General features: G+C 63.2%; 389 protein-coding genes, 3 tRNA genes, 3 rRNA genes, 1 other RNA gene, 16 pseudogenes and 1 riboswitch (2 of these 413 only partly in view). Of the genes and pseudogenes, 196 read left to right on the top strand and 216 right to left on the bottom strand.

Translation table 11 applies throughout. From position 1 onward, the window contains the following. From CCX87_RS09585 to CCX87_RS09565, 5 genes are all read right to left on the bottom strand, one after another. On the bottom strand, window positions 1-689 hold the 5' portion of the coding sequence (locus CCX87_RS09585; protein ID WP_087745833.1) for an SDR family NAD(P)-dependent oxidoreductase. Its footprint begins 118 nt before the window's first position; the window shows 689 of its 807 coding nt (coding positions 1-689); the start codon lies at window positions 687-689; its stop codon lies off the left edge, out of view. Window positions 690-869: 180 nt separating this feature from the next. Further along, complete coding sequence (locus CCX87_RS09580) at window positions 870-2,579, bottom strand: SulP family inorganic anion transporter (RefSeq protein WP_087745831.1); 1,710 nt, start codon at window positions 2,577-2,579, stop codon at window positions 870-872. A gap of 24 nt (window positions 2,580-2,603) precedes the next feature. After that, complete coding sequence (locus CCX87_RS09575) at window positions 2,604-3,053, bottom strand: YeeE/YedE family protein (RefSeq protein ID WP_087745829.1); 450 nt, start codon at window positions 3,051-3,053, stop codon at window positions 2,604-2,606. A 33-nt stretch (window positions 3,054-3,086) separates the two neighbouring features. Beyond that, a complete protein-coding gene (locus CCX87_RS09570) occupies window positions 3,087-3,518 on the bottom strand; it encodes a YeeE/YedE family protein (RefSeq protein ID WP_087745828.1) in 432 nt (143 codons plus the stop codon). Beyond that, window positions 3,512-3,853, bottom strand: coding sequence for an ArsR/SmtB family transcription factor (locus tag CCX87_RS09565; protein WP_087745826.1), 342 nt, complete (start codon window positions 3,851-3,853; stop codon window positions 3,512-3,514). The genes CCX87_RS09570 and CCX87_RS09565 overlap by 7 nt, the downstream gene beginning before the upstream one ends. A gap of 100 nt (window positions 3,854-3,953) precedes the next feature. Between CCX87_RS09565 and CCX87_RS09560 the strand changes: the two genes are divergently transcribed. Together CCX87_RS09560 and CCX87_RS09555 are read left to right on the top strand one after the other, a co-directional pair. Continuing rightward, window positions 3,954-4,814, top strand: a complete 861-nt coding sequence (locus CCX87_RS09560; protein ID WP_087745825.1) for an MBL fold metallo-hydrolase — start codon at window positions 3,954-3,956, stop codon at window positions 4,812-4,814. A gap of 184 nt (window positions 4,815-4,998) precedes the next feature. Beyond that, the gene (locus CCX87_RS09555; RefSeq protein ID WP_087745823.1) at window positions 4,999-5,190 is read left to right on the top strand and encodes a YgaP family membrane protein; all 192 of its coding nucleotides are present in this window, start codon (window positions 4,999-5,001) and stop codon (window positions 5,188-5,190) included. 128 nt (window positions 5,191-5,318) lie between these two features. Here CCX87_RS09555 and bioB read toward each other — a convergent pair whose 3' ends face one another. From bioB to scpA, 9 genes are all read right to left on the bottom strand, one after another. After that, entirely contained in the window at window positions 5,319-6,386 is a 1,068-nt protein-coding gene (bioB, locus tag CCX87_RS09550) for a biotin synthase BioB (RefSeq protein WP_087745822.1), read from the bottom strand. Window positions 6,387-6,473: 87 nt separating this feature from the next. After that, window positions 6,474-6,665, bottom strand: a complete 192-nt coding sequence (locus CCX87_RS09545) for a hypothetical protein (protein WP_087745821.1) — start codon at window positions 6,663-6,665, stop codon at window positions 6,474-6,476. 97 nt (window positions 6,666-6,762) lie between these two features. Further along, a complete protein-coding gene (locus CCX87_RS09540; RefSeq protein ID WP_087745819.1) occupies window positions 6,763-7,224 on the bottom strand; it encodes a VOC family protein in 462 nt (153 codons plus the stop codon). 60 nt (window positions 7,225-7,284) lie between these two features. Then, on the bottom strand, window positions 7,285-9,339 hold the full coding sequence (locus CCX87_RS09535; protein WP_087745817.1) for an acetyl-CoA carboxylase biotin carboxylase subunit: 2,055 nt from the start codon (window positions 9,337-9,339) through the stop codon (window positions 7,285-7,287). Window positions 9,340-9,360: 21 nt separating this feature from the next. After that, entirely contained in the window at window positions 9,361-10,893 is a 1,533-nt protein-coding gene (locus CCX87_RS09530) for an acyl-CoA carboxylase subunit beta (protein WP_087745815.1), read from the bottom strand. 36 nt (window positions 10,894-10,929) lie between these two features. Further along, the gene (meaB, locus tag CCX87_RS09525) at window positions 10,930-11,964 is read right to left on the bottom strand and encodes a methylmalonyl Co-A mutase-associated GTPase MeaB (protein ID WP_087745813.1); all 1,035 of its coding nucleotides are present in this window, start codon (window positions 11,962-11,964) and stop codon (window positions 10,930-10,932) included. 10 nt (window positions 11,965-11,974) lie between these two features. Beyond that, complete coding sequence (locus CCX87_RS09520; protein ID WP_087745812.1) at window positions 11,975-12,391, bottom strand: type II toxin-antitoxin system VapC family toxin; 417 nt, start codon at window positions 12,389-12,391, stop codon at window positions 11,975-11,977. Next, window positions 12,388-12,705 carry a CopG family transcriptional regulator gene (locus CCX87_RS09515; RefSeq protein ID WP_143218388.1) on the bottom strand — a complete coding sequence of 106 codons (318 nt, stop codon included), beginning with the start codon at window positions 12,703-12,705 and terminating at the stop codon, window positions 12,388-12,390. Before CCX87_RS09515 ends, CCX87_RS09520 begins: the two co-directional genes overlap by 4 nt. A 33-nt stretch (window positions 12,706-12,738) precedes the next feature. Continuing rightward, window positions 12,739-14,925: a methylmalonyl-CoA mutase gene (gene scpA, locus CCX87_RS09510; protein WP_087745808.1), complete on the bottom strand. Its 2,187-nt coding sequence runs from the start codon at window positions 14,923-14,925 to the stop codon at window positions 12,739-12,741. A 128-nt stretch (window positions 14,926-15,053) separates the two neighbouring features. On the opposite strand from scpA, the gene CCX87_RS09505 reads away from it, so the two are divergent. Then, window positions 15,054-15,689, top strand: coding sequence for a GntR family transcriptional regulator (locus CCX87_RS09505; RefSeq protein ID WP_087745807.1), 636 nt, complete (start codon window positions 15,054-15,056; stop codon window positions 15,687-15,689). A gap of 317 nt (window positions 15,690-16,006) precedes the next feature. Here CCX87_RS09505 and CCX87_RS09500 read toward each other — a convergent pair whose 3' ends face one another. From CCX87_RS09500 to CCX87_RS09485, 4 genes are all read right to left on the bottom strand, one after another. Then, window positions 16,007-16,603: a hypothetical protein gene (locus tag CCX87_RS09500; protein ID WP_087745805.1), complete on the bottom strand. Its 597-nt coding sequence runs from the start codon at window positions 16,601-16,603 to the stop codon at window positions 16,007-16,009. A 106-nt stretch (window positions 16,604-16,709) separates the two neighbouring features. Continuing rightward, on the bottom strand, window positions 16,710-18,830 hold the full coding sequence (locus tag CCX87_RS09495) for a YjbH domain-containing protein (protein WP_158211996.1): 2,121 nt from the start codon (window positions 18,828-18,830) through the stop codon (window positions 16,710-16,712). Window positions 18,831-19,081: 251 nt separating this feature from the next. Beyond that, window positions 19,082-19,609, bottom strand: a complete 528-nt coding sequence (locus tag CCX87_RS09490; RefSeq protein ID WP_198314781.1) for an NUDIX domain-containing protein — start codon at window positions 19,607-19,609, stop codon at window positions 19,082-19,084. A gap of 480 nt (window positions 19,610-20,089) precedes the next feature. Next, the gene (locus CCX87_RS09485; RefSeq protein ID WP_087745799.1) at window positions 20,090-20,374 is read right to left on the bottom strand and encodes a GIY-YIG nuclease family protein; all 285 of its coding nucleotides are present in this window, start codon (window positions 20,372-20,374) and stop codon (window positions 20,090-20,092) included. 270 nt (window positions 20,375-20,644) lie between these two features. Here CCX87_RS09485 and CCX87_RS21315 point away from each other — a divergent pair, with 270 nt between their 5' ends. Next, window positions 20,645-20,794, top strand: coding sequence for a hypothetical protein (locus CCX87_RS21315; protein WP_158211997.1), 150 nt, complete (start codon window positions 20,645-20,647; stop codon window positions 20,792-20,794). A 46-nt stretch (window positions 20,795-20,840) separates the two neighbouring features. Here CCX87_RS21315 and CCX87_RS09480 read toward each other — a convergent pair whose 3' ends face one another. From CCX87_RS09480 to CCX87_RS09370, 25 genes and pseudogenes are all read right to left on the bottom strand, one after another. Further along, window positions 20,841-22,208 (bottom strand): undecaprenyl-phosphate glucose phosphotransferase, encoded by a 1,368-nt coding sequence (locus CCX87_RS09480; RefSeq protein ID WP_087745797.1) that lies wholly within the window; start codon window positions 22,206-22,208, stop codon window positions 20,841-20,843. After that, on the bottom strand, window positions 22,190-22,555 hold the full coding sequence (locus CCX87_RS09475) for a VanZ family protein (RefSeq protein WP_157667118.1): 366 nt from the start codon (window positions 22,553-22,555) through the stop codon (window positions 22,190-22,192). Before CCX87_RS09475 ends, CCX87_RS09480 begins: the two co-directional genes overlap by 19 nt. Window positions 22,556-23,668: 1,113 nt before the next feature. Then, complete coding sequence (locus tag CCX87_RS09470) at window positions 23,669-24,958, bottom strand: glycosyltransferase WbuB (RefSeq protein WP_087745794.1); 1,290 nt, start codon at window positions 24,956-24,958, stop codon at window positions 23,669-23,671. 45 nt (window positions 24,959-25,003) lie between these two features. After that, entirely contained in the window at window positions 25,004-25,387 is a 384-nt protein-coding gene (locus CCX87_RS09465; RefSeq protein ID WP_087745792.1) for a HepT-like ribonuclease domain-containing protein, read from the bottom strand. Then, window positions 25,380-25,670, bottom strand: a complete 291-nt coding sequence (locus CCX87_RS09460; protein ID WP_087748267.1) for a nucleotidyltransferase family protein — start codon at window positions 25,668-25,670, stop codon at window positions 25,380-25,382. Before CCX87_RS09460 ends, CCX87_RS09465 begins: the two co-directional genes overlap by 8 nt. A 187-nt stretch (window positions 25,671-25,857) precedes the next feature. After that, window positions 25,858-25,989: pseudogene (locus CCX87_RS09455) on the bottom strand (colanic acid biosynthesis glycosyltransferase WcaI); the annotation flags it as partial. A 713-nt stretch (window positions 25,990-26,702) separates the two neighbouring features. Continuing rightward, window positions 26,703-27,287 (bottom strand): putative colanic acid biosynthesis acetyltransferase, encoded by a 585-nt coding sequence (locus CCX87_RS09450; protein ID WP_087745789.1) that lies wholly within the window; start codon window positions 27,285-27,287, stop codon window positions 26,703-26,705. A gap of 6 nt (window positions 27,288-27,293) precedes the next feature. Then, window positions 27,294-28,511: a glycosyltransferase family 4 protein gene (locus CCX87_RS09445; protein WP_087745787.1), complete on the bottom strand. Its 1,218-nt coding sequence runs from the start codon at window positions 28,509-28,511 to the stop codon at window positions 27,294-27,296. Window positions 28,512-28,554: 43 nt separating this feature from the next. Further along, window positions 28,555-29,307 (bottom strand): glycosyltransferase, encoded by a 753-nt coding sequence (locus CCX87_RS09440; protein ID WP_087745785.1) that lies wholly within the window; start codon window positions 29,305-29,307, stop codon window positions 28,555-28,557. Next, window positions 29,304-30,572: an oligosaccharide repeat unit polymerase gene (locus tag CCX87_RS20790; protein WP_143218434.1), complete on the bottom strand. Its 1,269-nt coding sequence runs from the start codon at window positions 30,570-30,572 to the stop codon at window positions 29,304-29,306. The genes CCX87_RS09440 and CCX87_RS20790 overlap by 4 nt, the downstream gene beginning before the upstream one ends. A 201-nt stretch (window positions 30,573-30,773) precedes the next feature. After that, the gene (locus CCX87_RS09435) at window positions 30,774-32,018 is read right to left on the bottom strand and encodes a glycosyltransferase family 4 protein (RefSeq protein WP_198314780.1); all 1,245 of its coding nucleotides are present in this window, start codon (window positions 32,016-32,018) and stop codon (window positions 30,774-30,776) included. Then, complete coding sequence (locus CCX87_RS09430; RefSeq protein ID WP_198314779.1) at window positions 32,015-32,947, bottom strand: glycosyltransferase family 2 protein; 933 nt, start codon at window positions 32,945-32,947, stop codon at window positions 32,015-32,017. The genes CCX87_RS09435 and CCX87_RS09430 overlap by 4 nt, the downstream gene beginning before the upstream one ends. A gap of 155 nt (window positions 32,948-33,102) precedes the next feature. Further along, entirely contained in the window at window positions 33,103-34,425 is a 1,323-nt protein-coding gene (locus CCX87_RS09425) for a flippase (protein WP_232476523.1), read from the bottom strand. A gap of 9 nt (window positions 34,426-34,434) precedes the next feature. Further along, window positions 34,435-35,352, bottom strand: a pseudogene (locus CCX87_RS09420) (UDP-glucose dehydrogenase family protein); the annotation flags it as partial. A 673-nt stretch (window positions 35,353-36,025) separates the two neighbouring features. After that, window positions 36,026-36,448, bottom strand: a pseudogene (locus CCX87_RS09415) (UDP-glucose 6-dehydrogenase); the annotation flags it as partial. An 8-nt stretch (window positions 36,449-36,456) separates the two neighbouring features. Beyond that, the gene (locus CCX87_RS09410) at window positions 36,457-36,900 is read right to left on the bottom strand and encodes a type II toxin-antitoxin system VapC family toxin (protein WP_087745781.1); all 444 of its coding nucleotides are present in this window, start codon (window positions 36,898-36,900) and stop codon (window positions 36,457-36,459) included. Continuing rightward, window positions 36,897-37,148 (bottom strand): FitA-like ribbon-helix-helix domain-containing protein, encoded by a 252-nt coding sequence (locus tag CCX87_RS09405; protein WP_087745779.1) that lies wholly within the window; start codon window positions 37,146-37,148, stop codon window positions 36,897-36,899. The genes CCX87_RS09410 and CCX87_RS09405 overlap by 4 nt, the downstream gene beginning before the upstream one ends. Window positions 37,149-37,422: 274 nt before the next feature. Next, window positions 37,423-38,559: a GDP-mannose 4,6-dehydratase gene (gene gmd, locus CCX87_RS09400; RefSeq protein ID WP_087748264.1), complete on the bottom strand. Its 1,137-nt coding sequence runs from the start codon at window positions 38,557-38,559 to the stop codon at window positions 37,423-37,425. A 519-nt stretch (window positions 38,560-39,078) separates the two neighbouring features. Next, on the bottom strand, window positions 39,079-40,086 hold the full coding sequence (gene fcl / locus CCX87_RS09395) for a GDP-L-fucose synthase (protein WP_087745778.1): 1,008 nt from the start codon (window positions 40,084-40,086) through the stop codon (window positions 39,079-39,081). A gap of 3 nt (window positions 40,087-40,089) precedes the next feature. Continuing rightward, a complete protein-coding gene (locus CCX87_RS09390) occupies window positions 40,090-41,616 on the bottom strand; it encodes a mannose-1-phosphate guanylyltransferase/mannose-6-phosphate isomerase (protein ID WP_087745776.1) in 1,527 nt (508 codons plus the stop codon). Between the two features lie 57 nt (window positions 41,617-41,673). Beyond that, the gene (locus CCX87_RS21480) at window positions 41,674-41,799 is read right to left on the bottom strand and encodes a hypothetical protein (protein ID WP_255378704.1); all 126 of its coding nucleotides are present in this window, start codon (window positions 41,797-41,799) and stop codon (window positions 41,674-41,676) included. 552 nt (window positions 41,800-42,351) lie between these two features. Next, the gene (gene uppS, locus CCX87_RS09385; protein ID WP_232476521.1) at window positions 42,352-43,104 is read right to left on the bottom strand and encodes a polyprenyl diphosphate synthase; all 753 of its coding nucleotides are present in this window, start codon (window positions 43,102-43,104) and stop codon (window positions 42,352-42,354) included. Window positions 43,105-43,117: 13 nt separating this feature from the next. Further along, a complete protein-coding gene (locus CCX87_RS09380; RefSeq protein WP_087745772.1) occupies window positions 43,118-45,352 on the bottom strand; it encodes a polysaccharide biosynthesis tyrosine autokinase in 2,235 nt (744 codons plus the stop codon). Window positions 45,353-45,449: 97 nt separating this feature from the next. After that, complete coding sequence (locus CCX87_RS09375) at window positions 45,450-45,884, bottom strand: low molecular weight protein-tyrosine-phosphatase (RefSeq protein WP_087745770.1); 435 nt, start codon at window positions 45,882-45,884, stop codon at window positions 45,450-45,452. A gap of 15 nt (window positions 45,885-45,899) precedes the next feature. Beyond that, window positions 45,900-47,036, bottom strand: a complete 1,137-nt coding sequence (locus CCX87_RS09370; RefSeq protein ID WP_232476519.1) for a polysaccharide biosynthesis/export family protein — start codon at window positions 47,034-47,036, stop codon at window positions 45,900-45,902. Between the two features lie 482 nt (window positions 47,037-47,518). Between CCX87_RS09370 and dusA the strand changes: the two genes are divergently transcribed. Next, window positions 47,519-48,517, top strand: a complete 999-nt coding sequence (gene dusA / locus CCX87_RS09365) for a tRNA dihydrouridine(20/20a) synthase DusA (protein ID WP_087745767.1) — start codon at window positions 47,519-47,521, stop codon at window positions 48,515-48,517. Window positions 48,518-48,566: 49 nt separating this feature from the next. Here dusA and CCX87_RS09360 read toward each other — a convergent pair whose 3' ends face one another. From CCX87_RS09360 to CCX87_RS09345, 4 genes are all read right to left on the bottom strand, one after another. Next, entirely contained in the window at window positions 48,567-51,092 is a 2,526-nt protein-coding gene (locus CCX87_RS09360; protein ID WP_232476516.1) for a bifunctional diguanylate cyclase/phosphodiesterase, read from the bottom strand. Window positions 51,093-51,260: 168 nt separating this feature from the next. Continuing rightward, the gene (gene istB, locus CCX87_RS09355; protein WP_087745763.1) at window positions 51,261-52,082 is read right to left on the bottom strand and encodes an IS21-like element helper ATPase IstB; all 822 of its coding nucleotides are present in this window, start codon (window positions 52,080-52,082) and stop codon (window positions 51,261-51,263) included. Beyond that, on the bottom strand, window positions 52,072-53,616 hold the full coding sequence (istA, locus tag CCX87_RS09350) for an IS21 family transposase (RefSeq protein WP_087748263.1): 1,545 nt from the start codon (window positions 53,614-53,616) through the stop codon (window positions 52,072-52,074). Before istA (CCX87_RS09350) ends, istB (CCX87_RS09355) begins: the two co-directional genes overlap by 11 nt. A gap of 94 nt (window positions 53,617-53,710) precedes the next feature. Beyond that, window positions 53,711-54,013: a hypothetical protein gene (locus CCX87_RS09345; RefSeq protein WP_087745760.1), complete on the bottom strand. Its 303-nt coding sequence runs from the start codon at window positions 54,011-54,013 to the stop codon at window positions 53,711-53,713. A 237-nt stretch (window positions 54,014-54,250) separates the two neighbouring features. On the opposite strand from CCX87_RS09345, the gene CCX87_RS09340 reads away from it, so the two are divergent. From CCX87_RS09340 to CCX87_RS09300, 9 genes are all read left to right on the top strand, one after another. After that, the gene (locus CCX87_RS09340; protein ID WP_087745758.1) at window positions 54,251-55,321 is read left to right on the top strand and encodes a GTP pyrophosphokinase; all 1,071 of its coding nucleotides are present in this window, start codon (window positions 54,251-54,253) and stop codon (window positions 55,319-55,321) included. Between the two features lie 227 nt (window positions 55,322-55,548). Continuing rightward, window positions 55,549-57,315, top strand: coding sequence for a polyhydroxyalkanoate depolymerase (gene phaZ / locus CCX87_RS09335; RefSeq protein WP_087745756.1), 1,767 nt, complete (start codon window positions 55,549-55,551; stop codon window positions 57,313-57,315). Between the two features lie 164 nt (window positions 57,316-57,479). Next, on the top strand, window positions 57,480-58,172 hold the full coding sequence (gene rsxB, locus CCX87_RS09330) for an electron transport complex subunit RsxB (RefSeq protein WP_087745753.1): 693 nt from the start codon (window positions 57,480-57,482) through the stop codon (window positions 58,170-58,172). A 57-nt stretch (window positions 58,173-58,229) separates the two neighbouring features. Continuing rightward, on the top strand, window positions 58,230-59,435 hold the full coding sequence (gene dapC / locus CCX87_RS09325; protein WP_087745751.1) for a succinyldiaminopimelate transaminase: 1,206 nt from the start codon (window positions 58,230-58,232) through the stop codon (window positions 59,433-59,435). Window positions 59,436-59,439: 4 nt separating this feature from the next. Next, window positions 59,440-60,273, top strand: a complete 834-nt coding sequence (gene dapD / locus CCX87_RS09320; protein ID WP_087745749.1) for a 2,3,4,5-tetrahydropyridine-2,6-dicarboxylate N-succinyltransferase — start codon at window positions 59,440-59,442, stop codon at window positions 60,271-60,273. A gap of 68 nt (window positions 60,274-60,341) precedes the next feature. Then, on the top strand, window positions 60,342-61,502 hold the full coding sequence (locus CCX87_RS09315) for a PilT/PilU family type 4a pilus ATPase (RefSeq protein ID WP_087745747.1): 1,161 nt from the start codon (window positions 60,342-60,344) through the stop codon (window positions 61,500-61,502). Between the two features lie 23 nt (window positions 61,503-61,525). Then, on the top strand, window positions 61,526-62,755 hold the full coding sequence (dapE, locus tag CCX87_RS09310) for a succinyl-diaminopimelate desuccinylase (RefSeq protein ID WP_087745745.1): 1,230 nt from the start codon (window positions 61,526-61,528) through the stop codon (window positions 62,753-62,755). Beyond that, complete coding sequence (prmB, locus tag CCX87_RS09305; RefSeq protein ID WP_087745742.1) at window positions 62,752-63,681, top strand: 50S ribosomal protein L3 N(5)-glutamine methyltransferase; 930 nt, start codon at window positions 62,752-62,754, stop codon at window positions 63,679-63,681. Before dapE ends, prmB begins: the two co-directional genes overlap by 4 nt. After that, window positions 63,681-65,750, top strand: coding sequence for an ABC-F family ATP-binding cassette domain-containing protein (locus tag CCX87_RS09300; RefSeq protein ID WP_087745740.1), 2,070 nt, complete (start codon window positions 63,681-63,683; stop codon window positions 65,748-65,750). Before prmB ends, CCX87_RS09300 begins: the two co-directional genes overlap by 1 nt. Before the next feature lie 376 nt (window positions 65,751-66,126). Here the strand turns inward: CCX87_RS09300 and phbB are convergent, their stop codons facing one another. From phbB to CCX87_RS09275, 5 genes are all read right to left on the bottom strand, one after another. Continuing rightward, on the bottom strand, window positions 66,127-66,864 hold the full coding sequence (gene phbB, locus CCX87_RS09295; RefSeq protein WP_086912362.1) for an acetoacetyl-CoA reductase: 738 nt from the start codon (window positions 66,862-66,864) through the stop codon (window positions 66,127-66,129). 217 nt (window positions 66,865-67,081) lie between these two features. Continuing rightward, window positions 67,082-67,864, bottom strand: a complete 783-nt coding sequence (locus CCX87_RS09290; RefSeq protein ID WP_087745738.1) for an EAL domain-containing protein — start codon at window positions 67,862-67,864, stop codon at window positions 67,082-67,084. Between the two features lie 40 nt (window positions 67,865-67,904). Further along, a complete protein-coding gene (locus CCX87_RS21540; RefSeq protein WP_269466816.1) occupies window positions 67,905-69,353 on the bottom strand; it encodes a methyl-accepting chemotaxis protein in 1,449 nt (482 codons plus the stop codon). A gap of 162 nt (window positions 69,354-69,515) precedes the next feature. Further along, on the bottom strand, window positions 69,516-70,694 hold the full coding sequence (locus CCX87_RS09280; protein WP_087745733.1) for an acetyl-CoA C-acetyltransferase: 1,179 nt from the start codon (window positions 70,692-70,694) through the stop codon (window positions 69,516-69,518). A gap of 90 nt (window positions 70,695-70,784) precedes the next feature. Further along, window positions 70,785-72,485 carry a PHA/PHB synthase family protein gene (locus CCX87_RS09275; protein ID WP_087745730.1) on the bottom strand — a complete coding sequence of 567 codons (1,701 nt, stop codon included), beginning with the start codon at window positions 72,483-72,485 and terminating at the stop codon, window positions 70,785-70,787. 107 nt (window positions 72,486-72,592) lie between these two features. Here CCX87_RS09275 and CCX87_RS09270 point away from each other — a divergent pair, with 107 nt between their 5' ends. Next, window positions 72,593-72,964: a hypothetical protein gene (locus tag CCX87_RS09270; protein WP_087745728.1), complete on the top strand. Its 372-nt coding sequence runs from the start codon at window positions 72,593-72,595 to the stop codon at window positions 72,962-72,964. Here CCX87_RS09270 and pgeF read toward each other — a convergent pair. From pgeF to CCX87_RS09255, 3 genes are read right to left on the bottom strand one after another with little or no spacing between them, the layout of a single operon-like run. Continuing rightward, window positions 72,872-73,741: a peptidoglycan editing factor PgeF gene (gene pgeF, locus CCX87_RS09265; protein ID WP_087745726.1), complete on the bottom strand. Its 870-nt coding sequence runs from the start codon at window positions 73,739-73,741 to the stop codon at window positions 72,872-72,874. The two genes, CCX87_RS09270 and pgeF, sit on opposite strands and share 93 nt — an antisense overlap. Before the next feature lie 7 nt (window positions 73,742-73,748). Beyond that, entirely contained in the window at window positions 73,749-74,417 is a 669-nt protein-coding gene (gene maiA / locus CCX87_RS09260) for a maleylacetoacetate isomerase (protein ID WP_087745724.1), read from the bottom strand. Further along, window positions 74,414-74,908, bottom strand: coding sequence for a MarR family winged helix-turn-helix transcriptional regulator (locus CCX87_RS09255; protein WP_087745722.1), 495 nt, complete (start codon window positions 74,906-74,908; stop codon window positions 74,414-74,416). The genes maiA and CCX87_RS09255 overlap by 4 nt, the downstream gene beginning before the upstream one ends. Before the next feature lie 146 nt (window positions 74,909-75,054). Here CCX87_RS09255 and CCX87_RS09250 point away from each other — a divergent pair, with 146 nt between their 5' ends. From CCX87_RS09250 to CCX87_RS09240, 3 genes are all read left to right on the top strand, one after another. After that, window positions 75,055-75,750 carry a fumarylacetoacetate hydrolase family protein gene (locus CCX87_RS09250; protein ID WP_087745720.1) on the top strand — a complete coding sequence of 232 codons (696 nt, stop codon included), beginning with the start codon at window positions 75,055-75,057 and terminating at the stop codon, window positions 75,748-75,750. A gap of 93 nt (window positions 75,751-75,843) precedes the next feature. Continuing rightward, a complete protein-coding gene (locus CCX87_RS09245) occupies window positions 75,844-76,395 on the top strand; it encodes an NUDIX hydrolase (protein ID WP_087745718.1) in 552 nt (183 codons plus the stop codon). Between the two features lie 198 nt (window positions 76,396-76,593). After that, on the top strand, window positions 76,594-79,158 hold the full coding sequence (locus CCX87_RS09240; RefSeq protein ID WP_087745716.1) for a chemotaxis protein CheW: 2,565 nt from the start codon (window positions 76,594-76,596) through the stop codon (window positions 79,156-79,158). 96 nt (window positions 79,159-79,254) lie between these two features. Here the strand turns inward: CCX87_RS09240 and CCX87_RS09235 are convergent, their stop codons facing one another. From CCX87_RS09235 to CCX87_RS09210, 6 genes are all read right to left on the bottom strand, one after another. Then, window positions 79,255-81,681 (bottom strand): penicillin-binding protein 1A, encoded by a 2,427-nt coding sequence (locus CCX87_RS09235; protein WP_087745714.1) that lies wholly within the window; start codon window positions 81,679-81,681, stop codon window positions 79,255-79,257. 68 nt (window positions 81,682-81,749) lie between these two features. Continuing rightward, entirely contained in the window at window positions 81,750-82,694 is a 945-nt protein-coding gene (locus CCX87_RS09230; protein ID WP_087745711.1) for a patatin-like phospholipase family protein, read from the bottom strand. Beyond that, on the bottom strand, window positions 82,694-84,805 hold the full coding sequence (ligA, locus tag CCX87_RS09225; RefSeq protein ID WP_087745709.1) for an NAD-dependent DNA ligase LigA: 2,112 nt from the start codon (window positions 84,803-84,805) through the stop codon (window positions 82,694-82,696). Before ligA ends, CCX87_RS09230 begins: the two co-directional genes overlap by 1 nt. Before the next feature lie 14 nt (window positions 84,806-84,819). Beyond that, the gene (locus CCX87_RS09220; RefSeq protein ID WP_087745707.1) at window positions 84,820-85,935 is read right to left on the bottom strand and encodes a cell division protein FtsZ; all 1,116 of its coding nucleotides are present in this window, start codon (window positions 85,933-85,935) and stop codon (window positions 84,820-84,822) included. A gap of 149 nt (window positions 85,936-86,084) precedes the next feature. Further along, complete coding sequence (smc, locus tag CCX87_RS09215; protein WP_087745704.1) at window positions 86,085-89,609, bottom strand: chromosome segregation protein SMC; 3,525 nt, start codon at window positions 89,607-89,609, stop codon at window positions 86,085-86,087. 260 nt (window positions 89,610-89,869) lie between these two features. Continuing rightward, complete coding sequence (locus tag CCX87_RS09210) at window positions 89,870-93,046, bottom strand: bifunctional diguanylate cyclase/phosphodiesterase (RefSeq protein ID WP_087745702.1); 3,177 nt, start codon at window positions 93,044-93,046, stop codon at window positions 89,870-89,872. A 205-nt stretch (window positions 93,047-93,251) separates the two neighbouring features. Here CCX87_RS09210 and CCX87_RS09205 point away from each other — a divergent pair, with 205 nt between their 5' ends. From CCX87_RS09205 to CCX87_RS09195, 3 genes are all read left to right on the top strand, one after another. Continuing rightward, window positions 93,252-94,619: a sensor domain-containing protein gene (locus tag CCX87_RS09205; RefSeq protein WP_087745700.1), complete on the top strand. Its 1,368-nt coding sequence runs from the start codon at window positions 93,252-93,254 to the stop codon at window positions 94,617-94,619. A gap of 90 nt (window positions 94,620-94,709) precedes the next feature. Next, window positions 94,710-95,177 carry a CopD family protein gene (locus CCX87_RS09200; protein ID WP_087745699.1) on the top strand — a complete coding sequence of 156 codons (468 nt, stop codon included), beginning with the start codon at window positions 94,710-94,712 and terminating at the stop codon, window positions 95,175-95,177. Between the two features lie 490 nt (window positions 95,178-95,667). Beyond that, complete coding sequence (locus CCX87_RS09195) at window positions 95,668-95,826, top strand: DUF3309 family protein (protein ID WP_087745698.1); 159 nt, start codon at window positions 95,668-95,670, stop codon at window positions 95,824-95,826. A 128-nt stretch (window positions 95,827-95,954) separates the two neighbouring features. Here the strand turns inward: CCX87_RS09195 and CCX87_RS09190 are convergent, their stop codons facing one another. Together CCX87_RS09190 and CCX87_RS09185 are read right to left on the bottom strand one after the other, a co-directional pair. Continuing rightward, window positions 95,955-96,200, bottom strand: coding sequence for a hypothetical protein (locus CCX87_RS09190; protein WP_087745696.1), 246 nt, complete (start codon window positions 96,198-96,200; stop codon window positions 95,955-95,957). Window positions 96,201-96,412: 212 nt separating this feature from the next. Further along, a complete protein-coding gene (locus tag CCX87_RS09185) occupies window positions 96,413-97,315 on the bottom strand; it encodes a LysR family transcriptional regulator (RefSeq protein ID WP_087748262.1) in 903 nt (300 codons plus the stop codon). Between the two features lie 155 nt (window positions 97,316-97,470). Between CCX87_RS09185 and CCX87_RS09180 the strand changes: the two genes are divergently transcribed. The 9 genes from CCX87_RS09180 (at window position 97,471) to CCX87_RS20785 (ending at window position 104,587) form a co-directional block, all read left to right on the top strand. Next, window positions 97,471-98,994 (top strand): CoA-acylating methylmalonate-semialdehyde dehydrogenase, encoded by a 1,524-nt coding sequence (locus CCX87_RS09180; protein WP_087745694.1) that lies wholly within the window; start codon window positions 97,471-97,473, stop codon window positions 98,992-98,994. A gap of 121 nt (window positions 98,995-99,115) precedes the next feature. Further along, complete coding sequence (locus CCX87_RS09175; RefSeq protein WP_087745692.1) at window positions 99,116-100,282, top strand: acyl-CoA dehydrogenase family protein; 1,167 nt, start codon at window positions 99,116-99,118, stop codon at window positions 100,280-100,282. A gap of 59 nt (window positions 100,283-100,341) precedes the next feature. Further along, window positions 100,342-100,782, top strand: coding sequence for a TfoX/Sxy family protein (locus CCX87_RS09170; protein ID WP_087745689.1), 441 nt, complete (start codon window positions 100,342-100,344; stop codon window positions 100,780-100,782). Between the two features lie 54 nt (window positions 100,783-100,836). Next, the gene (gene mmsB / locus CCX87_RS09165; RefSeq protein WP_442857485.1) at window positions 100,837-101,787 is read left to right on the top strand and encodes a 3-hydroxyisobutyrate dehydrogenase; all 951 of its coding nucleotides are present in this window, start codon (window positions 100,837-100,839) and stop codon (window positions 101,785-101,787) included. Window positions 101,788-101,998: 211 nt separating this feature from the next. After that, window positions 101,999-102,298: a DUF1010 domain-containing protein gene (locus CCX87_RS09160; RefSeq protein WP_087745684.1), complete on the top strand. Its 300-nt coding sequence runs from the start codon at window positions 101,999-102,001 to the stop codon at window positions 102,296-102,298. Window positions 102,299-102,306: 8 nt separating this feature from the next. Beyond that, window positions 102,307-102,900 carry an NAD(P)H-dependent oxidoreductase gene (locus tag CCX87_RS09155; protein WP_087745683.1) on the top strand — a complete coding sequence of 198 codons (594 nt, stop codon included), beginning with the start codon at window positions 102,307-102,309 and terminating at the stop codon, window positions 102,898-102,900. Window positions 102,901-103,007: 107 nt separating this feature from the next. Beyond that, complete coding sequence (locus CCX87_RS21630; RefSeq protein ID WP_158211989.1) at window positions 103,008-103,346, top strand: YqaE/Pmp3 family membrane protein; 339 nt, start codon at window positions 103,008-103,010, stop codon at window positions 103,344-103,346. A 101-nt stretch (window positions 103,347-103,447) separates the two neighbouring features. After that, complete coding sequence (locus tag CCX87_RS09150) at window positions 103,448-103,840, top strand: hypothetical protein (protein ID WP_087745681.1); 393 nt, start codon at window positions 103,448-103,450, stop codon at window positions 103,838-103,840. Continuing rightward, window positions 103,841-104,587, top strand: a complete 747-nt coding sequence (locus tag CCX87_RS20785; protein WP_143218364.1) for a hypothetical protein — start codon at window positions 103,841-103,843, stop codon at window positions 104,585-104,587. It begins immediately after the preceding gene. A 159-nt stretch (window positions 104,588-104,746) separates the two neighbouring features. On the opposite strand, the gene CCX87_RS09145 is transcribed toward CCX87_RS20785, so the two are convergent. From CCX87_RS09145 to CCX87_RS09130, 3 genes are all read right to left on the bottom strand, one after another. Then, window positions 104,747-105,688: a GSU2403 family nucleotidyltransferase fold protein gene (locus tag CCX87_RS09145; RefSeq protein WP_087745679.1), complete on the bottom strand. Its 942-nt coding sequence runs from the start codon at window positions 105,686-105,688 to the stop codon at window positions 104,747-104,749. A 282-nt stretch (window positions 105,689-105,970) separates the two neighbouring features. Next, on the bottom strand, window positions 105,971-107,230 hold the full coding sequence (icd, locus tag CCX87_RS09135) for an NADP-dependent isocitrate dehydrogenase (RefSeq protein ID WP_087745677.1): 1,260 nt from the start codon (window positions 107,228-107,230) through the stop codon (window positions 105,971-105,973). 260 nt (window positions 107,231-107,490) lie between these two features. Further along, on the bottom strand, window positions 107,491-109,728 hold the full coding sequence (locus CCX87_RS09130; RefSeq protein ID WP_087745675.1) for an NADP-dependent isocitrate dehydrogenase: 2,238 nt from the start codon (window positions 109,726-109,728) through the stop codon (window positions 107,491-107,493). Window positions 109,729-109,743: 15 nt separating this feature from the next. On the opposite strand from CCX87_RS09130, the gene CCX87_RS21475 reads away from it, so the two are divergent. Next, window positions 109,744-109,875: a hypothetical protein gene (locus CCX87_RS21475; protein WP_257789739.1), complete on the top strand. Its 132-nt coding sequence runs from the start codon at window positions 109,744-109,746 to the stop codon at window positions 109,873-109,875. Between the two features lie 114 nt (window positions 109,876-109,989). Beyond that, a complete protein-coding gene (locus tag CCX87_RS09125; RefSeq protein ID WP_232476566.1) occupies window positions 109,990-110,490 on the top strand; it encodes a DUF192 domain-containing protein in 501 nt (166 codons plus the stop codon). Between the two features lie 142 nt (window positions 110,491-110,632). Here CCX87_RS09125 and CCX87_RS09120 read toward each other — a convergent pair whose 3' ends face one another. Continuing rightward, window positions 110,633-111,214: a superoxide dismutase gene (locus CCX87_RS09120; protein WP_087745673.1), complete on the bottom strand. Its 582-nt coding sequence runs from the start codon at window positions 111,212-111,214 to the stop codon at window positions 110,633-110,635. Between the two features lie 153 nt (window positions 111,215-111,367). Then, the gene (xseA, locus tag CCX87_RS09115; protein WP_087745671.1) at window positions 111,368-112,693 is read right to left on the bottom strand and encodes an exodeoxyribonuclease VII large subunit; all 1,326 of its coding nucleotides are present in this window, start codon (window positions 112,691-112,693) and stop codon (window positions 111,368-111,370) included. A 351-nt stretch (window positions 112,694-113,044) separates the two neighbouring features. On the opposite strand from xseA, the gene CCX87_RS09110 reads away from it, so the two are divergent. The 6 genes and pseudogenes from CCX87_RS09110 (at window position 113,045) to adk (ending at window position 117,256) form a co-directional block, all read left to right on the top strand. Then, complete coding sequence (locus CCX87_RS09110) at window positions 113,045-113,692, top strand: MotA/TolQ/ExbB proton channel family protein (protein ID WP_087745669.1); 648 nt, start codon at window positions 113,045-113,047, stop codon at window positions 113,690-113,692. Between the two features lie 230 nt (window positions 113,693-113,922). Further along, on the top strand, window positions 113,923-114,363 hold the full coding sequence (locus CCX87_RS09105) for an ExbD/TolR family protein (RefSeq protein WP_087745667.1): 441 nt from the start codon (window positions 113,923-113,925) through the stop codon (window positions 114,361-114,363). A 64-nt stretch (window positions 114,364-114,427) separates the two neighbouring features. Then, window positions 114,428-115,475: pseudogene (gene lpxK, locus CCX87_RS09100) on the top strand (tetraacyldisaccharide 4'-kinase); the annotation flags it as partial. Further along, complete coding sequence (locus tag CCX87_RS09095) at window positions 115,456-115,638, top strand: Trm112 family protein (RefSeq protein WP_087745663.1); 183 nt, start codon at window positions 115,456-115,458, stop codon at window positions 115,636-115,638. The pseudogene lpxK and the gene CCX87_RS09095, both read left to right, overlap by 20 nt. Continuing rightward, window positions 115,635-116,441: a 3-deoxy-manno-octulosonate cytidylyltransferase gene (gene kdsB / locus CCX87_RS09090; RefSeq protein ID WP_087745661.1), complete on the top strand. Its 807-nt coding sequence runs from the start codon at window positions 115,635-115,637 to the stop codon at window positions 116,439-116,441. The genes CCX87_RS09095 and kdsB overlap by 4 nt, the downstream gene beginning before the upstream one ends. 158 nt (window positions 116,442-116,599) lie before the next feature. Further along, on the top strand, window positions 116,600-117,256 hold the full coding sequence (gene adk, locus CCX87_RS09085; protein ID WP_087745659.1) for an adenylate kinase: 657 nt from the start codon (window positions 116,600-116,602) through the stop codon (window positions 117,254-117,256). 64 nt (window positions 117,257-117,320) lie between these two features. On the opposite strand, the gene CCX87_RS09080 is transcribed toward adk, so the two are convergent. Then, window positions 117,321-118,274 carry an asparaginase gene (locus CCX87_RS09080; RefSeq protein ID WP_087745657.1) on the bottom strand — a complete coding sequence of 318 codons (954 nt, stop codon included), beginning with the start codon at window positions 118,272-118,274 and terminating at the stop codon, window positions 117,321-117,323. Window positions 118,275-118,367: 93 nt separating this feature from the next. Between CCX87_RS09080 and lexA the strand changes: the two genes are divergently transcribed. From lexA to CCX87_RS09035, 8 genes and pseudogenes are all read left to right on the top strand, one after another. After that, window positions 118,368-119,042 carry a transcriptional repressor LexA gene (gene lexA / locus CCX87_RS09075; protein ID WP_087745655.1) on the top strand — a complete coding sequence of 225 codons (675 nt, stop codon included), beginning with the start codon at window positions 118,368-118,370 and terminating at the stop codon, window positions 119,040-119,042. 664 nt (window positions 119,043-119,706) lie between these two features. Then, window positions 119,707-120,486 (top strand): annotated as a pseudogene (locus CCX87_RS09065) (D-2-hydroxyacid dehydrogenase family protein); the annotation flags it as partial. 97 nt (window positions 120,487-120,583) lie between these two features. After that, window positions 120,584-123,544: a Tn3 family transposase gene (locus tag CCX87_RS09060; protein WP_087745648.1), complete on the top strand. Its 2,961-nt coding sequence runs from the start codon at window positions 120,584-120,586 to the stop codon at window positions 123,542-123,544. Between the two features lie 677 nt (window positions 123,545-124,221). Further along, window positions 124,222-125,184 carry a chromate resistance protein ChrB domain-containing protein gene (locus tag CCX87_RS09055; protein WP_087745646.1) on the top strand — a complete coding sequence of 321 codons (963 nt, stop codon included), beginning with the start codon at window positions 124,222-124,224 and terminating at the stop codon, window positions 125,182-125,184. Between the two features lie 24 nt (window positions 125,185-125,208). Beyond that, on the top strand, window positions 125,209-126,411 hold the full coding sequence (locus CCX87_RS09050) for a chromate transporter (RefSeq protein WP_087745643.1): 1,203 nt from the start codon (window positions 125,209-125,211) through the stop codon (window positions 126,409-126,411). A gap of 25 nt (window positions 126,412-126,436) precedes the next feature. After that, window positions 126,437-127,357: a Fe-Mn family superoxide dismutase gene (locus CCX87_RS09045; protein WP_087745642.1), complete on the top strand. Its 921-nt coding sequence runs from the start codon at window positions 126,437-126,439 to the stop codon at window positions 127,355-127,357. Continuing rightward, window positions 127,354-127,812 carry a chromate resistance protein ChrB domain-containing protein gene (locus CCX87_RS09040; RefSeq protein WP_087745640.1) on the top strand — a complete coding sequence of 153 codons (459 nt, stop codon included), beginning with the start codon at window positions 127,354-127,356 and terminating at the stop codon, window positions 127,810-127,812. Before CCX87_RS09045 ends, CCX87_RS09040 begins: the two co-directional genes overlap by 4 nt. Window positions 127,813-127,874: 62 nt before the next feature. Further along, the gene (locus CCX87_RS09035; RefSeq protein WP_087745638.1) at window positions 127,875-128,207 is read left to right on the top strand and encodes a hypothetical protein; all 333 of its coding nucleotides are present in this window, start codon (window positions 127,875-127,877) and stop codon (window positions 128,205-128,207) included. 16 nt (window positions 128,208-128,223) lie between these two features. Here CCX87_RS09035 and CCX87_RS09030 read toward each other — a convergent pair whose 3' ends face one another. From CCX87_RS09030 to CCX87_RS09000, 7 genes are all read right to left on the bottom strand, one after another. Beyond that, on the bottom strand, window positions 128,224-128,595 hold the full coding sequence (locus tag CCX87_RS09030) for a hypothetical protein (RefSeq protein ID WP_087745637.1): 372 nt from the start codon (window positions 128,593-128,595) through the stop codon (window positions 128,224-128,226). 40 nt (window positions 128,596-128,635) lie between these two features. Then, the gene (locus CCX87_RS09025) at window positions 128,636-129,691 is read right to left on the bottom strand and encodes a DMT family transporter (protein ID WP_087745634.1); all 1,056 of its coding nucleotides are present in this window, start codon (window positions 129,689-129,691) and stop codon (window positions 128,636-128,638) included. A gap of 7 nt (window positions 129,692-129,698) precedes the next feature. Continuing rightward, window positions 129,699-130,094 carry a hypothetical protein gene (locus CCX87_RS09020; RefSeq protein WP_054257472.1) on the bottom strand — a complete coding sequence of 132 codons (396 nt, stop codon included), beginning with the start codon at window positions 130,092-130,094 and terminating at the stop codon, window positions 129,699-129,701. 102 nt (window positions 130,095-130,196) lie between these two features. Then, window positions 130,197-133,343: an efflux RND transporter permease subunit gene (locus CCX87_RS09015; RefSeq protein WP_087745632.1), complete on the bottom strand. Its 3,147-nt coding sequence runs from the start codon at window positions 133,341-133,343 to the stop codon at window positions 130,197-130,199. Between the two features lie 14 nt (window positions 133,344-133,357). Continuing rightward, the gene (locus CCX87_RS09010; RefSeq protein WP_055401685.1) at window positions 133,358-134,488 is read right to left on the bottom strand and encodes an efflux RND transporter periplasmic adaptor subunit; all 1,131 of its coding nucleotides are present in this window, start codon (window positions 134,486-134,488) and stop codon (window positions 133,358-133,360) included. A gap of 32 nt (window positions 134,489-134,520) precedes the next feature. Further along, a complete protein-coding gene (locus tag CCX87_RS09005; RefSeq protein ID WP_232476514.1) occupies window positions 134,521-135,153 on the bottom strand; it encodes a hypothetical protein in 633 nt (210 codons plus the stop codon). Beyond that, window positions 135,150-136,316, bottom strand: a complete 1,167-nt coding sequence (locus tag CCX87_RS09000) for a TolC family protein (protein WP_232476513.1) — start codon at window positions 136,314-136,316, stop codon at window positions 135,150-135,152. Before CCX87_RS09000 ends, CCX87_RS09005 begins: the two co-directional genes overlap by 4 nt. 449 nt (window positions 136,317-136,765) lie before the next feature. On the opposite strand from CCX87_RS09000, the gene CCX87_RS08990 reads away from it, so the two are divergent. The 4 genes from CCX87_RS08990 to CCX87_RS08975 all read left to right on the top strand — a co-directional run bounded on the left by CCX87_RS08990 (window position 136,766) and on the right by CCX87_RS08975 (window position 141,137). Then, window positions 136,766-137,830: a hypothetical protein gene (locus tag CCX87_RS08990; RefSeq protein ID WP_157667117.1), complete on the top strand. Its 1,065-nt coding sequence runs from the start codon at window positions 136,766-136,768 to the stop codon at window positions 137,828-137,830. A gap of 138 nt (window positions 137,831-137,968) precedes the next feature. Beyond that, entirely contained in the window at window positions 137,969-139,609 is a 1,641-nt protein-coding gene (gene istA, locus CCX87_RS08985) for an IS21 family transposase (RefSeq protein ID WP_087743140.1), read from the top strand. Beyond that, window positions 139,606-140,370, top strand: a complete 765-nt coding sequence (gene istB / locus CCX87_RS08980) for an IS21-like element helper ATPase IstB (protein ID WP_060983853.1) — start codon at window positions 139,606-139,608, stop codon at window positions 140,368-140,370. Before istA (CCX87_RS08985) ends, istB (CCX87_RS08980) begins: the two co-directional genes overlap by 4 nt. 113 nt (window positions 140,371-140,483) lie before the next feature. Next, entirely contained in the window at window positions 140,484-141,137 is a 654-nt protein-coding gene (locus CCX87_RS08975; protein ID WP_087745625.1) for a Shedu immune nuclease family protein, read from the top strand. Window positions 141,138-141,224: 87 nt separating this feature from the next. On the opposite strand, the gene iteS is transcribed toward CCX87_RS08975, so the two are convergent. The 3 genes from iteS to CCX87_RS08960 form a co-directional block, all read right to left on the bottom strand. Beyond that, window positions 141,225-143,480 (bottom strand): S8 family anti-phage peptidase IteS, encoded by a 2,256-nt coding sequence (gene iteS / locus CCX87_RS08970; RefSeq protein WP_054257489.1) that lies wholly within the window; start codon window positions 143,478-143,480, stop codon window positions 141,225-141,227. Then, window positions 143,449-144,612 (bottom strand): anti-phage ATPase IteA, encoded by a 1,164-nt coding sequence (gene iteA, locus CCX87_RS08965; protein ID WP_054257478.1) that lies wholly within the window; start codon window positions 144,610-144,612, stop codon window positions 143,449-143,451. The genes iteS and iteA overlap by 32 nt, the downstream gene beginning before the upstream one ends. Window positions 144,613-144,740: 128 nt before the next feature. After that, complete coding sequence (locus tag CCX87_RS08960) at window positions 144,741-145,940, bottom strand: tyrosine-type recombinase/integrase (RefSeq protein ID WP_054257479.1); 1,200 nt, start codon at window positions 145,938-145,940, stop codon at window positions 144,741-144,743. A 90-nt stretch (window positions 145,941-146,030) separates the two neighbouring features. Here CCX87_RS08960 and CCX87_RS08955 point away from each other — a divergent pair, with 90 nt between their 5' ends. The 4 genes and pseudogenes from CCX87_RS08955 to CCX87_RS08940 all read left to right on the top strand — a co-directional run. After that, window positions 146,031-147,029 carry a DNA-binding protein gene (locus CCX87_RS08955; protein ID WP_054257480.1) on the top strand — a complete coding sequence of 333 codons (999 nt, stop codon included), beginning with the start codon at window positions 146,031-146,033 and terminating at the stop codon, window positions 147,027-147,029. A gap of 72 nt (window positions 147,030-147,101) precedes the next feature. Beyond that, window positions 147,102-148,649, top strand: a complete 1,548-nt coding sequence (locus tag CCX87_RS08950; RefSeq protein WP_139235484.1) for a hypothetical protein — start codon at window positions 147,102-147,104, stop codon at window positions 148,647-148,649. A 159-nt stretch (window positions 148,650-148,808) separates the two neighbouring features. Next, the gene (locus CCX87_RS08945) at window positions 148,809-149,108 is read left to right on the top strand and encodes an H-NS histone family protein (RefSeq protein WP_157667116.1); all 300 of its coding nucleotides are present in this window, start codon (window positions 148,809-148,811) and stop codon (window positions 149,106-149,108) included. A gap of 60 nt (window positions 149,109-149,168) precedes the next feature. Further along, window positions 149,169-149,414: pseudogene (locus CCX87_RS08940) on the top strand (NAD(P)-dependent oxidoreductase); the annotation flags it as partial. A gap of 127 nt (window positions 149,415-149,541) precedes the next feature. Here CCX87_RS08940 and CCX87_RS08935 read toward each other — a convergent pair. The 4 genes from CCX87_RS08935 to CCX87_RS08920 all read right to left on the bottom strand — a co-directional run bounded on the left by CCX87_RS08935 (window position 149,542) and on the right by CCX87_RS08920 (window position 153,233). Beyond that, entirely contained in the window at window positions 149,542-150,672 is a 1,131-nt protein-coding gene (locus CCX87_RS08935) for a branched-chain amino acid ABC transporter substrate-binding protein (protein WP_087745620.1), read from the bottom strand. A 131-nt stretch (window positions 150,673-150,803) separates the two neighbouring features. After that, window positions 150,804-151,028 (bottom strand): hypothetical protein, encoded by a 225-nt coding sequence (locus tag CCX87_RS21550; RefSeq protein ID WP_335622390.1) that lies wholly within the window; start codon window positions 151,026-151,028, stop codon window positions 150,804-150,806. Between the two features lie 245 nt (window positions 151,029-151,273). Then, window positions 151,274-151,708 (bottom strand): DNA polymerase III subunit chi, encoded by a 435-nt coding sequence (locus tag CCX87_RS08925; RefSeq protein ID WP_087745616.1) that lies wholly within the window; start codon window positions 151,706-151,708, stop codon window positions 151,274-151,276. Window positions 151,709-151,715: 7 nt separating this feature from the next. Beyond that, entirely contained in the window at window positions 151,716-153,233 is a 1,518-nt protein-coding gene (locus CCX87_RS08920) for a leucyl aminopeptidase (RefSeq protein ID WP_087745614.1), read from the bottom strand. Window positions 153,234-153,256: 23 nt separating this feature from the next. On the opposite strand from CCX87_RS08920, the pseudogene lptF reads away from it, so the two are divergent. Continuing rightward, a pseudogene (gene lptF, locus CCX87_RS08915) lies at window positions 153,257-154,282 on the top strand (LPS export ABC transporter permease LptF); the annotation flags it as partial. On the opposite strand, the gene CCX87_RS21625 reads toward lptF, so the two are convergent. After that, a complete protein-coding gene (locus tag CCX87_RS21625; RefSeq protein WP_442857484.1) occupies window positions 154,245-154,352 on the bottom strand; it encodes a hypothetical protein in 108 nt (35 codons plus the stop codon). The pseudogene lptF and the gene CCX87_RS21625 overlap by 38 nt on opposite strands. On the opposite strand from CCX87_RS21625, the gene lptG reads away from it, so the two are divergent. From lptG to CCX87_RS08895, 4 genes are read left to right on the top strand one after another with little or no spacing between them, the layout of a single operon-like run. Next, a complete protein-coding gene (gene lptG, locus CCX87_RS08910) occupies window positions 154,351-155,457 on the top strand; it encodes an LPS export ABC transporter permease LptG (RefSeq protein ID WP_087745610.1) in 1,107 nt (368 codons plus the stop codon). The genes CCX87_RS21625 and lptG overlap by 2 nt on opposite strands. A 17-nt stretch (window positions 155,458-155,474) precedes the next feature. After that, window positions 155,475-155,867, top strand: coding sequence for a sirohydrochlorin chelatase (locus CCX87_RS08905; protein ID WP_087745608.1), 393 nt, complete (start codon window positions 155,475-155,477; stop codon window positions 155,865-155,867). Window positions 155,868-155,910: 43 nt separating this feature from the next. After that, the gene (locus CCX87_RS08900; RefSeq protein WP_087745606.1) at window positions 155,911-156,852 is read left to right on the top strand and encodes a CysB family HTH-type transcriptional regulator; all 942 of its coding nucleotides are present in this window, start codon (window positions 155,911-155,913) and stop codon (window positions 156,850-156,852) included. Between the two features lie 48 nt (window positions 156,853-156,900). Continuing rightward, a complete protein-coding gene (locus tag CCX87_RS08895; RefSeq protein ID WP_087745604.1) occupies window positions 156,901-158,091 on the top strand; it encodes a pyridoxal phosphate-dependent aminotransferase in 1,191 nt (396 codons plus the stop codon). Window positions 158,092-158,268: 177 nt separating this feature from the next. Here the strand turns inward: CCX87_RS08895 and CCX87_RS21620 are convergent. The 4 genes and pseudogenes from CCX87_RS21620 to CCX87_RS20775 all read right to left on the bottom strand — a co-directional run. Next, window positions 158,269-158,934: pseudogene (locus tag CCX87_RS21620) on the bottom strand (IS66 family transposase); the annotation flags it as partial. Between the two features lie 58 nt (window positions 158,935-158,992). After that, a complete protein-coding gene (gene istB, locus CCX87_RS08885) occupies window positions 158,993-159,757 on the bottom strand; it encodes an IS21-like element helper ATPase IstB (protein WP_056269326.1) in 765 nt (254 codons plus the stop codon). Continuing rightward, entirely contained in the window at window positions 159,754-161,418 is a 1,665-nt protein-coding gene (gene istA, locus CCX87_RS08880) for an IS21 family transposase (protein WP_442857480.1), read from the bottom strand. Before istA (CCX87_RS08880) ends, istB (CCX87_RS08885) begins: the two co-directional genes overlap by 4 nt. 109 nt (window positions 161,419-161,527) lie before the next feature. Then, window positions 161,528-161,872, bottom strand: a pseudogene (locus CCX87_RS20775) (IS66 family transposase); the annotation flags it as partial. A 145-nt stretch (window positions 161,873-162,017) separates the two neighbouring features. On the opposite strand from CCX87_RS20775, the gene istA (CCX87_RS08870) reads away from it, so the two are divergent. Together istA (CCX87_RS08870) and istB (CCX87_RS08865) are read left to right on the top strand one after the other, a co-directional pair. Further along, the gene (gene istA / locus CCX87_RS08870) at window positions 162,018-163,571 is read left to right on the top strand and encodes an IS21 family transposase (protein ID WP_087745598.1); all 1,554 of its coding nucleotides are present in this window, start codon (window positions 162,018-162,020) and stop codon (window positions 163,569-163,571) included. Window positions 163,572-163,610: 39 nt separating this feature from the next. Further along, on the top strand, window positions 163,611-164,348 hold the full coding sequence (istB, locus tag CCX87_RS08865) for an IS21-like element helper ATPase IstB (RefSeq protein ID WP_087745596.1): 738 nt from the start codon (window positions 163,611-163,613) through the stop codon (window positions 164,346-164,348). A gap of 147 nt (window positions 164,349-164,495) precedes the next feature. Here istB (CCX87_RS08865) and tnpC read toward each other — a convergent pair. The 15 genes and pseudogenes from tnpC to CCX87_RS08795 form a co-directional block, all read right to left on the bottom strand. After that, window positions 164,496-165,344 (bottom strand): annotated as a pseudogene (gene tnpC / locus CCX87_RS21300) (IS66 family transposase); the annotation flags it as partial. Window positions 165,345-165,473: 129 nt separating this feature from the next. Next, window positions 165,474-165,764, bottom strand: a pseudogene (tnpB, locus tag CCX87_RS21295) (IS66 family insertion sequence element accessory protein TnpB); the annotation flags it as partial. Continuing rightward, window positions 165,761-166,300, bottom strand: coding sequence for a transposase (locus CCX87_RS08855; protein ID WP_087743482.1), 540 nt, complete (start codon window positions 166,298-166,300; stop codon window positions 165,761-165,763). The gene CCX87_RS08855 and the pseudogene tnpB, both read right to left, overlap by 4 nt. Window positions 166,301-166,466: 166 nt before the next feature. After that, window positions 166,467-166,579: ribosomal RNA gene (gene rrf, locus CCX87_RS08850) — 5S ribosomal RNA — on the bottom strand. Window positions 166,580-166,720: 141 nt separating this feature from the next. Further along, window positions 166,721-169,599 (bottom strand): 23S ribosomal RNA (locus CCX87_RS08845). A gap of 378 nt (window positions 169,600-169,977) precedes the next feature. Further along, window positions 169,978-170,053, bottom strand: a tRNA-Ala gene (locus CCX87_RS08840). A gap of 31 nt (window positions 170,054-170,084) precedes the next feature. Continuing rightward, window positions 170,085-170,161 (bottom strand) — tRNA-Ile (locus CCX87_RS08835). A 91-nt stretch (window positions 170,162-170,252) separates the two neighbouring features. After that, a 16S ribosomal RNA gene (locus tag CCX87_RS08830) occupies window positions 170,253-171,785 on the bottom strand. Together the 16S, 23S and 5S rRNA genes with 2 tRNA genes alongside form the textbook arrangement of a ribosomal RNA operon. 550 nt (window positions 171,786-172,335) lie before the next feature. Continuing rightward, entirely contained in the window at window positions 172,336-173,823 is a 1,488-nt protein-coding gene (rng, locus tag CCX87_RS08825) for a ribonuclease G (RefSeq protein ID WP_087745592.1), read from the bottom strand. Window positions 173,824-173,856: 33 nt separating this feature from the next. Further along, window positions 173,857-174,471, bottom strand: coding sequence for a Maf family protein (locus tag CCX87_RS08820; protein ID WP_087745589.1), 615 nt, complete (start codon window positions 174,469-174,471; stop codon window positions 173,857-173,859). 89 nt (window positions 174,472-174,560) lie between these two features. Next, a complete protein-coding gene (rlmH, locus tag CCX87_RS08815; protein ID WP_010458753.1) occupies window positions 174,561-175,028 on the bottom strand; it encodes a 23S rRNA (pseudouridine(1915)-N(3))-methyltransferase RlmH in 468 nt (155 codons plus the stop codon). 53 nt (window positions 175,029-175,081) lie between these two features. After that, window positions 175,082-175,948, bottom strand: a complete 867-nt coding sequence (gene rsfS, locus CCX87_RS08810) for a ribosome silencing factor (protein ID WP_087745588.1) — start codon at window positions 175,946-175,948, stop codon at window positions 175,082-175,084. Window positions 175,949-176,130: 182 nt separating this feature from the next. Continuing rightward, window positions 176,131-177,099 (bottom strand): oxygen-dependent coproporphyrinogen oxidase, encoded by a 969-nt coding sequence (gene hemF, locus CCX87_RS08805; protein ID WP_087745586.1) that lies wholly within the window; start codon window positions 177,097-177,099, stop codon window positions 176,131-176,133. Window positions 177,100-177,243: 144 nt separating this feature from the next. Next, window positions 177,244-178,536 carry a phosphoribosylamine--glycine ligase gene (gene purD, locus CCX87_RS08800; RefSeq protein WP_087745584.1) on the bottom strand — a complete coding sequence of 431 codons (1,293 nt, stop codon included), beginning with the start codon at window positions 178,534-178,536 and terminating at the stop codon, window positions 177,244-177,246. A 114-nt stretch (window positions 178,537-178,650) separates the two neighbouring features. Beyond that, window positions 178,651-179,370 carry a YebC/PmpR family DNA-binding transcriptional regulator gene (locus CCX87_RS08795; protein ID WP_087745583.1) on the bottom strand — a complete coding sequence of 240 codons (720 nt, stop codon included), beginning with the start codon at window positions 179,368-179,370 and terminating at the stop codon, window positions 178,651-178,653. A 77-nt stretch (window positions 179,371-179,447) separates the two neighbouring features. On the opposite strand from CCX87_RS08795, the gene CCX87_RS08790 reads away from it, so the two are divergent. The 4 genes from CCX87_RS08790 (at window position 179,448) to upp (ending at window position 183,850) form a co-directional block, all read left to right on the top strand. Continuing rightward, window positions 179,448-180,977: a helicase HerA-like C-terminal domain-containing protein gene (locus CCX87_RS08790; protein WP_087745579.1), complete on the top strand. Its 1,530-nt coding sequence runs from the start codon at window positions 179,448-179,450 to the stop codon at window positions 180,975-180,977. Window positions 180,978-181,139: 162 nt separating this feature from the next. Continuing rightward, window positions 181,140-181,982 (top strand): enoyl-CoA hydratase-related protein, encoded by an 843-nt coding sequence (locus CCX87_RS08785; protein WP_087745577.1) that lies wholly within the window; start codon window positions 181,140-181,142, stop codon window positions 181,980-181,982. 206 nt (window positions 181,983-182,188) lie between these two features. After that, the gene (locus CCX87_RS08780; RefSeq protein ID WP_087748257.1) at window positions 182,189-183,175 is read left to right on the top strand and encodes a threo-3-hydroxy-L-aspartate ammonia-lyase; all 987 of its coding nucleotides are present in this window, start codon (window positions 182,189-182,191) and stop codon (window positions 183,173-183,175) included. A 45-nt stretch (window positions 183,176-183,220) separates the two neighbouring features. Further along, the gene (gene upp / locus CCX87_RS08775; RefSeq protein WP_086912296.1) at window positions 183,221-183,850 is read left to right on the top strand and encodes a uracil phosphoribosyltransferase; all 630 of its coding nucleotides are present in this window, start codon (window positions 183,221-183,223) and stop codon (window positions 183,848-183,850) included. Window positions 183,851-183,919: 69 nt separating this feature from the next. On the opposite strand, the gene CCX87_RS08770 is transcribed toward upp, so the two are convergent. The 6 genes from CCX87_RS08770 to CCX87_RS08745 all read right to left on the bottom strand — a co-directional run bounded on the left by CCX87_RS08770 (window position 183,920) and on the right by CCX87_RS08745 (window position 189,166). Beyond that, window positions 183,920-185,092, bottom strand: a complete 1,173-nt coding sequence (locus CCX87_RS08770) for a GGDEF domain-containing protein (RefSeq protein ID WP_087745575.1) — start codon at window positions 185,090-185,092, stop codon at window positions 183,920-183,922. Window positions 185,093-185,295: 203 nt separating this feature from the next. After that, window positions 185,296-186,591, bottom strand: a complete 1,296-nt coding sequence (locus CCX87_RS08765; RefSeq protein WP_087748256.1) for a hypothetical protein — start codon at window positions 186,589-186,591, stop codon at window positions 185,296-185,298. Window positions 186,592-186,760: 169 nt separating this feature from the next. Next, window positions 186,761-187,510 (bottom strand): hypothetical protein, encoded by a 750-nt coding sequence (locus tag CCX87_RS08760; RefSeq protein ID WP_087745573.1) that lies wholly within the window; start codon window positions 187,508-187,510, stop codon window positions 186,761-186,763. A gap of 30 nt (window positions 187,511-187,540) precedes the next feature. Beyond that, the gene (locus CCX87_RS08755; RefSeq protein ID WP_087745571.1) at window positions 187,541-188,110 is read right to left on the bottom strand and encodes a hypothetical protein; all 570 of its coding nucleotides are present in this window, start codon (window positions 188,108-188,110) and stop codon (window positions 187,541-187,543) included. Further along, window positions 188,107-188,391, bottom strand: a complete 285-nt coding sequence (locus CCX87_RS08750) for a J domain-containing protein (RefSeq protein ID WP_087745569.1) — start codon at window positions 188,389-188,391, stop codon at window positions 188,107-188,109. Before CCX87_RS08750 ends, CCX87_RS08755 begins: the two co-directional genes overlap by 4 nt. 61 nt (window positions 188,392-188,452) lie before the next feature. Continuing rightward, window positions 188,453-189,166: a YebC/PmpR family DNA-binding transcriptional regulator gene (locus CCX87_RS08745; protein WP_087745568.1), complete on the bottom strand. Its 714-nt coding sequence runs from the start codon at window positions 189,164-189,166 to the stop codon at window positions 188,453-188,455. A gap of 292 nt (window positions 189,167-189,458) precedes the next feature. On the opposite strand from CCX87_RS08745, the gene CCX87_RS08740 reads away from it, so the two are divergent. Beyond that, window positions 189,459-190,688 (top strand): nucleoside recognition domain-containing protein, encoded by a 1,230-nt coding sequence (locus CCX87_RS08740; RefSeq protein ID WP_087748255.1) that lies wholly within the window; start codon window positions 189,459-189,461, stop codon window positions 190,686-190,688. Between the two features lie 86 nt (window positions 190,689-190,774). On the opposite strand, the gene CCX87_RS08735 is transcribed toward CCX87_RS08740, so the two are convergent. Then, a complete protein-coding gene (locus CCX87_RS08735; RefSeq protein ID WP_087745566.1) occupies window positions 190,775-192,034 on the bottom strand; it encodes a cystathionine gamma-synthase family protein in 1,260 nt (419 codons plus the stop codon). A 225-nt stretch (window positions 192,035-192,259) separates the two neighbouring features. After that, on the bottom strand, window positions 192,260-193,705 hold the full coding sequence (gene sbcB / locus CCX87_RS08730; RefSeq protein WP_087745564.1) for an exodeoxyribonuclease I: 1,446 nt from the start codon (window positions 193,703-193,705) through the stop codon (window positions 192,260-192,262). A 212-nt stretch (window positions 193,706-193,917) separates the two neighbouring features. On the opposite strand from sbcB, the gene CCX87_RS08725 reads away from it, so the two are divergent. Then, complete coding sequence (locus CCX87_RS08725; protein ID WP_369825277.1) at window positions 193,918-195,240, top strand: lytic murein transglycosylase; 1,323 nt, start codon at window positions 193,918-193,920, stop codon at window positions 195,238-195,240. Window positions 195,241-195,381: 141 nt separating this feature from the next. Here CCX87_RS08725 and clpA read toward each other — a convergent pair whose 3' ends face one another. Further along, window positions 195,382-197,730 (bottom strand): ATP-dependent Clp protease ATP-binding subunit ClpA, encoded by a 2,349-nt coding sequence (gene clpA, locus CCX87_RS08720; RefSeq protein WP_087745560.1) that lies wholly within the window; start codon window positions 197,728-197,730, stop codon window positions 195,382-195,384. Window positions 197,731-197,787: 57 nt separating this feature from the next. Beyond that, window positions 197,788-198,156 (bottom strand): ATP-dependent Clp protease adapter ClpS, encoded by a 369-nt coding sequence (gene clpS, locus CCX87_RS08715; protein WP_087745558.1) that lies wholly within the window; start codon window positions 198,154-198,156, stop codon window positions 197,788-197,790. A 175-nt stretch (window positions 198,157-198,331) separates the two neighbouring features. Between clpS and CCX87_RS20770 the strand changes: the two are divergent. Continuing rightward, window positions 198,332-198,795, top strand: a pseudogene (locus tag CCX87_RS20770) (IS3 family transposase); the annotation flags it as partial. A gap of 62 nt (window positions 198,796-198,857) precedes the next feature. Next, window positions 198,858-199,160: an antibiotic biosynthesis monooxygenase family protein gene (locus CCX87_RS08705; protein ID WP_087745555.1), complete on the top strand. Its 303-nt coding sequence runs from the start codon at window positions 198,858-198,860 to the stop codon at window positions 199,158-199,160. Window positions 199,161-199,471: 311 nt separating this feature from the next. Here the strand turns inward: CCX87_RS08705 and dnaE are convergent, their stop codons facing one another. Next, entirely contained in the window at window positions 199,472-203,020 is a 3,549-nt protein-coding gene (dnaE, locus tag CCX87_RS08700; protein ID WP_087745553.1) for a DNA polymerase III subunit alpha, read from the bottom strand. Between the two features lie 197 nt (window positions 203,021-203,217). Between dnaE and CCX87_RS08695 the strand changes: the two genes are divergently transcribed. Beyond that, window positions 203,218-204,015 carry an outer membrane protein assembly factor BamD gene (locus tag CCX87_RS08695; protein ID WP_087745551.1) on the top strand — a complete coding sequence of 266 codons (798 nt, stop codon included), beginning with the start codon at window positions 203,218-203,220 and terminating at the stop codon, window positions 204,013-204,015. Here the strand turns inward: CCX87_RS08695 and CCX87_RS08690 are convergent. Both CCX87_RS08690 and CCX87_RS08685 read right to left on the bottom strand, forming a co-directional pair. Beyond that, entirely contained in the window at window positions 203,978-206,035 is a 2,058-nt protein-coding gene (locus tag CCX87_RS08690) for an ATP-dependent DNA helicase (protein ID WP_087745549.1), read from the bottom strand. The two genes, CCX87_RS08695 and CCX87_RS08690, sit on opposite strands and share 38 nt — an antisense overlap. After that, entirely contained in the window at window positions 206,035-206,238 is a 204-nt protein-coding gene (locus tag CCX87_RS08685; protein ID WP_087748254.1) for a DUF465 domain-containing protein, read from the bottom strand. Before CCX87_RS08685 ends, CCX87_RS08690 begins: the two co-directional genes overlap by 1 nt. A 120-nt stretch (window positions 206,239-206,358) precedes the next feature. Between CCX87_RS08685 and CCX87_RS08680 the strand changes: the two genes are divergently transcribed. Then, entirely contained in the window at window positions 206,359-207,165 is an 807-nt protein-coding gene (locus tag CCX87_RS08680; RefSeq protein ID WP_087745547.1) for a PP2C family protein-serine/threonine phosphatase, read from the top strand. Between the two features lie 67 nt (window positions 207,166-207,232). On the opposite strand, the gene CCX87_RS08675 is transcribed toward CCX87_RS08680, so the two are convergent. The 5 genes from CCX87_RS08675 to CCX87_RS08655 all read right to left on the bottom strand — a co-directional run bounded on the left by CCX87_RS08675 (window position 207,233) and on the right by CCX87_RS08655 (window position 214,820). Further along, window positions 207,233-207,922: a hypothetical protein gene (locus tag CCX87_RS08675; protein WP_087745545.1), complete on the bottom strand. Its 690-nt coding sequence runs from the start codon at window positions 207,920-207,922 to the stop codon at window positions 207,233-207,235. Next, window positions 207,923-209,020, bottom strand: coding sequence for a cell division protein ZapE (zapE, locus tag CCX87_RS08670; RefSeq protein WP_087745543.1), 1,098 nt, complete (start codon window positions 209,018-209,020; stop codon window positions 207,923-207,925). 90 nt (window positions 209,021-209,110) lie between these two features. Next, window positions 209,111-210,538 carry a dihydrolipoyl dehydrogenase gene (gene lpdA / locus CCX87_RS08665; protein ID WP_087745541.1) on the bottom strand — a complete coding sequence of 476 codons (1,428 nt, stop codon included), beginning with the start codon at window positions 210,536-210,538 and terminating at the stop codon, window positions 209,111-209,113. A 97-nt stretch (window positions 210,539-210,635) separates the two neighbouring features. Beyond that, the gene (gene odhB, locus CCX87_RS08660; RefSeq protein WP_087745539.1) at window positions 210,636-211,895 is read right to left on the bottom strand and encodes a 2-oxoglutarate dehydrogenase complex dihydrolipoyllysine-residue succinyltransferase; all 1,260 of its coding nucleotides are present in this window, start codon (window positions 211,893-211,895) and stop codon (window positions 210,636-210,638) included. Between the two features lie 48 nt (window positions 211,896-211,943). Further along, window positions 211,944-214,820, bottom strand: a complete 2,877-nt coding sequence (locus CCX87_RS08655; protein ID WP_087745537.1) for a 2-oxoglutarate dehydrogenase E1 component — start codon at window positions 214,818-214,820, stop codon at window positions 211,944-211,946. Window positions 214,821-215,072: 252 nt separating this feature from the next. Between CCX87_RS08655 and CCX87_RS08650 the strand changes: the two genes are divergently transcribed. The 6 genes from CCX87_RS08650 (at window position 215,073) to CCX87_RS08625 (ending at window position 221,288) form a co-directional block, all read left to right on the top strand. After that, on the top strand, window positions 215,073-216,146 hold the full coding sequence (locus CCX87_RS08650) for an AI-2E family transporter (RefSeq protein WP_087745535.1): 1,074 nt from the start codon (window positions 215,073-215,075) through the stop codon (window positions 216,144-216,146). 237 nt (window positions 216,147-216,383) lie between these two features. Further along, complete coding sequence (locus tag CCX87_RS08645; protein WP_087745534.1) at window positions 216,384-217,412, top strand: ABC transporter substrate-binding protein; 1,029 nt, start codon at window positions 216,384-216,386, stop codon at window positions 217,410-217,412. Between the two features lie 4 nt (window positions 217,413-217,416). Continuing rightward, a complete protein-coding gene (locus CCX87_RS08640; RefSeq protein ID WP_087745532.1) occupies window positions 217,417-218,286 on the top strand; it encodes an ABC transporter ATP-binding protein in 870 nt (289 codons plus the stop codon). Further along, a complete protein-coding gene (locus tag CCX87_RS08635) occupies window positions 218,283-219,146 on the top strand; it encodes an ABC transporter permease (RefSeq protein ID WP_198314778.1) in 864 nt (287 codons plus the stop codon). Before CCX87_RS08640 ends, CCX87_RS08635 begins: the two co-directional genes overlap by 4 nt. Further along, window positions 219,139-220,086, top strand: a complete 948-nt coding sequence (locus CCX87_RS08630) for a transporter substrate-binding domain-containing protein (RefSeq protein ID WP_087745531.1) — start codon at window positions 219,139-219,141, stop codon at window positions 220,084-220,086. The genes CCX87_RS08635 and CCX87_RS08630 overlap by 8 nt, the downstream gene beginning before the upstream one ends. Window positions 220,087-220,136: 50 nt before the next feature. Continuing rightward, window positions 220,137-221,288: an acyl-CoA dehydrogenase family protein gene (locus CCX87_RS08625; protein ID WP_087745529.1), complete on the top strand. Its 1,152-nt coding sequence runs from the start codon at window positions 220,137-220,139 to the stop codon at window positions 221,286-221,288. A 232-nt stretch (window positions 221,289-221,520) separates the two neighbouring features. On the opposite strand, the gene CCX87_RS08620 is transcribed toward CCX87_RS08625, so the two are convergent. The 11 genes from CCX87_RS08620 to CCX87_RS08575 form a co-directional block, all read right to left on the bottom strand. Next, window positions 221,521-222,870, bottom strand: a complete 1,350-nt coding sequence (locus tag CCX87_RS08620; RefSeq protein ID WP_087745527.1) for an LLM class flavin-dependent oxidoreductase — start codon at window positions 222,868-222,870, stop codon at window positions 221,521-221,523. A 185-nt stretch (window positions 222,871-223,055) separates the two neighbouring features. Then, a complete protein-coding gene (locus CCX87_RS08615) occupies window positions 223,056-224,003 on the bottom strand; it encodes a CysB family HTH-type transcriptional regulator (protein WP_087745525.1) in 948 nt (315 codons plus the stop codon). A 103-nt stretch (window positions 224,004-224,106) separates the two neighbouring features. Beyond that, window positions 224,107-224,322 (bottom strand): TOBE domain-containing protein, encoded by a 216-nt coding sequence (locus CCX87_RS08610; RefSeq protein WP_056168199.1) that lies wholly within the window; start codon window positions 224,320-224,322, stop codon window positions 224,107-224,109. Between the two features lie 53 nt (window positions 224,323-224,375). Continuing rightward, window positions 224,376-225,185 carry an ATP-binding cassette domain-containing protein gene (locus CCX87_RS08605; protein WP_087745523.1) on the bottom strand — a complete coding sequence of 270 codons (810 nt, stop codon included), beginning with the start codon at window positions 225,183-225,185 and terminating at the stop codon, window positions 224,376-224,378. Window positions 225,186-225,324: 139 nt separating this feature from the next. Next, window positions 225,325-226,191, bottom strand: coding sequence for an aliphatic sulfonate ABC transporter permease SsuC (gene ssuC / locus CCX87_RS08600; RefSeq protein WP_087745521.1), 867 nt, complete (start codon window positions 226,189-226,191; stop codon window positions 225,325-225,327). Next, window positions 226,188-226,565, bottom strand: a complete 378-nt coding sequence (locus tag CCX87_RS08595) for a VOC family protein (RefSeq protein ID WP_087745519.1) — start codon at window positions 226,563-226,565, stop codon at window positions 226,188-226,190. Before CCX87_RS08595 ends, ssuC begins: the two co-directional genes overlap by 4 nt. Before the next feature lie 23 nt (window positions 226,566-226,588). Next, window positions 226,589-227,752 carry an FMNH2-dependent alkanesulfonate monooxygenase gene (gene ssuD, locus CCX87_RS08590; protein WP_087745517.1) on the bottom strand — a complete coding sequence of 388 codons (1,164 nt, stop codon included), beginning with the start codon at window positions 227,750-227,752 and terminating at the stop codon, window positions 226,589-226,591. Window positions 227,753-227,764: 12 nt separating this feature from the next. Continuing rightward, window positions 227,765-227,905: a hypothetical protein gene (locus CCX87_RS21085; RefSeq protein ID WP_198314777.1), complete on the bottom strand. Its 141-nt coding sequence runs from the start codon at window positions 227,903-227,905 to the stop codon at window positions 227,765-227,767. A 47-nt stretch (window positions 227,906-227,952) separates the two neighbouring features. Beyond that, window positions 227,953-228,924 carry a sulfonate ABC transporter substrate-binding protein gene (locus CCX87_RS08585; RefSeq protein WP_087745515.1) on the bottom strand — a complete coding sequence of 324 codons (972 nt, stop codon included), beginning with the start codon at window positions 228,922-228,924 and terminating at the stop codon, window positions 227,953-227,955. A 146-nt stretch (window positions 228,925-229,070) separates the two neighbouring features. Further along, a complete protein-coding gene (gene ssuE, locus CCX87_RS08580) occupies window positions 229,071-229,661 on the bottom strand; it encodes an NADPH-dependent FMN reductase (RefSeq protein ID WP_087745513.1) in 591 nt (196 codons plus the stop codon). A 70-nt stretch (window positions 229,662-229,731) separates the two neighbouring features. After that, on the bottom strand, window positions 229,732-230,754 hold the full coding sequence (locus tag CCX87_RS08575; RefSeq protein WP_087745512.1) for a sulfate ABC transporter substrate-binding protein: 1,023 nt from the start codon (window positions 230,752-230,754) through the stop codon (window positions 229,732-229,734). Between the two features lie 156 nt (window positions 230,755-230,910). Here CCX87_RS08575 and CCX87_RS08570 point away from each other — a divergent pair, with 156 nt between their 5' ends. The 10 genes from CCX87_RS08570 to CCX87_RS08525 all read left to right on the top strand — a co-directional run bounded on the left by CCX87_RS08570 (window position 230,911) and on the right by CCX87_RS08525 (window position 240,973). Next, window positions 230,911-231,183 (top strand): oxidative damage protection protein, encoded by a 273-nt coding sequence (locus CCX87_RS08570; protein WP_087745509.1) that lies wholly within the window; start codon window positions 230,911-230,913, stop codon window positions 231,181-231,183. A 19-nt stretch (window positions 231,184-231,202) separates the two neighbouring features. Further along, the gene (gene mnmD, locus CCX87_RS08565; protein ID WP_087745507.1) at window positions 231,203-233,203 is read left to right on the top strand and encodes a tRNA (5-methylaminomethyl-2-thiouridine)(34)-methyltransferase MnmD; all 2,001 of its coding nucleotides are present in this window, start codon (window positions 231,203-231,205) and stop codon (window positions 233,201-233,203) included. 145 nt (window positions 233,204-233,348) lie between these two features. After that, on the top strand, window positions 233,349-234,152 hold the full coding sequence (locus tag CCX87_RS08560; protein ID WP_087745505.1) for a sulfite exporter TauE/SafE family protein: 804 nt from the start codon (window positions 233,349-233,351) through the stop codon (window positions 234,150-234,152). A gap of 9 nt (window positions 234,153-234,161) precedes the next feature. Continuing rightward, window positions 234,162-235,943: a nitrite/sulfite reductase gene (locus CCX87_RS08555; RefSeq protein ID WP_087745503.1), complete on the top strand. Its 1,782-nt coding sequence runs from the start codon at window positions 234,162-234,164 to the stop codon at window positions 235,941-235,943. Between the two features lie 33 nt (window positions 235,944-235,976). Continuing rightward, window positions 235,977-236,369, top strand: a complete 393-nt coding sequence (locus CCX87_RS08550; protein WP_087748252.1) for a DUF934 domain-containing protein — start codon at window positions 235,977-235,979, stop codon at window positions 236,367-236,369. Further along, window positions 236,366-236,989: a phosphoadenosine phosphosulfate reductase domain-containing protein gene (locus tag CCX87_RS08545; protein ID WP_087745501.1), complete on the top strand. Its 624-nt coding sequence runs from the start codon at window positions 236,366-236,368 to the stop codon at window positions 236,987-236,989. Before CCX87_RS08550 ends, CCX87_RS08545 begins: the two co-directional genes overlap by 4 nt. Window positions 236,990-237,008: 19 nt before the next feature. Continuing rightward, on the top strand, window positions 237,009-237,971 hold the full coding sequence (gene cysD, locus CCX87_RS08540; protein ID WP_087745499.1) for a sulfate adenylyltransferase subunit CysD: 963 nt from the start codon (window positions 237,009-237,011) through the stop codon (window positions 237,969-237,971). Then, entirely contained in the window at window positions 237,971-239,350 is a 1,380-nt protein-coding gene (locus tag CCX87_RS08535) for a sulfate adenylyltransferase subunit 1 (RefSeq protein WP_087745496.1), read from the top strand. The genes cysD and CCX87_RS08535 overlap by 1 nt, the downstream gene beginning before the upstream one ends. A gap of 113 nt (window positions 239,351-239,463) precedes the next feature. Continuing rightward, a complete protein-coding gene (gene fdxA, locus CCX87_RS08530) occupies window positions 239,464-239,793 on the top strand; it encodes a ferredoxin FdxA (RefSeq protein ID WP_087745494.1) in 330 nt (109 codons plus the stop codon). Between the two features lie 133 nt (window positions 239,794-239,926). Then, window positions 239,927-240,973 (top strand): NAD(P)/FAD-dependent oxidoreductase, encoded by a 1,047-nt coding sequence (locus CCX87_RS08525; RefSeq protein ID WP_087748251.1) that lies wholly within the window; start codon window positions 239,927-239,929, stop codon window positions 240,971-240,973. A 65-nt stretch (window positions 240,974-241,038) separates the two neighbouring features. Here CCX87_RS08525 and CCX87_RS21290 read toward each other — a convergent pair whose 3' ends face one another. Further along, entirely contained in the window at window positions 241,039-241,188 is a 150-nt protein-coding gene (locus tag CCX87_RS21290) for a hypothetical protein (RefSeq protein ID WP_232476564.1), read from the bottom strand. A 145-nt stretch (window positions 241,189-241,333) separates the two neighbouring features. Between CCX87_RS21290 and CCX87_RS08515 the strand changes: the two genes are divergently transcribed. Next, entirely contained in the window at window positions 241,334-242,212 is an 879-nt protein-coding gene (locus tag CCX87_RS08515; protein WP_232476512.1) for a hypothetical protein, read from the top strand. 310 nt (window positions 242,213-242,522) lie between these two features. Further along, a complete protein-coding gene (locus tag CCX87_RS08510) occupies window positions 242,523-243,797 on the top strand; it encodes a purine-cytosine permease family protein (RefSeq protein WP_087745490.1) in 1,275 nt (424 codons plus the stop codon). Window positions 243,798-243,976: 179 nt separating this feature from the next. Here the strand turns inward: CCX87_RS08510 and istB (CCX87_RS08505) are convergent, their stop codons facing one another. The 3 genes from istB (CCX87_RS08505) to thiD all read right to left on the bottom strand — a co-directional run bounded on the left by istB (CCX87_RS08505) (window position 243,977) and on the right by thiD (window position 247,374). Then, window positions 243,977-244,741, bottom strand: coding sequence for an IS21-like element helper ATPase IstB (gene istB, locus CCX87_RS08505; protein WP_056269326.1), 765 nt, complete (start codon window positions 244,739-244,741; stop codon window positions 243,977-243,979). Further along, window positions 244,738-246,372: an IS21 family transposase gene (istA, locus tag CCX87_RS08500; protein WP_087745488.1), complete on the bottom strand. Its 1,635-nt coding sequence runs from the start codon at window positions 246,370-246,372 to the stop codon at window positions 244,738-244,740. Before istA (CCX87_RS08500) ends, istB (CCX87_RS08505) begins: the two co-directional genes overlap by 4 nt. Window positions 246,373-246,519: 147 nt before the next feature. Then, window positions 246,520-247,374, bottom strand: a complete 855-nt coding sequence (gene thiD / locus CCX87_RS08495; protein WP_087745487.1) for a bifunctional hydroxymethylpyrimidine kinase/phosphomethylpyrimidine kinase — start codon at window positions 247,372-247,374, stop codon at window positions 246,520-246,522. A 271-nt stretch (window positions 247,375-247,645) separates the two neighbouring features. Here thiD and CCX87_RS08490 point away from each other — a divergent pair, with 271 nt between their 5' ends. The 4 genes from CCX87_RS08490 to CCX87_RS08475 all read left to right on the top strand — a co-directional run bounded on the left by CCX87_RS08490 (window position 247,646) and on the right by CCX87_RS08475 (window position 250,790). After that, entirely contained in the window at window positions 247,646-248,779 is a 1,134-nt protein-coding gene (locus CCX87_RS08490; protein ID WP_087745485.1) for an FAD-dependent oxidoreductase, read from the top strand. Continuing rightward, a complete protein-coding gene (thiS, locus tag CCX87_RS08485; RefSeq protein ID WP_087745484.1) occupies window positions 248,776-248,973 on the top strand; it encodes a sulfur carrier protein ThiS in 198 nt (65 codons plus the stop codon). Before CCX87_RS08490 ends, thiS begins: the two co-directional genes overlap by 4 nt. 84 nt (window positions 248,974-249,057) lie before the next feature. Further along, window positions 249,058-249,867 (top strand): thiazole synthase, encoded by an 810-nt coding sequence (locus CCX87_RS08480; RefSeq protein ID WP_087745482.1) that lies wholly within the window; start codon window positions 249,058-249,060, stop codon window positions 249,865-249,867. Window positions 249,868-249,872: 5 nt separating this feature from the next. Continuing rightward, a complete protein-coding gene (locus CCX87_RS08475) occupies window positions 249,873-250,790 on the top strand; it encodes a thiamine phosphate synthase (RefSeq protein WP_087748250.1) in 918 nt (305 codons plus the stop codon). A gap of 128 nt (window positions 250,791-250,918) precedes the next feature. Here the strand turns inward: CCX87_RS08475 and CCX87_RS21285 are convergent, their stop codons facing one another. Both CCX87_RS21285 and CCX87_RS08470 read right to left on the bottom strand, forming a co-directional pair. Continuing rightward, a complete protein-coding gene (locus CCX87_RS21285) occupies window positions 250,919-251,092 on the bottom strand; it encodes a hypothetical protein (protein ID WP_232476511.1) in 174 nt (57 codons plus the stop codon). Continuing rightward, on the bottom strand, window positions 251,053-253,155 hold the full coding sequence (locus tag CCX87_RS08470) for a type IV pilus assembly protein FimV (RefSeq protein ID WP_232476510.1): 2,103 nt from the start codon (window positions 253,153-253,155) through the stop codon (window positions 251,053-251,055). Before CCX87_RS08470 ends, CCX87_RS21285 begins: the two co-directional genes overlap by 40 nt. Before the next feature lie 44 nt (window positions 253,156-253,199). Here CCX87_RS08470 and CCX87_RS08465 point away from each other — a divergent pair, with 44 nt between their 5' ends. The 6 genes from CCX87_RS08465 to CCX87_RS08440 all read left to right on the top strand — a co-directional run bounded on the left by CCX87_RS08465 (window position 253,200) and on the right by CCX87_RS08440 (window position 259,605). Then, a complete protein-coding gene (locus CCX87_RS08465) occupies window positions 253,200-254,723 on the top strand; it encodes a 3-hydroxyacyl-CoA dehydrogenase (RefSeq protein ID WP_087745480.1) in 1,524 nt (507 codons plus the stop codon). 59 nt (window positions 254,724-254,782) lie between these two features. Beyond that, complete coding sequence (locus CCX87_RS08460; protein ID WP_087745478.1) at window positions 254,783-255,562, top strand: oxepin-CoA hydrolase, alternative type; 780 nt, start codon at window positions 254,783-254,785, stop codon at window positions 255,560-255,562. Window positions 255,563-255,722: 160 nt separating this feature from the next. Then, window positions 255,723-256,442 (top strand): Crp/Fnr family transcriptional regulator, encoded by a 720-nt coding sequence (locus CCX87_RS08455; RefSeq protein ID WP_087745476.1) that lies wholly within the window; start codon window positions 255,723-255,725, stop codon window positions 256,440-256,442. A 23-nt stretch (window positions 256,443-256,465) separates the two neighbouring features. Then, a complete protein-coding gene (locus tag CCX87_RS08450; RefSeq protein ID WP_087745474.1) occupies window positions 256,466-257,551 on the top strand; it encodes a phosphotransferase in 1,086 nt (361 codons plus the stop codon). A 43-nt stretch (window positions 257,552-257,594) separates the two neighbouring features. Then, window positions 257,595-258,869: an acyl-CoA dehydrogenase family protein gene (locus CCX87_RS08445; protein WP_087745472.1), complete on the top strand. Its 1,275-nt coding sequence runs from the start codon at window positions 257,595-257,597 to the stop codon at window positions 258,867-258,869. 46 nt (window positions 258,870-258,915) lie between these two features. Beyond that, a complete protein-coding gene (locus CCX87_RS08440; RefSeq protein ID WP_232476509.1) occupies window positions 258,916-259,605 on the top strand; it encodes a hypothetical protein in 690 nt (229 codons plus the stop codon). A 267-nt stretch (window positions 259,606-259,872) separates the two neighbouring features. Here the strand turns inward: CCX87_RS08440 and CCX87_RS08435 are convergent, their stop codons facing one another. Continuing rightward, on the bottom strand, window positions 259,873-260,802 hold the full coding sequence (locus CCX87_RS08435; protein ID WP_087745470.1) for an adenylate/guanylate cyclase domain-containing protein: 930 nt from the start codon (window positions 260,800-260,802) through the stop codon (window positions 259,873-259,875). Window positions 260,803-261,067: 265 nt separating this feature from the next. Between CCX87_RS08435 and CCX87_RS08430 the strand changes: the two genes are divergently transcribed. Then, window positions 261,068-261,415, top strand: a complete 348-nt coding sequence (locus CCX87_RS08430) for a hypothetical protein (protein WP_087745468.1) — start codon at window positions 261,068-261,070, stop codon at window positions 261,413-261,415. Window positions 261,416-261,422: 7 nt separating this feature from the next. Here CCX87_RS08430 and CCX87_RS08425 read toward each other — a convergent pair whose 3' ends face one another. The 5 genes from CCX87_RS08425 to CCX87_RS08405 all read right to left on the bottom strand — a co-directional run bounded on the left by CCX87_RS08425 (window position 261,423) and on the right by CCX87_RS08405 (window position 265,754). Beyond that, complete coding sequence (locus CCX87_RS08425) at window positions 261,423-262,409, bottom strand: LD-carboxypeptidase (RefSeq protein ID WP_232476508.1); 987 nt, start codon at window positions 262,407-262,409, stop codon at window positions 261,423-261,425. 20 nt (window positions 262,410-262,429) lie between these two features. Next, complete coding sequence (gene tadA, locus CCX87_RS08420; protein WP_087745466.1) at window positions 262,430-263,524, bottom strand: tRNA adenosine(34) deaminase TadA; 1,095 nt, start codon at window positions 263,522-263,524, stop codon at window positions 262,430-262,432. A gap of 65 nt (window positions 263,525-263,589) precedes the next feature. After that, window positions 263,590-263,841, bottom strand: a complete 252-nt coding sequence (locus tag CCX87_RS08415; protein WP_087745463.1) for a hypothetical protein — start codon at window positions 263,839-263,841, stop codon at window positions 263,590-263,592. 1 nt (window position 263,842) lies between these two features. Then, window positions 263,843-264,484: an FMN-binding negative transcriptional regulator gene (locus CCX87_RS08410; RefSeq protein WP_087745462.1), complete on the bottom strand. Its 642-nt coding sequence runs from the start codon at window positions 264,482-264,484 to the stop codon at window positions 263,843-263,845. Between the two features lie 121 nt (window positions 264,485-264,605). Beyond that, on the bottom strand, window positions 264,606-265,754 hold the full coding sequence (locus CCX87_RS08405) for a branched-chain amino acid ABC transporter substrate-binding protein (RefSeq protein WP_087748247.1): 1,149 nt from the start codon (window positions 265,752-265,754) through the stop codon (window positions 264,606-264,608). A gap of 225 nt (window positions 265,755-265,979) precedes the next feature. On the opposite strand from CCX87_RS08405, the gene CCX87_RS08400 reads away from it, so the two are divergent. Together CCX87_RS08400 and CCX87_RS08395 are read left to right on the top strand one after the other, a co-directional pair. Further along, on the top strand, window positions 265,980-267,983 hold the full coding sequence (locus CCX87_RS08400) for a peptidase U32 family protein (protein WP_087745459.1): 2,004 nt from the start codon (window positions 265,980-265,982) through the stop codon (window positions 267,981-267,983). 262 nt (window positions 267,984-268,245) lie between these two features. After that, complete coding sequence (locus CCX87_RS08395; protein ID WP_087745457.1) at window positions 268,246-270,963, top strand: cation-translocating P-type ATPase; 2,718 nt, start codon at window positions 268,246-268,248, stop codon at window positions 270,961-270,963. A 220-nt stretch (window positions 270,964-271,183) separates the two neighbouring features. Here the strand turns inward: CCX87_RS08395 and CCX87_RS08390 are convergent, their stop codons facing one another. Beyond that, entirely contained in the window at window positions 271,184-271,717 is a 534-nt protein-coding gene (locus CCX87_RS08390; protein ID WP_087745455.1) for an anti-sigma factor domain-containing protein, read from the bottom strand. A gap of 164 nt (window positions 271,718-271,881) precedes the next feature. Here CCX87_RS08390 and CCX87_RS08385 point away from each other — a divergent pair, with 164 nt between their 5' ends. Continuing rightward, entirely contained in the window at window positions 271,882-273,357 is a 1,476-nt protein-coding gene (locus CCX87_RS08385) for an NYN domain-containing protein (RefSeq protein WP_087748246.1), read from the top strand. A 214-nt stretch (window positions 273,358-273,571) separates the two neighbouring features. Here the strand turns inward: CCX87_RS08385 and egtB are convergent, their stop codons facing one another. The 4 genes from egtB to CCX87_RS08365 form a co-directional block, all read right to left on the bottom strand. Beyond that, window positions 273,572-274,828, bottom strand: coding sequence for an ergothioneine biosynthesis protein EgtB (egtB, locus tag CCX87_RS08380; protein WP_087748245.1), 1,257 nt, complete (start codon window positions 274,826-274,828; stop codon window positions 273,572-273,574). 26 nt (window positions 274,829-274,854) lie between these two features. Beyond that, window positions 274,855-275,772, bottom strand: coding sequence for an L-histidine N(alpha)-methyltransferase (gene egtD / locus CCX87_RS08375; protein ID WP_087745452.1), 918 nt, complete (start codon window positions 275,770-275,772; stop codon window positions 274,855-274,857). 359 nt (window positions 275,773-276,131) lie between these two features. Continuing rightward, entirely contained in the window at window positions 276,132-276,722 is a 591-nt protein-coding gene (locus CCX87_RS08370; protein ID WP_087745450.1) for an OmpW/AlkL family protein, read from the bottom strand. Window positions 276,723-276,852: 130 nt separating this feature from the next. Beyond that, window positions 276,853-277,842, bottom strand: coding sequence for a DUF808 domain-containing protein (locus CCX87_RS08365; protein ID WP_087745449.1), 990 nt, complete (start codon window positions 277,840-277,842; stop codon window positions 276,853-276,855). Between the two features lie 222 nt (window positions 277,843-278,064). On the opposite strand from CCX87_RS08365, the gene CCX87_RS08360 reads away from it, so the two are divergent. Further along, window positions 278,065-278,763 carry a class I SAM-dependent methyltransferase gene (locus tag CCX87_RS08360; protein WP_087745447.1) on the top strand — a complete coding sequence of 233 codons (699 nt, stop codon included), beginning with the start codon at window positions 278,065-278,067 and terminating at the stop codon, window positions 278,761-278,763. 250 nt (window positions 278,764-279,013) lie between these two features. On the opposite strand, the gene purL is transcribed toward CCX87_RS08360, so the two are convergent. Next, window positions 279,014-283,054, bottom strand: a complete 4,041-nt coding sequence (purL, locus tag CCX87_RS08355) for a phosphoribosylformylglycinamidine synthase (protein WP_087745445.1) — start codon at window positions 283,052-283,054, stop codon at window positions 279,014-279,016. A 204-nt stretch (window positions 283,055-283,258) separates the two neighbouring features. Here purL and map point away from each other — a divergent pair, with 204 nt between their 5' ends. Together map and CCX87_RS08345 are read left to right on the top strand one after the other, a co-directional pair. Then, window positions 283,259-284,074 (top strand): type I methionyl aminopeptidase, encoded by an 816-nt coding sequence (map, locus tag CCX87_RS08350; protein WP_087745443.1) that lies wholly within the window; start codon window positions 283,259-283,261, stop codon window positions 284,072-284,074. A gap of 67 nt (window positions 284,075-284,141) precedes the next feature. Next, window positions 284,142-286,733: a [protein-PII] uridylyltransferase gene (locus CCX87_RS08345; protein ID WP_087745441.1), complete on the top strand. Its 2,592-nt coding sequence runs from the start codon at window positions 284,142-284,144 to the stop codon at window positions 286,731-286,733. 75 nt (window positions 286,734-286,808) lie between these two features. Here the strand turns inward: CCX87_RS08345 and CCX87_RS08340 are convergent, their stop codons facing one another. After that, a complete protein-coding gene (locus tag CCX87_RS08340) occupies window positions 286,809-287,126 on the bottom strand; it encodes a single-stranded DNA-binding protein (RefSeq protein ID WP_024814890.1) in 318 nt (105 codons plus the stop codon). Between the two features lie 632 nt (window positions 287,127-287,758). On the opposite strand from CCX87_RS08340, the gene dsrO reads away from it, so the two are divergent. The 6 genes from dsrO to CCX87_RS08310 all read left to right on the top strand — a co-directional run bounded on the left by dsrO (window position 287,759) and on the right by CCX87_RS08310 (window position 295,995). Further along, a complete protein-coding gene (gene dsrO / locus CCX87_RS08335) occupies window positions 287,759-288,547 on the top strand; it encodes a sulfate reduction electron transfer complex DsrMKJOP subunit DsrO (protein ID WP_024814889.1) in 789 nt (262 codons plus the stop codon). 14 nt (window positions 288,548-288,561) lie between these two features. Further along, window positions 288,562-289,602 carry an NrfD/PsrC family molybdoenzyme membrane anchor subunit gene (gene nrfD / locus CCX87_RS08330; RefSeq protein WP_087745439.1) on the top strand — a complete coding sequence of 347 codons (1,041 nt, stop codon included), beginning with the start codon at window positions 288,562-288,564 and terminating at the stop codon, window positions 289,600-289,602. Window positions 289,603-289,722: 120 nt separating this feature from the next. After that, a complete protein-coding gene (locus CCX87_RS08325; protein WP_369825249.1) occupies window positions 289,723-292,917 on the top strand; it encodes a tetrathionate reductase subunit A in 3,195 nt (1,064 codons plus the stop codon). A gap of 61 nt (window positions 292,918-292,978) precedes the next feature. Then, window positions 292,979-293,656, top strand: a complete 678-nt coding sequence (locus tag CCX87_RS08320; RefSeq protein ID WP_087745437.1) for a response regulator — start codon at window positions 292,979-292,981, stop codon at window positions 293,654-293,656. Then, the gene (locus tag CCX87_RS08315; RefSeq protein WP_087745435.1) at window positions 293,653-295,122 is read left to right on the top strand and encodes an ATP-binding protein; all 1,470 of its coding nucleotides are present in this window, start codon (window positions 293,653-293,655) and stop codon (window positions 295,120-295,122) included. Before CCX87_RS08320 ends, CCX87_RS08315 begins: the two co-directional genes overlap by 4 nt. Window positions 295,123-295,137: 15 nt before the next feature. After that, window positions 295,138-295,995 (top strand): TlpA disulfide reductase family protein, encoded by an 858-nt coding sequence (locus CCX87_RS08310; RefSeq protein WP_087745433.1) that lies wholly within the window; start codon window positions 295,138-295,140, stop codon window positions 295,993-295,995. Window positions 295,996-296,467: 472 nt separating this feature from the next. Here CCX87_RS08310 and CCX87_RS08305 read toward each other — a convergent pair. From CCX87_RS08305 to CCX87_RS20765, 11 genes are all read right to left on the bottom strand, one after another. Then, a tRNA-Pro gene (locus CCX87_RS08305) sits at window positions 296,468-296,544 on the bottom strand. Window positions 296,545-296,574: 30 nt separating this feature from the next. Beyond that, window positions 296,575-297,006 carry a MerR family transcriptional regulator gene (locus tag CCX87_RS08300; RefSeq protein WP_087745431.1) on the bottom strand — a complete coding sequence of 144 codons (432 nt, stop codon included), beginning with the start codon at window positions 297,004-297,006 and terminating at the stop codon, window positions 296,575-296,577. Window positions 297,007-297,101: 95 nt separating this feature from the next. Next, window positions 297,102-297,446, bottom strand: coding sequence for an integration host factor subunit alpha (locus CCX87_RS08295; protein ID WP_087745429.1), 345 nt, complete (start codon window positions 297,444-297,446; stop codon window positions 297,102-297,104). A gap of 21 nt (window positions 297,447-297,467) precedes the next feature. Continuing rightward, window positions 297,468-299,915, bottom strand: a complete 2,448-nt coding sequence (gene pheT / locus CCX87_RS08290) for a phenylalanine--tRNA ligase subunit beta (protein ID WP_087745427.1) — start codon at window positions 299,913-299,915, stop codon at window positions 297,468-297,470. Between the two features lie 125 nt (window positions 299,916-300,040). Then, the gene (gene pheS, locus CCX87_RS08285; protein WP_087745425.1) at window positions 300,041-301,093 is read right to left on the bottom strand and encodes a phenylalanine--tRNA ligase subunit alpha; all 1,053 of its coding nucleotides are present in this window, start codon (window positions 301,091-301,093) and stop codon (window positions 300,041-300,043) included. A gap of 101 nt (window positions 301,094-301,194) precedes the next feature. Next, the gene (rplT, locus tag CCX87_RS08280) at window positions 301,195-301,554 is read right to left on the bottom strand and encodes a 50S ribosomal protein L20 (protein WP_005795139.1); all 360 of its coding nucleotides are present in this window, start codon (window positions 301,552-301,554) and stop codon (window positions 301,195-301,197) included. Between the two features lie 25 nt (window positions 301,555-301,579). After that, on the bottom strand, window positions 301,580-301,783 hold the full coding sequence (rpmI, locus tag CCX87_RS08275; RefSeq protein ID WP_005795135.1) for a 50S ribosomal protein L35: 204 nt from the start codon (window positions 301,781-301,783) through the stop codon (window positions 301,580-301,582). A 173-nt stretch (window positions 301,784-301,956) separates the two neighbouring features. Next, window positions 301,957-302,562: a translation initiation factor IF-3 gene (gene infC, locus CCX87_RS08270; protein WP_087745424.1), complete on the bottom strand. Its 606-nt coding sequence runs from the start codon at window positions 302,560-302,562 to the stop codon at window positions 301,957-301,959. 80 nt (window positions 302,563-302,642) lie between these two features. Continuing rightward, window positions 302,643-304,562, bottom strand: a complete 1,920-nt coding sequence (gene thrS, locus CCX87_RS08265) for a threonine--tRNA ligase (protein WP_087745422.1) — start codon at window positions 304,560-304,562, stop codon at window positions 302,643-302,645. A gap of 318 nt (window positions 304,563-304,880) precedes the next feature. Further along, entirely contained in the window at window positions 304,881-306,212 is a 1,332-nt protein-coding gene (gene aceA / locus CCX87_RS08260; protein ID WP_087745421.1) for an isocitrate lyase, read from the bottom strand. Between the two features lie 93 nt (window positions 306,213-306,305). Beyond that, window positions 306,306-306,650 carry a hypothetical protein gene (locus tag CCX87_RS20765; RefSeq protein ID WP_143218343.1) on the bottom strand — a complete coding sequence of 115 codons (345 nt, stop codon included), beginning with the start codon at window positions 306,648-306,650 and terminating at the stop codon, window positions 306,306-306,308. A 36-nt stretch (window positions 306,651-306,686) separates the two neighbouring features. Between CCX87_RS20765 and CCX87_RS08255 the strand changes: the two genes are divergently transcribed. Further along, on the top strand, window positions 306,687-307,649 hold the full coding sequence (locus tag CCX87_RS08255; protein WP_087745419.1) for a DMT family transporter: 963 nt from the start codon (window positions 306,687-306,689) through the stop codon (window positions 307,647-307,649). Here CCX87_RS08255 and rraA read toward each other — a convergent pair. Continuing rightward, complete coding sequence (rraA, locus tag CCX87_RS08250; protein WP_087745416.1) at window positions 307,635-308,147, bottom strand: ribonuclease E activity regulator RraA; 513 nt, start codon at window positions 308,145-308,147, stop codon at window positions 307,635-307,637. The two genes, CCX87_RS08255 and rraA, sit on opposite strands and share 15 nt — an antisense overlap. 277 nt (window positions 308,148-308,424) lie before the next feature. On the opposite strand from rraA, the gene CCX87_RS08245 reads away from it, so the two are divergent. The 9 genes from CCX87_RS08245 to hemP all read left to right on the top strand — a co-directional run bounded on the left by CCX87_RS08245 (window position 308,425) and on the right by hemP (window position 315,887). After that, window positions 308,425-308,757 (top strand): SWIB/MDM2 domain-containing protein, encoded by a 333-nt coding sequence (locus CCX87_RS08245; protein ID WP_087745414.1) that lies wholly within the window; start codon window positions 308,425-308,427, stop codon window positions 308,755-308,757. Between the two features lie 315 nt (window positions 308,758-309,072). Then, entirely contained in the window at window positions 309,073-311,241 is a 2,169-nt protein-coding gene (locus CCX87_RS08240; RefSeq protein ID WP_232476558.1) for a TonB-dependent receptor, read from the top strand. A 27-nt stretch (window positions 311,242-311,268) separates the two neighbouring features. Then, window positions 311,269-311,958, top strand: a complete 690-nt coding sequence (locus CCX87_RS08235; RefSeq protein ID WP_087745410.1) for a Fe2+-dependent dioxygenase — start codon at window positions 311,269-311,271, stop codon at window positions 311,956-311,958. A 125-nt stretch (window positions 311,959-312,083) separates the two neighbouring features. Continuing rightward, the gene (locus CCX87_RS08230; RefSeq protein ID WP_087745407.1) at window positions 312,084-313,223 is read left to right on the top strand and encodes an alpha-hydroxy acid oxidase; all 1,140 of its coding nucleotides are present in this window, start codon (window positions 312,084-312,086) and stop codon (window positions 313,221-313,223) included. 101 nt (window positions 313,224-313,324) lie between these two features. Further along, window positions 313,325-313,597: a (2Fe-2S)-binding protein gene (locus tag CCX87_RS08225; protein ID WP_087745405.1), complete on the top strand. Its 273-nt coding sequence runs from the start codon at window positions 313,325-313,327 to the stop codon at window positions 313,595-313,597. A 100-nt stretch (window positions 313,598-313,697) separates the two neighbouring features. Further along, complete coding sequence (locus CCX87_RS08220) at window positions 313,698-314,396, top strand: energy transducer TonB (RefSeq protein WP_087745403.1); 699 nt, start codon at window positions 313,698-313,700, stop codon at window positions 314,394-314,396. 25 nt (window positions 314,397-314,421) lie between these two features. Then, window positions 314,422-315,138 carry a MotA/TolQ/ExbB proton channel family protein gene (locus CCX87_RS08215; RefSeq protein ID WP_087745401.1) on the top strand — a complete coding sequence of 239 codons (717 nt, stop codon included), beginning with the start codon at window positions 314,422-314,424 and terminating at the stop codon, window positions 315,136-315,138. Window positions 315,139-315,141: 3 nt separating this feature from the next. Further along, window positions 315,142-315,552, top strand: a complete 411-nt coding sequence (locus tag CCX87_RS08210; protein ID WP_087745399.1) for an ExbD/TolR family protein — start codon at window positions 315,142-315,144, stop codon at window positions 315,550-315,552. A 182-nt stretch (window positions 315,553-315,734) separates the two neighbouring features. After that, on the top strand, window positions 315,735-315,887 hold the full coding sequence (gene hemP / locus CCX87_RS08205) for a hemin uptake protein HemP (RefSeq protein WP_232476556.1): 153 nt from the start codon (window positions 315,735-315,737) through the stop codon (window positions 315,885-315,887). A gap of 313 nt (window positions 315,888-316,200) precedes the next feature. On the opposite strand, the gene CCX87_RS08200 is transcribed toward hemP, so the two are convergent. Both CCX87_RS08200 and CCX87_RS08195 read right to left on the bottom strand, forming a co-directional pair. Then, complete coding sequence (locus tag CCX87_RS08200; RefSeq protein WP_087745395.1) at window positions 316,201-317,157, bottom strand: IS110 family transposase; 957 nt, start codon at window positions 317,155-317,157, stop codon at window positions 316,201-316,203. 398 nt (window positions 317,158-317,555) lie between these two features. After that, complete coding sequence (locus tag CCX87_RS08195) at window positions 317,556-317,963, bottom strand: GlcG/HbpS family heme-binding protein (RefSeq protein ID WP_087745393.1); 408 nt, start codon at window positions 317,961-317,963, stop codon at window positions 317,556-317,558. Between the two features lie 213 nt (window positions 317,964-318,176). On the opposite strand from CCX87_RS08195, the gene CCX87_RS08190 reads away from it, so the two are divergent. Continuing rightward, window positions 318,177-318,872 carry a Bax inhibitor-1/YccA family protein gene (locus CCX87_RS08190; RefSeq protein ID WP_087745392.1) on the top strand — a complete coding sequence of 232 codons (696 nt, stop codon included), beginning with the start codon at window positions 318,177-318,179 and terminating at the stop codon, window positions 318,870-318,872. 427 nt (window positions 318,873-319,299) lie between these two features. On the opposite strand, the gene CCX87_RS08180 is transcribed toward CCX87_RS08190, so the two are convergent. Then, window positions 319,300-320,079, bottom strand: coding sequence for a DUF1624 domain-containing protein (locus CCX87_RS08180; protein WP_087745388.1), 780 nt, complete (start codon window positions 320,077-320,079; stop codon window positions 319,300-319,302). A gap of 265 nt (window positions 320,080-320,344) precedes the next feature. On the opposite strand from CCX87_RS08180, the pseudogene CCX87_RS08175 reads away from it, so the two are divergent. Further along, window positions 320,345-320,914: pseudogene (locus CCX87_RS08175) on the top strand (IS3 family transposase); the annotation flags it as partial. A 57-nt stretch (window positions 320,915-320,971) separates the two neighbouring features. On the opposite strand, the pseudogene CCX87_RS08170 reads toward CCX87_RS08175, so the two are convergent. The 5 genes and pseudogenes from CCX87_RS08170 to ompA form a co-directional block, all read right to left on the bottom strand. Next, window positions 320,972-321,145: pseudogene (locus tag CCX87_RS08170) on the bottom strand (Arm DNA-binding domain-containing protein); the annotation flags it as partial. Between the two features lie 204 nt (window positions 321,146-321,349). Next, window positions 321,350-321,735, bottom strand: a transfer-messenger RNA (tmRNA) gene (ssrA, locus tag CCX87_RS08165). Between the two features lie 13 nt (window positions 321,736-321,748). After that, on the bottom strand, window positions 321,749-322,414 hold the full coding sequence (locus CCX87_RS08160) for an HAD family hydrolase (RefSeq protein WP_087745385.1): 666 nt from the start codon (window positions 322,412-322,414) through the stop codon (window positions 321,749-321,751). 8 nt (window positions 322,415-322,422) lie between these two features. After that, window positions 322,423-323,133 carry a bifunctional 2-polyprenyl-6-hydroxyphenol methylase/3-demethylubiquinol 3-O-methyltransferase UbiG gene (ubiG, locus tag CCX87_RS08155; protein WP_087748243.1) on the bottom strand — a complete coding sequence of 237 codons (711 nt, stop codon included), beginning with the start codon at window positions 323,131-323,133 and terminating at the stop codon, window positions 322,423-322,425. A gap of 90 nt (window positions 323,134-323,223) precedes the next feature. Next, on the bottom strand, window positions 323,224-323,859 hold the full coding sequence (gene ompA, locus CCX87_RS08150) for an outer membrane protein OmpA (RefSeq protein ID WP_087745383.1): 636 nt from the start codon (window positions 323,857-323,859) through the stop codon (window positions 323,224-323,226). A gap of 224 nt (window positions 323,860-324,083) precedes the next feature. Here ompA and gyrA point away from each other — a divergent pair, with 224 nt between their 5' ends. From gyrA to CCX87_RS08070, 16 genes are all read left to right on the top strand, one after another. Continuing rightward, window positions 324,084-326,756 carry a DNA gyrase subunit A gene (gyrA, locus tag CCX87_RS08145; RefSeq protein ID WP_087745381.1) on the top strand — a complete coding sequence of 891 codons (2,673 nt, stop codon included), beginning with the start codon at window positions 324,084-324,086 and terminating at the stop codon, window positions 326,754-326,756. A 110-nt stretch (window positions 326,757-326,866) separates the two neighbouring features. Next, window positions 326,867-327,976 carry a 3-phosphoserine/phosphohydroxythreonine transaminase gene (gene serC, locus CCX87_RS08140; RefSeq protein WP_087745379.1) on the top strand — a complete coding sequence of 370 codons (1,110 nt, stop codon included), beginning with the start codon at window positions 326,867-326,869 and terminating at the stop codon, window positions 327,974-327,976. 42 nt (window positions 327,977-328,018) lie between these two features. After that, window positions 328,019-329,116 carry a prephenate dehydratase gene (pheA, locus tag CCX87_RS08135; RefSeq protein WP_087745377.1) on the top strand — a complete coding sequence of 366 codons (1,098 nt, stop codon included), beginning with the start codon at window positions 328,019-328,021 and terminating at the stop codon, window positions 329,114-329,116. Window positions 329,117-329,125: 9 nt separating this feature from the next. Continuing rightward, the gene (locus CCX87_RS08130; protein WP_087745375.1) at window positions 329,126-329,998 is read left to right on the top strand and encodes a prephenate dehydrogenase; all 873 of its coding nucleotides are present in this window, start codon (window positions 329,126-329,128) and stop codon (window positions 329,996-329,998) included. 131 nt (window positions 329,999-330,129) lie between these two features. Beyond that, the gene (locus tag CCX87_RS08125) at window positions 330,130-332,160 is read left to right on the top strand and encodes a bifunctional 3-phosphoshikimate 1-carboxyvinyltransferase/cytidylate kinase (protein ID WP_087745372.1); all 2,031 of its coding nucleotides are present in this window, start codon (window positions 330,130-330,132) and stop codon (window positions 332,158-332,160) included. Between the two features lie 65 nt (window positions 332,161-332,225). After that, window positions 332,226-334,052, top strand: a complete 1,827-nt coding sequence (rpsA, locus tag CCX87_RS08120) for a 30S ribosomal protein S1 (protein ID WP_255378693.1) — start codon at window positions 332,226-332,228, stop codon at window positions 334,050-334,052. Between the two features lie 38 nt (window positions 334,053-334,090). Continuing rightward, window positions 334,091-334,438 (top strand): integration host factor subunit beta, encoded by a 348-nt coding sequence (locus CCX87_RS08115; protein WP_255378694.1) that lies wholly within the window; start codon window positions 334,091-334,093, stop codon window positions 334,436-334,438. Window positions 334,439-334,592: 154 nt separating this feature from the next. After that, window positions 334,593-334,907, top strand: coding sequence for a LapA family protein (locus CCX87_RS08110; protein WP_087745366.1), 315 nt, complete (start codon window positions 334,593-334,595; stop codon window positions 334,905-334,907). Further along, a complete protein-coding gene (gene lapB / locus CCX87_RS08105) occupies window positions 334,897-336,054 on the top strand; it encodes a lipopolysaccharide assembly protein LapB (protein ID WP_087745364.1) in 1,158 nt (385 codons plus the stop codon). Before CCX87_RS08110 ends, lapB begins: the two co-directional genes overlap by 11 nt. A gap of 80 nt (window positions 336,055-336,134) precedes the next feature. Beyond that, the gene (locus tag CCX87_RS08100; RefSeq protein ID WP_087745363.1) at window positions 336,135-336,449 is read left to right on the top strand and encodes a ComEA family DNA-binding protein; all 315 of its coding nucleotides are present in this window, start codon (window positions 336,135-336,137) and stop codon (window positions 336,447-336,449) included. A 129-nt stretch (window positions 336,450-336,578) separates the two neighbouring features. Further along, the gene (locus CCX87_RS08095) at window positions 336,579-339,530 is read left to right on the top strand and encodes a monovalent cation/H+ antiporter subunit A (RefSeq protein ID WP_087745361.1); all 2,952 of its coding nucleotides are present in this window, start codon (window positions 336,579-336,581) and stop codon (window positions 339,528-339,530) included. Beyond that, window positions 339,530-339,895, top strand: a complete 366-nt coding sequence (locus CCX87_RS08090; protein ID WP_087745359.1) for a Na+/H+ antiporter subunit C — start codon at window positions 339,530-339,532, stop codon at window positions 339,893-339,895. Before CCX87_RS08095 ends, CCX87_RS08090 begins: the two co-directional genes overlap by 1 nt. A 70-nt stretch (window positions 339,896-339,965) precedes the next feature. Continuing rightward, window positions 339,966-341,699 (top strand): monovalent cation/H+ antiporter subunit D, encoded by a 1,734-nt coding sequence (locus tag CCX87_RS08085; protein ID WP_087745357.1) that lies wholly within the window; start codon window positions 339,966-339,968, stop codon window positions 341,697-341,699. Next, on the top strand, window positions 341,696-342,184 hold the full coding sequence (locus tag CCX87_RS08080; protein WP_087745355.1) for a Na+/H+ antiporter subunit E: 489 nt from the start codon (window positions 341,696-341,698) through the stop codon (window positions 342,182-342,184). Before CCX87_RS08085 ends, CCX87_RS08080 begins: the two co-directional genes overlap by 4 nt. Further along, window positions 342,181-342,462, top strand: coding sequence for a K+/H+ antiporter subunit F (locus tag CCX87_RS08075; protein ID WP_087745353.1), 282 nt, complete (start codon window positions 342,181-342,183; stop codon window positions 342,460-342,462). Before CCX87_RS08080 ends, CCX87_RS08075 begins: the two co-directional genes overlap by 4 nt. Continuing rightward, entirely contained in the window at window positions 342,459-342,830 is a 372-nt protein-coding gene (locus CCX87_RS08070) for a monovalent cation/H(+) antiporter subunit G (protein ID WP_087745351.1), read from the top strand. Before CCX87_RS08075 ends, CCX87_RS08070 begins: the two co-directional genes overlap by 4 nt. A gap of 99 nt (window positions 342,831-342,929) precedes the next feature. On the opposite strand, the gene CCX87_RS08065 is transcribed toward CCX87_RS08070, so the two are convergent. Next, on the bottom strand, window positions 342,930-346,571 hold the full coding sequence (locus CCX87_RS08065; protein WP_087745349.1) for a hydantoinase B/oxoprolinase family protein: 3,642 nt from the start codon (window positions 346,569-346,571) through the stop codon (window positions 342,930-342,932). Between the two features lie 57 nt (window positions 346,572-346,628). Beyond that, window positions 346,629-347,063: a hypothetical protein gene (locus tag CCX87_RS08060; protein WP_143218344.1), complete on the bottom strand. Its 435-nt coding sequence runs from the start codon at window positions 347,061-347,063 to the stop codon at window positions 346,629-346,631. A 59-nt stretch (window positions 347,064-347,122) separates the two neighbouring features. Between CCX87_RS08060 and CCX87_RS08055 the strand changes: the two genes are divergently transcribed. The 5 genes from CCX87_RS08055 to CCX87_RS08035 all read left to right on the top strand — a co-directional run bounded on the left by CCX87_RS08055 (window position 347,123) and on the right by CCX87_RS08035 (window position 351,444). Then, complete coding sequence (locus tag CCX87_RS08055; protein WP_087745345.1) at window positions 347,123-348,106, top strand: TRAP transporter substrate-binding protein; 984 nt, start codon at window positions 347,123-347,125, stop codon at window positions 348,104-348,106. Window positions 348,107-348,124: 18 nt separating this feature from the next. Beyond that, entirely contained in the window at window positions 348,125-348,634 is a 510-nt protein-coding gene (locus CCX87_RS08050; protein ID WP_087745344.1) for a TRAP transporter small permease, read from the top strand. A 20-nt stretch (window positions 348,635-348,654) separates the two neighbouring features. After that, complete coding sequence (locus tag CCX87_RS08045; protein WP_087745342.1) at window positions 348,655-349,959, top strand: TRAP transporter large permease; 1,305 nt, start codon at window positions 348,655-348,657, stop codon at window positions 349,957-349,959. 38 nt (window positions 349,960-349,997) lie between these two features. After that, window positions 349,998-350,384 (top strand): fluoride efflux transporter CrcB, encoded by a 387-nt coding sequence (gene crcB, locus CCX87_RS08040; protein WP_087748242.1) that lies wholly within the window; start codon window positions 349,998-350,000, stop codon window positions 350,382-350,384. Window positions 350,385-350,580: 196 nt separating this feature from the next. After that, a complete protein-coding gene (locus CCX87_RS08035) occupies window positions 350,581-351,444 on the top strand; it encodes a TIGR00730 family Rossman fold protein (protein ID WP_087748241.1) in 864 nt (287 codons plus the stop codon). Between the two features lie 42 nt (window positions 351,445-351,486). Here the strand turns inward: CCX87_RS08035 and rmuC are convergent, their stop codons facing one another. The 6 genes from rmuC to CCX87_RS08005 form a co-directional block, all read right to left on the bottom strand. Beyond that, window positions 351,487-353,034 carry a DNA recombination protein RmuC gene (rmuC, locus tag CCX87_RS08030; RefSeq protein WP_087745340.1) on the bottom strand — a complete coding sequence of 516 codons (1,548 nt, stop codon included), beginning with the start codon at window positions 353,032-353,034 and terminating at the stop codon, window positions 351,487-351,489. Between the two features lie 71 nt (window positions 353,035-353,105). Further along, complete coding sequence (locus CCX87_RS08025; RefSeq protein WP_087745338.1) at window positions 353,106-354,095, bottom strand: 2-hydroxyacid dehydrogenase; 990 nt, start codon at window positions 354,093-354,095, stop codon at window positions 353,106-353,108. A 16-nt stretch (window positions 354,096-354,111) separates the two neighbouring features. After that, window positions 354,112-355,530 (bottom strand): sodium:proton antiporter, encoded by a 1,419-nt coding sequence (locus tag CCX87_RS08020; RefSeq protein ID WP_087745336.1) that lies wholly within the window; start codon window positions 355,528-355,530, stop codon window positions 354,112-354,114. 80 nt (window positions 355,531-355,610) lie between these two features. Beyond that, window positions 355,611-356,819 (bottom strand): nicotinate phosphoribosyltransferase, encoded by a 1,209-nt coding sequence (gene pncB / locus CCX87_RS08015; RefSeq protein ID WP_087748240.1) that lies wholly within the window; start codon window positions 356,817-356,819, stop codon window positions 355,611-355,613. 202 nt (window positions 356,820-357,021) lie between these two features. Continuing rightward, a complete protein-coding gene (locus CCX87_RS08010) occupies window positions 357,022-357,525 on the bottom strand; it encodes an acyl-CoA thioesterase (protein ID WP_087745334.1) in 504 nt (167 codons plus the stop codon). Continuing rightward, on the bottom strand, window positions 357,522-358,463 hold the full coding sequence (locus CCX87_RS08005) for a histone deacetylase family protein (RefSeq protein WP_087745332.1): 942 nt from the start codon (window positions 358,461-358,463) through the stop codon (window positions 357,522-357,524). The genes CCX87_RS08010 and CCX87_RS08005 overlap by 4 nt, the downstream gene beginning before the upstream one ends. A 203-nt stretch (window positions 358,464-358,666) precedes the next feature. On the opposite strand from CCX87_RS08005, the gene CCX87_RS08000 reads away from it, so the two are divergent. Then, complete coding sequence (locus CCX87_RS08000) at window positions 358,667-359,215, top strand: phasin family protein (RefSeq protein ID WP_087745329.1); 549 nt, start codon at window positions 358,667-358,669, stop codon at window positions 359,213-359,215. Window positions 359,216-359,476: 261 nt separating this feature from the next. Here the strand turns inward: CCX87_RS08000 and asd are convergent, their stop codons facing one another. Together asd and CCX87_RS07990 are read right to left on the bottom strand one after the other, a co-directional pair. Next, entirely contained in the window at window positions 359,477-360,328 is an 852-nt protein-coding gene (gene asd, locus CCX87_RS07995) for an archaetidylserine decarboxylase (protein WP_087745327.1), read from the bottom strand. A 322-nt stretch (window positions 360,329-360,650) separates the two neighbouring features. Next, window positions 360,651-361,559, bottom strand: a complete 909-nt coding sequence (locus tag CCX87_RS07990) for a LysR substrate-binding domain-containing protein (RefSeq protein WP_087745325.1) — start codon at window positions 361,557-361,559, stop codon at window positions 360,651-360,653. 180 nt (window positions 361,560-361,739) lie between these two features. Here CCX87_RS07990 and CCX87_RS07985 point away from each other — a divergent pair, with 180 nt between their 5' ends. The 8 genes and pseudogenes from CCX87_RS07985 (at window position 361,740) to CCX87_RS07950 (ending at window position 368,826) form a co-directional block, all read left to right on the top strand. Continuing rightward, on the top strand, window positions 361,740-362,783 hold the full coding sequence (locus CCX87_RS07985) for an ABC transporter substrate-binding protein (protein ID WP_087745323.1): 1,044 nt from the start codon (window positions 361,740-361,742) through the stop codon (window positions 362,781-362,783). Between the two features lie 27 nt (window positions 362,784-362,810). After that, complete coding sequence (locus CCX87_RS07980) at window positions 362,811-363,875, top strand: ABC transporter ATP-binding protein (RefSeq protein ID WP_087745321.1); 1,065 nt, start codon at window positions 362,811-362,813, stop codon at window positions 363,873-363,875. Next, a complete protein-coding gene (locus CCX87_RS07975; RefSeq protein WP_087745318.1) occupies window positions 363,868-364,779 on the top strand; it encodes an ABC transporter permease in 912 nt (303 codons plus the stop codon). The genes CCX87_RS07980 and CCX87_RS07975 overlap by 8 nt, the downstream gene beginning before the upstream one ends. Window positions 364,780-364,793: 14 nt before the next feature. Then, window positions 364,794-365,588 carry an ABC transporter permease gene (locus tag CCX87_RS07970; protein WP_087745315.1) on the top strand — a complete coding sequence of 265 codons (795 nt, stop codon included), beginning with the start codon at window positions 364,794-364,796 and terminating at the stop codon, window positions 365,586-365,588. A 16-nt stretch (window positions 365,589-365,604) separates the two neighbouring features. Continuing rightward, on the top strand, window positions 365,605-366,735 hold the full coding sequence (locus tag CCX87_RS07965) for an NAD(P)/FAD-dependent oxidoreductase (protein ID WP_087745313.1): 1,131 nt from the start codon (window positions 365,605-365,607) through the stop codon (window positions 366,733-366,735). Continuing rightward, complete coding sequence (locus CCX87_RS07960) at window positions 366,725-367,066, top strand: (2Fe-2S)-binding protein (protein ID WP_087745310.1); 342 nt, start codon at window positions 366,725-366,727, stop codon at window positions 367,064-367,066. The genes CCX87_RS07965 and CCX87_RS07960 overlap by 11 nt, the downstream gene beginning before the upstream one ends. Then, window positions 367,056-368,434: pseudogene (locus tag CCX87_RS07955) on the top strand (FAD-dependent oxidoreductase). The gene CCX87_RS07960 and the pseudogene CCX87_RS07955 overlap by 11 nt, the downstream one beginning before the upstream one ends. Window positions 368,435-368,472: 38 nt before the next feature. Next, a complete protein-coding gene (locus tag CCX87_RS07950) occupies window positions 368,473-368,826 on the top strand; it encodes a RidA family protein (protein ID WP_087745308.1) in 354 nt (117 codons plus the stop codon). Between the two features lie 94 nt (window positions 368,827-368,920). Here the strand turns inward: CCX87_RS07950 and CCX87_RS07945 are convergent, their stop codons facing one another. The 6 genes and pseudogenes from CCX87_RS07945 to CCX87_RS07920 all read right to left on the bottom strand — a co-directional run. After that, the gene (locus tag CCX87_RS07945) at window positions 368,921-369,274 is read right to left on the bottom strand and encodes a RidA family protein (protein ID WP_087745306.1); all 354 of its coding nucleotides are present in this window, start codon (window positions 369,272-369,274) and stop codon (window positions 368,921-368,923) included. Between the two features lie 25 nt (window positions 369,275-369,299). Beyond that, window positions 369,300-370,400 (bottom strand): alanine racemase, encoded by a 1,101-nt coding sequence (gene alr, locus CCX87_RS07940; protein ID WP_087745304.1) that lies wholly within the window; start codon window positions 370,398-370,400, stop codon window positions 369,300-369,302. Further along, a complete protein-coding gene (locus tag CCX87_RS07935; RefSeq protein ID WP_257789738.1) occupies window positions 370,397-371,488 on the bottom strand; it encodes a D-amino acid dehydrogenase in 1,092 nt (363 codons plus the stop codon). Before CCX87_RS07935 ends, alr begins: the two co-directional genes overlap by 4 nt. Before the next feature lie 39 nt (window positions 371,489-371,527). Beyond that, window positions 371,528-372,292: an IS21-like element helper ATPase IstB gene (istB, locus tag CCX87_RS07930; protein WP_056269326.1), complete on the bottom strand. Its 765-nt coding sequence runs from the start codon at window positions 372,290-372,292 to the stop codon at window positions 371,528-371,530. Then, a complete protein-coding gene (gene istA, locus CCX87_RS07925) occupies window positions 372,289-373,917 on the bottom strand; it encodes an IS21 family transposase (RefSeq protein WP_087744503.1) in 1,629 nt (542 codons plus the stop codon). Before istA (CCX87_RS07925) ends, istB (CCX87_RS07930) begins: the two co-directional genes overlap by 4 nt. A 152-nt stretch (window positions 373,918-374,069) precedes the next feature. Further along, window positions 374,070-374,303, bottom strand: a pseudogene (locus CCX87_RS07920) (FAD-dependent oxidoreductase); the annotation flags it as partial. A 129-nt stretch (window positions 374,304-374,432) separates the two neighbouring features. On the opposite strand from CCX87_RS07920, the gene CCX87_RS07915 reads away from it, so the two are divergent. Further along, window positions 374,433-374,900 (top strand): winged helix-turn-helix transcriptional regulator, encoded by a 468-nt coding sequence (locus CCX87_RS07915; RefSeq protein WP_087745299.1) that lies wholly within the window; start codon window positions 374,433-374,435, stop codon window positions 374,898-374,900. A 437-nt stretch (window positions 374,901-375,337) separates the two neighbouring features. Here the strand turns inward: CCX87_RS07915 and CCX87_RS07910 are convergent, their stop codons facing one another. The 6 genes from CCX87_RS07910 to CCX87_RS07885 form a co-directional block, all read right to left on the bottom strand. Continuing rightward, window positions 375,338-377,608, bottom strand: a complete 2,271-nt coding sequence (locus CCX87_RS07910; protein ID WP_087745297.1) for a hypothetical protein — start codon at window positions 377,606-377,608, stop codon at window positions 375,338-375,340. A 42-nt stretch (window positions 377,609-377,650) separates the two neighbouring features. Further along, on the bottom strand, window positions 377,651-380,293 hold the full coding sequence (locus tag CCX87_RS07905) for a DEAD/DEAH box helicase (protein WP_198314776.1): 2,643 nt from the start codon (window positions 380,291-380,293) through the stop codon (window positions 377,651-377,653). Further along, window positions 380,290-387,846: a sacsin N-terminal ATP-binding-like domain-containing protein gene (locus CCX87_RS07900; RefSeq protein ID WP_087745294.1), complete on the bottom strand. Its 7,557-nt coding sequence runs from the start codon at window positions 387,844-387,846 to the stop codon at window positions 380,290-380,292. Before CCX87_RS07900 ends, CCX87_RS07905 begins: the two co-directional genes overlap by 4 nt. Before the next feature lie 124 nt (window positions 387,847-387,970). Continuing rightward, complete coding sequence (locus tag CCX87_RS07895; RefSeq protein ID WP_157667115.1) at window positions 387,971-388,564, bottom strand: hypothetical protein; 594 nt, start codon at window positions 388,562-388,564, stop codon at window positions 387,971-387,973. Between the two features lie 248 nt (window positions 388,565-388,812). After that, window positions 388,813-389,709: a hypothetical protein gene (locus CCX87_RS07890; protein WP_087745291.1), complete on the bottom strand. Its 897-nt coding sequence runs from the start codon at window positions 389,707-389,709 to the stop codon at window positions 388,813-388,815. Continuing rightward, entirely contained in the window at window positions 389,709-390,806 is a 1,098-nt protein-coding gene (locus tag CCX87_RS07885) for a hypothetical protein (protein WP_087745289.1), read from the bottom strand. Before CCX87_RS07885 ends, CCX87_RS07890 begins: the two co-directional genes overlap by 1 nt. A gap of 150 nt (window positions 390,807-390,956) precedes the next feature. On the opposite strand from CCX87_RS07885, the gene CCX87_RS07880 reads away from it, so the two are divergent. After that, on the top strand, window positions 390,957-391,574 hold the full coding sequence (locus tag CCX87_RS07880) for a hypothetical protein (RefSeq protein ID WP_087745286.1): 618 nt from the start codon (window positions 390,957-390,959) through the stop codon (window positions 391,572-391,574). A 43-nt stretch (window positions 391,575-391,617) separates the two neighbouring features. After that, window positions 391,618-391,947: a hypothetical protein gene (locus CCX87_RS07875; RefSeq protein ID WP_087745284.1), complete on the top strand. Its 330-nt coding sequence runs from the start codon at window positions 391,618-391,620 to the stop codon at window positions 391,945-391,947. 17 nt (window positions 391,948-391,964) lie between these two features. Here the strand turns inward: CCX87_RS07875 and CCX87_RS07870 are convergent, their stop codons facing one another. Genes CCX87_RS07870 through CCX87_RS07860 form a run of 3 tightly spaced genes read right to left on the bottom strand, consistent with a single transcriptional unit; the run spans window position 391,965 to window position 395,987 of the window. Further along, complete coding sequence (locus tag CCX87_RS07870; protein WP_143218338.1) at window positions 391,965-392,678, bottom strand: DUF4400 domain-containing protein; 714 nt, start codon at window positions 392,676-392,678, stop codon at window positions 391,965-391,967. Further along, window positions 392,668-394,680 carry a type IV conjugative transfer system coupling protein TraD gene (traD, locus tag CCX87_RS07865; protein WP_087745278.1) on the bottom strand — a complete coding sequence of 671 codons (2,013 nt, stop codon included), beginning with the start codon at window positions 394,678-394,680 and terminating at the stop codon, window positions 392,668-392,670. Before traD ends, CCX87_RS07870 begins: the two co-directional genes overlap by 11 nt. Then, window positions 394,680-395,987 (bottom strand): conjugal transfer nickase/helicase domain-containing protein, encoded by a 1,308-nt coding sequence (locus CCX87_RS07860; RefSeq protein WP_087745276.1) that lies wholly within the window; start codon window positions 395,985-395,987, stop codon window positions 394,680-394,682. Before CCX87_RS07860 ends, traD begins: the two co-directional genes overlap by 1 nt. 302 nt (window positions 395,988-396,289) lie before the next feature. Between CCX87_RS07860 and CCX87_RS07855 the strand changes: the two genes are divergently transcribed. Genes CCX87_RS07855 through CCX87_RS07765 form a run of 20 tightly spaced genes read left to right on the top strand, consistent with a single transcriptional unit; the run spans window position 396,290 to window position 415,392 of the window. Continuing rightward, window positions 396,290-396,793 carry a lytic transglycosylase domain-containing protein gene (locus tag CCX87_RS07855; protein WP_269466815.1) on the top strand — a complete coding sequence of 168 codons (504 nt, stop codon included), beginning with the start codon at window positions 396,290-396,292 and terminating at the stop codon, window positions 396,791-396,793. A 60-nt stretch (window positions 396,794-396,853) separates the two neighbouring features. Beyond that, a complete protein-coding gene (traA, locus tag CCX87_RS07850; protein WP_087745272.1) occupies window positions 396,854-397,150 on the top strand; it encodes a TraA family conjugative transfer protein in 297 nt (98 codons plus the stop codon). Window positions 397,151-397,162: 12 nt separating this feature from the next. Further along, entirely contained in the window at window positions 397,163-397,453 is a 291-nt protein-coding gene (gene traL, locus CCX87_RS07845; RefSeq protein WP_087745270.1) for a type IV conjugative transfer system protein TraL, read from the top strand. Next, window positions 397,450-398,058 carry a type IV conjugative transfer system protein TraE gene (gene traE, locus CCX87_RS07840; RefSeq protein ID WP_087745268.1) on the top strand — a complete coding sequence of 203 codons (609 nt, stop codon included), beginning with the start codon at window positions 397,450-397,452 and terminating at the stop codon, window positions 398,056-398,058. The genes traL and traE overlap by 4 nt, the downstream gene beginning before the upstream one ends. After that, window positions 398,006-398,716 carry a type-F conjugative transfer system secretin TraK gene (locus tag CCX87_RS07835; protein ID WP_087745266.1) on the top strand — a complete coding sequence of 237 codons (711 nt, stop codon included), beginning with the start codon at window positions 398,006-398,008 and terminating at the stop codon, window positions 398,714-398,716. Before traE ends, CCX87_RS07835 begins: the two co-directional genes overlap by 53 nt. Further along, complete coding sequence (locus CCX87_RS20760) at window positions 398,709-400,082, top strand: TrbI/VirB10 family protein (protein WP_143218337.1); 1,374 nt, start codon at window positions 398,709-398,711, stop codon at window positions 400,080-400,082. The genes CCX87_RS07835 and CCX87_RS20760 overlap by 8 nt, the downstream gene beginning before the upstream one ends. Further along, complete coding sequence (locus CCX87_RS07825; protein WP_232476506.1) at window positions 400,069-400,923, top strand: DsbC family protein; 855 nt, start codon at window positions 400,069-400,071, stop codon at window positions 400,921-400,923. The genes CCX87_RS20760 and CCX87_RS07825 overlap by 14 nt, the downstream gene beginning before the upstream one ends. Further along, a complete protein-coding gene (traV, locus tag CCX87_RS07820) occupies window positions 400,920-401,513 on the top strand; it encodes a type IV conjugative transfer system lipoprotein TraV (RefSeq protein WP_087745262.1) in 594 nt (197 codons plus the stop codon). The genes CCX87_RS07825 and traV overlap by 4 nt, the downstream gene beginning before the upstream one ends. Before the next feature lie 2 nt (window positions 401,514-401,515). After that, window positions 401,516-404,101 (top strand): type IV secretion system protein TraC, encoded by a 2,586-nt coding sequence (traC, locus tag CCX87_RS07815; RefSeq protein ID WP_087745260.1) that lies wholly within the window; start codon window positions 401,516-401,518, stop codon window positions 404,099-404,101. Then, window positions 404,098-404,463: a hypothetical protein gene (locus CCX87_RS20755; protein WP_157667114.1), complete on the top strand. Its 366-nt coding sequence runs from the start codon at window positions 404,098-404,100 to the stop codon at window positions 404,461-404,463. Before traC ends, CCX87_RS20755 begins: the two co-directional genes overlap by 4 nt. Window positions 404,464-404,471: 8 nt before the next feature. Further along, window positions 404,472-405,074, top strand: coding sequence for a S26 family signal peptidase (locus CCX87_RS20750; RefSeq protein ID WP_157667113.1), 603 nt, complete (start codon window positions 404,472-404,474; stop codon window positions 405,072-405,074). Then, window positions 405,061-405,711 (top strand): type-F conjugative transfer system protein TraW, encoded by a 651-nt coding sequence (gene traW / locus CCX87_RS07805; protein ID WP_232476505.1) that lies wholly within the window; start codon window positions 405,061-405,063, stop codon window positions 405,709-405,711. The genes CCX87_RS20750 and traW overlap by 14 nt, the downstream gene beginning before the upstream one ends. Then, window positions 405,698-406,735: a conjugal transfer pilus assembly protein TraU gene (traU, locus tag CCX87_RS07800; RefSeq protein WP_087745254.1), complete on the top strand. Its 1,038-nt coding sequence runs from the start codon at window positions 405,698-405,700 to the stop codon at window positions 406,733-406,735. The genes traW and traU overlap by 14 nt, the downstream gene beginning before the upstream one ends. Next, window positions 406,719-407,501, top strand: coding sequence for a type-F conjugative transfer system pilin assembly protein TrbC (gene trbC / locus CCX87_RS07795; RefSeq protein WP_143218336.1), 783 nt, complete (start codon window positions 406,719-406,721; stop codon window positions 407,499-407,501). Before traU ends, trbC begins: the two co-directional genes overlap by 17 nt. Continuing rightward, on the top strand, window positions 407,498-408,469 hold the full coding sequence (locus tag CCX87_RS07790; RefSeq protein WP_087745249.1) for a hypothetical protein: 972 nt from the start codon (window positions 407,498-407,500) through the stop codon (window positions 408,467-408,469). The genes trbC and CCX87_RS07790 overlap by 4 nt, the downstream gene beginning before the upstream one ends. Next, window positions 408,466-409,701 (top strand): conjugal transfer protein TraN, encoded by a 1,236-nt coding sequence (locus CCX87_RS07785; protein WP_087745247.1) that lies wholly within the window; start codon window positions 408,466-408,468, stop codon window positions 409,699-409,701. Before CCX87_RS07790 ends, CCX87_RS07785 begins: the two co-directional genes overlap by 4 nt. A gap of 14 nt (window positions 409,702-409,715) precedes the next feature. Further along, on the top strand, window positions 409,716-410,114 hold the full coding sequence (locus CCX87_RS07780; RefSeq protein ID WP_087745245.1) for a hypothetical protein: 399 nt from the start codon (window positions 409,716-409,718) through the stop codon (window positions 410,112-410,114). Beyond that, window positions 410,115-411,008 carry a conjugal transfer protein TraF gene (locus CCX87_RS07775; RefSeq protein ID WP_087745243.1) on the top strand — a complete coding sequence of 298 codons (894 nt, stop codon included), beginning with the start codon at window positions 410,115-410,117 and terminating at the stop codon, window positions 411,006-411,008. Next, window positions 411,005-412,462 carry a conjugal transfer protein TraH gene (locus tag CCX87_RS07770; RefSeq protein ID WP_087745241.1) on the top strand — a complete coding sequence of 486 codons (1,458 nt, stop codon included), beginning with the start codon at window positions 411,005-411,007 and terminating at the stop codon, window positions 412,460-412,462. Before CCX87_RS07775 ends, CCX87_RS07770 begins: the two co-directional genes overlap by 4 nt. 23 nt (window positions 412,463-412,485) lie before the next feature. Further along, window positions 412,486-415,392: a conjugal transfer protein TraG N-terminal domain-containing protein gene (locus CCX87_RS07765; RefSeq protein WP_087745239.1), complete on the top strand. Its 2,907-nt coding sequence runs from the start codon at window positions 412,486-412,488 to the stop codon at window positions 415,390-415,392. A 1-nt stretch (window position 415,393) separates the two neighbouring features. Here the strand turns inward: CCX87_RS07765 and CCX87_RS07760 are convergent, their stop codons facing one another. Then, on the bottom strand, window positions 415,394-415,651 hold the full coding sequence (locus CCX87_RS07760) for a hypothetical protein (protein ID WP_087745237.1): 258 nt from the start codon (window positions 415,649-415,651) through the stop codon (window positions 415,394-415,396). Window positions 415,652-415,796: 145 nt separating this feature from the next. Between CCX87_RS07760 and CCX87_RS07755 the strand changes: the two genes are divergently transcribed. The 17 genes from CCX87_RS07755 to CCX87_RS07670 all read left to right on the top strand — a co-directional run bounded on the left by CCX87_RS07755 (window position 415,797) and on the right by CCX87_RS07670 (window position 442,544). Further along, window positions 415,797-416,018, top strand: coding sequence for a helix-turn-helix domain-containing protein (locus CCX87_RS07755; RefSeq protein WP_087745234.1), 222 nt, complete (start codon window positions 415,797-415,799; stop codon window positions 416,016-416,018). After that, window positions 416,015-420,292, top strand: coding sequence for a BREX system serine/threonine kinase PglW (gene pglW, locus CCX87_RS07750; protein WP_087745232.1), 4,278 nt, complete (start codon window positions 416,015-416,017; stop codon window positions 420,290-420,292). Before CCX87_RS07755 ends, pglW begins: the two co-directional genes overlap by 4 nt. After that, window positions 420,289-423,876 carry a BREX-2 system adenine-specific DNA-methyltransferase PglX gene (gene pglX, locus CCX87_RS07745; RefSeq protein ID WP_087745229.1) on the top strand — a complete coding sequence of 1,196 codons (3,588 nt, stop codon included), beginning with the start codon at window positions 420,289-420,291 and terminating at the stop codon, window positions 423,874-423,876. Before pglW ends, pglX begins: the two co-directional genes overlap by 4 nt. 21 nt (window positions 423,877-423,897) lie before the next feature. Then, window positions 423,898-425,136 carry a DUF6161 domain-containing protein gene (locus tag CCX87_RS07740; protein ID WP_143218335.1) on the top strand — a complete coding sequence of 413 codons (1,239 nt, stop codon included), beginning with the start codon at window positions 423,898-423,900 and terminating at the stop codon, window positions 425,134-425,136. Window positions 425,137-425,167: 31 nt separating this feature from the next. Then, window positions 425,168-428,884 carry a phage resistance protein gene (locus CCX87_RS07735; RefSeq protein WP_087745225.1) on the top strand — a complete coding sequence of 1,239 codons (3,717 nt, stop codon included), beginning with the start codon at window positions 425,168-425,170 and terminating at the stop codon, window positions 428,882-428,884. Further along, window positions 428,881-431,586, top strand: a complete 2,706-nt coding sequence (gene pglZ, locus CCX87_RS07730) for a BREX-2 system phosphatase PglZ (RefSeq protein WP_087745223.1) — start codon at window positions 428,881-428,883, stop codon at window positions 431,584-431,586. The genes CCX87_RS07735 and pglZ overlap by 4 nt, the downstream gene beginning before the upstream one ends. Then, on the top strand, window positions 431,583-432,893 hold the full coding sequence (gene brxD, locus CCX87_RS07725; protein ID WP_087745221.1) for a BREX system ATP-binding protein BrxD: 1,311 nt from the start codon (window positions 431,583-431,585) through the stop codon (window positions 432,891-432,893). The genes pglZ and brxD overlap by 4 nt, the downstream gene beginning before the upstream one ends. Further along, window positions 432,890-434,923, top strand: coding sequence for a DEAD/DEAH box helicase (locus CCX87_RS07720; protein ID WP_087745219.1), 2,034 nt, complete (start codon window positions 432,890-432,892; stop codon window positions 434,921-434,923). The genes brxD and CCX87_RS07720 overlap by 4 nt, the downstream gene beginning before the upstream one ends. Window positions 434,924-434,932: 9 nt before the next feature. Further along, window positions 434,933-435,039, top strand: a riboswitch (SAM-I-IV-variant riboswitch). Window positions 435,040-435,068: 29 nt separating this feature from the next. Next, complete coding sequence (locus CCX87_RS07715; RefSeq protein ID WP_087745217.1) at window positions 435,069-435,497, top strand: DUF3293 domain-containing protein; 429 nt, start codon at window positions 435,069-435,071, stop codon at window positions 435,495-435,497. A 102-nt stretch (window positions 435,498-435,599) separates the two neighbouring features. Further along, window positions 435,600-435,821, top strand: a complete 222-nt coding sequence (locus CCX87_RS07710; protein WP_143218334.1) for a hypothetical protein — start codon at window positions 435,600-435,602, stop codon at window positions 435,819-435,821. Window positions 435,822-435,950: 129 nt separating this feature from the next. Next, a complete protein-coding gene (locus CCX87_RS07705) occupies window positions 435,951-436,901 on the top strand; it encodes a hypothetical protein (protein ID WP_087745214.1) in 951 nt (316 codons plus the stop codon). Then, window positions 436,898-437,398, top strand: a complete 501-nt coding sequence (locus tag CCX87_RS07700; RefSeq protein ID WP_198314775.1) for a hypothetical protein — start codon at window positions 436,898-436,900, stop codon at window positions 437,396-437,398. Before CCX87_RS07705 ends, CCX87_RS07700 begins: the two co-directional genes overlap by 4 nt. Continuing rightward, the gene (locus CCX87_RS07695) at window positions 437,395-438,027 is read left to right on the top strand and encodes a hypothetical protein (RefSeq protein ID WP_087745212.1); all 633 of its coding nucleotides are present in this window, start codon (window positions 437,395-437,397) and stop codon (window positions 438,025-438,027) included. Before CCX87_RS07700 ends, CCX87_RS07695 begins: the two co-directional genes overlap by 4 nt. A 16-nt stretch (window positions 438,028-438,043) precedes the next feature. Next, window positions 438,044-438,802: a hypothetical protein gene (locus CCX87_RS21080; protein ID WP_198314774.1), complete on the top strand. Its 759-nt coding sequence runs from the start codon at window positions 438,044-438,046 to the stop codon at window positions 438,800-438,802. A gap of 141 nt (window positions 438,803-438,943) precedes the next feature. Continuing rightward, window positions 438,944-439,252 carry a hypothetical protein gene (locus tag CCX87_RS07685; RefSeq protein WP_087745210.1) on the top strand — a complete coding sequence of 103 codons (309 nt, stop codon included), beginning with the start codon at window positions 438,944-438,946 and terminating at the stop codon, window positions 439,250-439,252. Between the two features lie 23 nt (window positions 439,253-439,275). After that, a complete protein-coding gene (locus tag CCX87_RS07680) occupies window positions 439,276-440,703 on the top strand; it encodes a DUF6880 family protein (protein ID WP_087745208.1) in 1,428 nt (475 codons plus the stop codon). A 974-nt stretch (window positions 440,704-441,677) separates the two neighbouring features. Continuing rightward, entirely contained in the window at window positions 441,678-442,544 is an 867-nt protein-coding gene (locus tag CCX87_RS07670; protein ID WP_087745204.1) for a phage integrase N-terminal domain-containing protein, read from the top strand. Window positions 442,545-442,569: 25 nt separating this feature from the next. Here the strand turns inward: CCX87_RS07670 and CCX87_RS07665 are convergent, their stop codons facing one another. The 14 genes from CCX87_RS07665 to CCX87_RS07600 form a co-directional block, all read right to left on the bottom strand. After that, entirely contained in the window at window positions 442,570-443,355 is a 786-nt protein-coding gene (locus tag CCX87_RS07665; protein WP_087745202.1) for a hypothetical protein, read from the bottom strand. 19 nt (window positions 443,356-443,374) lie between these two features. Beyond that, a complete protein-coding gene (locus CCX87_RS07660) occupies window positions 443,375-443,698 on the bottom strand; it encodes a helix-turn-helix domain-containing protein (RefSeq protein WP_087745199.1) in 324 nt (107 codons plus the stop codon). Further along, window positions 443,688-444,074: a type II toxin-antitoxin system RelE/ParE family toxin gene (locus CCX87_RS07655; protein WP_369825241.1), complete on the bottom strand. Its 387-nt coding sequence runs from the start codon at window positions 444,072-444,074 to the stop codon at window positions 443,688-443,690. The genes CCX87_RS07660 and CCX87_RS07655 overlap by 11 nt, the downstream gene beginning before the upstream one ends. Window positions 444,075-444,257: 183 nt before the next feature. After that, window positions 444,258-445,346, bottom strand: a complete 1,089-nt coding sequence (locus tag CCX87_RS07650) for a DUF932 domain-containing protein (protein WP_087745195.1) — start codon at window positions 445,344-445,346, stop codon at window positions 444,258-444,260. A 179-nt stretch (window positions 445,347-445,525) separates the two neighbouring features. Beyond that, on the bottom strand, window positions 445,526-446,119 hold the full coding sequence (radC, locus tag CCX87_RS07645) for a RadC family protein (RefSeq protein WP_087745193.1): 594 nt from the start codon (window positions 446,117-446,119) through the stop codon (window positions 445,526-445,528). An 87-nt stretch (window positions 446,120-446,206) separates the two neighbouring features. Further along, window positions 446,207-446,647, bottom strand: a complete 441-nt coding sequence (locus CCX87_RS07640) for a DUF3577 domain-containing protein (RefSeq protein WP_087745191.1) — start codon at window positions 446,645-446,647, stop codon at window positions 446,207-446,209. 121 nt (window positions 446,648-446,768) lie between these two features. Next, window positions 446,769-447,158, bottom strand: a complete 390-nt coding sequence (locus CCX87_RS07635; protein WP_143218332.1) for a hypothetical protein — start codon at window positions 447,156-447,158, stop codon at window positions 446,769-446,771. Beyond that, a complete protein-coding gene (locus tag CCX87_RS07630) occupies window positions 447,155-448,018 on the bottom strand; it encodes a PFL_4669 family integrating conjugative element protein (RefSeq protein WP_157667112.1) in 864 nt (287 codons plus the stop codon). Before CCX87_RS07630 ends, CCX87_RS07635 begins: the two co-directional genes overlap by 4 nt. A 57-nt stretch (window positions 448,019-448,075) precedes the next feature. Beyond that, window positions 448,076-449,500, bottom strand: coding sequence for a hypothetical protein (locus CCX87_RS07625; protein ID WP_087745185.1), 1,425 nt, complete (start codon window positions 449,498-449,500; stop codon window positions 448,076-448,078). Between the two features lie 18 nt (window positions 449,501-449,518). Next, a complete protein-coding gene (locus CCX87_RS07620; protein ID WP_087745183.1) occupies window positions 449,519-449,893 on the bottom strand; it encodes a hypothetical protein in 375 nt (124 codons plus the stop codon). After that, window positions 449,890-450,432, bottom strand: a complete 543-nt coding sequence (locus CCX87_RS07615; protein ID WP_157667111.1) for an STY4526/YPO1902 family pathogenicity island replication protein — start codon at window positions 450,430-450,432, stop codon at window positions 449,890-449,892. Before CCX87_RS07615 ends, CCX87_RS07620 begins: the two co-directional genes overlap by 4 nt. Further along, window positions 450,432-451,802 carry a ParB family protein gene (locus CCX87_RS07610; protein ID WP_087745179.1) on the bottom strand — a complete coding sequence of 457 codons (1,371 nt, stop codon included), beginning with the start codon at window positions 451,800-451,802 and terminating at the stop codon, window positions 450,432-450,434. Before CCX87_RS07610 ends, CCX87_RS07615 begins: the two co-directional genes overlap by 1 nt. After that, on the bottom strand, window positions 451,799-452,644 hold the full coding sequence (locus CCX87_RS07605) for a ParA family protein (protein ID WP_087745177.1): 846 nt from the start codon (window positions 452,642-452,644) through the stop codon (window positions 451,799-451,801). The genes CCX87_RS07610 and CCX87_RS07605 overlap by 4 nt, the downstream gene beginning before the upstream one ends. Before the next feature lie 61 nt (window positions 452,645-452,705). Further along, window positions 452,706-453,296: an RNA polymerase sigma factor gene (locus tag CCX87_RS07600; RefSeq protein ID WP_157667110.1), complete on the bottom strand. Its 591-nt coding sequence runs from the start codon at window positions 453,294-453,296 to the stop codon at window positions 452,706-452,708. Between the two features lie 355 nt (window positions 453,297-453,651). Here CCX87_RS07600 and CCX87_RS07595 point away from each other — a divergent pair, with 355 nt between their 5' ends. Next, a complete protein-coding gene (locus CCX87_RS07595; protein ID WP_232476504.1) occupies window positions 453,652-454,122 on the top strand; it encodes a helix-turn-helix transcriptional regulator in 471 nt (156 codons plus the stop codon). A 108-nt stretch (window positions 454,123-454,230) separates the two neighbouring features. On the opposite strand, the gene CCX87_RS07590 is transcribed toward CCX87_RS07595, so the two are convergent. From CCX87_RS07590 to guaB, 5 genes are all read right to left on the bottom strand, one after another. Beyond that, window positions 454,231-455,163: a reverse transcriptase family protein gene (locus CCX87_RS07590; RefSeq protein WP_087745173.1), complete on the bottom strand. Its 933-nt coding sequence runs from the start codon at window positions 455,161-455,163 to the stop codon at window positions 454,231-454,233. 9 nt (window positions 455,164-455,172) lie between these two features. Further along, window positions 455,173-455,463 (bottom strand): helix-turn-helix domain-containing protein, encoded by a 291-nt coding sequence (locus CCX87_RS07585; RefSeq protein ID WP_087745170.1) that lies wholly within the window; start codon window positions 455,461-455,463, stop codon window positions 455,173-455,175. A 664-nt stretch (window positions 455,464-456,127) separates the two neighbouring features. Further along, on the bottom strand, window positions 456,128-457,387 hold the full coding sequence (locus CCX87_RS07580) for a tyrosine-type recombinase/integrase (RefSeq protein WP_087745168.1): 1,260 nt from the start codon (window positions 457,385-457,387) through the stop codon (window positions 456,128-456,130). 296 nt (window positions 457,388-457,683) lie between these two features. Beyond that, on the bottom strand, window positions 457,684-459,297 hold the full coding sequence (guaA, locus tag CCX87_RS07575) for a glutamine-hydrolyzing GMP synthase (protein WP_087745166.1): 1,614 nt from the start codon (window positions 459,295-459,297) through the stop codon (window positions 457,684-457,686). A 77-nt stretch (window positions 459,298-459,374) separates the two neighbouring features. Then, the gene (guaB, locus tag CCX87_RS07570; protein ID WP_087745163.1) at window positions 459,375-460,844 is read right to left on the bottom strand and encodes an IMP dehydrogenase; all 1,470 of its coding nucleotides are present in this window, start codon (window positions 460,842-460,844) and stop codon (window positions 459,375-459,377) included. A gap of 108 nt (window positions 460,845-460,952) precedes the next feature. Between guaB and CCX87_RS07565 the strand changes: the two genes are divergently transcribed. Further along, a protein-coding gene (locus CCX87_RS07565) for a DUF4124 domain-containing protein (protein ID WP_087745161.1) crosses the window boundary here: on the top strand, window positions 460,953-461,373 show its 5' portion. Its footprint extends 98 nt past the window's final position; only the first 421 of its 519 coding nucleotides appear in the window; it begins with the start codon at window positions 460,953-460,955; its stop codon lies off the right edge, out of view.

Below are 461,373 nucleotides of genomic sequence, written 5' to 3'. Positions count from 1 at the left end.
GGCTCGCCCAGCCGCTTCATGGGGGTGCGGCTCATGATCTTGTGCTTGGCCTCGTCGCTGGTCAGCACGGCCTTGGCGGCCAGCTCGGTGGCGATGGTGCCGGGGGCCACAGCGTTGACACGGATGTTCTTGTCGGCCAGCGCCAGCGCCATCACCCGCGTGAGCTGGTTCACGCCGCCTTTGCTCACGTTGTAGCTCGCGATGCTGGGAATGGTCAGCACGCCGTTAACCGAACTCATGTTGACGATGGCGCCGCCACCACGACCGCCATGGTGCGCCGCCATGGCCCGCGCCACCGCCTGGCCGACCAGGAACGAGCCTTTGAGGTTGACCCGCAGTACGGCGTCAAAGTCTGCCTCGGTCACGTCCAGAAAGTCTGCAGCGCGGAAGATGCCCGCGTTGTTCACCAGCACATCGATGCGCCCGTAGGCCGCCAGGGTCTGGGCCACCAGTGCATCCACCTGCGATTTATCGCCCACATCGCAGCGCACATACAGCGCGCCCAGTTCCTGCGCCAGGGCCTGGCCGCGTACATCGTCCACATCGACGATCACCAGTTTGGCACCTTCAGCCGCAAAGCGGCGGACACAGGCCTCGCCAATGCCTTGGGCACCGCCGGTGATGATGCAAACCTTGTCTTTGTGCCCGAAGTGGATCGAAGATGAGGTCGTCGGTTTAAGGAGTTTCATACGGATCGGTGGTGCGGGCGCAGGCGGTTGCGCTACCGTGGTTGGCAAATTCAGCGGGATTGGATGACCAGATGCCAGAATTTTATTGTCCCGAAACGGGTCGTGGCGGGCCAGGTTTAGCCCTCGTGTGACTAGATACGATGTATATTATGTAAAATTACAAACCTGCATCCAAAGCCTCTAAACGGTGCTGGCAGCCTGTCGAGCATGTTCAAAGGCAGCATGGGTGCTCAAGAAGATTCGCCCCTCCAGCCGCTGGCCCAATGCCGTGCCCTGCAACCGGTCCAGTACAGGACCCTTGACTTCAGCGAGAAGCAACGCAGTCCCTCGCTGAGCCAGACTGCGCTCCAGATCGGTCAATACGCCCAATGCGGTCGTGTCGATCTGGTTGATGGCTGAGCACACAAGAAGCACATGGCGCGTATCCGGTTGGGCCGCCACCAATTGCTCCACACGGTCCAGCAAAGCATCCGAGTTGGCGAAATACAGGCTTTCATCCACCCGAACGGCGATCAGGCCGGGCTCGGTGGTGACTGCATGGCGGGCCACGTTGCGAAAGTGTTCGGTGCCCGGCACGCGCCCGACCACCGCAATGTGCGGATGGCTGCTGCGCCAGACCAAAGTGCCCAGCGACAACGCTACCCCCATCAAGATGCCGACTTCCACCCCCAACGCGATCACGCCCCCTGCGGTGGCCAGCAGCGACATGGCGTCGGCCTTGTCGTAGCGCCAGGCCTCACGCAGGGTCTGTATGTCAATCAGCGATACCACCGCCACGATGATGGTGGCCGCGAGCACGGCTTGGGGCAAATAGTGAAACAGGCCGGTCAACGAGGCAATCACCACGCCCATCAGCACAGCAGAAATCACGCCAGCCAGGGGAGTATTGGCACCCGCCGCAAAGTTGACCACCGACCGCGCAAACCCCCCGGTGACAGGAAACCCACCAGACAACGCGCTGGCGACATTGGCCGCGCCCAAGCCCAGAAGCTCGCGGTTGGGGTTGATGCGCTGCTGGCGTTGAAGGGCCAGAGACTGCGCCACCGAAACACTCTCGACAAAGCCCACCAGAGAGATGAGCAACGCCGGCAGCCACAGTTGCTCGATGGCAGGCAACGACAACTTGGGCAGCGCCAGCGTGGGAAGGCCTTGCGGCACGGCGCCAACAATGCTGACACCAGCGGTTTGATCCCAGCGCAATGCCGCCACCAGCGCCGTGGACACCACCACCGCCAGCATGGGGGCAAGCCTGGAGGCGATATCTGCCAGCTTGGGACTGACACCTGCGCGGACCAGCCATGGCGCAAGGTATTTGCGCGCCAACCACAGAAAAAGCACACTCCCTGCCCCGATGCCCAGGGTCACGCCGTGGGTGTGCGGCACGGCCTGTGCCAGCTGGATCAGGGTGTCCAGCACATTGGTGCCGCCTGCTTTCACGCCCAGCAGGTGTTTGACCTGCCCCACCGCAATCAGGATGGCCGAGCCCGAGATAAAGCCGCTGATGACCGGATGGCTCAGAAAGTGGGCCATAAAACCCAGCCTCAGTGCGCCAAACAGCAGCAACATGCCACCCGATAGCAGCGACAACAGCATGGCCAGCGCCACGTAGTCTGCAGAGCCCGCCACCGCCAGCGGTTGCAATGCGCTGGCCGTCATGAGCGACGCCACCGCCACCGGGCCCACCGCCAGCGTCATGCTGGAACCCAGCAATGCATAAGCAAGGATGGGAAGAATGCTGGCGTACAACCCCACCTGCGGCGGCAGCCCCGCAAGCAATGCATACGCCAGGCTCTGCGGAATGAGCATGACCGTGACGATCACCCCAGCGATCGCATCGCCCGATAGCCAGGGTTTCTGGTAGCTGCGTATCCAGCCGGGCACGATGTTCATGGCGGGTTCTTTTTTGCGATCATGTCAATGCGCTCCAGCCTTGGTGCGCGGGGCACGGCGTGTGCGACCCTCGGCCAGCTCGAACAGCCACATGCCCACCAGCATGGCCAACACAAACACGATGGCCTTGGGCTGGCCAGCACCGGCAGAGACGATGGCCGGCCCCGGGCAAAAGCCCGCAATGCCCCAACCGGCGCCAAAGATCAGGCTCCCGACCACCAGTCGGCGATCAATGTCGCGCGAGGTGGGCAAGTGCATGGCGCCGCCCAAAAAGCTGGTCGCTCGCTTCTTGGCCAAGGCAAACGCAAAAACGCCCACCGCAATGGCGCCACCCATCACAAACGCCAGCGATGGGTCCCACAGGCCGGCCAGATCCAGAAAACCCAGCACCTTGCCGGGGTCGGTCATACCCGAAACGATGAGGCCCAGCCCGAAGATCAGGCCCACCACAAACTCCGAAATACGATTTTTCATAGCAATCAATGCTCCGATGCGTTGGGTGTGCGATCAGGCCAGCGCATGCCGGATGAGAAAGACGGTGACAAATCCAGCGCCCATGAAGGCCAGGGTGGCGACCAGGGACCGGGGCGACATGCGCGAAAGCCCGCACACCCCATGGCCACTGGTGCAGCCCGATCCATAACGCGTACCCACGCCGACCAGCAGGCCGGCCAGCACCACCATGCCCCAGCCAGCATCCATGCGCGGCTGCGTGGGGCCAGCCAACAACCCATACAGCCAGGGTGCCGCCAGCATGCCCAGCAAAAAAGTTACGCGCCAGGCGATGTCGCCCCTGCGCGGGCGCAGCAGCCCGCCCACGATGCCGCTGATGCCCAGAATGCGGCCGTTGAACAGCACAAAAATCGCCGCGGCCAAGCCCAGCACAACGCCGCCTGCCAGAGCCGTCCAGGGGGTGAAATGATTCCAGTCGATCAGCATGGGGCTTGCTCCTTGTCCTTGACGGGCCCGCAAAACTGCTCATACAGCACGTTCATCACGGCCAGGGCTTGCGGGCTGGCGATTTCGTAATAGATGTTTTTGCCCTCGCGACGGGTGTTGACAAGGCCTTCCTCGCGCAACACCCCCAGTTGCTGCGACAGCGTGGGCTGCGATATGCCAACCAGTTCTTCCAGCTCGCCCACCCTCTTCTCGCCCTGGCTGAGCTGGCACAGCAGCAACAGGCGGTCGGGGTTGGAAAGCACCTTCATCAGGCGGCAGGCGCTGTCGGCCGAACGGCGCAGGCTTTCAAGGTCAATCGGTGTCTCGGTGAGCATGGGGCACTCCTTTTCAAATTCAGTGTCGATATTCTATTGACTAACAATATGTCTGTCAATAAACTATCTGTGTAGAAATTGAAATCCATGGAGCGGACCGATGAAACCCCAGATACAAGCCTTCTTTGATGACGCCACCTGGACCGTGAGCTACGTGGTCTTTGACCAGCCCGGTGGCCATTGCGCGTTGGTGGATTCGGTGCTGGACTACGACCCCAAGTCGGGCCGCACCCGCACACAGTCGGCAGACCGGATGGTTGAATTTGTCCAAAACCAGCGCCTCGCCGTGCAGTGGATTCTGGAGACCCATGCGCATGCCGACCACCTTTCGGCCGCGCAGTACCTGCGAAACAAGCTGGGCGGAAAAATCGCCATCGGCGCCGCCATCACCCAGGTGCAGGATGTGTTCAAGGGCGTGTTTCACCTGGAACCCGCGTTTCACCCGGACGGCAGCCAGTTCGACCAGTTGCTGCACGACGGCGAGGTGTTCCACATTGGCCAGCTTGAAGCCAGGGCGCTGGCGGTTCCGGGCCATACGCCCGCCTGCATGGCCTACCAGGTAGACGATGCGGTGTTCGTGGGCGACACTCTGTTCATGCCCGACGTGGGCACGGCACGCTGTGACTTTCCTGGCGGTAATGCCCACACGCTGTACCAGTCGGTGCGCAAGCTGTTAAGCCTGCCTGCAGCTACCCGCCTTTTCATGTGCCATGACTACCCGCCTGCGGGGCGTGCCGCCGCATGGCAAACCACCGTGGCCGACCAGCGCGCCCACAACATCCATGTGCACGATGGCGTAAGCGAAGAAGCCTTCGTGCAACTGCGTACCCGGCGCGATGCGACGCTGGAGATGCCTGTGCTCATCCTGCCCTCTGTGCAGGTCAACATCCGGGCGGGCGAAATGCCACCGCCTGAAGCCAATGGCGTGACCTACCTCAAGATTCCGGTCAACGCACTGTGACACCCTCTGTCATTCACACGGCCCATCTGTGCAACCCAGGACATTTGCCTGCTGTCGCCAAAGCCGGGGGCAAGCCCTTGGCGCCCTCGTTCGAGTAAGCGGGTGAAGCGGCCCCAGGGCCGCTCTGCCTTTTCGCAAGGTGGCCCGCTCAAGGGCTGCAAGCATTCAAAGCAAAGGAAAAATCATGAAAGTCAACGTCGGAACCATGGACCGCATCTTGCGCATCGTCGCAGGCCTGGTGTTGATTGCCCTGGCTGCCACTGGCACCGTGGGCTGGTGGGGCTGGCTGGGCGTGGTGCCGCTGGCCACGGGTCTGTTTCGCTTTTGCCCAGCCTACACGCTGCTGGGCATCAACACCTGCCCCATGAAGAGGTAACGCCAACACTGGCTGCGCCGTAAAATTGGCATCAAAATAGCCGTAAGCGCTTATGGATATTGCGCTAGCAGCTATTGATTACGTAGCATTTCCTTTGCCACCACGGCAACACCGCAGGTGCGCAGGGATCAGGCGCACACCCCTTGCGATTGCGCATGCGCACGCAGGTCATCCGTCTCGGTCGTGGTGGTGCGGTGGCCGTTCAGGCCCAGTTTGGCCAGCAGCTGCACATCGGCTTCCACGTCGGGGTTGCCGGTCACCAGCAGCTTGTCACCATAAAAAATCGAATTGGCCCCGGCCATGAAGCACAGCGCCTGCACGGCCTCGCCCATCTGCTGGCGCCCGGCCGACAAGCGCACGCGCGCCTTGGGCATGGTGATGCGGGCCACGGCAATCACGCGCACAAAGTCAAACGGATCAACAGGTTCGCTATCGGCCAGCGGGGTGCCGGGCACGCGCACCAGGCTGTTGATGGGCACCGATTCGGGGTAAGGCTGCAGGTTGGCCAGCTGCGCAATCAGGCCCGCGCGGTGCACGGGCGCCTCGCCCATGCCCACAATGCCGCCGCAGCACACGCTGATGCCGGCGCTGCGCACATGCTGCAGGGTATCGAGCCGGTCCTGGTAGGCGCGGGTGCTGACCACGTCGGTGTAGTACTCGGGCGCGGTATCGAGGTTGTGGTTGTAGTAATCGAGCCCCGCGTCCTTGAGCGCCTGCGCCTGGTGCGATTCGAGCATGCCCAGCGTGGCGCAGGTCTGCAGGCCCAGGCCCTTCACGGCACCAATCAGGGCGCTGACTTTTTCAATGTCGCGGTCCTTGGGCGCGCGCCAGGCGGCGCCCATGCAAAATCGGGTGGCGCCGGCGTCCTTGGCGGCCTGGGCGGCGCGCACCACTTCATCCACTTCCATCAGTTTTTCGGCCTTCACGCCGGTGTCGAACTCGGCCGACTGCGGGCAATAACCGCAGTTTTCTGGACAGCCGCCGGTTTTGACCGATAGCAGCGTGGCCAGCTCGATATCGCCTGCGGGCCAGTGCTGGCGGTGCACGGTCTGCGCCTCAAACAGCAGGTCCATCAATGGCTTGTCGAGCAGGGCCTGGATGGCATCAACCGTCCACGGGCCTTGCACTGCAGCAGGTGCAACGCGGCGGTGCAACTGCAGGGGTTGGCTGGCGGACGGGGTGGCGGTAAGGGACATGGGGGGCTTTCAGGGTGTTGGGCAGCGAATGCGCGAGAAGACAAAAAGGCAATAAGGCAATAAGGCAAAAGCCGGTGCGGCCAGGCACTACTTGGGCGGGTCGGGCTGATCGGGGAAAAAGCCCAGGTCTTTGAGCTCTTCCTCGCTCAGCTCCAGCTCGGTCAATTCGGGCTGGCGTGGCTCGACGCTGCGGCGCCGCTCATAGCTGGTGGGCGGGCCTTGCTCTTCTTGCCGCCGGTCTTGTCCGCTGCGGCGCTCATCTTTCTGTCGTCGATTCATATTTCCAATTCATCCCAAAGTGCTTCTCCAGCCTGGCCCCCCGCTTGCGGCAGCGCAACCGGGCCATGCCAAAGAGGCTGAGATTGTGAACACTTTCTTAGCCGAGCGCGGCAATCACCTCGGGCGGGGCCTGCACCAGTTCGATCAGCACGCCCTCGCCCGCGATGGGAAACTCATCATTGCTCTTGGGGTGCAGAAAGCAGATATCGTAGCCCGCCGCGCCCTTGCGGATACCGCCCGGCGCAAAGCGCACGCCCTTGGCGGTGAGCCACTCGACGGCGGCGGCCAGGTCGTCGATCCACAGGCCGATGTGGTTGAGCGGCGTGGTGTGCACGGCGGGTTTTTTGTCGATGTCGAGCGGCTGCATGATGTCCACCTCGACCTTGAACGCGCCCTGCCCCATGGCCAGGATGTCTTCGTCCACGTTTTCGCGCTCGCTCTGGAAGGTGCCCGTCTGCGTGAGGCCCAGCATGTCCACCCACAGGGTTTTCATGCGCTGTTTGTCGGTGCCGCCAATGGCGACCTGCTGGATGCCCAGCACTTTGAAGGGGCGGGTCATGCGAGTTACTCCTTTATTGATAGCTATCAGCGCTTGCCAGACAAGCGCTGAAGGCATTTTTTATTGAAACTCCAGAATCACCTGGTCCACCGCCAGCGACTCGCCCTTGCCCGCCGTGATCTTGCCCACCACGCCGTCCTGCGCGGCGAAAAGGATGTTTTCCATCTTCATGGCTTCGATCACTGCCAGCTTTTCGCCGGCCTGCACCTTCTGGCCGGACTGCACCGCCACATCGACCAACAGGCCGGGCATGGGCGAGAGCAGGAACTTGGACAGATCCGGCGGCGCCTTGAAGGGCATCAGTTGGTGCAGGCGCGCGCCCAGCGGCGACAGCACCAGCGCGTCAATCTGCGTGCCGTTGTGGCTGATGCGCAGCGCCAGCGGGTTCTTGGCCGTGCCGCGCTCTACCTGGGCCGTGAAGCCCATGCCATTGCACTGGCCCTGCACGCGAATCTGCCCCAGCGTGGCTGTGCTACTGATCTGATAGCTATTGCCGCCCACGGATACTGCGCTGGAGCGCAGTTTTCCTTCGATTTCGAAATCGGTCACCGCAACGTCGTGGTGCTGGTTCTGGCCTTCGGCGCCCAGCGTGACCACCACGAACGCTTCGCCCACCTTCACCTCGTGCCCGGCCAGCTGGCCGCTGATGCCCGAGGCGCGGGCGCGGTAGCGGCGGTTCATGTAGGCGGCCAGCGCCACCAGGAACAGCGGGTCGCTGTGCGGCACGTCTTCGGCGTGGAAGCCCTTGGCGTAGTTTTCGGCTATGAAGCCGGTGTTGAAGTCGCCGGTCACAAACTTCGGATGCGCCAGCAACGCCGCCTGGAACGGGATGTTGCTGCTGATGCCACGAATCACAAAGCCGTTGAGCGCCGCCCGCATCTTGGCAATGGCGTCGTTGCGGTCGGTGCCGTGCACGATGAGCTTGGCGATCATCGAGTCGTAATACATCGGGATCTCGCCGCCCTCGTACACGCCCGTGTCCACGCGCACGCCCAGCTTCTTGCTGGTGTCAGACTGGAACATCGACTCCTCCGGCGGCTGAAAGCGCACCAGGCGGCCCGTGGATGGCAAAAAGTTGCGGAACGGGTCTTCGGCGTTGATGCGGCACTCGATGGCCCAGCCGTCGCGCTTCACGTCGGCTTGCGTCAACGGCAGCTTCTCGCCCGCCGCCACGCGGATCATCAGCTCCACCAAATCCAGCCCGGTGATGCATTCCGTCACCGGGTGCTCCACCTGCAGGCGGGTGTTCATTTCCAGAAAGTAAAAATCCTGGTCCTTGCCGACCACGAACTCCACCGTGCCCGCGCTCTGGTACTTCACGGCCTTGGCCAGCTGCACCGCCTGCTCGCCCATGGCTTTTCGGGTGGCGTCGCTGATGAAGGGCGATGGCGCCTCTTCAATCACCTTCTGGTGGCGGCGCTGGATGGAGCACTCCCGCTCGTTCAGGTAGATCACGTTGCCGTGCGAATCGCCCAGCACCTGGATCTCGATGTGGCGCGGCTCCTGCACAAACTTCTCGATGAAGATGCGGTCGTCGCCAAAGCTGTTGCGGGCTTCGTTCTGGCAGCTGGCAAAGCCTTCAAACGCTTCCTTGTCGTTATAGGCCACGCGCAGGCCTTTGCCACCACCGCCGGCACTGGCCTTGATCATCACGGGGTAGCCGATGCCCTTGGCGATCTCTACCGCCTGCTCTGGTCCTGCAATTGCGTCGTTGTAGCCAGGGATGGTGTTGACCTTGGCTTCCAGCGCCAGCTTCTTGGACGCAATCTTGTCGCCCATGGCCGCGATCGAATGCGCCTTGGGGCCGATGAAGGCAATGCCCTCGTCTTCGCAGCGCTTGGCGAAGGCTTCGTTTTCAGAGAGGAAGCCGTAGCCGGGGTGCACGGCCTGCGCGCCGGTCTGCTTGCAGGCGGCAATGATCTTGTCGGCCAGCAGGTAGGACTCGCGCGAGGGCGCCGCGCCAATGTGCACGGCCTCGTCGGCCAGCTTGACGTGGCGGGCTTCCTTGTCGGCGTCGGAGTACACCGCCACGGTTTGGATGCCCATCTTGCGGGCAGTGGCGATGACGCGGCAGGCGATTTCGCCACGGTTGGCGATCAGGATTTTCGTAAACATGTTTTTATGCTCCTAGTCCGCTCAGAGTGGGATGTTGCCGTGCTTGCGCCACGGATTTTCGAGTTTCTTGTCGCGCAGCATCACCAGCGAGCGGCAGATGCGCTTGCGCGTCTCGTGCGGCAGGATCACGTCATCGATAAAGCCACGCGCACCGGCCACAAACGGGTTGGCAAAGCGCTGCTTGTATTCCGCTTCGCGGGCGGCCAGCTTCACGGGGTCGTTCTTGTCTTCGCGGAAGATGATTTCCACCGCGCCCTTGGCGCCCATCACGGCGATTTCTGCGTTGGGCCAGGCCAGGTTCACGTCGCCGCGCAGGTGCTTGCTGCTCATCACGTCGTAGGCGCCGCCGTAGGCCTTGCGCGTGATGACGGTGATCTTGGGCACGGTGCACTCGGCGTATGCGTACAGCAGCTTGGCGCCGTGCTTGATGATGCCGCCGTATTCTTGCGAAGTGCCGGGCATGAAGCCTGGCACGTCCACAAACGTGACCACGGGGATGTTGAACGCATCGCAAAAGCGCACAAAACGCGCGGCCTTGATGGAACTCTTGATGTCCAGGCAACCGGCCAGCACCAGCGGCTGGTTGGCCACGATGCCCACGCTCTGCCCCTCCATACGCGCAAAGCCGATGACGATGTTCTTGGCGTACTCGGGCTGCAGCTCGAAGAAGTCGCCGTCGTCCACGGTCTTGACAATCAGCTCCTTCATGTCGTAGGGCTGGTTGGCATTGACCGGCACCAGGGTGTCCAGGCTCAGGTCCATGCGGTCGGCCGGGTCGTTGCTCGGGCGCACCGGGGCCTTTTCGCGGTTGTTGAGCGGCAGGTAGTTGTACAGGCGGCGCAGCATCATCAGCGCCTCCACGTCGTTCTCGAACGCCATGTCGGCCACGCCGCTCTTGGTGGTGTGGGTGATGGCGCCGCCCAGTTCCTCGGCCGTGACTTCTTCGTGTGTCACGGTCTTGACCACGTCGGGGCCGGTGACGAACATGTACGAGCTGTCTTTCACCATGAAGATGAAGTCGGTCATGGCGGGCGAATACACGGCGCCACCGGCGCTGGGGCCCATGATCATGCTGATCTGCGGAATCACGCCGCTGGCCAGCACGTTCTTCTGGAACACGTCGGCATAACCGCCCAAAGACGCCACGCCTTCCTGGATGCGGGCCCCGCCCGAGTCGTTCAGGCCAATGACAGGCGCGCCGACCTTCATGGCCTGGTCCATCACCTTGCATATCTTCTCGGCATGGGTTTCGGAGAGCGCGCCGCCGAACACGGTGAAGTCCTGGCTGAAGACGAACACCAGGCGGCCGTTGATCATGCCGTAGCCGGTCACCACACCGTCGCCGGGAATCTTGTTGTCTTCCATGCCAAAGTCGGTGCAGCGGTGCTCGACAAACATGTCCCATTCCTCGAACGTGCCGTCGTCCAGCAGCAGCTCGATGCGCTCGCGCGCCGTGAGCTTGCCCTTGGCGTGCTGCGCATCAATGCGCTTTTGCCCGCCGCCCAGGCGTGCCAGCGCACGCTTTTTCTCCAGTTGATCCAGGATGTCTTGCATGGTCGTCCTTTGGTGAAATGGGTTTGTGTTTACTATTTATTTGATAGCTGCTTGCGCTTGACTGGATTGCGCTAGCAGCAGATTTCGTGCTGCAGTGGATGCCGCGATGCGACCTGCTGCCACATCGGCCTGCAGCTGGGGCAGCAGTTCCTTGACCTGCGGATGCTGGCGAAACGCCAGCTTGAGGCCTGCGTCAATGCGCTCCCACATCCAGGCCAGCGCCTGCTTTTCGCGGCGCGCGGCCAGGCGGCCGTTGGTGGTTTGCATCTCGCGAAACAGCGTGACGGCGGCCCAGAAGGCATCCACGCCCTGCCCCAGCAGCGCGCTGATCTGCAGCACGCGCGGCTGCCACAGCGCGCCATGCGTGGCATGGTCGGGGTTGCCGTGCATGCCCAGCAGGCGCAGGCTTGATGTGATCTGCGCCTCGGCCCGCGTGGCGGCGTTCTTGTCGATGTCGGCCTTGTTGATGACCACCAGGTCGGCAATCTCCATCACGCCCTTCTTGATGGCCTGCAGGTCGTCGCCCGCGTTGGGCAGCTGCAGCAGCACGAACATGTCCGTCATGCCCGCCACGGCAATTTCGCTCTGGCCCACGCCCACGGTTTCGACGATCACCACGTCGTAGCCCGCGGCCTCGCAGACCAGCATGGCCTCGCGCGTCTTCTCGGCCACGCCGCCCAAAGTGCCGCTGCTCGGGCTGGGGCGGATGTAGGCTTTTTCGTGCGCCGACAGGTGTTCCATGCGCGTCTTGTCGCCCAGAATGGAGCCGCCCGAGACGGTGCTGGATGGGTCAATGGTGAGCACGGCCACGCGGTGGCCCAGGCCAATCAGGTACAGCCCCAGCGCCTCGATAAACGTGGACTTGCCCACGCCGGGCACGCCGCTGATGCCCAGGCGAAAGGCCTTGCCCGTGTGGGGCAGCAGCTGGGTGAGCAACGCGTCGCCCTGGGCGCGGTGGTCGGCGCGGGTGGATTCGAGCAGCGTGATGGCTTTGGACATGGCGCGGCGCTGGATGGCCGGCGCTCCATGCAGGATGCCGTCGAGCCAGGAAGGGGAAAGCAGAGTGCTCATGGACGGCGGATCACAGGATGTCGAAACCGCGCCCGTCGGGCAGCCGGTAGCGGGAGAAGTCGCGCACATCGACGGTAAAAATCTGCGCCACGCCCGACTCGCAGGCCAGCCAGTACAGGGAGGCATCGGCCAGGTCCATCTCCGTGCGCGGCTGCTGGGTGTATTGCTCGATCCAGCCGCACATGTCGGGCAGGTCGGCGGCGTCGAAGGGAAAGATCTGCACCGCGCCGGCGCCGATCCACTGCAGCATGGCCACCCGGTAGCGCGGCCCCAGCAGATGGCTGGCTTCGGTGATGCAGGGCCAGGTGGTGTGCAGTTGCACGGGTGCCTCGCTCTCCACGATGAGCTGCCGAAAGCGCGCATGGAAGCGGTCGCCCGGATGGAACAGGGCCACCAGGGGTCCGGCGTCGATCAGGCAGACTTTCAATCCGGCTTCTCCTGGGCCAAAGCGCGCTGCGCCAGGTAGGCCGCGTAGTCGTCCTGCTGCCGTGCGTAGTTTTCGCGCAGGCTTTGGCGCAGGGCCGACTGGTGGGGCGGCAGGTCTTCGTCAGGCGTGCCGGTGCCAATGTCGTAGCGCGCGGCTTGGTCCATCACCTTGTGGTACAGCGCCGCCGGGTCCTTGCGGCCCAGCGCGCGCTCCACCGCTTCGACGATGAATTGCGATTTGGTGATGCCCTGCCGCTTGGCGGCAAGCTCCAGCTCCTTTTCGAGCAAGGGGTCCATGCGGACGGATACAGCCATGGCGTTTCTCCAGAGAAATACCGTATTACTGTATCACTTCGCAGTATCGGCAGTACCCACCGCCTTGCGAATCTGCTCCAGCACATCCTTGGCGCTGGCCGGAATCGGCGTGCCGGGGCCATAAATGCCCTTCACGCCCGCTTCGTACAGGTGCTCATAGTCTTGCACCGGGATCACGCCGCCCACAAACACGATGATGTCGTCCGCGCCCTGGTCCTTGAGCGACTGGATGATGGCGGGCACCAGCGTTTTGTGGCCTGCCGCCAGCGTGCTCACGCCCACGGCGTGCACGTCGTTTTCAATCGCCTGGCGCGCGCATTCTTCGGGCGTCTGGAACAGCGGGCCCATGTCCACGTCAAACCCCAGGTCGGCAAAAGCAGTGGCCACCACCTTGGCGCCCCGGTCGTGGCCGTCCTGACCCAGCTTGGCGATCATGACCCGGGGGCGGCGGCCCTGTTCTTCTGCAAAGGCGTTGATCTCGGTCTTGAGTTGGTCCCAGCCTTCGGCCGAGTCATAGGCAGCTGCGTACACACCGGTCACCTTTTGCGTATCGGCGCGGTGGCGCCCAAAAACCTTCTCCAGCGCGTCAGACACCTCGCCCACCGTGGCGCGCAGGCGCACTGCCTTGATGGCCAGGTCCAGCAGGTTGCCGCTGCCGTCTTCTGCTGCAGAAGTAAGAGCATCCAGTGCTTGCTGCACCTGGGCTGCATCGCGATTTGCCTTGATTTTTTTCAACCGCTCGATCTGGCCATCGCGCACCTTCACGTTGTCGATCTGCAGAATATCGACCGGGTCTTCCTTGGCCAGCTTGTATTTGTTGACGCCCACGATCACGTCGCGGCCAGAGTCGATGCGTGCCTGCTTTTCAGCAGCGGCGGCCTCGATCTTGAGCTTGGCCCAGCCGCTGTCCACGGCTGCGGTCATGCCGCCCATGGCTTCGACCTCTTCGATGATCTTCCAGGCGGCGTCCATCATGTCCTGCGTCAGCTTTTCCATCATGTAGCTGCCAGCCCAGGGGTCCACCACGTTGGTGATGTGCGTTTCTTCCTGAATGATGAGCTGCGTGTTGCGTGCGATGCGCGAGCTGAACTCGGTGGGCAGCGCGATGGCTTCGTCGAGCGCATTGGTGTGCAGGCTTTGCGTGCCGCCAAACACGGCCGCCATGGCCTCGATGGTGGTGCGCACGATGTTGTTGTAAGGGTCTTGTTCTGTGAGCGACCATCCCGAGGTCTGGCAGTGGGTGCGCAGCATCAGGCTCTTGGGGTTCTTGGCGCCGGTCTCCTTCATGATGCGGCACCACAGCAGGCGCGCCGCGCGCATCTTGGCGACTTCGAGGTAGAAGTTCATGCCGATGGCCCAGAAGAAGCTCAGGCGCCCGGCGAATTCGTCCACGTCCAGGCCCGAGGCGATGGCGGTCTTCACATACTCCTTGCCGTCGGCCAGGGTGAAGGCCAGCTCCAGCGCCTGGTTGGCCCCAGCCTCTTGCATGTGGTAACCCGAGATCGAGATCGAGTTGAACTTGGGCATGTTGCGTGCCGTGTAGCCAATGATGTCGCCAATGATGCGCATCGAGGGCTTGGGCGGGTAGATGTAGGTGTTGCGCACCATGAACTCTTTCAGAATGTCGTTCTGAATGGTTCCTGAGAGTTGGTCTTGCGAGACGCCCTGCTCTTCTGCCGCCACCACGTAGCCCGCCAGCACCGGCAGCACGGCGCCGTTCATGGTCATCGATACCGACACCTTGTCGAGCGGAATCTGGTCGAACAGGATCTTCATGTCCTCGACCGAATCAATCGCCACACCGGCCTTGCCCACGTCGCCCGTCACGCGCGGATGGTCGCTGTCATAGCCACGGTGGGTGGCCAGGTCGAACGCCACGCTCACGCCCTGCCCGCCTGCTGCCAGGGCCTTGCGGTAGAAGGCGTTCGATTCTTCAGCCGTCGAAAAACCCGCGTATTGGCGAATCGTCCAGGGTCGCACCGCATACATGGTGGCCTGCGGGCCGCGCAGGTAGGGCTCAAAACCGGGCAGCGTGTTGGCGTAAGGCAGGCTGGCCGTGTCTTCAGCGGTGTACAGCGGCTTGACGGTGATGCCGTCGGGCGTGACCCAGTTCAGGGCATTCACATCGCCGCCGGGGGCCGATTTGGCTGCGGCCTTGGTCCAGGCTTCCAGCGAAGCGGCAGCGAACTCGGGGGCATTGTTGTGGGGCTTGTCACTCATGGCGAAGGCTTCTCCGAAGATGGCGGTGGGGGCGTAAACGGCGCAAGGGCTGATCCCGATGTGGCGGCGAGTTTACATCATTCATAATTATTCATTCAAAATATTCTTGCCAGCTTACAATCCACCCCATGTCTGCCCACACCCTCACGCCCCGCGCCCTGTATGTTGAAGTGGCTGAGCAACTGCGCCAGCGCATTTTTCGTCGCGAGCTAGAGCCCGGCAGCTGGATCGACGAACTCAAGATCGCCGAAGAATTCGGCATCAGCCGCACCCCCCTGCGCGAGGCGCTGAAGGTGCTGGCCGCCGAAGGCCTGGTCACGATGAAGGTGCGCCGTGGCGCCTATGTGACGGAGATGAGCGAAAAAGACCTGCGCGACGTGTACCACCTGCTCAGCCTGCTAGAGAGCGACGCCGCGGGCGTGGTGGCCGAACACGCCACCGAAGCGCAGTTGAAAGCGCTGCAAGACCTGCACGCCGAGCTAGAAACCGCTGTGGCGGACCGTGAAAAATTCTTCGCCATCAACGAGCGCTTTCACATGCACCTGCTGGAGATGGCCGACAACCGCTGGCGCAGCCAGATGGTGGCCGACCTGCGCAAGGTGATGAAGCTCAACCGCCACAACTCGCTGCTCAAGCAAGGGCGCATCGAAGATTCGCTGAACGAGCACCGTGCCATTTTGGCGGCCATGCTGGCGCGCGATGCCAAGGCCACGGCCAAAGCCATGCAGGCGCATTTTGCGCAAGGGCTGGAGGCGGCGGCCTGACCCACTGGCTGCAACGGTTCGGGTATCGCGACAGCCGCCAAGGGTGAACCAACCCGGCTCTAGCGCGCGGTGCACCTGACGCCCACGCTCAATATCAAGCGCAATAACCTGACGGCGCACCTTGTGCAGGCCATCGAGGGCATGTACCAGAAACCGGGGGGAGCGGGACGCTGAAGCGGAGCTTCAAAATTGATAGCTGCCAGCGCTTTGTACAAAAGCGCTGGCAGCTGTTTTTGCTTAATTTCTAACCCGGTGTGATGGGGCTTGAACCGTTCGCCTGAGCGATACGGCAAACACCAACAACCGGGCCCCTGTTTTTAGCTGCCGCCGCCCGTTGCACCCGTGGCAGTCACCAGGGTAGCGTTGCCCACGCTCGAGTTATTCAGCGTGATCCCGCCCGACGAGCTGATAGACACGGGCAGGGAAACTGGGCGAGATGTGGCATTACCCAGCATCCATTGCAGATTAACGGGGCGGGGAGCGGCGCCCGCTACAAAGCCACCGATAGGAAGGAAAAAGTTGCAGCTGCTTATGGTGATTGTCGGCAACGTGGCCATGAAATGGGGTGGAAGAAAGGTCGTGCTGGTCACCTTGAATATGCAGGAGCCAAACGACATGTCACCCTTTGCGGTACCGCCGTCCGAGCTGAGTTCAAACTTGGGTTCAGCGCCGGTGCCCGTCAGCTTCAGCTTGGTTGCAGCAGTCGTTTCAAATGCTGGTACGGCGTCAAACGCAAACTCCTTGTCCAGGATCGCCGTCACTGCGGCCGGGCCGCTGGCCTTGTCGATGGCCACCGTGGTGTTCGCCGATACAACCTGATCAGGCGCTGGGTCATCGCCGCCACCGCCACATGCAGCCAGCAACGCGCTACCGCCCAACACCACAGCCGCCAAAGAAATGTTGTTCAAACGCATAAATTTCCCCTTCAGTAGTTAACACAAACGCATCAAAAAAACCGCTAGAAACATATTAATCGAATTGCCGGAAGATCAAGCAAGTTTCAAGCCCCGCTTGCTCCATTTAGTCCAACTGGTTGCGCGCGTGGAGAAAAAACGACTCCCGCATCCGCTGCACCTGGTCTTTGATGAAATCTGGCGTAATGCGGCCCGAGTTCAGCTGCTCCACCTCGGGCTGGTAATTCAGGGCCACCGGGCGCACGGAACGGCTGTCAACCCAGTTGTATGCGTTGCCGCCATTGGTCATCAAGGTGCGGATGGACTGCGCATAGCGTGGCGTGCCAGCCAGCTGCACCGTGCCCGCCCCCATGCCCTGGCGCGGCGTGAGCGGCAGGCTCAGCTCCAGGCCCACATAGGTGTTGGAGCCACCCTTGCGCGCAAAAACCTGCACCGCCACATCGCCAAACCAGCGGGTAAGCGCCAGAGCCGGCCCGGTGGAGCGGTCGGTGTACTGGTGGTAGCCGCCTTCAACCCAGGTTTTTGAATCGAACTTCCAGCGGTACGACGCGGCATAGGCCTCTTGCGTGCGAGGCAGCGCACTTCCCTGCTGGCGCAGGTAGCTGCCCTTGAGGTGCACCGTGTCCTCGTTCCAGGGCATGAACAGGATCGACTCGCCCTCCACGCCACGGTAGTTGTGGTTGTAGCGGCCCACACCAGCGCTGGCAAACACCCGTGGCCCCAGCCAGAGCGACTGTTGCAAGGCCAGCGTTCTCAGGCCATTGCGGTGCTGCGAGCTGGCAAAGATCCGGCCCGGCTGCATGTTGTCGGATTCGTCCAGGCGCTGCACCACATCGGCATAGACCTCGGCGCCGCGCCACAAACCGGCCGTGGCACGCACGTTGGCCGCCAGCGAATAATCAAACGCACCAAACTCGGTGCCCAGGGTGTAGTTGAGCAGCGGCTTGAGCTCAACCCGCACCCGCGTGCGCTGCACGGCCTCGCCAGCCCACTGCACCGCGCTGGTGCCAAAGCCGCCCCCCTGGCCCACGCGCATGCCAACGCGCACCGGCGAGGCGTCGCCATCGCGCAGAAAGCCGCGAAACGCCGCCACATCAACCGACGTCTCCAGCACCTGCTGGCCCGCCTTGAGCGTGACGGCGTTCACGCGCTCCACGCCAGCGGGCGCGTATTCAGCGGCCAGGCCCAGCACCACGCCCAAGGCATCGGCCTCGTTGTGCAGGTAGCGGTAGTTTTCGTATTCGACCCGCATCTCCTGGCCCAGCATGCCAACGCGCACACGATCGAGGCCGCTGTCGCGCAGGGCGCGGGTCAGGTCTTCCATGCGGTCGTGCGCGGTGGCCGCCATGCCGTCAGCAGGCGCCGTGCCTGGCAAAGGCAGCGGCGCCAGCGGCCGAACGGCATCGGCCCAGGCCTTGCGGGTGGTGTCGGATGCGCCCAGCGCCATTACCAGCGACACATTGAAGCTAGTGTCATCGGCGGAGCGCCCCGCCAGCGTTTTTGCACCAAAAGAGCGCTGCAGCGTGCCCACCACATAGCCATCGGCCAACCAAGGCAGCGCTTCAGACTGGTAACGCAGACCGGCATGGCGCTGCGTGCCATCGGTTTCGGCCAGCAACGAAAGGCCCCTGTTGCCCAGAAACAGCTCGGCCCCGCCAAACACGCCGTCCAGCACCCGCGCGCTTTGGGCCCGCTCCAGCGCCGGCTTGCTGCGCGCATAGCCCAGCGACCAGCGCACCGGGCCATATTGATCGCTGGCCACCACATACTTGGAGCTGAAATACACCGCGCCACCGCTCAGGTCGGTGGCGCCCACGGCCAACTTGGGAATGCCGGGCACATCCAAAGGCAACTGCCATTTCACATTGCCAGAAATGTCGCGCGGCCCACTCACATCGAGGGCGCCAGGCGGCACGGAACGCGGGTTCTGGTATTCGGCAAACCGTCCAAAAAGCTCCACCCCCGGCAGCAGTCCAAAGCCCAGCGTGTAGTTCTGCTTGCGGCTGAAGTTGCCCAGCTTGGGGTCTACATAATTGCCCGCGCTCAGCGCCATATCGCCCGAGCCCAGCACATAGGCCGAAGGAATGGTCAGGCCGCCCGTGGCGCCCAGGGTGGCCACACCCAAATCTTGCGGTTGCGCCAACACCGGCAAAGCCAACAGCCCCAGCGCCGGAAGCCATTCTTTGAAGGTGGTGCGCGCAACACGCGTTGTAAACTTTTGATACATGCTGAGGTCTGATGAAAATGTCAGGACAAAGGGGACGCTGAGAGCCATGTCAATGCCGTGGCAAGCCAGGGCTGGGGAAACCACATCAGAAATGTAGCCAATGGCACTTTTGTGTTTCTTTCGGCAACATTTTTTACCATACATCGTATTGATTCGGCGGGAATTATTTGTGAAACCCGCCCTGACTGGGCTTGTCGAAGGGCTTCGACAAGCCCAGCCCGAACGGTTGTTTCAAGTTCAAAGATGCCGGATCAATCACAACGTGCGGCGCGAGGCAACGCCCAGGCCGCGTACGGCCTCACATACTCATGCACCAGCGGATTGCAAGCCACATCGGCAAGCGGGCACCATTGCCAGGCGCTGTGCTGCTCGCCCACGGGCAACGCAAGCTGCGCCACCTCGGCCCACGTCAGCGCCAGCCAGTGCGGCAGGTTCACGTAATGCGTACTTGCGTCAGGGCTGAAAGCGCTGTCGGGGTAGAAATGGTCCCAGGCACCCATCAGCTGCGCACGGCTTGCCCACATGCCGGCAAGCTGCGGCGCCAACCCCAGCTCATCGCAGGCCACACGCTGCAGCGCATGGGCCAGGGCTTCGTTCTTGCGGATACGCCCACCCGGCGTAAACCACCAGCCGCGCGCGGGCGCATTGAGGCGCTGGCCCAACAGCAGCTGGCCGTCAGGATTGGTCAGCACCCAATCGAGCGAGACCAGCGGCAACGCGGCCACGGCCGCGGCGAACGCGGGTGCCGGCAGCAAGGCTGCATTGTCAATATGTGCCACTACCCTGCCCCTTTACGCCGGCGTTGTGCTTCATCGTGGTGGAGCACCCTTCGATACGGCCTGGCGGCCTACTCAGGGCGAACGGAGTATGTTTGCTTGTTCGTGGTGAGCACCCTTCGATATGGCCTGGCGGCCTACTCAGGGCGAACGGGGTGGGGCCTTTGGTATGGCCTGGCGGCCTGCTCAGGGTGGGCGGGATAGAACCACCGTTCGGGGTGAGTAGCGCGTAGCGCGTATCGAACCCTGTCGTGGGCCCGTGTTGTGGTTTGACGTACCCTTCGATACGGCCTTGAGGCCTACTCAGGGCGAACGGAGTATGTTTGCTTGTTCGTGGTGAGCACCCTTCGATACGGCGTGGCGGCCTGCTCAGGGTGAACGGGGTGGGGCCTTTGGTATGGCCTGGCGGCCTGCTCAGGGTGGGCGGGATAGGACTACCGTTCGGGGTGAGTAGCGCGTAGCGCGTATCGAACCATGAAGCCTTCACTTCGAAAAATCTTTCTTCGCGAATTTTGAAACTGCTGCCCAGTCGCCTGTGAGCAAGGCTTCTTTTTTGCGGCGGCTCCAGCCCTTTACCTGCAGTTCAGCCGCCAGGGCTTCTTCGCGGGTGGAGCATTCCTGTGTCCACACCAGTTCAACCGGTAGGCGCGTAGAGGTGTAGCCGCCAGTTATTCCCGACTGGTGCTCGCCTATGCGTTTTTCGAGGTTGTCTGTGTGCCCGGTGTAATAGCTCGCATCGGCGCAACGCAGGATGTAAACCCAGAACATATTTTTCCCCTCAAATTAGGCACCCTTCGATACGGCCTGTGGCCTACTCAGGGCGAACGGTGTATATCTGCACTTTGGTGGTGAGTACCCTTCGATACGGCCTGCGGCCTACTCAGGGCGAACGGGGATCAGTGCCTGCTTCACCTACCTTGCCCCCCCGCCCGTTCGTGCTGAGTAGCGCGCAGCGCGTATCGAAGCATGTCCTGCGCCCGTGCTAGCCCTTCGATACGGCCTGCGGCCTACTCAGGGCGAACGGTGTATATCTTGGTGGTGAGTACCCTTCGATACCGCCTGTCGGCCTACTCAGGGCGAACGGGGATCAGCGCCCGCTTCACCCACCTTGCCCACCTCGCCCGCTTCACCCACCTTGCCCACCTCGCCCGCTTCACCCACCGCACCCACCCCGCCCGTTCGTGCTGAGTAGCGCGCAGCGCGTATCGAAGCATGCCCCAAACCAGTCGAAGCGCTAATACGCGTTCTTGTGCACAAAACCCTTGAACAGCGTCGCAGCGATGATCTTCAAGTCCAGCGCCAGCGACAGGTTTTCGATGTAGTGCAAGTCGTATTCGACGCGCTTTTGCATCTTGTCCAGCGTGTCGGTCTCGCCGCGAAAGCCGTTGATTTGTGCCCAGCCGGTGATGCCGGGCTTGACCTTGTGGCGCAGCATGTAGTGGGGCACCAGCTCTTTGTAGTGCTCGTTGTGCACCACGGCGTGCGGCCTGGGGCCGACGATGGACATGCGGCCTTGGAGCACGTTGATGAACTGGGGCAGCTCGTCCAGGCTGGTGCGGCGCAAGAACGCGCCCAGCGGCGTGATGCGGGCATCGCTCTTTTGCGCCTGCGTGACCTGGCCGTTTTGCTCAGCGTGCACCACCATGCTGCGGAACTTGTAAACCCAGATCTCTTCGCCGTTCCAGCCATGGCGGAGCTGGCGGTAAAGCACCGGCCCAGGGGACGTGAGCTTGATGGCCAACGCAATGGCCAGCATGACCGGGCTGATCAGCAGCAAGATCAGCGCGCCCAGCACCCTGTCTTGCACCGCCTTGACCAGCCGAACATCGCCCGTGATGGGCGAGGCCGAGAGGTCGAGCATAGCAATGCCCACCACCTCGCTGATGCCGTGATTGATCAGCCTGAGCGCAGACATATCGGGCACCAGGCGAATGTTGGCCGTGCTGTGGCGCAGCACATCCAGCGTGGCAAAAATGCCCGCCTTGTCGCCCACGGGCAGGCACAGCCACACCTCGTCCACCGGCTGCTGGCCCCGCTGCGCCGCCATGAAAGGCGCCAGCGCCTCGGGCGGCAGCGTGGCCAGCACGCGCAAGCCACTCCAGGCCGACTGGGCCAGTGCCTGTTGCACATGCTCGCTGGTGGGGCCCACACCCACCAGCACCACTGTTTTGAAGTTATAGCCCTTGCGGCGCAGCCAGTGCAGCCCGCCGTAAACCGCCAGCCGCTGCAGGCACAACACCACCAGCGTGCCCGCGACCCAACCCACAAACCACATGCGCGACAGGTCTGACGACGACTTGGTTACAAACAACCAGAGCAGCACGCCCCCCACAGAGCACAACCAACCCGACGCGACCGAGCGCAGCATGACCCACAGATCATTGACGCGCCAAGAGCGGTAAACGCTGCGCGAAAACGTCAGCAACATAAGCGAGGCCGCCAGCACCGCCAGCTCGTATTGCGACGGAATGCGGGCATGCTCGGCCGTGCCGAAGTACCACCAGTAAGCCCCCCAGCCACAGCCCCAAATAATGCAAGCATCCAGCGCCATCGCCACATAGCGAACAGCGGGCGAAGACAGCCTTAACGGCGAACGAAGCATAAAAACCTCAGTTTGACCAACCCCACACCCACCAGCGCACCGGCCACATCAATGCCCACATCCACCCAGCGCGGATGCCGGTCGATGGCGAACACCTGCAACCCTTCGGTCAGCAACGCCAGCGCCAGCAACACCAGCACGGTGCGCAGCACGGACCATGCCAGCGGGCGGGCGGCCAGCACCATGGCCATGCCGGCAAACAACACGAAATGCCCGGTGGAAGACACCCATGACGGCGCATGCAAGGCCTGCACTGCGCCATTGCGCCAGGCGTTAGGCATTTGCGTGCCCACCAGCAGGGCCAGCAGCTGCAGGCCGATCAGCGCGCGCGAAATTTGGTGTGACATGGCGACATTTTGCATTAACAACTAGATGCACTATTTTGAGGAGAGGGGGCATTGAAGATGCGCGGGGTTGCAGGTCAGGGCAGGCTCTTCGACCCTTCGACAAGCTCAGGGCAGGCTGAGCTCAGGACAGGGTTCGATACGCGCTGCGCGCTACTCACCCCGAACGGCGGTTCTATTGGGTTCGCCCTGGTCACCTCCCCCCGCCCGTTCGCCCTGAGTAGGCTGCAAGGCCGTATCGAAGGGTGACAGCCCCCCGCCTCATTCCAACACCAGGCGCCTCATGGTTCGATACGCGCTGCGCGCTACTCACCACGAACGGCGGTTTTATTCCCCCCCCCGTTCGCCCTGAGTAGGCCGCAAGGCCGTATCGAAGGGTGACAGCCCACCGCCTCGTTCCAACACCGGGGGTTTCATGGTTCGATACGCGCTGCGCGCTACTCACCACGAACGGCGGTTTTATTCCCCCCGCCCGTTCGCCCTGAGTAGGCCGCAAGGCCGTATCGAAGGGTGACAGCCCAGCGCCTCATTCCAACACCCGGGGCTTCATGGTTCGATACGCGCTGCGCGCTACTCACCACGAACGGCGGTTTTATTCCCCCCCGTTCGCCCTGAATAGGCCGCAAGGCCGTATCGAAGGGTGACAGCCCACCGCCTCGTTCCAACACCAGGGGCTTCATGGTTCGATACGCGCTTCGCGCTACTCACCACGAACGGCGGTTTTATTCCCCCCGCCCGTTCGCCCTGAGTAGGCCGCAAGGCCGTATCGAAGGGTGACAGCCCCCCCCGCCTCGTTCCAACACCGGGGGCTTCATGGTTCGATACGCGCTGCGCGCTACTCACCACGAACGGCGGTTCTATTGGGTTCGCCCTGGTCACCTCCCCCCGCCCGTTCGCCCTGAGTAGGCCGCAAGGCCGTATCGAAGGGTGCCAGCCCCCCCGCCTCATTCCAACACCGGGCTTCATGGTTCGATACGCGCTTCGCGCTACTCACCACGAACGGTGGTGCTATTCCCCCCCCGTTCGCCCTGAGTAGGCCGCAGGCCGTATCGAAGGGTGACAGTCCCCCGCCTCATTCCAACACCGGGGGCTTCATGGTTCGATACGCGCTGTGCGCTACTCACCACGAACGGGTGCCCCCCGCTCGCCCTTGCCAATCACTGCCAAAGCGGCTGCTTCAAACTGGCGCAGCACCGCATCGCGGTCCAGGTGCGCCAGTGCATAGGCGCGACCTGCAGCGCCCAGCTGCTGGCGCAGCGCAGCGTTGCCAGCCAGGCGCAACAGCGACTGCGCCATGGCCTGCGGGTCTTCGGGGGGCACCACAACGCCGCAGCCCTGCACCACCGTGGCCAGCTCGGTGCCTGGGTGGGCTGTGGCCAGCACGGGGCGGCCGCTGGCCAGCATGCCGGTGAGCTTGCTGGGCATGACCAGGTCTGCCGCGTCGGCCCGCTGCGGCAGCAAGTGCACATCGGCCATGGCCAGCAGATCGTTCAGCCGCGCCAGGGGCTGCAGATCCAGAAAGCGCACATTCGGCAAGCCAGTGCAGCGCTGCACCAGGTCTGCACGGCCTGCACCGTTGCCGCAGAACACAAAAACAATAGCAGGCTGCGCAGGCCCAGCAAGGGCTAGGCACAGTTTTGCCACATCAGCCAACAGATCCAGCCCCTGCTTGCCGCCCATGTTGCCCGAATACAGCGCCACCACCGCATCGGCGGCAATGCCCAGCTCGGCCCTGAAGCCGCCCGTGCCAGCGCTGCGCGGCAAATCACTGCCCTGCGGGGTAATGGCCGACACATCCACCCAATTGGCCGCCAGCACCGCACGCGCGGGGGGCACGCCCTTGTCCAGCAGCCGCTGGTGCATGCGCTGCGAAATCGTGCTGACCACATCAAAGCGGCGCATCAGCCAGCGCTCGGCCCCGGCCACCAGCCCGCGCAAGAACTTGCCACGCAGCAGGCCCAAGTCAAACGCCGCATCCACCTCAAAGTCTTGCACATGCAGCCAGGCCCGCGCCCCGCCCAGGCGCGCCACACCCAGCGCGGCAGGCGCGCAAAACAGCGCGGGCTCTACCACCCACACCACATCGGGCCGCCACAGCACTTGGCGCAGCATCACCGGCAAGCTGCCCAGCGCAAAGCTGGCCAGATGCAACAGCCGCTTGGCCCCGCCCGGCTGCGCCGGCACCCACAGCGGGCAGCGCCACACATCCACCCCCTGCCAGCGCTCGCGCCGCCAGGTGCGTGCCGAATAGCCCGCGCCCACGGCCCAGTCGGGGTAATAAGGCGGCGCCGTAACCACGCGCACCTGGTGCCCGCGCGCCGCCAGCCACGCGGCCATCTCGCCCGTGTATTTGCCAATGCCCGTGAGCTCAGGCGCGAAATTGATGCCGTGGAGAAGAATTTTCAAAAGGCTAACCGAGGTGAAGAAACAAAAACAAAAACAAAAACAAAATTAGAAAATTTTATTCGCCTCAGCCGCATTTTTCAGCAAGCAAAGTTCAACCAGCAGCGACGGCGTGTTGTCGCGAATAATGCTCCACACAGTATCGTTGTCGATGCCAAGATAACCATGAATCAACCGATTACGCGTGGCAACTATCAATCGCCAGGGGATTTTTGGCGCAAATTCGCGAACATGCTGTGGAATATGGGTTGCAGCTTCGCCAATCAATTCCAAATTGCGTAGCGTTGCGTCGTAATGCAGCTTGCTCTGCTCAAAAGCAGACTGGTCATAGCCCTCGGTATAAGTCAGTACGTTGTTGGCAAAGCCGATCATGTCGTCAACATAAAAGCGCCAGGCGCGCAGCCCAGGGCTGTTTGCGGCTTGATCAGACATACAAGGCTTCTTTTTCAATATAGGGCCGCAACTCCGGACGCAGCGCCCTGTCGGTCACCAGATCGACCGGGCAGCCCAGCAGGTCTTCCAGATAAAACTGCACACCAAAATAGCGCGCCGACGTGGCGGGGCCATCGAAGGCAATTAGCACATCCACGTCGCTATCCGGGCGCGCCGTATTGCGCACCGTGGAGCCAAACAAAGCCAGGTTTGTGACGCCGAAGCGCTGGACCAAGGCTGCTTTGTGCTGAGTCAGTAATTTCAGAACTTGTGTGCGGTCCAAGGGATTCTCCTGGGCAAACGAATGGGGAGCGAACTGATGGTCATGCAACCGGGCTGCAGGGTCAATAGCTATTGTTAGCTCGGACTGGGTTTGGGGCATGGATTGCTCAAAGCCCCATTCATAACGAGTAGCGCGCCCCCACCGCGTTCGTGGCGAGTAGCCCGCGCCCACGGCCCAGTCGGGGTAGGTAATAAGGCAGCGCCGTGACCACCCGCACCTGGTGCCCGCGCGCCGCCAGCCACGCGGCCATCTCGCCCGTGTATATGCCAATGCCCGTGAGCTCAGGCGCGAAATTGATGCCGTGGAGAAGAATTTTCAAGAAAACAACCGCATTCAAAAACTATAAAAACAATAGCTACCCGCGCTTGCTGGATAAGCGCTAAAGGCATATTTCACGGATTAGTGACATACCTCAGACCACCCCGTTCGCCCTGAGTAGGCCGCAAGGCCGTATCGAAGGGTGATGCCCCCAGCCCCATGGTTCGATACGCGCTTCGCGCTACTCACCACGAACGGCGGTTTATTCCCCATTCACCCCCAGCAGGCCGCAAGGCCTATCAAAGCCCCCACCCCATTCACCCCAACCAGGCCGCAAAGCCCTATCAAAGCCCCCACCCCGTTCACCCCAAGCAGGCCGCAAGCCCTATCAAAGCCCCACCCCCGTTCGCCCTGAGTAGGCCGCAGGCCGTATCGAAGGGTGATGCCCCCAGCCCCATGGTTCGATACGCGCTTCGCGCTACTCACCACGAACGGCGGTTTATTCCCCATTCACCCCAAGCAAGCCGCAGGCCCTATCAAAGCCCCACCCCATTCACCCCAAGCAGGCCGCAAGCCCTATCAAAGCCCCCACCCCGTTCACCCCAAGCAGGCCGCAAGGCCCTCTCAAAGCCCCCACCCCGTTCACCCTGAGTAGGCCGCAGGCCGTATCGAAGGGCCCCCACCATCCCATCCACCCCCTGCAACTCACCCCCAAACACTCCAAAAACAATAGTTACCAGCGCTCACCCCACAAGCGCTAACAGCACATTTCATCTAAATTTCAGCACCACCTGCCGTCTTGGCAGCCGACACCCGCGCCTTCACCGGCTTGCACGGATACCCAAGGCAAACCATGCCCCCAGGCATATCCGCAAACACCGAACTGCGCGCACCAATCACAGCCCCAGGCCCAATGCACACGCCCGGCGCCACAAACACATCTGCCGCCACCCAGGCCTCGGCCCCAATGGTGATCTTGCGGGCGCGGATGGGAAAGTCTGGCTGCGTGTAGTCATGGTCGCCCGTGCACAAATAGCTGCTTTGCGACACTACCGCGTGGGCGCCAATCTCAATCTCGCCCAGGCTGTACAGCACCACATCGTCGCCTACCCAGGCGTGGTCGCCAATGCTCACCTTCCACGGGTAGGTGATGGTGACGCTGGGGCGAATGACTGCGCCCTGGCCCACGCGCGCACCAAAACACCGCAGCAGCCAGCGCCTGAAGCCGTAGGCAAACTGAGGCGAGCCATGAAACAGCGTGGACTGCACCAGCCACCACATTTGCACGGCGACGGCCGATCGGCCGCGGAAATGGGGGGGAAGTCTAAACTCGATCAAGTTCTGAAAATATTCACGCATTTGTATTTATATTTTTGCATTCAAAGCATCGCGATAAAGATTATCCCATTGACTTAAAATAACAGAAAGCGAAAATCTTGAAATTGCAAACCGCTCCGCATTAGTAGCGATTTTAACGGCCAAAGAAGGACGTGTCAGTAGTGACCGGATACCAAAAACAAATTCTTCAGGAGTTTTAGCAATGACTCCTTGCCGCCAATTTTTAATCCCAACACCCTCAAACGCCGCCGGAGATCCCACAACTGGAACACCTAGTGAAAGAGCCTGAACGGTTCTGTTCTTTTGACCTGTTCCATTAGCATCAGGCAAAACAACAATGTCTGCACTTTTTATCGCTGCAGCATAGTCTGGCACCCACTCGAAAACTGAAATTGCACTATCACCTTTTATCAGATGATGTAGCGCTCCTACGGGTGATGCCCTGCACAAAAGCAAGAGCTTCAAGCCAGGAAAATCGCAAAGTAGCTTCGGAAAAACATTCACCAAAAAAGACACCAGACCATCTCTTATATAACCAACTCTTATATCCCCAGAAAAAACAAGGGTCGGCTTCTTTAAAACAACACTGTTGGCCTGCTCATCCGACGTTTTAGCAATTTCTGTATTCTGCACCATAGGCAAAGCAACAGAAATATCTCGGACCTTGATCCTTGGATTCAATTTAGTCAAATATCCCGCATCGGCTGAAGAAACCACATGTACAACTTCCGCGCGCGGGAGCAAAAAAATTTCAGCCACTAAGCCAACCAAAGCAGCAACAAATCTTGCAACTGCTTTTACATGCACTCCATAAGATTTTCCCAGACGAAACTGCCGAAGCGACCAGGCATCAACTACGCTCAGCACAAAAGGAATATTTATGCTCGAAAAGACAAGTGGCGCCAAAGGAATGCCTTCTGCGTGAACCAAGTCAAAATCACTTTGGCACTTCAAAAACTTATCCCGTACTTCATCGCGCCACACACCGCCACCAACAGTCCGCATCATTCGAAAAAGCAAAGCAGATGAGTAGGAACTACTGTCCTCAAAAACCTTCAAGAGAGTCAGATTCGGATAATTTTCACAAAAACTTTTTTGATCAAAAGAAAGAGATTTTTTGCAAATAACTAAAAGCGAACATCGATAACCACGTTTACTAAGCCCGTCAATTACCCGCAAAGTCTGCTCATGAGCCCCCTCAACAGGAGGAAAACTTATATTCGAAAGAATGAACAATATTTTCATATTTATTTCAATACATTCCACATCAATAATATTGTAGATATATTTATAATTTATGAAAATTATTAATGACCCGATAAAGCAATAGGAAAAACTGAATAAATCGAAATTTTTCGGTTAGCAACTGTACTCTGAAGGACTCAGTCAGCAATCCAGCAATATCAACAGACGAAACGCCCAATCCCGAAAACTCTCCAGCAGTGAAATTGCCAGAAATAATATTTACATCTTTATTAGAACAAACAGTCTTAATAAATAATTGATCGGCAGCAATTGGAAATTTTTTGCTATAGAAGCCAAACCGCTCATGCAATGAGCGACGAATTGCAACACCAACTGAGTGATTAGATATGTATGCATTCTGTCCTCTAAGCCATGGCAACCCACGCTGTGGCAAAAGCATTACACCATTACTGGACACAGTAGCAGTAACAATATCGGCTTCAGTAGAATAAATTAATTTTATATATTGATCAATGGCATCAAAAGAAAAACTATCGTCCGCGCCTGCGACAACATAAAAATCGCCGCGAGCCAATTTAACCGCTTTATTTAAAGCATCATATATTCCAAAGTCTGGACCATTGATTACTGAAACCGGAAAGTTTGCACGCTCTTTAATTAATTCAATCGTCCCATCCACAGAACCACCATCTGCAACTATCCACTCAAAATCCGAGCTAGTCTGAGCATTTAGCGAATCAATCAGCACCTCAATGGAATCAGCAACATTATATGTCGCGGAAAGAACAGATATTTTTGGCATCTCACTGGATAATCTGTCACCAGATGCAGTCATTTGTAAATCCCCAGTCTAAAATTCTTCCTCATAAATTTCTGAAAGACGTAAGTCATCAGAAATGGAATCCAAAATCTATGACCCTCAAGCGGACTGTTAAATATCGAGAAAAAACCCAAATACAATAGCAACAGAAGCCGAAACAATGAAAATAAATTCATATTTTTTGACCAAGATCGAGCACAAACAAAAACGGAAAACCCAAAAATAGCACCGCCAAGAGCAACACCAAAAAAACCAGCATCTAGATAAAGAGTATAAATAGCAGTGTAATAAGCATTATAAATTAAAGGCAAACCATCGGAAGTCGCACCAACAAGCGTGAATTTATTCAAATATGTTCCAATTACATGCTTGACGGGCTCCAAGCCAGGAAAAAAAGCCTGCCGGGTTAATAATACCAAGTATTCGTCAATCCCACCAAACGACGCCCTACCATAAGTTATCAATGAATTTAATTGTGAAGAATTATTTTGCAATTCTTTATCAAATAAAACAAATCCCACTGTATGGTAATTAACAAAGTGATGAACAACAGCCAACAATGATTGGCCATCCCCCAATCGTAGCAAAGTAATTAAAAGCCCAAAACCAAGAACTCCTAGCATCAACCACTTCCCAGATTTATTCGCTAAATCTGCACTGTTCTTCAAATTAGGCAAGCTCAATCTTTTATTCGGCAATTTACATAACCACTTTGACAATATAAAAATTACCAATATCTGATAAAATGCAAATCGCCCAAAAGTTATAACCCCATCAAAAAACATCAACACAGATGATGAAAGAAGCACAATCCAGCGCCGATAAATAATAAAATCCAAAACACCATAAATGGCACAAAAGTACAATAATGGTGTAAATATCGATCCATAAAAAACATAAGACAAAACACTACCAAAAATCAAACTCTTTTCTGAAGCTGAACCAAGAGAATCATTCCGATAGCTTGCCAAATCGTCGCCGTAACCATTAAGCAACCCAATCGATTTATACAAGAATGGAATAATTAAAATTCCCAAAATTACAGTTATCTTGTAAATTCTTTTTGTTAATAACGCATTAAATTTAACAAATTTTTCTGACTTATCCTGCTTGGCGCTCACCAATTTTGCAAAAAATGTACCAACTGAGGCCGAAACAAATAATATAGATGGAAAATAATAAAAATTGGCACTCGGCAAATCCATTCCGCCAAAGCCAAAAGACGAAACAACCAACCAGAACAACCACCATCCATAAACAACCGAAAATGGATTAACCATGCATCTATACGAAAACAAAGATGCAAATATAACCAACATAGTTACAGGCAATAATATAGCCATTATTAACTCACCAAGCCTGACATCCCAAGCAAATTATAATTAACTCTTGCTGATTTTTAAAAAATCACCCAAAAATAAACACTTATTCTTTTAAGGTGAATTTTTAAATCAATAATATGGCCGCTTTTCGAATAATAACTATCGCCCAAAAGCAATACTTCCATACAAATTCATATATTGTTTCGCAACAATACTTGAGGACCATAAATCAACAGCTCTTTTCCGAGCATTAATGGAAATTGTTGCATGGTGGGTATCTCTTTTAGATAGAACCCATTCAATTCCACGAGCCAAATCGTCAGTGCTATAAGGCTTAGCCAAATAGCCAGTTTGCTGGTGGACCACAATGTCCGGCAATCCACAGGCGTCGAACGCAACTACGGGTGTGCCGCAGGCGTGGGCCTCAACGCCGGTGTTCGGGAGATTGTCAATGCGCGAGGGGATGACCATGACATCAGCCGCACTGTAGAGCAGGCGCATGCTCACGTCATCGTGCAGGTGACCGGTGTAGTGGACGGGAAAGCCCATGTCTACCGACTCTTGGGGGGCTAATTGACCAAAAATAACCAATTCCAGGCCAGGCAATTGACCACGCAAGTGGTTAAGAGCAGATTGCAGCAAGTCAAAACCTTTGTGTGCATCACCAGTGCCACCCCATGCGCCAAACAGCAGTAGTGGGACATCGGGGGGCAACTGTAACAGTGACCGGGCCAGAGCTTTATCCACAGGCTGCCATGTATCAGTATCTATGGCATTGGGTATAACCGTTATCGGCCAATCACGCATCAGTACGCTTTCCTTTGCACAGTCAGCCAACCAGCGACTGGGCGTGACGATGTGCATGGGACGTTTCCAATGCTTAAGCTTGCGCGTTGCCGTCCAGCGGTTCAGATCAAACCCGGCCTCATGGCTTGGGCGGTTCCTAGCCGTGTAGCCATCACGCCATCGATAATCCGTTGTGACGTGTTCAGCGCCACAAAAAGCCCACATATCGTGCAGAGTCCAAACTACGGGCTTCTTAATATTTCCAATGTCTGAAATGGACATCATTTCACTATTAATCCAGTGCAAGTGAATAACATCTGCATTGGATGAATTGAGATTATTACTCCAGCGTGAAGGCACTATGGCTGGAGAATGAATGATGGAATTTTCGGTTTTCAGTGTTTTGGTTAGTAGGCTAGCCAACGGACTACGGATTAACGCCACAGCCTTAGCAATTTTGCTCTTTGGACCATCTACTGTCCAGTCGCCCGCCTTAGTGCTGTTGACAAGCATTCGGGAGTTAACATTATGATTACGCAGTGCATGATGAATGCGATAGGCAGCACGGGCAGCCCCCCCATTGATATCAGAATGGTTGAGATGAAAAACCTTCATCATAAAACATTTCTACCCAAGGTTGATCTTGCAATCTTATTGATTACGCGTACAAAGAGCGTTTTCTTTTGATCTTTATAATATTTCTGAATTCGCTGAACAGCAATATCACTTTCTACAATATCACACCCAAACACATTACACTCGACATTGTTAATTGGCAATAGGATTCCAGTATTGCTGCCGCCACAATTCTCGCCACTGCCATCCAATCCAATATTATTCACATAAGATAATGATGGATTAACACAAAAACCATTATTCTCAAAAATAGTTGCATACCAAAAAATGGCCCACGTATTCAATGCCCCATCATTATTTCTCGTCACCTGTTCCCAAAAATTTTGCCCCCCATCCAGATTAAAACGATGGATATCTTCAGATGACCATTCACGCACTAACCTGGCGGGCTCTTTCTTATATTGCACCCATCGATCGGCCCAGGTTGCCCAACCCCAACAATTCATTAGACGCCATAAAAACACATCGCCCAACCCTTCGGTATTAATTGGGTAGTTCCATCCACTAATATGCCAAACGCGTGAATCATCCGCATATCTATCAAGCGCTGCATTCATGAAGGTTAAGAATTGTGGGCTGGTCACAATATCATCTTCAAGAACGATTGCACGTCCGTAGCGACTACAAACATCAGAGACGCCTTCAATAATATTTCGTGCAAGGCCATAGTTTATTTCGCGCTCAACAACAGTAACCGACTTGAATCCACTCAAAGAATTGACTATGGCACGAACTAAATTGACTCGATCTTGCTCTCCGACATTGCGCGCCCCATCAGCATAAATTATTAAATCACTTTCACCAGCAAGCTTGTTAGCTACCAATGCATCTAAAGTGCGACGCGTGTGATCTGGTCTCGCAAAAACAAAAAGAACTATGGGTGCAAATTCTGCATCAATTTTAATTAACAACTTCGAACTCCAATCGTATTAACTTTATTAATAATAATTTTTCTCCTTCGCTTTTTGGCAATACTTGCCATCCCTCTTCTTAGAGCGACAACATCCTCCAAAAAACCAAAGCGTCGCATCTAACGTAATCGACAAATAACTAGCACCAGTCTCATTTATCGACGAAGAAGATTAAATACAAAAACAGATCGAATTTGCATTAAAAATATTTTCCTTGATTTTTTATGAATTATATTCAAGAAAACACTTGCAAACGCTTGAGAAACGATTGTTGCATAAGCTGCGCCATTAATTCCGTATTTAGGTATTAGTAAAAAATTTAACGAAACATTTAGAACACCACCACCCAATATTCTATAAAAATTTAGCCGTTGAAGATTTTCTATTAAAAACCATTTACCAGCACCCACCCCTAAAAACACAAATACACCTGCCCATATATGTATAGAAAAAACATCAGCCGCTTCTATGTAATTTTTACCATATAGAATATTTATAATAAATTGCGAAAAGAATGTAAGCACAAATGCCACAAAAAATGCCATAAAAAACATGAATTCAAAAAGCTTTTGCAACCTTTTGTAATATAACTCCTCACTCACTTGCTTGGCATTAACGATGGATGGAAATAAAGAGTTAGTCAGAAGCATTGGAATAAAGTACCAAACCTCAGATATTCGAGTGGCAGCCGAATAAAGTCCTACTTCTCTCTCTCCTAACATTTCTTTAATCATGATCTGATCGATCCGCATATAGACCATCACAACAAGACCACTAATAATAAGGGGCCAACTATCACGAAGCAGCTGCTTTGCTGTCGTCAGATCAAAATGACGGTAAAAACTACCAACTTTTTGATAGCGATAAGCCAAGAAAAGTGATAAGGCAAGTGTTATTTGATCAACCAAACTCACCAATACAAACCATATTAAATCTGCATCTGCAAAGATCAAACAAAGCTTTAGCAAAGAAGATATGAAGAGTTGAGTTAGTTTGCAGATAGATACAAACCTGGACAAAACTTTTGATTGAAAATAAAAATCAACTACTTCAAATGATTGAAATAGGGTGCCACTGCCAATTATAAAAATATATAGGTTGGTGATGGCATCATTTGAAGTTAATCGAACGGCAAACGCCATCACAACCAGCATTGCGACCGAACCAATTAGCTTTAGCCAGAACGCCGTACCCATATAAATGTCACGCCGTTCAGGATCACGCACGAGTTCACGAACAACAATCCCGTCTAGCCCTAGCTTGGCAATACTGCCAAATAAAGCGGTAAATGCGATGGCATAACTAAATACGCCAAACTGCGTTGGTCCCAAATAACGCGCCACCCATATACCAACGAGCAAACCAGCCATCATGCGAAAAATCTGTTCTACAAACATCCATGATGTATTTGCGAAATAGCGGCGGAATCCCTGATGGCTTTTGGCCTTAATAAAAAGATGGCGAAGGCGGGTTAGCACTTTATGCACCTAGCGCCCAATGCCGTAATATTTAAAACCCAACGTCTTTATTTCAACTGGATCATATAGATTCCGCCCATCAAAAATCACCGGGGCATTCATAGCGGCTTTCAACGCGGCCCAATTGGGACTGCGGTAAGCCTTCCACTCGGTCACGATGATCAGGGCGTCTGCGCCCTGCACGACGTCCATGGCCTTGTCGGCAAACTGCAGCTTCGCCAGCAAAGCGGACGCATCGGCCAGATCCAGCGCCAGCACGCGCCTGGCTTCTTCTTCGGCCACGGGGTCATGCGCCACGATGTGGGCACCGGCGCGCAGCAGTGCGCTGATGATGACGCGGCTGGGGGCGTCGCGCATGTCGTCGGTGTTGGGCTTGAAGGCCAGGCCCCACAGGGCAAAGGTTTTGCCGCCCAGGTTGCTGCCATATTTGGCTAGGATTTTGTTGACCAGCACTTGTTTTTGGTCGTGGTTGACGGCCTCGACGGCTTCGAGCACGCGCAGGGTTTGGCCGTGTTCGCGGGCGGTGCGGGCCAGGGCTTGCACGTCTTTAGGAAAGCAGCTGCCGCCGTAGCCGGTGCCGGCGTACAAAAAGCTGTAGCCGATGCGGGGGTCTGAGCCGATGCCTTGGCGCACCAGTTCGATGTCGGCGCCCACTTGGTCGGCCAGGTTGGCCAGTTCGTTCATGAAGCTGATGCGGGTGGCCAGCATGGCGTTGGCGGCGTATTTGGTGAACTCGGCGCTTTTGACGTCCATGACGCGGGTGCGTTCGTGGTTGCGGTTGAAGGGCGCGTAGATTTGGCGCATGGTGGCCAGGGCTTGCTGGCCTGCGGCGTCGCTGGCTACGCCGAGGACGATGCGGTCTGGGCGGGTGAAGTCTTCTACGGCGGCGCCTTCTTTGAGGAATTCGGGGTTGGAGACTACGGAGAAGGTGGGGGGGAGGTGGGGCTCATGCTTCGATACGCGCTGCGCGCTACTCAGCACGAACGGGGTGGGGGGTGCGCTGCTTGGCACGAATGGGGTGGGGGTATCGTAGGCGGCCGGGGCTTCCATGCTTCGATACGCGCTGCGCGCTACTCAGCACGAACGGGGTGGGGGGTGCGCTGCTTGGCATGAACGGGGTGGGGGGTGCGCTGCTTGGCATGAACGGGGTGGGGGGTGCGCTGCTTGGCGCGAACGGGGTGGGGGTTTGGGGGCTGCTTGGGGCGAATGGGGTGGGGGTATCGTAGGCGGCCGGGGCTTCATGCTTCGATACGCGCTGCGCGCTACTCAGCACGAACGGAGCTGGGGGTGCGCTACTCAGCATGAACGGGGCTGGGGGCGCGCTGCTTGGCACGAATGGGGTGGGGGTTTGGGGGCTGCTTGGGGCGAATGGGGTGGGGGTATCGTAGGCGGCCGGGGCTTCGTGCTTCGATACGCGCTGCGCGCTACTCAGCATGAACGGGGTGGGGGGCGCGCTGCTTGGCACGAACGGGGCTGGGGGCGCGCTGCTCTGCACGAATGGGGTGGCTGGTTGCTCGCTGCTTGGGGTGTCCCCGTTCGCCCTGAGTAGGCCGTCAGGCCGTATCGAAGGGTGTGATGTGGGTTCCAGGGGTTCGCCGTAGCGCAAGGCCAGTTCGGCGTTGATGGCTGCGGTGACTTTGTCGGCGGTGCCTACGGGCACGGTGGATTTGTCCACCACTACCTTGAAGTCGGTCATGTGGCGGCCGATGTTGCGGGCGGCGGCTAGCACGTATTGCAGGTCGGCGCTGCCGTCTTCGTCGGGGGGGGTGCCTACGGCGATGAACTGGATGCTGCCGTGGGCCACGCTGGCGGCCACGTCGGTCGAGAAGGTGAGGCGGCCGGCTTCGATGTTGCGCTCTATCACTTCTTTCAGGCCGGGTTCGTAGATGGGCACGCCGCCGTTGTTGAGCAGGTCGATCTTGGTTTGGTCTACGTCAAGGCAAAACACGTTGTTGCCCAGGTCTGCAAGGCAGGCGCCGGTGACTAGGCCGACGTAGCCGGTGCCGATGATGGTGATGTTCATGGTTTTAGTTAATGGGGCGTGATGGCTTGCCAGGGGTTTGCCACCGTCAGGCCTTCAATGTTTTCAAAGTCTTTGGTGTTTCGGGTCGCCACGGTCAGCCCCGCGGCCAGGGCGATGGCTGCAATTTGTGCGTCTTCTGTTGAGATGGGCTGCCCTTGCCGGGTGCGGGCCGCCACCAGGACGGCATAGTTTTGTGCAGCCGCAGCATCAAAAACAAGGCAATTTCCGGCAAAGTCTTGCGCAAACATCAGCTCGGCAGCATCGGCCAGTGCTGTGCGGCGCTTGCCTGTGGGCAGCAAGGCAATGCCGGTAAGGATTTCGGCCTGGGTGATGGTGCTGGTGTACATGGCGGCAGGTGTATTCAGCGCAAACCAGTCAACCACGGCGGCAGCCGGGTGATCGCGCATCAGTTCCGAAAGCACATTGGTGTCCAGCAGAAAGCGGCTGCTCATGGTTTGTCGAACTCGGGCGGGGTGCGGGCTGTCTGCCGGGGCGCAATGGGAAGGGTCTCTGCTTTCAAGCCAGTAAATCGGCGGTTCACGCGCTCGGCAAAGCTGATTTGTTCGGTTGACTCGGGGGCGACGGTTTCTTGAAGAATCTGTCTGATTTCTTGTTCCATGGACCAGCCATGGCTGGCAGCGCGCATACGCAGGCTGTTCTTGACAGATTCATCGAGGTTTCGGACGGTGATGCTGGCCATGGGTTTGCTTTAGTTGATTTCAATGCAATCATTGTAATCATCAATGGTTGGCGCGGCAGATGTTGGCATTTTCAACTCCCATCCGTTCGTCCTGAGTAGGCCGCAGGCCGTATTGAAGGATGCGGGCTTATATGTGTCCTTCGATACGCTGCGCTACTCAGGACGAACGGGGGGGGGGTCAGGACGAACGGGGGGCTTCAGGACGAACGGGGGGGCTTCAGGACGAACGGGGGGGCTTCAGGACGAACGGGGGGCTTCAGGACGAACGGGGGGCTTAATCCACGCTCACGGCGACTTCGTAGCCGTGGTGTTTGAGCAGGGCATGGCGGCGGGCCTGGTCGAGGTCGTGGGCTACCATTTCCTCGATCATCTGGTCGAGGGTGATTTCGGGCTCCCAGCCGAGTTTTTCTTTGGCTTTGGTGGGGTCGCCGAGCAGGGTTTCGACTTCGGCTGGGCGGAAGTAGCGTGGGTCGATCTTGACGATCACGTCGCCCACGGCCAGTGCGGGGGCTTTGTCGCCGGTGATGGCGGCCACCACGCCGACTTCGTCCACGCCCTGCCCTTCAAAGCGCAGTGTCACGCCCAGTTGGGCGGCGCTGCGGGTGATGAATTCGCGCACGCTGACCTGTTTGCCGGTGGCAATCACGAAGTCGTCCGCCTGGTCTTGCTGCAGCATGAGCCACTGCATGCGCACGTAGTCTTTGGCGTGGCCCCAGTCGCGCAGGGAGTCGATGTTGCCCATGTAGAGGCAGTTTTCCAGGCCCTGGGCTATGTTGGCCATGCCGCGCGTGACTTTGCGGGTGACGAAGGTTTCGCCACGGCGTGGGCTTTCGTGGTTGAACAGGATGCCGTTGCAGGCATACATGCCGTAGGCCTCGCGGTAGTTGACGGTGATCCAGTAGGCGTAGAGCTTGGCCACGGCGTAGGGGCTGCGGGGGTAAAAGGGCGTGGTTTCTTTTTGCGGGGTTTCTTGCACCAGGCCGTACAGCTCGCTGGTGGATGCCTGGTAAAAGCGGGTTTTTTTCTCCAGCCCCAGGATGCGGATGGCCTCCAAGATGCGCAGCGTGCCCATGCCGTCCACGTCGGCGGTGTACTCGGGGCTTTCAAAGCTGACGGCCACATGGCTTTGCGCGCCCAGGTTGTAGATTTCGTCGGGCTGGGTTTGCTGGATGATGCGCGTGAGGTTGCTGCTGTCGCTCAGGTCGCCATAGTGCAGCTTGAAGCGGGCGTTGTCGGTGTGCGGGTCTTGGTAGATGTGGTCAACCCGGGCGGTGTTGAAGCTTGATGCCCGGCGCTTGATGCCGTGCACGACGTAGCCTTTTTCCAGCAGAAATTCGGCAAGGTAGCTGCCGTCCTGGCCGGTGACGCCGGTGATGAGGGCGACTTTGGGGGCGGTGGTTTGAATGCTCATTTTGATACTCTTGAATTTCACGCTGATGGGCGTGCGTTGGTAGTTATTAATTTAGAAAAAACTCAATGTAAGGGTGTTGGCGGAGCCCTTTGATACTTCGTGCGATACGGCCTGCTTCCTTTGGTCTACATCCTTCGATACGGCCTGCGGCCTACTCAGGACGAACGGGGTGCTTCCTTCGATACGGCCTGCGGCCTACTCAGGACGAACGGGGTGTTTCCTTCGATACGGCCTACGGCCTACTCAGGACGAACGGGGTGCTTCCTTCGATATGGCCTGCGGCCTACTCAGGACGAACGGGGTGGGCGGGGGCGTTCACCATTCACTTCCCGGCCGTTCGTGCTATTCCCCCTACCAGTTCCTGCTATTCCTCCTACCCGTTCGTGCTATTCCCCCTCAGCCCGTTCGTGCTATTCCCCCTCAGCCCGTTCGTGCTATTCCCCCTCAGCCCGTTCGTGCTATTCCCCCTACCCGTTCGTGCTGAGTAGCGCGCAGCGCGTATCGAAGCAGCGCACTTGTTCAATGCGCCGCCCTCTTATCCTGATGGCCGTAACTTTCCACAAAATCCCGATAAGCCAGCGCCAAGCCGTCTTGCAGGCTCATCTTGGCCTTCCAGCCCAGTGACTGCAGGCGGCTGCTGTCCATCAGTTTGCGGGGGGCGCCGTCGGGTTTGCTGGTGTCAAAGTCGATCTCGCCGGTGTAGCCCACCACCTGGCTCACGGTGTGGGCCAGTTCGGCAATGGTGATGTCGCTGCCATAACCCACGTTGATGTGGCTTTGCATGGGGCTGGTGTGCTGGTCGTAGGTGGGCTTGGGCAGGTTCATGACGTGCACGCTGGCCGAGGCCATGTCGTCCACAAACAAAAACTCGCGGCAGGGCGTGCCGGTGCCCCAGATGGTGACCTTGGGCGCGTGGCTGGCTTTGGCCTCGTGAAAGCGGCGGATCAGCGCGGGGATGACGTGGCTGTTTTCGGGGTGGTAGTTGTCGCCGGGGCCATACAGGTTGGTGGGCATGACGCTGCGGTAGTCCACGCCGTGGCTGGCGCCATATTGGCGGTTGTAGCTTTCGCACAGTTTGATGCCGGCAATCTTGGCAATGGCGTAGGGCTCGTTGGTGGGCTCCAGCGGGCCGGTGAGCAAGGCGTTTTCAGCCATGGGCTGGGGCGCCTGGCGGGGGTAGATGCAGCTCGAACCCAAAAACAGCAGTTTTTGCACGCCGTTTTGAAATGCTGCGTCAATCACATTGGCCTGCAGCATCAGGTTTTGGTAGATGAACTCGGCCGGGTAGGTGTTGTTGGCGTGAATGCCGCCCACCTTGGCTGCGGCCAGATAGACCTGGCCTGGCTTTTCAGCGGCAAAGAAGGCGCGCACGGCGGCCTGGTCGGTCAGGTCAAGCTGGGCATGGGTGCGGGTGATGATGCTGGCGGGCGCATGGCCGGCGGCCAGCAGCTGGCGCACGATGGCCGAGCCGACCATGCCGCGATGGCCGGCGACGTAGATTTTTGCAGTGGCAGGGGTCGTGTTCATGGTTCAGTTTTCAATGACTTCAACGGGCACGCGCCCATAGGTGTCTTCAAATCGCACGATGTCGTCTTCGCCCAGGTAGGCGCCAGACTGCACTTCGATGATTTCCAGCTCTACCTTGCCGGGGTTGCGCAGGCGGTGCACCTCGCCCAGGGGGATGAAGGTGCTCTGGTTCTCGGTCAGGATGATGACTTTGCTGCCCACGGTGACTTCGGCGGTGCCGCTGACGACGATCCAGTGCTCGGCGCGGTGGTGGTGCATTTGCAGGCTGAGCGAGGCGCCAGGCTTGACGACGATGCGCTTGACCTGAAAACGCGGGCCGGCGTCGATGCTGTCGTATGAGCCCCAGGGGCGGTGCACCTTGCGGTGCAGGTGGTGTTCGCTGCGGTCCGAGTCGTTGAGCTGGCCGACGATGCTTTTCACGTCCTGGCTGCAAGCGCGGTGGCTCACCATCACGGCGTCGGGTGTTTCGACCACCACTACGTCGTCCAGGCCCACCACGCTGACCAGCCGGCTGCTGGCATGCACCAGGGTGTTGCGGCTGTTGTGCAGCAGCACGTCGCCCACGGCGGCGTTGCCGTGGGCGTCTTTGTCGGCCACCTGCCAGACGGCTTCCCAGGCGCCCAGGTCGTTCCAGCCGGCATCCAGCGGCACCATGCGGATGTCGAAGGCGCTGCCGGGGCAGTGTTCCATCACGGCGTAGTCGATGGACTCAGACGGAATCTGCGCAAACTCGGTTTTGCCGGGGCGCACAAACTGGCCGTCGGTGCTGCGGGCAGCCCAGGCGTTGCGGCAGGCGGCTGCGATGTCGGGGCGAAACTGCTCCAGCGCGGCCAGCCACACCGAGGCCTTGAGCACGAACATGCCCGAGTTCCAGTGGTAGCCGCCCTGGGCCAGGTAGCTGCGGGCGGTGGCAAGATCGGGTTTTTCCACAAACTCGGCCACTTGCGCGGCGCCGTCGGCCGGCTCGCTGCGGATGTAGCCATAGCCGGTTTCGGGCCGGTCGGGGGTGATGCCCAGGATGACGATGGCGCCAGTGCTGGCAACGTGGGCGGCGTGCTGCAACGCGGCGGTAAAGGCGGTGCTGTCTGTCACGGTCTGGTCGGCGGGGGTGACCACCAGCACGGGGTCGGTGCCGCCTTCTAATGCCTGCAGCGCGGCCAGCGTCAATGCCGGGGCGGTGTTGCGGCCCAGCGGCTCCAGCAGCACGGCGCTGGGCTCGGCCTTGATCGTGCGCAACTGGTCGAGCATGGTGTAGCGGTGCTCTTCGTTGCCAACCACCAGCGGCCCGGCCACTGACCAATCTGCCCCACCCAGTGCGCCAAGCCGCAACGCGGCCTGCTGAAACAGGGTTTGCGGGCCGTGCAGGGCCAGAAACTGCTTGGGGTAACCCGCACGCGACAACGGCCAAAGGCGCGTGCCGCTGCCGCCGCAAAGAATGACGGGCTGGAGGGCAGCGGCGCTATCAGTCGCGGCACGCTGGCTGGCACGGGGCGCCTGGGCTACGTTGTTACTGCTGCTGAAGACAGACATTTTTACTCCATTTTTTATAGCTGTTAGCGCTTTCTGGGCGGCGGCTAGACGGTGATTTCATGTCTTTTTAATGTAATAACCGCCAGTTTTGGGGGCACCACGAAACTCAATTTTCTGCATGTCTTTGAGCTGCTTGAGCCAGCGTTCAATGTTTTTGGGTGAGGTCTGGAGCGCTTCAGCCATGGCTGGGGATGCGTTCAAGAAGGTCGGCGGGCACCATGGTTGGATGTTTTTAACAAAATTTGGCTATGGCCCAATAAAAACGGGCGCTAGCAGCTATGAATCAAGTAGCACGAAAACTACTTCCTTCGATACGGCCTGCGGCCTACTCAGGACGAACGGGGGGTGGATCATTTCGAGAGTTCAATTCAGGATGAACGGGGGTGGTGGGGACCCACGGGGGTTGACTGCGGTAAACGATGAGCGGAGGTTTCGCATGCTTCGATACGCGCTGCGCGCTACTCAGCACGAACGGAGGAGGCGGAGTGAATATGGGGGAGCAGCTGTTTGCACTGAATGGGGCGCAGTGCGTATCACGGGAGGTGCTCCCCTCCCCCGTTCGTCCTGAGCAGGCCGAAGGCCGTATCGAAGGACATAGCCCCACAACGCACCGAAACAGATACTCGCCCTCCCCCGTTCGTCCTGAGTAGCGCGCAGCGCGTATCGAAGGAAGGATTCCAAAGGCCGTATCGAAGGACGTGGCGCGCATCGAACGTGGCTCCGTCGCAAATCGGTTTAACCGGCGATGCGTTGTTGTTCGGCCAGCCTCGGGACTTCGGCGCCGCCAAAACGGCGCTCGCGCCCGGCATACCAGGCCAGCGCCTGGTCGAGTGCTTCGGTGCTGAAGTCGGGCCACAGCGCGGGGGTGAAATACAGCTCGGTGTAGGCGCTTTGCCACAGCATGAAGTTGCTGATGCGCGACTCGCCACCGGTGCGGATGAGCAGGTCGGGGTCAGGGGCGCCGGCCAGGCACAGGTGCGGGCGCAGGGCGTCTTCGGTCAGGGCGCTGGCGGGTGCGCCGGGGTTGGCGGTGTGCCAGGCCTGCATGGCTTGCAACATGTCCCAGCGACCGCCGTAGTTGGCGGCAATGGTCAGCGTGATCTGGGTGTTGTGGGCCGTCATGGCTTCGACGTTGGCCATCAATGCTTGCAACCGGGCATCAAAGGCGCTGCGGTCGCCGATGACCTTGAGGCGCACGCCATTTTTGTGCATGTCGCTGGCTTCTTTTTGCAGGTAAAGCACGAACAGCCCCATCAGGCTGCTGACCTCATCCGCCGGGCGTTTCCAGTTTTCTGTGCTGAAGGCAAACAAGGTCAGGTGGCGCATGCCACGCGCCATGCACGCTTCGACCAGGCCCCGCACACGCTTGGCGCCACGGGCATGCCCGATGGCCTTGGGCACGCCGTGCTCTCTGGCCCAGCGGCGGTTGCCGTCCATGATGACGGCGACGTGTTGCGGCGCACTGGGCGTTGGCAGGGGCTTGCTCATGGGTATCCCGACTTCAATATTGGTAGTTGGTGTAGCGGTATTTGCCGTACTTGTAGCCCACGCCATAGCCATAGCGGCGCCTGGTGGTGTTGAGGTCGTTGAAGATCACGCCCCGGGTCTGCACGCCGCTGTGTGACAGGCGCTTGGCAGACTCTTGCAGTTCGCCCAGGCTGGTGACCTCGGCCCGCGCCACCATGAACACGGCACCGGCCAGCGGCGCCAGGATGGCGGTGTCCGAGGCGGCCAGCACCGGCGGGGTGTCGATGAGGACCAGGTCGTACTGGCTGGCAAGTTGGGTCAGCAGGGCTTGCATGGCGGGTGTCATCAGCAGCTCGGCCGGGTTGGGCGGCAAGGTGCCGGTGGCCAGAAAGTCCACGTTGGGGACGACGTTGCGGCGCAGTGCGTCGGCCAGCGGCACGGTGCCGCTCACCACTTCGCTCAGGCCGCGTTCGCGGCCCTGGCCAAAGTATTGGTTCAGGTAGCCTTTGCGCAGGTCGGCATCCACCAGCAGTATCTTTTTGTTGGCCGCGCCCAGCACGGTGACAAAGTTGACGCTGACAAACGATTTGCCAATGCCCCGCGTGGGGCCGGTAATGAGCACGATGTTGTTGGTGGCGTCCAGCATGGCGAACTGCAAAGCGGTGCGCAGGCTGCGCAGGCTTTCGACCACAGGGTCTTGCGGCGCCACCACGGCCAACACATGGTTGCCGGGGCTCTTGGCCGCAACGGCCTTGGCCTGCAGTGTCTGCGCATCAGAGTGCGGCACGCTGGCAAATACATGCAGGCCGGCGTGTTGCTCGATGTCGGCCGGGTCCTTGATGCCGGGGCGCAGGCTGTTGCGCACAAAAGCCTGCGCCAGGCCTGCCAGCAGGCCCAGCACGGCGGCCAGCGCCACCACCATCGAGCGCTTGGGCTTGACGGGGCGCTCGGGCACGGCGGCCACGTCCACAATGCGCACATTGCCGACCTTGCCCTCCTTCACCAGGCGCAGCTGCTGGAAGCTGTTGAGCAGGCCGGTGTAGAGCTCGTTGTTGACCTTGACGTCGCGCGTCAGGCGCAGCAGGTCTTGCTCGACGTTGGGGAAGGTTTTGACCTTGCCGGACAAGGCGGCGAGGTCGCCATTGATGCTCTTGATCTGGGCATCGATGGTTTGGATGGTGGGGTGCTGGGCGGTAAAACGGGCTTCGAGTTCTTTGCGCTTTTGCTGCAGCTCTACCAGGGTGGTCTGGTATTTGACGGCCTGATCCAGAATGACCTTGGCCTCGGTGCCCAGGTCAAAGGTGCCGTTGCGGTTGCGGAACTGGTTGAATTTCTCTTCGGAGGCTTCCAGCTCCTTGCGCAGCTGGGGCAGTTGGGAGTCGAGGAAGCGGATGGATTTTTCTGCCTCGGCGGCCTTGCGATCAACGTTCTGGCGCACATAAAGCGCGCCGATTTCGTTGAGGGTGCGGGCAATGAGCTCGGGGTCTTTGCCTTCCAGGCTGGCGCTGATGACGCCGGACTGCTTGCCCTGCTCGGCAATATTCATGTCCCTTTGCAGCCTTTCGGTCACGTCCAGACGCGAGGAGCGGGTGACATAAAACTCGGCACCCGGATTGCCCACCGCGGCGGCCACCAGCAATTCGCCCGACACGCCCTCGTGCTTGAAGGCCAGGGGCTGGCCCAGGCTGCCCTGCCCCAGGCTGTCGCCTTCGGGTGAGCGCAGCTCGTAGCCCTGGGTCGTCAAGGCCACGGTGTAGCGGTTGCCTTCCAGCGCCTGGGGCACTTGCAGGTAGGCCACTTTCAGGTCTTCGGTGCCGCTGACATAGCCGTCCATGCCCATAAAACCGGGGGTGGATGGCTCGGTGGCGCGCCGGGCCAGCCAGCGGCCCACCAGGGGCAGGTATTTGGGTTGGACCGCCAGGTCGAGCTGGAGGTTGGCCACGGCCTGGCCAACCACCAGACGCGATCGCAGCAGCTCGATTTCGGCGGTGGCGGGCGACTTGATGTCAAACATGCTGCCCATGTCGCCCAGCAGGCTGCCCATGCCGCCGGCCTTGCTGTCTTCGACCTGGATGAGTGTGTTGGCTTCGTAGATGGGCGTGCTGAGCAGCGCATAGGCCACGCCCACGGAAAGCGCCACGGCGGTCACGCTGGCAATCAGCCAACGGCTGTCGAGCACCACATCGAGCAGCTCGAGCAGATTGATTTCGTCGCCATCGTCTTCTGGCATGGACTGCATGACGGGCAGGTTGGTTGGTGGAAGGCTCATACGTTGAAATTCTTGCTGTCTCGATGCCTATTCCCGAGGGTACAGGTGTTCTTGCGTGGGTATTGGAGGGAAGTGGAAGCAGGAAGTATTTTGCAGTTCACCCCAGCAGCCGGATGCGCGGCGCCCAGTCGGCCACACCACGGGCGATGTGGTCATAGGCCGTTTCAAAGGCATCACGGGGTTGGCGATAGGGGTCGGCAATGTCGAATTTGCCGATCTCGCCCAGGCGGAACACCTTGCCACGCACCAATGGATACTGTTGTTCGAGCTGGGTCTTGTGCCCCTGCTCCATGACCAGAATCAACTCGGCGCGCTGGCACATCCAGCCAACCAACTGCTGGGCACGGTGGGCCGACAGGTCCACGCCATGCGCGGCGGCGACTTCGATGGACAGGGGGTCGGCCGGGTTGCCAGCCAGGGCATCGAGCCCGGCCGACCAGATGGTCTTGTCGGGGAATTGCTGGGCCAGCAGGACTTCGGCGATGGGGCTGCGACAGATGTTGCCGACGCACAGAGTGAGGATGTGTTGCATCTGGCTACGCTGAAATCACCTGAAAGTATTGCTGGTGCTGTTGACAACCGAGGCGCTCGGCAGGATCAGGCTGATGACGCGGTTCCAGCGCACCAGCGATGTCGGATCGACATAGACCACGTCGCGCGCTTTGAGTTCGAAGCCCTCGGCCAGCGCATAGGCCACGGGCGAACGGGCATCGAGGTGGAAGATCTGGGTCTGGCCGTCGGGCGCGCCACGCACCACATAGATCTGACGCGGGTCGCCGGAGACAGGGCTGACGCCACCGGCCTCGCCCAGCGCCTCGTTGAGCGTGAGGCGGCCATTGCGCAGGGGCTGCGCCAGCGGGCGGGTGACTTCGCCCATAACGTAGACCTTGGAGTCGTCGCGGTTGAGCACGCGCACCAGGTCGCCGCTGCGCAGCAGGATGCGGGACGGATTGATGCCGAGCTCGGTGAGCTGCGGAAGGTTGATGGCGGTGGTGCTGCCGTTGCGTGAGATCGCTATGGTGGAACGGTCGGCCGTGGCGGTGAAGCCGCCAGCACGATTGATGGCCTCAGGCAGGGTCATTGGTATGTCGGTGACGGGCTGCAGGCCGGGATTGCGCACCTCGCCATCGACATAGACGCGGCCACTGCGGTAGGCCTGAATGCGAACGGTGACTTGCGGGTCCTTGAGGTATTTGGACAGCCGCGTCGTGAGCAGGTCGCGTGCCTCGTATTCGGTCAGGCCACCCAGCTTCAGATTGCCAACGTAGGGGAACTGGACCAGGCCGGCGGGGCTGACGTTGTAGCCGTTGCCGACCGACGTGAGGCTGGATGCGTCTGCGGTAGATGAGGAACCAGCCGGCACGATGGCCAGTTCTGGGTGGTCCCAGACCACGATGTTGAGCACATCGCCAGGGCCGATCAGGTAGGGCTTGGCTTCGTCAAACAGGCGCTTGACGTCTTGCCCGACATCGGTGACCCGTGCAGAGCGCTCTTGGCGAATGAGCTCTGGCGTGATGCTGAGCAATGCGCCGGGCGGTGGTGCATCGACTTCCGCGCCTGCCGCCCGTGACGCGGAAGCATTGGCTTGCGCTGTGGAGGTGGGCAAAGCCCCCCCGATGGTCAGGCCTGGGGCATAGGAACAACCGGCTGCTCCGATGCGGCTTGCACAGCGATTGTCCCCCATGGTCAGGCCTGGGGCATAGGAACAACCGGTAAGCCACGCAGCTGCCAACAGGACGGGCCAGCGGGATGACTTCCAACAGAAAGTAAATGTTGATTTCTGATACTTCAGCATTAAATGGTTCTGACAATGCCCCGAAAAACAGGCAAGGGATGGATCAAATGTTTGTAAATTGACCGAAGAAGGGCGTTACATAAGCCATCGGAATAATTTTGAAACACTTTTTGAGTGGAACGGCTTGATTCTAACGACCTTGCCGATCTGACCAAGTTCTGCTTTTTCGTCTCTCTCAGCATGGAGGCGCACTCTGTGGAAGATTCACCTTCCCGCCCCTGGTGCGCCCCTTGCCTGCCAAGACCTGAAACGATAATGCAATATTTGCGCCATCGATTTGCATGGCCAGGCTGCCCGAATTTCGCACGGCTCACCCCGCCCAACGCGTGTGCAGCCGCCCTATTCCACTGAACAACGCACAGGCTTGATGTTTGAAAACTACCCAATCCAATCAACCACTTAGCCCCTGGCGCATGTCCGTCGCCCCGATGATGGACTGGACTGACCGCCACTGCCGCTACCTGCACCGGCTGCTGAGCCGGCACACCCTGCTGTACACCGAGATGGTGACCACGGGCGCGCTGGTGCATGGCGATGTGCAGCGCCATCTGCGCTTCAACGCCGAAGAGCACCCTGTGGCTTTGCAGCTGGGCGGCAGCGAGCCGGCCGACCTGGCGCACTGTGCGCGGCTGGGCGAGCAATGGGGCTATGACGAGATCAACCTCAACTGCGGCTGCCCGAGCGAGCGCGTGCAGCGCGGTGCCTTTGGTGCCTGCCTGATGAACGAGCCCCAGCTGGTGGCCGATTGCGTGAAGGCCATGGTGGACGTGGTGCAGGTGCCCGTGACTGTGAAGCACCGCATCGGCATCGACAAGGACGAAAGCTACGCCTTTGTGCGCGACTTTGTGGGCACCGTGGCCGCTGCGGGCTGCGCGGTGTTCATCGTGCATGCGCGCAATGCCTGGCTCAAGGGACTGTCACCCAAGGAAAACCGCGAAGTGCCCCCGCTGCGCTATGACGTGGTGCGCCAGCTCAAGGCCGATTTCCCGCACCTGATCTTTGCCATCAACGGTGGCCTGAACACCGATGTCGCTGTGCAGGAGCAGCTGGCCGGGCTCGATGGCGTGATGGTGGGCCGTGAGGCTTATCACAACCCCTGGTGGCTGGCGAGCTGGGATGCGCTGTACTACGGGGCCCCACAAAGCACGCTCACCCGCGAGGACGTGGAAGCCGCCATGGTGGACTACATGGCGCGCGAGGCCTCTGCGCATGGCACGCCCTGGGCCAGCATCGCGCGGCACATGCTGGGCCTGCGCCATGGACTGGCAGGCTCACGCCGCTGGCGCCAAGTGTGGAGCGATCATCGCTTGAAGGGGCTGCCGCCGCACGAAGTGATGGCCCTGGCGCACGCCAGCCCGGTCGCGGCCTGAACTGGATTCGCCGCCCCGGCGAATGAGGGGTTGTGGGCCCGTTGCACCATCACCCCGCGCCCAGCTGGCGCTCCACCCACCCTTGCAAGGGCTCGGGTCGGGAAAACAGATAGCCCTGCAGGCAGTCGCAATGGCTGGCCACCAAAAAGTCGGCCTGGGCGCGTGTTTCCACGCCCTCGGCCACCACGCGCAGCTTGAGGTGCCTGGCCACCGAAATGATGGACTGCACGATGGCCGTGTCGCTGGGGTCGTCGGGCGTGTCCTGCACAAAGCTCTTGTCGATCTTCAGCTCGTACAGGGGCAGGCGCTTGAGGTAGGCCAGGCTGGAGTAGCCGGTGCCGAAATCATCGATAGAGAAGCGCACACCGAGCCGCCCCAATTCGGTCATGCGGGCGATGGTGTCGTCGAGGTTTTCGATCAGCAGGCTTTCGGTGACCTCGAGGATGAGCTGGGCCGCCGGAGCGCCGGTCTGCGCGAGCATGTCGCGCACGCGTTCGACAAAATCGTCCTGGCGAAACTGGCGCTCGCTCACGTTGACCGAGATCGACAGATCCTGCCCCACCGCGTGCAGGCGGGCCAGCGTCTCACAGGCCTGCCGGATCATCCAGTCGCCCATGCGCAGGATCAGGCCTGACGATTCCGCCACCGGGATGAAGCGGCTGGGCGGCACGCTGCCGCGCACCGGATGGTTCCAGCGCATGAGCAACTCACCGCCGATCACCGTGCCGGCCGCATCCACCTGCGACTGCACGAACGCCGTCAGCTGGCCATCGGCACTGGCCTTCTTGAGGTCCTGCTCCAACGCCAGGCGCTCCTGCACGTCGGCCTGCATGTCGGCTTCATAGAAACGGATGCGGTTGCGCCCCAGATCCTTGGCACGGTACATGGCGGTATCGGCCTCGCGCAGCAGGTCCTCGACCTCTTCGCTGCGCTTGGGGAAAAGGGTGATGCCGATGCTGCCGGTGCTGCTGTAGAGGTGCGTTTCGATGGTGTAGGGCGCCTCCAGGGCCGCGCGTACGGCTTCGGCCGCCAGCAATGCGCCACGCCCGGCCGATTCCATGTCAGTGGCAATGTCGTTGACGAGCAACACGAATTCGTCGCCCCCTATTCGCGCGACGGTGTCGCCGGGGCGCTGCAATTGCGTGAGGCGCTGCGCTACCTGTTTGAGCAACACATCGCCCAGCGGATGGCCGCGGGCGTCGTTGATCTGCTTAAAATTGTCCAGGTCAATGAACAGCAACGCCCCCACCTGCCCCGACTTGCGCGCCGACATCAGGGCGTGATCCAGCCGGTCCAGCAGCATGCGGCGGTTGGGCAGACCGGTCAGCGCGTCGAAGTAGGCCAGCTGGTGCGTGCGGGCCTCGGCCAGCTTGCGTTCAGTGATGTCCCGGGACAAGGCAATGAAACGGGGAATCTGCCCGGGCGTTGCACTTTCCTTGCGGGCGATGGACAGCTCGAACCAGTGCGTCTTTTGCCCCAGTTCAAGGCGGTACTGGTGGCCGATCGAATGGCCTGTGTCGTGGGCCGCCTGCAACGCGGCCCGCCACCCGGCGATAGCCTCTGGCGGCACGAATTCGTCCATCAGCCGGCCCAGGAACATCTCGGGCGGCGCGGCGGCCAGCAGCACCGAACGCGCGGCGCGGCAATGGTGGATGCGCCCATCCAGCCCCACTTCGAACAACAGGTCCGGAATGGCATTGAGCGTGCTTTCCAGATCGTCCCGCGTGCTGCGCAGCGCCTGCGTCATGCGGTGGGCCAGGCCAACTGCGCGCTCGCGGCCCGTGGCCATCACCCAGATCAGCCCGCCCACCAGCAGGCTCAGGGCCGCACCCATGGCGGCAAACAGGCCGTTGTCGGTGTCGTCAAAGCGCCGCGTGAAAGCCGGCAGCGGTTGCATCACGAGGGTCCAGGTGCGCCCGCCCAGGTGCATTTGCTGCGTGGCGCGCAAGCCATTAGACACGCCTTCCGGGGCGGTGGGCAGGTTGGTGTTGCCATGCAGCAGAGTGCCGCCCGCCTCTGGGTTGCCGTCATAAATGGCCAGGTCGATGTCGGCGTCGAGTTGCTGCGCGAGGCCCTGCAACAACTCAGGGACACGAAAAGGCGCCGACACCCAGCCCACTACGCCACGCCGGCGGCCTTCTACCGAGTCAAGGTCGGCATCTTTTTGGTAGATTGGCAGGTACATCACCAGCCCGCTGACGGAATTGCGGCCGATGTCCTGCTGCAGCCTGAGCCGCGCGGTCAACGCCAGCTGTCCGGTGTCACGCGCGCGGTCGAGCGCTTCACGGGCGGCCGGCACGGTGGAGATATCAAACCCCAGCGCCTTGAGGTTGTCGATGGACTGGGGTTCGATATGGGTAAGGGGCGTGTAACGCGCGCGGACCCCCGCCGGGTGCACGGTGTAGAAAGAAAAGCCCCGCGCGCGCATTTGTGCCATGTGGGCGTCCAGCCGGTCGGCCGGCAGGTCCAGCGCGTACGACACGCCCTGCAGCCCGGGCCGGGTTTCCGACAGGCGCAGCGCTTGTACGTAAGCATGAAACTCATTGCTGTCGGCGCCGATCCAAATCTGAGCCACCGTGCCGACTGAATATTGAGCCAGGGGTGGAAGCCGACGTTTCAAGGGTCGGCTGTGGATAAGTGTAGGTGCTATCCTGGTTTGCTGATCTCCTTGCTGATGTGTTGAAGGCGCTGGGCAAGCCGCGAAGGGCGTAGCCCGTAGCGGCTTGCCCTGCGCGGTGCCTGCTCAGAATGGGTCGGGCTCAGCCTGCGTTGAGGCACTCTTTCGGTCCTGTTCCCGGGCCTTGATCCGCTTCTTCGCAGCGGCCGTGCTGCGGCTGAACCGGATCGACTCGTTGCCCGTCTCCACGATGTGGCAGTGGTGCGTGAGACGGTCCAGCAGCGCGGTGGTCATCTTCGCGTCGCCGAACACGCTGGACCATTCGGCGAAGTCCAGGTTGGTCGTGATCATCACGCTGGTGTGTTCGTACAGCTTGCTCAGCAGGTGGAACAGCAGCGCCCCGCCGGCCTGGCTGAACGGCAGATAACCCAGCTCGTCCAGGATGATCAGGTCCATGCGCAGCAAGCTGGTGGCGATGCGACCGGCCTTGCCCTGCGCCTTCTCCTGCTCCAGTGCGTTAACCAGATCGACCGTGGAGTAGAACCGCACCCGCTTGCCATGGCGGGTGATGCCCGAGACGCCGATGGCAGTGGCCAGATGGGTCTTGCCCGTGCCCGGGCCGCCCACCAGCACCACGTTGTGCGCCTCGTCGGTAAAGGCAGTGCCGGCCAGCGTGGTGACGAGCTTTCGGTCCACCGGCGAGACCGAGAAGTCAAAGCCCGCCATGTCCCGGTGCACCGGGAACTTCGCCGCGTGCATCTGGTGGCTGATCGAGCGCATCGCCCGGTCCGTGCCCTCGGCCTGCAGCAGGTGCTCGATCAGCCAGCGCGAGGTCTCGATGCCCAGGCCGCCGCCATCGCCACCGCCTTGCTCGACCAGATCAGCCCAGGCACCGGCCATGCCGTGCAGGCGCAGCGCCTTGAGTTCGACCAGCACATCAGTCTTCATGGCGGGCTCCTTCGGTGGTGGCGCCCACGGCACTGTCCGCGGTGTCGGCCCGAAGGCTGTCGTAGCGGGCCGTGTTTGCCAGCGGTGGCGTTGTCACCTTCAGCCGTGTGGCCGCCGTGGGAGGTGCCGGCTGCGCGTTGAGCCGGCTCAGCACGTTGACCACATGCTCCACGCTCACCTTGCCTGGCGCACCGCTCTCCAGCGCCAGCTCGATGGCCACCAGCACCGCGTCCAGACCGGCGCCAAGCACAATCGCCAGCACTTGCGCCATCACCCGGTCGCCTCCCGGGTTACGCAATAGCCCGCGGCGCAGCCGCTGCAGTGGCTCGGGCATGTCCGCAAAGGGCGCTCCGTTTCTCAGCGCCCCGGGCTTTCTCTGCAGCAGCGGGATGTAGTGCTGCCAGTCGTACCGGGTCTCGCCCGCGTTGCTCAGACGTTCGTGGCGGGCGATGACCTCATCATCGGCCACGATGACCACGCGGCCCGGGTACAGCCGCGTGCTCACCATCTGGCCCACGCGTTCGCACGGCACCGAATACCGGTTGCGCGCCACAGACACCAGGCAGGTGCTGGAAACCCGCGCGGGTTTCTCGACGTAGCCGTCGAAGGGCAGCGGCATGGGCATGAGGTGCGCCCGCTCGTGTTCGAGCATCTCCGACACGCTGAACTGCTTGTGCTCGGGGTGGCGTACCTCGTCCCACAACGCGCGGCAGCGCTGGCCCAGCCAGGCGTTGAGTTCGGTGAAGCTGCCGAACTTGATCTGCGCCGCGTCGATCCAGATGCGTCGGCGGCTGTCCTGCACGTTCTTCTCCACCACCCCTTTCTCCCAGCCGCTGGCCACGTTGCAGAAGTCCGGGTCATAGAGGTAGTGCGCGCACATGGTGGCAAAGCGCTCGTTGACGATGCGTCCCTTGCCCTTCTTGACCTTGTCTACAGCGGTCTTCATGTTGTCGTAGATGCCCCGGCGTGCCACGCCGCCCAGCGCGGCGAACGATCGGGTGTGGGCATCGAACAGCATCTCGTGACCCTGGCTGGGGTACGCCACCAGCCAGAAGGCCCGCGAAGCACACAGCTTCATATGCGAGACCTGCACCCGGTAGTAGATGCCGCCGATCACCATGCCTTCCTCGCTCCAGTCGAACTGGAAAGCCTCTCCCAGCTCGAAGGCCAGCGGCACGAAGGCATTGACGGCCGCCCCCTGACCCTCGCTCTGGCGCCACGCCCGGATGAAGTCGGTCACCCGCGTGTAACCCCCTTCGTAGCCCGCTTGCCTGATCTCGGCGTACAGCGCCTTGGCCGTGCGCCGCTCGTGTTTGGGCCGCCGTGCATCGGCCTTCAAGGCCAGCATGAGCGCGTCATGAAACGCCGTCAGTTTGTTGGGCTGTTCGCTGCGGCGGTACCTCGGTGGGCCGTCCACCTCGCCGTGCAGCCACTTCGCCACCGTGTTGCGCGATAGCCCTGTCATGCGCGATATCTCGCGCTCCGATTTGTTCTTGCGGGCATACAAATGCCGGATCCTGCCAATCATGTCCATGGTGATCACTCCTTGTCCTCTGCTGCACAAAAAAGCAGCAGATTAAGTTGTTCACCTGGCTCAGTTTTGGGTCGGCACTACCCTCAAAAGTGGCTCAGTTTTCGGTCGGCGCCAACAACTCATTGCGATCAATGCTGTCGGAGCCGTCGTAATACCCCTTCACGCCCCGCAGCACCAGCTCGAAGGTGGCCATCCGGTCCTTGAGGCTGTCAACGATGCGGTCCGCCGAGGCGGTGAACGCCTGGCGCTTTTTGGCCTCGACCTCCCGATCTGCAGCCTGCCAGAACAGAAAGGTCAGCCCCATCAGGAACAATGCCACCACCGGGCCCAGCAGTGCGAGTGGACGCCAGTGGCTTTCCGGGGCGGGAAGCTCCTCATACTGGCGGGCTTGGCTCATGGGTTCACAAAGGTGGGTGGTTGCGGGTCGCGGCAGGCAGCCTGCAAAAACCGGCGGCGCGCGAGCGCCAAGACGGCCTGCCAGCATTATGGACAAGGTCATGGCCGCCGGCCCTAAGTATTTATGCCCCCCGCGGCATGGATTCGCAAAATTGCGCACGGCACCCGCCGTCCGGTTGCGACACATGCTGGCGCAGGCCTTACGATTCAGGCCACAGGTGCATTCAAGAACGACCCTATGCCTTCGCTTGACTTCGAACGGGAGGAAGCCCGTTTCCATGCCTTCCACGACCAGAACCTGCCGCGCCTGCAGGAGGCTTGCGCATCGTTCGTCACCCTGCTCACGGCGTTGCTGACCCCTTCGGGGCAGGTGGATGTGTCCAAGGTGGAGGGGCGCGTGAAGGACAAGGAAGAGTCCATTCGCAAGTTCACCCGCAAGTACCGGCCAGCGCTGGAGGAAGCCAACGAGCCCTACGAGATTGCCCCCTACATCACCGACCTGATCGGGGTGCGCGTGGTTTGCCTGTATGAAGACGAGCTCGAAAAGGTCGCCCACCTGGTGCGTTCGCACTTCGATGTGATGGACGTCACCGACAAGGTGGCCGCCGTAGAGAACACCGAGGCCTCGTTCGGCTACAAGGGCCTGCACTTGGACCTGCGGCTGAACGCCGCCCAGCGGGCGTTGCCCGAGCACGCCGCGTATGCGGCCCATGCGTTCGAGCTGCAGGTGCGCACCATCATCCAGGATTCATGGAGCGTGCTGGACCACAAGATCAAGTACAAAAAATCCATTCCCGGCCAGCTCAAGCGCCGCATCAATGTGCTGTCAGCCTTGTTCGAGCTGGCCGACCGCGAATTCCGCCAGATCCGGGACGCCACCGCAGCCGAGCTGCTGCAGGCCCCCGACGAAACCGCCGAAGCGCTGCCCGAAACCGGTGTGCAGGTAGCGGAGAAGTCGCCCACCGCAGGCAGCGAACTCAATGCCTTCACCTTCCTCAAGATTGCCAACCACTTTTTCAAGGATTTTGAGTTCGAACCCTCCAAGGTGGACAGCTTTGTGGACGACATCCAGAGCTGGTCATCCGGCATGACCCGCGCCCGCTTCAATGCGCTGCTGCGCGAAACCATTGCCGTGGTCAAGCGCTACAAGCTTTATTTTGAAGAGCAGAACCCGCAGGGAAGCTTCAACCCCTACACCGTGATTCGCCATTGCCTGTACCTCAGTAACAATATTGCGTTCCGCCCGGCCCTGCGCAACGTGGCGCGGGAAGCTTTTGAGGCCTGGCTGCAGGAACACGGCAGAACGTAAGCCAGGGCAAGGACGGCACATGACAGACTTTTAGGCATCAAATTAGCATGTAGCCCATGACAGGATTGCGCCAAAAGCTATCATTTGTATAGCAAATACAACACAATAACGGACCGGCACGAAAGTCACCAGGCTGTCACCCAGGTGACTTCGGATTGGTGTTTTCACTCCAGACGCTCGTAACCAGATGCTGTTATATTGCACTGCAACATAACGGAGTTTCTCCCATGCTCTACCAGATCTACGAAACCCAGCGCTCCCTGATGGAGCCCTTTGCCGAATTTACCCAGGCGGCCTCCAAGCTGTACAGCCACCCCTCTTCGTTCCTGAGCCAAGTGCCGCTGGCGCAGCGCGTTTCTGCCGGCTACGACCTGCTGTACCGTCTGGGCAAGGGCTACGAAAAACCCGCCTTCGACATCCCGACGGTGGATGTGGACGGCGTGGGCGTGGCCATCCATGAGCGCGTCGAGCTCAACAAGCCCTTTTGCGAACTGCGCCGCTTCAAGCGCTTTTCGGACGATCCGGCCACGCTGACCAAGCTCAAGGGCCAACCCGTGGTGCTGATCGTAGCCCCGCTGTCAGGGCACTACGCCACCTTGCTGCGCGACACAGTGCGCACCATGCTCAAGGACCACAAGGTCTACATCACCGACTGGCGCAGTGCCCGCCTGGTGCCGCTGTCCGAGGGGGAGTTCCACCTCGATGACTATGTCAACTATGTGCAGGAGTTCATTCGCCACCTGCAAGGCACCTATGGCAACTGCCATGTCATCAGCGTCTGCCAGCCCACCGTGCCAGTGCTGGCCGCCGTGTCGCTGATGGCCAGCCGGGGTGAGACCACGCCCATCACCATGACCATGATGGGTGGCCCCATTGATGCGCGCAGGTCCCCTACCACGGTGAACAACCTGGCCACGAACCGCAGCTACGAGTGGTTTGAAAACAACGTCATTTTCCGAGTGCCCGACAATTTCCCAGGTGCAGGGCGTCGCGTGTATCCCGGTTTCCTGCAGTACACGGGCTTTGTGGCCATGAACCCCGACCGGCATGCCACCAGCCACTACGACTACTTCAAGGACCTGATCAAGGGCGATGACGCCAGCGTCGAGGCCCATCGCAAGTTCTACGACGAATACAACGCCGTGCTGGACATGGATGCGGACTACTACCTGGAAACCATCAAGACCGTATTCCAGGACTACTCGCTGGTTCATGGCACCTGGGATGTGCGCTCGCCCGAGGGCAAAATCGAGCGCGTGCGCCCACAAGACATCACCACCACGGCATTGTTCACGGTGGAAGGCGAGCTCGACGACATCTCGGGTTCGGGCCAGACCGAGGCTGCGCACGACCTGTGCACGGGCATTGTGCGCAAGGAGCAGCACCACCTCGAAGCCAAGGGTGCGGGCCACTACGGCATTTTCAGTGGCCGGCGCTGGCGCGACATCGTGTATCCCGAAGTGCGCGCCTTCATCCTGCAACACGAAAAGCCCTCAGACAAACCATCCACGCCTGTGGCCACACCCGCCAGTGAACCGTTGGCCGCTGTCAGCGCGACACCCGTGCCCAGTGCGCCCGTGATTGCAACCCCGGCACCGGAGAATTCCAGCGCAGCAAACGCCGCACAGACAGTGAGCCCAAGCCCGGTAGAGCCCTCCGTTGAGGGCCCATCTGCGGCCAAAGCGCCCCGGGCTGCGGCAAAAGCAGCCGCCAAAGTTGTTCCTGAGATCGCCAGCGCCCGCCCGGCAAAGCGCACGGCCAAGGCAGCCGTGCCCGCCGTGACCGCTCCCGCCGCTGTGGCAAAGCCCAAAGCTGCGCAGGCTGCCCGCCCGAACCCGGCGCCCGCCAGCGTGGCAACGCGGTGGGTGACAACTGCGGGCACTGACGCCGCCAGCACAGCCCCGAGCACGGCGGCTGCAGCCAAAACTGCCGGAACTGCGCGGGCCTCAGCGCCGGTGGCACCGAGCCCAAAACGACCAACGCGCAAGGCCTGAGAGGCTGAGAATCTTTTGCCTATGCCCGCCTTGCACACCAAAACATCCCTGCTCGTCGTTGCCAATGCGCGCCATAGCCCGAGCTATGGCTGTGCTTGTGCCGCCCCCGATCAGCGGCGTTTTGACCCGCCTTTCGGGCACGGGCAAAAAACTCTCAGCCGCTGATGCCAGGCTTGCTGCCCGCGACCGGGTTGGCGGAGCGCATCAACGCGGCCCTGCCCCAGACACAGTGCACCCGCTGCGGCTACCCCGACTGCGCAAGCTATGCCCAGGCCATTGCCGAGGGGCTTGCGTCCATCAACCAGTGCCCGCCCGGCGGGCAGGAGGGTGTGGCCCGGTTGGCCGCCATCACAGGCCAGGCCGTGCAGCCACTCAATCCCGAAAATGGTTTGGAAGCCCCGCGCACAGTGGCAGTGATTGATGAAAACTGGTGCATTGGCTGCACCCTGTGCATCAAGGCCTGCCCGACCGACGCCATTGTGGGCGCCAACAAGTTCATGCACACCGTGATGTCCGCCCATTGCACCGGTTGCGAGCTGTGCATTCCGGTGTGCCCGGTCGACTGCATTCAGCTCGAAAACGCCAGTGGCAACGCCACCGGCTGGGCCGCCTGGACCCAGACGCAGGCCGACAGTGCGCGCCAGCGCTACGCCCATCGCCAGCAACGGTTGGTGCAGCACGGCGCCGCAACGCCCGAAGCCGGGCCGGACACGGACACGCCACCGGATGCGCGCCCCGCTCCTGCGGCGGACAGCGCACGGGCCGCCCCGGCTTCCACGGCGCCCGAGGCGCGCCAGGCAGCCATTGCCACGGCCATGGCCCGCGCCCGAGAGCGGCGAAATCCGCCCTCCCCTTGAGGCGCACAGGGCCGGCGTGGCCGTGTCCCTGTATGGCATCGCCCATAATGCAGCCCCATGAATCCCCTGCTTTCCCACCTGCAGCCCTACCCATTCGAGCGGCTGCGACAGCTTTTTGCGGGGGTCACACCCCCAGCGGCCTACAGCCCCATCAGCCTGGGCATGGGCGAACCGCGCCATCCCACGCCGCAATTCATCAAGGATGCCATCAGCGCCAATCTGGGCGGGTTGGCCAGCTATCCGGCCACGGCGGGCGAATTGCGCCTGCGCGAGGCATTTTCGGCCTGGCTGTCCCGGCGCTACGACCTGGCCGTGGATGCCGGCACGCAGGTGTTGCCTGTCAACGGCTCGCGTGAAGCACTGTTTGCCTTTGCGCAGACCGTGATCGACCCGTCCAAAGGCCAGCCCGTGGTGGTGTGCCCGAACCCGTTCTATCAGATCTACGAAGGCGCGGCTGTGCTGGCCGGTGCCACACCCTATTACGCGCCCAGCGACCCGGCCCGCAACTTCGCGGTGGACTGGGACGCCGTGCCCGATGCGGTGTGGCAGCGCACCCAGCTGCTGTTTGTCTGCTCGCCCGGCAATCCCACGGGTGCCGTGATGCCGCTGTCCGAATGGCAAAAGCTGTTGGAGCTGAGTGACCGCCACGGCTTCGTGATTGCCTCCGACGAGTGCTACAGCGAGATCTACTTCCGCGACGAGCCCCCACTGGGTGGCCTGCAGGCGGCCGCCCGCCTGGGGCGTGGCGACTTCAAGAACCTGGTGTCCTTCACCAGCCTGTCCAAGCGCAGCAACGTGCCGGGGCTGCGCAGCGGCTTTGTGGCCGGCGATGCCGCGCTGATGAAAGCCTTTTTGCTGTACCGCACCTACCACGGCAGCGCCATGGGCCCGGTGGTGCAGGCGGCCAGCATTGCGGCCTGGGGCGACGAGCAGCATGTGGTGGAAAACCGCACGCTGTACCGCAAGAAGTTTGCGCAGGTCACGCCCTTGCTCGCCGGCGTGATGGAAGTCTCGTTGCCCGACGCCGGCTTTTATCTCTGGGCCAAGGTGCCCGAGGCCCTGGGCATGACCGACACCGAGTTCGCCCGGGCCTTGCTGGCTCAATACAATGTCACCGTGCTGCCCGGCAGCTACCTGGCCCGCGAGGTCCAGGGCAGCAACCCCGGCGCCCAGCGCGTGCGCATGGCCCTGGTGGCCGACACCGAAGAATGCGTGGAAGCCGCGCTGCGCATCGTCCAATTCATCCAATCCCGTACTGCCTGACACCATGACCCAACAACTCCAAACCCTCATCGACAACGCCTGGGACAACCGCACCAGCCTTTCGCCCGCAGCGGCCCCCAAGGAAATCGTCGATGCCGTCGAGCATGTGATTGCCGAACTGAACAATGGCAAGCTGCGCGTAGCCACCCGCGAAGGCGTGGGCCAGTGGACCGTGCACCAGTGGATCAAGAAGGCCGTGCTGCTGTCCTTCCGCCTGAAAGACAACGAAATCATGCAGTCGGGCGACCTGGCCTTCTACGACAAGGTGCCCACCAAGTTTGCCCACCTCTCACCCCAGGAAATGGCCGCCACCGGCGTGCGCGTGGTGCCCCCGGCCGTGGCGCGGCGCGGCAGCTTTATTGCCAAGGGCGCGATTCTGATGCCCAGCTACGTGAATATCGGCGCCTATGTCGATGAAGGCACCATGGTCGACACCTGGGCCACCGTGGGCAGCTGCGCGCAAGTGGGCAAGAACGTGCATCTGTCGGGCGGCGTGGGCCTGGGCGGCGTGCTCGAACCCCTGCAGGCCAACCCCACCATCATCGAGGACAACTGCTTCATCGGCGCCCGCTCCGAAGTGGTTGAAGGCGTGATCGTCGAAGAAAACTCGGTGCTGGGCATGGGCGTGTATCTGGGCCAGAGCACCCCCATCTTCAACCGCGCCACGGGCGAGATCAGCTACGGCCGCGTGCCGTCGGGCTCGGTGGTGGTGAGCGGCAACCTGCCCAAGACGGCGGCCAATGGCGCGCCCTACAGCATGTACGCCGCCATCATCGTCAAGCAGGTGGATGCGCAGACCCGCTCCAAGACCAGCATCAACGACCTGCTGCGCGACTGAGCGCGGTCGCGCATGCACGCCAGCGCGATCAGCGCCGCAACCGATACGAACAGCACGGGGGAAACACCATGAGCACGATGGAACGCATTCTTCGCCTGATGGCGGAGAAAAAGGCCTCCGATGTGTTTCTGTCGGCCAATGCCCCGGCGCTGATCAAGATCAACGGCGAATGTCTGCCGATCAACAACCAGATCCTGCCACCTGACGCGCCGCGCAACCTGCTGTCAGAAATTGTTCCCCCGGACCGCATCGAAGAGCTGGAAGAAACTGGCGAGCTCAACATGGGCGTGCCGCTGAGCGGTGTGGGCCGGTTCCGTATCAGCGCCATGCGCCAGCGCGGCAGCTACGCGGTGGTGATCCGCTTCATCACGCAACAGATTCCGGTGTTTGACACGCTGGGCCTGCCGCCCGTGCTGCGCGAGCTGATCATGGAAAAGCGCGGCCTCATCCTGGTGGTGGGCGCCACGGGCTCGGGCAAGAGCACCACGCTGGCGTCCATCATCGACAGCCGCAACGAACAGCTGACCGGGCACATCCTCACGATCGAAGACCCGGTCGAATACCAGTTCAAGAACAAGAAATCGATCGTCAACCAGCGCGAGATCGGCAACGACACCCAGTCGCTGCAGACCGCGCTGAAAAATGCCTTGCGCCAGGCCCCAGACGTCATTCTGATCGGCGAAATCCGCGACCGCGAAACCATGTCGGCCGCCATTGCCTACGCGCAGTCGGGCCACCTGTGCCTGGCCACGCTGCACGGCAACAACAGTTACCACGCGCTCAACCGCATCCTGAGCTTCTACCCCGTCGAGGTGCGCCCGACCATGCTGGGCGACCTGGCATCGGCGCTCAAAGCGGTGGTGTCCCAGCGCCTGGTGCGCACGGTGGACGGTGGCCGCGTGCCCGCAGTGGAAGTCATGCTCAACACCAAGCTGGTTTCCGATCTGGTCGAAAAAGGCAACTTCTCGGGCGTGAAGGAGGCCATGGAAAAATCCATGGCCGAAGGCTCGCAGACCTTTGAGGAAGCCCTGGCCCGCCTCATCATGGAAGGCAAGGTTGACCGCAAGGAAGGCCTGGCCCACGCCGACTCGCCCACCAACCTGATGTGGCGCCTGCAAAACGACTTCGCCCTGGCGGCCAACGCGGCCAAGGCGCAAAAAGAGGCGCGGGAAACCCCCGACGACCAACCTTCCTTTACCGAAATCGTGCTGGACGTCAAAGCCGCCTGACCCGGTTTCTCCTGAAATTTCCGATGTCCCGCACCCTGCATCTGGCCGAACAGCTCATCTCCCTGCCCTCCATCACGCCGGAAGACGCCGGCTGCCTTGACCTGCTCGCGGCACGCCTGGCCCCGCTGGGCTTTGTCTGCGAGCGGCTGGACAGCGGGCCCGACGGCTTGCGTGTCAGCAATTTATGGGCAAAACGGCCTGTAGCGCTTGTACCATCTGCGCAGCAAGCTATAAAAACCATAGTATTTGCCGGGCACACCGACGTGGTTCCCACCGGCCCGCTGGCGCAGTGGAGCAGCCACCCCTTCACGCCCACGCACAAGGACGGCAAGCTCTTTGGCCGTGGCGCCAGCGACATGAAAACCTCCATCGCCGCCTTCGTCGTGGCGGTGGAAGAGTTTCTGGCCGCCCACCCCGATCCACAGGTTTCCATCGCCTTCCTGCTGACCAGCGACGAGGAAGGCCCTTCGATTGACGGCACCAAGGTGGTGGTGGAGCAGCTCAAGGCGCGCGGCGAGCCGCTCGACTACTGCATCGTGGGCGAGCCCACTTCCGTCGAAAAGACGGGCGACATGATCAAGAACGGCCGGCGCGGCACGCTCAGCGGCAAGCTCACCGTGCGCGGCATCCAGGGCCACATCGCCTACCCGCAACTGGCCCGCAACCCCATTCACCAGGCCCTGCCCGCGCTGGCCGAAATGGCCGCCACCGAATGGGACCAGGGCAACGCCTTCTTTCCGCCCACCAGCTGGCAGATCAGCAACATGCACGGCGGCACCGGCGCCACCAACGTGATCCCGGGCGAGGTGGTGGTGGATTTCAATTTCCGCTTTTCCACCGAATCCACCGCCGAAAAGCTCAAGCAGCGCGTCTACAGCCTGCTCGACCGCCACAGCCTCGAATACGACCTGCAGTGGACGCTGGGCGGCCAGCCCTTTCTGACCACGCCGGGCGAGCTCGTCACGGCCGTGCAGCAGGCCATCCTGGCCGAAACCGGCATCACCACCGAGCTGTCCACCACCGGCGGCACCAGCGACGGCCGCTTCATCGCGCAGATCTGCCCGCAGGTGATTGAACTGGGCCCACCCAACGCCACCATCCACAAGATCGACGAATATGTGGTGGTGGCCGACATCGAGCCCCTCAAGAACATCTACCGCCGCACCCTCGAAAACCTGAACCGCCAGGCCGGCACGGCGCCAGCTGCCACACTGTCGGCCCCACTGCACGCCACACAGGCGACCGCGGCATGACCGGCACCGTCACCACCCTGCCCGCCCTGCAAGGCGGCACCGTGGCCGCGCTGGTGCAGTCCGGCTCCGACCTGCTCACCGCCGCGGGCGTTGCCTTCGGGCACGGCACCACCAATGCCCACGACGAAGCCGCCTGGCTGGTCCTGTGGCGCCTGGGCCTGCCGCTGGACAGCGATCTCGGCGACGGCCCCGATTCCATGGCAAATAGGCCTGTAACGCCCGCTGAACTTGCGCAGGCAGCTACACTTTTTGATGAACGCATTCGCAGCCGCAAGCCGGCCGCCTACCTCACCCGCGAGGCCTGGCTGCAAGGCGTGCCGTTTTACGTGGACGAGCGCGCCATCGTGCCGCGCAGCTTCATCGCCGAGTTGCTGGCCGATGGCAGCATTGACGATTTTCTGGGCGCGCACACGCGCCGCGTGCTCGACCTGTGCACCGGCAACGGCAGCCTGGCCGTGCTGGCCGCCATGGCCTGGCCCGACATCGAAGTCACGGGCGCCGACATTTCGCCCGACGCGCTGGCCGTGGCCCGCATCAATGTGGACCGGCACGGCCTGCAAGACCGCATCACGCTGCAGTTGTCGGACGGCCTGGCGCAACTGCCCGGTCCCTGGGACCTGATTCTGTGCAATCCGCCCTATGTGAACGCGGCCAGCATGGCGCAATTGCCCGCCGAATACCGGGCCGAGCCCACCCTGGCGCTGGCGGGCGGCGCCGATGGCATGGACTTCATTCGCCAGCTGCTACACGATGCGCCCGCCCGCATGAGCGAAAATGCGGTGCTCGTGCTCGAAATCGGCAACGAGCGTTCCCACTTTGAAGCCGCCTTCGGGCAGCTGCCCGTGTACTGGATAGACACCAGCGCGGGCGAAGACCAAGTGCTGCTGGCCACACGCCAGGCCCTGGTTGCTTTTTTCTCTTCCTGATGATCACTCTTAAAAACGTCACCTTGCGCCGCGGCGCCAAGGTGCTGCTCAATGGCGTCAACGCCACCATCAACCCCGGCGAAAAGGTCGGCCTGGTGGGGCGCAACGGCGCTGGCAAATCCAGCCTGTTTGCCCTGCTCAACGGCTCTTTGCACGAAGACGGTGGCGATTGCTACATCCCCACGCAGTGGCGCATGGCGCAAGTCGCGCAGAACATGCCCGAAACCGACGAGCCCGCCACCGCATTCGTGGTGGCCGGCGACACGCGGCTGACCGACCTGCAGGCCCAGCTGGCCAAGGCAGAGGCCGACGACGACGGCATGGCCATCGCCCACGCCTACACCGACCTGGCCGATGCCGGCGCGCACGACGCCGAGCCCCGGGCGCAGGCCCTCATCCTGGGCCTGGGCTTCAAGGTGTCCGAGCTCGACAAACCCGTCAACAGCTTCTCGGGCGGCTGGCGCATGCGCCTGCAGCTGGCCCGCGCGCTGATGTGCCCCTCCGATCTGCTGCTGCTCGACGAGCCCACCAACCACCTGGACCTCGATGCCCTGGTCTGGCTCGAAGCCTGGCTCAAGCGCTACGAAGGCACGATGATCGTCATCAGCCACGACCGCGAGTTCCTCGATGCCGTGACCAACGTCACCATGCACATCGACAACGCGCAGATCACACGTTACGGTGGCAACTACAGCAAGTTTGAAGATCTGCGCGCCCAGCAGCTCGAATTGCAGCAGGCCAGCTTTTCCAAGCAGCAGGAAAAAATCGCCCACCTCAAGAAGTTCATCGACCGCTTCAAGGCCAAGGCCAGCAAGGCCAAGCAGGCACAAAGCCGCGTCAAGGCGCTCGACCGCATGGAAAAGATCGCGCCCGTGCTGGCCGACGCCGAATTCACTTTCGAATTCAAGGAGCCGGTCAACCTGCCCAACCCGATGCTCGCCATCAGCGATGCGGCGTTTGGCTACCGCTCGGAAGACGGGGCGCAAACCACCATCCTGCAAAACGTCAGCCGCAGCGTGCTGGCGGGCCAGCGCATCGGTATCCTGGGCGCCAACGGCCAGGGCAAGTCCACGCTGGTCAAGACCATTGCCCGCACCATGGCACCACTGGCTGGCACCGTGACCGAAGGCAAGGGCCTGTCGATCGGGTACTTCGCCCAGCAGGAACTGGACGTGCTGCGCCCGCACGAGAACCCGCTGGAGCACATGATCCGCCTGGCGCGCGAGCTGGGCCCCAACAGCCGCGAAGCCAGCCGCGAGCAAGACCTGCGCAGCTACCTGGGCACGTTCAACTTCACCGGCGACATGGTCAAGCAAAGCGTGGGCAGCATGAGCGGCGGCGAAAAAGCCCGCCTGGTGCTGGCCATGATCGTCTGGCAGCGCCCCAATCTGCTGCTGCTGGACGAGCCCACCAACCACCTGGACCTGGCCACGCGCGAGGCGCTGTCGATGGCGCTCAACGAGTTTGAAGGCACGGTCATGCTGGTCAGCCACGACCGCGCCCTGCTGCGCGCCGTGTGCGACGAGTTCTGGATGGTCGGGCGCGGCGCCGTGGGGCCGTTTGACGGCGACCTCGACGACTACCAGCGCTACCTGCTGGACGAAGCCAAGCGCCAGCGCGAACTGGCCAAGCTGGAGGCCGCAGCCGACAGCGCGGCGCTCAAGGCGGGTGCAGCACAGGCGCCTGTTGCGGCCGTGGCAGCCACAGCCATTGCTCCTGTTTCAATAGCTGCTCGCGCAGACCAGGCAAGCGCAAAAGGCCAAAATGATGCAAAACCTGCTATCGACGCCAAGGAGCAGCGCAAGCAGGATGCCCAGGCACGCCAGCAACTGGCAGAACGAACCCGGCCCCTGAAACGCGAAATTGAAAAGATCGACCAGCGCTTATCTGCCCTGGTGGCCGAGCGGGCCGACTTGGAGCAGCGCCTCACCCAGCCGCTGCCACCGGCTGAAATCGCCGACCTTGGCCGGCGCCTGAAAGCCGGCCACGATGAAACTGCACGGCTGGAAGAGCGTTGGCTGGAAATTTCCGCCGAACTGGAAGAAATGGGCGCCAGCGCCAGCGCCTGACACGTAAATTCTTGTGATTTTCTGCGATTGTTTTGGCTTTCTGACCAATAGCGGCCGACGCTGGTAGCTATTAACTTTGAAGCAAAAATTCTTGCAGGAATAACGGGTGATCTGGTTGCATTTTTTTGCGTTTGAACGTCAACCAAGCCTCCAGCGAACGCGTTGTTGGTACATCACAGGAGTTTTCCAGTATGAATACCACCGCAATCTTGACAGCCTGGCCCGAAGACGAACGCGACCGCAAGCGCGCACCGGCCCGCCTTTGAGGGCGTGGCAGCCGCCCACACAAAATGGCGGCGGCAGCCCCTTCATCCATGTTCCTCTCAACAAAAAACCCCGCATTGCGGGGTTTTTTGTTATTTGCTTCGGGTCGGAATCAGCCCATGTGCAAGCCGCCATTGACGGAAAAATCGGCGCCGGTGGCGTAGCCACCCTCGTCCGATGCCAGCCAGGCGATGATGGAAGCAATCTCGCTGGGCTCGCCCAGGCGCTTGACCGGCACAGTGGCCACGATCTTTTCCAGCACATCGGGGCGAATGGCCTTGACCATGTCGGTGCCGATGTAGCCCGGGCTCACGGTGTTCACCGTCACGCCCTTGGTGGCCAACTCTTGTGCCAGCGCCATGCTGAAGCCGTGCATGCCCGCTTTGGCGGCGGAATAGTTGGTCTGGCCTGCCTGGCCCTTTTCGCCGTTCACGCTGCTGATGTTGATGATGCGGCCCCAGCCCTTTTCCACCATGTCGGCCACCACCTGCTTGGTAACGTTGAACATGCTGTTGAGGTTGGTTTCGATCACCTGATCCCAGTCCTCCCGGGTCATCTTGAGGAACATGCGGTCGCGCGTGATGCCGGCGTTGTTGACCAGCACATCGATGGAGCCGTGTTCTGCCTTGGTCTTGGTAAAGGCTTCCACGGTGGAATCCCAGTCGCCCACATTGCCCACCGACGCATGAAAGGTGTAGCCCAGGGCCTTCTGCTCATCGAGCCACTTGGTGAAGTCGCGCGTGGGGCCGCAGCCGGCGATCACGGTGAACCCGTCCTTGTGCAAACGCTGGCAGATGGCCGTGCCGATGCCGCCCATGCCGCCGGTGACATACGCTACTTTTTTGCTCATGTGATTTCTCCTGGTTGTAATGTGTTCTGCACCACTCTACCCAAGAATTGCGGCAACGCGGTGAAGGAAAACACTGAAGCGGCCATTTTTCTGCAAGACCGCCCCCGTCCACCCATACCCGCGTGTAGCGCGCGGTATTGAGCGAGCGCAGAGTGCGGACATCCGCCGCAACTCCGCGCCAGGAAAATGAGAATGAGGCGCGCCCTGCCTGCCCGCTTCAAGCGCTGCCGCCGGACAGCGGCAAGGTCTCCCAGCCCGGTTTGGCAAACAGATAGCCTTGCTGATAGTGAATCCCGGCCGAACGCAGGTGCTCGGACTCTTGCGCCGTCTCGATGCCTTCGGCCACGATGTCGATCCCCAGGCGATCACACACCAGGGCAATGCCGGCCACGATGGCCTGGCGTACGGGATCCTGGTCAATGTTGCGGATCAGCTCCATGTCGATCTTCAGCACATGGGGCTGGAACTGGACCAGCATGTTCAGCCCGGCGTAGCCCGCGCCAAAATCATCGATCGCCGTGATCAGGCCCTGGCGGCGGTATTCGTTGAAGATGGACTTGAGGTGGGCACCGTTGGTCACCTGCTCGCCTTCGGTCACTTCGAACATGATGCGGTCGTGCGGAAACTCAAATTCCTTGGCCGCTTCCATGGTGGCCCGGATGCAGGTTTCGGCCCGGTACACGGCGTTGGGCAGAAAATTGATGCTCAGGCGGCAACCCGGCAAGGCGGCCAGCCCCAGGCGCGAAGCCAGTTCGATGGCTTTCACCCGGCAAGCCTGGTCAAACCGGTAGCGGTGGGCTTCATCCACCCACGACAACACGGTGGCTGCCGACTGCCCATCTACGCCCCGCACCAGCGCTTCGTAGGCAAACGGGCGCCCGGTCTGCAGGTCCATGATGGGCTGGAATGCCATCGTGAAATCGAACGGAAGCTGCGTCTTGTCGCGACAGGCAGCGCAGCCCACGGGCTCAAAGGGTTGGGCGAAAACAGTTGGTTTCATTGGTCGATGATACCAGGCCAACGCCCGTGGACGTGCCCGCTCATGCGCTGCGCGCCAGCGCAAAAACTGCCACCACCTGCGCCAGGCGCTGCGCCTGATCCGTCACCGTGCCTGCGGCAGCCGCGGATTGCTCCACCAGCGCCGCGTTCTGCTGCGTCATCTGGTCCAGCTGGCCGACCGCCTGGTTGATCTGCGCGATGCCGGTCGACTGATCACGCGCCGCCGCGTGGATCTCGCCCATCATTGCACTGACCTGCTGCACCGAGCCCACGATCTCCGACATGGTGCGGCCCGCGTCGTCGGCCAGCTGGCCACCGGCCGAGGCCTTTTGCACCGAGGTTTCGATGAGTGACTTGATCTCGCGCGCCGCCTGTGCAGAGCGTTGGGCCAGGCTGCGCACTTCGGTGGCCACCACTGCAAAACCGCGCCCCTGTTCGCCCGCACGGGCCGCTTCCACCGCGGCATTGAGCGCCAGAATGTTGGTCTGAAAAGCGATGGAGTCGATAACGCCCGTGATGTCGGCAATGCGGGCTGAACCTTCGTTGATCTCGCGCATGGTGTGGATCACGCGCCCCACCACGTCGCCGCCATGCCGGGCCACACCTGCAGCCGACACCGCCAGGGCATTGGCCTGTTCGGATGCGTTGGCAGACTGGCGCACCGTGCCGGTGAGTTGCTCCATGTTGGCGGAAGTTGCCTGCAGGCTGCCTGCGGTGTCTTCGGTGCGCACCGATAGGTCTTGCGCACCCATGGCAATCTCCTGGCAGGCCAGCGCCATGCTGGTGGCCGCCTCCTGAACGGTGGCCACGGTCTCGTGCATGCGCTCCAGCGCCTGCTTGAGCGCCATCCCACCGGGCGTTTCCACGGCAATGTGAGAGACATCCAGCGCAATCTGGTCGCCACGCACCATGGCCGCCGAAAGGCGCTGCAACTCCAGCGACTCGCGGGCCGTGCGTCCCATGTTCACCGCGAGAATCACCTCCAGCACCGTCTGGATCACCACGTACACCGCGTGCAGCACCACCCGGGCAAAGTCGGGGCTGGTCATGCAATACACACCAAAGCCCGCCGCCTGCAGGCGATCGAACAGCACATGGTGCACGGCAAACAGCAGTGCCGCCCACACAATGGGGCGCCAGTCCAGGTACACCAGCAACAAGGCCAGTGTGACGAACACGCCGAAGTGGAACTCCAGCATGCCCTGCGCGAGCTGGATATGCAGGGCCACCAGGCCCACCTGGACAAAGGCCAGCACCAGACGGGACGCCAGCGTGCCCTGCGCCAGGGCATAGGCAGCGCCAGCGATCAGCACCAGCGCCCCCGAGGCCACTAGTGCCAGCGTCGAATCCACAAACCGCAGTCCCAGCACCACCGCGGCAATGGCACTGAGCGCAATGGCCACCAGCATGACGCGGTCGCCCAGCATGGCGCTGTCCAGACCCTGCGATACGGACTTTTCGGACTGTGGGGAGTGGGATAGATTCGACATAGATTCCTGACTTGCACCAATATGTGTGCATTGTAACTGTTTAGTATTTATGCAACCATTGAGTTCAATCAAGACAGAAATGAAAAAAGCCGCGTACCACGCGGCTTTTTGAGGGGGCGCGTGTTCAGCACACAGCTGACTGCACAGGCATCCAGACTTCTTTCAGCGCTCCAGCGCCAGCGAAACGCCCATGCCCCCGCCAATGCACAGCGCAGCCAAGCCCTTTTTGGCATCACGGCGTTGCATTTCGTGCAGCAGCGTCACCAGGATGCGGCAACCAGAGGCGCCGATGGGATGGCCAATGGCAATCGCGCCGCCGTTCACATTGACCTTGGCGGGGTCGATGGACAGTTCCTTGTTCACGGCGCAGGCTTGCGCGGCGAAGGCCTCGTTCAGTTCGAACAGGTCCACATCGGCGGCGTTCCAGCCAGCGCGCTGCAGCGCCTTGCGCGAAGCAGGCACCGGGCCCATGCCCATGGTGGCCGGGTCCAGGCCGCTGGTGCCAAAGGCGGCAATACGGGCCAGGGGTTTGAGGCCCAGGGCCGCAGCCTTCTTGGCGCTCATCACCACCACGGCAGCGGCGCCATCGTTGATGCCCGAGGCATTGCCCGCCGTCACGGTGCCCGCCTTGTCGAAGGCCGGGCGCAAACCGGCCAGCACTTCGGCACTGGTCTTGCGGTTCAGGTATTCGTCGGCATTGAACAGGATGGGGTCGCCCTTTTTCTGGGCCAGGCTCACACCCACGATCTCATCGGCAAACTTGCCCGCGTCTTGCGCGGCAGCGGCCTTTTGCTGGCTTGCCAGGGCCAGTGCGTCCTGCATGTCGCGGGTGATGCCGTAGGCCTTGGCCACGTTTTCAGCGGTGATGCCCATGTGGTACTGGTTGTACACATCCCACAAGCCATCGACGATCATCGAGTCGATCAGCTTCCAGTCGCCCATGCGCTGGCCGTCGCGCGAGCCGTTCAGCACATGCGGCGCCAGGCTCATGTTCTCCTGGCCACCAGCCACAACGATCTCGCTGTCGCCCCAGGCCACGGCCTGGGCCGCCAGCATCACTGCCTTCAGGCCTGAGCCGCACACGGCGTTGATGGTGAGGGCCGGTGTTTCCTTGGCCACGCCGGCCTTCATGGACGCCTGGCGCGCCGGGTTCTGGCCCACGCCGGCTGCCAGCACCTGGCCCATGATGACTTCACCAATCTGGTCGGAGGCCAGCCCCGCGCGCGCGATGGCCTCGCGGATCACGATGGAACCCAGTTCGGTGGCCGGCGTCTTGGCCAGTGCGCCACCAAATTTGCCCACGGCGGTGCGGGCAGCTGAAACAATGACGATGTCTTCCATGGAAAGTCCTTTCAAGGTGGATCGGTGCGGGGCCCGTTTCGAGCCCCGGCGGGGTTTTTCAGATTCTCGCAGCCGCCTACCGCGTTTCAGTCAGGCCTTTTGCTTGACGTAGCGGCCCGGCGCCGGCTCGACGGCCTTGAACCGGGTGCCTTTGCCGTAGGCCTTGGGCGCCGCAATCTGCTTGCCGGCCTGGCCCTTGAGCCAGGTGGACCAGTCGGTCCACCAGCTTCCGGGATACTCGGTGGCGCCTTCCAGCCATTGGTCGAGGGTGGCGGGCAGCTTGCCGTCGGCGCGAATCCAGTGGCTGCGCTTGTTTTTGGCGGGTGGGTTGATGACACCGGCGATGTGGCCCGAGGCGCCCATCACAAAGCGCTTTTTACCGGGCAGCACCTGGGTGGAGGCATAGGCGGCGTTGATGGGCACGATGTGGTCTTCGCGCGAGCCATAGATGTAGACCGGCAGCGTGAGGTTGGCGAGGTCCATCTTCTCGCCGCACACGATCAGCTTGCCAGGCTTGACCAAGTTGTTTTCGAGATAGAAATTGCGCAGATACCAGGCGTAGAACGGCCCGGGCAGATTGGTGCTGTCGCTGTTCCAGTAAAGCAGGTCAAATGGTGGCGGCGTTTCGCCCTTGAGGTAGTTGCCCACCACGTAATTCCACACCAGATCATTGGGTCGCAGAAAACTGAAGGTCGAGGCCAGGTCCTGCCCCTTCATGAGCCCGCCCTTGCCCAGCTGCATTTCGCGGAACTTCACGAAAGCCTCGTCGATGAACACGTCGAGGATGCCGGTGTCGGTGAAGTCGATCAGCGTGGTGAGAAAGGTGGCACTGGCCACAGGATCATCGCCACGCGCGGCCAGCACCGCCAGGGCATTGCTCAGGATGGTGCCACCCACGCAAAAACCCAGGGCGTTGACCTGCTCGGCGCCGGTAATGTTCTGCACCACGTCGATGGCGGCCATGGCACCGTCTTCCACATAGTCGTCCCAGGTCTTGTGGGCCAGGCTGTCATCGGGGTTGCGCCAGCTCACCACAAAGGTGCGGTGGCCTTGTTCGACGGCGTAGCGGATCAGCGAGTTCTCGGGCTGCAGGTCGAGGATGTAGAACTTGTTGATGCAAGGCGGCACCAGCAGGAACGGGCGCTCGTACACCTTGGCGGTCAGGGGCTTGTATTCGAGCAGCTGAAACAGCTCGTTTTCAAACACCACGGCGCCTTCGGTAGTGGCCACGTTGCGGCCCACCTCGAACAGGCTTTCGTCGGTCATCGACACATGGCCCTGGGTGATGTCGTGCAGCAGGTTTTGCATGCCTTTGGCAATGCTCTCACCCTTGGTCTCGATGGCTTTCTTTTGCGCTTCGGCGTTGAAGGCCAGGAAGTTGCTGGGTGCCATGGCGGCCATCCATTGCTCCACGCCAAAACGGATGCGGGCCTTGGTTTTTTCGTCGGACTCCACGGCGTCGGCCAGGCCCATCAAAGTGCGTGCGTTGAGCAGGTAAGCTGCAGCCGAAAAAGCCGCCACCGGGTTGCTGGCCCAGCCATCGCCCGTGAAACGCCGGTCCTTGATTTCGGGTGTGGCCTGCAAGCCCTGGGCCCACAGTTCCTTGGCATCCTGAAGATACTGCTGTTGCAGCGCCTGCAGCTTGGTCGAAGAAAACTGCACGGGGGCGCCCCCCGGAAGGCGCCCCGCCGTTTCAGCAGATTGAAAAGACTGCAACGCTTTCGTCCAGCTGTCACCGAAAATCTGCTGGAATTGCTGGGCGCCTTGGGCCCAAAGTGCTTCAGAATTCATGTTGTCTCCTCAATGGTGGGGCGGTCGCACTGCATGGGCTTTTGCACCATTGTTGCCCACATGGTGCCGCAAGGCAACGTTCACCAGCGTCTTTGTCTCTTCTGCTTATGTACCTTGTCATCATCGCCTGGCTGTATGTCACCCTCATGATGGCCGTCGCTGAAGCCACCAGCAGCACCGGTAGCCTGCTGGGTGCGTTGGTCACGTTTGTGCTGTATGGCCTGCTGCCGATGGGCATCGTGGCGTACATCCTGGGCACCCCCGGGCGCAAGCGGGCCATCAAGGCGCGCGAGCAGCCCGAGCAAGCCGCCTACGACGCGCAGCAGGCGGCGCAGCAAGCGCCCGCGCCCATTGCGTCGCCAGTGGAGCCTTTGCCCAAGTTGCCGTCAGCTGCTACTTGCGTCGCGCCAGATGCAGGCGGCCATGCGGCCGCTGCCGCCCAGGACCCGTTGGTCGCGCCGGTACGAAAAGAACCGTGAGGCATTGCCCACGGTGCACCAGGGCGCAGTGCTGTCGTTGCCAAAGATCTGCGTGACACCCAGTGCACGCAGCCGCAGCCGCGCCAACCCCGCCAGATCGGTCAGAAACTTGCCCTGGCCTTGCGGCACAAAGCAGGCCTGGGCCGCCGGGTGGTGCTGACAAAACGCTTCGCGCACTTCGGCCCCCACCTCAAAGGCAGTGGGGCCGATGCAGGGCCCCAGCCACGCCATGGTGTGGGCGGCTATCGTTTCAGTCGATTCATTTTTGATAGCTGCTAGCGCTTTATCTGTATGGGCTAGAGCCTTAAAACGCTCAAAAACCGCTTCCAGAACACCCGTCCCGTCCATTCCCGCCAGCCCGCGCCAGCCCGCGTGGGCCGCGCCCACCATCGCGCCCGAGCCATGCGCCAGCAGCACGGGCAGGCAATCGGCCACCATGATGGTGCAGACCGCGCCCGGCTGCGTGGCCACACAGGCGTCGGCCTCGGTGCCATCGGGCGTTGCAGGGTCGATATCGGCCACCACCGTGCCATGCACCTGGTTCAGAAACACCGCCCGGGCGCCCGGTGAGGCGCCTTGCACCGCCGCTTGGAGTCGCTGCCGATTGGCCAGCACGGCCCCTGGCGCATCACCCACATGGCTGCCCAGGTTCAGGCTGGTATAGGGGCCGCTGCTGACACCGCCAGCCCGCGTGGTGCACAGGGCGTGCACACCGGCAGGCGCGGGCCACTGCGGCTGCAGCCAGTCGACGTGGCCTATGCCGGGGGGCTGGTTCATGGCTTGTTCAAGGCTGGTGGTCCGGGCAGGCCGAGGGCTGTGCCTGCTGGAATGCGGGCAGCGCCATGCAGGCGGCGAAGGCCGCCATGGTCAGCGGCACCCCTTCCAGGTTGACGTTGAAGCGCTGGCAATTGAAGACATGCGGCACCAGGCAGCAATCGGCCAGCGTGGGTGCATCGCCCCAGCAATACACCGAAGGCGCCAGCCCCTGCGTGGCGCGCTGCTGCGCCAGCACCACCAACTGGCGCTCGAACGCCTCCAGCCCGCTGCGGGCCCAGTGGATGTACCAGGCGTTCTTGCCGGCTTCGTCCACCTTCAGCTCGTGCACCAGATATTTCAGCACCCGCAGGTTGTTCAGCGGGTGCATCTCGCACGCCACCATCTGGGCCAATGCCCGCACATGGGCGCGGGCCAGCGGCTCGGCGGGCAGCAAGGGCGGCGTGGGATGGGTTTCATCGAGGTATTCGATGATGGCCATGGACTGAGACAGCGCCACGCCATCGTCGGTCAGCAAGGTGGGCACCAGCGCGTCACCCACCCGGCCGGTATAGGCCGGGTCGTGGTGCTCGCCGCGCACCAGGTGCACCGGGATGTAGTCGTAGTCGAGCCCCTTGTAATGCAGCGCGATGCGCACACGAAACGAAGCCGATGAACGGAAATAGCTGAAGAGTTTCATGGGTTGGAGAGCAGAGGTAAATCAGAAAGCGGCGGGTGCGGGGCACCGACATTGCCCGGCACTGCCGGGCCGCACACCAGCTTGGTCAGCAGGGCCTGGAGCTGCCCCACCTCGGCTTGCGACAGCGGCGCCATCAGGCGCTCTTGCACCCGCTGGGCATTGGCGCGCAACTGCAGTGCCACTGCCGCGCCGGCCGGCGTAACCCATAAGAGCTTGCGCCGCCGATCCCGCGCGTCGGGCACCCGCCGGATCCAGCCACGCGCCTCCAGGCGGCCGATCACCGATCCCGATGTGGCGGCATCCAGTGCCACGCGGGCGGCCAGCGTCACCTGGTCCGCACCGGGCTGGTTGATCAATTCGTTCAGGATGGCGAACTGCACCGGGGTCACGTCAAAACCGGCCGTTTCTTCCATGAAAAGCGCCACGGCGCGCTGGTGCGCACGCCGGACAAGGTGGCCTGGCGCCTGATGCAAATCGAAGCTCTGTGCCATGGGCGCGAGTGTAGCGCCCCACCAGCAGACTGGCGGCCCCCGTGGCACACTGCTGCAGGGCGGCGCCACAGTGCAACTGCACCACCGTCTGCCATCGCGCCAACGCCCCCGCATCGTTGCTCCCTCCTGTAGAAGAAAGACCAAACATGAGCTATGTTTTTTCTCCCGCGCCCGTGGCCAGCGTGCCTGTTGTAGGCTCTGGCGACCGTTTTCCGGTGCACCGCATCTATTGCGTGGGCCGCAACTACGAAGAACACGCCAAGGAAATGGGCTTCTCCGGCCGCGAGCCGCCGTTCTTCTTCCTGAAACCGGCCGACGCCATCGTCGTGGTCAACGCCGGCGAAACCGGCCAGCTGCCCTACCCCAGCCTCACGGCCAACCTGCACCACGAGATCGAACTCGTGGTGGCCATTGGCAAGGGCGGAAAAAACATCAAAGCCGCCGATGCGCTGCAACACATCTACGGCTACGCCGTGGGCCTGGACATGACGCGCCGCGACCTGCAAAACGACATGAAAAAGCAGGGCCGCCCCTGGTGCATCGGCAAGGGCTTTGACGCCAGCGCCCCCATCGGACCCATCACCCCGGCCGCGCAGGCGGGCGACGTCGCCCAAGCCGCCATCTGGCTGCAGGTCAACGGCGCCGACCGCCAGCGCAGCAACGTGTCCCAGCTCATCTGGAACATTGCCGAAACCATCGAGCACCTGTCGGCCGCGTGGGAGCTGGCCCCCGGCGACCTGATCTACACCGGCACCCCCGAAGGCGTGGGCGCCGTGGTGCGCGGCGACACGCTGGAAGGCGCTGTGGACGGCCTGCCCACGCTGCGCCTGAGCGTGGTGTAGCCAGCCAGAAAGCGCCCGCATTTACTTCACTTTTCATAGCTGCTAGCGCTTTATCCATAAGCGCTAGCGGCCTGTTTTACCTATATTCTCTGCATGACCTTGCGCAGCCCCATCAAACACTGCCGCGAATGCGGCACGGCCGTGGTTTACCGCCTGCCCGACGACGGCGACACCAAGCAGCGCGCCGTGTGCCCTGCCTGCCACACCGTGCACTACGAGAACCCGCTGAACGTGGTGGGCACCGTGCCCGAGTTCGCCGATGGCCGCGTGCTGCTGTGCAAACGCAACATCGAGCCGCGCTGGGGCAAATGGACGCTGCCCGCCGGGTTCATGGAGCTCGATGAAACCACCGCCCAGGGCGCAGCCCGTGAAACCGACGAAGAGGCCGGCGCCCAGATCGAAATGGGGCCGCTGTTCAGCCTGCTGAACGTGCGCCGCGTGGGCCAGGTGCACCTTTTTTATCGCGCCCGGCTGCTCAGCGAGCAGTTCAACCCCGGCTACGAGACCATTGAGGCGCGCCTGTTCACAGAAGCCGAGGTGCCCTGGGACGAGCTGGCTTTTCGCACCGTCAAAGAAACGCTGGAGGCGTACTTTGCCGACCGGCGCCGTGGCAGCTTCGGGCTGCACTGCATCGACGTCGAGTAGTTCCGCCGCGCCAGGCAACGCCTTCTGCCTTCCGACTTCTGATTTCCCAACGGCCACTGCGTACAGTGGCCGTTTTCATTGGCAACACTTCTTCTCCATTCCAACAACGCTCCGGCCCGGTTATTGCTTGATACGTATCAACAAGTAACCAGAGCACGGCAATGGCTTTGTGCTCTCGTGCCTCAAGGAGAAAAGACCATGGGCTTGGCAACCAACACCCGCTTGAACACCGACGAGTTCATGCCCTTCATGCGCGATGTGCTGCGCTGCGAAAACTCGCTGCGTGAGCTCAACCTGATGTGGCGCCTGATCGAATCGTCGGCCAAGATGAACTGTCCTGAGGAGGCCCACAGCATCTTGCCGATGATGGCGGCCACGCGCACCGGATTTCAAAGGCTGGAGCGCGATCTGGTCAGCTCGCTGGTGCAAGAGTCGCTCAGCGAAGTCATGGCCGAAATCGGCACCAGCGCCCGCCATGTGATCGACATCGTGGTGCGCAACCTCTACGAGCGCACGGCTGACGTGGGCTTTCTGGCCACCGACCAGGAGTTGTGTCGCTTCGTGGCGGGCCAGGACACTGAACCAGCGCCGGTGCTGGAGCGCCTGCGCGAATACCGCAACAAGTACACGGTGTACGACGAAATCATGCTGCTCGACCGGAACGGCAATGTGCTGGCGCAGATTGACGAAGAGTCGCCCGTGGAAGGCAGCCACGACCCACTGATCGCGCAGACGCTGCAACACCAGGGCTACGTGGAAACCTTCCGCCCCACCAGCCTGCGCCCCGGCAAAGAGCACGCCCTGATCTATTCGCACCGCATGCTCGACCCGCGCACCGGCGAGCCCGTGGGTGTGCTGTGCCTGAGCTTTGCGTTCCAGGGCGAAATGGAAGGCATCTTCCAATCCCGCGCCAACGAAGACCGTCGCAGCATTGCGCTGCTGCTCGATGGCGAGCACCGCGTGATTGCCAGCGGCGATCCGCTTTGGATCCCGGTCGGCGCCCCGGTGCCTGTGAACCAGCATGGTGCACCGCAGTTACTGTTGCGCAGTGGCCGCACTTACCTGGTGCAGACCGTGGCATCGCAGGGCTACCAGGGCTATCCCGGCCCGGCGGGCTGGAAGGGCCAGGTCATGGTGCCAATCGAACTGGCGTTTTCCGGCAAGCAGGGCCGCGCTCTTGACAACCTGGAGCCGGCCATCGCCCAGGGCCTGCTGGCACATGCACAAAGCTTTTGCCCGCCATTGCACGAAATCGTCACCGCAGCGGACACCATTCGTCGTGTGGTGTGGAACGGCCAGGTCATGACAGCCGGCGAGCGCGGCGGCCAGCACCAGCTCAAGGCCGTGCTGGAGCAGATTGGTGAAACCGGCGCACGCACCAACGAGGTATTCACCCAGTCCATCCGCGACCTGTACGACACCGTGCTCAGCTCACGCATGCGCGACAGCGAACTCCTCACCCGCCTGCTGGTAGATCTGCTGGACCGCAATCTGTATGAGCGGGCCAACGATTGCCGCTGGTGGGCGCACACACCCGAGTTGCGTGCCGCCCTGGCCCAGCCCGATACGGGCGACTGGCAGCAAATCCATCAGATTCTGGAGCACATCAACGCGCTCTACACCGTGTACACCCGCCTCGTGGTGTATGACTGCCAGGGCCGGATCGTCGCCGCCAGCCGGCCTTGCAGCGGGGACGGCAGCTCTGTGCTGGGTAGCCATGTGGATGCCGCGACGCTGGCCGCCGTGCTGGCGCTGCCCGATACCCAGTCTTACTACGCCACCCCCTGGCAGCCCTCGCCACTGTGCGATGGCCAGGCCACTTACATCTACCACGCAGCCATCCGCGCGCCGGGCAACGACCAGACGGTGGTGGGCGGCATAGGCATCGTCTTTAATGCAGCCGCCGAATTGGACGCCATGCTGCGCGGCGCCACGGCCGACAAGCCAGGCACCCGCACGGTGTTTATCGATCGCCAAGGCCTGGTGCTGGCCAGCACCGACCCGCACCGTGCCGTCGGCAGCACCCTGCCATTGCCCCCCGAGATGCTGCAGCAGGGCCGTGGCGCGAGCGTGTCGCGCGCCATGGTGCACGACGGCCATTACTGCATCGTCGGCTGCTCGGCGTCCAACGGCTACCGCGAGTTCAAGGTCAGCGACGGCTACCGCGACGATGTGCTGGCGCTGTCCTTCGAGTCGCTCGGCGCCGTACAAAACGGTGCACTCGATGCCGCGCAACGCCAGCGCACCGCACTGCAATCCATGTCCACTGCGTTGGATGGCCAGGAAATGGCCACCTTCTTTGTCGATTCCGCACTGTTCGCGCTGGACGCCGGATCGGTGCTGGAAGCGCAGAGCGCCAGCGCCATCGCCCCGGTGTCGGCGGGCCGCCAGCCCTATTGTGTTGGCGCGCTGGCACGCAAGGCCCATGACAGCATCACCGGTTACGTCTGGGTGTTCGACCTGGGCCATCTGCTGCGCGGCCAACCCTCCGAAATCACGCAGGAAAGCCAGGTCATCGTGCTGCAGCACGGTGGCCGCCGCACAGGCCTGCTGGTGAGCGAGCTGCATGGTGTCACCGCCTTTGCACGCGACCAAATCATTAAAGCCCCCGCCATGCCTGGACAGCAAGGTCAACTCATCACCCATCTGATCCGGGCCAACCAGAGTCAGACGCTGGTGCAGTGCATGGACGCAGGGCACTTGATGGCGTTGTTGCGCAGCGGAACCAATAGCCCGGAAAACCTGCAACGCCAGGCGGCATGAGGAAGTTGGCCTGTCGCTAGCCATGACTGGACCAGCACCACGCGGTGGCGGCGGACCTCGGACGAGTTCACCGCCGCATCGCACAAGCAAGCAGGTTCAGGGCGGGCTTTCCATCACCAGCGGCGGGTTGCCTCCCATGGGACCGGGCCGGTCCACCCCCCTGCCCGGCTCCACCGGGTCCGATGGCGGGGGCGTAGGCGTAAGCACCACATCGGGTATGCGCAGCTCCGGCGCCTGGGGGCTGGCGTCGGGCAGTGGCGTCAGTTCGGGGGGCTCCGCCATCTGGGGCGGCGGCGCGGGCGCGCGGCGCGGCTCTGGCGGGGCCGGCGTGGGTGGTGCCGCGTCGGGACCGAACAGGCCGTTCCACCAGCCGCGCACTCCCTCCAGCGCACGGCCCAGCGGGCTGACCTGCTCTTGGTCCGTGAAACGCTCGCCGGCATCGATGATCCGGCTGCGCAGCGCCTGCTGCACAAAATCGCCCACCATGGGCAGTGCGCTGTGCGCGCCCTGGCCCCAGTAATCACTGCGCAGGGTGATGCGGCCGTCGTTGAAGCCGGCCCAGGCACCGGCCACCAGCTGCGGGTGTATCAGAATGAACCAGCCGTCGGCGTTGTCCTGCGTGGTGCCGGTCTTGCCCGCCACATCGGCCTGTATGCCGTAGCGCGCTCGAATGGCCACACCCGTGCCCTTGTCGATCACGCCACGCATGGCATTGCGCAGGGTTTGCGCGGCCTCCAGGGGCAGCACCTGTTCGGGCGCTGCATCGGCAAAGGTCTGCAGCACATGGCCATGGCGGTCTTCGATGCGGGTGATGAGCACCGGTGCGCGGTAACGGCCCGCACTGGCGATGGTGCCGTAGGCTGTCACCATTTCCTTCAGGGTCACGGGGCTGGTGCCCAGCGCGAGCGCCGGTACCTCGTCGAGCGGGCTCTGGCGCACGCCCATGGCACGGGCCAGCTGGGCGACCTTGGCGGGTCCCACCCGCTGCATGAGCTGGGCGGTGATGGTGTTTTTCGAATAGGCCAGGCCGTCGCGCAGCGTCATGGGCTCGTCACTGGGCGGGCCGCCATCGCTGGGGCGCCACACATTGCCGCCCCCCAACGCAATCTCGACCGCCTGGTCCATCAGCGTATCGGTGGGCAGCGCACCCTGCGCAAAGGCCGCGCCATACACAAAGGGCTTGAAGGTGGAGCCGGGCTGGCGGCGCGCCGCCTGCACATGATCGAAAGGGTCTTGGGCAAAGTCGCGGCTGCCCACCCAGGCGCGGACATGGCCGTTGCGCGGGTCCAGCGCCAGAAAGCCGGCCTGCACCCGGGTTTTCTCGTTGCGCAGTTTGCGCATGAAGGCGGCGTCGGCCAGCAGGCCTTCGAGGATTTCGTCGGGCGGCGGGGCGTCTTGCCTGGCCGCAGCAGCGCGGTACTCGGGCGACTCGCGCACCAGGCTTTGCACCAGCGGGTTGCGCGCCGTCCAGCCATCGCGCCGGGCCCAGGCCGCATCGGCCACGCCCTGCAGCTGGCGGCCCTGGCGCGCCACGGCCTGGTTGGCATAGGCCTGCAGGCGCGAATCGATGGTGGTGCGAATCACCAGGCCGTCGGAATACAGGCTGTAGCCCTTGCTGTCGGCCCATTCGATCAGCTGCTTGCGCAACTGCACCGCAAAGTGCGGCGCGGGCCCCATCACCTCGGTCTGGCGCTCGAAGTTGACGCGCAGCGGGCGCTTTTGCAGCGCATCGAACTGCTTTTGCTCCAGCTTGCCGCGCTTGAGCATTTGCGACAGCACGGTGTTGCGCCGCGCCTTGGCGCGCTCGGGGTTGAGCACCGGGTTGTAGTAGGCCGTGCCCTTGAGCATGCCGATCAGCGTGGCGCTTTCCAGCACGTTGAGCTGGTCGGCCGACTTGTCGAAATACGTGCGCGCGGCCATCTCGATTCCGTAGGCGTTGTACAGAAACGGCACGGTGTTGAGGTAGGTCTCCAGAATCTCGGGCTTGGTGTAAGACGCCTCGATCTTGAAGGCGGTGATCGCCTCCTTGAGCTTGCGCGTGAGGGTGCGCGAGCGGCCGATTTCCTCAGGGAAAAGATTGCGCGCCAGCTGCTGCGTGATGGTCGAGCCGCCCTGCGTGTCGCCCCGCAGCGTGAACACCACCGACGACGCCGTGCGCCGCCAGTCCAGGCCCCAGTGGCTGTAGAAGCGGTGGTCTTCGGTGGCGATGAGCGCATTGACCACATGCGGTGAAATCTGCTCGAGCGCCACCCACTCGCGGTTGGCCCAGCGGTATTCGGCCAGCAGCTTGCCGTCGGCCGACATGAGTTGCGCGGGCAGCTCGCTCTTGGCCTTGCGGATGTCGCTGATACCCGGCGTAAAGGGCACCAGCGCCACCGCATACAGCAGCAGCGCCAGCGGCAAGGCGGCCAGCAGCCACGCCAGACTGTGCAGCGAAACCAGCCGCTCGGGCCGGCGCAGCAAGCGGTCCAGCGCCGAACGCAGCGCAGCCCAGCGGGTGCGCGGGGGTTCAAAAACAGACATGAAAAACAGTATAAAAATGGCCGCTAGGGCTTATATACAAAGCGGTACTAGCTATTAAATAAGGAGTATCACCGCATAAAGCGCTGCAGCTGCGGCAGGCTGGCCTTGGCGGCGCGGCGGCCCTCTTCGATGGCCTCGCTGGCGCGGTGAAAGTCGAGCAGCCCCAGGCTGGACAGCGCGGGCGCCACCACCATCTCGGGCGGATCGCCGGCCATGCGGCTGCGGGTGATGCGCATCTGCATGATGGCGACGCTGGTCATCACCACGTCCAGCACCGACGGCACGCGCTGCGGCGCGGGCACTGCGGGGCCGTCGGCGCGCCAGGGGGTGAGGCGCTGCATCCAGCCAACGCTCTTGGATGGCACGGGCTCGGGCGCTGATTCGGGCGCCGCCTCGGCATCGGGCGCGGGCGCCTGCACCACGGCCAGCGGCTGCATGTGGCGGTGCAGGATGTCGGAGTTCAGGTCCACGCCAATCACGATGTCCGCCCCCATGGCACGCGCCAGCGACGTGGGCACGGGGTTGACCAGGCCGCCATCCACCAGCAGCCGCCCGTCTTCTCGCGCCACGGGCGTGAACAGGCCCGGCAGTGCAATCGAGGCGCGCACCGCGTCGGCGATGGAGCCATGGCGCAGCCACACTTCGGCGCCCGAATGCAGATCGGTGGCCACGGCGCCAAACAGCATGGGCGACGATTCGATGTCAAAGTCCGCGAAATTGCGGCGCCAGAAAGCGATCAGCTTTTCGCCCTTGAGCATGCCGCCCGAGAGGTTGAAGTCCATGAAGCCAAACACATCGCGCATGCCCAGGCCCTGCACCCAGTCGGCAAAACGATTCAGCTCACCCGCAGCGTAGGCGGCCCCCACCAGCGCGCCAATCGACGAGCCACAGACAATGTCGGGCCGCACGCCCTCCTCGTCGAGCACCTGCAGCACCCCGATATGCGCCCAGCCACGCGCCGAGCCGCTGCCGAGGGCCAGGCCCAGCCGGGGGACACGCCGGGTCAGCGCCATCAGGCGGCGCCTTCCTGCGCCGGGGCGCCACCAGCCGGCTGCAGCAGCGCCAGCATGCCGGCCTCGTCGAGCACGGGCACGCCCAGCTCCTGGGCTTTGGCGAGCTTGCTGCCAGCCTCTTCGCCCGCCACCACGTAACTGGTTTTTTTGCTGACCGAGCCGGCCACCTTGGCGCCGGCGGCTTCGAGCAGATCCTTGGCGGCGTCGCGGCTCAGGGTGGGCAAGGTGCCCGTCAGCACCACGGTCTTGTCCGCCAGCACCTGGGGCGCGCGCTCGGCCGGGGCGCCCTCGGGCCAGATCACGCCGCAGGCGCGCAACTGCTCCACCACCTCGCGGTTGTGCGGCTGCTGAAAGAAGGTGTGCAGGCTCTGCGCCACCACGGGGCCCACGTCGGGCACCTGCAGCAACTGCTCAACGCTCGCATCCATGATGGCGTCGAGCGTGCCAAAGTGGCGCGCCAGGTCTTTGGCCGTGGCCTCGCCCACATGGCGCAGGCCCAGGCCGAACAAAAAACGCGGCAAGGTGGTCTGCTTGGATTTTTCGAGCGCGGCCAGCACGTTCTGGGCCGATTTCTCGGCCATGCGCTCCAGCGCGATGAGGGATGTGAGGCCCAGGCGGTACAGGTCGGGCAGCGTGCGGATCATGTTGGCGTCCACCAGCTGGTCCACCAGCTTGTCGCCCAGGCCCTCGATGTCCATGGCGCGGCGCGCGGCAAAGTGCAGGATGGCCTCCTTGCGCTGGGCAGCGCAGAACAGGCCGCCGGTGCAGCGGTGGTTGGCCTCGCCTTTTTCGCGCACCACGGCGCTGCCGCAGACGGGGCAGGCGGCGGGCATGCGGAAGTTGGGCACGTAGCCCGCGCGGTGGCCGGGCATCACACCCACCACCTCGGGAATCACATCCCCCGCGCGGCGCACGATGACGGTGTCGCCCACGCGCACGCCCTTCTTGCGGATCTCGAACAGGTTGTGCAGCGTGGCGTTGGTGACGGTGACCCCGCCCACAAACACCGGCGCCAGCCGCGCCACGGGTGTGATCTTGCCGGTGCGGCCCACCTGCACGTCGATGCCTTCGATCTTGGTGGCCATCTCCTGCGCCGGATATTTGTGCGCCACGGCCCAGCGCGGCTCGCGGGTCTTGAAGCCCAGGTCGCGCTGCAGCTGCAGGGAGTTGACCTTGTAAACGACGCCGTCGATGTCGTAGGGCAGCGCATCGCGGCTGGCGCCCACTTGCTGGTGAAATGCTACCAATTCCGTAGCGCCTAGCGCAATAGCCACCTGGGCTGCGACCGGAAAACCCCATGATTTGAGGGTTTGCAGCATCTCGTAATGCGTGCGGAACACCGGGCCGCCTTCGGCGGGCGGCGTGATGGCGCCCAGGCCGTAGGCAAAAAAGCTCAGGGGCCGCTGGGCAGTGATGCCGGAATCGAGCTGGCGCACCGCGCCCGCCGCCGCATTGCGCGGGTTCACAAAAGTCTTGCCGCCCTGCTCGCGCTGGCGCTCGTTGAGCGCGTCGAAGTCGGCCCGGCGCATATAGACCTCGCCGCGCACTTCCAGCAGCGGCGGCACGCCTTCTGGCAGGGTCAAAGGGATTTGCCGGATGGTGCGGATGTTGTGCGTCACGTCCTCGCCCACCTCGCCGTCGCCGCGCGTAGCGGCCTGCACCAGGCGGCCGTTTTCGTAGCGCAGGCTCATGGCCAGGCCGTCAAACTTGGGTTCGGCCACGTATTCGATGGGCGGGTCGGATTCCGCCAGGCCCAGCTCGCGCCGCACGCGCGCATCAAACGCCTGCGCGCCGGTGGCCTCGGTGTCGGTTTCGGTGTGGATGCTGAGCATGGGAACCGCGTGGCGCACGGGGGCCAGGCCGTCCATCACCGCGCCCAGCACGCGCTGCGTGGGCGAGTCGGGGGTGATGAGATCGGGGTGCGCGGCCTCCAGGGCCTGCAGTTCGCGGTAGGCACGGTCGTATTCGGCGTCGGGCACGGTGGGCGCGTCCAGCACGTAATACTGGTGCGCCCAGTGGTTGAGCTGGTCGCGCAGCGCTTTTATTTTGATAGCTGCTTGCGCTTTATCCACGGGCGCTGGTGCCGAAAACAGGTCTAAATTTTCCGTCATGACCGCACAAGGGCTCAGCTGAACAGGCGCCGCGCCAGCACCGAGCCCGCCGACAAATCGCGCCCATCCAACTGGTCGTACAGCAGTTCCAGATCGGTGGCGATCGGGTCCATGGCCATGGCGGGCAGCGGGGTGCCGTTTTGGTCGCACAGCACGCCGTCCATGGCCTCGCACAGGGCGGCGGCCACTTCGCGCAGGCGGGCGAAGGGCTGCTCGCTGCGGTGCACCTGGGCGACATCCAGGCTCAGCGTGATGTCGCGGATGGCGGACTGGTCGGGGTCTTCGGCCAGGGCGGCCTGCGTGTCATAGCCCAGCGTCAGCACGGGCGGCAGGCCTGCGCTGCTGGCGGGCAGCACCAGCCGGCCGGGCATGGCGCCCACCACAAAGCCCAGGCGCGCGGCATTCTGCTGCACATAGCCGGGGCTCCAGGCCGCCTGGCGGGCGCGCAGCATGAAAGACAGCTGCGCATCGTGGTCGCTGGCAAACTGGTCGAGCTCGCGGGCGCGGGCCACTTCCTGCAGCATGTCGGGAAAATCGGGCGCCGCGTTGATGGCGTCGGCAAACGCCTGGGCCTTCACCACAAACTCTGAAAACTCGATCTCGTTGAGCGCGCCCGTGCGGTTGGCCAGCTGCACTCCCGCCTGAAAGCTCTGGTAGCGCTGGCCGGGCGCGGGCGTCTCCCACTGCTGCGTCGCCTCGTTGAGGCCTTCGATGGCAAAGGGCTTGCTGCCCGCACGCCGCGTGGGGGGCAAAGCGGCCAGCGCCGCATCGCCCGACACCGATTGCTCGGGCTGCAGCGAGGCGATGATGTCGATCAGCGGGTCCAGCCCCAGACGGCGCTCGTGCAGCAGGGGCGGCACGGGCAGCTCCATGGCGTCGTCGGCATCCACCGTGTGGCTGGCGGGCTCGGGGCCTCGGTCAAGGCCATGAAACGCGCCACCATCCACCGGCGCCGCCGCATCGAGATCGAACGCGGGTTCCTGGCGCAGCGTGGGCTCTGCCGTGCGCTCCGGCTCTTGCGGCACAGCGCGCTTGGGCGCGTTGCGGCGCGAGGTCCAGGCGTTGTAGGCCACGATGAGGGCCAGCACCAGGCCACCGATGATGGCCAGACTCAGTTGCAATGTGCTCATATCAATACGTTCTCAGCGATCCGTTGCGCCGCAAGCCGCCGTCCCGCGCAACTGGCGCGGCCCAGGCGAGAAACGCCGTGGAACCGGCTTTGCCGGGCCACTGGCGTTGTCCCCCGCGGGGGAAGGCGCGAAGCGACTCAGGGGGGATTTCATATCTCTGCCATGGAGAGGGCCGACTCCATATCGACGGCCACAATGCGCGACACGCCCTGCTCCTGCATGGTCACGCCGATCAGTTGCTCGGCCATTTCCATGGCGATCTTGTTGTGGCTGATGAACAGGAACTGGGTTTCCTTGCTCATGCTGGAGACCAGCTTGGCGTAGCGCTCGGTGTTGGCGTCGTCCAGCGGCGCGTCCACCTCGTCCAGCAGGCAAAACGGCGCGGGGTTGAGCTGGAAGATGGCGAACACCAGCGCGATGGCCGTCAGGGCCTTTTCGCCACCCGACAGCAGGTGAATGGTCTGGTTCTTCTTGCCCGGCGGCTGCGCCATCACCTGCACGCCGGAATCCAGGATTTCGTCGCCGGTAATGATGAGCCGGGCCTGCCCGCCGCCAAACAGCTCGGGGAACATGCGCCCGAAATGGCCGTTGACGGTGTCGAACGTGCCCGACAGCAGCTGGCGCGTTTCGCCGTCGATCTTGCGGATTGCGTCTTCCAGCGTGTTCATGGCCTCGGTCAGGTCGGCCGTCTGTGCGTCGAGGAAGATTTTGCGCTCGCTGGCCAGCTTCAGCTCGTCGAGCGCAGCCAGGTTGACGGCGCCCAGGGCGGCGATCTCGCGGTGCAGGCGGTCGATTTCGCTTTGCAGGCCGCCCACGCGCACATTGCCCTCGGCAATCGACTGGGCCACGGCTTCGAGGTCGGCCTGCGCGTCGGTCAGCAGCGTGGTGTATTGCTCCAGGCCCAGGCGCGCGGCCTGCTCCTTGAGCTGGAATTCGGTGATGCGGGCGCGCAGCGGGTCGAGCGCGCGTTCGAGCTGCATGCGGCGCTCGTCGCTGGCGCGCAGCTTGGCGGTGAGGTCGTCGTATGCGCTGCGCTGGGCCGACAGGGCTTTTTCGCGCTCCATCTTCGCCTCCAGCGCCTGCTGCAGGCCACCTTGCGCGGCTGCGTCGGACAGACGGGCCAGCTCGTCACGCGCGCGCTGCTGCTCGTCGGCCAACGAAGTGGCCTGGTGCGTGGCGGTTTCGATGGAGCGGGACAGCTCGGCGCGGCGCGCCTCCAGGCTGCGCTGCGAGAAGGTGGCCTCCTGCGCCTGGCGCTCCAATGTGCGCTGCTGCTCGCGGCAGGCCGTGAGCTTGCGCTCGGCCTCGATCACGCGGTCGCCCAGCTGGGCTTCGCGCTCCTGGCTGTCGGCCAGCTGCATGTCGAGTTCTTCAAAGCGCGCCTCGGCGGCCACACGGCGTTCCTGCAGGTCGGCCAACTGGGCCTCCACCTCGGCCAGGTCGGCGTCGATTTGCTGGCTGCGCGCGCGGGTCTGCTCGGCCAGTTGGGTCAGGCGCAGGGTTTCAACCTGCAGCTCGTGCGCGCGGCCCTGGGTTTCGGTCGCTTCGCGGCGGGCGGCCACCAGGCGCTGGGTGGCGTCGGCATAGGCGGCTTCGGCGCGGACCAGGGCGGTGCGCGATTCTTCGGCGATCAGCGCCTGGGCACGCAATTCTTTTTCGAGGTGCTCGATTTCCTGCGCGCGGGCCAGCAGGCCGGATTGTTCGGAATCCTGCGCATAAAAGCTCACGCTGTGGGCGCTGACGGCATGGCCCGTGGGCACGAACACCACTTCGCCGGGTTGCAGCTGGCTGCGGCGGGCCAGCGCTTCATCCAGCGTGGGCGCGGTGTAGCAGCCTTGCAGCCAGTCGATGAGCACGGCACGCAGGCCGGAATCATGAAGGCGCAGCAGGTCCGACAGGCGGGCGTGCTGCGATGATGTTTCAGGGTGGCCCGCAGCGGGTGCGCTGTAGAAGGCCAGGCGCGCGGGCGGCGCGTCGTTGCCGCCAGAGCCGAGGAAGCCTCGCACCATGTCCAGGCGCCCTACTTCCAGCGCGCCCAGTCGCTCGCGCAGCGCGGCTTCGAGCGCGTTTTCCCAGCCGGGCTCGATGTGGATGCGGCTCCACAGGCCTTGCAGGCCGTCGAGGCCGTGCTTGGCCAGCCAGGGCCGCAGCTTGCCGTCGGTCTTGACCTTTTCCTGCAGCGCCTTCAGCGCTTCCATGCGGGCCGACAACTCGGCCTGGCGTGCGCTTTCACGGTTCACCGCCTGCTGGCGCGCACGGCGGTCGTCGTCGAGCTGGGGCACGGATTCCTGCAGCTCGTGCAGCCGGGCCTCGGTGGTTTCGGCAATCTCCTGCGCTTCTTCGAGCTGTTCGCGCAGGTTGGCCAAGCGGGCCTCGTCGGGCGCGGCCAGGGCGTTGCGGTCGGTGCGCAGGCGCTCAAAGCGGGTGTCCAGCTGGCGGCTTTGTTCGTCGATGCTGCGCTGCTCGGCGGCCAGCACGCCAATCTGCTGCTGCACCTGCACCACGCTGCTGCGCTGCTCGGCCGTGCGGCTTTGCGCCTGGCGCAGGGCTTCTTCCAGGTCGGGCAACTGCATGGCCTGCTCTTCAACCTGGGCGGCCAGCATCTCGGCGCGCTCTTCAGCATCGACGCCGGCACCGGCCAGGTTCTCCAGCTCATTGTCGGCCTCTTCCTTGCGGGCCTGCCACTGGGCGATCTGCTCGGCCAGCGTCACCAGGCGCTGCTCCACGCGCTGGCGGCCTTCGATCACGTAGCGGATTTCGGCTTCAAGCTTGCCGACCTCGGCCGTGGCTTCATAGAGCTTGCCCTGGGCCTGGTTCACCTGGTCGCCAGCCGCGTAATGGGCCTGGCGGATGGTTTCGAGGTCGGACTCGACGGCGCGCAGGTCGGCCATGCGCGATTCGAGGTCGTTCACCGCCTGCAGGCCTTCCAGGCGCACCTTGGTCTGCTGGTCTTCAGCGTCGGCGCGCTTCAAAAACCACAGCTGGTGCTGCTTGAGCGTGGCGTCGGCCTGCAGGGTGTTGTACTTGGCGGCCACCTCGGCCTGCTTTTCGAGCTTCTCGAGGTTGGCGTTCAGCTCGCGCAGGATGTCTTCGACCCGCGTGAGGTTCTCGCGCGTGTCCGAGAGGCGGTTTTCCGTCTCGCGGCGGCGCTCCTTGTATTTGGAAACCCCGGCAGCCTCTTCGAGAAACAGGCGCAGCTCTTCGGGGCGACTTTCGATGATGCGGCTGATGGTGCCCTGGCCGATGATGGCGTAGGCGCGGGGGCCCAGGCCGGTGCCCAGGAACACGTCCTGCACGTCGCGGCGGCGCACGGGCTGGTTGTTGAGGTAGTAGCTGCTGGTGCCGTCGCGCGTGAGCACGCGGCGCACCGCCACTTCACCGTACTGTCCCCACTGGCCGCCTGCGCGGTGGTCGGAGTTGTCGAACACCAGTTCCACACTGGCACGGCTGGCCTGCTTGCGCGTGGTGGTGCCGCTGAAGATCACGTCCTGCATGGACTCGCCACGCAGCTCGCTGGCCTTGCTCTCGCCCAGCACCCAACGCACCGCATCCATGATGTTGGACTTGCCGCAGCCGTTCGGCCCCACCACGCCCACCAGTTGCCCGGGCAGCATGAAGTTGGTGGGTTCAGCGAACGACTTGAAGCCGGAGAGCTTGATGGAGGTAAGACGCACGGGTCAGGGGTTCAGGCAAAAAATGGGGACACGCCAGGAAAAACCGGGGCCGCACGCATCCACGGGGAAAACCCGCAGGCTGGAGCCGGACCGGAATGATACCGCGCCGCCCGCCCGCCCCCAGCCCACAAAGCACCTGGCAGGCGCCTGCCGGTTGCGCAATATGGATATTTGATCAAATTGACCTCTAGCGCTTATGAAACAAGCGCTTACAGCTATCAATTTTGATAATGAAAATGCGGCAATATTGCAGGCACGGGTTACGCAGCCCGCGGCCCGGCAGGGCCATTGGTCTGCAGCACCAGCGCTTCAAACTCGGCCGCCGGCACCGGCGGGCTCGACAGATAGCCTTGCCAGGCATGGCAATGGTTGCGGGCCAGGAACTTGCGCTGGGCTTCGGTTTCGACGCCCTCGGCAATCACGCGCAGGCCCAGGCTGGTGGCCAGCGCCACCACGGTGCGGGCGATGGCTGCGTCGTTGGGGTCGGTGAGCACGTCGCGCACAAAGCCCTGGTCGATCTTGAGCTGGTCCAGCGGCAGGCGCTTGAGGTAGGCCAGCGATGAATACCCGGTGCCAAAGTCGTCGAGCGAAAAACCCACGCCGTAACCCCTGAGCTGACCCATTTTTTCGATGGTGTCTTCCACGTCCTCCAGCAGCAGGCCTTCGGTCAATTCGAGCTTGAGGCGATGCCCATCGGCGCCCGAGCCCGCCAGTGCAGCCAGCACCTGGGGCACAAAGCCGCCCTGGTGAAACTGCCGTGGGCTCACGTTGACGGCCAGGTCCAGCGCGGCAAGGCCCGGCTGATCGGCCCACAGCGCCAGGCGCTCGCAGGCTGCCTTGAGCACCCATTCGCCCAGCGGCAGGATCAGGCCCGACTCCTCGGCCAGCGGAATGAACTGTGCCGGCGAGATGAAGCCGTTGTGCGGGTGCCGCCAGCGCAGCAGCGCCTCGGCGCCGGTGATGCGGCCATGCTCCATTTGCGGCTGGTAATACAGCTCGAACTGGCCCAGAGCCAGCCCGGCTCGAAGGTCCAGCTCCATGGCCGCTCGGGTGCTCACGGCGGCCTGCATCCGCGGGTCGTAAAAGCGCAGCGTGTCCCGTCCCGCTGCCTTGGCCTGGTACATGGCCAGGTCCGCCCGCTTGAGCAGTTCGTCCACGGTTTCGCGCATGCCGCTGAAAACGGTGATGCCCATGCTCTGCGAGCTGTGGTGGGCCTCGCCATCGAGCTGGTAGGGTTCGCGCAGCGCCGAGAGGATTTTCTGGCCGATTTCCTCGCTGCGCGCTGCGGCCACTTCGGGGTTGTCGCCCAGGTCTTCCAGCACCACCACGAACTCATCGCCCCCCTGGCGCGCCACGGTATCGTCCTCCAGCACGCAGCCGCGCAGCCGCTGGGCCACCTGCTGCAGCAACAGGTCGCCGCGCTCGTGGCCCTGGGTTTCATTCAGAGTTTTGAAGTTGTCGAGGTCCAGCAGCAGCAAGGCGCCACTGCGCCGGTGTCTGGCGCTGGCGGCCAGCGCCTGCTGCAAGCGGTCCATGAGCAGACGGCGATTGGGCAGGCGCGTGAGCGGGTCGTAGAAGGCCAGGTAGCGGATCTCTTCTTCGTCGGCCTTGCGCTGGCTCAGATCCACCAGGGTGAAAAGGTGGCCGCCATCCACCATCACACCGGCAATTTCCACGGTGCGCTGCTGGCCGTTCTTGCACTGGATGGTGTATTCGCCCGATTCAATGGTTCCGTCGCCTTCGATCGCTCTGGCACGCGCGGCGGTCCATTCGGCGCGGGCGCGCTCGCGGTATTGCGCGTCGGGGTACGCCGCGTTCCACCACTCCTGGCCCGTGGGCACATCGGCCTCGGTGTAGCCGCAAATCTGCACAAACCGCTCGTTGCGAAACGCCATGTGCCCGTCCTGCTGCACCAGGCACACGCCGACCGGCAGGCGCTGCAGAATGCTGCGCAGGCGCAACTCGCTGCTGCGCAGGCTGTCTTCCATCTGCTTGCGGGCGGTGATGTCCTGCACCACGGCGATGTGAAACTCGGGCCGCGCCCCCGGCGTCCACATGGGCGACACCGTCAGATCCACCCACAGGGTGTGGCCATCGCGGTGAAAATAGCGCTTTTCCATGTGAAATTCAGCGATTTCGCCCACTTTCAGGCGCTCCATATGGGCCAGGTCCTCGGCCAAGTCATCGGGGTGAGTGATGGCCTGAAAATCGGTCTGGCACATTTGTTCAATCGAATAACCGACGATGTCGGCATATTTCTGGTTGACGCGAACGAAACGCCCGGTCAGCGAATCGATCTGCGCCATTCCCACGGCCGCCTGTTTGAAAACGGCGCTGAGGCGCTCCTCGCTCTGGCGCCGTGCGTCATCAGACACCTGCACCTGCGCCCATGCCAGCGCGCGCTGGCGACCCAGCAACACCACCAGCGCCGCCAGCAGCGCAGAAACCAACGCCCCCGCCAGACCCGCCAACATGGGCAAGCGCCGCTCGGACGGCGAGAGGAAATCTTGCGTGGGTAAAAAGCCCAGGCGCCAGCGGCGATCGTGCACGTCCAGGTCCACCTCATGCAGCGCCGCCGAGGCCAGCGGAACGTCGGTCAGCGCCAGCAGGGGAAGCCCCTTTTCCCCCTCTTTGCCCTCTTTGCCCTCTTTGCCGCCATGCACCGGGCCATGGTCGGTGATCGATACCGCAATGCCATGCATGTAGCCCAGCTTGCGCAGACTTCCGACCAGGTCATGCACGCGGATGGTGGACGCCACCGCCCCCAGAAACGGCGGTGCCTCGCCCGGTCGGGCCGGGCCAAAAACAGGTACCCGCAGCACAAATGCGGTGCGATGGTCCTGCTCCTGCAGCAGATCGAACGGGGCCGACACCACCGTTTTGCCGGTGTCACGGCTGTAACGCATGGCTGCCAGATTGGCCGGCTGCGCACTGATATCCAGCCCCAGCACACCCTTGCTGCCCTCTTCGGGCCACAGGTACTCGGCCACAAAATACTCGGGGCGCGCGCCCAAGGGGTGGATGGCAAAGTCCGGCAACCCCGCTGGGCTCAACGACGTGTCAGCCCGCACCCGCGCCTCAAACGCAGGGCGCTGGGCAGCAGTCACGTAGCGCGTAAAGGCCAGATTGCGCACGCCGGGGAAGCGCCGGCGCACGTCCAGCGCACGGGTAACGCGCTCAAAGTCGGCACGGCTGAGCACGGGGTTGACCATGAACAGGCCCCGCAGGCCATGGACGATTTCGGTGTTCGTAGCCATGCGCTGCGCCAGGGCATCCGAAAAAGCCTGCGCTTCGTGCAGAAAGCGAGCCTCGGAGATCGTGGCCACTGAGCGCGCCTGCTGCTGCGCCACCCACGCCGTGGTCAAAAGTCCCAGCACAGCCACGGCAATGCCCAACAGCCAATGCCGGTGGCGGGTCAGATTTGTAGGAAATACCATCAAGAATCGGGGCTTTGCAAAACTACAGACGGACAGTGAAGGAAAGCCAGAAAAGTCACCCCGAAGAATAGCGGCATTCAAGGCCCACATCTTCTGGCTAGCGCCACATTGATGCTTTGCACTGGCACAATGGGGCCGTCACTCGCTTCGCAAAACGCCCCACACCCGCCTTCATTCCGGCCTGCCAGACTTTCCCACTCCTGCGATGACGCCCCTTGCCCCCCCGAACATCGTGTACCTGATTCTGGACGCTGTGTGCATCGTCAAGGCCGACAGTTCCATCGTGTATGTCAGTCCGGCATTCGAGCGAATCTTTGGCTATGCCCCCGAAGAGGTCATTGGCAGGCGCATGCTGGACATGGTGCACCCGGACGATCTCGCCGCCACCGAGCGCCAGGCGCAACACGTGACCGAAGGTCAGCTCCAGCTGCATTTTGAGAACCGCTATGTGCGCAAGGATGGGCAAATCGCCCATATCCGCTGGACGGCACGCTGGGTGGCTGACCGGCAGGTCCGGCTGGCGGTGGCACACGACATCACCGAGCGCAAACACACCGAAGCGCTGCACGCGGCCATCTATTCCATCTCCGAGGCCGCGCAGGCGGCAGAAGACCTGGTCACGCTGTTCGCACAGATCCACCAGACCATCGGCACGCTGCTGCCCGCCTCCAATTTTTCCGTCGCGCTGCACGACCGCCTGCACGACACGGTGAGCTTTCCCTACCATGTGAACGAGCGCCACCCGGCCCCCGCACCGCGCTCCCTGGATGCGGACGCGCTGTGCTCCCACGTCATCCGCAGCGGGCAGACCCTGCTGCTCACGCCCGACAGCCTGCCCCCCACGGCGCCGCATATGGCCACCGCGCCCAGGCCGCTTTACTGGCTGGGTGTGCCGCTGCACGCCCAGGCCGGCGTGGTGGGCGCGCTGGTGCTGCAAGGCTATTCCGAGGAGGCCCGCTATGGCGACCGGGACAAGGAACTGCTGCAATTTGTCTCAACCCAGGTGGCATCTGCCATAGAACGCACACAAATGCGCAAACGGCTGCAGCAGATGGCGCAATACGACCAGCTTACCCACCTGCCCAACCGGCAGCTGTTTCTGGATCGCCTGAAAACCGCCCTGGCCCGGGCCCAGCGCGACCAGACACTGCTATCGCTGCTGTTCATCGACCTGGACCGCTTCAAGCAGGTGAACGACACGCTGGGCCACGCAATGGGAGATTTGCTGCTGCAGCGCGTAGCGCAGCGCCTGCTGGAATGCGTGCGCGCCTCGGACACCGTGGCGCGGCTGGGCGGTGACGAGTTTGTCGTGCTGCTGGAAAGCGGCCATGCGGCCGAGCAGGCGACGGCGGTGGCCGAGAAAATCCTGGCCACATTCACCCAGCCCTTTGATCTGGATGGCCAGCAAGTGCCCATGTGGCCCAGCATCGGCATTGCCATCTATCCGGACGATGGTGGTGACGAAAGCCTGCTGCTCAGCCATGCCGATGCTGCGATGTACCTTTCCAAGAAAGGCGGCGGCAACCAGGTGCACATGGCCAGCGTTCCCGGCCACGCGCAGTCAGGTGCGTAGCACTGAGCCGTCGCACAAGGGCATCACGCCCTATGCGCGTCGCCAGGCCACAGGCAGCTGCCCACTCATTCCCGTCCAAAGATCCACACCATGCTTTACGCCAGCCTGAAACTCGTCCACCTGCTATCCCTCATCGTCTGGATCGGCGGCATGGTGTTTGCCCACTTTTTCCTGCGTCCCGCAGCCCAGGCGCTGGAGCCCGCCGCGCGCGTGCGGCTCATGCATAACGTGCTGCAGCGTTTTTTGGCCGCCGTGCTGGTGGCGGTAGTGCTGGTGCTGGCCAGCGGCCTGTGGATGATTGGCCAGTCGGCGCACGAGGCAGCGCAATCGGGTGGCCGCTTTGCCATGCCACTGGGCTGGACCATGATGGCCACGATCGGGCTGGTGATGATGGCCATCTTCGGCCACATTCGTTTCGCACTGTTCAAGCGCCTGCAGCGGTCCGTGGCAGCATCCGACTGGCCCGCTGGCGGCAAAGCGCTGGCCAGCATCCGCACCTGGGTGGGCATCAACCTCATGCTGGGCGTGCTGACGGTGGCGGTGGCGCTGCTGGGGTAGGCCAGAGGCCTGAAACGCGGGCTTCCAACACAGAGGGGCCAACGGGTTCACGCTGCCGTCGCCAGGCATTCCAGCGCGGGTTCGGTGGCCTTGCTGCGCTGACCACCTCGGCCGGCATGGCACTGGCACCGGTGAGGGTGTTTGCCATCCTGCTCACGCCTGGCTGACCAAACGCCCCACCCGCGCGACGGGTGGGGCGGAGGTGGATGCGGGTGGCGCGCACTGATGCAGTGGGTCCATGGCGCAGAGTCGCCGTGAATTTCAGCAAAAACAGCTGCCAGCGCTTACTTGGCAAGCGCCAGCAGCTCTATATTTAATAGCACCCGCCACACACCCGTCGCTAAGCCGCCATGGTTGGCGCAGTTGACCACCAGCGAGGCGCTCCCACACGCGCTATCGGCAATGGCTGACGCGCCCTCAGGCCATGGGCCTGCTTGGGTGGGGCCCAAACCTGAGAAGAATGCAGACATCCACCCCATAAGGAACTGCCATGTCCATTTCAATGATTCTTCTCATCGTCCTGATCCTCATCCTGGTGGGCGCGCTGCCTACCTGGGGTCACAGCCGCTCGTGGGGCTACGGGCCCAGCGGTGGCATCGGGCTGGTGGTGCTGATCCTGGTGATCCTGCTGCTGATGGGCAAGATCTGACGCAAGCCAGGTGAACCGTGGGCGCACGCCGCCCTGTCTTTGTCACACCGTCGCATTGGCGATGCCTTCGCCGCTTGCGCGCTTGCAATGACTGTGCGCAGGGTCACTGGCGGATGGCGGGCCAACTTTCACTGCCACACGGTGCGAATCCACTCTACCGTGCTGACGGGGTTGTTGGCGTTGGCGTGCGGCGCCACGGCATCCAGTGGGTGCGCCTTCGCAATCTCGTCCATGCGGTCGAGCTTGTCCACAGCGTCGAGCGCGATCGTCTCACTCGGGTCGAACACGATCTGCAAGCAGTGATAGCGGTCGTCCAGCAGTTGCTGCGCCTGGTAATCCGAGATGCCCGCCACGCCATCCATCAGGACATTCATGAGTGGCTGCGCCCACTGGGCATAGCCGCAGGCCCTTGATGTAGGTGAGGCTCACCTCCATTGCATCGTTGCAGACCGCAGCGCGAGTTGCGCTGCGAGCCAGGGTGCAGATCGTACGAACGGTTGCCCAATCCGGCAAAGACGCCATGGATGGCCGGAACCCAATGAAAAACGCCTTGAGCGCAACAGCATCAAGCGCCAATAGCTATTAATTATGTAGCACTCGTGTCTGGCATAAGCACCCCCTGCTGCGCCGCCACCGCTTCGCGCAGGAAAACCCAGGTCGCCTGCATGCGCGCCACATGCTTGTTGTCGCCCGGCATCGACATCCAGAACGTGCGCTGAAACCGCGCCACCCCCGGCAGCACCGGGATCAGCGCCGGGTCTTGCGCCGCCACAAACGCTGGCAGCACCGCCAGGCCCGCGCCAGCGCGCGCGGCCTCGTACTGCGCCAGGATGCTGGTGCTGCGCAGCGCAAAGTGCGCGGGGCGGTGCAGCTCGTCCAATATCTGCAGCTCTTTGCTGAACAGCAGGTCGTCCACATAGCTGATGAAGGTGTGGCCGCGCAGGTCGTCGGCCGTGCGGATGGGGGGATGGCGCTGCAGGTAGCTGCGCGTGCCATAAAGCTGCAGCACGTAGTCGGTGAGCTTGACCACCAGCACCGCGCCGCGCGCCGGGCGCTCCAGCGAGATGACGATGTCCGCCTCGCGCCGCGACAGGTGCACCAGGCGCGGCAGCGCCAGCAGGTCCACCACCAGCCCCGGGTGGTCCAGTGCAAACCGGGCCAGCTGCGGCGCCAGGATCAGGTTACCAAAACCCTCCGTGGTGCCGATGCGCACCAGGCCGTGCAGGCCTTGGCGCACGCCGGGCGCGGCATTTTCCACGGCCAGAAAGGCGGCCTCCATGGCCTCGACCTGGGGCAGCAGCGCGCGCCCGGCCTCGGTCAGCCGGTGGCCGCCGGCTTCGCGCGCAAACAGGGCCGAACCCACCTGCTTTTCCAGCGCCTGAATGCGCCGCGCCACGGTGGTGTGGTCCACCGCCAGGCGCCGCGCAGCACCCACCAGCGTGCCGGCGCGGGCCAGTTCCAGAAAGTAGCGCAGGTTGTCCCAGTCCATGGGGTGGTCTTTCGGGTTGATGGGGTTCAGCGATGTGCATTTTTGCAAACCACATGCGCACCATTGTCTATTGTGCTGACAATTTCGCACAGCTACCATGGCGGGGTTTCGGGCTTCTGGCCCGCGCTTTGGCAACACCTTCAGGAGACAAGCCCATGAACGCACCCACCAACGTGGCCACCCTGGCCCCCACCGTCAAGCTGCTGATCGGCGGCCAGTTTGTCGAGTCCAAGACCACCGAGTGGCGCGACGTGGTCAACCCCGCCACGCAAGAGGTGCTGGCCCGTGTGCCGTTTGCCACAGCCGAAGAAATCGACGCCGCCGTGGCCTCGGCCAAGGAAGCGTTCAAGACCTGGAAGAAAACACCCATCGGCGCGCGCGCCCGCATCTTCCTGAAACTGCAGCAGCTGATCCGTGAAAACATGGCCGAGCTGGCCGCCATCCTCACGGCAGAGCAAGGCAAGACCCTGCCGGATGCCGAAGGTGATGTGTTCCGCGGCCTCGAAGTGGTCGAGCATGCCGCCAGCATCGGCAACCTGCAGCTCGGTGAGCTGGCCAACAACGTGGCCGGTGGCGTGGACACCTACACCCTGCTGCAGCCGCTGGGCGTGTGCGCAGGCATCACGCCGTTCAACTTCCCGGCCATGATCCCGCTGTGGATGTTCCCGATGGCGATTGCCACGGGCAACACCTTCGTGCTCAAGCCCTCCGAGCAAGACCCCATGGTGACCATGCGCCTGGTCGAGCTGGCGCTCGAAGCGGGCATTCCACCCGGCGTGCTCAACGTGATCCACGGCGGCGAAATGGCCGTGAACGCGATCTGCGACCACAAGGACATCAAGGCCGTGTCGTTCGTGGGCTCGACCAAGGTCGGCACCCATGTTTACAACCGCGCCACGCTGGCTGGCAAGCGTGCGCAATGCATGATGGGCGCCAAGAACCACGCCATCATCCTGCCCGACGCGAACAAGGAGCAAACGCTCAACGCGATTGCCGGTGCATCGTTTGGCGCGGCTGGCCAGCGCTGCATGGCGCTGCCCGTGGTGGTGCTGGTGGGCGAAGCGCAAAAGTGGATTCCCGATCTGGTAGCCAAGGCCAAGACGCTCAAGGTGAGCGGCGGCACCGACAAGGGCACCGATGTGGGCCCACTGGTGTCCTGCGCCGCCCTCGCCCGCGTGGAAGGCCTGATCGAACGCGGCATTGCCGACGGCGCCACGCTAGAGCTCGATGGCCGCAAGCCCGTGGTGCCCGGCTATGAAAAGGGCAACTTCGTGGGCCCGACGATCTTCTCGAACGTGAAGCCCGGCATGGCCATTTACGACCAGGAGATCTTTGGCCCCGTGCTGGCGCTGGTGCCCGCCAAGGACATGGATGAAGCCATCGAGTTCATCAACGCCAACCCCAACGGCAACGGCACCGCCATCTTCACGCAAAGCGGCGCTGCAGCGCGCAAGTTCCAGGAAGAGATCGATGTGGGCCAGGTCGGCATCAACGTGCCAATCCCCGTGCCCGTGCCGCTGTTCTCGTTCACGGGTTCGCGCGCGTCCAAGCTGGGTGACCTGGGCCCTTACGGCAAGCAGGTCATCATGTTCTACACCCAGACCAAAACGGTGACGGCCCGCTGGTTTGACGACAGCACCACCAGCCAGGGCGTGAACACCACCATCAGCTTGAAGTAAGACGCTACCCCGCGCCTACGCCAGCGCGGGCGCGTAAACGAATAACAGCCAAAAGTGCCTGCAGCGCTTATCCAGCAAGCGCTAGCAGCTATTAAAACAAGAGTATCAGGAGGCCGCCCGCATGGACTTCGAGCTGACCGAAGAACAACGCGCCTTTGCCCAGACCGCGCGCGACTTTGCCCAGGCCGAGCTGGCGCCCTGCGCGGCGCAGTGGGATGCCGAGGGCATCTTCCCGCGCGAAGCCATTGCCAAGGCGGGCGAGCTGGGTTTTTGCGGCCTGTATGCGCCAGAAAACGCTGGCGGCCTGGCCCTGCCCCGGCTGGACGCCACGCTGGTGTTTGAGGAAATGGCCGCCATCGACCCCAGCACCACGGCCTTCATCACCATCCACAACATGGCCACCTGGATGCTGGGCACCTGGGCCACCCCCGCCGTGCGCAACCACTGGGGGCCGCTGCTGACCACGGGCGAAAAACTTGCCTCCTACTGCCTCACCGAGCCCGGCGCGGGCTCGGACGCGGCCTCGCTCAAGACCCGGGCCGAGCTGGTGGGCCACGAATACATCCTCAACGGCAGCAAGGCCTTCATCAGCGGCGCAGGGGCTACGGATGTGCTGGTGCTGATGGCGCGCACCGGTGACGCGGCATCCGGCGCGGGCGGCATCAGCGCCTTTGTGGTGCCCGCAGACAGCGCTGGCATCACCTACGGCAAAAAAGAACACAAGATGGGCTGGAACAGCCAGCCCACGCGCACCATCAGCTTTGACAATGTGCACATCCCCGCCGACCACCTGCTGGGCCGCGAGGGCGAGGGCTTCAAGATCGCCATGAAAGGCCTGGACGGCGGGCGCATCAACATCGCCACCTGCTCGGTGGGCGCAGCGCAAGGCGCGCTCAACGCCGCCCAGCAATACATGCAAGACCGCAAACAGTTCGGCAAACCCATCGCCAGCTTTCAGGCGCTGCAGTTCAAGCTGGCCGACATGGCCACCGAGCTGGTCGCCGCCCGCCAGATGGTGCGCCTGGCCGCCAGCAAACTCGACGCCGGTGCGCGCGACGCATCCACCTACTGCGCCATGGCCAAACGCTTCGCCACCGATGCCGGCTTTACCGTGGTCAACGAGGCCCTGCAACTGCACGGCGGCTACGGCTACATCCGCGAATACCCGCTGGAGCGCCTGCTGCGCGACGCCCGCGTGCACCAGATCCTGGAAGGCACCAACGAAATCATGCGCGTCATCATTGCGCGGCGCATGCTGGAAGGCGATGCGCCCGACGCCATTCGCTAGCGTTTTCGTAGCTGCTAGCGCTTATCCATAAAGCGCCAGCGGCCCATTGCATCTGAACCATGCCCGCCCGCCCCCTCAGCGACGAAACCCTGCACCTGATCGACGCCGTGCGCGCCGCGCTGGCGCAGCGCAGCGATGTGCAGGAGCGCACATTGTTTGGCAGCTACTGCTTTTTTGTGGACGGCAAGCTATGCATCGGCGTCAAAGGCGACGAACTGCTGGTGCGCCTGCCACCGGGGCGGCACGCCGAGTTTCAGGAAATGCAGAACACGCGCGAGCTGTCGCCCGAAGGCAAGATGCAGGGCTACTTCTGGATTGAGCCCAACGGCTACGCCACGCGTGCGCAGTGGAATTTCTGGCTGCGCGAAGCCCTGGCCTACAACCCGCAAGCCAAGGCCACGCCAGCGCGTAAACGGGCGGCAGCAGCCCCGCAGCCGCCCTCAGCACCGAAAACCCGCAAGGGCCAGCGCCACAGCATCTTCGACGACGATGCGCCATGATTTCAAGCATTTTTGGCCTCTAGCGCTTATGCAACAAGCGCTAGTAGCTATCAAATTGATACCAAAACCCAATCAACCACCCACATCACCACCAGGAGACACCGCATGAAAATCGCATTCATTGGCCTCGGAAACATGGGCGGCCCCATGGCCCTGAACCTGCACAAGGCCGGCCACGAAGTCCAGGCGTTCGACCTGTCCCAACCCGCCTGCGACAAGCTGGCGGCCGACGGCGTGGCCATTGCCGCCAGCGCCACCGCCGCCGCGCAGGGGGCCGAGGCCATCGTCACCATGCTGCCCGCCAGCCAGCATGTGGAAGCGCTGTTTTTGGGCAGCAACGGCCAGAGCGGCCTGCTGGCCCACATCGCCAAGGGGGCGCTGGTGATTGACAGCTCAACAATAGCCGCCGCCACCAGCCAGAAAGTGGCCCAGGCCGCTGAAGCCGCAGGCATCGACTTCATCGACGCCCCCGTCTCCGGCGGCACCGGCGGCGCCATTGCAGGCACGCTCACCTTCATGGTCGGCGGCAGCACCGCCCAGCTCGAACGCGCCCGCCCCCTGCTCGAAAAAATGGGCGCCAACATCTTCCACGCCGGCGCCGTGGGCGCAGGCCAGACCGCCAAGATCTGCAACAACATGCTGCTGGGCATTTTGATGGTGGGCACCAGCGAGGCCATCGCCCTGGGCGTGGCCAACGGCCTCGACCCCAAAGTGCTGTCCGAAATCATGCGCCGCAGCTCGGGCGGCAACTGGGCGCTGGAAAAGTACAACCCCTACCCCGGCGTGCACGAAAACGCACCCGCCTCAAAGGGCTATGCGGGCGGCTTTGGCACCGACTTGATGCTCAAGGACTTGGGGCTATCCCAGGAAAACGCCACCGCAGTGAAGGCCAGCACCCCGCTGGGCGGCATGGCGCGCGCGATCTACGCGGCGCACAGCATTGCGGGGCATGGCGGGGAGGATTTTTCCAGCGTGATCAAGATGCTGCAGAAAAAGCAGGCGTAGCTGGGGTTTTCTGTCAGCCGATCACAATGCGGGTGCTGTAGCATGTAGTTACAGCACCCGTTGTCATTTTTCGACCGCAAATTTTTAGGTTTGCCTAAATGATGGCAAGCCGCAAAACACCAGGGAAAACTCGACGTGCACTGTTTTATCCGACGAGTGCGAGTTGAACTGCAGTCGTCTAATTCCAGTTAGTCCCTTCATATTCCGCTTTATGCAGGCCAGCATTTATTCCAGCGCTTCGCCAATCTCAAAGGTTTCTCCTTTGGGGTTTTGGCGCTGCGCCGGGCTTCGCCTGTCTGCACTGCGCAAGTTTCAAGCCTTTTTGGCCTCCAGCGCTTGTGCAGTAAGCGCCACCAGCTATCATTCTTGCAGCGCTGCGCCGCTTCCGTGGCGCAGCGCTTTTTCATGGGCCGCGTCCGTCTTCAAGGCTGGGCGCCCCCTTTTGGCCTTCGGGTCTAACTCTGCGCTCAAGCGGACTGGCTTTCAGCCAGCCGCTTACCTTGGCCGTTAGCCAGACCCATGAAGTGCCTCGTCGTTATCGCCCACCCAATCACTGACAGCTTGTGCCACACGATGTCACAGTCCGCGATTGCCGCATTGATAGCTGAAGGTCACGAGGTGATGATCGAAGACCTCTATCTTTCCAGTTTTTCGCCCGCTCTTACAGACAGCGAACGCCGAAGCTACTACAGCCCAACATTCAGTTCTGCCGCTGCTCAGGATCAAATCGACCGCTTGCTTTCTGCCGAAGCACTGGTGCTTGTCTTTCCTACTTGGTGGTTTGGCTTTCCCGCCATACTGAAAGGCTGGTTTGATCGTATCTGGGCTCCCGGTATCGCCTACGATCACGCCACCGATCTTGGTCCAATCAAGCCGCGTCTTCACAATCTGAAAAGAGCATTGGCCGTTACTTCCCTTGGCTCTCCGTGGTGGGTCGACCGCTTGATTCTTCGGCGGCCTGTTAGGCGCGTGCTCAAGACGGCTCTATTCGGCACTTGTGCGCCTCGTTGCCAATTCGATATGTTGTCGATTTACAAAGCAGAATCTCTCACCGCGGTTAAGGTTCAATCGTTTTGCTCGAGTATCGAGCGCACACTTTCAAAATGGTCGTGACCGCTTGCTGTCGTCTGGCTAACCCGCCGCTCCAGAGGGACGCTTCGCCGGCAAGCCGGCTTCGCGCCCCTGAGCTAGCACGTTAGTCAGTATTTCGGGGAATTTTTATGTCTGATGACCTCGTATGCACAAATTGTGGCCACGTGGGTGCAACAACCAAAGTTACCAAGGGCCACTTCGCGCTTGAAGTTATTCTTTGGCTTTGCTTTCTCATCCCAGGCATCATCTACTCAGTTTGGCGCCTGACTACTCGACATGAGGCTTGTCCAGCTTGCGGAAATACAAACCTCCTTCCAAAATCAGCGCCCATGGCTCAGAAATTTCTCCGTGAAAATCTCCCGGAAAAATTAACTACCTCACAGGAAGCAATTCGCCGACCATCCAAAGCTGCAGAGTCTGCGGGGAAATCACTTGGGCGTGTGGTAGGAAGAATGTTGAAAAAATGACGATGCTTCATTATTTTTTGCCAATGCCTAACTTTTCATCGCAGCCGACCGCCTACGGCGCCGGCTGAACTCAAGGCGTTAGGCCTCTGAAAGGAAATATCGTGGTTGATGTAGTTGCTTCAATTCAAAATGCTATCGATGTCACATCCAAATTGAGAGCACTATCCAAAAAGATTGAGAACGCGGAATTCAGCATGCTGCTTGCAGATCTATCAATGGAACTCGCTGACTCTAAACTCCAAGTGGCCAATCTAAAAACTGAACTGGCAAACGCAATCGAAGAGAAGGTGAAGCTCAGCCAAAAAATCAATCAAGCTGAAATACAAAAGCCTGAATTTAATGATGGCGACTACAAGTTCGCTGGCGAAAGCGGCCTATTTTGTACTGGATGCTATGACAATAACGGCCAAAAGATTCGCCTTACAGCGATCCCTGAAGACTTCAGGTTTTCTGGAAAATGGCACTGTCCAGTGTGCAGTTCCGACTTTTCATGAATGCCGATCGTAGTCCGAATTTTTAAAAAACCAACAGGAGTCGAAATGCTATCCAGATGTTATCAGCACACAATTTCATTTACCTCTAGCCTCATCCTAATTGGCGCACTAATTGGATGTAGCACTGTCAAATACAATTACAGCCCAGAGGTTAAGCGATTTAGCATACCTGAGTTGGAAATAGTTACTGCAGCGGGCCTCGGTGAACCCTTGCTAGATCAGGGTCTAGCAATAGAAAGAGAGAATTTAATAATAAATTCCGAAGGAAGCATAAGTGCATACAAAATAAAGCCAGGAAAATTAATCAAGGCTGGCGAGGATGAGCAAGCTGAATATTTTATTCAGAACTTCTCCAATGGATTTATTATTTATTCAGGTCTTATAATGTCAACTCCTGATGCTACTGCCTCAATTAAGCGTATGAAAAGTAGTGAAGAATTTTGCGTTATGCGCCCTACAGATGTAACCGTTTGCGGGAAATTGGACGCAATAAAAAACAAGGAAAAAGTAATAACAAATGAAAGCTTTCGAAGAACTCTTATTTACAGCGGCAGAGTCGGCAATAAATTAAAGATAAGCTACAGAGAGTTTAGCAACGACATGGCTCGCGCAGCATTCAACACAGACGCAGAATATGATATGAATGAAGGCGGAATCATAGGTTATGCCGGAGCAAAAATTGAAATAATTGAAGCAACAAATACACAGATAAAGTACAAAGTAATAAAAAACTTTAACACTCAGTAAATCAGCGAGCAGTAACTGGGGTCAGATTCTAATTAATCAGAAAACGGGGTCAGATGAAAATTGATGCCGACCGAATTTTGTATCGACCCCCTGCCAATCCCCTCATAACTTCCAAACCCAGGCCCGGCAAGCACATGGCCCACGGCAGCTGCACCACATTCAGGGCAGCGGCAGATATTCATCCACCATCCGCTGCACCATATCGGCCTGCAATCCATCGCGCCGCCGCTTGAGCGCATCCCGGTCACGCTGATCCGCCAGCCAGCGCTTGAATGCCACAAAGGTGGCCGGGTGGATGGTGCTCATCCGCGCCATGGTGCCGTTCGTCGCCACGATGACGGCCGAAAATCCCGGTGCGTCGAGCAGTACGTTGGCGCGGCGGGCCTGGGCGACCCAGAAATCTTCGTCGTCATCGCTGAGCTTGATGGGGTGAGGGTCGTCCCCCGCGCGCTCGCGGCGGATGATGTCCACCTCGAAGCCATCCTTATTCACGGCGGTGTACTTCTGGCTTTTGCGGATGCGGAAGGTGCTGTCCACCTTTTTCAGCACGCCCAGCATGGAACTGTCCACCCGCGCCAGCTGGGTAGCGAACTGGATGCGCTTGCGCGTGTCCCACAGCAGGTCGATATCGCGCGTGGCCAGGGCGTCGGCATCCAGGCGAACACCGGCTGCGGCTTCGTACGCATACAGCGCGTTGGTGCCCACGACACGGAAGTGCGGCGCGAGTTGCGTGCTCGCCAGGCGGGCCAGCAAATCCACGATGAGTGGCTCCACGCGCCCCACACGCAGGGCGCGGTTCAGGCGGCGGTGCAGGTCCAATGCGGCCTTGAGGCCTGCCATGCGTTCGGCACTTTCCTGCTTGCGGCGCATGAAACGTTCGTAGATGGCCTCATTCTCGGGCGTGCGGGGCCCCAGGCTGGTTTCGGCGCCGGTCGGCGTGGTGCGCACGAGGTAGCGCGCTTCAGGGGCCGAGGGCGGTCCCGCGTGCCAATACATTCCGCCACGCACCTGCTGCGCTTCCTGCACGGCTTCTTCCCAGGCTTCGAAGGCGGCCACGGCGTCGATGTACTGGCGTGCGATAGAGGGGCTGAGTTCTTGCATTTCGGCACTTTTATATATTTTTCTTTTTTACACCGAAAATCATTACAAAACAACAAGTTAACCTTCTCTATTTCGCAGCTCCATACGGTCCCGACCCATTTCCACATCAAAATGCCGCAGAAAGTTCTGCCCCAGCAGCGCACCGTCGTCGCTGCGGCCCGTGTAGCCGGTGCCGACCCGCAGGCCCGACACGGCCTGCGGACACATGGGGACAAAAAAACCCCAATGCTTTCAAGGCACTGGGGTTTTGATTTGGACGCATGCGTCCGCATGCGGACTACTTCACATGTGGTCGATCATCACCTGCCCAAAGCCCGAGCAGCTCACCTGCTTGGCGCCCTCCATCAGGCGGGCAAAGTCATAGGTCACGTTCTTGCTGGCAATTGACTTTTTCATCGCGCTGATGATGAGGTCGGCGGCTTCCACCCAGCCCATGTGGCGCAGCATCATCTCGGCCGAGAGGATTTCGGAGCCGGGGTTGACGTAGTCCTTGCCCGCATATTTGGGCGCCGTGCCGTGCGTGGCTTCGAACATGGCGATGGTGTCGGACATGTTGGCGCCGGGGGCGATGCCGATGCCGCCCACTTGCGCGGCCAGGGCGTCCGACACGTAGTCACCGTTCAGGTTGAGCGTGGCGATCACCGAGTATTCGGCGGGGCGCAGCAAGATTTGCTGCAAGAAGGCGTCGGCAATGCTGTCCTTGATGACGATGTCCTTGCCGGTCCTGGGGTTCTTGAACTTCATCCAGGGGCCGCCGTCGATCAGCTCGGCGCCAAACTCTTTGGCCGCCAGGCCGTAGGCCCAGTCGCGAAAGCCCCCTTCGGTGAACTTCATGATGTTGCCCTTGTGCACGATGGTCACGCTGGGCTTGTCGTTGTCGATGGCGTACTGGATGGCCTTGCGCACCAGGCGCTCGGTGCCTTCGCGTGACACGGGCTTGATGCCGATGCCCGAGGTGTTGGGAAAGCGGATCTTCTTGACGCCAAACTCGTCCTGCAGGATCTTGATGAGCTTCTTGGCCTTTTCACTTTCGGCTTCAAACTCGATGCCCGCATAGATGTCTTCCGAGTTCTCGCGGAAGATGACCATGTTGGTCTTGTGCGGTTCTTTCACGGGCGAGGGCACGCCGTCGAAATACTGGATGGGGCGCAGGCAGACGTACAGGTCGAGCTCCTGGCGCAGGGCCACGTTGAGCGAACGGATGCCACCACCCACGGGCGTCGTCAGCGGGCCCTTGATGGACACCACGTAGTCCTTGACGGCGTGCAGCGTTTCTTCGGGCAGCCACACATCGGGGCCGTACACCTTGGTGGATTTTTCACCCGCAAACACTTCCATCCAGTGGATCTTCTTCTTGCCGCCGTAGGCCTTGGCCACGGCGGCATCCACCACCTTGAGCATCACGGGGGTGATGTCGGCACCGGTGCCATCGCCTTCGATGAAGGGAATGATCGGCTGGTCCGGCACGTTCAGCGACATGTCGGCATTGACGGTGATTTTCTGGCCTTCGGCAGGCACTTGGATGTGCTGGTAGTTGGTCATGGCGGGTGTCTCCGGTGGGATGTTGGAATGAACTACAGCGGGTTTTGAAAAATCCGTAAAACGCCTGAATTTTAGCGGCACCCACTTTGCTACGGACCCCGTGAACACCAGCGGCAGGCTGGATGGAAACCATCCAGATCAACCGATCCGCACCGCCCAAAAAAATGCCGTGCTGCGGGCGTTGGCCCACGGCACGGCATTGCTGCTAGCGTTGATGGCTGCCGTGCATCACGGGCAGCCATCCATTGCCATCTCAGATCTCAGGCGCCAGCGGCGGCAAGCACCGTGTTCAGCGTCTGGCTGGGCCGCATCACAGCATCGAGCTTGGCCAGATCGGGCAGGTAGTAACCACCGATGTCGGCAGGCTTGCCCTGCACGGCATTGAGCTCGTCCACGATCTTTTGCTCGTTGGCGGCCAGTTGCTGGGCCAGCGGGGCAAAGCGCTTTGCCAGGTCGGCATCGTCGGTCTGCGCGGCCAGCTCTTGCGCCCAGTACAGGGCCAGGTAGAACTGGCTGCCGCGGTTGTCGAGCTGGCCGGTCTTGGGCGAGGGGTTCTTGTTGTTGTCCAGCAGCTTGCCGGTGGCGGCGTCCAGCGTCTTGGCCAGCACCTTGGCCTGCGCGTTGCCGGTTTTCAGGCCCAGGTCTTCCAGCGACACGGCCAGCGCCAAAAATTCGCCCAGCGAGTCCCAGCGCAGGTGGTTTTCTTCCACCAGTTGCTGCACATGCTTGGGCGCCGAGCCGCCCGCACCGGTTTCGTACATGCCGCCACCGGCCATCAAAGGCACGATGGACAGCATCTTGGCGCTGGTGCCCAGCTCCATGATGGGGAACAGGTCGGTCAGGTAGTCGCGCAGAATGTTGCCGGTGGCACTGATGGTGTCCAGGCCGCGCACCACGCGCTCGAGCGTGTAACGCATCGCACGCACCTGGCTCATGATCTGGATGTCGAGGCCGGTGGTGTCGTGCTCGTGCAGGTACATCTTGACCTTGGTGATCAGCTGCGCTTCGTGCGGGCGGTAGGCGTCGAGCCAGAACACCACGGGCATGCCGGAGTTGCGGGCACGCGTGACGGCCAGCTTGACCCAGTCGCGGATCGCGGCGTCCTTGACCTGGCACATGCGCCAGATGTCGCCGGCTTCCACATTCTGGGAGAGCAGCACTTCGCCCGTGGCCAGGTCGGTGATGTTGGCCACGCCGTCTTCGGGGATCTCGAAGGTCTTGTCATGCGAGCCGTATTCCTCGGCCTGCTGGGCCATCAGGCCCACGTTGGGCACCGTGCCCATGGTCTTGGGATCAAACGCGCCGTGCCACTTGCAGAAGTTGATGATCTCCTGGTAGATGCGCGCAAAGGTCGATTCGGGCATCACAGCCTTGACGTCCTTCAGGCGGCCGTCTGCGCCCCACATCTTGCCGCCGTTGCGGATCATGGCGGGCATGGAGGCATCGACGATGATGTCGTTGGGCGAGTGGAAATTGGTGATGCCCTTGGCCGAATCGACCATGGCCAGCTCGGGGCGGGTGGCGTGGCAGGCGTGCAGGTCGCGCATGACTTCTTCACGCTGGGCGGTGGGCAGGGTGGCCACTTTTTCATAGAGGTTGGCCATGCCGTTGTTCACGTTCACGCCCAGCTCGTCAAACAGCTTGCCGTGCTTGGCAAACGCGTCCTTGTAGAAAATCTTCACGCAGTGGCCGAACACGATGGGGTGCGACACCTTCATCATCGTGGCTTTGACGTGCAGCGAGAACATCACGCCGGTCTTGTGCGCGTCTTCGATTTCTTTTTCATAGAACGCGAGCAGCGCCTTCTTGCTCATGAACATGCTGTCGATGATCTCGCGGTCCAGCAGCGACACCTTGGGCTTGAGGACGATGGTCTTGCCGCTTGGGGTGAGCAGCTCCATCTTCACATCGCGGGCGCGGTCCAGCGTCATGGACTTTTCGCCGTGGTAGAAGTCGCCCGCGTGCATGTGCGAGACATGCGAGCGCGAAGCCTGGCTCCACTCGGCCATGCTGTGCGGGTTCTTGCGGGCGTATTCCTTGACGGCGCGGGGCGCGCGGCGATCAGAGTTGCCTTCGCGCAGCACGGGGTTCACTGCGCTGCCGATGCACTTGGCATAGCGCGCGCGGATCGCCTTGTCTTCTTCGCTCTTTGGGTCTTCGGGGTAGTCGGGCACGGCATAGCCCTTGCCCTGCAGTTCCTTGATGCAGGCGATGAGCTGGCCCACCGAGGCGCTGATGTTGGGCAGCTTGATGATGTTGGCATCGGGCTCCAGGGTCTTCTTGCCCAAAGCGGCCAGCGTGTTGGGCACCTTCTGGTCGTCACGCAGGAACTCGGGGAACTCACCCAGCACGCGGGCCGCCACCGAGATGTCGCTTTCGGTCACGTTGACGCCCGCAGGCGCAGCAAAGGCGCGCACGATGGGCAAGAAAGAAGCAGTGGCCAGGCGAGGTGCCTCGTCGGTCAGGGTGTAGATGATGGTGGGTTGCTGGGTACTCATCGCTTACTTCAAGAAATGACTGAAAAAAACCACCGGATGGTGGCCCAGCCGGTAGCAGTGATCGAACCGCACCATTGTGCTTTCTTGCGCCCTGCCCAGCCCGGCTATTTTGCAACAGAATATCGCAATGCGAAATTGGAACCATGAAACAGCGCAATTTTTTGCGCCAGCCCCTGCGGGTTTACCTGTCAATGCCCGTGAAGCGCTATGGTTTGCCCCTGGCTCCAGTTCGCAACCACTGAAAACCTGCCCATGACACCGATGCCCTTCACTTTCAGATTTTTGCCCCGCCGCTTTTCCCGACGCGCCACCCCGGCGCTGGCACCCCTGGTGGCCGCCGTGCTGGCGTTGTGGAGCACCGCCGCACCCGCGCAGGAGGGCCCCCAGCTGGCGCTGCAGCGCGTTGAACTGACGGCCGGCATGCACCGCATTGACACCCAGGTGGCGCAGACCCCGCAAGAGCGCCAGACCGGCCTGATGCATCGCCGGGAGATGCCGGCACAAGAGGGCATGCTGTTCATTTTTGAGCAGCCCGGCGTGCAATGCTTCTGGATGAAGAACACCTTGCTGCCGCTGACGGCGGCGTTTGTGGCCGATGACGGCACCATCGTCAACCTGGCCGACATGAAGCCCCAGACCACCGATTCGCATTGTTCGGCAAAGCCCGTGCGCTATGTGCTGGAGATGAACCAGGGATGGTTTGGCAAGAAGGGCATCAAGGCCGGGTTCAAGCTTGGCGGAACCCTGTTTTCGAAGCGTTGATACATCACAATTCGCTATTATTTATATAGCTATAAGCGCTTTACCACAAAGCGCTGCAGCCCAGAAAGCACAAAACGGCCCGCACGGGCCGTTTTGTTTTGCAAGGGCGAATGGGGCGAAGCGCCCGCCCCTGCTGCGTGCTTCAGGCGAAGTTGGCTTCGGCAAAGCTCCAGTTCACCAGGTTGCCCAAGAAGGTTTCGACAAACTTGGGGCGCTGGTTGCGGTAGTCGATGTAGTAGGCGTGTTCCCACACGTCCACCGTCAGCAGCGCCTTGTCGGCGGTGGTCAGCGGCGTGCCGGCGGCGCCGGTGTTGACGATGTCGACGCTGCCATCGGCCTTCTTCACCAGCCAGGTCCAGCCTGAGCCAAAGTTGCCCACGGCCGACTTCACGAAGGCTTCCTTGAACGCGACGTAAGAGCCGAACTTGGCGTTGATGGCCGCAGCCAGCGCGCCCGTGGGCTCGCCACCGCCCTGGGGCTTCATGCAGCTCCAGAAGAAGGTGTGGTTCCAGATCTGCGCGGCGTTGTTGTAGATGCCGCCGGACGACTTCTTGACGATCTCTTCGAGCGTCATGGATTCAAACTCGGTGCCCTTTTGCAGGTTGTTGAGGTTCACCACATAGGCGTTGTGGTGCTTGCCGTGGTGGTATTCCAAGGTTTCCTGGCTGTAATGCGGGGCCAGTGCGTCGATGGCATAGGGCAGCGGGGGAAGGGTGTGTTCCATGGTGTTTCCTCGTGGTTTGAAATTCTGGGATTCCCGGATACCCGGCTGCAGCGCAAACAGGTTCGGGCGAGCAGGCATTGTAGAAAGATCAATAGACCTGTGCTGCATGGGGCGTGTGAACAGCCGTCGTCATGCCGCGAAGGCGCGTTTGTCCTACAGCAGGCGCGGCTGCACCACGGTGACATCCACCGCACCGTCGGCCAGTGTGGCGCGCAGGGCATCGCCCGGCTGCGCCTGGCGTACGCTGGTGACGGCCTGGCCCGCGGTGTCGGTCAGCAGCGCATAGCCGCGCTGCAGCACCAGGCGCGGGTCGAGCAGCTCCAGCCGCAGGGCGGCGCGGTCCAGACGCTCGGCATGCAGCGCCAGCTGGCGTTGCAGCTTGAGCGGCATTTCGGCCTCTAGCGCTTTCTGTGTCTGCGCAAGCAGCTGCATTTTCAATAGCACCCCATGGCGCATGCGCTGGGCCAGGCGGGCCAGCTGCATCTGCTGGCGGGCCACGATGCCCGAGGGGCGGCCCAGGCGGGCGGCCGCCTGGTCCAGCCGCTGGTGGCGGGCATCGAGCTGGCGCTGCACGCCATCGGCCAGCCGGCCGGCCAACAGGCCGAGCGCACCGAGCCACACCTCGCGCGGCTGGGCCACCAGTTCGGCCGCCGCCGTGGGCGTGGGCGCGCGCAGGTCGGCACAGAAATCGGCAATGGTGAAATCGGTTTCGTGCCCCACGCCGCAGATCAGCGGCACCGGGCTTTCCACAATGGTGCGCGCAAGCTGTTCGTCGTTGAAGGCCCAGAGGTCTTCCATCGACCCGCCGCCCCGCACAAGAAGGATCACATCGATCGCAGGGTTTTGAGCCAAATCAGCCCCTGGCGCTTGTCCAGATTGCGCCAGCAGATACAGTTTTGATAGCGCCGCGACAAGGGCCTGTGGCGCTGCAGCCCCCTGCACTTGCGCAGGCACCAGCACCACCGGGATATGCGGCACGCGGCGGCGCAAGGCCGTCACCACATCGTGCAGCGCCGCCGCGCCGGGCGATGTGACCAGGCCGATGCCCCGTGGCTGCAGCGGCAGCGGCCGCTTGCGCGCTGCATCAAAGAGGCCTTCGCCCTCCAGCTGTGCCTTCAGCCGCAAGAACTGCTCGAACAGCGCGCCCTGCCCCGCGCGCTGCATGCTCTCGACAATGAACTGCAGGTCACCCCGGGCTTCGTACACGCCGATGCGCCCGCGAAGCTCCACCAGTTCGCCATCGCGCGGCGAAAAGTCAAGCAGGCTGGCCGAGCGGCGGAACATGGCGCAACGCAACTGGCCGTTCGCGTCTTTCACCGAGAAGTAGCAATGTCCGCTGGATGCGCGCGAAAAGCCCGTGATCTCGCCGCGCACGGCCACCGGGTTGAATCGCGCCTCCAGCGCATCAGCAATGGCGCGGCACAGCGCGCCAACTTCCCAGATACGCGGCGTCGCGCCAATGGTTGTGGACTCAGGCATGAGACAGCGTCAGCGTTTGCAGGCCATGCGCCAGGCGACTATTCCACAGCGCAGCGCGAGCGGCAGACCGGCCCACGCAGGGGGCCAAAACCGGCCGGAAAACACGAAAGTTCGTGCAACCTCTTGATTTATAACGATTTTTCACTGATTAATTTTTCATCAATCTGTTGAACCCACGGTGTGGCGCCGCTTTGCGAGGCCCTGCAGCCCAGTTGCCCACAAAGTTATCCACAGATTTTGTGGGTGAGAAAAAGGCAAACGGCCGGTACATTCACGCCAACTTTTGTGTCATGGAATGCCGGAGCACCTAGGCCATAATCGCCCATTGCCTTCACCCGTGCGGAGAGAGAATTGCTGTCCATCATACAAGCCGCAGGCTGGCCCATCTGGCCACTGATTGCCTGCTCCGTCCTGGCACTGGCGCTGATTTTCGAGCGCTTCGTGGCCCTGAAAACAGCACGCGTCGCCCCCCCCAAGCTGCTGGATGAAGCCATCACCGTCTCGACCAAGACCCTTCCCACGCCCGACGTGGTGAACCAGCTGGCCCAAAACTCGGCGCTGGGCGAGGTGCTAGCCAGCGGCCTGCGCGCCTTCAACAACAACCCCCTGTGCACCGAGGCCGATTTGCGCGCCACCATGGAAGGCGCGGGCCGCACGGTGGCGCACCGGCTCGAAAAATACCTCAACGCGCTGGCCACCATCGCCTCGGCGGCGCCGCTGCTGGGCCTGCTGGGCACCGTGATCGGCATGATCGAAATCTTTGGCTCACAGGTGGGCACCGGCGGCGCCAGCCAGGCCATGGGCGGCGGCAACCCGGCGCAGCTGGCGCACGGCATCTCGGTGGCGCTGTACAACACGGCGTTCGGCCTCATCGTGGCGATTCCGGCGCTGATCTTCTGGCGCTATTTCCGCAGCCGCGTGGACGCCTACCTGCTGACGCTGGAGCTGGCCTCCGAGCAGTTTGTGCGCCACATCCTGCGGCTGCGCAAGCTGAAATGATGGCCCCCACGGTCGGCCCGCTGCGCGTGGCTCCCTGCCCCCCAAGGGGGCCGCATTTCGCCTTGGGGCGGCCCGGCGGCAAAATGAGCGCCCCCACGGTCGGCCCGCTGCGCGTGGCTCCCTGCCCCCCAAGGGGGTCGCATTTTGCCTTGGGGCGGCCCGGCGGCAAAATGAGCGCCCCCACGGTCGGCCCGCTGCGCGTGGCTCCCTCTGTTTGAAAGACGGATCGCATGAATTTCCGCCCCCGTGCCAAGGACGAGCCCGAGATCAACCTGATCCCGTTCATCGATGTGCTGCTGGTGATCCTCATCTTCATGATGCTGACCACCACCTACAGCAAGTTCACCGAACTGCAACTGACGCTGCCCGTGGCCGACGCCGAGCAGCAGCGCGACCACCCCAAGGAGGTGATCGTGGCCGTGGCGGCCGATGGCCGCTATGCCATCAACAAGACCGCCGTAGACGGCAAAAGCGTGGACGCCGTGGCCCGTGCGCTGGGCCAGGCGGCCAGCGCGGGCCAGGGCAGCAGCGTGGTCATCATCAGTGCGGATGCCACAGCGCCGCACCAGTCGGTGATTACCGTGATGGAGGCTGCGCGGCGCGTGGGCCTGAACCAGGTCACGTTTGCCACGCAGTCGTCGGCATCGGCCCGCGCGGGCAACGGCCGCTAGACGCAATGGCTGGCGCCGGGCCGCAGCCGGCCTCCTCCCCCGCAGTCACCCCGGTGACTGGCACCCAGCCGCCCACAGGCCTGGCACGCATCTGGCGTACACGCGGGCCTGCGGCGTGGGCCTTGTGGCCGCTGTCACTGGTGTATGGCGCGCTGGTGGCACTGCGGCGCAGGCTGTACCGGCTGCGGGTGCTGCGCAGCGAACACCCCGGCCCGCCCGTCATCGTGGTGGGCAATGTGATTGCTGGTGGCGCGGGCAAAACCCCTGTCGTGATTGCGCTGGTGCGGCATTTGCAGGCGCAGGGGTGGCAGCCGGGCGTCATCTCGCGCGGCTATGGCCGCAGCACCCATGACTGCCGCGCAGTGCTGCCAGACAGCCCCGCCCTGGAAGTGGGGGACGAGCCCGCCCTGATCGCCCGCGCCACCCATGCGCCCGTTTTTGTGGCGCCACGGCGCATCACCGCGGCGCGCGCACTGCTGGCCGCGCACCCTGGCACCAACGTCCTGGTGTGCGACGATGGCCTGCAGCACCTGGCGCTGGCGCGCGACCTGGAAATCTGCGTCTTCAACAGCGACGGCGTGGGCAACGGCTTTTTGCTGCCCGCAGGCCCCCTGCGCGAGCCCTGGCCGCGCCCTGTGGACTGGGTGCTGCACGCCGGCACGCGCCCCGCCGGGCGCAACCCCAGTTTTGCGCTGCAGCGCCGGCTGGCGCCCCATGCGCTGCGCGCGGATGGTCGGCAGGTGCCTCTGGCGTCCCTGCGCGAAGGCCCCGTGCATGCCGTGGCTGCAGTCGCCCGGCCTGAGGAATTCTTTGCCATGCTGCGGGCCCAAGGCCTGTCGCTGGCATGTGCCGAGGCGTTGCCAGATCACTATGATTTCAATAGCTGGAAGCGCTTTATTGACAAGCACTTCACGCTGATTTGCACTGAAAAAGACGCCGTAAAGCTCTGGCCGCTGCACCCCGATGCGCTGGCGGTGCCGCTGGCGCTGGAGGTCGATCCCGCCTTCTTCGCCGCACTGGATGCCCGGCTCGCGCCGTGGCAGGCCACGCCGCTATCATCCCCCCCCTGCCTGATTTCCGGAAAACGCCGCCATGGATCCCAAACTGCTTGAATTGCTGGTCTGCCCTGTCACCAAAGGCCCCTTGACTTATGACCGCGAGCGCCAGGAGCTGGTGTCGCGCAGCGCGCGCCTGGCCTACCCCGTGCGCGACGGCATTCCGGTGCTGCTGGAAAATGAGGCGCGCACCCTGACCGACGAGGAGCTGCAGGCGTGAGCCCAGCCACGGCAGCGGGCTTCACGGTGCTGATCCCGGCACGCATGGCATCGAGCCGCCTGCCCGACAAGCCCCTGGCCGACATCGCCGGCCTGCCCATGGTGGTGCATGTGGCCCGCCGCGCCGCGCAAAGCGCCGCAGCCCGCGTGGTGGTGGCCGCCGACGACCCGCGCATCCTGCACGCCTGCCAGGCCCACGGAGTGCAGGCCCTGCTCACGCGCACCGACCACGCCAGCGGCAGCGACCGGCTGGCAGAGGCCTGCACGCAGCTGGGCCTGGACGGCGACGCCGTGGTGGTCAACGTGCAGGGCGACGAACCCCTGATGGACCCGGCCCTCATCAACGCCGTGGCAGCCCTGCTGCCTGCGCGCCCCGAAGCCAGTATGGGCACGGCAGCCCATGCCATTCACACATTGGCAGACTACGAGAACCCCAACGTCGTCAAGGTGGTGCTGGACGCGCGCGGCCTGGCCCACTATTTCAGCCGTGCGCCCATTCCGCACGCCCGCGACCACGCTGGCCAGTCCTGGTGGCAAGGTGCCGCGGCGCAGGCTGCACCCGGCGTGGCCGCCTTGCACGGATTTGCGCCGCTGCGCCATATCGGCATCTACAGCTATCGCGCAGGTTTTCTGCGCCAGTTTCCTGGTCTGGCCCAGGCGCCCACCGAGGCGGTGGAGGCGCTGGAGCAATTGCGGGCACTCTGGCATGGCCACCGCATCGCCGTGCACATTGCCGACGAGGCCCCCGGCCCGGGCGTGGACACCCCGGCAGACCTGGACCGGGTGCGGGCGCTGCTGGCCTGAAAACCAGCGCGTGGCCGCCCCATTCGCGGGCGCCGTCGTAAGCCTGGGCAAGGCATGCACATGCTATCCTTGACCGCAAAGAGAGCACTGCGTCACGGGCGCCTGGCTGCGCCCCCTTGCCAGCAGTGCCAGCTGATTTCTAACCTTCGAGGATTTCCATGAGACTGATTCTGTTGGGCGCCCCCGGTGCCGGAAAGGGCACGCAAGCCACGTTCATCTGCCAGAAATACGGCATCCCGCAAATTTCCACCGGCGACATGCTGCGCGCAGCTGTCAAGGCCGGCACGCCGCTGGGCCTGCAGGCCAAGGCCGTGATGGATTCGGGTGCCCTGGTCAGCGATGACATCATCATCGGCCTCGTCAAGGAACGCATCACACAGCCCGACTGTGCCAACGGCTTCCTGTTTGACGGCTTCCCCCGCACCATCCCCCAGGCCGATGCCATGAAGGACGCGGGCGTCAAGCTCGACTATGTGCTCGAAATCGACGTGCCGTTCGACGCCATCATCGAACGCATGAGCGGCCGCCGCTCGCACCCCGCCAGCGGCCGCACCTACCACGTCAAGTTCAACCCGCCCAAGGTGGAAGGCAAGGACGATGTGACGGGCGAAGAACTGATCCAGCGCGAAGACGACAAGGAAGAAACCGTCAAGAAGCGCCTGCAGGTGTACAGCGACCAGACGCGCCCCCTGGTGGACTACTACAGCAACTGGGCCAAGACCGAGCCTGGCGCAGCCCCCAAGTACCGCGCCATCAGCGGCACGGGCAGCGTCGAGGAGATCACTGCGCGCGCACTACAGGCCCTGTCCAGCTAAGCGTGGCGGCATGGGCCAGCAACGGCCCGTGGCCGCCCACCACTACCACTCGGCCACCGTTTAATCAAGGCAGCAGCTCCAGCATCAGCGCAATGCGTGCCTTCACCGCAGACAGGCCCCGGGAGTCCCGTAGAGCATCGCCGGGCTTGGGCAGCACCTGACCCTCCGGGCAGCGCGTGGCACGCACCACTTTCACACCAGCCGCCTGCGCGCGCAGCAGTGCCGATTCGAGGGCCTGGTGAATCGTGCCATTGCCCGTTGCGGCCACCACGATGCCCTGCACACCATCGCGCACCAGCGAGTCCACCAGAGCTCCCGTGGCACCCGCATAGCTCATGACCACCTCGACGCGCGGCCATTGCGCGCAATTCACTATATTTTCAATAGCGCATTGCGCTTGCCCTGCTTGCGCTAAAGGCCAATTTTGTGCCAAACGCACCGCTCCCTCCTCCACCCAGCCCAACGGTCCGGCATCACCGGAGCTGAATGCATCCACCCGATAGGGGTGCACTTTCTGGACACGCTGTGCGCCGTGCACCACGCCGGCAGCCACCACCACAACGCCCCGCGCCCCCGCTGTCATCGCCACGGCGACGGCGTCGAGCAGGTTTTGCGGACCATCGGGCGTCAAAGCCGTTGCAGGGCGCATCGCACAGGTCAGCACCACGGGCTTGTGGGCATCCAGCACCGAGTGCAAAAACCAGGCAGTCTCTTCCAGCGTATCGGTGCCATGGGTGATGACCAGTCCGCGCACCAGGGGATCAGCGAGCGCTCTGGCACAACGCTGCGCAAGCGAGCGCCACACACTGAACTCCATGTCCTTGCTGTCCAACTGCGCGATCTGCTCAGCCACCAGACCGCCACGGGCTACCGCCTGCAAGCCGGGCACAGCGTGCAACAACTGCTCCACGCCCACTTGCGCGGCGGTGTAGCCAATGTTGTCTCCCTGCGTTGCAGCCTTGCCAGCGATGGTTCCACCCGTTCCCAATACGACAATTTTTTGCGCGCTCACTTGCATCCTTTGAAAAACTGGTGAAAAATACAGCTACTGGATTAATACACAGTAAATACACGGTTACCCGCCACCCTGGTGACACACACTGGAAATGCCATGCTCGACAACCCCAAGCTCACTGCACGCCAGCAACAAATCCTGGACCTGATCCAGATGGCCATTTCCCGCACGGGTGCGCCACCGACACGGGCTGAAATCGCCGCGGAACTGGGCTTCAAATCAGCCAACGCGGCCGAAGAACACCTGCAAGCCCTTGCGCGCAAAGGCGTTATCGAACTGGTCAGCGGTACATCCCGCGGCATCCGCCTGCGCAGCGACACAGTGCGCTCCATTAATGCAGCGCGCGGCACCCAGTTCAGTCTGCCCATGCCAGGGTTGTCGCAACTGGTCTTGCCCTTGATCGGTCGCGTGGCGGCTGGCTCGCCCATTCTCGCGCAGGAACACGTGGACCAGACCTACAGCGTGGAAAACAGCCTGTTTCAACACAAGCCCGACTACCTGCTCAAGGTGCGCGGCATGTCCATGCGCGACGCCGGCATCATGGACGGCGATCTGCTCGCCGTGCAATCCACACGCGAAGCGCGTAACGGCCAAATCGTCGTGGCAAGGCTAGGTGATGATGTCACCGTCAAACGTCTGCGCCGAACAGCCGGCACCATCGAGTTGCTTCCCGAGAACCCCGATTACCCCGTGATCGTTGTCCAACCGGGCGAGCCGTTCGAGATCGAAGGCCTGGCAGTGGGCTTGATCCGAAACACCATCCTCATGTAATTGCGATCTCAGTTGCGCACCTCAGGTGGCGGGCGTTTGGCAAATCGGTAACGGTTTTCCAGCCCTGAGAGTGCGCATCGCGTTGCAATCCTGCCTGTGCTCAACCCCTGATACACGGAGTTTTCACATGGGACTTGCCTTGTTCGCTCTTTCTGCCTTTTCCCAACCCCTTCACGCCTTGGTGCACTGGCTGCAACCCGGGCGATACACGGATGATTCGCGCAGTGCTGTGCCTGCGGCCCGCATCGCCGGCAGCGCCCCCGAAGGGCTTTCATCTTGCGCGGTGCCCAGCACCGCCGCGACATCGAGGCCACATTTCCAACCACCGGCCTTGGCTGCCGGCACCCACCGCCACGCTGCTGGTCGCGTGCAAAGTGCACCTTCCGGCTTCAGCGGGCCGGCCACTGGCAGCCGCCATAGCGCCCGGCGCCCGGTGCGCGTTCTGCATGCGACATCACGCACAGAGGTCGGGCGCATGGTCATCTCGGGCCGCATGGCCGATGTCTGCGCAGAGCTGGAGCGAATGACGGCATGCGAGACATGGCGCCATTGATGGCTGCGCCCCTGGCTGTGGTGCCACAGGTGCCACAAAGCGTTGCATTCTGCTCAAGGCCGTCAGAGCTGCGCAGTCGCCGCCCAGCTCTCGCCAAGGCACAATGGCGGGATGAACATTGTGATTCTGGATGACTATCAGGATGCGGTGCGCAAACTCCATTGCGCGAGCCGGCTCGACCCCTATTCGGCAAAGGTGTACACCAACACGGTGAAAGGTCAGGGGCAACTGGCTGTGCGCCTGAAGGATGCAGACATCATCGTGCTGGTGCGTGAACGCACCCAGATCACGCGCCAGCTGGTTGAAAAGCTGCCCCGGCTAAAACTGATTGCCCAAACCGGCAAGATCGGAAGCCACATTGATGTGACCGCCTGCACCGAACGCGGCATTGCGGTGGCCGAGGGAGTGGGTTCGCCAGTGGCCCCGGCCGAACTTACCTGGGCACTGGTGATGGCCGCCATGCGGCGACTGCCGCAATACATCGCCAACCTCAAGCACGGCGCCTGGCAACAGTCCGGCCTGAAGGCGGCTTCCATGCCACCAAACTTCTGCCTCGGAAGCGTGTTGCGGGGAAAAACACTGGGCATTTGGGGCTACGGCCGCATCGGGCAACTGGTGGCGGGTTACGGCCGCGCATTTGGCATGAGCGTGCGCGTCTGGGGTCGTGAGGCCTCCCGCGCCCAGGCACTGGCCGATGGATACCAGGCTGCCACCAACCGGGAAGAGTTCTTCTCGCAATGCGATGTACTGTCTCTTCACCTGCGGCTCAATGACGAGACCCGAGGCATGATTTCACTGGAAGATCTTTCGTGCATGAAACCCACCGCGCTGCTGGTCAACACCTCGCGCGCCGAATTGATTGAGCCCGACGCCCTGATCGGGGTAGTCTCGGTTTCCGTGCAATTTCGGAATCCATCTCCAAATAAGCCTCTGGCGACAACAACTTAGCTGCGATTTATAGTGTTCCCCGGAGCGAAGGAGAACGCTGATGTCGAGCTACCGATACAGATTCGTAGGCTACGAAAAGCTGCCGTCTGGCATGAATGCGGATGACGTGCAGCTGCACTGCCGTCTACCGGACGAGTTGATCAGGGAGATCAGGAACAGTGGCTACGCGAAGCGCTACCACCTGGGACTGGCCGTGCAGCTGTCGTTCCTCGCGCTGACTGGCAGGAATGCCGATGCCGCGCTCAAGATGCCGAGTGCGATGTTGACAATGCTGTGCGAGCAACTGGGCATCCACTCGACCGCGATTGCCTCCCTCAAGTCGCTGTACTCGAATGCCGACCGGACCATCAGCAACCATAGGGCTTGGGTTCGAGAACAACTCCTCTTCTCTACCTACGACTCCAACGCCGAGGCACGCTTACAGGCAGCCTTGTCCCAGCAGGCGATCGACGCCTCCTCCGTCGATGACCTCCTCGCCTGCGCGCAGGAATGGCTCTTCGACAACAGGATCGTCCTGCCAGGCCAGCGTGTGGTGCTCGACCTGGCCCGATCTGCGTTTCAGGTTGTCGAGAACCTGGCCCTGGCAACAATTCGAGCAGCGGTCACTCCAGTACGACTTCGCGCGGTGCTCAAGGTCATGCACGAAGAGAGTCCGACTCCTGGCATCTCGTTGCTGGAGTGGTTGAAGCAATCGGCCGGCAAACATGGGGTGAAGGGCCTCAAAGGGGTGAACTCACGCATTGATGCTCTCAAAACACTGGGCGTGCACCTGTGGGACCTGCAAGGGCTCTCGATTGGGCGCATCCATGCGTTCGCCCAGGCCGTGGTCAATCGGCCGCCCTCCGAAACCGCCCGCCGCATCGAGGGTACCCGCTCGATCGAGATCGTGTGCTTTCTCAAACACCTGCTCGGCGAGCTTAGTGACGAGGCGATTTTTCGGAACAACCGGCACACCAACGACATCGTCCGCTCAGGCACCAAACGCGTCCAGGCCAAACAGGCACAGCGCGCAATCGAGTACCGCCATTCCATTGAATCGATGCGGGACATTGCTGCGGACAGCGCGCGCGATGCCCATGAACGGCTGGCAGCCATCACGGCGCTGGCCGATGACATGCTGGGCCGTCCGCCCGTCAGCCATGCTGAGGTTGTCAGGGAAACCTTGACCGAGCAGAGCGCACGCGTTCGCACGGTCCTTGATGGCATGAACTGCCTGGACCTGCGGGGAGATCCCGAGCACGCCGACGGTAAGCTGGTTTCGGCATTGCAGGCACTTCGCGCTGCAGGCGCCAAGGAACTGCCGGTTGACTTCGACATTTCGTTGGTCGAACCAAAATGGCGCCCACTGCTTCAGGTGCCGGATCGAAAGGCCGCCCTCAGAGCCTTCGAAGGTTGCGCTTTGATGCGCATCAGCAAAGGTCTGCGGGGCGGAAGTCTGTATGTGAACCACAGCGCAACCTATCAGAGCAAGGCGAGCTTGCTTATCCCCCAGGACGAGTGGGAACGCGACAAGATCGCTCTCTGCGAAGCCTACGGTCTGGAATTGGATCCGCGCAAAGCGCTTGACCTCCAGTACGAGCTACTGCGTGCCGGCCTTGCCGATGTGGAGATCGGGCTTGAAGAAGGCCTGCTTGAGATCGATGAACACGGGTGCGTGCGTATACCGGCGATACGCGCAGCTGAGGAGGACCCGGAGCTTCGACACACGAACCAACGCCTGAGCGACTTGATTGGCGCAACCCAGCTACCGGACGTCATTTTGGAGATCGACAGTCGGACCCAAATCAGCACCATGCTGCTGGGCCGCCAGCCGGAAGACGCCGATGAACTCATTGCGCTGTATGCAGGATTGCTCGCGCACGGCACAGAGATCGACGCCAAGGCGGCAGCAGCCATGATTCCCGGCGTGCCCGTCAGTCGCGTGTCGGCCGCCATGCGTATGCTGGAGGCGCCTGGCCGGCTGCGCTCAGCCAACGACAGCGTGGTGTCATTCCAGCAGCGGTTTCCGATCGTCAAGCTGTGGAGCGATGGGAAGAAGGCCTCCTCGGACATGATGGCGCTCGACGCAACTCGCCACCTGTCCATTGCCCGCACCGATCCCCGTCGCAAGACTGCGGCGGCGGGCATCTACACCCATATCCTGGGTAGCTACCCGGTCATCTTTGACCAACCCATCGTGTTGTTGACGCGCCAGGACGCGCCCGCAGTGCATGGGATCGAAGCCTACAACTCGACCAGCGAAGACCGCATCAAGGTCGACCTTTTGGCGGTGGACACCCACGGCTACACCTACTCCGGCATGAGCGTGGCCAAGCTGCTGAAGTTCGACTTGTGTCCCCAATTGGCGGGGCTGCCCGACCGCAAGATATGGACGCCCCGCTCGATCAAGGTGTCGGAGGCACTTGAGAGAGTCGCCATACCGGCCATCACCGAAAAAGCCATGCGGGAAGGCTGGGATCAGACCATGCGCCTCATTGCCTCAATCAAGTCTGGTCGCGTAAGCGTCGCTTGGGCGTTGACCCGCCACGGGAGCGCAGCTGCTGGGGACGACGTCCGCCGCTGCCTGGACCAGTACGGCCGCCTACTGCGATCGGTGTTCCTGTGCGACTTTTTCACCAACGACGTCTTCCGGCGGGAAATCCACACTTTGCTCAACCGCGGTGAGTCGGTGCACCTCCTTCAGCGGGCCATCTACTACGGCCGAATCACCGCCGAAAGAGGCCGCCGCCGCGATGAACTCAAGTCGATTTCGGGATCACATGCGCTCTTGACGAACGTCGTGATCGGCTGGAACACGATGAAACTGCAGGAAACCGTGGATCGTCTGAAGTCCAGCGGGCAGCGCATTGACGACAGCATCTTGCGCCGAATCGGCCCCGTCCACTTCGGGCACATCAACTTTCGGGGCACCATGAGCTTCAGCGTGGCCCGGTATGCAAGCGTGCTTTTGAAGGGGGAAATGGCCTCGAAACGCGCCCCCGCAAAACGCGCCGAGAAGTAACCCTATTTCGTGCTTTTGCATTTCCGTCTGCAAAATCGGAAAGATGCACTATATAAATCAACAACTTAACTTACCCCTGCATTTCGCCCTTTCATTCACTTCGTGCAAAAAAGGAAATACCAGATAAATTTAGTAGGCTATTGGGTGCTCAGCGGAGTTGGCGCTCAGTGCACAGATTATTCCGTTGGCCCCTCGAGAGTTGCCCCGGCATCCGCCAGTTGAGGGTGATGTCACTTTCGGTGCAGATTACCCGATTAGGATACTAGGGTTAACCCTGGATTGGTGTTTTCTGATGTCAGGTGGTCTGCCCTCCTGGGAGTCTTTTCAAAGTGTGGTTTAGAGACGAGCTGTCAGTTGTGAACCGGTGGCTTGCGTGAGTCCCGTTCGCCCATCGGCCAAAAACAACGACTTGCAGAACGACCGATATAGCCACGATCGATCATCCACCGCCACCTATCGGCGATGAGGTACATCGTTGGCCCAAAGCCAGGTATGGCACCCGGCCTCCCGCTCGTACACCCTCTGAATGCGTGCGTCGAGAAGCGGCCACTCAACAGACCGTGCGTCCAACGACGCGAGCTGCCTGTACTTCTATGCAACAGACATCAAGAAGTTCATGAACTTGTAGAGATCATTACATTATTGCAGCACTCGTGAAGGCGCACTAAGCTGCCGCCATGTCTCTCACCTCTGACTCTTGGCTGGCCTTTGTCGTCAGCCTCCCATCTGCCGCCGCCACGGCGCGCATGCGGATTTGGCGTGCCGTAAAGGCACTAGGCTGCGCTGCCTTGCGCGACGGCACCTACCTGCTGCCAGCACAGGCGGAACATGCTGCGCAGTTGCAAACGCTGGCCGATGAGGCCCAGCAGGAAGGCGGGCAAGCCTGGCTACTGCGCGTGCATGCCCAAGACATGGCCGAGCAAGCCACCTACCAAGCGCTGTTTGATCGAACGGCCGACTACGCTCCCTGGCTGGACGAGTTGGCGCAAGCGCGCCAGCTTATTCCCGCGCTGCCTGCCGCCGAGCTTCAGCGTCTGCAGCGTCGGCGCGCGCGCACCTACGAAGCCATCCGCAAGATCGACTTTTTTCCCGGTGAGGCTTCCATCTGTGCCGAGGCCCAATGGCGGGACTTCACCAATGCCGTCGAAGCGAGGCAGTCACCCGGTGAACCCCAGGCCGCTGCCGGCCGTATCGCCCGGCGTAATCGGATGCAGTACCAGGGACGACTCTGGGCGACTCGTCGCCATCTCTGGGTAGATCGCGTGGCGAGCGCCTGGCTCATCCAACGCTTTATTGACCACGCTGCGCGCTTTTTGTGGCTGGACTCCGCCGCCGACTGCCCCTCCGATGCGCTGGGTTTCGATTTCGACGGAGCTATGTTTTCGCACGTTGGCGACCGAGTGACGTTTGAGGTACTGCTGGCGAGCTTTGGCCTGGATGGTGACCGTGGTCTTTTGCGTCTGGGATCCATGGTGCATGCATTGGACGTGGGTGGCACGACCACGCCCGAGGCCAGCGGCTTCGAGGCCGTACTGACCGGTGCGCGCAAGCGCTGGCCGGACGACGACGCACTGTTGACCGATGTGGGTGGGGTACTGGACTCGCTCCATGCCCATTTCTCTACCAACCGCAAGCCGTAGCACCTCTCAAATTAAGGAATAAGCATGAACGATCTCAACGTAACGGCTGCGCCCGATGCCAGCGCGGAAACCGCCCCTGGCTACACACTGTGGCAACTGGTGCGCTACATGCTGCGCTTGGGCACGCTCGGCTTTGGCGGCCCGGTGGCGCTGGTCGGCTACATGTACCGAGATCTGGTGGAGCAACACGGCTGGATTTCGGATGCCGACTACAAGGAAGGGATGGCCCTGGCTCAACTCATGCCGGGCCCACTGGCAGCCCAGTTGGCCATTTACCTCGGGTACGTCCACTTCCGCTTGTGGGGCGCAACGCTGGTTGGCCTGGCGTTTGTGCTTCCATCTTTTTTGATGGTGGTTGCCCTGGGGTTTGCCTACAAAGCCTACGGCGGCATCTCGTGGATGCAGGCGGTCTTCTACGGCGTGGGCGCCTCCGTCATCGGCATCATTGCCTTGAGCGCCTACAAGCTCACGACAAAGAGCGTTGGCAAGGACAAACTGCTGTGGGCCATCTACCTGGTCAGCGCTGGTGTGACCATCATCACGCAGTCCGAGGTGATCTGGGTTTTCCTGGGCGCGGGTCTGTTGGTATGGGCCGTGCGTGGTCCCTTGAAGCGCACCGGCGGCCAGCTTCACAGCTTGGCATGGGTGGCCCCTATCGCCGGGGCACTCAGCTTGGAGAACCTCGATTGGCACAAGCTGGGGCAGATTGCCGCGTACTTCACCTATGCGGGCGCCTTCGTCTTCGGCAGCGGCCTGGCCATCGTGCCGTTCCTTTACGGCGGCGTGGTCAAGGAGTACGCATGGCTGACGGACCGCCAGTTCGTGGACGCGGTGGCCGTGGCCATGATCACCCCGGGACCAGTTGTCATCACCACCGGGTTTATCGGGTTCCTGACCAGTGGATTTTGGGGCGCGGTTGTTGCTGCGGCTGCGACCTTTCTGCCCTGCTACCTGCTCACCGTGATCCCAGCACCGTACTTCAAGAAGCACGGGAAACACCCCGGCGTGGTCGCGTTCGTGGATGGCGTGACTGCGGCTGCTGTGGGCGCTATCGCTGGAGCCGTGGTGGTGCTGGGGCAGCGCTCCATCGTTGACCTGCCCACTGCCGCGTTGTTCCTTGCTACCGCCGCTGTGCTGTGGCGATTCAAGAAGCTGCCCGAGCCTGTCGTGGTTTTGGCCGCCGCATTGATTGGCTTTGTCGCTCACCCGTTTATTGCAACCGCCTGATCCCAAGCATCTGTAGGAGACCCTCATGAACTATCAAATCTGCCCCCTGACTATGAACCCGGATCAGCTCTCTGGCTTGTCAAACCGACTGATCACCAGCCACCACGAAAACAACTACTCGGGTGCGGTCAAGCGCCTGAACGCCATACGGAGCGAACTCGCAGCGCTGGACTGGAGTGCCGCAGTCACCTTCACCATCAACGGTCTCAAGCGCGAGGAGTTGATCGCCGCCAACTCGGCCGTCTTGCACGAGCTGTATTTCGACAACCTGGGCGGCGACGGCGTGCTTTCATCCTGCGGTTTGTCCGTCGCGCTCACACGAGATTTTGGCTCCGTCGATGCCTGGCGCAGCCAGTTCATGGGGCTGGCCAACGCCATGGGCGGCGGATCGGGATGGGCGCTGCTGTCCTGGTCTTCCCGCGAAAGCCGCCTCATCAACCATTGGGCTGCCGACCACACGCATCTTCTGGCGGGCGCCACGCCCGTGCTGGCGCTGGACATGTACGAGCATGCGTACCACCTGGACTTTGGAGCCAAGGCGGGCGCCTATGTGGATGCCTTCATGGCCAACATCCAGTGGGACAAGGTCTACAAGCGCTACGGGGCGGCCGTCGAGGCGGATGCGTTGGCATTTGGCATCGACACAGGCGCAGCGCTGGCCGGTGCGGCAGGTGCGCTTGACGTGCGACGTGAGGAGGACTATCTGGAGAGCCCGCAGGTCATTGCAGGAGCATCATGGCGCGACCCGTCGCGCGTGTTGGAATGGAGCCAGGAGTTGGACCCAACGAAGCCGGTGCTGCTTTATTGCTTGCGCGGCAAGGACATTGGCCGCTCTACGGTCCTGGCACTGCGGGCACGCGGCATGGATGCGCACTACCTCGTGGGTGGCATCGAGGCCTGGCAAGCCGCTGGCCTGCCTCTGGAAACGCAAGGAGGTGCCGCATGAAATGGGTCACCCGCGAGCGGCCCAAGATCGACCGCATTGCCTGCCCCTGGCTGATTGCTCGGTTCATCGACAAAGAGCCGGAATTCCTCTATGTGCCTTCGGCCTCGGTGCTTCAGGTGGCCCAGGACACGGGAGCAATCCCCTACGACGTGCCCGGCGTCGAATTGACTCACGACGGTGAGCTGTGCAGCTTCGATGCCTTCCTCAAGAAGTACGAACTCACCGATCCCGCCTTGCTGCAACTGGCTGTGATTGTGCGGGGTGCGGACACTTCCAGACTGGACCTGGCGCCGCAGTCTGCGGGCCTCTATGCGCTGTCTCTCGGCCTGTCCAAGACCTTCAGCGACGACCACAAGATGCTCGGGCATGGCATGGTGATGTACGACGCACTGTATGCGTGGTGTAGGTCCTGCCAGGCCGAAACCCACAATTGGCCCCCGAGTGTGGCGGCATGACGGCGGGTGCTGGGCGGTCGCTTTACCGCTTCACCAGTGCGTTGTGCGCGCATTTACTGTGCATGACGCTTGCTCCGTTGGCCTGCGCGGCGCCCCCGGAAACCAAACTGACCACCGCTCAGATCCACGCCACGCTGGGCGGGCACCAGGTCTCCGACGGGCGCCATTGGGGTCATGACTACTTTTTGGATGGGCGCCTGGAGCGTTTGGAGAACGGCCGCATACGCAGCGGACGCTGGAGCGCGCAGAACAACCAACTGTGCCTGCTGCTGCCCGAGGTCAGCAAGGTCTCGCCTGTCTGCTTTGACGTGGTCCGCGTGGGGGTGGAACTGCAGTACCGCGATGCGGGCAGTGTGGTGTACGCAGGCACGGTCAGGAAGAGCCCGGCTCGCTGAAGCTCCTCGTCAGTCTCTAAGGCTTTTGCACCGCCTTGGCCCCACGCTGGACCTTCGGCACTATTGGAGGTTGGTCACACTTCCACGCGTTGAAGTAAACCTCGTCGCCCACCGCTACGCCAGTGCCCGTGTCGATTCTGGCGAAGTGCCCGCGCGCTCGGGTCACTTGTTGTTGGATGAAGGCGAAGCGGTCATTTGGACTAATTTCCATGCCTTCGCAGCGAGAGCCATTCTCCTTCAAGTATTCGTCCGCAGAAACCAGTTTGGTGACCTTACCGACTCTCCAGCCTTCCGACATGGCGTATCGGTTTTCGTAGACCGGAGTGCTACAGCCTGAAATCATCAGTAAGGCAAGCGAAGCAGCAAGCCAAGGTGTCGTTTTATTCATCTTTCAAATTTCCCTAATGCATTTTGAAGACGCGATGGGTTTAATGCCTGTGCTGATGGTGAACATCTGGCGCATGAGGATGAGAATGGGTGACCGGTTCGTGGAAGTGCATGTGGCTGTGGCTTCCCGTAGGCATCACGTCATGGGAGTGCGAATGGTGTCCATCGTCATGACGGTGGGCATGCTCATGCGCCATCGATTCATGTACATGTTCATGCCCGTGGCTCTCGGCCAAATGCAGCAGTACACCTGCAAGCATCAGAAAACCACCGACCAGCATCAACCACCCGGCAGACCGTTCGCCAAAGCCGAACGCCACAGCTGCACCAATGAACGGAGCAAAGGCGAACACGGAGCCTGTCCGTGCCGCGCCAAAAGCCCGCTGCGCTAGAAGGTAGAAGCGAAGACTTAGGCCATACCCCGTGGCCCCCACGGCAAAGAGCCCTAGAGCTGCCGTCACGGAGGGCACAGGCTCCCCCGATACCACTGCAAGACACGCTGTTGCAGCAGACCCCAGCGACGCCTTGGCCATCACCACCTGGCTTGGATCACGTTCAGCTAAGCCTCGGGACAGGGTGTTGTCCACGCCCCAGGCCACGGTTGCGAGCAGCACGGCTAGCAGACCGAGCAACTGTGCACCACCTTGCAGTCCCTGATCCATGACCAATGCCATGCCTCCTGCCAGCAAAAGTAGCATGGCCGCCCACACTCGGCGGTCCATGGTTTCACCGTATAGCCACCAAGCAAGCGTTGCAGTGAACAGAGCCTCCAGAGTGAGCATGAGCGACGCGCTGGCACCGCTCGTGTGTTGCAACCCCCACGACAGGGCAACCGGGCCGAGGGCTGCTCCGAATCCGGCCATGGCGATGAGACGCCAGGTATCCGAACTCTGCAATCTTGCTTCTTGGGCGGCAGTCCGCAGAGACAAGACGCCTACCGCAGCGGCACCCGCGTACAGAAGCGCTGCCGTAGTAAACGCTCCGAGCCCTGCACCCAGCCGCTGGACGATGGGGGTACTGATGCCGAACAAGGCCGCCGCCAGCAAGGCCAGCAGGCCGCCTCGCAAAGCTGGCAGATGCAGGGATTGGAGCGCCATTGCTGCCTTACTTCACCGTGAACCGCACCGTGATGCTCTTCTTGCTGCCGGTCGTGAGCACCGCGACAGCCTTCGACCCTTTGGACAGGGTGACTCCCTTGGCCTCTAACTTGTTCGCACCTGCAGGTTTCAGGAGCGCTTCGGACTTATCCGCACCGTTGAGCACTGTCAGCTTGCCCTCGAACCGTGAAACATCCGCATCTTTGCCGTGGTCTTGGATGTAGATATTCGCGCCATCGGGTGTCGCGACTAACTCAAACGACAAATCGGCAGCGGTTTGCACGACTCCGCCATGCACAGGGGCGGCGGCACCATGGGCCATGGCAGCGGGCGCACTTGCCAAGGATGCCATCACGATGGTGGTGGCTGCCATCAGTTGGGAGAAGTTCGTTTTCATGATCATTTGGGTTGCCTTTCGTTGAGTTTGTTTCAATAGAGCGCTTCAAAAGGCAGCGCTCCGAGGCCTCTTTCAAAAAGATGGAAGTAATACAGTCTCAGTGAGGGATCAATAGGCTTCTTGGTCCATCGGCTCGCTTTGGGTTTGAGCGCCGCCGCCTTCAATCAAGCGCCGGGTGGCACCTTCACCAAAAAGCCAGAACATCACGGGCGTCAGCAACGTGTCCAGCAAGGTCGAACTGACGAGTCCACCAAAAATCACGACCGCCACCGGATGCAGGATTTCTTTACCAGGTGCGTCGGCCGCCAACAGTAGCGGGGTCAGCGCAAAGGCAGCCACCAGCGCCGTCATGAGCACCGGGGTCAACCGTTCCAGCGAGCCGCGCACGATCATGGGTTGGCCGAAGGCCTCTCCCTCGAACTTGCACAGGTTGATGTAGTGGCTGACCTTCAAAATCCCATTGCGCGTGGCGATACCCGCCAGCGTGATGAAACCCACCATGGAGGCCACCGACAGGCTCACCCCCGCCAGCCACATCGCAGCCACGCTGCCGATCAGCGCAAGCGGAATATTGGCCATGATGATCCCGGCCAGCACGGCCGACTTGTAGCGTCCATATAAAACGAGAAAGATCATCGCTAAGGACACAAACGACAGACCGACGATCAATTGCATCGCCTGCTCTTGAGCCTGGAACTGGCCTTCCAAGCTCAGGAAGGTCCCAGGCGGCAATGGCGTCTTGGCCATCACTGCCCGAATGTCACCGATGACGCGGCCCATGTCGGAGCCGTCCGTGTTGGCATAAACGACGATGCGGCGACGACCGTTCTCTCGGCCAATCTGGTTGGGTCCATCGGTTTCCTGGACCGTGGCGATGGCGGACACCGGTATCTGTCCCGCAGGCGTGTCGATCAGCGTGCGTGCCAGATCCTGAGGACTGCGTTTGTCATCGGGCAGGCGCAGCACCAGTTCATACCGGCGCAGGCCGTCAACGATTTGCGCACCATGGGCACCATCTGTAAGAGCCTGTAGGACCCGCACCGCCTCGCCAGGAGACAGCCCAACCTGCGCGGCCTTGCGGTGGTCCAGCCGTACCGTGATCTGGGGGATCAGCACCTGCTTTTCCACGGTCAGATCCACCAGCCCTGGAACGCCCGAGAGTCCCTGGCGCATCTGCTCGGCCAGGCCCCGTAGGGTGTCCGTGTCATCGCCGAAGATCTTGAGCGCTATCTGCGCCCGCACCCCTGACAAGAGGTGATCCAGGCGGTGGGAGATAGGCTGGCCAATGGCCACCTGGGCTGGAAGGACGGCCAAACGGGCACGGATGTCTGCCATCACGGCCTCGCGGTCCCGGGCGGACCGCTTCAGGTCCACATCGATCTCGGCCGAATGCACGCCTTCTGCATGCTCATCCAGCTCGGCGCGTCCCGTCCGGCGCCCCACCTGGGTGACCTCGGGGACCTCTGCGATCAGCGTCTCCGCCAACGCGCCCATGCGATTGGCTTCCGCCAGCGCAGTGCCTGGGTTGAACACCATGCCAAGCACCAGCGAGCCCTCATTGAACGCCGGAAGAAAGGCGCGCGGGAAAAACGGGACACTGGCCGCCGCTGCCGCCACCGCCAGTGCGGCGACAGCCATCAGCGACTTGGCGCGAGAAAACGACCAGCTGAGCACTTGCGCATCCCGCCGCTTGAGCCAGGCGACCAGGGTGCTGTCACCATGGTCCAACCGTTTCATCCCCGGCAACAGGTAAAGGCACAGCACGGGCGTAACCGTCATTGAGACCAGCATCGATGCCAGCACCGACACGATGTAGGCGATGCCCAGGGGCGTGAACAGGCGACCCTCGATGCCCGGCAGCGCAAACAGCGGCACAAACACCAGCACCACGATGGCGGTGGCGTAGACGATGCCCGAGCGGACTTCCACGCTCGCCCGGCGCACGACCTCCAGCATGGACAGTGGATTGCCCTGGGCACGGTTTTGCTTCAGCCTGCGCAGGATGTTCTCCACATCGACCACCGCATCGTCCACCAGCTCGCCAATGGCAATGGCCAGGCCACCCAGAGTCATGACGTTGATGGACTGGTCCAGCAGCCGGAAGACCATGGCCGTCACGGCCAGCGACAGGGGAATCGCCACGAGCGAGATCAAAGTGGTTCGCGCGGACAACAGGAAGGCGAACAACACGATGGCCACCATGATGGCGCCGTCCCGCAAAGCCTCGGTCACGTTGCCGATGGACGCCTCGATGAAGTCCGCCTGACGAAACAACACCTTCGGAGCAGCCAAGCCCACGGGCAGCCCCTGTTTGAGATCCCCTAATGCCGCTTCGATGGCGTGTGTGAGCTTGACGGTATCGGCCGCAGGCTGCTTTTGCACACTGACGATGACGGCAGGCACGCCGGTGTATCCGGCGTCACCGCGCTTCATGGCGGCAGCGAACCGGACATTGGCCACCTGTTCCAGCAAGATGGCTCGGCCATCCTTCCAGGCCACCGCCACGCCCTGCAGGTCCTCGACACGGCTGGTACGGCCGATGTGGCGGATGAGGAATTCACGGCTGTTGAGGTCGATGAAGCCACCTCCCGCATTCCCCGCAAAGCCTCGAAGGGCCTGCTCGATCTGCGTCAATGTCACCCCGAACTGTGCCATGCGTGCCGTGTCCGGCTCCACCCGCAACTGGCGCACTTCGCCGCCGATGGGGATGACCTGTGAAACCCCTGGAATCGACAGCAGTCTTGGGCGCAGCACGAAGTCCGCGTACTCACGGGCCTGCATGGGTGTCGCTGCGGCGGCCTTACCATCGCCTGCTGCCAACGGCAGCGCGATGAGCATGACTTCGCCCATGATGGAAGACACTGGCCCCATGACGGGCGTGATGCCCCCGGGGAGTTGCTCCCGCACCAGTGCCAGGCGCTCCGCCACGAGCTGGCGGTTGCGGTAGATGTCCGTCCCCCAATCGAACTCGGCATAGAGAATGGACAGGCCAACCCCAGATGTAGAGCGAACCCGCGTGACCCCCGGCATGCCGTTGAGCGCGGTCTCCAGAGGGAAGGTCACCAGCTGCTCGACTTCTTCGGGCGCCATACCTCCTGCTTCCGTCAAGACGGTGACCAGGGGTTTGTTGAGGTCGGGAAACACATCGACTGGCGTGCGCCATGCGGTGATAGCCCCGTAGACCATCAGCAGCGCCGCGACCGCCAGGACGAACAGACGGTTGTGAAGGCTGTTCCTTACGATCCAATTGAACATTGCGTGGGCTCCGTTCAGCGGATCTGTGCGATCAGCGGCGCACCTTGCACCACCACGCGGTTGTCAGCCCCCAGGCCCTGCGTGACGACCACCGTGGCGGCGTCCAGGGAGCGGTACTGCACCGGCTGGGGAATGTAGCGCTCTGCACCGGACTTGATCCAGACCACCGGCTCGTTGGCACTGTTGCGCACAACGGCCTGCGCAGGCAGGACGAAGCCCTTGACCTGCTCGGTCAGCGAGGCCACGACGGTGACGGGCTGTCCGACCGCCAGCGGCAAAGCCTTGCCCGATTGCTCCGGGACCGCCCTGAAGGTCATTGGCAGCACGCCATCGCGCAGGCTGCGCGCAGCGCCGATCAGCTGCAAATTGACGCCAGGCACGCCCTGCAAGTGGGCTGTACCCGTGCGTGCTGGCAAGCCAGAATCTGCCGTGGTGGCCTCCACCAGCACGCGTGCAGGGTCAATCACCTCGAACAAGACTTCGCGGGCCTCGACCACCTGGCCTTTGGTCACATCGGCTCTGGCAATCACGCCTGAAACGGGGGCCAGCAAGGGCTCTCGGGCGGCCAGGCTCGCTCCAATGCTTTTCTCGCGCGCTGTGAGGCTCTGCAGCTCAGCACGTGCGGCCTCGATCTCCTTGCGCGGCACAGTGCCTTCGAGGGACTGCAGCCGCTGCACACGCTGTGCAGCCAGTTCTCGGCTACTACGCAACTCTGCCAATTGGGCTTGCTGGTTTGCCAATGCGTAGGGTTCTGCGTGGTGAGCCACATAGGCCAGCACCTCCCCCTGGCGCACGGTCTGGCCAGCGACCGGTAGCCCGCGTGGTCCCGCTTCGATCCGTCCCCCATGGATCGCCTGGACACGACCACTCGCATTGGGGTCCACGACCACACGGCCTGACAACTCGATGGTGGCGGCGGCCTGGGTTTCAGGGGTCAACTGTGTGCGGATACCCAGGCGCCGTTGGGCGAGCATCGGAACGTTGACACTGCCGTCTGGCAACCGCATCAAACCGGATGCGCTGACCGCCGTGGAGGCATCCAGATGCTCACCGTTCGGCCCATGGGCACCCGGCGCTGCGACGGCAATAGGTGAGAACATCGCCGAGATGTACGTGATGACACTCAAGCCGAAAACATGAAGCATGCTGGTTGCCTTGGTTTTTTGCATCGATGAGTTCACAGCGCACCTCCTTTGGAGGACTTACCTGCAGCCTTCGGCGTGCGACCAAAGAACCAACCGACCGCCGCCAGGACGACCAGGGCCAAAGCTAACCAGACTGTTCGGGAGGGCCCATGGGCACCGTTGCCGTCGTGGGAGTGGCCATGGTCATCAAGCGCGGCGCCCGCGACCGTGAGGGTGCTGTCCAGAAGGTCGGAGTCATTGCCCGCCAGTACAGTGACCACCATGGGATGGTCACCGGGCGCCGCCAGGGCCTTGAGCATGCTTGCATCGTCGATCGCGTAGTCGCCCATGTCCGGGTGGAACTTGGCAGGCGCCTTGAGATTGCCCGTCTCCACTTCGACCGTGGCGTTGAGCACAGGTTCGTTGGTGGCAAAGCGGTTGATCAGGATGGACAACTCTCCGCCCTGCAGTCGGCCCACCAACTCGAAGGCTTCCGAGCTGGCTTCAAAACTGGGCACGGGGCCGCTGTTGGCACCTGCTTGAGCGGGGGCATCCAGGTGCTCGCCGTTGGGGCCGTGCGCGCCTGGCGCGGCATAGCTAGGTGTACCGGCAAGCACCAGCACGGCGAAGCCTGCTCCCAGCAATGAGAGGCGGGAACGAGAGGGGAATAGATTCAAGAGATTCATGGAAGGATTCCGAGAGATTGCTGGAGGCGGGCGCGGGCCAGGCCTACAGCCACTTGCTGGCGCGCGAAGCTGGTGTCGGCCTGGGTAGCTGCAGCGAGCGCGCGCAACAACTCCGGTAGCGGTGTTTCTCCAGCTTTGAAAGACCGATCAATGAGCGTGGCACGCTCCCGCAGGAGTGCCGAGCGCTGGCGCTCCGCTTCCAGTTGCTGCTCTGCCGTGTGCACCGCAGCCCGCGCCATCGCTGCGTCAGCAGCCAGCCGCTCCTCAGTTCGCTGTTTCGTGGTCAGCGCTACATCCAGCTCACTCAGTGCGGCAGCTTGCAGCGGCTGATTGCGGCTCGCTGTGCCCAGGGGAATGCGCACGCCGACGCCGATGCTGTTTTGAGCCGACTCACCCCGCCCGGGAGTGTCTTGCCGGATGCGCAGCAAAAGCTCTGGAGGGTCGCTCCGCGTCGCGGCCACCACGTCCAGCCGCTTGCGAGCGCGCTCAACCGTCAGTGCAGCGACACGCGCATCGGGGTGCGTTTCAACGGCGAAGTGCGCCCCGCCTGGTGAAACTGCGGCACCATCAGAAACCGGGACAGACGTGAGATCAGGCGCCAGGGCTATGCCCGTCAGGGTCATCCATTGCGACTGGCTGGCGCTTAGGCGCTGGCGTGCAGCCAACTGTGCAGATTGCGCAGCCAGAGCCTCGGATTGAGCGGCAAGCGCATCCGCGTGGGCCAGATCACCCGCTTTGAAACGGCGCCGTACGTCGTCGGAGATCTCCTGCAGAGATCGCACTTGGGCGTCCGCCAAGTCGGACTCGGCCTTTTGCGCGGCAATGCCCCAGGCGGCTTCCCGCACCAGGCCCGCGAAATGCAGGCGCCCCGCTTGAACAGCAGCTTGGGACAGCTCCACGTCGGCATCGACAACAGCGCCGCGTGCATTGCGCTGTCCAGGTATCCACAGCGGCCAAGCCAGGCCGGCCTCGGCCTCCCTGCGTCCCGCCGAGGTTTGCCAGCGGTCGTCCCGGTAAGAAAGCTCCAGTGCTGGGGGGGCCGCCCATAGGCTGGAGATCGCCACCCGTTCGGCAGCAGCCCGGTGTGTCTGGCCTTCGGCTTCTCTTGCCTGCGTGGCGCGCTGCCATGCAGCTTCCACGGCCAGTGCCAGTGTTGGAGCCACGGGCGATGCCGTGGCTGAAAGTGATGGGGCGGTATTTGACTGCGCAATCGCAGCGCCAACGAGGGCGCAGCTCAAAGCACAGCCTGCGGCACAACGCACCGCAAGCCCGGAAATAACAAAACGCACGTGATTCCTGACCGATCAAAGGCGGCAAACCAGGATCGTTGACGCATCAGCGCCTGATCAAAGTAGTACCGCACCGATGAACAACCCCGCTTTCGTGTGGAAAGCGCGGCGCTAAGGGTGGATCAGGAAATCAGTCGGGGAGGTCGTCGTAAACCGTCCAGATAAGGGGACGGGCTGACGGATTCGGCGGTCACAGCCGGTGCGGGCGAGCGGTCGAGAGGAAGCGACAGCTGGGGGAAGTTTAGAAGTGCTGCAGTCCCAGGGCCTGCGTCCGCCAGCATGTGCTGGATCGACTCCTGGGAATCGTCTTGGTGTGCCACACCGTGTTCATCATGGTGATGAGCGGATCCTTCCAGATGCATTTCAGCATGCGCAGCCTGGAAAGCTCCCTCGTGGTCGAAAAAGACCAACTGACGGGCCGTTGCAAAGGCCTGACAGAAGAAGGAGAGCAACAGAATGACTGCGAGCAGTCGGCGCATGTATTAAAGAGCTTGCAGGTAAAACTAGCACGCGATCATAGCGACACCGAGTGGATGGGAACCGAAACCCACATGGAACGCGGGCCTTGCTCCCGGACTTTGAGCACTAACATCAACACTTGTGATGAGGATCAATTCAGGAATGATCGGGAGGGACACGGTATGGATACAGATACGAGCGAGGACGCTGGAGGTCCTGCGATTCTGAGTGGTAACGAAGTCATGGAGGCTCAATTCAGTGTTCAAGACGCGACTGAAAAAGGTGAGCCGGCTAAGAGGCTGTACCTCAAGACGTTCGAGCTGATCGACCGAGATATTCTTCTTTGGCAAGAGCGCCCTGAGTCTGAATGGCCCTTGTTGGCAACGATCTTTCCAAACAGCATCGTCATGTATCCAATACATGCGAACCCGCACACAAAACGCTATCTCACACCGAAACATGGTCGTTTCAAGACCGTGATTTACGAGGATAACGCGGATGACACGTTGCCAAACGATCCACAAGACGTGGCGGCGCACGTGGCGTTGAGACTGGCATCCAACATTTTTGATCAACCCAGTGAAGGGCTTGGCCTCATCAAGGATCTTGATTCGGTTTGGCAGTCGTTATCGTTGATACCGCAGGCTGACGTCCTTGTGATCGGCAAAAAGATCCGACTACGCTTGGACGGACGGACGGTGTTCATCGACCAGAACAAAGTGGATAGCCTGCGCAGGGCCTTCAACCGGACTAAAACTAGGGGACGGCAACTCATTCAGCATTCCAAGCACAGCTTGGTACATGACCAGGTGCTCGCAGAGATCGCCCCTGACAGGTTCCAGCGGATTGAGCGCAAAGCACCGCCATTGGTGCAGGTACGAAGAGAGAACGCAGTTCAGACCGCGTATCGCGAGCGCGCGGAGCCCTGATGGCCACCCAAATTCCCCCGTCTATGGCCACCTCAAACTCCCCCACCTGAACTGATCGGGGATAGGGGTTAAACGCCGGCGCCGTCGGCACCTGTTGGCAGGACATTGATCCGGTCTTCCTCGAGGGAAGGCCAAGGAGTGAATGTCTTGAAGTCCAACCAACGCGCCACCATAGAGACACTGCTGGAGCGCAATACATCGCAACGCGAGATCGCCCGCATCACGGGCATCGACCGCAAGACGGTCAGGAGCTATCACCAACGCTGGCTGGAGCAACTGCAGTCAAATTCCCCCGGGGTGGCCACCGGCTCGGCCCAGCAAATTCCCCCACCCTGGCCACCGGCTGCTGTGCCGGTGGCCACCTCCCTGTGCGAACCCTGGCGCGAGTTCATCGAAGCCCAGTTGCGTCTGAAGCGCAACGCCATGGCCATCTTCCAGGACCTGGTCGACCAGCACGGATTTACTGGTCAGTACAACTCGGTCAAACGCTTCTGTGCAAAGCTGCGCCACAAGGAGCCCGAGCAGTTCGACCGCCTGTCCTTTCTGCCTGGGGAGGAGATGCAGGTGGACTACGGCGAGGGCGCGCCCACCCGCGTGCCGGGCAGCGAGCGGTACCGCAAGCCCCGCCTGTTCGTGGCCACGCTGCGCTACTCGCGCGCCAGTTTCCGCTGCGTGGTCTGGAAGTCCAGCCAGCAAATCTGGGCCGAGTTGCACGAGCAGGCTCTGCGGTACTTCGGTGGCTGCCCGCAGTACGTGGTTCTGGACAATCTGAAGGAAGGCGTCTTCAAGCCCGACCTGTACGAGCCCGAACTCAACAAAGTCTACGCCGCCACCCTGGCGCACTATGGCGTGGTGGCCGACCCGGCGCGGGTGCGAGACCCCAACCGCAAGGGCACGGTGGAGCATGCCATTGGCCACACCCAGGCCACGGCCTTGAAGGGCCGGCGCTTTGAGTCCATCGAGGCCCAGAACGAGTTCCTGGCGCACTGGGAGAAGAGCTGGGCAGCCAAGCGCATCCACGGCACCGAGCGGCGCCAGGTGCAGGCCATGTTCGAGGAGGAGCGCAGCCACCTCAAACCTCTGCCGCTCCTGGGCATGCAGTATTTCGAGGAGGCGGTGCGCACCGTCTGCGACGACAGCTGCGTGCGGGTGGATCACAGCAGCTACGCCGCTCGCCCGGCGAACATCGGCTCCAAGATGCTGGTGCGCATCTATGCCCAGCGCATCGAGATCCGCGATCTGCAAACCGGCGCCTTGCTGCGCACCCACGCCAAAGCCGAGCGCCCCGGCACGGTGGTGCTGCCCATGGAGGAGCGGGTATTCAATCCTTCGCGCGAGACCCGTCTGATCCTGCGTCAGGCTGGCGAGATCGGTGAGCACGCCAAACGGCTGTGTGAGCTGCTCTTTGCCATCGAGGGTCGGGTGGGCCAGCGCAAGCTCTGGGGCATCGTCAGCCTGGCCAGGCGATACCCAGCGCACTGCGTCGACACCGCCTGCGCACAGGCCCTGGAGCAGGGGATTTACAGCTACAAGCGCGTGCTGGCTTTGACCGAGGCCATCTTTGCCCAGGCGCTCAACGCCATCGAGACCCAGTCCAGCGGTGCGCCCGCCGGCGGCGGGCGCACGCTGACCCAGCAGCACGAGCTCATCCGCGACGCCGATGAGTACGCCGATCTGTTCGCGCACGCTGCGGCCGTCACAGCCACGAGCACGCTCGAGTCCGCCACGGCGAACACCACCACCAACAACACCAACAACGCACCTGGAATTCAGCCATGAACATGATCGAGATCGAACGCGCGCTGCGCGAGCTGCGTCTGTCCGGCATTGCCGAGACCCTGTCCACCCGCGTGATGCAGGCCCAGGCCGCGCAGGAGCCCTTCCTGGAGACCTTTGGGGCCATGCTGCAAGACGAACTGGACCGCCGGCGCTCGCGTCTGACCGAGCGCCGCTTCAAGCGCTCGGGCCTGGATGAGCGGCCCTCGCTGGCTGACTTCGACTGGCGTTTCAACCCGAAGCTGCCGCGCAGCGCCTGCTTCGAGTTGCATACCCTGAAGTTCATCGGCGAGGGCGCCAATGCGCTGATCATCGGCAAGCCCGGTACCGGCAAGAGCCATGTGGCCAAGGCCGTGGCCTACCAGGCCACGCTGCAGGGATACGACGCGCGTTACCTGGAAGCCGACACCGAGTTTGCTCGCTACGCGTTGGCCAGCGACTCAGAGCGCACCGAGCTGCTCAAGGACTGGGTCTCACCGGACCTGATCATCCTCGATGACCTGTTCCTGGCCAGACGCATCAGCGAGCACGCAGCCGAGGTGCTGCAGGCCATCGTGCACCAGCGCTACAAGCTGCGCCGCTCCATCGTCATCACATCCAACCGCGTGGTGCAGGACTGGGGCAAATATCTGGGCGACGCCACCATGGCCACCACCATCCTGGACCGCCTCATGCACCGCTGCGCAATGCTGGAGTTCGAGGGCAAGAGCTACCGCCTCAAGGAGGCTGCCGCACGCATCGCCATCACGCCCGAGTCGTCATAATCCGACCGTCCTGCCTGGGGGAATTTGGGGTGGCCAAGGGTGGGGGAATTTGACCTGGCCATCGGGGCGCGGAGCGGCGCGCTAGCATTCAATCCGTACAAACGCAGGTCGATGTGCTGGCTGCCGAGGCGCCTTCTGAGTTACTGAGACTGCACGCGGAAATCGAAAGAGCTACGCTGACCGCCATGATTGGGCAGTACCGGGAAATGCTCAACAAGAGCCTCAAGGAAGCACAGTGGCAACGCTTCTTTGAGAAACACAAGTTCGTCCTGAGCCTGGCTTTCGCTCGGCCCGTCGAGCTGTCTCACACCCAGTTTCACGCCCAAGGATCTACGCTTGCGGGAACGGGAGCACAGATTGGTGACTTTCTATTCAGAGAGCAAGGCCTGGCGCTCGCCATTGTGGAAATCAAAACTCCAGATGCTCCCTTGATGCGTTCCCGAGCCTATAGGCCACCGAATGTATTTGGACCAGACTCGGAGCTGAGCGGCGCTATCACGCAAGTGTTGCATCAGCAAAGCGAGTTGCGCATGCGATGGAAGGAACACGCCTTTGACAATCCGACCTTGCGTTCCTCCCGAGCAGATGTCGTCAGATGCATAGTGCTCGCTGGACGCCGGCCAGTAGAAGAGAAAGAACTGCGTTGCTTTGAGGTGTTCCGCAACGCCTGTAAGGATGTGGAGGTGATCACCTTTGACGAACTGCTGGTCAAGCTTGAATACCTGCAGCAGCATCTGCAGCCAACTCTGGACGACGTACCGTTTTAGGGCTTCGCGTTCAGTGCTCGATCCTGGCGAGTGATCGCGGTACAAAGCCGCCCGAATACACCATGCCCTCAATGCGCAGCCGACTGGTCACACCTGAACGGGAACTCTGACAGGCAAATGCTGGCGGACCCAATTGGATTGAACCAGAGCACGCACCCCGTCGGCATGAACTTGGCGGTTGGCGTCGAGTGAACGTAGGCTTACGACAAGGGCGACATTCAAGGGTTCGGCCAAAGGTGGCTCGTTAGCCCGCAGTAACGCGTCTAGTTGGATGGCCCACTGATCACCTGCCACCCCTTGCGGGAATTTCTTGCGGTGCAGTTTGACCGGAGACCATTTGCCGCCGTGCTCGATTTGAGCGGCTTCGTAACCAGTGGTCCCCGCTTCACCCTCCATGGGAACCTTTCCGGAAATCCGCGAGCCATCCAGCACACCAAAACTCACGTTGACATTGGCACGTACGTACTCGGCCCCGGCATTGGGGTCCAACGGTGGCGAGTAGGCAGCAGTGATGATCACCTCGGCCCTGAGCTTTCCGTTGTGCATCAACGAGGCGGGGATGGGATAAGGAGTTTTGCGCCATTTGAAGCCAGGCACCACCAACGCTTCAAACATCATCGTGAAGCAGTCATCGCTGTCATAAAGGGCGGACAACGCGTCTTGCGGAATACCGCACCCATAGTAGCGCCTTTCTAGAGCGCCATAGTCTGGAGAAGCCAAGCGCGCAGCATGGATCAGCAGTGCCTTCACCATGTGAGGAGCGACTGCTACGTCGGGATTTCCATCGAGGCTTTGCCACACGTGACCGGCCACCGAACTCACAATCGGCGTGGCGAAGCTTGTTCCGAAACTGCCGTACAGCGCGTCAAAAGGGTGGAGCATTTGCAAGCTGCTCGGTCCAGCGTCCCACTGTTCATGCACACCACCTCCAGCGTGGACTAAATCCGGTTTGGGTGTAAATACAGGCCCCGGGCCCCGACGGGAGTAAGGCGCAGGATGGCCTGCTGCCACCATCGCACCGGGCGAATCGAGATGCGCAACGGCACCGACCGTGAGGGCGCGCACGGAGTCGCCCGGACTGCTCAGCCGGTCCTCAAGATGCAGGTCGGCGACTGGCCAGCCTCGGCGAGGCAAGCCTGTATAGTTCCCAGCTGCGACCACGAAGAGGACCTGATGTTCATCGCTCAGCGCATCCAATTGTTGCGCAAAGTAGCTGAACTCATGGTCCCCAATCTGAGCACCTCCCAGGGAGAGGTTCCATACCTTCACATGAGGCGCATTGCGAACCGCTTCCGCAAGGCGAACTATCAGATCCGTCGTGTTGCCTCCAGCCGCCTCCAATCCGCATGTGTCGTGCACTTGGCACCTTGTGGTTGGAAGCCATGCATGGTCCCCGTTGAGGATCTTGGCGCCAGCTACCAGTGACGCGACAGCCGTTCCATGTACATAGTCTGTGTCCGGAGGGAGCACGTACGAAGTCGTGGAAGCGATCCACGGCCTCAGACTCGTCGCGCTGGCGGCAGTCCCGGTATCGAAGACGCCCACGACAGGATGCTCGACACCGGCTGGCGGCTGCGGCAGCGGACCAGGACCAATGCCGAAGGCAGCCGCACTGGTATGTATTCTCGGTTCGGGAAAGATGGATCTCAGACCCGGAAACATGCTCAGCGCTTCCATCGCCTGATCACCGATTGCAGCCAGGTCAACGCGCATGACAGGAGGGCCCCAACGCTGAGGGATCTCCACTGAATGTATGTTGTGTTGCAGCAGAACGGCGCGCAACGCATCCACGTTGCGTGCCGTAGCGTCCGCTGCATGGTAGCGAAATAGGCTCAGCAACACTCGACCACGAGCGCGCAATGCTGCAACCGTGCCCACCATGCGGCGCGTTTTGTCCCAAGCGTGAATTTTCTCAATCGCGGAGAGGTTGGCCTTGATCTGCTGCGTCTCGCGGGTACGGATAACCCGGGCGAGTGCCTGGACGCTAGCTGCGTTTGCAGCAACCAGCATCTCCTCGATACGTCCGACACCGGCAGGTTGGAGACCAGCTTCTGCTGCCAGAGTATTTGGTCGGTGGGATTTTGCGATCGCGGTGTCTCGCAACTTGAGAATCAGCACCCCTGGCGAGTGCGGATAGCGCTCAATCTCCGGGCGTAGCGCACTGGCAGCATTTTCCAATGTGCCCACGAGCGCTTCGCGGTACTCTGCTGTTACGGGGACCAGTTCCCGGAGGCTGCCACCGCCGTTTTCTGGTGCGGAAAGATCCGCATTTTGAAAGGGAATCCGATGAAACGGATTGGTACTTTGCGCGCTAAGTGGCGCTTTCATCTCCTTGGTCGCCATGGCCATCCTCCTCCTCGATTGCATTTCTTATCTGTCGCTGCGACACCCCGTAAGCAGCGGCCAGTACCCTCTGAGAAAAGAACCTGGGATGCCAACGGCGCAGCCATTGGATCTCCGATTTCAAACTATGCAGGCGCTGACCTTCCATCATCGCCATCATCAATCCAAGCCGGCGAAACACCTCTGTCTCCTCGACCTGCGGTTTAGCGGCAAGAATAGCCGCCCGCTTGGCATCCAAACATACTTGCTCAATGGCGGCGCCTGAAAGTCCTGACGAGCGCTGAGCCAGTTGGTCAACGCTCAACTGGGAAGGTACATAAGCTCCGAGGAACTGAGCCCATAGCTGCTCTCGCAATTCCTGATCCGGCATCGGCATGGCGAGCCGGAACGTAAAGCGTCTCCAGATGGCGTAGTCGAGGAGCTGATCGTGATTGGTCGCAGCCAAGAGAATGGTCTCGTCAGGTAGCGCATCAATGTTTTGCAACAGGGCAATCACCACGCGCTGAAGCTCACCCACATCACGCTCGTTGCCGCGTGCGGTCGCTAGCGCGTCGAACTCATCAAGGAAAAGGACGCAAGGAACCTCCTGCGCGTAGTCGAATACGCGTCGAAGGTTGCGGCTGGTCTGCCCCAGTAAACTGCTGATCAAGGTATCGCAACGTACCGTCAGAAGGGGCAGATGCAGTTGGGCAGCGATCCACCTGGCTGTCTGGGTTTTGCCAGTACCAGGAGGGCCATGCATCACCAAACGATGGGGCTGCGAAACCCCGGCCGCCTGCAGCTTGTCATGGTGCAAAACCGACGAAAGGAATTCCTGCAGTCTTGCTTGAAGTCCACTTGGCAGCAGCAACTGGACTTCGCCGACGGAAGGACGACTGACATCTACCGTGTTCAAGCGACTGTCGCCATCCACAGGAAGTCCGCCCAACGACCCAGGGGCTTGTGCGCCGCGCTGCGCTGAAATGAGCGCAGCGGGCACACGCGCTAAACGCTCACGGATGGCGGACGCTTCGCGACGGCTGCCACTGCGTTCGAGCTTGTCTGCCAGAAGGCCCGCATAGTTCGCAGCCATGCTTTGGTTGGACTTCAGGGCGCCATCCAGGATCTTGAGGACTTCAGAAAGGTGTTCCACGGGTCAACATCGTTAATGATTCAGTTTAGTGGAAAATTGAATCACCATGGGCGCCATCTGCTACGCACAGAGACATTTTCATTCGCCATATGAAAAAAATGATCCGCATTCATGTAAGCGAGTGAATCTCACGGGTGCATCCACCCGAGCTTGTGCTCTTTAGAGGTCTGGTCGTGCCGTTTATCGTCTTCCGTGTGGATGTAGATGCTTGTAGTGGCAATGTTGGCATGGCCCAGGTTGTCGCGCACAGCCTTCAAATCCATGTTGTCACTCTGATGGGTGCCTGCTGTATGCCGCATCCAGTGCGCAGAGGCTTTCTCCACATGAGCCGCAGTCGCCTCGTGATCGGGTCCGAGGGCGCGCAAGCGCGTCGCGGTCTCGCGAAACACGTTCTTGATGAGTTCGTGGACGGCACTACGTCCCATAGGTTTAGCTCCTCCAATCAGCGGCAAGAGTAGAGGCAGCGGGTCCCCCTCGCGCGGAAGTGGCGGTAACCCGTTCGCGCTGCGGTATCTCATCAGTTCCAAGACCAACTCATCCGTGGCAGGAATGCTCCGATCTTTTTCTCCCTTGCCGCGCACTGCAAGCCACCAACGCTCTTTGCCATCGGCGCCCCTTCGCCAGTAAAAGTCCCCCATGGTGTGATCGCAAACCTCTGAAATCCGAAGTCCTGCGATGTACAGCAATGAGAACAGCCAGCGGTAGCGAGCCGCCTGTGATGCTAAGCGCGGTGTTGCCGTAGGAAGCATCTGAATCGTTGTACGCACTTGGGCCCAATGTTCGTGCGGCAGGAAGCGGCTCGTCTTAGTCGCCCCAACGACTGTCTTGCGACGCCTAAGGGCAAGGGGATTTCCCGCCAAGTACCCCGCCTGAACCAGCCAGTTGAACAGGCCGTTAAGAATCGAGAGTGCTTGGCGCTGGCTCTGCCGGTCCAGCGGCTTGGCGAAAGGACGCCAGTTGGGCGAGGACCTGGGTGCCTTCTGGGCGACTTGCATGACCCAGCGGTCGGCCGGCTGTGGGTCTCCAAGGAAGCTCTCGTATGCGAGGAAGTCCTCATGGGTCAGATCGGACAGGGCCTTACCGTGCTGGTGCACGCACCAGAGCAACAGCCTTTCCGCCTCCTTGCGGTAGCTGGCCAGCGTGGCCGGGGAATCCCTGTAGCGCGCGAGCCAGGCCAAAACCGCAGTACGGTCGTCATTGGCTGCGACTTGGGGTAGACCCTGCCCCCGATTGCGCCCCCGCTCGCCTGACAGGTGAAGGGGTAGCACCAAGCCCTCCAAAGGCTCAATATGCGCCAAAACGGCTGGTGCGACGATCAAACTGCTCATGAGCCAAATTTTATGGACATTAGAATAATTATGTCCAGAGATAGGAAATTAAATCACTGATTCATACGTTATACGTTGTATTATTTAAAAATGAGCGAAGAATCCGAAATCCAAGCCGAAGTTGAAGCCCTGCGGGAGCGTTTCAGCGATACGAAAGCGCTGTACCGCGAGGTGTGCGCGTTGCTGTTTTTCCGGTACGGCATCACGCCCACCGCGAGCAAGCTGTATCAGCACGTGCGAAAAGGCTCCATGAGCGCGCCGGCCGAAGCATTGGCCAAATTTTGGGAGGACCTACGCGGCAAAGCTCGGGTGGAAATTGACCACCCGGACCTTCCGGACGCGTTGAAACAAGCTGCAGGCCAGGCGGTCAGCGTGCTGTGGACCCAGGCAACGGAGTTGGCGCGCGAGGAGCTAGCTGTCCTGCGCGTCGAGGCACACGCAGAGGCCCAGAGTGCACAGGCAGGCCTGCAGGAGGCTCTGCAGCGAAGCGCCGTCCTGGAGACCCAGATACAGACCGCACAGACCATAGTCACCGAACTGGAGACCCGAGCTCAGGCCCTTGCTGCAGAGCTTGAGCAAGAACGGCGTGCGCACGCTGCGAGCACAGCGAGAGGTGAGGCTCTGTCCAGGCAGGTGGATGAGCTGAAGCAGGAGCAATCGAAGAGCAGGCAGCATTTCAGTGCTGAACTTGACAAGGGGCGTGCGGCCATCGATGAGGCGGCCTCCCGTGCGGCCGAGGCCGAGCGCCGCGCGCTTCGTGAAATTGATAGGGAGCGCACCGCTCGAACGCAGGTTGACAAGCAACTGGAGCAGCTACGGGGCAAGTTCGCAGAAGTGGAGCGTGATCACCATGCCAAGGTCCTGGAGGCCAACGCAGCCCAGACACGATTGGCCGCAGACCTGGAGAGCGCACGGGCTTCGCTGACCGAGAGCGCCCGCGTGAACCAACTGCAAGGCGTTGAGCTACAGCAGGCACTGCAGGCAGTGGCGCAGCACAAAGCGGAAGCTGACACCCTGCGCGCAATGGTGGCGCAGTTTCAACCACCGCCCAGGCCCGCTCGCAAGAAAAAACCGATGGACGGCCATTGATTGCTTGCACGTCGGCCGTCAGTCGGCGAAAAAGCTCCACACAGTATCTGCATACAAACTAGCGACGATCTAATGGCACGCGACGACTTCACGAAACCGACCAAGAATCAGGCTTACCAGCGGGCGGCAGGTCGTTGCTCCAATCCCGATTGCCGCGCCACCACCTCCGCGCCAGTGGGCGAAGTTGACTTCTCCAATGTGGGGGTCGGCGCGCATATTCATGCGGCATCGCCTGGGGGGCCGCGTTATCTCGCTGCAATGACTGCAGAGGACCGGCGCGGCTTTGGCAACATCATCTGGCTATGCCAGACCTGCTCGACGATCATCGACCGAGATCCCGACTCGTACCCTGCAGAAACGCTCAAAGCATGGAAAACATCGGCTGAGGCAAGGGCTCTGATGGAGCAAGGCAAGCGGCTTCCCGATGAAAAGGATATCTATCGCATGGCGGCCATGGCCATGGGCACCCGAACGCCTGGGTTTTATCCAGAAGCCATAGGCAACGTGCACAAAGCCTTGGTCGATCAATTGGAAGCGGTGGATCCGAGGTTCACTGTTTCAACAGCGTACTCGGGCGGCAACACAACGATTACCGTGGGCGCGAAAGAGACCGTGTCTTTTTCCATCAAGATTGCACAAGAATCGGCTGATCTCTGGCGCAAGGGCCTTCAGGCGTCCATTGACGAGGGCCGTGAAGCGACGCTGCCCCTCGATGGGGTCGTGTTTGAAGGATCAAAACTCTTCGATGTGCTGCACAAAGATGCCGACCTAGCATCGATAACGATCATGCCGATGGCACGTCCAGCCGTGTTGAAGATACTTGCGCCCCAGATCGAACCGGCAATTTTTGAAACCATTGGTGGTCAACTAACAGCTGGGCGCAAGCAAATCCGATTTGCAGGCGCTGGATGTGGCGGTCTTCTGGACGTGGAATTAGCTTTCACCCCAACGAATCGCAATGATGTTCACTCGGTATCGACTCTGACTACCAACTTAAAAGCGTGGCAAGGAAAAGAGGCTGCCAACCCTCCCTACTTGGACGTCCTTATCAACCTGCTTGACGCAATTCTTGATCCATCCGCGTCTGTTACGTTCGTCTTGGAAGTCGATGGAAATCAAGCTGCAGCGGGGAAGTTTCATATACCAAAGCATATAGAGGCGATGAACGAGACCCTCGCATTTGCTCACTACGCAAGACGAGCCAGAAATGTGCTTAGATACCTCAGGAAAAGTGCGCCGATCGATATTTTCGAGAGCATTTCCACTGACGATCATCTGGCCCTGGCGCGAGTCAGCGATATCGTTGAGGGCAAGCTCTCCTACCAGCGCTCTCAGATCACCGGTTCACCGACGATGACTGTCGCGTGTACTGACGGGGGTAAGTCACTGATGGAGGTCGTGCGCAACGGAGAGTTTTCAGTTCTGCAGCAGAAAGAACCCGCATCCATGGTCACCATCTATGGGAAGCAATACGAAGTCCCTCCGACCACAAGCTATTACTCGCCTGTGAAACTGCATATCCTGAGCAAGAAGAAAAAGAAGGAGTGCATTGACTTTCGTCTGCGAATCGAAATGGCAGACAACTTCACAAGCCAAACGGTTTTCGATGTACAGCATTGATAGGAGTTCGCTTTTGAAGCTCGGTTGCCGCTAGATCGTGATCAGCCAGCTACGAGGCCGCTCAGTGGGTTAGCCCTCTATGATGCGGTCCAATCGCTCCAAGAGAGGTGTTCGGTGCCAAAGACGTTGAGTCAAATGAGGAAACGCCTGGAAGAGGCGATGAGCCAGGCCAACGACGCGGAGGAGATCATTCCTCTTTTGAAGAAGGTCATTGCTCAATACGAGTTGATGCCCGGCGATCTGTTTGATCAGCCCTATCAAGCGCCAAAGTTAGCAGCTCAAGAAAACGCTAAGACGCGAAGTACGGAGCCACAGTTACAGGCGGTCTACCAAGACGGCAATGGCAACACCTGGGCGGGGCGCGGGCGACGGCCAACGTGGCTGAACGAAGCGCTTGAACGAGGGCACACCCTAGAGAACTTCAAGGTTCCGAGCAAACGCGTGAGTCGAGCTAAGTGATTGATATCACTTGATTTTTTGCGGGTGATTTCAGGTTTTGCTCAAAAACCGAGATTACCCCTGATCGCGGCCCTGAACCGTGGACGCCCCGGTCTGGCCGCCGTGGACGTGTTTGAAAGCGAACCCATCCTGCAAGGCCACGCCCTGCTGCGCCTGGAAAACTGCATCTGCACGCCCCACATCGGTTATGTTGAGCAGGACAGCTACGAGTTGTACTTTGGCGCCGCCTTTGACAACGTGGTGAACTACATCAAGGGCACGCCCACGAATATCGTGAACCCGGGCGCATTGCAGGTCCGCCGCTGAGCTTTGGCGCGGAGCACCACTCCCGCAACTGTGCATTGAGCGACGCCCCCATAAAAAATGGCTTCCTGTAGGAAGCCATTTTTTATGGGGGCTGCATCCACGAATGCAGCCAAAGGTCGCTCTGAATTTAGTTCAGAGGCGTCTTCTTGCCATCCTTGTATACATACAGAGTGATAGCGGGGTTCTTCATTTCGCCATTGGACTCAAATGCGATCGTGGAGGTCACGCCCTTGAACTGCGATTTCAGCAACTCGGGGGTATAGACCTTGGGATCCACCGAATTGGCACGCTTCATGGCGTCCACAATCAGGTGCGTAGCGTCGTAGGTATAGGGGCTATAAACCTGGAACTGACCTGGGTACTTGGCATCGTACTTGGCCCTCCATGCCTTGCCGCCTGGCATTTTGTCAAGCGATGCACCACCTTCAGCACACACCACGTTAGAAAGCGTCTTGGCACCGGCAGCCAGCTTGGCGATTTCGGAAGTGCAGATACCGTCACCGCCAAAGTACTTGACGTTGCCCATGCCCAGTTGCTCCATCTGGCGCAGCATCGGGCCGCCTTGAGGATCCATGCCTCCGAAGAAGATAGCATCTGGATTCTTGGACTTGATAGCCGTCAGGATGGCCATAAAGTCAGTGGCCTTATCGGTCGTGAACTGCTCGTCCACCACCTTCATGCCCTTTTCGGCAGCAACTCTTTTGAACACGTTAGCCACACCCTGGCCATAGGCCGTACGGTCATCGACGATGGCAACCGTCTTGAGCTTGAGCGTGTCAGCAGCGTAGAAAGCCAGGCCAGCACCCAGGGCGTTGTCGTTGGCGATGATACGGAAGGTGGTCTTGTAGCCAGGCTTCGTCAGGTTGGGGTTGGTAGCTGCCCCCGTGACATGGGGAATACCGCAGTCGTTATAGACCTTGGAGGCGGGAATGGTCGTGCCGGAGTTGAGGTGCCCCACGACGCCCGCCACTTTGGCGTCGCACAGCTTTTGCGCAGCAGCGGTGCCCTGCTTGGGATCTGCAGCATCGTCTTCGGCTTGCAACTCGAACTTGATCTTTTTGCCACCGATGGTGATGCCCTGTGCATTCAACTCTTCAATGGCCATGCGCGCGCCATTTTCGTTGTCCTTTCCGTAGTGGGCTTGGGCACCCGAAACCGGAGCCACATGACCGATCTTGACCACTTGCTCTTGAGCAGAGGCCATACCAGCAACAGCCGCGATAGCAGCAACCACGGTCAGTTTCAACTTCAATTGCATATCAATCTCCAGTAAAGATAAACGCTGAGAATAATTATTGTGTCTCAACGCAGGCGAACTTATCGCAATTTACGGGCCAGATCATTAGGGAACACGCGTAAATCCGAAGGAAACCACGGGGAAATACCCTGTCATCTTCCTGGCTCAGGGGAATTTTCGTTCGCCAATTCGTCGGCCACGGCCTCATAGACCGCATGCCGCACCACTGACTCAATTTCTTCACGCAGACGGGGCAGCACGGAGCGGGTCTGCTCCTGTATCACCAGTGCAATCGCCTCGCGCAAACGCTGATCCAGCACCACATCCACGCGCTGCATCACTCGGTGCACCATGTACTCTTCAATGCCCTGCGGCAAAGGGCGTCGCGGGTTGGGCGATGTTAGGACGGGCTTTGTGTCGGAAGTGCCTCGGACGGACGCAGCAGGAATTGAGACCCCTGCCTGAAGCGATGGCTCAGTTTGCGCGATGCTGGTGGAGCATCCTCCCCCAAACGACGGTCCAGATTGCGCCTGAGGCACTGAAAACGGGAGCACATCGGGCTCCTGCACCACTTCAGTGAGGGTCGGCACAAAACGGGGGATCAACTTGGGCGAAAGGGACATCAGTCGGCTTTCAAGACCAGATCATGGCGCGTGATGGCATAGCCCTGCGATGCATAGTGACGCCAGCGGACACGCGCTTCATTGCGGTCTACCTCATCTGTGGCACTCACCACCTCCACCAAGCGGCCAAAACTGCCAAACCCCTCAGGCACAACGCTCCCCATATTCAGCAGCATTTCTTGGTGGGGCGCTTGCCACACGTCTACAGCAAGCACCACCGATGAAAATTGCAAGAGTTCATCCTCAGCATCGCTACGGCAATGGGCAACGAAATCCTGCGGCAGCATGCTCCAAAGCATTCCGTCCAGCTCTGCCAGAGTGTCCGCAGAACCCGTAATGACGAGCCGTGCGCCGCTGCGTTGCGCCTTGCGGGCAAACCGGCAGGCATAGGCCATTTTGTCCGGTGCATTGAAGTGGAAAGCGACTTCAGTCATGACGAATTCAGGCCGGTTTTGAACGAGTGTTGGGCCTTGCCGACACTGCGGGAGAAGACTTCTTCACCGCATCTTTTGCCGATAACGGCTGAACACGGCTCAGCAGGTAATGCACCAGCAGGCCTACCGGTCGGCCGGTAGCCCCCTTGACCGCTCCACCTTTCCAGGCAGTACCGGCAATGTCGAGGTGCGCCCAAGGAAACGCGCCCACGAATCGCTGCAGGAACTTGGCCGCCGTGATGGAGCCGCCCGCTCGCCCTGCCACATTGCCAATGTCTGCAAAATTGCTCTTCAATCCCTCGGCATAGTCCTCGTCCAGCGGCATGCGCCAGCAAAAGTCCTGAGCCACATCCCCTGCCGCAGACAGGGCAGAGGCCAGCGCATCGTTGTTTGAAAATAGTCCGCTGCGGACTGCGCCCAAAGCAATCACGCAGGCACCAGTCAAGGTGGCGATGTCCACCACCGCGGCAGGTTTGAAGCGCGCGGCATAGGTCAATACGTCACAAAGGACCAGTCGACCTTCCGCATCGGTGTTCAATATCTCGATGGTCTGACCGCTCATGCTGGTAACAACGTCACCGGGCTTCACGGCCCGACCATCAGGCATATTTTCACAGGCCGGGATGAGGCCCACCACATTGATAGCGGGTTGCAATTCTCCAAGAGCACGAAACACCCCCAGGACGCTGGCTGCACCGCACATGTCGAACTTCATTTCATCCATCTCGGCAGCAGGCTTGATGGAAATTCCGCCAGTATCGAAAGTGATGCCCTTCCCTATCAGCACTACCGGGGTCTCTGACTTGCCTGCGCCGCTGTATCGCAGTTCGATCAGCCTCAGCGGCTCCTCGGAGCCTCGCGCAACAGCCATGAATGCGCCCATGCCAAGACGAGCCACTTCGGCGGGGCCATGCACTTTGCACTGGACGCGAGGGTGCCTGCCAAGGGACTTGGCGGCTTCGCCCAAAAGATTCGGAGTAGCGTGGTTGGCCGGACGGTTACCCCACTCTCGGGCGAACTCTACGCCCTCCACAAGGCCCACCCCTTGCGCGAACGCCTCTCGCACCGCTTCCACATGAGCGACCCCGATCACCACCCGATTCAAGGTGCGCGCATCCGCCTTGGGCTTGGTAGTCGTGTAAACATAACTGGCATCAGCGACTGCTTGTATAGCGGCGCAAACGCCATCGGCCGTGGTTTCGCCGGCAAAGCAAACCACCGCACGTTTGACCTGCGACAGCTTGAAGGTTGCTGCAATAGCCTGCACGGCCTGACGGATGGCCCGGGCAGAACCATTGCCCACACCCACAAGAACCACGCGCCGCGCGCTGACAGCGGGTGCCAGATAGAGTTGAAGGTGCTTACCGGCTTTGGATTCCAGGTCGCCGCATTTGAGCGCATGGGCCACGAGCACCGACAAGGCATCCTGCCCCGGTTTGAAGCCCTCGGGCACCAGAACGACCAGTAGGTCGCATTTTTCAGTAGCCGCTGCCGGCAACTCCAGAGTCTTCAGATCAAAGTTCATAATCGGTGCTTTCCTTCGGGCCAATGTTATTCGATTCATCCATTCGCAAAGAGCTGGCGCGCAGCTTTGGCGCGACGCTTGTGGTGCTGGTCACAGTGGTCATGACCATGATGCTGATCCGCACCCTCGGTCAAGCGTCGCGCGGCAGCGTAAGCCCCTCTGATGTCATGCTGGTCATGGGCTTCACGGTGTTGGGACAACTCCCAACCATCCTCAGCTTGAGTCTCTTCGTGGCCGTGGTGAGCGTCCTCTCGCGCATGTACCGCGACAGCGAAATGGTTATTTGGTTCTCCGGTGGCCAGGGACTTGTGAGCCTTCTGCGTCCCCTGTTGCGCTTTGCGTGGCCTGTGATGGCGGTTATTGCTGTCCTGTCATTGGGGGTTTGGCCATGGGCCAACGCACAGATTCAGGAGCTCAAGACGCGTTACGAGCAACGCAGCGACGTTGACCGTATTGCGCCGGGCGAGTTTCAGGAATCAGCCAACGGCAGCCGGGTGTTCTTTATCGACAAGGACAGTCCAGACACCCAAGCGGGAAACAACATTTTCATCGCAGCCAACAGCGGCACCAAGGAATCGGTAACATCCGCACGCAGTGCGCGACTTGAAGTACGCGCCGACGAGCGCTTCGCCTTGCTTAGTCAGGGCCAGCGACTGGAATCCACCGCGGGCCAGCCTGGCCTGAAGATCAGTGAGTTTGCCGAATACGGCACGCGTATCGGGTCAGCATCCGGTACGGCAACAGAGCAACTCGCGGTCAAAACCCGGGCCACGCATGAGTTGCTTTTACAGCCAACCATTCCGGTTTACCAGGCAGAACTGGGCTGGCGGCTGGGGTTGGCGCTGGCAGCCATTAATTTTGTGGTTCTGGGCCTGGCCCTGGCGAGCGTGAATCCCCGCGCGGGACGCAGCGGCGGCATGATGTTTGCTTTGTTTGCCTTTGTTGTTTACTACAACCTCATGACATTGGGTCAAAGCTGGGTTGGTGCAGGAAAGCTGGGCTTGCCCGCCTTCATGCTATCCCTCCACGGTGGCACGCTCGCGCTCGCCTTGGCCATTGTGGCCGTGCGGCACAACCACTGGACGCTGCGGCGCCTATGGCCAACGCGGAGTCCTGCATGAAACTTCTTCGCCGTTTCATTCATCGCGAAGCCCTGCTTGCAGTGGGATTTGTGACGCTCGGGTTTCTGGCACTGTTTTTCTTCTTTGATCTGATCGACGAGCTGCGCCTGGTTGGACGGACCGGCCCAGACGGCTACCAGCTCTCCCATGCGCTGCTGTTTGTGTCCCTGAGCATTCCCAGTCACCTCTACGAGTTATTGCCTATCACAGTGCTCATCGGTACCATTTTCGTGATGGCACGGCTGGCACAAAGCTCAGAGTTCACCATCATGCGTACCAGCGGCATGGGTCCATGGCAGGCATTGCGCACATTGCTGGCTCTGGGTGGATTATTCGTGCTGCTGACCTTTGCCGTAGGCGACTACATTGCCCCCCTGACTGAACGTGCAGCGCAGCTCATCAAGGTACGCCACCTGGGCCGCTTGACGTCTGGCGCCACTGGTGCCTGGCTCAAGGAACGCCAGCAAGACCATTCTTTTGCGGTGAATGTGCGCGCTTTGACGCCCGATGGCGGCATGCTGGATGTGCGCATTTTCGAGTTTGACGAAAAGGGCCGACTAGCTTCGCAGACCGATTCTGCAACCGGGCGTTTCGCCCTCCCAGGGGGCTGGGAACTGCAACAGGTGCGGCGCAGCAGCTTTCTTCAGCCCGACAGCGAAAAAGCACGGGTGGATCAACTGCAGGTTCCTACCCTGCTATGGCCGACTCGCATCAGCGCGGACATGGTGGCGGCCTCGCTGATCAAGCCCGACCGCATGGCTACGTTCGACCTGTTTCAGTACATCCGTCATCTTGATGCCAATGGCCAGTCAGCACAACGGTATGAAATTGAATTCTGGCGCAAGGTTTTTTATCCGCTGAGCTGCCTGGTGATGGTGGTGCTGGCATTGCCCTTTGCCTACTTGCACTTTCGGGCCGGCGGTATTGCGGGGTACGTTTTTGGCGGCGTGATGGCAGGCATCAGTTTCTTCCTGTTGAACAATGTATTCGGTTACGCCGGAAATCTGCAAAATTGGTCGCCATGGCTGACGGCTGCCGCCCCAGGATTGATTTACTCCCTGTTGTCACTTGCAGCCTTCGGCTGGCTGGTATTGCGACGCTGAGCCTTTTCGAGTTATTCATGTCCGAAATACCACCGGCCATCGTGCTCTTTTCCCATGGTTCGCGCGACCCACTTTGGCGTGCCCCCATAGAAGCGGTTGCGGCGCGCATTGCCTCGCAATACCCTGACCGGCCGGTGCAATGCGCTTATCTTGAATTATGTGAGCCGACATTGGCCCAAGCCACTGAGTTGCTCTCTCAACAAGGGTCCACCCATATAACGGTGGTACCCATGTTTCTAGGCACCGGAAAGCATGCACGAGAGGACCTTCCATTGCTGGTGGAGCAAATCCGCTCGCGCCACCAATCCGTACAGTTCACCATACAGGGCGCCATTGGGGAAGACCACCGCATGACCGCTTTAATGGCAGAAATTGCCTGCGACTCTTCGATAACCACACCCAACCCTTAGACAAATGCAGCATAATGATGCGAGTTTTTAGCCTCCATCAGATATGAACCTACACCAATTCCGATTTGTTCAAGAGGCGGCACGCCGCAACCTCAATCTGACCGAGGCCGCCAAGGCGCTGCACACTTCGCAGCCTGGTGTATCCAAGGCAATCATCGAGTTGGAAGAAGAACTCGGAATTGATATATTCGCCCGCCATGGAAAGCGGCTCAAGCGCATCACAGAACCTGGCCAGCACGTTCTCAAAAGCATTGAAATCATCATGCGCGAGGTGGGAAACCTGAAGCGCATTGGCGAACAGTTCAGCGCGCAGGATAGTGGCACCCTGTCGATCGCAACCACCCACACCCAAGCGCGCTATGTGTTGCCGGTCCCTGTGGCCCGCCTGCGAGAGGCGTATCCAAAAGTCAACATCAGCCTGCACCAGACCACTCCCGACCAGGTCGCACGCATGGTGATAGACGAAGTGGCGGAAATTGGGATGGCCACCGAGTCGCTGGCAGACTATCCCGAACTGGTGACCCTGCCCTGCTATGAGTGGGAACATGTATTGGTGCTCCCTCCGGGCCACCCGCTGACCCAGAAAGAGCGCATTGGACTGGATGACATCGCCCACGAGCCCCTCATTACCTACCACCCAACGTTCACTGGTCGCGGAAAAATTGATTTGGCCTTTTCAACCAGGCGCTTGCAGCCTCGTATTGCACTCGAAGCCATTGACTCCGATGTAATCAAGACGTATGTGCGCCTGGGCCTGGGCATCGGAATCGTCGCAGAAATGGCTATGCGCGATGATCCTGTTGGTGATCTGGTCGTACGCCCCGTCGGGCATCTTTTCGGCCAGAGCGTGGCGCGCGTGGCGTTCAAGCGAGGCGCCTATTTGCGCAATTTTGTCTACAAGTTCGCCGAATTGCTCAGCGACCGCTTGAGCCGCGAACTGATAGCCCGCGCCATGACGGGGCATATCAACGATTACGAACTCTGAGCATCTGCCGGAACTTGTTAACTCTCTACATCGTTTGTGCTTTCTTCCATGACGCCCACCCTCACGAGATCAATCACCCCCACATTTCCCAGCAAGCTGCCTCAGGTCGGCACCACCATTTTCACAGTCATGTCAGCGCTGGCCGCCGAACATGGCGCCGTGAATCTGGGCCAGGGTTTTCCGGACTTTGAATGTGACCCTGCCCTGACCGATGCCGTAACCCATGCCATGAAGGCCGGACATAACCAATACCCGCCCATGCCGGGGATTGCAGCATTGCGCGAAGCCGTTGCTTCAAAAATAGAAGCACTCCATGGCCGAAAATACAGCGCGAACGCCGAAATAACCATCACAGCAGGAGCCACGCAAGCGATCCTTACGGCCATTCTGGCCATCGTCCATGCGGGCGACGAGGTCATCGTACTTGACCCGTGCTATGACAGTTATGCACCTAACATTGAACTGGCTGGTGGCTCCGTTGTGCGGGTGCCTCTTACCCCTGGGACATTTCGCCCCAACTTTGGTCTGATTGCCGCAGCGATCACACCACGCACCCGCGCCCTCATTATCAACAGTCCACACAATCCGAGCGCCTCCATCTGGAGTGCCGAGGATATGCTCACACTGCAAGATCTGCTGGCACCCACCAACATTCTGCTGATCAGCGACGAAGTCTACGAACACATGGTGTTTGATGGTGCTGAGCACCAGAGCGCCGCCCGTTATCCGGACCTTGCCGCCCGCGCGTTCGTCGTATCGAGCTTTGGCAAGACTTTCCATGTCACCGGCTGGAAGATTGGGACTGTAGCAGCACCCGCTTCGCTCACCGCCGAATTCCGCAAGGTGCACCAGTTCAATGTATTCACCGTAAACACCCCGATGCAGCATGGACTGGCGGAGTATTTGAGAGATCCAGCACCATACCTGCAACTGCCAACTTTCTATCAGGCCAAGCGGGACCTTTTCCGCCAAGGATTGGAAGGTTCTCGCTTGAAACTACTACCCAGCACAGGTAGCTATTTCCAGTGTGTGGACATTTCAGCTGTAAGTGATCTGAATGAAGCCGAATTTTGTCAATGGCTCACGCGCGAAGCGGGGGTTGCAGCTATTCCCCTGTCAGCCTTCTATGGCGATGGATTCGATCAAGGTGTCGTTCGCTTTTGTTTTGCAAAAAAGGATGAAACTTTACGTGATGCAATTGGGAAGTTGCGAAAGATCAGTAGTGCCCCAACCTTCTAACGCCAGGGTTTCGTAAGCTAGGGATGTCCTGAATAACTCGGATCCATGAGTGCTACAAGGCCGACGTTTTCAGATAGTGCGATGGATGCCGTTTAGCCTGCGTCTTCGCACCACTTTTCACGCCCTTTCGGGCCATCTGCACCGCTTTCGCGGCCCCTTGCCTGTGTTCAGGCGCACTTATCCCTGCGCCCCCAGCAATTGGTGGCGCACCATCCACAGGTTGGACAGCGCAAACAGCGTCTTGAGCTGCAGCGTGTTCTTCTTCACCCCCCGGTAGCGCACCTTTACATATCCAAACTGCCGCTTGATCACCCTGAAGGGATGCTCCACCTTGGCCCGGATGCTTGCCTTGATCTTCTCCACTTGGTCTATGAGCGCGTCAACGGGGTTGTGCTCTTTGTCCAGCTCTTTGCGCTTGCCCGGGCGCATCGCTATGTGCCACGTCACGCCCGCCCTGGCATCCGGGCGCTTGTGAACGCCTTGATAGCCCGCGTCACCAAACCCGTCTGTCTCCTGCCCGTGCAGCAAGCTGTTGCCCTCTACAACGTCGGCTACGTTGGCCTTGTGCGTAGGCAGCCTTGTGAGCACGTCCTGTAAGTAGGCATAGGGGCCATGCCCATTCATGCGTGCCGACTGCACCAGACTCATCACCGCCGCCGCACGCTGGCCCGCGCGCAGGCTGCCGGCGAATAACCAATTGGCTCTGCCAATGGCAATCGGCCGGATCTGGTTTTCGATCCAGTTGTTGTCCACGGGCAGTTGCCCGTCATCGATGAAGCGCGTCAGCGCAGTCCAGCGCCGCAGGCTGTAATCCAGGGCCCTGGCAGTCGCAGACCCCGATGGCCAGGTCAAATTCCCCCACCCTTGGCCACCCCAAATTCCCCCAGGCAGGACGGTCGGATTATGACGACTCGGGTGTGATGGCGATGCGTGCAGCGGCCTCCTTGAGGCGGTAGCTCTTGCCCTCGAACTCCAGCATCGCGCAGCGGTGCATGAGGCGATCCAGGATGGTGCTGGCCATGGTGGCGTCGCCGAGGTATTTGCCCCAGTCCTGCACCACGCGGTTGGACGTGATGAGAACAGCGCGGCGCAGCTTGTAGCGCTGGTGCACGATGGCCTGTAGGACTTCAGCGGCATGCTCGCTGATGCGTCTGGCCAGGAACAGGTCATCGAGGACGAGCAGGTCCGGCGCGACCCAGTCCTTGAGCAGCTCGGTGCGCTCTGCCGTAGTGGCCAGCGCGTAACGGGCGAACTCGGTGTCGGCTTCCAGGTAACGCACGTCATAGCCCTGCAGCGTGGCCTGGTAGGCCACGGCCTTGGCCACATGGCTCTTGCCGGTGCCCGGCTTGCCGATGATCAGCGCGTTGGCCCCCTCGCCGATGAACTTCAGGGTGTGCAACTCGAAGCAGGCGCTGCGCGGCAGCTTCGGGTTGAAACGCCAGTCGAAGTCAGCCAGCGAGGGGCGCTCATCCAGACCCGAGCGCTTGAAGCGGCGCTCGGTCAGGCGAGAGCGCCGGCGGTCCAGCTCGTCTTGCAGCATGGCGGCGAAGGTCTCCAGGAAAGGCTGCTGGGCGGCCTGGGCCTGCATCACGCGGGTGGACAGGGTCTCGGCGATGCCGGACAGGCGCAGCTCGCGCAGCGCGCGTTCGATCTCGATCATGTTCATGGCTGAACTCCCGGTGCGTTGGTGGTGTTGTGGGTGGTGGTGGTGGTGGTGGTGGTGGTGGTGTTTGCCGTGGCGGCGGCGAGCGCGAAGAGATCGCTGTACTCCTCAGCGTCTCGGATGAGCTCATGCTGCTGCGTCAGCGCGTGGGCACCGGCGGCGGGTGCTTCGCCGCAGGTAGCCTCGATGGCCGCCATCGCCTGGGCAAAGAGGGCTTCGGTCAGCGCCAGCACGCGCTTGTAGCTGTAGACCCCTTGCTCCAGGGCCTGGGCGCAGGCGGCATTGATGCAGTGCGCCGGGTAACGGCGCATGAGTCCCACAATGCCCCAGAGCTTGCGCTGCCCGACACGACCCTCGATGGCAAAGAGCAGCTCACACAGCCGGCTGGCGTGCTCACCAATCTCGCCGGCCTGACGCAGGATCAGGCGGGTCTCGCGAGACGGATTGAACACCCGCTCCTCCATGGGCAGAATCACCGTGCCGGGACGCTCGGCCTTGGCGTGGGTGCGCAGCAAGGCACGGGTGTGCATGTCACGAATCTCGATGCGCTGGGCGTAGATGCGCACCAACACCTTGGAGCCGATGTTCGCCGGGCGAGCGGCGTAGCTGCTGTGATCCACCCGCACACAGCTGTCGTCGCAGACGGTGCGCACCGCCTCGTCGAAATACTGCATTCCCAGCACTGGCAGGGGTTTGAGGTGGCTGCGCTCTTCCTCGAACATGGCCTGCACCTGGCGTCGCTCGGTGCCGTGGATGCGCTTGGATGCCCAGCTCTTCTCCCAGTGCGCCAGGAACTCGTTCTGGGCCTCGATGGACTCAAAGCGCCGGCCCTTCAAGGCCGTGGCCTGGGTATGGCCGATGGCATGCTCCACCGTGCCCTTGCGGTTGGGGTCTCGCACCCGCGCCGGGTCGGCCACCACGCCGTAGTGCGCCAGGGCGGCGGCGTACACCGGGTTGAGATCGGGCTCGTACAGGTCGGGCTTGAGGACGCCTTCCTTCAGATTGTCCAGCACCACGTACTGGGGGCAGCCCCCGAAGTACCGCAGGGCCCGCTCGTGCAGCTCGGCCCAGATCTGCTGGCTGGACTTCCAGACCACGCACCGGAAACTGGCACGGGAATACCGCAAGGTGGCCACGAACAGGCGGGGCTTGCGGTACCGGTCGCTGCCGGGCACGCGGGTGGGCGCGCCCTCGCCGTAGTCCACCTGCATCTCCTCGCCGGGCAGGAAGGACAGGCGATCGAACTGCTCGGGCTCCTTGTGCCGCAACTTTGCACAGAAGCGTTTGACCGAGTTGTACTGGCCATCAAAGCCGTGCTGGTCGACCAGGTCCTGGTAGATGGCCGTGGCGTTTCGCTTCAGCCGCAGCTGGGCTTCGATGAACTCGCGCCAGGGTTCGCACAGGGAGGTGGCCACCGGCCCAGGAGCCGGTGGCCAGGGTGGGGGAATTTGACCTGCCGAGCCGGTGGCCACCCCGGGGGAATTTGACTGCAGTTGCTCCAGCCAGCGCTGGTGGTAGCTCCTGACCGTCTTGCGGTCGATGCCCGTGATGCGGGCGATCTCGCGTTGCGATGTGTTGCGCTCCAGCAGTGTCTCTATGGTGGCGCGTTGGTTGGACTTCAAGACATTCACTCCTTGGCCTTCCCTCGGGGAAGACTGGATCAATGTCCTGCCAACAGGTGCCGACGACGCCGGCGTTAAACCCCTATCCCCGATCAGTTCAGGTGGGGGAGTTTGAGGTGGCCATAGACGGGGGAATTTGGGTGGCCATCAGGGCAGAGCTGTCCGGCAGCTTTTGCCGCTGCAATGTCATCCACTGGTGTAACGCATCCAGGATCGGCTTGGTGTGCTGCTGACGAATGGCTTTGCGTTGATCGGCGTTCAGCTCCTTGACCTCGCGCTCGATGTCGTAAACCTTGGCGAACTGCTCCAGCGCGAACCCGGCAAGCTGGCTTTTGTTGGCCGCATGCAAGTCAAAGAATTTGCGCCGGGCGTGCGCCAGGCAGCCCACCTCGGTCACGCCGTTGGCGATCGTGACTTTGTAACCAGCAAAGTCGTCGCAGACCAGTGCCCCCTTCCAATCGCCCAGGAAGTGGCGCGCATGCTCGCCCGCTCTTGACTCGCATGCGTATTCCACGCGATCGCGGACACGATTCCATGCTGATGGCGGACAGCATTCCAAATTGATGGCGGACACCTGAAGCGGTGTTCTGAGTGACCCGAACGCGGCATACGCTGCCCGGTTTTTTTGACCGGAGTCAGCGATGCCCACACCCAGGGTCACCATGAGCAAAATACGACACACACTGCAACTGCTGCACGGCGGGACCTTGAGCACCCGCCAAATCGGAGCCGCCCTCGGCATATCCAAATCCACCGTCAGCGAAATCGCCAGCTACGCCCGCGTGGCCGGCGTGGCCGGCGTGGACTGGGCGCTGGCCCAGACCTTGAGCGACCAAGAACTGCAGGCCCGGCTCTACAAGCCACCGGTGCCCCGCGCGTCGCGCCACCTGGAGCCCGACCACGCCCACATCCACCGCGAACTGCGCCGCCCCGGCGTCACGCTGCAACTGCTGTGGGAGGAGTACCAACAGCAGCACGGCGGCCAGGCGTACAAGTACAGCGCCTTCTGCGAGAAGTACCAAGCCTGGTCCCGGCGATTGAAGCGTTCCATGCGCCAGACCCATGAGGCCGGCGACAAACTCTTCGTGGACTACGCCGGCCAGACGGTGCCCATCGTGGACGCCAGTACCGGCGAGATAACGCAGGCCCAGATATTTGTGGCCGTGCTGGGCGCAGCGAACTACACCTACGCCTGCGCCACTACCAGGCAGAAAGCCACCGACTGGGTGGCCAGCATCATGAGCGCGCTGGAGTTCATCGGCGGCGTCCCCCGCCTGCTGGTGCCCGACCAGCCGCGCGCCTTGATGGCCCGCCCCGACCGCTACGAGCCGACCTCTCACCGCTTGCTCGAAGAGCTCTCGACGCACTACGGCCTGCCCGTCATGCCCGCGCGCCCGGCCAAACCCCGCGACAAGCCGAAGGTGGAGGTCGGCGTGCAGGTGGTCGAGCGCTGGATTCTGGCCCGGCTGCGCCACCAGACTTTCTTCAGCCTGGCCGCCCTGAACCGGGCCATTGCCGCCTTGTTGGCCGACTTGAACCGACGTCCCTTCAAGAAGCTGCCCGGCAACCGCGCCAGCGCCTTTGCCGAACTCGACCGGCTGGCCCTGCGCCCCCTGCCGGCCACACGCATGGCCATTGCCCGCTTCAAGCGCGCCCGCGTCAACATCGATTACCACGTCGAGCTCGACGGCCACTACTACTCGGTGCCCCACGCCCTGGTGGGCGAAGCGGTGGAGTTGCGCATCACGGCCAGTTCGCTCGAAGTCTTGCACGGCAGCAAACGGGTGGCCGCCCATGCACTGAATCCTCGCAAGGGCGCCCACACCACGACGCCAGAGCACATGCCGGCCTCGCATCGGGCGCACCTGCAGTGGACGCCGGCCAAGCTCATCGCCTGGGGCGAGCGGGTGGGAGCGGCCACTGCGGCCGTGGTGCGTTGGCAGATGGAGCACCGTGCCCACCCCGAGCAGGGCTACCGCTCCTGTCTGGGCCTCATGCGCCTGGGGCGTGAGTACGGGGCGCAGCGGCTGGAGGCAGCCTGTGCCCGTGCGCAGTCGATTCGCTCTCCGTCCTACAAGAGCATCGCCTCCATCCTGAGTTGTGGTCTGGACCAGCGGCCGCTGGACGCCCCCATGCCCATGCAGGCCAGCTTGCCACTGCACGAGAACGTGCGCGGGCCGGGCTACTACCACTGAGAAGCCAGAACACCGAAGCGAAACAACGAAAGAACAATCATGCTCAACGAACACACCTTGAACCAACTGCGCGCCCTGCGCCTGGACGGCATGGTGGCCGCCCTGAACGATGCCGCCACCCATATCACTGCCAGTGAGTTGCCCTTTGAACAACGCCTGGCGCTGCTGGTGCAGCGCGAGGTGGACTGGCGCGATAGCAAACGCCTGGAGCGTCTCCTGAAGGCCGCCCGATTGAAGGTCTCCAGCGCTTGTCTGGAGGACATCGATTGGCGTGGCAGCCGGGGGCTGAGCCGAGAGGTCATCGCCAGCCTGGCCACAGGCGATTGGCTGCGCCATGGTCACAACGTCCTGCTTACCGGCGCCACCGGCTGCGGCAAGACGTGGCTGGCCCGTGCGCTGGGGCAGCAGGCGGCACGCCTGGGCTTCTCGGTGCTCTACACCCGCGCCCCAAGGTTGTTGGAGGAGCTGCACGTAGCCCACGGCGACGGCAGCTTTGCCAAGCGGCTGGCGCAACTGGCGCGACTGGACCTGCTCATCCTGGACGACTTCGGCATTGCCCCGATTGCTGCACACGAGCGCAATGACCTGCTGGAACTGCTGGACGACCGGGTGGGCACGCGCTCGACGCTCATTACCAGCCAACTGCCGGTAACGGCCTGGCATGCCTGGCTGGACGAGCCCACGCTGGCCGACGCCATACTGGACCGCATCGTGCATGGCTCGCACAAGATGGCCCTCAAGGGCGAGTCGATGAGAAAGCTCGCCAAGGCCGGCTGACCATCCAGTCCGACCGCCATTCCACGCTGATGGCGGACACTTCGGCTACGATTTACAGGTCACTCAGGGCACCAGCGCAGGGTGTCCGCCATCGCGTGGAACGCTGTCCGCTATGAGAATGGAATCAGTGTCCGCCATCAGTGGAATGCGCAACTCGCAGAAGTCGTACACCACGGCCTTCATGTCTTCAAAGGCGCTTGGCGCGTAGGCCCACAGGTAAGCCCGATGCGTCGCTCCCTTGCCGGGCTTGAGCATTTGCACCGGCGTTTCATCGGCGTGCAGCACACGGCGGCCGAGTATTTCCGCCTTGAGCGCATCAACCAGTGGCTGCAGCCGCACGCCGCAGGTGCCCACCCATTGCGCCAGGGTGGAGTGAGGAATGGCCAGACCGGCGCGAGCAAAGATGGCTTCCTGGCGGTAGAGCGGCAGATGGTCGGCGTACTTGGCCACCAGCACCTGGGCCAGCAGGCCCGCTGTCGGGATGCCTTTGTCGATCACATGCGCTTCGACTGGCACCTGGGTAATGGTCTCGCACTGGGCGCAGGCCCATTTGCCACGCACGTGGCGCTCTACCGTGAACACGCCGGGCACATAGTCCAGCTTCTCGGCCACGTCTTCGCCGATGCGCTTCATCTGGCAGCCACAGGTGCAGGTGGTCGACTCGGGCTCGTGGCGGATCTCGCGCCGGGGCAGGTGGGCCGGCAGGCTCTGGCGTTTGGGCTGTTGTTTAGCTTGGGGCGCAGCCGCTGGCGGCTGCAGTTGTTCGATCTCGACGGCGACTGCCGCCAGGTCGGCCTCGATCTCGTCTTCGAGCAGGCTGCGCTGCGCGGCGTTGAAGCGCTCGGACTGGGCGGCGAACTTCATGCGCTTGAGCAGTGCGTTCTTGTGGGTGAGCTTGGCGTTGAGCGCCTGGCTGTGGCGCAGCTCGGTCAGCAGCCGCGTGGTCATCTCGCGCAGCTGCTGTGCGCTCAGATCATCCAGGGATTGCGGCTGCATCAACATGACAGGCAGTGTGCCAAGGAAGGCCCTGCGCTGCCATGCGCAGATCCACGGATTGCGCGCCGGCAGACCTGCCGCACAGACTTCAAACCACGGTGATGATGCCCGCGTCCCCATGCGTTGCCAGGGCAGGCCCAGCACCAAGGCATCGAGCTGGGAGCGCTCCAGCTGCCAATGGGCATCGACCGACGCCGGCCAGACGAACTTGCCCTGGTGCAGGCGGCGAGCGGCCAGCCAGATGCCGATGCCGTCGTGCACCAGCACCTTGATGCGGTTGGCGCGTCTGTTGGCGAACAGGTAGGCGTGATGAGGGTGGGCAGCACCGAACACGCTGACCACCCGGGCCAGCGCCGTGTCGGTGCCGGCGCGCATGTCCAGCGGGGCCGTGGCAAGCCAGGCAGCGTCGATACGGATCATTGCCGCAGCACCTGGAGCAAACCCTGCAATGCGCGGGAACACTCGCCAGCAGCGGCCACCGGCCAATTGACCGTCACGAGGGTGCCGTGATGACAGCACTCGATGCGGATGTCTGATGAGGGAGTTGCCGATGCAGCACTTGGGGCAGCTTGCGCACCCGCTGGCTGAGGCCCCATCGCCGGCGAGCCCAGCGTCATCGCGATGAAGGCGGGCACGGTGCTGGCATGAGGCAGATGCGCCGGGGCACGAACAGGCTGTGCATTGGCCATTGGCTCAGCCGCTGCATCGTCGCAGTGCGGGGCGATGCCGGACGCCACAGCATGCGCGGTATCGCAGGTGGGCTGGTGAAGGCCCAGACGATGCTCCTTGAGCCAGCGATGCAGCACATTGGCATTCATGCCATGTTCACGTGCTGTGGCGGCAATTGATGCGCCGGGCTGCTGGCACGCGGCGATCAGTTCAACCTTGAATTGCGCGCTGTAGACCCGGCGTGTGCGGGGGACACGGGAGCGCGAGTTGGGGATCTCTTGAGACATGGTGTGCACGATGGTTTACGTGGACACGATGGTGCTTGCAATTGCTCATTCGAGGTAGATGGGGTGGCCGGACGGATACGATAGGTGCGGTGGTGCAGGCGATTGTGAGATTCCAAAGCAGAACGCCCCACTCAAAGTTTGAGTGGGGCGTTACTGGGCTGTAAGAGCCTGACGATGACCTACTTTCACACGGGAACCCGCACTATCATCGGCGCAAAGTCGTTTCACTGTCCTGTTCGGGATGGGAAGGAGTGGTACCAACTTGCTATGGTCATCAGGCATAACTTGGTGCTGGGCAGTTTTGTGAACTGCCTGGCGAATTCATAGAGTTTGGAATCAGATTTTATGTTTTGACTGCGTCAACTTGGCATAACAATCTTTGAGCTGTTCACACTTGCATGTGTTGGCTATCAAAGTTATAGGGTCAAGCCGCACGAGCAATTAGTACAGGTTAGCTTAACGCATTACTGCGCTTCCACACCCTGCCTATCAACGTCCTGGTCTTGAACGACTCTTCAGGGGGCTCAAGGCCCCGGCAGATCTCATCTTGAAACGAGTTTCCCGCTTAGATGCTTTCAGCGGTTATCTCTTCCACACTTAGCTACTCGGCAATGCCACTGGCGTGACAACCGATACACCAGAGGTGTGTCCACTCCGGTCCTCTCGTACTAGGAGCAGGCTTCCTCAAATCTGCAGCGCCCACGGAAGATAGGGACCAAACTGTCTCACGACGTTTTAAACCCAGCTCACGTACCTCTTTAAATGGCGAACAGCCATACCCTTGGGACCGGCTACAGCCCCAGGATGAGATGAGCCGACATCGAGGTGCCAAACACCGCCGTCGATATGAACTCTTGGGCGGTATCAGCCTGTTATCCCCAGAGTACCTTTTATCCGTTGAGCGATGGCCCTTCCATACAGAACCACCGGATCACTATGTCCTGCTTTCGCATCTGCTCGACTTGTCAGTCTCGCAGTTAAGCACGCTTATGCCATTGCACTATCGTCACGATGTCCGACCGTAACTAGCGTACCTTCGAACTCCTCCGTTACGCTTTGGGAGGAGACCGCCCCAGTCAAACTGCCTACCATGCACTGTCCCCGATCCAGATAATGGACCTAGGTTAGAACCTCAAACACACCAGGGTGGTATTTCAACGTTGGCTCCATGAGAACTAGCGTCCTCACTTCAAAGCCTCCCACCTATCCTACACAGATCTGTTCAAAGTCCAATACAAAGCTACAGTAAAGGTTCATGGGGTCTTTCCGTCTTTCCGCGGGGAGATTGCATCATCACAAACATTTCAACTTCGCTGAGTCTCAGGAGGAGACAGTGTGGCCATCGTTACGCCATTCGTGCAGGTCGGAACTTACCCGACAAGGAATTTCGCTACCTTAGGACCGTTATAGTTACGGCCGCCGTTTACTGGGACTTCAATCAAGAGCTTGCACCCCATCATTTAATCTTCCAGCACCGGGCAGGCGTCACACCCTATACGTCCACTTTCGTGTTTGCAGAGTGCTGTGTTTTTATTAAACAGTCGCAGCCACCGATTTTTTGCAACCCCGTTGGGCTCCCTCTGTACGAGTTCACCTACTTGGGGCATACCTTCTCCCGAAGTTACGGTATCAATTTGCCGAGTTCCTTCTCCTGAGTTCTCTCAAGCGCCTTAGAATACTCATCTCGCGCACCAGTGTCGGTTTGCGGTACGGTCGTGTGTAGCTGAAGCTTAGTGGCTTTTCCTGGAAGCAGGGTATCACTCACTTCGACTGCAAGCAGCCTCGTTATCACCCCTCATCTAAGCCCGGCGGATTTGCCTACCGGGCACGACTACAGGCTTGAACCAACATATCCAACAGTTGGCTGAGCTAACCTTCTCCGTCCCCACATCGCACTACACATCGGTACAGGAATATTGACCTGTTTCCCATCAGCTACGCATCTCTGCCTCGCCTTAGGGGCCGACTCACTCTACGCCGATGAACGTTGCGTAGAAAACCTTGCGCTTACGGCGAGGGGGCTTTTCACCCCCTTTAACGCTACTCATGTCAGCATTCGCACTTCTGATACCTCCAGCATCCGTTACCAGACACCTTCACAGGCCTACAGAACGCTCTCCTACCACGTGCAATAAATTGCACATCCGCAGCTTCGGTAACTGGCTTAGCCCCGTTACATCTTCCGCGCAGGACGACTCGATCAGTGAGCTATTACGCTTTCTTTAAATGATGGCTGCTTCTAAGCCAACATCCTGACTGTTTTAGCCTTCCCACTTCGTTTCCCACTTAGCCAATTTTAGGGACCTTAGCTGGCGGTCTGGGTTGTTTCCCTCTTGAGTCCGGACGTTAGCACCCGGTGCTCTGTCTCCCAAGCTGTACTCTGCGGTATTCGGAGTTTGCATAGGTTTGGTAAGTCGCCATGACCCCCTAGCCTAAACAGTGCTCTACCCCCGCAGGTAATACTTGAGGCACTACCTAAATAGTTTTCGGAGAGAACCAGCTATTTCCAAGTTTGTTTAGCCTTTCACCCCTATCCACAGCTCATCCCCTAGTTTTGCAACACTAGTGGGTTCGGACCTCCAGTACCTGTTACGGCACCTTCATCCTGGCCATGGATAGATCACTTGGTTTCGGGTCTACACCCAGCGACTGATTCGCCCTATTCGGACTCGATTTCTCTACGGCTTCCCTATTCGGTTAACCTTGCCACTGAATGTAAGTCGCTGACCCATTATACAAAAGGTACGCAGTCACCCCTAAGGGCTCCTACTTTTTGTAAGCATGCGGTTTCAGGATCTATTTCACTCCCCTCCCGGGGTTCTTTTCGCCTTTCCCTCACGGTACTGGTTCACTATCGGTCGATTACGAGTATTTAGCCTTGGAGGATGGTCCCCCCATATTCAGACAGGATTTCTCGTGTCCCGCCCTACTTTTCTCCAGCTTAGTACCACACGTCTGTTTTCGCATACAGGGCTATCACCTGCTATGGCCGGACTTTCCATCCCGTTTTGCTAACAGTCGTGCTATCACTAGAAGGCTCTTCCGATTTCGCTCGCCACTACTTTCGGAATCTCGGTTGATGTCTTTTCCTCGAGCTACTGAGATGTTTCAGTTCACCCGGTTCGCCTCGCATGACTATGTATTCATCATGCGATACCTCTTGCGAGGTGGGTTTCCCCATTCAGATATCTCCGGATCAATGCTTATTTGCCAGCTCCCCGAAGCTTTTCGCAGGCTATCACGTCTTTCGTCGCCTGTAATCGCCAAGGCATCCACCACATGCTCTTAGTCACTTGACCCTATAACTTTGACATCTCTTTCAAGATACCGCCGTCATCTCAAGGACTTGCCAGGTCTTTCACCTGACGCGTTATGCCGTAAACAACTTCAACCCTTTCGAGTTGTCATCGTATTACTTAAGAATTTCAAACTAGGTTTGAATATTCGTTTTGACGCAATCAAAAATTCTTGTTGCCAGCGGCACGGTCTGCACTAAACCTTTACGAATGTGCAGTTTCCGCCGACAACTCTGATTCGACTCTATGAATTTTTAAAGAACAGCCGATTGATCAAATGATATTGATCAACAACAAAGAGGCCTTTCACATTTCTGCTCAAAGCCGCTTTGGTGTTGATTTACCGAAATACTTTTCTTTTTTCTTCTTCGTCGTCATTGGTGGTGGAGGATGACGGGATCGAACCGACGACCCCCTGCTTGCAAAGCAGGTGCTCTCCCAGCTGAGCTAATCCCCCTCGTCCTCATACCGCATCTAGCAATTGGAATTGGTGGGTCTAGTTGGGCTCGAACCAACGACCCCTGCGTTATCAACACAGTGCTCTAACCAGCTGAGCTACAGACCCATTCCGCCTTCTTGCGAATGACTTCGCAAGTCAGCAGCTTGTTCCAACAACCGATAAGTGTGGGCGTTCAATATTGAATGCAGTTTTCCAGAAAGGAGGTGATCCAGCCGCACCTTCCGATACGGCTACCTTGTTACGACTTCACCCCAGTCACGAACCCTGCCGTGGTAATCGCCCTCCTTGCGGTTAGGCTAACTACTTCTGGCAGAACCCGCTCCCATGGTGTGACGGGCGGTGTGTACAAGACCCGGGAACGTATTCACCGTGACATTCTGATCCACGATTACTAGCGATTCCGACTTCACGCAGTCGAGTTGCAGACTGCGATCCGGACTACGAATGGCTTTATGGGATTGGCTCCCCCTCGCGGGTTGGCGACCCTTTGTACCATCCATTGTATGACGTGTGTAGCCCCACCTATAAGGGCCATGAGGACTTGACGTCATCCCCACCTTCCTCCGGTTTGTCACCGGCAGTCTCATTAGAGTGCCCAACTAAATGTAGCAACTAATGACAAGGGTTGCGCTCGTTGCGGGACTTAACCCAACATCTCACGACACGAGCTGACGACAGCCATGCAGCACCTGTGTTACGGCTCTCTTTCGAGCACTCCTCTATCTCTAAAGGATTCCGTACATGTCAAAGGTGGGTAAGGTTTTTCGCGTTGCATCGAATTAAACCACATCATCCACCGCTTGTGCGGGTCCCCGTCAATTCCTTTGAGTTTCAACCTTGCGGCCGTACTCCCCAGGCGGTCAACTTCACGCGTTAGCTTCGTTACTGAGAAAGTGAATTCCCAACAACCAGTTGACATCGTTTAGGGCGTGGACTACCAGGGTATCTAATCCTGTTTGCTCCCCACGCTTTCGTGCATGAGCGTCAGTACAGGCCCAGGGGATTGCCTTCGCCATCGGTGTTCCTCCGCATATCTACGCATTTCACTGCTACACGCGGAATTCCATCCCCCTCTGCCGTACTCTAGCTATGCAGTCACAAATGCAGTTCCCAGGTTGAGCCCGGGGATTTCACATCTGTCTTACATAACCGCCTGCGCACGCTTTACGCCCAGTAATTCCGATTAACGCTTGCACCCTACGTATTACCGCGGCTGCTGGCACGTAGTTAGCCGGTGCTTATTCTTACGGTACCGTCATGGACCCCAGGTATTAACCAGAGTCTTTTCGTTCCGTACAAAAGCAGTTTACAACCCGAAGGCCTTCATCCTGCACGCGGCATGGCTGGATCAGGCTTGCGCCCATTGTCCAAAATTCCCCACTGCTGCCTCCCGTAGGAGTCTGGGCCGTGTCTCAGTCCCAGTGTGGCTGGTCGTCCTCTCAGACCAGCTACAGATCGTCGGCTTGGTAAGCTTTTATCCCACCAACTACCTAATCTGCCATCGGCCGCTCCGTCCGCGCAAGGCCTTGCGGTCCCCTGCTTTCATCCGTAGATCGTATGCGGTATTAGCAAAGCTTTCGCTCCGTTATCCCCCACGATCGGGCACGTTCCGATGTATTACTCACCCGTTCGCCACTCGTCAGCATCCGAAGACCTGTTACCGTTCGACTTGCATGTGTAAGGCATGCCGCCAGCGTTCAATCTGAGCCAGGATCAAACTCTACAGTTCGATCTTGATTTTTTTCGCCCTCAACCTCTTACAGTCTCGAGCAACTCATAAAAAAGAATTGAAGTGTTCTCCACTTCTATCTCATGAGCGTTTGTAGTGCTAAGCACTAGTTCCAAAGAACTTGGCACTCGCCATCAAACGCCCACGCTTATCGGCTGTATGTTTTTAATGAACCCAGACAATAAATCAACCGAAGTTTCTTTACCATCTTGACCCAGCTGCGATCAGCTGAGCCTTAAATTATATCAGAGTTTTTTCAACCCCGTCAACCAAAAGGTCTTTGCACTCTCTTCGCAAACCACCGTCTCCAGCAACCCGCAAATACCAGCGAAGCCTTGAATTATATACCGGGTTTTTACCCCGCATCAACCAAAACCCCAACTTCTCGCTAAACCCTCTTGCCTCGCTACCCAGAACAGACCCAAAGGGCGCCTCTGAACAGCGAAGCCTTTGACTATAGCAGGGAAATTGAGAACACAAAAGAATCGAGCACTTCGAGCTATCTGCCACGAGGAATAGCCACCCCATCCACCCTTGCTCCGCGTCGGAGCTACAGCAACACAATATCGTATTGCTCTTGCCCCATGGCACTCTCAGCCTGAAGCGAGATGGGCTTGCCGATGAAATCGCTCAGGCCCGCCAAATGCTGGCTTTCCTCGTCCAGAAATAGCTCCACCACACGGGGCGAAGCCACCACGCGAAACTCGCGCGGGTTGAATTGGCGGGCCTCACGCAGAATTTCGCGCAACACGTCGTAGCACACGCTGCGCGCTGTCTTCACCTGCCCAGCCCCCTGGCAGGCGCTGCAGGGCTCGCACAGCATGTGCGCAAGCGATTCACGGGTGCGTTTGCGCGTCATCTCGACGAGGCCCAATTGAGAAAACCCCCCCGACATGGTCTTGACCCGATCGCGCGCAAGCTGCTTCTTGAACTCGGCGAGCACGGCCTCCTGATGGTCGTCGCGGGCCATATCAATGAAATCCACGATGATGATTCCACCCAGGTTGCGCAGGCGCAGCTGGCGGGCGATGGCCTGGGCGGCCTCCAGGTTGGTTTTGAAGATGGTGTCGTCGAAGTTGCGCGCACCCACGTAGCCGCCGGTGTTCACGTCGATGGTGGTGAGCGCCTCGGTCTGGTCCACGATCAGGTAGCCGCCCGATTTCAGATCGACCCGGCGGCCCAGGGCCTTGGCAACTTCTTCGTCAATGGAGTACAGGTCAAAAATCGGGCGCTCGCCCTTGTAATGCTGCAGCTTGCCCGCCGCTGCGGGCATGAACTCCTGCCCAAAGGCCCGCAGGCGCTGGAACTGCTCCATCGAATCAAGGCGAATGGTCTGCGTGTGGTCGCCCACCAGATCGCGCAGCACGCGCTGCAACAGATCCAGATCCTGGTGCAGCAGCGACATGGCGGGCAGCTTGAGTGATGCCTCCTTGATGCGCGCCCAGGTCTTGCGCAGGTAGGCAATGTCTTCGGCCAGTTCGGCATCGGTCGAATCCTCGCCATTGGTGCGCAGGATGAAGCCGCCGCCCCCGCCCGTGGACTTGTCGCCCACCAGTGACTGCAGCCGGGCGCGCAGGGCATCGCGCTCTGCGCCGGGAATCTTCTGTGACACGCCCACATGGTCGTCCTGCGGCAAAAAAACGAGCAGGCGGCCCGCGATACTGATCTGCGTTGACAGCCGCGCGCCCTTGGTGCCGATGGGGTCCTTGATGACTTGCACCATGAGCGCCTGACCTTCGAACACCTGCTTTTCAATCGGCACCTGCGGTTCGTTTTTGCGCGCAAATGCGGGTGGCTCGCCATCGGGCTGGCGCTGCCAGACATCGGCCACATGCAAAAAGGCCGCGCGCTCCAGGCCGATGTCGATGAAGGCCGACTGCATGCCGGGCAGCACGCGCGAGACCTTGCCCAGGTAGACGTTGCCCACCAGGCCGCGTTCGAGCGTGCGCTCGATGTGCAGCTCCTGCACGGCGCCATGCTCCACCACGGCCACACGGGTTTCCTGGGGCGACCAGTTGATCAGGATGTCTTGTTGCATGGCTTAGTGATTGTTGTCTTTTGTTCGCGTCGCTTAGATCGCAAATCCCGCAGCACGCAGCAGTTGTGCTGTCTCGTACATGGGCAACCCCATGATGCCCGAATAGCTGCCCGCCATGTGCTCCACATACGCCGCCGCCCGCCCCTGGATGCCGTAGGCCCCTGCCTTGCCCAGCGGCTCGCCCGTGGCCACATAGGCGGCGATCTGCGCAGGTGTCATGGCCGCAAAAATGACGCGCGACACTGACAGGGCTGAAAGACGCTTGGGGCCGACCTGCAACGCCACGGCGGTGAGCACGCGGTGCTCGTGTCCTGCCAGTTCGGACAGCATGCGCGCGGCATGGGCGGCATCGTCGGGCTTGCCGTAGATGGTGCGGCCCAGCGCCACAGTGGTGTCGGAACACAGGATGGGCGCATCAGGCAAACCCCGGCGCGTACAGCGGGCCACGGCGGCGTCGAGCTTGAGGCCGGTCACGCGTTCCACATAGGCCGCAGGCGCTTCGCCGGGCAGCACCGCCTCGATGACTTCGGCGTCTTCGGCTTCGTCACCGTCCGCGTTGGGCAGCAGCAGTTCGTGGCGTACGCCCAGCTGTTCGAGCAGCTGGCGCCGGCGCGGGCTTTGGGAGGCAAGGTAGATGAAGTCAGGCATGAACGGATTTTGATAAAAATCGGCTCTAGCGCTTACCCATCAAGCGCTAGCAGCTATAAAAACAGAGTAATCCCCCCCCAATGCCGGCCTCACTCGCGGTGGTAGGGATGCCCGGCGTTCACCGACCAGGCGCGGTACAACTGCTCGATGAGCAGCACCCGCACCATCGCGTGCGGCAGAGTCAGATCCGAGAGACGGATGCGCTCGTGTGCGCCCTGGCGAAACGCAGGGTCCAGCCCGTCCGGGCCGCCGATGACCAGAGCCACGTCGTCCCCGCCCAGCTGCCAGCCCTTGAGTCGTTCGGCCAAAGCCTTGGTGGTGAGATTGGTGCCGCGCTCGTCCAGCGCCACCACGCGCGTGCCACGCGGGATGGCGGCTTCGATGCGCTCGCGCTCGGCGGCGTACAGCGTCTCCAGCGTTTTGGAGCCACGCGGTTCGGTCTTGACGGCCTTGAGCTCGACCTTGAGCTCGGGCGGGAAACGTTTGGCGTAATCGTCGTAAGCCGTCTGCGCCCAGTCGGGCACACGCTGGCCCACGGCCACGATCAGCAGCTTCATGACCGCTCAGGCGCTGTGCGCAGGTTCGGGTCGTCGGTGGGCCGCCGTGCCATTCACTTGCGGCCCGGTGCCCTCTTGGCTGCCGGCTTGGCGACAGCACCACCGCGGGCGGCGATGGGCTTGGCACCGGTCTTGGCGGCAGCAGCCGTCTTGCTGCGGGGGGCCGATGGCTTGACGACCACGGTCTTGATCGCTGCCTTGGTGGCCGCTGGCTTCTTGGCAGCAGTTGTTGGCTTTGCCGATGCCTTGGCCGGCGCGGCCTTGGCAACGCTGCTGCGCTTTGCGGGCGCCTTGGCTGGAGCCTTGGTGATGGCTTTGGCTGGTGCTTTTGCAGTCGTCTTGGCAGCGGGAGTGGCTGCGGCCTTGGCGGCTGTTTTGGCGACAGCCTTGACCGTGGCCTTGCCCGAGCGGGCCGCCACCACAGGTGCCGCTGCCTTTTTGGCGGGCGCCTTGCCAGCGGCCTTCGCGCCCGACTTGGCGGCCTTCTGGGCCGACTTCTTCTCGGCCAGCTCCGTGGCGGCGCTGGAGACCGGCTTGGCCGCGCCGAGCTTCAGGCGCACGGGTGTGTCGCCCCACAGCTCTTCCAGGCGGTAGTACTGGCGGATGGCGGGTTGCATGATGTGTGCCACGGCGGCGCCGCAGTCCACGATGATCCATTCGCCGTTTTCTTCGCCTTCGATGCGTGGCTTCACAAAACCGGCTTCGCGCACGGCATCGCGCACGCTGGCGGCCAGGGCCTTGGTCTGGCGGTTGGAGGTGCCCGATGCCACGATCACCCGTTCAAACAGCGGCGAGAGATGCTCGGTGTTGAAGACCTGGATGTCTTGCGCCTTGACGTCCTCCAGACCATCGACGATGGCGCGCTGGAGCTTGGTTACGTCTTTTTTGGCGGCGGTTTCCGATTTGGTGGAGGTGGTCATCAGGCGGTGAATATGAAGAGAATGGGATCAATATAGCGTGCAACGCAGCGCACAGCCAGCGGGCTGCGCCTTGGGTGTTGCGCGGTGGCGCTGCGTCAGTTTGAGGTGTTTTTGGCCTCTTGCGCTGGTGTGAAAAGCGCGGGCAGCTACTGAAATTATAGCTTTTGCGCTTTTCATGGCGTTCAGGCGTTGGCGCCAGGCCCGCCAGTCAGCCAGTCGCGCCGCACCAGAAAGCGCTGTGTCAGGTCCGCTTCGGCCGAATCGGCGGCGTCGGAGCGCTGGTACGACCACGATACCAGCGGCGGCATGGACAGCAGGATGGACTCGGTGCGCCCGCCTGATTGCAGCCCGAAATGCGTGCCCCGATCCCACACCAGGTTGAACTCCACATAGCGGCCGCGCCGGTAGAGCTGGAAGTCGCGCTCGCGCTCGCCAAACGGCAGGTTCTGACGCTTTTCCACGATGGGCAGATAGGCCTTGAGGAAGGCATCGCCCACCGACTGCGTCATCGCCAGGCTCTGCTCAAAACCGAGCTCCGAAAAGTCGTCATAGAACACACCGCCCACGCCGCGTTGCTCGCTGCGGTGCTTGAGGTAGAAGTATTCATCGCACCACTGCTTGAAACGCGGGTACTTGTCATCGCCAAAGGGTGCCAGCGCATCGCGGCAGGTGCGGTGAAAGTGCACCGCGTCTTCCTCGAAGCCGTAGTACGGCGTGAGGTCCATCCCGCCGCCAAACCAGCAAGTCGGCGTTTGCCCCGGGTGGCCGGCCGCGATCATGCGCACGTTCATGTGCACCGTGGGCACATAGGGATTGCGCGGGTGGAACACCAGCGACACGCCCATGGCCTCGAACGGCGCGCCCGCCAGCTCGGGCCGGTGCTGCGTGGCCGAAGGCGGCAGTTGCGGGCCGCGCACATGGCTGAAGCCACAACCCGCGCGTTCGAACACACGGCCGCCTTCCAGGATCTTGGTGATGCCGTCGCCCTGCAACGGCTCGCCAGCGGGCTTGCGCCAGGCATCGGCCAGAAAACGCGCACCGCCCTCACCTTCCACGGCTTCGAGCGCATCGGTGATGCGCGCCTGCAGGCCCTGCAAATAGCTGCGTACGGTCGCCACGGTCGTGGCCGGATTCAATCCAGGTTGTTGCATTTCAGTTGTCCATTGCAATCATCGGCACCACACGCTGCCCGTGAAACTGGCGCGGCACATGCCAGGGACGCCAAGCAAGGGCCGCCCCGCCGCGAGGGCGTCGTCCCCCCTGGGGGAAGGCGCCGAAGGCGACACAGGGGGGAGTCACTTCACGGCACGAAAGCCGATGTCGTGGCGGTATTGGGCGCCGTCGAAGTGAATGCCCCGCGCCACGTCATACGCGCGCTGCTGCGCCTGCTTGACGCTGTCGGCCAGCACGGTGACGCACAGCACGCGGCCGCCGGTCACGCTGACCACGCCGTCCTTGAGCTGCGTGCCCGCGTGGAACACCACCGCGTCATCCGCCTCGGCGGGCAGGCCGGTGATGGCATCGCCCTTGCGCGGGTTCTCGGGGTAGCCATGGGCTGCCATCACCACGCCCAGCGCCGTGCGGCGGTCCCATTGCAGCTCCATCTGGTCGAGCTTGCCGTCGGCGGCAGCGGCCATCACATCGCAGAAATCGCTTTTGAGGCGCATCAGGATGGGCTGCGTCTCGGGATCGCCCATGCGGCAGTTGAATTCGAGCGTCTTGGGGTGGCCCTTGGCGTCGATCATGAGGCCCGCATACAGGAAGCCCGTGTACGGGATGCCGTCCTTTTCCATGCCCCGGATGGTGGGCAGAATGATCTCGCGCATGGCGCGGGCATGCACGTCGGCCGTGACCACGGGCGCGGGCGAATACGCGCCCATGCCGCCGGTGTTGGGGCCCTCATCGCCGTCTTTGAGGCGCTTGTGGTCCTGGCTGGTGGCCAGCGCCAGCACGTTCTTGCCGTCGCACAGCACGATGAAGGAGGCTTCCTCGCCTTCGAGGAACTGCTCGATCACCACGCGCGGCAAAGCCTTCCCATCCGCGCCCTCGTTGTGCGTCACACCGTATTTGTTGTCCACCAGCATGAAATCGACGGCATCGTGGGCCTCCTGCAGCGTCATGGCAACGACCACGCCCTTGCCAGCGGCCAGGCCGTCGGCCTTGATGACAATGGGGGCGCCCAGCCGGTCCACAAACGCATGGGCCGCCACCGGGTCGGTGAAGGTGTCGTAATCGGCCGTGGGGATGCCATGGCGGCGCATGAAAGCCTTGGAGAAGGCCTTGGAGCTTTCGAGCTGGGCCGCAGCCTTGGTGGGGCCGAAGATGCGCAGGCCGTTGGCACGGAACTCATCGACCACACCGGCCGCCAGTGGCGCCTCGGGGCCCACCACGGTCAGGCCGATTTTCTCGGTCTGGGCCCACATGCGCAGCTCGCGCACGTCAGAGATGCCCACGTTTTCGAGCTTGGAATTCAAGGCCGTGCCGCCATTGCCAGGCGCCACAAACACCTTGGTCACCTTGGGGGACTGGCTCAGCTTCCACGCCATCGCGTGTTCACGGCCGCCGCCACCAATCACAAGTACTTTCATAGGAACCTTTGGTGAACCCGGCCCACAGCGCCGTGCTGCTGGGCGGGGTTCGGGGGAATATCAGTCGGAAAACAAGTCAGGGCAAGAAAAAAACGGTGGCCCACTGGTGCAGAGTCACAGCGCCGCGTTGTGATAGACCTCTTGGGTGTCGTCCAGGTCTTCCAGCACGTCCAGCAGTTTTTGCATCTTGGCGGCGTCTTCGCCGGTCAGTTCGATGGTGTTTTCGGGCCGCATGGTCACGCCCGCCACCTCGGCAGTGAGGCCTGCGGCCTCCAGCGCATTTTTCACGGTTTCGAAGTCGGCCGGGGCGGTCAGCACCTCCACCGCGCCGTCTTCGTCGGTCACCACGTCTTCGGCACCCGCCTCCAAGGCGACTTCCATCACCTTGTCTTCGCTGGTACCGGGGGCAAAAATCAGCTGGCCGCAGTGCTTGAACTGGAAGACCACCGAGCCTTCTGTGCCCATGTTGCCGCCGTGTTTGCTGAACGCGTGGCGCACTTCGGCCACGGTGCGCACACGGTTGTCGGTCATGGTGTCGATCATGATGGCGGCGCCACCAATGCCATAGCCCTCGTAGCGGATTTCTTCGTAGGTCAGGCCCTCGGCGTTGCCCGTGGCCTTGTCGATGTTGTATTTGATGCGGTCGGCGGGCATGTTGGCCGCCTTGGCCTTGTCCACCGCCAGGCGCAGGCGGGGGTTGGCAGACAGATCGCCGCCACCGGCACGGGCGGCCACAGTGATTTCACGAATGATGCGGGTCCAGATCTTGCCGCGTTTTTCATCCTGCCGCCCCTTGCGGTGCTGGATATTCGCCCATTTGCTGTGTCCTGCCACGGGAAGTCCTTTTGTATTGATTTAATCTAGTGGCCGCGATTTTACTTTTGCCCGCCACCGATCCGAGGAAACCCGAAATGGCCGAACCCCTCCTGATTGCCAAGCACGACACCATCGAATGCCACCTGCTGCCCGGCCTGGCCAACCGCCACGGGCTCATCACCGGAGCCACCGGCACGGGCAAGACCGTGACCCTGCAAACCCTGGCCGAGAACTTCTCACGCATCGGCGTGCCGGTGTTCATGGCCGATGTGAAGGGCGACCTGACGGGCGCCAGCCAGCCCGGCAAGATTGGCGACAAACTGGCGGCGGTGCTCAAGGAGCGCGGCCTGCCCCTGCCCACGCCCCTGGCCTGCCCCACCACGCTGTGGGACGTGTTTGGCGAGCAGGGCCACCCGGTGCGTGCCACGGTATCGGACATGGGCCCGCTGCTGCTGGGTCGCATGCTCAACCTGAACGAGACCCAGCTCGGCGTGCTCAACCTCGTGTTCAAGATTGCCGACGACAGCGGCATGCTGCTGCTGGACCTGAAAGACCTGCGCGCCATGCTGCAGTACGTGGGCGACAACGCCAAGGAGTTCACCACCGAATACGGCAACGTCAGCGCCGCCAGCGTGGGCGCAATCCAGCGCGGCCTGCTGCAGATCGAGAGCCAGGGCGGCGAACAGTTCTTTGGCGAGCCCATGCTCGACATCCAGGACTTCATGCAGACCGTGGACGGCCACGGCGTGGTCAACATCCTGGCGGCCGACAAGCTCATGAACTCGCCGCGTCTGTACGCCACCTTCCTGCTCTGGATGCTGTCTGAGCTGTTCGAGCAACTGCCCGAGATCGGCGACCCCGAGCAGCCCAAACTGGTGTTCTTCTTCGACGAGGCCCACCTGCTGTTCAACGAGGCGCCGAAAGTGCTCATCGAGCGCATCGAGCTGGTGGTGCGCCTGGTGCGCTCCAAGGGCGTGGGCGTGTACTTCGTCACGCAGAACCCGCTCGACATCCCCGACAGCGTGCTGGCCCAGCTGGGCAACCGCGTGCAGCACGCGCTGCGCGCCTTCACGCCGCGCGACCAGAAGGCCGTCAAAGCCACGGCCACCACCATGCGGCAAAAGCCGGGCCTGGACATCGAAACCGCCATCACCGAGCTGGCCGTGGGCGAGGCGCTGGTGAGCTTTCTGGACGCCAAGGGCCGCCCCAGCGTGACCGAGCGCGTGTTCGTGCTGCCGCCGGGCAGCCAGCTGGGCCCCATCACGCCGCAGCAGCGCCAGGCCTTGCTGGCCAGCTCACTCGTGGCGGGGGTGTACGAAAAGATTGTGGACCGCGAATCGGCCTACGAAAAGCTCAAGGGCCGCGCTACCGAGATCAGCGAGCAGGCCGGCAATGCAACAGGCAATGGCAAGAGCGCCAACGGTGCGACTGCCGACGAAGGCGGCGGCCTGCTGGGCGGCCTGAACGACGTGCTGTTTGGCAGCACCGGCCCGCGCGGCGGTAAGCGCGACGGCCTGGCCCAGACCATGGCCAAGTCGGCCGTGCGCACCATGGGCACCTCGCTGGGGCGCGAGATCCTGCGCGGCGTGCTGGGCGGCATCTTCGGCGGCAGCAAACGGCGCTGAATCTGCGGGTGGCCCGGGGCGTTGCGGAGCCCGCATCCGCAGCGCCATCACTCCTGTTTTTATAGCTACTGGCGCTTGATACACAAGCGCCAGTGGCATATTTCATTCAAAGTCGCCTGTGCGACGACGCAGCGCAACACACCGGGCCTACATTCCACGTCCATGAACACCCTCACCTGCTTTTCCCTCAGCATCACCGACCACGTGGCCCATCTGGTTCTGAACAAACCCGAGGCCATGAACACCATGCACCCCACCTTCTGGCGCGAGCTAGACGCGGTGCTGGCCCAGCTGCACCAGGCGGGTGAGGCGCGGGCGCTGGTCATCAGCAGCACCGGCAAACATTTCAGCGCGGGCATGGCGCTGGAAACCTTTGGCGGCGCCATCACCATGGACGACCAGAGCCCCGAGGGCCGCGCCGCCATCTTCGATCTGCTGACCGATATGCAGGCCACCTTCACCCGCATCGAGAGCCTGCGCATCCCCGTGATCATGGCCATCCATGGCGGTTGTATTGGCGGCGCGGTGGACATGGTCACGGCGGGCTGCATCCGCTACGCCACGGCCGACGCGTTCTTCTGCATCCAGGAGATCAACATCGGCATGGTGGCCGACGTGGGCACGCTGCAGCGCCTGCCCAAGCTGATCCCGCTGGGCGTGGTCAAGGAACTGGCCTACACCGGCCGCCGCCTGAGCGCTGCCAAGGCCCTGGGCTACGGCCTGGTCAACGAGGTCTTCGACACGCAAGGCGCCATGCTGGCCGCCGCCCTGCAATGCGCGCAAGAGATCGCCTGCAAGTCGCCCGTCGCCATCTGGGGCACCAAGCAGGCCGTGAACTACGCGCGCGACCATTCGGTGGAAGACAGCCTGCGCCAGATGGGCTGGCTGCAAGGCGCCATCTGGAGCAACCAGCATGTGCGCGAATCGGTCACGGCCATGAAGCAAAAGCGCGCGGGCGAGTTCCCGGCGCTCACGCCCCTGCAGCGGTTCAGCGAACTGGGCTGAGCACCCAGCCCCAGGCGGCATGCATCCACGCGGTGCCTGGCGCGGCATGCCGGCACAGCCACCCCGGATTCATCAAAATCCATAGCTGCTAGCGCTTACGTGGTAAGCGCTAGCAGGCATTTTTGCTTCAAACTGCACGGCAACGGGCTATGATGCGCCAGCGTGGCTGCCGCTCCCCGGCGACCCGCCAGCCCAAGGATGCCGACATGACCCAGACACCCTTTTCCGTGCCCGCTTATGTGCCAACGTATGCCGATGTGGCCGATGCCGCCCATCGCCTGCACGGCATGGCGCACCGCACGCCCGTGCTGCGCTCCAGCACCGCAGACGAGCGGCTGGGCGCGCAGCTGTTCTTCAAGTGCGAGAACCTGCAGCGCACCGGCGCCTTCAAGTTCCGCGGTGCCTTCAACACCCTGGCCCAGTTCACCGACGAGCAGCGCAAGGGCGGCGTGCTGGCGTTCTCGGCCGGCAACCACGCCCAGGCCATTGCCATGTCGGCCCGGCTGCTGGACATGCCCGCCGTCATCGTCATGCCCGAAGACGCGCCCGCCAGCAAGATGGCCGCCACGCGCGGCTATGGCGCGCAGGTGGTCACCTACAACCGCTACACCGAAGACCGCGAGGCCATCAGCCGGCGCCTGGCGCAAGAGCGCGGCATGACGCTGGTGCCGCCGTATGACCACCCGCACGTCATCGCCGGGCAAGGCACCGCGGCCAAGGAGCTGCTGGAAGAAGTGCCCAACCTCGACTACCTCTTTGTGTGCGTGGGCGGTGGCGGCCTGCTGGCTGGCAGCCTGCTGGCCGCCGAGGCGCTGGCCCCGCACTGCCGTGTGGTGGGCGTGGAGCCCCAGGCGGGCAGCGATGGCCAGCAGTCGTTTCGCGCGGGGCACATCGTGCAGATCGCCACGCCGCACACCATTGCCGACGGCGCGCAAACGCAGGCGCTGGGCCAGCTCACCTTCCCTGTCATCCAGCGCCTGGCGGACGACATGGTCACCGCCACCGACGAACAGCTGGTGCAAGCCCTGCGCTTTTTTGCCGAGCGCATGAAGATCGTGGTCGAACCCACGGGCGCGCTGGCCTTTGCCGGCGCAGAGCACGGCGGTGTGGATGTGCGGGGCGCCCGGGTGGGCATTCTGATCAGCGGCGGCAATGTCGATCTGGCGCGCTATTCGCGCTTTCTGGCAGACTGATCCTGTTTTACCGATCCGCAAAAAACACAAAAAGGCCTCAAGCCCATGAGCAACGTCACCGTCATCACCCACCCCCTCGTCCAGCACAAGCTCACGCTGATGCGCAAGAAGGAAGCCAGCACCAACAGCTTTCGCCGCCTGCTGGGCGAGCTCTCCACGCTGATGGCCTATGAAGTCACGCGCGACATGCCCCTGCAGGACGTGCAGATCGAGACCCCGCTTGAAACCATGACCGGCAAGGTCATCGATGGCAAAAAGCTGGTGCTGGTGTCCATCCTGCGCGCGGGCAACGGCTTTCTGGACGGCATGCTCAACGTGGTGCCCGGCGCCCGCGTGGGCCACATCGGCCTGTACCGCGACCCGGCCACGCTGCAGCCCGTGGAGTACTACTTCAAGATGCCCTCCGAGATGGACGAGCGCGACATCATCGTGGTCGATCCCATGCTGGCCACCGGCAACTCGGCCGCCGCCGCGGTGGAGCGCCTCAAAAAGCTCAATCCCCGCTCGATCAAGTTCGTGTGCCTGCTGGCCGCGCCCGAGGGCATTGCCACGCTGCAAAAAGCCCACCCCGACGTGCAGATCTTCACCGCCGCCATCGACCGCGAACTGAGCGACCACGGCTACATCCTGCCCGGCCTGGGCGATGCGGGCGACCGCATCTTTGGCACCAAGTAAGCCCCAAAAACCGCCGGCAGAGTGGCTGCCGTCATTCTGAATTTTCCGGCACAGCCTGCCGTGATCGGCTCACACAGGTTGCGCGATGGCCAGTGCCTCGACCCGGTTGCGGCCGTGCGCCTTGGCCAGGTACATGGCATCGTCGGCGCGCTGCAAAAGGGCGTCTGACGAATCACCAGGCAGGTATTGCGTGGCCCCGATGCTCACCGTCAGGTGGATGGGGCCACGGTCCGTCAACACCGGCTGGCTGGCCACCAGGGCGCGCAGGCGCTCAGCCACGGAAAGGGTCCCCGCGCGGCTGGCGTTGGGCAAAAAAATGACGAACTCCTCGCCGCCCATCCGCCCCATCACGTCCTCATTGCGCAGGCAGCCGCTGGCCAGGCCGACAAAATGGCGCAGCACATCGTCGCCGCCTTTGTGCCCGCAGGTGTCATTGACCATCTTGAAATGGTCCAGGTCAATCGCCAGCACGGAAAGATCGGACTGTATGCGGTGCGCACTGCTGATGGCTTTTTCGAGCAACGTGAGGAACGCTCGCCGGTTGAATACGTCGGTGAGCGGGTCCATCTCGGCCAGGTGGCGCAACTCTCGGGTGATGTGCTCATTGGTCAGCATCAGCGTGCCAAACGCCATCAGCACCAGGGACAACGTGGCTTCAAGCACCACAAACTGCGATAGCAGCACCACCATGTCGGCGCCAGCCTCCTCCCCCGAACCCGGCATGGCCAGCCTGAACAGCAGCTGCCGCAACAGCAGGAAAAGCCCATGCAGACCGGCCACGAGGGAAAACAGATAGCGTGCGGGCACGTCCCGAACGCCGCCGCGCGCCACGGTGTGGGCTGTGAGCAAAAAACACACGCCAGAAACCGAACCCGCCAGCGCAAACCGGATCGCCAGGTTCGGCTGCACCACCGTGAAATACACCGCTGCAGCCACCACGCCAACGATAGCCGTCGCAGCAACCGCATGCGGCAAAGGCGGCCGCCCCATGTACGCACGGCCGCCTAGAAAGCAGAGGTACGCCGCCACGGCAATGCTCACCTGCGACAGCACCACCGCCAGCACTTCCGGCACGTAGTCGCGCACCAGCAAGCTGGCGCAAAAAACCGCCCCGCTCAGAAAAGACAGCATCCACAGCCGCAAGCCGGGAATGCCCTTGTTGAAATGCCACACGGCATAAAGCACCGTGGTGACCAGCGCGGCAAGAATGCCAGCAAGGATGACGAGCGTTGGGCTGTGCACGAGCGATGAAGGTGGGCTGGCGGCGAGCGATGGATGGCAACGGAGGAAATCGGCCCTGCGTTGCGAACCCGTTGTACGGAAGGCAGGAAAAGCCAAGCGGAATGTTAACCGGGTCTTGGGGTTCGATCCGGCGCGGGTGGAACCGACGCGCACCCCTGAACGACCTGCACAGCGCTCGCCGCCATTCCTACCCTCTCACACCGTCACTCCACCACAACATGGCACTCGCGGCGCAGCAAGGCCAGCGCGTCGTGCATCTGGTAGTCCATGTCGCTGCCCAGCGTTTTGCCCGACTCCTGCACAAAGCTGTTCCACATGCCGATGTAGTCCGCCTGGTAGGCGCCTGGCGCATGGATGCGGATGAATTCGGTGGCCAGCTCGGGCTGCAGGCCGCTTTTGCGAATCTTGCGGATCAGGCTGGCCGCGGCTTTTTCGGTCAGCAGGGTCTTCTTGGGGGCTCCTGCCGCAAGGCACAGAAACAAGGTGAGCAGCGAGTGCTCGTCTTCGTTGCCCTGGGTGGCCTTGATCCATGTCTTGCTGGCGGGCTGGGGGGGCTCGCCACCCTCTTCGATCGCATCCAGGCTGCGGTGGTAATGGTCCACTTCGGCCAGCGGGTCGTCCAGCAAAAAGTAGCGGGCGCGGAAGGCCCCGGTGGGGCGCAGCAGGTTGCGCAGCGGCGTGGCGCCATCCAGCAATTTGGGCAGATCGGCCAGCACGGCAGCGCACTGGGCCTGCATCACCGCGCGCAGGTCGGCGGGCACGCCGGCAGGTAGCCGCAGTTCGGTGGGCGCCGCCCGCTTTTTCTTGCGCAGCGCCGTCACCAGCTTCTCCAGCGCCACGGCGTTGGGCCACTCACCCAGGTGCATGGCCCGGGGCGCCAGGGCCTGCATGAGCAAACCAGTGCGGATGACGGCCTCGGCGTCGGCGCCTGCGGCTTCGAGCTCGTCGGTGTCGAGGTCGTATTGCTCGGCCAGCCACTGTGCGGCATGGATGGCCTGGGCCATCTGGCTGCGGCGGGCCAGTTCGGCCTGGTAATCGGTGTAGCTGCGCAGCGACCACAGCGCCAGCAGCGGCGTTTGAGCGTCCTCATAGCCGGCCATGCCGAAGTTGCTGCTCTCGGGCATGGCGATCAGGCGCTTGAGCATGTCCGAGCCGCCCTTGGAGCGCGACAGGAACGAATGGTCGCGCAACGAGACGGCGGCCTTGGCCACATCGCCGCCCGTGCTGTCCAGCAAATACAGGCTGATGAGGTTGACCATGCGGTCGCGGGCTTTTTCGAGCTCGGGCCGCAAAAATTCGCTGCCAAAGTAGCGGGCGATCTGCACCATGCCCTTGGGGGCGTCGGCGCAGATGGCGGCCAGCCGGGCTGCATCCAGAATGCCGTGCTGCACGCCGTGCACCAGGGCTTTCTCAAAAAACGGGCGGGCGTCGTGCAGTTGCAGCGCGTTGGCGGGTGCCACCGAGTGGGCATCAAGGGAAGGCGTATCGGCCACGGTCATGTTGGTATCCATCGCGCTATGCGCTGCTCTTGGGCCTTGCAACTGGCGCGACCCAAGCCAGGACCGCCGCGCAAGGGCCGCCCCGCCGCGCTGGCGGTGTCCCCCTTCCCGAATTGCGCAGCAATTCGAGAGAAGGGGGAAGGCGCGAAGCGCCACAGGGGGTTGTCATCTAAATCGCAGATTCTTCGTCAGACGTGCGAGCGGCTGGAGTGGCCTTGCCGCGATCGGTATCGCTGGTTTCAAACTTGCCGTCGTCTTCCTCCGCAGAATCGTCACCCTCTTCCAGGCCCATGTCGTGGGCGCGCGCCTTGGCGCGCAGCACCAGCAGGGTTTCGATGAAGAGGTCGCGGCATTCGTAGCGCAGCAGCCAGGCCAGTTGCATCCAGTCGCGGTCGGCCACTTCGTCCTGGTCGATGCGGGGCTGCACATAGCCCGATGCCAGCAGCTCGTCGTCACTCAGCGTGGGGCCATAGTCTTCGGTGGCATCGAACGTGCCGGTGCGGGCAAAGGCTTCGATGCGGCTCCACTTCTCGGCAAAGTAATTGGCCAGGGCCTCGCTGCCGCCTTCCAGGTCGCCAATCGCGGTCAAGAATTCCACCGGGTCGGCATCGTCCCGAAAAATGACGGCATTGACCATGTTGCGCAGGTGCGTGTGGGTCAGATCCTTGTATTGCTTTTCCAGCACCATGGCGCGCGCAAACTGCTCGGGCGTGACCAGCAGGTTGACGACGGACGCCTTGGAGTCGTCGTACTCGCGCATCACGGCCAGCACGTCTTTGGGTGCCAGCTGGTCCAGCACGACCATCAGGGCGTTGTCGCCTTCGGTGTCGGCCAGGTCGGCCAGCGCCGATTCGGCGCCCACGATGTCGCCGGCGGCAATCAGGCTGGTGGTTTTGGTGATGAGGGCCAGGTGGTTCATGTGCGGGACATCTCGAAAATCTGGGACTGGTCAGTCTTTGCGGTCAAAGCCGGCCTCGGCCAGCCAGTGGGAACTGGCCTCGTCGCGGGTGCGGCTGGTGTGCGGGTCGGCGGCATCGTCGGCGCTCAGGGCGTTGTAGTCATCGTCGTGCTCAGCGGCCTCTTCGTCAGAATCCGGCTCGGCATCGCCCTGCGCGGGTGCCGGGGCCAGGCGCGCATGCTGGTGCAAATACTCCAACGCCGCTGCCACGACCATGAAGACGGGCCCACCAGGCTCGCGCAACACGGTTGGAGCCAGGCTGGCGGCCCAGGGTTCCAGCGAGACAGCGCCTGCCAGCGTGCCCCAGTCGGGCAGGTTGTCGGCCCCCTGGCCGAGCAGATGCTCCATCACCGCAGGCTTGGCAAAACGAAAGCCCTGGTGGAAGACCACCGCCACCATTTCCGGGGCCAGTTCCATCATCTTCACGAGAAAACCGATTTCAGAGCGCTTTTCTGCCAGCCGCTTGCGAAGCACATCCTTGCCCTCCGAGTCCGAAACCAGGTCATCGAGTTCGGCCTGGTAGGCCGAACGCAGGTCATAAAAGTAAGGGGAAAGTTTCACGAAGGAAGAATGCTCTTGAAATAGGTTTGCCAGATCTCTTGCGCGGTCTGCAGCGGGTCGTCCAGCAGGTTGCGGCGGCGGTTGTCGTCGTAGGCCTGGCGGGACTCCTCGTCCGACAGCACTTCGTAGGCCTTTTGCACGGCCTGAAAGCGCTGCGCTGCGTCGGGCGCATCGTTCTTGTCCGGGTGATAAAAGGACGCTTTCTGGCGAAAGGCCTTCTTGATATCGGACAGCGACGCGTTGGCGCCCAGTCCGAGGGCTGCGTAATGGTCAGCGGTCATGCAATGGTGTTGGAGAAAAGCGCGGCGCTGGCCGGGATGGCGGCCAGCGCCAGGACGATCATCAGCTGCCCAGGCTCACATAGACGTTCTGCACGTCGTCGTTGGCGTCAATGGCGGCCAGAAAGCTCTCGACCTCTTCCAGCTGCTCTGCCGTCAAATTGGCGGGGTTGACCGGGTTCTTGGGCTTGTAGCCCAGCTTGGCCGACAGTACGGTAAAGCCCTGCGCGGGCAGCGCGCGGCTGACCAGGTCCAGGTCGGTCGGGTCGGTCCAGAACGTGGTGGTGCCCTCTTCGTCGCCGGCTTCAAAGTCTTGCGCGCCGGCTTCGATGGCGGCCAGCTCGGGGTCGGCGCCGGGGGTGGAGGGCTCGGCCTCGATCATGCCCACATGGTTGAAATCCCACGCCACCGAGCCCGAGGTGCCCAGCTGGCCCTTGCGGAACAGCACGCGCATTTCGGGCGCGGTGCGGTTGACGTTGTCGGTCAGGCATTCGACCATCACGGCCACCTGGTGGGGCGCAAAGCCCTCGTAAATCACATGCTCGAAATGGACGGCCTCGTCGCCGATGCCGGCGCCCTTCTTGATGGCGCGCTCCAGCGTTTCCTTGGGCATCGAGACCTTGCGGGCCTGCTCGACCACGAGGCGCAGGCGCGAATTGCCGGCCGGATCGGCACCACCGCGCGCCGCCACCATGATTTCCTTGGCCAGCTTGCCAAACAGCTTGCCTCTGGCATCTGCGACTTGTGCCTTACCTTTTGCTTTCCACTGGGCGCCCATGGCGAATGTTCCTTGGTGTTGTGGCGCTCTATGAAGCTGTTCAAAGGCGCCTGGTTTTTGTCTTGGGGCGAATGCGCGCTGGTTTTTTCCGCGAAAACGGAGCGCGCAACCGAACCCTGTAGGGTACCACCCGGCGGTTCACCCTGGCTTTTGCGCGGCTGCGGGCCGTCATGCGGGTTACGCTATCCATTGCCGGGTTCGCACCCAGGCCAGCGCGCCCCTGCCAATTGCTGCGGTGAATCGGCCGAAAATGGCACACCCCGGCAACACCAACACCTACGGAGTTCCATCCTTGCTCAACACCCTCTGGCTGGGCTTCTTTGTCACCGCTGCCATCGCCGCGCTGGCCCAATGGCTGGTGGGCGGCAACGCCCAGATCTTTGCCGCCATGGTCGAGGCCCTGTTTGCCATGGCCAAACTGTCGGTCGAGGTGATGGTGCTGCTGTTTGGCACGCTCACGCTGTGGCTGGGCTTTTTGCGCATCGCCGAAAAGGCCGGCATCGTGAACGCCGTGGCGCGCTGGCTGGCGCCGCTGTTTGCGCGGCTGATGCCCGGCGTGCCGCGCGGCCACCCGGCCCTGGGACTGATGACGCTGAACTTTGCCGCCAACGCGCTGGGGCTGGACAACGCCGCCACGCCCATGGGCCTGAAAGCCATGCGTGCGCTGCAAGAGCTGAACCCGCAGCCCGACACTGCCACCAACGCGCAGATTCTGTTTTTGGTGCTCAACGCCTCGTCGCTCACGCTGCTGCCGGTCACCATCTTCATGTACCGCATGCAGCAGGGCGCGCCCGACCCGACGCTGGTGTTCCTGCCCATCCTGCTGGCCACTTCGGCATCGACGCTGGTGGGGCTGCTCAGCGTGGCCGTGGTGCAGCGGCTGCCGCTGTTCAGCCCGGTGGTGCTGGCCTATTTGCTGCCGGTGGCGCTGGGGCTGGCGGGCTTCATGGCGCTGCTGGCCACATTGAGCGCGGCGGCGCTGGCGCAGCTGTCGTCGCTGCTGGGCAACCTCACGCTGTTTGCGTTGGTGCTGCTGTTTGTTTGCGTGGGCGCATGGCGCAAGGTGGCCGTGTACGAGGCCTTCATCGAAGGCGCCAAAGAGGGTTTTGACGTGGCCAAGGGCCTGCTGCCCTACCTGGTGGCCATGCTGTGCGCGGTGGGGGTGTTTCGCGCCTCGGGCGCCCTGGGCTATGTGCTGGACGCCATCCGCTGGTGCGTGCAGGTGCTGGGCATGGATGCGCGCTTTGTCGATGCGCTGCCCACGGCGCTGGTCAAGCCGTTTTCGGGCAGCGCGGCGCGCGCCATGCTGATCGAAACCATGCAGAGCCAGGGCGTGGACAGCTTCGCCGCGCTGGCGGCCGCCACCATCCAGGGCAGCACCGAAACCACGTTTTATGTGCTGGCGGTGTACTTTGGCGCCGTGGGCATCCAGCGGGCGCGCCATGCGGTGGCCTGCGCGCTGCTGGCGGAGCTGGCCGGTGTAGTGGCGGCCATTGTGGTGTGCTACCGGTTTTTTGGCTGAAATTCAAGCCAAATTGGCCTCCAGCGCTTATGGACAAAGAGCTAGGAGCTATTATTACAATAGCAGACTAACGGCTTTCAGGGCAGTCACGCAGCCACAGGAAGTGCGGCCAGCGCCTGCTCAAAATCGGCCAGCAGGTCCTCAACCTCCTCCAGCCCAACCGACAGGCGGATCATGCTGTCGCCAATGCCCATGTTGGCACGCACCTCGGGCCCTGCTTCCCAGAAGATGGTGTGCGCCACCGGGATGATGAGCGTGCGCGTATCGGCCAGGCCCGTGGCCTTGATGGGCAGCTGCAGGCGGTTGCACAGCGGCAGGCACTGGGCCGGGTCGCGCAATTCAAACGACAGCAGCCACGAACCCGCCTTGAGGTGCTTTTTGGCCTGCGCATGCTGCGGGTGCGACGCCAGCAGCGGGTAATGCACCCGCGCCACGGCAGGGTGCTGCTCCAGCCATTGGGCCAAGGCCAGCGCGGTGGCGCTGGTGCGGTCCATGCGCAGCGCCAGCGTTTCCGCGCCCAGCGCAATCTGGTGCGCGGCGTGGGATGACAAGGTGCCGCCCATGTCGCGCAGCCCCTTCTTGCGCAGCTGCTGCAGGCCCCAACCCTTGGCATCGCCCTTGCGGTAGGCCGGGAAAATGTTGGGGTAACGGCTCCAGTCAAAAACACCCGTGTCGATGACAGCGCCGCCCAGCGCGTCGCCCTGGCCACCCATGCTTTTGGTGAGCGAATGGACCACCAGCCCCGCCCCCACCGTGCCCGGGCGGAACAGGTAGGGCGAGGCCACCGTGTTGTCCACCACATACAGCAGCCCGCGCTCTTTGCACAGCGCACCGATGCCTTCCAGGTCGGGCATCTGGGTGCCGGGGTTGGCGATGGTCTCGACAAACACCATGCGCGTGTGGGGGCGCACGGCGGCAGCCACCTGCGCGGCATCCGTCACATCGACCGTGGTGACCTCGATGCCCAGGTCGGCCAGGGTGCCGAGCACGCTGTTGGTGTTGCCAAACACGAACTTGCTGGCCACCAGATGGTCGCCCGCCTTGAGCAGCGTGAGAAAAACGGCGCAGATGGCTGCCATGCCCGTGGAAAACACAATGCTGCCCTGACCGCGCTCCATTTGCGTCAGCTTGGACTCCAGCGCCGCCGTGGTGGGCGTGCCCTGGCGCGCATAGTTGAAGCCACCCTTGGCGGTGCCCTGGAACACGGCAATCAGGTCTTCGACCTTGTCGAAACCGTATTGCACCGAGGTGTGGATGGGCTGGTGGATGGCGCCATGCCCGGCGCCGCTCAGGCGGTCGGCATGCACGATCTGGGTGGTGAAATGATGGTTGTTTGGTGTCGTCATAAAACGTTGCGGATGATTGTCGGCGTGCAATGGGCGCTGTAGCCTGAAACCGGCGCGCCCCGAATACCAGCGCCCCCGTGGAACCGGCTTCGCCGGGCCACCGGGGTGCGTCCCCCCTCGGGGGGCTGAGGGGCCGCGGCTCCAAGCCTGCCTGCGCAGGCTTGGACGGCCACGAAGGGCAGGCGCTTCTGGCGCCAGCACCGGGCGCGCAGCGCCTCAGGGGGGTCAGCGTTCAGGCGCGATGTGCTCGGCGTAATCGTACAGGGCGCCCAGAATCTCCTGGGTGCGGTCGTCATCGGCAGTTTCCGAGATCTGGTCGATTTCGGTAAACAGCTGCTCCACGGTGCGCGCCCCGCCCGCCCCGTCAAACAGGCAAGCGGCGCGGTGCGCCTCCCAGCGCCCGGCCTCTTCGGGCGACAGGGTGTCCGGGAAGTTGCGGGCCCGATAGCGCCACACCAGCTCGGCCAGGCGCGGGTCATCAAAGCCCGTGCGCGCGGTGGCCAGCTTTGCGCCATTCATGGTGCGCAAATCGTTCAGGTGGCGGCGGTCGCTGTTGCCCACGAATCCGCCATACAGGTCCTGGTCCACATCGGGGGCAGGCTCGGCCGGGCGGGCAAACACGGCGGGCCAGATGCCGCTCATGTCCGGCAAGGCCCGCGCCATGTCGGCATGCTGCGCCGCCTGGGCCAGGTCGATGCCCCAGCGCTGCGCCCGCGCGGGGGTGAGCGTGTTCACATTGCCCACCACCATGGGCGATTTGTTCAGATGGATGGTCTTGATGGGCAGGCGCGTGGTGCCCTCGGGCAGGTCGGCGGCCTTGGAGAACATGCGCAGGCGGATCTCGTCGGCGCCCAGCGTGGCCAGTTCGCGCGGGTCGTGGGCCAGGTCCCAGGCGATCAGCTCGTTCTTGTTGGTGGGGTGGCTGGCCAGCGGCCACATCACAGCCAGGCAGCCGCGCTCGGCAGGGAACATGCCCGACACATGCAAGAACGCCCGCGCCGTGGCCGTGGTGGCGGGCAGTCGCAGCTCGGCAGCCACGCGGTCCTTCTTGTGCAGGCTGAGTGCAAAGTCAAACAGCCTGGGGTTGTGCTGGCGGATCAGCCGCGCCAGCGCAATGGTGGCGCGCACGTCCGACAGCGCATCGTGCGCGGACTCGTGCACGAGGCCGTTGGCTTTGGACAGATGCTCCAGCTTGAAGCTCGGCGTGCCGTCTTCCTTGGTGGGCCAATGGATGCCGTCCGGCCGCAGCGCATAGGTCATGCGCACCACATCGAGCAGATCCCAGCGGCCACACTGGTTTTGCCATTCCCGCGCATAAGGGTCGATGAGGTTGCGCCAGAACATGAAGCGCGTGATCTCGTCATCAAACCGGATGGTGTTGTAGCCCACGCCGATGGTGCCCGGCTGCGCAAATGCGGCCTCGATGCGATTGGCAAAAGCGTGCTCGGGCACGCCCTTTTCCAGGCACAGCTGGGGCGTGATGCCGGTGATCAGGCAGGACTGCGGGTCCGGCAGATAGTCATTGGCCGGCTGGCAGTAGAGCATCAGCGGCTCGCCGATTTCATTGAGCTCGGCGTCGGTGCGGATGGCCGCAAACTGCGCCGGCCGGTCGCGCCGGGTGTTGGCGCCGAAGGTTTCGTAGTCGTGCCAGAGGAAGGTGTGAGGGGCCATGGTCGGTGGACAAACAAGGGCGAGAAAAAACCACGCACGGGTGTTGTGCACGGCGAATGCCAACTGTAACCCGATTTTTGGTCTTTTTTGCCTCTAGCGCTTACATATCAAGCGCCAGTAGCTATCAAAACAATAGTAAACGCAGACCAGCCACTGCACGGCGTGCCACGTCCGCGGCAAGACACAGGCGCTGCGGCGCGGGACAATGGCGCATGCAAAGTACCCAAGCCCCTCTCTCTTTCCTGTCGCGCTGCCCACGCCCTGCGTGCATGCGACTGCCGGCCGCACTGGTGGCTGCCGTGGCATTGGCGGGTTGCGCCAGCGCCCCATCCACGGTAGTCGCACCGTTACCCCCAGCAACCCGTCCCAGCGCCGCCGACGCAACCGTCGGCACGGCAGCCGGTGCGGACCACGCTGCAGGCTTTGCCGCCTGGCGAAACGCGTTTTCTGCGCAGGCCCTGGCGGCCGGCATACGGCCCGACACCGTGCGCGATGTGCTGGGCGGCGCGCAATGGCTGCCCCGCGTCGTTGAATTGGACCGTGCCCAGCCTGAATTCACCCGCACGCCCTGGGCCTACCTCGACAGCGCCGTATCAGCCCAGCGCATCGCGCAGGGCCAGGCCCAACGGGCTGAGCACCAGGCAACGCTGGAGGCCGCCGCAGCCCGCTACGGCGTGCCCGCCACGGTCATCACCGCCATCTGGGGCATGGAGAGCAACTACGGCAGCAACTTCGGCAGCTTGCGCACCGTGGACGCACTGGCCACGCTGGCCTACGACGGGCGGCGCCGCGCCTGGGCACAAAGCGAACTGCTGGCCGCCCTGCGCATCATCGACGCGGGCGACATCGCGGCCGAACGCATGGTGGGCTCCTGGGCCGGCGCCATGGGCCACACGCAGTTCCTGCCCTCGGTGTTTCTGGCCTACGCCGTCGATGCCGATGGCGACGGGCACCGCGACATCTGGGGCAGCATCCCGGACGTGGCGGCATCCACGGCCCATTTTCTGGCGCGCTCCGGCTGGCAGGCCAACGAACGCTGGGGGGCTGAAGTCCAGCTGCCGCCTTCGTTCGACCACGCCCGGGCCGACCTCGGCGTGCGGCAGAGCACGGCGCAATGGGTGGCCGAAGGTGTACGCGCCATCGAAGGCCAAACGCTACCCCACCTGGCCGCAGCCTCCATCGTCACTCCGGCCGGCGCACGCGGCCCCGCCTTTGTGGTGGGCGCCAATTTTCGTACCCTCCTGCGCTACAACAACTCCACCAACTACGCGCTCGCGGTGGCGCTGCTGGCGCAACAGATCGGCGGCGGCCCAGCCATTGCAGGTGCCTGGCCGCGCGATCTGGAGCCGATGTCACGCGCTCAAATACAGACGCTGCAGGAGACGCTGAACCGCAAGGGGTTTTCTGCCGGCACCCCGGACGGCGTCATGGGCCCGGCCACCCGCGCGGGGCTGCGCGCCTTCCAGCGCAGCATCGGCACGGCGCAAGATGGCTACCCCACGCTGGAGCTGCTGCAGCGCGTGCAAGCGCCCTGAGCGGCAGTCCAATCGGGCAGATCCACCCCCTCCCACGGCAGACAACAAGCAAGAAAGCCCACGGCGTACACCGTGGGCTTTCTTTTGGGGGTCTGCGGGAGCACGCAAAGGGGGCGCCAAAGGGCGCCACTGCTGCGCCGATCAATCCGCCGTGGCTTCTTCCGGCTCGGCGGGCTCGGACTTGGCCGAGCGCTCCTTCTTGGGCAGCGGCTGAATGTCCAGCAACACCTCGGAGCTTTCCACGCCCTTGTCGTCGGTCTTGACCTCAATGTCCACCGTCAGGCGGCCGCCGTCCTGCAGTCGGCCAAACAGCAACTCGTCGGCCAGCGCACGGCGGATGGTGTCCTGGATCAGGCGCTGCATCGGGCGGGCGCCCATCAGCGGATCGAAGCCCTTCTTGGCCAGGTGCTTGCGCAGCGTGTCGGTGAAGGTGACTTCCACCTTCTTTTCGGCCAGCTGGGTTTCGAGCTGCAGAAGGAACTTGTCCACCACGCGCAGGATGATCTGCTCGTCAAGCGCCTTGAAGTTGACGATGGCATCGAGCCGGTTGCGGAACTCAGGCGTGAACAGGCGCTTGATGTCGCCCATTTCGTCGCCCGCCTGGCGCGGGTTGGTAAAGCCGATGGTCGCCTTGTTCATGGTCTCGGCGCCCGCGTTGGTGGTCATGATGATGAGCACGTTGCGGAAGTCGGCCTTGCGCCCGTTGTTGTCGGTCAGCGTGCCATGGTCCATCACCTGCAGCAGCACGTTGAAGATGTCCGGGTGTGCTTTTTCGATTTCATCGAGCAGCAGCACCGCGTGTGGCTTCTTGGTGATGGCTTCGGTGAGCAGACCGCCCTGGTCAAACCCCACGTAACCCGGAGGCGCACCGATCAGGCGGCTCACAGCGTGGCGCTCCATGTACTCCGACATGTCGAAGCGGATCAGCTCGATGCCCATGATGAAAGCCAGCTGCTTGGCCGCCTCGGTCTTGCCCACGCCGGTGGGGCCGCTGAACAGGAACGAGCCAATCGGCTTGTCGCCCTTGCCCAGGCCCGAACGCGCCATCTTGACCGCGCTGGCCAGCACTTCCAGGGCCTTGTCCTGGCCGAACACCACGCTTTTCAGGTCGCGCTCGAGCGTCTGCAGCTTGCCGCGATCGTCGTTGGACACGTTGGCGGGCGGAATGCGTGCGATCTTGGCCACGATCTCTTCGATCTCGGCCTTGCCAATGGTCTTCTTGCGCTTGCTCGGCACCATGATGCGCTGGGCAGCACCCGCCTCGTCGATCACGTCAATGGCCTTGTCGGGCAGGTGGCGGTCGTTGATGTATTTGGCGCTCAGCTCGGCCGCTGCCTGCAGGGCCGCCGCGGCGTATTTCACGCTGTGGTGCTCTTCAAAGCGGCTCTTGAGGCCCTTGAGGATGTCGATGGTTTCCTGCACGGTGGGCTCGACCACGTCCACCTTCTGGAAGCGGCGCGACAGCGCGGCGTCTTTTTCGAAGATGCCACGGTATTCCGAGAAGGTGGTGGCGCCAATGCACTTGAGCTGGCCGCTGGAGAGCGCCGGCTTGAGCAGGTTGGACGCATCGAGCGTGCCGCCCGACGCAGCGCCCGCACCGATCAGGGTGTGGATCTCGTCGATGAACAAAATCGCATTGGGCTTGTCCTTGAGCGACTTGAGCACGCCCTTGAGGCGCTGCTCAAAATCGCCGCGGTACTTGGTGCCCGCCAGCAGCGCGCCCATGTCGAGCGAATAGACCACGGCCTCGGCCAGGATCTCGGGCACATCGTTTTGCGTGATGCGCCAGGCCAGGCCCTCGGCAATCGCGGTCTTGCCCACGCCGGCTTCGCCCACCAGCAGCGGGTTGTTCTTGCGGCGGCGGCACAGGATCTGGATGGTGCGTTCCACCTCGTAGTGGCGGCCGATCAGCGGGTCGATCTTGCCGTCCTTGGCTGCTTGGTTCAGGTTCTGGGTGAACTGCTCCAGCGGCGAGGCCTTTTCATTGCGCTCGGCGCTGGCGCCCTCTTCACCTTCGGCCTGGTTTTCAGCCTTGGCAGGCTCTGGCGGCTCGCCCTTCTTGATGCCGTGGGCAATGAAGTTGACGACGTCCAGGCGCGTCACACCCTGCTGGTGCAGGTAGTACACGGCGTGCGAATCCTTCTCGCCGAAGATGGCCACGAGCACATTGGCGCCCGTCACCTCTTTCTTGCCATTGCCGGTGGACTGCACATGCATGATGGCGCGCTGGATCACCCGCTGGAAGCCCAGCGTGGGTTGTGTGTCCACTTCGTCAGATCCTGCGACCTGCGGCGTGTTGTCTTTGATGAAGTTCGACAGCGATGCGCGCAGGTCATCGATATTGGCCGAACATGCGCGCAGCACTTCCGCTGCGCTGGGGTTATCGAGCAGTGCAAGCAACAGATGCTCCACGGTGATGAACTCGTGGCGCTGCTGGCGGGCCTCAACAAAGGCCATGTGCAAGCTGACTTCCAGTTCCTGGGCAATCATGTGAACTCCTTTGTGCTTGCGTGGAAGAGATAACTGTAGATCGGGATGAGAGACCTGTTATTCAACAGGTTCACTCACACATTGCAGGGGGTGGCCGGCCTTCAGCGCAGCCTCCAGCACCTGGTCCACCTTGGTGGCGGCCACGTCCCGCGAGTACACGCCGCAAACGCCTTTGCCGTCGAGGTGGATCTTCAACATGATCTGCGTGGCCTGTTCGCGGTCCTTGCTGAAAAACTCCTGCAGCACCACGATCACGAACTCCATGGGCGTGTAGTCGTCATTGAGCATGACCACCTGGTACATCTGGGGCGGCTGGGTCTTTTGCGCGCGTCTTTCGAGCACGACCGAACCGCCGTCATCCCGCGCCGGCCGGGTTACGGGCTGCACGGTGGGGGGAGAAGGTGGTTTTGTTGCCATGAAATTCATTCTAGCGATCCAGAGGCATCGCTGCAGCCAGTGTCATCTGATGATGGTTGCGTGTTTTTCAACCGGGCCCGGCGCCTGGGTGGAAAAGCTACGCCTTTATTTTCCATCAGAAGACCACCTTGCCCCCGGCTGATGGCGATGACAAGATCGCCAAGGTCTCTGCCGAGCAGATGGACAGATGGAGATAGCGCGGTTGCGCGCAGAGGTCAGCCGTCTTCGCATGGAGCGCGACATCGAAAAAAAGCCGCGGCGTACTTCGCGCAAGACACGCTGCGAGGTACGCCTGGATTGACCAGACGAGAAAGCTATACCCAGTGAGCGTGTCATGCGGGGTGCTGGAGGTCAGCGCCAGCGACTACTTCAACTGGCTGCGTCGACGAGAGGATGGTCATGGCCGCAGCGGCCCTGGCCGCCGTCATCGACCTGTTTGGTCGGCAGGTGGTGGGCTGGACCCTGCAGCTGCACATGCAGGCCAGTGTGCATGGTCAAAAGTTCGCCACCCGTGAGCAGGCCAGGCAGGTGGTGATGGATTAGATGGCTTTCTACAATCACCGCAGGCTGCATTCGTCGCTGGACTACCTCAGCCCGATGCAGTACGAGCAACGCTGGTACGCGGCGCAACATAAAAAGACCGCGTGAATCGTGGGTTAAGGTGGGTTAAGAACTACACGAAACAGGGGCAAGGTCAAGGAGAACACCACATGATTTTGGAAGTCGCCGACATCAGCATCCAGCCTGGCCACCAGGCCGCATTCGAACAAGCCGTCCATGAAGGCATCCGTGTCGCCATTTCGACATCCAAGGGCTTTTGCAAATACGAACTGCGTCGAAGCATTGAATCACCCGAGCGCTACCTGCTGCTGATTCACTGGGAGACACTGCAAGACCATACCGAAGGCTTTCGCAATTCGCCGGCCTATGGCCAATGGCGTGGCTTGGTCGGTCCATTCTTTGTGAAAGCACCGATGGTCGAGCATTTTGAGGTCTGCGCAGCACTTGGATGATCGGCGACGAAGACGCACGGCCCGCCATCTTCGGCGGCGTACGAGCCTGTCAGAGATTTTTTGTGCGCGGCATAACATGTCAACAAGAAGCATGAATGCCACGCAAGACGAAGGCCACCGCGCCAGCGGACAAGGCGGCGCAGCCGCAATTCTCAGTCGATCTGCTGGCGCAATTCATCTCCGGGCCTGTGACACCGGCAGATCTGCAGTCCATCTCACACCCCCAGCCACCCCATTCTCATAGCTGAAACTGACCGGTTGGAAACCGGTGGTTTTAACCTTCTGATGGAAGCCGAGTCTATAGTCGCAAATCACTCATAGATAACGGCAGCAGAGCCTGTGCCAACCTGGGCACTCCAGGCCGCCAGTGCTGCGTCGGTGGGATAGAACCGGCTGGCGTCGCCCAGCTGCAGCTCGGCCACCGCGGTGCCCTGCTCTGCCACGCAGCGCACGCCCATGCGCACGCGCAGCCCATGCAGCAGATCGCCTTGCTCCGACTCTTCGCGACGCGGCGGAAACTCTTGCACCAGACGCGGCACATCGGGGGACTTGTCCCCCACCACCACATGGAGGTATTTGCCGAACCGCGCACGCGCGCCCGCCAGATCCCAGACCTGCTGCACCTTCACGCGCAGGCCGCCGCTGAAATGGTCCAGCTGCAGGCGCCCCATCATCACCACGAACTCGTCTTCCTTGAGCTGGTTGCGGTAGGTGTTGAGCAAGGCCTCGTCGGCAGACGCCTCGATGACGCCCGATTTATCGTCCAGCCGGAACAGCCCCAGCTTGCCCCGCTGGCCATTTATCACGCGAAAATCGGTGACGATGCCGGCAAGAATCTGGGGCTCGCGGCTGTCCAGCAACTCGTCGATCTGGGTGCGCACAAAGCGGCGCACTTCCTGCGCCACTTCATCGAACAGATGGCCCGAGAGGTAGAAGCCGATAGCCGTCTTCTCCTGCGTGAGGCGCTCTTTGATGCCCCAGGGCACCGCGTCCACCAGATCGGGCTCCTGCGTGCTCGATCCATGGGCGTCGTCACCCATCATGTCAAACAGGCCGCCCTGGTTCACGTTGGCCAGCGTGGCCGCGGCAAAGTCGAAGGCGCGGTCGATCGACGCCACCATGGCGGCGCGATTGAGATTGAGCGAGTCAAAGGCACCCGCCTTGATGAGCGCCTCGACGGTGCGCTTGTTCAAGCGCGCCTTGTCCACCCGCACGCAGAAATCGAACAGGCTCTTAAACGGGCCCGTGGTGGAGCCCTGCGGCCCATCGCCCCGCCCTTCACGGGCCGCAACGATGGCATCGATGGCCTGTTGCCCCGTGCCCTTGACGGCGCCCAGGCCGTAGCGGATCACCTTGTCGGTCACGGGCTCAAAGCGGTACCGGCCGCGATTGACATCCGGCGGCTCGAACGTCAGCCCGAAACTCTTCTGCGCATCTTCGAACAGCACCTTGAGCTTGTCGGTGTCGTCCATTTCCACCGTCATGTTGGCGCAAAAGAACTCGGCCGTGTAATGCACCTTGAGCCAGCCGGTGTGGTAGGCCAACAGCGAATAAGCGGCGGCGTGCGACTTGTTGAAGCCGTAGCCCGCAAACTTCTCCATCAGGTCGAACACTTCGTCAGCCTTCTCCTGGCCGATGCCCTTTTCTGCCGCGCCCTTGCGGAAGATGGCGCGGTGCTCGGCCATCTCCTCGGCCTTCTTCTTGCCCATGGCCCGGCGCAGCATGTCGGCGCCGCCCAGGCTGTATCCGCCCAGCACCTGGGCGGTCTGCATCACCTGCTCCTGGTAGACCATGATCCCGTAGGTCTCGGCCAGCACGGGCTCCACCAGCGGATGGGGATAGATCACCTCTTCCTTGCCATGCTTGCGGTTCACAAAGCTCGGGATCAGGTCCATGGGGCCTGGCCGATACAAGGCGTTCAGCGCAATCAGGTCCTCCAGGCGGCTGGGGCGCGCTTCTTTCAGCATGCCCTGCATGCCGCGGCTTTCAAACTGGAAGACGGCCTCGGTCTTGCCATCGGAGAAGAGCCTGTAGGTCGGGCCATCGTCCAGCGGAATGGTTTCGAAGGCGAAGTTCTCCTGCCCCTTGTGGCGCTTGATGATGAACTCGCGCGCAATTTCCAGAATGGTGAGCGTGGCCAGACCCAGGAAATCGAACTTCACCAGGCCAATCGCCTCCACGTCGTCCTTGTCGTACTGGCTCACGGCCGACTCGCTGCCCGGCTGCTGGTACAGCGGACAAAAATCGGTGAGCTTGCCCGGCGCGATCAGCACGCCACCGGCATGCATGCCGATGTTGCGCGTCAAGCCTTCCAGCTTCTGCGCCATCTCGATGACGGTCTTGACGTCTTCTTCCTTTTGCACCCGCTCCGCCAGCAGGGGCTCCAGCTCCAGGGCGTAGTTGTTCTTGTCGCCCTCTTTCTTGGGGTTGGGCGGGTAAGCCAGTGTGTAGGACTGCCCGGGCTTGTTGGGCACCAGCTTGGAGATGCCGTCGCAAAACATATAGCTCATGTCCATCACCCGCCCCACGTCCCGAATGGCCGCTTTGGCGGCCATGGTGCCGAAGGTGGCGATCTGGCTCACGGCATCCTTGCCGTATTTGTCCTTCACGTAGTCGATCACGCGGTCGCGGTTCGCCTGGCAAAAGTCAATGTCGAAGTCGGGCATCGACACGCGCTCGGGGTTCAAAAACCGTTCAAACAGCAGGTTGTATTCGAGCGGGTCCAGGTCGGTGATCTTGAGCGCATAGGCCACCAGAGACCCCGCGCCAGAGCCCCGGCCCGGCCCCACGGGGCACCCGTGCGTCTTGGCCCATTGGATAAAGTCCCCCACAATCAAAAAGTAGCCAGGAAACCCCATCTTGAGGATGGTGTTGAGCTCGAACTCCAGCCGCTCCACATAGCGCGGCCGCTGTGCATTGCGCTTGGCTTCGTCGGGGAACAGAAGCTGAAGGCGGTCCTCCAGCCCCTCGAAGGAAACATGGCGAAAGTAGTCTTCCACCGACATCACCTGCCCATTCACGGGCGGGATGGGAAAGTTGGGCAACTGCGGCTTGCCCAGCACCAGGCTGATATTGCAACGGCGGGCAATTTCAACCGAATTCGCCAGTGCGGCGGGCAGATCCTCAAACAGCGCCTGCATTTGTGCCGACGACTTGAAATACTGCTCGCGCGTGAACTTGCGCACCCGCCGCTGGTTGCCCAGGATTTCGCCCTCGGAAATGCAGACCCGGGCCTCGTGGGCCTCGTAATCGTCGGCAGTGGCGAACTGCACGGGGTGCGTGGCGACCACGGGCAGATGCAGCCGCGCAGCCAGTTGCACGGCCGCCACGACATGGGCCTCGTCGTCAGCGCGCCCCGCCCGTTGCACCTCCACATAGAAACGGTGCGGAAAGATGCCGGCCAGCCGCAGCGCCAGCTGCGCCGCACCGGCGTCATCGCCCTTCATCAGCGCTTGCCCCACCGCGCCCGCCTGGGCGCCCGAGATCGCGATCAGGCCATCACCCAGTTCCTGCAGCCACTCCCAGGTGCAAATCGCCTGTGTCTTGACCACATTGCGCGTCCAGGCGCGCGCCAGCAATTCGGACAGGTTCAGATAGCCCTGGCGGCCTTGCACCAGCAGCAGCATGCGCGACGGCGCCGCCCCCGCCTCGCCTTCGAGAAAAATTTCAGCGCCCAAAATTGGCTTGACGCCTTTGCCGCGCATTTCCTTGTAGAACTTGATGGCGCCAAAAAGGTTGTTGAGATCGGTGATAGCCAACGCAGGCTGGCCATCCCGGGCCGCAGCCTTGGCCAGGTCATCGATGCGATTGGTGCCGTCAACGACGGAAAACTCGGTGTGCAGGCGCAGGTGAACAAACATGGCTCCATTGTAGGAAGCCCATCTGGCCCGGCACCTGAAATGGCGAATTAAAGCGAGCCAAGTGCGGCAGCCACGGTCGGTACAATGCCAACGTCGGTTCAGGTACTGCCGCAGGCCAAGCCGCACCAGAAAAGTGCGGCAGTCTTTGCAGCGTCTAACCGCGCACACGTTCACCTTATGCTTGAAAGCTGCCTGCAATGCTGCGTGCTCCCCTGCCATTTATCACTGCCCTGCTGACCGCTGGCCTGCTCGCGGGTTGCTCCAGCACTCCGGAAGACAAGACAGCGGGCTGGAGTCCCAATCGCATTTACTCGGAAGCCAAGGACGAGCTCAACGGTGGCGCCTTCGACAAGGCAGTACCCTTGCTGGAAAAGCTGGAGGGCCGTGCCGCAGGCACGCCGCTGGCCCAGCAGGCGCAGCTGGACAAAGCCTATGCACAGTACAAGGCCGGTGAAAAGGCCCAGGCCATCGCAACCCTCGACCGGTTCATGAAGCTACACCCCGCCAGTCCCGCACTGGATTACGCGCTGTACCTCAAAGGCTTGGTCAACTTCAACGACAACCTGGGTCTCTTTTCATGGATTTCGCAGCAAGATCTGTCAGAGCGCGACCAGAAAGCGGCCAAGGATTCCTTCGAGTCGTTCAGCGAACTGGCAACCCGGTTTCCTGATTCGCGCTACGCCAACGACGCTCGCCAGCGCATGACCTACATTGTCAATTCGCTAGCCCAGTATGAAGTGCACGTTGCCCGCTATTACTACCAGCGTGGCGCCTATGTGGCAGCCATCGGCCGCGCCCAGGCGGCACTGGCCGATTACCAGGGCGTTCCGGCACTCGAAGAGGCCCTGTACATCCTGATCCAGTCCTACGACGCCCTGGGCATGACCCAGCTGCGGGACGATGCCCGCCGGGTCATGGAGGCTTCGTACCCCCAAGGCGTTTACGCCACGGGCAGCGTCAAGACCAAGTCGAATCCGTGGTGGAAATTCTGGTAAGCGCATCCAGCGCTGCCTCGAACGCCTCGGGACTTTCAAGCATGCGCATGGGCGGCAAAGCGCGCATCAGCCGTTTGCCATAGCCCATGGTGACCAGCCGGGTATCGCACACCACCAGGATGCCACGGTCCGATTCCCGCCGAATCAGCCGCCCCGCCCCTTGCTTGAGCGCCACAGCCGCCTCGGGCACCGCAAGCATCTGAAAGGCACGCCCACCAGCGGCCTCGATGCGGTGGGTGCGTGCTTCCACCAGCGGATCGCCAGGAGGCGGAAAGGGCAGCTTGTCGATGATGACCAGCTGCAAGGCATCGCCAGGCACATCAAAGCCCTCCCAGAACGAGGCCGACGCCACCAGCACGCAGCCGCGCCGTCCGTTCAATGCTCCCTCGCGAAAGCGCTCCATGAGGTGGCGTTTGGGCCAGTCTCCCTGCACCAGCACCTCCAGCCCATCCGGACTGTTGAAACGTGCTTGCAACGCATCGCCGATAGTGCGCAGGGCCTTGAGCGTTGTGGTCAGAACCAGCGTGCGCCCACCCAGACGGCCTGCGGCCGCTCCAGCCAACTGGGCCACGGCGATGCTGTGGGCGGGATCGGCGGGTTTTGGCAAATGCCGGGGCACATACAGCGCGGCCTGCGACGCATAGTCGAACGGACTTTCCACGCGCAAAATCTCGGCACCCTGCAAGCCGCAGCGCTCGGTGAACCATGTCAGAGCGGCATCGTCGCCCAACGTGGCCGACGTGAAAATCCAGGCCCGCCCTGCGTGCGGCTGCGGCGCAGGCCACTCGTCACCCGCACCTTCCCATTCTGCGGTTTCGGTGGGAGCCGCAAGCAAGCGGGTTCGCATGGCCTGTGCAATATCGAGCGGCGACTCCACCAGCCGCAGCGCCCCCCCCACGTCCACCCAGCGCACGGCGTCCGGACTGCAGGGCGCTGCAAATCGCCCCAGCCGCACCAAGATCTCAGAGCCGCGCTCGTACAGGCGCACAAAGTCAGGGGATGTCTCGCTGAACGGGTCCAGCGCCTCCAGGGCTTGCGCGCACGCCATTGACACCCGCCCAAGGGCCTCATGCCAGCCTTGCGGCGCCACGGCTTCGGGCACCTCGCCTGTCCAGCGCAGCTTGGTGCCGGCGGCATTCGGGCCCACGGCCATCCGCAGGTCGGCAGCGGCCTGCTCGATGGGGCCCGCCAGGGTGTTCCAGTCCGCAAGGCCACGGGCATGCTGCAAACCCGCCGCCAGAAGATCCCGCGAAAAATCCAGCAGCTGCCCCGTGGTCAGCTGCATACCCAGGAACTGCACGCCGATTTCATTGATCTGGTGCGCCTCGTCAAACACCACGACCCGCACGGTCGGCAGCAACTCGGCCATGCCCGACTCCCGCACAGCCGCATCGGCAAAGAACAGATGGTGGTTGACCACCACCACATCGGCGGCCAGCGCTTCACGCCGGGCGAGGTTCACATGGCACTGCCGAAACCGGGGGCAGGCCGTGCCCAGGCAGTTTTCGCGGGTGGATGTGATCAGCGCCATGGCGGGTGAGCGTTCGTCCAGGCCCGGCAACTCGGCCAGATCACCCGAGCGGGTGCTGCGCGACCAGACCTCCACCTTCGCCAGCACCCGCTGCATGACGCGATCCTGCGGCGCGACTTGCTGGCGCGCCTGCTCCATGCGGTGCAAACACAGATAACTGCCGCGCCCCTTGAGCAGTGCCGTGCGCACCGGCAAGGCCAGGGCCGAGACCAGCTGGGGGAGATCGCGGGCAAAAAGCTGGTCCTGCAAAGCCTTGGTGGCCGTGGACAGCAACACCCGCTCGCCGCTGAGCAGTGCCGGGACCAGATAGGCGAAGGTTTTGCCAACGCCTGTGCCTGCCTCCACCACCAGGGCGCCACCCCGCTCAATGGTCCTGGCGACCGCGTCGGCCATTGCCATCTGGCCATCGCGGACACGGTAATGTGCGTCCATTCGCGACAGCACCCCATCAGGTCCAAATGCCACATGTACGGCGTCCACCAGGCTCATCACGCAGGCTCTTGGGGCTGCAGTGCGCGCTCCAGGCGGTCGATTTCATCGCGCATTGCCAGGCGGCGCTTCTTCAGGCGCCTGAGCAAAAAATCGTCCGGCATTCCCTCATGCGTGCCCTGGTCGATGCGGGCATCCAGATCGGCATGGGCGATGCGCAAATCAATCAGCTGGCGCGGCAATGAGTGGTGGTTCGATTTCAAGAAGTTGGCGGTGCGATGCACTCATGGGCATGGCAAAAACGCCACACGCGAGCGGATAATAATCGCTCTGACGCACCTCCCCGATGGGGATTTGCACCGCCGGCCCCCACAATCCTCAGCATGACCAAAGCGTTCCGCCTTATCGCCTCTACGGGTATCCACAAGGGTGACCGCGAATACCAGCAGGACCAGGTGGCCCTGATCTCCCACGAACGCTTCAACGGGTGCGTGCTGGGCGTGGTGGCCGATGGCATGGGTGGCCGCAGTGGCGGGCGCAAGGCGTCAGACCAGGTGATGATGACAGCCCGCCAGTTGTTTGAACGCTACTCGCCGGAGACGGACGACCCCGCCGCGATGCTCAAGAACATGGTGCAAGAGGCGCACATCGTCATCCGCCTCACGGCCATTTCATCCGAACAGGAACCCCACAGCACCATCGCCGCGTTTTTGATCAACCCGCGCGGCGACTGCCACTGGGTGCATGCGGGCGACTCGCGCATCTACCACTTCGAGGGTGCCAGGCTGAGCTTTCGCACCAGCGACCATTCTTATGTCCAGGCCCTGGTCGATCGCGGCGAGTTGACCGAGGCCGAAGCCAACATCCATCCGCATTCCAACATTCTGGTGGGCTGCCTGGGCACCGAAAGCGACCCGCCCATCACCACCCACACCATCCAGCAATTGCGGCCCGGCGATGTGCTGCTGGCCTGCAGCGATGGCGTGTGGCATTACTTTTCGCCCACCGAGCTGGCCTCGGTGGTGGATTCGCTGTCGCCGCGCGAAGCCACCGAATTCCTGATCGACAAGGCACGCTCGCGCGCACGCGGCGGTGGCGACAATCTGTCGCTGATCGTCGTGAAGATCGAAGCCCTGGCCGAAGAGAAGAAGATCGGGCGACTGGCCCCGCTGTCCACAGGCAGCGCCTGAAGCGCACAGGTCCGGCGCGCACGCGCTGGGGCGCGAGCAACCCATCCAGCAGCCCCAACAGCCACGCTCAGGGTTGAACGGGTGGTAGCCCCGACGATGCGGGCAACGAAGCCGCCGGCTTGCGCCCTGCAGCAGCCGATTCGGCCTGCATTTTCTGCACCCGTTCACGCCGCTCTTGCGCCGCTTTCACATTGTCGGCATGGCGGGCACGCGCGGCAGCTGCCCGTTCAGCGCTTTGCGCGGCGCGCTGGGCCCGATTTTCAGCACCCGACTGCTCACGCGTGCGCTGCTGCTCGGCCCGTTGCTGCGCCTCACGCTGATGCTGGGTGCGCAACGCGTCCACACTGGCGGGAGCCGGACGCTCCGCCCCGCGTGCCGCCCCCTGGGGCTGCGACCGGTCCGGAACGAGCCGCTGCTTTTCTTCAATCGAACGCAGGCGTTCTGCGGCCTTTTCCTTGCGCTCTGCGTCGTTGAGCTGCAGCTCGCGTGCGCGCAGTTGCAGCTCGGCATTGCGCGCCTGGGTCCGCACGTCCCGCAGGCAGTCCTCCACCGCAAACCGGCGATAGCACGCGGTTTCGTCACGCGCGCGCGTGGCCGCGATCGCCTGGCGCTCCTGGTGGATGCGTTCGCGTTCAACCTGTCGCTCTGCCTGCGCAGCACTGTGGCCGCGTTCTGGCGGCGCAGATGCTGCCGATTGCGCCAGCGCAGGCCCGGCGATCAGGCTCGCAAGACCCCAAACGAACCAAAGGTTTTTCATTTACGTCAGTCCCGTATCCACGGTGCGGCGATCGAGTGCCAGAAACTCCCTGGACTGCATCTCGTGCAGCCGGGACACCGTGCGCGGAAACTCGTGCGCCAAGGGCCCATCGGTGTAGAGCTGCTCTGGCGCCACGGCGGCCGACATGATGAGCTTGACCCGCCGGTCATACAGCACGTCCACCAGCCAGGTAAAGCGCCGCGCCGGCGAAGCCATGTTGACGGGCATATAGGGCACATCCGACAGCAAAACGGTGTGAAATTGCGTGGCGATCTCCAGGTAATCATTCTGCGACCGGGGGCCGCCGCACAGCGTTTTGAAATCAAACCACACCACGCCACCGGCCTTGCGCCGCGCCCGGATCTCGCGCGCTTCGATGTGCAGCACGGGGTCTTCGTCATGCACCTCGGCCAGCTGGTCGAAGGCCGTGTTCATTTCAGCATCGGCCTCGGGCCCCAGCGGCGTGTGGTACAGCTTCACCTGCTCGAGCGTGCGGCGGCGGTAGTCGGTGCCGTTGTCCACGTTCACCACTTCGAGCTTTTCGTTCAGCAGCGCAATGGCCGGCAGGATGCGGTCACGGTGCAGGCCATCGGGGTAAAGCCCATCGGGCTTGAAGTTGGAGGTGGTGACAAAGCCCACCCCGTTGTCAAACAGCGCCGCCAGCAAGCGGTGCAGGATCATCGCGTCGGTGATGTCGGCCACATGGAATTCGTCGAAGCAGATCAGCTTGTAGCGCTTGGCGATGCGTTCACCCAAAATATCCAGCGGGTTGGCCATGCCTTGCAGCGCTGCCAGCTCCCGGTGCACCTCGCGCATGAATTCGTGAAAATGCAGGCGCACCTTGCGCTTGAGCGGCACGGCATTGAAAAAGCAATCCATGAGAAAGCTCTTGCCGCGCCCCACCCCGCCGTACATGTAAACGCCGCGCGGAACCTCAGGGTGGTTGATGATCTTCTTGAAGGCATTGGAGCGGCGCGACTTGTATGCGGCCCAGTCACTGGCGCAGCGCTGCAAAGCGTCCACCGCACGCAGTTGTGCCGGGTCGCTCTGAAAACCCTTGGCAGCAAGTTCTTTGAGATAGGTCTGCTTGACGGTCACGTTGAAAATGCCCTGAAACTATGCCGCTATAAAATAAATAGCTGCTAGCGCTTTATACATAAGCGCTAGCAGCCAATTTGATGCAAAGAATCAGAAATTCAGCGTGCGCTTGTCCACGGCCAGGGCCGCTTCCTTGGTGGCTTCGCTCAAGGACGGGTGGGCGTGGCAGATGCGGGCGATGTCTTCCGCACTGGCCTTGAACTCCATGGCCACCACGGCCTCGGAAATCAGCTCGCTGACCTGTGGCCCGACCATGTGCACGCCCAGGATTTCGTCCGTCGTGGCATCGGCCAGGAACTTGACCATGCCGGTGGTGTCGCCCAGTGCCCGCGCGCGGCCATTGGCCAGGAACGGGAAGGTGCCGGCCTTGTACTTCACGCCATCGGCCTTGAGCTGCTGCTCGGTGCGGCCCACCCAGGCAATTTCGGGGCTGGTGTAAATCACCCAGGGAATGGTGTTGAAGTTGACATGACCGTGCTGGCCCGCCATGCGCTCGGCCACGGCCACGCCCTCTTCCTCGGCCTTGTGCGCCAGCATCGGACCACGCACCACGTCGCCCACGGCCCACACGCCGGGCAGGTTGGTCTTGCAATCGCCGTCCACGGCAATGGCGCCGCGCTCGTCGAGCTGCAGGCCCACGGCTTCGGCATTCAGGCCGATGGTGTTGGGCACGCGGCCAATCGAGATGATGAGCTTGTCTGCATCCAGGGTTTGCGCTTCACCCTTGCTGTTGGTGTAGGCGATGCTGACGCCCTTCTCGCTGCTCTTGATCTCGCCAACGGTCACGCCGAGCTCGATCTTGAGGCCCTGCTTGTCAAACGCCTTCTTGGCTTCCTTGGCGATCTGCTCGTCCACTGCGCCCAGGAAGGTTGGCAGGCCTTCGAGCACGGTCACTTCCGCGCCCAGGCGGCGCCAGACCGAGCCCATTTCCAGGCCGATCACGCCCGAGCCGATCAGGGCCAGCTTCTTGGGCACGGCGCCGATGCGCAGCGCACCATCGTTGGACAGGATGTTCACTTCATCAAACGCTGCGCCGGGCAATGCACGCGCATTGGAGCCGGTGGCGATGATGATCTGCTTGCCCACCAGGGTCTCTTCGGTGGCGCCGGCCACCTTGATCTCATAGCCACCCTCGGCGGCCTTCACGAACGAGCCACGGCCATGGAAAAAGCTGACCTTGTTCTTCTTGAACAGGTACAGGATGCCGTCGTTGTTCTGCTTCACGACGCTGTCCTTGCGGGCCACCATCTTGGCCACGTCCATCTTCACGCCCGTGGCGGTGATGCCGTGGTCGGCAAAGTGCTTGTTGGCGTGCTCGAAATGCTCGGACGACTGCAGCAGCGCCTTCGACGGAATGCAACCCACGTTGGTGCAAGTGCCGCCGGGGGCCGGGCCGCCCTTGTCGTTCTTCCATTCGTCGATACAGGCCACGTTCATGCCCAGCTGGGCTGCACGGATGGCAGCGATGTAGCCGCCGGGGCCGCCGCCGATCACGACGACATCAAATTGTTTGCTCATGGGGAAATCTCACTTAATCAGTTGGAGAAAGACCCACCGACGGGCTCCAGCGCAGGCCAGGCCACATGGGTGGGTCGATGCGTTCAGCGCTCCGCGCTTAGATGTCGAACAGCAGGCGCGAGGGGTCTTCCAGCGCGTCCTTCATGGCCACCAGGCCCAGCACGGCTTCGCGGCCGTCGATGATGCGGTGGTCATACGACATGGCCAGGTAGTTCATCGGGCGCACCACGATCTGACCGTTTTCGACCACGGCGCGGTCCTTGGTGGCGTGCACGCCCAAAATGGCCGACTGCGGCGGGTTGATGATCGGGGTGGACATCATCGAGCCGAAGGTGCCGCCGTTGGAGATCGAGAACGTGCCACCGGTCATCTCTTCGATACCCAGCTTGCCTTCGGCGGCCTTCTTGCCGAATTCAGCGATCTTCTTCTCGATTTCCGCAAAGCTCATCTGGTCGGCGTTGCGCAAAATGGGCACCACCAGGCCACGGGGCGAGCCCACGGCGATGCCGATGTCGAAATAGCCGTGGTAGACGATGTCGTTGCCATCGACCGAGGCGTTCAGCACCGGGTACTTCTTGAGTGCATGCACGGCTGCCTTCACGAAGAAGCTCATGAAGCCGATCTTCACGCCGTGTTCCTTGGTGAACGCATCCTGGAACTTCTTGCGCATGTCCATCACCGGGGCCATGTTCACTTCGTTGAACGTGGTCAGGATGGCGTTGGTCGATTGCGACTGCAGCAGACGCTCGGCCACGCGGGCACGCAGGCGGCTCATGGGCACGCGCTGCTCGGGGCGGTCGCCAAGATCCTGCTTGGCCACGGAGGCCACCTGCGGCAGCGCCTTGGTGGGCACGCCAGTGGGAATGACCGCAGCGGTGGACTGCACACCACCGGCCACGGCGGCCAGCACGTCGCCCTTGGTGACGCGGCCATCCTTGCCCGTGCCGGCCACGGCCGACACCGACAGGTTGTTGTCGGCCAGCAGCTTGGCGGCGGCGGGCATGGCCACGTCGGCCTTCGAGCCACCGGTGGCAGCAGCAGCCACGGCCACAGCGGCTGCAGGTGCCGCTGCCGCAGCGGGCGCTGCAGCGGCAGGAGCGGCGGCCCCGGCCTTGCCTTCGGTGTCGATCTTCGCGATGAGCTGTTCGGCCACCACGGTGGCGCCGTCGCCCTGGACGATTTCTGCCAGCACGCCAGCAGCGGGTGCGGGCACTTCCAGCACGACCTTGTCGGTTTCGATCTCGATCAGGATCTCGTCCACTGCCACCGCTTCGCCGGCTTTCTTTTTCCAGGTCAGCATGGTGGCCTCGGCCACGGATTCAGACAGTTGCGGTACTTTGACTTCTACGATAGCCATATCAATTCTTTCGGAATGGGGTTTTGTTCTGGAGAGGGGTTGCCGGCCTTACTTGGTCAGGACAAAACCCTTGAGCTTGGCAAACGCGCCTTCGACCAGCGCCTTTTGCTGTTCCTGGTGCAGGTGCGAATAGCCCACGGCAGGCGAAGCAGACGCGGCGCGACCGGAGTAGCCCAGCTTCTGGCCATCGAGCATGTTTTCGTGGATGTTGTGCTGGATGAAGAACCAGGCGCCCTGGTTCTGCGGCTCGTCCTGGCACCACACGATGTCCGTGGCGTTGGGGTACTTCTTGATCGCAGCAGCAAACGCCTTGTGCGGGAACGGATAGACCTGCTCGACGCGGATGATCGCCACGTCGCTCACCTCGTTCTCGGTGCGCTTTTTCACCAGGTCGTAATAAACCTTGCCAGAGCAGGCAATCACGCGCTTGACCTTGTCGGCCTTCTTGTCGATGGCCTCGTTCTGCTCGGGGATCACCGTCTGGAAGCTGCCCTTGGTGAACTCGGACAGCGGCGAGGTGGCATCCTTGTTGCGCAGCAGCGACTTGGGCGTGAAGATGATCAGCGGCTTGCGCAGGTCGCGCACCATCTGGCGGCGCAGCACATGGAAGATCTGGCTAGCCGTGGTGGGCTGCACGATCTGCATGTTGGCATCGGCCGCCAGCTGCATGAAACGCTCCAGGCGCGCAGAGCTGTGCTCGGGCCCCTGGCCTTCGTAGCCATGCGGCAGCATCAGCGTCAGGCCGTTGGCACGGCCCCACTTCACCTCGCCGGAGGCGATGAACTGGTCGATCACCACCTGCGCGCCGTTGGCAAAGTCGCCAAACTGGGCTTCCCAGACGACGAGCGTATTGGGGTCGGAGCCCGCGTAGCCATATTCGAAGCCCAGCACGGCTTCTTCGGACAGGATGGAGTCGATCACGACGAACGGAGCCTGATTCTCGGCCACATTCTGCAGCGGCACATAGGTGCCGGTGTCCCACTTTTCGCGCTTTTGGTCGTGAATGACGGCGTGGCGGTGCGTGAAGGTGCCACGGCCCGAGTCCTCACCCGACAGGCGCACCGGGTAACCACTGGCCACCAGCGAGGCAAAGGCCATGCTCTCGCCCATGCCCCAGTCCACGTTGACTTCACCACGGCCCATGGCGGCGCGGTCGTCATACACCTTCTTGACCAGCTGGTGCGGCGCAACGCTGTCCGGAATGGTGGTGAGCTTTTCGGACAGCCGCTTCCACTCGGTCAGCGGAATGGCGGTGTCGCCGGCGTCGGTCCACTTCTTGCCCAGGAAGGGCGACCAGTCCACGGCGTACTTGCCCTTGAAGTTGGTCAGTACCGGGTCCACCGTGTGCTTGCCTGCGTCCATGGCAGCGCGGTACGCCGTGATCATCTCGTCACCCAGATTGGCGCCAAGGCCTTGTGCAGCGAGCTTGTCGGCATAAAGCTTGCGGGTGCCAGGATGGGCCGCAATCTTTTTGTACATCAGCGGCTGGGTCAGGCTGGGGGTGTCCTGCTCGTTGTGGCCCAGCTTGCGAAAGCAGGTGATGTCCACCACCACATCCTCGCGGAACTCCATGCGGAACTCCAGCGCCAGTTGCGTGGCCAGCACCACGGCCTCGGGATCGTCACCATTGACGTGCAGCACGGGTGCCTCGACCATCTTGACGATGTCGGTGCAGAACGTGGACGAGCGCATGTCGCGCGGGTCCGAGGTGGTAAAGCCAATTTGGTTGTTGATGATGATATGCACCGTGCCGCCCGTGGTGTAACCGCGGGTTTGTGCCAGCGCCAGGGTCTCCTGGTTCACACCCTGGCCACCGAAGGCTGCATCGCCGTGCACCAGCACGGGCAGAACCTGGCTGCCACGCTGGTCGCCGCGGCGGTCCATGCGGGCACGCACCGAGCCTTCCACCACCGGGTTCACGATTTCAAGGTGCGAGGGGTTGAAGGCCAGCGACAGATGCACCGGGCCACCCACGGTAGCGATATCCGAGCTGAAACCCTGGTGGTATTTGACGTCACCGGCGGGCAAGTCTTCTGGCGCCGTGTGGTCGAATTCGGCAAAAAGATCCTTGGGCATCTTGCCCAGGGTGTTGACCAGCACGTTCAACCGGCCACGGTGGGCCATGCCGATCACGATTTCCTGAACGCCCTTGGAGCCTGCGGAATGGATCAACTCGTCCATGGCAGCGATGAAGCTCTCGCCACCTTCCAGCGAAAAGCGCTTTTGCCCGACGTACTTGGTGTGCAGGTAGCGCTCCAGGCCCTCGGCGGCCGTCAGGCGCTCAAGAATGTGCTTTTTCTTGTCGGCACTGAACTGGGGCTTGCTGCGGATGCTTTCGAGTTTTTGTTGCCACCAGCGCTTTTGCGTCTGATCCGTGGTGTGCATGTACTCCGCACCGAGGGTGCCGCAATAGGTTTCGCGCAGCGCATTGATCAGATCGCGCAGGGACATGGTGTCCTTGCCGAAAAAAGTGTTGCTGGTGTTGAAAACCGTTTCCTGGTCCGCATCGGTGAAGCCGTAAAACGAAGGCTCCAGCTCGGGAATGGCGGGGCGCTCGGCGCGCTTCAGGGGGTCCAGATCGGCCCAGCGCTGGCCCACGTTGCGGTAGGCGGCAATCAGTTGCTGCACTGCGGTGCGCTTGCGGCCCATTTCGGCGTCGTTGCTGGCCACCACCACCTTGGTGCCGCCTTGCTTTGCGCGCTCGGCAAAGGCATTGATCACGGGGAGGTGCGGGACATCCTTGGCATTGGATCCGTCCACAGCGGGAACATGCTGCAGCGCATCAAAATACGCGCGCCAGGTGTCGGGCACGCTGCCAGGGTTGGCAAGATAGTTTTCATACATCTCTTCGACATAGGGCGCATTGCCGCCGAAGAGGTAGGTGTTGCCTTGGTAGGCTTGATAGACGGATGTCGTATCGCTCATATTCCGCTGACCTCCGCTTCCCTTGGGGAAGCATTAGCTGGTTGAGAAACCTTCCGCGACACGGCTGGACCGATTGGCGGATGCGACTGTGGCTGGGGAAGGGCCTTGGTACGGACGGTATTGTGCCATTGAACGCCCAGGCGCTCCAGCCGGCAGTCCCCCCGGCGAATACCCGTCCGGCGGCAGCCCCTGTCATGCGCCTGCCATTCACTCGCGTACAGTGCGTGCATTCCATCTGCCCCCCCGACGCCCATGCAACCCTCCTCCTTTGAGAACCGCGTGTTCCTGATTCTCCTGACGCTGGTCACGCTCGCCTTCGGCGCCATCCTGTGGCAGTTTCATGGTGCGGTGTTCTGGGGAGTGGTGCTGGCGATCCTGTTTGCGCCACTGCACCGCCGCCTGCTGCGGCGCATGCCCGGCAGCCCGAACCTGGCTGCCCTGGCCACCTTGGTTCTGTGCCTGGTGATGGTCATTTTGCCCATGACCCTGATCGCTGTTTCGCTGGTACAGGAAGCCACCGGCATCTATGACCGCACCAAGTCCGGCCAGCTGAATTTTGGCCAGTATCTGCAGCAGATCATTGCCGCCCTGCCCGCCTGGGCCGCCGGCCTACTGGACCGGTTCAACCTCACAACCCTGGGCCAAGTGCAGGAAAAGCTGTCGTCGGTGGCTGTACAGGCCAGCCAGTTTGTCGCGACCAAGGCGCTGAACATCGGGCAGAACACGCTGGAGTTCATGGTGGGCTTTGGCGTCATGCTGTATCTGCTGTTCTTTCTGCTGCGCGACGGCGCGGCACTGGCCAAACGCATCAGCCACGCCACGCCGCTCGACAGCGAACACAAGCGCCAGCTGACCAGCAAGTTCACCACCGTCATCCGGGCCACCGTCAAGGGAAACATCGTGGTGGCGGCATCGCAAGGGGCACTGGGCGGCCTGATTTTCTGGATTCTGGGCATCCAGGGCCCCGTGCTGTGGGGCGTGGCCATGGCCTTTCTGTCGCTGCTGCCCGCCGTGGGTGCCGGCCTTGTCTGGGGGCCTGTGGCGCTCTACTTTCTGGCCACCGGCGCCACATTGCAAGGCGTGGTACTCACCTTGTATGGCATTGGCGTGATCGGACTCGTGGACAACGTGCTGCGCCCCATCCTCGTGGGCAAGGACACCAAGATGCCAGACTACGTGGTGCTGATCTCCACGCTGGGCGGAATGGCCCTGTTCGGGCTGACCGGGTTTGTCATCGGCCCCGCCATCGCGGCCTTGTTCATCGCCAGCTGGGATTTGTTTGCGCCGCCCAATTCGCCGGCCAGCCCGCCGGATTCGAAGCGCTGAATCGGGCCGGGCGATCCCGCACCCTGACAGGGCTTGGCCTGAATATCGCTACAAATTGGATAGCTAACACCGCTTTATCAATAAGCGCTAAAGGCCATTTTTACTTGAAATTTCGGTTGCGGGCCGCGCATGCGCGACGCACCGCCTAACCATATGCGCAAACCTTCGTTGGCTTGATGCGCATCAAAACCTACGCTGCAGCCTTCGACCTGTTTCCCTTTCGAAGGACTGCGCACCATGACCTTAGCCACCAGCCGCCGCTCGGCGCTGAAAACCCTCACCGCACTGACCGCTGCCAGCTGGGGCCTGGCCGCCTGCTCCCGCCCCGATGAGCAGGCCGCCGCCACCGCTGGCGCCACTGCACCGCCGGCGGCAAGCAACAGCAAGATCGTCGAATTTCTCTACCCCGACAACCCCTCGTTCGACCTGATCTACCTGGCCGACCGCCTGGGCTATTTCGAGGGCACCAGCACCCGGCCCAAGTACGTGGGCAAGGTGGCCGCGCCGCAGATCATTCCGCTCGTGGGCACGGGTGACATCCACTTTGGTGCCCGCATGGTGCCGCTGGTGATCTCGGCCATTGCCAGTGGCGCCGACATGAAGGTGGTGGCAGCAGGCGGCAAGACGCTGCAGGAAGCGCCCCACATGAAGTACTTCGTGAAGAAGAGCTCGGGCATCCGCCAGCCCAAGGACCTTGAAGGCAAGACCATCGGCTTCAACAGCTTTGGCGCCTGCGCCGAGTTCGTCACCAAGAAATACCTGCGCGAGCACGGCGTGGACGTGAACAAGATCAACTTCATCGTGGTGCCCGACAACCAGAACGAGCAGGCGGTGGTAACGGGCAATGTGGACCTGGCCATCATCCACCCGCCGCACTCGGGTGGCGCCGAAGCCAACACCGACCTGCTGCGCCTGTGGAGCGACTTCGACCTGGACGGCGGCCTCGGTGGCATGTCGCCCTACAGCGTGAACGGCAAGTTCGCCCGCGAGAACCCGCAGGCCGTGCGTGACGTGGTGGCCGCCCTTGCCAAGGCCGGCAACTGGGTCAACGCCAACCCCGAGGAGGCCCGCAAATACACGGCCGAGCGCATCGGCATGGACCTTAAGCATGTGGAGCGCTACGCCTACGTGGACAACCAGCTCATCACCGAGCCACCCATCCAGTACTACATCGACATCCTGCAGGCCGAAGGCAAGCTAGCCCCCGGCAAGGTCAAGGTGGCCGACGTTTACACCAACGAATTCAACCCGCACGCCAAGGGCTGACCCCATGAGCGATGCCAAGATCGTGGCGCGCGGCGTGCAGATGGACTTTCAGGTCCGTGACGAGCTCGGCCAGAAAAAGACCATTTCCGCGCTGAAGAACTTCGACCTGGACGTGCGCCCCGGCGAGTTCTTCACCATCCTCGGGCCTTCGGGCTGCGGGAAATCCACTTTCCTCAGCATGCTGGCAGGCCTGTCGCGCAAGACCGGCGGCAGCATCACCATCGACGGCCGCCCCGCCGAGGGCATCAACCAGCACCAGGGCGTGGTGTTCCAGGGCTATGCGCTGTTTCCGTGGCGCACGGTGCTGCGCAACATCGAGGTGGGGCTGGAGATCCGCAAGGTGCCCAAGGCCGAGCGCAGGCGCACCGCGCAGGAGTTTCTGGAACTGGTGGGGCTGGAAGGCTTCGGCCATCGTTACCCGCATGAGCTGTCGGGCGGCATGCGCCAGCGCGTGGCCATTGCGCGCTCGCTGGCCTACAACCCCGACCTGCTGCTGATGGACGAGCCCTTTGCCGCGCTCGATGCGCAGACGCGCGAAATCCTGCAGTCCGAGCTGCTGCGCATCTGGGAGCTGCACAAGAAAACCATCGTCTTCATCACCCACAGCCTGGACGAGGCGATCTACCTGTCGGACCGCATTGCCGTGATGACGCACCGGCCCGGCCGCATCAAGGCGATTCTGGACGTGCCGCTGCCACGCCCGCGTGCCCCGGAAATCCGCAACTCCACGGCGTTTGTGCAGTTGCGCCAGCAAGCCTGGGAAATCCTGCGCGACGAGGTGGCCTTTGCCAGCAACCACCGACAAGAACCGCTCGCCCCGCTGGTGCCCACCGCGCCAGACTTTCGCCTGGCCCTCACGGGATTTGCCATATGACCACATCTACCACATCTGTCACCGCCGCTGCTGCCATTGCAACCACCGGGCCGGCCCCGGTAGAGTCCACGGCCACACACCTCGGCCTGCTGCGCGCGCTGCGGCGCGGCCTGGAGCGCAGCGCCTGCATCCTGCTGTTCCTGGCCGTGTGGGAGCTGCTGCCTCGCGCGGGCTGGGTGAACCCGGCGTTCTTGAGCCCGCCCTCCGACGTGGTGCGCGCCATCGCCACCCTGGTGGACAACGGCCAGCTCTGGAAGCATGTCACCGCCAGCCTGCAACGCTCGCTGATCGGCCTGCTGCTGGCCATCTCCAGCGGCGTTGGCCTGGGGCTGCTGATGGGCGCCATCCAGCGTTTTGAAGCCTTTATGGACCCGCTGCTGCAGCTGTTTCGCCAGGTGTCGGCGTTTGCGCTGTTTCCGGTGTTCCTGCTGTTCCTGGGCATTGGCGAATCATCCAAGGTGGCCATCATCTTCTGGGCTGCGTTCTGGCCAGTGCTGCTCAACACCATCGGTGGCGTCAAGCAGGTGGACAAATTGCTGGTGCATTCGGCCCTGTCGATGGGGGCATCGCGCGGCTACATCTTCTTCAGGGTGGTGCTACCGGCGGCCTCGCCCTCGATCTTCACGGGCATCCGGCTGGCGGGCGCGTATTCGATCACGGCGCTGGTGGCCGCGGAAATGATCGGCGCGCATGCAGGGCTGGGTTTTCTGACCCTGAATGCGCAGGAGATCTTCCAGATCCCCACCATGTACGCGGGCATCCTGCTGCTGGCCCTGCTGGGGCTGGGCCTGAACTACCTACTCGCCCTGATCGAGGCGCGGCTCACCGGCTGGCGCAAGGGGCTGGAGTTCCATGGCTGAGCCCCGCGCCCTGCCCTCGGGCGGCGCAGCCGTGCAGCCACGCCCTTTGTGGCGCGCGATACAACGCCGCGTGTGGCTGGCGGCGCTGGCGGCCTTGGCTGCGGCCGGATGGGTTGCGATGTCGCGGTGGCCAGCCGATGCCTACCTGCTGGTGGCAGCCTTCGCACCAGCCAACCTTTCCGCTCCGGCGCCCGGGCCCCTGCTGCTGCAGGCGCGCGAGCGCGGCGTGCTGCGCGTGGGCGTGCGCGAGTACCCACGCCCGTCCCTGCCCAGCGACCCTTTGCCCCCCGAACCCGACAGCTACGACGCCGGTTTGGCGAGCCATATTGCCCAGCAATTGGGTGTGAAGGTGCAACTGGTGGGTCTCGCGCCCGAACAGGTGGCAACGGCCACGGCGGCAGGCCAGGTGGATCTGGTGCTGGCGGGCAGTCCGCCCGGTCCGGCAGGCACGCCAACCCCGATGCGCGGCGCGGTGCCCTATGTGAAGGGGCCTGGCCGCATCGTCGTGATGCGCAAGAGCCCGCTGGAGAGCCCGGCACATCTGGCCGGTCTGAACGTGTGCGTTGCCCAGGGCAGCCCCTACGCCGAACCTCTGCGCGAGCGCCTGGGCGCACGCCCGGTGCAATACCGCTCGGCGGTGCATGCCGTCAGCGCCTTCATGGCCGGCGAATGCGCGGCGCTGGCCGAAGACGAAGGTCTGCTGCAGCGGCTGCTGGCGCAGACCGAATGGCGCTTTTACCGCCTGCTCGACGATGCCATCGCGCCCGCCCCCTCGGCCCAGGTGCAGCTGGCTCAAGCCGACCCCGAATCGGCGCGTCACCTCGATGCCGTGCTGGACCAATGGCGCGCCCAGGGGTTGGAAGCGCAGGCCCGGCTGCAACGCACCAGTGAAATCATGCTCGAAGTGGCCTTGCTGCAGGACGGCGCCATCTGCCACTGATGCGCCTTGGTTTCAATGATTTAACTCGCCTCCCGCACTTCATTTTCCCCATGCCTTTTGACCTCACCGACCTCCTGCACACCCTGCGCCAAACCGCTGTCGAACGCGACCGCCAGGGAGGCCACGCCACCTTCGAAAAGGCGCAGATCCGCGACGCCGGCCTGCTGCGCCTGGCCATTCCCCAAGAACACGGTGGTCTGGAGCAGCCCTGGCCCGACATCTACCGCCTGGTGCGCCAGCTCGCCGCGGTGGACAGCTCGCTAGCCCACCTGCTGGCCTTCCATCAGCTGCAGGTGGCCACCGTGCTCATCTACGGCAATGCCGAGCAGCAGCGCCGCTGGCTGCGCCGTACCGCCGATGAGCAAGGCTGGTGGGGCAATGCCCTGAACCCGCGCGACACCCGCCTGCTGGCCCACGGCGAGGGGCCGAATTTTCTGCTCGATGGCACCAAGGGCTTTTGCTCGGGCACGCGCGGATCAAGCTACATGACAGTGTCGGCCCGCCACCCGGGCGGCGACCAGCCCGTGCTGGGCATCCTGGCCACGCAGGCACCGGGCATCTCGGTGCAGGAAGACTGGGACCCCATCGGCCAGCGGCAGACCGACAGCGGCTCGGTGCGCTTTGACCAGGTGCTGCTGAGCGGCGTGGATGTGATGCGCGAGCACCACACGCCACCCAGCGTGTTCCACACCCTGCGCAACTGCCTGGCGCAACTGGTGCTCGTCAACCTCTACCTGGGCATTGCCCAGGGCGCGCAGCAGGAGGCCCGCCAATACGCCCATGCCGAAGGCCGCCCCTGGATTGTTGCCGCAGTGGATCGCGCCACAGAAGACCCCTACCTTCTCAACCGCATGGGCGACATGCAGGCCCAGATTGCCGCTGCCACCGCCCTGGCCGAGCGCGCGGCGCACGCCGCGCAGGCCGCCTGGGAACGCGGCCAATCCCTGACCGCAGCGCAGCGCGGCGAAGTGGCCCTGGCCGTGGCCGAAGCCAAGGTCATTGCGCACCGCGCGGGCCTGTTTGCCAGCCAGGAACTGTTTGAAGTGGTGGGCTCGCGCGGCACCCGCGCCAGCCTGGGTTACGACCGTTTCTGGCGCAACGTGCGCACGCACACCCTGCACGATCCGCTGGACTACAAGCTCCAGACACTGGGCCGCTGGGCCCTCAACGGCGAGCTTCCGCAGCCCGCCAACTACAGCTGATAACGACAGCGGATACAGCAAAGCGCCAAACCAGGCTCGCCATGGGTTAGGGATGGCCTGCATAACTCCCTGCGGTCTGTGATAGCGCGGCCTCGGGCGGTCCACTGCGTTGCTTTTCTTTCCAATAGCCGAGCTATTGGCCGCAAAAAGACGCCTTGTGGCCCATCCCGATCCGCACTACCACCGACTCGCGAGGGTTATACAGGCCATCCCTCGGTTTGGCGCAGCCGCCTCAGGCCACCTTCACCGCATGCGCATAACGGCTCTCGGGCCGCGCCAGGCCCAGGTTCTCGCGCAGCGTGCTACCTTCGTAGGCGGTGCGAAACAAGCCACGGCGCTGCAGCTCGGGAATGACCAGCTCCACAAACTCGTCCAGTGACTGCGGCAGTACCGATGGCATCACATTGAAGCCATCGGCCGCGCCATTTTCAAACCACTCCTGCATGCGGTCGGCAATGGTTTCTGGCGTGCCGATCACCACCCAGTGGCCGCGCGCGCCCGCCAGGTATTCATAAAGCTGGCGGATGGTGTATTTCTCGCGCCGCGCCAGCTCGATCACCACATGCGCGCGGCTGTTGACGCCCTTGGGCGGCTCGGGGTAATACGGCGGCGGGGCATCCAGGTCCCAGCGCTGCAGCTCGTCGAGCGGCCAGAACGGCGCCAGCGTGGCCAGGCCGACCGAGGGGTGGATCAGTGCCTGCAACTCGGCCCACTTGGCCTCGGCCTGTTCCTGCGTGCGGCCGATCACCGGCGAGATGCCCGGCAGCACCAGCAATTCCTCGGGCCGACGGCCGTACTTGGCCATGCGGCCCTTCACGTCGCTGTAGAAAGCCTGCGCCTCGGCCAGGCTGGTCCAGGCCGTGAAGATGGCCTCGGCCGTGGCGGCGGCCAGCTCCTTGCCGTCTTCCGACGAGCCGGCCTGCACAATCACCGGATAACCCTGCGGCGGGCGCTCAATGTTCAAAGGCCCCTCCACCTTGAGGTGTTTGCCCACATGGTTGAGCTTGTGCAGTTTCTGCGGGTCAAAGTACACGCCCGAGGCGCGGTCGCGCACAAAGGCATCGTCGTCAAAACTGTCCCACAAACCCTTGACCACATCCACGAACTCATGGGCACGCTCGTAGCGCGCAGCCGGGTCGGGATGGGCCGCCAGGCCAAAGTTGCCGTGCACCGAATCGGCGCTGGTCGTTACCACGTTCCAGGCGGCACGGCCCTTGCTAATGTGGTCGAGCGAGGCGAACTTGCGGGCCAGCAGAAACGGATCTTCGTAGGTGGTGGAGGCCGTTGCCACAAAGCCAATGTGCTGCGTCACGGCCGACAGCGCGGCCCACAGCGTGACAGGTTCGAAATGCGACATGCGCCCCTGGCGGCTGAACGATTCCTCGTCGCCCGTGTGCTTGATGCCGGGGCTGTCGGCCACGAACACCTGGTCGAACAAGCCGCGCTCGGCCGTCTTGGCCAGCGCGATGTAGTGGTCGATGTTGATACCGGCGTCAGCCTGCGCGCCGGGGTGGCGCCACGCGGCAATGTGGTGGCCGGTGGCCATGATGAAAGCGCCGAGGCGCAGCTTGCGTTGGGTCATCGGGGTTCCTTGAGCGAAAAGGGTCGGTTGGCAGCCCGGCCCGCTACAAGCCAGGCCGGCTGTAGCCACGTTACCCGGCCCCCTGCGCGCTGTGAACGCAGAATTTCAAGGAACCATATGCGCGCGGCGCAGACTTGCCATGCGCATGCCGACTGCGCACCTCTGGTACCTTCCTTGCGCGCGCCTCAGTCGGGCACTGGCAGCGCGGCCCCCTCGCGCATGGCCTTTTCCACACTTTCGCGCGTCAGCGTGGGCACGAAGCTCTCGATGAAGTGGTAGGCATAGCCGCGCAGCCACGCTCCTTTGCGCAGGGCCAGCCGCGTGAGGTTGACCTCGAACAGGTGGCCCGCATCAATCATGCGCAGCTGCCGGTCGCGCTCGGGGTCCACGGCGATCGAGGCGACGATGCCCACGCCCATGTCCAGCTCCACATAGGTCTTGATCACGTCGGCATCCATGGCGGTGAGCACGATGTCGGGGGCGATGCCTTCGCGCGCAAAGGCCTCGTCGATGTGCGCGCGGCCGGTGTAGCCGAGTTCGTAGGTGATGATGGGGAATTGCGCCAGCTGCTCCAGCGTGACCGGTTCGCTCAGCTGCAGCAGCGCATGGCCCGGTGGCACAACGATGCTGTGCGTCCAGCGGTAGCAAGGCAGCGTGACCAGCGTGTCGTAGCCTGCCAGCGCCTCGGTAGCCACGCCGATGTCGGCCTCGCCGGAGAGCAGCATTTCGGCCACCTGGCGCGGCGAGCCCTGGTGCAGGTGCAGCGACACCTGCGGAAACAGCGTGCGAAAGTCGCGCACCACCTGCGGCAGCGCATAGCGCGCCTGCGAATGCGTGGCCGCCACCGACAGGCGCCCCTGCGCGCTGGCGCTGAAATCCTGCCCCACGCGCCGCAGGTTGTCCGACTCCAGCAGCAGGCGCTCCACGATGGGCAGCAGCGTTTCACCGGGCGGCGTGAGGCCGGTGAGCCGCTTGCCGGCGCGCACGAAGATCTCCACGCCCAGCTCTTCCTCCAGCTCGCGGATCTGGCGGCTGACGCCGGGCTGCGAGGTGTGGAGCATGGCCGCCACCTCGGTCAGGTTGAAGCCACGGCGCACGGCTTCGCGCACGGAGCGCAGTTGCTGAAAATTCATGGGGCCCAATGGGGAGGCCCCGCAATGCAGGGCCTTTACTACTATTTTTATAGCTGCTGGCGCTTATCCATAAAGCGCTAGCAGCCCGTTTAACTCACATTGCTTACAGCTTGGCGATCGACACCTCGGTGGACTTGACGAGGGCCACTACGTCCGAGCCCACCACCAGGGCCAGATCGTCCACCGAGCGGGTGGTGATGACCGAGGTGACGATGCCCCACGGGGTTTCGACATCGACTTCCGAGACGACATCGCCGCGAATGATCTCGCGCACTTTGCCCTTGAACTGGTTGCGAACATTGATGGCTTGAATGGACATGGGGTTCTCCTTGATAAGTCCGTTGAAAAATTTCAGTGAAAGCGAAAAGGAAATCACACCGCCCAGCGCAAACCGTGGGCCGGCACGCCGGGCCATGCTGATTCGTGCGCGGGTTCACCCTCGGGCTTTTGCAGCACGCGGTCAAGAATGCGTTTTTCAATGGCGGCAAATGCCGCGTCACCATGCGAACGGGGCCGAGGCAGGTCGATGCGCTGGTCCAGCGCGATCTGGCCGTCCTCAATCAGGATCACCCGGTCGGCCAGGGCCACGGCTTCCTGCACGTCGTGGGTGACGAGCAGCGCGGTGAAGCCGCTGGCCTGCCACAGGCCTTCAATCAGGCGGTGCATCTCGATGCGGGTGAGCGCATCGAGCGCGCCCAGCGGTTCGTCGAGCAGCAGCAGGCGCGGGTTGTGCACCAGTGCGCGAGCCAGGGCCACGCGCTGGCGCTGGCCGCCAGACAGGCGCGCCGGCCACTCGCCCAGGCGGTCGCCCAGGCCCACGCGGGCCAGCACGTCAGCGGCGGCGCCGCGTCGCTCGGGCGGCAGACCCAGGGCCACGTTGTCGGCCACGCGCTTCCAGGGCAGCAGGCGCGAGTCCTGGAACATGATGCGGGTGTCGCTGCTCAGTCCGGCAATGTCTTTGCCATCGAGGCGGATCGCACCGCCCGAGACCGATTCCAGGCCCGCCACCAGGCGCAGCAGCGTGCTCTTGCCGCAGCCGCTGCGGCCCACGATGGCCACAAACTGGCCGGGCTCGATGGTGAGTTCGGTCTTTTTCAGCACGTTGCGCGTGCCGTAGCGCTTGTCCACGTTGCGCACTTCCAGGCGCACGCCCTGGATTTGTTGGGATGAATTAATGGTCAAAATGGCCTCCTGCGCTTATCCATCAAGCGCTAGCAGCTATAAAAATATGAGTGATAGGACACAGTGATTGCGCGGGGGCGCGGCCCCATGCGAGGGACGCCGCGCAAGGGCCGCCAAGCCGCCGATGCGGCGCAGTTGCTCAGGGCGATGCATAACCAGGATGCCAGCGCAGCCAGTAGCGCTCCAGCCCCTTGGCAAACAGGTCGGCCAGCTTGCCCAGCAGGGCATAGAGCAGGATGCCCACGAGCACGATGTCGGTCTGCAAAAACTCGCGGGCGTTCATGGTCAGGTAGCCGATGCCGGCCTGCGCCGAGATGGTTTCGGCCACGATCAGGATCACCCACATCAGCCCCAGCGAGAAGCGCAGCCCCACCAGGATGCTGGAGAGCGCGCCGGGCAGGATGATCTGTTGGTAAAGCTGCCAGCGGCCCAGGCCGTAGGTGCGCCCCATCTCGATCAGGCCCGGGTCCACGTTGCGGATGCCGTGGAAGGTGTTGAGGTAGATCGGGAAGAACACCGACACGCTGATGAGGAACAGCTTGGCCGACTCGTCGATACCGAACCACAGGATCACCAGCGGGATCAGCGCCAGCGCGGGGATGTTGCGCACCATCTGGATGGTGGAGTCGAGCAGCGTCTCGAACAGCTTGACCGAGCCGGTGAGCAAGCCCAGCAGCAGGCCCAGCCCGCCGCCAATAGCCAGCCCGGCCAGCGCGCGGCCCGCGCTGACCTTGACGTGCGTCCACAACTCGCCCGACGCGGTGAGCGTCCAGGCCGCCTTCACGACTTCGAGCGGCGCGGGCAGCACGCGGGTGGACAGCCAGCCCAGCGACGATGCGATTTGCCACAGCACGATCAGCCCCACGGGCACGGCCCAGGGCAGCAGGCGCTGCGCGACGTTGGCAAGAAAGCGGGCCAGCGGCGCGGGGAGCCAAGGCCCGTCGAAGGGCAGGTCAACGGGGTCCGCCACAGGCGATATCTGCAGCTCTCGGGTGGTCTGTGTCATGGGGTGATTTCCTGTAATTCGTCATCGGGTTCCAGAAACTCCAGCTGGTTGCCCGCCGGGTCCTTGACGTAAAAGCGCAGGTAGCCGGGCAGCGCGCGGTTTTCCACCAGCGCCAGCTCGGCCTGCAGCAGGCGGTGGCGCAGCGCGGGCAGGTCCTGCACCTCGAAGGCCAGGTGCGACACCGCGGGCGCGGGCTGCCAGTGTTCGGTGGGCACCAGGTCGATGCGCTGGGTGCCTGCGGCAAAGCGCAGCGTGTTGCCGGCCTGCAGGCGCACCTCGGGCAAGCCCAGCAGGCTGGCATAAAAGCGCCGGATCGGCGCCTCGGCCCCGGCCGGGAAGGCCAGCTGCACATGGTTGATGGACTGGATGCTCATGGCGTGGCTCCTGTGGTGCTGATTCAGCTTTGCGATGCACGCGGCACAAAATCGTTGGCCACGGTCTCGCCAAACGGGCCCAGCGGGTTTCCGCCCGTGAGCTTGTCGCGCACCCCCAGCGGCAGCAGCGGGAACACGAGCTCGGCAAAGCGGTAGGCCTCTTCCAGGTGCGGGTAGCCCGACAGCACAAAGGTGTCCAGGCCCAGCGCCGCGTATTCCTCGATGCGTGCGGCCACCGTCTGCGGATCGCCCACCAGGGCCGTGCCAGCGCCACCGCGCACCAGGCCCACGCCGGCCCACAGGTTGAGGCTGATCTCCAGGTCCTTGCGGCTGCGCTTGACGCCGCCCGCATGCAGTGCGGCCATGCGGCGCTGGCCCTCGGAGTCCATGCGCGCGAACACGGCCTGGGCATGCGCCACGGTGGCGTCGTCCACATGGCTGATGAGTTCTTCGGCTGCGGCCCAGGCCTGCGCGTCGGTCTCGCGCACGATGACGTGCAGGCGGATGCCGAACTTAACCGTGCGGCCGCGTTTGGCAGCGCGGGCGCGCACATCGGCCACCTTCTTGGCCACTTCTGCGGGCGGTTCACCCCAGGTCAGGTAGGTCTCTACCTGCTCGGCTGCCAGGTCGTGGGCCGCGTCGGACGAGCCGCCGAAATACACCGGTGGGTGCGGATGCTGCAGGGGCGGAAACAGCAGCTTGGCGCCCTTGACCGACAGGTGCTTGCCCTCGAAGTCCAGCGATTCCCCCTGGTGGCTGCGCGCCAGAATCTCGCGCCAGATGCGGATGAACTCGGCAGACTGCTCGTAGCGCGTGGCGTGGTCCAGAAACACGCCATCGCCCTCCAGTTCCGCCTGGTCGCCACCGGTCACCAGATTGATCAGCAGCCGGCCGCCCGAGAGCCGGTCAAAACTGGCCGCCATGCGCGCCGCCAGTGCGGGCTGGTGCAGACCGGGGCGCACCGCGACCAGAAACTTGAGCTTCTTCGTGACCGCGATCAGGCTCGATGCGATCACCCAGGGGTCTTCGCACGAGCGGCCGGTGGGGATGAGCACGCCTTCATAACCCAGACTGTCTGCCGCCACCGCCACCTGCTGGAGGTAATCGTGGCTGAGCTGGCGCGCGCCCTTGGCGGTGCCCAGATACCGGCTGTCGCCGTGGGTGGGAATGAACCAGAAAATTTGCATGGCACAGGTCTTTCAGTACGAGATGGCAAAGCCAAACTGGGGAGCGCGCCGCACCCAGCGGCGCTGCTGCACGCCTAGCCCCCAGGCCGTGGCCGTGACGCACAACACGCGTTGCAGTTGGGCGTGCAAGGCAAAGGGCATGGGCGCTGGCATGGCGGGCTCCTTGGGCAGTTCGGGGGGCAATATGGGGGCAATACGGGTTACAGCAGATCGACCGGTGCGGCGTGCAGCAGGTTGAGCTTTTTGGGAATGAGCTTGAGGTCGAAGAAAGTGTCGGCAATGGCCTGCTGCTCGGCCAGGATGTCGCGGGTGACGGCTGCCGTGCCATACCTGGCGCGGCTCAGGTACAGCTCGGTAATGCCCTTGTCCAAGCCCAGCACCGCAGACAGCTCGGCGGCTGCAGCCGCTTGGTTCTTGGAAATCCAGGTGTCAATCGCGTTGACCTCTTCAATCGCGATGCGCAGCACATCGGTGTTCTTGGTCGCGAAATCGCGCGAGGTGAAGTAGTACTGGCGGTTGTTGACCACGCCGGTGGCATCGGCCAGCAGGCGGGCGTCCAGCATTTTTTGGGCAGCGGCCAGGAACGGGTCCCAGATGATCCAGGCATCCACCGCTCCCCGCTCAAAGGCGGCGCGCGCGTCGGCGGGGGCCAGGAAGACGGATTGCACGTCGCCGTACTTCAGGCCGTGCTTTTGCAGCAGCTTGACCAGAAAATACTGCACGTTCGAGCCCTTGTTGTAGGCCACGCGCTTGCCCTTGAGGTCGGCCACGCTGCGGATCGGCGACTCCTTGGGCACGATCACCGCCTCCAGTGCGGGGCGCGGCACCGTGGCGCCCGCATAGACCAGCGGCGCGCCTGCGGCCTGGGCAAAGATGGGCGGCGCCTCGCCCACGTCACCAAAGTCGATGGAGCCCACATTGAGCGCTTCAAGCTGGACGGGGCCTGCGTTGAACTCGGTCCACGTCACCTTCACGCCCAGCGGCGCGAGGCGCTTTTCGAGCGTGCCTCGGCCCTTGAGGATGGACAGCCAGCCCTTTTGGTGGCCCACGCGCAGCACGCGGGCGGGGGCCTGCGCCCAGGCCTGGGTGGATGTGGCAACCGTTGCGGCGGCGGCAGCGCCTACAGCGAGCAGGTGACGGCGCTGCAGGGAAAAGCGGGTCAGTTCGTTCATGGTGCGGGCTCCAGATTCAAAACAAATACAAGGGGTTGGCGGCCGGGCTGGGCTTGCAGCAGGACGCACACCGCCCTGCCCGCGCACCCGGCGCAGCAAAAATCGAGAACAAGAAGGGAGAGGAAGGAGCTAAGGCGGCGCTGGCGTCAGACGCTACATCGCACCTGCGAGAAATGCACGGGCGCAAACCGCGTGGCCTGGGCGGGCGATGGACGCAGGGTTTCGGTGACCAGCACGTTGACGGCATCGTCCAGCCGGGCGGAGATATCGTCATTCACGTGGTAGCTGCCCTCCGGCGTCAGGGTGACCTGGGAGTCGGTGGCGTAGATGCCAGGCAGGATGTGCTTGGCGCCCAGAGACTGCAGCACCGGGCGTAGCGCATAGTCCAGCGCCAGCATGTGGTGCGGGCTGCCACCCGTGGCCAGGGGCAGCACGACCTTGCCCTTCAATGCCGTCTGTGGCAGCAGATCGAGAAACACCTTGAGCACGCCGCTGTAAGCCGCCTTGTAGACCGGCGTGGCCACCACCAGCACGCGGGCCTGGGCCACCTGGTCGATCACGGCGGTCACCGTGGGATGGCCAAAATCGGCCAGCAGCAGCGCCTGGGGCGACAGGTCGCGGATATGGATGCGGTCCACCAGCGCGCCGCGCACCGACAGGCGCTGGGCCACGGCATCGAGCAATGCGGCGGAGCGTGAGCGCTCCGAGGGGCTACCGGCGATCAACAAGGCGGACATGGCGTTCTTTCAATTCAATTTTAATAGCTGCTAGCGCTTTATTTATAAGGGCTAGAGGCCAATTTGGCATTTATTTGCGCGTGTAAATCTGGTCAAAGCTCGCGTTGTCCGCAAAGTGGTCCTTGGCCGCCTTGTCCCAGCCACCAAACGCATCGTTGATGGTGAACAGGTTCAGATGGGGGAACTGCCTGGCGTACTTGGCCTTGGCTTTTTCAGACACGGCGGGGCGGTAGAAATTCTTGCCCGCGATGTCCTGGCCTTCCTCGGTGTAGAGGAACTTGAGGTATTCCTCGGCCACGGCGCGGGTGCCCTTTTTGTCCACGTTCTTGTCCACCACGGTCACGGCGGGCTCGGCCAGGATGGAGATGGAGGGGGCAATCACGTCGAACTTGGTGCCGAATTCCTTTTCGAGCAGGTAGGCCTCGTTCTCCCAGGCAATCAGCACGTCACCCTGGTTGCGCTGGGCAAAGGTGATGGTGGAGCCCCGGGCACCGGTGTCGAGCACGGGCACATTGCCGTAAAGCTTGGCGACAAAATCCTTGGCCTTGGCATCGCTGCCCAGCTTGCGCTTGGCGAATTCCCAGGCGGCCAGGTAATTCCAGCGCGCGCCGCCCGAGGTCTTGGGGTTGGGCGTGATCACGCTGATGCCGGGCTTGATGAGGTCGTCCCAGTCCTTGATGCCCTTGGGGTTGCCCTGGCGCACCACCAGCACGATGGTGGAGGTGTAGGGCGAGCTGTTGTGCGGCAGGCGCTTTTGCCAGTCTTTGGGAATCCAGCCGCCGTTGGTGTGCAGCGCGTCAGTGTCACCGGCCAGCGCCAGCGTGGCCACGTCGGCATCGAGCCCGTCGATGATGGAGCGCGCCTGCTTGCCCGAGCCGCCGTGGCTTTGCTTGATGGTCACGTCCTGGCCGGTCTTGGCCTTCCAGTGCTTGGCGAAAGCCTGGTTGAACTCGACATACAGCTCGCGGGTGGGGTCGTACGACACGTTGAGCAAGGTCACAGACTGCGCAAACGACGGCAGTGCTGTCAGGGCTAAAGCGCTGGCCAGCGCGGCAGCGAAGGGAAACTTGATAAAGTCGCGGCGAAAGTTCATTGGAGGGCCTCTTTTGTGAATGTGTTGCGGTGCAAAACACCGATGAAACGCATTCTGGAAGGCCCTCTTCAAAACTGGAACTACTAAGATTTCAGTTCTTTATATCCAAATCATCTGAGCAAGCCTTTTTGCTCACACCCATCACAAGGAAACCCCATGGCACGCACCGTTCAATGCATCAAGCTCGGCAAGGAAGCCGAAGGCCTCGACTTTCCGCCCTACCCCGGCGAGCTGGGCAAACGCATCTGGGAAAACGTGAGCAAGGAAGCCTGGGCGGGCTGGCTCAAGCACCAGACCATGCTGGTGAATGAAAACCGCCTGAACCTGGCCGATGCGCGTGCCCGCCAGTACCTCGCGCGGCAGATGGAGAACCACTTTTTTGGCGGCGGCGCAGACGCTGCAGCCGGTTACGTACCTCCCAGCGCCTGATCTTCCCCTTCTCTTCTCCATGTCCGAGCCGATCGATTGGCTGCCGGACGGCACCCCCTACAGCCCCCGCTTCGGCGACCGCTACCACAGCGAAAACGGCGGCCTCACCCAGGCCCGCCGCGTTTTTCTGCACGGCTGCGGCCTGCCCGAGGCCTGGGCCGGGCTGCCGCAGTGGCGCATTCTGGAAACCGGGTTTGGCTTCGGCCTGAACTTTCTGGTGACCTGGGCTGCCTGGCGGGCCGACCCGCAGCGGCCCACGCTGCTGCACTTTGTCTCGACCGATGCCTGGCCCGTCAGCGCGGCCGATCTGCTGCGCGCGACCAGCGCCCACCCCGAACTCGCGCCGCTGGCCGAAGAGTTGCACCGCCAATGGTGGGGCCTGCTGCCGGGCGTGCATCGGCTGCGGTTTGACGAAGGCCGGGTGCTGCTCACGCTGTATGTGGGCGATACGCAAACCCTGCTGCGCCAGCAGAGCCTGACCGTGGATGCGGTCTACCTCGACGGCTTCAGCCCCCAGCGCAACCCCGAGATCTGGGACCTGCACACCTTGAAGGCCGTGGCGCGCTGCTGCCGCCGTGGCACGCGGCTGGCCACCTGGACCATTGCCCGCGCCGTGCGCGATGCCCTGGCGCAATGCGGGTTCGAGGTGACGCGCGTGCCCGGCGTGCCGCCCCAGCGCGACAACCTGCATGCCACCTACAACCCGCGCTGGGAGCCGCGCACCACGCGCCAGCCCGAGGCCACCCCGGAGCCCGCCCTGCCCGGCCCCTGCATCGTGATCGGCGGCGGAATCGCCGGCGCTGCCACCGCCGCCAGCCTGGCCCGACGCGGCTGGCAGGTGGTGGTGCTGGACCAGGCTGCCGAGCCTGCAGCGGGCGCATCGGCTCTGCCCGCCGGGGTGTTTGCCCCCCATGTGTCGCCCGACGACAGCGTGCTGTCGCGCTTGTCGCGCAGCGGCATACGCACCACGCTGCAGCAGGCCGACTGGCTGCTGCGCGAAGGCGTGGACTGGTCCCGTTGCGGCGTGCTGGAGCACCGCACCGACGGCACCCCTGGCCTGCCGCCCGACTGGCCGGACGGACCGGGCGCCGCCTGGAGCCAGCCCGCACCGCCCGCAGCCCTGGCCGAGGCCCAATTGCCACCCGACGCCACCGCCTGCTGGCACCACCAGGCCGGCTGGGTGCGCCCGGCGCGCTTGGCCAAGGCCTTGCTGGCACAGCCCGGTATCCGCTGGCAGGGCCATTGCCAGGTGGCCCAACTGCGCCGCGTGGAGCGCCCTGGCGCCGAGGACGGTGCCGCGGCCTCGGTCTGGCAGGCACTGGACGCGCAGGGCCAACCGATGGCGGAGGCGCCCACGCTCGTCATTGCCGCAGGCGCGGGCAGTCTGCAGCTGCTGAACCACCGCTGGCCCCTGCAGCCGGTGCGCGGGCAGGTGTCCTGGGGCATCCATACCGGCCCGGCCGCGCCCCTGCTGCCGTTCCCGGCCAATGGCCATGGCAACCTGGTTCCCCGGTTTCCGCTGGACAACAGCCCCGACGGTCCCCACGCCTGGGTGATGGGTTCCACCTTTGAGCGAGACGTACAGGCCCTGCCGCCATCCGCCAGCGATGTCGAGGCAGCCCACACCACCAACTGGGCCAAGCTGCAGGCCCTGCTGCCCCGGATGGCGCCGCAGCTGGCGCCTGCCTTCGCCCTCACCCCCGCCCTCGCCACGCCGGCCCTCTCCACCCCAGCGCTCGCCACGCCGGGAAAAGATTCAGACCTTGGAGATTCGACTGCGGCAGCGCCCGCTTTGCAGACCTGGGCCGCAGTGCGCTGCACGGCGCCGGACCGCTTGCCCATCGTGGGCCCCGTCGATGCCGCAGGCCTTCCGGGCCTGTGGGTCTGCACCGCCATGGGTGCGCGGGGGCTGAGCCTGGCCCTTTTGTGCGGCGAATTGCTGGCGGCCCGCCTGCAGGGCGAGCCCCTGCCGCTGGACGCCAAACTGGCCAAAGCGCTGGGCACCGAGCGCCTGCAATAGGCGGGCATCCGGCCTGCAGCCCCTCTGCCCACACCGCCCCAACCCCCCGCAAACCCGCACCAGGACTTGCTTATATTCATACAAGCATATTAGAAGCACGAAACAATCGTTTGTTTCTATAAGCATGGCCTCTACATTCGCAGCCATGCATGATTTCGCGTTTGTTTTTGCGGGCTTTGCCGTCGGGCTCATCGTGGGCCTGACCGGCGTGGGTGGCGGCTCGCTGATGACGCCCGTGCTGATTTTCTTCTTTGGCGTCAAGCCCCACCTGGCCATTGGCACCGACCTGCTGTTCGCGGCCTTCACCAAGATGGGCGGCACCGTGAGCATGGCGCGCCAGCGCCTGGTGCCCTGGCGCGTGGTGGGCCTGCTGTGCGCGGGCAGCATTCCGGCGGCACTGGTTGCGCTGTGGCTGCTGCACCGCATGGGGCCGGCCACGGCACAGGCACAAAACCTCATGACCAGCACGCTGGGCGCCGCCCTGCTGCTCACCGCCGCCGCCACGGCCTACAAGGTGCTGGCGTTCTCGCCCCAGCGCCAGGCCGCCGAACTGGCCGCCCGCCACGCCAACGCAGCCAATGCCGCAAAGCCCCGCCACTGGAGCCTGCCGGTGCTGCTGGGCGCGGTGATCGGCACACTGGTCACCTTCACCTCGGTGGGCGCGGGCGCCATTGGCGTCACCGTGCTGCTGCTGGTGTTTCCGCACCTGCCGCTGCCGCGTATCATCGCCGCCGACATCGCCTACGCCGTGCCGCTCACGCTGGTGGCCGGCATGGGCCACGCGTCGCTGGGCTCGGTCGATTGGCCGCTGCTGCTGCAACTGCTGGCCGGCTCGCTGCCCGGCATCTGGCTGGGCTCGCGCCTGGTTTCCCGCACGCCGGAGCGCCTGATCCGCTCGGCCCTTTCACTGCTGCTCGCCTGGGCGGGCGCCAAACTGGTTCTGATCTGAGTTTTTACGATGTACCAATACACAGCCTTCGACAAACAGTTCGTGCACCAGCGTGCCGCGCAGTTCCGTGACCAGCTCACGCGCTGGCAGACCGGCAAGCTGAGCGAGGACGATTTTCGCCCCCTGCGCCTGCAAAACGGCTGGTATGTGCAGCGCTACGCGCCCATGCTGCGCGTGGCCGTGCCCTACGGCGAAATCGCCAGCCGCCAGCTGCGCGTGCTGGCGCAGATCGCCCGCGAATACGACGAACCCGAAGCCGCAGTGTTCAAGGCCGCCATGGACGGCCAAGGCCTGCTGGGCACCACCTTCTTGCCCAAGAACTGCGCCCACTTCACCACCCGCACCAACGTGCAGTTCAACTGGATTCCGCTGTCCAAGGCAGCCGATGTGATGGACCTGCTGGCCAGCGTGGATCTGCATGGCATCCAGACCAGCGGCAACTGCATCCGCAACACCACCACCGACGCCCTGGCGGGTGTGGCGGTCGATGAAATCGTGGACCCCCGCCCCTACGCGGAAATCCTGCGCCAGTGGACCACGCTGCACCCCGAGTTCGCGTTTTTGCCGCGCAAGTTCAAGATCGCCATCAGCGGCGCCAAGGACGACCGCGCCGCCACCGGCTGGCACGACGTGGGCCTGCACCTGCTCAAAAACGAGGCGGGCGAGATCGGCTTCAAGGTGTTTGTGGGCGGCGGCATGGGCCGCACGCCGGTGATTGGCACGGTGATCCGCGAGTTCCTGCCCTGGAACCAGATCATGAATTACATCGAGGCCATCGTGCGCGTGTACAACGAGCATGGCCGCCGCGACAACAAATACAAGGCCCGCATCAAGATCCTGGTCAAGGCCGAAGGCCAGCAGTACATCGACGATGTGGAAGAAGAGTACCGCCAGATCGTGGAGATCGACGGCGGCCCCCACACCATTCCGCAGGCCGAGTTCGACCGCGTGGCCGCCTGCTTTGTGCCGCCGAAGCTGGCAGACATTGCCGATGTGGCACCCGCAGCCTTGCAAGCATCGCTGGATGCCCAGGCGGCCGAGCATGTGATGTTTGGCCGCTGGTTGCAGCGCAACGTACACCCGCACCAGAACCCGCAGCTGCGCGCCGTCACGCTGTCGTTCAAGCGCCCCGGCCAGTCGCCCGGCGACGCCACCAGCGAACAGCTCGTTGCGGTGGCCGACCTGGTGGACAAATACTCCGCTGGCGAAGCCCGCGTAACGCACGACCAGAACCTGCTGCTGCCCTGGGTGCATGCCAGCCGCCTGTTCGATCTGTGGCAAGAAGCCAAGGCCCTGGGCCTGGCCAGCGCCAATGTGCAATTGCTCACCGACATGATCGCCTGCCCCGGCGGCGACTTCTGCGCGCTGGCCAACGCCCGCTCGCTGCCCATTGCCGAAGCCATCACCCAGCGCTACCAGGACCTGGACGAACTCGACGACATTGGCGAGATCGACCTGCACATCAGCGGCTGCATCAACAGCTGCGGCCACCACCACAGCGGCCACATCGGCATCCTGGGCGTCGATAAAGACGGCAAGGAGTGGTACCAGGTCACGCTGGGCGGCTCGGACGGCTCCGACCTGTCGGGCGCGGCCGTGGCCGGCAAGGTGATCGGCCCCTCGTTCTCGGCGGCCGAAGTGCCCGATGTGATCGAGGCCGTGCTCAACACCTACCGCGACCTGCGCCAACCCGGTGAATCCTTTCAGGCGGCCGTGCGCCGCGCGGGTCTCGATCCGTTCAAGGAAGCCGCCAAGCAGGCACGCCACAAAGAAGAACTCGCAGCCGCCTGAGCCGGCCCAGCGCACAGCCCCATTTGAATGATGTTGAAAATACTCGCCGCCCAAGACCACCAGCCGCCCGCAGAGGGTGATGCCCGCACCGTGGCCCTGCCCAACGATGCCGATGCCATGGCGCTGCCGCTGGACAACGTGGAACGTGTGGACCTGCACTTTCCCAACTTCACCGATGGCCGCGCCTTCAGCCAGGCCTTTTTGCTGCGCCGCCGCCGTGGCTTTGCGGGCGACATCCGCGCCACGGGCGACGTGCTGATCGACCAGCTGGTGCAGATGCAGCGCACGGGCTTCAGTTCGGCCGTGCTGCGCGAAGGCGTGGACGTGGCCGATGCGCAGCGCCAGTTCGCGCTGTTTCCCGGCTTCTACCAGGGCGACGCGGTGAACCCCCAACCCCACTTCATGAACGACAAGGCAGCCGTATGAGCCAGCTGGATCTCGCACGCGTGAACGCCGAACTCGGCCGCGACGCCCCAGGCTTGGTGAAATGGGCCTTGGGCCTGGGCCAGCCGGCCATCGTCACCACCAACTTTCGCCCCTTCGAGGCCGTGATCCTGCACATGGTCGCGCAGGTGCAGCGCGATGTGCCGGTGGTCTGGATGGACAACGGCTACAACACCGAGGCCACCTACCGCTTTGCCGACGAAGTGACAAAGCAGCTAGGGCTGAACCTGCAGATTTACCTGCCACGCCGCTCGCGCGCCCACCGCGAGGCGGTGGACGGCGCCACGCCCGCGCTGGACGACCCGCGCCATGCGGCCTTCACCGCAGAAGTGAAGCTGGAACCCTTCGCCCGGGCCCTGCGCGAGACCGCACCGAACGTGTGGTTCACGGCGCTGCGCGCCACCGACACCGCCGTGCGCGCACAGATGGACCCGGTGAGCATCAACCCCGATGGCCTGATCAAGGTGGCGCCGCTGCTGCACTGGTCGTCCAAAGACCTGCACGAATACTGCGTGCAGCACGGCCTGCCCAACAACTTTGATTACGTGGACCCCACCAAGGGCGAGGACAACCGCGAGTGCGGCCTGCACCTGGCCCACTGAACCCGCCACAGATCCGACCATGAACGCCCGTACCGATGCAGCACGGCTGCAGAACAACCCCATGAGCTACCACCTCAACAACTCGCACCTCGACGCCCTGGAAGAAGAAACCATCTTCATCCTGCGCGAGGTGGCCGCCGCCTTTGAACGCCCCGCCCTGCTGTTTTCGGGCGGCAAGGATTCGCTGGTCATGCTCAAGTGCGCCGAAAAAGCCTTTGGCACCAAGGCCAGCGGCGGCGGCATTCCCTACCCGCTGCTCATGATCGACACCGGCCACAACTTCCCCGAGGTGACGGATTTCCGTGACTTCCGCGCGAAGGAACTGGGGGCCGAACTGATCGTGCGCAGCGTCGAGGACTCGATGGCGCGCGGCACCGTGCGCCTGGCGCACCCCGGCGAAAGCCGCAACGTGCACCAGTCGGTCACGCTGCTCGAAGCGATTGAAGAATTCCGCTTTGACGCGCTGATTGGCGGCGCCCGCCGCGACGAGGAAAAAGCCCGCGCCAAGGAGCGCATCTTCAGCCACCGCGACAGCTTTGGCCAATGGCAGCCCAAGGCCCAGCGCCCCGAGCTGTGGACGCTGTTCAACACCCGCCTGCAGCCCGGCGAGCACTTTCGCGTGTTCCCCATCAGCAACTGGACCGAGCTGGATGTGTGGCAGTACATCGACCGCGAGCAGATCGGCCTGCCCAGCATTTACTACACGCACAAGCGCCAGGTGGTGGACCGCCGGGGCATGCTGATGCCCGTGACCGAACTGACACCGCCGCGCGACGGCGAGACGGTGCAGACGCGCGACGTGCGCTTTCGCACCGTGGGCGACATCACCTGCACCGCACCGGTGGAAAGCACCGCCGCCACCCCGGCCGAGATCGTGATCGAGACCCTGGCCGCCGACGTGAGCGAGCGCGGCGCCACCCGCATGGACGACAAGACCAGCGACGCCTCGATGGAAAAGCGCAAGAAAGACGGTTATTTCTGATGACAAACACTATTAATTCGATAGCTACCAGCGCAATCCAGACAAGCGCTAGCGGCACAAATGACCATATTTCTGCCCTCAAGTTCATCACCTGCGGATCGGTCGATGACGGCAAGAGCACACTGATCGGCCGCCTGCTGGTGGACAGCCGCGCGGTGCTGCAAGACCACCTGGCCGGCGTGCAGCGCGGCGGCGAAACCGACCTGGCCCTGCTGACCGACGGCCTCTCCGCCGAGCGCGAGCAAGGCATCACCATCGACGTGGCCTACCGCTACTTCGCCACCGAAACGCGCAAGTTCATCATCGGCGACGCGCCCGGCCACGAGCAGTACACCCGCAACATGGTCACGGCCGCCAGCAGCGCCGACGCCGCCGTGGTGCTGGTCGATGCCACCAAGCTCGACTGGAAGAATCCGCAACTCGCCCTGCTGCCCCAAACCCGCCGCCACAGCCTGCTGGCGCATCTGCTGCGCGTGCACTCGCTGGTGTTTGCCGTGAACAAGCTCGACGCGGTGGAAGACCCCGCGCTGGCCTGGAAGCACATCCAGGGCGCACTGCAGTCCTTCGCCCAGGCGGCTGGCATTACCGTGCGCGCCACGGTGCCCGTGTCCGCCCTCAAGGGCTGGAACGTGGTGGACGCCCATCCCGGCTGGGGTGGCTACGAAGGCCCCACGCTGCTGCAGGTGCTCGAAGCATTGCCCAACACGCCTGCCGACACCGGCCTGCCGCTGGCTTTTCCGGTGCAGTGGGTCGAAAAATCCTCGTCCTCGTCGTCCGACACCTCCCAAGGCCGCCGCGTGTTCTGGGGCCGCGTGGCCGCAGGCGCCGTGGCGCCTGGCACTGCCGTGCAGATTTTCCCCAGCGGCCAGCTCGCCACCGTGGCCCAGGTGCTGGACCACGCCCGCCGCCCCAGCGATGTGCCCGCAGGCACCAGCGCCGGCATCATCCTGGACCGCGAGGTGGATGTATCGCGGGGCGACTGGATCCTGGCCGCGCCCACCGCCGCTGCAGCAGCACCTGCCGAAGACGACTTTGGCGACACGCCCGCCGCCACACCCGCCTGGCCCGCCCGCCGCGAGCTGCGCACCACCATCGCCTGGATGGACGACGAGCCCCTGGTCGCAGGCCGCGTGTACTGGGCGCTGCACGGCCACCGCTGGGTCAAGGCCAAGGTGAAAGCCGTGGTGCACAAGCTCAACATCAACACGCTGGCCGAAGAGCCAGCCACGCAACTCGACCCCAACGCCATCGGCCATGTTCAGCTCGTGCTGCAGGAGGCCATTCCGGCCGCGGCCTTCGGCAAAGCGCGCGTGCTCGGATCGCTGATCCTGGTGGACACCGCCAGCCACAAAACCGCCGGTGCCGTGCTGGTCAACTGACCTGCAACAACCCGCTGAACCCCCTGAACCCCCATTGGCCGCAGGGCCCCTTCAACCTGGTCGGTGAAAGCTTCTAAAATCGAGGGTTTTCACCGCCCCACACAACTCCTGTCATGACCCACGTCGTCTCCGAAAACTGCATCAAGTGCAAGTACACCGATTGTGTGGACGTGTGCCCCGTGGACTGCTTCCGCGAAGGCCCGAACATGCTCGTCATCGACCCCGATGAGTGCATCGACTGCGCCGTCTGCATCCCCGAGTGCCCGGCCAACGCCATCTTTGCCGAGGAAGACCTGCCGGCCGACCAGATCGCCTTCATCAAGCTCAACGCCGACCTGGCCTTTGCCGACGGCTGGAAGAGCATCACCAAGCGCAAGCCCGCGCTGCCCGACGCCGACGAATGGAACGGCAAGCCGGGCAAGGTCAACGACCTGGTCAAGTGAAATCCCCCCGGAGCCGCTTCGCGTCTTCCCCCAAGGGGGACGCCGCCAGTGGCCTGGCAAAGCCAGTTCCACGGTGGCACTGGCTCGGGCGCGCACCGGTATCGAGCGCTGAAGCGCAATGAGTGGCTCGGAAATGGCTCAAGCAACCGACGCCGTCGTCATCGGCGCGGGGCCTGTCGGGCTTTTTCAGGTGTTCCAGCTGGGCCTGCATGGCCTGCGCGCCCACGTCATCGACGCGCTGCCCCACCCCGGCGGCCAGTGCGTTGAGCTGTACGGCGACAAACCCATTTACGACATTCCCGCCATTCAAGCCTGCACCGGGCACGAACTGGTGCAGCGCCTGTGCGCGCAAATCGAGCCCTTTGCCCCCGCGTTCCACCTCGGCCAGCAGGTAAGCACCGTGCAGGCCCAACCCGGTGGCGGTTTCCTCGTCGGCACCGCGCAGGGCACCCAGCTGCTGGCGCGCACCGTGTTCATCGCCGCCGGCGTGGGCGCCTTCATGCCGCGCGCCCTCAAGCTGCCCGGCCTGGAGGCTTATGAGGGCACCCAGCTGCGCTACCGCCTGGACGAAGGCACGCACCTTGCCGGCCAGCGCGTGGTGGTGCATGGCGGCGACGAACCCGCCGTGCAGCAAGCCATTGCCTGCGCCACCGCCCCCGAGGCACTGCGCCCCGCCCGCACCACGCTGCAGCACCGCCGCGACGTGTTCGACGCACCGCCCGCCCTGCTGGAGCAACTGCAAACCCTGCGCGCCGCGGGCCGCATCGAAGTCGCCATCGGCGTGGCCAGCGGCATCATCGAAGAACAAGGGCGCCTGGCCGCGCTGGAGCTGACCACGCCCGAGGGCCAGCCCCTGCGCCTGCCGCTCGACCTGCTGCTGGTGCGCCTGGGCCTGGTGCCGCGCCTGGGCCCCATCACCGAATGGGGCCTGCAGCTAGAGCGCAAACAGCTCGTGGTCACCCCCGCCACCTTCGCCACCAGCACGCCCGGCATCCACGCCGTGGGCGACGCCATCACCTACCCCGGCAAACGCAAACTCATCCTGAGCGGCTTCCACGAAGCCACCCTCGCCGCCTTCGCCGCCGCCGAGTGGCTGGCGGGGCACAAGCTGCCGCTGGAGTACACGACGAGCAGCGAGAAGTTGCAGGGGTTGCTGGGGGTGGGGGAACTGGGGAACTGACGGCGGGGTTTTGGCCGTTGGGGGGGCGGGTTGCGAGGTTGATGACTGGAAACGACCCCAAGCCGCTATCCAGATAAAAACCGCAAAGCTGACATTCCGCAAGAGTCCAATCCTGGAAGCGTCCTCGACGCTCCCGCCTGGTTGTGCGTGCCAGCGGCTACCCGCCGCTCGTTGGCCAGCATGGCCAGAAAGCCTTCAGCCTCTTGCCGCCCCATGTCTCGCGGATGCCGCAATCCATTCCATTTCACAAACACCCTCGCCCATTTGCACATGGGCCTGCTCGGTGCGCAAGCTATAGTATTTATAACGAATTCGCTCACGCATATGACACCCGACGTCGCAACACGACTCAATGTCCTAGTGGAATCCATCAAAGCCCATCATTTCGATGTGGATGCGGAAGCGTGCCGCTTGCGGACGCCGGAAGTCTTAGCGAGTTTCGACAAGCGGCGCCCTGTCTCTTGGTGTCTTGCGGCGATGGGTGACAGCCTCGTGCGCATACGATTGCTGCTTGAGCAAAACTTTAATTTTGTCGAAACGATCGGAGTAGTCGCTGTATCAAGGTACCTGTTTGAGTTAAGTGTCTGGCTTCTCTTGTTCGAGCAAGATGAACGCTACGGGTTGGTGTACTACGGACAACTGCTTGAGACGCAGCAGAAGTACTTCGCTGACACCCTGGCCCAGATTCGCCGTGAGGTCGAGTTGCTCCGGCACTTCGAGCGGAAAGAGCAGGATTTTCAAGAGGTACTTGTGTCCAGAGCAGGACCGCCGGAGGATCGCGGAGATGGGCTCAGATTGGCAGCACGCATGATTGATGCGGAAGCGGCGCGTAAGTTCTCGCTGTACGTTGACCAAGCCAAGCGAAATGGCTACGGTTTTCAGGCCCATTTAGTCGAGAAAAAGGCTGTAACTCAGGCTGAAGCGGCGCTGAGAGAGTTGTCTGCGGAGCAGGCATTCTTCGAGGTAAACGTGCTACCTGGGATAGAGGGTCTGGTGCTTGCAAACGGAAAGAAGAAGCGTTGGGAGTGGAAGAAGATGGCCGAGCGCGTAAACCTGCTACCTGAGTACGACTACATATACGCGTTCGCCAGTAAGTTGCTTCACGCGACACCAGCCAGTATCACAACGGACCAAAAGAACCTGGAGCCTGAGGAGATGCTGATCTTTCTGAAATACATAGATGTGAAGACAACAGACATTCTCGATTTGGCCCGCAGGTATCCGCGTCATGCGGCTTAACAAGTTCGACACGGACACGCAGCGGCATTCGGGTCAAACATTGAGTGCCCGCTTCTTCGTACTGCCAACGACCGCTTCTGGCCGACAGCAGCCATCCCCACCCCCACTAAAATCCGCCCCGCACCGCCGCAAGGCACCGCACCGCCAGGGGTGCCCCGCAGCGCCAACGCTGCGCGGGCTGAGAGAGTCCCCTTGAACCTGATTGAGATCATCCTCGCGCAGGGAGGCCCGTCCGCCATTCCACGCCGTTGACCGCGCGTGGCCGGGGTCTTCCTTGCGCTGCAACGCACCGTACCGCCAAGGAACCCGCATGAGCACCCGCACCCCATCTGCCAACGAGGCGCTGACACCCGTTTCCAGCGAGCGGCGCGTGTTTGGCTGGCACGACCACGCCTCGCTGTGGTTCAGCCTGGGCGTGGGCCTGCTGGTGATGCAGGTGGGCGCGTACCTGATGCCCGCGCTCGGAACCCAAGAGGCCCTGTGGGCCATCGTGGCGGGCTCGATGCTGGGCGCTGGCTTGCTGGGCTGGGTGGCCAAGCTGGGCTGCGACAGCGGGCTGGCCAGCGCGGGCCTGATGCATGCGGTGTATGGCCGCCGCTTTGCGGGGCTGCCCATCATCCTGAACATCGTGCAGCTGGTGGGCTGGGGCACGTTCGAGCTGGTGGTGATGCGCGATGCCACGGTGGCCATCGGTCAGCAGTCGGGCAGCATGGCGGGCGCACATTGGCCGGTAGCGGCCACGCTGCTGTGGGGCGGCGTGGTGATGCTGCTGATCAGCGGCTCGATGGTGCAGCTGGTGCGCAAGGTGATTGCGCGGGTGGCGCTGCCGCTGGTGGTGCTGTCGCTGCTGTGGCTGAGCTGGCAGTTTGTGTCGCTGGCGCAGGCCCAGGGTTTTGAGGCGCTGTGGAAGCGCCAGGGTGACGGCGGCATGGGCGTGCTGCCTGCGCTCGATCTGGTGATTGCCATGCCGATCTCGTGGCTGCCGCTGGTGGCCGACTACGCCCGCCATGGCAAAAGCGGCGGCGCCGCCCTGCGCGGCACCTGGCTGGGGTATGCGTTGGCCAACATGTGGTGCTATGCCCTCGGTGTGCTGGTGGCATTGACCTTGCCCAGCAAGGACCTGGTGCAGGCCTTGCTGCTGGCCCAGGGCGGGCTGATTGCGCTGTCGCTGATATTGATTGACGAGGTGGACAACGCCTACGGCGACACCTATTCGGGCGCCGTGTCGGCGCACAGCCTGCTGCCGCGCTGGGGCGTGCGCCGCTGGGGCCTGGCCATGACCGCGCTGTGCACGGCTCTGGCGCTGGTGTTGCCCATGCACAGCCTGGAGCCGTTTTTGCTGCTGCTGAGTTCGGTGTTTGTGCCCTTGTTCGGCGTCATCCTGGGGCGCCTGGCTTTTGGGGCCAATGCGCCGGCGTTGCTGGCTGGCGCCCGCCCCGTTCATGCGGCGCCCGTGGTGCTGTGGTTGCTGGGCATTGCGGTGTATCACCTGGCGCCCAAACTGGTGCCTGGGCTGGGTTCGGCCTTGCCGACGCTGGTGTTGAGTTTTCTGCTGGCCTGGGTGACGCGTCCACGGCAGGCATGAAGCGCACCAAGGCACCTGCCTTGGCCAATGCAGATCACTACATTTTTAATAGCTGCTTGCGCTTGCTACATAAGCGCCAGAGGCCAAAAATGGTCAAACTTTCGCCATCAAGCCCCGATGGCCAGGTCAAATTCCCCCACCCTTGGCCACCCCAAATTCCCCCAGGCAGGACGGTCGGATTATGACGACTCGGGTGTGATGGCGATGCGTGCAGCGGCCTCCTTGAGGCGGTAGCTCTTGCCCTCGAACTCCAGCATCGCGCAGCGGTGCATGAGGCGATCCAGGATGGTGCTGGCCATGGTGGCGTCGCCGAGGTATTTGCCCCAGTCCTGCACCACGCGGTTGGACGTGATGAGAACAGCGCGGCGCAGCTTGTAGCGCTGGTGCACGATGGCCTGTAGGACTTCAGCGGCATGCTCGCTGATGCGTCTGGCCAGGAACAGGTCATCGAGGACGAGCAGGTCCGGCGCGACCCAGTCCTTGAGCAGCTCGGTGCGCTCTGCCGTAGTGGCCAGCGCGTAACGGGCGAACTCGGTGTCGGCTTCCAGGTAACGCACGTCATAGCCCTGCAGCGTGGCCTGGTAGGCCACGGCCTTGGCCACATGGCTCTTGCCGGTGCCCGGCTTGCCGATGATCAGCGCGTTGGCCCCCTCGCCGATGAACTTCAGGGTGTGCAACTCGAAGCAGGCGCTGCGCGGCAGCTTCGGGTTGAAACGCCAGTCGAAGTCAGCCAGCGAGGGGCGCTCATCCAGACCCGAGCGCTTGAAGCGGCGCTCGGTCAGGCGAGAGCGCCGGCGGTCCAGCTCGTCTTGCAGCATGGCGGCGAAGGTCTCCAGGAAAGGCTGCTGGGCGGCCTGGGCCTGCATCACGCGGGTGGACAGGGTCTCGGCGATGCCGGACAGGCGCAGCTCGCGCAGCGCGCGTTCGATCTCGATCATGTTCATGGCTGAACTCCCGGTGCGTTGGTGGTGTTGTTGGTGTTGGTGGTGGTGGTGGTGGTGGTGGTGGTGTTTGCCGTGGCGGCGGCGAGCGCGAAGAGATCGCTGTACTCCTCAGCGTCTCGGATGAGCTCATGCTGCTGCGTCAGCGCGTGGGCACCGGCGGCGGGTGCTTCGCCGCAGGTAGCCTCGATGGCCGCCATCGCCTGGGCAAAGAGGGCTTCGGTCAGCGCCAGCACGCGCTTGTAGCTGTAGACCCCTTGCTCCAGGGCCTGGGCGCAGGCGGCATTGATGCAGTGCGCCGGGTAACGGCGCATGAGTCCCACAATGCCCCAGAGCTTGCGCTGCCCGACACGACCCTCGATGGCAAAGAGCAGCTCACACAGCCGGCTGGCGTGCTCACCAATCTCGCCGGCCTGACGCAGGATCAGGCGGGTCTCGCGAGACGGATTGAACACCCGCTCCTCCATGGGCAGAATCACCGTGCCGGGACGCTCGGCCTTGGCGTGGGTGCGCAGCAAGGCACGGGTGTGCATGTCACGAATCTCGATGCGCTGGGCGTAGATGCGCACCAACACCTTGGAGCCGATGTTCGCCGGGCGAGCGGCGTAGCTGCTGTGATCCACCCGCACACAGCTGTCGTCGCAGACGGTGCGCACCGCCTCGTCGAAATACTGCATTCCCAGCACTGGCAGGGGTTTGAGGTGGCTGCGCTCTTCCTCGAACATGGCCTGCACCTGGCGTCGCTCGGTGCCGTGGATGCGCTTGGATGCCCAGCTCTTCTCCCAGTGCGCCAGGAACTCGTTCTGGGCCTCGATGGACTCAAAGCGCCGGCCCTTCAAGGCCGTGGCCTGGGTATGGCCGATGGCATGCTCCACCGTGCCCTTGCGGTTGGGGTCTCGCACCCGCGCCGGGTCGGCCACCACGCCGTAGTGCGCCAGGGCGGCGGCGTACACCGGGTTGAGATCGGGCTCGTACAGGTCGGGCTTGAGGACGCCTTCCTTCAGATTGTCCAGCACCACGTACTGGGGGCAGCCCCCGAAGTACCGCAGGGCCCGCTCGTGCAGCTCGGCCCAGATCTGCTGGCTGGACTTCCAGACCACGCACCGGAAACTGGCACGGGAATACCGCAAGGTGGCCACGAACAGGCGGGGCTTGCGGTACCGGTCGCTGCCGGGCACGCGGGTGGGCGCGCCCTCGCCGTAGTCCACCTGCATCTCCTCGCCGGGCAGGAAGGACAGGCGATCGAACTGCTCGGGCTCCTTGTGCCGCAACTTTGCACAGAAGCGTTTGACCGAGTTGTACTGGCCATCAAAGCCGTGCTGGTCGACCAGGTCCTGGTAGATGGCCGTGGCGTTTCGCTTCAGCCGCAGCTGGGCTTCGATGAACTCGCGCCAGGGTTCGCACAGGGAGGTGGCCACCGGCCCAGGAGCCGGTGGCCAGGGTGGGGGAATTTGACCTGCCGAGCCGGTGGCCACCCCGGGGGAATTTGACTGCAGTTGCTCCAGCCAGCGCTGGTGGTAGCTCCTGACCGTCTTGCGGTCGATGCCCGTGATGCGGGCGATCTCGCGTTGCGATGTGTTGCGCTCCAGCAGTGTCTCTATGGTGGCGCGTTGGTTGGACTTCAAGACATTCACTCCTTGGCCTTCCCTCGGGGAAGACTGGATCAATGTCCTGCCAACAGGTGCCGACGACGCCGGCGTTAAACCCCTATCCCCGATCAGTTCAGGTGGGGGAGTTTGAGGTGGCCATAGACGGGGGAATTTGGGTGGCCATCAGGGCCATCAAGCTCGCACCACCATCTGCACCACCGGCGCATACCCGTGGTTCAGCGGCCCGTGGCCCTGGCCGGTGTGCACGTCGGCCCCGGCGGCAATGGCGCCCAGGATGTAGGCGCGGGCCTTTTCCACCGCCTGCGGCAGTTCGTGGCCCTGCGCCAAAAATGCGGCAATGGCCGACGACAGCGTGCAGCCCGTGCCGTGGCCGTTGTGCGTGGCGATGCGGGCGCTTTCAAGGCGCTTGCGCAGGCCCGTTTGCATGGCCAGCAAGTCCACCACAAGCTCGCCTTTCAGATGCCCGCCCTTGAGCAGCACAGCAGGTGCACCCAGGGCCAGCAGATCGCGGGCGGCGTCGTCGAGGGCATCGATGCCTTCGATCTCGCGGCCCAGCAGCAGCGCTGCTTCGTCAAGATTGGGCGTGACCACGGTGGCCAGCGGAAACAGCTCGTTCACCAGCACCTGCACAGTTTCGCTGGCGATCAGCCGGTCGCCGCTGGTGGCCACCATCACCGGGTCAAGCACCACATGAGGAAGGCGGTGAGCGCGGATGGCCTGCGCCACCACGCGCACCACTTCGGGCGATGCCAGCATGCCGATCTTGACCGCGTCCACCCCAATGTCCTGCGCCACGGCATCGATCTGCGCGCGCAGCATGTCGGGCGGCACGCCGTGGATGCCGGTCACGCCCAGCGTGTTCTGCGCGGTGATGGCCGTGATGGCGGTCATGCCGTAGCAGCCCAGGGCGCTGAAGGTCTTGAGGTCGGCCTGGATGCCCGCGCCACCGCCGCTGTCGGAGCCGGCGATGGACAGCACGCGCACGTAGCGCGGCCGCGGCGCGGCGGAGCTGGTTGGAATAGTCATGGCAAAAATTATGGCCTATGCGCCAGGTCAATTCGGCGCACAGAGGGATATGCTGTAATTTGAGCTTACGGACGAAACAGGGGTGTCCCGCCAATGTGGCGCGCGACTGAGAAAGACCCTGGAGCCACGAAACGACAAGTTCTCACAGCGCCTCTTGGCGCTGGGCTCCGCTACCCGATCCAGGTCATGCTGGCGTGGGGAGTTTCCAGCAACGGCGCAGCCCCGTTTTGTCCATGGTTGCCTGACAGCACACGGACACACCCACGGACCTATGCCACTTCAACCCTCTTCTTTTGCCATTTTGGGCGCGGGCCTCATGGGCCGCCTGCTTGCGGTGGAACTGGCCCGCCAGGGTCACCGTGTGGACATCTACGACGCGGGTGGCCCGGCCGCTGAACATTCGGCCGCGACCGTGGCCGCCGCCATGCTGGCACCGCTGGCCGAATCGGCCATCACCGAGCCTGGCGTGGTGCGCATGGGCCAGCATGCCCTCACCCGCTGGCCGCAGCTGCTGGCAGCGCTGGCCGAGCCCGTGTTCTTCCAGCAGGCCGGCACGCTCATCGTGTGGCACCGGCAGGACGCGGCCGAAGCCCAACGGCTCACGCGCCAGCTGGAGGCCAACCAGCACCAGGTGCCCGATCTGCCCGCCCTGCAAAAGCTCGACAGCGGCGCCCTGGAACAGGTGGAGCCCGCCCTTGCGCACCGCTTCAACCAGGGCCTGTACCTGCCCGGCGAGGGCCAGCTCGACAACCGCCAGTTGCTGGCGGCCCTGGTGGTGGAGATGGGGCAGTTGGCCGTGCGCACGCACTGGCACACGCCCCAGTCGCCCGAGGCCTTTTCGCCCGGCGCCCCCGGCCAGCCCGACTGGGTGCTGGACTGCCGTGGCCTGGGCGCCAAGGGCCAGTGGAGCGCATTGCGCGGTGTGCGGGGCGAAGTTGCGCGCATCCATGCACCGGATGTCACGCTGCAGCGCCCGACACGGCTGGTGCACCCCCGCTATCCCATCTACATCGCACCCAAGCAAGACCATCTGTTCGTGATCGGTGCGACCGAGATCGAATCAAACGACCTCTCGCCCGCCAGTGTGCGATCCACACTGGAGCTGCTCAGCGCAGCCTATGCCGTGCACCCCGGCTTTGCGGAAGGCCGCATTCTGGAATTGGCCACGCAGTGCCGCCCCACGCTGCCCGACAACCTGCCCGCCATCCGCCAGCCCCGCCCGGGCGTGCTGCAGATCAATGGTCTGTACCGCCACGGCTTCATGATCTCGCCTGCCATGCTGGACGTGACCCTGGAGGTGCTGAACACGGGACAATCGGCCTTGTCCGAACGTTTTGACCTCCGGGTGGAACTGGAGCCCACCGCCCCAACCCCGACCGGCGTTGCAGCCCCCGCAATTGCATGAACATCTCGATCAACCAAGTCCCGCACGAACTGCCCGAAGGCGCCACCGTGGCCGATGCCGTGGCTGCCATGGCCGCGCGTCCACCGTTTGCCGTGGCGGTAAACACCACCTTTGTGCCCAACACCCGCTACGCCGCCCACATGCTGCAGCCCGGCGACCGCGTGGAGATCATCTCGCCCGTGACGGGTGGATGATCCGCCGCCTGAAAATTGAAGCCAAATTGGCACCTAGCGCTTGATGGATAAGCGCCAACAGCTATTAAAAGCATAGTAACAACCATGACCAATTCAACGCCTCAAGACCCGCTGGTGCTGTATGGCCAGCAGTTCGCCAGCCGCCTGCTGCTGGGCACCTCGCGCTACCCATCCCCCGCCGTGCTTGAAGCCGCCGTGGTGCGTGCCCGGCCCGCCATGGTCACCGCATCGCTGCGCCGCCAGGGCAGCAACCCGGCCGAAAGCGGCAGCAGCTTCTGGGAGCTGCTGCGCCGCCTGAATGTGCCCATCCTGCCCAACACCGCCGGCTGCCACAGCGTGCAAGAGGCCATCACCACAGCGCACATGGCGCGCGAGGTGTTCAACACCCCCTGGATCAAGCTGGAGCTGATTGGCGACGACTACACGCTGCAGCCCGACACGCTCAACCTGGTGGAAGCGGCCGCGCAGCTCATCAAGGACGGCTTTCAGGTGCTGCCCTACTGCACCGAAGACCTCGTGCTGTGCCAGCGCCTGGTGGACGTGGGCTGCCAGGCCGTGATGCCCTGGGCCGCCCCCATTGGCACCGGGCGCGGCCCCGTCAACCCCTATGCGCTGCAGCTGCTGCGCGAGCGCCTGGACGTGCCGCTGCTGGTGGACGCGGGCCTGGGCCTGCCATCGCACGCCTGCCAGGTCATGGAATGGGGTTACGACGGCGTGCTGCTAAACACCGCCGTGGCACTGGCGCAAGACCCCGTCACCATGGCCGGGGCTTTTGCCGACGCGGTGCAGGCGGGGCGAGCCGCCCGCAAGGCCGGCGCCATGGCCGCCCAGGACACCGCCCAGGCCAGCACGCCCGTGCTGGGCACCCCCTTCTGGCACCACGCCCACGAATGACGCCCATGAGTGATGTCCACACCATGCTGCAACAAATTTTGCAGCACCATGCCGCCGCGTTTCCCGGCTTTGCGGCCCAGCCCGCGCCAGCGCCCACGTCGCCAGATGCGGTGTACCAGGCGGCCCTGCAGGCATGCAGCGCCCTCGGGTTCATTGCCCACGATGCCGAGTGCGTGGCCCGCGCCTGGCAGGCCCGCAGCGTGCGCACAGGCCATTTCGCTGCGGCGCCCTGGCCCGACGAACCCCAGGATTTCGGTCTGCAAGCCCTGCCCCGGGCTCGCACCTTTGCGCCATGTCCGCAGCAGCTGGGGCTGTATGCGGTGTTGCCCGATGCCGCGTGGGTGGGGCGCATGGCGCGGGCCGGCGTGCCCACCGTGCAGCTGCGCTTCAAGTCGGACGACCCTGCCGCCGTGGCGCGCGAGGTGGCGGCAGCCGTGCAGGCGGTGCAAGACACGCCAGCGCTGCTGTTCATCAACGACCATTGGCGCCAGGCCATGGCGGCCGGCGCCTATGGCGCCCACCTCGGGCAGGAAGACCTCGACGCCCTGCAACCCAGCGAGTTGCAGACGCTGCAATCCTCCGGCCTGCGGCTGGGGGTCAGCACGCACGGCTACGCCGAAATGCTGCGCGCCGATGCCGTGGGCCCCAGCTATATCGCCATGGGAGCGGTGTTTCCCACCACGCTCAAAAAGATGGCCACGGCGCCCCAGGGCGTGGGCCGACTGGCGGCTTACGCGCGCCTCATGCGGGCGTATCCGCTGGTGGCCATTGGCGGCATTGGCGCCGATCAGTTTGGCGAAGTGCTGGGCACCGGCGTGGGCTCCATCGCCGTGGTGCGGGCGCTGGTGAACGCGCCCGACCCCGAAGATGCGGCACGCCAGCTGCTGGCTCACATGGCCGCACCACAACGCTTTCAATCATGAACAGCGCCATAACAGCACCATAAGGTAGTGCAGTAAATCAGGGGCGCTGCCACGCCAGATGGCAGCGGATGCACCACGCAGGGCAACAACAACCCAGCGGACCGGGCCACGCAGGGGGCCCGCTCAACTCACGCCTTGGGTTCTGTTTTGCGTTGTTCGAGTTCGAGGCGCGCTTCCAGCAGATCGTTGGCCACGCCAAAACCGATCGGTTGGTCAGGACGCGGCGCCGCCGTGACCGGAGCGGGCGGTAGATCGCTCAGCGTCAGATGCGGAGGATCGGACAGATCCAGGTCCAGTTCCAACTCCAGCCCGGGTGAATTCGGGTGTGCGGGGGCTTGCGAAACCACGTTCCCGGTAACACCTGCCGGCGGTACACGCTGGCCAAAATCAAACTCCAGGCTGGCCGCCAGCGAATCCAGAGGCAGATCGACAGCAGCCGCCGCAAGAGCAGGATTGCGGCTGGCAGGCGTTGACACGGGCCGGTCAAACGGCAACGCAAGCGGTGTTGTGCGCATGCGTGGGGGGGGGCGCCGCGCGCGCTGGCCGGGGTGGTCTGGGCAATGGCCAGCAGCAGCAGCAGGTCGTCAAACGCAGCCAGATCAAACGGGGCGACCGCAGCACGACCGTCCTTCAGGAACAGAAACTTTTCCAGCAACTGCAGCACGGAGGACGAGGTCCACTCTGCCTCGATGGCGGCCAGTGCGTCGATGTAATCCTCCAGGGTTCGGCCTTTATGACTGAACACTGAAAACTCCGGAATCTGCGCATTGAAGTGGTGGCAAAACTGCTTGCGCAGTTGCGCAAAGTCGTCCGAACGACCCAGCTTGTGGTAGAGCCCCAGTAGCTCCCGATAAGCCGACGACGAAGTTGCCTGGTGGGCTGCGATGTGCTTCTTCAACACTTCCACGGCCTGATCGTGTTCTCCCACAGAAACAAAAAACTCCGCCTGCTGCTGAATGTCAAAAAGCTCTTCAGGGTTGACAATTTGCGAGGGGTTTTCAAGGCGAGGAACGGTCTCTGGCACGGGTACGGGCTGCGGTGCGCGCTCTGGCGCGGAGGCTGCGGCAGCCACCGTGGAATGGAAAGGCGAAGTTTCCGAATGGAGGCCGTAGGTATCTCCGCCCAACGGAGACGAGTCTTCTGGCGCCCAGGTGTCATGGGGATGTGGCGTCAGGTCATGGGGATCACGGGGATCATGGGGGTCGTGCCGCGCGGCATCGCTGTGCCTGGCGCTCAACGCCACCGAATCGCGCCATGCCTGCATGGCCAGCCGGGAATCACGGCGCGCCCGGGTCCAGACCCAGGCGAGCAAGCCCAGCGCCAGCGCCAACGCAGCCATCAATGCATAGACCAGTCCCGAGGAAAAGCGCTGAGCCTCGATCAACGCAAGCCGCTGCTGGAGCTCGACCATCGCGGCGCGCTCGGCGGTCGATTTGGCACGCAACGCGGCCATCTCGGTCTCCAGCGCACGAACACGCTCGTCGTCTTGCGGCACCCCGCCCAGGGGCGCGTTCATCGCCTTCCAGGCTGCTGCCGCCTCCTGCCGCTGTGAGGCCGCCGCCTGCGCAGGCACGGCCCCCATGTCGGTCGAAGGCCGCAGGGCAACTGACGGTTGAGCCAATGCGTCCAGTGGCTCCATGACCAGCCGCGAGCGCTCTGATACTGGCGGCAGCGGCGGCGTGGTCGCCTTGACGGTGCGCTCTTCGCGTTCAGGGGCTTTGCGCACAACCTCCCGCGGCGCGCGCGGTGGCGCCGTGCGGGCTGTCGGCTTGGCGGCCCGCGGTTTGATGGGGGCTGAAGCAGCCGCTTCACGCTGCTCCGGGGCTACGGCCGGTGCCTGCACAATGCGGCGGCGCACGGGGGGTGGAGATGCCGGGCGGTCAGCGCCCACCCCGGAACCGCGAGCCACGGCAGGGGGAACCGACGCCAACTGCTCAATATTCACGACGCGGCCCGGCACATGCGCTGCGGGCGGGTCGGCCAAAAACGTGTAGGTGCGCGTGACCGTTCCCGAGCAACCAGCCGACATCGTGACGGTGACAACGGGCTCGTTCACCGAGCCGACCACCTGCACGCGCACGGCTGGAGAACGCCCCGGCAAGTCAGGCAATGGCGATACCCGGACCTTGGCGTCACCGACAGGAACATCACCAAACGCCACGTCTGCCGTAACGCAGGACGAAGCAATATCTGCACCCGCATCGGGCTGCACATCGAATACGAGATCGACCGGTGCACCAAGGATGACCGCGCCCCGGCTCTGCCCCAGCGAGATGGCTGCGGCACTGCCGACGGCCACCCAACATCCGACCCCAAAAATTACGTTACGTATATTCACAACAATTTCTTTTTTTGGTGTGGTCATTTTTGCACACAAGTACCTTGAAACACCAACGCCATAATGCCGCCATGAAAAATCAGTTCCCCATCGTTGGCATCGTAGGCGCAGGCGCCATGGGTCGCGGCATCGCGCAGATCGCTGCCCAGGCTGGCAGCCAGATTCTTTTGCTGGATATGCAGCCGAATGCCGCAGAATCGGCGCGCAACAGCATCCAAACCCAATGGCAGCGCCTGCTGGAAAAAGGACGCATTTCCGGTGAACAGGCCGCAGACTGGGGCAGTCGACTTCAGCCGGTTGCCGCCATCGCCGACCTGGCTTCATGCGACCTGGTGATCGAAGCCATCGTGGAGCAGCTGGACGCCAAGCAGGCACTCTTCACGCAGCTGGAGGCCGTGGTAAAGCCGCAAGCCGTGCTGGCAACCAACACCTCGTCGCTGGCGGTTACCGCCATTGGTGCCGCGTTGCAGCAGCCCGAGCGGCTGGCAGGCTTTCATTTCTTCAACCCTGTGCCGCTGATGAAGGTGGTCGAGGTGATCGCCGGACTCAAGACTGCCCCGACAGTGTGCGAGGCACTTGCCCAGTACGCACGCCAGATGGGGCACACCCCGGTGCAGGCGCAAGACACCCCGGGATTCATCGTCAACCATGCCGGGCGCGGCTTTGGCACCGAGGCCTTGCGCATCGTCAGCGAGGGCGTGGCTGATTTCGCCACCATCGACCGCATCCTGCGCGACCAGGTGGGCTTCAAGCTGGGGCCGTTCGAGCTCATGGACCTGACAGCCCTGGACGTGTCCCACCCCGTGATGGAATCCATCTACCACCAGTATTACGAAGAGCCGCGCTTTCGCCCCAGCGTCATCACGGCGCAGCGGCTGGCGGGCGGCATGGTGGGCAAGAAAGTGGGCGAGGGTTTTTATCGCTACCAGGATGGCGTGGCGCAGGTGCCTGCCGAACCGGCCACTCCCGAGGTGGCCAGCATCCCACCGGTCTGGGTTTCGCCGCGCGCAGCGCGCCGTGCCGAGCTGTACCAGTTGCTCAAGGACCTGGGCGCCACCATAGAAACCGGCGCGTCGCCCTCGCAAACGGCCATCTCGCTGGTGGCACCGCTGGGTTTCGACATCACCACCGTGGCTGTGGTGGAACGGCTCGATCCTGCCCGCACCATCGGCATCGACATGCTGATCGACGACGCTGCAACGCGGCGGCGCGTGCTGGCCACCAACCCGGCCACGCGCGTGGATATTCGCGATGCAGCCCACGCCCTCTTCGCCCGCGACGGCAAGGCGGTGAGCGTGATCCGCGACAGCGGCGGCTTTGTCACCCAGCGCGTGGTGGCCACCATCGTGAACATTGCCAGTGATATCTGCCAGCAGCAGATCTGCAGCCCGCGCGACCTGGAAACCGCAGTCACGCTGGGGCTGGGCTACCCGTTCGGGCCGCTGGCCATGGGCGACCGCTGGGGGCCCACCAACATCCTGGAAGTGCTGTTCAACATGCAGACGGTCTATGGCGACCCACGGTATCGCCCCAGCCCCTGGTTGCGCCGGCGCGGGGCCATTGGCCTGAGCCTGGCACATGTTGAAGAGCGTTGAGGACGCACTTCACCCCACGGCTTAGCTCCACCGCCCAACCCCACCGCCAGCCAAACCCCATGCCCGCACAACTTCAAGCCACCCGCGAGGGCCAGACCCTGGTTCTGACCCTCAGCAACCCGGAACTGCGCAACGCCCTGGACCCCGTCATGTACGCCGCGGGCATCGAAGCGCTCAACGTTGCCGAGAACAGCGCCGAGGTGCGCAGCGTCGTCATCACCGGCGCGGCAGGCATGTTCTGCGCGGGCGGCAACCTGCAGCGCCTGCAAGCCAACCGCCAGGCTGACCCGCAAGTGCAGGCGCAAAGCATCGAAGGCCTGCACAGCTGGATCGAGACCATTCGCACCTTTCCCAAGCCGGTCATTGCAGCGGTTGAGGGCGCTGCGGCGGGGGCCGGGTTTTCGCTGGCCCTGGCCTGTGACCTGGTGGTGGCGGCCCGCAATGCAGTGTTCGTAATGGCTTACAGCAACGTAGCCCTGTCGCCCGATGGCGGCGCCAGCTGGAGCCTGGCGCAGGCATTGCCACGCCAGCTGGCCACCGAAATCCTCATGTGCGGCGACCGCATTGCGCCAGAGCGCCTGCACGCCCTGGGTGTCGTCAACCGCCTGGCCGAACCCGGCAACGCCTTGGCGATGGCCCTGGCGCTGGCAGAGCAACTCAACGCACGGGCGCCCAACGTGCTGGTCAGCATCAAGGAGCTGGTGGGCGATGCGCCCCACAACCTGCTCTCCACGCACCTGGCAAGCGAGCGGGACCATTTCGTGAAAAACCTGCACCATGCCAACGCGGGGGCCGGCATTGCGGCATTTCTGGACAAACGCACGCCGCTTTACGAATAGCGCCCTCGCCCGTTGCCCATCCCTGTTAACCCCGGCGCCCGCAAGGCCTCGGGGTTTTTTGTTCTGCACGAACGGCAGACACGCAGGTGACAACCCTGACCGTTGGCCCCCGTCCCTCCCGCGACAATGGCCATGTTTTTAGTCACACACAAGACAGGCCATGGACGACCCGATTCTTACTATCGAAGAACGTGAAGCGATCAACTCAGGTCGCTGGTTTTCATCCCTCTCACCATCCCTTCGACACGACATCCTGCGATGTGCATACGTCAAACGCTTCAAGGATGGCGGCCTCATAGCCGCCCGCGGCGACCCGCCCGAGGAGTGGATTGCCTGCGCGCGCGGTGCAGTGCGGGTGAGCTCGACCTCCATCTCGGGCAAGCAGATCACGCTGACCTATGTGGAGCCAGGCATCTGGTTCGGCGACGTGGCGATTTTCGACGGCGACCGACGCACGCACGATGCCTATGCCCATGGGGACACCACCATCCTGTGCGTGGCCAAGGCCGATTTCAAAAAGATTCTTGCAGCACACACGGAGTTTTACGAAGCCATGCTGCGCCTGCATGCGCGGCGCATTCGCCAGCTGTACGGCCTGGTGGAAGACCTCAACACCCTGCCGCTGCGCGCACGGCTGGCCAAGCAGTTGGTGCACTTGGTTCGCAGCTACGGCATTCCCAGCCTGTCGGACGGCAGCGAGATGCGCATTGGCCTGCAGCTGGCGCAGGAAGAACTGGCGCAGCTGCTGGGCGCATCGCGCCAGCGGGTGAACCAGGAACTGAAATCCATGGAGCGCGAGGACGCCATCCGCATCGAGCCAGGCGGCCTGGTGGTTCGCGACCGCGAAGCGCTCATGCGCATTGCCGAATCCGACAACTGACTGAATGAACCTCCCCATCTTTCATGAGCAACTTTGATCATTTCGTCGGCACCCGTCCTGTTTCCGATCAGCACGCTTTTGACACACCCGCGCTGACGCAGTGGCTCACCCAAAATATGAAAGGATTCTCCGGTCCTTTGACCGTGGAGATGTTCAAAGGGGGGCAGTCCAACCCGACCTACAAACTCATCACGCCCGGCACCAGCTATGTAATGCGCGCCAAGCCCGGCCCCGTGGCCAAGCTGCTGCCCTCAGCCCATGCCATCGAGCGTGAATTTGCCGTGATGAGCGGCCTGTATGGCACCAACGTGCCCGTGCCGCGCATGCATGTGCTGTGCGAGGACGAATCGGTAATTGGCCGCGCCTTTTATGTCATGGAGTGCATGCAGGGCCGCGTGCTGTGGGACCAATCCCTGCCCGGCATGACACCTTCTGAGCGCGGCGCCATCTACAACGAGATGAACCGCGTGATTGCCGCGCTGCACACCGTGCAGTTTGCCGACCGGGGACTGGCAGGCTACGGCAAGCCCGGCAACTACTTTGACCGCCAGATTGGCCGCTGGAGCAAGCAATACGTCGCCTCCATCACCCAGCCCATTGAAGAGATGGACCGGCTGATGGAATGGCTGCCCGCGCACATGCCGGCCAGCGCGCGCGATGAAAGCAAAGTCTCCATCGTGCACGGCGACTACCGGCTGGACAACCTCATGTTCCACCCGACCGAGCCCCGCGTGGTGGCCGTGCTCGACTGGGAACTGTCCACCCTGGGCCACCCGCTGGCCGACTTCAGCTACCACTGCATGAGCTGGCACATCCCGGCGGCGCTGGGGCGCGGCATTGCGGGGCAAGACCTGACCGCGCTGGGCATCCCGGATGAAGACAGCTACATCCGCAGCTACTGCGAGCGCACCGGCATCGCCACACCCGAGGCGCTGCGGGCCGACTGGAACTTCTACCTCGCCTACAACATGTTCCGCATCGCGGCCATCTTGCAGGGCATTGCCAAGCGGGTCGAGGCGGGTACCGCCTCCAGCGCACAGGCCAAGGCCTCGGGCGACACCGCCCGGCCCATGGCGCAACTGGCCTGGTCCTTCGCCCAACGGGGCTGATCCCCCACAAAACGACACCCACCAATTTTTCACGGAGACCCCCATGGACTTTGACTACTCCCCCAAGACCAAAGAACTGCAGGCCAAGCTGCTCCAGTTCATGGATGACCACATCTATCCGAACGAGTCCGCGTACAAGGATGAGTTGGCCGCCAACACGGCAGCGGGCAAGCGCTGGTCGGCCCTGAACACCATCGAAAACCTCAAACCCAAAGCCCAGGCCGCGGGCCTTTGGAATCTTTTTCTGCCGGTGGACAGCGCCGCAGCATCAGGCTACGAAGGCGCTGGCCTGACCAACCAGGAGTACGCACCCCTGGCCGAAATCATGGGCCGCGTGCCATGGGCCAGTGAGGTATTCAACTGCTCGGCACCCGACACGGGCAACATGGAAACCATCGCCCGCTATGGCGATGAAACCAACAAGGCCCGCTGGCTCAAGCCCCTGCTGGAGGGCAAGATCCGCTCGGCCTTCGCCATGACCGAGCCCGATGTGGCATCGAGCGACGCGACCAACATCGAGACGCGCATCGAGCGCCAGGGTGATGAATACGTCATCAACGGCCGCAAATGGTGGATTTCCGGCGCAGCCGACCCCCGCTGCGCTGTGTTCGTCACCATGGGCAAGACCGACCCGGACGCCCCCAAGCACTCGCAGCAAAGCATGGTGCTGGTGCCCGCCGACACCCCCGGCATCAAGATCATTCGCCCGCTGAACGTACTGGGCTACGACGATGCCCCACACGGCCACGTCGAGATGACCTTCGACAACGTGCGTGTGCCGGTCAGCAACATCCTGCTGGGCGAGGGCCGAGGTTTCGAAATCGCCCAAGGCCGCCTGGGCCCTGGACGCATCCACCACTGCATGCGCCTGATCGGACTGGCCGAGCGCGCACTGGAGCTGATGTGCAAACGCGCATCGTCGCGCACAGCCTTCGGCAAGACCGTGTCCCAGCAAACAGTGACGCAAGAACGCATTGCCGAGGCCCGCTGCAAGATCGACATGGCCCGCCTGCTCACCCTCAAGGCTGCCTGGCTGATGGACACGGCAGGCAACAAGGTAGCGCGCACCGAAATCGCCATGATCAAGGTGGTTGCCCCCAGCATGGCCTGCCAGGTGATCGACTGGGCCATGCAGGTGCACGGCGGCGGTGGCATGTGCGACGACTTCCCGCTGGCCTACGCCTACGCCGGCGCACGCACGCTGCGCTTTGCCGACGGCCCGGACGAAGTGCACCGCAATGCGATTGCCAAGTGGGAGCTGGGCAAGTACGCAGCGCCAAAGCACGAGGTGCAGCCACCCGTCACGCGCGGCTGCTGAGCGCAAGCGGCCCGTCACGGGGCATGCGATTAGGATTGCCAGCACCATGCGCCCTTTTTGCACCGCCCTGCCCCTGAGCCGCCGCACCATGCTGTGGGGTGCAGGGGCGTGGCTGGCCGGTGCGGCATGGCCGGCGGCGCAGGCGAACCAAACGGTGGACGCAAGCGCTTTGACGCGCGCCTGGCCTACGGCCGGCACCAGCCCGAACGCCCGCCAGCTGGTGCACTGGATCGAAGGCACGGGCGACAACCAGGGCCTGCCGTTTGCGGTGGTGGACAAGCTGGCCGCCCGCATCCACGTGTTTTCGGCCCATGCCCAATGGCTGGGCACCGCCCCCGTGCTGCTGGGTGCGGCACGCGGCGACCATTCGGTGCCCGGCATCGGCCAGCGCCCGCTGGCCCAGGTCCGGCCAGAAGAACGCACCACCCCCGCCGGCCGTTTTGTGACCGAGCCCGGTCGCAACCTGCGCGGCGAAGACATCGTGTGGATTGACTACGACGCTGCGGTTTCGCTGCACCGCGTGCGCAGCGTCAGCGCGACAGAGCGGCGCCTGCAGCGCCTGGCCAGCAGCAGCACGCAAGACAAACGCATCAGCTACGGCTGCATCAACGCGCCCGTGGCTTTCTACAACCAGTGGATTGCCCCCTTGTTGGGCCGCTCCAGCGGCGTGGCCTACGTGCTGCCGGACACGGAATCTTTTGCTTCGATATTCATAGCTGCAAGCGCTTATCCATAAAGCGCTAGCGGCCTTTTTACCTCTAAATAGAGCTGCAGCACCGCACTTGTCAAGCGGAGCATGCGCGCAATCCCATGCAAGACGCCATGGCGCGGGCACCAACCGCAAGTCGTGGCGCATGCGTGCAGACCCATGCTGCAAGCGGCGGTAGCCCGCCTGCTCCCGGATGTGCGTGACATCGGCGGCATCGCGCAACCCGCCCACCAGGATCTGCCCATCCAGCGCCGCAAAAGTACGCTGCACATACAGCACAGGGCAGGTGAACACTCAACCGAGGTGCGCATTGCCTCCAGCCACCTGGAATTTCACGACGGGCGCGCTCGAATCTGCGAACGAAACTCCCAGCGCCATCTCGCCGATGCCATGCAGGATGCAGGCGTCGCGGCGCAATTGCACCGGGACATCGCTGCCCTCAAAGCGCACCCAGGTGCCAAAACTGCTCATATCGGTCAGCACGAAGCCGCTGTTGCGCCAATCGATGCGCGCATGCAGGCGTGAAACACGCGGGTCGTTGATGCACAACCGGGCATCGGTCGCGCGGCCGATATGAACAGGAACGTCGGTCGAGGTGAAGGACAAATCGATTCCGTGCCACGAAAACTGGATCTGCCCCAGGATCGAGTCCACTGGCGCGAAGTTGCTGGCCAGCGTGGCCTGCATGGTCAGCGAGTCGGGCTCTTCGTTCTCGCGCCACTCCACCTGATAGAGCATCTGCATCCCGGCCTTGCCGCGGATCTCCATCATCCCCAGCTTGCGATACCACACCGAGGGCGCGACGCCTGACAGCAGCACGGCGGTTTCCGTGGCCCAGATTTCTGCGGGCCCGGCGCGCTCGCACAATCGAGAGGCCACGTTGACGGCGTCGCCATAGCAGTCGCCATCCACATCCACCACCTCGCCGCTGGCCACGCCCACCCGGATGCCCATGCGCAGTGGCAGGGGCCATCGGCTCACCCGTTCCTGGTGTCCGCGCAGCATTGCCGCTGCGGCAGAGACGGCACTGGCCGCATCGCCAAAAATGCCCAGCACGCCATCTCCGAGGTTTTTGACGATGCGACCGTGGTGGGCCGCGATGGTGCCACCGATCCAATGGGTGACCTGGGTGACGGCATCGGTGGCGCGCTCATTGCCCAGGGTTTCATACAACGACGCGCTGCCTGAAATATCCGCAAACACGACCGTTGATAAAACACTCATGGACACAAGCCTTTCATTGCATTACCCGAACCAGTCTAGTGCATGCTGCGCGCCAGCGCACGCCCTAAATGGCATTGCGCGGTGTGCGCCGTTCGCGCACACGGGGTCAACGCCCATCGTGCGTTACCCCGCTATCGGCACGCAACAAAAAAAGACGGCGGTGTGTTGTCTTTATGCAAAAAAAGGAGCACACCCCTTGTGCTCCGCCTTGCTCCCGCGTAACTTGACCCCTCCTGCCACTCGCAAACAAGCCTGCCAAATCTTCATGCGCTGGACCAAACCCAATCTTCGCAGCAGCCTGCACGGCCTTCTGGGCCGCGATGCACCGGCGTCGACTGCATGGGTGCACAACCAGGGCCTCGAAGAAGTCCGTTACGCGATGATCCAGTGCCTGGTGGGCCTCAGTGGCAGTGAAGTCGCCCGCATGAACATGCGGCTGCGCTACGCCAGCGACATCGAAGCCCTGTGGTATCTGCGCACTGATTTGCGCACCCTGCTGGTTCCGCTGCGGGGTGAGGCCCTTGCCAATGCCACGCTGGCCCAGCTGACACCGCTGTTTCAGGGGCAGCTGCCACGCGCGCTGGGTGGGGCATCGCAGCCTGCTAACCATTGATTTGCGATCAGTGCTGGTGGCCCCAGTACAGCAGCGCATCGCGGTCTTCCACCGACAGCGACACCTTCGCCCCCACCGGCAACACCACCTTGGTCTGCACATGCCCGAAGGGCAGGTTGGTCAACACGGGCGCCTTGATCTGGCTGCGCAGCCAGTCCACCACGGATTGCAGCTTGAAGCCCTTGTCGTGGGGCGCCAGCTTGTAGTTGGTGAACTGGCCCAGCACCACTGCTTTTTGCTGCGCCAGGATGCCGGCGTGCAGCAGTTGCGTAAGCATGCGTTCGATGCGGTACGGGTGCTCGCCCACGTCTTCCACAAACAATATTCCGCCCCGCACCGCCGGCAGATAGGGCGTGCCCACCAGGCCGGTCAGCACGGCCAGGTTGCCGCCCCAGAGGGTGGCGCTCTTCACATACACATCGGGCACGGCGGGCTTGCCGTCGGCCTGCGGTTTTTCTTTCGCCATGCGCCAGCCGGCGCCCTCGCCGTGGCCCGTCAGCAGGTCATCAAAGCAGGCCAGCATGATGTCGTCGGGCTCGCCCTCGACGCCAAAGTCGCTGATGAGCCCGGGGCCGGCCCAGGTCACGGCACCGGTCTGCGCCAGCACGGCACTTTGGAACGCCGTGAAATCGCTCAGGCCGACGAACTTCATGCCGCCGTCGATGGCCTTGGCCACCGCCTTGTAGCGAATGCCCGGCAGGATGCGCGTGAGGCCGTAGGCCCCGCGCGTGATGAGCGCCACATCCGCCCCGCTGGCTGCCGCGCGGTGAATGGCGGCCAGGCGCGTGGCGTCGTCGCCGGCAAAGCGCGTGTGCACCGCCTGGGCGTCGGGGTCCACTTCCACCTCATGGCCCATGGCTTTGAGGCGTGCAATGGCGCGCTTGAAGGCGGCCTTGTCGCGGATGGAGCCGGCGGGCGAATAGATGTAGATGTGCTGAGGGCCGTGGTGGTGGCCGTGGCAGTCTTCGGTGCTGTGGTCGTGCGAGATGGACAAGATGGTATGCGTTGTTGAGGTCAATGGCCAAAGTATTGCATGGCCCGCGCGACAAGCTGCCGGGCCGCTTCGGGGCGATCAAGATCAAAAGCCCCCCAATGCGGCCCCGCCACCGCGCTGGCTCCCAAGCGCTCAAATGCACGCGGTCCGGCGCGATAACCTGCACTGGCAAACGGCACTTCATAGGCCTTGCCCTGCGGCACGGGGGCATCAAAGGCGGCGCGCGCGGACATGACCATGCCGGGCGCACCGGTTTGCTCGAGCAACACGGCATTGCGCAGATCCAGCCGAGTGAGCAACTCTTGCAGCACCTGTGCGTGCCAATCCGGGCGATGCACTATCTCCTTCTTGGGCTTGTCGCTTTTGCCAAAACCAATCAGGTCGGGCGCCACAACCCTGTGCCCCGCTGCCAGCAAGGTGGGCACTGCGTGCCGAAACAGGTAGCTCCAGGCAGGGCTCGCGTGCAGCAGCAGCCAGGTACGCGGTGCGCCGTGCGGGCCCTCGTCCAGATAGTGCATGCGCAAACCCGCCAGGCTGGGCAGGTCGCTGATGAAATGCGGCGCCCAGGGGTAACCGGGCAGATGGGCAAAGGCTGCGTCGGGCGTGCGCAAAGCATCGTCGCGCAGCGGGTGCCGCGCCAGGGCCTGGGCGCGTTGCTGGGTGCGCCGGTGGCGGAAAAACGCACTCAGCAGCGCGCCACAATCGTGTGCCAGCACCCCGCCCTGCACCTCGGTGTGGTGGTTGAGCTCGGCATGGCCGAACAGGTTGAGCACCGAACCCGCGGCGCCGGTCTTGGGATCGGTTGCGCCAAACACCACGCGCTGCAGGCGCGCGTGCAGCATGGCGCCGCTGCACATGGCGCAAGGCTCCAGCGTGACGTAGAGCGTGCAACCATCGAGCCGGTAGTTGCCCAAATGCTGCGCCGCGGCGCGCAGCGCCACGATTTCGGCATGCGCGGTGGGGTCATGCCCCCGCACCGGGGCGTTGCGGCCGGTGGCGATCACCTGGCCGTCCTTCACCACCACTGCGCCCACCGGCACCTCGCCCGCCACTGCTGCGGCCTGCGCTTGGGCCAGTGCCTGGCGCATCCAGTGCTCGTCTTGCTGCAACTGCATTGCTATATATTTAATAGCTGCTTGCGCTTTATGGATAAGCGCTACAGGCCATTTTGACTCAATATTTATTGGGAATCGTCAGGCATGGGCCGGGCCTGCTGCATCAGGCCTTCCACCTGCTGCCGGACCTGTTGCTGCACCTGCTGGCTTTGCTCGCGCACCGTGCCCGTGGGCGCCGGGGGCGCAGCACCGCCCGGCACGGCCGGCAGTTGCAGCGAGGGCACCGGCGTGCGGGTGGCCGCCAGTTGCTTCTTGGCCAGAACGCCCACAATGGCCAGCGCCACCACCAGGCCCACCAATCCAAAAACAGCACGCATCTCAGACCTCCGGGTTGCTTGCGGACTCGGGCACCATGCCCAGCCGCTCCATCCATTGCGCCAGCGCCTGGGCATCGGGATCACCCTGCAGGTACTGCGCGTACATGGCGGCATGGGATTCGGGCCGATGCTGGTTGAGCTTGAGCTTGCACTGCAGCGCTACCACCTGCAGCTCAAACGCCACGATGCCCGCCAGCATCTTGTGGGCAAACACTTCACCCAGCCCGCGCCACTGCGCGGCATAGGGCGGCTCGTGGTCGCCAATCAACTGCTTGAGCAGTGCATCCTTGGCGGTGGGCTCCTCCACCAGGCTGGCCTGCACGCGGCAGTGCACGGCCAGATAGTTCCAGGTGGGCACCCGGGCCAGATCCGGGTACACCGACGGCGAAAGATAGGCCTGCGGTCCCATGAAGGTCACCAGCGCCTCGCTCCGCGCCTGCAGGTAGCGCCAGTGCGGGTTGGGCCGGGCGCAATGGCCCAGCAGCACCAGCGTGTCGCCCCGCTCGTGCACATGCAGCGGCAGGTGGGTGACGAAGGGAAAACCTTCGTCGTCGGTAGAGACGAGGCTGGCCAGCGGGTGCGCGCGCATCAGCGCGCGGGCATGGGCCGGGTCGTGGGAATGAAACTGGGGCGGCAGATACATGGGCCCCACTGTAGTGGCAAAACCTGGGCCTTATTTGCAAGCGCCTGCCTGCGCCCTCTGCACCCCAGCCGGGCAAGGCCCGCACCAGGACGCACAGGCGCACATCCCACCCACCGCGCGATCAGTTGAGCGGCACGCGTTTGCCATCCTTGTAGGTGTACAGCGTAACGGCAGGCGTTACCAGTTCACCCTTGGGCGTGAAGCTGATGTTGGCCGTCACACCCTTGTACTGGGTTTTGTGCAGGAAGGGGCCATACACCACGGGATCAACCGAGTTGGCGCGCTTCATGGCATCCACCAGCACCATGGCGGCGTCGTAGGCATAGGGGCTGTAGATCTGGAACTGGCCAGGGAACTTGGCGTCGTAGCGCTTCTTCCACTCGGCGCCGCCCTGCATCTTGTCCACGGATGCGCCACCGGTCGCGCAGGTTACGTTCTTGACAGCGGGCGACTTGCCGGCCAGCTCGGGCAGCTTGGGCGTGCACAGTGCGTCGCCGCCGAAATACTTCACATCGCCCAGACCCAACTGCTCCATCTGGCGCAGCATGGGGCCGGCTTGTGCATCCAGGCCACCATAGAAGATGCCATCGGGCTTCTTGTTCTTGATGCCCGTGAGAATGGCCATGAAGTCGGTGGCCTTGTCGTTGGTGAACTCCTCGCCCACCACCTTCATGCCTTTTTGCAGGGCCGTGGCCTTGAACACCGAGGCCACGCCCTGGCCGTAGGCCGTGCGGTCGTCAATGATGGCCACGGTCTTGAGCTTGAGGGCATCTGCCGCAAACAAGGCCAGCGCAGCGCCCAGGGCGTTGTCGTTGGCGATAAGGCGGAAGGACGTCTTGTAACCGGGCTTGGTCAGGTCGGGGTTGGATGCCGATGCCGTGATGTGCGGCAGATCGCATTTGTTGTAGACCGACGATGCCGGAATGGAGGTGCCCGACTGCAGGTGCCCCACCACGCCCGCCACCTTCTGGTCGCACAGTTTTTGTGCCACGGCGGTGGCCTGGCGCGGGTCGCCGGCATCGTCCTCGGCGGCGATCACGAACTTGATCTTTTTGCCACCAATGACCAGGTCCTGCGTGTTCAGCTCATCCACGGCCATGCGCACACCGTTTTCGGTGTCCTTGCCGATGTGGGCAATACCGCCCGAAATCGGGCCGGCATGGCCGATCTTGACGGTTTGGACCTCTTGGGCCAGCGTGGCGCCACAGGCCACGGTCAGGGCGGCGGCAGCCGTCCATCGCAGGGAAAAACGCAGGCGGTAAGCAGACATCACGGTTTCATCTCCATCCATACAAAAAATAGGCAGCCTTCAAGACTGCGAAAAGCCCCGCATCGTACGCCCGCGTTCGGGTGCAATCATCCCATTAGCCAGCAAGCATGGTTTTTTCATAAGCATAAATTTGCCTAATGAAAAGCTCCACCGGGATAAGGGCCTGCATCTCCCCATCTGCTGCGAAAGCCGCACCCGGCGGTTGGCGCTGGGATAATCACAGCCATGTCCTTGCTGCCCCACCAGATCGAACTGCTCTCCCCCGCCCGCGACGCCAACATCGGCATCGAAGCCGTGAACCATGGCGCCGATGCCGTGTACATCGGCGGCCCCGCCTTTGGCGCCCGGGCCGGTGCGGGCAACGATATCCGCGATCTGGAACGCCTGATCGCGCATGCGCACCGCTTCAACAGCCGCATCTTCATCACCCTCAACACCATCCTGCGCGACGACGAGCTGGAAGCCGCGCGCCAGATGGCCTGGCAGGTGTATGAGGCCGGGGCCGATGCGCTCATCATCCAGGACATGGGCCTGCTCGAAATCGACCTGCCGCCCATCCAGCTGCATGCCAGCACCCAGACCGACATCCGCACGCCCGAAAAAGCGCGGTTTCTGCAGGACGCGGGCCTGTCGCAACTCGTACTGGCGCGCGAGCTCACGGTGCAGCAGATTGCCGCCGTGCACAAGGCGCTGGGGCCGGTGGATGCGCAGGGCCGCGCCAACATCGAGTTCTTCATCCACGGCGCGCTGTGCGTGGCCTACAGCGGCCAGTGCAATATCAGCCATGCGCAAACCGGCCGCAGCGCCAACCGGGGCGACTGCAGCCAGGCCTGCCGCCTGCCCTACCAGGTGACCGATGCACAGGGCCGCTTCATTGCGCACGACAAGCATGTGCTGAGCATGAAGGACAACAACCAGAGCGAGAACCTGCGCGCGCTTATCGATGCAGGCGTGCGCAGCTTCAAGATCGAAGGGCGCTACAAAGACATGGGCTATGTGAAGAACATCACCGCCCACTACCGCACCCTGCTCGACGAAATCATCGAAGAGCGCGAGGCCCAGGGCCGGCCGCTCTCCCGCTCGTCCAGCGGCAGCACCAGCTTCACCTTCACGCCCGACCCGCTACAGAACTTCAACCGCGAGTTCACCGACTACTTCGTCACCGGCCGCAAGGAAGACATCGGCGCCTTCGACACCCCCAAGAACCCGGGCCAGGCCATCGGCTGGGTGACCAAGGTGGGCCCCGACTTTGTCGAGCTGGAGGTGAGCGACCCCGCCACCGTGCTGCACAACGGCGACGGCCTGTGCTACTACGACCTGCACAAGGAACTGGTGGGCATGGCCATCAACGTGGCCGAGCCCGTGTCCGCGCGCAGCGTGGGCCAGTGGCGCGTGTATCCCAAGGACCTGATGGAGGGCTTCAAGGACCTGCGCAAGGGCACCGAGGTCAACCGCAACCGCGACATGGACTGGGTGCGCACGCTGGAGAAAAAGTCCAGCGACCGCCGCATCGGCCTGTGGGCGCACCTGAGCGAAACCGCCACCGGCTTCAGCCTGACGCTGACCGACGAAGACGGCAATGTGGGCACAGCCTGCGTGCAGCAGCCCCACCAAAGCGCCACCGATGCAGCCAAGGCTGAGGCCAGCCTGCGCGAGCAGCTGGGCCGCTTTGGCGCCACGGTGTTTGCGGTGCACGACATTGCGCTGCAGCTCTCGCAGCCCTGGTTCGTACCCGCCTCGGTGCTCAACGCGCTGCGCCGCGACGCACTGGCCGACCTGGAGGCCAACCGCACCCGCAACTTTGCCCGCCTGCCGCGCGCCACGCCGGTCGAGCCGCCAGCCCCCTACCCCGAGGACACACTGAGCTTTCTGGGCAACGTGTTCAACCACAAGGCGCACGACTTTTATGCGCGCCACGGTGTGAAGGTGATCGCTGCGACTTACGAGGCGCATGAGGAGGAAGGCGAAGTCAGCCTCATGATCACCAAGCACTGCGTGCGCTACTCCATGAGCCTGTGCCCCAAGCAAGCCAAGGGCGTGACGGGCGTGCAGGGCACCATCCGGGCCGAGCCCTTGCAGCTCATCAATGGCAAGGAAAAGCTGACCCTGCGCTTCGATTGCAAACCCTGCGAAATGCATGTCATGGGCAAGATCAAGCGTGCCGTGCTGCAGCAAGTGCCTGAGGCCCCCGTGGCCTTCTACAAGGCTCGGCCCCAGACGGCCTCCTGACACGGGCCAGTGCCGCGCGTTGCCATCGCATGACACGCTGCGAGCGGCCGGCCATGATTTTTGACGAAAATGCGGTGCAGCCCTTATCTGCAAAGCGCAGGAAGCTATATTTTGTATAGCAGAATTTCCGTGCGCAACGCTACAGTACCGCTGCGCTCCATGTCATGCAATGGGGCTATGGTTCAACAGCATCCCCCGCCAATGCACCGCACCATGCCTGAGCGCCCTCAGGCATCGTTCATGGACCCAACGGAAATACTGCATGCCGACCGATCCCATCTCCCCTGCCAGCGCCACCGCCTCTGACGCCCACCTGCGCAGCGCCCAAGAGCTCACCGCTGCGTACCGTGTCAACCCCAGCACCGGCCTGCACGATGACGAAGCCACGCAGCGCGCACTGCAGCACGGTGCCAACGAACTGCAGGACCACGCGCGGCGCGGCCCCCTGGCGCTGCTGGCCGACCAGTTCAAGGACTTCATGGTGCTGGTGCTGCTGGGCGCGGCCGTGATCTCGGGCGTGATCGGCGACCTCACCGACACGCTGGTCATCCTGGTCATCGTGGTGCTCAACGCAATCATCGGCTTCGTGCAGGCTTGGCGGGCCGACCAGGCCATGGCCGCGCTGCGCCAGCTATCCGCCGCCCATGCCACCGTGCTGCGCAGCGGCGAAGTTCAGGTGGTACCCGCCAGCGTGCTGGTGCCGGGCGACATCGTGCTGCTAGAGGCGGGCAACCAGATTCCGGCCGACCTGCGCCTGATCGAGATCGCCCAACTGCAGGTGGACGAATCGGCCCTCACCGGCGAATCGGTCACCGTGGCCAAGCAGACCGACACCCTGGCCGCCCAGGACACCAGTGCCCTGGGCGACCGCATCAACATGGCCTTCAAGGGCACCACCGCCACCCATGGCCGCGCGCGCGGCTTGGTGGTGGCCACCGGCATGCACACCGAACTGGGCAAGGTCGCCCGCCTGCTGGGCGGCGAGGACCGCAGCACCCCGCTGCAGCTGCGCCTGGCGGCCTTCGGCAAGCGCCTGGCCCTGGGGGTCATCGCCATCTGCATCGTGATCTTTGCGGTGGGCGTGCTGCGCGGGGAATCCCCCCTGCTGATGGCACTCACCGCCATCAGCCTGGCCGTGGCGGCCATCCCCGAGGCGCTGCCCGCCGTGGTGACGGTGCTGCTGGCACTGGGCGCACGCCGCATGGTGGCGATCAAGGCGCTGGTGCGCCGCCTGCCTTCGGTGGAAACGCTGGGCTCGGTCACCACCATCTGCTCGGACAAGACCGGCACCCTCACCCAGAACCACATGCACGCCGAACTGCTGCTGGCACTGGGCCAGCGCTGGGCACCTGGCGACCTGTTGCCCGGCCCCGTGCATGCAGAAGCCCTGCGCGCCGCTGCGCTGTGCAACGATGCGACACGCCACGCACGCACCGACGACGATGGCACCCCCATTTCCCCCTGCACCCCAACCGAATGGCAGGGCGACCCCACCGAAACCGCCCTGGTGCTGGCCGCCCACGCAGGCGGGCTCGACAAAGCCCAGCTCGATGCCGCCACCCCGCGCGTGCAGGAACAGCCCTTCGACTCCGACCGCAAACGCATGACCACCTTCCACCGCGGCGGCAGTGGCTTCGTGGCCTACACCAAGGGCGCCCCCGAGTCGGTGCTGCCGCGCTGCACGGCGCAGTGGACACCCGAAGGCGGGCAGCCGCTGGACACCGCCGCCGTGCTGGCCACGGCCAACCAGCTGGCCGCGCAGGGCCTGCGGGTGCTGGCCCTGGCACGGCGCGACCATGCTCGCCTGCCCGACACCAATGCCCTGGATGATGTGGAAAGCCAGCTGGAGCTGCTGGGCCTGATCGCCCTCATCGACCCACCGCGCCCCGAAGCCCAGGCCGCCGTGCGCGACTGCATCAGCGCGGGCATCACCCCCGTGATGATCACGGGCGACCACCCCGCCACGGCGCGCGCCATTGCGCACCGCCTGGGCATCGTGGCCCATGCCGATGCCACCGTGCTCACCGGCGCCGACCTGGCCCAGCTGGACGACGCAGCCCTGCGCGCACGCGTGGAACAGGTGCATGTGTATGCCCGCGTGGACCCTGCGCAGAAAATCCGCATCGTCGAGGCGCTGCAGGCCCAGGGCCATTTCGTGGCCATGACAGGCGACGGCGTGAACGACGCACCGGCCCTGAAGCGCGCCGACATCGGCGTGTCCATGGGCAAAGGCGGCACCGACGTGGCACGCGAGGCCAGCAGCCTGGTGTTGCTGGACGACAACTTCGCCACCATCGTCGCGGCCGTGCGCGAAGGCCGGCGCATCTACGACAACATCCGCAAGTTCGTGCGCTACGCCATGACGGGCAACTCGGGCGAGATCTGGACCATCTTTCTGGCCCCGCTGCTGCTGCTGCCCATTCCGCTGCTGCCCATCCATATCCTGTGGGTCAACCTCGTGACCGACGGCCTGCCCGGCCTGGCCCTGGCGGCCGAACCAGCCGAGCGCGGCATCATGCAGCGCCCGCCCCGCCCGCCGAACGAGAGCCTGTTCGCCCAGGGCATGTGGCAGCACATCCTGGGCATGGGCCTGCTGATCGCCGGCCTGTGCCTGGCCGTGCAGGCCTGGGCCTTGCACACCGGCCACGCGCACTGGCAGACCATGGTGTTCACCGTGCTCACGCTCGCGCAAATGGCCCATGTGATGGCCATCCGCTCCGAAAACGAGCCGCTGTGGCGCCTGGGGCTGGCCAGCAACCGGCCCCTGCTGGGCGCCGTGCTGCTGACGTTTGCGCTGCAGATGGCCACCATCTACGTGCCGTTTCTCAACCCCATTTTCAGAACCGAGCCGCTGAGCCTGGGCGAGCTGGGCATCTGCGTGGCAGCAGCGCTGGTGGTGTATGCCGTGGTCGAGCTAGAGAAAGCGTGGCGGCGCAAGCGCCGGGCCAGCGGCAGCGCCATCGACGACCCCGCCGCATAAGCACAGAGCCAACGACTCGATGGGGCGCCACAGCCGCCAGCGCAAGAATGTGCGCCGGCACCCCACCCATGCCAGAAAATATTGAATACTTTTCGGCTCTAGCGCTTTACCAACAAGCGCTTATAGCTATATTATTTATAGCAATTTACCGCCATAACATCCGAAGGTTGGCACTTTGTAACGCGCCCACGGGGCATTTACCGCCCCTTGGTCCTCGCGCTCAGAGCGCCTTTTTGACCAGCGCGCCTTTGAACAGGTAAGGCCGTCGCGGCCCGCGCCCCTCGGCGGCGCCACCCTTGTCCTCCACGCTGATGGCCAGCCCATGCACACCCGCCAGCGCGGCGGCAGAAGTGGGCAGTTGCAGTGTCTTGTAGGTACTGGCGATCACGCCCAGCGAGCGTGGGGGTTTGTCGCCTTCCAGGGCCCACAGCTGCATGCTGTCCTCCCGCCCTTCACGCACCTCGTTCAGGCGCTGCAGGTGCAGCACACTGCCCTGCACGTCGGCCGTCACCAGCAGGGCCGGCACTTGTTTGTCGTCCAGCAACACCGACAGGTACTGCACCTGGGCCACAACGCTCACCTTGGCCTGAAGGTGCGCTATCTGGGCCTTGAGTTGTTCGACCATGCTCGCACTGGCTGCCCAGCCGATGAACAGGGCCACCATCAAAGCAATGGCCAGTGCGCGCCACCAGGCGTTGACCCCGCTGCGGGCAATTACAGAGGGCGGCGGTGCGATGGAGGGGGTGTCGGGCATGTCGGAATCCGTGGGAGCAGCAAAGGATCGGGAGTATGCCCGCGCACATCAACAGCCGCCACGAACCAGCACGCACCGGCAAGCCTGCTCGGCACCTCGGGCGTTATCGCCGTGTACCCCAGTTTCCGTGTGATGATTCGGCCAGCAACGTGAATGGAAACACCATGGCATCCCCCACCGACAACATCAGCATGGCACTTTTTTGCGACTTCGAGAATGTCGCACTCGGAGTGCGCGACGCCAAATACGAAAAGTTCGATATCAAACCGGTTCTTGAACGCCTGCTGCTCAAGGGCTCCATCGTGGTCAAGAAAGCCTATTGCGACTGGGATCGCTACAAGGGCTTCAAGGCCACCATGCATGAAGCCAATTTTGAGCTGATCGAGATTCCCCATGTCCGCCAGTCGGGCAAGAACTCGGCCGACATCCGCCTGGTGGTGGACGCGCTGGACCTGTGCTACACCAAATCGCACGTCAACACCTTTGTCATCATCAGCGGCGATTCGGACTTCTCTCCGCTGGTTTCCAAGCTGCGCGAAAACGCCAAGCAGGTGATTGGCGTGGGCGTCAAGCAGTCCACCTCGGACCTGCTGATTGCCAATTGCGACGAATTCATTTTTTACGACGACCTGGTGCGCGAGAGCCAGCGTGCGCACGCCCGGCGCCAGCCCGCCGATGCGGCGCCCGTGGCCCGACGCTCGCCCGAGGAAGAGCGCCACCGCAAGGAGGCGCAGGAGTCGCGCCACACCCAGGGCATCGAGCTGGCCGTGGAAACCTTCGATGCACTGGTCTCCGAGCGCGGCGACAGCGGCAAGATCTGGGCGTCGGTGCTCAAGGAAGCCATCAAGCGCCGCAAACCCGATTTCAGCGAGACCTATTACGGCTTCCGGGCCTTTGGCAACCTGCTGGAAGAAGCCCAGGAGCGCGGCCTGCTGGAGTTTGGCCGCGACGAAAAATCAGGCGCCTACGTGTTTCGCAGCCATGGCAATAGCGGTGAAGGTGGCGGCGGCGCTGCCCCTGCGCGGCCCGACGCGGCACCAGAGCGGCCCACCACCAGCTACTTCCGGCAGGACGCGCCCCAACCCGCCAAAGAGCCCGGCGCTGACAGCCACGGGCCGCGCCAGCGGGGACGCGGTGGCCGGTCGCGGCAGGCATCGGACTCCGCTGCGCGCGAACTGCCGCCAACGCTTCAGGCCAGCGCTGAGAATCACCCAAACAACGACGCAGTGGTCAACGAACCGCACCGTGGCAACGACACCCGACACGCCTTTTACGAACCGGCCGATGCGCCGCGTGAAAGGCCGCTGGGCAGCTATTTCCGGCAGCAACCACCTGCCGCCGAGCTGCCTGCCGAGCTGCCCGCCCAGATGGCAGAGCCCGTGCCCCCTGCCGGACTGCAATCTGCCGAGCCTGCACCTGTTGCACGCGGCCGTGGCCGCAGCCGCAAGACGGTGTCGCCACCGGTCGACGTGGTCGCCCCACCCGCAGCCCCCGAGGCGCAGGCTGTGCCGCCAGCGGCCTCCAGCGCAGCCAGCGCATTGCCCTTGGCCCCCGCCGAAACGGATGTAGAGCAGCCCCCCAAAGCCCCAGCCCGGCCACGCCGAACGCGCAAGCCCCCGGCAGACACCGGGGCCCAGTGAAACCGGCCCGCGATTCAGAGGCTGAGAGTTTTTTGCGCGGGTCCGAGCAGCGCGCCACAACGCAGCCGATCTAGGCGCAAAGCACAGCCATAGCTCGGGCTATGGCGCGCATTTGCAACGACGAGCGGGTGCGTTTTGGCGTGATGAGCGGGCATGCGCAAAAGATTCTCAGCCTCTCAGGCCACGGCGCCTGTCGCGCGTGGGCGGGCCTGCCTCAGCCGAAGTCTTTCGCCAGCCGCACACCCGCAAACTGCCAGCGCGCCGTGGCGGGGAAAAAATTGCGGTAGCTGGCACGCGCATGGCCGGGCGGCGTGGCGCACGAGCCGCCCCGCAGCACGTACTGGTTCACCATGAACTTGCCGTTGTATTCGCCCACCGCGCCCTCGGCCACCCGAAAGCCGGGGTATGGCGCGTAGCTCGATTGCGTCCATTGCCACACCGTGCCCGCCAGCTGCTCCAGGCCTGCACCCTCCGCTGCCCGCGCTGCGCAGGGGTGCAGCATGTCGCTTCGAGCCTCGCGGCCCATGGTGTCTGAGAAAAGCGGTGCCGCGGCATGCTCCCACTCGGCCTCGGTGGGCAGGCGCGCACCCGCCCAGCGGGCATAGGCGTCCGCCTCGAAATACGACAGGTGCACCACGGGCTGCTCGCCCTGCAATGGGCGCAGCCCGGAAAGGGTGAACTCGTGCCAGGCGGCATCAACACGCTGCCAATACAGGGGCTGCTCCAGCGCCAGGGCAGCGCGCCAGTCCCAGCCTTCGGCCAGCCAGTGGGCCGGATTGCGGTAGCCACCATCGTCCACAAAGGCGGCAAACTCGGCATTGGTGGCAAGGCGCGATGCCAGCGCATACGGCTGCAGATACACCGGGTGGCGGGGGCTCTCGTTGTCAAACGCAAAGCCGGCGCCGGCATGGCCGATCTCACAGATCCCGCCGGCCAATGCATGCCAGACCAGCGGCGGTGCGGCTTCACGTTCGGCGGACACGGGCTGCGCAGGGTGATAGGCAGGATGCATCGGGTTGCACGACAGCAGGTGCTTGATGTCGGTCAGCAGCAGCTCCTGGTGCTGCTGCTCATGCTGCAGGCCCAGCTCCACCAGCGCGCACAGCGCCGCGTCGTGCGCCAGCGTGGGCCACAGGCGCAGCATGCGCGCATCCACATCGGCGCGATAAGCCAGCACCTCGGCCAGCGCGGGGCGCGTGAGCAGGCCGCGCTGCGGCCGCGGGTGGCGAGCGCCCACACCGTTGTAATACGAGTTGAACAAGACCCTGAAGGCGGGCTCAAACGGCGCAAACCCGCGCTCGTGCGCCTGCAGCACAAAGGTTTCAAAAAACCAGGTGGTGTGGGCCAGATGCCATTTGGCCGGGCTGGCGTCGGGCATGGACTGGGCGGTGCAGTCTTCGGGTGACAGGGGCGCTGCCAGGCTGGTGGTGTGGCGGCGAATGTCGAGGTAACGGGAAAGCAGGGAATTCATGGCCATACAACGCAAAAGCAGAGGGTTCAGGGGCGGGCATGGACCACAGCAAACCAGCCCTGCGCGTCCGTCCAGGCCTGCGCACGCGAAAAACCCGCCTGGGCCAGCATGGTGGTGAACACCGCAAGGGGGTATTTGTAGCTGTTTTCGGTGTGAATGCGCTCGCCCGCGGCAAACCCGCGCTCACCCGCCGGCCAGCGCACGCGGATGGGTGCCAGGGCCTCCAGGTGCATCTCGATGCGCGATTCTTGCTGGTTGAAGAAAGCACGATGGCCCCACTGGTCCTCCACAAAGTCACTGCCAATCAGGCGGTTGATGTGCGTGAGCACGTTGCGGTTGAAGGCCGCAGTCACCCCTGCGGCGTCGTCATAGGCGGCCTGCAGCACTTGCACGTCCTTGGGCAAATCAATGCCGATCAGCAGGCCGCCATCGGCGTCCACCAGGGCGCGCATGTGGCGCAACAGCTCCAGCGCGTGCGGCGGGTCGAAGTTGCCGATGGACGAGCCCGGATAAAACACCAGGCGCTGGGCCCGGGGAATGTCGGCGGGCAGCACAACGCCCTGGGTCATGTCGCCGCCCACCGCGCGCGCGTCAAGCCCTGGCATGTCCGCGCGCAGGCGCAGCACGGCCTCCTGCAAATAATCAACCGAAATGTCCACCCCCACAAAGCAGGCGGGGCGCACCCAGTGGCACAGCGCGCGGGCCTTTTCGCAACTGCCGGCGCCCAGCTCGATCACCGTGCGCACCGTGCCCAGCTGCTGCGCCATGTCGGACGCATGCGCCTGCATCAGGGCGTTCTCGGTGCGCGTGGGGTAGTACTCGGGCAGGCGCGTGATGAGTTCAAACAGTTGCGAGCCGCGCTGGTCGTAAAAATATTTGGGAGAGATGCGTGCGGGGCGCTGGCTCAGGCCGTCGGTGATGTCGTTGTGGCAGGTGGGAGGCATGGCGGTGGGCGTCTGGCAACAGGAGGGAAAGGATGCCACAGGCTACCCCCACTGCGCCCACCCTGGGTGACAGCCAGCAACGACGGAAAGTGCAGAAATACACCGAAACGGAATTGCACCGGGCAGCCTTTCATCACAAGGGCTCTCCAAAAATTCCATTATTTTTCGGCTTCAGCCCAATACCATCAAGCGCTAGTAGCTATTATTTAAGTAGCAAACCCTTCACCGCTGCGCAAAACGCGCAGTCTGCTGCACCGCTTCTGCCCAACGGGAATCGCCCAAAAAAAAGGCCGGCGCAAGCGCCAGCCCGTTCACCTTGGGGTCGTTTGACAAGGCGCCGCTCGCTCAGCGCCCTGGCATCAGAAGCGCCAGCCCAGGCCCACGCCCACCAGCACGGGATCGACCTTGAAGGTGCCCGCCTTGGCGCCGCCAGCGAACACGTCGGTCTGGATGTAGACCTTCTTGACGTCAAAGTTCAGAGACAGGTTCTTGGTCAGCGGAATGTCCACGCCGACCTGCAGGGCACCGCCCCAGCTGTTGCGGTCGATGTCCACGCCGGCGGGCAGGTTCACGCTGGAAAAGCGCGTGTAGTTGACACCGGCGCCCACATAGGGCTTGAAGCCGGGGGCATCAAAGTGGTATTGCAGCAGCAGCGAGGGTGGCAGGTGCTTGAGGCTGCCAATGTTGGTGCCGTTGGAACGCAGGTCGTGCTTTTGCGGCACTGTGAGGATCAGCTCGGCGGCCACGTTCTTGTTGAAGAAATACGTGATGTCCACTTCAGGAATCGTTTTGTTGTTGACCGACAGGCCCAGGCCCGTGCTGTCCTTGTTGGCGCTGTCCAGATGAACGGCGCGCACGCGCACCAGCCAGGGGCTTTCGGCTTGCTGCGCAAAGGCAGCGCCAGAGGTCATTGCACACAAAACGGCGACAGCCAGCAGATTTTTTTTCATACAGAACTCGATGCGGTTGAACGGGGACGACCCCCGTACCGCCATTGAGCCTGTTAGCAAAATGGTCAACCTTGCCTCAGGTCAAACTCTTGGTAGTTACCCCAAAGGGTGTTGCCGGCCCCCCCAGGCATCAATGTGCCGTGGCGCCCTTGCGCAGCCGGGTCAGCAGGGTCACACCCGCCAGCACCAGGCCACCGGCCACAATGCCGATGACCGCGTTCAGCAGGTTGGGAACCAGCACCGCCCACAGGCCGCCAACAGGCCACAGGGCCGCCGCGGCGCCCATGGCCTCCACGGCATGGTGCACCGCGGGAACCCCGTGCACCAGGATGCCGCCGCCCACCAGAAACATGGCCGCCGTGCCCGCCACCGAAAGGGCCTTCATCAGCCAGGGCGCGGAGCGCACAATGCCCGCGCCCAGCGCACGGGCTGCAGCGCCGGGCTTCTGGTTGAGCCACAGCCCCAGGTCGTCGAGCTTGACGATGCCCGCCACCAGGCCATAAACCCCCGCCGTCATCGCCAGCGCAATACCCACGAGCACGGCCACTTGCTGCACAAACGGCGCACCCGCCACCGTGCCCAGGGTGATGGCGATGATTTCCGCCGACAGGATGAAGTCGGTGCGAACGGCGCCCTTGATCTTGTCTTTTTCGAAAGCCACCAGGTCCACGGCCGGATTGGCGTTGGCCTGGACATGGCTTTCGTGCGCGGCCTCGTCCTGGTGGGGGCTGTGCAGAAACTTGTGCGCCAGCTTTTCAAACCCCTCGAAGCACAAGAAGGCGCCGCCCACCATGAGCAGCGGCGTCACCGCCCAGGGCGCGAAGGCGCTAATGAGCAGCGCCGCCGGCACCAAGATGGCCTTGTTCACCAGCGACCCCTTGGCCACGGCCCAGACCACCGGAATCTCGCGGTCGGCACGCACACCCGTGACCTGCTGGGCATTGAGCGCCAGATCGTCGCCCAGCACGCCCGCCGTTTTTTGCACCGCTACCTTGGTCATGACCGACACGTCATCGGCCATGGCAACGCTTTTTTTGGCCGCCACCTTGGTCATGAGGGCCACGTCGTCGAGGATGGTCGCAATATCGTCCAACAATGCGAGAAGGCTGCCAGCGGCCATGGAAATTCCTTGTAAAAACAGGTGAAAACGAGCGGGAGCAGGTCAAGGGCAACCGTCAGATCCGCTGCGTGGCGTGCACTATAGCAACGCACCGTGGCAACCCATGCAGCCCGCTGCCGCATGTCCCACCAACGGGCCGGGACACAGCGGGCGCCGGCAAGCGCATACTCGGCGGCTCACCCACCACTTCGGGGTCCCCTGACATGGGCTTCGCGCCCCGCCATGCCAGGCTATCTCACCAAACAGGAAAGCGTCCCGATTGCGGGCGTGGACAACCTGCTGATCCGTTCGCTGCGCGATCACCAGCAATTTTTTGACCCTCTGGGCGCGGCAGAACGCCTGGGCATCTCGTCGGCGGCCTGGCCAATATTTGGCCTGTTGTGGCCCTCAGGCGCCCAGCTGGCGGCGCGCATGGCCCTGCGCCCCTTGCGCACGAACGAGCGGGTGCTGGAAATCGGCTGCGGCCTGGGGCTGGCCAGCCTGGTGTGCCACCGCCGCGGCATCGATGTGACGGCCAGCGACTGCCACCCGCTGGCCAATCCCTTCTTGCTGGAAAACCTGCGGCTCAACGCCTTGCCGCCCATGAAATACCGCACGGGGCAATGGGGCGCGCCAGCCGCATCTGAAGACGAGGCGCCGCCAGAGGCCAGCGCCGTGCAGGGGCAGTTTGATCTGATCATGGGCAGCGATGTGCTGTATGAGCGCGATGCGCGCGCCACGCTGGCGGGTTTCATCGACCGCCACGCGGGCGTGGGTGCACAAATCTGGATCGTGGACCCCAACCGCGGCAACCGCGCGGCATTCCACAAGCAGATGGCAGCCCACCGCTTCGAAGTGGTCGAGGAGCGGCTGGACCACCCGGTGCGGGGCGATCTGCCAGCCTACAAGGGGCGCCTGCTGGTGTACCAACGCAAGGGTTAAGGTGCCCCCCTGAGCCGCTTCGCGTCTTCCCCCCAAGGGGACGCCACCCGTGGCCTGGCAAAGCCAGTTCCACGGTGGCACTGACCTGGGCCGCGCCGGTTGCATGGACTGCGGGCGGCGCGCAGCGCAATAGATTACTGAAATGACCGAACTGACCGTGTCAACCCGCCCCAAAAGCGAAAAGGCCAGGCCACGAGGACCCAGCCTTTTCGCATGGCGCGGGCCCGCAGCCCGGCCGGTCAGAAAACGATCACCCCACCCACTTGCGGGCGTTGCGCCAGATGCGCATCCAGGGGCTCAGGGCACTCGGGTCGCCACTGGTCCAGCTCATCTGCACGTTGCGGAACACGCGCTCGGGGTGCGGCATCATGGCCGTAAAGCGTCCGTCGGCCGTGGTCACCGCTGTCAGGCCGCCCGCGCTGCCGTTGGGGTTGAACGGGTACTGCTCGGTGGCCGCGCCGTGGTTGTCCACAAAACGCATGGCCGCAATGGCCTGCGCCGCGTTGCCGCGGTATTTGAAGTTGGCATAGCCCTCGCCATGCGCCACGGCGATCGGCAGGCGGCTGCCGGCCATGCCCGCAAAGAACAGGCTGGGCGATTCGAGCACCTCCACCATGGACAGGCGGGCCTCGAAGCGCTCGCTCTGGTTGGTGGTGAAGCGCGGCCAGTCTTGCGCGCCGGGGATGATGTCGGCCAGCTCGGCAAACATCTGGCAGCCGTTGCACACACCGAGGCCAAACGTGTCGGTGCGACCAAAGAAGCCCTGGAACTGCGCAGCCAGCACCGGGTTGAAGGTAATGCTGCGCGCCCAGCCAATGCCCGCGCCCAGCGTGTCGCCGTAACTGAAACCGCCACAGGCCACCACGCCCTGGAAGTCTTCGAGCTTCACGCGGCCGGTCTGCAGGTCGGTCATGTGCACGTCGTAGGCCTCAAAACCCGCCTCGGTGAAGGCGTAGGCCATCTCCACATGCGAATTAACTCCCTGCTCGCGCAGGATGGCGACCTTGGGGCGCGCGAGTTTCAGGAACGGCGCGGCAACGTTGTCGGTCGCATCGAACGTGAGGTGCAGATGCATGCCGGGGTCGGTGGGCGCGCCTGCAGCGGCGTGCTCGGCGTCTGCATTGGCGGGGTTGTCGCGCTGCTGGCAGATCTTCCAGCTCACGGCATCCCACACCTGGTGCAGGTCGGCCAGCGGCGCGCTGAACACGGCCTTGGCATCGCGCCAGACCTGCAGCTGGCCCTTGCCGGCTTCGATGCTGGACGATGCCGGACGCGTCTTGCCCACAAAGTGGCTGAACTTCGACAGACCATGCTCGCGCAGCGTCTGCATGACCGCGTTGCGCTCTGCCGTGCGCACTTGCAGCACCACGCCCAGTTCTTCGTTGAACAGGGCCTTGAGTGTGAGCTCTTCGCGGCGCGCGCTCACCTGCTGCGCCCAGTTCTTGGCGTCGCCGGTTTCCATGCGGCTGTCGCTGATGCCGTCGCCCTCGGTCACGAGCATGTCCACGTTCAGGGCCACGCCCACATGGCCGGCAAAGGCCATTTCAGCCACTGCCGCCAGCAGGCCACCATCGCTGCGGTCGTGGTAGGCCAGGATCTGGCCCTTGGCGCGCAGCGCGTTCACGGCGTTGACGAGGTTCACCAGGTCTTGCGGGTCATCCACATCGGGCGCCACATCGCCGCTCTGGTCCAGTGTCTGGCCCAGGATGCTGCCGCCCATGCGGCTTTGGCCCTTGCCCAGGTCCACCAGCACCAGCGTGGTGTCGTCTTCGGTGGCGTTGAGCTGGGGCGTGAGCGTGCCGCGCACATCGGGCAGCGAGGCAAAGGCGCTCACGATCAGGCTCACGGGTGAGGTGACCTTTTTCTTTTCGCCGCCCGAACCGGATTCGCCTTGCGGCTCAGTCCACTGCGTGCGCATCGACAGGCTGTCCTTGCCCACAGGGATCGATATGCCCAACGCCGGGCACAGCTCCATGCCCACGGCCTTGACGGTGGCGTACAGGTCGGCATCCTCGCCGGGTTCGCCACAGGCGGCCATCCAGTTGGCACTGAGCTTCACGCGCGGCAGCTCAATCGGCGCGGCCAGCAGGTTGGTCAGCGCCTCGGCCACGGCCATGCGGCCCGAGGCGGGCGCGTTGATGGCGGCCAGCGGCGTGCGTTCGCCCATGCTCATGGCCTCACCGGCGAAGCCCTTGAAATCGGCCAGCGTGACGGCGCAATCGGCCACGGGCACCTGCCAGGGGCCGACCATCTGGTCGCGGTGGCTCAGGCCACCCACGGTGCGGTCGCCAATGGTGATGAGAAAGCGCTTGGACGCCACCGTGGGGTGGGCCAGCACGTCAATCACAGCCTTTTGCAGCGGCACGCCGGTCAAGTCCATCGGTGCGAACTGGCGCTCCACGGTCTTCACATCGCGGTGCATCTTGGGCGGCTTGCCCAGCAGCACGTTCATGGGCATGTCCACGGGCAGCTTCTGGTCGTCGGCCGTGGCGGCGGGGTCGTGCAGCACCAGCTGGCGTTCTTCAGTAGCCGTGCCGATCACGGCAAACGGGCAGCGCTCGCGCTCGCAAAAGGCCTTGAACTGCTCCAGCGATTCGGGCGCAATCGCCAGCACGTAGCGCTCTTGCGACTCGTTGCTCCAGATTTCCTTGGGCGCCATGCCCGATTCTTCGAGCTGCACCGCGCGCAGGTCAAAGCGTGCGCCACGGCCTGCGTCATTGGTCAGCTCGGGGAAGGCGTTCGAGAGGCCACCCGCGCCCACGTCGTGGATGGCGAGGATGGGGTTGGCCGCGCCCTGCGCCCAGCAGTGGTTGATGACCTCTTGCGCACGGCGCTCGATCTCGGGATTGCCGCGCTGCACCGAGTCGAAGTCCAGTTCGGCGGCATTGGTGCCGGTGGCCATGGAGCTGGCGGCGCTGCCGCCCATGCCGATGCGCATGCCGGGGCCGCCCAGCTGGATCAGCAGCGAGCCCGCAGGGAATTCGATTTTTTGGGTGAGCTCGGCGTCGATGACGCCCAGGCCGCCCGCGATCATGATGGGCTTGTGGTAGCCCCGGTCCACGCCCGCCACGGTCTGCTCGTACTCACGGAAGTAGCCCAGCAGGTTGGGCCGGCCGAACTCGTTGTTGAACGCGGCGCCGCCCAGCGGACCTTCCACCATGATCTGCAAGGGGCTGGCGATATGCTCGGGCTTGCCCAGCGTGCTGCCCCAGAGCTTGGACACCGTGAACCCCGTCATGCCGGCCTTGGGCTTGGAGCCACGGCCGGTGGCGCCCTCGTCACGGATTTCACCGCCCGCTCCGGTGGAGGCGCCCGGAAACGGCGATATCGCCGTGGGGTGATTGTGCGTCTCCACCTTCATCAGCACATGGTGGGTTGCGCTACTTTTTTGATAGCTGCTAGCGCTTGATGGATAAGCGCTAGATGCCATTTTGGCTACAAACCGCTCCACCTGATGGCCTTCCATGACCGATGCGTTGTCGGAATACGCCACCACCGTGTGCTGCGGCGCCAGCTGGTGCGTGTGGCGGATCATGCCGAACAGGCTCTTGTCTTGCGCCACGCCGTCGATGGTGAACTGCGCATTGAAGATTTTGTGGCGGCAGTGCTCGCTGTTGGCCTGCGCGAACATCATCAGCTCCACATCGGTGGGGTTGCGCGCCAGGCCCGTGAAGGCGGTCACGAGGTAGTCGATTTCGTCATCGGCCAGGGCCAGGCCAAAGCGGGTGTTGGCGGCCTCCAGGGCCTTCCTGCCTTGCTCAGGGCCACCGGACAGCACATCGACATGCTCCATGGGCGCCGGCTGCAGTTCGGTGAACAACGCGGCTGCAGCCGCACGGTCGGCCACCACGGATTCAGTCATGCGGTCATGCAGCAAGGCCGCCACCTGAGCCAGTTGCTCGGCGGTCAGCTCGGGCGCCTTGCCCAGCAGACCGGCCTTGAGGCTGATGCGGTATTCGGTGATGCGCTCGACCCGGCGAATGGCCAGGCCGCAGTTGCGCGCAATGTCGGTGGCCTTGGACGCCCAGGGCGACAGCGTGCCCAGGCGGGGCGTGACGATGATCACGGCGCCGTCTTCGGATCCCGCATACGGGTCGCCATAAGTCAGCAAGGCGGCCAGGCGCTCGCGCTCGGGGGCTGTGGGCGCGGCATCGGTCGCCACCAGGTGCACGAAGCGTGCCGCAATCCCGCTGATTTTGGGGTGAATGGCCTCCAGGGCGGGCTGAAGCTGCTGTGCGCGAAAGTTGCTGAGGGCGTTGCCGCCCGCCAGCGTGGTCATGTGCAAGGTCACGGTAGCGGCCTGTTCGGAATGTGAGAGGGGGTAAGGCGCGCCGGTCCTCCTGCATCACCGGGCTCGCCCCTCCTGCAAAGGTGGTCGCTGCCCGGCCTGATGACGCAAGGGATGCTTGTAGCGCAGCCTGCCATTTTACCGGGAGCGGGGCACAGCCCATGCCCTTGACCAGCAAGGCTTGGGGGGCGATGGGATAATTGCGGCATGAGCATCACCATCAAAACCGCAGAAGACATCGCCGGCATGCGCGAAGCCTGCCGCCTGGCCTCTGAAGTGCTGGACTACATCGCACCGCACATCAAACCCGGCATCACCACCAAGGAAATCGACCGCCTGGGCGCCGAATGCATGGCCGCGCAGGGCACCATTTCTGCCACCGTGGGCTACCAGCCGCCGGGCTATCCGCCCTACCCTGGCTCGCTGTGCACCTCGGTCAACCATGTGGTGTGCCATGGCATCCCCAATGACAAGCCGCTGAAAAAGGGCGACATCGTCAATGTGGATGTCACCGTGATCACCAAGGACGGCTGGTTTGGCGACAACAGCCGCATGTACCTGATCGGCGAGTGCTCGATTGCCGCCAAGCGCCTGTCTGCGCTCACCTATGACGCGATGTGGCTGGGCATCCAGCAGGTGCGCCCCGGTGCACACCTGGGCGACATTGGCCACGCCATTCAAAAATTTGCCGAAGGGCATGGTTTTTCGGTGGTGCGCGAGTTCTGCGGCCACGGCATCGGCAAGGTGTTCCACGAAGAGCCCCAGGTGCTGCACTACGGCCGCCCCGGCACGCTGGAAGAACTCCAGCCCGGCATGGTGTTCACCATCGAGCCCATGATCAATGCCGGCCGGCGCGAGATCAAGGAGTTCGGCAACGACGGCTGGACCATCGTCACCAAGGACCACAGCCTGTCGGCCCAGTGGGAGCACACGGTGCTGGTCACCGAAACGGGCTACGAGGTGATGACGCTCTCGGCCGGATCTCCCCCGCTGCCGGCCTTTGTGACCGCCACAAAAACCTGAAGCGCCTGCGCGCACGACTCTTGCTTGTACAGGTCATGGCCCACCGCTTCCTTCATTGCCCTTGCCCATGACCGAAATTCACGCCCTGCGGAACGCCTACCGCCGCGACAAGACGGCCCTGCTCGCCTCCATGCAGGCTACCGGCGCCTCGACCCGCGGCATCCGCCTGATGCTGCGCAAGCTCTCCACCCTGGCGGGCGGGCTGCTGCAGGCACTATGGCGGCGCGCCCAGCTCCCCGCCGACCTGGCCCTGGTGGCCGTGGGCGGCTTCGGGCGGGATGAGCTGTTTCCTTATTCCGATGTCGATGTATTGCTGCTGCTGCCCGAAGGTTGCACAACAGAGTCGGGGTGCCAGTTGCGCGCCCAACTGGAGAGCTTCATTGGCAGCTGCTGGGATGCGGGCCTGGAAATTGGCTCCAGCGTGCGCACCGTGGCGGAATGCCTGGCCGAAGCGGCGCAGGATGTGACGGTGCAGACCTCGCTGCTGGAGGCCCGCCTGATTTGCGGCAATGGGGCACTGTTTGCACAGTTCCAGCAGCAATACCGCGCACAGATGAACCCGCAGGCATTTCTGGTGGCCAAGACACTGGAGATGCGCCAGCGGCACACCAAATACGAAAACACGCCGTACGCGCTGGAACCCAACTGCAAGGAGTCGCCCGGGGGCCTGCGCGACCTGCAGATGATTTTGTGGGTGGCCAGTGCCGCCGGCCTGGGCCATACCTGGAAAGAGCTGACTGCCAGCGGCCTGGCCACGGCGTTCGAAGTGCGGCAGATCGAGCGCAACGAGGCCCTGCTGTGCCTGGTGCGGGCACGCCTGCACGCCATTGCTGGGCGCCATGAAGACCGGCTGGTGTTCGACCTGCAGACAGCAGTGGCCGAATCGTTTGGCTACCGCTCGCAAGCTCCGGATGGCACGGGCCTGCCCATGCGCGCCAGCGAAGCCCTGATGCGCCGCTATTACTGGGCGGCCAAGGCCATGTCGCAACTCAGCCAGATCCTGCTGCTCAACATCGAAGAGCGCCTGAACCCCTCGACCCACGCGCCGCGCCCCATCAACGCGCGCTTTTTCGAGAAAGCCGGGCTCATCGAGGTGGCCAGCGATGACCTGTACGAGCGCGATCCACACGCGATTCTGGAAACCTTCTTGCTGCACCAGACGACTTCCGGGCTCAAGGATCTTTCAGCCCGCACCCTGCGTGCGCTCTACAACGCGCGCGGCGTGATGGATGGCGCCTTCCGGCGCGACCCGGTCAACCGCGCCGCGTTCATGCGCATCCTGCAGCAACCCTCGGGCATCACGCATGCCATGCGGCTGATGAACCAGACCTCGGTGCTGGGGCGCTATCTGTGGGCGTTTCGCGGCATCGTGGGGCAGATGCAGCACGACCTGTTCCATGTGTACACGGTGGACCAGCACATCCTGATGGTGTTGCGCAACATGCGCCGCTTCTTCATGGCTGAGCACACGCACGAGTACCCGTTTTGCTCGCAGCTTGCCGCTGGCTGGGACAAACCATGGATTCTTTATGTGGCGGCCCTTTTCCACGACATCGGCAAGGGCCGCGGCGGCGACCATTCGCAGATCGGCGCCATGGAAGTGCGGCGCTTTTGCCGACAGCATGGCGTGGACCGCGAAGATGCCCGGCTCATCGAGTTCCTGGTGCGCGAGCACCTCACCATGAGCACGGTGGCGCAAAAGCAGGACCTGAGTGATCCGGACGTGATTGCCGCCTTTGCCCAACGTGTCGGCAATGAGCGCAACCTCACGGCCATGTACCTGCTCACGGTGGCAGACATCCGTGGCACCAGCCCCAAGGTCTGGAACGCCTGGAAAGGCAAGCTGCTGGAAGACCTGTACCGCGCCACCCTGCGCACGCTGGGTGGCCGGGCCCCCGACGCAGCCGCCGAGATCGAGGCCCGCAAGCGCGAGGCGCTGGTGTTGCTGGCACTCAACGCCCTGCCCTTCGAGGCGCACAAGGCGCTGTGGGCAACGCTGGATGTGAGCTACTTCATGCGCCACGAGGCGGCCGACATTGCATGGCACACCCGCCACCTCTCTCGCCATGTCGGCGCACCCCAGCCCGTGGTGCGCGCGCGCCAGTCGCTCGCGGGCGAGGGATTGCAGGTGATGGTTTACGCGCCCGATCAGGCAGACCTGTTTGCCCGCATCTGCAGCTACTTTGACCGTGCCGGCTTCAGCATTCTGGATGCACGCGTGCACACGGCCAACAACGGCCATGCGCTCGACACCTTCCAGGTGGTGGCCTCTGCCCAGCCAGGCCATTACCGCGAACTCACGCACATGGTCGAAAGCGACCTGATGCGCGCCATCGAAACCGGTGGCCCGCTGCCCGAGCCGGCCGTGCGGCGCGTGTCACGCCGCGTCAAGAGCTTTCCGGTGGCACCAAGGGTGACCTTGCGCCCCGACGAAAAAGCCCAGCGCTGGCTGCTGGGCATCTCGGCCAGCGACCGCGCCGGTTTGCTTTATCTGGTGGCGCGCGTGCTGGCACGCCACCAGCTCAGCGTGCAACTGGCCAAGGTGAGTACGCTGGGGGAACGTGTCGAAGACACCTTTCTGATCCAGGGACCCGAGCTGCAAAGCAACGCGCGGCAGATCGAGATCGAGACCGAGTTGCTGCAGGCGCTCTCGGCCTGAGCGAGTCTGAATGTGTGCCCGGGTGTCCGCCCGCCGACGCAGTGTTGACGGGTGGGCCCAGGCATCTCCAGGCGATCACGCCGGGTGGCTGTCGCTGGCGTCGTAAGCGGTCAGCACACGGTGCGCCACCATGTCCAGAGCAGGCCGGGTGTTGCCCTGCTTGTCTGTCCAGACCCGTGGCGTAAGCCCACCGGCCAGGGCAATGGGTTCGCCCTCTCCCAGCGCCTGCAGGGCCGAGCACACAGCGGGCTCAAAACCGATCACATTCACGATCAGCGTTTCGCCATCGCCACTGGCGGCCAGCACCTTGGCCACGGCAAAGGGCTTGCCTGCCTTGTCGATGCGCTGTTCCGCCGGCCCAAAAAGCTTTCCGGCAACAAGTCCACTGATCATGAGATTTCCAATTGGGGGAATAAGAACGGTGCCACGCAGGTTGACCCTGAACGCGTGTAAAAAAGCCCAAAGCCAATTGGCCAGGGACTTTGGGTAGTTTGCCATCCACTTGCCAACCATGGCAGGCGCGGCGGGGCTCCAACTGCGCGCACACACCCAAGGCAATGCGTTGAAACAGGATTTTTGAAGTGGTCGCAGGCTTGCGGCAACGACTCCAGAAAATCAGCCCCAAACCCGCCCCAACGCGGATTCTGTCACAGATCTTCGCCCTCTTTTGCCCCCATCCAAGCCCACTTTTGTCGGGTCGGAGGGGCGCAGCGGCCAGCTGGCGAGCCGGCAAAGAGCCCCCCCGCTTCCCAAACGACTGCCCGGTAGCCATTGCTCATCGGGTCTGGCCACAGCCACACTGAAAACGGCCGCCAATCCTGGGTTCAATCGCCGGGAGCAAATCGCCTGGCATTCCGCAGCAATACACTCAAGATTATTTAATATTTCATTAATATATGAATATTAAAATCATAAGTTTTGCATAAAATTAAACACAAAATATTAACTTGTTTGCTTGACATACATCAACACAATATATATCCGCGGAAGAAATAATAATCGAAACAGAATATCAGGTAATGTTTATGTCCACACCCACACCCTCCCCTCGTCCCCAAGCCTTGAACACGCCGCAACTTGGCAAGCGCACGTTCCTGCAGGAGCTTGTGGGCATGGCCACGGCTTTTGGCTTGGCAGGTGCCGGCCACGCTGCCAGCCCTTCCGCCACCACCCAGCCCCCGCGCCGCCCTGGCATGGAGGGCAAACGCTTCGGCATGCTGGTGGACATGCGCAAGTGCATCGGCTGTCAGGCCTGCACGGTGAGCTGCTCGGTGGAAAACCTGCCACCTATCGGCCAGTTCCGCACCACGGTGCTGCAGTACGAGATCGACAAGCCCGGCGGCGCGGCACCCGCCATGGTCAGCCTGCCACGCCTGTGCAACCACTGCGACGAGCCGCCCTGCGTGCCCGTGTGTCCGGTGCAGGCCACCTTTCAGCGCACCGACGGGATCGTGCTGGTGGACAACGAGCGCTGCGTGGGCTGCGGTTATTGCGTGCAGGCCTGCCCCTACGATGCACGCTTCATCAACCACGAGACGCAAACGGCCGACAAGTGCACCTTTTGCGAGCACCGGCTGGAAGTCGGACTGCTGCCGGCCTGCGTGGAAAGCTGCGTGGGCGGCGCGCGGGTGATCGGCGACCTGAACGACCAGGACAGCGAGATCAACCGCCGCATGGCCGAGCACAAGGATGAGATCAAGGTGCTCAAGCCCGGCATGAACACGGCGCCGCGCGTGTACTACATCGGCCTGCCCGACGAGTTCGTCAACGGCGTGGACGGCCAGGCCAGCGTGCGCCTGGTGTCCGAGCACTAACGAAGGAGCCGACCATGCAGATCATCGAACTTCTGACCCCGCATTACGAAGCCGCCTGGCTGCCTTGGGCAGTGCAGTATTTCTTTCTGGCCGGTGTGGCCACGGGTGCAGCCCTGCTTACCGCCTTGTGCAGCTGGGGCTCAACCGGCAGCTCCTTGCAGCGCCTGCTGCCGGTGGCCGTGCTGACGCTTGCCGTCAGCGCCATTGCCGCGCCCGTGTCGCTGCTGGCCGACCTGCATCAGCCTGCCCGTTTTTGGCACTTCTATGCCCATTTCACGCCCTGGTCGTGGATGTCGGTGGGCGCGCTGCTGCTGCCGGTGTTTGTCATGCTGTCCGTGGCCCTGTGCGCCAGCTGGTGGCTGGGCAAGACCCACTGGATGCGCCTGCTGTCTCCGCTGCTGGTGCTCTCGGCGCTGTCCATTACGGTCTATACAGGTGCCGAAATGATGGCAGTGCGCTCACGCCCGCTGTGGAACACGATGTGGGTACCGGTCAACCTGGCGCTTACCGGCTGGCTGGCCACGGTGGGCGTGGCCTTCGTGCTGGAGCGCTTCTTGCCCGCCGCGCTGCGCCCCGGTGCCGCCGCCCTGCAGTTGCTTCGCGGCTTGGGGCTGGCACTGGCCGCTGCGCTGGTGGCCGTGGCCACGGCCTGGGCGTTGACGGGGATGAACGGTGGCAGTCCGTCCTTCGACGCAGCGCTGCGCCTGTGGAACGACTTCCCCGTCTGGCGCATGACCATGGTGGGTTCTGCCATTGGCGGCGCAGCCGTGGTGGGTGCGCTGCTGCGTGGCCGCCATCGGCTGGGTGCCAGAGGCTACACGCTGGTGCTGGGCCTGGGGCTGGCTGCCAGCGCCTGGGTCTTCCGCTGGGCACTGTTCATGGGCGTGCAGGGGGTTCCGAAGTTTGGCGCAGGCCTGTACCTGTACCACATGCCATTGGGCGGCGACGGCCTCTTGGGCATGGTCGGCGTGGCCGGACTGTGCGTGGCGCTGGTGGCGCTGGCCAGCTGGGCACTGGAGCTGTTTCCCGCCCGTCAGGCCAAGGCAGTCGCCTGACGGTGATCCTTGCCTTAGATATCCATTCAAATTGGCATAAAACCCAATGCAGACAAGCGCTAGCAGCTATATAAATAATAGCATTAGATGGCTGCTGCGCTGACCTGAAAGAGACTTCCCATGACCGACAAAAACCAACCTCCCGTTCCTCAACACGCTGGCAGCACTGACACCAGCCCCGAAATGAACCGCCGCCGCATGCTGCTGCGCGGCGGCGCCGTGGCCGGTGGCCTGGCTGCGTTTGCCGCCGGATACGGCGAGACGGTGGTCAAGGGAGCCAAGGGCCTGGTTACGGGCACATCCGGCACACCCACCAAAAGCGCCACACGCGGAAACGCACTGACACCAGAGTTCCGCATCGACCCCGTGACGGGCCAGCTCACCACCCAGCCTGGCCAGGTGGTCAGCCCCAGCAGCTGCCTGGGCTGCTGGACACAGTGCGGTATCCGTGTGCGTGTCGACACCGGGCACAACCAAATCCTGCGCGTCGCCGGCAACCCCTACCACCCGCTGGCCACCACGCACCATGCACCCATGGAAACGCCGGTGCGTGAGGTGTACGCCATGCTGGGCGGCGACAACGGCCTGGAAGGCCGCGCCACCAGCTGTGCGCGCGGCTCGGCCATGTTCGAGCACCAGACCGCACCGCATCGCGTGCTGCAGCCGCTCAAGCGGGTGGGCCCGCGCGGCTCGGGCCAATGGAAGACCATCGCGTTCGAGGATCTGGTCAAGGAAATCTGTGAAGGCGGCGACCTGTTCGGCGAAGGCCATGTGGACGGACTGCGGGCCATCCGCGATGTGCAAACGCTGATCGACCCCGAGAACCCCGAATACGGCCCAAAGGCCAACCAGCTACTGGTGACCGATGCCTCCAACGAAGGTCGCACGCCCTTGATCAACCGCTTTGCCCGCCAGTCTTTTGGCACCGTGAACGTGTCCAACCACGGCGCCTACTGCGGCCAGACCTACCGGGTGGGCACGGCAGCCGCCTTGGGCAACCTTGCCGGCATGCCCCACGGCAAGCCAGACTGGAAGTACTCGCGTTTCGGCCTGTTTATCGGCACCGCGCCGGCACAGGCTGGCAACCCCTTTCAGCGAATGGGACGTGAGCTGTCCGAGGCACGCTCGCGTGCACAGAACACGTACCAGTACGTGGTTGTCTCGCCCATCCTGCCCATGTCCTCCAGCCATGCGGCAGGTGACAACAACCGCTGGTTGCCCATCAAGCCCACCACCGATCTCGCTCTGGTCATGGGCATGATCCGCTGGATCATTGACAACGAGCGCTACGACGCCCGGTTCCTCAGCCAGCCCGGTCCGTCCGCCATGGCCGCCGCAGGCGAGGCCGCGTGGAGCAACGCCAGCCACCTGCTGATCAACGATGCGAAGCATCCGCGTTACGGGCAGTTCTTGCGCGGAGCGGACTTGGGGCTGCCCCTGCCCGAGCCGGTGGACGAGAAAACACCCGCCGAAGATGTGTATGTGGTGCAACTGGCCGACGGCAGCCTTGCCCCGCACACCGTGGCCCAGCCCGCTGAGCTGGTGGTGCAGCGCGACTTCACCCCGATCAAGGCAGCCGACGCCACCGAGGAGCCCGCGCCGATGGCCGTCTGCACATCGTTCGTCAAACTGCGCGAAGAAGCGCGGCGCCAGACGCTGCAGGAATACTCGGACAAGTGCGGCGTGCCGGTGAAGGACATTGAAGATCTGGCGCGCGAATTCACCAGCCACGGCAAGCAGGCCGTGGCCAACTCGCACGGCGGCACCATGAGCGGTGCAGGTTTTTACACCGCCTACGCCATCGCCATGCTGAACAACCTGATCGGCAACCTCAACGTCAAGGGCGGCTGGGTTCTTGATGCCGGCCCCTTCGGCCCCTTTGGCCCTGGCCCGCGCTACAACTTTGCGCAGTTCCCTGGCGCGGTCAAACCCACGGGTGTGGCCCTTTCACGCACGCGCTTCCCCTACGAAAAAACCAGCGAATTCAAACGCAAAAAGGAAGCCGGCCAGAACCCCTATCCCGCCAAGGCTCCGTGGTATCCCGCCCCCGGGGGCATGAGCAGCGAAATGCTGGCCGCCGGCCTGCTGGGCTACCCCTACCCGGTGAAGGCGTGGGTCAACCACATGAGCAACCCGGTGTATGCCATCTGCGGTTTCGAGAACACGCTGGTGGACGCCATCAAAGACCCGAAGAAGCTGCCGCTGTTCATCTCGGTGGACCCGTTCATCAACGAGACCTCGGCCCTGGCCGACTACATCGTGCCCGACACCGTGACCTACGAGAGCTGGGGCATCGGCGCCCCATGGGCCGACGTGGTTGCCAAGAGCTCTACCGTGCGCTGGCCCGTGGTCGAACCCGCCACCGCCAGGACCACCGACGGCAAGCCCGTGAGCTTTGAAAGCTTCGTGTTCGCTGTCGCCAAACAGCTGGGCCTTCCCGGCTTCGGCAAGAACGCCATGAGCACCAAAGAGGGCGAACCGCTGGACCTGGAGTCGTCCGAAGACTTCTACCTGCGTGGCATGTGCAACATTGCCTACCAGGCCGGCAAGCCTGTGCCCGAAGCCAGCGAGGACGACATCGCCATCACCGGCCTCACCCGCTGGATGCCCGATCTGGAAAAGCGCCTCAAACCCGAGGAAGTGCGCCGCGTTGCCATGGTGATGAGCCGCGGCGGGCGCTTCGACAAGATCGACGACGCCTGGAATGGCGAACAGGTCAAGGCCGCCCACAAGTTCCCGGTGCAGCTTTGGCACGAAGGCCTGGCCAAGATGCGCCACTCGATGACAGGCGAGCGCTACGTGGGCTGCCCCACCTGGTACCCCACCCGCTTTGCCAGCGGTACGAGCATGCGCGAGCATTTCCCCGAAAGCGACTGGCCGCTCACCCTGAGCTCCTACAAATCCAACCTGATGAGCTCGATGTCGATTGCGGCCTCGCGCCTGCGCCAGGTGCACCCACACAACCCCATCAGCCTCAACAGGGACGACGCGGCCCGGCTGGGCATTGCCAACGGCGACCGCATCGAGGTCAGCACCCCCGGAGCGCGTGTGCAAGGCGTGGCACTGGTGCGTGGGGGCATTGCACAGGGGGCAGTGGCCATCGAATACGGTTACGGACACAAGCAACTGGGTGCCGTGGCCCATACCGTGGATGGCAAGCTCACCGCCCACAACCCGCAGCACGGTCAGGGCGTGAATCTGAACAGCCTGGGCTTTGCCGACCCTACGCGGCCCGCCAAGGACAACGTCTGGATTGACTGGGTGTCGGGCGCGGTGGTTCGGCAGGGGCTGCCGGTCAAAGTGCGGCGCGTGTAAGGGAGGCCGGCCAGCAGGGCCGCCTTCCTACAATGCACGCACTCCCCCACAGCCGCACTCCATGCACATTCTGATCGTCGAAGACAACACCCTGGTTGCCAGCGGCATCCAGACCGGGCTGGAACTGCATGGCTTCACCAGCGACACGGCGGCCAGCGTGGCCCAGGCCAGAGCCCACATGGCCCGCCGTGACTTTGATGCCTGCGTGCTGGACCTGGGCCTGCCCGATGGCGACGGCATCGACCTGCTGCGCCACTGGCGCGCGCAGGGGCGGGATGTGCCGGTGCTCATCCTCACCGCACGCGGCACCATCGAGGACAAGATGGCCGGTTTTCAGACGGGCACCGATGACTACCTGACCAAGCCCTTCGATCTGCAGGAGCTGGTGATGCGACTGCGCGCGTTGCTGCGCCGCGCGGGCGGGCGTGCCGGCGATCTGATGATGCTGGGCGACTGCCAGGTCAACATGGCGACGGGCGAGATCTCCCGCGAAGGCAAGCCCGTGGAGATTGCGCGCCGCGAATGGGCGCTGCTGTCGGCACTGGTGCAGGCGCGCGGGCGCGTGCTGAGCCCGGCGCAGCTGCACAACAGTCTCTATGGACTGGACCTGGACGTGGGCAGCAACACCGTCAACGTGCACGTGCACCACCTGCGCAAGAAGCTGGGTGCCGACGTGATCGACACCGTGCGCGGTCAAGGTTTTCGCCTTGGCGCCCGCTACTGCGACAGCACGACATGACGCCCCTGCCGAAAAGTCTGCGCCTGCGTTTGGTGCTGGGCCTGAGCCTCACCATGTGCCTCATCTGGGGCGGCGTGGCGGCCTGGCAATTCACCAACATGCAGCGCGAACTGCGCACCATGCTGGACGATCGGCTGATCGCCTCGGCCCGAATGGTGGCAGGCATCGTGGTGCAGTTCCAACCCATGCAACTGGCCACCGCACCGCGTGCGCAAAACGATGCACTGCTCTCGGTGATAGCGCGCGATGGCGTGGCCTGCGAGGTGAGCCTGGTTCGCAGCGAGGTGGATTTTTTGCCCATCGCCAGAACCAACAATATTCCTGACATGGCGTCCGCAGGCAGCGCGGGTTTTGGCCAGATCACCAAGGGCGGAAAGCAGTGGCGCACCTATGTGCTGGAGGAAAACGGCGTGCGCGTGGCCACCGCCGACCGGCTGGACATGCGCGATCATCTGGTGCAGACCTTCCTGCGCTCGCTGGTGCTGCCTTTTGCCCTGGCGCTTGTCGGCGTCCTGCTGCTCACGTGGTGGATCTGCACGCTCAGCCTGCAGCCACTGCAGCGTTTGCGCGACGAGCTGGCTGAACGCCCGCCGCAAGACCCAACGCCCGTCAAGTCAGGCCACGACATCAAGGAACTGGCCCCGCTCGTCGACAGCCTGAACCAGCTGCTGGAGCGCATGGACGCCAGCATTGAACATGAACGCCGCTGGACCACAGATGCGGCACACGAGCTGCGCACCCCCCTCACGGCCATCAAGACCCATGTGCAAGTCGCGCAAATGGCGCTGGCTGCCAATACACCGAATGCCCCGCAGGACAGGGTGGCCAACGCCTTGCGCCAGGCGGGTGAGGGCATCGACCACATGCACGCAACGCTGGAGCAGCTACTGCAGCTGGCTCGCGTGGAAACGGCCACTGCCGGCGACACGCGCCACACAGTGGGTACCGATATTGCGCAAGCCTTTCGACTGGCCTGCCGGCAATCCCTGCACCGCGCCAAAAACGAAGGCAGCGCAGTGCCCGCCATAACGCTGGACGCGCGCGAGGTGCCGTCCGAGCCCGCGGCCTGGGAAACCGTCCAGTTGCCCCTGGCGCCGGCGCTGCTGACCTGCGCCATCACCAACCTTGTAGACAACGCACTGCGCTACCACCGTGGCCCGACATCCGTGAGCGCCACGCTGCAATGGCACGCAGGCACCGCTGGCGACGGGCAGGTGGAAATTTGCGTGCGTGACCAGGGGCCGGGCCTCACGGCAGATGAATGCGGGCAGGCGCTGAAGCGCTTTTGGCGCAAGTCTGGCAGCGATCCGGGCAGTGGACTGGGGCTGACCATCGTGCACCGCATCGCAGAAAGTGCGGGCGGCACGCTGGTGCTGGAGCCCGGCACACCCGGCCTGGTCGCCCGGCTGCGGCTGCCCACTTGCGCTGCAGATGCCGCCCCTGCGCATGGCATTGCACCAGGCTGAAAAGGACTGACGACCATGGAACGCATGCTGCATTTAGGCCCGCTGGTGCTGCCCTGGGCACTGCTCATCATGCTGGCCGGCTGGCAACTGGGCGTCTGGGTGCATGAACGCCTGTCCGTGCGCCGGGGCCTTGCGCCCGGCCCGCACGGCTGGCGAATGGCTCTTGTGGCGCTGCTGGCAGCGCGCCTGGGCTTTGTGCTGCGCTACACCGATGAATATGTCGCTGCACCCTGGTCGATCATCAACATCCGCGACGGTGGCTGGGAACCCTGGGCCGGCCTGGGTGCCGCCCTGCTCTACTGCACCGTGTTGTGGTTGCGGCGCAGCCCCTGGCGCCGGCCTGCAACGGCAGGTCTGGCCACGTTCACTGCCGTCTGGCTGGCGGGCCTGGCGCTGCTGCACGCCACGGCCCCACCACGCGTGGCAGACCTGCCACCCTGGCACGGCGTGGCACTGGATGCGCGCACCGTCTCACTGCCAGATCTGCGCGGCCAACCCGTGGTGGTGAATCTATGGGCCAGCTGGTGCCCGCCCTGCAGGCGCGAGATGCCGGTGCTGCTGCAAGCGCGCAATGCAAAGCCACAAATCCGCTTCCTGTGGGTCAACCAAGGCGAGGCGCCCGATGTCGTCTCACGCTTTGCCACCCAGCATGGCTTGCCGCATGCCGATGTGGTGCTGGACCAAGCCTCCCAGCTGGGCAGCAGCCTGGGCTACAAGGCCCTGCCCACAACGCTGTTCTATGACGGCCAGGGCCGATTGGCCGCAGTGCGCGCGGGTGAGCTGTCTGCCGCAACGCTGGCAGACAACCTGGCGCTGATCTCCAGCCCCATGATTCCCATGATTCCCGCGAGTCCCGCGAGTCCCGCCAAATGACCACAGTGGCGTGCAAATAGCCACCCGACACCCTCATCAGAAAACCTGCTGCTCGAAGCTCGCTTGAGCTTGCAGGTACCGGGTATCAAGGGTGGTGCGGTTGGCCTTGAACCGTTCACAGGCCGCCTGCCAGTTCAATCGCACCAGGTTTTATCGCTTGTGCCCACGTCAGCGTTCTACATGCGCATGCACATGCACATGCACGTGCACGTGCACGTGCATTGAGCCTTGCCAGCGGCGTAGTCTTCATGCCCACGCAACACAGCTGCGATTTCGTCGTTATCAACGCATGGGCTCACGATTCAAGCTCTCCGCTTGCATTCCGCATTCCGCATCTGGCAGCGCACATGCGCTGGTGCGTCATCACGCTCACCGTGAGCAGCGCGTGGCCCGGCGCACCTGCTTTGTGTGCCCATCCCTGGCACAAAGCAAAAAAGCCCAGAACCTTTCGGCTCTGGGCTTTTGCTATCAATGGTCGGCGTGGCGGGATTCGAACTCGCGACCCCTTGCACCCCATGCAAGTGCGCTACCTGGCTGCGCTACACGCCGACAAGACTTAAATTATATACAGAAAATTCTTCAGTTCAGGGAAAGCAATGCACGAATTTCAAATAATTCCTGGCGCACCGCATTGCTGTCGAACAAACCGCCAAGCACATCAGTGCCCGCGCCTTGGGCGATGTCTGCGCCCGTGCGCATGGACACCAATTCCGACATCAACACCGGTGGCAGCGGCGCTTCATCGTGCGCGGAAGGCACTGGATCCTGCAAGCGATTGCGCGCCCCGCTGATGGTGAAGCCCTGGTCGTACAGCAAGTCGCGGATGCGTCGGATCATCAGCACCTCGTGGTGCTGGTAATACCGGCGGTTGCCTCGCCGTTTCATGGGCCGCAACTGGGTGAATTCCTGCTCCCAATAGCGCAGGACATGTGGCTTGACGCCACACAACTCCGCAACTTCACCAATCGTGAAGTACCGCTTGGCGGGAATGGATGGAAGCTGGGTGCCCATGGGTGGTGATTCGGACGAAAAGCTGACTAGCGTACTGCAGACGCCCTGTAAACGCCAGACCGCATTGGCAATTCAGTTGCCAGTTGGATCAAAACTCACACCAAAGCCAAAGCCGGAACCGAAGCAGCAGACTGGATTTGCTCCTTGAGTTTGCTGCTGGCATGAAAAGTCACCACCCTGCGCGCCTGGATGGGAATGGCTTCACCGGTGCGCGGGTTTCGGCCCGGTCGCGGCGCCTTGGTCCGGATCTGGAAGTTGCCAAAACCCGAAAGCTTGACGTCCTTGCCGTCCACCAGGCGTTGCGCAATCAGGTCAAAGAAAGCGTCGATCATGTCCTTGGACTCGCGCTTGTTCAACCCGATCTGATCGAACAGCAGGTCGGCCAGTTGCGCCTTGGTCAGCGCAGGGGTTTCGATACTTTCTACCGCAAATTCAATCACGTAGGCGCTCCCGGTTCTACATCAAACACGCAACCGTCCACCGGTGCGGGCAACCAATTGGGCCACAACAGCCTGCACCGCAGTATCGATCTCGGCTTCCGTCAGCGTTGCCTCGGCACGCCCCAGCGTCAGGCGCACCGCCAGACTCTTCTCGCCGGCAGCCAGTCCGCCGGCGGGCGCAACTTCGCCAGCGCGCAAGGGCTTGGGTCGGTACACGTCAAACAGCACGGCGGAACGCAGCATGGTGCCGGGCACAGCCGCCGCGATGGCATCCATCACCTCGGTATGCGTCACGCGCTCGGCCACCACCACCGCCAGATCGCGCTCGACCGCCTGGTGCTTGGCGACCGGCTGGAACTGGGGCACCACGCGCTGCAGCACCGCGTCAAGCTCCAGCTCGAACATCACCGGCGCCTGGGGCAGATCCCACGACTGGCGCCACTGCGGATGCAGCTCGCCCACAAAACCGATGGCGCGGCCGTCCACCAGCACGCGTGCGCAGCGGCCGGGGTGCATCGCGGGGTGGGTGCCAGGCTCGAACGTGGCGCGCAAGGGCGCCAGCAGCGCTTGCACATCGCCCTTCACGTCGAAAAAATCAATGGCCTGCTCCTTGCGGCCCCATTGCAGCATGTCGTTGGGGCCGTAGGCCAGACCGGCAACACGCATAGGCTGGAGGAAACCTTCCACCGTGGTGTCGGTGTTGCGCACGCTGGCGTCGCGCAGGAACACGCGGCCCAGTTCGAACACGCGCACGCGCTGGGCCTTGCGGTCCAGGTTGAACTTCAAAACTTGTAGCAGAGAACCCAATAGCGTAGAGCGCATGACGCTCATCTGGCTTGCAATGGGGTTGAGCAGCTTGATGGGCTGCACATTGGCTGCCAGCTCATGTTCCCAGCGCTCTTCCACAAAGCTGAAGTTGATCGTCTCCTGGTAGCCCAGGCCCGCCAGCGAGCGGCGCACGGCAAACGGGCTGCGCGTGGCCTCGGGAGCCAGCTTGGGCGTGATGGGCGCCAGCGGCGGCGTGGTGGGCAGGTTGTTATAGCCCACCATGCGCGCAACTTCTTCGATCAGGTCTTCCTCGATGGTGATATCGAAACGGTATGCGGGGGGCGTGACCGTGAGTGTGCCCTCGCCCTGCACCACGGGCAGTCCCAGGCGCTGCAACGCATCGGCACACTGGGCTGGCGTCAGCGGCATGCCGATAACCTTAGCGGCACGCGCCACACGCAGCGTGACGGGCTGCGGCACAGGCAGGTTCATCGCCTGGTCATCCATGGGGCCGCACACCGTCTCGGGCGTACCGCAGATATCGATGACGAGTTGGGTGATGCGCTCGATGTGCTCCACAGTCAGGCTCGGGTCCACGCCGCGCTCGAAGCGGTGACCGGCATCGGTCGAGAAGTTGAAGCGGCGCGAGCGGCCTGCCACTGCCTTGGGCCACCAGAACGCGGCCTCGATGTAGATGTGCTTCGTGTCGTCGGACACCGCGGTCGCGTCACCACCCATGATGCCGGCCAGCGATTCAACCTGGTTGTCGTCGGCGATCACACCCACCTTGTCGTCCACGGTGATCGTGTTGCCATTGAGCAGCTTGAGCTGCTCACCCGGCTTGCCCCAGCGCACATGCAAGCCGCCGTGGATCTTGTCCAGGTCAAAAATGTGCGACGGGCGGCCCAATTCGAACATCACATAGTTCGAGATGTCCACCAGCGGCGACACGCCACGCTGGCCGCAGCGGGCCAGGCGGTCCAGCATCCATGGCGGCGTGGCAGCGCGTGTGTTCACGTTGCGCACGATGCGGCCGGAGAAGCGGCCACACAGGTCGGGCGCGCTCACCTTCACGGGCAGTTTGTCGGCCAACTTGGCGGCCACTGCGGGGAACGACGGCTGCTGCAGCGGCACGCCTGTGAGGGCGGACACTTCGCGCGCGATGCCATACACGCTCAGGCAATGCGCCAGATTGGGCGTCAGCTTCAGGGTGAACAGCGTGTCATCCAGGTTCAGATGCACACGAATGTCCTGGCCCACGGGCGCGGAGGTATCCAGCTCCAGCAGGCCGCCATGGTCTTCCGACAGCTTGAGCTCACGGGCAGAACACAGCATGCCCTGGCTCTCCACGCCGCGCAGCTTGCCCACCTTGATCAGGAAAGGCTTGCCGTCATCGCCAGGCGGCAGCTCGGCGCCCACCAACGCGCAAGGCACCTTGATGCCCACGCGGGCATTGGGTGCGCCACAGACGATGTTGAGCAGGGCGCCCTGCCCCACGTCCACTTGGCACACACGCAGACGGTCGGCGTCGGGGTGCTGCACGGCCTCCTTGATTTCGCCCACCACGATCTTGGTGAACGGCGGCGCCACGGGGCGCAGCTCTTCGACTTCCAGGCCCGCCATGGTGAGGGTGTCGGCCAGTTCTTGGGTGGTCAGCGGTGGGTTGCAGAATTCGCGCAACCAGGACTCGGGGAATTGCATAGTGGAGAGATTCTTTGGCGTTTGCTATAAAAAAAGCAGCTACTTGCGCTTGTCAAATATTGGTTTCAGGCTTAAATCATTCTGAAACCCAATGAAATAAAGCGCGAGCAGCTCACTTTTTTGCATTATTGGAACTGCGACAGAAAGCGGATATCGCCGTCGAAGAACAGGCGCAGGTCGTTCACGCCATAGCGCAGCATGGTCAGCCGGTCAGGCCCCATGCCGAAGGCAAAGCCGATGTACTTCTCGGGGTCGAGCCCCATGTTGCGCACCACGTTGGGGTGCACCTGGCCCGAGCCAGCCACTTCGAGCCAGCGGCCAGCCAATGGGCCCGCCTGGAACTGGATGTCGATCTCGGCGCTGGGCTCGGTGAACGGGAAGAAGCTGGGACGAAAGCGCAGCACGAGGTCGTCGCTTTCAAAGAAGGTGCGGCAGAAGGCCGTGAAGATGACCTTCAGGTCCTTGAAGCTCACGTTCTCACCAATCCACAGGCCTTCGCACTGGTGGAACATGGGCGAATGCGTGGCATCGCTGTCCACGCGGTAGGTGCGACCCGGCACGATGACGCGAATCTCGGGCATGGGCTGGCCGGCATCCAACAGTGCACGGTGGGTCTTGACGTGCTGGACCGCGTGGCGCACCTGCACCGGGCTGGTGTGGGTGCGCAGCAGGTTGGGGGCGCCGGGGGTGCCGCCCTCGACATAGAAGGTGTCGTGCATGGAACGCGCGGGATGGTCTTCCGGCGTGTTCAGTGCGGTGAAGTTAAACCAGTCGGTTTCGATCTCGGGGCCTTCGGCCACGTCGAAACCCATGGAGCCGAAGATACCCTGGATGCGTTCGAGCGTGAGCGATACCGGGTGCAGACCACCCTGCCCGCGCTGGCGGCCTGGCAGGCTCACGTCCAGCGCTTCGGCCTTGAGCTGCACCTGCAGTTCGGCGTCGGCCAATGCCTGGCGGCGCGCAGTGAGAGCTGCCTCGATGGCCTGCTTGGCCACGTTGATGGCCGCACCGCGAGACTTTTTCTCCTCGACGGACAGCTGCGCCATGCCCTTCATGAGCTCGGTCACGCGGCCCGACTTGCCCAAAAACTGCGCCTTGGCGTTTTCGAGGTCAGCAGGGGTGGCGCTTTGGGCAAACAGTTGCGTCGCGCTCTCGACCAGGGAATCCAACTCGTTCATATCGACTCTTGAAAATGAACAAGGGCTAGTGCCTTTTCAAGCCCTAGCCCTTGCTGTTATTGCGCAAGCAGCTATCAAAACGATAGCCACTCATCGTGAACTCAAGCAGCCAGCTTGGCCTTGACTTGTTCCACGATGCTGCCAAAGGCAGCCTTGTCGTGCACGGCGAGGTCGGCCAGCATCTTGCGGTCGATCTCGATGGATGCCTTCTTCAGGCCGTTGGCGAACTGGCTGTAGGTCAGGCCCAGTTCACGGGCAGCGGCGTTGATACGGGCGATCCACAACTGGCGGAACACGCGCTTCTTGGTGCGGCGGTCACGGTAGGCATATTGCCCAGCCTTCATTACCGCCTGTTTGGCGATACGGAAGACGTTACCGCGGCGACCACGGAAACCCTTTGCAAGGGCGAGAACTTTCTTGTGACGGGCACGGGCCGTTACACCACGTTTGACGCGAGGCATGTATGTACTCCTTGTTCGTCAGTTATTAAAGGCCAGCGCTGGGCAGCATTTGTGCGATCGAGCCCATATTGGTCTCATGCACATTCACTGCACCACGCAGATGGCGCTTGTTCTTGGTGGTCTTCTTGGTCAAGATGTGACGCTTGAAGGCTTGACCGCGCTTGACGGTGCCACCGGGACGAACGCGGAAACGTTTTTTCGCGCTGCTCTTGGTCTTCATTTTGGGCATGTGAATGCTCCTTTTCGTTGTGCTCGTGAGGCGTTTGCAAACCGATCTGCAAACTTGTTGGCCCCGAGCCACTTTTATCGAAAGGCTTTCGCCTTTCGCTCGACGATGCCAAAGCACCACCGACTCGAACACTGCACTCTTGCGAACGCAGTGTTCAAATTCTCAAAACCACCTCAGGCCGAAGTGCCGGAAACTGAAGCAGTTTCTGCCACCGGCTTGGCTGTAGGCTTCTTCTTGCCAGGGGCAATCATCATGATCATCTGGCGGCCTTCCAGCTTGGGAAACTGCTCAATGATGATGCTGTCAGCCAACTCATCACGAATCCGGTTCAGCAAAGCCAAACCGAGTTCTTGGTGCGTAATTTCACGGCCGCGAAACCGCAGCGTGATCTTGCACTTGTCTCCATCCGCCAAAAAACGGCGAATGTTGCGCATCTTGATGTTGTAGTCGCCATCGTCCGTACCCGGACGGAATTTGACTTCCTTGATCTCGATGACCGTCTGCTTGGCCTTGGCTTCGGCAGCACGCTTTTGTTCCTGGTACTTGAACTTGCCATAGTCCATCAGGCGGCACACTGGCGGATTCGCCGTCGCGGCGATTTCCACCAGATCCACATCCAACTCGCCCGCCATGCGCAGGGCTTCCATCAAGCTCACCACTCCCAAAGGCTCATTCTCAGGCCCGGAAAGACGGACTTCGGGGGCCATGATTTCACGGTTCAGGCGGTGCTTGCGCTCTTCACGGTGGCGACGATCACGAAATTCAGTAGCGATGGCTATCTTCCTTGAATCAAAATGCTACAAAATAAGTAGCTAACACCGCACAATGGGCGCGGGCCAGAGCATGTTTTCTATCAAAATCACACTTTGGAGGCGATGTCCTGGGCGATCAACTCTGCGAACGCTTCAACGGACATCACGCCGAGGTCTCGATTGCCCCGGCCGCGCACTGCGACGGCACCTGCTGCCTTCTCCTTGTCACCAGCGACAAGTATATAAGGCAGCTTTTGCAACGAATGCTCGCGTATTTTATACGTAATCTTCTCGTTGCGCAGGTCGAGCGCCACCCTAAGGTCTTGATGGGGCAGTGCTTTTTGCAGTTTTGCAGCCATTTCACGACAGTAATCGCCCTGCGCATCGGTGATGTTGAGCACCGCAATCTGCACCGGCGCCAGCCAGACAGGCAACGCGCCGGCATGCTGCTCGATCAGGATGCCGATGAAACGCTCCAGACTGCCCACAATGGCACGGTGCAGCATCACGGGGCGATGGCGAGCGCCGTCTTCCCCTACATACTCGGCATCCAGCCGCTCGGGCATGGAAAAGTCCACCTGGATGGTGCCGCACTGCCACTGACGGCCAATCGCGTCCTTGAGCGTGTACTCGATCTTGGGGCCATAGAACGCGCCTTCACCGGGTGAAAGCACGTATTCACAGCCAGAAGCCTCAAGGCTGTCGATGAGCGCGGCCTCGGCCTTGTCCCAAATCTCGTCGGAGCCTATACGCGCTTCGGGGCGCGTAGCGACCTTGTAAATGATGTCGGTAAAGCCGAAGTCCTGGTAGACCTTTTGCAGCAGGCGCGTGAAAGCCAGCACCTCGGGCTGAATCTGGTCTTCGGTGCAGAAAATATGCCCGTCATCCTGCGTGAAGCCGCGCACACGCATGATGCCGTGCAAGCCGCCCGTGGGCTCGTTGCGGTGGCACTGGCCGAATTCACCATAGCGCAGCGGCAGATCGCGGTAGCTCTTGATACCTTGCTTGAAGATCAGGATGTGGCCGGGGCAGTTCATCGGCTTGAGCGCATAGTCGCGCTTTTCCGATTCGGTCGTGAACATGTTGTCGCGGTATTTGTCCCAGTGACCGGTCTTCTCCCACAGCGTCTTGTCAAGCAGTTGCGGGCCCTTGACCTCCTGGTAGCCGTTGTCGCGGTAGACGCGGCGCATGTACTGCTCTACCTCCTGCCACACCGACCAGCCCTTGGGATGCCAGAACACGACGCCCGGCGCATGGTCGTCGATGTGGAACAAGTCAAGCTCACGCCCCAGCTTGCGGTGGTCGCGCTTTTCGGCCTCCTCCAGCATCGTCAAATACTGCTGCAATTCATCCTTGGTGGCCCAGGCCGTGCCATAGACCCGCTGCAGCATTTCGTTGCGGTGATCACCACGCCAGTAGGCCCCCGCCACCTTCATGAGCTTGAAGAACTTGAGCTTGCCGGTGCTGGGCACATGCGGGCCGCGACACAGATCTTCGAAATTGCCTTCGCGGTACAGGCTCACGTCTTCGTTGCTGGGGATGCTGGCAATGATTTCTGCCTTGTAGTGCTCACCCAGACCCTTGAAGTACGCCACTGCCTCATCACGCGGCAACACGCGACGTACCACAGGCTCATCCTTGGCCGCCAGTTCGGCCATGCGCTTTTCGATGGCAACCAAGTCTTCGGGCGTGAAGGGGCGCTTGTAGGCAAAGTCGTAATAAAAGCCGTTTTCGATCACCGGACCGATGGTGACCTGCGCATCTGGAAACAGTTCCTTGACGGCATAGGCCAGCAAGTGGGCGGTGGAGTGGCGGATCACGTCCAGACCATCGGCATCCTTGGCGGTAATGATGGACAGCGGACTGTCAGCCGTGATCTGGTAGCTGGTATCTACCATCTGGTCTCCGATCTTCCCCGCCAATGCGGCTTTGGCCAGACCCGAGCCAATGGAGGCTGCCACTTCGGCCACCGTGACGGGGCCCGGAAACTCGCGCTGTGAACCGTCGGGAAGCGTGATGTGAATCATGGGGGTAACTCTTTCTTTTCAATCAGTGCAATGGGTGCGGGCACGCGCCAGGCCCAGGAAACAAAAAAGCGCGGAACAGGGCCGCGCTTCTTGGAGGTGTGTGCAATCTCGTGCAGGCGCGAACAGCCAGCCTTAACGGCCGGTCAACATCTCCGATGTAGTTCGCGGTGTCATAACCAGATTGCCTTTCTCGCTCTTGTGCAGTGAATTTACCCCTATTTTAACCTTGCAGACAACAAAAAAGCCCGAAGCATTTGGACCGGGCTTTTTGGTGAGTGCATTTCGCGCCACAACCAAGCGGCGCAGAAAGCTCTCAGATCAGTGGAACTGCTCTTCTTCGGTCGAACCCGTCAGGGCCTTCACGGAAGACGAACCGCCCTGGATCACCGTGGTCACGTCGTCGAAGTAGCCTGCGCCCACTTCCTGCTGGTGCGACACGAAGGTGTAGCCCTTGTCGCGTGCTGCGAATTCAGGCTCTTGCACCATGTTCACGTAGTGCTTCATGCCTTCGCCGTTGGCGTATGCATGGGCGAACTGGAAGGTGTTGAACCAGTTGATGTGGATACCGGCCAGCGTGATGAACTGGTACTTGTAGCCCAGTGCCGACAGATCTTCCTGGAAGGACGCGATCTGCTTGTCGTCGAGGTTCTTCTTCCAGTTGAACGATGGCGAGCAGTTGTACGACAGCAGCTTGCCGGGGCAGGCGGCGTGCACGGCCTGCGCGAATTCACGGGCGAATCCGATGTCTGGCACGCCGGTTTCGCACCACACCAGGTCGGCGTAGGGAGCGTAGGCAACACCACGGCTGATGGCTTGCTCCAGGCCGTTCTTCACGCGGTAGAAGCCTTCTTGCGTGCGCTCGCCGGTCAGGAAAGGCTTGTCATTGGCATCGTGGTCGGACGTGATCAGGTTGGCGGCTTCTGCATCGGTGCGGGCCAGCACGATGGTGGACACGCCCATCACGTCAGCAGCAAAGCGTGCGGAGATCAGCTTTTCGCAGGCTTCCTGCGTAGGCACCAGCACCTTGCCACCCATGTGGCCGCACTTCTTTACAGCGGCCAGCTGGTCTTCGAAGTGCACGCCTGCTGCGCCCGACTGGATCATGTTTTTCATCAACTCGAAGGCGTTCAGCACGCCGCCGAAACCGGCTTCTGCATCCGCCACGATGGGCAGGAAATAGTCGATGAATTCCTTGTCGCCGGGGTTGATGCCACGGCCCCACTGGATTTCGTCGGCGCGCTTGAAGGTGTTGTTGATGCGTCGAACCATGGTGGGCACCGAGTCGTAGGCATACAGCGACTGGTCGGGATACATGGTTTCGCTGGTGTTGCCGTCAGCGGCGACTTGCCAGCCCGACAGGTACACGGCTTCGAGGCCTGCCTTGGCTTGCTGCATGGCCTGGCCGGCAGAGATGGCGCCGAAAGCGTTGACGTAGCCCTTCTTGGCGCCGCCGTTGATCTTGTCCCACAGCTTTTCAGCACCGCGCTTTGCCAGCGTGTGTTCGATGGGCAGCGAGCCGCGCAGGCGCACCACGTCAGCGGCGGAGTAACCGCGCTTCACACCCTTCCAGCGGGGGTTCTGGGCCCAGTCTTTTTCCAGGGCGGCAATTTGCTGTTCGCGGCTCAGTTGTTCGTTCAGGGATTGGGGCATGAGATCACTCCAGGGGGTTGGTTGAAAACGCCGGGCTGCTGTGTGCCGCCCTTGAAGACAACTTTATGTCTTCTATAAGACTTGCGCAAGCTCTTATGTCTTATATAAGATATAAATTTTTTCATTAAAAAACAATAACTTATCAACAACATTCCTCAATATGAAAATAATTTTCTCGTATTGAGAAAATTTGCGGCGATGCAGCATGTTCAGTATTTCAAATAATGAAATTGAATTTTTGTATCGTGAGAAATTCCATCGACAAATGCCCCGCTGACCTTCGTGCGTGCTGTCCGCAATGTAGACCGGGTTGGTTTCACCCATGCGACATATCCCCCCGCGTGCAACCGCGCGCTCCCTCGCGCTGGATGTTCCCATCCACCGTTTCCACCCACGAAGGCGCATCAGCCCGGAAATGGACCTCGCTTCGTCGGGCATGATGCACGCGTCCTGATTTCTCAATCTTCCAGCCCAGTGAACGCCCCAAGCCGCCCTATCGCCTATCTGTGCCTGGCCCTGAGCATGGCACTGGTGGGCAGCTATGTAGCGCTGTCCAAGCCGCTCGCAGCCGCTTTGCCTGTGTTTCTGCTGGCCTGGTTGCGTTTTGGAATTGGCGGGCTGGCCATGGTGCACTGGCTGAAGAAGCCAGCCGACGAACCGCCACTCACGCCCCAGGTACGGTGGCTGCTGTTTCTGGAGTCCTTCCTGGGCAATTTCCTGTTCACCGTCTGCATGATCTATGGCGTCAGCCTGACCAGTGCCGTGACCGCAGGCGTGATCATGGCCGCCATACCGGCGGCCGTCGCAGTGATGAGTTGGGCCTTCCTGCGCGAACGCGTGGCGCCCCGCACTTGGGTGGCGGTGGCCTGTGCGGTGGCCGGTATTGCACTGCTTTCGCTATCAAAATCAGAGCATATTGCGCATGCACCACAAGCGCTAGATGCCAAAAACACTTCAAACCTTGTCTGGCTGGGGCAATTGCTTCTGGTGGGTGCCGTGGTCTGCGAAGCGGCGTATTCGGTCATCGGCAAGAAACTTACAGGGGCACTCGGACCCAAACGCATCACCTCGCTGATCAACGTGTGGGGGTTTGCGCTTTCCACCCCGCTGGGCCTTTACATGGCCTGGGGGTTTGACTTTGCAGCGGTAGGCTGGGCCACCTGGCTGCTGCTGGTGTTTTATGCGCTGGCCGCCTGCATGTGGACCGTGTGGTTGTGGATGACAGGCCTGAAAGTCGTGCCCGCCGCGCAAGGCGGCATATTCACCGTGCTGCTGCCTGTCAGCGCCGCCCTGGTGGGTGTGCTGGTGTTGGGCGAGTCCTTCTCGGGCCTGCAGTTGCTGGCGTTCGGCATTGCGCTGGCCAGCGTGCTGCTGGCCACCCTGCCCACGCGCGCGGCCTTGCGTGTGGGCCAGCGGGAAGGCTCAGGCCAACAGTGACCGGGCACTGACCACGATACCGTCGGCATCCGCATAAAGCCAGTCGCCAGTGCGCACCCACACGCCCTGGATCTGCACCGCCACATCGCGCTGGCCTTCGTTGCGCTTTTCGGTGGGCAGGGGCATCAGGCCCAGGGCGCGTATGCCCACGGCGGCGGCGTTCAGCTCGGCAACATCGCGCACGCAGCCATCCACCACCAACCCCGCCCAACCATTGCGGGCAGCGGCGGCGGCCAGATTGCCGCCCACCAAGGCGCGGCGCAACGAGCCTCCGCCATCCACCACGAGCACGCGGCCCTGGCCGGGGGAATCCACTGCGGCCTTGACCAGGGTGTTGTCCTCGAAGCACTTCACCGTTGCCACGGCGCCGGCAAAGGCCGCCAGGCCGCCGTAGCTCTGAAATACGGGCGGCAGCACGCGAAATGTGCCGCTGCCATCGCCCTTGTGCGCATCGCAGAAATCGCAGGTGCTGAATGCCGTGGAAGAAGGGGCTGTCATGGCTGGGAAACCTTTCACGCGGGAAGTTGCAGGGAAAAAGCGGATGGCCACCTGGGCGTGGGCGCATTGTCTCGCAGCGCGCCCCGCCCCCGATGGCGCGGCAATGGACTTCTTTCATGACCCACGGCCGCACCCACAGTGCACCACAGCAACAAATCGAGGGAAAAAAAGCGCCGTCTCGCTTGGAAAGGTGTTTTTTTCCCAGTAGCATCCCTGTGCCAGTGGGAAATTCTCGCTTTCGCTGGTGAAAATTTACTTCCAACAAGGACAACCCAACATGGCAACTGCAAAAAAAGCTCCGGCAAAAGCCGCTCCCGCAGCCAAGGCGCCCGCTACCCAGGCCGCCGCGCCCGCCAAGAAGCGCACACCCAATGCCGCCTTCATGAAGGCGCTCACGCCCAGCCCCGCGCTGGCCGCCGTGGTGGGCTCGGCACCGCTGCCGCGCACGGAGATCATCAGCAAGCTGTGGGTCTACATCAAGGCCAACAACCTGCAGGATGCCGCCAACAAGCGCAACATCAATGCAGACGCCAAGCTCAAGGAACTGTTCGGCAAGCCGCAAGTGTCGATGTTCGAACTGGCCGGCCTGATCGGCAAGCACGTCAAGTAAGCAGCCCTTCCCTGGCTGTCTCAAGAAAACCGGCTTTGCCGGTTTTTTTTCGCCGGAAAGCCTGAAAACTGTGGCGCCACAACATCAATGCAAATGAGAATGACCCGCATTTGATGTAACATAAAACTGCACGACGACGCACAGCCATGTTGATCTAGCCAATGCCTCTCGCCTGCTCTTGGCGCCCCTGCGCGCCACCTGCACATCCATTCAATGACGGAGGCCTCCTTGGCAAAATCACGCGCCCAGCAGCGCAGCACACCGCTGCGTTCAAACCCTTTCCCCGCTCCCACCACGCACGCTCCCACGCTTGGCATGTCGTCGGACAAAACCCTGCTGCCCCTGGGCGCACTGATGCTGGCCGCCTCTATGGGCGCCATGGCGCAGTCCAGCACGCCGGAAGCAACCTTGTCCACCGTGACCGTGAAGGAAGCGGCTGAAGTCCAGGGCAAGGACACGCTGCTGCTCAAAAAAACCACCGTCGGCAAAGGCAAGCAGGACATCAAGGACATCCCCCAGTCCGTCACGGTGTTCACCGAAAAGCTGATGGCCGACCGCAACCAGGACGACTTTCGCGAAGTGCTGCGCACCACGGCAGGCGTCACATTCCAGGCGGGCGAAACAGGTGAAGAAGACGTGCGCCTGCGCGGTTTCTCGCTGGGCCAGGCGGGCGACATCTACAACGACGGCATGAAAGACGCCCCGCTGCTGGAGCGCGACACCTTCAACAACGACCGCGTGGAAGTGCTCAAGGGTTCCGCCTCCATGCTGTTTGGCAAGGGCTCGACCGGCGGCGTCGTCAACCAGGTGAGCAAGGCCCCGCTGCTGATTGACCAGCACGAAGCCTCGTACACCTATGGCACGGGCAACTACCACCGTGCGACGGGTGACTTCAACTTCGTGACCGGCGAGAACGCCGCTTTCCGCCTGAACGCCATGGTGCAGGATGCCGACAACTACGGCGCCAAGCAGAACAAGCGCGGCATTGCGCCCACCTTTGCCTGGGGCATTGGCACGCGTGATGAATTCTCTATCGGCCTGTACTACCTGAAAGCCGAAGGTCGCCCGATCTACAACCACCCATGGCGCCTGTCGGCCGATGGCAAGATCAACACCACCTTGCCAGCCCGCAACTACTATGGACTGGAAAGCGACTACAACAACACCGAATCAAAGTACGCCACGCTGGGCCACATCCACCGCTTTACTGACGGGGGTGAGCTGAACACCCGCCTGCGCTACGGCAACTACCAGCGCGACATGCTGGCCAGCACCATTGGCTTTCAGAACAGCGCCATCACGCTGGACCAGATCAACGCCAACACGGTTCTGACCCGCGGCTCCAAGGGCCGCATTGGCGAAAGCGACGTCCTGCAAGTCCAAAGCGACTACAGCAACACCTTCAATTGGGGCGGCAAAAAGCATGCGCTGCTGGCCGGCGTCGACTATTACGACGACGACGCCAAACGCAACCAGAACTACGCCAACACCACCACACGCCCCACCACCACCGTCGGCACGCCAGACGATGGCGCATCGGTGGCCGACGGTCGCGTCCCCGTACAGTGGAACACCTTCAAGTCGCGCAACCTGGGCCTGTATGCACAGGACACCATGTCCCTGACAGAGACACTCAAGCTTGTGGGTGGCCTGCGCTATGACGACTTCAAGGCGTCGTACCGCAACGCAGCAGGATCGATCAGCAATGAAGTGTCGGACAGCCTGTTCAGTCCGCGCGTCGGCCTGATTTTCCAGCCCGATGAGCTGTCGTCTTACTACGTGTCGTACGGCACCTCGTACAACACCTCGGGCGACACGTACCAGTACGACGTCAACCTGAGCAACACGACCAACCGCACAGCCAACACGCCACCCGAGAAGAGCCGCAACATCGAAATAGGCAGCAAGTTCGAGCTGTTCGAGCGCCGCGCCCTGCTGGGTGTGGCCGCGTTCTACAGCGAAAAGTACAACGAGCGCAACACCGACCCCGACACCGCTTCTACCCAACAGCTGCTGTCCGGCAAGCGCCACGCCACGGGCATGGAGTTCAACCTGGCCGGCCGCATTACGCCCAAGTGGGAAGTGTTCTTCAACCACACCTGGATTCCTGAAGCCAAGATCGACCGCAGCAACGTCGTGCTGGCGAGCAACGGCGGCGGCGCCCAGGTGCAGGGCGATCGCCCAGGGCTGACACCCAAGCACAGTGGCAGCGTGTGGAGCACCTACGCCATCACGTCCAAGATTCGTGCAGGCGCTGGCCTGACCTACCGTGGCAAGCAAAACCCCGAGGGCTCGCGGGCGGTGTATACCAGCGGCTTTGGCGTGATCGATGCCATGGTCGAATACGCCATCGACGACAAAACCTCCGTCAAGCTCAACGTAAGCAATCTGGCCGACAAGGTCTATGCCGACGCTCTGTACCGTGGGTTTTATATTCCTGGCGCGGCCCGCTCGGTTCAGGTCAGCCTGAAGACCCGCTTCTGATCCACCGCCTTACACCGCCAGCGCACCATGTTCCTGCACATCCAGAACGTTCTGACCCCTGAGGAAATCGCCTTTTTCAGGCAATCACTCGGCGCAGACGCCCCCTGGGTGGACGGGGAACGCAGTGCTGGCGGCCAGGCCCTGTACCAGAAGAACAACCTGCAGCTGTCGCAAGGCAGCGCGCTGTCCGCACAGCTGCAGGCCCGGGTCAAAGAAGCGCTGCACCGCAACGCCCTGTTCTTTTCGGCGGCGTTGCCGCGCCGCATCTTCAACCCGCTGTTCAATAACTACGGCGATGGCGCCAACTTCTATGGCAACCATGTCGATAGCGCCGTCATGCACTCGAAGGCAGACAACTGCTGGGTGCGCAGCGACCTGTCGTGCACGCTGTTCCTCACCCCGCCAGAGGACTACGACGGCGGTGAACTGGTCATCACCGAAGCCCTGGGCGAAAAGCGCATCAAGCTGCCTGCGGGCGACATGGTCCTGTACCCTAGCAGCACGGTGCACCAGGTGTCGCCGGTCACGCGTGGGCACCGCATCAGCAGCTTTTTCTGGGTGGAAAGCATGGTGCGCGGGCTGGAACAGCGCCAGCTACTGTTTGACATGGACATGTCGCTGCTCAAGCTGCGCCAGGCCCATGGCGAAAAGGAACCCTCGGTCATCGCGCTCTCGGGCACTTACCACAACCTGCTGCGCATGTGGGCCGACGTATGACGCTGCAATCATCCAGGCGGTTGCGCACCAGCGTCCTGACCTGATGGCATGTCCGCCCATATTTGCTCATTTTTCAATAGCACCTCGCGCTTGCTGAATAAGCGCTAGGTGCTGTTTTTGCTTGTATGACCTACATTCCTGCACGGCACACGCTTCCCCCGGACATCGTCAACCTGGCAGACCACGAACGGCAGGCACGCCAGCAGCTGGACGACAACGCCTGGGCCTACTTCAGCGGCGGCGCCGCCGACGAGATCACCCTGCGAGCCAACCGCAGCGCCTGGGATGCGCTGCCTCTGTGGCCGCGCGTGCTGCGGCCACTGGCGGGCGGCCACACCCGGGTCAAACTGCTGGGCCGCACGCTGGCGCACCCCATCCTGCTGGCGCCCGTCGCCTTCCAGCGCCTGGCCCACCCCGACGGCGAGCTGGCCATGGCCTACGCAGCGGCAGCGCTGGGCGCGGGCGTGGTGCTCAGCACCCAGGCCAGTGTGTCGCTGGAGGCCATTGCGCAAGCAGTGCTGCCCGACCCCGGGCGCGGCCCGCTGTGGTTTCAGCTTTATCTGCAGCCAGACCGGGGCTTTACCCAGGCGCTGGTGCAGCGCGCCGAAGCCGCTGGCTACGAGGCCCTGGTGCTCACGGTGGACGCGCCATCGAGTGGCGTGCGCGACCGCGAACGGCGCGCGGGCTTTCGGCTGCCACCCGGCGTGGGCCCGGTCAACCTTGCGGGCTTGCAGGCGCCGGCCTCGCCCGAATTGCGCCCCGGCCAAAGTGCGCTGTTTGACGGCCTGCTGCACCACGCCCCCACCTGGGACGACGTTGCCTGGCTGCAGTCCATCACCCGCCTGCCCGTGCTGCTCAAAGGGGTGCTACATCCGGCCGATGCGCGCCAGGCGGTGTCGGCGGGCGCGGCGGGCCTGATCGTCTCCAACCATGGCGGGCGCACGCTGGACACGGCCCCCGCCACCGCCAGCGCCCTGCCGCGCGTGGTGCAGGCCGTGGGCGGCGCGCTGCCGGTGCTGGTGGATGGCGGCATCCGGCGCGGCACCGATGTGCTCAAGGCCATGGCGCTGGGCGCATCGGCCGTGCTGGTGGGACGCCCCGCGGTCTGGGGCCTGGCCCATGCCGGCGCCGCCGGCGTGGCGCATGTGCTGCGCCTGTTGCGCGACGAACTCGAAATTGCCATGGCCCTCACCGGCTGCGCCACGCTGGCCGATGCATCACCGGCGCTGCTGGATGCAGATTTCACCGGCAACGGCTGGCGCTGAAAAATCTATCTCCCTCCGGGCAGAATTGATTTATTGCAAATACGATAGATTCGTATTTATAATCACCCCACTCACAACAGCCAGCCAAACTGCCTGCCGCCATGATCGTCTGTGTTTGCCGCCGAATTTCCGACCGTGAAATTGCCCGCCATGCGCGTGCAGGAATGAGTTTCGACGATATCCAGTTCGAGCTGGGCGTTGCCACCCAATGCGGATGCTGCGAAAGCTGCGCCCGCGATGTGGTGGCGCAATGCAGCGCAACCAGCCCGGTGGCCGCCCTGCACAACGAGGTCGCGGCGCAACCGGTCCAGCTTGCCAACTCCATTTTGGAAAGCAAGTCATGGAACTCCTCTCTACACTCGCGGGCAGCCTGATCTTCGTGGCCGGTTCGGCCTGGTGGATCTTTCGCAAGTAATCTGAATACTTTTAGGCGCTAGCGCTTACCCAGTAAGCGCATGCAGCTATCATTTTTATATGTCCCAACGAGATCGTTTTGCCGCCTCGGGCGGCGTAAGCCGCAATGCCGTGATCGTGGGTTCGGTGGTGATGCTGCATGTGGCGGGCCTGTGGGCGCTGCAGTCGGGCCTGCTGCGCCGCGCGGCAGAAGTGATCGTGCCCGCGGAACTGCTGAGCGAATTCATCGCGCCCCCGCCCCCCCCCGCACCCAAGGTGGCGCCACCGGCACCACCTGCCCCGCCGCCTCCGCCCAAGGCAGCTCCCAAGGTCCAGGCCCCGCGCCCGGCCCCCATGCCCGTGGCCATTGCCGACCCGACACCGGCCCCGAATGCCCCGGTGGGCATCACCACGCCGCAGCCGCCAGCGCCCCCCATCGAAGCACCGGTGGCGCCCCCGGCCCCGCCCGCGCCTCCAGCGCCGCCCGCCCCGCCCCGCATCGAGATGCCGTCCAGCAATGCCGCCTACCTCAACAACCCCAAACCCAGCTACCCAGCCATCAGCAAACGCATGGGCGAGCAAGGCAAGGTGGTGCTGCGCGTGCTGATCGGCACCGACGGACTGCCGCAGAAGGTGGAAATCAACCAATCCAGCGGCTATGACCGCCTGGACCGCCAGGCCCAGGAGGCCGTGATGCGCTGGCGCTTCGTGCCCGGCAAGCGCAATGGCGTGCCCGAGGCCATGTGGAACCTCGTTCCCGTCAACTTTGTTCTCGAATAATCCAATCACCGTTCAGGGAGTTTTCATGGAATCGCAATTCGGCATCGCCAACGTCTGGACGCAGGGCGACTTTGTCACCCGCGCCGTCGCCATCTTGCTGCTGGCCATGTCGCTGGCCTCGTGGATCGTCATCGTCATCAAGGCGCTGGACATCATCAAGTTCAAGAAGCACGCCCGCACGGCGCAGGACTTCTGGCACAGCGAAGACTTCGCCGCCGCCCTGACCAAGCTGGGCAACGACCCCACCAATCCCTTCCGCCACTTGGCCCTGGAAGGCCGCGAAGCCACGGCCCACCACCGCAACACCAAGGCCCACCTGCACGACAGCCTGGACGTGAGCGACTGGGTCACCCGCTGCCTGCGCAACTGCATTGACGAGTTCACGGCACGCATCCAGTCGGGCCTGGCCATCCTGGCATCGGTGGGCTCCACGGCGCCGTTCATCGGCCTGTTTGGCACCGTGTGGGGCATCTACCACGCGCTGCTGGCCATCGGCACCTCGGGCCAGTCCACCATCGACAAAGTGGCCGGCCCCATTGGTGAGGCACTCATCATGACCGCGCTGGGCCTGGCGGTGGCCATCCCGGCGGTGCTGGGCTACAACGCGCTGGTGCGTGGCAACAAGTCCATCCTGAACGGCCTCAACAGCTTTGCCCACGACCTGCACGCCTACTTTGTCACCGGCGCCCGCGTGAATGCAGGCGAACCCGGCAAGGTACTGCCCATGAAGAAAGGCAACTAAGCCATGGCCTTCGGAACCCAAGACGACGCCGATGAGGTGATGAACGAGATCAACATGACGCCGCTGGTGGACGTCATGCTGGTGCTGCTCATCATCTTCATCATCACCGTGCCGGTGATGAAACACTCGGTGAACGTGGACCTGCCCCGCGCCACCAACCAGCCCGAGCTCATCAAACCCGAAACCGTGCGCCTGTCGGTAGCCGCCGACGGCCAGTATTTCTGGAACGGCGCGCCGGTGGCCGACGAAGAACTCTTCTCGCGTCTGCAGGCCGAAGCTGCCAAAGCACCCCAGCCCGACCTGCACATCCGCGGCGACAAGGAAGTGCGCTACGAACGCGTGGCCCAGGCCATGGCCGCCGCCCAGCGCGCTGGCGTGCGCAAGATCGGCTTCGTGACCGAGCCGCAGCCATAGGCGGTTTTGAAGGGCACATGCCTTGCTGCACGCACCCATCGAGAAAAATCGCTTGACTTGCAATTGCGAATAGTTATCATTAACACATCCAATCGCAAAGCACCTGGACCATCATGCAAGCCAACTTGACCAACGCCTCACCCCTGCGCTCGACCGCTTCCGATCTGGCAGCATCGTCCCTGATGCTGACCCACCCGCTCGCGTCGCAAGCTGCCCCTGCCGCCGTCGAAAGCAGCGAACTCTTGCAGGGACAAAAAGCCGTGGCCATTCGCCACAACGGATCGGTTTACCGCCTGCAGGCCACCAAGCTGGGCAAGCTGATCTTGACCAAATAAACCAGGGTGCGCGAGCCGGCCAGCGGGGTCAGCCCCCCTACGCACCATGATCGGCCAGCGTTCCTCTTTCAGTCCTTTTCAAGGTTTCATCGTGGGGAGACTCCCGGGCTTGTCACAAGCCCGCCAGGGTCTTTTTTGCCAGCCAACGGGCGTGCCCGCGTAGCCAGGCTTTTTTCCTCGTTCCCAAGCAGCGGACGGCACAAAAAAACCGGTTCGAAGACCGGTTTTTTGTTTTGAGCACGTTTTTCCCTGATTAGCAACTTGTCTCAGATGTCTCACCCCATCCGTTCGGGCTGAGGTTCTATCGTTTGTGTCAACCCTTGACGGCCATCAGCGAGCTATCGAAGTCGCTTTGTTGCTTGAACAACGAGAAGGCTACGCGCAGGAGTTTTCGGGCAAGCACAATCAGCGCTGCGGTCGTGCTCAGTCCTTTAGCGCGCTGGGCAAGATAAAAGCCGTTCCACGTCTTTGTGCGCGCGGCTGACATGGCAGCTGCGTACAGCAGGCGCCGGATCTCCGGCCAGCCCCTCTTGGACAAGCGCCTTTGGCCCGTCTTCTTGCCGGAGTCGTTCGGGCGCGGATCCAGTCCTGTAAATGCGATCACCGCATCGGCACTGCGCTCGTGCATGCGCCCAAAGAGCATCACCAGCAACGACCCGCAGACCAGGCCCAGGCCGGGCACCGAGGTGATGTGCTCGAACGCCTGGCGGCTCGGTGGGTCAGCCTGGATGATCACTGCCAGTTGCGCGTCGATGTGTTCAATGGCTTCCTGCAATGCCTTGAGCACCGGCGCGTCCAGACTCGCGAGCATCTTATTGTGGCTGCCCGCCTGCGCCAGAGCACTGCGCTGACGCACCAAGGTTGCACGGTGGGCAATGAGCTCGCGCAACTGGGCTTGACTGGCCGTGGGCGGCTGCCACTGGCGCAGTTGCTCATGTTCGCGGCAGATATAGCGGGCCAGCACAAGCGCATCGATCCGGTCGGTCTTGCCGCGCTGACCCACCGACTGCGCGTAGCGACGCGCATCCAGGGGATTGAGAACATAAACACGCAGGCCCGCTGCATGAGCGGCCTGTGCCAGCGCCGTGTGATAGCGGCCAGTCGACTCCAGTGCCAGCACGCAGCCAGGGCGCAGTGCGCGCAGCAGTTGGCAGATGCCTTCGCGCGTATTGGCATATCGGCGCACGTTGGTGTGCCCATGCACGGCGACATCCAGATGGGCGCTTGCTACATCTACGCCAACAAATTCAGTAGCTTGTTGGGTCTTCATCGCTCAAAATACGAGTGCCGGGGTGGACGCCTGCTGTCGGCGTGAGCTTGCAAGAATTGGCGATCGAGACTGCATCGTGCAGGTGACGTCGCCAGGTTCCTTATCGACGCTCGGCGCAGGGATGGGGTAATGACTCAGTAAGTCGATCCGTTGGGTCTAAAGCAACGGCCGATGCCTGTCGATGTCCCTCCATCCCGGCTCCTCGCCCTTTCTTGAAGTTTGGTTGATGGAGACCAAACCATACAAGCTTGTCGAAGCCAGGGCGCTCCTTGCAAACAGCCCTTCGACAAGCTCAGGGCGAACGGGGTCTGAGATATGTCGCTAATCAGGCATTTTCGCCTCCAGCGCTTGATATACAAGCGCCATTAGCTACTATTTCAATAGCAATTCATCGCCAATCAAAGGCCCAACGCCGCAATGCCCGCACGTGCAATCTGCGCGTCTTCCGTGGATTTCACACCGCTCACCCCCACCGCGCCCAGGCACTGCCCGTCTTTCATGATCGGCACGCCGCCTTCGAGCAAGCCTTCGATGCCGGGTGCGCTGAGAAACGCCGTGCGGCCACCGTTGACGATGTCTTCATACACCTTGCTCTCGCGGCGGCCCAGGGCGGCCGTGTGGGCCTTGGCAGGCGCGATGTGCGACGACACCGCCGCCGCGCCGTCCAGGCGCTGCAGCCACAGCAGGTGGCCCCCGTCGTCCACGATGGCGATGGTCACGGCCCAGTGGTTCTTCAGCGCTTCGGCTTCGGCAGCCGCCGCAATCTTCTTGACGTCGGCCAGTTCGAGTTCGTGTTTGATTTTCATGGTTGTCATGCAGGGTTGAGGGGGACTGGATGGCAGGGCCCCCGGACGAAAACGGCAAGCATAGCGGCAGTCGGCCCCCTGCAAACCGCCGCCTGGGGCGAAACAATAGTGACCTAAACTGTCTGACCGGGTGCGGTTATTGCATTTGGCCAGAACACCGCCACATAGAATTCAGCGGTCTGCGTCGTGCAGGCCAACTAGGAGAGACACAAGATGAATGACCAAGTCACCACCCTGGGCCACTCTGCGGGCTATGGCATCTCGCAGGAGCAGCGCCACAAGGTGCTGCGCAACACTTACTGGCTGCTCGCCCTGAGCATGCTGCCCACCGTGCTGGGTGCATGGGTTGGCGTGGCCACGGGCATCACCCAGTCGCTGAGCGGCGGCCTGGGCCTGATTGTTTTCATGGGCGGCGCTTTTGGTTTCATGTTCGCCATCGAAAAAACCAAGAACTCGGCGGCGGGCGTGCCCGTGCTGCTGGCCTTCACCTTTTTCATGGGCCTGATGCTGTCACGCCTGATCGGCATGGTGCTGGGCTTCAAGAATGGCACCGATCTCATCATGACCGCCTTTGCCGGCACCGCAGGCGTGTTCTTCGTGATGGCCAGCCTGGCCAGCGTGATCAAGCGCGACCTCTCGGGCATGGGCAAGTGGCTCATGGTGGGCGCACTGGTGCTCATGGTGGGCGCGGTCATCAACGTGTTTGTCGGCTCTTCGGCCGGCATGATGGCGATCTCGGTCGCGGCCATCGGCATCTTCAGCGCCTACATGCTGTATGACCTCAAGCAGATCCTGGACGGCGGCGAAACCAACTACATCAGCGCCACCCTGGCCCTGTACCTGGACATCTTCAACGTGTTCCAGAGCCTGCTGGCCCTGCTGGGCATCGCGGGCGGCGAGCGCGACTGATACATGCGCTGCTGGGCATCTTGACCACCATCAAAAGGGCTCCTGACGGCCAATGCCAGACAGTTAAGCCCAAGCGAAGCTGATCTGCTCTAAAAGGGAACGTGTTCAACATGTTCCCTTTTTTGTTTTGAGCCTGCTGCAAACCACCCAGAACGAGACGCTGGAGGCGATGCCTGCCAACGCGATAGCCGAGTTGTAGCGTGCTGCGGGATCCTGCCTGGATCGAACACGCGCTGGCCGATCCGCATGGCCAAACATGAAGGGGTTGCTGCGCCGACCCGCATCAGCTTGCGTACGGCGCGCCATGCCATCGTAGGGGCGATCAACACAGTGCATCTGGTGCGCCCTGGCTCCTTGCCTGCACTCTTGCAGTGGCTGTTGGAGCAAGACCGCTGCCCACGCGAATACCCCTGCGGTCAGCACCGCACTACCGTTTCAGCACCCAGCCCAGCGCCATCAATCCACCGATCATGACCGGCTGGTGCAGCATGTAGTAGCTCAGGCTCCACCGCCCCAGCGATGCCAGTGGCCGCAAGAACGGCGGCACATCCCGCGGAACCCAGTTTGCGGATCGGGAAAGCATCCACTGCCCTGCCGCCAGCCCCCACCAAAGCACCCCCAGCCAGGGCAGCACCGGCACGTAGTCTTCCGTAAACGGCTTGCGGGACACCAGTCCGAGCCAGTTCAGTGAGCGTGCATTGAGCACCGGCGCCCACTCTGCCCACACCCCCGTCAGCAGCAGCTGCGCGCACCACGGCAGCGCCAGCGCAACCAGCCCCGCCAGCCACAGCCAGCGCCCCCAGCCCGCCGTGAAACGCACCACCAGCAGCATGACCGCCATGCCGTGCAGCACACCGAAATAAATAAAGCTCTGCGGAAACATGACAAACGAGCTGATTGTCACTAGCAGCGCACACCCAGCAATCTGCAGCCAGCGCCGCCCAAACCGGCCCCACCCCTGCCCTTGCTTCAAGGCGATGGCCTGCCCCAGACCCGCACAGAAAAGAAAAAGACTCACGATGGCGGTGCGCTGCCAAGTCCAGAAAGGATCGGCGCGAAAATTCTGTGGCCAGTAGCCGAAATGGCTGAGGTCGAAGCAAAAATGAAACACCGTCATCCACAGCATGGCAAAACCCCGAAGGGCATCCACGCTGTTGTAGCGTACGGTCAAGCTGGTGGCGATGGAGTGCGGGTGAATGACAGTCATAAGTAGCGCAGCAAGGTACTCGCCAGCATAGCTGACCGAGTTGCACCGTCCGGTTCGGTCTGACTGGATGAATATCGAACAGGATCGGCATAGGGGCCTCCAATCTTGGAGGCCCCTATGCCACACCACCCGGCATGCGGGTCGGCGAGCCCTGCGAAGTGGTCTACGTGCCGCTGGCCGACGAGAAAAAGAATGGCGACACGAACACCATCCATTACCTCGTTGTCCGGTTTGCCGGCGATCAGGTGACTGCGGTGCAGGTGGTTACGCGTCCTACCTTGGTGAGATCAGTCCAGCACCTGAGAACATCATCAACCGCGACTTCCAGGCAGCGGCACCCAATGAGAAGTGGCTTACTGACATCACCGAGTTCCAGATCCCAGCGGGCAAGGTGTACCTGTCGCCCATCATCGATTGCTTCGATGGCATGGTGGTGAGCTAGACCATCGCAACCAGTCCAGACGCTGAGCTTGTCAACACAATGCTGGATGCTGCCATCGAGACGGTGACAGAAGCCGGCGACCGACCGGTGGTCCACTCCGACCGCGGGGGCCACTACCGCTGGCCAGGCTGGCTATCAAGAATGAGCGACGCGAACCTCACCCGCTCGATGTCTCGCAAGGCATGCTCTCCTGACAACGCAGCCTGCGAGGGTTTCTTCGGCCGGCTGAAGAACGAGCTGTTCTATCCTCGGGACTGGAAGGCCACGACCATTGAGCAGTTCATTGAGGTGGTCGACGACTACATCCGCTGGTACAACGAGAAGCGGATCACAATCTCCCTTGGCTCTCTCAGCCCCATTGAATACCGGGCGAGCCTTGGACTTGCGGCATAAAACCAGTCCAAGTTTTTATCCGCATCCCCGGTGGATCAATATTCAAGCGGCGCCGACAGGATAGCTGCCCAGCGCCATGCGGCCCTCTTTTCCATCGGCATAGGTTTTCCAGAACCAGCGCTTCGACTCGGCCGGGCTCACCTCCAGGTACAGCCCCAAGACATCGGTGAAGCGGGTCCGCTTCTTGTCTGCTGGGCAGGTGGCGTTTGTGCAGTGCTTGTCGGTCAACATGGGCAGGGCCTCCAGACGGGGAACAAGGGCAGACCGGGGAACAAAATCCCGTTCCCCGGACTTTACCCCGGTTTGTTCCCCGGTTCCCCGGTTTTGCTCTGGCTGTTAGCGGACATCCGCGCACATAGGCGCACGATAACTTGATGATTCTCCAATGAAAAAGGGCGTTCGCCGGATATTGGCAAACGCCTTTGGACGTTGTAATGGTGGAGCTGGCGGGAATTGAACCCGCGTCCGCAAGCCTTCATCGAGCAGATCTACATGTTTAGCGGTCTGATTTAAGTCTCGCCGCCGGTGTCGCGCAGTCGCACGCTACACCGGCCGCCAGCACCCTATTTTCTTACCCCAGTCCAAGGTACCCGGATCAAGGCCAGCCCATGTAATTATCCTTGCAGCCGGGAGGCACTGATTGCTCAGACCCCCTTGCCCAGCCCATCGGCCAACTGTTGCAAGGCTCACTGGCAATTAAGCAGCGAGTGCGAAACGTTCGTCGTTTGCAGTTAGTTTTTTAAATCGAGATTTACGAGCGTGACTCAAGCTCGACATGCACCACACCGATTCCGAACCCACGTCGAAACCAGGACAGCCCCTAGAAGATCTATTTTAGGCCTTCCCGAGCAATTGCAAGAGCTCGGTCGGTGAATTTATTACTGCATGGGCCCCCCATTGCAGTGGATCTGCCTTCGCCCCCAGATATCCATACGTCGCAGCCACAGTGCCCATCCCAGCGGCAAGACCGGCGATGATATCCCGCTCATCGTCACCGACGTAAATACAGAACTCCGGAGCCAATTCCAGACGCGCTGCGGCTTCCAGAAGGGGCGCTGGGTGCGGCTTGGCGTGGGGTGTTGTGTCCCCGCTCACAACAGCACCGGCTGTAGTGAACAGCGGCATGGCAAGAATGAGTGGTTCAGTAAAACGGGCCGATTTATTGGTAACCACGCCCCATTGCATTTGTTTTTGCAGCAGTTGCTCAATGAGTTGACCCACTCCATCAAACACAGTGGTCAGATGGGTCATGCGTCTTTCGTAATTCACGAAAAACTCTTCACGCAACGCTTCATAGTCGGGGTGTTCTGACGTCATGCCAAACGCCTCACCCAGCATGCCCCGAGCTCCAGCACCAGCCATGGGACGGTAACGGTCCGCAGGCAAGGACGGCATACCGCGGTCTGTGCGCATCTTGTCAGCAGCTGCACCGAGATCGGGAGCGCTATCAATCAAGGTCCCATCCAGATCGAACAATACAGCGCGAATGTTGTGAAACATACTGCGCCTCACGCAGCACGACGAGTGGCAAACATGTAGTTGACACTGGTGTCATTACCAAGCCAGTAGCGGCGGGTGAGCGGATTGTGTTCAAGACCACAGGTGTGCGTGACGTTCAGTCCAGCGGCGCGGCAGCTACCTGCGAGTTCGCTCGGACGAAGCAGCTTTGCGTATTCATGCGTGCCGCGTGGCAGCATGTTCAAAATGTATTCTGCCCCCACGATGGCCAGCATGAAAGCCTTAGCGCTGCGGTTGATAGTGGAAAAAAAGACCCATCCACCAGGCTTCACGAGCCGCGAGCAGGACTGAACAACAGATGCAGGGTCTGGTACATGTTCAAGCATTTCCATGCAAGTCACCACATCGAAGCTCTCAGGCTGCTCTGCCGCCAACGCTTCGACGCTCACCTCCCTGAAATTCAGGTGGGTAGTTTGCGCCTCCAACGCATGTAGTCTGGCCACACGCAATGCCTTGGTGGACAGATCAATGCCGGTGACAGTCGCCCCTTTGCGCGCCATGGAGTCCGACAGAATGCCGCCGCCACAACCCACATCCAGCACCCGCTTTGACGACAGGTCTGCCAAGCCGTCAATCCACTCCAGACGAAGTGGGTTGATTTGGTGCAGGGGCCGGAACTCACTCTCAGGATCCCACCATCGGTGGGCTAATTCAGAAAATTTGGCCAACTCGGCAGGATCGGCATTCACAGATTCACTCATGGCATTCATTGTCCATCAAGCTTCAGGCGAGAAAAGCACAGACGTAAAAAAGGCCCCGAAATCGGGGCCCTTTTTTGAGCAATCTGAAGATTACTTGGAAGCGCGGGTGCCGACCACTTCGATTTCGACGCGACGGTTCTTTGCGCGACCTTCTTTGGTCTTGTTGTCAGCGACAGGCTGCTTTTCGCCTTTGCCTTCGGTATACACACGGTTCTTTTCGATGCCCTTGGAGACCAGATAGGCCTTCACGGCTTCGGAACGACGTACGGACAGCTTCTGGTTGTAGGCATCGGAACCAACGGAGTCGGTGTGACCCACGGCAATGATGACTTCCAGGTTGATGTCCTTGACCTTGGAGACCAGATCATCCAGCTTGGCCTTGCCTTCGGGCTTCAGAACAGACTTATCGAAGTCAAAGAAGGCGTCGGCAGCGTACGTCACCTTGGTGGCCACAGCGGGTGCTGGAGCGGGAGCGGGAGCAGGTGCAGCAGCAGCGGGAGCAGCAGCAGGTGCGGCAGCAGCCGGAGCAGCAGCCAGAGCACCGTCGCATCCTGGAGCGGCCGTTGCGGGCGTCCAGTTGGCATCGCGCCAGCAGTATTCATTGGTGCCGTTTTTCCAGACCAGCTCGTTGGAGCCATTCTTCCAGTTGTCAACGGTTTGGGCGCCAGCGGCGGTTGCGAGCGCTGCGGAGGCAAACAACATCGCCACTTTGTTCAGTTTCTTCATGGTTCTCCTCTTGGGGAAAAAGCCGCAGCCGCGCTGCGAATCAGGACGTCATCGGTGACCATCACCAAAAACGTTCAATCGATTGTGCCATACGTAACAGGGCAAGTGAGGGTGCGGCAGTTAAGGTTCCGTAGGACAAAAGCGCAATTGCCACGATGTGTTGCTAAGCCGCTACATGCACTTACCCCTAAAATGGCTCTCCTTTGCTGTCACCGCCGCCCCCAATGACCCAGTTTGCCAAAGAAACCCTGCCCATCAGCCTTGAAGAGGAGATGCGGCGCAGCTATCTCGACTACGCCATGAGCGTGATCGTGGGGCGGGCCTTGCCCGATGCGCGGGATGGCCTCAAGCCAGTCCACCGACGCGTGCTCTTTGCCATGCATGAGCTCAACAACGACTGGAACCGTCCTTACAAGAAGTCGGCCCGCATTGTGGGCGACGTGATTGGTAAATACCACCCGCACGGCGACTCGGCGGTGTACGACACCATCGTGCGCATGGCCCAGGATTTCTCACTGCGCCATATGTTGGTGGACGGCCAGGGCAACTTCGGTTCGGTGGATGGCGACAGTGCCGCCGCCATGCGGTACACCGAAATCCGCCTGGCGAAAATCGCGCACGAGATGCTCGGCGATATTGACAAGGAAACGGTTGATTTCGGCCCCAATTACGACGGCAGCGAAAAAGAACCATTGGTATTGCCCAGCAAGTTGCCCAATTTGCTGGTCAATGGCTCGGCCGGTATTGCGGTGGGCATGGCCACCAACATCCCGCCCCACAACCTCAATGAAGTGGTGGATGCCTGCCTGCACATGCTGCGCAACCCGGAAACCACCATCGACGAGTTGATGGAGATCATTCCGGCGCCCGATTTCCCAACGGCCGGCATCATCTACGGCATCAATGGCGTGAAAGACGGCTACCGCACCGGCCGCGGCAAGGTGGTGATGCGTGCGCGCTGCCACTTCGAGGACATTGACCGTGGCCAGCGCCAGTCCATCATCGTGGACGAGCTGCCCTACCAGGTCAATAAGAAGACGCTGCAGGAGCGCATGGCCGAACTGGTGCATGAGAAGAAGATCGAAGGCATCAGCCACATTCAGGACGAATCCGACAAGTCGGGCATGCGCCTGGTGATCGAACTCAAGCGCGGTGAAGTGCCTGAAGTGGTGCTGAACAACCTGTACAAGCAAACGCAGTTGCAGGACACCTTTGGCATGAACATGGTGGCGCTGATCGACGGTCAGCCGCGCCTGTGCAATCTCAAGGACCTGATCAGCGTCTTCCTGCAGCACCGCCGCGAAGTGGTGACCCGCCGCACCGTGTTCGAGCTGCGCAAGGCGCGCGACCGCGGCCATGTACTCGAAGGCCTGGCCATCGCCTTGGGGAATATTGACGATTTCATCCGCATCATCCGCGAGTCACCCACGCCACCCGTGGCCAAGGCCGAACTGATGACGCGCTCCTGGGACAGCAAGCTGGTGCGCGAGATGCTCACGCGCACGCGCGCCGACGGCGGCGTGATCAACGCCGACGACTACCGCCCCGAGGGCCTGGAAAAGGAATTCGGCATGGGCCAGGACGGCCTGTACCGCCTGTCGGACACGCAGGCCCAGGAAATCTTGCAGATGCGCCTGCAGCGCCTGACCGGTCTGGAGCAGGACAAGATCGTGGCCGAGTACAAGGAAGTCATGGCGGTCATTGAAGATCTGCTGGACATTCTGGCCAAGCCCGAGCGCGTATCGGTCATCATTGGCGACGAACTTACCGCCATCAAGCAGGAATTCGGCCAGCACAAGCTGGGCGCACGCCGCAGCGTGGTGGAGTACAGCGCCCAGGACCTCTCCACCGAAGACCTGATCACGCCCACCGACATGGTGGTTACGCTGTCTCACACCGGCTACATCAAGAGCCAGCCGCTCTCCGAATACCGCGCGCAAAAGCGTGGCGGGCGCGGCAAGCAGGCCACGGCCACCAAGGAAGACGACTGGATCGACCAGCTCTTCATCGCCAACACGCACGACTACATCCTGTGCTTCTCCAACCGCGGCCGCCTGTATTGGCTCAAGGTGTGGGAAGTGCCTGCGGGTTCGCGCGGCTCGCGCGGCCGCCCCATCGTCAATATGTTCCCGCTGCAAGAGGGCGAGAAGATCAACGTGGTGCTGGCCCTCACCGGCGACATGCGCACCTTCCCGGCCGACCGCTACGTGTTCATGGCCACCAGCATGGGCACCGTGAAAAAGACGGCGCTCGACGAGTTCAGCCACCCGCGCAAGGGCGGCATCATTGCCGTGAACCTGGACGACGGCGACTACCTGATTGGCGCAGCCCTCACCGACGGCAAGCATGACGTGATGCTGTTCAGCGACGGCGGCAAGGCCGTGCGCTTTGATGAAAACGACGTGCGGCCACTGGGGCGCGCTGCGCGTGGTGTGCGCGGCATGATGCTGGAGGAAGGCCAGAGCGTGATCGCCATGCTGGTGGCTGAAGACGAAACCCAAAGCGTGTTGACCGCTACAGAAAACGGCTACGGCAAGCGCACCAGCATCACCGAATACACCCGCCATGGCCGCGGCACCAAGGGCATGATTGCCATCCAGCAGAGCGAGCGCAACGGCAAGGTGGTGGCCGCCACACTGGTGCATGCCGACGACGAGATCATGCTGATTACCGACAAGGGCGTGCTGGTGCGCACCCGCGTCTCGGAGATCCGCGAACTGGGCCGTGCCACACAGGGCGTCACACTGATTGCCCTGGACGAAGGCTCCAAGCTCAGCGGCCTGCAGCGCATTGTCGAAAACGATGCGAACATGGCCGACGAGCAAGCCAATGGTGAATCGGGCACGGACAGTGGCGCAACCGCTGCGCCCGAAACCCCGGATACGCCAGACGCTTGATCCCCCCCGTATCGCACAATTCGCACGATTCGCACGCCACCAGCGCTATTAAAAACGAAGCTGCTCGCGCTTATCCAGTAAGCGCTAGCGGCCTTTTTTATCAAAACTCGATGACACGCCCGTACAACTTCTCGGCCGGCCCGGCCGCCATTCCCACCGAAGTCCTGGAACAGGCTGCGGCCGAAATGCTGGACTGGCAGGGCAGCGGCATGGGCGTGATGGAAATGAGCCACCGGGGCAAGGAGTTCGTATCCATTTACGAACAAGCGGAGTCCGACCTGCGCGAGTTGCTGGCGGTGCCCGCCAACTTCAAGATCCTGTTCATGCAGGGTGGCGGCCTGGCAGAAAACGCCATCGTGCCGCTGAACCTGTCGCGCGCCGGGGCCGTCGATTTCGTGGTGACCGGCAGTTGGAGCCAGAAGTCGCAAAAAGAAGCGCGCAAATATGCATCCGAAGTCAACGTGATCGCGTCCGGTGAAGACAGCGGCTTCACCACCCTGCCCGATCCTGCGGGCTGGACGGTCAGCCGGGGGGCAAGCTATCTGCATATCTGCAGCAACGAAACCATCAACGGCATCGAGTTCCACCAGTTGCCCGACCTGAAGGCGCTGGGCAGCGACGCCCCGCTGGTGATCGATTTTTCGTCCCATGTGGCTTCGCGCCCCGTGGACTGGTCGCGCGTCGGCCTGGCCTTTGGCGGTGCCCAGAAAAACCTGGGGCCCGCAGGCCTGACGCTGGTGGTGGTGCGCGAAGACCTGCTGGGCCACGCCCTGCCGGCCTGCCCCAGCGCGTTCGACTACAAAACCGTGGCCGACAACCATTCCATGTACAACACGCCGCCCACCTGGGGCATCTACGTGGCGGGTCTGACCTTCCAGTGGCTCAAGCGCCAGCGCGAGGGCAGCCACAGCGGCGTGGCGGCGATGGAGCAGCGCAACATCGCCAAGGCCCGGCTGCTGTACGACGCCATTGACCAGTCGCAGTTCTATGTCAACAAGGTGGCGGCCAACTGCCGCTCGCGCATGAACGTGCCGTTTTTCCTGCGCGACGAAAGCCGCAACGAGGCCTTCCTGGCGGGCGCCAAGGAGCGTGGACTGCTGCAACTCAAGGGCCACAAGTCGGTCGGCGGCATGCGCGCCAGCATCTACAACGCCATGCCCCTGGCAGGTGTGCAGGCGCTGGTGGACTACCTGCGAGAATTTGAACAAAAAAACGCCTGAACGCCCGTTCAGCCGCACGCTCCGCGAACGCCACAGCCATTCATGAACCATCCGCAAGCCTCCCCCAACCTCGCCAGCCTGCGCGTGCAGATCGACAACATCGACCAGCAACTGCTGACACTGCTGAACCAGCGCGCGCTGGTGGCCGAGCGGGTGGGCGAAGTCAAAAAGCGCGAAGGCACACCGTTCTTCCGCCCCGATCGCGTGGCGCAGGTGATCGAAAAGATCCAGACCGCCAACCCCGGACCGCTCAAGGGCGCCCATGTGGCGGCCATCTGGCGCGAAATCATGTCGGCCTGCCTGGCGCTCGAATCGCCCCAGCGCGTGGCCGTGCTGGGCCCGGAAGGCACGTTCTGCGAGCAGGCAGCGATTGAATTTTTCGGCGGCGCCGCCGACCTGATGTACTGCGCCAATTTCGACGAGGTGTTTCACGCCACGGCGGCGGGCAGCGCGCAGTATGGCGTGGTGGGCGTAGAAAACTCCACAGAAGGCGTGGTCACCCGCTCGCTCGATATGTTCCTGCACACGCCCACCCATGTGGTGGGCGAAGTCAGCTTGCTGATCCGGCACAACCTGCTGCGCCAGAGCAACTCGCTGGATGGCATCGAAGCCGTGCTGGCCCACCCCCAAGCCCTTGCGCAGTGCCAGGCCTGGCTGACCAAGCACTTGCCCCACGCCGAGCGCCGCCCCGTCTCCAGCAATGCCGAAGGCGCGCGGCTGGCCGCCACCAACCCGGCCTGGGCAGCCCTTTCCAGCGAGCGCGCAGCCCAGCAGTTCGGCCTGCACATCGTGGCCCATGCCATCCAGGACGATGCCTACAACCGCACGCGGTTCGCCATCATCTGCCTGCCCCACACGCTGCAGACACCGCCGCCCTCGGGCAAGGACTGCACCAGCCTCATCGTGTCCGTCCCCAACCGGCCCGGCGCCGTGCACGACCTGCTGATGCCGCTCAAGACCCATGGCGTCTCGATGACACGCTTTGAATCGCGCCCTGCCCGCACCGGCCAGTGGGAGTATTACTTCTACATCGACCTCGACGGCCATCCCGCCCAGCCCCATGTCGCACGGGCACTGGAAGAATTGCGCAGCCTGTGTGCGTTCTACAAGGTGCTGGGAACCTACCCGGTCTCAGCCTGAGGAGCCGGCATGTTTGAACAACTCGGACTGATCGGTTGCGGCCTCATGGGAGGCTCTTTTGCGCTGGCAATGAAAAAAGCCGGCCTCGTCAAACGTGTGGTCGGCTACAGCAAATCCCCCTCCACCACCGACCGTGCCCGCCAGCTGGGCGTGATCGATGTCGAGGCCCCTTCGGCCCTGCTGGCCGTGGCGGGGGCCGACATTGTGCTGCTGGCCGTGCCGGTTGCGGCCACGGAAGCCACGCTCAAGGCCATCAAGCACCTCGTCACGCCGCAGATGCTGGTGATGGACGTGGGCTCCACCAAGGCCGACGTGGTGCAGGCGGCCCGGCGCTCGCTGCGCGACCAGCTGGGCTCGTTCGTGCCCGCGCACCCGATCACCGGGCGCGAAGTATCGGGCGTGGAACACGCCGATGCCGAGCTGTACAGCGGCCGCCAGGTCATCCTCACCCCCATCGAGCGAACGCTCACAGCGCAGCTGCAAAAAGCCGAGGCGGTGTGGACGGCGCTGGGTTGCCGGGTGAGCAGCATGTCGCCTGAATCGCACGATGCGGCCTTTGCCGCAGTCAGCCACCTGCCGCACCTGCTGGCGTTTGCCATGATGAACAGCATCACCGGTCAATCGAACGGCGACGATTTCCTGTCGCTGGCGGGCCCGGGCTTTCGCGACTTCACCCGCATCGCTGCCAGCGACCCCAAGATGTGGCGCGACATCCTGCTGTCCAACCGCGAAGAATTGCTTGCCCAGTCACGCCTCTTCCAGCAGGCCCTGCACAGCTTTGAGCAGGCCATGGAAAACGGCGATGCACAGCGCCTTGAAGACATGCTCACCTTGGCCAGCGAAACCCGTGCCCACTGGCGCATGGGCGCCAAGAGAAAATAACCCCCTGAGTCGCCTGCGGCGCCTTCCCCCAAGGGAACGCCACCCGTGGCCTGGCAAAGCCAGCTCCACGGTGGCACTGGCCAAGAACACGCCGGCGCACACACCATGGGCCCAACCGAAAAACCACACCGATGTACAGCACCGCATTCTTGGATCTGCCGCCCCTGCAAGCCGCGTCCGGCGAAGTCCACCTGCCCGGCTCCAAGAGCATCTCCAACCGCGTGCTGCTGCTGGCAGCCCTGAGCGCCGGCACCACCACCGTGCACGACCTGCTGGCCTCCGACGACACCCGGGTCATGCTGGACGCCCTGCGCCAGATCGGCTGCACGGTGGATGAAACGGGTGGCAACACCGTGCGCATCACCGGCCTGGGTGGACGCGCCCCCCAATCGCCCACTCAATTGTTCATGGGCAACGCCGGCACCGCCATGCGCCCGCTGACGGCGGCGCTGGCGCTGCTGGGCGGCGAATTCGAGCTGTCCGGCGTGCCGCGCATGCACGAGCGCCCGATTGGCGACCTGGTCGATGCGCTGCGCCAGCTCGGTTGCCAGATCGACTACCTGGGCAACGACGGCTACCCGCCGCTGCGCATCGCGCACGCCCAAGGCGTTCCGGCATTGGCGCTGGCCGCACCGATCCGGGTGCGCGGCGATGTGTCCAGCCAGTTCCTCACCGCCCTGCTCATGGCACTGCCGCTGGCGGCCACGCAGGACATCGTGATCGAGGTCGTGGGCGAGCTGATCTCCCAACCCTACATCGCCATCACCCTCCAGCTGCTGGCGCGCTTTGGCATCGTGGTCGCGCACCAGAACTGGCAACGTTTCACCATCCCGGCCGGCAGCAAATACCAGTCGCCTGGCAGCATTCATGTGGAGGCCGATGCCTCATCAGCTAGCTATTTCATAGCGCTTGGCGCAATAACATCAAGCGCTAGTGGCCAAAAAGGCATCAAAATTCAGGGCGTCGGCCTGGATTCGATCCAGGGCGACATCCGCTTTGTCGAAGCAGCCCGCGCCATGGGCGCCGTGGTCACGGGCGGCCCCAACTGGCTGCAGATCGAACGCAGTGCATGGCCCCTCCAGGCCATCGACCTGGACTGCAACCACATTCCAGATGCCGCCATGACATTGGCCGTGATGGCGCTGTACGCCGAAGGCACCACCACGCTGCGCAACATTGCCAGCTGGCGCGTGAAAGAAACCGACCGCATCGCCGCCATGGCGACCGAGCTGCGCAAACTGGGCGCCACCGTGGAGGACGGTGCGGACTTCATCCGCATCACCCCGCCGGCACGCGGAGAAGATTGGAAAGCCGCCAGCATCCACACCTATGACGACCACCGCGTCGCCATGTGCTTCTCGCTGGCGGCATTCAATCCGGCAGGCCTGCCCGTGCGCATCGAGGACCCGAAGTGCGTCGCCAAGACCTTTCCGGACTATTTCGAGGCCCTGTTCTCGGTGGCCCAGGTTGCCAGCACACGCATTCCGGTGATCTGCATCGACGGCCCCACCGCCTCGGGCAAGGGCACGGTGGCGGCGGCCGTGGCGCAGCGGCTGGGGTACCGATTCCTGGACTCTGGCGCCATGTACCGCATCACCGCGCTGGCCGCATTGCGGGCTGGCCTGGCCATCGATGCGGACCACGAAGCGCGCATTGCCGCCATGGCCCAGACCCTGCCCGTGCGCTTTGAAAGTGACCGCGTGTGGCTCGGCAGCGACGACGTGACCGATGCCATCCGCACCGAAGAAGCCGGCATGAACGCGTCCCGCGTGTCCGCCTTGCCGGCCGTGCGCGCCGCTCTGGTGGATCTGCAACACAGCTTTCGGCGCCTGCCAGGGCTGGTAGCCGATGGCCGCGACATGGGCACCGTGATCTTCCCGGACGCCCCTTTGAAGGTGTATCTGACGGCCAGCGCCGCCTGCCGCGCCGAGCGCCGTTACAAACAATTGATTTCAAAGGGTTTTTCGGCTAATATCGAAGACCTTCGCGCAGATCTTGAAGCGCGCGACGCAAAGGATACTTCCCGCAGCGTCGCACCCCTCAAGCCCGCGCAAGACGCTCTGGTCCTGGACAACTCCACCTTGACGATTGATGAAGCCGTCAATCAGGTGTTGTCTTGGTGGCAAGAGCGCCAGCCTTTCGCAGCCTCTGCGCAAGGCTGAAACGTGCGGGGCCCTTATTAAAATTTTGGCCCCCGGGCAAAGCCGAAAGGCGCTGCCACAGGCCCATGCAACCCTTCTCGCGCGCCAGCGCACAGGTTGCCTGGATCGATAACCTAACCCGCGGTGCTACCGCAAAAACCACCGCAAGCAGCTATAAAAACGACAGCAACGGTGCTGCCGGAATCCTGTTTGTGGCAAGGAAACACATGTCCGAATCTTTTGCCGCCCTTTTTGAAGAATCCTTGCAGCGCACGGAAATGCGCCCAGGCGAAGTCATCACCGCTGAAGTCGTGCGCGTCGAGCACAACTTCGTGGTCGTGAACGCTGGCCTCAAGTCCGAAGCCTACGTGCCGCTGGAAGAGTTCAAGAACGACAAGGGCGAAGTCGAAGTCCAAGTGGGTGACTTCGTCTCGGTGGCCATTGGCTCCATCGAAAACGGCTACGGCGACACCATCCTGTCGCGCGACACCGCCAAGCGTCTGGCTTCCTGGATGAGCCTGGAAAAGGCCCTGGAATCCGGCGAATTCGTCACTGGCACGACCAGCGGCAAGGTCAAGGGCGGCCTGACCGTTCTGGTCAACGGCATCCGCGCCTTCCTGCCCGGTTCGCTGATCGATACCCGTCCGATCAAGGATCTGACGCCGTACGAAAACAAGACCCTGGAATTCAAGGTCATCAAGCTCGATCGCAAGCGCAACAACGTAGTGCTGAGCCGCCGCGCTGTGGTCGAAGCCTCCATGGGCGAAGAGCGCGCCAAGCTGATGGAAACCCTCAAGGAAGGCTCCATCGTTCAAGGCGTGGTCAAGAACATCACCGAATACGGTGCGTTCGTGGACCTGGGCGGCATCGACGGCCTGCTGCACATCACCGACATGGCATGGCGCCGCGTGCGTCACCCCTCCGAAGTGGTGACGGCTGGCCAGGAAATCACGGCCAAGATCCTCAAGTTCGACACCGAAAAGAACCGTGTCTCGCTGGGTCTGAAGCAAATGGGCGACGACCCATGGATGGGCGTGAACCGCCGCTACCCGCAATCGACCCGCCTGTTCGGCAAGATCACGAACATTGCCGACTACGGCGCGTTCGTCGAACTCGAACCCGGCATCGAAGGCCTGGTGCACGTGTCTGAAATGGACTGGACCAACAAGAACATCGCTCCTTCCAAGCTGGTCACGCTGGGCGACGAAGTCGAAGTCATGGTCCTCGAAATCGACGAAGACAAGCGCCGTATCAGCCTGGGCATGAAGCAGTGCAAGGCCAACCCATGGCAGGAATTCGCCCAGGAAACCAAGCGCGGCGACCGCGTCAAGGGTCCTATCAAGTCGATCACCGACTTTGGCGTGTTCGTGGGCCTGGCTGCCGGCATCGATGGCCTGGTGCACCTGTCCGACCTCTCGTGGAACGAAACCGGCGAAGCCGCGGTTCGCAACTACAAGAAGGGCCAGGAAGTGGAAGCCATCGTGCTGGCCGTGGACGTGGACCGCGAACGCATCTCGCTCGGTATCAAGCAGCTCGACGGCGACCCGTTCACCACCTTCGTGACCGTGAACGACAAGGGCCAGACGGTGACCGGCAAGGTCAAGACCGTGGACGCCCGTGGCGCTGAAATCGACCTCGGCGAAGACATCGTGGGCTACCTGCGCGCTTCGGAAATCTCCCGCGACCGCGTGGAAGATGCCCGCAACGTGCTCAAGGAAGGCGACGAAGTCACCGCTGTGGTGGTCAATGTGGATCGCAAGACCCGCAACATCCAGCTGTCGATCAAGCAAAAGGACATGGCTGACGAACAAGGCGCCATGGCCAACCTGAGCCAGCAGTCGAGCCGCGAAAGCGCCGGCACGACCAGCCTGGGCGCCCTGCTGCGCGCCAAGCTGGACAACTCGGAAAAGTAAAGCGCTGACCCGTTAAACGGTCAGACAGCGGGCGCCTTGTGCGCCCGCTTTTCTTTGAGAAGCCTATGCCCCAAGACTCCATGACCCGCTCAGACCTTGTTGAAGAACTGGCCGCCCGCTTTGGTCAACTCACCCACCGCGATGCCGAATTCGCCGTCAAGACCATTCTGGACGCCGTGGGCGATGCCTTGGTGCGCGGGCACCGCATCGAAATCCGGGGCTTTGGCAGTTTCTCGGTGAACCACCGCCCACCCCGCATGGGTCGAAATCCGCGCAGCGGTGAAGCGGTAGCCATTCCAGAAAAGCGCGTGCCGCATTTCAAACCAGGAAAGGCCCTCCGGGAAGCCGTGGACCAGCGAACGACAGAGCTGGAAAAGGGTCTTTGAAGATAGTCGCTTCAATTTTGATAGCTGCCAGCGTTTTAAAAACAACGAGCAGCGGCGTCAAGCAAACGTGACCAGCAAATGACCTGCGCCACGCACTCCTGCGTCCGGGTTCTGTGGCCAAGCTCTTAGAATCTTTCCACCACCGGGGAGCACCATGAAATACCTCCTGTGGCTGCTCAAGGCAGCCATTTTTTTTACGCTGTTTGCGTTTGCGCTGAACAACCAGCAAGACGCCACCGTGCATTTTTTCTTTGGCACGCAGTGGCGGGCGCCGTTGGTGCTGGTGGTGCTGACCGCCTTTGCTGCCGGCCTGGCGGTGGGCGTTCTGGGCATGGTGCCCCGCTGGTGGAAGCACCGCCGGGCCGCGCGCCGCGCCGATGTATCCGCAAAACTGTCGCCCACACCCGCAGCGCCCGCGCCTGCCGCCCCGCCATCCCCCGCCGAAATACTGCCCCCTCATGGAATTTGATATCAGCTGGATCCTGCTGGGCTTGCCCCTGGCCTTTGTGCTTGGCTGGCTGGCGTCGCGCTTTGACCTGCGCCAGCTGCGTGCGGAAAACCGCCGGGCCCCCAAGGCCTATTTCAAGGGGCTGAACTTTCTGCTCAACGAGCAGCAGGACCAGGCCATCGATGCCTTCATCGAAGCGGTACAGAACGACCCCGACACCTCTGAACTGCACTTTGCCCTGGGCAACCTGTTTCGCCGCCGGGGCGAATACGACCGTGCGGTGCGGGTGCACGAACACCTGCTGTCGCGCGGCGACCTGTCCCGCGCCGACCGGGAGCGCGCCCAATACGCGCTGGCGCTCGACTTTCTGAAAGCCGGCCTGCTCGACCGGGCCGAAGCGGCGCTGAGCCAGCTGGAAGGCACACCGTTCGAGAGCCAGGCCCGGCTTGCCTTGCTGGCCATCTACGAGCGTTCGCGCGACTGGCCCCAGGCGGCAGGCATTGCCCGCAAGATGCACGATGCCCGGCAAGGAGACTTCAGCACCCGGCAGGCGCATTACCTGTGCGAACAGGCGCAAACCTGCATTGCCAACGACGACCGCACCGGCGCGCTGGCCTTGCTGAACCAGGCCGTGGAGACGGCGCCCGACGCAGCACGCGCCCGCATCGACCTCGCCCGGCTGCAGCAGCGGATGGGCGACAGTCGTGCGGCCCTGGGCACACTGCAGGCACTCAGCCGGCAGTCTCCGGTCGCGCTGCCCCTGGCCGCCCCCTTGATGGTGGAGGCGGCCATCGCAGCGGGCACGGTGCCAGAGATGCAGGCACTGTTGCAAGCGCATTACGCCGAGGCGCCTTCGCTGGATGTTCTGGAAGGCATCGTGGCCTTGCAGGCCCTCGATACCCAGGCCCCAGCCACAGCGCGGCAGTGGTATGTCCGGCATCTGGACAAGGAAAAATCCCTGGTGGCGGCCGCCAAATGGCTGGCAGGAGAAAAACTGGAGCACGAAGAGTTCCATCCCCAGGTGCAGCGGGCACTGGACCATGCCGTCAAGCCGCTCACGCGCTACCGCTGCGCGGCCTGCGGCTTCGAGGCCCGCCAGCATTTTTGGCAATGCCCGGGCTGCCAGACCTGGGACAGCTACCCCGCGCGCCGGGTGGAAGAGCTCTGAACCGGGCAGGCAGGTCGGGGGTGATTGCTATGATGACCGCGCGGCGTCATCGTGCCGTTTCATCCATCAGGAGTTCATTCATGCTGAAAAAATTTCTGGCCATTGTTGCCATGCTGTATGCCGCTGCCTCGTTTGCAGCGGTCGATGTGAACAAGGCCACCGCCGCTGAGCTGGACGGCATCAAGGGTATCGGGCCAGGCCTGTCCGGCAAGATCATTGATGAACGCAAGCAAGGCGCTTTCAAGGACTGGAACGACTTCATCCAGCGGGTGCGCGGTGTGGGCGACGCGAACGCCAGCAAATTTTCTGCCGAAGGCATGACGGTGAATGGCCGCAGTTTCAATGCCTCAACTGCAGCTCCCACGCCAGCTGCCCCAGGCGCTCCCAAAAAATAAGCGCTCCAGGCACACGCCAAGCCCGCTGCGGCGGGTTTTCTTTTTGGCACTCGCTCGGCGGGCAAAAGCCCGAGCCCGAATGGTCTTTTCCCATGACGGCAGCAGACCGGCCCGTAAAATTATTGGCGCATGCCCCTGATCACCCTCATTCTTCTTCCCTTCATGGGCAGCTTCCTTGCTGCGGTATTGCCTTCGAATGCCCGCAACACCGAATCGACCGTGGCGGGGCTGATTGCCCTGTTCTGCACCGTGCAGACCGCGCTCTACTTTCCCCAGATCGCCAACGGCGGCGTGCTGCGCCAGGAGATCGAATGGCTGCCTGCACTGGGGCTGAACCTGGTCATCCGCATGGATGGCTTTGCCTGGATGTTCTGCATGCTGGTGCTGGGCATCGGCGCACTGGTGGTGCTGTATGCGCGCTACTACCTGTCGCCCGCCGACCCGGTGCCGCGCTTCTTCGCGTTTTTTCTGGCTTTCATGGGCGCGATGACCGGTGTGGTGCTGGCGGGCAACATCATCCAGCTGGCGTTCTTCTGGGAGCTGACCAGCCTGTTCTCGTTCCTGCTGATCGGCTACTGGCACCACCGGCGCGACGCACGGCGCGGCGCACGCATGGCGCTCACCGTGACCGGCACGGGCGGCCTGTGCCTGCTGGGCGGCATGCTGGTCATCGGCCACATCGTGGGCAGCTACGACCTCGATCATGTGCTCGCAGCCGGCGAGCAGGTGCGCAACCATCCGCTGTACCTCACGGCCCTTGTTTTGCTGCTGCTGGGCGCCTTCACCAAGAGCGCGCAGTTTCCATTTCACTTCTGGCTGCCCAATGCCATGGCCGCGCCCACGCCCGTTTCGGCCTATCTGCACTCGGCCACCATGGTGAAGGCCGGGGTGTTTCTGCTGGCCCGCATGTGGCCCGTGATGGGTGGCACCGAGCCCTGGTTCTGGCTGGTGGGCGGCGCGGGCCTGGCCACGCTGCTGGTGGGCGGTTATGCGGCGATGTTCCAGAACGACCTCAAGGGCCTGCTCGCCTATTCGACCATTTCGCATCTGGGCCTCATCACCCTGCTGCTGGGCCTGAACAGCCCGCTGGCCGCCGTGGCCGCTGTCTTTCACATCATGAACCACGCCACCTTCAAGGCGTCGCTGTTCATGGCCGCCGGCATCGTGGACCATGAAAGCGGCACGCGCGACATCCGGCGCCTGTCCGGGCTGCGCACCATGATGCCGGTCACTGCCACGCTGGCCATGGTGGCCAGCGCCGCGATGGCAGGCGTGCCGCTGCTCAACGGTTTCCTGTCCAAAGAGATGTTCTTCGCCGAGACGGTGTTTGTGGACGCCACGCCGCTGGTGGGTTTCGTGCTGCCCATTGCCGCCACCGTGGCGGGCATGTTCAGCGTGGCGTATTCGCTGCGCTTCACGGTCGATGTGTTCTTTGGCCCACCGGCTACCGACCTGCCTCGCACGCCGCACGAGCCACCGCACTGGATGCGCGTGCCGGTCGAATTGCTGGTGCTGGCCTGCCTTGTGGTGGGCACGCTGCCGGCGTGGTCCGTGGGCCGCTTTCTGGATGCGGCGGCAAGGCCCGTGGTGGGCGGAGAGCTGCCGGCCTTCAGCCTCGCGGTGTGGCACGGCTTCAACACGCCCTTCGTCATGAGCCTGCTGGCCCTGGGCGGAGGCATCGTGCTGTATCTGGCGCTGCGGGCGCTGCGCTCCGCCGGCCAGGTGGATGCGCCGCCGCTCATGCACCACATCCAGGGGCGGCGCCTGTTTGACGGGGGCCTGGCCCTTTTCACGCACATGGGGCGCAACGGCCGGCGCATGCTGTCCACCCAGCGTCTGCAGTGGCAGATGCTGTGGCTGGTGAGCGCGGCGCTGGCCGCTGGCGCCTTGCCGCTGTGGAGCCAGGGTGTGCAGCTGGGCCAGCGCAGCATGCTGCCGCTGTCGCCCGCGTTCGTGCTGCTCTGGGCCGTGGGCATGGTCTGCGCGGTGGCGGCCGCCTGGCAGGCCAAATACCACCGCCTGGCAGCGCTCACACTGGCGGGGGGAGCAGGGCTTTGCACCTGCATCACCTTTTTGTGGTTTTCGGCACCCGACCTGGCACTGACACAGATCGTGGTCGAGATCGTGACCACGGTGCTCATCCTGCTGGGCCTGCGCTGGTTGCCCAAACGCGACGAAACCCTGCGTATTGCCACCTCTGCCGAGCAGGCCACCACCCGCTGGCGCCGCCAGCGCGACATGGCGCTGGCGCTGGCAGCCGGCGGCGGCATGGCCTGGCTGGCCTTTGCCATGATGAGCCGCCCCTTTCCCGACAGTACGTCCACCTTCTTCCTGGAAAACGCCTTGAGCCAGGGCGGCGGCACCAACGTGGTCAACGTGATGCTGGTGGATTTTCGCGGCTTCGACACCTTTGGCGAAATCGTGGTGCTGGGCGTGGTGGCCCTCACCGTGTATGCGCTGCTGCGGCGCTTTCGCCCCGCGCGTGAAACGATGGACCTGCCCGAGCAGCAGCGCAATTTGCCCGCCGACCTGCAGACCGACCTGCTCAATCCACGCCATGCCACCGACACCGCCGTGGGCTACCTGATGGTGCCGGCCGTGCTGGTGCGCCTGCTGCTGCCCTTTGCCACCGTGGTGGCGTTCTACCTGTTCATGCGCGGGCACAACGAGCCCGGTGGTGGTTTTGTGGCGGGGCTAGTGGTAGCGGTGGCGCTGCTGCTGCAATACATCATCTCGGGCACGCACTGGGTCGAGGCCCATATGCCGCTGCTGCCCCGGCGCTGGATCGGCACCGGCCTGCTGTTCGCCCTGGCCACGGGGCTCGGCGCGATCGTGGTGGGCTACCCGTTTCTCACCAGCCACACCTTCCACCTCACGTTGCCGCTGCTGGGAGATATCCATGTCGCCAGCGCCATGTTCTTTGACATCGGCGTGTTCACGCTGGTGGTGGGATCCACCTTGCTCATCCTCACGGCCATTGCCCACCAATCGGTGCGCGGCCACCGCTACCACGCCCGCCTGGCCGAAGAAGCGGCCGAGCGCGATGCAGCCCACACACCCCCACAGGAGGCCACCCGCTGATGGAAATCGTTCTGGTCATCGCCATCGGCGTGCTCACGGGTTCGGGCGTGTGGCTGCTGCTGCGCCCACGCACCTTCCAGGTCATCATGGGGCTGTCGCTGCTGTCGTATGCCGTCAACCTGTTCATCTTCAGCATGGGCCGCCTGGGCCTGGCGATCGACAAGGAGCCGGTGCTGCGGCCCGGCCTGCCGCACGATCTGGCGCACTATGCCGACCCCATGCCGCAGGCGCTGGTTCTCACCGCCATCGTGATCGGCTTTGCCATGACGGCCCTGTTCCTGGTGGTGCTGCTGGCCTCGCGCGGCATGTCGGGCACCGACCATGTGGACGGCAGCAGCGCCCGCGAACTGCAGGAGATGCCATGAGCACACTGCTGCATTCCCCGCACGCTCGGCGCCCTGCCCGCGCCGCCGCGCCACGCACCGGGGCCGCCCCATGACCGAAGGCCTGACCGCACTGGTGGTGCAAGCAACCTCGGCACTGATGCCGCACCTGATGCTTGCACCCATCGCCCTGCCCCTGTTCACGGCCGCACTCATGCTGCTGATGCGGGAGGAGCAGCAGCGCCTGAAGCTCACCCTCAGCGTGCTGTCCACCGCGCTCGGGCTGCTGGTGGCGCTGGCCCTGTTGCTGTGGTCCGACCAGCCCGGTGCCACCAGCAGCATGGGCGTGTACCTGGCGGCCAACTGGCAGGCGCCGTTCGGCATCGTGCTGGCCCTGGACCGTCTCTCGGCCATGATGCTGGTGCTGACCAGCGTGGTTGCCCTGGCCTCCATCGTGTTTGCGGGGGCCCGCTGGCACCGTGCGGGGGTGCATTTCCATCCGCTGTTCCAGTTCCAGCTCATGGGCCTGGCGGGCGCCTTTCTCACAGCCGATCTGTTTAACCTCTTCGTGTTCTTCGAGATCATGCTGGCCGCGTCCTACGGCCTGCTGCTGCATGGCTCGGGCCGGCCGCGTGTGCAGGCGGGGCTGCACTACATCGCCATCAACCTGGCAGCGTCCTCGCTGTTCCTGGTGGGCGTGTCGATGCTGTACGGCATCACCGGCACGCTGAACATGGCCGATCTGGCGCAGACCATTCCGCTGGTGGCCGCGGCCGACCGCGGCCTGCTGCACGCGGCCGCCGCCATCCTGGCCACGGCATTTCTCATCAAGGCCGCCGTGTGGCCGCTCAACTTCTGGCTCGTGCCGGCCTACAGCGCCGCCACAGCGCCGGTGGGCGCGCTGTTTGCTCTGATGACCAAGGTGGGCATCTACACCATCCTGCGGCTGTGGACGCTGTTGTTCAGTAGCGAGGCCGGCGCCTCGGCCCTGTTCGGCAGCCTGTGGCTGATCGTCGGCGGCATGCTGACCATGGGCTTTGGTGCCGTGGGCATGCTGGGCTCGCAGCGCCTGACGCACCTGGCCGGGTTTGCGGCCATCCTGTCGTCCGGCACCCTGCTGGCCGCGGCGGGCTTTGGCCAGAACCTGCTCACGGCCGGGCTGCTGTACTACCTGCCCAGTTCCACGCTGGCCGTAAGCGCCCTGTTCCTGACTGCTGACCTCATTGACCGCTGGCGCAACGACGGCGCCAGCTACGCGCCGTTCGAGCGAAGCGACAACGCCCCCTTCCTCAACGCCGAGCTGGTTCCCACCGAGGGGCTGAACCTCGACGAGGACGAAGAAGTGCTGATCGGCCGTGTGATCCCCGCCGCCGCCGCCCTGCTGGGCCTGGCCTTTCTTGTCTGCACGCTGGTGATTGCCGGCCTGCCACCGCTGTCGGGCTTTGTCGGCAAGTTCGCCATGCTCAGCGCCCTGCTCAACCCGCTGGGCCTGGCCTCTTCGGCAGGAACGCAGCCGGGCGCGCCGGGTTGGATACTGTTTGCCCTGATGATTGCCACCGGCCTGCTGGCGCTCATTGCCCTCTCGCGGGCCGGCATCCGCCATTTCTGGGCCACCCATGAACGCGTTGCACCACAGCTGCGTGTGCTGGAGGGCCTGCCCATCGCCGCCCTGCTGGCCCTGTGCATTGCACTGACCGTGATGGCCGGGCCCGTGATGCGGTTCACCCAGGCCACGGCCGACGCCCTGCACTCGCCGGGCACCTACATCCGCGCCGTGATGCAAGCAAAGCCCGTTCCCGGCCCAGTCACACCGGACCGTGCCAATCGGCCCCAGGAGGCCCCATGAAGCGCCTGTTGCCCGCCCCTCTGCTGTCGGTTGCACTGTTCTTGCTGTGGCTGCTGCTCAACCAGTCGCTCAGCCCCGGCAACCTGGTGCTGGCGCTGTTGCTGGCTTGGCTGATTCCGCTGTTCACGCGCGGGCTGCGGCCGTTGCCGGTGCGCATCCGCCGCCCCGGCACCGTGCTGCGGCTGGGCTTCACTGTGATGGCCGACACGGTGGCATCAAACATTGCCGTGGCGCGCCTGCTGCTTTCTCCACGGCCACCGCGCCATGGCGCCAACTTTGTGCTTATTCCGCTCGAACTGCGCGACCCCAATGCGCTGGCCGTGCTGGCCATGATTGTCTGCATCACCCCCGGCACGGCCTGGGCCGAGCTCTCGCTGGACCGCTCCATGCTGATGCTGCACGCACTGGAGGTGGACGACCCGCAGACACTGATCGACCACGTCAAGCAGTGCTACGAGCGGCCGTTGATGGAGATTTTTGAATGAACCACCCCGTTCTTTCCTGGGCGCTGCCCATTGCCCTGTGCATGCTGGTGCTGGCCATGGTGTTTGCCCTGGTGCGGCTGCTCAAGGGCCCCTCGGCACAAGACCGCGTGCTGGCACTCGACTGCATGTACCTCAACGGCATGCTGCTGGCGCTGGTGCTGGGCATTCACTATGGCAGCAGCGCGTATTTTGAGGGGGCGCTGCTGATCGCGCTGTTCAGCTTCGTGGGCACCACGGCCATGGCCAAATTTCTGCTGCGCGGCGAGGTGATCGAATGACCGACGCTGCGCTGCCGCTGTGGGCAGAAATCACCATTGCAGTGCTGGTGCTGGCGGGAGCGGCGATTGCGCTGCTGGGCTCGTGGGGGTTGCTGCGCCTGAAAACCTATTTCGAGCGCGTGCACGCACCATCCATCATTGCCACCATGGGCTGCTGGTGCATCATGCACGGCACCATCGTGTACTTTTCCCTGCAAGGAGAGGGCCTGGCACTGCACGCCCTGCTGATCGCGCTGTTCGTGGCCATCACGGTGCCCGTGACCAACATCTTCCTCATGCGCGCCGCCCTGTTCCGCGCGCGGCGCGCGGGCAGCAATGTGCCCCCCAGCCTGAGCCGCAGCACGGCATCGGTCGAGCGAGATTCGTGATGGATTATTGGGCACATTCGCGCCCGTGTTCACTCCTGAATTTATAGCTTCTAGCGCTTTACCATCAAGCGCTAGCGGCACATTTCATTCATATTTTTCTCACGCCATACCAAACCCGCCGCCACCCGGTGTGTGGATCTCGAACACATCGCCCGGCTGCATCTCGGCCTGGCCGATGTGGCCGAGCAACTCCACACGACCATCGGCGCGCACCACCTTGTTGACGCCGGGCATTCCGGCCGTGCCACCGGCCATGCCGAACGCGCCGTTTTGGCGGCCGTTCGACAGGATGCTGGCCGTCATCGGCTCCAGAAAACGGATGCGCCGCACCCCGCCATTGCCACCCGCCCAGCGGCCGCCGCCACCCGAGTTGGCGCGAATGGCATAGCTTTCCAGCCGCACCGGAAATCGGAACTCAAGAACCTCGGGGTCGGTCAGGCGCGAATTGGTCATGTGGGTCTGCACCACGCTGGTACCGCCAAAACCGCCCACCAGGGCACCCGCGGCATCGAACACACCGCCCGCGCCACTGCCACCCGCAATGGTTTCGTAATACTGGTGGCGGGCGTTGCCGAACGTGAAGTTGTTCATGGTGCACTGCCCCGCCGCCATCAGGCCTAAAGCGCCATACAGCGCGTTGGTGATGCAGGTGGAGGTCTCCACATTGCCCGCCACCACTGAGGCTGGCGGGTTCGGGTTGAGCATGCTGCCCGGCGGGATGATGACGTTGAGCGGCTTCAGGCACCCGGCGTTGAGCGGAATGTCGTCGTCCACCAGCGTGCGGAACACATACAGCACCGCCGCCATGCACACTGCCGTGGGCGCGTTGAAGTTGTTGGTTTGCTGCGGGCTGGTGCCAGTGAAGTCGATGGTGGCACTGCGGCTCTTGGCATCCACCTTCACGGCCACGCTGATCTGCGCGCCGTTGTCCAGAGGCAGGGTGAACTGCCCGTCCTTCAGGCGCGTGATGACCCGGCGTACCGATTCTTCGGCGTTGTCCTGCACATGGCGCATGTAGGCCTGCACCACGTCCAGGCCAAACTCGGCCACCATGCGGCGCAGCTCTTGCTGGCCTTTTTCGTTGGCGGCGATCTGCGCGCGCAGATCGGCCATGTTCTGCTGCGGGTTGCGGCTGGGGTATTCGCCGCTTTCGAGCAGCGCAATCATCTCGCGTTCACGTAAGGTGCCGCGCTCGACCAGCTTCACGTTGTTGATCTGCACGCCCTCTTCCTCGATGCGCGTGGAGAACGGTGGCATGGAGCCCGGCGTGGTGCCGCCCACATCGGCATGGTGGCCCCGGCTGCCCACATAGAACGTGGGCTCGGCCTCGTCGGCGATGTAGACCGGCGTGATGACGGTGATGTCCGGCAGGTGCGTGCCACCGTGGTACGGGTCGTTGAGCACGAACACGTCGCCGGGCTGCATGCGGCCCGCGTTCTCGCGGATCACGGTCTTGATGCTCTCGCCCATCGAGCCCAGGTGCACGGGCATGTGGGGCGCGTTGGCAATCAGGTTGCCCTCGGCATCGAACAGCGCGCAGCTGAAGTCCAGCCGCTCCTTGATGTTCACCGAGTAGGCCGTGTTCTGCAGCTGCAGGCCCATTTGCTCGGCAATGTTCATGAACAGGTTGTTGAACACCTCCAGCAGCACCGGGTCCACCGTGGTGCCCACGGCATGCTGCACGGCGCGCGCCACGCGGCGGTTGAGCAGCAGATGGTCCAGGTCGGTCAGCTGCGCCCCCCAGCCGGGCTCGACGATGGTGGTGGCGTTTTTCTCGGCAATGATGGCCGGGCCGGAAATCACATCGCCGGGGCGCAAATCTTCGCGCACCACAAGGGCAGCGTCGTGCCACGCGGCAACGCCGTCCACGCCGCCGGTGTACATGCGCACGGTGCTGCGGCGCGGCACTTCGCGCGCGGGCTGCAGCGTGTGGCGTGGTTCCACCGGCGCATCGCCGGGCACCACGGCCTCGACCGATACGGCCTCCACCACCAGGCCCTTGCCCTGCATCAGGAAGGCAAAGCGCTGGCGGTAGGCAGCCTCGAACCCTGCGGTGATTTCAGCCAGCGAGCCAAACGGCACGATGAGGGCCGAATCGCTGCCCTCGTAGCGCACATGCACGCGGCGGTGCACCACGGCTGTGCCCGCACCCACCTGCTGGCGCTCCAGCTCAGTGCGTGCGGTGGTGGCCAGTTGGTCCAGCGTCGCTTGGATGCCCGCGAGTGCGTCGGGCACCAGCGGGGTTTCGACCGCCTGCTCGCGGATCACATTCTGGTCGGCCAGGCCCATGCCGTAAGCGCTGAGCACGCCCGCCAACGGGTGCACAAACACGCGCGTCATGCCCAGCGCATCGGCCACCAAACACGCGTGCTGGCCACCCGCGCCGCCAAAACACTGCAGCGTGTAGCGCGTCACGTCATAGCCGCGCGCCACGCTGATTTTCTTGATGGCATTGGCCATCTGCTGCACGGCGATCTGGATAAAACCGTGGGCCACGTCTTCGGCGCTGCGGCCGGTCTGGGTGGCGAGGTCGCCAAACTTCTGCGCCACGGCGTCGCCATCGAGTGCCTCATTGGCTGCATGGCCAAACACTTTGGGGAAGTGCGCAGGCTGGATCTTGCCCACCATCACGTTCGCATCCGTCACAGCCAGCGGGCCGCCCCGGCGGTAGCTGGCGGGGCCGGGGTTGGCGCCTGCGCTCTCGGGGCCAACCCGGAAACGCGCGCCGTCAAACCCGAGGATGGAGCCGCCACCGGCCGCCACGGTGTGGATGCTCATCATGGGCGCGCGCATGCGCACGCCCGCCACCTGGGTCTCGAACTCGCGCTCGAACGCGCCCGCGTAGTGGCTCACGTCGGTGCTGGTGCCGCCCATGTCAAAACCGATGACCTTGTCGTGGCCCGCGAGCCCGGCGGTGCGTGCCATGCCAACGATGCCGCCCGCCGGGCCGCTCAAGATCGCGTCTTTGCCCTGGAACACCTGCGCGTCCGTGAGGCCGCCGGAGGACTGCATGAAGAACAGTTTCACGCCCGGCATCTCGCTCGCCACCTGGTCCACATAACGGCGCAGGATGGGCGACAGGTACGCATCGACCACCGTGGTGTCGCCCCGGCTCACCAGCTTCATCATGGGGCTGGTGGCGTGCGAGGCGCTCACCTGCGTAAAGCCGATTTCGCGCGCAATGCGGGCCGCAGCCTCCTCGTGCGCGGTGTACCGGTAGCCGTGCATGAACACGATGGCCGCGCTGCGCAGGCCCGCATCGAAGGCCGCCCACAGGCGCTCCTTGAGGTGGGCCTCGTCCAGCGGCTCGATCACCTCGCCGTGCGCGCCCATGCGTTCCTGCGCCTCGATCACGCGGCTGTACAGCAGCTCGGGCAGCACGATGTGCCGGTCAAACAGGCGCGGGCGGTTCTGGTAGGCGATGCGCAGCGCGTCCTTGAAGCCCTTGGTGGTAATGAGCAGGGTGGGCTCGCCCTTGCGCTCCAAGAGCGCGTTGGTGGCCACCGTGGTGCCCATCTTCACGCACTCCACCAGCTCGGGCGTCACGGGTTCGCCGGGCTTCAAACCGAGCAGGTGGCGGATGCCTGCGACAGCCGCGTCCTTGTACTGCTCGGGGTTCTCCGACAACAGCTTGTGCGTGACCAGCGTGCCGTCAGGCCGCTTTCCCACCACGTCGGTGAAGGTGCCGCCCCGGTCGATCCAGAACTGCCAGCGGGGAGAAAAAGACGTTTGAACGGGCATTGCTTGCTACTCAATTTATAGCTAATAGCGCTTTACACATAAGCGCCACAGCCATTTTTAACCAAAATTCAACCACCGCAATGCGGCAGCGCACATTGCCTGGTCGTACCTGCCCGAGAGCACACGCAGTAAACGGGCCAACTCGTCGATGTCGCGCTTGGGTGCGTCGCCGGCATGGAGCGGACCCATCAGGCAATGTCCGCGAATCTCACGGTAGCGCTGCACGGTTGGTGTCCGCATCGGCAGCGGCGAAGCTGCGTTCTTCTCTATTTTTTGCGAGGTTACAACACCGAAGGCCTGCCAGTTTCTGAGCGCTTCGTTCAGCAGCTGCGCTGACGAAACGACGGGGGCCGACGCATTGTTTGCACCGCCCGCAGACTTGCAGGAAAGCGCCTTGCAGCCTCCCATGGCACGGGATATGCATGCAGATTTTGCGGGCAAGTCGAAGGTGATTTTTCGACGTTCAGGCAAAACACTTACCCCCAAAGCCATCTACGTTCGATAGAGTGAATCCTCATATTTTTCAACATCCAACCCTGCGGAGCTAACCCATGAAGCGTCGAATCTTCCCCGTGACCGCACTCGCCCTCGCACTGACCGCGGGCTTTGCCGCCACTTCCGCCTTTGCGCAAACGAAATGGGATCTGGCCGCCGCCTACCCCGCCACCAACTTCCACACCGAAAACATGGTGCAACTGGCCAGCGACGTGGACAAGGCCACGGGTGGCAAGCTCAAGATCACGGTGCACGCCAACGCCGCGCTGTTCAAGGCCCCCGAAATCAAGCGCGCCGTGCAAGGCGGCCAGGCGCAGATGGGCGAAATCCTGCTCGCCAACTTCCAGAACGAATGGCAGCTGTTTGGCGTGGATGGTCTGCCCTTCCTGGCGGACAGCTATGACGCCTCCAAGAAGCTCTACGCTGCGCAAAAGCCCTTCCTGGAAAAGAAGCTGGCTGAACAAGGAATGATGCTGCTGTACGCGGTGGCCTGGCCTCCGCAAGGCATCTACACCAAGAAGCCGCTGGCTTCTGCAGCGGACCTCAAGGGCATCAAGTGGCGCGCCTACAGCCCCGCCACCGCACGCATCGCCGAACTGGTGGGTGCGCAGCCTGTGACGGTGCAAGCCGCCGAGTTCTCGCAGGCCCTGGCCACGGGCGTGGTCGAATCGACGATGACGTCGGGCGCCACCGGTGTGGACAGCAAGCTCTACGAGCAACTCAAGTACTACTACGACACCCAGGCCTGGCTGCCCAAGAACGCCATCCTGGTGAACAAGAAGGCGTTTGATGCGCTGGACAAACCCCTGCAGCAAGCCCTGCTCAAGGCGGGTGCCGACGCCGAAGCGCGCGGCTGGGCCAACAGCTCCAAGGTGAACACCGACACCGTGGCCAAGCTCAAGGCCAACGGCATGAACGTGGAAGCACCGCCTGCCGCGCTGAAGGCCGACATGGCCAAGGTGGGCGACACCATGCTCAAGGAATGGCTCGACAAGGCTGGCCCCGAAGGCAAGGCCCTGATCGACGCCTACCGCAAGTAAGCCCAGGCGCCCACACAAATGCGTCGTCTGCTGGACTTTCTGTACGACAGCGCCGCCGCCCTGGCGGCGCTTTTCATGGTCGGCTTGTTGGGGATGGTGCTGCTGTCCATTGCCAGCCGACAGTTCAACTTCCACGTGCCGGGCACGGACGCCTATGCGGGCTACCTGATGGCCGCAACGGGCTTCCTGGCGCTCGCCCACACCTTGAAGCGCGGCGAACACATCCGCGTCACGCTGCTGCTCAACTTTTTGAAGGGCGGCGCCAAGAAGGCGTTCGAGATCTGGGCACTGGCCATTGCCACCCTGCTGGCGCTGCTGTTTGCGGTGTACAGCTGCAAGCTGGCCTGGCAGTCGCACGAGTTCCACGACATCTCCACCAGCAACGACGCCACGCCGCTGTGGATTCCGCAAATCGCCATGGCTGTTGGCACCGTCATTTTGGCGATCGCATTCGTGGACGAACTGGTGCTGGAGATGATGGGCAAGCGCGTGGATGCCCCATCCGGCGAAGCATTGCGCAATGAATAAACCCGGCTCGACCTACCACCATGAGTGATCTCACCATAACCGGCCTGCTCATGCTGTCGCTGTTCCTGATTCTGGGCAGCGGCGTATGGATCGGGCTCACCCTCTCCGGCGTCGCCTGGATCGCCATGCAGCTGTTCTCGGCGCGCCCGGCGGGCGATGCGATGGCGGTGACCATCTGGGGCAGCGCCTCCAGCTGGACCCTCACGGCCCTGCCGCTGTTCATCTGGATGGGCGAAATCCTGTTCCGCACCCGGCTGTCGCAAGACATGTTCAAGGGCCTGGCCCCCTGGGTGCAGGCGCTGCCGGGCCGGCTGCTGCACACCAACGTGGTGGGCTGCACCATCTTTGCCGCCGTGTCGGGGTCGAGTGCCGCTACCTGCGCCACCATCGGCAAGATGACGCTGCCCGAGCTGACGCGCCGCGGCTACCCCGAGCACATGGTGGTGGGCACGCTGGCTGGGGCCAGCACGCTGGGCCTGTTGATCCCGCCGTCGATCATCATGATCGTGTACGGCGTGTCGGCCGAGGTATCGATCTCGCAGCTGTTCATTGCGGGCGTGCTGCCGGGCATTTTGCTGGCGGCACTGTTCTCGGGCTACATCATGCTGTGGGCACTGCGCCACCCCGAGCAGGTGCCTGCCGCCGACGTGCGCATGACCTTCATGCAAAAGCTGTCCGAATCGCGCAGCCTGATCCCCGTGGTGCTGCTGATCGCGGCCGTGCTGGGCAGCATTTACACCGGCTTTGCCACCGCCACCGAGGCAGCGGCTGTGGGTGTGGTGGGCTCGCTGGTGCTGTCGGCCGTGCAGGGCTCGATGACCTGGGGCACGTTCAAGGACTCGCTGATGGGCGCCACGCGCCTGTACTGCATGATCGCGCTGATCCTCGCAGGCGCCGCCTTCCTTACGCTGGCCATGGGCTACATCGGCCTGCCGCGCCATCTGGCCGAATGGATTGCGTCGCTGGGCCTGAACCAGGCCCAGCTCATCGTGGCGCTGGCGGTTTTCTACATCATCCTGGGCTGCTTTCTGGACGGCATCTCGATGGTGGTGCTGACCATGGGCGTGCTCATGCCCACGGTGCAGGCCGCCGGCATCGACACCATCTGGTTCGGCATCTTCATCGTGCTGGTGGTCGAGATGGCGCAGATCACGCCACCCGTGGGCTTCAACCTGTTCGTGCTGCAGGGCATGACGGGGCGCCAGCTGCCCTGGATCGCCAAGGTGGCCATGCCCATGTTCCTGCTGATGTGTGGCGCCGTGGCGTTGATCTATGTCTTCCCCGGCATCGTGACCTGGCTGCCGCAGCAGATGTCTGCCCGCTGAACGCCGGGCGCGGCCCACCGGATGTGGACAATGGCGCCATGCTGCATGTTCTGTCCATCTGTATCGGCGCCAGCCTCGGCGCGCTGGCCCGCTGGCGGCTGGGGCTGTGGCTCAGCGGCCCCGGCGCACTGCTGCCATGGGGCACGCTGGCGGCCAATCTGGTGGGCGGCTACCTCATCGGTGTGTGCGTGGCGGCCTTCCAGGCCCTGCCCCAGATCGACCCCGCCTGGCGCCTGGCGCTGGTCACCGGTTTTTTGGGGGCGCTGACCACGTTTTCCAGTTTCTCGGCCGAGGTGGTGACCATGCTGCAGCAGCAGCGCTACCTGCTGGCGGGCGGCACCACCGCACTGCACCTGGGGGGCTCGCTGCTCATGACCCTGCTGGGCCTGCAGACGGTGGCACTGGCGTTGACCAGCCGGCCCTGACGCGTTCGCCTGCCGGCGGTTTTTTCGGACTTACCGGGCCTTGATTCACTATCTTTTTCATAGCTTTCAGCGCAATGCTGCAAAGCGTAACAGCGCCTTTTGACTATAAAATCCGCTGGAGCCCGCAATGCAATGCTCGGGCCATGTCAACACCCCACTGTCACAGTCCGGCACCCGCCGCGACGTCCGAAATCCCATGGAAGCCACCACCCAACTCAACGAACGCCGCCTGGCCGATGCCTGGGCCGAACTGCACGCGCACGCCAACAACGACAACCCCTTGCACGCCGATGCCTATCGGCTGGCGTTTGCCGACCCCGAATTTCTGTTCCGCCGTGAAACGCGCGGCATCCGGTTCCAGCTGGAAATGCTCAAGCCCGACCTGGGCCAGGCCGAGCAAGGCATCGAGAACACGGTGGTGGTGTATGGCAGCGCCCGCTTTGTGGCGCCCGACGAGGCGGCGGCCCAGTTGAGCGCCGCCGAAGCCAGCGGAGACGCAGCACAACTGCAGCGTGCACGGCAGGCCGTGCGCAACGCCCGCTATTACGACCTGGCGCGCCAATTCGCCGGCCTCGTGGCCAACTACAGCGAGCGCCAGCGCCCCGCCGACCGCATCTACATCTGCACCGGCGGCGGCCCCGGCATCATGGAGGCGGCCAACCGCGGGGCCCACGAAGCCGGCGCGCTGAACGTGGGCCTGAACATCGGCCTGCCGCACGAGCAAAGCGGCAACCGCTTCATCTCGCCCTCGCTGAGCTTCAAGTTCCACTACTTTGCCCTGCGCAAGATGCATTTCATGATGCGCGCCAAGGCACTGGTGGCGTTCCCCGGCGGGTTTGGCACGCTCGACGAACTGTTCGAAGTGCTCACCCTGGTGCAGACCGGCAAGGCCAAGCCGGTGCCCATCGTGCTGTTTGGCGTGGACTACTGGAAGCGCCTGATCAACTTTGACGTAATGGTCGAAGAAGGCACCATTGCGGCCAAGGACCTGCAGCTGTTCCACTTCACGGACGACCCGCAGGAAGCCTGGGGGCTAATCAAGGCTTTCTACAAGCTCTGATCCGATTTCACAACCAGGCAACCACGCGCGCCAGCGCCCGGTTCACGGCAGGTCGTCCTCAAGGTCCAGGCCGGGTAGAGCCGAGGGGCTGGCGCCAGCCAGCGGCACGGCAGTGTCGGGCGCGGGCAGGTCCTGCACATCGCGCAGCTTGCGCTGGATGGCGCGGGTGCGCACGCCCACCTCGTCAAACTTCTTGGCGGCAGCGTCGATGGATTTCTTGGTGGCCTCGACCACGTCGCCAAACTTGGCGAACTCGGTCTTGACCATGCCCAAGAGGCTCCACACCTCGGACGAGCGCTTTTCGATCGCCAGCGTCTTGAAGCCCATCTGCAGGCTGTTGAGCATGGCGGCCAGGTTGGCCGGGCCGGTGATCATCACGCGGCAGTCGTTCTGCACGGCCTCGACCAGGCCGGGGCGGCGCATCACCTCGGCAAACAGGCCTTCGGTGGGCAAATACAGCACGGCAAAATCGGTGGTGTGCGGGGGCGAGACGTATTTGGCAAAGATCTTCTTGGCTTCGAGCTTGATCGAGGTCTCGAACGCGTTGCCTGCCGATGCGATGGCGGCCTTGTCGGCGGCGTCCTGCGCGTCCATCAGGCGCTGGTATTGCTCCACGGGATACTTGGAGTCGATGGGCAGCCACACGGGGTGCTCGTCGTTCTTGCCGGGCAGGCGGATGGCGAACTCGACCAGCTCGTCGCTGCCCGGCACGGTCTTGACGTTGCGCGCAAACTGGTCGGGCGTGAGCACGTTGTCGATGATGGCGCCCAGCTGCATTTCGCCCCAGGTGCCGCGCGACTTCACGTTGGTCATCACACGCTTCAAGTCGCCCACGCTGCCAGCCAGCGTTTGCATCTCGCCCAGGCCCTTGTGCACCTGTTCGAGCCGGTCGCTCACCAGCTTGAACGATTCACCCAGGCGCTGCTCCAGCGTGGCGTGGAGCTTTTCGTCCACCGTGCGGCGCATTTCTTCAAGCTTGGTGGCGTTGTCCATCTGGATGGCGCCGAGCCGCTCGTTGAGCGCGGTGCGCAGCTGCTCGGCGTTGTGCTGGCTGCCCTGCACCAGGCCGGTGAGCTGCTGCGAGACGGCGTCTTGCAACACCGCAAACTGGTTCTTGATCTGGTAGCTGTTGCCTTCGAGCTGGTCCTTGAGCGCTTGCGACATGACTCCCAGCTGCGATTGGGTGTCGCTCTTGAGCGAATCGAGCGTGAGACGCGTGGCCGCGTCCAGTGCCGTGAGGCGCTGCTCCAGCCGTGCCTCGAACACGCCAAAGGCCGCCAGCAGCTCGGCGCGGCCGTTGCGCGATTCAGCCACCGTTTGCGTCAAGCGCTCATCGACCGCGTGGCGCAGGGTTTCGAGCGTGGTTTGCGTGGCCTGCGTGAAGCCGCTGAGCTGTTGGGCCAGCGCATCCATGGCGCCATCGTTCTTGGCCACGGCCAGTTGCGTGGCCTGTGCGGTGCCTTCTAGCACCTGCAGGCGCGCCAGCCATTCGGGCGGCAAATCAACACGGGGGCGGCGCACCAGCAACAGCACCAAAAGCAGCAACACCAGGGCCAGCGCGGCCAGCAAAACGAGCGTGTCAGTAGTCAAGGAATTCACTATCTTTTATATAGCTTCTAGCGCTTATCTCATAAGCGCTAGAAGCCGATTTCATTCAAAACTCAGGCCAATCGCACTGCAGCCGGCTGGTTCACCGGCGTGAGCGGCCCGCGCCCGCCAAAAAAGGCGATCAGGTTATCGGCCGCCAGGTGGGCCATGGCCAGGCGCGTGGGCACGGTGGCGCTGGCGATGTGCGGCGTGAGCACCACATTGGGCACGGTGAGCAGGTCGGGGTGCACGCTGGGCTCGCCCTCGAACACATCCAGGCCCGCCGCCGCAATGCGCCGCTCGCGCAGCGCCACGGCCAGGGCCGCGTCATCCACGATGCCGCCGCGTGCAATGTTGACCAGCGTGGCCGTGGGCTTCATCAGCGCCAGCTCGGCAGCGCCAATGGTGTGGTGCGATGCCGGGGTGTAGGGCAGCACCAGCACCACATGGTCGGCCGTGCGCAGCAGCTCGTCCTTTTCGACATAGCGGGCCTTGCATTCGGCCTCCAGCGCGGCCGACAGGCGCGAGCGGTTGTGATAGACCACGTTCATGCCAAAGCCGTGCGCGCCGCGCTTGGCAATGCCCTGCCCGATGCGGCCCATGCCGATGATGCCGAGCGTGCTGCCGTGGATGTCGCTGCCGGCAAACATGTCATAGCGCCAGGTGGTCCACTTGCCGGCGCGCAGGTAATGCTCGCTCTCGGTCATGCGCCGGGCCGTGGCCATGAGCAGCGCAAAGCCGAAGTCGGCCGTGGTTTCGGTCAGCACATCGGGGGTGTTGGTGCCCTGCACGCCAGCGGCGGTCATGGCGTCCACGTCGAAGTTGTTGTAGCCCACGGCCATGTTGGCCACGATTTTCAGGCGCGGCGCGGCGGCGATCAGGGCAGCGTCGATGCGCTGGCTGCCCGTGGTGAAGGCGCCGTCCTTGTCGGCCAGCCTCGCGGCCAGCTCCTCGGGCGACCAGATCACGTCATCGGCGTTGGCCTCGACCTCGAAATGCTGCGCCAGGCGCTCCACCACTTCAGGGAAGATCGCACGGGCGACCAGGATGCGGGGTTTGCTCATATCAGGAAGTCTCCAATCAACGGAACCATATGAAGGTCATCACCACGAACAGCGGCACCAGAATGCCGAAGGACCACAGCATGTAGCCAAAGAAGCTGGGCATCTTCACGCCACGGTCTTCGGCAATGGCCTTGACCATCAGGTTGGGCGCGTTGCCGATGTAGGTGTTGGCGCCCATGAACACGGCGCCCGCCGATATGGCCGCCAGCGTGGGGGCCAGCATGGTCATGAGCACGGCAGGGTCGCCCCCGGCGGTGTTAAAGAACACGAGGTAGGTGGGGGCGTTGTCCAGAAACGAAGACAGCACCCCGGTGGCCCAGAAATACATGGCCGGGTCGGGCGATCCGTCGGGCCGGGTGACGGCGGCGACGATGGCACCAAACGGCCCGTTGACGCCTGCCTTGAGCATGGCAATCACGGGAATGATCGTCAGGAAGATGCCCGCAAACAGCTTGGCCACCTCCTGCATGGGGCCCCAGCCGAACTGGTTGTCGGCGTGCACCTTGGTGGGCGTGAGCCAGAGTGAGGCCAGCGTGACGAGGACCAGGCCCACATCGCGCACGATGCCGGGCAAGCCGACCTCGGTGCCCGCAATGTTGAACACCACGGGCGATTTCCAGAAGCCGCTGAGCAGCACCAGCGCCACCACCGCACCCAGCAGGGCAAAGTTGACCTTGCCATCAAAGCCGATGGCACGGGGGTCGCGGGTATCGGGGGTCGGGTCTTGCGGTTTCACCTCTTTGTTGCGGTGGAAATACCAGCTGTCGAGCGCATAAAACAGCACCAGCAGCACGCCCACCAGGAACAGCGTCTCCTGGAAGATATGGGACACCGTCCAGAAAAAATCCACGCCCTTCAAAAAGCCCAGGAACAGCGGCGGATCACCCAGCGGCGTGAGCGAGCCGCCCGCATTCGACACGATGAAGATGAAGAACACCACGACATGCGCCACATGCTTGCGGTTGTCGTTGGCGCGGATCAGCGGGCGAATCAGCAGCATGGATGCCCCCGTGGTGCCCATGAAACTGGCCAGCACGGCGCCAATGGCCAGGATGGCCGTGTTGAGCCCCGGGCTGCCATGCAGGTTGCCGCGGATGTAGATGCCGCCCGACACCGCAAACAGCGCCGTGAGCAAAATGACGAAGGGGATGTATTCGGCCAGCAGCGCATGCACGAAGCTCGCGCCTGCCACTGCCGGGCCAAACACCACGGCAAACGGCAGCAAAAACGCCAGCCCCCAGGCCGCCGCCACCTTGCCGAAATGGTGGTGCCAGAAAATCGGCGCCAGCAGGGGCATGAGCGCAATCGACAGCAAAATGCCGGCAAACGGCACGCCCCACAGCATCGAGAGGCGGCTGCCATCCACATCGGCGGCACAGGCCAGGCCGGGCAGCGCACACAGGGCGGCTGCGGTCAGCCAGCGGGAAATCGTCATGGGTTTGTCTCCTTCTTGTCGAGGGTTGGGCTGGATGGGCGCGGGCCCGGCGCATGGCGCGGGCAGCGTTATCGGTGCAGTCAGGGCACCGAGGGAATCTCGAACACCTGGCGCAGATAGGCCAGGTATTTCTCGTCATCGCACATGCCCTTGCCGGGCGTGTCAGACACCTTGGCCACGGGCTGGTCGTTGCATCGCGTCATCTTGATGACCACCTGCAGCGGCTCGTAACCCAGATCGTTGGTGAGGTTGGTGCCAATGCCGAACGCCAGCTGGCAGCGCCCCCTGAATTGCTTGTACAGCTCGATGGTGCGCGGGACGGTGAGCGCGTCGCTGAAGATCAGCGTCTTGGTGAGTGGATCGACGCGGTTCTTGCGGTAGTGGTCGAGCAGACGCTCGCCCCAGGCAAACGGGTCGCCGCTGTCGTGGCGGGCGCCATCAAAAAGCTTGCAGAAATACAGGTCGAAATCGCGCAGGAAAGCACTCATGCCGTACACGTCGGACAGCGCAATGCCCAGGTCGCCCCGGTATTCCTTGGCCCACATTTCAAAGCCGAACACCTGGCTGTCGCGCAGGCGCGGGCCCAGCGCCTGGCAGGCCTGCAGGTATTCGTGCGCCATGGTGCCGAGCGGCGTCACTCCGAGCTTCATGGCATAGAGCACATTGCTGGTGCCGGCAAACTGGCCGGGGCCGGGCGGCGCGCCCGGGCGGCAGTCGCCGGTGCCCAGGCGGGCCACCAGCACGCGCAGCAGCTCTTCGTGCCACGCGCGGCTGAAGCGCCGGCGCGTGCCGTAGTCGGCGATCTTGAGGTCGGCCAGGCCATCGGCCTGCAGCAGCGCCATCTTGTCGTCCAGGCGCCGGCGCCCCTCGGGGAAATCGGGCACCTTCTGCGTGTTGCGAAAGTACACCTCGTTCACGATGGCCAGCACCGGAATCTCGAACAGGATGGTGTGCAGCCAGGGCCCACGGATGGTGATGTCGATCTCGCCCGAGGGCTGCGGCGTGACGGTGATGTATTTCTCGTTCAGCCGGAACAGGCCGAGAAAATCGACAAAGTCGCTCTTGATGAAGCGCAGCGAGCGCAGGTAATCGAGCTCGTCGTCCTGGAACTGCAGGCTGCACAGCGAGCGGATTTCCGAGCGAATTTCAGCCACATAAGGCGCCAGCTGCGCGCCGGGGTTGCGGCATTTGAATTTGTATTCGACCTGCGCACCCGGAAACTGGTGCAGCACCACCTGCATCATGGTGAACTTGTACAGGTCGGTGTCGAGCAGACTGGTGATGATCATGGTGAGGCGGGGCCACGGCAGGGCGGCCTGGGGATGCAAAAACCATCGCTGGCGAAGCCAGGGGCTCCAGAGTGTAGGCCATCAGGCGCATGCAGCCACTGTCCAAAGGCCCAGAACATTCCCGGTTGCAAAATATATGTCAAATATGGCTCTAGTGCTTACGCATAAAGCGCAAGTAGCTATATTTTATATAGCAAAATACTCACCCACCCACCACCAGCGCCTGCAGCACGGCACGCAAGGGCTCAGGCACCGGCACGGGCCGGCGCGTGGCGCGGTCCACGTACACATGGACGAAATGCCCGGCGGCGGCGCACAGCGGCTCGCCCTGGGCAAACAAACCCACCTCGTAACGCACGCTGGAGCCACCCAGCCGCGCCACGCGAATGCCCGCCTCCACGGTCTGCGGAAACGCCAGCGGGGCAAAATAATTGCACTGGGTTTCGATCACCAGGCCGATGGTTTCACCGGTGTGGATATCGAGCACGCCGTGCTCGATCAGGTGCGCGTTCACAGCCGTGTCGAACCAGCTGTAGTAAACGACGTTGTTCACATGGCCATAGACATCGTTGTCGGCCCAGCGGGTGCTGATGGGGCGGAAGGCCCGGTAGGCGCTGCGCGGCTGCGGCGCGGGGCGCGCTGCTGACTGGGTGGGTTGGGCGGGCTGGTCAGCCTGGGAAGTGGTGGCAGTGGCGGCAGTGGTCATGGCCGAGCATTCTGCCAGCGCGCATGGTATTGCTGCGCCACCCGCCAGGTCGTCAGCTGCGCCTGCAGTGTGTCGGCCATGTCACGGCCATAGCCCCCGGCCATGGTGAAGGCCAGCGGCACGCGGCGCTGCCAGGCCCAGTCGAACACCCGGCGGTCACGCGCCTCCAGGCCGTCGTGGCTCAGCGCGAGGCGGCCCAGCCGGTCGCCCACATGCGGGTCGGCGCCCGCCAAATACAGCACCAGCCCGGGCGCAAAGCGCTGGTCCAGCGTGTCCAGCGCCTGCTCCAACGCATGCAAATATTCGTCGTCCGCGCAGCCGTCGGGCAACTCCACATCCAGATCGCTGGCCTCCTTGCGGAACGGAAAGTTGCGAGCCCCGTGCAGTGACAGCGTGAACACACTGGCATCGCTGCGAAAGATATGTGCCGTGCCATTGCCCTGGTGCACATCCAGATCGATCACCGCCACCCGCAGCGGCTGCCCCGTGCCACCGTCGAGATCAGGCGCCCTTTCGGCCTGCATGAGACGCGCAGCCACGGCGATGTCGTTGAACACGCAAAACCCGCTGCCCTTGTCGGCATAGGCGTGGTGCGTGCCACCCGCCAGATTGCCCGCCAGCCCTTCCCGCAGGGCCACGCGGCATGCCGCGATGCTGGCCCCCACGGAGCGCCGCGCACGCTCGGCCATCGCCTCGCTCCACGGAAAGCCAATCTCCCGCTGCGCGGCTGCAGGCAGGGTGCCAGAAGCTATCGCCTGGATGTAGCCCGGCGTGTGCGCCAGGGCCAGTTCGCCGTCGAATGCCGTTGGGGCCACCTGCAGCAGCACCTGGGGCAACTGCTGCGCCAGAAGGTCACGCAAAAGCCGGTATTTCGCCATGGGAAAACGGTGCCCCTCAGGAAGGGGCAACACAAAATGGTCCGCGTAATAGCCATGCATGACCGGATTGTGGCAATCCCTACAGCCGCTGGGGAGTCGCCCCTAATATGCTGCATTGCAACAAAAACTGCTTGCAATTGAACTCCAACTCCCTAGAATTCAATCCATGCTGCACTGCAACATGACTTTACCGAGTCAAGGTCAGCGCAGATGTCCGTAAGCCACCTTGACCCATCCGGGTTCCATTTTTTAGGAGATATGACATGTCGCTGACCGCAGAACAAATCCTGGCATCCCACAAAGCCAACATCGAAACCCTGTTCGGCCTGACCACCAAGGCCTTCGAAGGCGTGGAAAAGCTGGTTGAACTGAACGTGACCGCTACGCGCGCTGCCCTGTCGGAAGCCGCCCAGCACACCCAGGCAGTCCTGGGCGTGAAGGACGCACAAGAACTGCTTGCCCTGCAAGCGGGCCTGTTCCAGCCCCTGGCTGAAAAGACCGCCGCCTACAGCCGTCACCTGTATGACATCGCCTCGGGCACGGGCGCCGAATTTGGCAAGGCTCTGGAAACCCAGACCACCGATGCACAAAAGGCATTCGCCAACCTGGTGGACAGCGCCGCCAAGAACGCACCCGCCGGTTCCGAAACCGCCGTTGCCGTGATGAAGAGCGCCGTAGCCGCTGCCAACAATGCGTTTGAATCCGTGCAAAAGGCTGTCAAGCAAGCCTCTGACGTGGCCGAAGCCAACTTCAACGCCGTCGCCAGCACCGCTGCCGACGCCGCCAAGTCGGCCGCTCCCCGCAAGCGCTAAGCCACGCACTGCGCTGGCATTGGAGCTGAAACCCTAGCCAGCAATCAGGGATTACCCTGATGATCAACCCATCATCCCGAATCAGGGACTACCGGTTGTCTCCTTGGATCCTCTCGAAACCCCCCGTTTCAGGGATCCCTTTAAAGCCCAATCTCAGGATTGGGCTTTTTTTTTGGCCATGCCCCCATTACGTATTGCGAAGCCTGCCCCAGGGCTTCCTGCAAGCAATGCGCAGGCGCCGATCCTTTCCCTGGAGGTGCGTCAGATGCTCACACGCCGGGCCATGGCTTCGCCCAGCTGGATGGGGCGTGCTGGCGCCCAATCGAGGTTGAACTGCAGTGGCCCTTGTGGGAACAGCATCACCACGGTAGAGCCCAGCAGAAAACGGCCCATTTCTTCGCCCTGCTGCAAGCTCACCGTGCCCGGTGCGTAGTCCCATTGCCGCAGCTGGCCCGTGCGGGGCGGATTCACCTGGCCGTGCCATACGGTGGCCATGCTGCCCACGATGGTGGCGCCCACCAGCACCAGCACAAAAGGCCCGTGGTCGGATTCGAAGACACACACCACGCGCTCATTGCGTGCAAACAGGCCCGGCACACCACGCGCCGTGGTGGGGTTCACGGAAAACAGGTCGCCCGGCACATGCACCATGCGCGTGAGCCGACCCGCGCACGGCATGTGGATGCGGTGGTAATCGCGTGGGCTCAGGTACAAGGTGGCGAAATGGCCGTGCTCAAAGCGTGCGGCCAACGTTGCATCGCCCCCAACCAGCGCAGTGGTGGAGTAGTGGTGGCCCTTGGCCTGAAAGATCTGGTCTTTGTCCAGAGGGCCGAACTGGCTGATGGCACCGTCCACCGGGCAAACCAGATCGGTTGCTGCCAGCGGGCGCGCGCCAGGCTTGAGCGCACGCGTGAAGAAGTCGTTGAAGGACGCGTAGCTGGTGATGTCGGGATTGGCCGCCTCTGCCATGTTCACGTTGTAGCGGGCCACGAAGCGGTGTATCGCCGCGGTAGTTAAACCACCCAGCTGCGCTGAGGCTAATTTTCCGGCCAGCGTGGTAAGGGCTCGTTTGGGCAAGAGGTATTGCGGCAGCACTGCCAGGCGATCGGACACGGGGGAAGCCCTCAGGGACGAAAGCGGCCGATTCTATCGGCCGCATGGTGCGAGGCATCGTGCCATGCATTTACGCATGCCTTGGCAGCGACGCAAACAGGTTCTGCGCATTCTGGCTGCAGCAAAATCCTTGTGCTGCAGAGTTCGGCAAAATCCTGGACCAGCCGGTGCTTTCCGCGCGATCTTTTTGAAAAGGGAGTGTCAGGATTGCTGTGTGGTAAGCGCAACCCGGCGCTGCTCAACCTCTGGCAGGCCATGCCGCAAGTGCAGCCCGGCTGAGCATTCTGGTCGTGTGCTGCGCTGCGGCATTACTCGCCGTGCATCAGGCAACAATGAACCGCGGATCAAGCTCCTGGTGCGCGAAATCGCGGACATGCTCGACAAACTCCGAGACGAGCATGGACGGACCTCGCCGTGCAGGTGTCAGCACGGTGAAGTCTGTCAGCATCGTCGGCTCAAACGGCAGGAAGACCACGCCGCGCTCGCCATACTCCATGGCGGAAACCGCGTCCACCACCGCCACCCCAAGACCTGCGGCGACCATCGCGATCAGCCCTGCAGAGACCTGCGTCTCGACCTGCAGCACGCGTTCGATGCCATAGGACGCGAACAAGGCGTCCAGCTTCAACCGCAAGTCGGGCTCAGGCGGATACGACAAAAAGGCTTCTCCTGCCAGATCGACCGGACGGATCACTTTGTGGCCCGCCAAACGGTGGTCCGACGGTAGCGCGCAGACGCTGCGTGTCGAGAGCAAGAGTTCGCCGTGCGCACCGATGTGCCCCATGCTCAGGATGACGAAGCCCACGTCGCAGCGCTCTCCCATGACCATGTCCATCACCGTGCGTGAGGAGTGGTTGGCCAGGGAGACGCGCACGTCCTTGTGTGCCTTCAAAAAACTGGCAATGGCGCGGGGCAGGAACGACAACGCCATCGCAGGCGCTGCGGCAATGCTCAACAAGCCACGTTGCAGCTGGCGAATGTCCTCCGCCGTGCGGGCGATCCGCTCCACCCCGATCAGCGAACGCTCCACTTCTTCGTAGAGAACCTGCGCTTCCGAGGTCGGTTGCAGTCGCCCCTTGATGCGCAAGAACAGCGGGAATCCGACGCTCTCCTCCAGGTCGGTAATCAGGCGCGTAACAGCCGGTTGCGATACATGCAGTGCGTCAGCCGCGCGCGTGACGGTCTGCCAGCGCATCACTTCGCGGAACGCTTCGAGTTGGCGGATTTTCATGAAATTAAGTATATGTTTGAATGTTATGGATGTTCCAAAAAAAATGATTATTCAAGAACGTCGACAAGCAATAATCTTCTTCCTACGAGATAAAAACTCGTAAAACCCAATTTGGTGCGCCATAACATGAGTGCATCATATTATGGAAAACACTACCTTTTTTGGTGCAAAGGACCCTTTATGAAACTCTCTTCCGTTCGTGCCACATGCATCGCGGCATTGACCTGCGCTGCCTCGATGACCGCATTCGCACAGCAGCCGACCACGCTTTACGTTGCTTCCTATGGAGGCTCCACGGAGACTGCTTTCCGGGAAAAACTCATTCCCCAGTTCGAAGCCAAGAACAACGTGAAGATTGTTTACGTTGCCGGCAACTCCACCGATACGCTCGCCAAGCTGCAGGCGCAAAAGGGCAAGCAGGAGCTCAACGTGGTGCTGATGGACGATGGTCCCATGTACCAGGCGGTGCAGTTCGGGTTTTGCGACAAATTGGGCAACATGCCCGTGCTGAAGGACCTCTACCCGGTCGCACGCATGACCGACAGTGCCGTCGGCATCGGTGTGATCGCCACCGGCCTGGCGTACAACGTCGAGGCCTTCAAGAAGGCCAACCTGCCCGCGCCGGATTCATGGGAGGCACTGACGGACAAGCGCTTCGCCCAGAAGGTCGCCATCCCCCCGATCAGCAACACCTACGGCCTGCACGTACTGCTAACCTTTGCGCGTCTTCGCGGCGGCGACTACAAGAACATCGATCCGGGCTTTACGGCCATGACGCGTGAAGTCGGCCCCAATGTGCTGGCGTGGGAACCGTCGCCGGGCAAGATGGCTGAGCTGTTCCAGAACAAGGACGTCCTCTTGGCCGCCTGGGGCAGCGGACGGGTTCAGGCGCTGAAAGACACCGGATTCCCCGTGCAATTCGTCATCCCCAAGGAAGGCGCACCCGCACTGTTGACCGCCGCTTGCCCCGTGGCCGGCAACAGCGCCCCGGCTTTGTCGCGGGCTTTCGTGCAATACCTGCTCACGCCTGAAGTGCAAACGGTGCTTGCGGATACCCAGGGTTGGGGTCCCGCCAACAGCGCCACGAAGCTGGCGCCGGCCGTGGCTGCCAAGGTGCCGTACGGCAAGGAGCAGGTCGACCGACTCTTGCCGACCGACTGGAAGACCGTCAACGAGAAGCGGGCGGAATGGACCAACCGCTGGAATCGCACGGTTGAGCGTTGAGTTTCGGAACCACGAGGAGACCCACGCATGTCCTATCTTCAAATCAAACAGCTCGGAAAAACCTTTGGCGACTTCACTGCGGTCGAAAGCATCAGCCTGAGCGTCGAGAAAGGGGAGTTCATCTCCTTGCTCGGGCCCTCAGGCTGCGGCAAGACCACCACCTTGCAAATGGTGGCCGGCTTTGTCGATCCCACACGCGGTCGCATCCTGCTGCATGGCAATGACATCACCCACACGCGCCCTGAAAAGCGCGGAATGGGCGTCGTGTTTCAGAGCTACGCGCTGTTTCCCCACATGACGGTGGCTGAGAACATCGGCTTTGGGCTGGAGATGCGTGGTGTTCAGCGTGCCGAAAGGCTGCGGCGGGTGGACGAGGCGCTCGATCTGGTTCGCCTGCCGGGCCTGGGCAAACGGTTCCCGAAAGAGCTTTCGGGTGGCCAGCGCCAACGGGTGGCCATTGCGCGTGCACTGGCCGTGCGGCCTGAGGTGCTGCTGCTGGACGAGCCCATGTCCAACCTGGATGCCAAGCTGCGCGAGAACATGCATGTGGAGCTGCGGTCCATTCAGCAGCACCTGGGCATCACGACGATCCTGGTCACACACGACCAGGTGGAAGCCATGACGATGAGCGACCGCATCGCACTGATGCACGGTGGGCGGATTGTCCAGCTGGCCACGCCGTATGAGGCGTACGAGCAGCCCAATTGCTCATTCGCATCGACGTTCCTTGGCAAAACGAATGTCTTCGGCGGCACGGTGGAGTCGAGCAACGACCGGTTCTGGGGCGTGCGCGTGGGACAGACGCTGATGGAGGTGCCGAGCGACGCGCGCCAGATCGGCAAGGACGTCAACGTGTACTTGCGACCCGAAAAAGTGACGCTGGCCGAGGCCGGGCAAGGTGTGCCCGCAACGGTGCGCACACGCCTGTTCCTGGGCAACCACTGGTTGCTTGAGCTCGATAGCGAAATCGGCCCCTTGAGTGTGAGCCACATCAATATCGGCGCGGCACCGCCGGCCGTCGGCGCAGCGGTGGGGGTGAGCTGGTTGCAAAGCGACCTGCGCATTCTGGATACGGAGGCAGCCCATGGCTGACGCAATGACAGTCCGTGCACCCCTGACGCCGCCAGGTTCTGGCCCGAAACGCGGCGCTGGTGCGCCCTGGCTCCTGAGTGCGCCTGCGCTGCTCCTGCTGCTGGGCCTGCTGGTCATCCCGCTGGCGCTCACCGCGGTCCTTTCCTTCAACGCGTTTGACGGAACGCGCGGCATCCTGCCGCAGATGACGCTCGCCAACTACGCCGAGGTACTGGGAGACGGTTACTACCACGAGATTTTCCTGCGCACCGCAGGGCTGGCATTGGCAGTGACGCTGCTGTCGGCGCTCTTCGGGGTGCCTGAAACCATCATCCTGTCCCGCATGAAAGCGCCATGGCGCGGCATCTTCCTCATCGTGATCCTCGGGCCGCTGCTGGTGTCGGTCGTGGTGCGCACGTTGGGCTGGGCCATCTTCATGGGGAACAACGGCCTGATCAACGAAGCGCTCACGGCACTGGGCGTGATTGATTCGCCGGTGCGCATGCTGTTCTCCATGACCGGTGTGGTGATCGCACTCACCCATGTGCTGATGCCATTCATGGTGATCTCCGTGTGGGCGTCACTGCAGAAGCTCGATCCGCAGGTGGAGAACGCGGGCCTTTCGTTCGGCGCATCGCCGTTCACGGTGTTCCGCCGGGTGATCCTGCCCCAGATCGTGCCCGGGATCCTGTCGGGTGGAATCATCGTCTTCGCGCTTGCGGCATCGGCCTTTGCAACGCCATCGATCATCGGCGGCCGGCGCCTGAAGGTCGTGGCCACCGCCGCCTATGACGAATTCCTGAGCACGTTGAACTGGCCGCTTGGCGCGGCGATCGCCGTGCTGCTGCTGATCGCCAACATCCTGGTCATCGTCGCGTTCAACCGTTGGCTTGAGCGGCGCTACCGCCAAGTCTTTGATCTTTAAGGCTGGGGAACCCCATGCGTAAAAACGGCTTTCTCTCCCTTCTTTATCACACGCTGTTCATTGCGTTCATCGTTGCGCCGCTGCTGGTCGTGGTGCTCGTCTCGTTCACCAGCAAGGGCTATATCTCCCTGCCCACGGATGGGCTGTCGCTGCGGTGGTTCCGTGCCATCGGTGGCGCCAACGAGATCGTCAATGCGTTCTGGCTGTCCCTGTGGCTCGGGCTCACCAGCGCGACGGTGGCCGTGCTGTTGTCTGTGCCTGCAGCGCTGGCGCTGGTGCGCTATCGCTTTACCGGCCGTGGCGCCCTGACGGCGTTCTTCATGTCGCCACTGATGATTCCGCACGTAGTGCTTGGTGTCGCCTTCTTGCGCTTCTTCGGAACGGTGGGCGTGACGGGCTCGTTCTTCTGGCTGTGCCTCACCCACGTCGTCGTGGTGATGCCTTACGCACTGCGCCTGGTGCTGGCATCGGCGACCGGCCTGGAGCAAGACGCGGAGCGCGCCGCACTGTCGTTGGGGGCCAGCCGCTTCACGGCGTTCCGCCGCATCGTGCTTCCCATGATCCTGCCGGGTGTCGTGGGGGGCTGGATGCTCGCCTTCATCCAGAGCTTCGATGAGCTGACGATGACCATCTTCGTCGCCACGCCGGGCACCACCACGCTGCCCGTCGCCATGTACAACCAGATCGCCCAGACCATCGACCCGCTCGTGGCGTCTGTGTCGACCGTACTCATTGTCGGCACGTTCGTTCTGATGCTCTTGCTCGACAGGATCGTGGGCCTGGACCGTGTGCTGATCGGCAAGGGTTGACTCCTGCGAGAACACCATGAAAACCAATGATCTGATTGTGGTGGGTGGCGGGCTCGTGGGTGCGTCCGTGGCCTATGGGGCCGCCCGCCTGGGGTCGCGCGTTCTGATCCTGGATGAAGGCGACACGGCATTCCGGGCTTCCCGGGGTAACTTTGGCCTGGTCTGGGTACAGGGCAAAGGGTTCGGCATGGCGCCCTACGCGCAGTGGACCTGCCAGTCCGCCGCGCAGTGGCCCAAGCTGGCCGAAGAGCTGCTCAGCGAGACGGGCGTCGATGTGAGCCTGCGCCAGCGCGGTGGATTCCATCTTTGCTTCTCCGACGAAGAGATGGAAGCACGGCGCCAGCGGATGCAGTCGATCCAGGACGATCTGGGCGGCAACTACCCGTTCGAGATGCTCCGGCACGCGGCGCTGAAAGAGCGTCTGCCGCTGATCGGCCCCGAGGTCGCCGGGGCGAGCTACACGCCGATGGATGGACACGTCAACCCGCTGAAGTTGTTGCGGGCCCTGCACACCGCCTGCATCAAGCGCGGCGTGGCGCTCAAGACGGGGCACCGGACGGAGCGCGTGCACAAACTGCCGGGTGGCGGTTTTGAGGTGCTGGCCGCAGGCGAGCGATTCCACGCTGCGCGCGTCGTGTTCGCCGCCGGGCTGGGCAACCGTGCGCTGGCGCCGCTGGTCGGCCTGCACGCGCCGGTCGTGCCCAACCGGGGCCAGGTGCTGGTGAGCGAGCGCACGGAAAAATTCCTCGATCAGCTGACCACATTCATACGCCAAACCGATGAGGGCACGGTCCAGCTGGGCGACTCCATGGAGGATGTCGGCCTCAATGACGGCACCACGGCTGACGTTCTGGCATCGATTGCGCGCCGGGGCGTGCGCTCCTTCCCGGCACTGGCGGGGTTGCGGCTGGTGCGTGCGTGGGGCGCACTGCGTGTTCTGTCCCCTGATGGTTTCCCCATCTACCAAGAATCCACCGACCAACCGGGCGCCTTCGTCGTGACCTGCCACAGCGGGGTCACGCTGGCGGCGAATCACGTCTTCAGCATCGCTCCCTGGCTCGTCGGCAATGAGGCCCCTGAAGGCGTTGACGCGTTCTCAGGAGACCGCTTCCTCGACCCCGAAAAGGAATTCACCCATGGCCACTAATTCGCACTTCCGCTCTCTTGCGAACCCCGATGAAGGCGCACCAGTGACCTTCAGCTTCGACGGTCGCACATGCACAGCCCCGTTGGGCACCACCGTGGCGGCAGCGCTGCTGGCCAGCGGTGTCTCGACGTTTCGCAGCACGCCCGTCAGCGGTGCGCCGCGTGCCCCCTATTGCATGATGGGCGCGTGCTTCGATTGCCTCGTCGACATCGACGGGCAGCCCAACCGCCAAAGCTGCATGGTGGTCGTGCAAGAAGGCATGAGCGTTCGCACGCAGAAGGGTGCCCGTTCCCTCGGCGTCACGCACCAGGAGGTGTCGCATGCCCACTGAACGCTTTGATGTCGCGGTGATCGGTGCCGGGCCCGCAGGCATGTCGGCGGCCACGACGGCCGCACGCCATGGAGCCCGCGTTGTCTTGCTCGACGAGCAGCCGGCGGTGGGCGGGCAGATATACCGCGCGGTGAGCCAGGTGTCCGATCGCCGCCGCAATCTGCTGGGGCCGGACTACGCGGCCGGGCTGGGGATTGCCGCCAGTTTCCAGGCCAGCAGCGCGTTGCATCTGAATGATGCCGCCGTCTGGCAGGTGACGCCGGGTGGGGAAGTCCACTACATCCGCCAAGGCAAGGCGGCGATGGTGTCGGCCGAGCACGTCATCCTGTGTACCGGCGCGATGGAGCGCCCCTTCCCCATCCCCGGCTGGACGCTGCCTGGCGCCATGACGGCAGGTGCTGCCCAGATCCTCTTGAAGACCGCGGGCGTCGTTCCGGCGGAGCCGGTCGTTCTCGCCGGATGCGGGCCGCTGCTGTACTTGCTCGGTTGGCAGTATGTGCGGGCTGGCGTGCCTATCCGTGCGCTGGTCGACACCACGGCATTTGAAGACTACCGCCGTGCGGCCGTCCACCTCGGGGGGGCGCTCAGGGGCTGGCGCTACCTGCGCAAGGGCCTGGCACTCATGCGCGAGCTCAAGCGTGCAGGCGTACCGTTCCATACCGGCGCTTGCGACCTGGCGGTGCAAGGCGTGGATGGCGTGGAGGCCTTGACCTTCAACGCTGGCGGCAAGGCCCACCGCATCGACACGTCAACCCTGTTGCTGCACCAGGGCGTCGTGCCGAACACGCAGTTCACCTGGTCCTTGCGCGCCCAGCACCATTGGGATGATGTGCAGCTGTGCTGGCAGCCGGATGTCGACGAATGGGGCGCACTGAGTGTTCCCGGGGTTTCCATTGCGGGCGACGGCGCGCGCATTGGCGGGGCAGTCGCCGCGGCATTGCAGGGCGAACTGGCGGCCCTGGGGGCGCTGCACACCATGGGCAAGCTGCCACTGGCGCAGCGGGATCGGCTTGCGGCGCCCCAGCGCGACGAGCTCCAGCGCAACTTGCAGATTCGCCCGTTTCTTGACGCGCTTTACCGGCCCAAGAAAAGCAACCGTGTTCCTGCGGACCATGTGATCGTTTGCCGGTGCGAGGAAGTCAGCGCGGGGGCCATCCGCAACTTTGTCGGGCTGGGTTGCCAGGGGCCGAACCAGGCCAAGGCGTTCGGTCGATGTGGCATGGGTCCATGCCAGGGACGGCAATGCGGTCTGACGGTCACCGAAGTCATGGCGGACGCGCGCGGGGTGTCGCCGCAAGAGGTGGGCTACTACCGCATTCGCCCCCCATCAAACCGATCTCTTTGGGCGAGCTCGCCGCCCTCGAATAAGAGTCCATTTTTTTAACCCTCAAGGAAGGATTTTCCCCATGTCAGAAATCAAACGCTACGACTCGAACGCGCGCCTCTCGCGCGTCGTGGTACACAACGGCGTGGCCTACATCGCGGGCGTGACGGCCAGCAACACCAGCGGCGATGCCAAGGCCCAGACCCTCGACATCCTCGCCAAGATCGACGGCTACCTTGCCAGCGTCAACATCGACAAGACGCGCATGCTGACGGTTCAAATCTGGCTCAAGGACATTGATCGCGACTTTGCCTTGATGAACGAAGCGTGGGCCGAATGGGCACCCAAGGACGCGCTGCCCACGCGCGCGACCGGTGAAAGCCGACTGGCGACTCCCGATCTGCTGGTCGAGATCATCGTCACGGCAGCGATCTGAGCAACCGCCACCCGCTCCAACCAAAGAGGCCGCATTCGCGGCCTCTTTTTTTAATCCCGCAACCTGCTCGGTTGCGTGACGAGCGCAGGGCAGCTCAAAGGACTGCTGCGGTGACGACCACCTCGATGCGCCAATCCGGGCGCGCAAGCAGGGCTTGTACCGTGGCGCGGGGCGGGGCATTGGACTGATCCACCCATGCATCCCAGACGGCGTTCATCCCATCGAAATCGGCCAGGTCCGCCAGGTAGATGGTGGCCATCAGAATCTGTGACTTGCTGCTGCCAGCCTCGATCAGCAGGCGATCGACCATGGCCAGCACTTCTTCGGTCTGGCCGGCGATGTCCTTGCTCGCGTCGTCGGCGACTTGTCCCGCCAGGTAGACGGTGCCGTTGTGCACGGCTGTCTCGGACAGGCGTTTTCCCACATGAAAGCGTTGTACGTTACTCATTTGATGGACTCCTATTGTGATGAAGTTAACTGTTTGCGGCGGCCGGTGAGGCAGCGCCTGCATAGACCCGCGGGACGCGCTTGACGTTGCACAGCAGCTCATAGGCGATGGTTCCGGCGCTGGCTGCCACCTGGTTCACATCCACGGTCGCGCCCCACAGCTCTACTTCGCTGCCGATGCCGGCCTCCGGCAGATCCGTGAGATCGACGGTCAGCATATCCATGGAAACGCGCCCGATCAGGCGTGCGATTTGACCATCTACAGCCACTGCAGTGCCGGTGGGTGCCGTGCGCGGGTAGCCATCAGCGTACCCGATGGCCACCAGGCCCACCCGGGTGCGGCGCTCCGCGACAAACCCGCCGCCATAACCCAGCGGTGCGCCCGGCTCCAGCCAGCGTTCGGCAAAGACCCGGCTCTGCAACGCCATGACGGGTTGCAGGCCGCTCTTTGGATGGTGCGCGGCCAGCGGATCGGCACCATACAGCATGATGCCGGACCGGCCGTAGTGCTGGCGGGCGCCTGACCAGCCCAGGATGCCGGCAGAATTCGCCAGGCTCCGAGGGGCGTCCAGGCCGCTGCAGGCCGCATTGAACGTCGCGATCTGCTGCGCGGTGATCGGCACGTCCAACTCGTCGGCCCGCGCGAAATGGCTCATGAGCACGATGCTCCCAACGGCACTGCACGCCTGCAGCCGCGCGTAGCTGCCGGCCATGGCGGCAGGCGCGAAGCCTGCGCGGCCCATGCCCGAATCCATCTTGAGCCACACGTTGAGTGCGCCCGCATCGTTCGACATCTGCTCGATCCATTGCAGCTGCGCTTCCTGGTGAACGACGATCCACAGCGCGTGCGATGCGGCCGCATGCAGTTCAGCCGCGTCGAACGCCCCTTCGAGCACAAGTATCGGTGCGGTGATGCCCGCCTCGCGAAGCTCCAGCGCTTCTGACAGGAATGCGACGGCAAACCCGTCCGCGATGTCCGCCAGTGCCGCAGCGCAGCGCACGGCGCCATGGCCGTAGGCGTTGGCTTTGAGGACCGCGAGGACTTTTTCGCCATGCAGCTCCCGGGCGGTGCGGTAGTTGTGGCGCAGGGCTTGAAGGTCGATGCGCGCCAGGCTGGGCCGGTTCATGCCGCCACGGCCGTGTGTGCCGGTGGGGCGCGACGGGCCGCCGCGGTGGTGTACCGGTCCAGGCCCAGCCCTTCGGTGTTGATTTCTGGGCGCTGACCCGTCACCAGATCGGCCACGATGCGCCCGGAGCCGCAGGCCATGGTCCAACCCAGCGTGCCGTGACCGGTATTCAGGAACAGGTTGGAATAGCGCGTGGCTCCCACAATCGGCGTGCCGTCGGGCGTCATGGGGCGCAGGCCCGTCCAGAACGTGGCGCGCGGTACATCGCCGCCCGGGAACAGGTCGTTGACGACCATCTCCAGCGTCGCACGACGCTGCGGATTCAGGCGCATGTCAAAGCCACCGAGTTCGGCCATGCCGCCGACGCGGATGCGGTCATCGAAACGGGTGATGGCGATTTTGTACGTCTCGTCCAGCACGGTCGATTGTGGGGCGCGATCTGCATCCAGCAAAGGAATGGTCAACGAATAGCCCTTGACGGGGTAGATGGGAAGCTGCAGATCCAAGGGGCGGAGCATGGCACGCGAGAAGCTGCCCAGCGCCATCACGTAGGCGTCCGCCGTGAACAGTTCGCCGTTGGCGCGAATGCCCTGGATGCGGTCGGCTTGCGCTTCGACCCCTTCGATATCCGTTCCGTAAATGAACCGCACCCCCAGGTCTTGGGCCATGCGGGCGAGTTCTGTCGTGAACAGCTGGCAATCGCCCGTCTCGTCGCCGGGAAGCCGGAGGCCGCCGGTGAGGCGGTCCTTGGCATAGGCCAGCGCAGGTTCGGCCAGCGCGAGTGCATCGCGGTCGAGAAGCTGGTATGCGACCCCGCACTCTTTCAGCACCTCGATGTCGCGCTGCACTGCATCCATCTGCGCCTGGCTGCGAAAGAGTTGCAGTGTGCCGCCGGTGCGCTGCTCGTATTGAATGCCGGTGTCGGCACGCAGCGTGCGCAGGCAGTCGCGGCTGTATTCGGCGATGCGCATCATGCGTTCCTTGTTCACCGCGTAGCGCGCCTGCGTGCAGTTGCGCAGCATCTGGGCGATCCACTGCAGTTGCCAAAGGCTGCCATCGGCCCCGATGGCCAGGTCAAATTCCCCCACCCTTGGCCACCCCAAATTCCCCCAGGCAGGACGGTCGGATTATGACGACTCGGGTGTGATGGCGATGCGTGCAGCGGCCTCCTTGAGGCGGTAGCTCTTGCCCTCGAACTCCAGCATCGCGCAGCGGTGCATGAGGCGATCCAGGATGGTGCTGGCCATGGTGGCGTCGCCGAGGTATTTGCCCCAGTCCTGCACCACGCGGTTGGACGTGATGAGAACAGCGCGGCGCAGCTTGTAGCGCTGGTGCACGATGGCCTGTAGGACTTCAGCGGCATGCTCGCTGATGCGTCTGGCCAGGAACAGGTCATCGAGGACGAGCAGGTCCGGCGCGACCCAGTCCTTGAGCAGCTCGGTGCGCTCTGCCGTAGTGGCCAGCGCGTAACGGGCGAACTCGGTGTCGGCTTCCAGGTAACGCACGTCATAGCCCTGCAGCGTGGCCTGGTAGGCCACGGCCTTGGCCACATGGCTCTTGCCGGTGCCCGGCTTGCCGATGATCAGCGCGTTGGCCCCCTCGCCGATGAACTTCAGGGTGTGCAACTCGAAGCAGGCGCTGCGCGGCAGCTTCGGGTTGAAACGCCAGTCGAAGTCAGCCAGCGAGGGGCGCTCATCCAGACCCGAGCGCTTGAAGCGGCGCTCGGTCAGGCGAGAGCGCCGGCGGTCCAGCTCGTCTTGCAGCATGGCGGCGAAGGTCTCCAGGAAAGGCTGCTGGGCGGCCTGGGCCTGCATCACGCGGGTGGACAGGGTCTCGGCGATGCCGGACAGGCGCAGCTCGCGCAGCGCGCGTTCGATCTCGATCATGTTCATGGCTGAACTCCCGGTGCGTTGGTGGTGTTGTTGGTGGTGGTGGTGGTGGTGGTGGTGGTGTTTGCCGTGGCGGCGGCGAGCGCGAAGAGATCGCTGTACTCCTCAGCGTCTCGGATGAGCTCATGCTGCTGCGTCAGCGCGTGGGCACCGGCGGCGGGTGCTTCGCCGCAGGTAGCCTCGATGGCCGCCATCGCCTGGGCAAAGAGGGCTTCGGTCAGCGCCAGCACGCGCTTGTAGCTGTAGACCCCTTGCTCCAGGGCCTGGGCGCAGGCGGCATTGATGCAGTGCGCCGGGTAACGGCGCATGAGTCCCACAATGCCCCAGAGCTTGCGCTGCCCGACACGACCCTCGATGGCAAAGAGCAGCTCACACAGCCGGCTGGCGTGCTCACCAATCTCGCCGGCCTGACGCAGGATCAGGCGGGTCTCGCGAGACGGATTGAACACCCGCTCCTCCATGGGCAGAATCACCGTGCCGGGACGCTCGGCCTTGGCGTGGGTGCGCAGCAAGGCACGGGTGTGCATGTCACGAATCTCGATGCGCTGGGCGTAGATGCGCACCAACACCTTGGAGCCGATGTTCGCCGGGCGAGCGGCGTAGCTGCTGTGATCCACCCGCACACAGCTGTCGTCGCAGACGGTGCGCACCGCCTCGTCGAAATACTGCATTCCCAGCACTGGCAGGGGTTTGAGGTGGCTGCGCTCTTCCTCGAACATGGCCTGCACCTGGCGTCGCTCGGTGCCGTGGATGCGCTTGGATGCCCAGCTCTTCTCCCAGTGCGCCAGGAACTCGTTCTGGGCCTCGATGGACTCAAAGCGCCGGCCCTTCAAGGCCGTGGCCTGGGTATGGCCGATGGCATGCTCCACCGTGCCCTTGCGGTTGGGGTCTCGCACCCGCGCCGGGTCGGCCACCACGCCGTAGTGCGCCAGGGCGGCGGCGTACACCGGGTTGAGATCGGGCTCGTACAGGTCGGGCTTGAGGACGCCTTCCTTCAGATTGTCCAGCACCACGTACTGGGGGCAGCCCCCGAAGTACCGCAGGGCCCGCTCGTGCAGCTCGGCCCAGATCTGCTGGCTGGACTTCCAGACCACGCACCGGAAACTGGCACGGGAATACCGCAAGGTGGCCACGAACAGGCGGGGCTTGCGGTACCGGTCGCTGCCGGGCACGCGGGTGGGCGCGCCCTCGCCGTAGTCCACCTGCATCTCCTCGCCGGGCAGGAAGGACAGGCGATCGAACTGCTCGGGCTCCTTGTGCCGCAACTTTGCACAGAAGCGTTTGACCGAGTTGTACTGGCCATCAAAGCCGTGCTGGTCGACCAGGTCCTGGTAGATGGCCGTGGCGTTTCGCTTCAGCCGCAGCTGGGCTTCGATGAACTCGCGCCAGGGTTCGCACAGGGAGGTGGCCACCGGCCCAGGAGCCGGTGGCCAGGGTGGGGGAATTTGACCTGCCGAGCCGGTGGCCACCCCGGGGGAATTTGACTGCAGTTGCTCCAGCCAGCGCTGGTGGTAGCTCCTGACCGTCTTGCGGTCGATGCCCGTGATGCGGGCGATCTCGCGTTGCGATGTGTTGCGCTCCAGCAGTGTCTCTATGGTGGCGCGTTGGTTGGACTTCAAGACATTCACTCCTTGGCCTTCCCTCGGGGAAGACTGGATCAATGTCCTGCCAACAGGTGCCGACGACGCCGGCGTTAAACCCCTATCCCCGATCAGTTCAGGTGGGGGAGTTTGAGGTGGCCATAGACGGGGGAATTTGGGTGGCCATCAGGGCCATCGGCGCGCACCGCCAGTGGCGCATGCTTTTGGAACATCCACTTAATGGCTTTCAGCGGAATGCCAGGCGCGGCCCAGGGCGTCGAGTAGCCTGGAGATACCTGGCCAGCATTGGCAAAGCTGGTTTCCAGCGCGGGGCCGGGCTGGCGGTCGATGACGGTGACCTGCGCGCCGGACTTGGCGAGGTAGTACGCGGTTGCGGTTCCGACAACGCCGCTGCCTGCAACAATGACTTTCATGGAATACTCGATGGGTGACGGTGAAGTCATCAAGTCTAGAAAAGCATGTGCAGTTGATTTCACTGTTTTTATTTTGATTGCCAAGGCAATCCACTGTTTTTTAAGTGCACCACGGGGTTCGACAGAAAAATGTTCCAAGCCGACAGAATTGACCTGGCCATCCTGGATGCCCTGCAGCGCCAGGGACGCATTTCTATGACAGAACTGGCAGAGAAGGTGGGCCTGTCGGCATCGCCCTGTACCGAGCGGGTGCGAAGGATGGAGCGCGAGGGCGTCATCGAGGGCTACCACGCACGCCTGTCATCGGAGGCGCTGGGCCGGACGCTGCTTGTGTTCGTGGAAATCAAACTGTCCGCGAAGTCCGGGGACGTTTTCGACAAGGTGAAGAAGGAACTGTCGCAGATGCCTGAAGTGATGGAAGCCCACCTGGTTTCCGGCGACTACGACTATCTGGTCAAGTTCAGGCTGCGCGGCATGGGCGAATACCGGCACTTGCTAGGAAACATTCTGAAGAAGCTACCCGTTACAGCAGAGTCGCGCAGCGTGGTGGTAATGGAAGAAGTCAAGGAAACGCTCAGCCTTCCGTTGGACCGGTAGCTGTTACGGGCCTCACGCAGCGACAGGCCGATGCCGTATTCGAACGTTCCCGGATCACGTATCTGCCTGCACGCTGGCATATTCTCGATTTTTTGAATCCACCCCTTCTGGAGCGATCCGAGAAGATCGCTATTTCACTCCCACTCGATCATCAACGAGCCATCTAAGCTGTTGATTTCAAAGTGGTTCCAAGTAGCGTGGTCGACTTTTACCGTCATTTTTACCGTCAAAGTGTCAGGCACCAGCATTGGCGCGGGTTTCCGGGCGATTCGACGAAAAGTGACCTTTCGACATCTATCGGGGTCTATCGACTCCAAAGACGCTTCTCCACATTATCGATGTGCGCCCAAACCGGTCCAGGCAACGTCGGAATCGGCATCACCATCAAGTGCCCTAAGTCATTGTCTCACTTCACTTTTTCACTCGTTCTTTTACCGTCACGATGCCGACGGACTGGGCCGATGCTGCGTTCGAACGGGTAGGCTCCAAACTGCCTCCGTCTCGATCACCTCAATGAAGCGCTCTGCGCTGAACCCGTCAGGATACAAAGTCCAGGCAGAGCGGCTCGTATCGGCTTCAATGGACTGGTCCGCTCGGTAGTTCCCGGCGAGCAGACCTTCGGGGTCGTTCAGGAGGTGACGATCATCCCGAAGTGCGATCAACAGCTCCTCGACTGAGATCTTCAGAAAGCCAGCGAAGCGCTGGTGGTCGCATTCGATCGATGTGTCGGCGATCCAACCGCGATGGCGAGTTGGGACCCGATCATTGTTCAGGTCGAGCAAGGCGCAAAGCTCGGGATCCGAGGCGATTGACCGCAACACCGCTTCGACCTTGCGGCGAACCTGAAGGCCTGCCTTCCGAAGCGTGCTGGTGGAGTGCAGCCATGCCTCCCGCTGAGATCGTCGCAAGAACGTCGACTTCACCTCGATGACGAACAGATGTTGGCCGAGGCTGGCGATCAGGTCCACCTCGCCGGGATCGTCCACGTCGCGCGGTGGCTTCCAGTTGAGCAGCGTCTTGAATCCACGCGTCTCGAAAAGCTGTGCCAGGCCAGCCTCAATCCTTCGCGCCTCGTCCCGAGCTTGCCCGCGTCGGGCACCGAGTCGCCTTAGATTGTTGATCGCAGCTGAGCTGTTGTTCTGCAGTCCGACGATCCATGGCAACTGAACCAGCGTCGCTCCGAACTTGAGAACCGGTCGCTCAAACGGATGGGGCTGCAGACCAGGTTCATTGCGCTGGAGGCGTTCTGCCATCGCGACCATGTCGTAGGTCCAGAAGTCCAGGATCGCGGATGCCATTCGGGCGTTGCCTCTGGGCTCAGCTGACGTGACGGTCCACCCAGTGATGTTGGACACCTTCGAGTCCCGATCCGACCAGGTGAGCGGCAGCCGGTTCTGCAGCCCTTCGCGTAGGCCGTCCATGGTCAGACGCTGCAGCGCTGCGATCCAGTCCCCCGATCCATCAAGGCGATCCGCAAATGCTGCCAGGAAGTCCCGCTGGAAGAAGGCCGACATCAAATCCAGCGACAACAGCGCCCGGAAGAGATCGACGGTGTCTCCGGACTCCGAAGTCACCTCGTCGGCGACACCATATGCCTCGCGCAAGCGAAGCTGCGCTTGCAGCGCTCGCAACCAGGCCAAACGATTGGCGTCCGCATTCTCCGGGCGACCGATCTCCCACCTGCCCGGATCGGACGCAACGTATTCGACGAACGCTTCGATCGCACGATGGAACCAGTAGCCATGCAGGCGTTCAAGCTTCCGCCCGTCGTTGTGCCACACAACCCGCGCTGCCGGATCCACCTCCGCGATCTCGAGCCGATCGCCCCGCCGCTCGAACCGAATGCCGTCGTCGTAGCAGAACGCTTCGGCCGACCTGGAGATGAACTCGTTCAACTCGATCTGCGCGTCCATCAGCGCGTGAAAGGTGCGCAGATTCCTGTCGGCCTGGCTGGAGCTCGCCATACCAGATTCGAACAAGATCGGGCGAAGATGCAGTGCGACCGACCTCCCAATGCTGTCGTCAGTCAGCTTCAGAGCCACGATGTCGGCGCCTGCGAGTTTCCACGCGAGCAGATCGCCGAGAGCATCCCAGGCGAGATGGAGATCAGCGCCTGCGGGGGGTATGGGTGACTTTGCCTTGAAGTCCCTTGGAACCAGAACTTCGAACGCGTAGAGGCTCGCGTAGATCAAGAGATCGAAGACCGATAGCTCCGCCAGCCTCGCCTTCTGCGTCTCCAGGGCCGCGACCCGATCTCGATGCGCCAGCGCAAACAGGTCGAGCACGCGGCACAGCTCGGCCACGGCCTCGCTTTCGGACGCGGCTTGGTCCAGTTCAGCTCGTCGCAGAGAGTGTGATTTCAGGACGAGCGCGGAGTACCTGACCGCGCGAATCAACGCGTCAGGCGCTTCGCGCGCCACGCGAGTCACCAATCCTTCAGCAGCGACAGGCTCTTGGCCGAGGTATCGCGCCAAGGCGAGCATCATGGCCTCCGAGTTCCACGAGTCTGGCGGGCACTCTTTCACCACACTGCTGGACCAGAAGTGGTTGTCGCGATCCTTCTTCGTGAGCTTTTTCTTGCCGACCGGCAACGGCTTCCCGTCCAGGTAGGCGTCCGCGACTCGCTCGACCGCGACCGCAGGCGGGGCACCGTGACCGATTGAGCGGCTAAACAGGTGGTCGAAGTAGTTCGAAGAGCGTGTGAGCATAGGAGGATGCCTGCAAACCTGGCATCTAAACCCGAGGGCGCTTCATTTAGCAGTGGGCCAGACCAAGGCAGACTCTTTCACGACCCTGGATCCGAACTGAAGGTCCACGGTATCCAACAAGTCGTTGAGCGCAGACATCGCCGAGCGTCGCCAACTCGTGAGGGCTTCAATGTCAAACGCTCCATCCGGAGACTCTGATTTGAGGTTGCAGCGGTTCAGAGAACGAAGCACCTCCCAGTCGCGAAGCAGCCTGAAGCTGCCTACGGCGCCGGTGATCCCGACGATTGCTCGCCGCGACTGTGTCGCCACATCGGTCACTCTGCTCGACACGTCGACCACCATCATCGGATCGTCAAGGCCATCGACGGCGCAAACCGTTCCAGCGAGACGCTCCGCCTGATGCAGTGCCTTCTCAAGCAGCGGATGCCCTATGCCCATCAAGTCCGCCTGACTCGGCGCCTTCCGATCGAAGACCAGGTTGTCGTAGGACTTGCGAATGGCGTGGCTGGTGAGCCAGTCCTCGGGAGTTCTGAAGGACAGTGCGGCGCCTTCCACCTTCGGTCGGCGGCGGTTCAGGGTCAGAACGTTCTGGAAGAACGGCATGAGGTCTGGCAGATCAACTGGCGGGACGTCCTTCAGATCCGATAGGTCGAAGCTCTCCGCATGGCCTATGAGGTCGCGAACCGTCTGTATTGCCGACTCTCCACCAAGCGTTCCAGTGGTGTTGTCAAACCACGCGTCCAGCTTCTCACGCTTAACGCTGATCGCACCGGAGAAGAGGTCGTCGAACAGGCCCTCGCCACTCATGCCCAAGACGAGTTGCATCAGATCCTCAGGCTCGTCCATCGCAGACCCGAGCGCACGCATGATGCTATTGAGCTTTTGCTCGAGCTTCTGCCAGATCATGGCTTCGACCGTGTCCGGGTTCCTGAGGGACACCACTTCGACTGGGCGCTGCTGCCCATAGCGGTTGAGTCGGCCGACACGTTGGTGCAGCCGCATGGGGTTCCAGGGCAAGTCGACGTGGATCAATGCACTACACCGCTCCTGCAAGTCGATGCCCTCGCCGCCAGCCTCCGTCGACACCAGGAATCGAATGCGACCGGCATTGAAGGCATCGCACATGTCTTCACGGCGTCCCGCCAACTGGGTCAGGCGGCCGTCTGGCAGCCTGATGCCTTCCAGGCGGTCGTCCCCATTCATGAATCCCACCGCGCCCTGGCCAAACTCCGCCATCAAGGCACTGATGACAAGCGCCTGGGTCCGCTTGTACTCGGTGAAGAGCAACACGGGCTCATTGCCAAACCGTTGCTTGATGACCTCGATGATTCGGACGATGCGAGTCTCTGAAGTCACCCGATCCGCTGCGGCAATGAGGTCTGAAAGGTATCGACCCTCATCTTCCATCAGGCGAAGTCGAGCCTGCTTCTCATCCCGCAGCCAGCGCTGCAAGGCCTGTTGGGCCTCGTCCCCCTCACCTTCATCAATGGCTGCAAGCTCCGACTTGGACTTTGCGGCCTCCGCCCCGAGACGTTTGATCCGCGTCTGCAGCGCGGCGACAACCGCCGCAATGGAACTCGAAGCGAGCTTCTGAAGCGCAATGAGCACAAGCATCACTTGCCCTCCCTCAGTTCGACTGAGGGACGTCGCGTATGCCTTGCCCGCCAGGATGAACTCGGACATCAGCTCATAGAAGGTCTCTTCTGGTGGCGAGTAGGTGAATGTCTCGGGGTGCTGGACCACTGGCTTGAACAGCCGCTGACCCTTCATGTCAGTTGCCTTCTGTTTGGCGTTCCGGATCAGGAATCTCGGAAGGGCCTGGAGCATGCCGCCTTCGTTCTTCTTGGGGCCGAAGACGTCGGCATCGAGCAGACTCATCAGCGACCAGAACCCAAAGTTCTTCCCTCGATGCGGCGTGCCCGTGAAAAGCACGCAGGAGGTCACCTTGCCAGCCCTGTTCAGCTTTTCAACCAGCTCGAAGCCGAGTGTCTTTCCGGTCTCCTCGTCAGCGTTGAGGTGATGGGCCTCGTCGATGACCACCATGTCCCAGACAGGCGCATCAAGCAGGCGATCGTGCCGGCCGTTGCGGTCCGCGCGCAGGGTCGGCAATGACGCGACGACGATCTGGTGAATGCCCCAGAAGTCGGTTCGATCTGTGTCCAGATCCGTGTGATACGTCGCCGCCCGGATGTCGAACATCCGTTTCAGTCGCATCTGCCACTGCCCGACCAGCTTGGCCGGGCAAAAGATCAACACCCGCTGGACCTTCCTGCTGGCAAGCAAGGGCCAGAGCAGCAGACCGGCTTCGATCGTCTTTCCCATGCCGACGTCGTCAGCGATGAGCAGACGCATCGGCCAGGAACGTAGTGCACGGTGGCAAACCCAAAGCTGATGTGGAAGCAGCGAAATACGCGACCTCGTGAACACGCCCCAAGCCGCATTGACTGATGTGATCACCTCGGCCTGGACTCGCGCAGCCACTTCAAGCGAAGGCGCCAGCTGCCCTTTTGTCAGCGCTTCGGATACTGAGGCGACCGGCGTCAACTCTTTCGTGAAGACCTGCTCGATGCCGTGAGCAAATCGTACGACGGTCGTGTCTCCATCCGTGAGCAGCACGGTGCCTTGTCCATGCCGTGCGTGAAGCACCAAGGCGTTCGGCTGATAGGTCTTGCCGTTGGTCGTCACAGTTGCTCCTCCTGCTCTGCGGTTTCGTCGGACTCCATGAACGATCCGTGCTCTGCCCATCGCTCAGCTTCGCGGCGCGCCGCCTCGTTGGTCGCTATGAGTTGAAGCGGAATGTCATACGCCCCCGAGAAACATGCCGCCTCCTCGCCCAGCTCTGATATCAGGACACGGTAGATGTCGCTGCTGGACCTGAGATCGGTGTGCCCAAGTCGAGCCATCAGCTCGAGCACCGCACTTCTTGGAGCAAAGGCAAGCTCGCGCGCAACATCGGAGGACAGGATCTCGAGACGAAGCAACTCACGAATGACCAGGTGCTGACCCAGCCGAAGCATGCCGCTCAAGGTGGGCGCCTCGATACCTGAGCCACTGAGGCTGGGGTCCGACGCTGGCGACAGCAGAAATTTGGCCAGCTTCGAGTCGCGGCGATCCAGCGTCTGAAACAGATGAACGTAGGTGTCGAGCCATCGGGCGATCCGATACAGCCTCGGAAAGCTGTCCATCCACAGCTCGAAGAGCGTGTCGGTCTGCTGCCCCTCGCCGTAGGCCCGAAGAATATCCATCCAAGCCTCGGCGCCGACGTCGGGATGCACTTCGCAGATCGTCTGCCACCAGCCCTTGCTACCCAGAAAATCGAGGAAGCCACGATGCTGCTGGTCCGTGACGCGACCGTACCGGCGGAACAAGCCCATGCTGAACAGCGTCATCCAAGCGGTTCTATCGTGAGGCTCTTCCTCTTTGAGTGCACTTCGATCGACGCTCGCTGGCCAGAATTTGCGATCGAACTCGGCCAGCCACTTCATGCCGTTCTCAGACCACCAGCCATGAATCGAGGCCAGGTCGAGACTCGGCGACAGGTCCGGAAAGTCTTCCTCGTCGGTTGCCGCCAGCCCGAGTTTGGTCAGCAGTAGTCGCCTCTCTTCTGTAGACAACCCACCCAAGGCAAGTGAATCCTCTTTCAACGCGAACAGCCATCCGCCCAGGTGACTCCGCGCTCGAAGCAGTTCAATGACCGGCCCGTAAATATTGCGTGCCAGCCATGTGGCGGCCGCGGACTGCGGGTCATCGCCAGTGGCGGACATACACCAGCCCGCGAGCATGGATGGGTCATCGCTCCAGACGGGCAGGTATTGCTCGACGAAACGAAATGCCGGGGAATCAGCCACGTAGTCGTTGTGCAGAACAGCCTTGTCGGGCGCGAATCTGCTCAGGAGTTGGTCCTCTGGACCATGCCCTCGAATCAACGCCTTTGCGGGAACCCAGGTGCCGGCACGGGAGCGCAGCGAAAGCGAAGCCATCTCGGCACGCCACCTATAGGGCTCGCCAAGATTGCTCGGCCAGACACGAATGACCTCCGCCAGGTTGGCTACCTCAGCCGGTGGCAAGTGACCGCAATCGAAAGCTCCCACGACCTGAGCCAAGCCGAGCGCAGGAACGCTCTCTTCCTCTGCCAAACCGCAGCGCTGCAGCCACCCACGAACCTGATCGGCGCACCATCCTTCAACGGGGAACTTGTCGACGAACAGGTCCCACCGGAGCAATGCAGGGGCGACGTTCGCCAGGTAGTTCAGATTGACCGACAAGCAGAGACTTTCGACGTCTGCCAAGGCCGCATCGTCCCCTTTTAGACCGTTTGGAATCCGACCCGTCCGATCAACGACATTGCGGACAACGCTGCACCCGAATGTGTCGAGCAGCCGCACGTCCATCGCTGAATCCTGCTCAGGTGGCTCTCCAAGGAGCTTCTCCCACAGACCGTACCAAAAGCCGGCCGGCGACACCGACTGCGAGCATCCCATCGCGGCGGCCAGGACAGGCCAGTTCGATTCCGACTCGGTTTGCAAGTCAATCAGGACCGGTGAGACTTCGTCCGCGAGTGTCTTCGTCAGGGTCGTGTTGATGAGGGTGGCAGACTTTCCGAGCGCCAGCGTCGCGCGTCCCGTGTCGATCTGAAAGGGCGCGTTCAATAGAACGCCACGGGCGGCTGTTCCGCGGGTCGGCGCTGTCACCCAGGTGGCTGGAACAGCAGGCTGGGCTTTGCGGTCGAATTCCTCGATACCGCCTGCTCCAATCCGAAGAACGACACTGCCCGAAGCGGCTCTGAACACCAGGATCCCGGAGTGGACGCGCCCGCCGTCGACGGGAAGCGCCACAGATCCGATCTCGATCTGCCTGCCGCTGCCCAGCCGAACGATCCGGGGTTGCCAAGTGTGAGGCTCCTCACCCACCACGACACAACGAAGCTTCCGCGCGAAGACCGGCAGAAGCCCAGCAAGTCCGGCGAAACGCTCGGTCACCTCAGAAGCAGCGCCCCGCGAATCGAGCGGCAATTCGATCAGCGTTCCACGCAGCGCGCGCTGACTGGGTGTCTGCACCGCTTGCTGGAACTGTTTCGTTGCCGGACTCGCCTTCCACTTGCGCGGAAGGCATCCCGCCACCACATCAAAGCACAGGTCACCGCTCCAGACGCGAGGTGTGCTCGATGCGAGCAGCACGCTCTTGAATCCAAGTCCGAACTTTCCGGTGACTCCCTCGTCTTCGTCCTTCGCCGACGCTCCCAGCATCAACATGCGCTCGAGATCGTTCGCGAACTCCGCCTTGTAGCTGGCCAAACGACCAGCGTAATTGATAGGGCGACCCCAGTGGGCGAAGCGGATCATCCGGTCCGACGACTGCATGACGAAGCGGCCGATGGCCTCCGCGTCGAACTCCAGGCGGCCGTCGGCCTTCTGCAGATGCTGCATCTCGATGACGGCGTCATCGGCGTTCTGAAAGACCTCGAACGGGATGCTGGCTACTTCGTACTGGTTGTGCGTGACCCGAGCCTTGATGCCAGCCAGCACAGCGCCCTGCACTTCTTCGTCGGATTCGACCAGCACGGCAAGGTCTGCGAGGGCACTTTCAAGACTTGCAGCTGCGCCAGCACTGCTCCGGCCCGCCCGCTTGGCGCTGGCCGCACCGCGTCTGGCTTCGTCCAGGCTCGCCAACGCCTTCGCCAGCTTCTTGTTCTTTCCGATACCGGGCAATGAACGCAAGGACTGGGGAAGCCCTTCCAGTATCAGGCCGCGAGCCACGTCCAGCGTGACCTGATCCGCCTCGTCGGCAAGGGCAAAAAGCTCGGAGAGGTTGGCGTGCTGCTGGTTGTAGAGATCCTTGAGCAGTGATTCTCCCGTCCGCATCAGGATGTCTCGCTGCTGCTGGGGCTCTTTGTCCAGGAGCGCGGTCGCAGGGCGCATATGCACCCGACACGTGAAACCCTGCCAGCGGTCCGTCATGACGAACAAGGTCTGGAGCTCATCAACAGGTGCTATCCGAACCTGAACTGCGGCGCCAGTCAATGACTTCGCGCTCACGTGGTTGCCGCTCAAAACGGCAACACGAATGGTCAGCGTCCTGAGCGCCTGCGCCAGCGTCTTGTTACCCATCCACTTGACCCGCCGGTCAAAGCCATCCTCTTGGCCCGGGTCTCGCCAACCAAGTTTGGCGAGATAGTCCTCGTATGCGATGGGGTCGAGCCAACTCTTCGCGAGAGAGGCGACCCGCTCTCCGAAAAGACCGATGACGGCACCCGCAGCAGGCTTGACGCTGCTGGACACCAAAGGCTCGAAGTACTCCTCTAGCGACTGCAGCAGTTGCTCCTGCGCAGCGCCGCCCTCTTCACCCGGCAAGTCAGCCGGCTCGAGTGTTGGCGTCGAACGGTTGTCAACAGCGATTCCGCCCAAGGATTCGAGCTGTCTGTCGTTCACGACAAGCTCAGGTATCACGCCATGCACGCCAGCCACGAGGTCGGCGGCGGGCACCCAGGTTCCGGCCTTGCTCAGCAGCCGGAGTTCCGAAAGCGACTTGCGGAGTTCTGGCTCGGAAGCGCTGGCGCGCCACTCGCTCAAGTAAATGCCGAAGACCTCGCGCACGGGCGCACTCAGTCCCAGCTCGGGAATCTGGGTCAAAGTTCTCCGGCAGATGTCCGCAGACAGCTGTTTGGCGACCTCGGGAACCAGATGCTTCTCGACCGCATCGATCGAGGTTGCGACCGTCGCCCGCTCAAGAATTCCCCATGCGGGCAGCAGGTCGATGGAGACCAAGGTGGACATGTATTGCTGCAAATCACGATAGCCGGTGCGTGCTGCCCGACCGATCGAAAGGCCGGCCTCAGACATCAACTGCCCCAGAACCGGTAACGCTTCTTCCCCGCTGCTGACTTGAGCCAGCAGTGCCGGGAAGGCGGGGTGAGCCCGGAGTTCGGCGGACAAGTCGTCCGGGCCGGCGTATGCATAGTCACATCGGCGTGCAAGGCCTCTGATTTCAGCGTCGAGATTGCTGATGCGGATGAGACTGTTCAACGCGATTGCTTCACCGGTTTCCAGCGGCAACCATGTCGTTTCACTCCAGGCCTGCGGCAGTCGATCAGCAAGAGTTCGATGTGCGCCCAACAGGTCCATCAGGTAGCGCCAATGCTGAACAGGGCTCGCTGCTCTCAAGACGACTGACGCGGCGGTCGTCGCGTCCCAGGTCCGCAGGAATCGCTTCTGCTGCCGCTTATGGTCATCATCGACGGATGGTTCTACGAACCGAACGCCAATACTCAGGCCATCAGGGAGCTCCGGGTCTCGGCCCAAGAAACATTCACCCTGCACCACACCGCGGTGACCGCTGAAGTCCCTGTGAAGCGGCAGGCGCATCCAAGCGTGCTCCTCCACCACCCTGCCGAGCAGCAGATCGATCTCCTCGGAAGTGAATTCAGTCGCGTCGACCCGGCTGAAATCGTTGCATACGCGAAGTCGATTGAGCACGGAGGTCTCATCAACGGCTTTGACGTTGAGTGGTTGTGCACACTTGTCCGGTATGGAACTGCACAGGTTGTCGGCCAGCACGCGCCACGGCGCCTCATCGACCATTCGCCATAGCCTGACCCAGGGTGACTTCTGACCAACCGGATCCTTCCACAGCACATCGCTACCAAGATAGTGGTCCGGCGATCCGTGCAGCAGGTATCGAACGCCTCGGATGACGATTGGATCGTCGAGTTTCGCGGTTGCGACCAGCGTGAGGAGGTCGGCGCGCTGCAAGTTGTCGCCAAGCAGCGGCGGCGTCGCCTGTGCACCCGCTGCACGCAACACTGCCTCGGGATCTTCCGAGCTGGGTATCCTGCCAAGGCCATCCTCTCTCACCCCATCCACATAAGACGCGACGGTCGAGCGAACCACGAACACTCGGAACTCGGGGAGGGCGCGAGCCAGCTTCTGGACGAATCCCAAAGGCCGATTGGGATCGGAAACCTTGAAGACCCACCCTCGGCCATGGGACTCGGTCAATTCGGCCAGGGATACGCCCTCGATATCGCCATCCGCACCTTTGTAGGCACGAAGCACCTTGAGGCGGCTGCACTGGCGCAGCAGCGATATTTGCCTGGTCTCGTCGCCAGCTGCTCGAATGACGCGCTCTGAAGCATCAAGAAGCTGAGCCTTGGTAACGCCGCCTGAGTGCGATTCGCTCAAGTCGTGCCGCGTCATGGCATCCAGCCAGGCACCGAGGTCTGCATCGCTCGTGATCGCAGTAACGCCGTCCGGACCGAGATCACCAGGTACCGGCAGCGCGCGGGTCGAAGCGCTCAAAAGCGTTCGATAGAGTGCCTCAGGTATTGCCCCTTTGGCCGCATGATCCTGCGGACCGAACGCGAATATCCGGTCGGGCGACAACAGTTGAACGATGCGCTTGAAAAGCTTCCTGTGCTGGCGAACATCGACCAAACGTACTGCCTGCAGGCACGTTCGCAAGAGGGCGACCAATGCATCTTGGATGTCGCTAGTACGGACGTACCGCGCAGCCTCCATCTCCAGGAAGTTGGCGAGATATTCGAGGTCCGTCCCGCTCTTCAGTATCTGCGCATCGATGCCCTTCAAGGCACGAATCAGAAGACCCGGCTCCCAGGTGGCGTGGCCGATCGCAAGACTGGGGGCCGCGGCATCAGCAAACGCATACCCGTTCAAAACTGCCAGGCCAGGCATCGCTCGCCACGGTCTCTCTGCATCGTGCAGGGGTGGAGCTGGCAAGGACAACACCGGTTCAACGGCCGGCTCGACGAGCTCCCAACGCGACCCTGACATCGTCAGCCGTCGAATCCAGGCAAAGCGTTTGCATATGAATTGCTGAAACGTCGGATAAAACGCGACGCGCGACCCCGCATCGCCCGCCGCAGCGCACTCCACGATGGCGCGGGTCAGCGCAGCAGTCTCGTCGTCTTTCAGTCCAGCGGCTTTGACGTACTCCGAGAGTCCCGGTAGGAACTCCGGCAGCACGGCCTGCTGCGCCAATGACTGGTTCCATTGCTTCAGCACTACGTGCTGCGATGGGCTTTCTGGCAAGACCTCACAAGGCTTGTCCAAAGCGTCCATGTCGGCAATACCCCGACGACCGGCATCAACGAAGAATTGCCCGTGCAGGACGATTCGATACTCCCGGGAAGACCCTGGTATCCAGGCTTCGTAGCTGAAGCGCTGCTCCTCGGCCGGAAGGAAAACGGCCCACTGCAGGTCCAGTCGACCGGCACGCTTGTCTGCATGAGCAAACATCACGGCTGCTTCGGCGACCGCCTTGTCGGGTCTCGGCTCGCGGGTCCCAGCCTCCGTGATGACCATAGACGTCGGCCAGCTCTTGGCCGCACGCAGCGCGCCGAAAGGCAGAACGGCACCTGGCACGCGCTGGCGAACCAGGAAGTGCATGTGCTCAGAGCGCGGGCGATCATCCCTGACAGTGCCGGAGATCTGAACGTCGTCAGTCTCGTGATCCAGCCGTTGATCCGAAGGGTGCGACTCCAGAGTCACCGTGAACGGTTCACGCATGTCCGCCCCGGCAAACCTCACCTGTTTCAGGTTTCTCAGAAGCGGCAACAGTCCCCCGATGCGTTGATCGGTGCGGGGGTCTGAGAAGAAGTCGAGGTCCTCTGCGGGGTTCTCACCGGGATACCGCTCGATGATTGCCGCCATGGGTCGTTCGCCTGATCGGGGAACATGCGACTGCTGACGCAGAGGAACCCACAACAGGAACCAATCTCGGCCGCTGGATGCCTCGGGCTGTGCTCGCGCCACCGCCTCCAGGCAGCCCAAGTCTTGGTCTGTGACGGTCTCCCACTGCTGGTGCATCTCCGAGCAGTCATAGTCTTCAGCGCGCCACGGGTTCAGAAAGTCTTGACTGAGTTCTCCCCCATGGCTTGCCAAGTAGAAGAAGCTCTCACAGAGGTGGAAGACGCTCTTCATGCCGAGGCCGAACTTTCCGATCGCCCCGGAATCACCCGCCTTGGCGTTCAGTCCAAACGAGCGAATTGCGCGGCGATCGCTTGCCTTGAACCTCCCGTCATTCAGCACCCAAAGAGCCGGGCCCTTGAGCAGCATGTGGTCGGCTGCCGCACCATGACCAGGGTGAAACCCGAACGCCAGGGACTTTGCTCCCGCGTCGTCTGCGTTCTGCACGAGTTCCTTCAGGATCGGGAAGCCGCTCCTGTAGCGATCGCGCAGATTGATCGCAATCTGATTGACGTAGTCGGTGGTGAATCCAGTCACTTCTTGCGTCCCCCGCAAAGCTCTCGACTACGTATGGATATCTTCCGGCCGAGCGACAAAACCGCCAGGCTCGATTTCGACAAGCTAGGCACGCCAGCCTCAGCCCGGTTGAGCGGCGGCCGGCTCATACCGTGTCGCCTTCCGAGTCCGTCGGCAGCCATTCGCACAGCGCCGAGCCGGGGATCAACGAGACGCAGATGCCCGAGGTCTTGCCGACGGGCACGCGAGGAGGCCAGTCCAGTAGGTCCAGGTCCATGCCCGCAAAGTAGTCCGCCAATGGCTGCGCTGCGGCCTGGCCGAACGTGTCAAACCACTCGCCAAGGTCAGCGACGACCAGGACCCCAATGGTGCTCGCGTGAGCATGGGTAGCAGTCTTCACCGCGGCACGCAGTTGCTCCAGGCCGGTTTTCAAGCTGCCCTTGCTTGCACTGGCCTTGACTTCGAGGAGCACAGTGACCCCGTTGCCGGTCTCAAAAACGCCGTCGAGCTCGCGAAACCGGACCACGTAGCGGTTGCGCAGGTCCACCTGCTCCCACCGCAGGACTCGGAACCGGGTTGCCGAAAACCGTAGCTGCATCTCCTGCCGAACGCGCTCCTCCACGAGTTGCGTGAGTTCAAGTCTGGAGTCGGGTGTCTTGGTTCCCGAATTCACCTTGGCCAGGAAAGTGTGGTGCGCCATGTGGCGGCGGTAGCTCTCTGCATCCAGAGGTAGCAGCATTACGCCCTTGATCGATGCCATTTGCCTCCCGCGCTTGCGCACTGCATTCATAGGGAAGGACCGCGCGCAGCGTGGTCCAGTCAACCTTGAATGCTGACGGCCGACAAGCTCACCAGATGAGCCTGCTGACACTAATCGACGGAGAATCGCCGAAAATGTGCGAGCAGGCCCAGGCCGGCAAGCGCGTAGTTCGGATCGAGCCGTAGTCGGGGCATCGCGCATGTAGAGGCACTCGATCGACATGTCCGCTACCCGATGCCGGCGAGCAGCCGGTCGATGAGGTCACTGGCCTGGCGCTGCCGGAGCACCCTGGCCTCGCGGAGTTCGGCGTCCGGCCCTTCACCAAGCTCGAACTTGGCCACCGAAACCGGCCCGTCCTTGCGGTAGCCCTCGGTCGCCTCGTCATTGGCGAATCGGCGCCTCAGGACATCGAGTCCCTCCCGGATGACGGCTGAATGCGAGCCGGCCATCGCATGGCCAAAGGCTGCGACGACGGCGCCGAGCCCGTCTGGGGCATGCTCGATGCAATAGACCAAATCATGGGCGTCCTTGCGCTCGAAGCGCTGGTCGAACGCGAAGGCCTTCAGGCACGTGAAGCTGACGATGTCCGCATGCTTGACGCGTTCGGTGGCCACGCCGTTCTCGCCCAGCAGCTCCGCGCGGATCTCGGTGACCTGATGCAGGTCGAAAACAATGGACGAGTGCGGAATGTTGAGCGCCGAGATCGTGCCTTCCGTCGGCAACGGCTGCACGCGGCCCCCGGCGATCTGGGGCGCATCGGCCAAGAGCTCCAGCACCATCAGCGCCCCGTGCTCGGTGCGCGTCTGCCATCGCCACGAAAGCTTCAACCCCTGTTCGTTGACAGCGCGCTCGAAGCCCATGCGCTTCAGGTTGTCCTCCAGCGAGTGGTACGCGTCGGTGTCGGCCAGGAGCTGCAGATCGATGACGATGTCGACATCCAGCGTGCCGGCGTGCGCAGGCACGTCGGGTGGACGCTGGGGCACCAGATAGCGCGGCGTCAGACCTCCGACCAGGAAGACCGACTCCTTCCATGGCCCGAGCCCGCGCAACAGCGTGACGAGGACACGCTCACAGTCCACGGTGTAGGCATCGCTGTATCCGCCGAAGTGCGAAGGTTTGACCATCAGAAGCCGATCCTTTCCTTGCGCAGGTGCTCGGCCAATTCCTTGGCGCGCCCCTCGGCGCGCACCAGGTCCAGGTAGGTGTGGATCGGGCTGGCCAGCCAGACACCGTCCACCCGCTGCCTGAACAGCAGATCCCCTGGCGACTTGGTGACGATGATGACCAGATTCGCGCCCTCACTGACGGGGCGGGCGCCCAGCTCACCCAGCGCAGCCTCGGTGGCCGAACCGGCCGCCATGCGAATGCGAACCTGGGAGACGTTCGACAGAAATGGGGCATAGCGCTGGGCAGCCGCTTCGTGGGTGACCGCGTAGTCGATCCCATGCGAAGAACACACATCGTCGAGTCCTGCGGCCAGGGCGTCGACCTTCATGGAAGGAACGAAGAACCTGCGCATCGCCGCAGCCGGTTGCTGCCGCAGGCTCGTGGCCCAGGCATCCAGGAGTGCCGCAGGCTGACTCACGCGCCGCTGCTTGCCCGGCCCCTGCCCCCGTGAATCCAGCCAGTCGAGTCGTTCCAGTTCGGTCAAGACCATCGACACGGTCGACGGGGATGCCGAGACATCCTCGGCCAGCTCGGTGACACCCAGCCAGTCCTCGCGACGCATCAGCAGGCCGTGCAACACATGAGCGCGGCGCCCGGAAAACAGCGAACGGATGGCCCGAGAGGTCGACTTCGACGGCGGCTTGTCCACGAAGAAGAGCGCCCCTGGTGCGGGGAGGTACAGGCTGCCCCCGGCGTCGAAATAACCGACCCGTTCCGCTTTCAGTAAGTCTTTGGCGCCTGGGGAAATCGATTCAGCCGCGAGCAGCGGCACGGCGCCTTCTGCGACGGCATCGCCACTGCGTCGCGACGCCGCATCACGGATCTGCCAAAGTGCCTGCCGGACATCCCGCGGATAGAGCGCCTTTCGGATCCCGACCAGCAGCGCCAAGGGACGCCCGGCAACCTCCATCGAGACCGACACGTCGTTCAATGCGGCCTGTACGCCAGAGTCGCCCTGGCACGCGAGATCGGCCGTCACGTCCGGGAGGGCCCGCAGGGCTTCCAGGAGTTCGGCGATCAACGCGCTCTCGACTTCAGATGTGTTCACGACCATGCCTCATGGGTTATTCGCTGTACAGCGAATGATGGAACTGTATAGAATATTCCGTAAGAAGGCAATATTTGCTGCACAGCAAAATTGACTCTAGATCAGCTCAGTCGACCCAAAGACCGTCACGACACCTTCGAAGGGAGTGCGCCGACCATGACCTCACGCAAGCCGCCAAGGACCCGCACAGGGGCTGCCGACGACCCCGGCCTGCAAGCTCTGCTGGCCCTCTCGCCGGGAGAGCGACGGGACGCCGTGGCCAAGGATGTACGCCGACGAGCGCCGCAGTTCAGCGCCATCCCCGCCCATGATCTGGCAGATGCACTGGACGTCCCGGAGCACTGGCGGCCGGGCAGCGAATGGTCGTTCACCCGCTATGCGCCGATCGTCAGCGTCGAGGAACATGCCCGGTACAACTCCCCGGCTTCCGAACTCGTCTACTTGATCGAAGAGGCCGTCTCGGCCGAGCGGTTCCAGCAACTTCTGACGCATTCCGAGCCGCTGGACGAATCCGACGACCCGAGCTTTGCGTTCTTGACCAAGGGCGAACGCAGCCGCCTGGAGGATGCGATCGCCGAGAAGCAGATGGAAGCCAACGAGTCGAACGGCATGAACTGCATCGCTACATGCTCGGTCGAGAGCGACTCTGGGGCGGTTCTGGAATTCGAAGGAGACGTCGAGGACGACGGTGCCTGCATCAATCTGCGCACGCCTTACGACAAGCGCGCCAAGCGATTCACAGACCTCTCTCGTTGCCTCACGTCGGGCTGGTAGTGGTCGTCGAGTCCGAAATCCTTGTCGAAAGAGCGGCGCAGCCATGAACCCAGCGACTCCGACATCGCCAGCCAGGGGCAGGCGCCCGAGCGACATCTTCAACGGCGCCGCGGTCAAGCGGAAGTTCGTCGAGGAAGTGCTCGACATCATCCGCAAGACCGCCACCTCGCATCAGACCTTCATCGAGGGAACCATGGTTTCGTCGTCCGAGCGCAACGAGTGGACGCTGCCCACCGGCAAGGCAGTGAAGACCGCTCCGTTCTGGGGTCGCCCGAGTTCTCTTTACGTCGACGATGAACAGGCTCGTGCGCGGATCATGCAAGCCATGGGCATCGACCTCAAGAACAGCCATACCTACCGGAAGTACCTGTAGCACCGACCCCGGTCGACCTACAGGTGCTTCTTGTAGAACGCCCATTGCTGGCGCGCCAGCCAGGCAGTGAGGATGACGATCAACCCAGCGCAAAGCTCCCAGGCAACAGGCCCCGGCCAGACCAACAGCGCGACCCCGCCCAGCCCCAGTGCCACCATCTGCAGGTACTTCGCCCGGTGGTACAGGCTGGCTGACTCTCGCCCTCCGCAGGACCTGCGAATCGCGCGCTCTGTCAGTCCGTCGGCTGCGCCCACCGCATACAGGAGCAGCAGCAGCGGGAGGAATCGCATGAACGTTGCGAATCGCACGCCCAGCAACTGCGTTCCGACCATCGCGGTCTCGATGGCCTCGCGATTGGCCAGGTAGCTGCGACGCACCACCGTATCCGGGATCGACAAGGCCGATGGTTCAGCGAAGCGCAGCCCCATGTCATGGATGCCGGTGACCTCGAACACCAAGCCATACAGAAGATTCGCCGGCCCGGTGATCTCGCCAGCCCCCCGGCCCTGGCGTGCCGCCAGCGAGATGCCGTGCCCAAGATCTGCTGCCAGCAGACTGTGCAACCGGTCCACACCATCGGGCCTGACCCGCGACACGAACATCCAGTCGATGCTCCATGCGACCAGCAGGGTCGCCACCAATCCCAGCCCCACCGAGAACGCCAGCTTCAGCGGGCTCAGCAGCACACCGGCCAAGGGACCCTCGTGAAACGACGTGTTCTTACTCGCCAAGTCCGGCCTCCACTTCCGCGGCCTGAACCAGGTCTTCCTGCGGCCGATTCCATGGGCCGTCCAGTCGGCTGCGCAACGCCTGCCCGATCGCCGTCAGGCCCTCGGGCATCAGCGGATCGTGTTCGGCACTGGGCAGCGGCATCCGGATCTTGTGCAACCGGCCACCATGGATCAATGCAAAGGCCTGGCCCTTGGGCAACTGCACCAGATCGGTCGGCTCCAGCATGCGCACGCTCTCCGGGGCGATGCGGTCCTCATTGCGGCTGGCGAAATCGGTGAACTCGCCCGGATCGTTGGTGTCCGAAACCGACGACGACACGATGGTCGACACCACATGAACCTCAGGCAACTGGTCTGTCAGCAACTCGGCCGTGGCCACCTCCTTCACCCGCAACATGATCAGCGTGTTGAAGTTGCCTGCGATCTGACCGGCTTTGGCGGGTGAGCCGATGCGAGCTTCCACGTCCGACCAGGTCTGCGTATACGCCGTCACCTGGAAACCCGCCCCGCCCGCCTTGTTCAGCAGCGGGATGAATTCGTCGCCGATCAACTCGTTGAACTCGTCGGCATGGATGGCGATGCGCCGCGGTCGGATCTCGCCCGGCAGTCCGCGCCCTGGGCCGAACTTGTAGAGGCTGCCAGCCACGCTGGTGAGATCCGCGAACATGGAATTGCCCACCGCGCCCGCCACCTCGTAGTCGGACAGCGCATCGAGCCCGACATAGACGATCCCGCCCAAATTGATCACCGAGGTCCAGTCGAACACCGGCCGCCAGTCGGTCGGATCATCGAGCGCCGGCGACAGCAACGCTGCCGTGCGGCCGGTGGTGAGCTTTTCCATCAAGGGCAGCAATGACGCCACCAGCTTGTCGAAGTGGCTCTTCTCGTAGTTCAGGGTCGAGGCCAACGCATGGGCGATCGGGTCGTAGAGCTTGCGGCGACGGGCGTACTCGACCAGGCTGACCGCACGCGCACCGCGCGACTGCAGCCCCTTGTCCAGGCTCTTCTTGTCGATCGCCATGGCCTGCAATGCCTCACGCCAACCGGCGGCAGCCGGCTCCTGGTCGAACCAGTGCTCGAAGTAGTCGACCAGCAAGGGCTCGACATCGGAGGCGTAGCGGTTGATCTCCTGGTAATCGGGCTTGCGGCCCAAGGCCACCAGCGCGCGCGCCATCACGTTGACGAAGCGCCAGACGAATTCCTTGAACGCGGCCGACTGTCCCTCCGAGGGCAACTGGCCGGCGATGCGCGTGGCCACCTCGGTAATGCGCGAGAAGCTGCCCACCGGGTTGTAGCGCGCCGAGATCTCCGGGTGTCCGAGGTGGAACATGAAGAACTCGTCCGCGCGCCCTGCCCGCTGGCTTTCAGCATAGATGCGACGCAGCAGGTCGATGTCACCCTTGGGGTCGAACACGATGACCACCTCACCGCGACGGATGTCCTGGGTGATCAGCAGTTCCGCCAGGCGCGTCTTGCCCACCCGCGTGGTACCCAGCACCAGCGTGTGACCAACCCGGTCGGCGATGTCCATCCAGATGTCGGCTTCACCCGGCTCGACCCCGTGGATTGCGGGATCGCCGCCCAGGCCGACGGGTGCGACTAACTGCGGACGCAGGCGCCCGAACAGTTCAACGAGCAAACCTCGCTGCAACAGCGGCTGGTTCTCGGGCCGACGAGCCTCGAACAGGCGCTGGGTGTGACGCTGGTCCCACTGGAAGCCCCGCCCCAGAAACAGCCGCTCAGCCGACCACGGGATCTCGGTCGAGGTCACCTCGTAACGGCGTTGACGTCTCAGGTTGGCACGGTAGCGCAGGGTTTGCAGGCCGGCAGTACCTCGCCAGGCCGCGTGCGCCACCAATGCGCCGGCCAGCAGCCAGTCCCACGGTCGGCTCAGCAGGAACAGGCCCGGCGCACCGATCACCACGCCCGCGCCGAGCGCCGACACACAGGCAGAACGCAGCTCATGCGCCGGCCGCAGCAGGACTTCGAGCGGGTAAGCCATCAGGTCGGCACGCTCGCGCCTTCCACCACGCGCACCAGCGCCGAATCGATGGCGGGCAGTGCCTGGATGAATCGCTGCGGCTCGCGGATCACGATGCCGTTGATCCGCGTACTGCCACGGTCGGACCGCTTGCGCTCGTAGCAGAGGATGTTCACGCCGCGATCGGCACGCAGGTGCCACCCCTCGCGCAAGACCTCGCGTTGCACGCGCTTGGCCGCATCGGCAGCGGACTCTGGCACCCCGACTTGCTGTTTGGCGAACTCCCGGAAGATGCGTGGCGAGGCAAGCAACAAGCCTTCAGCCACCACATGCACGAGCGCATCAGGCTCGTTCACCGATAACCTGCCATCGAGCATGCCCTGGCTCAGCCACGCCATGAACTGACGAGCAAGCGCGGATTCGTCAGGCGACACATCCTCCAGGAATTCAGACGGATCCACGGCGAGGACGCTCTGCGTCTCGGGTGAACTGACCGCGACGACGGGTGTCGCTGCCGGAACCACGGGCGCAACGCTGACCGCCTGGGCTTTACCCGGCGGCCTTCTGGGCGCATCACTTTCCACCAACTCGCTGAGGACGCCGTCCGGATCGGCATTGCCACTCAGGCACGCTCGCAGTTCGGCCACCAATGCAGGATCCTCCCTGAGCCAATCCTGGATGGCAGCCGGCACACAGCGCTCAAAAAGCTCCCAGGCCATTGCCGCGTCGACCGGATCCGGCACCACCCCAGGCGGCAAGGACTCGACGACATACCCGAGCGCGCCGCAGGACCGCATCGAGCCCGCCGCTGGGTTCCATGCACGAGGAACGCCGGTGCCCATTGCCATCCACACCCGCATCCCATCGCTGACATAAGGCAAGTCGCGCAGCAATGCCGCCACGAACACCGCGTAGGTCCATCGATGCGCCTGTGCGCCGATGACCTCGGGGGCGGCACCACGCGGCAGGATCTGGCCGCGTCGCCGATCGAGCGAGCGCAGCGCTGTCGCAAGCGCCCTGTGAAGTTGTCCTCCAGCCCGCCCAAGCTGTCCCGAGCCCGACACGGGCAGCATCTGGACGAACGCGGCATGGCCCTCGATCAGCGGCTGCGCTGCCAACGCAAACACCTCCGCCGGGAAGGCCAGCTTGATGCGCAGGCACCGAATCGCATTGCCGAGTCCGAGGCGATCGATCAGCGACTGAGCGGCCAGCACAGGCTGTTCGACACCCACACCAGAAGGCATCCCGCGCGACGCGATAGGCGCCTGCATACGGTCGCCGATGTCGGCTCCAAAGCGGGGCTCGCGCCTGTCTTCAAGTTGAGGCATCCGGGCAGTATTCCGCGCGCGCGAGTCACCGACAGCAATGACCGCGGCGCGGACAAAGCCCTGAATCGGCCTTGACGCCGCCCTCGCGCAGCATCCCGCAAGCGGTGCGCCCGGGCCACACGAAAGGCCTCCGAAGAGAGCGCCACTCGACCCACTGGAGTCGCCCGCTTTTCAGGGGGAAATCGGGCCTTCAGCGAGGCCCCGATTGACCCTGTTTCAAGGACCTTGCCTGCCTACGATGACCTCGAAATGCGCTGTGCTGACCGCGGCCAGCGCCCGTGCCAACGTGTGAGGAGGTCCTGTTGCCCAAGTCGATGAGCCGGCGTCCCCAGGTGGGGTTGATCGTCGCGATCAGCCTGATTGCGACGTTCCCCGCACACGCCTGCTGGGAGCAGGCCGGCGAACGCTACGGCGTCAGCCCCGAGTTGCTCTACGCCATCGCCCGCACGGAATCCGGCCTCGATCCGCAGGCCGTCGGCCGCAACCGCAACGGCTCCCGCGACATCGGCCTCATGCAGATCAACTCCGCCTGGCTGCCACGCCTCTCTGCCCACGGCATCGCAGAGCGCGACCTGTTCGACCCCTGCACCAGCATCCATGTCGGCGCCTGGATCCTCGCCGGCAACGTCCGGCGGCTGGGCTACACCTGGGAGGCCGTCGGTGCCTACAACGCCGCGAGTCCCACGCTGCGGAGGGCCTACGCCGAGCGGGTCTACCGCCAGGTGACCGCGTCCCGAGCGCCGCCCCGGCCCGGGCCGCCCTCCGCCCCCTCCCTCCGACCGCTACTCACGGCGAGCGCGCAGTAGCGGCTGCGCATGCCCGCCTCCATCCCCCGACCGCTGCCTCCCCACAGAAAGGACTTCCCCATGAACCCATCCCGCCGCATCGCCCTCATCGCGCCCGTGGCAATCGTCCTGGCGCTCGGCGCCACCTCGGCCTTCGCCGGTACCACTGGGACCGAGTTCCAGACGATGTACACGACGCTGCTGAACTGGGCGACCGGTTATCTCGGCAAGGCCATCGCCGTGGCCGCGTTCATCCTCGGCGCGGGCATCGGCGTGGCCCGTTCCTCGCCGGTCCCGGCCCTGGCCGGCGTGGTGTTCGCACTGTTCATGGTCTACGTGCCGACCATCATCGACTCGATCATGACGGCGACGATCTGACGCGACGCGGCCATGACTGACGCCTCGCTCGACATCCCGCGCCGCCTGAACGATGCACCCCGCATGTTCTGGTGGGAGATCGACGTCGCCCTGATCTTCCTGGGGGCGGTGTTGATCGGGATGGTGGCCGGCTTCTTCATGACCGGCTGCGCCCTGGGCGTGCTGCTAGCCTGGAGCTTCGGCAAGGCCAAGTCGGGCGAACATCCCGCCTTCGCGCTGCACCTGCTGTATTGGCACCTGCCAGCGCAGATCTCGGGGCTCAAGCGCACGCCACCCTCCCACCAGCGAGACCTGCTGGGATGAAGCTGGAATGGCTGCGCGCCGACATCGCGAGTGCCCGGCGGGCCACGACCTTTCTGGCCGTGCTGCTCACCGGCTCGCTGCTCGTCAACGTCGTGCTCGCCTTCCTCACGGTGCGCCTGTCCGACCGTGAACGGGTGGTGCTGGTGCCACCGACGATCAACAAGACCTTCTGGGTCGAGTCCGAGCGGGTCAGCGCCGAGTACCTGCAGCAGATGGCGTATTTCCTGATGCAGCTCACGCTCGACGTCACGCCGCACAGCGTGGATCACCAGGCCAGCGTGCTGATGCAGTACGCCGCACCGGCGTCCTTCGGAGAGTTGCGCACGGCCATGGCCGCCACCGCCGATCGACTCAAGCGCGACGGAGCCTCGACGGTATTCAGCGCACGCGACCTGGTCGTCGACGAGGCCACGCAGCGCGTCGGCGTGCGCGGCCAACTCACCACCTACGTCAGCGACCGCCGCGTCTCGGAAGTCTCGAAGGGCTACGCCATCGAGCTGCAGTACGCCGGCGGCCGAGTCTTCCTCAAGGCATTCCGCGAGACCAATCCCAATGACCCCCTGGAAACCCAGTCTCATCCTGCTACCGCTGCTGCTGCTCGTTGATCCCGCCCACGCGCTCCAGATCGTGGATGCGCAGGACGGGCAGACAGCGCTCGGCAAGGTCTCGCGCAAGGAGGTCACCCGCATCGCCTTCGAGCGCGGTCGTGTGCGCAAGGTCACTGGCAGCGCGGGTGAGTTCGTCCTGGAGAAGGACGACGAGAAGGGCCAGATCTTCGTGCGGCCCACCGACCCGCAAAGCACCAAGCCGATCAACCTCTTCCTCACATCCGATCGCGGCACGGTTGCGTTGCTTCTGCAGCCGGTCGACACCCCGAGCGACTCGATCGTGATCCGCGAGCCGCGCGAGCGCAGCGCGGCGCCCACCCGCCTTGAGGCCAGTGGCCGACATGTCCGCACGCTCAAGAACCTGCTGCTCGCGTTGGCCGAAGACGCCCTGCCCGACGACATGGAGGTCAAGGAGCCTGCACGCGACATCGCCCTGTGGCTGGGCACCCGCCTCACGTTGCAGCGGGTGCTGCTGGGGTCTGGCGTGGTGGGCGAGAAGTACCAGCTGACCAACATCGGCAACACGACCTTGGAGCTGGCGGAGGCCGAACTCTTCAAGCCCGGCGTGATGGCTGTCAGCTTGGAGCACCCCAGCCTGCGACCGGGCGAGGCCACCAACCTCTTCGTGATCCGGGAGCGCAAGAACGATGACTGAGTCCGTCCCCAGTTCGGTGGCCGTCAAGCGCCGCCAGTACCTGCTGCTGGCAGGAGTCGGCGCGGTGATCGTCATCGGCACGGTCTTCTCGGTGTCGCTCACTGGCTCGAAGCCCGCCACCGAACGCCAGTCCAAGCCCAAGTCGACCAACATCCTGGCGCCCGGCGCCCAGGTCGATCCGCGCGATGCCTGGCGTGGGCAAGCCGACGCCCAACTGCGCGCGATCGAGCAGAAGTCGCGCGAGCTCGCCCAACGCGACAGCGAAATGGAAGGCCAGAGCCGCGAGATGATCGAGCGGCTGCGCAAGCTCGAAGGCAGTGGCGCTGCGGGCTCCGCAAACGGTGGACTCACCGCCCTGCCTCCGCCTCCGATCGCGGCACCGGCCACCCGTCCGAGCTTTGGTCCCGACGCGGCCAATGGGGCGCAAACCGGCAGCGGGCAGCAACGCGCTGCGGCCCTCCCGCAGCTCCCGCCCCCTCCACCCCCACAGCCGAACCGTGCCGGCAGCTTCGGCCCGATGCCGGCACCCGGCTCGAATGGCCTGCAGGCCGCCCCGCTGTCGGGAATCGTGAGCATCACGCTGGCCGATACGGCCTCGGGCCAGGCCGCGAAGCCCGGCACCGACCCCGCGGTCAAAACCGCCGCACCACGCGACACCCGCCGCTACATCCCGAGTGGTGCCTTCACCCGCGCGCTGCTGCTCGGCGGTCTCGATGCCCCCACCGGCGGGCAGGCCCAGCGCAACCCGCAGCCCGTGCTGCTGCGCCTGATGGACAACGCGGTGCTGCCCAACCAGTTCCGCTCCAAGGTCAAGGAATGCTTCGTGGTGGGCGCCGGCTACGGCGACGTCAGTTCCGAGCGTGCCTACATCCGTACCGAGTCACTGTCGTGCATCACGCGCGACGGGACAGCCATCGACGTCCCGGTCAAAGGCTATGTCGCCGGCGAAGACGGCAAGGCCGGCATGCGCGGCCGCCTCGTCTCCAAGCAGGGCCAGATCCTGGCCAACGCGCTGTTGGCAGGTGTCGCCAGTGGCATCGGCCAGGCCTTCACGCAGAGCGCGACCACGATGTCGATCTCGCCGCTGGGCACCACCAGCACCGTCGACCCGGCCAAGCAACTCCAGGCGGGCCTGGGAACCGGCGTGGGCAAGGCCCTGGATCGGCTCGCCCAGTACTACATCACCCTCGCCGAGAAGGTCTTCCCGGTGATCGAGATCGACGCCGGACGCACCGTCGACGTCGTGCTCACCCAGGGCATCGCCCTGCAGGGATCACTGGACGCCGCCACACAGGACGCCGAGACCTATCCGCGACTCGCAGCCCGAGCCAACCAACGAAGGAGTTCCGAAGATGACGATGAATGAGCCGCGCACGCGGGCCACACGTGCCTGGCGCGCACTGAGCTTCACCCCCGTTTTCGCGGGCCTGCTGGCCGCCGCGATCGCGCTGCCCTCTGCGGCTGAATCGGCGAACCCGGCGGCCACCGCGACGGCGACTGCAGCATCCAACACCACGGCCGCCGCGATCGCGATGGGCACACGCCTGCAGGCGCTCTACCCGTCCACCCGTTTCGGTGCGGTCAACCCGACACCCTGGCCCGGGGTCTTCGAGGTGGTGATGGGCGCCAACCTGGCCTACGTCGACCAGAGCGGCCAGTACTTCCTGTTCGGTCACCTCTACGACATGAAGTCGCAGCGGGATCTGACCGCCGAGCGCAAGGACACGCTGGCACGCATCGACTTCGACGCGCTACCGCTGGCCGACGCGATGAAGGAAGTACGCGGCAACGGCTCACGCGTGCTGGCGATCTTCAGCGACCCCGACTGCCCGTACTGCCAGAAACTCGAAACCGACCTTCGTGCCCTGACCAACGTCACGATCTACACCTTCCTGATGCCGCTGGTGTCCCTGCACCCGGCAGCGCACAGCAAGGCCGTATCTGTTTGGTGCGCCAAGGATCGCACCGCCGCCTGGCACGCCACGATGTGGCGTGGTGAAGCCGTACCCCAGGCCGACTGCCCGCATCCGGTGGATCGCAACGTGGCGCTGGGCGAGCGGCTGGGCATCAACGGTACGCCCACGCTGATCGCTGCGGATGGCCGGATGCTGCCGGGCGCGGCGAGCAAGGAGCAGATCGAGGCCTGGCTGGCTCGATCGGCGGCCAGTGCCCAAGGCGACGTCAAGTCGGAGGTCGTCCCCCGATGAACTCGACCGCGCGGGTCGCGCCGGTGAGCCTGGCGGTAGTGACCACCATCGTACTGAGCGGCTGCGCCTCTTCCCTGTCAGGCGTCGGGAGCACGGAGAACTACGCCTGCAAGGCTCCCATCGGTGCCCAGTGCACTTCCGTCTCCGGTGTCTACGCCAACGCCAACCCCCTGGCAGCGCGCGCCGTGCATGAGGCCCCACTGCCACCGCAAAGCCTCCTCGCGTCGATGGCAGGCGCCGCTCCTGCCCGTCAAGCCAAACCCGCTTCGCCGACCGGAACCTCGATGGTCCCACCATCCGGCGCCTCGGCCGGTGCCGCGACGGCGCCCAGCCCTGCGGCACTGCGCTCGGCCCCTCGCGTGATGCGACTGTGGATCGCGCCGTGGGAAGACGCCGATGGCGACCTGCACGACGCGTCCTTCGTGCACGTCGTGATCGACACCGGGCGGTGGCTGATCGAGCGGGTCCGCCCGGCATCGCGCACGAAGCTCGACATCGCCACGCCGCCACTGACGCCTCCCGCCTCGTTGGCCCCTGCCCCGGCCCCGGAGACGAGGTCGCCGGCCGACCTCGCTCCCACCGAGCCCTGAACATGCTGCGCAACCTGATCAACGATCTCGAATCGGCCCTCGCGAATGTTCGCGCCACCGATCTGCTGCCAGGCTCGCGCACCGGTCGAGCGCCGGCTCTCGACGACAGCGCCAGCCTGTCTCGATGGTTACCGTACCGGGCCTACCTCGAGGACCACCAGATCTTCGTCAACCGGGACGCGCTGGGCTTCTGCCTGGAAGTTCGCCCGCAATCCGGGGCCGACGAGGACATGGCGCGGGTGCTCACCGCGCTCTATGCCGCATCCCCTGCCGGCACCGGTATCCAGTTCCACCTGCTGGCCAGCCCCGACATCCGCGGCACGCTCGGCCGCTACGCCGACCTGCGATTGCCCGATGAAGTCGTGCCTGAGTTCGACGAGCTCGGACGTCCTGGCCGACACGGCAATATCCACCGCACCATGGCGCGCCGTCGCGTCGGGCACTACCTGGCAGGCGCCCGCCAATCGCTGCTGCCCAACCAGAGCTACCTATTCCGGAATTTCCGGCTGGTCGTCAGTGTCTCGCTGCCGGGCAGCCCGGAGAACCTGAGTCGTATCGACGAGCTGCTGCTGCTGCGCGACGGACACCGCGCCACGCTGCACGCAGCGGGTTTTCCGTCGCGACCCTGGACCGCGACCGAACTCATCAACTGGGTGTCCGCGCTGGTCGATCCGCACCGCCAGAGCGGCGAGGGCCTGCCATTGACCTACGACCCGGGCAGGGAACTGCGCGATCAGGTGGTCGACCGCTCGACCCGACTCTTCATCCGCCAGACCGGCATCGAGCTCAGCAACCCAGCCAAGGCCGAAGGCCGCGAGCTGCGCCTGCTGTCCGTGCGTTCCTTCCCGCCGCGCTTCGCGCTGTGGAACATGGGCAGCCTGATCGGCGACCTCTACCAGGCCACCCTGCAGTACCCCTGCCCTTTCATGATCACGCTCGGCGTGCATGTGCTCGACCCCGAGGCCACGCGCAACTGGGCCTATCTCAAAGCGGCCCGCGCCACCACCAACGCCACGAGCTACATGGCGCGCTTCCTGCCCGACATGCAGGAGCGCAAGGCCGACTGGGACATCGTGCTCAAGGCCATGGACGACGGCCAGCAACTCGTCGACCTCCATCACCAGGTGGCGCTCTTCGCACCCCTGCGCGACATGGCTCGCGCCGAGCAGTCGGCCCGCTCAGTCTTCCGTGCGCGTGGATTCGAGCTCTCGCGCGACACCATGATGATGACCCAGGGCCTGATCGGCTCGCTGCCGATGACGATGTCGCCCGCCTTCCATGGCGACCTCGGCCGCATGAAGCGCGTGACCACCAAGACCTCGGCCAACGCGGTGCACCTCGCACCTCTGGTCGCGGAGTGGCAAGGCACCGGCACGCCAGTGCTGCTGCTGGGCGGCCGACGCGGCCAGGTGATGCAGCTCGACGTCTACGACAACCCGGCCGGCAACTACAACGTCGCGATCGCCGGGACCTCGGGATCCGGCAAGTCGCTGCTGCTCAACGAGATCGCCGCCGCCTATCTCGGCACCGGCGCTCGCGTCTGGATCATCGACGTCGGCCGCTCGTACGAGAAGGCCTGTCGAAACTTTGGCGGCAGCTTCATCGAGTTCACCGAGAACGCCGGCCTGTCGCTGAACCCGTTCACCTTCGTCGACGACATCGACGAGGACATGGAGCTGTTGCAGCCCCTGCTCGCCCAGATGGTCTCGCCACGCGAACCGCTGGAGGGCTTTCAGTATTCGACGCTCGGGGCGGCGATCAAGAAGGTCTGGCGTGCCAAGGGACGTGAGATGACCGTCACCGACATCCACGATCTGCTCGCCACCGGCCGACTCGACGACCCCAAGGACAGCGACCTGGACGGCAATGCCCCCGTCGCAGAGGGCGACCGGCGCCTGAAGGACCTGGCCGCCATGCTGCAGCCCTACACACGAGACGGCACCTACGGCAAGTACTTCGACTCGCACGCCACCATCGACTTCAGCAGCGACTTCATCGTGCTGGAGCTCGAAGAGCTCAAGGCCAAGAAGGACCTGCAGACCGTGGTGCTGCTGATCGTGATGTACCGCATCACCCGTGAGATGTACTTCTCACGTGATCGCAAGAAGATCGTGATCATCGACGAGGCCTGGGACCTGCTGTCGGGTGGCGCCACGGCCGAGTTCATCGAGGCCGGCTACCGCCGAGCGCGCAAGTACAAGGGCGCCTTCATGTCGGCCACCCAGGGCGTGGACGACTACTACCGCAACCCGGCGGCGAAAGCGGCACTGGACAACTCCGACTGGATGTTCCTGCTGCGCCAGAAACCCGAGTCCATCGAGATGATGGACAAGCTCGGCCAGCTCACCATGGACGACGCGATGAAGCGGCTCCTGCAGTCGCTGCGCACCGAACACGGCGCGTTCTCCGAGGTCTTCATCCACTCACCGGCCGGCAACGGCATCGGCCGGTTGATCGTCGACCCCTACAGCCTGCTGCTCTTCAGCAGCCGGGCCGAGGACTTCGGCGCCATCAATGCCAAACGGGCGACAGGCATGGACGTGTCGCAGGCCATTGATGCCGTGCTGCGCGACAGGGCGGCCGCATGACTCGACGCGACGCGGCGCTGCTGATCGCCATCAACGCCTTGCTCAGCCTGGCCATGGTGGGGGGCGTCTCGGCGTGGTTGCTGCGCGCCCAGAAGCCCACCTTCGGCACGCTGGACGTCGCCGAGCTCTATCGCCTCAAGGAGAGCCAGGTCGCCGCGATGCTCGTCAAGCGCGACACCAGCGACACCGAGCGCGCCATGGCGATCCAGCGCGTTGCGGCCTTCGGGGGCGAGGTCAGCAAGCTGATCGAGTCGCTGCCCGAGGAGTGCGGCTGCCTGGTGCTCACCCGCGGTGCGGTGCTGGGTTCCGGCGCCCAACTGATCGATCTGACGCCGGATGTGCGCCGGCGGCTCGGCTTGTAGGAGCGCTCGTGAACGACCATCCACCCGCCCCAACCTCCACACCAGCTGCCTCGGCACTCGCCCGCCACTTCCCGGCGATCGCCGCCTTCACGCCGCAAGCCCTCGTCCGGCGCTTCGACCGCGCGGCTTTTCGCGAGCGGCTGATCCGGCACTTCAAACGCTGGACCCTCGTCTACCTGTTGGCAGCGCTGGCCGCCGCGTGGTTCGATGCGCACTTCACGGTGGCACTCAACGTCACGGAGAGCCTGCCGGTCCGGCTCTTCCTGATCCACCGTGGTGAGCAGCCCGGCAGGGGCGACTACGTGGCTTTTCGTTGGCTCGGTGGCGGCCCCTACCCGGCCGGCGTCACGTTCATCAAAGAGATCGCCGGCATGTCCGGCGACGTGGTGACCCAGGTGGAGCGTGACTACTTCGTCAATGGCCACGCCGTGGGCCGAGCCAAGCCTCTCAGCCGACAAGGACTGACGCTCGAACCCGGGCCCACCGGCACGCTGCCGGATGGCGCCTATTACGTGCGTTCCCCGCACCCGGACAGCCTGGATTCCAGGTACGGGCTCACCGGCTGGGTGTCGCAGGCCCAGATCATCGGTCGCGCCCATGCGCTGTTCTGAGCCCAGGTTCCGCCCGCCAGCCATGGTGATCACGGCCATCGCAGCGGTCGCGGTGCTCGCCAGCCACTGCGCGCACGCCCGGGACCTCGGTGTGATCGGTCCGGTCTACGCCATTGCGGAGCCCAGCCTGCTCGAGGTGATCCAGACCAAGCTGCGCCAGATGCAAGCCAACGGCGACTTGTCCCGCCTGCAGCGCGAGAGTCAGGCGCGCATCCAGCGCGAGGTCGAGCAGCCAGCGCCGGTGCCCGGCATCACCAAGACCACCCGTGCGCGGAGCTTTCACTTCGACCCGAGCATCGAGGTGCCTTACCCCATCACCGACGCCGAGGGCCGGGTCATCGTGGCGCCCGGCACGCGGGTCAATCCGCTCGACACCGTGTCGCTGTCGCGTCCCCTGCTGTTCATCGATGCCCGCGACACCACCCAACTCGACCAGGCGCAGCGCCTGCTCGGCGAACGCAAGGGCCAAGTGAAGCTGATCCTGACCGGCGGCTCCTATCTCGACCTGATGCGGCGCTGGAAGCTGGCTGTGTTCTACGACCAGCAAGGTCACCTCACCACCCAGCTCGGGATCCGCCACGTGCCCGCGCTCGTCACGCAGGACGGCAAGAGGCTGCGCATCGATGAACTGCTGTAGCTCCGCACTGACCCGTCTGCGCCGCCGGATCGTCGCCACCTTGGCGGTGCTGGCCAGCCTGGCCGGCCTGGCCACGCCTGTTGCCGCCGGGCCGACGTGCCACGGCCAGTTCATGAACCCGATCACCGACATCTGCTGGAGCTGCATGTTTCCGTTGACCCTCGGTTCGGCCACCCTCGTCTCGGACGGCCAACCCGACATCTCCAACCCGTCATCACCGGTGTGCTTCTGCAGCAACCCACCGCGCATCGGCGTGGCGATCGGCTTCTGGGAGCCGGTGCGCCTGGTCGACGTCACGCGCACACCCTTCTGCATGGTCGGCCTCGGCGGCCTGGCCATCGATCCCGGCATCGAAGTGCCGCGCGGCGCGCAGGTGGGCCACGACAGCCAGACCCGCAACAGCTTCTACCAGGTGCACTGGTACGCCAACCCGATCCTCAGCTGGCTGGAAGTGCTGCTCGACTTCCCCTGCCTGGAAAAGGGCCCGCTGGATCTGGCCTACCTGACTGAAGTCGACCCGCTGTGGGCCGACGACGAACTGGCAGCGATCCTGAACCCCGAGGCGGTTCTGTTCGCCAACGTCGTTGCCAAGGCGGCCTGTGCGGCCGACTGTGTCGCCGCCAGCGCAGGTATGCCCTTGGCCAGCCTGTTCTGGTGTGCAGGCTGCCAAGGGTCGATCTATCCGATGACCGGCCATGTCAGTGCTCATGTGGGTGACGTACAGGCCTCGGTGCTGCTGGCTGAGCGCATGACGGCCAAGATGCATCGCCAGCTCACCACCTTCGACGGTGCCGGCAGTCAGGGTCTTTGCGGCTACTACCCGCTGCCGATCATGGACAAGACCCACTACAAGCTGCAGATGGTCTATCCGGTGCCGGCCACCGCCAAGGAGGGCGGCCAGTGCTGTCAGCCGTACGGACGCACCACCATGATCTGGGGCTCCGGCAAGGCCTATCCGGTGAGCGGCGAAGACTTCGCTTACCAGATCTTTCGCAAGAGGAACTGCTGTGCCGGCGCCTACTGAGCGATCGCGTGGCCACTGGCGCTGGCTCGCGGCCGCCGTCCTCGTGCCGTGCGTCGCGCTCGGCCAGTCGGCACCTCCATCGCAATCGTCCCGGCCATCACCCCAGTGGCCAAGTCCGGACGACATGGCGCGGGCCCTCAAGGCCCAACCGCTTCCGACGCCAGATCGCCTGACCACCCAGCCCACGCGCGCGATCCCCCGCATCGCACCCGATGCGGCCACCCCACCCGCAGCGGGCATCATCGATATCGCGGCGATGGCCAGGCAGGGTGCAGCACTCACCGCGCCGCCCCCGGCCACGAGTGGCATCAGTGCGCTGCGCATCTTCATCACCCTCGACATGCCGCGCGGCAGCCTGCAGCGGCTGGTCGACCAGGCTGCCCGATCGGGTGCCACCTTGGTGCTGCGCGGGCTCAAGGCCCAATCGATGCGCCAGACCCTGGAGGCGGTGGGCGAGCTGATCGAGACCCGCCGTGTGTCGTGGGTGATCGACCCCGACGCCTTCACGCGCTTCCAGGTCAGCGCCGCTCCGACGTTCGTGCTGACCCTGGCCGACGAGCCCAGGCCGGGCACACCGGGCTTCGGCTCGGTGCCCGAGCTGCCCCGATGCTCTGGCACGGGCTGCGCAGCACCGGCATCTCAAGCCAACTTCTTGTCAGTCTCGGGTGACGTGAGCTTGGACTACGCACTGGACGCGATGCTGCGCGCAAGCCCCGAAGCCACGCCGCGCGCGAGCACGATCTTGCAGAGGCTGCGCAAGTCATGAGCCTGCAAACCACCGCCGCACTGCTGATCGCAGCGCTGAGCCTATCGGTCCAGGCCCAAACCCTGTCCGATGCCTTCAACCAGGGCGCGGCGCTCGGCCGCAGCGGCAACACCGCGGGCCGCAGCCAGATCAATGGCAACACCGCCCAATCCAGCGTGCCCGGCTACACCACCAACCCGCCGCAGACGTCCTACTTCGGCAGCCCGGGCATCTCAGCACCTGCAGCGGCAGCGGCGAATGCCTGCACGGGACCGGGCAACAGCGGTGGCTATGCCGCGCAGGCCTGCAACGCGGTCAACTTCTCGCAGACCAACCCCACCCGCCGGCCGAGCTTCAGCATCGCGCCGAACGATCCGCTGCTGACCGCCGCCAAGACCATCACCGCGGATCCGCAGGCCATCGCCGGCAACATCGCCGGCACCTACAGCGGCTGCACGGCGCAGACCACCACCACGCCGGACCGCTTCGAGACCGCGCTGTGTCATCAGTACCGGACGACGGACACGCTGTCCTGCGACAAGGTGCTCATCGTCACCCCGGTGCAGACGCCTGGCTGTTCGGACGGGCAGTTCCTGACCCGCGTCACGGCCGATCCCTGCCCGGCCTGCGTCGACTACCTGGCCTTCGATTTCAGCTGCGGATCCAACAGCTACCTGATGCACGTCTTCACCCTCGACAAGGGCAGCGGCCAGGTCTACATGGACCTCGGATCGCAGAACGTGCCCGGCACGCTCAACGCGCAGATCCCCCAGACCCCAGGGCCATCACGCATCGACGGCTACTTCTGCTACCAGACCTACTACAGCCAGTCCTGCACGGGCGCGAACTGCTCCATCGGCGCCTGGTTCTCCAACCCGTGCCAGGGCACCAGTTACTACGGTGTGAGCACCTTCGCCATGCCCACCACGGTGACCTTCACCGACACCTGGGACAACCAGTGCGCGGCGCTGGAGGCTCGCGCGCAATGACCGCCATGAAGCCGTCTCGAATTCCCTCGCGGCCGTGGGTGTCGACCATTTCGGCGATCGCGGCTACCGTGATGTTTGCCGCCATGTCGTCAGCGCATGCTGCCGATTGCGTCAAGAACACCGAGGTCTGCGTCGAAGGGCCGGCCACCCGCGACATCGGCGGCTTTCCGGTCTATCGGGACTGCTGGCGCACCACCTCCGAGTACAGCTGCCTCTCGCAGAACTCGACCGACGATTGCCAGCCACTGCGCGACCGAGGCTGCAGCCAAGTCGGGTCGAGCTGCGTGGAGACCAACCCGCAGGGCGCCTGCATGGTGTTCGAGCAAACCTGGCAGTGCCGTGTCGCCTCCGGCACCACTTCTACTGTGACGAACTGCGGCAGCCAGCAGTTCTGCATCGATGGCCAGTGCTTCGACACCTCACACGCCCCCGACCCCGACTTCGCCCGCGCCGTCACCGGGCTGGAGGTGCAGCGCGAAGCCGGTCGCTACCTCGACCCCAACACGCTGGAAATCTTCAAGGGCTACGACAACCGCTGCCGCAAGAAGCTCTTCGGCCTGGTCAACTGTTGCAAGGGTGGTGGCACCAGCGGCTCGTTGTTCAGCACCATGAGTCTGATCAGCGGGGCCGGCGGCCAGGCCATCGGTGCCATCGGTTCGAGCTACACCTACGACGCCCTCTTCGCGTCCGACGCGCCCGACCTGGTGATCGCCGGCTTCGAAGGGCTCTTCGGTGCCGGCGGCGGTTCGTCCGCGCTGGCCGGCCTGATCGCAGGTGACCTGTCGGTGAGTTCCTTCATCACCTCGTTGGTGCCCGGGCCCTGGACCATTGCGATGTTGGCCATCCAGCTCTCCGGCCTGCTGTCGTGCGAGCAGGCCGAGCAGATCCTGGCCATGAAGAACGACAACCGCCTGTGCCACAGCGTGGGCAGCTATTGCTCGATCAAGATCCCGATCATCGGCACCTGCGTCGAGACGACGCAGACCTATTGCTGCTTCAACTCCAAGCTCGCCCGCATCCTGAACGAACAGGGGCGCGCCCAACTCGCCCGCAGCTGGGGCGGCGCGAAGAGCCCCGACTGCAGCGGTTTCACCGTCGCCCAGCTCCAGTCTCTGGACTTCTCTCGCATGGACCTCACGGAGTTCTACGCCGAGATCGCGCCCAAGATGCCCGACGTCGGGGCGCTGCAGCAGCAGGCCCAGCAGCGTGTCAACAGCTACTTCGGGCCCTGAATGAGCTGCGCCCCATGACCCGCCATCCCACCACCCACAAGACACGAGTGCTCCCGGTCGCCATGGCAGCGTTGGCCATCGCATGCAGCACCGTGCAGCCCACCGTTGCCGCTGCCATCGAGAGGATCGCCGTCAGCGAGATCAAGCCGCTGCTGATACGCGCCGCGGAACAGGGCGTTGCCTACGGCGTCCTGGGTGGCACGGGCGCCGCCTACGTGCAGCGCAGGTTCGACACGACGAGCCCGATCGAAATCGACGTGCGGCGCCTGCGCGCCCTGCCCCAAGCCGGCTGCGGCCGCCTGGAAGTGACGACGCGCCAGCGTGCCGTACTGGTCGCTGGCCAACGCCAGAACCAGGAACTGGTCTACCAGCTGAGCTACTGCGCCGACGGGCGTTTTCCGGAGGAGCGATAGATGCCCAGAGCGCTGCTCCGAAACTCACTCGCCCAGCCACTGGCCATCGCCGCCGGTCTGGCGCTGTGCCTGTCGGTGGCCTGCGTCGCTCAGGCAGCCCTTGCCGCCCAGACGCTGGCTGACGACATCCCGGCAGTCGATCCCATGCCGGTTTCAGACGCGCCGGACGTGGCCATGACCTACTGGCGCCAGCACCGCGAAGGCTGGTTCTGGTACCGCGATCCGTTGCCGCCCAAACCCCGTCCGCCCTCGATCACTCCGAAGAAGCCCAAGGACCTGGCTGACTTCGAATCCCTGCAACAGCGCCTGGAAGAGCTCAAGCGGGTGGCGGTGATGAACCCGAGCGACACCAACCTGCTGGCCTACATGCGATTCCAGCGCATGGTGATGGACAAATCCCAGGTGTTTGCCGACCGATGGCAGCGCCTGGTCTGGAGCGCGCCCGATCTGGACTACGGACTGAGCGGGCGGCCGACCAACGCGATGGCAATCAACGTCTTCGACGATCAGCAGCGCGACCGCGATGCCCAGACCGTGCGCACCCTGGCCGCCACCCACGGGCTCATCTTCGTGTTCCGCAGCGACTGCCCCTTCTGCCACCGCTTCGCGCCCATCCTCAAGCGCTTCGAGCAGGACTACGGCATGACCGTGCTGGCCATCAGCCTGGACGGCGGCACCCTGCCCGACTACCCCGACGCCCGCCCCGACAACGGCATGGCCGCACGGCTCAACGCCACTGCCGTGCCGGCGCTCTACCTCACCGCCCCAGCCCGGCGCGAGATCCGCCCGGTGGGCTTCGGCCTGATGTCGATGTCCGATCTGCTGGAGCGCGTCGCCGCCCTGGCGCGCGACCGCACCGATGCCGCCACAAACCCAGGGAGGACCCTGCGATGACCCCGCGATCCGTTCCCCTCACGCGCCGCCTGATCGTCGGCCTGTTGTCGGTGACCCTGGCGGTGACACCGATCGCCGCACTACCGGCCGATCTCAACACCGAGATGCAATCGATGTTCAACGACCTCGGGGCGCTCGGCAACGTGACCAGCCCCGGTGCCTTTCGCGGCCAGGCCATGAACCTCTACACCGGCGGCAGCCTGATGATGCGCGCGCCGGGTCGCAACTACCCCTTGGTCAACGCCCAATTGCCCAGCCTGCGCGCCGGCTGCGGCGGCATCGACATCTACGGCGGTGCGTTCTCGTTCATCAACAAGCAGCAGTTCATTGCCATGCTGCAGAACATCGGCTCCAACGCCGTGGGCTACGCCTTCAAGCTGGCCCTGCAGTCGATCTCGCCCGACATCGACAAGCTGCTCACCGAGCTGCAGGACCAGATGAACAAGATCAACGCGATGAACATCAACTCCTGCGAAGCCGCGCAGGCGCTGGTGAACGGCGTAGTGGGCGAGTACGACAGCTCGGTGCAGAGCGGTTGCGCCAATATCTCGCAGTACCTGGGCAGCGTGTCCGATCGCGCGGAGGCGCGCATGACCTGCGCCACCAACGCGCCCGCGGTGGTCAAGACAGCCGCCAACTCCGCCGACCCGAACGTGCGCAACGCCGCGTTCATCAAGGGCAACGTCACGTGGCTCGCGCTGAACCAGGTGGGCGGCAACATCAGTCAGCAGGAGCGCGAGCTGATCATGAGCCTGATCGGCACAGTCATCCTCACGCCGCCGGCCGACGACGGCAGCGGTGCCAGCCCGCGCTATGCCGAGCCCACCATCACCGGCCTGCGTGACCTGCTGCTCGGCCGCGCCGAGTCCAACACGCAAGGCAACGTCGATGTCGACGTCTACGTGTGCGACGAACCCGCCGAGTGCATGAACCCGGTGCGCACCACGGTCTCGGTCAAGCCGTTCACGCAACTCGTGACCGAGCGGCTGCGCCGCATGTCCGACAACATCGTCACACGCAGCCCGCAGACCGCCGCCGACATCGGCTTCATCAACAACACCAGCGAGCCGGTCTACCGGATGCTGGCCGTGGCCAACGCCGTGCCGGGCTCCGGCACCGCCGAGACGCTGATCGAGACCTACAAGGACGTCATCGCACTCGACTACGCCGAGACCTTCCTCAGCCGCTCCCTCACCCAGGCCATGGGCGCCTTGTCGCAGGCCCTGCGCCGCAGCGAGGTCGAGCAGAAATACCTCGACCAGATTCGCAGCCACGCCCAGCAGGCCAGAGCCCAGCTCCTCGCGGAAAAGCAGACCGCCTACGCCAAGGTGCGCTCGGTATCGTCGATGACCCAGGACCTGCAGACCCTGGAGCGCCAGCTCTGGAGTGCCATGCCGCCGGCCGTGAAGGCGATGCTGGATTTCAGCGCCAACGCCGGCCCCCGCGGCTCCTGACAACCCGCGCCGGCTGAGCACGGATGTTCGAGATCTATGCCTACGGCAATGTCGACACCCTGACCGGGGTCTTCAACGCGATCGCCGCCATCATGGGCGGCGCGGACTATTTCGGTTTGATCCAGACGGTGGCGATCACCGGCGTGCTGGTGGCCGCTTTCGCAGGGCTCTTCACGCCGGGGCGGTTCGCAGGCTGGGGTTGGTTCATCGGCTTCATGCTGGTCTACAACGCCATGTTCCTGCCCAAGGTCGATGTGGTGGTGGTCGACAAGCTGGGCAGCCAGCCGCCGGTGGCGGTGGGCAACGTGCCGATCGGTGTGGCCTTCTTCGGCCACTACACCAGCCGGGTTGGCGACGTCATGACCCGGTTCTTCGAGACGGCCTTCCAGGTGATCCCGGACACCAACGCGCAGTTGCCGGCCGAGCTGACGTACCAGAAGAACGGCGTGATGTTCGGCAACCGGCTGATCCAGGCCTCGCGTGCGGCCACCATCGGGGACCCGCAACTGCGCACCGACCTGATCGCCTACGTCTACAACTGCACCGTCTATGACCTGCAGGACGGCACCATCGATCCCGCTGCCTTCTCCCAGAGCACCGACATCTGGTCGCTGATGGGCAACCCCAACCCGGCACGCTTCTCGACCTGGGGCACACCGGTCCAGGTCGACACCTGCCCCAACGTCTACACCCAGCTCGCCAACCGACTGCCACCGGAAATCGCCAGAGCCCGCGCCCTGCTCGCGTTCCAGCTCAACCCCTCGATGGACCCAGCGCTGGCGCCGGGCGTGATCGATGGCCAGATCGAGCAGGCCTACACCAAGACCAAGATCGCCGTCGCGGCCCAGGGCGCCGCCGACCTGCTGCGCCAGAACATCATGATCAACCTGGTGCAGGACACCAACAGCCTGGCCGGGCTCAAGCTCAACGACCCCGCAGCGACCATGCTCGCCACCGCCCGCGCCAACGCCACCGCATCCACCAACGCGTCCTTTCTGACGATGGGCCGCATCGCAGCCGAGGCGCTGCCCATGGTGCGCAACGTGATCGAGGCGGTGGTCTACGCCGTCTTCCCCTTCGTCTTCCTGCTGTTCCTGCTGGCCCAGGGTCGCGGCCTGGCCATGGCCATCAAGAGCTTCGTGATGAGCCTGGTGTGGATCCAGCTCTGGCCACCGCTCTATGCCATCCTGAACTACGTCGGCACGCTGGCCAGCGCCCGAAATCTCGCAGCGGCCGCCCGCATGGGCTCGGGAGGCCAAGGCCTGACGCTGGACACCGCGGCCGCCATCTACCAAGGCGCCATCTCCGACCAGGCGATCGCCGGCTACATGGTGGTGTCGATCCCCATCATCGCCACCGCCATCATCAAGGGCGGCGAAGTCGCCTTCCAAGCGGTGACCGCCACCAGCGCCATCCAGTCGGCAGCGTCGAGCGAAGCAGCCGGCGCCACCAAGGGCCTGGTCACGCAAGATTCGGTCTCCTTCGACCAACAGCAGCTCGCGCCGACTCGCACCTCGGCCTTCATGGCCAGCACCACCGACGCCCGCGGCACCACCATCCAGGGCAGCGGCCCAGACGCCGGCGTGTTCCGCTACCAGGCCACCCTCAGCCGCCTGGCCAGCACCTTCACCGTCACCGAGCGCCAGGCCACCGCGGTGGGCGAGAGCGCTCGCGAGGCCGAGTCCTTCGCCACCACGCAACGCGAAGCCATGCAGCGCAGCCAGGCCACCGCGATGACCCACGCGCTGGGTATCCAGGACAGCTACGAGAAATCCCAGCAGCGCACCGGTGCCACCAGCACCTCCGAGGGCGGCTCGACCAACACCCAGTTCCAGACCCTGAATTCAGTCGCGCGCGACGTCAATCGTCGACTTGGCCTGAGCGACGATTCCACCGTCGGAAAGACGATTGCTGCATCGGCTTCCATCGGCGCGAAGATTCCGCTGACCGAGATCGGCGCCGACGCCAAGGCAGAGGGCCGTGCCGTCGATCAGCAGACCCTTCAGAGCGCCTACGACTACGCCCGCAAGGCCGCTGAAAGCGCTCAGATCTCGGACGCCAGTGCCCTGGTCAAGGACTTCCGATCGTCCGACGCCTACCAGTGGGCCCGCAGCAACCGCACCAGCGCCACCGCCGGCTACGACTCGTCGTCGCGCGAAGCCAGCGAACGGCAGTCCTCAAGCGACAGCGCCTATGGCCGTGCCAAGGAACTGGCGCGCACCGCGCAATTCATGCGCGAATGGGGCAGCGGCACCCAAACCGACTTCACCAACTACGCGGCCCAGCGACTGGCCGAGCGCGGCCTCCTGCGCGAAGAAGACCCAATCAAGATGCAGCGGGCAGTGGCCGAGATCGCGTACTCGTACGCCCGTGGCGGCAGCGCCGCCAGCGGCTACGTCCCCACCGACAGCCCGCTTGGCCCCAGCCAACCGCTTCCTCAGTCGATGGGCTGGTCGTCCCCATTGCGCGACCAGTACGACAGCCAGGTTCGCGTAGCAGACGGCAGCGCGATCACCGACCAGGCCAATCGCAACGACGCCGACGTCCGAGCCCGTCAATCCGGGGCGCGAGTGCAGCCGGGCAAGGTTGTCGGAAACGACGTCTCAGGCCGGGTCAATCAGGGCCAGCGCGACACAGCAGGCGCCATCGAGAAGGGGCGCCGTCAGGTGTCGGCGGACGCTGGCACGCTCAGCGAAAACTACAGCGGCACCGTGCGCGCCGGCAAGGTCAGCCCGAACCACGGTGGCAACCGGGCGGTCTGGGACACGGTGGGCGCCAATGCCGGCACCCCCGAGATCGGCACACCGCCCAAACGGCAGCCTATCGGCGAATGGCACTTCGGGAGAGACGGCGTGCCCGTCGCAGGCCCGGAGCCCAAGCCCGCGGACTCGACAGCCCTGCCCAGGCCCGGCGGAAAGCCGGAGCGCTGAACTACTCGCCGATGCGCGACCGGCCGGCGCCGATGTCCAGACTGCCGAGCCCGTTTCTGGTCTGATGACCCGCGTAGTCGTCCAACGAACGAATCGCACGGCGCGTCGACTGATCGCCAGCGGTGGCGTTGTGCCCAGAGCCTGAGCGGGATTCGTTCTCTTCGGGCAGCCCGACGACCAGCGCCGCGCGAACCTGCGTCCACACGCTGGCGAGGAATCCAGACCACTTGTCAGTGAACGAACTGGCGTCGGCACTCATGGCGTAAGCGTAAACGATTGGGGTCCAAATGGGTTGGCGGCCGCGCGATCCCAAACGCGGTATCTTGGAGGTTCTATACAATTGGGGTTGTGCGTTGCAGCGCGTTTTATTATCCTACGCATCACCCCACCCCACAAACAAGGCCATGATCCGCTGCAATCTCTCCACCCTGATGGGGCGAGACAAGCTCCGCATCTCTGATGTCGTGCGAGAGACCGGGCTCAATCGCAGCACGATCACAGCGCTCTACAAAGAGACCGCCACCCGGGTCGATCTGCCGGCGATTGACCTGCTGTGCCGCCTCTTCCGCTGCCAGGTGGGCGAACTCTTTGAACACCTGCCAGAAGCCGCCGAGGAACGTCCATGAGCCTCAGCGCCGCCCGTTGGCACGTCATCGCCGAGTCCAACTTCGCGTGGGAACGCGAAGCGCTGGACTGGCTGCGCAGCAACCTGCCCGACCGCGATTCCTGGCACGTCTGGACGAACTTTGAGTTCATCGACGATGAAGGCAAGGTCAGCGAGGTCGACGCGCTGGTGCTTTCTCCGGCCGGCCTGTTCCTGGTCGAGATCAAGAGCCGTCCTGGCGTGCTGCGGGGCGATGCGCACAGCTGGACCTGGACCACCGACGGGCGCTCCAGCACCTACGACAACCCGGTCATCCTGGCCAACCGCAAAGCCAAGCGGCTGGCCAGCCTGCTGCGCCGCCAGCCCGCCATCACCAAGGCAAAGATCCGGCTCCCCTTCGTCGAGCCGGCAATCTTTCTGTCGTCCAGCAGCCTGTCATGCCAGCTGGAAGGCCTGGCCAGGACGGCCACCTTCCAGCACGGGCGGCCGGGCACTGTGGACGACCCCGGCATCGTCGGCGCCTTGGCCAATGGCATCACCAACCGGGCGACCACGTCGGTGGACGCCGCCCAGGCGCGCGCCATCGCCCGTGGCCTGGCCGAGGCGGGCATCCGCCCGTCCAACAAGCACCGCCAGGTGGGCGACTACCGGCTCACCAAGTTGCTCGCCGAGGGCGAGGGATTTCAGGACTGGGAAGCCAGCCACGTCAGCATCGACACGGTGCACCGGCGCGTGCGCATCTACACGGTGGCCACCGCGTCCAGCCCCGAGATCCGGGCGACGCGGGTTCGCCAGGCGCGCCGTGAATTCGAGATCCTCGAAGGTATCGACCATCCGGGCATCCTGAAGGTCAAGGACTACAAGGAAACCGAACTCGGGCCCGCACTGATCTTCGATCACGACCCGAAGGCCGTGCGCCTGGACCACCTGCTGCGCGAGCGCGGCAAGACCCTCACCGTCACCCAGCGGCTTCAGCTCGTCCGCGACATCGCGGAAACGCTCAAGTACGCGCACTCCAAGCGCCTGTATCACCGCGCCCTTGGGCCACAGAGCATCCTCGTCAACGACCTGGATGGAGCCGTGATGCACGTCCGGCTGATGAACTGGCAGACGGCATCGCGCAATGTCGGCGATCTGGCCTCACCCAACACCGTCCATCGCACGACCGGCACCCGCCACGTCGAGGACTACGTCGAAGACCCCGGACTGATCTACCTGGCGCCCGAAACCACTCGGGCCGACCCGGCGCAGGGCCCCAGTCTCGATGTCTTCTCCCTCGGTTGCATCGCCTACTACCTCTTCAGCGGCCAGCCGCCGGCCGAGTCGGTGCTGGATCTGGCTGAGAAGCTGCGGGTCGGCCAAGGTCTGCGCCTGTCTGACACCATGGACGGTTGCGGCGCGCGGCAGCAGGAGTTGATCCAGTTCGCCACCTACCCCGACCTGCTGGCGCGCTACGACTCAATCCAGGGCTTCCTCGACGACCTGGACCGGGTTGAAGATGAACTGACCACCCCCGATCCGGAAGCCACCGTCGACCCCAGCATCGCCAGTACCGGCGACCGGCTGGAGGGCGGATTCACCGTCGTCAAGCGCGTGGGGCGCGGCTCGTCGAGCGACGCCCTGCTGGTGCGCAGGGACGGCAGCGAAGAAGAGCACATCCTCAAGGTGGCCTGCGACATCGCGCACAACGACCGCCTGGTTGCCGAAGGCGAAGTGCTCGCCCGGCTGCACCACCAGAACATCGTCGCCCACCGCGAAACGCTCACCGTCGCGGGCCGCACTGCCCTGCTACTCAAGAGCGCTGGCGCAAGGACATTGGCCGAGAAGATCAAAGACGAAGGCCGGCTGTCGCTCGACATGCTGCAGCGCTTCGGTGAAGAGCTGATGGAGGCTGTGAACCACCTCGAGTCGGAGGGTGTCGCCCACCGCGACATCAAGCCCGAGAACATTGGCATCGCCGAAAACCGCACCGGCAAGCTGCAGCTTGTGCTGTTCGACTTCTCGCTGTGCCGCACGCCGGCCGACAACATCACGGCCGGCACGCACCCCTACCTCGACCCCTTTCTGTCGATGCGCCGGCCGCCGCGCTGGGATCTGTATGCCGAGCGGTTTGCGCTCGCCGTCACCCTGTACGAGATGGCGGTGGGCCAGCCCCCCGTCTGGGGAGACGGAAACACCTCGCCGGCCATGCTCGACGTCGAAGCCAGCATCGAGAGCGATGTCTTCGACCCCGTCACGCGCGAGGGCTTCACGACCTTCTTCGCCAAGGCGCTCAGGCGCGACTACAAGGAACGCTTCGACAACGCCGAGGAAATGCTGCGCGCCTGGCGCGCCATCTTCACGGCCAGGCAAACCGTCCATCCCGGCCAAGCGGGTGACAGCACTGCAGACAGTGGCTTCGGCGCGATCGCGCTGACTGCAACCCCGCTCACCACCATGGCTGAGCTGGGCTACAGCCTGGAGGCTCAAGACGTCCTGGAACGCATGGGCATCCACAACGCGCGTGAACTGCTCGCGGTGGATCGCATCCGCTTTCGCTACCTGCGCGGTGTGGGTGACAAGATTCGCAAGGAGATCCGACTCACGGCGAAGGATCTGGCACGCCGCCGTCCGGACCTGACCCAGGGCCGCGCTGCGGCGCACGACGACGAAGATGCCGACGGCGCCGTCAGCATCAACGAGCTGGCCGCGCAATTGCTGCCGCGCCGCCCGGCCGGCGACGACCGCCCGGAAGAAGCCGCACTCGCCCACTACCTGGGGCTGGACGACGCCGTGAAGGCCGGTGTGTGGCCCAGCCTGGGTGATTCCGCGCAGGCCGGCGAAGTGGACCGCACCACCCTCACCGCCGCCCTGATCAAGGCCCGCGAGCGCTGGCTGAAGAACCCCGCCTTCACCGAACTGCGCCAGCAGATCGATTCACTGCTGCGCAGCCAAGGGCAGGTGATGAGCGCTGCGGAAGGCGCCATGGCCTTGCTGGCCCTGCGCGGCTGTGCAGCGCAAGACGACGTCGAGCGCCTGCGCCAGGCCACCGCGGTGTTGCGGGCTGCCGTGGAAGCCGAAGCCCACCTTGACCAGCCCCGCTTCGAGGCCTTTGACCATCAGCCCTCGATGCTGATCGCCAGCGCGTCGGCCTGGGCCGACTACGCGCGCCAGCTGGGCGCCGCGGCCGATGCCTGCGCGTTGGCCGACCCGCTGCTGCCGCCTTCGCGCGTGCTTGAAACGCTGGAAGGCGTGCCACTGCCTCAGTCGTCAACCGCAACGCTGGCTGCCGGCGCCCTGCCAATCGGCCCGCTCACACCCACGCGGTTGCTGCGCCTGGCCGCCTCGGCGTCGCGCAAAGCGGCAGTGTCGAGCAGACAAGAAATCTACCCACGCGGCATGGCGCCGCTGCAAGCCCTCAAGCAGTCACTGGGTGCCTTGGTGGGTGCGCCTGAGCTGACCGTGGCAGACATTCAGGGGCGTGTGCAAGGTCGCTACCCCGAAGCGGCAGGCCTGCCCCAGCGCCCCGAGCTCGATCGCCTGCTCGAAGAGTCTGGCGCACCGCTGGCCTGGGACGCCACAGCGGCCGATGGCCGTGGCGCCTTCCGCCTGGCCACGCTGGGGCGGGCGCAAACCGCCGGAACCACTACGCAGTTCTCGCGCCACGCCACGCTGCTCACGGCGCATGCATCGGGCGACAACGATGTGGTCCAGGCCGCCGCAGTGGAAGACCGCCTGGTGCGCGGTCTGCAGCAAGGCGGCATGCTCGTGCTCACCGTCCACCCGCGCATCGCCCGCCATGCCGAGGCCGAGCTGCTCCACCGCTTCGGCACGCCGGGCGTGCTGCCTGCTCCGCTTCAGCGGGTCAACTTCGACGCGCTGCTGCTGGCCGCCCTGCGCGACCAGGCCAAGACGGCCGGTGTCGATTGGAACGTCGTGCTTCAAGCCGACGCCGCTGACCGCGGCAGCCGCCACTGGATCAACCTGCAGCGCCTGGTTCAACGCACCTTGCCAGCGCTTCGGTCTGCGCTGCTCAACAGCCCTGCGCCTGTGTTGCTGGTCAGCGTCGGCCTGCTGGCCAGGTACGACCTGATGGGGCTGATCACAGAGTTGGAAGAGAACGCCGGCCGCCCCGGCCACACCCCCAGCGTGTGGGTGCTGCTGCCTACCAGCCACCAAGGCTTGCCGGTCATCGACGGCGTGGCCGTGCCGATGGTGAACAACATCCACAACACCCGTGCCCTGGCTTTGCCGCAGGCCTGGATCGAAAACAAGCACCGCGCAAAGACCGCGACCGCAGGAAGAGCCACCACGTGATCAAAGCCCCCCAACTCCTTGCGGATCTCACCCGGCTGCTCAAGCGCCTGGAAGAAGACTTGCTGCGTCGCATCGACGAAGTCACTGAGCTCAAGACCAGCCTGCAAGCCGAGTGGCAGGCCGCACGCGACGCCGACCGCACAGCCGAGACCTTCGAGACCTGGGTCGACCAGGTCATCACCCAGGCCGGCGTGCATTGGCTGCTGTCCTGCGTGTTCCTGCGCTTCATCGAAGACAACAAGCTGGTTGACCGCCCCTGGCTGGGCGGCACGCCTGAATCGGGCAACCTGGCCCTGGCGCGCGATCGCCACGAGGCCTACTTCCGTGCCAACCCGCTGCACAGCGACCGTGAATACCTGCTGGCTTCGTTTCGAGAGGCCGGCACGCTGCCGGGGCTGCACACCTTCTTCGACGAGGGCCACAACCCCGTGTTCCGGCTCGGCATCAGCGGTGATGCGGCCATGGCCGTGCGCCAGTTCTGGCAGCAGGTGGACCCGAACACCGGCGCGCTGGCGCACGACTTCACCGACCCGACCTGGAACACCCGTTTCCTGGGCGACCTGTACCAGGACCTGAGCGAAGCCACCCGCAAGCGCTATGCGCTGCTGCAGACGCCCGAGTTCGTCGAAGAATTCATCCTCGACCGCACGCTGACGCCCGCCATCCGCGAGTTCGGCTACCGCACGGCGAGCCTGATCGACCCCACCTGCGGTTCAGGCCACTTCTTGTTGGGCGCGTTCCACCGCTTCGTGGACGAATGGCAGCGCGCCGAGCCTTCTCGCAACCGACGCGACATCGCCCAGAAGGCGCTGGACGCCGTGGCGGGTGTGGACTTGAACCCGTTTGCGGTAGCGATTTCGCGCTTCCGGCTGCTGGTGGCGGCGCTGCTGGCCAGCGACGTGCACAAGCTGAGCGAAGCACCGGACTTCCACATCCATGTGGCCATCGGCGACAGCCTGCTGCACGGCAAGCGCTTCGGTCTGACAGCCACGGAGGGTATGTTCGAGGGTGCTGAGCATTACGCCGGAACAGGTTTGGCGCATGCGTATGCAAGCGAAGATTTGGCTGACGTTCAGCGCATCCTCGGTCGCCAGTACCACGCGGTTGTAGGCAATCCTCCGTACATCGTCGTCAAAGACGCAACGCTCAATGCCGCATATAGGAATCGATACATAAGTTGCCACCGCCAATACTCCCTGGGCTGCCCGTTTACCGAACGGTTTTTTGAACTCGCGCTCACGGGACGAAAAGGTTCCTTCGCAGGCTTCGTCGGGCTAATCACCACGAATTCATTTATGAAGCGTGAGTTCGGCAGCAAACTAGTCGAGGAGGTACTCCCGCGACTTGACTTATCACATGTCATTGACAGTTCGGGCGCGTGGATACCTGGTCACAACAGAGACGGCACTGCGACAGTAATCCTCTTCGGTCGGCACCGAAGTCCGGTAGATGCCGTCGTGCGGACAGTGATGGGCAAAAAGGCGGACTCAGGAATACCAGCTGATCCTGCACATGGGCCAGTTTGGTCCGCAATCACAGGGAACGTCGACCACCCTGATGCAAACAGCGAATTTGTCAGTGTTGCCGATATAGCGAGGTCTGTCTTCGGCAAGCATCCTTGGAGTATTGGAGGGGGAGGAGCTGCTGAATTGAAGGAGGCGATTGAGCTGGGCTCCATTTCGCGCTTGAATGCCAAGACGGAGGCAATGGGATTCTTTCAAGACACTCATGCGGATGACATATTTGTTCAACCGAGCAGCTTCTTTGAGCGTGTCCAAGGCAAACAGTTTTCCCGGACTTGCGTTCGCGGTGACGGCGTTCGCGATTGGGAATCTATCGCCAATGAAGGAATATTTTTCCCTTACGACGAACAGATCGAACAGTGGAAGAGCGTCGAGTACCAACCACCTCTTCAATGGCTTTGGAACTATCGCACTACCCTTTGGAGCCGTTCTGTTTTCGGTGGCCAAACCTATAGAGAAGCTGGACGACCATGGTGGGACTATCACCAATTTCCGCGCGACCGTGCCCGCGCAGAACTACTGATCGCCTACGGCGAAATTACTACTCATAACCATTTTTCTCTTGCCCCGCGCGGTCGAGTATTCAATCGCACCGCTCCCGTGATAAAGCTGAGCGCAGGCAAGAGCGAAGAAGAGCATCTCGGCCTTATCGGTCTGCTGAACTCTTCGGTGGCGTGTTTTTGGCTGAAGCAGGTTTGCTTTCCGAAAGACGGCCAGGGCCAGATGTGGGAAGAGCGTTTCGCCTTCAACGCCACCAACGTCGCCGAGTTCCCTTTGAGCAAGGGCCGGCCGTTGGACAGTGCCTGCCGAATGGACGCGCTGGTCCAGCAGCTCAGCACGCTTCAGCCCGCCGCCTTGCTGGCCTCAAGCCCAGCGCCCACCCGCGCCAGCCTGGATGCGGCTCACGCGCGCGCCGCACAAGTTCGGCAGCACATGATTGGCGAGCAGGAGGAGCTGGATTGGCACTGCTACCGTCTGTACGAGCTCCTACCTGCTGGCGTCTCCGTCGAAGAGGTGGAGCACAGCACCCCAGTTGAAGTGGAGCTCGGTGAGCGGGCCTTCGAGATTGTGCTGGCCCGTCGAGTTGCTGCCGGCAAGGAAACCACCAACTGGTTCGACCGCCACGGGTCGACACCCACCGCCGAGATTCCGGCACGCTGGCCAGAAACCTATCGACGCGTCGTGCAGCGTCGAATTGAACTGATCGAACGCGACCCCACGCTGCGGCTCTTGGAGCAGCCGCTCTACAAGCGGCGTTGGAATTCACCCAAGTGGGCAGACCTGGAACAGGCAGCGCTGCGTGACTGGCTGCTGGCCCGCCTGGAGTCGAAGGCGCTCTGGGTTGCCAGCACCGATCAACCGCCGCAGATCAACACCACCAGCCGGCTGGCTGACACGGTCCAGCGCGACGCCGAGTTCATGCAGATCGCCGCGCTGTATGCGGGCCACGCTGACTTCGACGTGGCACAACTGGTGGCTGGCTTGGTCACGGCAGAGTCCGTTCCCTTTCTGCCTGCCCTGCGCTACTCCGACACGGGCCTTCGCAAGCGCGCGCAATGGGAAGACACCTGGGCACTGCAGCGGCGCGAAGACAAGGGCGAGAGCGTCGGCAGCATTCCCGTCCCGCCCAAGTACAAGAAGGAAGACTTTCTCAAGGTCACGTTCTGGGATCTGCGTGGCGGGCTGGACGTACCCAAGGAACGTTGGGTCAGCTACCCCGGTTGCGAACGCGGCGCCGATGGCAGCCTGCCCATCGCATGGGCCGGCTGGGACCATCTGCAGCAGGCCACCGCACTGGCCGCCTACTACCTTGAAATGAAGGAAAGCGAAGGCTGGGAGGCAGCGCGCCTGCAACCCCTGCTGGCGGGCCTGCTGGAACTGGTGCCCTGGCTGGAGCAATGGCACAACGAGGTGGACCCGGTCTACGGCGAGCGCATGGGCGCGTACTACAAGGGCTTCGTGTCCGAAGAAGCGCGCTCGCATGGCTTCACGCTGGACGACCTGCGAGCTTGGAAGCCGGCTGCCGGCCCGGTACGACGCGGCCGCCGCCGGGCCACCTGAGCGCGCAAAGAGACTCCGCACATGTCTGATTCCGCTTCGCTGCCCTTGCCGAACCCCGAACCGTTGTTCACGCTCGATCTGGGCCACAACGGCGGTCGTCTTGCGCCGACGAATGTGCTGGAGCTCACCCAGTGGATCCAGAAGGAGCAGCAGTTCTGGTCGTGGGCTAACCAGCGCAACTATGGCAATCATGAACAGGGCTTCCGCCAAGCGTTCGATCAGTTCAACCACGCGCTGAACAACGCCAACCAGTCACAGCAGTACGTGGCGTCGAATCCGCAGCAGGCCCAGAACAGCCTGGAAAGCAGCAAGACCCAAATCCAGGAAGCATTGGTCAGGCGCAAGCTGCCCCACAGCTCAACACCACTGGCCAAACGCATCGACGCCTACCGGCAGGATGTCGGAGACCAAGCAGCGAGCTTCTTGCTCGCTGTCCATGTTCCGCCAGATCAGGGACATCAATTCCAGCCCAATGACCTGAACGCATGGCGCGGTCTGGTTGATGGCCTGGTGGACCGGTTCCAGCCCGCACCGTCGGCCGCAAAGGGCAAGAAGCAAGCCGCCGAACAGTCCTTCGAGCAGCTTCGTGTGAAGGCGGAGGAACTCGTCGCCGACAAGACCGAGAAGTACGACGCGCTTCACCGCAGTTACGCCCAACTGGCCGATGGTGTGCAGGCCACGTCGACCGCTCAATCGACACAGTTCACCGATGCGCAAGATGAGCGCGCCAAGGCCTTTGAGGCGCTGTTGAACGAACACAAATCGGGCATGGAGGCGCTGCGCAAGCTCTACCGCGAGGAGATGGGGCTCAAGGCGCCCGCCGAGTATTGGGAGACCAAGCGCGCTGGCCACACCCGGCTGACATGGATCACCGGCGGCCTGTCCTTCGCCGGTATCGCTGGCGCTGCGCTTGGCCTGGGATGGCAGATACACGATCTGCTTGTGGCAACGCCCAAGGGCAGCGCACCGGAATCCTGGCGGATCGCAGTCTTGGTGCTGATCGGCTTGTTTGCTGTGTGGGGCGTGCGCCTGGTGGTTCGCATGTTCTTGAGCAACATGCACCTGATGGCCGACGCCGCTGAACGGGTGGTGATGGTCAAGACCTACTTGTCATTGCTTGAAGGCGACCGCCTGTCGAGCGCCGAGGATCGGCAGTTGATCCTGCAGGCCCTGTTCAGGCCAGCCTCGGACGGCATCGTGAAGGACGAAGGTATTCCTGCCTCCTTCTTTGAACTGTTGACCCGGAATCCAAAGCCGTGACCAAAGCAAATATCGCCCTGGGAGCCCACGCATGCCGCTGCTGAAAGACCTCATCTCCATCCCTGAGCGGGTGCACCAGGGCGACTTCGTCCTTCAACTGTCCAAGGGCGTCACCGAGCCCGAGCAGACGCTGCGCGACTATGTCGTCACACCGCAGTTGGTGGATGCCTTCAGCAACGCCATGGGCTTCATCCAGCAGGCGGTGCAGACCGGCGGCAGCAAGGCGGCCTACCTGCACGGCAGTTTCGGATCAGGCAAGAGCCACTTCATGGCGGTGCTGAACCTTCTGCTGGCCGGCAATACGCAGGCCCGCGCCACGCCAGAACTGGCCGACGTGGTGGCGCGCCACAGCTGGACCGACGGGCGCAAGTTCCTGCTGGTGCCGTACCACATGATTGGCGCGCGCGACATGGAGTCGGCCATCCTCGGCCAATACGCCGACTTCGTGCGCAAGAAGCACCCCGACGCGCCGGTACCCGGCTTCTACCTCGCAGAAGGCCTGTTCAAGGATGCCCGCGACCTGCGCGCGCAGATCGGTGACGGGCCCTTCTTCACCAAGCTGAACGAAGGGGCTACCGGTGGTGGAGGTGGCGGCGGCGGTGGTGGTGGCGGTTGGGGCGAGTTCGACAGCGGCTGGGACGCGGTCAGCTTTGAAGCCGCCATGCTGGAGCCACCCAACGGCGAAGAGCGCTCGCGGCTGGTGGGCGACCTGATCACGCAGTTCTTCTCGGCCTACCGCACGCTGGCGGGCAGCGGCGAGTCGTTCGTGTCGCTGGACGATGGCCTGAGCATCATGAGCCGCCACGCCAAGGCCCTGGGCTACGACGCCGTCATCCTGTTCCTGGACGAACTGGTGTTGTGGCTGGCCAGCCATGCGGCCGACGTCAACTTCGTCAGCCGTGAGGGCACCAAGCTGGTCAAGCTGGTGGAGGCCACCAACGCCGACCGACCCATCCCGCTGGTCAGCTTTGTGGCGCGGCAGCGTGACCTGCGCGACCTGGTGGGTGAAAACCTGGCGGGCTCGGTGCAGGTGCAGTTCAGCGACGTGCTCAAGCACTGGGAGGCGCGCTTCCACCGCATCACGCTGGAAGACCGCAACCTGCCCGCCATTGCCGAGCGGCGCGTGCTGCGCCCGATCGACGAAGCGGCCCGGCAGACGCTGCAGGGCACCTTCGACGATGTGATGAAGATGCGCAAGGACGTGCTCGACACCTTGCTCACCACCACGGCCGACCGCGACATGTTCCGCAAGGTCTACCCGTTCACGCCGGCATTGGTTCAGACCTTGATTGCCGTGTCGGCCGCGCTGCAGCGCGAGCGCACGGCCTTGAAACTGATGCTTCAGTTGCTCGTGGACCGGCGTGCCGATCTGGAGCTGGGCCAGCTGATTCCCGTGGGGGATTTGTACGACGCGATTGCCGAGGGCGACGAGCCGTTCTCCGAAGGCATGCGCCTGCATTTCGAGAACGCCAAGCGCCTGTACAACCAGCGGCTGCTGCCCATGCTGGAGCGGCAGCACAGCGTGACCTGGGAGGCCATCAAGCTCGGCCAGGCCGACGCCACCGCCGCCAAGAACCTGCGCAACGACGCCCGCCTGCTCAAGACGCTGCTGCTGGGCGCCTTGGTACCCGAGGTGGAGTCACTGAAGGGTCTGACCGCGCAACGACTGGCCGCGCTCAACCACGGCACGTTCCGCTCTCCCATCCCGGGCCGAGAGGCGCAGGACGTGCTGCGCAAGTGCCGCGACTGGGCCAGCGAGATCGGCGAGATCAAGATCACCGAAGACCAGAACCCGATCATCTCCATCCAGGTGACGGGCGTAGACATCGAACCCATCCTGCGGGCGGCCGAGGCGAACGACAACGCCGGCAACCGGCGCAAGCGGATCCGCGAAGCACTGTTCAAGGAACTCGAGATTCCGGACACCGGTGGCCTGTTCACCACCTACGAATTCAATTGGCGCGGCACCCGGCGCGAGGTGGAGCTGCTGTACGAGAACGTGCGCGAGATGACCGACGACCGGCTGCGCGGCCGCTCAGGCGCCTGGACGGTGGTGCTGGACTTTCCGTTTGACGATGCGAACTTCGGCCCCGCCGACGATCTGGCCCGCCTGGCGGAGTACCGCGGCGGCGACACCAAGACGCTGGTGTGGCTGCCCTCGTTCCTGAGCAACAAGGCGCTGGCCGACCTGGGGCGGCTGGTGGTGCTGGACTACATCCTGCAGGGTGAGCGCTTTGACAACTACGCCGCCCACCTGTCGTTCGTCGACCGGGTACAAGCCAAGGCCCTGGCGCGCAACCAACTGGACCAGCTGCGCATCAAGCTGCGGTCGCAGCTGGAAGTGGCCTACGGCATCAGCACCGAGCCGCGTGATGCCGTGAGCAACCCGCTGACAGCGGATCAGCAGTTCAAGTCGCTGGACCCGACGCTGTCGCCGCGGCCACCGGTGGGGGCAGAATTCAAGTCGGCTTTCGAGAGCCTGCTGGGGCAGTTGTTTGCCCACCAGTACCCTGCCCACCCGGAGTTCGACACCGAGATCAAGCCCAGCGTCATCAAGAAGGTGTGGCCTGAAGTGCAGAAGGCCATCGAGGCGCCTGGCCAACGCGGGTTGGTGCAAGACACCTCTACCCGCAAGCTGGTGCGTGCGGTGGTCAACCCCTGCCAGTTGGGGCAGATGGGTGAGACCCATTTGCTGATCGAGCCGCACTGGCAATCGCGCTTCTCGCAAAGCCATGCGCGGGACGGTGGCGGCGCCATCACCGTGGCGAAACTGAGGCAGTGGATCGACACGCCTGCGCCGATGGGCCTGCCCATCGAGCTGCAGAACCTGATCATCCTGGCCTTTGCGGCATCGACCAACCGCCGATTCACGATGCGCGGCGGGCCGTACGAGCCCACGATCGACAGCCTGCCCGATGAGCTGGAGCTCAAGGAGCAGGCGCTCCCGAACACGGCAGACTGGGAGACCGCGCTGATGCGCGCGTCCAGCTTGTTCGGCCTGACGCTCGGCCAAACGCTCAATGCGGCGAATGTCGGCAAGTTGGTCGATGAGGTTCGGCAGAAGGCGGCAGACAAGCGCGAGGCGGTGGCCCGCCTGGTGTCGCAGGTGCGCGACCGTTCGGCGCGCTATGCGCCCGGTGTCACCGGGGCACGCCAGCAGTCTGCAGAGTCTGCCCAGGCGCTCCTGGCCTCACTGGCACAAGCGGCAGAGGGCGACGTGGTGACGACGCTGGCCAATGCCAGCCTGCAGACGTCCGAGGCGGCGGTCAGCCGCAGCCTGGGGCAAGCGCAGGTCTGCGCCGATGCCTTGGGCAGTGGAAACTGGCAATTGTTCGATGTGGTTCGCGACCTGGTGGACCACCGCCGCGACGCGGCGCTGCTGATCATGAGCCGCCTGACCGAGGCACTGACCAGTGACGAACATGTAGTGGCCTTGAAGCCGCGGCTTGAAGAGCTGGCACGGGATGCGATGCGTCTGCTGGCAGCGGCAGCGCCGGCACCAGTGACGCCTCCACCCGCCGCACCCACGCCGCCCGGTGCCGGGCCGGCGCCGGCGCCGCCGCCCGTGGTGATGCCCCCTGCCCCGCCCGCCAACGGGCCGGAGGTGGCGGACGAGAAGCAGCAGTTGCACCTGAGTGGCGCTGCTGCGGTGACCGCGCTGGACGAACTGAAGACGCTGGTCACCAGTGAACGCGACCTCGAGCTGACGCTCAGCTGGCGGGTGCAGCGCAAGGGCACGAAGCTATGAGTTTGTCGACGCCGCAGATCGCGGCCCAACTCGAACGCGTGCTGGCCAGCGATCCGGCCGCAGTTGCCGTTGCGATCCGGGCCAACGCGAAGCAGCCCTGGCCCGACTCCTTGAAGCAGCAGGGGCGGGATTTCCAGCTTCGGTGGTGCGACTCGTCGCTGGCCATTCGCGAAGCCTTGTGTGATGTCGAGCAGCATGACCCGACGACATCCGGACTGGTGGTGATCACGCCGCTGGCCACCCACGAGGTGGCCGAGGACATCGCCGCCCGTCTGGCCAGGGCGCGGGTGTTTCAACCCGAGGGCTGGGACATCGTTCGACAGTTGTTCCAGGCCAAGGAAACAGACGCGCGCCTGGGGCGCTATGTGTGGATGCCGCAGACCTTGATCGACGGCGCGTCGCAGGGCACTTACCCGCCCGTGGCCAATGGCTTCCTCGACCTTGAAACCGCATGGCGGGAAGTGCTGGATCGATTCCTGGGCATTGAGGCAGCGCGCCCCGACGCGGTGGCGCTGCTGCTCTGGGCGATGAACCCGGCCGCCGACCCCAGGCTTGCCCAGTTGCCGGCGCCGGCCCGCATCGACGTGATGCGCTGGCTGGGCGAGACGGCGGGAGTTGCCGGGGAGATGGTGCTGGGCTGCGTCGACGCGGGTCGAACGGCCGATGCATTGCCACTGGGCCTGGTCTGCGGCGTGGTCTTTGCCCAGGACGGTGAGGGTCAAGCCAGTCTCGGCCAGGCAGCGATCCGCCTGGAGCGCTTCGTCAACGGCAAGCACGTCGGTGTTGCCGAGGGGCGCGCCTGGGCGCGCGCCGCAGAGCAAGTCGTTCGACTGACCGGGCTGGACGCGTCCCGTGCGGTGCTCGACCGGGCCGATGCACTGCTGCGCGACCTGCGCGTCATCGATTTTGCGCACCTCAGCGACGTGCTGCCGGCCGCGCTGGATCAGCGACTGGAAGACTTTGCGCTGGCACTGACCGCCCATGTGGCAGAGCCCTCGGAAACCAATCTTGCCCAGGTTGAGCTGCAGGCCGACCGCGCGCTCCGGCACACATTGGTGGCGGCTCAAAAGCCTCGCATGGAACGCGTCGAGATGGCGCGCCGATTGGCACGCTGGCTGATGAACGCCACGCCGACCGCTTCATCCTTGCAGACTGCCGTGGCCTGGCAGTCTGACCAAGGCGCCTTCGTCGACTGGGCGCGCTTTCGGCTGCTAGGAGGCGACGAGCTGCCGGACTTGTCACAGGCCTACAGCGCCTGCCGCGAAGCCGTCATCGCGCGCCGAAATGCTTTCGCCAAGCCATTCGCACAGGCGCTGGTGCAATGGAACGCCCAGAAGCCGGCGCCTGAGGGTCGGATCATCCCGCTGGAGTCGGTGCTTGAGCATGTGCTGGCACCGATCGCCGCCGCCCACCCCACCCTGCTGCTGGTGATGGATGGTTTGAGCACCAGCATCTTCCGGGAGTTGTTCGCCCGGATTGCCAGCCATGGCTGGGCCGAGATGGTGCCTTCCAGCCTGGGACAGCCGCTGGCTGGTGTGGCTGCACTGCCAACGATCACCGAGGTCAGCCGCGCCAGCCTGCTGTGTGGGCGTCTGACCGTCGGCGCTTCAGCGCAAGAGAAGACCGGCTTTGCGACAAACGCTGCCCTGCTGGCACACAGCCGCGCGGACGCCCCGCCCCGGCTGTTCCACAAGGGTGACTTGGCGGATGCGACCAACCTGGCGCCCGAGGTGCGCGCCGCCATCGCGAGCACCCAGCAACGTGTGGTGGGCGTGGTCTACAACGCGGTGGACGACCATTTGAGCGGCCCGGATCAGTTGCATCAACGCTGGGCACTGGAGGACCTGCGGCTGCTGCTGCCTTTGCTGCGCGAGGCGCGCGAAGCGCGTCGGGTGGTGGTGATCACGGCCGACCATGGGCATCTGCTCGAAGACGGCACTACGCAGTTGCCCGGTGGCGAGAGCGACCGTTGGCGCCCGGGCAAGAACGCCGAGACGCCCAACGAACTGGCGGTCAGCGGGGGGCGCGTGGTCACCTCCGACGGATCGAACGCGGTGGTGTGCCTGTGGGGCGAGAGCACACGGTATGCGGGTCGCAAGAACGGGTATCACGGTGGGCTGTCGCCCCAGGAAGTCACGGTGCCCTTGAGCGTGATCGTGCCGCTCGGATTCAACCTGGCCGACTGGACCCCGGCACCGCCGGCCCCACCGGAGTGGTGGGAACTGCCGCCCATGCCGAAGTCGTCAGGTGTGCAATCGGCAGCCGCTGCAGCACCAAAACCAACGCGGCGCAAACCGACAGCACAACAAGGGCAGCCCCAGTTGTTCGAGCCGGTCGATCTGCCGCCACCAGAGGCTGCAACCCCGCCCGTAGCTTTGGACTGGATCGGCGCCTTGCTGGGCAGCCCGATCTATGCGTCTCAGCGGCAGTTGGCCGCGCGCGTGGCGCCGCCCGACGACAAGATGCGACTGCTCCTGACTTCCTTGTCCGAGCGTGGTGGCAAGCTGTCCCGGGCAGCTCTGGCGACCCGACTGTCGTTGCCTGAGGTTCGGATCGGTGGCTTGCTCAGCGCAGTCAGGCGGCTGTTGAACGTCGACCAGGCGTCGGTGCTGACCGTCGACGAAACCGCGGGTACGGTTGAACTCAACGTGGTGCTGCTACACCAGCAATTCCGGCTGCCCGGCCAGGGAGGCCAACGATGATCAGTTCCGCACGCCGGGAAGACATCGTGAGCGCCCTGCGACGCGGCACGGTACCGAGCAGCGGGCTGGATGCGCTGGCCGTCGGGATCGATACGTTCGCGCCGACCCTTGACGACGAGCTCGAATCGGTCAGCGCCGGCCGCGGCGGCTTCAAGGCGGTCCGAGGTGAGTACGGCACCGGCAAGACCTTCTTTGGCCGCTGGCTGCAGGAGCGGGCTCGTACGCGCGGCTTCGCAGCCACTGAAGTGCAGATCAACGAGACCGAGACACCGTTGCACCGCCTGGAAACGGTCTACCGCCGCCTGGTCGAACACCTCGGCACCGCCGACACGGCAAGTGGCGCATTTCGGGGCGTGATCGACGGCTGGTTCTATGCCCTGGAGCAGGATGTGCTGGCAGACGCTTCGGTGGACGCCAGCGACGCGGAGGGGCTTCTGCTGCGCACGAACGCGCTGATGGAGGCCAGGCTGGGCGCCATCAGCAAGACGGCGCCGGCTTTCTCTGCAGTGCTGCGAACCTATCGCCGCGCCCTGGCAGCCGGGGACGGCATGTTGGCGGATGGGCTGATCAGTTGGCTGGCAGGACAGCCGAACGTGGCCGCGAGCATCAAGCGTGCGGCGGGCATCAAGGGTGACCTCGATCACTTCGGCGCCACCAACTTTCTCGTCGGCCTGCTGACCATCCTGCGCGACAGCGGCTTCTCTGGCCTGGTGATGGTGCTCGACGAGGTGGAAACGCTGCAGCGCATGCGTACCGACACCCGCGAAAAGGGGCTGAACGCCTTGCGTCAGTGGATCGACGAGATCGACGCTGGCCGCTATCCGGGGCTGTACCTGGTAATCACGGGAACGCCCGCGTTCTATGACGGCCCGCAAGGGGTGCAGAGGCTCGCCCCGCTGGCGCAACGGCTGCATGTGGACTTCGGCACCGACCGGCGATTCGACAACCCGAGAGCGGTCCAGATCCGCTTGGCAGCCTTCGACCACACCTCGCTGCTCGCGGTTGGACGCCGGGTACGAGACATCTATGCAGATGGGCGTCCTAACGAGCAGCGCCTTCGGGCGGTGGTGGACGACAGCTATCTGGACGCCCTTGCACGCGCGGTGGCCGGCGGGCTGGGTGGCAAGGTCGGTGTCGCGCCCCGGCTGTTCCTCAAGAAGCTGGTGTCGGATGTGCTGGACCGCGTGGACCTGCACGAAGACTTCGACCCCCGCAAGCACTACACCCTCACGCTGGCCGAGACCGAGATGTCTGCGACGGAGCGGGCTGCGGCGAGTGCGGCGTCCGTGGACGATATCGAGCTGTGAACGAGTTCGAGCAGCTGCACCCATCGCTGCAGTACCACGTTGTCAACACGCTGGGCTGGAGCACGCTGCGACCGACGCAACTGGCAGCCATTGCGCCCATTCATGCGGGCTCACACTGTTTGCTGCTCGCACCGACCGCCGGGGGGAAGACGGAAGCCGCTGCGATTCCGATGCTGTCGAGGATGCTGACCGAGGCCTGGCCCGGGACGAGCGTCTTGTACATCTGCCCGATCAAGGCGCTGCTGAACAACCTGGAGCATCGGCTCACCCACTACGCCGGGCTGGTGGGTCGGCGTGTGGAGGTGTGGCATGGCGACATCTCGCAGTCCCGCAAGAACCGGGCGCTTCGAGATGCGCCCGACATCCTGTTGACGACACCCGAATCCATCGAGGCCATGCTGATTTCGGTGCGGGTCGATCGGCCAGCATGGTTCGGCAACCTGCGTGCCGTGATCGTCGATGAACTGCATGCGTTCGCGGCGGACGACAGAGGGTGGCACATGCGCTCTGTGCTGCATCGGCTCGACCAGTATCTGGAACGACCGCTGCAACGCATCGGTCTGTCGGCAACGGTCAGCAACCCCACCGAGTTGCTGGCCTGGTTCGCACCCAGCGGTACTCGCGCCGTGGTGGGCAGTGCATCGGTGAGCACGGAGGCCGACGTCACGATCGATCATGTGGCATCGCTCGAAAACGCAGCCACAGTGATCTCACGCCTGCATCGGGGCGAGAAGCGGCTGGTCTTCTGCGATTCACGAAGCAGCGCCGAGCAGTTGAGCAGCATGCTGCGCGCCAAGGAGATGCGCACCTTCGTGAGCCACGCCTCCCTCAGCGTTTCCGAACGCAGGCAAGCCGAGGCGGCATTCACGGAGGAGAAGGACTGCGCCATCGTCGCCACCTCAACACTGGAGCTGGGCATAGATGTCGGTGACCTCGACCGCGTGATCCAGATCGATTCGCCGTCGAGCGTGTCGTCGTTCCTGCAGCGCATGGGCAGAACCGGCCGACGCGCAGGCGCCCTACGGAACTGCCTGTTCCTGACGACCAATGACGACGCGTTCATGCTGGCCCTGGGTGTCACCAAGAAGTGGTCGGAAGCATGGGTCGAAGCGGCGGTGCCACCGGCCGAGCCCTGGCCCATCCTCGCGCAGCAAGCACTGGTTCTGGTGTTGGAGCGCGGCGAGGTTCCAACGCTGGAAGTGGTCCAGCTGCTTCACGGATCGTTTCCAGAGCTGGCGACGGACGACATCACGGCGCTGGTTGAGCACATGGTGGAGAAGCAGTTTCTAGACCGTTCCGAGGGCGTGGTCAGGGTCGGACCTGAGACCGAGCGCGTGTATGCACGCGGCCACTACCGCGACTTGCTCGCCTCGTTCAGCGGATCCATGTTGCTGACTGGTCGGCATGGGTCGAGCGAGGTGGGCTACATCGATCCGACCGTTTTGACGGGTGAGCAGGACAACCGGCTCCTGTTGCTGGCGGGTCGCAGCTGGCGTGTCACCGAGGTGGAGTGGTCCAAACGAATCGTGTGGCTGGAGCCGGCACGGGAAGGTGGCAAGGCGCGCTGGATGGGCGGGGCGCGCAGCCTAAGCCGCGATGTTTGCCAGGCTATTCGAACGGTGCTCGCCACAGGCGCCCCGCCAATCGTCACCTTGTCGCAGCGTGCAAGGGCGGCCCTTAGTTCGCTAACCGACGAGCTGCCAATGACGGTGGGAACGCACTTCGTGATGGCGCGATCTGATGCTGCACCCGTACGTACCTGGACCTTTGCCGGCACGCGCGCCAACCGCACGTGGGCGCACCAGGCTTCGGTCGGTGGTCAGAAGGTTCGATTCGATGCCATGAGCGTTCACGCGCCAGCATCGCTGCTGGCCGATGCAGTGCCGGGGCAGTTGACCTTGACAGACGCTGAGATTGCCACCTTCGCCGAGTCGGTCAAGTTCGCCGAATGCGTGCCACGAGGTCTGCTCACCCGCACGATTGTCGCGAGGAACTTCGAATCACCGATTCGATGGGAGCCGGCGGCGTAAAGTAGAATTTGGGCACATTTGGAATTGGGTCGACGCCCATGCCAACCTGCCTTCCCGGGCAAGGTGGAAACGCGAAAGCGGATGCGGCTCCTACTGGAGCAACGAAGCGGGTACAGCGTCGGCCCTCCCACAACGGAGGGCTTTTTTGTTGTTCGAATCAATCATCGACGCTGGCACCGTGCAGGCCTTTCGGGAGACCGAGTACAGGGTGCATGGCGACGAACCGTTCACCCTGAAAGTGGGCGAAACCTGCTCGGCGTTGGCCGCCGCGCACAAGCGCCACCGGGTCGAATGCAGCGCGTACATCACGGCCTGCAACCCCTTCAGCCAGATCCTCGACGACGAAGCCAATGCCGAACGGCATGCCGCCCTGGGACGCGAAATCAGCCAGCGCAGCCTTGCCAGCATCGAGGGAATCGGCCAGCACCCGTCCAATCAGTGGCCCGGTGAAGCGAGCCATCTGATCTTCGGCTTGACCTTGGAGGCGGCCAAGGCGCTGGGGACACGGCTGGAGCAGAACGCGATCGTCTGGGCGGGTGGCGACGCCGTACCGCAACTGATCTTGCTGCGATGAAATCACGGGCTGGTCAGCCCACCTTCAAGGTGAACGACCGGGGGGATTTGATCCAGATTGCCGCCCCCGACACATGTCAAAGCGGCTAAACAGGAGAAGTACATGCGTTCACTCATCCAGGCCACCCCGGCCTACGAGCTCTCGATCGACATCACCACCTCGGCGCACGGCCACAGCCTCCGGCTGATCAGCTTTGTGCCAACGGCTCGGCGCCCCGAGGATCAGGTCAAGTTCCAGGGCGTGTTCAGCACCGCGGAGCTCAAGTCACTTCGCGACGCATTGGACCAAGCACTGACCCCGGAAGCTGACAGGCTCATCCAGTGAGCTTGTCGATGTACAGAATGATCTTCAGCACCCGCGGGTTGGTCAAGGTGCGCCGCGCTGGCGCATCGAAGCACAGGAGTTGCCCTCCTGAACGGCCGAGCAGGGGCAGGTTTTGATCGGGGAGAAACCATGTTTTGGAACAAGAAGGATGAACCCAGCCCACTAGGCGTGCCGCTCGGCGATCTGATGGTGATGCTGCAACCTACGTCGATCAAGGCAAGCCTGAAGGGCAATACCCTCACGGCCCGCCATGAGCACTACACGATCCGCATCGAGGTTGTGCCGCCCGAAACCCGAGAGTCGGAGAACGGGCCGATCCGCGCGGTGGTGCGCATGATCACCGAGTTGCCCAAGCCAATCTTGACCCTCTTCCAGGGCAAGGAGGCAGAGGCCACGGCGGCCTACAACGCGTTCGCCGCGTTGGGGTCCCTGTGCGCAGATCGCGGCAACGTCTACATCGGATCCAGGCTGACGATCTACGAAGCCGAGGACTCTTGGCGAACGCTGCACCTGCCGCTTCTGATGTTCACCACGATCTGTGGCACCGAGGCGATTCTCGGCGCGCTGCGCCGGACCATGACCAACGAAGGACAGCGAGGCGGCACATCGAAGTGGACTGAGCGCGACTTCGCGCAAGTCGAGGGATATCTCTCACAGATGTGCCTGTGCACCACCGGAGGCTTGGGTCTGACGGCCGAGTTCGGCTTGAACGAAGGCGCAGTGAGTGCGGCGGCCGGAGACCACAAGACCGCCTTGTTCCAGCTCATGGCCGATCAGCCACACCCAGAGCTGGGCGGCGGTTTGTTCTGCCTGCTGCAGATGCCGCACCAGCTGCAAGACGAGCACCGCCTCGAGCAGGTGTGCCTGCAGCTCAACAAGATGGAAATGGCCGCCCATGACCTGCCGCCGCACTTCGGGGCCTGGTGTCCAGGCAAGTTGGGCAACAACCCGGCCTACATCAGCTTCCTCCCGAACCCGCTGTACGCGGCCTCAGGTATCGCCGTCAACTCGGCCTTCTGGGCGATGAACCGCGCACAATGGGCAAACGCCATGTTGGCGTCACTCGGAGTGCGGGCATGACAGCGCAGATCGCTGAGAAGCTCCGCTACGAGGGTAAGGATGTGGCTATGTGCACCAACCCCCTCAGCGACTACTTCGCCATGGGCGGGGTCAATCCGCGCTTCGAATCGAATTGCACGGCGCTGTGGCGGGGCTACGTTGGTCGATGGGAAATCATCGATGGCCGGCTCTATCTGGTCGAGCTGCACGGCACCCTGGAGAGCGGAGACGAAGCATCGGTTGCCACCATCTTTCCGGAATTTCCGGACAGAGTTTTCGCCCACTGGTACTCGGGCACGATCCGCATCCCGCAGGGCAAGCAGCTCGAGTACGTTCACATGGGCTACGGCAGCACCTTCGAGCGAGACCTGTTTCTAGACCTGGAGCGTGGCGTCGTCAAGCACACCCGCGTACGCCACAACGGAACGGCAGAGTCCGAGAGCGCACCTGAAGGCTATGACGTTGGTGCCATGACAGTGTTTCCTCGGGCCAAGAAGGACGATGGGGAGGCCCCGTGATCTACCTGTATTGGTACCTGGGGATCGGCGCTGCGGTGCTTGCCGTTGTCTTTGGTGCGCACCGGCTGACAAAGAAGGACGAGCCGGAATCGCTTCATGACCTTCTCGACGCGGTCAACCCTGACCGCAAGAAGCTCTCGTACCGAATCCTGAATGACGTGGTGGCTCCGGTGCTCGCTGCCGTTGCCGTCGTAGTCGTCTGGCCCGCTGCTCTCTACATGAAGGGCAAGGAGATCTTCGGGAAAAAGAGCGTGTCTGCGCTGGACGAAGAGGGTGAGTTTGCGGTGGAGCGCAGTCACCTGCAGGAGCGTCTGCCTGTTCTTCAGATCGAGGCTCGCGAGGCGGTCACAGACCCGTTGGGTGCGGTCCCGGACCTGCCGTTCGGCCACCTGAATGCTGCTTGGAAGACCTTCGCTGAAAGCGTCGGAGCGGACGATGAGCTTTGGTCATTCACGGCGCCCTGGCAGACGACTTGGGGGCGCAGGGAAATCAGAACTGGATATGTCGTCGTGCGTGGCGGTGTCCCGGCCGCCCACTTTCTGAATATGTGGAAGGAGATCGAGGACGAGCCCGTCGACGGCCAGGCTCCAAATGCAGTCGGTGCCGACGGAACAAGGTTGTCAAGGTAGCAGGAAGGATTTGGGTATGCACGACATTGAGATGCACGAGATGACGGAAGCCTTCTTTCCGTGCTGGAAGGCGGCCGGCATCCACCTGAGCGATCAAGTAGACGGCGGAATCCAGTCCTGGCTGCGCGCACATCCCTACCCGCCGTTTCTGGAACACCTGTCGTTTCGCCTCGGCAATCAGCTGTACTTTGTCCGCATCGAGGACGCAGACGGCAAGGCTCAGGGCCCAGGCAGCATGCGCGGGCTTGCCGCCGCTGCCAGGGACGCCAACGGACACGCCTGCATCCTGCCGATGAAGAAGAAGCTCTTCGGTGGCTCATGGGTGGCAGACATGCCGGGCTGGGGCTTATTGAATGCAGAGACCAGAAAGCCGATCGACCCGGTATCCCTGGTCACGGACGAGAAGATCGAGATGTCGCCATGGGAGGTACATGACATGGCAGTTCAGGTGGTCAGGGACTTCCTGCAGAAGGAAGGCTTCGAGTTGATGTCCTGGCAAGGCAACCCTGAGGTCGATCCGTCGATCTGGTTCGTCGGCAAGACCAGAAGGCCTGAGTGGGTCGTCGTGCGGTCGGCCAAGTTTCCGGCCAGCAACGCCAATCGCCCGACCAACTGGGCTGCCATTGCAGATGGGTGCGCAAAGCTGAGTACCACTGGGCACTTCGCGTCGGTCGCTGTCGTCAGCGTGAACCAGCCCTTCGAGTCCAGTGAGGAGGTACCCGTACCCTTGTGGCGCGGGCACGGGATGCACATCCGCTTCGAAGGCTTGGAATGACACCGCCTAGCTCCATCGTTGCGGGGCCCGCTGCCAAAGGTAAAGAGGTCATGGTGAAGATCAGGGAGAAGCGCATCCGCTCCGAGAACGCGGTCGACTATTGATGCCGATGCAGGCAACTGGAAGCGAAGAACGAACACCGTGTACGTGATCGACACTCGACACTACCTCGACGACAAGGGCGACATCGGACCCGAGAAGGGGCCCGCCCGCAAGATGGCCGACTTCATCACTTCAGTGATCGCCCATGCGTCCGACTTCGACCGACCGGAAAGCACGCCCGGACCAGTCTGCTTCAAGTGCCGCAAGCGCGACAACCGCCGCGTGGACACCAGCATGACTGACGACGACTCGGTAGCCTGGCACTGCCCTGCTTGCGGCACCGAGGGACGTATCTCGAATTGGCAGGGGACGTTCTGGGACCTCAGCCACGGTATGCCGTCCGACTGACCGGGACTTTCGCCACCGTGACCATGCCACCCAAGCCGGCCGACGATCTTGAGTCTTTCCTGAAGTGCCAGGACCCATCGACGCTGGTGGCCGTTCTGATCGAACTGGCCAATGACCACGAGGCTGTGCAGGCGCGGCTCGCGCGGCTGCAGCTGGCCGACCGGCCGGACAAGCTCGCGGCCGGTTTTCGGAAGACGCTGACCGCCTGGCGCCGTTCGTCCAAGTTCTTCAGCTACCGCGAGGCTGGCGAGTTCGGGCGCACGCTGGAAGCCTGGCTGGACCAGGTCGATCGCGAGCTGTTGCCGAAGGATCCCGCCGCCGCACTGGCGCTGTTCGAATCGTTCATCGAGGCCGACGGTGCCTTCTTCGAGCGTGCCGACGATTCCGACGGCTGCATCGGCGACGCGGTGCGCGCCGCATGTCGGCATTGGCTGCAAGCCGCCTCCCAGTGCGAGGCACCCGCGAGCGAGTGGCCAGGCCGGCTTGTGCGGCTGGTCAGCGACGACCAGTACGGCGCTCGCGAAGAACTGCTGCGCCGCGCGGAGCTGCTGCTCGACGAGACAGCGCTGCGCGCACTGGTGGCGCAGTTCGAGTCCCGCATGGCCAGCGCCCTTGCCGCCCCCGCAAGCGGCGACGGTCCTGCGTACGAGGTGTTCAAGATTTCGGCCGCTTTGTCGCTGCTGGCCGAGGCCCTGCATGACCCAGACGTCAAGGTGCGCGCCGTGCTGAGCTACAGCCCGCAACCCAACGCGATTCAGCAGAAGGACTTCGCCGAGGCCTACCTCGAGGCCGACCGTCCGACCGATGCGTTGACCTGGCTTCAAGGGCCATGGGGGCACATGGAGGACACCCGGCAGAGCCTGGAATCCGACGCTCTGGGCCGCCTCGGCCGGTACGGCGAGAGCTCTGCCATCCGGCAGCGCCTGTTCGAGCGATCGATCTCCGTGTTCGACCTGCACCGCTGGCTCGAACACCTACCCGAAGCGTCCAGGCACCAGGCACTGGAGCGAGCCCGTGAGCTGGCGCTGGGACACGACGACCCGGCGGCGGCGGCCACGCTGCTGATGGACATCGGCGACGATGAAGCGGCCGAGGCGATGCTGCTGGCCGAACCGGCCCGCATACGCGGCGACAACTATGGTGCGCTGGTGCCGCTGGCGAAGGCGTTGCAGGCCCACCAGCGCTTGCGTGGCGAAACCGCCATCTACAGGGCGCTGCTCACGGCCATCCTCACCCGGGCCTATGCCCGTGCCTACGGGCATGCTGCCCGCTACTGGGCGCGGCTGCGGGAGATCGCCGCCACAGGCATTGGCTTGTTGCCGCTGGAATCGCACGACGACTTCGAGGCCGCGATCCGGTCGCGACACGCGCGCAAGTCCGCGTTCTGGGCGCACGTGAACGGCAAGCGCAGCGACCGCGCCGATGAGGACGAGCACGGCAGCGACGCATAGCGGACCGGCGATCGAAAGCGCTTATCCACGGCCGCGCGATCGGCGCCTCACACGCAAGACTCGCGCGGCGGTGGGTAAGCCGTCTGGCCCGCCACTGCGGTACCCGCTGTCAGCCGTGCTGACGGCCCTGTAGCAATGGGCTTGCCAATCTGGCAGCCGGAGACGGCCGCCGCGTTGGCTGCTGTTGCAGTCCGCATGATGTTGGCGCAGCATCGGTCCGTTTGATTTCTCGCTAGCTGAGTCAGCCCGGTTGATGCCCGTCACCGCATCGCCCATGCCCGCTCACGCGGGCGCGATCGCCGGCCTCATCTCCTGAAACCCGGCAGCCGAAAGGCGTGGAGATACGCGTCAGGCTTCGGGCACGACAGGCGCCCGCCCTGCCCCAACCGGCATCCCTGCCGCGCCCGCCGGCCCGCTGCGCTGCCGAAACCAGTCGGCCAGACCGAAGCGGCGACAGCCGATGTCCAGCTGCTGCAACCTCGCCAGCGCCCTGCTGCTGATACCCGCTGCGCCAACCGCGTCGTCACTACGCGGCGCCAGCCAGTAGTGACGACGCGCACGCTGCCCCAGCGCCCCAGGGCTGATGCCGAGCAGCCGCAAGTGATGGCCCCAAGTGATGGGCTCACCGCGCATCAGAACCGCAGAGCGTGCAACGCGATCTGCCCCGCCCGCTCCCCGCGGGCCATGTCAGCCACGGCGCCACCCGGCGCACCCAGAGCCTTGGGGAATGGCTCAACTCGATGGAGGGACTTGCAGCAGCAAGCGCCATCGAAGCCAATGCCGCGTGCCGCGGCGGCCAGCAGCAAGACCTCGGCACAAGACGGGAGTGGTGTCCCGTGTCCCTCGTAGTTCCCGCAGCGCTCAGGCGTTCGGGACGGACAGAAACACTTACCTGACCTGAACACACCAGCGACAACGAGCGGATACCCCGGGGCAACTGACAGACCAAAGGATGACAAACCGAGAGACAGCGAATGCGGGATCTGAACTATGAGCTGAAGCAGCTGTGCCGGCGCAACCGCGACGGCAGCTATGCGACCCAACGCGATCGCGAGCGCGTGCTCGACCTGGTGGCGGGCCAGCTTCAAGAACTCGGCTACCGGCACATGGCTGCAGCAAGCCTCAAGCCCAAGCACGTCGAGGGGCTGGTCGAGCGATGGCAGGCTGAGGGCCTGGCGGTCGGCACCATCAAGAACCGGATGGCCGAACTGCGCTGGTGGGCCGAGAAGGTCGGCAAACAAAACGTCATCGCGCGCGACAACGACCACTATGGCATCGGCAACCGGCAGTACGTCACCAACGTCAGCAAGGCGCGCGAGCTGTCCGGCACCGAGCTCGGCCGCATTACCGACCCCTACACCGCGATGTCCCTGCGGCTGCAGGCCGCATTCGGCCTGCGGCGAGGAGAGTCGATCAAGATCCGGCCAGAGTGGGCAGACCGGGGCAACAAGCTTGCGCTGAAGGACACCTGGACCAAGGGCGGCCGCGCCCGCGAGATCCCGATCCGCAACGACGAGCAGCGCCTGGTGCTCGATGAAGCCAAGGCACTGGCAGGCAGGGGCAGCCTCATTCCTGCAGACCGAAGCTACGTCGAGCAACTGCGGCGCTTCGAACACCAGTGCGCAACGGCAGGCGTGCACCGCATCCACGGGCATCGACACCAGTACGCGCAGGTCCGCTACCGGGAACTCACGGGATGGACGGCACCGGCAGCCGGTGGCCCGAGGTCCAAGGATCTGACAGCTGAACAGCGCGAACTGGACCGGGAGGCTCGGCTCACGATCAGCGCAGAGCTGGGGCATGAGAGGGAGCAGATCACGGCGGTGTATCTCGGCCGGTAGGTACCGATATTGCCGCCGGTCTGGGTCATCCGACGCCCAGGATCCAGCCCTCCACGCCGGCCACCATGCGCTCCGGCAGCGTCAGGTTCGGTTGCAGAAACCGCTCGAGCTGGCCAGACCGGTCGGCTTCACTGAGCCACGACGCCACGGCAAACGCGTCGTGCTGGTCGGGCGTGCGGTCATCGGCCGGGAAGGCGTGCTTCCAGAGCGACGGGTAGACCTCGACGACGGCAGACTTCCCCGAGGGGACTGACCAACCATCGAATGGCCAGAAATGTAGTCGGCTGCCGAGTTGCCTGCGCAGGTACAGCAGCCAGGGGATGCCGGCATGGGTCGATTTGGCTACCGAGCCCTGGACATCGAAATGGAACACCGACTTGGCCGAGCCGGCACGTTGTTCGGTCATCCTGCGCCAGCGGGTGTTGCCGGCGCGCGCTGCGCCGTTGCCAGCCAGGCCGTCGCGCACGAAATCGACATAGGTGTGCTCGGCATCCGTGGGCCAGTGGCGCTGAAAGTCCTCCAGGAACTTGGGCCAGTCCGGCTCCAGCCGGTGCACTTCGAAATAGCGCAGCGGAAACGAAAACCCGTGGTCGATGCCGACGATCGTAGCGACATCCTCGGCCAGGCGGTCCGCGAGCCACTCGGCGATGCCGCGTCGCGTCCAGTACTTGCGCGGACTCGGTGGCGGCACCACTTCTTGCGCTGCGGCAGCGCCATCGGCGCAATAGACCCGGAGCCCCTTCAGGCTGGACTCCGGCGTCTGCGCACCGGAATAGTCGATGCCGATGTACCGGGTGAAGGCAGTGGTCATCGGCGTGCTGGCTCGACGCTCAGGCCAGTACTTTGAGACCGTGCTTTTCGACGACGGCCAGCAGCTTGAGTGCCATGCCGCTCGGCCGTTTGGTTCCGGCCTCCCATTTCTGCACCGTGGATTCGCTGGTGTTCAGAAAGCGCGCAAACACCGGCTGGCTGACGTGTGCGCCCTCCCGAATTCGCTTGATCGCCTCAGGTGCGATCTCCACCGGCGACGCGAGGCAGGACTCGTCGAAATCACGCATGGTCGCCTTGTCGATGGTGCCGGCCCGGTGCAGCCCCTGCGCAGCGCTGTAGATAGCCTCGAAGGCGTCACTCTTGAACTTGGCTTTACGCGTCATGGAAAAGCTCCTGTAAGTCACCTTGACTCAGTGCGGATGCCAACTCGGCATCCGTCATGCGACCGTAGGCCTGCGCGAGCTTCCTGAAAGCAGCGAGCTCGTCGGGATCGATATTGGCCCGATCTTTCTTGGCAAAGAGATACGCGAAGACCCAGTGCTGGCCACCCTTTGCCAAGACGATGGAGCGGTGCATGTTCTCGTTGAGCCGCTTCTTGAATACGCCACCGCCCAAATCATCCGCCTGACCCCGCATGACCTCCAAAATCGCAGCCATCAACGTCGGATCACCAATCCGCGCCTTCTTGGCAGCCTTGCCGAACCAGGCAGTCTTGAATGCTCTCGCGGAAGACTTTCTTGGCATGACGAAGTATAGCACCCAGTCCTACTTAAAACATCAACCGACGTCGTTACGTCGACCCGGCCAAGGGGCCCACGCGCGTCAGCACTGCTGACAGCCAAAAAATGCCCGGGCAACCGTGAGGTTGCGCCGGGCGAGGGGGAGGAAATCGATCGAGGGCAGGCGCCGGGCAACACCGTCTTGGACGGTGCTCCCGGCGTTTCATGCAGCGTGGGCCAGGCCCTTCCACTCGGTTGGAGCCAGCTCGATGAGCTTGCCCCCCAACGCCTCGAACTCGGTGGCTCGGTCGTAATCCTCGACGTCCTGCGAGTAGTGCGTGACGGCGTTGACCAGCCCGTACCCTGACAAATCGCCTTCGATGATGAGATGCCGCAGAACACCGGCACGCTCGGTGTCGTTGAGCGTGTAGCGGTTGGCCAGCACCTCGACTGTCTTCACGGGATCGCCGGTCAGGCGAATGTCACGGGTCTTCTGCAGCTTCATGGCGACCTGGCGGAAAGTGGCTTCCGAGACGGCCGCTTCAACCACGTCGCGCACCTTCAGGAAAAAGGCCCGATCATCCGCGGCCAGGGTGTCATCCCTGAACACGGTGACCGACTCCTCCTCTGACGACAGGGAGCGCCCGACATGGGTCTTGCGCAACGCATGGTCCGACGCGATCAGCCCGTTCTTGCACACCAGCCTGTAGATGAGCGGCTGCACCGACAAAGTGCCGCAACCCACTTCAGAGTTGGTGATGACGATGCCGGCTTGCACGATGTCGCCAGGGGCGACTTCGAACTCGACACGCGGCGTGATCACCTTCAGGTACATCTTCGTGTCGGTCAGTTCGACCGACTCGAAGCGAGCACCCGCCAGTCGCTGCAGGATGGGCAGGACGTTTTCAGCGAGGTCGAAGTTGTCCAGTCGCCGGTAGCGATCGGACAGCACCGCCCTCACCTGACCATCGAGCGTGCGGATCATCCGGCGGTCGCCTTCAGTCTGCAGCCAGGTGTTGACGTTGCGGTCGAGCAAGTCCGGCTGGCCTGCGCGCATGCGCTCGAAGTAGGTGAACGGAATCTTCAGCTTGTCGGCGAGTTGGCGTCGCGCGAGGCTGGTGATGCCGTATTCGCCGCCGCCCTTGATGCCACCGCTCGCGAGGTGGTTCCCGGCATCGACGATCAGTTTCAGGTTGCCGCCCTCATCGGTACGGCACTGCAACAAGGACGAGGGAAGGACCAGGTCCTGCTTGGTGGCGATCTGGCGCTCCAGTTCTTGTGCCAGGTCGACGAGGGTACGTCCGCTTTTCATGGTGATGACTCCAATGGAAATGCGGAGACGGCTGTCCCCAGGCCGGGGATGCACATCCCCGCTGGGGTAACGAAAACCGGACCGAAGGATTTCGATCCGGACATGGGACGCGACAGGTGTCGCGTCAACTCATCGGGCGCTCAGCCAAGGACGGGCCTTGGATGTCGCACCACGAATGCCTACAGCAAACCGCGCTCTGCGAACGACACGACGCCGTTGCCGGCGACGATGAAGTGGTCGAGTACACGGGCGTCGATCAGAGCCAATGCCTCACGCAACGTTCGCGTCAGAAACTCGTCGGCCCGGCTGGGCTCGGCGACGCCGGACGGATGGTTATGCGCAAGGATCACAGCCGCGGCGTTGTGTGCCAGAGCGCGCTTGACGACTTCGCGTGGGTACACGCTGGTCTGGGTCAAGGTGCCCCGGAACATCTCTTCCGAAGCGATGACCCGGTTCTGCGCGTCCAGGAACAGCACCATGAAGACCTCGTGGTCTCGCTTGGCCAACGTGACGCGCAGGAAGGTTCGAACTTCAGCGGGTGAGGCCAGCACATCCTTGTGCGCGATGGCCTCGACCAAGGAACGACGGACCAACTCGGCGGCTGCCTTCAGCTTCGAGGCGACCCGGGGCTGTGCGTACTCGACCGGCAACGGCTCGTGCAGCAACTGGGACAGGCTGCCACTGGAATCCCTCAACAGATGGACTGCATGGCGAGGGCCGACCAACACGCCAAGCAAGTCGGTATCTGACAACGATTCGATCTTCGGACACATGGAACTCTCCTCATCAAGAAATCGGAGAGCTCCGCCCCTTGGGGAGAAGACTCCCCAAGGGATGGAACGACGACGAACGTCGCGCGGTCAGAACGGAACGCTGTCGCGCTCCAAGGGCCGGGCGGGCTGCGGCACATCGATGGACTCGCCGTTGACCTTGGCGAACTTGATGCGCAGCAGACGCCCCTTGATGGCGACGCCAGGGTGCCCCTTCCTTTCACCCTTTCCGAAGGTGAACATTTCGGGGTAGATGTCAGCGATCCTGAAACCGATGATCACGGCCTTGTCGGCCATGACATCAGCTTCCAACCGCTTGACGACTTCCTGGGCGTCAGCACCGCTGACACGGCAGTCGAACTTCGTGTAGCTGACATCACTGTCGCTGCCACGGAGGGCGGCGACGGTGCAGGCCAGGAACTCCTGACCTTTCTTCGGCTTGATCGTGCGAACACGATTGAGATAGCCGACGCCTTCAACGTGCAGATTGAAGAAGGACGACGGGCTGCTGGCTTGAGATGACTCGGACATGATGGCCTCCTATGGACATGGAACACATGGAAAAGGAGAGACCACCCCCAGTGCGGGGATGGGACTCCCCGACTGGGTTGAAGCGACTGACAACATCTCCGAGCCTTGCGGCTCCCGGTTTTCAGGAGATCTGACCGGATTCGGGCGATGCGTGACGCGCATCAAACGGGCTGACACAGCCAACGAGAGACTCGGTTCGGCGCGACGCCGAAGCGTGCGTCCAATCGAAGCTGATGTGGAATGCTGAACCCGGAATCGGGTGCGATGCAACTGCAATGAAAAGTCGATCCAGCACACCTCCGACGCCGGTGGCGCGCAAGGTCAGAACGATTAGCGGATGGCCATCGTCGGCCCTGCCGATGCGCCTGGTTTCGATGCTGTAGCCATGAAACGCAGTGCGGTCTGCGCCCCGCTGCCAGGCGTCGCAGATCGACTGGCGCGCGACGGCACCGAGCATCCGCAGCTCGGGCCTGCTGGGCTGGTATCCGACCGACGCTGGTGTGCTGGTCACAGCAGCTGTCCCGTAGGCGGGGTCGCTGGCTCGGGCTGCGCGGCGATGCTCAGCGACGCCTGCCTCAGCAGCCGCAGCTCGGCTGCGGTGGGTGTGATCCGTCGCTGCGAATGTCTCGGCGCGTCGTCGCCGGTGAAGACCGCACGCGGCACCTCACCAAACAGCGTCACCGCAATGTGCATCCGCTGCCGCGCCAGGTCATCGGCGCCGGGAAGGAAGTCGCTCCGGCTCAAGGGCAGCATTTCCTCGCGTAACAGGAGGCGCTCCCAGCGGATCGGCTCCAGGAACAGCGCGCGCAGACCACGTCCGACTTCGCGGATGGCTGCACGACCATCACCGTCGCTGAGACGGTCTTTAAGTACCAGCGTCTTGACCATCCGCACGTGGTAGTCGAATTCCACGATCGCCTCCGCGGTGGCGTACCCGTACGGACTGCGAAAACCCAATGCGACGGTGGCCGGGCTGCGTGAGCTCAGCACCGACAGGCTGAGCCCCTTGCGGCGCAGCCCTTCGAATTCGGCCTCGCGCACGCAGATGGCCTGCGCCATCTGCGCCCGGATGGTGACGAGCGACTGGTACACGCGGATCAGGATCCAGTCGGCATATGGGTTGTCATTGGCCGACAGGTACCAGATCGATTTGAGTACGGCGGCGAACCGCCGGCCGCCCGGAATGGCGGGCGCCTTGGTCTGCGAATCGGCAGCCCGTCCCGTGAACATCCGGAAGGCGTCCTGGGTGTGCAGCGTCATGACGTCGGGCGTCTCGTCCGCCAGTTGGCCCAAAGTGGTCGCCGTCGACAATGCGAGCGGCGTGGGTAGCGTCGGTAAGCTGGGCAATGAAGCAGTGTCTGGCGTAGGCATGGAGATCTCCTTGAGTTGGGATGAAATGCGGCTGATCGATGGGACGGCGGGTTTCATTCATCGCGGCCGGCCCGGGCCCATGCGCTGCTTCATGTCCTCGAGCAACCTGCTGATCTTTTCGCGCTGGGCACGGGTCCTGGCCTGGTACTCGGGCGTGGCACGCTCGGCCTCCAGCCGCCGTTCCTCGATCTCGCGCTCACGGCGCTGTTCAGCGGCCTTCTGACGCTGTCGGCGCTCAGCTGCGATGCGAGGGGCGAGTTCCGGCACGAAGCTGCCGGCGGCGGCTCGGTTGATGAGGCCGCGCAGATAGGCCACCGGGCTGCTGCGCACACCATTGGTCTGCAGCCGCCCGGCCAGTTCGTCGAGGAGCACCTGGGCCTGTTCGCCGCTCTGGCGCAGCAGCAGGCGGGCCGCAGCACACTCATCCGGCAGCATCCGGTCAGGAAAGATCAGGTCACCACCACCGGCCGTCAGGCTTGGCGCATTCGCTTCGCGCGACGTGCTTTGTGGTTGTTGTACTGATTCACATGTACTGTGTTCAATTAGAGGAGTGGCGCTTTCGTCGACACAGTGATGGCGGATTGGGTGAATCAGGGATGGCGGTTTCGGCGAGGCAACGATGTGGGGATGCCACAGGCTTGATTCGCCCTTCTGTGCAAGGCTGACTGTGGCGTCCACGCAGACTTGCCTTGCTTCCCGAGCGGCGCCAAACGCGGTCGCTTGCGCACCATCCGTCAGCAACGACAGCAGGCAGTCCAGCCGGACACGAGCAACCAGGCTGGGCGGTATGCCCCGCAGTGTTTCTTCCCAGACGCCTGCGCGGCCCAGGTCGCGACGGGCCGTCTCCTGTTCGCGGCGAGTCAGCCCGATTTCCTCGGACCACCGAGCGGCGGAGTTGCAGACCCAGGCATCGAGCTGGCGTCGGTGTTGCAGCCGCGTGAGGTACAGCGCCCGCGACAGCATGAGCCCGGCATGCACGCCGCCGGCGATGCCCGCCAGCGCGCGGTGGTAGGCCACCGACGGCCCCAGCATCTCGGCCACCATCACCATGTCATTCCAGTCGGCAGTGCGCGGATCGACAGCGATCCGTTCGGCGAGGAGGCTGCCCAACTGCTCCGTGTTGAGTCGGAAGTGCAGGCGGGCAGGAATCCCAAGGAGACGTTCATCGACCAGGTCGAGCACCTTCAGCGCACCCCTTGCACTGCTCTGCTCCTTGGCCGACAAGCCGGTTTCCCAGGACCACTGCTCGGTGGTCTTGTGGAACCACCCGCCGTTGCGGGCGATGTCCCTTCCACGACGCGTCCAGTAGATCGACTGCGACAGCAGCAACGCCGCCTTGACGTTGTCGGTCAGGTCGACCAGACGCCGGTGAAACGCGATATGGCGCCCGAGCAGCGACCAGATGACGGACAGCGGCGCGGTACGGTTGGATGGCTCCCATGCCGACGGGTCGAACGAAGCGTTGCCCGGTTGATCAGCCACGGCCAGCCCCCTCCATCGTCACCGTCCCCCTCGGTCGACGCTCGCCTGGAGGGCGTGCAAGAGAACGTCGGCACACACCCGAAACCAGAGCTTTGCCGGCATGCCCAGGCGTCGCTCTTCCAGCAGACCGGCCCGCCGCAGAGCACGCCTTGCCGTCTCCTGTTCCCAGCGCGACAGGCCGGTCTCCTGCGTCCATTGCTCCTGTGACCGCATGAACCAACCGCCCGCCGAGGGCTCAAGTGCCTGGCTGGTCCAGATGGCCTGAGACAGCATCAGTGCCGGCGTCACGCCGCCGGCCACCGGCACGAGGCAACGATGGAAGCTGACCGGAATGTCGAAGACCTCCAGCAGCAGCTCGGTGGTGATGCCGCGGGATTCGATGCGTGCGTTCATGCGTCCGCCTCGAAATCGCGGATGACCACCTCCAACACGGCGATCGGCAGGTGCGTGAAGGCCTGGTGCAACTGGTAGTAGCGGATGCGCGGCGCCGGGTCGCCGATCGTTCGCCAGACCTGATAGATGCGTTCGCGCGTGGCGTAATCCGGCAGAGGCACACGCCCTGAAGGCCGGCGAACGTCGAGATCTCGGCGGAACTTCAAGGTGAGCTTGCGGCGAATCTTGAAGAGCGCGCTCATCAGCTGGGTCGACGCGCCGTGGCGGATGAAATACGCCTCCAGCGCCTTGGCCTCCTTCACGAGGGCGACAGTGCGCAAGCCGGCCTGCAAAGCCTCCCCATCCAGGGCGATGCCGATGGTCAGCGTGCGCATGGCTGCCAGCCGATTGAGATCGAGCGCAGACAGTTGACGCAGGCGATCGAGCTGCTCGTTGGCAATGCCGACGGCATCCAGTTCGTCGGGCCTCGCGTCTGCCAGGCGCAGGGTGACGTGGTTGAGCAGAACGAGGCGAACCTGCGTGTCGTGAAGCGGAAGCATCAAGCCTCCCCCCGGGTCAGCGCTGCGTTGCCTCCGGCATCTGGTCCGCCGGTCGGACGATGCGTCCGCCTGAGGCATGCCAGCACCTCCCAGAACGCTGTGGCCGATGCATCGGCCGGGTCGACCAGCCAGAGCAGGAAGGTCTGATCGAGAGATACAGAAGCAAGCGCCTCGCTGTCGACCTGGCCACTGACACCTGCGAGCAGCCCCCAAGCACGTTGCCGCGCCGGTGCTGCTGCGCCAGGATCTGGAATCGGAGCGAGCCGGAAGCCGGCGGACGACATTGGCGCCGGCTGAACACAGTCGCTGAGACCCACGACATCGGCGAAGGCGCGCGCGCGCCGCAGCAGATCGTCGCGTTCAGGCGGCGGGGCATCGGCGTGCACAGTGGGCGCCACCGTTTCGACGATGGATGGCGTGGCCGTCGCCTCGGTCCGATGTGCAGGAGGCTCACCCTGCCCTCCACGCGCCGATGCCGGGCGGAGTCCTTCGCGCAGCGTATCGACTGGTTCGCCAAGGTACGCGGCCATTGCCGCTTCGCACGCCTCGCAGGTGGCGGCGACGCTGAACTCGCCGGTATGCGGGTACTTGTCGGCGATGCGCCTGAATACGGGCTCGAAGACCGTGTCGTACAGCGCATCCTCGGACGATGACTGCCTGGCCAGTGCGTACCGCTTGATCGCGTTGAGCCTGGGCTGCAGGGTCTTGACGTCCAGACCAGCCAGGCCGGCCACGGCCTCACCGAGGGTACGGAGCCGTTCAGTGGCAAACAGATACAGCCCGAGCGTCGCCGTGTTGACCGCGAGACCAAGGGCATGGAGTGCATCCTCCAGCGGGCGCAGGGTCAGCAGCCGTCCCTGCTCTGTTTCCAGTCGGTGCTTGAGCGCCACGATGCCGGTGGCCTTGTCCCAGAAGCTCATCTCACCGCGCTGCTCGTTTTCGATGAGGTGGGCGGTGAGGACGTGGCTCTCCGACTTCCATGGCCGAAACAGCACCACGAGCTGGCGGAATCGAGGGTCCCGCGTCTCTGACCACAGTTGCTGCAGCGCAAGCAGCCTGGTGTTGCCACCGGCTTCGACGATGAAGTGAGACTCCCCTGGTCGTTGCGTCACCGTCAACGGCGACCTCAGTCCGCCGGTGCGGATCGACTCCTTGATGTCGTCGAACTTGACGTTCGCCGATCGGCGCGGGTTGTTCTCGTAAGGCCGGATGTCATCGACCGTCAGCTCGATCTGGTGTTCGAACTGATCGTGGGACGCGCGCGCATCGGCAACACCTGGGAGGTCACGCGCGTTGTTGCCCGGGTTGCCCACCTGCAGAGACTGCGCCACGAGCCGGCGGCGCTCATCGACGGAAACCTTGTGGCTCATGACGACGGCTCCTCCACTTGAGGCTCGTCGGCGAGTACGCCCTGCAGGCTTGGGATGAGTTCCCACGCGAGTTGGTGCATGACGGTGCTGGCACTCGGCATCACGCCATCGCGGCGGCGTTCATGGCGATGCACCGGTATGCGCAGCGTCGCGGCTTCCTTGTAGGCCTTGGCATGCGGCACCACGGTGTCGAGCACCGACACCCGACCCTTCAGACGGATGAAGTCTTCACGGATCCCGCTGGCGATCAAGCGGGCATCCGAGGTGCGGTCCTGTCGATAGATCACCGCCTTGACCGGCCCCAGCGTGGCGCCGAGCGCACTGCCAGGCTCCAGTCTGTCGAGCAACTCCATCGTGCCGTCCTTGAACTCGCGCGCCGACAGGATTTCCGGGGTGATCGGCGAGACGAGGATGTCGGCAGCCATGACGGCGGCGTCCTGCAACGGACCGATCGCGCCTTGCGTGTCGATCAGCACGCAGTCGTAGTGGCCAGCCACCGCCGGCGATTGCAGCGCGAAGCGAAGGCGAAATCCGCGGTCGATGCGGTTGAGCAGCCAGTTGGGCAGATGACCCTCCGGGTCATCCGAGACCACGATGTGCAGGTTCGGAAACACGGTCGGCGTGATGCACGCGGCCGTCACCTGGCCACGGACGATGACCTCGGTCAACCCGGCCGCCGGCTGCGGCGCTGCCAGGGGAAAGTACTTCGACAGCGACGGCTGGACATCCGCGTCGATCAGCAGGACGCGCAGGCCCATGTCGGCCAGCAGCGCCCCCAGATTGGCGGTGAGCGTCGTCTTGCCGACACCCCCTTTGGTACTGGTGATGGTGAACTTGATCATCGATTCCGCGCCTATTCAGGTCCCTGATCAGGCTTACGGAATCGCCTCGAAAAGTGTCGGCTCAGCCCTTCAAATAGCCTCCAAGCCCATGATCCGCAAAGACCTTGCGGATCCGCTTGATCTCTTCGTAGAGGGTGCCGCGCGGTATTCGGAGCTGCTCGGCAGCCTCTTTGACCGACAGACCTTCCGCGCCGAGCATCGCGCACAAGCGCTGCTGGGCTGGCGTCAACCGCGCCATGGCACGCAGAAGATCCATGCGCAAGTGGTGGCGGTGGGTTTCGCCCATCTCGCCCGCCTGCGTGGACTCGGACGCGTCCAGCGACTCGGCCAGCGTCATGCCGTCCTCGGCGCCGTCGACCGTGGCGTCGAGTGAGACCGCACCCAGGTCACCGGCACGCTTTTCCGCGCCCTGCTCGCGCATCAAGTCGGTGAGCTTGTGGCGCACGACCTGCGCCATGTAGCCCACAGGTGGCTTGTCCGGGTCGGGTACCAGCTTCCTGCGTACCCCGATCCAGTGCAGCAGGCAGTCCTGGACCAGGTCGTCGAACTCTTCGCGCCCGAGGGTCCGTGATCGCCTTCGGAATTCACCCACCACTTTTTTCGCGACTGCAATTTCCCACTTGTCGAGACCATCCCCAGGCTTGAGCGCCATTTCGTTCCCCATCGGTTGCCGATGGGGTGAAAAGCGAACTCAGGGCGGGAATACTGAATAGGTAAATTGCAGCTATATCAACAACTTAGAGGGGACATGGCATCCGGTGCCGACACTTTCCGGCCAGATTCCGTAACCGAACACTTGAGGGCTATCGATAGATGCCGAAGGCCGGCGACCCATGGCGAACTACGCCGTCACGGTCGGCCAGAGGGCCCTCGCGGGGCCGCGGGACGCCATTGCGATGGCGGCCACGCGGGATCGAAACGGTGTGTAGAGGTCGAGCGGCAGCCTCGCCAAGGGCGGCGCGATGCCGGAGTGCCAGGTGGCGCATCGACCGAGTGCGGGGGTCAGGATGAAACGAGCGAACGAGTGCGTCGATCAGGCGCCGACGGCGGCCAGCACCACGAGCACGGTGGCGGACGCCGATGCCGATCTGAAAATGCACGGCTCGGAGCGGGCCAGGCATGCCCGCGAAGCCATCCGGGCGCGCCAGCCCAGAGGGTCGTTCGACGCCAGGGCGATCCGGGAGTTGACCCAGGCAGCGCTGACCGATCCGGCTCAGTTGCGACGCACGATCCGCCGCAGCGAGCTACGCCAGATCGTGCCGCTGGCCGACTCGACGATCTACGAGTTGGAACGACGCGGGGATTTTCCCCAGCGCTTCTTCCTCACGGCACGCTGCGTCGTATGGGACCTGGCCGAGGTCGAGGCCTGGCTCCGGAGCCGTCGGCAGTCAGGCGGTGCTGACGCTGTGAAAAAGGCGCCGATGCCGGATTTCCGGAAGAGGCAGAGCCTGCATGCCGTGGCGAAAGGCAAGCCGTGACCGCTCCATCGCTGTAGTTGTAGCGGTAGCCCGGCAATTGGCCATGGCACCAGTTTTCGAGAGCCGCCGACGGACGGGAGGGCCCGACCGCTAGATGACTGGAGGGGCTTAGGTCAGGGCAGCCTCGGCGATAGCTGCGGCCCGCACTCGACGAAGGCGCAACAGTCGTCGTAGGAAGCGAGATTCAATCTGTCCGGCTGCTACCGCCGAACCGATCAGGCTGTTCACGGCCACGATCCGTTCTTGGGGTTGAAAGCCCCCCAGCGCCTGAATGTTCTTCCAGAGATCGAACTCCTTGCTGGGCAAGACGGCGATGCGGTTGCCTTCCAACATCACCCCAGTCACGAGCTTTCGGTCTCCAGCCGCGAAGCAGCGATCTTTGTGGTGTGCAAATCCATGGCGGTGCACCACCTGCTTTGCTGCCCAAAGGAAGGCTGGCGTCGCCCCGTGTCCGGACCACGTGAGGTCATCAACGTAGCAACTGTCACGTAGGCCTGCGCTTTCGGCGAGGGCGTGCAGTTCATCGAAAAGGGGCTTCGCCGCGAAGAACGCCAGCAACTGGCTGACGCAACTTCCCGTGGGGACATGGTTCTCGAATGTGCATAGACGCGTCAGCAGTGCAGCTACATCAGGGCTACAACGCATAGTGCCAGTGAAGAACCTTGAAACCCGCGCGCCATCAACTGACGGGTAGAACTTCTTCAGGTCCAGCTTTACAAGCGGAACAGCGCCAACATGGACCTTCGCATTTGAAATGTACGAACGTCCTCGAACGCCGGAGTGGAGGTAGTCAGGCTTCTCGATTCGCTCAAGCAGATTGAAGAGGCGACGATGGATTCGCTCCAGAACGACCTTCGGAACTTCGACTTGGCGGTCCTTGTCACCCTGCTTTATCGTGAAGACACGGAAGTTGCCTTCATTGGCTGCGAGGCGCTCCAGGAACGGCAAGTCGACGTTGAAAACATCCTGTGCCAACCGCTTGCGGCTGGCGATCTTGTACAGGGGGCACTGGTCCAGCGCGTAGGTCTTGCGAGTGGCCAAACGTGTTCCTCAGACGGCGTCTTTGGCCGCCATCCAGTCCAACATCTTGACGACCTTGCCGGCAATCGCCGTGCGAACTTTCTCGCGGGCACCGCCTTCCACCTGCTCAGCAAAGAAGAGCAACGACGATAGGGGCATGCCAAACGTATCCGCGTACTTTTGCAGCAACTCCAGCGTCACCTGCTTCTTGCCGCTCTCGATTTCCGAGAGGTAGGACTTCGAAATTTGCAGTCGATCTGCCAAAGTCGTCTGGTTCATGTCGTGAAACACACGCACCAAACGAAGCGCCTCGTGTTGCATCTATTTGCCCCGTGATCCAAACATAAAAAGGCCAGAGGTCATCTCGGAATCGGTGCCAGATGCTCCAGATGTACAGCAGAGCCTTACCAGCCCCGATGACACCCTTCAGCACCACGCGATGGCGGAAAAACCACCCCCGCAGACTCTTCTTCTCCGATGCCGGCCGACGGCTTGAACGCTTACGAATTTCAGGCATTTGATGCCTCCTTCTTCAAAACGACCCTGCACCATGCAGAGCCTCTCGTCAGTTCTGAAGAAAGTGAGAGAACGTCGGCTGTTTGCACCTCTGGGCCCCTAACCGGTCCCGGTACTCGTCCGGGACCGGCTTCGCTGCAACCACCCGGACCACCGCGTACCGGCGACCGCGTGACCGCAGAGAACATCAGAGCCTTTCGGCCCCGCGAGATGCGTTCCCACATCCCCACGATTAACGAGTGCTCTCTTTAGCCCAAGCACCCGAATTATAGGAAATGTCAGTCAAGAAAGCAAGAACTTTGTTCGCTCATGGCGAACTACGACCAGTCAATCGGTTGCGACAACTTTGCATTTGAACGAGCCATCGTCGGGGTCAGTCTGTCGGCCATACATGAATCAGGCGCATGCAATCCACCCTAAGTATGGGTGGTCAGGCGAGACCGCTGGATGCGGCCGGGGTACCGTTGCTTCATATCGGCGCCGACGTCGTGACCGCCTTCATCGTCGGCGGCAACAAGGTCGGCGTGTGCGCCTCCCCCGCCACCCACGCGTCGATCATGTCGGCCCACTCCTGCAACAGGTGGCGCCGCTGCTCACCGTACTCGGCCTTGTTGTAGACACCGCGCGACGACCGACCGTCCTCGTGGGCCAGGCACTTCTCGATCCAGTCGCTGTTGAAGCCCAGTTCGTTGAGGATGGTGGAGCCCGTGCGCCGCAGGTCATGCACGGTGAACGACTCCAGAGGCAGGCGCGACTCTTTGGCCTTCGCCACGACGACCTGGGTCACACGGTTGAGGGTCGCCTTTGACATGCAGCGATCGGCGTCATAGCGCGAGGGCAGCAGGAACCGCGAGCCACCAGCACAGGTGCGAAGTGCCACCATGATGTCCAGCGCCTGCTGCGACAGGTAGACGTTGTGGGGCTTGCCCGCCTTCATGCGGCTCTTCGGGATCGTCCAGACTGCGTTCGCGAAGTCAATCTCGTTCCAGGTGGCCTCGATGAGCTCGCTCTTGCGCACGAGCGTGAGCAGAACCAGGCGTAGCGCCAGGCGAATGGTCGGCAGCGTCGCCGTGGTGTCGAGCACGCGGTGCATGACTCGGATCTCGGACGGCGACAGCGCTCGATCCTTGGCCACGAACGTCGCAATCGAAGAGGGGCCGACTTCGTCTGCGGGGTTCGGTGCCTTGTCGCCATGCAGTGCGGCGAAACTGAACACTTGCTTGACGATGTCGCGCACGTGCACAGCTGTGGCCGGGGCGCCGCGCTCCTTGACCTTTGCGCACAGGTTGCGCAAGTCTTCGGGGCCGATCTCCGCCAGCAGCCGACTGCGGAACGCCGGCATGATGTCCCGGTCGATGATGCTCTTGCGCATCGACTTGGTGCTGTCGGCCATCCTGGCCTCTTCCAGCCAGCGGTTGGTGAACTGCTCGAAGGTCTTGGCCTCGGCCATGCGACGCTTCTCGCGCTGCTTTTCCTGGCTGGGCGACTGACCTTCGGCGATAGCACGCCGCGCCTCCATGCAGCGCTCCCGCGCCATCAGCAGCGAGATGCCGTCCTTGGCACCGTAGCGGCCCACCGTGAGCGTCTCGCGCCGGCCATTGAGGCGGTAGTCCAGCCGAAACGTGATCGTGCCCTTGGGAGAGACCGTCACGTACATCCCGTCCCGGTCGGCCACCTTGTAGGCCGTGGCCTCTGGCTTGAGGCCTCTCAACGTCCCATCTGACAGCATCGTCGCACCTCCATTCGTGCGAATTTTACCGTCAAGAGAAAACGAGCGCTACAAACGACTTAAGTCGTTGTTTTTATTGCGTTTTTCTACTGAATTTTTACCGTCAATGACCGTTCGGGCCTGACGGTAAAAAATCTGCGAGGCGCAGGTCTCTATTTTTTACCGTCGGATTTACCGTCAGACTGGAGTGCATCCCCCCGATAGATGTCGATAGTCCTCGACAGACTTTTTCTATACGGGACAAGCACTTAGCATCACTTTTCGATAGATCTTGATAGACTCCGAAAGACGGCGAATCATTCCCACTCAATCGTCGCTGGCGGCTTGCTGCTCACGTCATACGTCACGCGGTTGATGCCGCGCACTTCGTTGATGATGCGGCCCGACACTTTCTTGAGCAATGCGTAGGGCAGCTCCGCCCAGTCAGCTGTCATGAAATCGCTGGTCTGCACGGCACGCAGGGCGACCACGTAGTCGTAGGTGCGGCCATCGCCCATCACGCCTACGCTCTTGACGGGCAGAAAGACGGTGAAAGCCTGGCTGGTGAGGTCGTACCAGGTCTTGCCGGTGGCGCCGTCGGTGAAGTTGCGCAGCTCTTCGATGAAGATCGCGTCGGCGCGGCGCAGCAAGTCGGCGTATTCCTTCTTCACTTCACCCAGGATGCGCACACCCAGGCCGGGGCCGGGGAAGGGGTGGCGGTAGACCATTTCGGGCGGCAGGCCCAGGGCCACGCCGAGTTCACGCACTTCGTCCTTGAACAGGTCGCGCAGGGGTTCCAGCAGCTTCAGACCCAGCTGCTCGGGCAATCCGCCCACGTTGTGGTGGCTCTTGATGGTGACGGCCTTTTTGCTCTTGGCGCCGCCGGATTCAATGACGTCGGGGTAGATGGTGCCCTGGGCCAGCCACTTGGCACCCTTCGCTCCGTCGCCCTTGAGCTTGGCGGCCTCGGCCTTGAACACATCGACAAACAGGCCCCCGATGATCTTGCGCTTTTGCTCAGGCTCGCTCACACCCGCCAGCTTGCCCAGGAAGAGATCGCTGGCATCCACCCGGATCACCTTGGCGTGCAGCTTGCCGACGAACATGTCCATGACCATGTCGCCTTCGTTCAGGCGCAGCAGGCCGTGGTCCACGAACACGCAGGTGAGCTGGTCGCCGATGGCGCGGTGGATCAGCGCCGCGGCCACGGACGAATCCACACCGCCCGAGAGGCCCAGAATCACTTCTTCATCGCCCACCTGCTGGCGGATCTGCTCCACGGCTTCGGCGATGTGGTCGCGCATGACCCAGTCGGGGCGGGTAGCGCAGATCCCGAGCACGAAGCGATCGAGCAGCGCCCTGCCCTGCACGGTGTGCGTGACTTCAGGGTGGAACTGCACGGCATAGAAGCGGCGCGCCTCGTCGGCCATGCCGGCGATGGGGCAGCTATCGGTGCTGGCCATGAGCTTGAAGCCCGGGGGCAACTCAGTGACCTTGTCGCCGTGGCTCATCCACACGTTGAGCATGCCGTGGCCTTCAGGCGTGGTGAAGTCGGCAATGTCCTTGAGCAGCGCGGTGTGGCCACGGGCGCGCACGGCCGCAAAGCCGAACTCGCGCTTGTGGCCGGTTTCCACCTTGCCGCCCAGCTGCTGCGCCATGGTCTGCATGCCGTAGCAGATACCCAGCACCGGCAGGCCCAGCTCGAACACGGCCTGCGGCGCCCGGTCGGTGGTGTCTTCGGTCACGCTGGCGTGGCTGCCCGACAGGATGATGCCCTTGAGCGAGCCATCCTTGGCGTAGTCACGCACCCATTCGTCGGTCACGTCGCAGGGGTGCACTTCGCAGTACACATTGGCTTCACGCACGCGGCGGGCGATGAGCTGGGTGACTTGCGAGCCGAAGTCGAGGATGAGGATTTTCTGGTGTTGCATGGCGATTTTTAATGAAATCGGCCTCTAGCGCTTATAAAATAAGCGCCAGCAGCTATCAAAACAGTAGCGTTTTGTAATCAGTCAGCGCGGTAGTTCGGCGCTTCCTTGGTGATCTGCACGTCGTGCACGTGGCTTTCACGGATGCCTGCGGTGGTGATCTCGACGAACTCGGCCTTGTTGTTCATGTCCTCGATCGTGGCGCAGCCGCAATAGCCCATGGCGGCACGCACACCGCCCGCCATCTGGAACACGATGGAAACCATCGAACCCTTGTAGGGAACGCGGCCTTCGATGCCTTCGGGTACCAGCTTGTCGGCATTAGGGTTGCCCGTGGTCGATTCCTGAAAATAACGGTCGGCACTGCCTTGCTGCATGGCGCCGATGGAGCCCATACCGCGATAGCTCTTGTAGCTGCGGCCCTGGAACAAGATTACTTCGCCAGGCGCCTCTTCGGTGCCGGCAAACATGCCGCCCATCATGATGGTGCTGGCCCCGGCAGCCAGGGCCTTGGCGATGTCCCCGCTAAAACGCACGCCGCCGTCAGCAATCAGCGGCACACCGGTGCCGCGAAGCGCCGTGGCCACGTTGTCGATGGCCATGATCTGGGGCACGCCCACACCGGCAACGATGCGCGTGGTGCAGATCGAGCCCGGACCAATGCCCACTTTCACGGCATCGGCACCGGCTTCGACCAGCGCCAGCGCAGCCGCACCGGTGGCGATGTTGCCGCCAATCACATCCACCTGCGGGTAGTTTTGCTTGACCCAGCGCACGCGCTCGATCACGCCCCTGCTGTGGCCGTGCGCCGTATCCACCACGATGGCGTCCACACCGGCTTTCACCAGGGCTTCGACGCGTTCTTCGGTGCCCTCGCCCACACCCACTGCAGCCCCCACGCGCAGGCGGCCCGAGGCATCGCGCGCGGCATTGGGAAAGCTGGTCTGCTTGGTGATGTCCTTGACCGTGATCAGGCCCTTGAGCACAAAGTCGTCGTTGATGACCAGCAGCCGCTCGAGCTTGTATTTGTTGAGCAGCGCCTTGGCCTCACTGGCCGTGGCCCCCTCCTTGACCGTGATGAGCTTTTCACGGGGCGTCATGATCTGGTGCACCTTGACGTCGTAGCGGGTTTCAAAGCGCAGATCGCGGCTGGTGACGATACCCACCACCTTGCCACCATCGCACACCGGAAAGCCCGAGATACCCAGTTGCTCCGACAGTTCCAGCACCTGCAGCACGGTGTGCTCGGGGGTGATGACAACAGGATCGCGCACCACGCCCGACTCGTAGCGCTTGACCTTGGCCACGTGAGCGGCCTGCTCCTGGGGCGTGAGGTTCTTGTGCACGATGCCGATGCCGCCCTCCTGGGCGATGGCGATGGCCAGCCGCGCCTCTGTCACGGTGTCCATGGCGGCGGACACCAGCGGCAGGTTCAGCTGGATGTTGCGGGAGAGTTTCGTCGCGAGGGACGTGTCCTTGGGCAGGACCTGGGAGTACGCTGGCACCAGCAACACATCGTCGAAGGTGAGCGCTTTTCCAAGAAGGCGCATGAGAAAGCTCCAAAAGACAGATTGTACCCGCGCGGCCTGTGGCGAAAACGCTGCCACGGAAATCAAGTAAACTGGCGACTGCTCAGAGCCACGGCTAAACTTGCTGCCATGAAAATATACAAGCTTGTGCTGCTGGCCTTTGCCTGTGCTTGGTCAATGGGCGCGTCGGCCCAATGGCAATGGATCGACAAGGATGGCCGCAAGGTATTCAGCGACCGCGCGCCGCCTTTGGACATCCCGGACAAGAGCATCCTGAAACAGCCGGGAGGTAACCCGGGGGCGCGCGCCGATCAAAAACCGGCTCTGGCTACGGCGGCCGCCGCCGAAGCTGCCGCCGCCGCATCCACCCCCAAAGTCCCAGCCCCTGGCAAGGACAAGGAACTCGAAGAGAAAAAGGCACAGGCAGAGGCTGCAGAAGCGGCCAAGAAAAAGGCCGAAGAGGAAAAACTCGCCAAGGCCAAGGCAGACAACTGCGCCCGCGCTCGCCAGGCCAAGGCCACATTTGAGTCTGGACGCCTCATCACACATA

This window comes from Acidovorax sp. T1, assembly GCF_002176815.1.
Classification (GTDB): Bacteria; Pseudomonadota; Gammaproteobacteria; order Burkholderiales; family Burkholderiaceae_C; genus Acidovorax.
The sequence above is the reverse complement of the archived record's forward strand: the minus strand, read 5'-3'. Positions and strand labels throughout refer to the sequence as shown.

Bases quoted from the DNA above. Each gene is read 5' to 3' on its own strand.
- CCX87_RS07975 (WP_087745318.1), top strand. From the start codon at position 363,868: ATGGCTGACGCAATGACAGTCCGTGCACCCCTGACGCCGCCAGGTTCT.
- alr (WP_087745304.1), bottom strand. From the start codon at position 370,400: ATGAACCGGCCCAGCCTGGCGCGCATCGACCTTCAAGCCCTGCGCCAC.
- CCX87_RS08310 (WP_087745433.1), top strand. From the start codon at position 295,138: ATGGAACGCATGCTGCATTTAGGCCCGCTGGTGCTGCCCTGGGCACTG.
- rpmI (WP_005795135.1), bottom strand. From the start codon at position 301,783: ATGCCCAAAATGAAGACCAAGAGCAGCGCGAAAAAACGTTTCCGCGTT.
- CCX87_RS09010 (WP_055401685.1), bottom strand. From the start codon at position 134,488: ATGCTTCATGTTTTCGGCTTGAGTGTCATCACGTACATCTCGGCGATG.
- CCX87_RS08035 (WP_087748241.1), top strand. From the start codon at position 350,581: ATGGAAGCCACCACCCAACTCAACGAACGCCGCCTGGCCGATGCCTGG.
- CCX87_RS08405 (WP_087748247.1), bottom strand. From the start codon at position 265,754: ATGTCTGCTTACCGCCTGCGTTTTTCCCTGCGATGGACGGCTGCCGCC.
- CCX87_RS07780 (WP_087745245.1), top strand. From the start codon at position 409,716: ATGACCCGCCATCCCACCACCCACAAGACACGAGTGCTCCCGGTCGCC.
- CCX87_RS09045 (WP_087745642.1), top strand. From the start codon at position 126,437: ATGAACTATCAAATCTGCCCCCTGACTATGAACCCGGATCAGCTCTCT.
- dapD (WP_087745749.1), top strand. From the start codon at position 59,440: ATGACCCAACAACTCCAAACCCTCATCGACAACGCCTGGGACAACCGC.
- CCX87_RS07775 (WP_087745243.1), top strand. From the start codon at position 410,115: ATGCCCAGAGCGCTGCTCCGAAACTCACTCGCCCAGCCACTGGCCATC.
- CCX87_RS08645 (WP_087745534.1), top strand. From the start codon at position 216,384: ATGACCTTAGCCACCAGCCGCCGCTCGGCGCTGAAAACCCTCACCGCA.
- CCX87_RS07895 (WP_157667115.1), bottom strand. From the start codon at position 388,564: ATGCTGCTACCTCTGGATGCAGAGAGCTACCGCCGCCACATGGCGCAC.
- CCX87_RS08215 (WP_087745401.1), top strand. From the start codon at position 314,422: ATGGAATCGCAATTCGGCATCGCCAACGTCTGGACGCAGGGCGACTTT.
- clpA (WP_087745560.1), bottom strand. From the start codon at position 197,730: ATGATTGCCCAGGAACTGGAAGTCAGCTTGCACATGGCCTTTGTTGAG.
- CCX87_RS09230 (WP_087745711.1), bottom strand. From the start codon at position 82,694: ATGGCGCTGACCCGGCGTGTCCCCCGGCTGGGCCTGGCCCTCGGCAGC.
- CCX87_RS09210 (WP_087745702.1), bottom strand. From the start codon at position 93,046: ATGGTATTTCCTACAAATCTGACCCGCCACCGGCATTGGCTGTTGGGC.
- CCX87_RS08760 (WP_087745573.1), bottom strand. From the start codon at position 187,510: ATGAACCACCTGGCCCTCATCACCAAAACCACCAGCCTGATTGCCGCC.
- CCX87_RS07770 (WP_087745241.1), top strand. From the start codon at position 411,005: ATGACCCCGCGATCCGTTCCCCTCACGCGCCGCCTGATCGTCGGCCTG.
- CCX87_RS08095 (WP_087745361.1), top strand. From the start codon at position 336,579: ATGCCCCTGATCACCCTCATTCTTCTTCCCTTCATGGGCAGCTTCCTT.
- serC (WP_087745379.1), top strand. From the start codon at position 326,867: ATGACACGCCCGTACAACTTCTCGGCCGGCCCGGCCGCCATTCCCACC.
- sbcB (WP_087745564.1), bottom strand. From the start codon at position 193,705: ATGGCCCCTCACACCTTCCTCTGGCACGACTACGAAACCTTCGGCGCC.
- CCX87_RS07580 (WP_087745168.1), bottom strand. From the start codon at position 457,387: ATGCTGTCAGATGGGACGTTGAGAGGCCTCAAGCCAGAGGCCACGGCC.
- CCX87_RS07945 (WP_087745306.1), bottom strand. From the start codon at position 369,274: ATGAGTAACGTACAACGCTTTCATGTGGGAAAACGCCTGTCCGAGACA.
- CCX87_RS08320 (WP_087745437.1), top strand. From the start codon at position 292,979: ATGCACATTCTGATCGTCGAAGACAACACCCTGGTTGCCAGCGGCATC.
- CCX87_RS08085 (WP_087745357.1), top strand. From the start codon at position 339,966: ATGACCGAAGGCCTGACCGCACTGGTGGTGCAAGCAACCTCGGCACTG.
- rraA (WP_087745416.1), bottom strand. From the start codon at position 308,147: ATGACAGCCCCTTCTTCCACGGCATTCAGCACCTGCGATTTCTGCGAT.
- CCX87_RS07670 (WP_087745204.1), top strand. From the start codon at position 441,678: ATGCGGGATCTGAACTATGAGCTGAAGCAGCTGTGCCGGCGCAACCGC.
- CCX87_RS08655 (WP_087745537.1), bottom strand. From the start codon at position 214,820: ATGAGCGATACGACATCCGTCTATCAAGCCTACCAAGGCAACACCTAC.
- CCX87_RS07790 (WP_087745249.1), top strand. From the start codon at position 407,498: ATGAGCCTGCAAACCACCGCCGCACTGCTGATCGCAGCGCTGAGCCTA.
- lexA (WP_087745655.1), top strand. From the start codon at position 118,368: ATGCTCGACAACCCCAAGCTCACTGCACGCCAGCAACAAATCCTGGAC.
- CCX87_RS21080 (WP_198314774.1), top strand. From the start codon at position 438,044: ATGCACGACATTGAGATGCACGAGATGACGGAAGCCTTCTTTCCGTGC.
- CCX87_RS08370 (WP_087745450.1), bottom strand. From the start codon at position 276,722: ATGAAAAAAAATCTGCTGGCTGTCGCCGTTTTGTGTGCAATGACCTCT.
- CCX87_RS08050 (WP_087745344.1), top strand. From the start codon at position 348,125: ATGCGTCGTCTGCTGGACTTTCTGTACGACAGCGCCGCCGCCCTGGCG.
- CCX87_RS09030 (WP_087745637.1), bottom strand. From the start codon at position 128,595: ATGAATAAAACGACACCTTGGCTTGCTGCTTCGCTTGCCTTACTGATG.
- CCX87_RS08510 (WP_087745490.1), top strand. From the start codon at position 242,523: ATGAGCACCCGCACCCCATCTGCCAACGAGGCGCTGACACCCGTTTCC.
- CCX87_RS07835 (WP_087745266.1), top strand. From the start codon at position 398,006: ATGACCCCCTGGAAACCCAGTCTCATCCTGCTACCGCTGCTGCTGCTC.
- gmd (WP_087748264.1), bottom strand. From the start codon at position 38,559: ATGAGCATTCAAACCACCGCCCCCAAAGTCGCCCTCATCACCGGCGTC.
- odhB (WP_087745539.1), bottom strand. From the start codon at position 211,895: ATGGCTATCGTAGAAGTCAAAGTACCGCAACTGTCTGAATCCGTGGCC.
- CCX87_RS20760 (WP_143218337.1), top strand. From the start codon at position 398,709: ATGACTGAGTCCGTCCCCAGTTCGGTGGCCGTCAAGCGCCGCCAGTAC.
- CCX87_RS08200 (WP_087745395.1), bottom strand. From the start codon at position 317,157: ATGAAGACCCAACAAGCTACTGAATTTGTTGGCGTAGATGTAGCAAGC.
- CCX87_RS08180 (WP_087745388.1), bottom strand. From the start codon at position 320,079: ATGACTGTCATTCACCCGCACTCCATCGCCACCAGCTTGACCGTACGC.
- CCX87_RS09060 (WP_087745648.1), top strand. From the start codon at position 120,584: ATGTCGAGCTACCGATACAGATTCGTAGGCTACGAAAAGCTGCCGTCT.
- bioB (WP_087745822.1), bottom strand. From the start codon at position 6,386: ATGTCCCTTACCGCCACCCCGTCCGCCAGCCAACCCCTGCAGTTGCAC.
- rplT (WP_005795139.1), bottom strand. From the start codon at position 301,554: ATGCCTCGCGTCAAACGTGGTGTAACGGCCCGTGCCCGTCACAAGAAA.
- CCX87_RS08390 (WP_087745455.1), bottom strand. From the start codon at position 271,717: ATGCCCGACACCCCCTCCATCGCACCGCCGCCCTCTGTAATTGCCCGC.
- icd (WP_087745677.1), bottom strand. From the start codon at position 107,230: ATGACCAACTACCAGCACATCCAAGTGCCTGCCGAAGGCCAGAAAATC.
- CCX87_RS08055 (WP_087745345.1), top strand. From the start codon at position 347,123: ATGAAGCGTCGAATCTTCCCCGTGACCGCACTCGCCCTCGCACTGACC.
- CCX87_RS08745 (WP_087745568.1), bottom strand. From the start codon at position 189,166: ATGGGCGCCCAGTGGAAAGCAAAAGGTAAGGCACAAGTCGCAGATGCC.
- mnmD (WP_087745507.1), top strand. From the start codon at position 231,203: ATGTCCGAGCCGATCGATTGGCTGCCGGACGGCACCCCCTACAGCCCC.
- CCX87_RS09255 (WP_087745722.1), bottom strand. From the start codon at position 74,908: ATGGCACAGAGCTTCGATTTGCATCAGGCGCCAGGCCACCTTGTCCGG.
- CCX87_RS08955 (WP_054257480.1), top strand. From the start codon at position 146,031: ATGAGCGAAGAATCCGAAATCCAAGCCGAAGTTGAAGCCCTGCGGGAG.
- CCX87_RS09025 (WP_087745634.1), bottom strand. From the start codon at position 129,691: ATGGCGCTCCAATCCCTGCATCTGCCAGCTTTGCGAGGCGGCCTGCTG.
- CCX87_RS21630 (WP_158211989.1), top strand. From the start codon at position 103,008: ATGTCTGATGACCTCGTATGCACAAATTGTGGCCACGTGGGTGCAACA.
- CCX87_RS09370 (WP_232476519.1), bottom strand. From the start codon at position 47,036: ATGGGGGACAATCGCTGTGCAAGCCGCATCGGAGCAGCCGGTTGTTCC.
- istB (WP_087745596.1), top strand. From the start codon at position 163,611: ATGCTCAACGAACACACCTTGAACCAACTGCGCGCCCTGCGCCTGGAC.
- CCX87_RS07965 (WP_087745313.1), top strand. From the start codon at position 365,605: ATGAAAACCAATGATCTGATTGTGGTGGGTGGCGGGCTCGTGGGTGCG.
- CCX87_RS08020 (WP_087745336.1), bottom strand. From the start codon at position 355,530: ATGACGATTTCCCGCTGGCTGACCGCAGCCGCCCTGTGTGCGCTGCCC.
- CCX87_RS08555 (WP_087745503.1), top strand. From the start codon at position 234,162: ATGTACCAATACACAGCCTTCGACAAACAGTTCGTGCACCAGCGTGCC.
- CCX87_RS09055 (WP_087745646.1), top strand. From the start codon at position 124,222: ATGTCTCTCACCTCTGACTCTTGGCTGGCCTTTGTCGTCAGCCTCCCA.
- scpA (WP_087745808.1), bottom strand. From the start codon at position 14,925: ATGAGTGACAAGCCCCACAACAATGCCCCCGAGTTCGCTGCCGCTTCG.
- CCX87_RS20785 (WP_143218364.1), top strand. From the start codon at position 103,841: ATGCCGATCGTAGTCCGAATTTTTAAAAAACCAACAGGAGTCGAAATG.
- CCX87_RS09220 (WP_087745707.1), bottom strand. From the start codon at position 85,935: ATGAGCACATTGCAACTGAGTCTGGCCATCATCGGTGGCCTGGTGCTG.
- CCX87_RS21480 (WP_255378704.1), bottom strand. From the start codon at position 41,799: ATGGCTGAAGCGCTCCAGACCTCACCCAAAAACATTGAACGCTGGCTC.
- CCX87_RS09375 (WP_087745770.1), bottom strand. From the start codon at position 45,884: ATGCAACACATCCTCACTCTGTGCGTCGGCAACATCTGTCGCAGCCCC.
- rsfS (WP_087745588.1), bottom strand. From the start codon at position 175,948: ATGACCACCTCCACCAAATCGGAAACCGCCGCCAAAAAAGACGTAACC.
- CCX87_RS08110 (WP_087745366.1), top strand. From the start codon at position 334,593: ATGAAATACCTCCTGTGGCTGCTCAAGGCAGCCATTTTTTTTACGCTG.
- CCX87_RS09160 (WP_087745684.1), top strand. From the start codon at position 101,999: ATGCAGGCCAGCATTTATTCCAGCGCTTCGCCAATCTCAAAGGTTTCT.
- CCX87_RS08440 (WP_232476509.1), top strand. From the start codon at position 258,916: ATGCGCCCTTTTTGCACCGCCCTGCCCCTGAGCCGCCGCACCATGCTG.
- CCX87_RS07735 (WP_087745225.1), top strand. From the start codon at position 425,168: ATGCCGCTGCTGAAAGACCTCATCTCCATCCCTGAGCGGGTGCACCAG.
- CCX87_RS09240 (WP_087745716.1), top strand. From the start codon at position 76,594: ATGGGCTTGGCAACCAACACCCGCTTGAACACCGACGAGTTCATGCCC.
- CCX87_RS09180 (WP_087745694.1), top strand. From the start codon at position 97,471: ATGAACGCACCCACCAACGTGGCCACCCTGGCCCCCACCGTCAAGCTG.
- CCX87_RS07650 (WP_087745195.1), bottom strand. From the start codon at position 445,346: ATGAAAAGCGGACGTACCCTCGTCGACCTGGCACAAGAACTGGAGCGC.
- CCX87_RS20755 (WP_157667114.1), top strand. From the start codon at position 404,098: ATGACTCGACGCGACGCGGCGCTGCTGATCGCCATCAACGCCTTGCTC.
- dnaE (WP_087745553.1), bottom strand. From the start codon at position 203,020: ATGTTTGTTCACCTGCGCCTGCACACCGAGTTTTCCGTCGTTGACGGC.
- CCX87_RS09155 (WP_087745683.1), top strand. From the start codon at position 102,307: ATGAAGTGCCTCGTCGTTATCGCCCACCCAATCACTGACAGCTTGTGC.
- ompA (WP_087745383.1), bottom strand. From the start codon at position 323,859: ATGAAGAAACTGAACAAAGTGGCGATGTTGTTTGCCTCCGCAGCGCTC.
- istA (WP_087745598.1), top strand. From the start codon at position 162,018: ATGCCCACACCCAGGGTCACCATGAGCAAAATACGACACACACTGCAA.
- CCX87_RS07765 (WP_087745239.1), top strand. From the start codon at position 412,486: ATGTTCGAGATCTATGCCTACGGCAATGTCGACACCCTGACCGGGGTC.
- CCX87_RS08245 (WP_087745414.1), top strand. From the start codon at position 308,425: ATGGCAACTGCAAAAAAAGCTCCGGCAAAAGCCGCTCCCGCAGCCAAG.
- nrfD (WP_087745439.1), top strand. From the start codon at position 288,562: ATGCAGATCATCGAACTTCTGACCCCGCATTACGAAGCCGCCTGGCTG.
- CCX87_RS09250 (WP_087745720.1), top strand. From the start codon at position 75,055: ATGAGCTATGTTTTTTCTCCCGCGCCCGTGGCCAGCGTGCCTGTTGTA.
- istA (WP_087748263.1), bottom strand. From the start codon at position 53,616: ATGGACATGATTGGCAGGATCCGGCATTTGTATGCCCGCAAGAACAAA.
- CCX87_RS08635 (WP_198314778.1), top strand. From the start codon at position 218,283: ATGACCACATCTACCACATCTGTCACCGCCGCTGCTGCCATTGCAACC.
- thrS (WP_087745422.1), bottom strand. From the start codon at position 304,562: ATGATTCACATCACGCTTCCCGACGGTTCACAGCGCGAGTTTCCGGGC.
- CCX87_RS09435 (WP_198314780.1), bottom strand. From the start codon at position 32,018: ATGATGAAGGTTTTTCATCTCAACCATTCTGATATCAATGGGGGGGCT.
- CCX87_RS07970 (WP_087745315.1), top strand. From the start codon at position 364,794: ATGCGTAAAAACGGCTTTCTCTCCCTTCTTTATCACACGCTGTTCATT.
- pglZ (WP_087745223.1), top strand. From the start codon at position 428,881: ATGAGTTTGTCGACGCCGCAGATCGCGGCCCAACTCGAACGCGTGCTG.
- CCX87_RS09405 (WP_087745779.1), bottom strand. From the start codon at position 37,148: ATGGCCAGCATCACCGTCCGAAACCTCGATGAATCTGTCAAGAACAGC.
- CCX87_RS09195 (WP_087745698.1), top strand. From the start codon at position 95,668: ATGTCCATTTCAATGATTCTTCTCATCGTCCTGATCCTCATCCTGGTG.
- CCX87_RS09020 (WP_054257472.1), bottom strand. From the start codon at position 130,094: ATGATCATGAAAACGAACTTCTCCCAACTGATGGCAGCCACCACCATC.
- CCX87_RS08560 (WP_087745505.1), top strand. From the start codon at position 233,349: ATGCATGATTTCGCGTTTGTTTTTGCGGGCTTTGCCGTCGGGCTCATC.
- CCX87_RS09125 (WP_232476566.1), top strand. From the start codon at position 109,990: ATGCCCTTCACTTTCAGATTTTTGCCCCGCCGCTTTTCCCGACGCGCC.
- CCX87_RS07660 (WP_087745199.1), bottom strand. From the start codon at position 443,698: ATGACGCGTAAAGCCAAGTTCAAGAGTGACGCCTTCGAGGCTATCTAC.
- CCX87_RS09545 (WP_087745821.1), bottom strand. From the start codon at position 6,665: ATGAATCGACGACAGAAAGATGAGCGCCGCAGCGGACAAGACCGGCGG.
- CCX87_RS09185 (WP_087748262.1), bottom strand. From the start codon at position 97,315: ATGGACTGGGACAACCTGCGCTACTTTCTGGAACTGGCCCGCGCCGGC.
- CCX87_RS08490 (WP_087745485.1), top strand. From the start codon at position 247,646: ATGCCACTTCAACCCTCTTCTTTTGCCATTTTGGGCGCGGGCCTCATG.
- pheS (WP_087745425.1), bottom strand. From the start codon at position 301,093: ATGAACGAGTTGGATTCCCTGGTCGAGAGCGCGACGCAACTGTTTGCC.
- CCX87_RS20790 (WP_143218434.1), bottom strand. From the start codon at position 30,572: ATGGTTAATCCATTTTCGGTTGTTTATGGATGGTGGTTGTTCTGGTTG.
- radC (WP_087745193.1), bottom strand. From the start codon at position 446,119: ATGTGTCCGAAGATCGAATCGTTGTCAGATACCGACTTGCTTGGCGTG.
- CCX87_RS09245 (WP_087745718.1), top strand. From the start codon at position 75,844: ATGACCTTGCGCAGCCCCATCAAACACTGCCGCGAATGCGGCACGGCC.
- lapB (WP_087745364.1), top strand. From the start codon at position 334,897: ATGGAATTTGATATCAGCTGGATCCTGCTGGGCTTGCCCCTGGCCTTT.
- ubiG (WP_087748243.1), bottom strand. From the start codon at position 323,133: ATGAGTGAATCTGTGAATGCCGATCCTGCCGAGTTGGCCAAATTTTCT.
- CCX87_RS07980 (WP_087745321.1), top strand. From the start codon at position 362,811: ATGTCCTATCTTCAAATCAAACAGCTCGGAAAAACCTTTGGCGACTTC.
- CCX87_RS08680 (WP_087745547.1), top strand. From the start codon at position 206,359: ATGACCAAAGCGTTCCGCCTTATCGCCTCTACGGGTATCCACAAGGGT.
- CCX87_RS07785 (WP_087745247.1), top strand. From the start codon at position 408,466: ATGACCGCCATGAAGCCGTCTCGAATTCCCTCGCGGCCGTGGGTGTCG.
- CCX87_RS08430 (WP_087745468.1), top strand. From the start codon at position 261,068: ATGCGCTGGACCAAACCCAATCTTCGCAGCAGCCTGCACGGCCTTCTG.
- istB (WP_056269326.1), bottom strand. From the start codon at position 159,757: ATGAACATGATCGAGATCGAACGCGCGCTGCGCGAGCTGCGCCTGTCC.
- CCX87_RS09175 (WP_087745692.1), top strand. From the start codon at position 99,116: ATGGACTTCGAGCTGACCGAAGAACAACGCGCCTTTGCCCAGACCGCG.
- CCX87_RS09145 (WP_087745679.1), bottom strand. From the start codon at position 105,688: ATGCAAGAACTCAGCCCCTCTATCGCACGCCAGTACATCGACGCCGTG.
- rsxB (WP_087745753.1), top strand. From the start codon at position 57,480: ATGCCAGGCTTGCTGCCCGCGACCGGGTTGGCGGAGCGCATCAACGCG.
- CCX87_RS09540 (WP_087745819.1), bottom strand. From the start codon at position 7,224: ATGACCCGCCCCTTCAAAGTGCTGGGCATCCAGCAGGTCGCCATTGGC.
- CCX87_RS08945 (WP_157667116.1), top strand. From the start codon at position 148,809: ATGAGCCAGGCCAACGACGCGGAGGAGATCATTCCTCTTTTGAAGAAG.
- CCX87_RS07700 (WP_198314775.1), top strand. From the start codon at position 436,898: ATGACAGCGCAGATCGCTGAGAAGCTCCGCTACGAGGGTAAGGATGTG.
- CCX87_RS07585 (WP_087745170.1), bottom strand. From the start codon at position 455,463: ATGCAACACGAGGCGCTTCGTTTGGTGCGTGTGTTTCACGACATGAAC.
- CCX87_RS21540 (WP_269466816.1), bottom strand. From the start codon at position 69,353: ATGTCGAATCTATCCCACTCCCCACAGTCCGAAAAGTCCGTATCGCAG.
- CCX87_RS08575 (WP_087745512.1), bottom strand. From the start codon at position 230,754: ATGAACTTTCGCCGCGACTTTATCAAGTTTCCCTTCGCTGCCGCGCTG.
- CCX87_RS07665 (WP_087745202.1), bottom strand. From the start codon at position 443,355: ATGACCACTGCCTTCACCCGGTACATCGGCATCGACTATTCCGGTGCG.
- CCX87_RS08410 (WP_087745462.1), bottom strand. From the start codon at position 264,484: ATGTATCTGCCGCCCCAGTTTCATTCCCACGACCCGGCCCATGCCCGC.
- maiA (WP_087745724.1), bottom strand. From the start codon at position 74,417: ATGAAACTCTTCAGCTATTTCCGTTCATCGGCTTCGTTTCGTGTGCGC.
- egtD (WP_087745452.1), bottom strand. From the start codon at position 275,772: ATGCCTCCCACCTGCCACAACGACATCACCGACGGCCTGAGCCAGCGC.
- CCX87_RS07880 (WP_087745286.1), top strand. From the start codon at position 390,957: ATGACCTCACGCAAGCCGCCAAGGACCCGCACAGGGGCTGCCGACGAC.
- CCX87_RS07755 (WP_087745234.1), top strand. From the start codon at position 415,797: ATGATCCGCTGCAATCTCTCCACCCTGATGGGGCGAGACAAGCTCCGC.
- uppS (WP_232476521.1), bottom strand. From the start codon at position 43,104: ATGAGCAAGCCCCTGCCAACGCCCAGTGCGCCGCAACACGTCGCCGTC.
- CCX87_RS07610 (WP_087745179.1), bottom strand. From the start codon at position 451,802: ATGAGCCACAAGGTTTCCGTCGATGAGCGCCGCCGGCTCGTGGCGCAG.
- traC (WP_087745260.1), top strand. From the start codon at position 401,516: ATGCTGCGCAACCTGATCAACGATCTCGAATCGGCCCTCGCGAATGTT.
- CCX87_RS08195 (WP_087745393.1), bottom strand. From the start codon at position 317,963: ATGAAAATCAAACACGAACTCGAACTGGCCGACGTCAAGAAGATTGCG.
- CCX87_RS09530 (WP_087745815.1), bottom strand. From the start codon at position 10,893: ATGCAAGACATCCTGGATCAACTGGAGAAAAAGCGTGCGCTGGCACGC.
- CCX87_RS09515 (WP_143218388.1), bottom strand. From the start codon at position 12,705: ATGGCTGTATCCGTCCGCATGGACCCCTTGCTCGAAAAGGAGCTGGAG.
- CCX87_RS08855 (WP_087743482.1), bottom strand. From the start codon at position 166,300: ATGTCTCAAGAGATCCCCAACTCGCGCTCCCGTGTCCCCCGCACACGC.
- CCX87_RS08820 (WP_087745589.1), bottom strand. From the start codon at position 174,471: ATGCCTGACTTCATCTACCTTGCCTCCCAAAGCCCGCGCCGGCGCCAG.
- CCX87_RS09390 (WP_087745776.1), bottom strand. From the start codon at position 41,616: ATGTCTGTCTTCAGCAGCAGTAACAACGTAGCCCAGGCGCCCCGTGCC.
- fdxA (WP_087745494.1), top strand. From the start codon at position 239,464: ATGACCCACGTCGTCTCCGAAAACTGCATCAAGTGCAAGTACACCGAT.
- CCX87_RS08360 (WP_087745447.1), top strand. From the start codon at position 278,065: ATGCCAGGCTATCTCACCAAACAGGAAAGCGTCCCGATTGCGGGCGTG.
- CCX87_RS07915 (WP_087745299.1), top strand. From the start codon at position 374,433: ATGTTCCAAGCCGACAGAATTGACCTGGCCATCCTGGATGCCCTGCAG.
- pglW (WP_087745232.1), top strand. From the start codon at position 416,015: ATGAGCCTCAGCGCCGCCCGTTGGCACGTCATCGCCGAGTCCAACTTC.
- CCX87_RS09445 (WP_087745787.1), bottom strand. From the start codon at position 28,511: ATGAAAATATTGTTCATTCTTTCGAATATAAGTTTTCCTCCTGTTGAG.
- dapC (WP_087745751.1), top strand. From the start codon at position 58,230: ATGAATCCCCTGCTTTCCCACCTGCAGCCCTACCCATTCGAGCGGCTG.
- CCX87_RS09560 (WP_087745825.1), top strand. From the start codon at position 3,954: ATGAAACCCCAGATACAAGCCTTCTTTGATGACGCCACCTGGACCGTG.
- istB (WP_056269326.1), bottom strand. From the start codon at position 244,741: ATGAACATGATCGAGATCGAACGCGCGCTGCGCGAGCTGCGCCTGTCC.
- dapE (WP_087745745.1), top strand. From the start codon at position 61,526: ATGTCCCGCACCCTGCATCTGGCCGAACAGCTCATCTCCCTGCCCTCC.
- phbB (WP_086912362.1), bottom strand. From the start codon at position 66,864: ATGAGCAAAAAAGTAGCGTATGTCACCGGCGGCATGGGCGGCATCGGC.
- upp (WP_086912296.1), top strand. From the start codon at position 183,221: ATGAGCAACGTCACCGTCATCACCCACCCCCTCGTCCAGCACAAGCTC.
- CCX87_RS08900 (WP_087745606.1), top strand. From the start codon at position 155,911: ATGAACCTACACCAATTCCGATTTGTTCAAGAGGCGGCACGCCGCAAC.
- CCX87_RS09505 (WP_087745807.1), top strand. From the start codon at position 15,054: ATGTCTGCCCACACCCTCACGCCCCGCGCCCTGTATGTTGAAGTGGCT.
- CCX87_RS07875 (WP_087745284.1), top strand. From the start codon at position 391,618: ATGAACCCAGCGACTCCGACATCGCCAGCCAGGGGCAGGCGCCCGAGC.
- CCX87_RS08630 (WP_087745531.1), top strand. From the start codon at position 219,139: ATGGCTGAGCCCCGCGCCCTGCCCTCGGGCGGCGCAGCCGTGCAGCCA.
- CCX87_RS08570 (WP_087745509.1), top strand. From the start codon at position 230,911: ATGGCACGCACCGTTCAATGCATCAAGCTCGGCAAGGAAGCCGAAGGC.
- CCX87_RS08090 (WP_087745359.1), top strand. From the start codon at position 339,530: ATGGAAATCGTTCTGGTCATCGCCATCGGCGTGCTCACGGGTTCGGGC.
- ssuE (WP_087745513.1), bottom strand. From the start codon at position 229,661: ATGTCCGCCTTGTTGATCGCCGGTAGCCCCTCGGAGCGCTCACGCTCC.
- CCX87_RS08445 (WP_087745472.1), top strand. From the start codon at position 257,595: ATGGACTTTGACTACTCCCCCAAGACCAAAGAACTGCAGGCCAAGCTG.
- CCX87_RS08070 (WP_087745351.1), top strand. From the start codon at position 342,459: ATGACCGACGCTGCGCTGCCGCTGTGGGCAGAAATCACCATTGCAGTG.
- pheT (WP_087745427.1), bottom strand. From the start codon at position 299,915: ATGCAATTCCCCGAGTCCTGGTTGCGCGAATTCTGCAACCCACCGCTG.
- CCX87_RS07605 (WP_087745177.1), bottom strand. From the start codon at position 452,644: ATGATCAAGTTCACCATCACCAGTACCAAAGGGGGTGTCGGCAAGACG.
- CCX87_RS08470 (WP_232476510.1), bottom strand. From the start codon at position 253,155: ATGACCACACCAAAAAAAGAAATTGTTGTGAATATACGTAACGTAATT.
- rlmH (WP_010458753.1), bottom strand. From the start codon at position 175,028: ATGAAGCTGCTGATCGTGGCCGTGGGCCAGCGTGTGCCCGACTGGGCG.
- dsrO (WP_024814889.1), top strand. From the start codon at position 287,759: ATGTCCACACCCACACCCTCCCCTCGTCCCCAAGCCTTGAACACGCCG.
- brxD (WP_087745221.1), top strand. From the start codon at position 431,583: ATGATCAGTTCCGCACGCCGGGAAGACATCGTGAGCGCCCTGCGACGC.
- CCX87_RS08620 (WP_087745527.1), bottom strand. From the start codon at position 222,870: ATGACCCAACGCAAGCTGCGCCTCGGCGCTTTCATCATGGCCACCGGC.
- CCX87_RS08950 (WP_139235484.1), top strand. From the start codon at position 147,102: ATGGCACGCGACGACTTCACGAAACCGACCAAGAATCAGGCTTACCAG.
- clpS (WP_087745558.1), bottom strand. From the start codon at position 198,156: ATGAATTTCATGGCAACAAAACCACCTTCTCCCCCCACCGTGCAGCCC.
- CCX87_RS09495 (WP_158211996.1), bottom strand. From the start codon at position 18,830: ATGTATCAAAAGTTTACAACGCGTGTTGCGCGCACCACCTTCAAAGAA.
- CCX87_RS09485 (WP_087745799.1), bottom strand. From the start codon at position 20,374: ATGTTCTGGGTTTACATCCTGCGTTGCGCCGATGCGAGCTATTACACC.
- tadA (WP_087745466.1), bottom strand. From the start codon at position 263,524: ATGCAGTTGCAGCAAGACGAGCACTGGATGCGCCAGGCACTGGCCCAA.
- CCX87_RS21085 (WP_198314777.1), bottom strand. From the start codon at position 227,905: ATGCCAGCGCCCATGCCCTTTGCCTTGCACGCCCAACTGCAACGCGTG.
- CCX87_RS09480 (WP_087745797.1), bottom strand. From the start codon at position 22,208: ATGCTTCGTTCGCCGTTAAGGCTGTCTTCGCCCGCTGTTCGCTATGTG.
- CCX87_RS08690 (WP_087745549.1), bottom strand. From the start codon at position 206,035: ATGAGCCTGGTGGACGCCGTACATGTGGCATTTGGACCTGATGGGGTG.
- istB (WP_060983853.1), top strand. From the start codon at position 139,606: ATGAACATGATCGAGATCGAACGCGCGCTGCGCGAGCTGCGTCTGTCC.
- CCX87_RS08750 (WP_087745569.1), bottom strand. From the start codon at position 188,391: ATGACCGCTGACCATTACGCAGCCCTCGGACTGGGCGCCAACGCGTCG.
- CCX87_RS07595 (WP_232476504.1), top strand. From the start codon at position 453,652: ATGAAACGAGCGAACGAGTGCGTCGATCAGGCGCCGACGGCGGCCAGC.
- CCX87_RS08210 (WP_087745399.1), top strand. From the start codon at position 315,142: ATGGCCTTCGGAACCCAAGACGACGCCGATGAGGTGATGAACGAGATC.
- CCX87_RS09105 (WP_087745667.1), top strand. From the start codon at position 113,923: ATGAATTTCCGCCCCCGTGCCAAGGACGAGCCCGAGATCAACCTGATC.
- rpsA (WP_255378693.1), top strand. From the start codon at position 332,226: ATGCAACCCTTCTCGCGCGCCAGCGCACAGGTTGCCTGGATCGATAAC.
- CCX87_RS08415 (WP_087745463.1), bottom strand. From the start codon at position 263,841: ATGCGTGCTGTTTTTGGATTGGTGGGCCTGGTGGTGGCGCTGGCCATT.
- CCX87_RS08535 (WP_087745496.1), top strand. From the start codon at position 237,971: ATGACAAACACTATTAATTCGATAGCTACCAGCGCAATCCAGACAAGC.
- CCX87_RS08160 (WP_087745385.1), bottom strand. From the start codon at position 322,414: ATGTTTCACAACATTCGCGCTGTATTGTTCGATCTGGATGGGACCTTG.
- CCX87_RS09580 (WP_087745831.1), bottom strand. From the start codon at position 2,579: ATGAACATCGTGCCCGGCTGGATACGCAGCTACCAGAAACCCTGGCTA.
- CCX87_RS08640 (WP_087745532.1), top strand. From the start codon at position 217,417: ATGAGCGATGCCAAGATCGTGGCGCGCGGCGTGCAGATGGACTTTCAG.
- pgeF (WP_087745726.1), bottom strand. From the start codon at position 73,741: ATGAACCAGCCCCCCGGCATAGGCCACGTCGACTGGCTGCAGCCGCAG.
- CCX87_RS09120 (WP_087745673.1), bottom strand. From the start codon at position 111,214: ATGGAACACACCCTTCCCCCGCTGCCCTATGCCATCGACGCACTGGCC.
- xseA (WP_087745671.1), bottom strand. From the start codon at position 112,693: ATGCCTGAGTCCACAACCATTGGCGCGACGCCGCGTATCTGGGAAGTT.
- traV (WP_087745262.1), top strand. From the start codon at position 400,920: ATGAACTCGACCGCGCGGGTCGCGCCGGTGAGCCTGGCGGTAGTGACC.
- pncB (WP_087748240.1), bottom strand. From the start codon at position 356,819: ATGATCATCACCAGTCTGCTCGACACCGACCTGTACAAGTTCACCATG.
- CCX87_RS09315 (WP_087745747.1), top strand. From the start codon at position 60,342: ATGAGCACGATGGAACGCATTCTTCGCCTGATGGCGGAGAAAAAGGCC.
- guaA (WP_087745166.1), bottom strand. From the start codon at position 459,297: ATGCAACACCAGAAAATCCTCATCCTCGACTTCGGCTCGCAAGTCACC.
- CCX87_RS09035 (WP_087745638.1), top strand. From the start codon at position 127,875: ATGACGCTTGCTCCGTTGGCCTGCGCGGCGCCCCCGGAAACCAAACTG.
- CCX87_RS09280 (WP_087745733.1), bottom strand. From the start codon at position 70,694: ATGGAAGACATCGTCATTGTTTCAGCTGCCCGCACCGCCGTGGGCAAA.
- CCX87_RS07990 (WP_087745325.1), bottom strand. From the start codon at position 361,559: ATGAAAATCCGCCAACTCGAAGCGTTCCGCGAAGTGATGCGCTGGCAG.
- CCX87_RS08465 (WP_087745480.1), top strand. From the start codon at position 253,200: ATGAAAAATCAGTTCCCCATCGTTGGCATCGTAGGCGCAGGCGCCATG.
- map (WP_087745443.1), top strand. From the start codon at position 283,259: ATGAGCATCACCATCAAAACCGCAGAAGACATCGCCGGCATGCGCGAA.
- CCX87_RS09345 (WP_087745760.1), bottom strand. From the start codon at position 54,013: ATGAGCCAAGCCCGCCAGTATGAGGAGCTTCCCGCCCCGGAAAGCCAC.
- ligA (WP_087745709.1), bottom strand. From the start codon at position 84,805: ATGACGGAAAATTTAGACCTGTTTTCGGCACCAGCGCCCGTGGATAAA.
- CCX87_RS08190 (WP_087745392.1), top strand. From the start codon at position 318,177: ATGAATGACCAAGTCACCACCCTGGGCCACTCTGCGGGCTATGGCATC.
- CCX87_RS08450 (WP_087745474.1), top strand. From the start codon at position 256,466: ATGAGCAACTTTGATCATTTCGTCGGCACCCGTCCTGTTTCCGATCAG.
- phaZ (WP_087745756.1), top strand. From the start codon at position 55,549: ATGCTCTACCAGATCTACGAAACCCAGCGCTCCCTGATGGAGCCCTTT.
- CCX87_RS07985 (WP_087745323.1), top strand. From the start codon at position 361,740: ATGAAACTCTCTTCCGTTCGTGCCACATGCATCGCGGCATTGACCTGC.
- gyrA (WP_087745381.1), top strand. From the start codon at position 324,084: ATGACCCAGTTTGCCAAAGAAACCCTGCCCATCAGCCTTGAAGAGGAG.
- CCX87_RS09200 (WP_087745699.1), top strand. From the start codon at position 94,710: ATGCTTTACGCCAGCCTGAAACTCGTCCACCTGCTATCCCTCATCGTC.
- CCX87_RS07885 (WP_087745289.1), bottom strand. From the start codon at position 390,806: ATGGTCGTGAACACATCTGAAGTCGAGAGCGCGTTGATCGCCGAACTC.
- CCX87_RS07680 (WP_087745208.1), top strand. From the start codon at position 439,276: ATGCCACCCAAGCCGGCCGACGATCTTGAGTCTTTCCTGAAGTGCCAG.
- CCX87_RS09535 (WP_087745817.1), bottom strand. From the start codon at position 9,339: ATGTTTACGAAAATCCTGATCGCCAACCGTGGCGAAATCGCCTGCCGC.
- CCX87_RS09440 (WP_087745785.1), bottom strand. From the start codon at position 29,307: ATGACTGCATCTGGTGACAGATTATCCAGTGAGATGCCAAAAATATCT.
- CCX87_RS07825 (WP_232476506.1), top strand. From the start codon at position 400,069: ATGACGATGAATGAGCCGCGCACGCGGGCCACACGTGCCTGGCGCGCA.
- CCX87_RS09270 (WP_087745728.1), top strand. From the start codon at position 72,593: ATGTACCTTGTCATCATCGCCTGGCTGTATGTCACCCTCATGATGGCC.
- ssuD (WP_087745517.1), bottom strand. From the start codon at position 227,752: ATGCAAATTTTCTGGTTCATTCCCACCCACGGCGACAGCCGGTATCTG.
- CCX87_RS09565 (WP_087745826.1), bottom strand. From the start codon at position 3,853: ATGCTCACCGAGACACCGATTGACCTTGAAAGCCTGCGCCGTTCGGCC.
- CCX87_RS09380 (WP_087745772.1), bottom strand. From the start codon at position 45,352: ATGAGCCTTCCACCAACCAACCTGCCCGTCATGCAGTCCATGCCAGAA.
- thiS (WP_087745484.1), top strand. From the start codon at position 248,776: ATGAACATCTCGATCAACCAAGTCCCGCACGAACTGCCCGAAGGCGCC.
- CCX87_RS09205 (WP_087745700.1), top strand. From the start codon at position 93,252: ATGACGCCCCTTGCCCCCCCGAACATCGTGTACCTGATTCTGGACGCT.
- CCX87_RS08725 (WP_369825277.1), top strand. From the start codon at position 193,918: ATGCAAAGTACCCAAGCCCCTCTCTCTTTCCTGTCGCGCTGCCCACGC.
- CCX87_RS08400 (WP_087745459.1), top strand. From the start codon at position 265,980: ATGTCCTTGCTGCCCCACCAGATCGAACTGCTCTCCCCCGCCCGCGAC.
- CCX87_RS20765 (WP_143218343.1), bottom strand. From the start codon at position 306,650: ATGCCCGACGAAGCGAGGTCCATTTCCGGGCTGATGCGCCTTCGTGGG.
- CCX87_RS07760 (WP_087745237.1), bottom strand. From the start codon at position 415,651: ATGAGTGCCGACGCCAGTTCGTTCACTGACAAGTGGTCTGGATTCCTC.
- CCX87_RS08435 (WP_087745470.1), bottom strand. From the start codon at position 260,802: ATGAGTGTTTTATCAACGGTCGTGTTTGCGGATATTTCAGGCAGCGCG.
- CCX87_RS08230 (WP_087745407.1), top strand. From the start codon at position 312,084: ATGACCTACATTCCTGCACGGCACACGCTTCCCCCGGACATCGTCAAC.
- CCX87_RS08300 (WP_087745431.1), bottom strand. From the start codon at position 297,006: ATGGGCACCCAGCTTCCATCCATTCCCGCCAAGCGGTACTTCACGATT.
- CCX87_RS08025 (WP_087745338.1), bottom strand. From the start codon at position 354,095: ATGAGCAAACCCCGCATCCTGGTCGCCCGTGCGATCTTCCCTGAAGTG.
- CCX87_RS09080 (WP_087745657.1), bottom strand. From the start codon at position 118,274: ATGCAAGTGAGCGCGCAAAAAATTGTCGTATTGGGAACGGGTGGAACC.
- CCX87_RS08905 (WP_087745608.1), top strand. From the start codon at position 155,475: ATGTCCGAAATACCACCGGCCATCGTGCTCTTTTCCCATGGTTCGCGC.
- egtB (WP_087748245.1), bottom strand. From the start codon at position 274,828: ATGAATTCCCTGCTTTCCCGTTACCTCGACATTCGCCGCCACACCACC.
- CCX87_RS08525 (WP_087748251.1), top strand. From the start codon at position 239,927: ATGGCTCAAGCAACCGACGCCGTCGTCATCGGCGCGGGGCCTGTCGGG.
- CCX87_RS08675 (WP_087745545.1), bottom strand. From the start codon at position 207,922: ATGAAAAACCTTTGGTTCGTTTGGGGTCTTGCGAGCCTGATCGCCGGG.
- CCX87_RS08960 (WP_054257479.1), bottom strand. From the start codon at position 145,940: ATGAGCAGTTTGATCGTCGCACCAGCCGTTTTGGCGCATATTGAGCCT.
- CCX87_RS08000 (WP_087745329.1), top strand. From the start codon at position 358,667: ATGTCGCTGACCGCAGAACAAATCCTGGCATCCCACAAAGCCAACATC.
- CCX87_RS07950 (WP_087745308.1), top strand. From the start codon at position 368,473: ATGTCAGAAATCAAACGCTACGACTCGAACGCGCGCCTCTCGCGCGTC.
- CCX87_RS07710 (WP_143218334.1), top strand. From the start codon at position 435,600: ATGCGTTCACTCATCCAGGCCACCCCGGCCTACGAGCTCTCGATCGAC.
- CCX87_RS09410 (WP_087745781.1), bottom strand. From the start codon at position 36,900: ATGAGCAGCCGCTTTCTGCTGGACACCAATGTGCTTTCGGAACTGATG.
- crcB (WP_087748242.1), top strand. From the start codon at position 349,998: ATGCTGCATGTTCTGTCCATCTGTATCGGCGCCAGCCTCGGCGCGCTG.
- CCX87_RS08925 (WP_087745616.1), bottom strand. From the start codon at position 151,708: ATGACTGAAGTCGCTTTCCACTTCAATGCACCGGACAAAATGGCCTAT.
- hemF (WP_087745586.1), bottom strand. From the start codon at position 177,099: ATGCAACAACCTGGATTGAATCCGGCCACGACCGTGGCGACCGTACGC.
- CCX87_RS08345 (WP_087745441.1), top strand. From the start codon at position 284,142: ATGACCGAAATTCACGCCCTGCGGAACGCCTACCGCCGCGACAAGACG.
- CCX87_RS07705 (WP_087745214.1), top strand. From the start codon at position 435,951: ATGTTTTGGAACAAGAAGGATGAACCCAGCCCACTAGGCGTGCCGCTC.
- CCX87_RS09475 (WP_157667118.1), bottom strand. From the start codon at position 22,555: ATGTCACACCAAATTTCGCGCGCGCTGATCGGCCTGCAGCTGCTGGCC.
- CCX87_RS08625 (WP_087745529.1), top strand. From the start codon at position 220,137: ATGCCTTTTGACCTCACCGACCTCCTGCACACCCTGCGCCAAACCGCT.
- CCX87_RS21290 (WP_232476564.1), bottom strand. From the start codon at position 241,188: ATGGGGCGGCAAGAGGCTGAAGGCTTTCTGGCCATGCTGGCCAACGAG.
- CCX87_RS09570 (WP_087745828.1), bottom strand. From the start codon at position 3,518: ATGCTGATCGACTGGAATCATTTCACCCCCTGGACGGCTCTGGCAGGC.
- CCX87_RS08585 (WP_087745515.1), bottom strand. From the start codon at position 228,924: ATGAACGAACTGACCCGCTTTTCCCTGCAGCGCCGTCACCTGCTCGCT.
- CCX87_RS08385 (WP_087748246.1), top strand. From the start codon at position 271,882: ATGGCATCCCCCACCGACAACATCAGCATGGCACTTTTTTGCGACTTC.
- CCX87_RS08365 (WP_087745449.1), bottom strand. From the start codon at position 277,842: ATGGCCGCTGGCAGCCTTCTCGCATTGTTGGACGATATTGCGACCATC.
- traL (WP_087745270.1), top strand. From the start codon at position 397,163: ATGACTGACGCCTCGCTCGACATCCCGCGCCGCCTGAACGATGCACCC.
- CCX87_RS08460 (WP_087745478.1), top strand. From the start codon at position 254,783: ATGCCCGCACAACTTCAAGCCACCCGCGAGGGCCAGACCCTGGTTCTG.
- CCX87_RS08595 (WP_087745519.1), bottom strand. From the start codon at position 226,565: ATGAGCATCCAGTCCATCAACCATGTGCAGCTGGCCTTCCCGGCCGGG.
- istB (WP_056269326.1), bottom strand. From the start codon at position 372,292: ATGAACATGATCGAGATCGAACGCGCGCTGCGCGAGCTGCGCCTGTCC.
- traE (WP_087745268.1), top strand. From the start codon at position 397,450: ATGAAGCTGGAATGGCTGCGCGCCGACATCGCGAGTGCCCGGCGGGCC.
- rng (WP_087745592.1), bottom strand. From the start codon at position 173,823: ATGCAACAAGACATCCTGATCAACTGGTCGCCCCAGGAAACCCGTGTG.
- CCX87_RS08545 (WP_087745501.1), top strand. From the start codon at position 236,366: ATGAGCCAGCTGGATCTCGCACGCGTGAACGCCGAACTCGGCCGCGAC.
- CCX87_RS09500 (WP_087745805.1), bottom strand. From the start codon at position 16,603: ATGCGTTTGAACAACATTTCTTTGGCGGCTGTGGTGTTGGGCGGTAGC.
- CCX87_RS08765 (WP_087748256.1), bottom strand. From the start codon at position 186,591: ATGACCGTGGCCGATACGCCTTCCCTTGATGCCCACTCGGTGGCACCC.
- CCX87_RS08240 (WP_232476558.1), top strand. From the start codon at position 309,073: ATGTCGTCGGACAAAACCCTGCTGCCCCTGGGCGCACTGATGCTGGCC.
- CCX87_RS08895 (WP_087745604.1), top strand. From the start codon at position 156,901: ATGACGCCCACCCTCACGAGATCAATCACCCCCACATTTCCCAGCAAG.
- CCX87_RS09465 (WP_087745792.1), bottom strand. From the start codon at position 25,387: ATGTCTGATCAAGCCGCAAACAGCCCTGGGCTGCGCGCCTGGCGCTTT.
- CCX87_RS09040 (WP_087745640.1), top strand. From the start codon at position 127,354: ATGAAATGGGTCACCCGCGAGCGGCCCAAGATCGACCGCATTGCCTGC.
- CCX87_RS08395 (WP_087745457.1), top strand. From the start codon at position 268,246: ATGCCGACCGATCCCATCTCCCCTGCCAGCGCCACCGCCTCTGACGCC.
- purD (WP_087745584.1), bottom strand. From the start codon at position 178,536: ATGAAAGTACTTGTGATTGGTGGCGGCGGCCGTGAACACGCGATGGCG.
- CCX87_RS09340 (WP_087745758.1), top strand. From the start codon at position 54,251: ATGCCTTCGCTTGACTTCGAACGGGAGGAAGCCCGTTTCCATGCCTTC.
- CCX87_RS08125 (WP_087745372.1), top strand. From the start codon at position 330,130: ATGTACAGCACCGCATTCTTGGATCTGCCGCCCCTGCAAGCCGCGTCC.
- CCX87_RS09275 (WP_087745730.1), bottom strand. From the start codon at position 72,485: ATGAATTCTGAAGCACTTTGGGCCCAAGGCGCCCAGCAATTCCAGCAG.
- CCX87_RS07910 (WP_087745297.1), bottom strand. From the start codon at position 377,608: ATGCTCACACGCTCTTCGAACTACTTCGACCACCTGTTTAGCCGCTCA.
- CCX87_RS08935 (WP_087745620.1), bottom strand. From the start codon at position 150,672: ATGCAATTGAAGTTGAAACTGACCGTGGTTGCTGCTATCGCGGCTGTT.
- lpdA (WP_087745541.1), bottom strand. From the start codon at position 210,538: ATGAGCAAACAATTTGATGTCGTCGTGATCGGCGGCGGCCCCGGCGGC.
- traA (WP_087745272.1), top strand. From the start codon at position 396,854: ATGAACCCATCCCGCCGCATCGCCCTCATCGCGCCCGTGGCAATCGTC.
- traU (WP_087745254.1), top strand. From the start codon at position 405,698: ATGAACTGCTGTAGCTCCGCACTGACCCGTCTGCGCCGCCGGATCGTC.
- guaB (WP_087745163.1), bottom strand. From the start codon at position 460,844: ATGCGCCTTCTTGGAAAAGCGCTCACCTTCGACGATGTGTTGCTGGTG.
- traD (WP_087745278.1), bottom strand. From the start codon at position 394,680: ATGGCTTACCCGCTCGAAGTCCTGCTGCGGCCGGCGCATGAGCTGCGT.
- CCX87_RS08315 (WP_087745435.1), top strand. From the start codon at position 293,653: ATGACGCCCCTGCCGAAAAGTCTGCGCCTGCGTTTGGTGCTGGGCCTG.
- CCX87_RS08005 (WP_087745332.1), bottom strand. From the start codon at position 358,463: ATGCATGGCTATTACGCGGACCATTTTGTGTTGCCCCTTCCTGAGGGG.
- fcl (WP_087745778.1), bottom strand. From the start codon at position 40,086: ATGAACACGACCCCTGCCACTGCAAAAATCTACGTCGCCGGCCATCGC.
- CCX87_RS08780 (WP_087748257.1), top strand. From the start codon at position 182,189: ATGACCCAGACACCCTTTTCCGTGCCCGCTTATGTGCCAACGTATGCC.
- CCX87_RS07860 (WP_087745276.1), bottom strand. From the start codon at position 395,987: ATGCCTCAACTTGAAGACAGGCGCGAGCCCCGCTTTGGAGCCGACATC.
- CCX87_RS07615 (WP_157667111.1), bottom strand. From the start codon at position 450,432: ATGCTTCCGCTTCACGACACGCAGGTTCGCCTCGTTCTGCTCAACCAC.
- CCX87_RS07600 (WP_157667110.1), bottom strand. From the start codon at position 453,296: ATGGCGCTCAAGCCTGGGGATGGTCTCGACAAGTGGGAAATTGCAGTC.
- CCX87_RS08220 (WP_087745403.1), top strand. From the start codon at position 313,698: ATGTCCCAACGAGATCGTTTTGCCGCCTCGGGCGGCGTAAGCCGCAAT.
- CCX87_RS09130 (WP_087745675.1), bottom strand. From the start codon at position 109,728: ATGAGTACCCAGCAACCCACCATCATCTACACCCTGACCGACGAGGCA.
- CCX87_RS08480 (WP_087745482.1), top strand. From the start codon at position 249,058: ATGACCAATTCAACGCCTCAAGACCCGCTGGTGCTGTATGGCCAGCAG.
- CCX87_RS08235 (WP_087745410.1), top strand. From the start codon at position 311,269: ATGTTCCTGCACATCCAGAACGTTCTGACCCCTGAGGAAATCGCCTTT.
- CCX87_RS09235 (WP_087745714.1), bottom strand. From the start codon at position 81,681: ATGTCTGTTTTTGAACCCCCGCGCACCCGCTGGGCTGCGCTGCGTTCG.
- CCX87_RS09190 (WP_087745696.1), bottom strand. From the start codon at position 96,200: ATGAATGTCCTGATGGATGGCGTGGCGGGCATCTCGGATTACCAGGCG.
- CCX87_RS09300 (WP_087745740.1), top strand. From the start codon at position 63,681: ATGATCACTCTTAAAAACGTCACCTTGCGCCGCGGCGCCAAGGTGCTG.
- CCX87_RS08735 (WP_087745566.1), bottom strand. From the start codon at position 192,034: ATGACGACACCAAACAACCATCATTTCACCACCCAGATCGTGCATGCC.
- CCX87_RS09555 (WP_087745823.1), top strand. From the start codon at position 4,999: ATGAAAGTCAACGTCGGAACCATGGACCGCATCTTGCGCATCGTCGCA.
- CCX87_RS08060 (WP_143218344.1), bottom strand. From the start codon at position 347,063: ATGGCTTTGGGGGTAAGTGTTTTGCCTGAACGTCGAAAAATCACCTTC.
- CCX87_RS08075 (WP_087745353.1), top strand. From the start codon at position 342,181: ATGAACCACCCCGTTCTTTCCTGGGCGCTGCCCATTGCCCTGTGCATG.
- CCX87_RS09095 (WP_087745663.1), top strand. From the start codon at position 115,456: ATGGATCCCAAACTGCTTGAATTGCTGGTCTGCCCTGTCACCAAAGGC.
- lptG (WP_087745610.1), top strand. From the start codon at position 154,351: ATGAAACTTCTTCGCCGTTTCATTCATCGCGAAGCCCTGCTTGCAGTG.
- ssuC (WP_087745521.1), bottom strand. From the start codon at position 226,191: ATGACACAGACCACCCGAGAGCTGCAGATATCGCCTGTGGCGGACCCC.
- CCX87_RS08100 (WP_087745363.1), top strand. From the start codon at position 336,135: ATGCTGAAAAAATTTCTGGCCATTGTTGCCATGCTGTATGCCGCTGCC.
- traW (WP_232476505.1), top strand. From the start codon at position 405,061: ATGCGCTGTTCTGAGCCCAGGTTCCGCCCGCCAGCCATGGTGATCACG.
- CCX87_RS09575 (WP_087745829.1), bottom strand. From the start codon at position 3,053: ATGAAAAATCGTATTTCGGAGTTTGTGGTGGGCCTGATCTTCGGGCTG.
- istB (WP_087745763.1), bottom strand. From the start codon at position 52,082: ATGAAGACTGATGTGCTGGTCGAACTCAAGGCGCTGCGCCTGCACGGC.
- CCX87_RS09170 (WP_087745689.1), top strand. From the start codon at position 100,342: ATGCCCGCCCGCCCCCTCAGCGACGAAACCCTGCACCTGATCGACGCC.
- hemP (WP_232476556.1), top strand. From the start codon at position 315,735: ATGCTGACCCACCCGCTCGCGTCGCAAGCTGCCCCTGCCGCCGTCGAA.
- adk (WP_087745659.1), top strand. From the start codon at position 116,600: ATGAGACTGATTCTGTTGGGCGCCCCCGGTGCCGGAAAGGGCACGCAA.
- CCX87_RS07640 (WP_087745191.1), bottom strand. From the start codon at position 446,647: ATGTCCGAGTCATCTCAAGCCAGCAGCCCGTCGTCCTTCTTCAATCTG.
- CCX87_RS09005 (WP_232476514.1), bottom strand. From the start codon at position 135,153: ATGAATCTCTTGAATCTATTCCCCTCTCGTTCCCGCCTCTCATTGCTG.
- CCX87_RS08130 (WP_087745375.1), top strand. From the start codon at position 329,126: ATGTTTGAACAACTCGGACTGATCGGTTGCGGCCTCATGGGAGGCTCT.
- CCX87_RS09050 (WP_087745643.1), top strand. From the start codon at position 125,209: ATGAACGATCTCAACGTAACGGCTGCGCCCGATGCCAGCGCGGAAACC.
- CCX87_RS21475 (WP_257789739.1), top strand. From the start codon at position 109,744: ATGACTGAAAAAAACCACCGGATGGTGGCCCAGCCGGTAGCAGTGATC.
- CCX87_RS07960 (WP_087745310.1), top strand. From the start codon at position 366,725: ATGGCCACTAATTCGCACTTCCGCTCTCTTGCGAACCCCGATGAAGGC.
- prmB (WP_087745742.1), top strand. From the start codon at position 62,752: ATGACCGGCACCGTCACCACCCTGCCCGCCCTGCAAGGCGGCACCGTG.
- CCX87_RS09450 (WP_087745789.1), bottom strand. From the start codon at position 27,287: ATGCGTGAATATTTTCAGAACTTGATCGAGTTTAGACTTCCCCCCCAT.
- iteS (WP_054257489.1), bottom strand. From the start codon at position 143,480: ATGGCGACCAAGGAGATGAAAGCGCCACTTAGCGCGCAAAGTACCAAT.
- CCX87_RS08340 (WP_024814890.1), bottom strand. From the start codon at position 287,126: ATGATCAGTGGACTTGTTGCCGGAAAGCTTTTTGGGCCGGCGGAACAG.
- CCX87_RS08785 (WP_087745577.1), top strand. From the start codon at position 181,140: ATGAACACCCTCACCTGCTTTTCCCTCAGCATCACCGACCACGTGGCC.
- CCX87_RS09015 (WP_087745632.1), bottom strand. From the start codon at position 133,343: ATGTTCAATTGGATCGTAAGGAACAGCCTTCACAACCGTCTGTTCGTC.
- cysD (WP_087745499.1), top strand. From the start codon at position 237,009: ATGAACGCCCGTACCGATGCAGCACGGCTGCAGAACAACCCCATGAGC.
- CCX87_RS08790 (WP_087745579.1), top strand. From the start codon at position 179,448: ATGGCCGAACCCCTCCTGATTGCCAAGCACGACACCATCGAATGCCAC.
- CCX87_RS08325 (WP_369825249.1), top strand. From the start codon at position 289,723: ATGACCGACAAAAACCAACCTCCCGTTCCTCAACACGCTGGCAGCACT.
- CCX87_RS08475 (WP_087748250.1), top strand. From the start codon at position 249,873: ATGAGTGATGTCCACACCATGCTGCAACAAATTTTGCAGCACCATGCC.
- CCX87_RS08080 (WP_087745355.1), top strand. From the start codon at position 341,696: ATGAAGCGCCTGTTGCCCGCCCCTCTGCTGTCGGTTGCACTGTTCTTG.
- pheA (WP_087745377.1), top strand. From the start codon at position 328,019: ATGAACCATCCGCAAGCCTCCCCCAACCTCGCCAGCCTGCGCGTGCAG.
- aceA (WP_087745421.1), bottom strand. From the start codon at position 306,212: ATGCCCCAATCCCTGAACGAACAACTGAGCCGCGAACAGCAAATTGCC.
- CCX87_RS08920 (WP_087745614.1), bottom strand. From the start codon at position 153,233: ATGAACTTTGATCTGAAGACTCTGGAGTTGCCGGCAGCGGCTACTGAA.
- CCX87_RS07890 (WP_087745291.1), bottom strand. From the start codon at position 389,709: ATGGTCAAACCTTCGCACTTCGGCGGATACAGCGATGCCTACACCGTG.
- CCX87_RS08705 (WP_087745555.1), top strand. From the start codon at position 198,858: ATGATTTTGGAAGTCGCCGACATCAGCATCCAGCCTGGCCACCAGGCC.
- CCX87_RS08455 (WP_087745476.1), top strand. From the start codon at position 255,723: ATGGACGACCCGATTCTTACTATCGAAGAACGTGAAGCGATCAACTCA.
- CCX87_RS08010 (WP_087745334.1), bottom strand. From the start codon at position 357,525: ATGACCACTGCCGCCACTGCCACCACTTCCCAGGCTGACCAGCCCGCC.
- thiD (WP_087745487.1), bottom strand. From the start codon at position 247,374: ATGACTATTCCAACCAGCTCCGCCGCGCCGCGGCCGCGCTACGTGCGC.
- CCX87_RS08065 (WP_087745349.1), bottom strand. From the start codon at position 346,571: ATGCCCGTTCAAACGTCTTTTTCTCCCCGCTGGCAGTTCTGGATCGAC.
- CCX87_RS08615 (WP_087745525.1), bottom strand. From the start codon at position 224,003: ATGAATTTTCAGCAACTGCGCTCCGTGCGCGAAGCCGTGCGCCGTGGC.
- CCX87_RS07740 (WP_143218335.1), top strand. From the start codon at position 423,898: ATGTCTGATTCCGCTTCGCTGCCCTTGCCGAACCCCGAACCGTTGTTC.
- CCX87_RS08225 (WP_087745405.1), top strand. From the start codon at position 313,325: ATGATCGTCTGTGTTTGCCGCCGAATTTCCGACCGTGAAATTGCCCGC.
- CCX87_RS08610 (WP_056168199.1), bottom strand. From the start codon at position 224,322: ATGTCCATTCAAGCCATCAATGTTCGCAACCAGTTCAAGGGCAAAGTG.
- CCX87_RS08695 (WP_087745551.1), top strand. From the start codon at position 203,218: ATGCTGCGTGCTCCCCTGCCATTTATCACTGCCCTGCTGACCGCTGGC.
- CCX87_RS09290 (WP_087745738.1), bottom strand. From the start codon at position 67,864: ATGAAACCAACTGTTTTCGCCCAACCCTTTGAGCCCGTGGGCTGCGCT.
- CCX87_RS07630 (WP_157667112.1), bottom strand. From the start codon at position 448,018: ATGCCTACGCCAGACACTGCTTCATTGCCCAGCTTACCGACGCTACCC.
- CCX87_RS21625 (WP_442857484.1), bottom strand. From the start codon at position 154,352: ATGCAGGACTCCGCGTTGGCCATAGGCGCCGCAGCGTCCAGTGGTTGT.
- CCX87_RS07620 (WP_087745183.1), bottom strand. From the start codon at position 449,893: ATGAACGCACGCATCGAATCCCGCGGCATCACCACCGAGCTGCTGCTG.
- CCX87_RS08045 (WP_087745342.1), top strand. From the start codon at position 348,655: ATGAGTGATCTCACCATAACCGGCCTGCTCATGCTGTCGCTGTTCCTG.
- CCX87_RS08650 (WP_087745535.1), top strand. From the start codon at position 215,073: ATGCAACCCTCCTCCTTTGAGAACCGCGTGTTCCTGATTCTCCTGACG.
- meaB (WP_087745813.1), bottom strand. From the start codon at position 11,964: ATGAGCACTCTGCTTTCCCCTTCCTGGCTCGACGGCATCCTGCATGGA.